Source organism: Pseudomonas sp. MHK4, assembly GCF_054600775.1.
The window spans coordinates 1-353,732 of record NZ_BAAIAK010000007.1 but is presented as its reverse complement, the minus strand read 5'-3'; the positions used below and the strand labels follow the sequence as shown (position 1 = coordinate 353,732).

The 353,732-nt window shown below is 59.7% G+C and carries 310 protein-coding genes, 3 tRNA genes, 1 other RNA gene and 6 pseudogenes; 181 read left to right on the top strand and 139 right to left on the bottom strand.

The features are described 5' to 3' along the window. Positions 1-109: transposase (locus ACYP2Q_RS19860; RefSeq protein WP_163003228.1), on the top strand; the 109-nt coding region annotated here is incomplete at its 5' end. Positions 110-168: 59 nt separating this feature from the next. Here the strand turns inward: ACYP2Q_RS19860 and ACYP2Q_RS19855 are convergent. From ACYP2Q_RS19855 to antA, 4 genes are read right to left on the bottom strand one after another with little or no spacing between them, the layout of a single operon-like run. Continuing rightward, on the bottom strand, positions 169-1,572 hold the full coding sequence (locus ACYP2Q_RS19855; RefSeq protein WP_459732092.1) for an amino acid permease: 1,404 nt from the start codon (positions 1,570-1,572) through the stop codon (positions 169-171). Between the two features lie 43 nt (positions 1,573-1,615). Beyond that, the gene (gene antC / locus ACYP2Q_RS19850) at positions 1,616-2,635 is read right to left on the bottom strand and encodes an anthranilate 1,2-dioxygenase electron transfer component AntC (protein WP_459732091.1); all 1,020 of its coding nucleotides are present in this window, start codon (positions 2,633-2,635) and stop codon (positions 1,616-1,618) included. Positions 2,636-2,653: 18 nt separating this feature from the next. Further along, positions 2,654-3,145 carry an anthranilate 1,2-dioxygenase small subunit gene (gene antB / locus ACYP2Q_RS19845; RefSeq protein ID WP_459732090.1) on the bottom strand — a complete coding sequence of 164 codons (492 nt, stop codon included), beginning with the start codon at positions 3,143-3,145 and terminating at the stop codon, positions 2,654-2,656. Then, positions 3,145-4,536, bottom strand: coding sequence for an anthranilate 1,2-dioxygenase large subunit (gene antA, locus ACYP2Q_RS19840; RefSeq protein WP_459732089.1), 1,392 nt, complete (start codon positions 4,534-4,536; stop codon positions 3,145-3,147). Before antA ends, antB begins: the two co-directional genes overlap by 1 nt. Positions 4,537-4,914: 378 nt before the next feature. Between antA and ACYP2Q_RS19835 the strand changes: the two genes are divergently transcribed. Further along, the gene (locus ACYP2Q_RS19835; protein ID WP_459732088.1) at positions 4,915-5,928 is read left to right on the top strand and encodes a cupin domain-containing protein; all 1,014 of its coding nucleotides are present in this window, start codon (positions 4,915-4,917) and stop codon (positions 5,926-5,928) included. A 118-nt stretch (positions 5,929-6,046) separates the two neighbouring features. On the opposite strand, the gene ACYP2Q_RS19830 is transcribed toward ACYP2Q_RS19835, so the two are convergent. Continuing rightward, complete coding sequence (locus ACYP2Q_RS19830) at positions 6,047-6,520, bottom strand: Lrp/AsnC family transcriptional regulator (RefSeq protein ID WP_459732087.1); 474 nt, start codon at positions 6,518-6,520, stop codon at positions 6,047-6,049. Positions 6,521-6,694: 174 nt separating this feature from the next. On the opposite strand from ACYP2Q_RS19830, the gene kynU reads away from it, so the two are divergent. The 3 genes from kynU to ACYP2Q_RS19815 all read left to right on the top strand — a co-directional run bounded on the left by kynU (position 6,695) and on the right by ACYP2Q_RS19815 (position 10,886). After that, positions 6,695-7,945 (top strand): kynureninase, encoded by a 1,251-nt coding sequence (gene kynU / locus ACYP2Q_RS19825; protein WP_459732086.1) that lies wholly within the window; start codon positions 6,695-6,697, stop codon positions 7,943-7,945. Between the two features lie 101 nt (positions 7,946-8,046). Beyond that, on the top strand, positions 8,047-9,360 hold the full coding sequence (locus ACYP2Q_RS19820; protein ID WP_459732085.1) for an OprD family porin: 1,314 nt from the start codon (positions 8,047-8,049) through the stop codon (positions 9,358-9,360). 86 nt (positions 9,361-9,446) lie between these two features. Next, on the top strand, positions 9,447-10,886 hold the full coding sequence (locus ACYP2Q_RS19815; protein WP_459732084.1) for an amino acid permease: 1,440 nt from the start codon (positions 9,447-9,449) through the stop codon (positions 10,884-10,886). Here ACYP2Q_RS19815 and ACYP2Q_RS19810 read toward each other — a convergent pair. After that, positions 10,827-11,711, bottom strand: coding sequence for a LysR family transcriptional regulator (locus tag ACYP2Q_RS19810; protein ID WP_459732083.1), 885 nt, complete (start codon positions 11,709-11,711; stop codon positions 10,827-10,829). The two genes, ACYP2Q_RS19815 and ACYP2Q_RS19810, sit on opposite strands and share 60 nt — an antisense overlap. Before the next feature lie 205 nt (positions 11,712-11,916). Between ACYP2Q_RS19810 and ACYP2Q_RS19805 the strand changes: the two genes are divergently transcribed. Beyond that, the gene (locus ACYP2Q_RS19805) at positions 11,917-12,681 is read left to right on the top strand and encodes a sulfite exporter TauE/SafE family protein (protein ID WP_459732082.1); all 765 of its coding nucleotides are present in this window, start codon (positions 11,917-11,919) and stop codon (positions 12,679-12,681) included. Here ACYP2Q_RS19805 and ACYP2Q_RS19800 read toward each other — a convergent pair. Then, positions 12,671-12,985 (bottom strand): putative quinol monooxygenase, encoded by a 315-nt coding sequence (locus ACYP2Q_RS19800; RefSeq protein WP_459732081.1) that lies wholly within the window; start codon positions 12,983-12,985, stop codon positions 12,671-12,673. The two genes, ACYP2Q_RS19805 and ACYP2Q_RS19800, sit on opposite strands and share 11 nt — an antisense overlap. A 164-nt stretch (positions 12,986-13,149) precedes the next feature. Between ACYP2Q_RS19800 and ACYP2Q_RS19795 the strand changes: the two genes are divergently transcribed. The 9 genes from ACYP2Q_RS19795 (at position 13,150) to ACYP2Q_RS19755 (ending at position 22,088) form a co-directional block, all read left to right on the top strand. Beyond that, positions 13,150-13,740 carry an NAD(P)H-dependent oxidoreductase gene (locus ACYP2Q_RS19795; protein ID WP_459732080.1) on the top strand — a complete coding sequence of 197 codons (591 nt, stop codon included), beginning with the start codon at positions 13,150-13,152 and terminating at the stop codon, positions 13,738-13,740. Positions 13,741-13,886: 146 nt separating this feature from the next. Then, positions 13,887-14,798, top strand: coding sequence for a LysR family transcriptional regulator (locus ACYP2Q_RS19790; RefSeq protein WP_459732079.1), 912 nt, complete (start codon positions 13,887-13,889; stop codon positions 14,796-14,798). Between the two features lie 103 nt (positions 14,799-14,901). Next, positions 14,902-15,795, top strand: a complete 894-nt coding sequence (locus ACYP2Q_RS19785) for an NAD-dependent epimerase/dehydratase family protein (protein WP_459732078.1) — start codon at positions 14,902-14,904, stop codon at positions 15,793-15,795. A gap of 198 nt (positions 15,796-15,993) precedes the next feature. Next, positions 15,994-17,439 (top strand): SulP family inorganic anion transporter, encoded by a 1,446-nt coding sequence (locus ACYP2Q_RS19780; protein ID WP_459732076.1) that lies wholly within the window; start codon positions 15,994-15,996, stop codon positions 17,437-17,439. A gap of 186 nt (positions 17,440-17,625) precedes the next feature. Beyond that, positions 17,626-18,975, top strand: a complete 1,350-nt coding sequence (locus ACYP2Q_RS19775) for a GntP family permease (RefSeq protein ID WP_459732075.1) — start codon at positions 17,626-17,628, stop codon at positions 18,973-18,975. A 15-nt stretch (positions 18,976-18,990) separates the two neighbouring features. Further along, a complete protein-coding gene (locus ACYP2Q_RS19770; protein ID WP_323628139.1) occupies positions 18,991-19,851 on the top strand; it encodes a MurR/RpiR family transcriptional regulator in 861 nt (286 codons plus the stop codon). Between the two features lies 1 nt (position 19,852). Then, complete coding sequence (locus ACYP2Q_RS19765) at positions 19,853-21,310, top strand: N-acyl-D-amino-acid deacylase family protein (RefSeq protein WP_459732073.1); 1,458 nt, start codon at positions 19,853-19,855, stop codon at positions 21,308-21,310. A 116-nt stretch (positions 21,311-21,426) separates the two neighbouring features. After that, positions 21,427-21,672, top strand: a complete 246-nt coding sequence (locus ACYP2Q_RS19760) for a FitA-like ribbon-helix-helix domain-containing protein (RefSeq protein WP_408601057.1) — start codon at positions 21,427-21,429, stop codon at positions 21,670-21,672. Continuing rightward, positions 21,669-22,088, top strand: a complete 420-nt coding sequence (locus tag ACYP2Q_RS19755; RefSeq protein WP_459732072.1) for a PIN domain-containing protein — start codon at positions 21,669-21,671, stop codon at positions 22,086-22,088. Before ACYP2Q_RS19760 ends, ACYP2Q_RS19755 begins: the two co-directional genes overlap by 4 nt. Positions 22,089-22,207: 119 nt before the next feature. Here ACYP2Q_RS19755 and ACYP2Q_RS19750 read toward each other — a convergent pair whose 3' ends face one another. After that, positions 22,208-22,912, bottom strand: coding sequence for a methyl-accepting chemotaxis protein (locus ACYP2Q_RS19750; RefSeq protein ID WP_459732098.1), 705 nt, complete (start codon positions 22,910-22,912; stop codon positions 22,208-22,210). Between the two features lie 201 nt (positions 22,913-23,113). Then, positions 23,114-23,992 (bottom strand): annotated as a pseudogene (locus ACYP2Q_RS19745) (methyl-accepting chemotaxis protein); the annotation flags it as partial. A 394-nt stretch (positions 23,993-24,386) separates the two neighbouring features. On the opposite strand from ACYP2Q_RS19745, the gene pmrG reads away from it, so the two are divergent. Together pmrG and ACYP2Q_RS19735 are read left to right on the top strand one after the other, a co-directional pair. Beyond that, complete coding sequence (gene pmrG, locus ACYP2Q_RS19740) at positions 24,387-25,058, top strand: lipopolysaccharide core heptose(II)-phosphate phosphatase PmrG (protein WP_459732071.1); 672 nt, start codon at positions 24,387-24,389, stop codon at positions 25,056-25,058. Positions 25,059-25,083: 25 nt separating this feature from the next. Continuing rightward, the gene (locus ACYP2Q_RS19735) at positions 25,084-25,917 is read left to right on the top strand and encodes a phosphatase PAP2 family protein (RefSeq protein WP_459732070.1); all 834 of its coding nucleotides are present in this window, start codon (positions 25,084-25,086) and stop codon (positions 25,915-25,917) included. Between the two features lie 187 nt (positions 25,918-26,104). Here the strand turns inward: ACYP2Q_RS19735 and ACYP2Q_RS19730 are convergent, their stop codons facing one another. The 9 genes and pseudogenes from ACYP2Q_RS19730 to ACYP2Q_RS19690 form a co-directional block, all read right to left on the bottom strand. Next, positions 26,105-26,371: a DUF6124 family protein gene (locus ACYP2Q_RS19730; protein WP_459732069.1), complete on the bottom strand. Its 267-nt coding sequence runs from the start codon at positions 26,369-26,371 to the stop codon at positions 26,105-26,107. A 315-nt stretch (positions 26,372-26,686) separates the two neighbouring features. Further along, positions 26,687-29,026: a TonB-dependent siderophore receptor gene (locus tag ACYP2Q_RS19725; RefSeq protein ID WP_459732097.1), complete on the bottom strand. Its 2,340-nt coding sequence runs from the start codon at positions 29,024-29,026 to the stop codon at positions 26,687-26,689. Positions 29,027-29,202: 176 nt separating this feature from the next. Then, entirely contained in the window at positions 29,203-30,177 is a 975-nt protein-coding gene (locus ACYP2Q_RS19720; RefSeq protein WP_459732068.1) for a FecR domain-containing protein, read from the bottom strand. Continuing rightward, positions 30,174-30,695, bottom strand: a complete 522-nt coding sequence (locus ACYP2Q_RS19715; protein WP_459732067.1) for a sigma-70 family RNA polymerase sigma factor — start codon at positions 30,693-30,695, stop codon at positions 30,174-30,176. Before ACYP2Q_RS19715 ends, ACYP2Q_RS19720 begins: the two co-directional genes overlap by 4 nt. 117 nt (positions 30,696-30,812) lie before the next feature. Next, positions 30,813-32,219 carry a DUF2252 domain-containing protein gene (locus ACYP2Q_RS19710; RefSeq protein WP_459732066.1) on the bottom strand — a complete coding sequence of 469 codons (1,407 nt, stop codon included), beginning with the start codon at positions 32,217-32,219 and terminating at the stop codon, positions 30,813-30,815. Between the two features lie 106 nt (positions 32,220-32,325). Further along, on the bottom strand, positions 32,326-33,246 hold the full coding sequence (locus tag ACYP2Q_RS19705; protein WP_459732065.1) for a hypothetical protein: 921 nt from the start codon (positions 33,244-33,246) through the stop codon (positions 32,326-32,328). 65 nt (positions 33,247-33,311) lie between these two features. After that, positions 33,312-33,551: pseudogene (locus ACYP2Q_RS19700) on the bottom strand (hydrolase); the annotation flags it as partial. Between the two features lie 587 nt (positions 33,552-34,138). Further along, a complete protein-coding gene (locus ACYP2Q_RS19695) occupies positions 34,139-34,537 on the bottom strand; it encodes a hypothetical protein (RefSeq protein WP_459732064.1) in 399 nt (132 codons plus the stop codon). Between the two features lie 158 nt (positions 34,538-34,695). Further along, on the bottom strand, positions 34,696-35,547 hold the full coding sequence (locus ACYP2Q_RS19690; RefSeq protein ID WP_459732063.1) for a hypothetical protein: 852 nt from the start codon (positions 35,545-35,547) through the stop codon (positions 34,696-34,698). Positions 35,548-35,869: 322 nt separating this feature from the next. On the opposite strand from ACYP2Q_RS19690, the gene ACYP2Q_RS19685 reads away from it, so the two are divergent. After that, positions 35,870-36,070, top strand: a complete 201-nt coding sequence (locus ACYP2Q_RS19685) for a helix-turn-helix transcriptional regulator (RefSeq protein ID WP_459732062.1) — start codon at positions 35,870-35,872, stop codon at positions 36,068-36,070. Between the two features lie 363 nt (positions 36,071-36,433). Beyond that, positions 36,434-37,090, top strand: coding sequence for an inovirus Gp2 family protein (locus ACYP2Q_RS19680; RefSeq protein ID WP_459732061.1), 657 nt, complete (start codon positions 36,434-36,436; stop codon positions 37,088-37,090). Positions 37,091-37,193: 103 nt separating this feature from the next. Here ACYP2Q_RS19680 and radC read toward each other — a convergent pair whose 3' ends face one another. The 6 genes from radC to ACYP2Q_RS19650 all read right to left on the bottom strand — a co-directional run bounded on the left by radC (position 37,194) and on the right by ACYP2Q_RS19650 (position 41,569). Beyond that, entirely contained in the window at positions 37,194-37,691 is a 498-nt protein-coding gene (gene radC / locus ACYP2Q_RS19675; protein ID WP_459732060.1) for a RadC family protein, read from the bottom strand. Between the two features lie 50 nt (positions 37,692-37,741). Further along, complete coding sequence (locus ACYP2Q_RS19670) at positions 37,742-38,662, bottom strand: recombination directionality factor (protein WP_459732059.1); 921 nt, start codon at positions 38,660-38,662, stop codon at positions 37,742-37,744. Positions 38,663-38,768: 106 nt separating this feature from the next. Then, entirely contained in the window at positions 38,769-39,773 is a 1,005-nt protein-coding gene (locus ACYP2Q_RS19665) for a YqaJ viral recombinase family nuclease (protein WP_459732058.1), read from the bottom strand. An 81-nt stretch (positions 39,774-39,854) separates the two neighbouring features. Beyond that, a complete protein-coding gene (locus ACYP2Q_RS19660) occupies positions 39,855-40,823 on the bottom strand; it encodes a DUF932 domain-containing protein (protein ID WP_459732057.1) in 969 nt (322 codons plus the stop codon). Positions 40,824-40,893: 70 nt separating this feature from the next. Continuing rightward, on the bottom strand, positions 40,894-41,223 hold the full coding sequence (locus ACYP2Q_RS19655; RefSeq protein WP_459732056.1) for a hypothetical protein: 330 nt from the start codon (positions 41,221-41,223) through the stop codon (positions 40,894-40,896). A 67-nt stretch (positions 41,224-41,290) separates the two neighbouring features. After that, a complete protein-coding gene (locus ACYP2Q_RS19650) occupies positions 41,291-41,569 on the bottom strand; it encodes a hypothetical protein (RefSeq protein ID WP_459732055.1) in 279 nt (92 codons plus the stop codon). A 632-nt stretch (positions 41,570-42,201) separates the two neighbouring features. Between ACYP2Q_RS19650 and ACYP2Q_RS19645 the strand changes: the two genes are divergently transcribed. The 11 genes from ACYP2Q_RS19645 (at position 42,202) to ACYP2Q_RS19595 (ending at position 64,757) form a co-directional block, all read left to right on the top strand. Further along, positions 42,202-47,451, top strand: coding sequence for a DEAD/DEAH box helicase (locus tag ACYP2Q_RS19645; protein ID WP_459732054.1), 5,250 nt, complete (start codon positions 42,202-42,204; stop codon positions 47,449-47,451). Next, positions 47,448-50,291, top strand: coding sequence for a helicase-related protein (locus ACYP2Q_RS19640; protein WP_459732053.1), 2,844 nt, complete (start codon positions 47,448-47,450; stop codon positions 50,289-50,291). The genes ACYP2Q_RS19645 and ACYP2Q_RS19640 overlap by 4 nt, the downstream gene beginning before the upstream one ends. A gap of 70 nt (positions 50,292-50,361) precedes the next feature. Continuing rightward, entirely contained in the window at positions 50,362-54,462 is a 4,101-nt protein-coding gene (locus ACYP2Q_RS19635; protein WP_459732052.1) for an Eco57I restriction-modification methylase domain-containing protein, read from the top strand. 9 nt (positions 54,463-54,471) lie between these two features. Beyond that, positions 54,472-55,800 carry an AAA family ATPase gene (locus tag ACYP2Q_RS19630; protein ID WP_459732051.1) on the top strand — a complete coding sequence of 443 codons (1,329 nt, stop codon included), beginning with the start codon at positions 54,472-54,474 and terminating at the stop codon, positions 55,798-55,800. Then, a complete protein-coding gene (locus tag ACYP2Q_RS19625) occupies positions 55,797-56,330 on the top strand; it encodes a hypothetical protein (protein ID WP_459732050.1) in 534 nt (177 codons plus the stop codon). The genes ACYP2Q_RS19630 and ACYP2Q_RS19625 overlap by 4 nt, the downstream gene beginning before the upstream one ends. Then, positions 56,327-57,016, top strand: a complete 690-nt coding sequence (locus tag ACYP2Q_RS19620) for an RNA ligase family protein (RefSeq protein ID WP_459732049.1) — start codon at positions 56,327-56,329, stop codon at positions 57,014-57,016. The genes ACYP2Q_RS19625 and ACYP2Q_RS19620 overlap by 4 nt, the downstream gene beginning before the upstream one ends. A gap of 58 nt (positions 57,017-57,074) precedes the next feature. Beyond that, positions 57,075-59,261 carry an McrB family protein gene (locus ACYP2Q_RS19615; protein WP_459732048.1) on the top strand — a complete coding sequence of 729 codons (2,187 nt, stop codon included), beginning with the start codon at positions 57,075-57,077 and terminating at the stop codon, positions 59,259-59,261. After that, a complete protein-coding gene (locus tag ACYP2Q_RS19610; RefSeq protein ID WP_459732047.1) occupies positions 59,258-60,508 on the top strand; it encodes an McrC family protein in 1,251 nt (416 codons plus the stop codon). The genes ACYP2Q_RS19615 and ACYP2Q_RS19610 overlap by 4 nt, the downstream gene beginning before the upstream one ends. A gap of 513 nt (positions 60,509-61,021) precedes the next feature. Then, entirely contained in the window at positions 61,022-62,239 is a 1,218-nt protein-coding gene (locus tag ACYP2Q_RS19605; protein WP_459732046.1) for an ABC-three component system protein, read from the top strand. After that, entirely contained in the window at positions 62,236-62,718 is a 483-nt protein-coding gene (locus ACYP2Q_RS19600) for a three component ABC system middle component (RefSeq protein WP_459732045.1), read from the top strand. Before ACYP2Q_RS19605 ends, ACYP2Q_RS19600 begins: the two co-directional genes overlap by 4 nt. Continuing rightward, positions 62,715-64,757, top strand: a complete 2,043-nt coding sequence (locus tag ACYP2Q_RS19595) for a DUF3732 domain-containing protein (RefSeq protein WP_459732044.1) — start codon at positions 62,715-62,717, stop codon at positions 64,755-64,757. The genes ACYP2Q_RS19600 and ACYP2Q_RS19595 overlap by 4 nt, the downstream gene beginning before the upstream one ends. A gap of 154 nt (positions 64,758-64,911) precedes the next feature. On the opposite strand, the gene ACYP2Q_RS19590 is transcribed toward ACYP2Q_RS19595, so the two are convergent. The 8 genes from ACYP2Q_RS19590 to ACYP2Q_RS19555 form a co-directional block, all read right to left on the bottom strand. After that, a complete protein-coding gene (locus ACYP2Q_RS19590; protein ID WP_459732043.1) occupies positions 64,912-66,168 on the bottom strand; it encodes an integrase domain-containing protein in 1,257 nt (418 codons plus the stop codon). 184 nt (positions 66,169-66,352) lie between these two features. Beyond that, positions 66,353-66,749, bottom strand: a transfer-messenger RNA (tmRNA) gene (gene ssrA, locus ACYP2Q_RS19585). Between the two features lie 95 nt (positions 66,750-66,844). Then, entirely contained in the window at positions 66,845-67,120 is a 276-nt protein-coding gene (locus ACYP2Q_RS19580; RefSeq protein WP_459732042.1) for a hypothetical protein, read from the bottom strand. 248 nt (positions 67,121-67,368) lie between these two features. Next, entirely contained in the window at positions 67,369-70,182 is a 2,814-nt protein-coding gene (locus ACYP2Q_RS19575; RefSeq protein WP_459732041.1) for an FAD-binding and (Fe-S)-binding domain-containing protein, read from the bottom strand. After that, the gene (locus tag ACYP2Q_RS19570; RefSeq protein ID WP_459732040.1) at positions 70,179-70,850 is read right to left on the bottom strand and encodes a LutC/YkgG family protein; all 672 of its coding nucleotides are present in this window, start codon (positions 70,848-70,850) and stop codon (positions 70,179-70,181) included. Before ACYP2Q_RS19570 ends, ACYP2Q_RS19575 begins: the two co-directional genes overlap by 4 nt. Then, a complete protein-coding gene (locus tag ACYP2Q_RS19565) occupies positions 70,850-72,304 on the bottom strand; it encodes a LutB/LldF family L-lactate oxidation iron-sulfur protein (RefSeq protein ID WP_459732039.1) in 1,455 nt (484 codons plus the stop codon). Before ACYP2Q_RS19565 ends, ACYP2Q_RS19570 begins: the two co-directional genes overlap by 1 nt. Then, the gene (locus ACYP2Q_RS19560) at positions 72,301-73,125 is read right to left on the bottom strand and encodes a (Fe-S)-binding protein (protein WP_459732038.1); all 825 of its coding nucleotides are present in this window, start codon (positions 73,123-73,125) and stop codon (positions 72,301-72,303) included. The genes ACYP2Q_RS19565 and ACYP2Q_RS19560 overlap by 4 nt, the downstream gene beginning before the upstream one ends. Before the next feature lie 151 nt (positions 73,126-73,276). Further along, on the bottom strand, positions 73,277-74,971 hold the full coding sequence (locus ACYP2Q_RS19555) for a lactate permease LctP family transporter (protein WP_459732037.1): 1,695 nt from the start codon (positions 74,969-74,971) through the stop codon (positions 73,277-73,279). Positions 74,972-75,234: 263 nt separating this feature from the next. Between ACYP2Q_RS19555 and ACYP2Q_RS19550 the strand changes: the two genes are divergently transcribed. Then, a complete protein-coding gene (locus ACYP2Q_RS19550; RefSeq protein WP_459732036.1) occupies positions 75,235-76,002 on the top strand; it encodes a GntR family transcriptional regulator in 768 nt (255 codons plus the stop codon). Positions 76,003-76,144: 142 nt separating this feature from the next. Here the strand turns inward: ACYP2Q_RS19550 and smpB are convergent, their stop codons facing one another. Beyond that, positions 76,145-76,627, bottom strand: coding sequence for an SsrA-binding protein SmpB (gene smpB / locus ACYP2Q_RS19545; protein ID WP_008057382.1), 483 nt, complete (start codon positions 76,625-76,627; stop codon positions 76,145-76,147). Between the two features lie 118 nt (positions 76,628-76,745). Here smpB and ACYP2Q_RS19540 point away from each other — a divergent pair, with 118 nt between their 5' ends. From ACYP2Q_RS19540 to ACYP2Q_RS19530, 3 genes are read left to right on the top strand one after another with little or no spacing between them, the layout of a single operon-like run. Beyond that, complete coding sequence (locus ACYP2Q_RS19540; protein WP_459732034.1) at positions 76,746-78,149, top strand: sodium-dependent transporter; 1,404 nt, start codon at positions 76,746-76,748, stop codon at positions 78,147-78,149. Positions 78,150-78,156: 7 nt separating this feature from the next. Further along, positions 78,157-78,591: a type II toxin-antitoxin system RatA family toxin gene (locus ACYP2Q_RS19535; protein ID WP_459732033.1), complete on the top strand. Its 435-nt coding sequence runs from the start codon at positions 78,157-78,159 to the stop codon at positions 78,589-78,591. Next, the gene (locus ACYP2Q_RS19530; protein WP_459732032.1) at positions 78,584-78,898 is read left to right on the top strand and encodes an RnfH family protein; all 315 of its coding nucleotides are present in this window, start codon (positions 78,584-78,586) and stop codon (positions 78,896-78,898) included. Before ACYP2Q_RS19535 ends, ACYP2Q_RS19530 begins: the two co-directional genes overlap by 8 nt. A 60-nt stretch (positions 78,899-78,958) precedes the next feature. Here ACYP2Q_RS19530 and ACYP2Q_RS19525 read toward each other — a convergent pair whose 3' ends face one another. Continuing rightward, positions 78,959-79,486: an outer membrane protein assembly factor BamE gene (locus tag ACYP2Q_RS19525; RefSeq protein ID WP_459732030.1), complete on the bottom strand. Its 528-nt coding sequence runs from the start codon at positions 79,484-79,486 to the stop codon at positions 78,959-78,961. A 97-nt stretch (positions 79,487-79,583) separates the two neighbouring features. Here ACYP2Q_RS19525 and fur point away from each other — a divergent pair, with 97 nt between their 5' ends. Next, a complete protein-coding gene (fur, locus tag ACYP2Q_RS19520; RefSeq protein ID WP_003197684.1) occupies positions 79,584-79,988 on the top strand; it encodes a ferric iron uptake transcriptional regulator in 405 nt (134 codons plus the stop codon). A gap of 97 nt (positions 79,989-80,085) precedes the next feature. Here fur and recN read toward each other — a convergent pair whose 3' ends face one another. Further along, positions 80,086-81,759 carry a DNA repair protein RecN gene (recN, locus tag ACYP2Q_RS19515; protein ID WP_459732029.1) on the bottom strand — a complete coding sequence of 558 codons (1,674 nt, stop codon included), beginning with the start codon at positions 81,757-81,759 and terminating at the stop codon, positions 80,086-80,088. Positions 81,760-81,999: 240 nt separating this feature from the next. Between recN and grpE the strand changes: the two genes are divergently transcribed. The 8 genes from grpE (at position 82,000) to ACYP2Q_RS19475 (ending at position 92,467) form a co-directional block, all read left to right on the top strand. Continuing rightward, positions 82,000-82,566 (top strand): nucleotide exchange factor GrpE, encoded by a 567-nt coding sequence (grpE, locus tag ACYP2Q_RS19510; protein WP_459732028.1) that lies wholly within the window; start codon positions 82,000-82,002, stop codon positions 82,564-82,566. Positions 82,567-82,668: 102 nt separating this feature from the next. Then, positions 82,669-84,585: a molecular chaperone DnaK gene (gene dnaK / locus ACYP2Q_RS19505; protein WP_274074076.1), complete on the top strand. Its 1,917-nt coding sequence runs from the start codon at positions 82,669-82,671 to the stop codon at positions 84,583-84,585. Between the two features lie 295 nt (positions 84,586-84,880). After that, on the top strand, positions 84,881-86,005 hold the full coding sequence (gene dnaJ, locus ACYP2Q_RS19500; protein ID WP_459732026.1) for a molecular chaperone DnaJ: 1,125 nt from the start codon (positions 84,881-84,883) through the stop codon (positions 86,003-86,005). Between the two features lie 10 nt (positions 86,006-86,015). Continuing rightward, positions 86,016-86,819: a 4-hydroxy-tetrahydrodipicolinate reductase gene (gene dapB / locus ACYP2Q_RS19495; RefSeq protein WP_459732025.1), complete on the top strand. Its 804-nt coding sequence runs from the start codon at positions 86,016-86,018 to the stop codon at positions 86,817-86,819. A gap of 259 nt (positions 86,820-87,078) precedes the next feature. Then, positions 87,079-88,215, top strand: a complete 1,137-nt coding sequence (gene carA / locus ACYP2Q_RS19490) for a glutamine-hydrolyzing carbamoyl-phosphate synthase small subunit (RefSeq protein ID WP_459732023.1) — start codon at positions 87,079-87,081, stop codon at positions 88,213-88,215. 118 nt (positions 88,216-88,333) lie between these two features. Continuing rightward, positions 88,334-91,555: a carbamoyl-phosphate synthase large subunit gene (carB, locus tag ACYP2Q_RS19485; RefSeq protein ID WP_459732022.1), complete on the top strand. Its 3,222-nt coding sequence runs from the start codon at positions 88,334-88,336 to the stop codon at positions 91,553-91,555. 2 nt (positions 91,556-91,557) lie between these two features. Continuing rightward, a complete protein-coding gene (greA, locus tag ACYP2Q_RS19480) occupies positions 91,558-92,034 on the top strand; it encodes a transcription elongation factor GreA (RefSeq protein WP_274074139.1) in 477 nt (158 codons plus the stop codon). Between the two features lie 28 nt (positions 92,035-92,062). After that, the gene (locus ACYP2Q_RS19475; RefSeq protein ID WP_459732021.1) at positions 92,063-92,467 is read left to right on the top strand and encodes an MFS transporter; all 405 of its coding nucleotides are present in this window, start codon (positions 92,063-92,065) and stop codon (positions 92,465-92,467) included. Positions 92,468-92,476: 9 nt separating this feature from the next. Here the strand turns inward: ACYP2Q_RS19475 and ACYP2Q_RS19470 are convergent, their stop codons facing one another. Further along, positions 92,477-92,785: a YhbY family RNA-binding protein gene (locus ACYP2Q_RS19470; protein WP_007942889.1), complete on the bottom strand. Its 309-nt coding sequence runs from the start codon at positions 92,783-92,785 to the stop codon at positions 92,477-92,479. Positions 92,786-92,886: 101 nt separating this feature from the next. On the opposite strand from ACYP2Q_RS19470, the gene rlmE reads away from it, so the two are divergent. From rlmE to ACYP2Q_RS19385, 17 genes are all read left to right on the top strand, one after another. Then, positions 92,887-93,516, top strand: coding sequence for a 23S rRNA (uridine(2552)-2'-O)-methyltransferase RlmE (rlmE, locus tag ACYP2Q_RS19465; RefSeq protein ID WP_110657828.1), 630 nt, complete (start codon positions 92,887-92,889; stop codon positions 93,514-93,516). A gap of 202 nt (positions 93,517-93,718) precedes the next feature. Next, complete coding sequence (ftsH, locus tag ACYP2Q_RS19460; RefSeq protein WP_046820620.1) at positions 93,719-95,629, top strand: ATP-dependent zinc metalloprotease FtsH; 1,911 nt, start codon at positions 93,719-93,721, stop codon at positions 95,627-95,629. A gap of 8 nt (positions 95,630-95,637) precedes the next feature. Continuing rightward, positions 95,638-96,489, top strand: coding sequence for a dihydropteroate synthase (gene folP, locus ACYP2Q_RS19455; RefSeq protein WP_459732020.1), 852 nt, complete (start codon positions 95,638-95,640; stop codon positions 96,487-96,489). A 16-nt stretch (positions 96,490-96,505) separates the two neighbouring features. Continuing rightward, the gene (glmM, locus tag ACYP2Q_RS19450) at positions 96,506-97,843 is read left to right on the top strand and encodes a phosphoglucosamine mutase (RefSeq protein ID WP_459732019.1); all 1,338 of its coding nucleotides are present in this window, start codon (positions 96,506-96,508) and stop codon (positions 97,841-97,843) included. 66 nt (positions 97,844-97,909) lie between these two features. Then, positions 97,910-98,665, top strand: a complete 756-nt coding sequence (tpiA, locus tag ACYP2Q_RS19445; RefSeq protein ID WP_459732018.1) for a triose-phosphate isomerase — start codon at positions 97,910-97,912, stop codon at positions 98,663-98,665. A gap of 4 nt (positions 98,666-98,669) precedes the next feature. Then, positions 98,670-99,053 (top strand): preprotein translocase subunit SecG, encoded by a 384-nt coding sequence (gene secG, locus ACYP2Q_RS19440; protein WP_017336473.1) that lies wholly within the window; start codon positions 98,670-98,672, stop codon positions 99,051-99,053. A gap of 22 nt (positions 99,054-99,075) precedes the next feature. Beyond that, positions 99,076-99,161: transfer RNA gene (locus tag ACYP2Q_RS19435), tRNA-Leu, on the top strand. Positions 99,162-99,258: 97 nt separating this feature from the next. Next, positions 99,259-99,335 (top strand) — tRNA-Met (locus ACYP2Q_RS19430). A 138-nt stretch (positions 99,336-99,473) separates the two neighbouring features. Next, positions 99,474-99,932 (top strand): ribosome maturation factor RimP, encoded by a 459-nt coding sequence (rimP, locus tag ACYP2Q_RS19425; RefSeq protein WP_007915250.1) that lies wholly within the window; start codon positions 99,474-99,476, stop codon positions 99,930-99,932. Positions 99,933-99,991: 59 nt separating this feature from the next. Then, positions 99,992-101,473, top strand: a complete 1,482-nt coding sequence (gene nusA / locus ACYP2Q_RS19420; protein ID WP_459732017.1) for a transcription termination factor NusA — start codon at positions 99,992-99,994, stop codon at positions 101,471-101,473. A 27-nt stretch (positions 101,474-101,500) separates the two neighbouring features. Further along, positions 101,501-104,026 (top strand): translation initiation factor IF-2, encoded by a 2,526-nt coding sequence (gene infB / locus ACYP2Q_RS19415; RefSeq protein WP_459732016.1) that lies wholly within the window; start codon positions 101,501-101,503, stop codon positions 104,024-104,026. 159 nt (positions 104,027-104,185) lie between these two features. Beyond that, entirely contained in the window at positions 104,186-104,587 is a 402-nt protein-coding gene (rbfA, locus tag ACYP2Q_RS19410; protein WP_008057429.1) for a 30S ribosome-binding factor RbfA, read from the top strand. Between the two features lie 3 nt (positions 104,588-104,590). Next, positions 104,591-105,508 carry a tRNA pseudouridine(55) synthase TruB gene (truB, locus tag ACYP2Q_RS19405; protein WP_459732015.1) on the top strand — a complete coding sequence of 306 codons (918 nt, stop codon included), beginning with the start codon at positions 104,591-104,593 and terminating at the stop codon, positions 105,506-105,508. 115 nt (positions 105,509-105,623) lie between these two features. Next, positions 105,624-105,893, top strand: a complete 270-nt coding sequence (rpsO, locus tag ACYP2Q_RS19400) for a 30S ribosomal protein S15 (protein ID WP_046820615.1) — start codon at positions 105,624-105,626, stop codon at positions 105,891-105,893. A gap of 209 nt (positions 105,894-106,102) precedes the next feature. Next, on the top strand, positions 106,103-108,208 hold the full coding sequence (gene pnp, locus ACYP2Q_RS19395; protein WP_007915263.1) for a polyribonucleotide nucleotidyltransferase: 2,106 nt from the start codon (positions 106,103-106,105) through the stop codon (positions 108,206-108,208). 153 nt (positions 108,209-108,361) lie between these two features. Beyond that, positions 108,362-108,437, top strand: a tRNA-Thr gene (locus tag ACYP2Q_RS19390). Between the two features lie 134 nt (positions 108,438-108,571). After that, the gene (locus tag ACYP2Q_RS19385) at positions 108,572-108,877 is read left to right on the top strand and encodes a DUF6388 family protein (protein ID WP_459732014.1); all 306 of its coding nucleotides are present in this window, start codon (positions 108,572-108,574) and stop codon (positions 108,875-108,877) included. A 51-nt stretch (positions 108,878-108,928) separates the two neighbouring features. Here ACYP2Q_RS19385 and nadC read toward each other — a convergent pair whose 3' ends face one another. Next, positions 108,929-109,777 (bottom strand): carboxylating nicotinate-nucleotide diphosphorylase, encoded by an 849-nt coding sequence (nadC, locus tag ACYP2Q_RS19380; RefSeq protein WP_459732013.1) that lies wholly within the window; start codon positions 109,775-109,777, stop codon positions 108,929-108,931. Positions 109,778-109,998: 221 nt separating this feature from the next. Here nadC and ACYP2Q_RS19375 point away from each other — a divergent pair, with 221 nt between their 5' ends. The 6 genes and pseudogenes from ACYP2Q_RS19375 to ACYP2Q_RS19350 all read left to right on the top strand — a co-directional run bounded on the left by ACYP2Q_RS19375 (position 109,999) and on the right by ACYP2Q_RS19350 (position 115,631). Continuing rightward, the gene (locus ACYP2Q_RS19375; RefSeq protein WP_459732012.1) at positions 109,999-111,270 is read left to right on the top strand and encodes a DUF1631 family protein; all 1,272 of its coding nucleotides are present in this window, start codon (positions 109,999-110,001) and stop codon (positions 111,268-111,270) included. 140 nt (positions 111,271-111,410) lie between these two features. Continuing rightward, a complete protein-coding gene (gene ampD / locus ACYP2Q_RS19370; RefSeq protein WP_459732096.1) occupies positions 111,411-111,968 on the top strand; it encodes a 1,6-anhydro-N-acetylmuramyl-L-alanine amidase AmpD in 558 nt (185 codons plus the stop codon). Then, on the top strand, positions 111,968-112,804 hold the full coding sequence (gene ampE, locus ACYP2Q_RS19365) for a regulatory signaling modulator protein AmpE (protein ID WP_459732011.1): 837 nt from the start codon (positions 111,968-111,970) through the stop codon (positions 112,802-112,804). Before ampD ends, ampE begins: the two co-directional genes overlap by 1 nt. Before the next feature lie 319 nt (positions 112,805-113,123). Beyond that, positions 113,124-114,215, top strand: a pseudogene (locus ACYP2Q_RS19360) (methyl-accepting chemotaxis protein); the annotation flags it as partial. Then, positions 114,192-115,121, top strand: a complete 930-nt coding sequence (locus tag ACYP2Q_RS19355; protein ID WP_459732095.1) for a methyl-accepting chemotaxis protein — start codon at positions 114,192-114,194, stop codon at positions 115,119-115,121. The pseudogene ACYP2Q_RS19360 and the gene ACYP2Q_RS19355, both read left to right, overlap by 24 nt. Before the next feature lie 120 nt (positions 115,122-115,241). Next, positions 115,242-115,631 (top strand): hypothetical protein, encoded by a 390-nt coding sequence (locus tag ACYP2Q_RS19350; RefSeq protein WP_459732010.1) that lies wholly within the window; start codon positions 115,242-115,244, stop codon positions 115,629-115,631. On the opposite strand, the gene ACYP2Q_RS19345 is transcribed toward ACYP2Q_RS19350, so the two are convergent. Next, on the bottom strand, positions 115,632-116,408 hold the full coding sequence (locus ACYP2Q_RS19345) for a TatD family hydrolase (RefSeq protein WP_459732009.1): 777 nt from the start codon (positions 116,406-116,408) through the stop codon (positions 115,632-115,634). 3 nt (positions 116,409-116,411) lie between these two features. Further along, complete coding sequence (gene cra / locus ACYP2Q_RS19340; protein WP_459732008.1) at positions 116,412-117,407, bottom strand: catabolite repressor/activator; 996 nt, start codon at positions 117,405-117,407, stop codon at positions 116,412-116,414. A 294-nt stretch (positions 117,408-117,701) separates the two neighbouring features. Between cra and ptsP the strand changes: the two genes are divergently transcribed. From ptsP to ACYP2Q_RS19320, 4 genes and pseudogenes are all read left to right on the top strand, one after another. Next, on the top strand, positions 117,702-120,563 hold the full coding sequence (gene ptsP / locus ACYP2Q_RS19335) for a phosphoenolpyruvate--protein phosphotransferase (protein ID WP_459732007.1): 2,862 nt from the start codon (positions 117,702-117,704) through the stop codon (positions 120,561-120,563). Further along, on the top strand, positions 120,563-121,504 hold the full coding sequence (gene pfkB, locus ACYP2Q_RS19330; RefSeq protein ID WP_459732006.1) for a 1-phosphofructokinase: 942 nt from the start codon (positions 120,563-120,565) through the stop codon (positions 121,502-121,504). Before ptsP ends, pfkB begins: the two co-directional genes overlap by 1 nt. Positions 121,505-121,515: 11 nt before the next feature. Then, on the top strand, positions 121,516-123,255 hold the full coding sequence (locus ACYP2Q_RS19325; RefSeq protein WP_459732005.1) for a PTS fructose-like transporter subunit IIB: 1,740 nt from the start codon (positions 121,516-121,518) through the stop codon (positions 123,253-123,255). Between the two features lie 60 nt (positions 123,256-123,315). After that, positions 123,316-124,859 (top strand): annotated as a pseudogene (locus ACYP2Q_RS19320) (alkaline phosphatase D family protein). A 97-nt stretch (positions 124,860-124,956) separates the two neighbouring features. On the opposite strand, the gene ACYP2Q_RS19315 reads toward ACYP2Q_RS19320, so the two are convergent. Both ACYP2Q_RS19315 and ACYP2Q_RS19310 read right to left on the bottom strand, forming a co-directional pair. Next, positions 124,957-127,485, bottom strand: coding sequence for a PepSY domain-containing protein (locus ACYP2Q_RS19315; RefSeq protein WP_459732004.1), 2,529 nt, complete (start codon positions 127,483-127,485; stop codon positions 124,957-124,959). Between the two features lie 242 nt (positions 127,486-127,727). Beyond that, positions 127,728-130,052 carry a TonB-dependent receptor gene (locus tag ACYP2Q_RS19310; RefSeq protein ID WP_459732003.1) on the bottom strand — a complete coding sequence of 775 codons (2,325 nt, stop codon included), beginning with the start codon at positions 130,050-130,052 and terminating at the stop codon, positions 127,728-127,730. 209 nt (positions 130,053-130,261) lie between these two features. Here ACYP2Q_RS19310 and ACYP2Q_RS19305 point away from each other — a divergent pair, with 209 nt between their 5' ends. The 4 genes from ACYP2Q_RS19305 to ACYP2Q_RS19290 are packed head-to-tail and all read left to right on the top strand — an operon-like array spanning position 130,262 to position 132,320. Beyond that, positions 130,262-130,942: a Fe2+-dependent dioxygenase gene (locus tag ACYP2Q_RS19305; RefSeq protein WP_459732002.1), complete on the top strand. Its 681-nt coding sequence runs from the start codon at positions 130,262-130,264 to the stop codon at positions 130,940-130,942. Then, the gene (locus tag ACYP2Q_RS19300; protein ID WP_459732001.1) at positions 130,939-131,724 is read left to right on the top strand and encodes a tetratricopeptide repeat protein; all 786 of its coding nucleotides are present in this window, start codon (positions 130,939-130,941) and stop codon (positions 131,722-131,724) included. The genes ACYP2Q_RS19305 and ACYP2Q_RS19300 overlap by 4 nt, the downstream gene beginning before the upstream one ends. 57 nt (positions 131,725-131,781) lie before the next feature. After that, positions 131,782-132,045 (top strand): CopG family ribbon-helix-helix protein, encoded by a 264-nt coding sequence (locus ACYP2Q_RS19295; RefSeq protein WP_459732000.1) that lies wholly within the window; start codon positions 131,782-131,784, stop codon positions 132,043-132,045. Then, positions 132,045-132,320 carry a type II toxin-antitoxin system RelE/ParE family toxin gene (locus tag ACYP2Q_RS19290; protein ID WP_459731999.1) on the top strand — a complete coding sequence of 92 codons (276 nt, stop codon included), beginning with the start codon at positions 132,045-132,047 and terminating at the stop codon, positions 132,318-132,320. Before ACYP2Q_RS19295 ends, ACYP2Q_RS19290 begins: the two co-directional genes overlap by 1 nt. An 82-nt stretch (positions 132,321-132,402) precedes the next feature. Here ACYP2Q_RS19290 and ACYP2Q_RS19285 read toward each other — a convergent pair whose 3' ends face one another. From ACYP2Q_RS19285 to ACYP2Q_RS19260, 6 genes are all read right to left on the bottom strand, one after another. Then, positions 132,403-133,566 (bottom strand): type III PLP-dependent enzyme, encoded by a 1,164-nt coding sequence (locus ACYP2Q_RS19285; RefSeq protein WP_046820597.1) that lies wholly within the window; start codon positions 133,564-133,566, stop codon positions 132,403-132,405. Positions 133,567-134,151: 585 nt separating this feature from the next. Beyond that, positions 134,152-134,505: a hypothetical protein gene (locus tag ACYP2Q_RS19280; protein WP_459731998.1), complete on the bottom strand. Its 354-nt coding sequence runs from the start codon at positions 134,503-134,505 to the stop codon at positions 134,152-134,154. A 203-nt stretch (positions 134,506-134,708) separates the two neighbouring features. After that, a complete protein-coding gene (locus ACYP2Q_RS19275) occupies positions 134,709-135,866 on the bottom strand; it encodes an osmoprotectant ABC transporter ATP-binding protein OsmV (protein WP_459731997.1) in 1,158 nt (385 codons plus the stop codon). Continuing rightward, positions 135,863-136,516, bottom strand: a complete 654-nt coding sequence (locus ACYP2Q_RS19270; RefSeq protein ID WP_046820595.1) for an ABC transporter permease — start codon at positions 136,514-136,516, stop codon at positions 135,863-135,865. Before ACYP2Q_RS19270 ends, ACYP2Q_RS19275 begins: the two co-directional genes overlap by 4 nt. Positions 136,517-136,528: 12 nt before the next feature. Further along, positions 136,529-137,422, bottom strand: a complete 894-nt coding sequence (locus ACYP2Q_RS19265) for a glycine betaine ABC transporter substrate-binding protein (RefSeq protein ID WP_459731996.1) — start codon at positions 137,420-137,422, stop codon at positions 136,529-136,531. Positions 137,423-137,442: 20 nt separating this feature from the next. Continuing rightward, positions 137,443-138,159, bottom strand: a complete 717-nt coding sequence (locus ACYP2Q_RS19260) for an ABC transporter permease (protein ID WP_459731995.1) — start codon at positions 138,157-138,159, stop codon at positions 137,443-137,445. Positions 138,160-138,600: 441 nt separating this feature from the next. Between ACYP2Q_RS19260 and ACYP2Q_RS19255 the strand changes: the two genes are divergently transcribed. Next, the gene (locus tag ACYP2Q_RS19255; protein WP_060541686.1) at positions 138,601-140,184 is read left to right on the top strand and encodes a peptide chain release factor 3; all 1,584 of its coding nucleotides are present in this window, start codon (positions 138,601-138,603) and stop codon (positions 140,182-140,184) included. A 204-nt stretch (positions 140,185-140,388) separates the two neighbouring features. Next, positions 140,389-140,646 carry a hypothetical protein gene (locus tag ACYP2Q_RS19250; RefSeq protein WP_459731994.1) on the top strand — a complete coding sequence of 86 codons (258 nt, stop codon included), beginning with the start codon at positions 140,389-140,391 and terminating at the stop codon, positions 140,644-140,646. Positions 140,647-140,772: 126 nt separating this feature from the next. Here the strand turns inward: ACYP2Q_RS19250 and ACYP2Q_RS19245 are convergent, their stop codons facing one another. The 11 genes from ACYP2Q_RS19245 to ACYP2Q_RS19195 form a co-directional block, all read right to left on the bottom strand. Beyond that, positions 140,773-145,719, bottom strand: coding sequence for a dermonecrotic toxin domain-containing protein (locus ACYP2Q_RS19245; RefSeq protein WP_459731993.1), 4,947 nt, complete (start codon positions 145,717-145,719; stop codon positions 140,773-140,775). 71 nt (positions 145,720-145,790) lie between these two features. Further along, positions 145,791-150,725 (bottom strand): dermonecrotic toxin domain-containing protein, encoded by a 4,935-nt coding sequence (locus tag ACYP2Q_RS19240; protein WP_459731992.1) that lies wholly within the window; start codon positions 150,723-150,725, stop codon positions 145,791-145,793. Positions 150,726-150,905: 180 nt separating this feature from the next. After that, entirely contained in the window at positions 150,906-151,886 is a 981-nt protein-coding gene (locus ACYP2Q_RS19235; protein WP_459731991.1) for a peptide ABC transporter ATP-binding protein, read from the bottom strand. Beyond that, positions 151,886-152,854 (bottom strand): ABC transporter ATP-binding protein, encoded by a 969-nt coding sequence (locus ACYP2Q_RS19230; RefSeq protein ID WP_459731990.1) that lies wholly within the window; start codon positions 152,852-152,854, stop codon positions 151,886-151,888. The genes ACYP2Q_RS19235 and ACYP2Q_RS19230 overlap by 1 nt, the downstream gene beginning before the upstream one ends. 10 nt (positions 152,855-152,864) lie before the next feature. Beyond that, positions 152,865-153,791, bottom strand: a complete 927-nt coding sequence (locus tag ACYP2Q_RS19225) for an ABC transporter permease subunit (RefSeq protein ID WP_150703598.1) — start codon at positions 153,789-153,791, stop codon at positions 152,865-152,867. 10 nt (positions 153,792-153,801) lie between these two features. Further along, positions 153,802-154,812, bottom strand: coding sequence for an ABC transporter permease subunit (locus tag ACYP2Q_RS19220; protein WP_459731989.1), 1,011 nt, complete (start codon positions 154,810-154,812; stop codon positions 153,802-153,804). 73 nt (positions 154,813-154,885) lie between these two features. Then, positions 154,886-156,481 (bottom strand): ABC transporter substrate-binding protein, encoded by a 1,596-nt coding sequence (locus ACYP2Q_RS19215; RefSeq protein ID WP_459731988.1) that lies wholly within the window; start codon positions 156,479-156,481, stop codon positions 154,886-154,888. 78 nt (positions 156,482-156,559) lie between these two features. After that, entirely contained in the window at positions 156,560-157,993 is a 1,434-nt protein-coding gene (locus ACYP2Q_RS19210; protein ID WP_459731987.1) for an OprD family porin, read from the bottom strand. Between the two features lie 173 nt (positions 157,994-158,166). Then, entirely contained in the window at positions 158,167-159,768 is a 1,602-nt protein-coding gene (locus ACYP2Q_RS19205) for an ABC transporter substrate-binding protein (RefSeq protein WP_459731986.1), read from the bottom strand. Positions 159,769-160,063: 295 nt separating this feature from the next. Next, on the bottom strand, positions 160,064-161,689 hold the full coding sequence (locus tag ACYP2Q_RS19200) for an ABC transporter substrate-binding protein (RefSeq protein WP_459731985.1): 1,626 nt from the start codon (positions 161,687-161,689) through the stop codon (positions 160,064-160,066). Between the two features lie 472 nt (positions 161,690-162,161). Beyond that, positions 162,162-162,878: an SIMPL domain-containing protein gene (locus ACYP2Q_RS19195; RefSeq protein ID WP_459731984.1), complete on the bottom strand. Its 717-nt coding sequence runs from the start codon at positions 162,876-162,878 to the stop codon at positions 162,162-162,164. A gap of 230 nt (positions 162,879-163,108) precedes the next feature. Between ACYP2Q_RS19195 and ACYP2Q_RS19190 the strand changes: the two genes are divergently transcribed. The 4 genes from ACYP2Q_RS19190 (at position 163,109) to ACYP2Q_RS19175 (ending at position 167,690) form a co-directional block, all read left to right on the top strand. Further along, positions 163,109-164,371 (top strand): ATP-binding protein, encoded by a 1,263-nt coding sequence (locus tag ACYP2Q_RS19190; protein WP_459731983.1) that lies wholly within the window; start codon positions 163,109-163,111, stop codon positions 164,369-164,371. After that, complete coding sequence (locus ACYP2Q_RS19185; protein WP_008057484.1) at positions 164,364-164,924, top strand: response regulator transcription factor; 561 nt, start codon at positions 164,364-164,366, stop codon at positions 164,922-164,924. Before ACYP2Q_RS19190 ends, ACYP2Q_RS19185 begins: the two co-directional genes overlap by 8 nt. A gap of 97 nt (positions 164,925-165,021) precedes the next feature. Beyond that, positions 165,022-166,749 carry an ABC transporter ATP-binding protein/permease gene (locus tag ACYP2Q_RS19180; RefSeq protein ID WP_459731981.1) on the top strand — a complete coding sequence of 576 codons (1,728 nt, stop codon included), beginning with the start codon at positions 165,022-165,024 and terminating at the stop codon, positions 166,747-166,749. A gap of 191 nt (positions 166,750-166,940) precedes the next feature. Beyond that, positions 166,941-167,690 carry a FadR/GntR family transcriptional regulator gene (locus ACYP2Q_RS19175; RefSeq protein ID WP_459731980.1) on the top strand — a complete coding sequence of 250 codons (750 nt, stop codon included), beginning with the start codon at positions 166,941-166,943 and terminating at the stop codon, positions 167,688-167,690. A 129-nt stretch (positions 167,691-167,819) separates the two neighbouring features. On the opposite strand, the gene ACYP2Q_RS19170 is transcribed toward ACYP2Q_RS19175, so the two are convergent. Next, the gene (locus ACYP2Q_RS19170) at positions 167,820-168,143 is read right to left on the bottom strand and encodes a hypothetical protein (RefSeq protein ID WP_459731979.1); all 324 of its coding nucleotides are present in this window, start codon (positions 168,141-168,143) and stop codon (positions 167,820-167,822) included. Between the two features lie 240 nt (positions 168,144-168,383). Continuing rightward, entirely contained in the window at positions 168,384-168,740 is a 357-nt protein-coding gene (locus ACYP2Q_RS19165; RefSeq protein ID WP_459731978.1) for a hypothetical protein, read from the bottom strand. 401 nt (positions 168,741-169,141) lie between these two features. On the opposite strand from ACYP2Q_RS19165, the gene kdgD reads away from it, so the two are divergent. The 5 genes from kdgD (at position 169,142) to ACYP2Q_RS19140 (ending at position 175,796) form a co-directional block, all read left to right on the top strand. Continuing rightward, positions 169,142-170,053 (top strand): 5-dehydro-4-deoxyglucarate dehydratase, encoded by a 912-nt coding sequence (gene kdgD / locus ACYP2Q_RS19160; protein WP_020796617.1) that lies wholly within the window; start codon positions 169,142-169,144, stop codon positions 170,051-170,053. A 61-nt stretch (positions 170,054-170,114) separates the two neighbouring features. After that, the gene (locus ACYP2Q_RS19155) at positions 170,115-171,560 is read left to right on the top strand and encodes an aldehyde dehydrogenase family protein (protein WP_459731977.1); all 1,446 of its coding nucleotides are present in this window, start codon (positions 170,115-170,117) and stop codon (positions 171,558-171,560) included. Positions 171,561-171,731: 171 nt separating this feature from the next. Then, complete coding sequence (locus tag ACYP2Q_RS19150; protein ID WP_459731975.1) at positions 171,732-173,102, top strand: MFS transporter; 1,371 nt, start codon at positions 171,732-171,734, stop codon at positions 173,100-173,102. 11 nt (positions 173,103-173,113) lie between these two features. Beyond that, entirely contained in the window at positions 173,114-174,667 is a 1,554-nt protein-coding gene (garD, locus tag ACYP2Q_RS19145) for a galactarate dehydratase (protein ID WP_459731974.1), read from the top strand. A 187-nt stretch (positions 174,668-174,854) separates the two neighbouring features. Then, complete coding sequence (locus tag ACYP2Q_RS19140) at positions 174,855-175,796, top strand: AEC family transporter (protein WP_459731973.1); 942 nt, start codon at positions 174,855-174,857, stop codon at positions 175,794-175,796. 22 nt (positions 175,797-175,818) lie between these two features. On the opposite strand, the gene ACYP2Q_RS19135 is transcribed toward ACYP2Q_RS19140, so the two are convergent. The 6 genes from ACYP2Q_RS19135 to gatC form a co-directional block, all read right to left on the bottom strand. Then, the gene (locus tag ACYP2Q_RS19135) at positions 175,819-176,199 is read right to left on the bottom strand and encodes a carboxymuconolactone decarboxylase family protein (RefSeq protein WP_459731972.1); all 381 of its coding nucleotides are present in this window, start codon (positions 176,197-176,199) and stop codon (positions 175,819-175,821) included. Further along, on the bottom strand, positions 176,196-177,257 hold the full coding sequence (locus tag ACYP2Q_RS19130; RefSeq protein ID WP_459731971.1) for a calcium/sodium antiporter: 1,062 nt from the start codon (positions 177,255-177,257) through the stop codon (positions 176,196-176,198). Before ACYP2Q_RS19130 ends, ACYP2Q_RS19135 begins: the two co-directional genes overlap by 4 nt. Before the next feature lie 50 nt (positions 177,258-177,307). Next, on the bottom strand, positions 177,308-177,679 hold the full coding sequence (locus tag ACYP2Q_RS19125; protein ID WP_459731970.1) for a septal ring lytic transglycosylase RlpA family protein: 372 nt from the start codon (positions 177,677-177,679) through the stop codon (positions 177,308-177,310). Positions 177,680-177,827: 148 nt separating this feature from the next. After that, a complete protein-coding gene (gene gatB / locus ACYP2Q_RS19120) occupies positions 177,828-179,273 on the bottom strand; it encodes an Asp-tRNA(Asn)/Glu-tRNA(Gln) amidotransferase subunit GatB (RefSeq protein WP_459731969.1) in 1,446 nt (481 codons plus the stop codon). A 149-nt stretch (positions 179,274-179,422) separates the two neighbouring features. Beyond that, positions 179,423-180,874, bottom strand: a complete 1,452-nt coding sequence (gene gatA, locus ACYP2Q_RS19115; protein ID WP_459731968.1) for an Asp-tRNA(Asn)/Glu-tRNA(Gln) amidotransferase subunit GatA — start codon at positions 180,872-180,874, stop codon at positions 179,423-179,425. A gap of 16 nt (positions 180,875-180,890) precedes the next feature. Beyond that, the gene (gatC, locus tag ACYP2Q_RS19110) at positions 180,891-181,178 is read right to left on the bottom strand and encodes an Asp-tRNA(Asn)/Glu-tRNA(Gln) amidotransferase subunit GatC (protein WP_459731967.1); all 288 of its coding nucleotides are present in this window, start codon (positions 181,176-181,178) and stop codon (positions 180,891-180,893) included. Positions 181,179-181,389: 211 nt separating this feature from the next. Between gatC and mreB the strand changes: the two genes are divergently transcribed. The 8 genes from mreB (at position 181,390) to tldD (ending at position 192,582) form a co-directional block, all read left to right on the top strand. Next, positions 181,390-182,427: a rod shape-determining protein MreB gene (mreB, locus tag ACYP2Q_RS19105; RefSeq protein ID WP_002555108.1), complete on the top strand. Its 1,038-nt coding sequence runs from the start codon at positions 181,390-181,392 to the stop codon at positions 182,425-182,427. Between the two features lie 142 nt (positions 182,428-182,569). Next, entirely contained in the window at positions 182,570-183,685 is a 1,116-nt protein-coding gene (mreC, locus tag ACYP2Q_RS19100; protein WP_459732093.1) for a rod shape-determining protein MreC, read from the top strand. After that, positions 183,685-184,176 carry a rod shape-determining protein MreD gene (gene mreD / locus ACYP2Q_RS19095; RefSeq protein ID WP_459731966.1) on the top strand — a complete coding sequence of 164 codons (492 nt, stop codon included), beginning with the start codon at positions 183,685-183,687 and terminating at the stop codon, positions 184,174-184,176. The genes mreC and mreD overlap by 1 nt, the downstream gene beginning before the upstream one ends. Positions 184,177-184,209: 33 nt before the next feature. Continuing rightward, the gene (locus ACYP2Q_RS19090; protein WP_459731965.1) at positions 184,210-184,806 is read left to right on the top strand and encodes a Maf family protein; all 597 of its coding nucleotides are present in this window, start codon (positions 184,210-184,212) and stop codon (positions 184,804-184,806) included. A gap of 48 nt (positions 184,807-184,854) precedes the next feature. Continuing rightward, the gene (gene rng / locus ACYP2Q_RS19085) at positions 184,855-186,312 is read left to right on the top strand and encodes a ribonuclease G (RefSeq protein ID WP_110746812.1); all 1,458 of its coding nucleotides are present in this window, start codon (positions 184,855-184,857) and stop codon (positions 186,310-186,312) included. Positions 186,313-186,387: 75 nt separating this feature from the next. After that, positions 186,388-190,191 (top strand): YhdP family protein, encoded by a 3,804-nt coding sequence (locus tag ACYP2Q_RS19080; RefSeq protein WP_459731964.1) that lies wholly within the window; start codon positions 186,388-186,390, stop codon positions 190,189-190,191. Positions 190,192-190,272: 81 nt separating this feature from the next. Further along, on the top strand, positions 190,273-191,121 hold the full coding sequence (locus tag ACYP2Q_RS19075; RefSeq protein WP_459731963.1) for a carbon-nitrogen hydrolase family protein: 849 nt from the start codon (positions 190,273-190,275) through the stop codon (positions 191,119-191,121). Positions 191,122-191,139: 18 nt separating this feature from the next. After that, positions 191,140-192,582 carry a metalloprotease TldD gene (tldD, locus tag ACYP2Q_RS19070; RefSeq protein ID WP_459731962.1) on the top strand — a complete coding sequence of 481 codons (1,443 nt, stop codon included), beginning with the start codon at positions 191,140-191,142 and terminating at the stop codon, positions 192,580-192,582. Positions 192,583-192,683: 101 nt separating this feature from the next. On the opposite strand, the gene yjgA is transcribed toward tldD, so the two are convergent. Then, positions 192,684-193,208, bottom strand: coding sequence for a ribosome biogenesis factor YjgA (gene yjgA / locus ACYP2Q_RS19065; protein ID WP_034148278.1), 525 nt, complete (start codon positions 193,206-193,208; stop codon positions 192,684-192,686). A gap of 108 nt (positions 193,209-193,316) precedes the next feature. Between yjgA and pmbA the strand changes: the two genes are divergently transcribed. The 6 genes from pmbA (at position 193,317) to ACYP2Q_RS19035 (ending at position 198,646) form a co-directional block, all read left to right on the top strand. Next, on the top strand, positions 193,317-194,663 hold the full coding sequence (gene pmbA / locus ACYP2Q_RS19060) for a metalloprotease PmbA (protein ID WP_459731961.1): 1,347 nt from the start codon (positions 193,317-193,319) through the stop codon (positions 194,661-194,663). Positions 194,664-194,875: 212 nt separating this feature from the next. Further along, complete coding sequence (locus ACYP2Q_RS19055) at positions 194,876-195,283, top strand: FagA protein (protein ID WP_459731960.1); 408 nt, start codon at positions 194,876-194,878, stop codon at positions 195,281-195,283. Then, positions 195,264-196,640: a class II fumarate hydratase gene (locus tag ACYP2Q_RS19050; protein ID WP_459731959.1), complete on the top strand. Its 1,377-nt coding sequence runs from the start codon at positions 195,264-195,266 to the stop codon at positions 196,638-196,640. Before ACYP2Q_RS19055 ends, ACYP2Q_RS19050 begins: the two co-directional genes overlap by 20 nt. 27 nt (positions 196,641-196,667) lie before the next feature. Beyond that, a complete protein-coding gene (locus ACYP2Q_RS19045) occupies positions 196,668-197,108 on the top strand; it encodes a hypothetical protein (protein ID WP_459731958.1) in 441 nt (146 codons plus the stop codon). A gap of 2 nt (positions 197,109-197,110) precedes the next feature. Then, complete coding sequence (locus ACYP2Q_RS19040; RefSeq protein ID WP_459731957.1) at positions 197,111-197,722, top strand: superoxide dismutase; 612 nt, start codon at positions 197,111-197,113, stop codon at positions 197,720-197,722. Between the two features lie 30 nt (positions 197,723-197,752). After that, positions 197,753-198,646 (top strand): ZIP family metal transporter, encoded by an 894-nt coding sequence (locus tag ACYP2Q_RS19035; protein ID WP_459731956.1) that lies wholly within the window; start codon positions 197,753-197,755, stop codon positions 198,644-198,646. Positions 198,647-198,735: 89 nt separating this feature from the next. Here the strand turns inward: ACYP2Q_RS19035 and ACYP2Q_RS19030 are convergent, their stop codons facing one another. The 10 genes from ACYP2Q_RS19030 to ACYP2Q_RS18985 form a co-directional block, all read right to left on the bottom strand. Beyond that, positions 198,736-199,011: an HPr family phosphocarrier protein gene (locus ACYP2Q_RS19030; protein ID WP_459731955.1), complete on the bottom strand. Its 276-nt coding sequence runs from the start codon at positions 199,009-199,011 to the stop codon at positions 198,736-198,738. 15 nt (positions 199,012-199,026) lie between these two features. Continuing rightward, positions 199,027-199,884 carry an RNase adapter RapZ gene (rapZ, locus tag ACYP2Q_RS19025; protein WP_459731953.1) on the bottom strand — a complete coding sequence of 286 codons (858 nt, stop codon included), beginning with the start codon at positions 199,882-199,884 and terminating at the stop codon, positions 199,027-199,029. A 2-nt stretch (positions 199,885-199,886) separates the two neighbouring features. After that, positions 199,887-200,351: a PTS IIA-like nitrogen regulatory protein PtsN gene (ptsN, locus tag ACYP2Q_RS19020; RefSeq protein WP_274074014.1), complete on the bottom strand. Its 465-nt coding sequence runs from the start codon at positions 200,349-200,351 to the stop codon at positions 199,887-199,889. 12 nt (positions 200,352-200,363) lie between these two features. Beyond that, on the bottom strand, positions 200,364-200,672 hold the full coding sequence (gene hpf / locus ACYP2Q_RS19015; RefSeq protein WP_008018717.1) for a ribosome hibernation-promoting factor, HPF/YfiA family: 309 nt from the start codon (positions 200,670-200,672) through the stop codon (positions 200,364-200,366). Between the two features lie 75 nt (positions 200,673-200,747). Then, positions 200,748-202,241, bottom strand: coding sequence for an RNA polymerase factor sigma-54 (locus ACYP2Q_RS19010; RefSeq protein ID WP_459731952.1), 1,494 nt, complete (start codon positions 202,239-202,241; stop codon positions 200,748-200,750). 184 nt (positions 202,242-202,425) lie between these two features. Then, positions 202,426-203,151: an LPS export ABC transporter ATP-binding protein gene (gene lptB, locus ACYP2Q_RS19005; RefSeq protein ID WP_459731951.1), complete on the bottom strand. Its 726-nt coding sequence runs from the start codon at positions 203,149-203,151 to the stop codon at positions 202,426-202,428. Beyond that, the gene (gene lptA / locus ACYP2Q_RS19000) at positions 203,151-203,699 is read right to left on the bottom strand and encodes a lipopolysaccharide transport periplasmic protein LptA (protein WP_459731950.1); all 549 of its coding nucleotides are present in this window, start codon (positions 203,697-203,699) and stop codon (positions 203,151-203,153) included. The genes lptB and lptA overlap by 1 nt, the downstream gene beginning before the upstream one ends. After that, complete coding sequence (gene lptC / locus ACYP2Q_RS18995; protein ID WP_459731949.1) at positions 203,686-204,258, bottom strand: LPS export ABC transporter periplasmic protein LptC; 573 nt, start codon at positions 204,256-204,258, stop codon at positions 203,686-203,688. The genes lptA and lptC overlap by 14 nt, the downstream gene beginning before the upstream one ends. 8 nt (positions 204,259-204,266) lie before the next feature. After that, a complete protein-coding gene (locus tag ACYP2Q_RS18990) occupies positions 204,267-204,791 on the bottom strand; it encodes a KdsC family phosphatase (RefSeq protein ID WP_459731948.1) in 525 nt (174 codons plus the stop codon). After that, on the bottom strand, positions 204,791-205,765 hold the full coding sequence (locus tag ACYP2Q_RS18985; RefSeq protein ID WP_459731947.1) for a KpsF/GutQ family sugar-phosphate isomerase: 975 nt from the start codon (positions 205,763-205,765) through the stop codon (positions 204,791-204,793). The genes ACYP2Q_RS18990 and ACYP2Q_RS18985 overlap by 1 nt, the downstream gene beginning before the upstream one ends. Before the next feature lie 276 nt (positions 205,766-206,041). Between ACYP2Q_RS18985 and ACYP2Q_RS18980 the strand changes: the two genes are divergently transcribed. The 10 genes from ACYP2Q_RS18980 to hisC all read left to right on the top strand — a co-directional run bounded on the left by ACYP2Q_RS18980 (position 206,042) and on the right by hisC (position 213,982). Continuing rightward, the gene (locus tag ACYP2Q_RS18980) at positions 206,042-206,851 is read left to right on the top strand and encodes an ATP-binding cassette domain-containing protein (protein WP_274074007.1); all 810 of its coding nucleotides are present in this window, start codon (positions 206,042-206,044) and stop codon (positions 206,849-206,851) included. After that, positions 206,851-207,648, top strand: a complete 798-nt coding sequence (mlaE, locus tag ACYP2Q_RS18975; RefSeq protein ID WP_459731946.1) for a lipid asymmetry maintenance ABC transporter permease subunit MlaE — start codon at positions 206,851-206,853, stop codon at positions 207,646-207,648. The genes ACYP2Q_RS18980 and mlaE overlap by 1 nt, the downstream gene beginning before the upstream one ends. Beyond that, positions 207,648-208,115, top strand: coding sequence for an outer membrane lipid asymmetry maintenance protein MlaD (mlaD, locus tag ACYP2Q_RS18970; protein WP_034147091.1), 468 nt, complete (start codon positions 207,648-207,650; stop codon positions 208,113-208,115). The genes mlaE and mlaD overlap by 1 nt, the downstream gene beginning before the upstream one ends. 11 nt (positions 208,116-208,126) lie before the next feature. Beyond that, entirely contained in the window at positions 208,127-208,768 is a 642-nt protein-coding gene (locus ACYP2Q_RS18965) for an MlaC/ttg2D family ABC transporter substrate-binding protein (RefSeq protein WP_459731945.1), read from the top strand. After that, the gene (locus tag ACYP2Q_RS18960; protein WP_459731944.1) at positions 208,765-209,070 is read left to right on the top strand and encodes an STAS domain-containing protein; all 306 of its coding nucleotides are present in this window, start codon (positions 208,765-208,767) and stop codon (positions 209,068-209,070) included. Before ACYP2Q_RS18965 ends, ACYP2Q_RS18960 begins: the two co-directional genes overlap by 4 nt. 114 nt (positions 209,071-209,184) lie before the next feature. Continuing rightward, on the top strand, positions 209,185-209,424 hold the full coding sequence (locus tag ACYP2Q_RS18955; protein ID WP_274074003.1) for a BolA family protein: 240 nt from the start codon (positions 209,185-209,187) through the stop codon (positions 209,422-209,424). Positions 209,425-209,446: 22 nt separating this feature from the next. Next, entirely contained in the window at positions 209,447-210,712 is a 1,266-nt protein-coding gene (gene murA / locus ACYP2Q_RS18950; protein ID WP_046820542.1) for a UDP-N-acetylglucosamine 1-carboxyvinyltransferase, read from the top strand. Positions 210,713-210,839: 127 nt separating this feature from the next. Next, entirely contained in the window at positions 210,840-211,475 is a 636-nt protein-coding gene (gene hisG, locus ACYP2Q_RS18945; RefSeq protein ID WP_008018703.1) for an ATP phosphoribosyltransferase, read from the top strand. A 127-nt stretch (positions 211,476-211,602) separates the two neighbouring features. Then, positions 211,603-212,928 (top strand): histidinol dehydrogenase, encoded by a 1,326-nt coding sequence (hisD, locus tag ACYP2Q_RS18940; RefSeq protein WP_459731943.1) that lies wholly within the window; start codon positions 211,603-211,605, stop codon positions 212,926-212,928. Position 212,929: 1 nt separating this feature from the next. Then, positions 212,930-213,982 (top strand): histidinol-phosphate transaminase, encoded by a 1,053-nt coding sequence (hisC, locus tag ACYP2Q_RS18935; protein ID WP_459731942.1) that lies wholly within the window; start codon positions 212,930-212,932, stop codon positions 213,980-213,982. A 102-nt stretch (positions 213,983-214,084) separates the two neighbouring features. Here hisC and algW read toward each other — a convergent pair whose 3' ends face one another. Next, a complete protein-coding gene (gene algW / locus ACYP2Q_RS18930; protein ID WP_459731941.1) occupies positions 214,085-215,245 on the bottom strand; it encodes a Do family serine endopeptidase AlgW in 1,161 nt (386 codons plus the stop codon). A 103-nt stretch (positions 215,246-215,348) separates the two neighbouring features. Between algW and ACYP2Q_RS18925 the strand changes: the two genes are divergently transcribed. The 3 genes from ACYP2Q_RS18925 (at position 215,349) to cysN (ending at position 219,176) form a co-directional block, all read left to right on the top strand. Continuing rightward, positions 215,349-216,107, top strand: a complete 759-nt coding sequence (locus ACYP2Q_RS18925) for a Nif3-like dinuclear metal center hexameric protein (RefSeq protein ID WP_274073998.1) — start codon at positions 215,349-215,351, stop codon at positions 216,105-216,107. Between the two features lie 243 nt (positions 216,108-216,350). Then, positions 216,351-217,268 (top strand): sulfate adenylyltransferase subunit CysD, encoded by a 918-nt coding sequence (gene cysD / locus ACYP2Q_RS18920; protein ID WP_007970286.1) that lies wholly within the window; start codon positions 216,351-216,353, stop codon positions 217,266-217,268. 9 nt (positions 217,269-217,277) lie between these two features. Further along, on the top strand, positions 217,278-219,176 hold the full coding sequence (gene cysN / locus ACYP2Q_RS18915; protein WP_459731940.1) for a sulfate adenylyltransferase subunit CysN: 1,899 nt from the start codon (positions 217,278-217,280) through the stop codon (positions 219,174-219,176). Between the two features lie 169 nt (positions 219,177-219,345). Here cysN and ACYP2Q_RS18910 read toward each other — a convergent pair whose 3' ends face one another. Genes ACYP2Q_RS18910 through ACYP2Q_RS18900 form a run of 3 tightly spaced genes read right to left on the bottom strand, consistent with a single transcriptional unit; the run spans position 219,346 to position 222,738 of the window. Further along, positions 219,346-220,251 (bottom strand): acyltransferase, encoded by a 906-nt coding sequence (locus tag ACYP2Q_RS18910; RefSeq protein WP_459731939.1) that lies wholly within the window; start codon positions 220,249-220,251, stop codon positions 219,346-219,348. Next, entirely contained in the window at positions 220,252-222,351 is a 2,100-nt protein-coding gene (pta, locus tag ACYP2Q_RS18905) for a phosphate acetyltransferase (RefSeq protein ID WP_459731938.1), read from the bottom strand. 60 nt (positions 222,352-222,411) lie between these two features. Further along, on the bottom strand, positions 222,412-222,738 hold the full coding sequence (locus tag ACYP2Q_RS18900) for a DUF3565 domain-containing protein (RefSeq protein WP_459731937.1): 327 nt from the start codon (positions 222,736-222,738) through the stop codon (positions 222,412-222,414). Here ACYP2Q_RS18900 and ACYP2Q_RS18895 point away from each other — a divergent pair. The 3 genes from ACYP2Q_RS18895 (at position 222,707) to ACYP2Q_RS18885 (ending at position 225,116) form a co-directional block, all read left to right on the top strand. Beyond that, entirely contained in the window at positions 222,707-223,192 is a 486-nt protein-coding gene (locus tag ACYP2Q_RS18895; protein ID WP_008054392.1) for an FKBP-type peptidyl-prolyl cis-trans isomerase, read from the top strand. The genes ACYP2Q_RS18900 and ACYP2Q_RS18895 overlap by 32 nt on opposite strands. Before the next feature lie 122 nt (positions 223,193-223,314). Continuing rightward, positions 223,315-223,797 (top strand): glutathione peroxidase, encoded by a 483-nt coding sequence (locus ACYP2Q_RS18890; protein WP_459731935.1) that lies wholly within the window; start codon positions 223,315-223,317, stop codon positions 223,795-223,797. Positions 223,798-224,012: 215 nt separating this feature from the next. Next, a complete protein-coding gene (locus ACYP2Q_RS18885) occupies positions 224,013-225,116 on the top strand; it encodes an NADH:flavin oxidoreductase (protein WP_459731934.1) in 1,104 nt (367 codons plus the stop codon). Positions 225,117-225,233: 117 nt separating this feature from the next. On the opposite strand, the gene ACYP2Q_RS18880 is transcribed toward ACYP2Q_RS18885, so the two are convergent. Together ACYP2Q_RS18880 and cysZ are read right to left on the bottom strand one after the other, a co-directional pair. After that, on the bottom strand, positions 225,234-226,433 hold the full coding sequence (locus ACYP2Q_RS18880; RefSeq protein ID WP_459731933.1) for a glycosyltransferase family 4 protein: 1,200 nt from the start codon (positions 226,431-226,433) through the stop codon (positions 225,234-225,236). A gap of 40 nt (positions 226,434-226,473) precedes the next feature. Further along, positions 226,474-227,229, bottom strand: coding sequence for a sulfate transporter CysZ (gene cysZ, locus ACYP2Q_RS18875; RefSeq protein ID WP_459731932.1), 756 nt, complete (start codon positions 227,227-227,229; stop codon positions 226,474-226,476). Between the two features lie 313 nt (positions 227,230-227,542). On the opposite strand from cysZ, the gene trxB reads away from it, so the two are divergent. Then, positions 227,543-228,499 carry a thioredoxin-disulfide reductase gene (gene trxB, locus ACYP2Q_RS18870; RefSeq protein ID WP_459731931.1) on the top strand — a complete coding sequence of 319 codons (957 nt, stop codon included), beginning with the start codon at positions 227,543-227,545 and terminating at the stop codon, positions 228,497-228,499. Positions 228,500-228,591: 92 nt separating this feature from the next. On the opposite strand, the gene ACYP2Q_RS18865 is transcribed toward trxB, so the two are convergent. The 7 genes from ACYP2Q_RS18865 to ACYP2Q_RS18835 form a co-directional block, all read right to left on the bottom strand. Then, positions 228,592-229,842, bottom strand: coding sequence for a 2-aminoadipate transaminase (locus tag ACYP2Q_RS18865; protein ID WP_459731930.1), 1,251 nt, complete (start codon positions 229,840-229,842; stop codon positions 228,592-228,594). A gap of 213 nt (positions 229,843-230,055) precedes the next feature. Then, complete coding sequence (locus ACYP2Q_RS18860; RefSeq protein WP_459731929.1) at positions 230,056-230,394, bottom strand: HopJ type III effector protein; 339 nt, start codon at positions 230,392-230,394, stop codon at positions 230,056-230,058. Next, positions 230,387-230,683 carry a DUF1244 domain-containing protein gene (locus ACYP2Q_RS18855; protein ID WP_459731928.1) on the bottom strand — a complete coding sequence of 99 codons (297 nt, stop codon included), beginning with the start codon at positions 230,681-230,683 and terminating at the stop codon, positions 230,387-230,389. Before ACYP2Q_RS18855 ends, ACYP2Q_RS18860 begins: the two co-directional genes overlap by 8 nt. Before the next feature lie 96 nt (positions 230,684-230,779). Then, complete coding sequence (gene folX, locus ACYP2Q_RS18850; protein ID WP_008054404.1) at positions 230,780-231,151, bottom strand: dihydroneopterin triphosphate 2'-epimerase; 372 nt, start codon at positions 231,149-231,151, stop codon at positions 230,780-230,782. Between the two features lie 2 nt (positions 231,152-231,153). Beyond that, positions 231,154-231,729: a GTP cyclohydrolase I FolE gene (gene folE, locus ACYP2Q_RS18845; protein ID WP_459731927.1), complete on the bottom strand. Its 576-nt coding sequence runs from the start codon at positions 231,727-231,729 to the stop codon at positions 231,154-231,156. A 19-nt stretch (positions 231,730-231,748) separates the two neighbouring features. Next, the gene (gene folM, locus ACYP2Q_RS18840) at positions 231,749-232,459 is read right to left on the bottom strand and encodes a dihydromonapterin reductase (protein ID WP_459731926.1); all 711 of its coding nucleotides are present in this window, start codon (positions 232,457-232,459) and stop codon (positions 231,749-231,751) included. A 60-nt stretch (positions 232,460-232,519) separates the two neighbouring features. Then, on the bottom strand, positions 232,520-233,089 hold the full coding sequence (locus ACYP2Q_RS18835; protein WP_459731925.1) for an antibiotic biosynthesis monooxygenase: 570 nt from the start codon (positions 233,087-233,089) through the stop codon (positions 232,520-232,522). Positions 233,090-233,297: 208 nt separating this feature from the next. On the opposite strand from ACYP2Q_RS18835, the gene ACYP2Q_RS18830 reads away from it, so the two are divergent. Then, positions 233,298-234,257 (top strand): MerR family transcriptional regulator, encoded by a 960-nt coding sequence (locus ACYP2Q_RS18830; protein ID WP_459731924.1) that lies wholly within the window; start codon positions 233,298-233,300, stop codon positions 234,255-234,257. 18 nt (positions 234,258-234,275) lie between these two features. Here ACYP2Q_RS18830 and ACYP2Q_RS18825 read toward each other — a convergent pair whose 3' ends face one another. After that, entirely contained in the window at positions 234,276-234,881 is a 606-nt protein-coding gene (locus tag ACYP2Q_RS18825) for a hypothetical protein (RefSeq protein ID WP_323626012.1), read from the bottom strand. Positions 234,882-234,935: 54 nt separating this feature from the next. Continuing rightward, a complete protein-coding gene (locus ACYP2Q_RS18820) occupies positions 234,936-235,412 on the bottom strand; it encodes a PAS domain-containing protein (protein WP_459731923.1) in 477 nt (158 codons plus the stop codon). Positions 235,413-235,514: 102 nt separating this feature from the next. On the opposite strand from ACYP2Q_RS18820, the gene ACYP2Q_RS18815 reads away from it, so the two are divergent. The 7 genes from ACYP2Q_RS18815 (at position 235,515) to ACYP2Q_RS18785 (ending at position 245,373) form a co-directional block, all read left to right on the top strand. After that, on the top strand, positions 235,515-235,970 hold the full coding sequence (locus ACYP2Q_RS18815; protein WP_459731922.1) for a flavodoxin: 456 nt from the start codon (positions 235,515-235,517) through the stop codon (positions 235,968-235,970). Positions 235,971-236,092: 122 nt separating this feature from the next. Beyond that, positions 236,093-236,875, top strand: coding sequence for a class II aldolase/adducin family protein (locus ACYP2Q_RS18810; RefSeq protein WP_274073980.1), 783 nt, complete (start codon positions 236,093-236,095; stop codon positions 236,873-236,875). After that, a complete protein-coding gene (locus ACYP2Q_RS18805; protein WP_459731921.1) occupies positions 236,875-237,777 on the top strand; it encodes an alpha/beta fold hydrolase in 903 nt (300 codons plus the stop codon). The genes ACYP2Q_RS18810 and ACYP2Q_RS18805 overlap by 1 nt, the downstream gene beginning before the upstream one ends. 270 nt (positions 237,778-238,047) lie before the next feature. Further along, on the top strand, positions 238,048-238,959 hold the full coding sequence (locus ACYP2Q_RS18800; protein ID WP_459731920.1) for an SDR family oxidoreductase: 912 nt from the start codon (positions 238,048-238,050) through the stop codon (positions 238,957-238,959). A gap of 530 nt (positions 238,960-239,489) precedes the next feature. Next, the gene (locus ACYP2Q_RS18795) at positions 239,490-241,283 is read left to right on the top strand and encodes a DUF1302 domain-containing protein (RefSeq protein WP_459731919.1); all 1,794 of its coding nucleotides are present in this window, start codon (positions 239,490-239,492) and stop codon (positions 241,281-241,283) included. Positions 241,284-241,307: 24 nt separating this feature from the next. After that, on the top strand, positions 241,308-242,678 hold the full coding sequence (locus ACYP2Q_RS18790) for a DUF1329 domain-containing protein (RefSeq protein WP_459731918.1): 1,371 nt from the start codon (positions 241,308-241,310) through the stop codon (positions 242,676-242,678). A gap of 139 nt (positions 242,679-242,817) precedes the next feature. Then, complete coding sequence (locus ACYP2Q_RS18785; RefSeq protein ID WP_459731917.1) at positions 242,818-245,373, top strand: LuxR C-terminal-related transcriptional regulator; 2,556 nt, start codon at positions 242,818-242,820, stop codon at positions 245,371-245,373. A 7-nt stretch (positions 245,374-245,380) separates the two neighbouring features. Here ACYP2Q_RS18785 and ACYP2Q_RS18780 read toward each other — a convergent pair whose 3' ends face one another. Beyond that, complete coding sequence (locus ACYP2Q_RS18780; RefSeq protein WP_459731916.1) at positions 245,381-246,175, bottom strand: IclR family transcriptional regulator; 795 nt, start codon at positions 246,173-246,175, stop codon at positions 245,381-245,383. A 160-nt stretch (positions 246,176-246,335) separates the two neighbouring features. Between ACYP2Q_RS18780 and hmgA the strand changes: the two genes are divergently transcribed. From hmgA to maiA, 3 genes are read left to right on the top strand one after another with little or no spacing between them, the layout of a single operon-like run. Further along, positions 246,336-247,640: a homogentisate 1,2-dioxygenase gene (gene hmgA, locus ACYP2Q_RS18775; protein ID WP_459731915.1), complete on the top strand. Its 1,305-nt coding sequence runs from the start codon at positions 246,336-246,338 to the stop codon at positions 247,638-247,640. 3 nt (positions 247,641-247,643) lie between these two features. Further along, positions 247,644-248,948: a fumarylacetoacetase gene (gene fahA, locus ACYP2Q_RS18770; RefSeq protein WP_459731914.1), complete on the top strand. Its 1,305-nt coding sequence runs from the start codon at positions 247,644-247,646 to the stop codon at positions 248,946-248,948. Positions 248,949-248,960: 12 nt separating this feature from the next. Further along, positions 248,961-249,596, top strand: coding sequence for a maleylacetoacetate isomerase (gene maiA / locus ACYP2Q_RS18765; protein WP_459731913.1), 636 nt, complete (start codon positions 248,961-248,963; stop codon positions 249,594-249,596). A gap of 64 nt (positions 249,597-249,660) precedes the next feature. Here the strand turns inward: maiA and ACYP2Q_RS18760 are convergent, their stop codons facing one another. Beyond that, positions 249,661-250,464 carry a SirB1 family protein gene (locus tag ACYP2Q_RS18760; protein WP_459731912.1) on the bottom strand — a complete coding sequence of 268 codons (804 nt, stop codon included), beginning with the start codon at positions 250,462-250,464 and terminating at the stop codon, positions 249,661-249,663. 182 nt (positions 250,465-250,646) lie between these two features. On the opposite strand from ACYP2Q_RS18760, the gene ACYP2Q_RS18755 reads away from it, so the two are divergent. Further along, positions 250,647-251,666, top strand: a complete 1,020-nt coding sequence (locus ACYP2Q_RS18755; protein WP_459731911.1) for a Glu/Leu/Phe/Val dehydrogenase family protein — start codon at positions 250,647-250,649, stop codon at positions 251,664-251,666. Between the two features lie 182 nt (positions 251,667-251,848). Here the strand turns inward: ACYP2Q_RS18755 and ACYP2Q_RS18750 are convergent. Continuing rightward, positions 251,849-252,088, bottom strand: a pseudogene (locus ACYP2Q_RS18750) (YebG family protein); the annotation flags it as partial. A 290-nt stretch (positions 252,089-252,378) separates the two neighbouring features. Here ACYP2Q_RS18750 and ACYP2Q_RS18745 point away from each other — a divergent pair. Then, complete coding sequence (locus ACYP2Q_RS18745; RefSeq protein ID WP_180205751.1) at positions 252,379-252,879, top strand: phosphate-starvation-inducible protein PsiE; 501 nt, start codon at positions 252,379-252,381, stop codon at positions 252,877-252,879. On the opposite strand, the gene ACYP2Q_RS18740 is transcribed toward ACYP2Q_RS18745, so the two are convergent. Next, on the bottom strand, positions 252,876-253,193 hold the full coding sequence (locus ACYP2Q_RS18740) for a DUF3509 domain-containing protein (protein ID WP_459731910.1): 318 nt from the start codon (positions 253,191-253,193) through the stop codon (positions 252,876-252,878). The two genes, ACYP2Q_RS18745 and ACYP2Q_RS18740, sit on opposite strands and share 4 nt — an antisense overlap. A 244-nt stretch (positions 253,194-253,437) precedes the next feature. Beyond that, positions 253,438-254,814, bottom strand: coding sequence for an L-serine ammonia-lyase (locus tag ACYP2Q_RS18735; protein WP_459731909.1), 1,377 nt, complete (start codon positions 254,812-254,814; stop codon positions 253,438-253,440). Positions 254,815-254,949: 135 nt separating this feature from the next. On the opposite strand from ACYP2Q_RS18735, the gene ACYP2Q_RS18730 reads away from it, so the two are divergent. The 8 genes from ACYP2Q_RS18730 (at position 254,950) to ACYP2Q_RS18695 (ending at position 263,109) form a co-directional block, all read left to right on the top strand. Next, the gene (locus ACYP2Q_RS18730; protein ID WP_459731908.1) at positions 254,950-255,897 is read left to right on the top strand and encodes a LysR substrate-binding domain-containing protein; all 948 of its coding nucleotides are present in this window, start codon (positions 254,950-254,952) and stop codon (positions 255,895-255,897) included. A 214-nt stretch (positions 255,898-256,111) separates the two neighbouring features. Further along, positions 256,112-256,522 (top strand): HPF/RaiA family ribosome-associated protein, encoded by a 411-nt coding sequence (locus ACYP2Q_RS18725; RefSeq protein WP_274073962.1) that lies wholly within the window; start codon positions 256,112-256,114, stop codon positions 256,520-256,522. A 184-nt stretch (positions 256,523-256,706) separates the two neighbouring features. After that, positions 256,707-257,006, top strand: coding sequence for a DUF3649 domain-containing protein (locus tag ACYP2Q_RS18720; protein ID WP_459731907.1), 300 nt, complete (start codon positions 256,707-256,709; stop codon positions 257,004-257,006). Beyond that, entirely contained in the window at positions 257,003-258,583 is a 1,581-nt protein-coding gene (locus tag ACYP2Q_RS18715) for a PepSY-associated TM helix domain-containing protein (protein ID WP_459731906.1), read from the top strand. Before ACYP2Q_RS18720 ends, ACYP2Q_RS18715 begins: the two co-directional genes overlap by 4 nt. Then, complete coding sequence (locus ACYP2Q_RS18710; RefSeq protein WP_459731905.1) at positions 258,584-258,910, top strand: DUF3325 domain-containing protein; 327 nt, start codon at positions 258,584-258,586, stop codon at positions 258,908-258,910. A 4-nt stretch (positions 258,911-258,914) separates the two neighbouring features. Then, entirely contained in the window at positions 258,915-259,481 is a 567-nt protein-coding gene (locus ACYP2Q_RS18705) for an RNA polymerase sigma factor (protein ID WP_459731904.1), read from the top strand. Beyond that, on the top strand, positions 259,478-260,467 hold the full coding sequence (locus ACYP2Q_RS18700) for a FecR family protein (RefSeq protein ID WP_459731903.1): 990 nt from the start codon (positions 259,478-259,480) through the stop codon (positions 260,465-260,467). The genes ACYP2Q_RS18705 and ACYP2Q_RS18700 overlap by 4 nt, the downstream gene beginning before the upstream one ends. A gap of 215 nt (positions 260,468-260,682) precedes the next feature. After that, positions 260,683-263,109, top strand: a complete 2,427-nt coding sequence (locus ACYP2Q_RS18695; RefSeq protein ID WP_459731902.1) for a TonB-dependent siderophore receptor — start codon at positions 260,683-260,685, stop codon at positions 263,107-263,109. A gap of 103 nt (positions 263,110-263,212) precedes the next feature. Here the strand turns inward: ACYP2Q_RS18695 and ACYP2Q_RS18690 are convergent, their stop codons facing one another. Next, positions 263,213-263,659 carry a CIA30 family protein gene (locus ACYP2Q_RS18690; protein WP_459731901.1) on the bottom strand — a complete coding sequence of 149 codons (447 nt, stop codon included), beginning with the start codon at positions 263,657-263,659 and terminating at the stop codon, positions 263,213-263,215. Positions 263,660-263,766: 107 nt separating this feature from the next. Beyond that, positions 263,767-264,642, bottom strand: a complete 876-nt coding sequence (locus ACYP2Q_RS18685) for a helix-turn-helix domain-containing protein (RefSeq protein ID WP_459731899.1) — start codon at positions 264,640-264,642, stop codon at positions 263,767-263,769. Between the two features lie 139 nt (positions 264,643-264,781). On the opposite strand from ACYP2Q_RS18685, the gene ACYP2Q_RS18680 reads away from it, so the two are divergent. Then, positions 264,782-265,684 carry a DMT family transporter gene (locus tag ACYP2Q_RS18680; RefSeq protein WP_459731898.1) on the top strand — a complete coding sequence of 301 codons (903 nt, stop codon included), beginning with the start codon at positions 264,782-264,784 and terminating at the stop codon, positions 265,682-265,684. A gap of 17 nt (positions 265,685-265,701) precedes the next feature. Here the strand turns inward: ACYP2Q_RS18680 and ACYP2Q_RS18675 are convergent, their stop codons facing one another. Beyond that, positions 265,702-266,211: a DUF2165 family protein gene (locus tag ACYP2Q_RS18675; protein WP_459731897.1), complete on the bottom strand. Its 510-nt coding sequence runs from the start codon at positions 266,209-266,211 to the stop codon at positions 265,702-265,704. A gap of 193 nt (positions 266,212-266,404) precedes the next feature. After that, a complete protein-coding gene (locus ACYP2Q_RS18670; protein WP_459731896.1) occupies positions 266,405-267,379 on the bottom strand; it encodes a 2-hydroxyacid dehydrogenase in 975 nt (324 codons plus the stop codon). 199 nt (positions 267,380-267,578) lie between these two features. On the opposite strand from ACYP2Q_RS18670, the gene ACYP2Q_RS18665 reads away from it, so the two are divergent. Further along, positions 267,579-267,836, top strand: a complete 258-nt coding sequence (locus tag ACYP2Q_RS18665; protein ID WP_459731895.1) for a hypothetical protein — start codon at positions 267,579-267,581, stop codon at positions 267,834-267,836. Between the two features lie 46 nt (positions 267,837-267,882). On the opposite strand, the gene norR is transcribed toward ACYP2Q_RS18665, so the two are convergent. After that, positions 267,883-269,445 carry a nitric oxide reductase transcriptional regulator NorR gene (norR, locus tag ACYP2Q_RS18660; protein ID WP_459731894.1) on the bottom strand — a complete coding sequence of 521 codons (1,563 nt, stop codon included), beginning with the start codon at positions 269,443-269,445 and terminating at the stop codon, positions 267,883-267,885. A 156-nt stretch (positions 269,446-269,601) separates the two neighbouring features. Here norR and hmpA point away from each other — a divergent pair, with 156 nt between their 5' ends. Continuing rightward, entirely contained in the window at positions 269,602-270,783 is a 1,182-nt protein-coding gene (gene hmpA, locus ACYP2Q_RS18655; protein ID WP_459731893.1) for an NO-inducible flavohemoprotein, read from the top strand. Between the two features lie 151 nt (positions 270,784-270,934). Here hmpA and ACYP2Q_RS18650 read toward each other — a convergent pair whose 3' ends face one another. From ACYP2Q_RS18650 to ACYP2Q_RS18630, 5 genes are all read right to left on the bottom strand, one after another. Further along, a complete protein-coding gene (locus ACYP2Q_RS18650) occupies positions 270,935-271,576 on the bottom strand; it encodes a helix-turn-helix transcriptional regulator (protein ID WP_459731892.1) in 642 nt (213 codons plus the stop codon). A 92-nt stretch (positions 271,577-271,668) separates the two neighbouring features. Then, complete coding sequence (locus ACYP2Q_RS18645) at positions 271,669-272,796, bottom strand: NAD(P)/FAD-dependent oxidoreductase (RefSeq protein WP_459731891.1); 1,128 nt, start codon at positions 272,794-272,796, stop codon at positions 271,669-271,671. A gap of 127 nt (positions 272,797-272,923) precedes the next feature. Then, the gene (locus ACYP2Q_RS18640; protein WP_459731890.1) at positions 272,924-273,868 is read right to left on the bottom strand and encodes an ornithine cyclodeaminase family protein; all 945 of its coding nucleotides are present in this window, start codon (positions 273,866-273,868) and stop codon (positions 272,924-272,926) included. Between the two features lie 138 nt (positions 273,869-274,006). Then, entirely contained in the window at positions 274,007-275,494 is a 1,488-nt protein-coding gene (gene rhlB, locus ACYP2Q_RS18635; protein WP_459731889.1) for an ATP-dependent RNA helicase RhlB, read from the bottom strand. A gap of 98 nt (positions 275,495-275,592) precedes the next feature. Beyond that, positions 275,593-276,249 carry an alpha/beta hydrolase gene (locus tag ACYP2Q_RS18630; RefSeq protein ID WP_459731888.1) on the bottom strand — a complete coding sequence of 219 codons (657 nt, stop codon included), beginning with the start codon at positions 276,247-276,249 and terminating at the stop codon, positions 275,593-275,595. A 470-nt stretch (positions 276,250-276,719) separates the two neighbouring features. On the opposite strand from ACYP2Q_RS18630, the gene ACYP2Q_RS18625 reads away from it, so the two are divergent. From ACYP2Q_RS18625 to ACYP2Q_RS18610, 4 genes are all read left to right on the top strand, one after another. Then, positions 276,720-277,751 carry an amino acid ABC transporter substrate-binding protein gene (locus ACYP2Q_RS18625; RefSeq protein WP_459731886.1) on the top strand — a complete coding sequence of 344 codons (1,032 nt, stop codon included), beginning with the start codon at positions 276,720-276,722 and terminating at the stop codon, positions 277,749-277,751. 65 nt (positions 277,752-277,816) lie between these two features. Beyond that, positions 277,817-278,998, top strand: coding sequence for an amino acid ABC transporter permease (locus tag ACYP2Q_RS18620; RefSeq protein ID WP_459731884.1), 1,182 nt, complete (start codon positions 277,817-277,819; stop codon positions 278,996-278,998). A gap of 10 nt (positions 278,999-279,008) precedes the next feature. Next, entirely contained in the window at positions 279,009-280,106 is a 1,098-nt protein-coding gene (locus ACYP2Q_RS18615) for an amino acid ABC transporter permease (protein ID WP_459731882.1), read from the top strand. Positions 280,107-280,119: 13 nt separating this feature from the next. Continuing rightward, entirely contained in the window at positions 280,120-280,884 is a 765-nt protein-coding gene (locus tag ACYP2Q_RS18610; RefSeq protein ID WP_003171943.1) for an amino acid ABC transporter ATP-binding protein, read from the top strand. 1,071 nt (positions 280,885-281,955) lie between these two features. On the opposite strand, the gene ACYP2Q_RS18605 is transcribed toward ACYP2Q_RS18610, so the two are convergent. From ACYP2Q_RS18605 to ACYP2Q_RS18590, 4 genes and pseudogenes are all read right to left on the bottom strand, one after another. Next, complete coding sequence (locus tag ACYP2Q_RS18605; RefSeq protein WP_459731881.1) at positions 281,956-282,627, bottom strand: DUF4225 domain-containing protein; 672 nt, start codon at positions 282,625-282,627, stop codon at positions 281,956-281,958. Further along, entirely contained in the window at positions 282,620-283,120 is a 501-nt protein-coding gene (locus ACYP2Q_RS18600) for an Hcp family type VI secretion system effector (protein ID WP_459731880.1), read from the bottom strand. Before ACYP2Q_RS18600 ends, ACYP2Q_RS18605 begins: the two co-directional genes overlap by 8 nt. A gap of 401 nt (positions 283,121-283,521) precedes the next feature. Further along, positions 283,522-283,727, bottom strand: a pseudogene (locus ACYP2Q_RS18595) (transposase domain-containing protein). A 264-nt stretch (positions 283,728-283,991) separates the two neighbouring features. Further along, complete coding sequence (locus ACYP2Q_RS18590) at positions 283,992-284,960, bottom strand: LysR family transcriptional regulator (protein WP_459731879.1); 969 nt, start codon at positions 284,958-284,960, stop codon at positions 283,992-283,994. Between the two features lie 194 nt (positions 284,961-285,154). Here ACYP2Q_RS18590 and ACYP2Q_RS18585 point away from each other — a divergent pair, with 194 nt between their 5' ends. From ACYP2Q_RS18585 to ACYP2Q_RS18570, 4 genes are all read left to right on the top strand, one after another. Then, positions 285,155-286,654, top strand: a complete 1,500-nt coding sequence (locus ACYP2Q_RS18585; RefSeq protein WP_459731878.1) for an efflux transporter outer membrane subunit — start codon at positions 285,155-285,157, stop codon at positions 286,652-286,654. A gap of 121 nt (positions 286,655-286,775) precedes the next feature. After that, positions 286,776-288,968, top strand: coding sequence for an FUSC family protein (locus ACYP2Q_RS18580; protein ID WP_459731877.1), 2,193 nt, complete (start codon positions 286,776-286,778; stop codon positions 288,966-288,968). Continuing rightward, positions 288,958-289,158, top strand: coding sequence for a DUF1656 domain-containing protein (locus ACYP2Q_RS18575; RefSeq protein ID WP_459731876.1), 201 nt, complete (start codon positions 288,958-288,960; stop codon positions 289,156-289,158). The genes ACYP2Q_RS18580 and ACYP2Q_RS18575 overlap by 11 nt, the downstream gene beginning before the upstream one ends. A 10-nt stretch (positions 289,159-289,168) precedes the next feature. Then, the gene (locus tag ACYP2Q_RS18570) at positions 289,169-290,023 is read left to right on the top strand and encodes an efflux RND transporter periplasmic adaptor subunit (protein ID WP_459731875.1); all 855 of its coding nucleotides are present in this window, start codon (positions 289,169-289,171) and stop codon (positions 290,021-290,023) included. Positions 290,024-290,120: 97 nt separating this feature from the next. Here ACYP2Q_RS18570 and ACYP2Q_RS18565 read toward each other — a convergent pair whose 3' ends face one another. The 16 genes from ACYP2Q_RS18565 to yaaA all read right to left on the bottom strand — a co-directional run bounded on the left by ACYP2Q_RS18565 (position 290,121) and on the right by yaaA (position 310,406). Then, entirely contained in the window at positions 290,121-290,510 is a 390-nt protein-coding gene (locus ACYP2Q_RS18565) for a DUF4440 domain-containing protein (RefSeq protein ID WP_459731874.1), read from the bottom strand. Positions 290,511-290,628: 118 nt separating this feature from the next. Beyond that, positions 290,629-291,453 carry an SDR family oxidoreductase gene (locus ACYP2Q_RS18560; RefSeq protein WP_459731873.1) on the bottom strand — a complete coding sequence of 275 codons (825 nt, stop codon included), beginning with the start codon at positions 291,451-291,453 and terminating at the stop codon, positions 290,629-290,631. A gap of 33 nt (positions 291,454-291,486) precedes the next feature. Further along, positions 291,487-291,951 (bottom strand): multidrug transporter, encoded by a 465-nt coding sequence (locus ACYP2Q_RS18555; RefSeq protein WP_459731872.1) that lies wholly within the window; start codon positions 291,949-291,951, stop codon positions 291,487-291,489. Between the two features lie 280 nt (positions 291,952-292,231). Then, on the bottom strand, positions 292,232-293,683 hold the full coding sequence (locus ACYP2Q_RS18550; protein WP_459731871.1) for a mannose-1-phosphate guanylyltransferase/mannose-6-phosphate isomerase: 1,452 nt from the start codon (positions 293,681-293,683) through the stop codon (positions 292,232-292,234). 149 nt (positions 293,684-293,832) lie between these two features. After that, positions 293,833-294,489 (bottom strand): alginate O-acetyltransferase AlgF, encoded by a 657-nt coding sequence (locus tag ACYP2Q_RS18545; protein WP_459731870.1) that lies wholly within the window; start codon positions 294,487-294,489, stop codon positions 293,833-293,835. Positions 294,490-294,506: 17 nt separating this feature from the next. Then, positions 294,507-295,682 carry an alginate O-acetyltransferase gene (locus ACYP2Q_RS18540; RefSeq protein WP_459731869.1) on the bottom strand — a complete coding sequence of 392 codons (1,176 nt, stop codon included), beginning with the start codon at positions 295,680-295,682 and terminating at the stop codon, positions 294,507-294,509. A gap of 11 nt (positions 295,683-295,693) precedes the next feature. Continuing rightward, positions 295,694-297,259 carry an MBOAT family O-acyltransferase gene (locus ACYP2Q_RS18535; RefSeq protein ID WP_459731868.1) on the bottom strand — a complete coding sequence of 522 codons (1,566 nt, stop codon included), beginning with the start codon at positions 297,257-297,259 and terminating at the stop codon, positions 295,694-295,696. A 209-nt stretch (positions 297,260-297,468) separates the two neighbouring features. Next, positions 297,469-298,581, bottom strand: a complete 1,113-nt coding sequence (locus tag ACYP2Q_RS18530; protein WP_459731867.1) for a mannuronate-specific alginate lyase — start codon at positions 298,579-298,581, stop codon at positions 297,469-297,471. Between the two features lie 8 nt (positions 298,582-298,589). After that, positions 298,590-300,041, bottom strand: a complete 1,452-nt coding sequence (locus tag ACYP2Q_RS18525; RefSeq protein WP_459731866.1) for an alginate O-acetyltransferase — start codon at positions 300,039-300,041, stop codon at positions 298,590-298,592. Positions 300,042-300,051: 10 nt separating this feature from the next. Beyond that, positions 300,052-301,629, bottom strand: coding sequence for a mannuronan 5-epimerase AlgG (gene algG, locus ACYP2Q_RS18520; protein ID WP_459731865.1), 1,578 nt, complete (start codon positions 301,627-301,629; stop codon positions 300,052-300,054). 26 nt (positions 301,630-301,655) lie between these two features. After that, the gene (locus tag ACYP2Q_RS18515) at positions 301,656-303,140 is read right to left on the bottom strand and encodes an alginate export family protein (protein WP_274073925.1); all 1,485 of its coding nucleotides are present in this window, start codon (positions 303,138-303,140) and stop codon (positions 301,656-301,658) included. Beyond that, positions 303,137-304,642: an alginate biosynthesis TPR repeat lipoprotein AlgK gene (algK, locus tag ACYP2Q_RS18510; protein ID WP_459731864.1), complete on the bottom strand. Its 1,506-nt coding sequence runs from the start codon at positions 304,640-304,642 to the stop codon at positions 303,137-303,139. Before algK ends, ACYP2Q_RS18515 begins: the two co-directional genes overlap by 4 nt. A 9-nt stretch (positions 304,643-304,651) precedes the next feature. Beyond that, positions 304,652-305,821: a PilZ domain-containing protein gene (locus tag ACYP2Q_RS18505; RefSeq protein WP_459731862.1), complete on the bottom strand. Its 1,170-nt coding sequence runs from the start codon at positions 305,819-305,821 to the stop codon at positions 304,652-304,654. A 36-nt stretch (positions 305,822-305,857) separates the two neighbouring features. After that, positions 305,858-307,339, bottom strand: coding sequence for a mannuronan synthase (gene alg8 / locus ACYP2Q_RS18500; RefSeq protein WP_459731860.1), 1,482 nt, complete (start codon positions 307,337-307,339; stop codon positions 305,858-305,860). 171 nt (positions 307,340-307,510) lie between these two features. After that, positions 307,511-308,827, bottom strand: coding sequence for a nucleotide sugar dehydrogenase (locus ACYP2Q_RS18495; RefSeq protein ID WP_459731858.1), 1,317 nt, complete (start codon positions 308,825-308,827; stop codon positions 307,511-307,513). Positions 308,828-309,626: 799 nt separating this feature from the next. Beyond that, positions 309,627-310,406, bottom strand: a complete 780-nt coding sequence (gene yaaA / locus ACYP2Q_RS18490; protein WP_459731857.1) for a peroxide stress protein YaaA — start codon at positions 310,404-310,406, stop codon at positions 309,627-309,629. A 180-nt stretch (positions 310,407-310,586) separates the two neighbouring features. On the opposite strand from yaaA, the gene ACYP2Q_RS18485 reads away from it, so the two are divergent. From ACYP2Q_RS18485 to ACYP2Q_RS18460, 6 genes are all read left to right on the top strand, one after another. Continuing rightward, positions 310,587-311,711, top strand: coding sequence for a polysaccharide deacetylase family protein (locus ACYP2Q_RS18485; protein ID WP_459731856.1), 1,125 nt, complete (start codon positions 310,587-310,589; stop codon positions 311,709-311,711). A gap of 335 nt (positions 311,712-312,046) precedes the next feature. Next, on the top strand, positions 312,047-313,441 hold the full coding sequence (locus tag ACYP2Q_RS18480) for a PhoH family protein (protein WP_459731855.1): 1,395 nt from the start codon (positions 312,047-312,049) through the stop codon (positions 313,439-313,441). A 229-nt stretch (positions 313,442-313,670) separates the two neighbouring features. After that, on the top strand, positions 313,671-314,144 hold the full coding sequence (gene moaC / locus ACYP2Q_RS18475; protein ID WP_459731854.1) for a cyclic pyranopterin monophosphate synthase MoaC: 474 nt from the start codon (positions 313,671-313,673) through the stop codon (positions 314,142-314,144). Then, positions 314,141-314,383 carry a molybdopterin converting factor subunit 1 gene (gene moaD, locus ACYP2Q_RS18470; protein ID WP_459731853.1) on the top strand — a complete coding sequence of 81 codons (243 nt, stop codon included), beginning with the start codon at positions 314,141-314,143 and terminating at the stop codon, positions 314,381-314,383. Before moaC ends, moaD begins: the two co-directional genes overlap by 4 nt. A 2-nt stretch (positions 314,384-314,385) precedes the next feature. Then, positions 314,386-314,838: a molybdopterin synthase catalytic subunit MoaE gene (moaE, locus tag ACYP2Q_RS18465; protein ID WP_459731852.1), complete on the top strand. Its 453-nt coding sequence runs from the start codon at positions 314,386-314,388 to the stop codon at positions 314,836-314,838. A 289-nt stretch (positions 314,839-315,127) separates the two neighbouring features. After that, positions 315,128-315,904 (top strand): ABC transporter substrate-binding protein, encoded by a 777-nt coding sequence (locus ACYP2Q_RS18460; RefSeq protein ID WP_459731851.1) that lies wholly within the window; start codon positions 315,128-315,130, stop codon positions 315,902-315,904. Here ACYP2Q_RS18460 and ACYP2Q_RS18455 read toward each other — a convergent pair whose 3' ends face one another. Next, complete coding sequence (locus ACYP2Q_RS18455; RefSeq protein WP_459731850.1) at positions 315,905-316,852, bottom strand: DMT family transporter; 948 nt, start codon at positions 316,850-316,852, stop codon at positions 315,905-315,907. A gap of 121 nt (positions 316,853-316,973) precedes the next feature. Here ACYP2Q_RS18455 and ACYP2Q_RS18450 point away from each other — a divergent pair, with 121 nt between their 5' ends. The 9 genes from ACYP2Q_RS18450 to ACYP2Q_RS18410 all read left to right on the top strand — a co-directional run bounded on the left by ACYP2Q_RS18450 (position 316,974) and on the right by ACYP2Q_RS18410 (position 324,948). Then, the gene (locus tag ACYP2Q_RS18450) at positions 316,974-317,867 is read left to right on the top strand and encodes a LysR family transcriptional regulator (protein WP_459731849.1); all 894 of its coding nucleotides are present in this window, start codon (positions 316,974-316,976) and stop codon (positions 317,865-317,867) included. A 108-nt stretch (positions 317,868-317,975) separates the two neighbouring features. Further along, positions 317,976-318,485, top strand: coding sequence for a disulfide bond formation protein B (locus tag ACYP2Q_RS18445; protein WP_459731848.1), 510 nt, complete (start codon positions 317,976-317,978; stop codon positions 318,483-318,485). An 828-nt stretch (positions 318,486-319,313) separates the two neighbouring features. Beyond that, positions 319,314-320,249: a ubiquinol oxidase subunit II gene (gene cyoA / locus ACYP2Q_RS18440; RefSeq protein ID WP_046820452.1), complete on the top strand. Its 936-nt coding sequence runs from the start codon at positions 319,314-319,316 to the stop codon at positions 320,247-320,249. A 3-nt stretch (positions 320,250-320,252) separates the two neighbouring features. Further along, positions 320,253-322,283: a cytochrome o ubiquinol oxidase subunit I gene (cyoB, locus tag ACYP2Q_RS18435; protein ID WP_459731847.1), complete on the top strand. Its 2,031-nt coding sequence runs from the start codon at positions 320,253-320,255 to the stop codon at positions 322,281-322,283. A gap of 3 nt (positions 322,284-322,286) precedes the next feature. After that, on the top strand, positions 322,287-322,910 hold the full coding sequence (locus tag ACYP2Q_RS18430; RefSeq protein ID WP_110746966.1) for a cytochrome o ubiquinol oxidase subunit III: 624 nt from the start codon (positions 322,287-322,289) through the stop codon (positions 322,908-322,910). Next, a complete protein-coding gene (gene cyoD / locus ACYP2Q_RS18425) occupies positions 322,911-323,246 on the top strand; it encodes a cytochrome o ubiquinol oxidase subunit IV (RefSeq protein ID WP_102669136.1) in 336 nt (111 codons plus the stop codon). An 11-nt stretch (positions 323,247-323,257) separates the two neighbouring features. Continuing rightward, complete coding sequence (cyoE, locus tag ACYP2Q_RS18420; RefSeq protein ID WP_459731846.1) at positions 323,258-324,145, top strand: heme o synthase; 888 nt, start codon at positions 323,258-323,260, stop codon at positions 324,143-324,145. Positions 324,146-324,292: 147 nt separating this feature from the next. Continuing rightward, the gene (locus ACYP2Q_RS18415) at positions 324,293-324,637 is read left to right on the top strand and encodes a toxin (protein ID WP_274073911.1); all 345 of its coding nucleotides are present in this window, start codon (positions 324,293-324,295) and stop codon (positions 324,635-324,637) included. Beyond that, positions 324,634-324,948 carry a helix-turn-helix domain-containing protein gene (locus tag ACYP2Q_RS18410; protein ID WP_459731845.1) on the top strand — a complete coding sequence of 105 codons (315 nt, stop codon included), beginning with the start codon at positions 324,634-324,636 and terminating at the stop codon, positions 324,946-324,948. Before ACYP2Q_RS18415 ends, ACYP2Q_RS18410 begins: the two co-directional genes overlap by 4 nt. A 60-nt stretch (positions 324,949-325,008) precedes the next feature. On the opposite strand, the gene ACYP2Q_RS18405 is transcribed toward ACYP2Q_RS18410, so the two are convergent. Continuing rightward, positions 325,009-325,287 carry a DUF3077 domain-containing protein gene (locus tag ACYP2Q_RS18405; RefSeq protein ID WP_459731844.1) on the bottom strand — a complete coding sequence of 93 codons (279 nt, stop codon included), beginning with the start codon at positions 325,285-325,287 and terminating at the stop codon, positions 325,009-325,011. Between the two features lie 331 nt (positions 325,288-325,618). Further along, positions 325,619-327,037 (bottom strand): aminotransferase-like domain-containing protein, encoded by a 1,419-nt coding sequence (locus ACYP2Q_RS18400; protein ID WP_459731843.1) that lies wholly within the window; start codon positions 327,035-327,037, stop codon positions 325,619-325,621. A 148-nt stretch (positions 327,038-327,185) separates the two neighbouring features. Between ACYP2Q_RS18400 and ACYP2Q_RS18395 the strand changes: the two genes are divergently transcribed. The 10 genes from ACYP2Q_RS18395 (at position 327,186) to ACYP2Q_RS18350 (ending at position 336,477) form a co-directional block, all read left to right on the top strand. After that, a complete protein-coding gene (locus ACYP2Q_RS18395) occupies positions 327,186-328,286 on the top strand; it encodes a hypothetical protein (protein ID WP_459731842.1) in 1,101 nt (366 codons plus the stop codon). Between the two features lie 42 nt (positions 328,287-328,328). Next, positions 328,329-329,609: an ATP-grasp domain-containing protein gene (locus ACYP2Q_RS18390; protein WP_459731841.1), complete on the top strand. Its 1,281-nt coding sequence runs from the start codon at positions 328,329-328,331 to the stop codon at positions 329,607-329,609. A 49-nt stretch (positions 329,610-329,658) separates the two neighbouring features. Beyond that, positions 329,659-330,153: a RidA family protein gene (locus ACYP2Q_RS18385; protein WP_274073907.1), complete on the top strand. Its 495-nt coding sequence runs from the start codon at positions 329,659-329,661 to the stop codon at positions 330,151-330,153. An 84-nt stretch (positions 330,154-330,237) separates the two neighbouring features. Then, entirely contained in the window at positions 330,238-330,723 is a 486-nt protein-coding gene (locus ACYP2Q_RS18380; RefSeq protein ID WP_459731840.1) for a cupin domain-containing protein, read from the top strand. Positions 330,724-330,923: 200 nt separating this feature from the next. Next, on the top strand, positions 330,924-331,568 hold the full coding sequence (yfcF, locus tag ACYP2Q_RS18375; protein WP_459731839.1) for a glutathione transferase: 645 nt from the start codon (positions 330,924-330,926) through the stop codon (positions 331,566-331,568). A 32-nt stretch (positions 331,569-331,600) separates the two neighbouring features. Beyond that, positions 331,601-332,953, top strand: a complete 1,353-nt coding sequence (locus tag ACYP2Q_RS18370) for a KamA family radical SAM protein (protein ID WP_459731838.1) — start codon at positions 331,601-331,603, stop codon at positions 332,951-332,953. Between the two features lie 31 nt (positions 332,954-332,984). Then, complete coding sequence (locus tag ACYP2Q_RS18365; protein WP_459731837.1) at positions 332,985-333,857, top strand: branched-chain amino acid aminotransferase; 873 nt, start codon at positions 332,985-332,987, stop codon at positions 333,855-333,857. 21 nt (positions 333,858-333,878) lie between these two features. Beyond that, entirely contained in the window at positions 333,879-334,637 is a 759-nt protein-coding gene (locus tag ACYP2Q_RS18360) for a TauD/TfdA family dioxygenase (protein ID WP_459731836.1), read from the top strand. 65 nt (positions 334,638-334,702) lie between these two features. Next, positions 334,703-335,662, top strand: a complete 960-nt coding sequence (locus ACYP2Q_RS18355; RefSeq protein WP_459731835.1) for a diiron oxygenase — start codon at positions 334,703-334,705, stop codon at positions 335,660-335,662. Between the two features lie 14 nt (positions 335,663-335,676). Further along, complete coding sequence (locus tag ACYP2Q_RS18350; protein WP_459731833.1) at positions 335,677-336,477, top strand: N-acyl homoserine lactonase family protein; 801 nt, start codon at positions 335,677-335,679, stop codon at positions 336,475-336,477. A gap of 110 nt (positions 336,478-336,587) precedes the next feature. On the opposite strand, the gene ACYP2Q_RS18345 is transcribed toward ACYP2Q_RS18350, so the two are convergent. From ACYP2Q_RS18345 to ACYP2Q_RS18330, 4 genes are all read right to left on the bottom strand, one after another. Next, entirely contained in the window at positions 336,588-338,018 is a 1,431-nt protein-coding gene (locus ACYP2Q_RS18345; RefSeq protein WP_459731832.1) for an aminotransferase-like domain-containing protein, read from the bottom strand. Between the two features lie 201 nt (positions 338,019-338,219). Then, positions 338,220-338,924, bottom strand: coding sequence for a hypothetical protein (locus tag ACYP2Q_RS18340; RefSeq protein WP_459731830.1), 705 nt, complete (start codon positions 338,922-338,924; stop codon positions 338,220-338,222). Between the two features lie 306 nt (positions 338,925-339,230). After that, complete coding sequence (locus tag ACYP2Q_RS18335) at positions 339,231-340,751, bottom strand: sensor histidine kinase (protein WP_459731828.1); 1,521 nt, start codon at positions 340,749-340,751, stop codon at positions 339,231-339,233. After that, positions 340,748-341,467, bottom strand: a complete 720-nt coding sequence (locus tag ACYP2Q_RS18330; protein WP_459731827.1) for a response regulator transcription factor — start codon at positions 341,465-341,467, stop codon at positions 340,748-340,750. Before ACYP2Q_RS18330 ends, ACYP2Q_RS18335 begins: the two co-directional genes overlap by 4 nt. Before the next feature lie 268 nt (positions 341,468-341,735). Here ACYP2Q_RS18330 and msrB point away from each other — a divergent pair, with 268 nt between their 5' ends. Next, on the top strand, positions 341,736-342,254 hold the full coding sequence (gene msrB / locus ACYP2Q_RS18325) for a peptide-methionine (R)-S-oxide reductase MsrB (protein WP_459731825.1): 519 nt from the start codon (positions 341,736-341,738) through the stop codon (positions 342,252-342,254). Between the two features lie 30 nt (positions 342,255-342,284). Continuing rightward, positions 342,285-342,992 (top strand): peptide-methionine (S)-S-oxide reductase MsrA, encoded by a 708-nt coding sequence (msrA, locus tag ACYP2Q_RS18320; RefSeq protein WP_459731823.1) that lies wholly within the window; start codon positions 342,285-342,287, stop codon positions 342,990-342,992. A 6-nt stretch (positions 342,993-342,998) separates the two neighbouring features. Here msrA and ACYP2Q_RS18315 read toward each other — a convergent pair whose 3' ends face one another. Both ACYP2Q_RS18315 and ACYP2Q_RS18310 read right to left on the bottom strand, forming a co-directional pair. Then, the gene (locus tag ACYP2Q_RS18315; protein WP_459731821.1) at positions 342,999-344,012 is read right to left on the bottom strand and encodes a sensor domain-containing diguanylate cyclase; all 1,014 of its coding nucleotides are present in this window, start codon (positions 344,010-344,012) and stop codon (positions 342,999-343,001) included. A 78-nt stretch (positions 344,013-344,090) separates the two neighbouring features. Beyond that, positions 344,091-344,996, bottom strand: coding sequence for a LysR family transcriptional regulator (locus ACYP2Q_RS18310; RefSeq protein ID WP_459731819.1), 906 nt, complete (start codon positions 344,994-344,996; stop codon positions 344,091-344,093). A 102-nt stretch (positions 344,997-345,098) separates the two neighbouring features. Here ACYP2Q_RS18310 and ACYP2Q_RS18305 point away from each other — a divergent pair, with 102 nt between their 5' ends. Then, the gene (locus tag ACYP2Q_RS18305) at positions 345,099-346,280 is read left to right on the top strand and encodes an acetylornithine/succinylornithine family transaminase (RefSeq protein ID WP_459731817.1); all 1,182 of its coding nucleotides are present in this window, start codon (positions 345,099-345,101) and stop codon (positions 346,278-346,280) included. Here the strand turns inward: ACYP2Q_RS18305 and ACYP2Q_RS18300 are convergent. The 3 genes from ACYP2Q_RS18300 to ACYP2Q_RS18290 all read right to left on the bottom strand — a co-directional run bounded on the left by ACYP2Q_RS18300 (position 346,240) and on the right by ACYP2Q_RS18290 (position 349,098). Further along, positions 346,240-346,497 (bottom strand): type II toxin-antitoxin system Phd/YefM family antitoxin, encoded by a 258-nt coding sequence (locus ACYP2Q_RS18300; protein WP_459731815.1) that lies wholly within the window; start codon positions 346,495-346,497, stop codon positions 346,240-346,242. The two genes, ACYP2Q_RS18305 and ACYP2Q_RS18300, sit on opposite strands and share 41 nt — an antisense overlap. A gap of 73 nt (positions 346,498-346,570) precedes the next feature. Further along, on the bottom strand, positions 346,571-347,053 hold the full coding sequence (locus ACYP2Q_RS18295; protein WP_459731813.1) for a P-loop NTPase family protein: 483 nt from the start codon (positions 347,051-347,053) through the stop codon (positions 346,571-346,573). Positions 347,054-347,178: 125 nt separating this feature from the next. Beyond that, positions 347,179-349,098 (bottom strand): alkaline phosphatase D family protein, encoded by a 1,920-nt coding sequence (locus ACYP2Q_RS18290; RefSeq protein ID WP_459731811.1) that lies wholly within the window; start codon positions 349,096-349,098, stop codon positions 347,179-347,181. A 159-nt stretch (positions 349,099-349,257) separates the two neighbouring features. On the opposite strand from ACYP2Q_RS18290, the gene ACYP2Q_RS18285 reads away from it, so the two are divergent. From ACYP2Q_RS18285 to ACYP2Q_RS18265, 5 genes are all read left to right on the top strand, one after another. After that, positions 349,258-349,710, top strand: a complete 453-nt coding sequence (locus tag ACYP2Q_RS18285; RefSeq protein ID WP_459731809.1) for a hypothetical protein — start codon at positions 349,258-349,260, stop codon at positions 349,708-349,710. 17 nt (positions 349,711-349,727) lie between these two features. Continuing rightward, positions 349,728-350,096, top strand: coding sequence for a PH domain-containing protein (locus tag ACYP2Q_RS18280; protein ID WP_459731807.1), 369 nt, complete (start codon positions 349,728-349,730; stop codon positions 350,094-350,096). 332 nt (positions 350,097-350,428) lie between these two features. Beyond that, the gene (locus ACYP2Q_RS18275) at positions 350,429-351,316 is read left to right on the top strand and encodes a nitrilase family protein (protein ID WP_459731805.1); all 888 of its coding nucleotides are present in this window, start codon (positions 350,429-350,431) and stop codon (positions 351,314-351,316) included. Between the two features lie 17 nt (positions 351,317-351,333). Continuing rightward, a complete protein-coding gene (locus ACYP2Q_RS18270; protein ID WP_459731804.1) occupies positions 351,334-352,533 on the top strand; it encodes a hypothetical protein in 1,200 nt (399 codons plus the stop codon). Positions 352,534-352,609: 76 nt separating this feature from the next. Next, entirely contained in the window at positions 352,610-353,599 is a 990-nt protein-coding gene (locus tag ACYP2Q_RS18265) for an asparaginase (protein WP_459731802.1), read from the top strand. The last annotated feature ends 133 nt before the right edge of the window (positions 353,600-353,732 follow it).

Genomic DNA, 353,732 nt, shown 5'->3' with positions numbered 1-353,732 from the left:
GGAAGGGATAAACAATCGAATAAAGGTCATCAAGCGGATGGCGTACGGTTACCGGGATAGCGAATTCTTTTTCATGAAGATCAAGAGCGTCTTTCCCGGTAATCCGTGAAGAACCATAAAAAAGCCCCGACATTCCAAGAATGCCGGGGCTTTTTGCTGCGCACTGGATTATTGCGCGACGGGCAAGCCGCGATCGCGCGCCACACGCATCCGGTAGAACAGGTAGATGATCGCCACCCACACCGGGATGGCGATGACCGAGGCGCGTATGCCCGGAATCATCCACATCACGCAGATGATCATGGCCATGAACGCCAGGCACAGGTAGTTGCTGTAGGGAAACCAGAACGACTTGAAGCCCGGCACGATGCCTTGCTGGCCCATGATCTTGCGAAACCTCAGGTGAGTCAGGCTGATCAGTGTCCAGTTGATCATCAACGAGGCGACCACCAGGGCAAACAGCAACTCCAGCGCCTCATGCGGCGCCAGGTAGTTGACCAGCACGGACAGCATGGTGATCAGCGCCGAGATGCCCAGCGCTCGCAGTGGCACGCCCTGTTTGTTCAGTTTCATCAACGACTTCGGTGCGTCGCCCTGTTCGGCCAGGCCGTAGAGCATGCGGCTGTTGCAGTAGACGCCGCTGTTGTAGACCGAGAGCGCCGCGGTGAGTACCACGAAGTTGAGGATGTGCGCGGCGGTGTCGCTGCCGATCAGCGAGAAGATCTGTACGAACGGGCTGCCGCTGTAGGCATCGCCGGACGCGCCGAGGGTCTGCAGCAGTTGATCCCAGGGGTACAGCGACAGCAGCACGGTGAGTGCGCCGACGTAGAAGATCAACACGCGATAAACCACCTGGTTGATCGCCTTGGGAATCACCTTCCTCGGTTCGCTGGCTTCAGCGGCAGTGATACCGACCAGTTCCAGGCCGCCGAAGGAGAACATGATGAACGCCATCGACATCAGCAAACCGGTGGTGCCGTTGGGGAAGAAACCGCCGTGGCTCCACAGGTTACTGACCGACGCCTGCGGGCCGCCGGATCCGCTGAACAGCATGTAGCAGCCCAGGACGATCATGCCGATGATCGCCACGACCTTGATGATCGCGAACCAGAACTCCATCTCGCCGAAGACTTTGACGTTCATCGTGTTGATCAGGTTGACCAGCACGAAGAACACCGCGGCACTGACCCAGGTCGGGATCTCCGGCCACCAGAACTGCACGTACTTGCCCACGGCCGTCAGCTCGGCCATGCCCACCAGCACGTACAGCACCCAGTAATTCCAACCGGAGAGGAAGCCGGCAAAACCGCTCCAGTACTTGTGGGCGAAATGACTGAAGGAACCTGCCACCGGCTCCTCGACGATCATCTCGCCCAACTGGCGCATGATCAGGAAGGCGATGAACCCGGCAATCGCATAACCGAGGATCATCGACGGACCGGCCGACTTGAGCACGCCAGCAGAGCCCAGGAACAGCCCGGTGCCAATCGCCCCGCCCAGGGCGATCAGTTGAATATGGCGATTTTTCAACCCCCGCTTGAGCGTTCCCTGTTGCAAGATTTCATCCGCCATCTCGTTCCCTTCTGGTTATTGTTGTCAGGCCTGATTTGAAAGATCAGATATTACTCTCGGTGAACTTTTCGTAATACAGGTGAACCCCGTCCAGTGCCTGGGTTTGCAACCAGTCCTTGATCGACTCGACCATCGGCGGTGGCCCGCAGACGTACATGTCGACCGGTGCGTCGCGCAGTTCACTGAGGTCGAAATGCTCGGCAATGTAGCCACGCTTGCCCGTCCATTGTGGCGAGGGATCGCTGACCACTTCGGTGTAGCGAAACCCTGCAAGGCGTTCGGCGTAGGCTTCGATCCGTGTGCGTTCGCACAGGTCGGCAGCGTCGCGCACGCCGTAGTACAGGTGCACCGGCTGCGCACAACCGCGTTCGGCGAGCTCGTCGAGCATGCCCAGCAGTGCCGACAGCCCGGTTCCGCCCGCCACCAGAATCAGCGGTTTGGCCACCTGCCGCAGATAGAAAGCCCCCAGCGGTGCTTCCAGAATGATTTCGTCGCCTACCTGGCAGCGTTCACGGATGTAGTTGCTCATCACGCCGTCGGGCAACAGTCGAATCAAAAATTGCAGTTGATTGTGCTCGCTCGGCCGATTGGCAAACGAGTAGGAACGCTTGCTGTCGGTGCCCGGAATCGACAAACGGGCGTATTGCCCCGGCAAAAAATCCAGCGGGGATTTCGCAGCGAGGTCCAGGTGCAGGATCGCGGTGCTGGCTGAAATCTGCCTGACGCCGATCACCGTTGCGCTCAGTTGTGCCGGACCCGAGGCGTTGCACAGGCTGGAGGCGAAGTCGAAATAGAACGCCGCGTCGGACTTCACCCGGGTCTGGCAGGTGAGCATCTTGCGCTGCTGCAGGTCCAGGCTCGAGAGCGCTTCCTCGTCCACGTAATCCTGGCTGTAATCGCCCGATTCACAGCGCCCCTGACAGGTGCCGCAGACGCCTTCACGGCAATCCAGGGGAATATTGATGCCGTTGCGCAGGGCGGCGTCGAGCAGGATTTCGTTGGGTTGTACGGGAAAGAACAGGGTTTTGCCGTCGGCAAAGCTGAACGCTACTTTGTGATTCATGCCTCGGTCTCCAGGGGTTCAGAGGTGGTAGAAGTCGAGTACCGAGTTGATGGTGTCGTTGAGCAGCAGCACATGCTTGCGGCTGATCAGCCAGCTGTCGGCGTAAGGCTTGAGCCGGTAGGTCGCACGGCCATAGAACTGCTCCGACGTGGCCAGTCGATAGAACAGCGTGTGCCAGTTCAGGCGTACCTCCAGCTCACCGCCCTCGAGTTCGCTGATGCGCACGTTGTTGATCAAATGCAGGGTGCGCGGCATCGGCGTCGAGGATGCGGATTTGCCGGTGCGCAGGCGGAACACGCGATCTTCCAGGCCAGAACGGTTGGGGTAGTAGATCAGCGACATTTCTCGTTTGGGGTCGCGGGTATAGACGTGTTCCGAGTCCCATTGCGGCAGGTGGAACTCACTCTGCTCGTCGAACAGCTGGACGTAGGCGTCCCAATCCTGGGCGTCGCACAGTTCGGATTTGCGGTAGAAGAACTGTTCGATCTGGTACTGCAATTGCGCACTCATCATTGCACCTCACGGAGTTTCAGGGATTTCGCGTCCAGGCCATCGAGCAGGAATTTCTGCCAGTTGCTGTGCTGGTTGACGTAGAGCCCTTCGTGGGTGAATTCGGTGCCGGTCATGGCCGGGGCGATGCCGATCGCCTCGCTGTTGGGCGTGGCGCCAGTGGCCCATCGGTGACTGCCACGGGAAATGTCGCTCCAGCGCTCCAGTCGCGCCTGGAAACCGCGCTGGGCTTCACGGAATTCCACCAGGTCGTCCGGTGTGCCCAGGCCCGACACGTTGAAGAAATCCTCGAACTGGCGAATGCGGTTTTCGCGGTCGGCGTCCGACTCGTTTTTCACCCCGATGCACTGGCTGATGATCTCGGTCTTGTTCCAGGCCACCGGGCGGATGATGCGCAGTTGCGAGCTGATCTGGTCGAGGAAAAACAGGCTCGGGTAGACATTCAGGTTACGCAGGCGATGCATCATCCATTCGGCCTTTTGCTGGCCGTGTTCTTCGACCAGGCGCGGCATGATGGTGGCGTAGCCCGAGCGTACCGTCGGGTTCGGCATGTCACTGAACAACACGCTGTGACCATTGTTGAAGGCGAACCAGCCGTCATCGGTATTGGCATCGCCGGCACCGAGCTTGCTGTAGTCCAGGGTGCTGCCGTTGCCGGTGCCGTTCTCGCTGTTGACCTGCTGGCGGTGCTGCACCGTGGCCACGTAGTTATAGTGCACGGTGCTCACGTGATAGCCATCGAGGCCGTTTTCGTTCTGCAGTTTCCAGTTGCCGTCATAGGTGTAGGCCGACTTGCCGGGCAGCACTTCCAGCTCACCGGTGGGCGACTGGGCGACCATCATGTCGAAGAACACCTTGGCGTCGCCGAGGAAGTCTTCCAGGCTGTTGTCGGCATGCACATCGAGGCTGATGAACACGAAACCCTTGTAGCTCTCGATGCGCGCTTTCTTCAGGCCACGGGTGGCCTTGTCGAAGCCTTCCGGATACTCGCCAGGCGCCTTGACCTTCACCAGGCGCCCGTCGCTCTTGTAGCACCAGGCATGGAACGGGCAGGTGAAGGTCGACTGGTTGCCCTTGCCGACGCGGGTCAGGGTCGTGCCGCGATGCTGGCAGGCGTTGATCAAGGCGTTGAGCTGACCGTCGCCGTCGCGGGTAATGATCATCGGCTGGCGGCCGGCGCGCATCGTGACGAAGTCGTGGTTATTGGCCAGCTCGCTTTCATGGCAGGCGTAGATCCAGTTCTTCTCGAAGATCAGTTCCATTTCCAGATCGAACAACTGCGGCTCGGTGAAAATGTCCCGGGCGATGCGGAACACGCCTTCTGCCGGACGGAAGTCCAGGCAGCCCTGGATGAACGCTTTCCACTGCTCGACGTTTTTTTCGCCACTCATGGGTATGCACCTGTTTTTTATTGGGGCTAATCGGTGTGCGCATTAGAGGGAGTGGGGCGGGTGGGGGTCTATCCGGTTTGTGGACGAAGGCAGTCCGTAAAATTTGTGGGGGTAACACCCACCGGGTATCAGGCTGGGCAGCGACTACCCAGGCAGAGCACCAAACGATGAACGGCTGCACCTGTTTGCAGCAATCAGGTACTGTTTTGCACAACCTCGAGTGCCTGTTGGGGAGCGTTCACCGGCTGCGTTATCCGCCTAGTCGAGGGATGCTATCCACTTAGTTGGCGCCGGGGTTTTGTGGCTTGGAACTTGCCTTCTCCACGCCTGAGACGCGCCGTCAGAGCGCGCTGAAAAATAGCCCGTGGGTGCACCGTGATGAACAGCAAAACCGATGCGCAGTGTCGCGACATTCGTGTCGACAGCGATGATCTTGAGGCCGCGAGAAACTGGATGTCCGGTATTTGCGGGCCGCATCGACTCGTGACCACGACGCCCGAGCGGATCCGCTTCCATCACAGCGCCAACATGTTCAAGTCGATGGCCACGACCCTGGGCACCATCGAGTACGGCACCGATGTCACCATCGATATCGAAGACGCCGAGCACTTCAGCAGCTACAGCCTGAGCCTGCCGCTGGTGGGCGAGCAGGAGTTGAGCAAGAACGGCAGCGTGGTGAAATCCGACCGCGACCAGGGGGTGATCATTTCGCCCAATGAAAACCAGCTGCTGGCGATTTCCGGCGATTGCCGCAAGGTCCAGGTGGTGATCACCCGCCTCGCCATGAGCGAATCCCTTGAAGGCTTGCTGCAGCGACCGCTGGATGCGCCGTTGCGCTTCGAACCGGTGATGGATGCGGTCGACGGCGCGTCGGCTTCGTGGTGGCGCATGGCGCGCTATTTCATTGCCGAACTGGAACGCAGCAGCGAACTCTACGAGCAGGTGGCCTTCACCCGGGACATCGAAAGTTCGCTGATCAAGGGTCTGATCCTCGCTCAGCCGAACAACTATTCGCAAGAGTTGCGCGAGGTGCTGGGCGTGAAGTTGCCGCACTACCTGATCCGGGCGCGGCAATACATTCACGACAATGCTCGCGAGACCCTGCACCTGGAGGACATCGAACTCGCCGCCGGGGTGTCGCGCTTCAAGCTGTTCGAGGCGTTCAAGAAGTACTTTGCGTTATCGCCCATGGTCTACCTGAAGAAATACCGCCTGAACGGCGTGCGCCAGGAGATTCTCGAGCACGGCTCGGCGCGCAATATTTCCGCGATCGCCATGGGCTGGGGGTTCACCCACCTGGGGCGTTTTTCCGCCGAGTACCGCAAGCTGTTCGACGAATCCCCGAGCATGACCTTGCAGCGCAATGAAGCCCGGCGCCTGCGCGGTTTCTGAGCGAACCCTGTGTGCGGGCTTGCTCGCGAAGGCGTTGTGTCAAACAACATTAGAGTTGACTGACACTCCTCTTTCGCGAGCAAGCCCGCTCCCACAGGTTTAGCAGTGCGTTGCTCCCTTACTTGCGCACCACCAGATCCAGCAACGCTTCGCGCTCCTTGATTTTCTGCAGGACGATTTCCGAGCGGATATCGGTGACCCCCGCCGTGCGATTCAAGTGGTTGACGATGAAATCGGAGAAGTGCTTGAGGTTGCGCGCCTGCACCCGCAGCACATAGTTGCTCGCTCCCGTAATCACGTACGCGGTGACCACTTCCGGCCACGACTGGACCTTCTTGATAAAGGTCTCGTGCCAGTCCTCGACGTCCTGTCGCAATGACACATGGACGATGGCTTCCAGTTCGATTCCCAGTCGCTCGGCATTCAGCACGGCGCGATAGCCGCAGATGATTCCCTCGCTTTCCAGCAGGCGCAATCGGCGTAGACAGGCCGACGGCGACAGGGCGACTTTCTCCGCCAGTTCCTGGTTGCTGATACGGCCATCCAGTTGCAATTGATGGAGGATTCGCAGGTCGGTCGAGTCGAGATTCATGGCTGGTGTAAATCCGCGTTTATAGGAGTTGTATTCGAATTTTATGCGAAATAACTACGCCATAGCCGCTTACTTTGCACGAAAATTCTGCAAAGCATCGTTCATTATCTCTCCACGGAAAAGGGCCGAAAACGCCCGGGAAAACGCGACAACCTTCAAAGAACAGGACACCCGATGACAACAAGAAACGATTGCCTGGCGCTTGATGCCCAGGACACTCTCGCGCCGCTACGCCAGCAGTTTGCGCTACCCGACGGTGTGATTTATCTCGATGGCAATTCCCTGGGCGCACGCCCGGTCGCGGCATTGGCACGTGCTCAGGAAGTGATTGCCCAGGAGTGGGGCAATGGCCTGATCCGCAGCTGGAACAGTGCCGGTTGGCGCGACCTGTCCGAGCATCTGGGCAATCGCCTGGCCGGGCTGATCGGCGCCGGTGACGGTGAAGTGGTGGTGACAGACACGACCTCGATCAACCTGTTCAAGGTGCTCAGCGCCGCGCTGCGCGTGCAGGCCACCAGGTCGCCGACGCGACGGGTGATCGTCACCGAAACCAGTAACTTTCCCACCGACCTGTACATCGCCGAAGGCCTGGCCGACATGCTGCAGCAGGGTTACAGCCTGCGCCTGGTCGACAGCCCTGAAGAGCTGCCGCAAGCGATCGACCAGGACACGGCAGTGGTGATGCTCACCCATGTCAACTACAAGACCGGCTACATGCACGACATGCCGGCCCTGACCACGCTGACCCACGAGTGTGGGGCGCTGGCCATCTGGGACCTGGCGCATTCCGCCGGCGCCGTACCGGTCGACCTGCATCAGGCGGGCGCCGACTACGCCATCGGCTGCACCTACAAGTACCTCAATGGCGGTCCGGGTTCGCAGGCGTTTGTCTGGGTCAATCCACAGTTGTGTGACCTGGTCCCGCAACCGCTGGCGGGTTGGTTCGGCCATTCGCGGCAGTTCGCCATGGAGTCGCGCTACGAACCGAGCAGCGGCATTGCCCGCTACCTGTGCGGCACCCAACCGATTACTTCGTTGGCGATGGTCGAGTGCGGCCTGGACGTGTTCGCCCAGACAGACATGGCCAGCCTGCGCCGCAAATCCCTGGCGCTGACGGACTTGTTCATCGAATTGGTCGAGCAGCGTTGCGCGGCCCACGAACTGAAGCTGATCACGCCGCGTGAGCACGCCAAGCGCGGCAGCCACGTCAGCTTCGAACACCCTGAAGGTTATGCGGTGATCCAGGCCCTGATCGAGCGGGGCGTCATTGGTGATTACCGCGAGCCGCGCATCATGCGCTTCGGCTTCACCCCGCTGTACACGACCTTCACCGAGGTCTGGGATGCGGTGCAGATCCTCGGCGAGATTCTCGACCAGAAGACCTGGGCGCAAGCGCAGTTCCAGGTTCGCCACAGCGTCACCTGATACCGCCGATATTCATCCCTGTTGCCGGTTTCCTGGCAACAGGGCTTCGGTCGTCCTCGATAAACAGTTCTGTGCAATCACAATAACAAGGAACACGCAGAATGAGACTCTCCCCCTGGCCCGCGTTGTCGCTCGCCCTCGGCAGTTGCCTCGGGCAAATGGCCTATGCCGCCGCCGACAATGGATTCGTCGAAGACAGCAGCCTGACCCTGACCAACCGTAACTTCTATTTCTATCGCAACAACCTCAACAACCCGGGCGGGCAGAATTACCGGGATGAATGGGCCCACGGGATCATGCTCGATTACCGCTCCGGCTACACCCAAGGCACGGTGGGGTTCGGGGTCGATGCCTACGCGCAACTGGGCATCAAGCTCGACAGTGGCAAGGGACGCACGGGCACGGGTTTGCTGCCGGTGGATGGAGATGGTCGTCCCGAGGATGAGTACTCCGAGGCGGGTGGCGCGGTAAAGGCGCGGATATCCCGGACCGAACTCAAGTACGGCAACCTGACACCGCTCAACCCGGTGTTCGGCACCGGCAATGCGCGACTGTTCACCAGTGTGGCCACCGGCTTCCAGCTGACCAGCAATGAGCTACAGGCCCTGCAACTGGACATCGGTCATTTCACCGCCGGCAACGACAGTAATTCGACCAATGCCGATGGCGCGCTGAAAGCGCTGTACGCTGGCGTGGAAACCCGCAGCGTCGATTATCTGGGCGGCAGCTACGCCCTGAACGATCAACTGAGCGTCAGCCTGTACGGTTCGCAGTTCACCGATATCTGGCGGCAGTACTACGCCAACGGCAACTACTCCTTTGCCCTGGGCGAAGGCCAGTCGCTGAACCTGGATTTCAATATTTATCGCACCAACGACGATGGCCAGAGCCTGGCCGGCAGGATCGACAACACCACCTGGTCGCTGGCCAGCGCGTACAAGTTCGGGGCCCATCGATTGACCCTGGCGTATCAACAGGTCGATGGCAATGAGCCGTTCGATTACCTGGGTTTCGACCAGCAGCCAGGCACTTCGATTTTCCTCGCCAACTCGGTCCAGGTGCTCGATTTCAACGCCCCCAACGAACGCTCATGGCAGCTGCGTTATGACCTGGACATGGCGGCCTTCGGCGTGCCGGGCCTGAGCTTCATGTCGCGTTACGTCAGCGGCGATCATATCGACGACAGCCATTACGACGGTGGTCCCAACGGCGCCTATGGACGTTATGGCGATGACGGCAAGCGCTGGGAGCGCGACATCGAAGCGCGCTACGTCGTGCAGTCAGGCAAGGCCAGGGATCTGTCCGTGCGGATACGCCAGGCCAGTGTGCGCTCGACCGCGCAAGTGGCGCGCGCCGATACCACGGACAACAACGAAGTGCGCGTCATCATCGAATATCCACTGAGTATTTTCTGATCCGTGTCCTGCTGTGCGTGGCTGATCCCCACCGGTAAAAACCAAGACGTGCTCTTCAAGAAAGACAATATTCAGAGGACATACAAATGACCGATAACACCGGTTTTGCAACGATATCCAACCGTGAACAGGGCTTGCGGCGTCAACTGACGTCCGGGCAGATGAGCATGATCGCCATTGGCGGCGCGATCGGCACCGGGCTGTTCATGGGCAGTGCCTACGCGATCGGGTATGCCGGGCCGAGCGTGCTGCTCAGCTACGCCATCGGCGCGATCATCACGCTATTGTTGATGGGCTGCCTGGCGGAAATGACCGTGGCCCATTCGACCTCCGGTTCGTTCGGTGCCTACGCCGAATTCTATGTCAGCCCGCTGGCCGGATTCCTGGTGCGCTACGCCTATTGGGCGGCGATCGTGCTGGCGGTCGGCACGGAAGTGACGGCGGTGGCGATGTACATGAAGTACTGGTTCGCCAACGTGCCGGAGTGGGTGTGGATCGTCTCGTTCTCCAGTGTGCTGATCGTGCTCAATGCGATCAGCGTGAAGACATTCGGTACCTTCGAGTACTGGTTCTCGACCATCAAGATCGGCGCGATTGTCGGCTTCATCATCCTCGCGGTGTATGTGGTGTTCGGTTCCGGCAACCCGGAATACGGCGTGCACAACTACACCGCCCACGGCGGCTTTTTCCCCAATGGCCTGCAAGGCATGTGGGTCGCGGTCATCGTGTCGATCTTCAGCTACCTGAGCGTGGAGATGATCGCGGTCGCCGCCGGTGAGGCGCAGGACCCCGAGCAAGCGGTGAAGAAAGCCTTTCGCGCGACCATCGTGCGCCTGGTGGTGTTCTACCTGCTGACCCTCGCCCTGATGCTGGCGATCGTGCCGTGGGTCCAGGCCGGGCATGCCCAGAGCCCGTTCGTCACGGTCATGCAGGCCATCGGCATTCCCGGCGCCACCGGGGTGATGAATTTCGTGATCCTGATCGCCGCGCTGTCGGCGATGAACAGCCAGTTGTACATCACCACGCGCATGATGTTCAGCCTGTCCCGAGGCGGTTATGCACCCAAGTCCATGGGCAAGCTGAGCAAGACCGGGATTCCGCTGAATGCCTTGTTGTTATCGAGTTCGGGCATTGCCCTGGCGACCTTGCTCAATATCCTCTACCCGGAAAGTTCGTTCACCCTGATGATGGCGATCTCCATGTTCGGCGCCATCTTCACCTGGTTCATGATCTTCCTGACCCACTACTGTTTCCGTCGTTATCACCAGCGCCACGGCGAGCGAAAGCTGTCGTTTCGCATGCGCCTGTTCCCCTACACCACCTTGTTGGGGTTGGTGCTGATGGGCGCGGTGATGATCACCACCTACTTCACCGAGGCCTTCAAGATGACCCTGGTGTTCGGCGTGCCGTTCCTGGTGCTGCTGACGGTGGTCTATGGCCTGTTTTTCAGGCAACCCAAACCCGCTTCACTCAGTGCGCAAGGCCTCGAACAACGCACTGGCATAACCGGGCAGGCCAGTGAATGAGCGCGTGCACAGCAGTAGTTTTCGCTGTGCCCAGTGCTCCTTCAACGCGATGCTTTTGAGCGGTTGATCCAGGCCCCGGCGCTGGATCGCCGCCAGCGGCACGATGGCCAGCCCGGCGCCGCGAGCCACCATGCGAATCACCCCGTCGAAGCCTTCCGCACGGATACGGATCTGCATGCGCATGCCCGCGTGCAACGCCTGTTCTTCGAGGTACACCGCGAGTGCGCTGTTGGCGGTCAGTCCCACGTAGTCGTGCAGCAACGTATCGCTGAAACTCGGCGGTTCGCCGTCGGCCAAGGGATGCCCGGGCGGCATGATCAGCACCAGCGGATCGTCGCGAAAGGGCAGGGTTTCGAGGGCCTGGGTGTCCACCGCGTCGGAGACGATGCCCAGGTCGGCCGCGCCCTGGCGCAAGGCGTGGGTGATGCGCGTGCTGGGCAATTCCTGCAGGTCGATGTCGAGGTTGGGGTGCTCGCGCAGGAAATCGGCGAGCAACTCCGGCAGGTATTCGGTGATCGCCGTGGTGTTGCACAACAACCGTACCTGGCCTTTGACGCCCTTGGCATAGTCGGCCAGGTCCTGCTGCATGCGTTCGGCCTGTTGCAGCATTACGCGAGCGTGGTGTGCGAGGGCTTTGCCGGCAGGCGTCGGTGTTACACCACGACGGCCGCGCTCAAGAAAATCCGTGCCGAGTGACGTTTCCATCGCGCGGATTCGTGCGCTCGCAGCTGCCAGGGACAGATGGCTGCGCGCGGCACCGGCGGTGATGTTGCCGCTGTCGAGGATGTTCAGGTAGAGGCGCAGGTCGGTCAGGTCGAAGTGCATCGTCAGCCTATTGATATGTGTCGTCTGAAAGGGCCCCTTCGCGGGCAAGCCCGCTCCCACAAGGGCATGCGTGAAACCTGTAGGGGCGGGCTTGCCCGCGAAGGCGTCAGTAGCCACAACGAAAATACCAGCCTCCGTCAAAGCAAGAGGCACACTCAGTATATGACAGATTTTCAACCCGCCAATCCCGGTTCACCATAGCCCCATGAATACGCTCGCCTCGTTCTACCAGAATCTCGGTCTCACCCTGTCATTGCTGGTCATCGCCACCTTCCTGCTGGCCGGCATGATCAAGGGTGTCATCGGCCTCGGCCTGCCAACCATCGCCATGGGCTTGCTCGGCCTGGCTATGGCGCCGTCACAGGCTGCCGCGCTGTTGATCATCCCCGCGACCCTGACCAACGTCTGGCAACTGGCCTTCGGCGGGCATTTGCAAGGCCTGATCAAGCGGCTGTGGCCGATGTTGCTGGCGATTTTTATCGGCACCGGCGCGGGGACGCTGTGGGTCGGCATGCTCGGTGGGCACTGGGTGGTGCGCGGACTGGGGGCAGCGTTGGTGCTTTATGCGCTGAGCGGCTTGTTCCTGCCGACCTTGCGGGTAGGCGCTCACAATGAGCGTTGGCTAGGTCCGCTGTGCGGCGTGCTGACGGGAGTCGTCACGTCGGCCACGGGCGTGTTCGTGATTCCTGCCGTGCCGTACATGCAAGCGCTGGGCTTGAGCAAGGATGAGCTGGTGCAGGCGTTGGGCCTGTCATTCACCGTCTCGACCCTGGCCCTGGCCGGCGGCCTGCTTTGGCGCGGCGCCCTTGGCGGTGGCGAGTTGAGTGCGTCGCTGTTGGCGCTGATCCCGGCGGTGCTCGGCATGTGGCTGGGGCAGTGGCTGCGCCTGCGGATCAGCGCCGTGTTGTTCAAGCGTGTGTTCTTCATTGGCCTGGGCTTGCTCGGCGGCCATTTGTTGATCAACGGCTAGCGGACGACGGACTGAGCATTTCAATGGCGCGGATCTCGAAATCCCGTTCCAGGTATTCGTCGCGCTGTGCGAGGAACTGCTTCATGTGCGGCAGGTTCGAGTGCACGTCGAGGTGTTCCTGGGATTGCCAGATCTCGTAGAAGATAAACAGGGTCGGGTCCTGCTTGTCGCGCAGCATGTGGTACTCGATGCAGCCGGGTTCGGCGCGACTCGCTTCCACAAAGCTGCTGAAAAACGCTTCGAAGGCATCGGATTTTTCGGGGCGGGTCTTGGCGTGCAGGATGAAGCCTTGCATTTCATTCATCAGAAAACACTCATCAGGTCAGAATCGGCGAGAGTTTAAGGCAACAATCTCTTGCTGATTCGTGCGTGTGGATCAAATTAATTTTGCAATATGGCCACTTACTCCGCGCGAGCCACGTCATTACTCTGCCGCCATCCCATTCCTGACCCTTCCCGAGACCTCCCATGAAAAAAGTCCTGTTGCTCGATGGCGGCAAAAAATTCGCCCACTCCGATGGCCGCTACAACACCACCTTGCATGAAGCCGCGCTGAGCGTGCTGGATCGCGGTGGAGTGGATGTCAAAGCCACGTTCATCGACGAGGGTTACGACGTCGCCGAAGAAGTGGCCAAATTCCTCTGGGCCGACGTGATCATTTACCAGATGCCCGGTTGGTGGATGGGTGCGCCATGGACCGTCAAGAAGTACATCGACGAAGTCTTCACCGAAGGTCATGGCAGCCTCTACGCCAGCGACGGCCGCACCCGCTCCGACGCCTCGCAGAAGTATGGCAGCGGCGGTCTGATTCACGGCAAGCAGTACATGCTGTCGCTGAGCTGGAACGCACCGCAGCAAGCCTTCGACGATCCAACCGACTTCTTCGAAGCCAAGGGCGTGGACGCGGTGTACTTCCCGTTCCACAAGGCCAACGAATTCCTCGGCATGACCGCTTTGCCGACCTTCCTCTGCGTGGACGTGATGAAACGCCCGAACATCGAAGCCGATGTGGCGCGTTATGAGCAGCATCTGAATGAGGTGTTTGGCCTGAAGGCTTGAGGCTCCGCTACTATCGATATCTGGAACCAGAACCTGGAGGAGCTGGCTTGCCGGCGATGGCGATCTTGAGGGCGCTATCGCCGGCAAGCCGGGCTCCTATGAAGAGCGGTTGATGCGCGCCGCTGAGCTATCGATAAGGAACACACGTGAAAGCCAGATCCGATGAATTGCAGATCTTCGTCTGCGTGATCGAGTGCGGGTCGATTTCCGCGGCGGCCGAGCAGGTCGGGCAAACGCCGTCGGCGGTCAGCCGCACGCTGTCGCGGCTCGAGGCCAAGCTCGATACCACGCTGATCAACCGCACCACGCGCCGCATGGACCTGACCGAGGAGGGCAAGTATTTCTTCGAGCACGCCAAGTTGATTCTCGATCAGATGGATGAACTCGAAGAGCGCCTGACCTCGCGCCAGCAAACTCCATCCGGGCGCCTGCGCATCAACGCCGCGTCGCCGTTCATGCTGCACGCCATCGTGCCCTACATCGATGAGTTCCGCAGGCTTTATCCCGATATCCAGCTCGAACTCAACAGCAACGACCTGATCATTGACCTGCTTGAGCAAAGCACCGACATCGCCATCCGCATCGGCACCCTGGCCGACTCGACCCTGCACGCCCGCTCCCTGGGATGCAGCCCGTTGCACATCGTCGCGAGCCCGGCATACCTGGAAAAACACGGCACCCCGACCGCTGTGGCTGAACTGGCCGAACACACCCTGCTGGGATTCACCCAGAACGAAGGCCTCAATCAGTGGCCGCTGCGCTATGTGCACGGCGATCGCTGGCCGATCCAGGCGTCGCTCAGCGCTTCCAGCGGCGAAACCATCCGCCACCTGGCGCTCGAAGGCCAGGGCATCGCCAGCCTGTCGCACTACATGACCATCGAGGACATTCGTGCCGGACGGTTGAAGGTGTTGCTGGCCGAGTTCAACAGCGGCTATCGCCAGCCGATCAACGCGGTGTACTACCGCAACTCGCAGCTGGCCTTGCGCATCCAGTGTTTCCTGGACTTCATCCAGAGCAAGCTGGCGGTGTACGCCTCCACGGATTTCAGCGGCTGATTCGTGATTCCTGCGCAAGAGTGAATTGGGCCGGCGGGGATTTTTCGCCAGGGATTGCTGCCGGATACTCGTTGCATCACTTATCCACGCAGGGAGTTTCTCCATGAACGTATTCGTTACCGGCGCTGCCGGTTTTATCGGCGGCTCCATCGCCACCGGCCTGATCAAGGCCGGTCACAATGTTACCGGCCTGGTGCGCAACGCCGAACAGGCGGATGAACTCAAAGCGCTGGGCATCACGCCGGTCATCGGCACGCTGGATAACAGCGCCCTGTTGGCCGAACAGGCCCGAGCTGCCGACGCCGTGATCAACGCCGCCAGCAGCGACCATCGCGGCGCTGTCGAAGCCTTGCTCGATGCCCTGCGCGGCTCCAACAAGGTGTTCCTGCACACCAGCGGTTCGAGCATCGTCGGCGATGCCTCGGGCGGCAAGTCCAGCGACGTCATCTACCATGAAGACAACTTGCCGGAACCCACCGTGGACAAGGCCGCACGCGTGGCCATCGACAACCTGATCCTCGCCGCGGCCAAGGATGGCGTGAATTCGGCGGTCATCTGCAACACGCTGATCTACGGCCACAGCCTGGGCGTCAATCGTGACAGCGTGCAGTTGCCGCGCTTGCTGAAACAGTCGCGCAGAAGCGGCGTGGTGCGCCATGTGGGGACTGGACAGAACATCTGGTCCAACGTGCACATTGAAGATGTGGTGGCCCTGTACCTGCTGGCGCTGACTAAAAACGTCCCAGGCACCTTCTACTTCGTCGAAAGCGGCGAAGCGTCGTTCATCGACATGACCACGGCGATCGCCGAGGCGCTGAACCTGGGCCAGCCGCAAGACTGGCCACTGAAGGATGCCGAAGCCGAGTGGGGTTATGAAATGGCCAACTATGGCCTGGGCTCCAACAGCCGGGTTCGCGGTGCGCGTGCGCGTGAGATATTGGGTTGGGTGCCGAAGCGTACGTCGGTGCTGGATTGGATTCGTAACGAGATGGTGTGAGTTCGCTTTAGACCGAGTTGCTGCTTTCGCGAGCAAGCCCGCTCCCACACTTGACCGCATTGTCCAGACGGATGCGGTCTAATGTGGGAGCGGGCTTGCTCGCGAAGGCGTTTCTGAAGTTGCTTAAACTGGCCGGACCGCCCTCGATTCCGTAACATCCGCACACTCCTTTTTGCTACTCCCTGCACGCGGTCCCCCATGAAACCAAAACATCTACGCGCCGATGCCCTGGCCGGGCTGACGACGTCTTTCGCCCTGTTGCCCGAATGCATTGCCTTCGCACTGGTGGCTCATCTCAATCCGCTGATGGGCTTGTACGGTGCGTTCATCATTTGCACCCTGACCACGCTGTTCGGTGGCCGGCCAGGCATGGTCTCCGGGGCTGCCGGGTCGATGGCGGTGGTGATCGTCGCGCTGGTGGTGCAGCAGGGTGTGCAGTACCTGCTGGCGACCGTGCTGCTGGGCGGGTTGATCATGGCGGCGTTCGGCCTGCTGCGCCTGGGCAAGCTGGTACGCATGGTGCCGCACCCGGTGATGCTCGGTTTCGTCAACGGCCTGGCGATCATCATTGCCCTGGCGCAACTGGAGCACTTCAAGAGTGGCGAGACCTGGCTGAGCGGTCCGTCGTTGTACCTCATGATCGGGTTGGTGGCGGTAACGATGGCGATCGTCTATGTGCTGCCGCGCCTGACTCGCGCGATACCGCCGGCATTGGTGGCGATTCTGGGTGTAGGGCTGGCTGTTTACTTCCTCGGCCTGCCAACCCGCACCCTGGGCGACATGGCGCACATCGCCGGCGGCTTGCCGACCTTGGCCTTGCCAGACATTCCCTGGAACCTGGAAACCCTGCACATCATTGCGCCCTACGCGATCCTGATGGCGATGGTCGGCCTGCTGGAGACGCTGCTGACCCTGAACCTCACCGACGAGATCACCGAGAGTCGCGGCTACCCTGATCGCGAATGTGTGGCGCTGGGCGCGGCCAACGTGGTGTCCGGTCTTTTCGGCGGCATGGGTGGTTGCGCCATGATCGGCCAGACCGTGATCAACCTGAGCTCCGGGGGCCGCGGTCGCCTCTCTGGCGTGGTTGCCGGGGTGTCGATCCTGCTGTTCATCCTGTTCCTGTCGCCGCTGATCGAACGTATTCCGTTAGCCGCGTTGGTGGGGGTGATGTTCGTGGTCTCGCAGCAGACCTTCGCCTGGGCTTCGCTGCGGGTGCTGAACAAGGTGCCGATGAACGATGTACTGGTGATCATCGCGGTGACGGTGATCACGGTGTTCACCGACCTGGCCACAGCGGTGTTGTGCGGCATCATCATCGCGGCGCTGAATTTCGCCTGGCAACAGGCCCGGCAGCTTTACGCCGACAGCCACCTGGAAAACGACGGCAGCAAACTCTACCGCGTACATGGCACGCTGTTCTTCGCCTCGACGACCCCTTTCCTCAATCAATTCGATCCGGCCAACGACCCTGCGCAAGTGACCCTCGATTGTCGCCACCTGAGCTTCGTCGATTACTCGGCCATTGCCGCGCTGGACACTTTGCGCGAGCGCTACAGCAAGGCTGGCAAGCACCTGCGGGTGCTGGGCCTGTCCGAGCGCTGCAAAAAACTGCTCAAGCGTGCCCGGGTGCAACACGACTGAGATCAAATAGCGCAGGCGCGATGAAAATCCGCCTGCCTGATTTTCATTATTTGCGACAAGCCATATCTCTGAGCGACATCCCTTGCCTCTGCACGAAAATTACTTTCACCTCGTTTGAAAGTTACTCCTCGAAATGTTTTAAGAGTTTCACAAAACTTTCGACGTGACCCTCTCGAGGAGTACCGCATGACCCCGTCCTTCGGCTATTGGCTGCTGGTGTATGCCGCTGTCGCCATCATCGCGCTGATCGTGCTGATCGCCCGTTACCGGCTCAATCCGTTCATTGTCATCACCCTGATTTCCATCGGCCTGGCGCTGGTGGCGGGCATGCCGCCGTCCGGCGTGGTCGGGGCCTATGAGGCGGGTGTCGGCAAGACCCTGGGGCATATCGCGCTGGTGGTGGCGCTGGGCACCATGCTCGGCAAGATGATGGCCGAGTCCGGTGGCGCCGAGCAGGTGGCGCGCACCTTGATCGACCGCTTCGGCGAGAAGAACGCGCATTGGGCGATGGTCTGCATCGCCTTCCTGGTGGGTTTGCCGTTGTTCTTCGAAGTCGGTTTCGTGTTGCTGGTGCCGATTGCGTTCACCGTGGCGCGGCGGGTTGGCGTGTCGATCCTGATGGTCGGCCTGCCGATGGTCGCCGGCCTTTCAGTGGTGCATGCGCTGGTGCCGCCGCACCCGGCGGCGATGCTGGCGGTGCAGGTGTACCAGGCGTCGGTGGGGCAGACGTTGCTGTATGCGATTGCGATCGGCATTCCCACGGCGATCATCGCCGGTCCCCTGTACGCCAAATTCATCGTGCCACGCATCCAGCTGCCGGCGGAAAATCCGCTGGAGCGGCAGTTCCTGGAGCGCGAACCGCGCGACAGCCTGCCGAGTTTCGGCCTGACCATGGCGACCATCCTGTTGCCGGTGGTGCTGATGCTGATCGGCGGCTGGGCCAACCTGATTTCCACCCCGGGCAGCGGCCTCAACCAGTTCCTGCTGTTCATCGGCAACTCGGTCATCGCGTTGCTGTTGGCGACCTTGTTGAGCTTCTGGACCCTCGGCCTGGCCCAGGGTTTCAATCGCGAGTCGATCCTCAAGTTCACCAACGAATGCCTGGCGCCGACCGCCAGCATCACCCTGCTGGTGGGCGCCGGCGGCGGCCTGAACCGGATTCTGGTGGACGCTGGCGTGACTGACCAGATCGTTGGCCTGGCCCACGAATTTCATTTGTCGCCCTTGCTGATGGGCTGGTTGTTCGCCGCGTTGATGCGCATCGCCACCGGTTCTGCCACCGTGGCCATGACCACCGCCTCGGGCGTGGTCGCGCCCGTAGCCGTCGCCATGGGGTATCCGCATCCGGAGTTGCTGGTGCTGGCGACGGGGGCGGGGTCGGTGATTTTTTCCCACGTCAACGACGGCGGCTTCTGGCTGATCAAGGAATACTTCAATATGACGGTCACCCAGACCTTCAAGACCTGGACGGTGCTGGAAACCCTGATCTCGCTCGTCGCCTTCGGCCTGACCGTGGGCCTTTCCTACCTGATTTAGCCGGAGCCGCCTGCCATGGACATCCTCTACCAGATCCGCGCCCGTCAGGACTCGTTCAGCGCAGGCGAGGGACGCATTGCGCGCCTGATGCTCGACGATGTGGGCTTTGCCGCCTCCGCCAGCCTCGATGAGCTGGCGCTGCGCGCTGAAGTCAGCACCGCCACGCTGTCGCGTTTCGCCCGTACGGTTGGCTGCAAGGATCTGCGCGACCTGCGTTTGCAACTGGCCCAGGCCAGCGGCGTCGGCAGCCGTTTTCTCGACCCGGCGGGCACGCCGGAGCAGTCGGCATTCTACGGGCAGATTGTCGGCGATATCGAATCCACCCTGCGCCAGCACCTGTCGGCCTTCGACGAATCGCGGTTCGCCGATGCGGTGAAACTGCTGGGCAAGGCGCGGATGATTCACGCTTTCGGCATGGGTGGCTGCTCGACCTTGTGCAGCGATGAGTTGCAGGTGCGCCTGGTGCGCCTTGGCTACCCGATCGCGGTCTGTCACGACGCGGTGATGATGCGCATCACGGCGGCCAGTCTCAGTCCCGATCAGGTGGTCATCGTCTGTTCACTGACGGGCATCACCCCCGAGCTGCTGGAAACCGTGGAACTGGCTCGCAACTACGGCGCGCGCATCCTGGCCATTACCCGAGGCGATTCGCCGCTGGCGCAACTGGCCGACATCGTGCTGCCGCTGCAAAGCGCCGAGACCTCGTTCATCTACAAGCCGACAGCGGCACGCTACGGCATGTTGCTCGCCATCGATGTGCTTGCCACCGAGCTGGCACTGGCCAATCCTCAAGACAATCAAGAGCGCCTGCGGCGGATCAAACTCGCCCTGGACGATTACCGCGGCGGCGACGATCACCTGCCGCTGGGAGACTGACATGATGTACGACACGCTGATTCGCAATGCCCTGGTCATCGACGGCAGCAACAGCCCTGGCTACCCGGCCGACGTGGCCATCCTCAATGGGCGCATCGAGCGCATCGGCGACTTGCAGCAGGCCCGTGCCACCGAAGAAATCGACGCCGCCGGGCGCGTGCTGGCGCCCGGCTTCATCGATGTGCACACCCACGACGACACGGTGGTGATCCGTCAGCCGCAAATGCTGCCCAAGCTCAGCCAGGGCGTGACCACGGTGATCGTCGGCAATTGCGGAATCAGCGCGTCGCCGGTGAGCCTGCGCGGCGATCCACCGGACCCGATGAACCTGCTTGGCAGCGCAGCGGCGTTTGTTTACCCCAGGTTCAGCGATTACCGTGCGGCGGTCGAGGCGGCGAACACCACGCTCAACGTCGCCGCGCTGGTGGGCCATACCGCGCTGCGCAGCAACCACCTCGACGACCTGTTCCGCACCGCCACGGCAGAAGAAATTGCCGCAATGCGCGAGCAACTGCGCGACAGTCTCGAGGCCGGCGCCCTGGGCTTGTCCACCGGTCTTGCCTACGCCAGTGCGTTCTCGGCCTCCACCGATGAGGTGATGCAACTGACCGAAGAGTTGACCGCGTTCGGCGCGGTCTACACCACCCATTTGCGCAGCGAATTCGAGCCGGTGCTGGAGGCCATGGACGAGGCGTTCCAGATAGGCCGTCACGCGAAATCCCCGGTGATCATTTCCCACCTCAAATGTGCCGGTGCCGGTAACTGGGGGCGCAGCCCGCAACTGCTGGCATCCCTGGAACAGGCCGCGAAGACCCACCCGGTGGGTTGCGATTGTTATCCGTATGCCGCCAGTTCCTCGACCCTGGACCTCAAGCAAGTCACCGATGCCCACCGCATTACTATCACCTGGTCCACGCCGCACCCGCAGATGGGCGGGCGTGACCTGATGGACATCGCCGCCGAGTGGAACCTGTCCTTGCTCGATGCCGCCCGCCAGCTGCAACCGGCCGGCGCGGTGTACTACGGAATGGACGAAAACGATGTGCGACGGATCCTCGCGCACCCGCTGTCGATGGTCGGCTCCGACGGCCTGCCGGAAGACCCGTTTCCCCATCCACGCCTGTGGGGCGCCTTCCCACGGGTGCTCGGCCATTTCAGTCGTGACGTAGGCCTGTTTCCACTGCACACCGCCGTGCACAAGATGACCGGCTTGTCGGCGGCGCGATTTGGTTTGAAGCAAAGGGGCGAGATCCGTGAAGGCCACTGGGCCGACCTGGTGCTGTTCGACCCGTCGACCATTCGCGACGTGGCCGACTTCAACGACCCGCAACGGGCGGCCGAAGGTATCGATGGCGTGTGGGTCAACGGGGTGTTGAGTTATCAGGACGGCCAGGCGAACGGGCGCAGGGAAGGGCGGTTTTTGGCGCGGGAAGGGGATTTGCGTGCGGGGTTCCTGTGACATTGGTGTTTACCAATGCGATGAGTGGGCCAGGCCATATGGCAAATTTTCGAGTCTTTATCGGGGCATGATGTGCTAGCCTGCAATCAATGATTTCATCGATTGCAGGAGTCGTTATGGCCAGTATCACAATTAGAAATTTGGACGATCAGATAAAGGAGCAGTTACGAATCGCGGCTGCTCATAACGGGCATTCGATGGAAGAGGAAGCCCGCCTTATCCTGGGTAGAGCTTTGGCTACAGTCGATCGTGCGGGAGGGCTCGGCAGCAGAATTCGTAGCAGGTTTGGTGCGTGCGGTGGCGTTGAGCTCGATTTGCCTGCACGGCAGGAGAAAGCAACTGCGGTAGATTTCTCCGAATGATAGTGCTCGATACCAATGTTCTGTCGGAGTTTATGCGGGTTGAACCTGATGCTCAGGTTCTGGCTTGGGTCGATGCGCAACCTGCCATGGAGCTGGCCATTGTTGCCATTACCGTAGCGGAAATTCTCCATGGTATCGCCCGCCTCCCGTCTGGCAAGCGCAAACAAAAGCTTGAAGCCCATGCGATGGCGATGTTTGAAGAAGACTTCGCTGGAAGGATATTGCCATTTGATGTGCATGCCGCAGCCGAGTACGCGACGCTGGTGGCGGGTTGTGAAACCAAGGGACGGGCTGTGTCGATGGCTGATGCGCAGATTGCCGCCGTCTGCCGAATCCACGGAGCACCGATTGCCACCCGCAATGTTCGTGATTTCGAGTTTTCCGGGCTGGAGGTGATCAATCCTTGGCAAGCCTGAGTGCCTTCATTGACCGTTAAATCGCCTTCGCGAGCAGGCTCGCTCCCACAGGATGCTCAAAGAATCTGTGGGAGCGAGCCTGCTCGCGAATGGATCTTTCATGCACCGCGCAGCGAACGTCAGACGCGGAAGTGACTCACCATCATCTGCAACTGATTCCCCAGCCGCGCCAGTTCGACACTGGACGCCGCCGTCTCGTCGCTGGCCGCAGCGGTCTGTTCCGACACGTCGCGCACGTTGACGATGCTGCGGCTGATCTCTTCGGCCACCGCGCTTTGCTGCTCGGCAGCGGCCGCGATCTGCTGGTTCATCGACTGGATGTTGGACACCGTGCGGGTGATGTTTTCCAGTGAGGCGCCGGCCTTGCGGGTCAGGGCTACGCTGCTGTCGGTCAGGGCGCGGCTGTTGTTCATCACGGTCGCCACTTGCTGGGTGCCGTTCTGCAGGGCGGCCACCAGGCCTTCGATTTCCTCGGTGGATTTCTGCGTGCGTTGGGCCAGGCCCCGCACTTCGTCGGCCACCACGGCAAAACCGCGTCCGGCTTCACCGGCGCGTGCCGCTTCGATGGCGGCGTTGAGCGCCAGCAGGTTGGTCTGTTCGGCCACGGCCTTGATCACGTCCATGACACTGCCGATCTTGTCGCTTTCCTGTTGCAGCAGGCCCATGGCTTCGGTGGAGCGCACCACCTCGCTGGCCAGGCGTTCGATCTGGGTGATGGCTTCAGCGACCACTTTGTCCCCTGCGCGTGCTTCGCCATCCGCCGCGGCGGCGGCCTGGGAGGCTTGCTCGGCATTGCGCGCGACTTCCTGCACGGTGGCGGTCATCTCGTGCATGGCGGTGGCGACCTGGTCGGTCTCGACTTTCTGGCTGTTGACCCCGGCGCTGGTCTGCTCGGTCACCGCCGACAGTTCTTCGGCCGCGCTGGCGATCTGGGTGACACCGTCGCGAATACCGCTGATCAGGTCGCGCAGGGTCACGCCCATGCGCGCAATGCCTTGTTGCAAGACACCCAGCTCGTCGCGGCGTGTGACCTTGACGTCCTGGGACAGGTCGCCGCTGGCGATGCGATCGACCACGGCCAGGGTCTCGCGCAAGGGACCAGTGATCTGCCGGGTAATGATGACGGCGGCAATAATGCCCACCAACAAGGCCAGCAGGGTGCTGATCAGTTGCAGGGTACGCGCCTGGGCGCTTTCAGCGTCACGACGGTCGAGCTGGATCTGATACAGCTGCTCGCTCAGGCTGACGATGGCCGCGCCCTGGTCGGTCATTTCCTTGCGCGCCTGCACGGCATTGCTGTTCGCCGCTTTGTAAGCCTGCAAGGCACTGCGGTAGTTGCCCAGCGCGGCCTCCAGTTGACGCAGGGCCTCGGGCTGAACGTCGCTGAGATGGACGTTTAGCTGTTTCAGGCTGGCAATGGCGGCGTCAAGTTGCGCCACGGCTTTTTGCTCGGTCTCGGCATTGGTGGTCGCGGTGTAGCCACGCACTTCGTAGCGGGCCAGCAAGAACGCTTGCTTGGCCGCGGTGATGGCCTGGAACTGTTCGAGACGCTGATCGCTCGGCGGCAGTTGTTGCACGCGGCTGTTCAGATCATCGATCAGCGTACTGGCCGTTTCGGCGTTGGCGCCCATGACGTCGCGCGCACTGTTGCCGGTGCGGTAGGCGTCGCGCATCTTGGCCAGGGACGTCTTGTAGGCGTCGATGACGGTGCCTTGCTCTTTGAGCAGCTTGAGATTTTCCGGGCTCTTGAACTTCGCCAGCAGCGCTTGCTGCTGATCGGAAAAAGCTTGCAGGGTGGTCTGCACGTTCTGCGCGGTGGCTTCGTCACCGTTGGTCAGCATGTATTGCAGGCGCACCACGCGCAGCTTGGTCAGGCCGGCGTTGAGCTGGGTGATGTCGCTCATCCAGTTGCTGCGGTCAATCAGGCTGCCCAGGCTGGTCCAGCCGGTCAGGGCGAGGATGCAGGTCAGGGCCAGGACCAGGCCGAAGCCCAAGCCCAGTTTCAGGTTCACGCTGATGTTGCCGAACCAGCTATTCATCAAAATTCCTCCAGGAACGTGGTGTTTCTTGATCGTCGGTTGGCTGGAAGATTGTTGTTTTTAGGCGCCAGCAAGGTGGGTAGCAGGTCTGTATCGGCAGCAATCACGAGAGCTGAAAGGATTTTGTCGGATGGATGCTGTCATTGGCTTTTGCCACAGGCTTAAGCTTTTTTTCACATTGGTTTCACCGGCTACCGACGCCCCCCTCATTACCCTCGCGCCATCAAACGAAGGCTGCATGCCGGCGAGGCGGCTTGATGTGGAACTGAGACTGAGGCTTTTGGGAATAAACCGGTCGATCGATCTGGGCCGTTTTACCCCTTATCGCAATGCGATCGTGGTGCTGGCCTCGGCATTGCTGGCGATCCCCTTGACGGTCCTGCTGTTACGGCCTGCCGCCGTGCCGGACCTGGCCCATGGCAACGTGGAAGGCGCGCGGGCGCTGTTGGCGGGTTGGGCCAGGGGCGACATGATCGTGCTGGTGCGCCATGTCGAGCGTTGCGATCACTCCAGTGCCCCCTGCCTGAGTGGCGACGATGGCATTACCGATCGCTCGCGCAGTGTTGCGGTGGCAGTCGGTGCGCAGTTCGAGCAGCTTGGGCTGGGGAAGGCCGACATCTACAACAGCCCGATGGTGCGTACGGCGCAGACCAGCGGGTACATGTTCAACAAGGTCGACCCCGGCGACGACTGGCTGGTCAACTGCAAGGGCACGATGTTGCGCGACGCCCTGGCGCACAAGGTCCCTGGGCGCAACCTGATCCTGGTGACCCACAGCGAATGCATGGCGCAACTGCAAAAGGATCTCAAGTTGCCCATCTCGACCCTTGGTTACGGCGCCTCGCTTTTCGTTACCACCCTAGCGCTGCAACCGCCGCACATACTCGGTTTCATCGAGGCCTCGGACTGGCACTCGGTGACCACCGAATGAATTCACTCTGTCACCAGGACACACCATGCTGACGGCTTCCCGCTCGCGTTTTTACTGGGTGAACTTCGGTATTCCACTGGCCTGCGCGGTCGTGGTGTTCCTGATGTTCGACCTGACCCGGATCGACATCGCCTTCAACGATCTGTTTTATGATCCGGTGACGAAGACGTTCCCGCTGGACCATGTGCACCTGTTCGAAAAGATCACCCATAAATGGGCGCGGATCATTCCGAACTGGACTGGCGAAATCGCCATTATCGGAGCCTTGCTGTCGTTTCTCTGGCCGCGTCTGAAAGCGGAAAAGCACGCGAAAATCATCGCCTTCCTGGAAAAGATCAAGGTCGCGCCGGTGCTGCGCTTTGCCAGCAAACATCGTCGGGATTTCCTCTACGTGGTGTTCGCGTTCTCCGTCAGTACCGGTGTCATCCACTACCTCAAGGGCCATACCAGTGTGTATTGCCCGATCGAGACGACCCAGTACGGCGGCAAGATCGAGCACAAGGAGTGGTACGAGAATTTCGATTTACTCAAAGTCGCCGGTGACGGTCGCTGCTGGCCGGGCGGGCATGCCTCCGGTGGATTCACCATGCTCGCGCTGTACTTCGTTGCCCGCCGTTACCGCTGGCGATATTCCAAGGCAATCATGTACGGCTCGCTGGCCCTGGGGTTTGTCTATGGCACGACGCGGGTGGTGCAGGGCTGGCACTACATGTCCCACACCTTCTGGGCCGGGATCTTCGTGTGGCTGGCGTGTTTACTGACGGCGCTGGCGTTTTACGGAAGAGCGCGGTTGGAGATGCCGGTGCTGCAAAAGGATGAAGCATCGGGATTTATTGCAGAGTCGCAAATTGCGGGTTGAGACAGGTTTTAAATGGCGTAGCCCGCAGTTCGAGTGAGGTGTTCGGTTTTTTTGTTGCCTGGCAAATTGCTTTCGCGAGCAAGCCCGCTCCCACAATAGTCTCTCGGTGGCCGCAGAGTTTGCATACGCCGCAGACTAAATGTGGGAGCGGGCTTGCTCGCGAAAAACGATAACGCGGTCTACTTTCTTAGCCCTGCGGATCGACATTATCCAGCGCCCTGTTCACAACCAGCTCCGCCAGCATGACGATCTGCGCAATCCCCAGCGCGGTGTTGCGCTGGGGGCCGTTAAGGTAGGTGGCGAAATCATTGAGCAGGACGCTGGCTGAAGCCAGTGACTCGCAGGCGTGGGCGAGGAGGCTTTCGGAGTTGATGTCGGGGAGGATCGTGAAGAAGGGGCTGGGGCGATAGGGTTTGGTGGTTTCGAAGGGGGGATCGGGGGTTAAGTTTTCCAAGATGATTGACCTCTGTTTGCCGGGATCTCGCACCCGATCACTGAGTCGTCAGTGACCATCAAAGGCTAAACAGCCCCCTTCCGACCGACAACCTGAAAGACCTGTGGGAGTTTTCCCCGGGATGTGTTCCGGAGTAGGACATTTCGCAAGACAAAAAAAAGCCCGCGGGAGGGCGGGCAAACCGTAGTTTCTTGAATGAGCGAGGGCAACTGTACAGGGAGTTGCCTGAACCCGTGGTGAAGAAAAGTTCATGTGTTGCCCGGTGTACGAGCGCACCCCTGAAGCCGTGCGCTCTGCTATCGACAACACCGTACGTCAGAAGCTGTACTTGAAGCTCGTCATCACGTTGCGCGGGGCGCCGTAGACGCCGTACAGGCCGGACTGACTGTAGTACTCACGATCAAATACGTTGTTCAGGTTCACCGACGCACTGAGGTTCTGGCTGATGTCGTAACGCGCCATCAGGTTGGTGACCGCGTAGCTGCCCTGGCTGAAGGTGTGCAGGTCGGCACCGACTTTGCTCTGCCAGTTGACACCGCCGCCCAGGGTCACTTTGTCCAGCGGCCCGTGCAGGCGGTAGCTGGTGAAGGTCTTCACGCTATTACGCGGCAGGTTGGTGTTGATGCGCTGGTCGTCGGCATCGGTAGTGACCGAATACGCATAACCGGCGGACGCCTGCCAGCCTTCGGCGAGTTCGCCGTTGAGCTCAAGCTCTATGCCCTTGGACGTGGTGTCCTGTTCGGCACTGTAGACGTTGTCGTGTTGCCAGATCGCCAAGTTATCCTGCTCGAGTTTGAACAGGGCCAGGCTGGAGTTCAGCTTGCCATCAAGGTGCGTGCCCTTGATGCCGATCTCGTAGCCTTTGCCTTCCATCGGGTCCAGCGGCTTGTTGTCTTCGTCCGTGACCCACGACGCCTGCGGGTTGAAGATCTTGGTATAGCTGGCGTACAGCGACCAGGTGTCATTGAGGTCATAGACCACGCCGGCATAGGGAATGAACACGCCGTTTTCTTTACGATTGACCTCGGTTTCCTCGCCTCCATAAGGGCGATCCGAGGTGTCGCGTTTCCAGTTGATGACCCGGCTGCCAAGGATCAGGCTCAGGTCGTCGGTCACGCTCAGGCGCGAGGTCAGGTAGGCGGCGTACTGATCTTCGTCTATCGATGATTTGCCGCTCTCGGTGAACGCAGGCTTCGCGGAGTTGCCGTCCCAGGTGAACAGGTTGTCGATGGCACCTGCCGGGGAGCCGGCATAGTCATAACGCCAGCCGCCCCAGCCCGGGACGTTCTCCTTGTACTTGGACAAGGTCATGCCTCCGATCAGCTCGTGCTCGCGACCGAACAGGCCGAAGGGACCGGTAACGTACAGGTCCAGGTTGTCCTGGCGCGGGGTGCCGGAGAATCGCACGGGCAGTTGCGACAGGCCGCTGCCATCCGGGTTGAGGTCGCCCATGGCGAAGTTGAACAACTCGTCGAATTTGTTTTCGGCGTGGGTGTATTCGATCTTGCCACTCCAGCCGTTGCCCAATTGCTGTTCGATGGAGGTGAAGTAGCTGGTCTGCTCGTGATCGTTATACGACCAATCCGGCGCTGCATTGAGTGAGCGTTTTAGGTTGCTGCGCTCACCGGTGCTGAAACGCGTGGGCAGGCCGGAGCGCAGCGGCGAGTCGACGTCGCTGCGCAGATAGCTGAAGCCCATGGTCAGCAGGGTGTCTTCGCTCAGGTCGAACTCGGTGATGCCGTAGATCAGCTGCGATTGCAGGTTGTAACGGTCGATCCAGGCTTTCTCGGTTTTGTAGTCGGCGACCAGTCGCCCGCGCACGTTTCCACTCTCGGTCAGCGGGCCGGACACATCGAAGCCGCTGCCGTAGCGGTCCCAGTTCCCGGCTTCGCCGGTGATGCTGGCCTGGGCTTCGGCGGTCGGGCGTTTACGGATCAGGTTGATGGTCGCCGACGGATTGCCCATGCCGCTGATCAGGCCGGTGGCGCCGCGCACGACTTCGATACGGTCGTACATCGCCATGCTCTGGGAGTAGTTGTCCAGGCGCGTGTTGGTGGGCACGCCGTCGACTTCGTAGTTCTGGATCGCAAAGCCGCGGGACCAGTAGGCATCCGTTTCCGAACCCAGGCCATCGCGTATCACCGTGATGCCGGGAGTGGCTTCCATGGCGTCGGTCAGGTTGGTCAGGCGCTGGTCGTCCAGGCGTTGGCGGGTCATGACCGTCAGCGATTGCGGGGTCTCCCGGGGCGTGAGGTTCAGGCGTGTCGAGCTACTGGACGAGTAGGTGGTGTAGAGCCCGGTGCCTTCGGTGGTCGAGCCCGGCGCCTTGCCGGAAATGGACACGGCACTCAGTTCCAGGGCGTCACTGGCACCGGCTTGCAGCGTGTAGTTGCCGTTGGCACCACGGCTGGCCTCAAGCCCTGTGCCTGCGAGCAAAATCGCCAGGCCCTGGTCCGCGTCATAACGCCCCTTGAGCCCCGGCGTCGTGCGCCCTTCGGTCAACGACGTGGGGTAGGACAGTAGAATGTGCGCGGTCTGGCCGAATCGACTCAGTGCCGGGGCCAGGGGGCCGGCGGGGATATCGAAATCCGCCTGCGTCTGCTCGGCGGCCGCGGCCCAGGTGGGCAGTATCAGCATGGGCACGGTCGCGGTCATGCAAGTGATGCCTTGAACCACTGCGCCAGCCAGGTTTTGTTTGAGTGATAGTTGCCAGCCCTGGCGTTTGCGTGCGGTGAAGTCCACGAGTTGTTTCCCCATTGAATTGAGTGTCTGGGGGTTTAAGTCTCGCGAGAATCGAAAACGGACCACCCAAGCGCAAAATAATTTGAGCGTCAGGCTATTCGGGGCTTCAACGTGACCCAGTAGCGGGTGAATTGCTGGACGTCGAGTTGCAGCGTATCGGCGACCGCGAAGAGGATGCGTTCGGTATTGGCCAGGGGGAACGTGCCTGACACACGCACATCCGCCAGCACCGGATCGCAGGCCAGATGCCCGCGGCGATAGCGGCTCAGTTCATCGAGGAAGTCTGCCAGGCGTTGGCCCTGGGCAACCAGCATGCCTTGGCTCCAGGCAGGCGGTGTCAGGGCCACGGCGTGTCGGGACAGCAGGCCTTCGCCGTTGAAACTGGCCTGCTCGCCAGCCTTCAGCGCAATGGGCGGATGGGGTTGTCGCGCGGGACTGATGACCAGCGTGCCTTGATAGACACTTACCTGAGTGAGCCCGGCGCGCTGCCTGATACTAAAGCGTGCAAGCGCTGCTTCTAGGCGACCGTCGGGGGTGTCGACCGACAACAGGCGGCCGTCGGGGATGCTGTCGCGAGTGACGAGTATCTCGCCGCGCAACAGATGGATACGCCGGGTTTCGCGCTCGAAAAGCACCTTGATGGCGCTGTCGGTATTGAGCTGTACCCGGGTGTTGTCGGCCAGGGCCACGCGCCGCTGCTCGCCGATGCGGCTGTGGTAATCGGCGCTGAAGTCTTGCAGGAGCGCGGAGTCTTTCATGCTCCAGGCAGCGGCACCCGCCGCCAGCAACACACTCAACTGCTTGATTGCCGTGCGCCGCGACAGGCCAGGTCGCAAGGTGGCGTGGGCCAGGGAGCGCTGGCCGGGGCTGCGCAGGTCACCCATGCGCAGGAAGAAGGCTTCGGCCCGTTGCCAGGCGCGCTCGTGTTGGGGATGCGCCTGGCGCCAGGTCATCCAGGCGGCCAAGGTGGCTTCGCTGACGTCGTGCTCCTGGAGTTCCAGGTGCCAATGCATGGCCTGTTCGGCCACTTCGCTTGAGATCGAGGACGTATCCTGGGGGTTCATAGTGGGTCCAGGCTCTCATCGAGCATGATGCACATCGCACCGGCCTTGATGATGTAGCGCTTGACCGTGGTAATGGAGACGTCGAGCCGCTCGGCGATTGCCCCGTGGCTCAGGCCGTCGACTTGCGACCAGAGAAACGCCTCGCGCACCGGCCGTTCCAGACCATCGAGGGCGGCGTCGAGGGCAATGAGGGTTTCCAACAGGATCGCCTGGGTCTCCAGGCTTGGCGCCACCTGTTCCGGCATCGCCGCCAGCGCCTCAAGATAGGCGCGCTCGAGTTTTTGTCGGCGGTAATGATTGGATAAAACGCTTTGCGCCACTTTCGCCAGGAAGGTGCGCGGGGCATGCAACGGCGGCACCTGCTCCTTGGCCAGCAGCCGCATGAACGTGTCCTGCGCCAGGTCCGCCGCGCTTTGCGAACAATTGAGCCGGCGCCGAAGCCAGTTCTGTAGCCAGCTGTGCTGCTGTCGGTAGAGCACGGCCACGTCGCAGAAGCTGGTTTGAGGAGATGGAAGCATGGAGTGAGAGCGCCGATGGGTCAGTATCACAAATGATAATACTTATCATATAGATCGGCGGGGCCTCACTGCAAGGAGCGCGCTTGGGGTTTTTAGTCGTGGAACATGCAATCGGGCTTAAGGCAAATGATCCGCCGCAAAATCCGCTTCCGAGCGCGCGCGCAATTTGCCCTTGCGACACGCTTGCTGGAAGCGTTCGAAGTCGCGCTCGTTCTGCTCGCCATAGCCCTTGGCATACTGATAGAGCGCATCGGCCAGGGCCTCGCTCTTGCCGATGTAGCCGCTGATGGACGCCGCGTGCCCTGAAGCCTTGGCGTGCGCTCGGGCCAGGGCGCGCCCGCACAGCTGTCCATAGGCCGCGAACGCTTCCCCGTCGAAAGTCTCCAGTTCGGCCGAGACCTTCATGTCGCGTAATTGCCGCACGTAGAAGTGCCGCCCACTGGGGCCGGTGGTCCAGCCGAGGAACAGGTCGCTGGCCGATTGCATCAGGCGTTGGCCGTCAACCACGCGCTGACCCTCATGCCGGGCCCGAGTCCTGGTCTTCACGTAACCTGCGAGCACCGAGCGTCGCGCTTCCTTGAATTGCAGGAACAACGGAAATTGCTGCTCGTCGGTCAGCAGCGCCACCAGGCAACGCGTACCGACACTGCCGACACCCACCACTTTGAACGCCATGTCCTGCGCCTCATAGCGCGACAGCAGCTCGCGGCGGTCGGTTTGCAGCGTGCTGCGGTAGTCGCGCAGGAAAGTCTCGTACAGCGGCCGCCAGTCCGAAAGCCGCAGCCAGTCATCGTCGGCATCCAGCAAGGTGGTGTGGTTGTGCAGGTGGAAAATTTCCGGCAGGTCGTCGCGAATGATCAGGCGACCTTGTTTGTCGCGCTCGCTGATTTTCGGCAGCAGTTGCGCATGGGTACGCCGTTCGGCTTTGTCTATCGCACGCTGCACATGCTCCACGGTGTTTTTGTTCGCCTGTTCGCGCAAGTCGTCATAGGTGATGGACTCGTACCAGGTGTCCAGCGCGCTTTGTTCGGCACACTCGAGCATCGTTTGCTGATAAGCGCCCACCAGTTGATGGCAGACGGTTTCTTCCACCGAACTGCCATGGCGCAAGTCGCGGGCGGCCACCAGGAAACTGGCCACCAGGCGCTTCAGGTCCCATTCCCAGGGGCCGGGATGGACCTCGTCGAAGTCGTTGACGCTGAACAGCAGGTTGCGCTCGGGGGTGGCAAAACCACCGAAATTCATCAGGTGACAATCGCCACAGATCGGCGAAACCAGCCCCATGTCCGGTGTCCCGGCCAAGTCGTGCGCCTGCAGCAACGCATTGCCGCGAAAGAAGGTGAAGGGCGATACCAGCATGCGCCCATATCGCAATTCGACCAGCGATCTGACGCGCCCCGCGCTCGACGCCTTGATCAGCGGAATCGGATCGAGACTGGTTTTACCCTGCGCTGCGTGCTGATTACGCGGACACTTCTTGCGAGCATCCTTGCCTTGCTTGAGGCGGTCTTTGAGTGCGGTCATTTGGGCTCTTTTGGCGGGGGAGTGAGAGGATGTGGTTGAGTGTAGAAGGGGGCGTGGTTTTTTCCGCGGATGCAGCCGCCATGCGTTTGGTCGCACCCCAAATGGCTCAATGCTCCGTCACCTTGTGCCTCTGCAAAATCCATCCCGCCTCCCCAGGCACCAACCGATACTGAATCTCGCGCATTTTCCCGGTCCGCCCCGCCGAAGCGTCGGCACTGTCATACAGCGCAAACCGCTGCACCAATGCATTTTCCACCACGGCAAACTCGTCCTCGCCCCGATACCCCTCGGCAATCTTCGGGTCTTCGCTGACCAGTGGCAGATAGATAGCACTGAGGGATTTTTTTCGGTTGGCGGCGTAGGCGACGAGCTCGCCGGGCAATCCGCGCCCGGGTGACCTGACGAAGACGTAAATTTCCGGTGAGCCATCCCGATCAAGGTCCCCGATTTCTGCCCGGGCGATGTCGCCGCTCAGGGGGTGAGGGATGGCTGAATTATCTATTTCCAGCCCTTGGGGGGAAATGCGCAGTTCCTGGCGGCCATCGACCGACGCCTGAGTCACGTGAAAAACAATGCCCTGCAGTTCCAGCGTCTGGTCGAAAGGCCTGCCTTTATCGGCCTCTGGGGCGCCGAGGTTTAACGAGAGGCTGTAATTCGCCACTTCGTTGCGCCTCGCGGCGTTGCGCATGAGGTACACCCGGACAACGTATTCGCCATCGGCAGGCAGCGGTCCGAGGAAGTGATTGCCCATGATCGAGCCGTTGAACAGCGCGTATTCCTCGCCTTTGGCGGTGATGTTGAAATAGGCTGAAGCATTGGAAGGCTTGAGGTCGACCGTCAGCATCTGGCCCGCTTTCGCGCGCAGGCGGTACTCGGCGGTCAGCCGGCCCTTGATCGAGTCGGAGATCCTGACGTTGTCCGCGCCGTTGTCGAAAGTGACATGCTCGACCCGAGGGACGACTTCGCTGGCGGACTGTGCTGGCAGGCAAACCACCGCCGCAAGGAGGGCGAGAATCCGGATGCTCATGTTCTGCTTCCTGAATGCTTCTGTGGCAAACGAGGTTGTTGAACAGCGGCTCCTGTGACAGTCGGGGTTTGCGGCGATTGCGCGTCGCCGTGCTTGATGAAGATTCGGTCGGCGTCGATCACGCTGTCGCCGTCCGGAGCGGGGTGCCAGCCCAGTTGTTTCTGGAAGGGGGTCCTGGATTCGTCATGGCGTTCAATGGTGGCGACGCTGGGCAGGGTGCCGATCAATGCGCGGATGCCTTCGATGAGCCATTGGGGTGGGGTGAGGCTGGGTTGCACGTCGATGATCAGGAGGGCTTGGCGCATGGGCTTCTCCGAAGGGCGTTGCGACGTTGGCTGATTTGGCTGCGGCCGTTTTGCGGTGGTCTGACTGGCGTCTTCGTCGGATCGCCGCCCGGAGCAAGCCCGCTCCTGCAGGGCGGGGAGCTCTGGATTACCGAACCCCAGATGCAACAAAACCCGCACTGGGCGGGTTTTGTCTTGCTTCGTATTTGGTGGGCCGGGGTAATCTGAACAGGATCTCTAAGATACTGATTTTAATCGATTATTTTCGGTTAAATTTTTTATTGGAATACCTTTTGGAATACCATCCGCGAATCTTCTTAGATTCAGAGCTCTCCGCGACGAATCTGATTCAGGGCACCGTTCAGTGCAAGAACGCGGATAGTCTCGCTGGCACGAAGACGATCGTCCGCATTCAGGCCCGCCCTTGGTTCCACGTACCTCCGGGGGCTGAACACCAGAAAGGAGTCGGGGTTTTTGATATCTGGCTTGATTAGCCTCCCTGGCGGGTTCACTCCGCATTGGTCCTTGGCCTTACCGCATGTTCCAGCGCGGTTGCAGTAGCCGAATAGGTTACTCCAGTCGAACGTACCCAGGGGATAACTCCGGCGCTAGCGGAAGTGTTCGATATGACGACTTCCCTCACCCATTGGCCCCTCACAGTATGCACATCGAGGCCCTTGCATTAAGCCAAGCGACAGCCAGATGCCCTGGCGCTCCTCTTGTGTCGGGCAAGTGGCATTGCAGGTGTCCTGGCCGTGCCGGTAACGCTTCGGGCCCGAGGGCAGTTCTCCCTGCCGATCCAGATGACGCACTTCAACGCTCCCCATTCCCAAGGTCACGCGGCAGACGGTGCTTAATGCCCTGCAAACGAACCAGGCGATCACACTCTCGAATGACTGGATGTTCAGCTCCGAAATGTGCCTCCAGTTCTCCCCTTCAAGCTTCTTGTCTAGAGAGAAAGGGGGGCGCATCGGGAATGACATAGCGGCCTTGAGTGCATTGTTCATGGAGCGGTCACTGTTGATTTGTTCTACCTGCACTCAATCAGATGCAGCCCTAGATTGTACTAAGTGATGAATCGAGCAGCTCCGTCAGAATTACAGCTTCTAAGGGGTAACCTCCCCAGTCGAGGGCGAGCTAAAGTAAGTTTGGTGCTATTTTTGATTTATGGGCTTTTTAGCAGTTGTAAGGTTCTGATTTTTTCGGGTATGTGGTCATTCTTTTCTGCTTCCATTTCTATCAGTATCTCTAAGAGCCTTGCTCGGCTAATTTCATAGCGACTTGCCAGCTCTTCGAGGCTTTCAATCGCCGAGTCTGAAAGAACGAAGTTGTACTGAGCCTTTCCTTTTAGATTTTCTCTGTATTTTTTCTGAGTCCATCCTTTTTTAATCTTTCCTATATAAAGTTCTTCTTGCTCTCGTGAGTAATTCGCGTTGTCAAAAAAAATCAAGACGTCTTCGAATGTTTCGAAGGGGGTTGATCCAAGTGTGGCGGCGAAGGAGTTCTTTGTTAGCCACTCCCAAGCGAATTGGCTTTTTTGGTCGTCACCTTTAAACCAGGCATACACCTTGTCGTTTGCTTTGTGGCTTTTCCATTTTTGTTCAAGATCTCTAAGTAGTTTTGTTTTTTGGGTTATGTCTCCTTGCCATACGTCGAGGATCGCTATAGGTAGATCTTTTCCTGTGAGGTCAAAGTAGTTGTTGAGTTGGCTGTGTCCGGTCGAATTTTGAATTTCTCTTGTCATCCACTCTGTTGTGCGACGGTCTTCTGCTATCCATTCAATATCTCTTTTGTGGACAAGTTGTTTGCGTCTTTCTTTCAGTAGTTCGTCGACTCTCCATGACCTGGTTTGTAGATATCTGGCCATTTTGTCTCTCATGCCAGTATCGAAATAGTCATTCGGGTTAAATGTAGTTTCGTAGAATCCAAGTGTGTACCACAGCCATATGTCGTGGCGGTTGTTGTATTCCGTTTCGCCGAGAACCTGGGACAGAGCGTCTTCAATGTGTAGTGCCACTTTAGGATCCTTCTAGCGTGATTGAAGTAGGAATGGAGGTGTAATCTACCATCATTCGCGTGTCAATCAAGGGTATCTCTAGTAGATTAAATATTGTCTTTTTCAGCCTTTACTGGGGGTGCCGACTGCCTGTAGCAGCTGCGTTCTCGCGAAATTGGGTCGCTCTGCTTCACAAGCAATTTTTGCGTCTGTTTACATTTGGTGCGCTGTACTGCCACGGTTGGCTCGCAAGGCTCCTCCTCCTGGATGTGGGGTAGGGTCGGTAGCACGTTAATTTTTACTGGGCTTGCCAATCCTCTGGACGAATACAGGAGCTGCGTTCATGAGGATAATTCGATTGAAAGAGGTCATGGATCTCACTGGCCTTGCTAGATCTACGATTTACAAGTTTATTTCGGGGGGCTTGTTTCCCAAACCTATTTCCTTGGGGGACCGTTGCGTAGGTTGGCTGGAAAGTGAAGTTCACGATTGGATACTGAGTAAAGTTAAAGAGCGGGATCAACTGGTGAGCAAGAGTACTTGACGTTCTACTGGGGTTGGCTTTGGAAGCTTAATTAGCTAGGTTCAGTTAACACCATGAAGGACAAGTTCCTTCATGGCATTTTTCCAGAGTGATTGTGGTTTCTATAATGTTGCGTTTTGACAGGGTTTGCGGGTGTTTCATTTGGTGTGGTGCCGTCAGAGTGTCTCGGTATTGGTACTATGCTTATACAGCATCTCTGTTATGAGCTTGGCTTGTCTTTACTTGTTGAGTGTAATGGAGGCATATTGAAGGGGTGGTAGTCTCACTAAGCGGAGCACAATATTGTGCTCCGCATTCTTAGATGTAAGGTAAAAATGTACTTGGAGTCCTGACTATATGAAACTAAATACTCGGAGCTCCATCATGGCTAGACATCCAGGCAACACAAACCTAACCCTTCATTGCGAAGCCTATTATCAAGGCTTGGTCGTGCAAGTGGATAAGGGGCCTTTCATTCAAGAGTACCTAAGCCGTCTTCATCAGACGCTATCTCGAGCGCTTAATCAGTACCCTCGTGTATTTGCACTCAGGTTTGACCTACGGCTACCAGCTAACATTCAATTGCCCAATTACGCTTTCACGAACGAGGTTGTTGACCGTTTCATCGAATCCTTTAAAGCCAAGATCAAGCACAATCGCCAAATGGCGAAACTTGTGAATAAGTATGCACACGACACCAAGGTTCGTTACGTCTGGGCCAGGGAGCAAGGGCAGCACGGGCGGCCACATCATCACTTTGCGATCTTGCTGAACTACGATGCCTTCAATGCACTGGGTAAGCTCGAATCAGGCAGAGACAACATGTTTAATCGCTTGGAAGGAGCGTGGGCAAGTGCTTTAGGGTTGTCAGTAGAGGCTGTCAGGGGGTTGGTCGAGATTCCACAAAATCCTTACTATCACATGCATCGCGACGAGATAGCCGGACAGGCCGCCTTCTTCCATCGTGCGAGCTACCTGTGTAAGTCGAGCACGAAGGTTTTTGGGGATGGTTCCCATGGTTTCGGATGCAGTAGAAGCTGAGCGCAACGCAGAATCACGACAAAAAAATGAATAGAAGGGCACCGTGCCGATGACCACCCTGGCAACGCCAAGGGCAGTCCATCGGACGGTGCGAACATAGGAATTAAAGGTAACCTCGTTCAGCCAGTGATACGCAGCCTTCATGACCTACAACAATGTGATCCAGCGTCTGGGTGCCAATCATGCTGAGGGCGTTCTTGAGCGCCAGGGTTAGCGTGCGATCGGCCTGGCTGGGTTCAGGATCGCCGGATGGATGGTTATGTACCAGAATCACCGCTGCCGCATTGTGCTCCAACGCAATCTTGACCACTTCTCGAGGGTACACGCTGGCACCATCCAGCGTGCCTCTGAATAGCTCCCTGAAGGCAATAACTCGGTGTTTGCTGTCGAGCAGTAGTAGCGCAAAGACTTCGTACTCGTGGTACTGCAGCAGTGTTTGCAGGTGGCTAAAAACCTGCTTTGGCTCAGTCAATGCCCGGCCTTTAGACAGACGACTCATTGCCAGTTGTTGCGCCATTTGCAGGATGTCAGCCTCGGTAACTGGGGATTCCATGACATAGGTGCCGGTTGTTTCACCGGCTATCAGCTTGTGATATTTCATGCGGGCATTCCTGAGCGAATAGGGAGAACGCAGAAGAGTTTGAGAAGGGGTTACTGAACCGACGGCCTGTTTTTGTATCGCAAGGCTTGCGACTCCAGCTTTTGGGCGAGTGAGGGTTTTTCAGGCGCTGCCAGTTGGGCTTGAAGTTCTATGTGGTTGTGCTGATCCTCAAGGGGGGGAAAGAACTCCTCTACGATGGCACTGGTATCTTCCTCGCTGTCTTCAAAGGCTCCATTGTCAAAGCCCTGCCGGGCCGCTTGATCCAAGGCGCTCTGGTCAAAGCCAGAGGCTTGTCGGGTCTCCTCCAATTGCATGGCTGCGAGTAAGGCATCCTCCATGCCAAGGCCACTGCGTACTGTGATGTCTACGTAGAAAATCGGTGTACCGTGGCTTTGGCGAGTGGACTTGCCCCGCAGACGCAACTCCAGCGGTAGGCAGGCCAGTCGATCGCCGGAGATTGCTTGCAGGTAATGGAGACGCGCTGCCAGGGTGCGGATGCTGTTGTAGCCTGTGGTGCGAAAGACAAAACTGCCCAGCGGATCTTCATCACCAATCACTACGTTGAGCCGGCCGTAAGGCTTGCAGGCATTGCCTTGAGCCAGTGAACAGCCATCCGGTGAAGGGCAGGGCAATGACTGAATGCCGTCCTTGGTCAAACGCTTGCAGGTTTCGCCATTGCCGACGCACAGCGGCCGGCCAGTGTTACGGTCGAACAGGCTGTAGTCAGCCCGAAAGTTTAGGTCTGGCTCGTTGAACAGCAGCCGGATCGGAATGCTGCGCAGTTTGCCGTCCTGGCCATTGCGCAGTTCTTCGTTAAGGGGATGCAGTAACCAGCCGTCACGGCTCTGTACTTGGGAGGTGAGGGTGAATTGATCGTCCTTTTCCGGCAGACGCTTGCCGTTCTTTTCGACGACCTTGCCGATAGATATTCGGCCCAAAATTGGCGGTGTGATGGCTAAACCTTTTAGCATGGGAGTTCTCCTGTGCCTGAAATAAAAACGCCACCGAGACTGCGTAAGCGGCCAGGGTGGCGTTGGAGAGAAAGGGCTTTGTAATAAGGGAAAAGCGAACGAGCGTTCAGGCCAGCAGAAAACGCCGACTGCCGGTTTTGGTGGTCGAGTAGCGCACTTGTAGATGGGGCTTTTCTTTTAGCAGACGGGGGATATCCAGGGTCACGCTGTCTTTGGCTTTCTTCCAAGTGATGCAGCCGGTTGAGAAGGTCGCCCGACTGGCATCGCCTATGGCCTGTTGCAACGTTTGCTTGAGTTGAGCTTCTTGCTTCTCCTGCAGAGCAATCGACTCGCGCACGCTCTGCAGTTCGGTAAAGGTCGTACAGAGCAGCGTGTCTTGGCTAAAGTCCAGGCTGTGCCCACTGTCCTGTGGGTACAGACAGCGCAGCGCCTGCTCCGCCGAGGCAGAGCCGTCTGCTGGCGGGGGGCTATCACTGACGACGTAGTCCCAGAACATCCGCTCCAGGTCGATCAGCCGAGCAATCAGTGACTCGTCACGTTCGATGCGATGGATTTCCAGGTGCTGGCCACCGAGCAGTACCGCCACATCCGCCGCCTGCTTGCCAGTCACTGCGAGCTGATGCATGACTTGTAACTGCACATACTCGGGCACGCCGTCTTTCCAGAGGTGTGCTCCGTTTATGCCGGCGGTTTTGCATTCGAGGATCTGCACCTCTGGCGCGCCGATAACCTCGCGGTCGATATTGGCCCGCATCCAGGGCAGTTTAGGATCAGGGTGCTGCAGCACCGCATTGATGCGTCGTACCCGATGGCCACTACGCTTGGTGTAATGGGTCGCAACAATTGGCTCGAGGATGTTTCCCCAGTAAGCCGGGCTTTCCTCATCCTGCGGATCAAGCTTGGGGAGTGAGGTGTCACGTCCGGTTTTCTCCAGCCACAACTCCAACTGGGATTTATACGGGTTAAGTCCGACGGCCGCGGCGGCATCCGAGCTGCCGATACCTTGTTTGCGCACGGCCAACCAGTCCTCGCGCGGCAGTTGTTTCGTGCCCACCAGGCGCAACGCCGGACGGGTTTTGCTGCTAGGTTGTTGTAGCGTTTGCATGCCCATGATGTTTTCCAGTATGGAATAAAAAGCGCCCAGCCAGCACAAGCTGTCCAGGCGCTTTAATAGTTGAGTAGGTGGGTGGAGCTAGGCGACGAGTTGCAGTGCTGCCTGCAGGGCGCGTTGTTTGATGACAGCACCTTGGCCAAACCAAGCAGAGTCCATGCGGTATTCAGTACTTCGGGCACGTCGCTCATGATCGACATACTCTGTCACGGCGTTGAGCAAGCCCCACGCAGTTCCTTGGGCTGATTCAAGCGTCGCTCCACGACCTTGGCCTTCATACAACCCTTGGACTTTGCGCAGCGCCCGCTCGTTTGGAAGTACTGCTGGTAGCGGACTGTTAGGACTGGCATCACACAGTACGTTCATGAAAAAGCCCATCGCTTCATGCCACTGCACCTTGCGCTCAGCCAGTGCGCGCATGCTGTGCATGAAGGAATCCCATTGAGAAACAGCAATACCCAACTGTTTTTTCACTGCCTGCGGATCGAAGCGCGTGTTGTGCGGTACCTTGATCGCGCGGGTAGTGCCATCCAGGGCGATGGTCAGAGTGTTATTGCAGACCACGCGCACGGTAGTGGGGGTTGCTGTGGTGGCCAAGGTGCCGTCACAGGAGGTGGCCAGCAGCAGGTAGCCATTCACCTGGTCGTTGCCCTTCAACGCTGTGCCTTGCCCAGTACGAGCCAGCGCCCAGAACTTGCGACCGCCTTTGAGCACTCCAGCAGTTTCCAGCTCGTAGCCCGAAACCTCAGTCAGATCCCGGTAGAACTCCAGTACTTCACGAGGCTGCACAACCTGGTAGCGGTGGGAGACCACTGACAACGGGGACTTAGTATCAGAGCGATACAGCACCTTCTGTTCAGGGAAAGAGTGAATTGATCCAAGAGCACCGATGCTCTCGGATTTGAAATGCACTGGGCTATCCTGGATCTTCCAGTCCATACCTGCTTCCCGCTGCCAGACTTCGAGGGGTTGTTTGGGGGAGAGGCGACTGCCCAGGCCATGCCAAGGCGTGGCTCCAACGAAAGCCATTTGTTCAACAAGATGAACCATGGGAACGATTCCTGACAAATAATCGATAAAAGGCAGCGTTTCTACGAAAACGCCGCCGGTTCACAACGACTTAACGCCTGACGCTAAAGCGATGACCGCACTCCACGCATTGGTAGTTGTCCAGAACCTTGTCATCAATCTGTTCTCCAATCGTCGCGCCGGCGAGACCACCGGCGACGCCGCCAAACAGCCCGCCGAGAAGGGCGCCGGCAATACCTCCCACCGCGATGCCGACGGGGCCGCCGATTGCTCCCAGCACCGCGCCGGCTTCCGCTCCCGATAGGGCGCCAGCAGTGCCACTGGCCGCCCCGCCAGCGGCGCCAATCAAACCACCTGTTTGCTTTCCGATGTTTTTCGTGATGACTCGTTCAGAGTTGCAGCGAGGGCAAGGGGTATACATACGTAAATCCTCTCAAGTGATAAGCGTGCTGAGCCAAAAAGCAGGCACGCCAAATGCCCTACCGCAGTCATACGGTGGGGCGTTCACAGAGGTGATATAGGTTTGAAATTTTTTTGATTGGGGTTTCCAGCAGCAATGAGTTGAAATCAGGCAGAAAGTCGAGATGTTCCAGTTGTTCCAGAGGTACCGGGAGCTGGAAATTGAGTGTGCGTTGCTGACGCGCTAGCTCAATGAGTTCACCAATATCCGCGTATCCGAGCTCAGTCACTCGATCAAGGAAATCGAGCACTTTTACATAGTCCGGCGAGACAGCGACGTTACCTACCCCGAGATATCGGTTTGACATAAATATTGTCGGGGCGAAACGACCGTTAGTCAGCGATCGACTCGAGGCAGCATCCGCTTCGAACTATCAGGCCAAGGTGAACAGCGCACACTCAGGGCCCGCATGCTGGTGCAGGGAATTCCGCTAGCAGAGGAGCGGGAAGGGGGGCTTGACGTCCTCGCCGCAGCTTCCGACGAGCTGTCTGGTTGTGAATCCGCACATGTTTGCGACTGGCTTTGCCCAAGCCCTTGCTGGCCGATGGGGCCGGCCTACTGCGGCAGGCTCACCTTCAAGAGGTGCTCGCTCAGTTGCTGGCTGTGCTTCAAGACATTCACGCTTCGCGACCGGAGGCTGACCTCGGCACCGTCGGGGCGACACGTAAAGCATTGGGCATTTATCAAAGGAGCGATAGTTAATGGGCTGGTTGTTGACTTGTTACGTCAATCAGGTTGCCTCTCAGAGGCTCTAGCTCATACCGACGTTCCCCTTGCCGGCTAGACGTTCGCTACTCACCACGATCCAATCAAGACCATCAGCCCACCTGAGATACGGCTACGAACATGTGACCTGAGACACTAATGACGTAAGATGCTGCTTTGATATGAAGCGGGGCCGTTGTCCCAGTAGTTTTCGAGCCCAAGGAGCGCATCAAGGTGGATGCATTTAGCTTTCGCAATCAGGTTATTCGAGATTACGAGCAGTTTGCTCGCAGCTTCACCAATCCGAGAGCTGAGGATATCCGTGCGTATTTGGAGGCTGAGTACAGCACTGGGCGTTACTGGCCATCGCCCTTAATTCAGGTAAATCCCTTTTTTGTCGCCGGGCAAAATGTAGAGCAACTGGTTGCCAACCGGACCCTACACCCGGAGTGCGCGCATATTTTCCGCTTCGGCAAAGAGGGTGGAAAACCAGGCGTGCCGGCGAGCTTGCATAAGCACCAGCAGGAGGCCATTTCTCGCTGCCAAGCAGGTGAGAGCTATGTTCTGACTACCGGCACGGGCTCCGGTAAGTCGCTCAGTTACTTCATCCCGATCTTCGATGCAATCCTCAAGGGCAAGGCGCAAGGAGCCAAAGCGGGAATCAAGGCGATCATCATTTATCCGATGAACGCATTGGCGAACAGCCAGTGTGAGGAGCTGGAAAAGTTTTTAGCTAGCTATGGCGCTGAGCCGCGCCCGGTTACCTACGGTCGCTACACCGGACAAGAAAAGGCCGATGAACGCGATCGAATGCGCATCAATCCGCCAGACATCATCCTCACAAACTTTATGATGCTCGAACTGCTGATGACCCGGCAGAGTGAGCAAGATCGTGCCTTTATACAGGCGGCAGAGGGACTGCAATTTTTGGTGTTGGACGAACTCCACACATATCGCGGCCGTCAGGGGGCGGACGTTGCTATGTTGGTGCGAAGGGTGCGCGAGCGTCTAAATAGTGGGCTCTTGTGCGTTGGCACTTCAGCCACCATGTCCACAAAAGGCACTCTCGCCGAACGCAATAAGGTTGTAGCTGAAGTTGCCGGAAAGATCTTTGGTGCGAAGGTCAAACCGGACAACATCATCACTGAAACTCTCCAGCGGGTGACGCCAGCACTGGAGATCCCCGTTGCGGATGTGCTGGCCAGCGCCATCAATGCCAGCGTGCCTCAGGCCCCCTCCTTCAAGAACTTGCGTGAGCACCCAATTTCCGCCTGGGTCGAGCTGACGCTCGGACTCTCTCATACCGAAGGTCGTTGGGTGCGAGCAAAACCGCTTAGCATCGAGGAGGCCGCCCGTCGGCTTGCCGACTCGAGCGGAGAGTCGGCCGAGCGTTGCGCAGTCTACCTATCTGAGTTCCTTCTGACGGCTTATCAGTGTAAGGACGTTAGTGGCAAACCTCTATTCGCCTTCCGCTTGCACCAGTTCGTCTCCGGTGCCGCTGACATGTACGCCACTTTGGAGGGGCCAGGCACACGCAAGCTGGATTTATCCGGGCAGCTTACTGTTGCCGGTGAGCGCGAACGGCGTTTTTACAGCGTGCATTTCTGCCGCAATTGTGGCCAGGAGTACTATCCGGTTTGGGATGAAGTCGAGAACGGCAATCGCTCATTTGCACCGCGCAGCATCAAGGAAACCAGTCACGACGATGAGGATGTGCACCACGGTTTTTTGATGATCGATCCTCAGCGCAGTTGGGATGGTGAAAACCTCGAGAGTTATCCAGAAAACTGGGTGGAACTGACTGGTAAGGAACCTCGCATCAAGTCCTCCTACCGCAAATACAAGCCGCAGGAAGTCTTTGCCGCTAGCAATGGCCAGACAACCTTGCAGGGCGTGCGCAGCTGGTTTATCCCCGGCAGCTTCCGCTTTTGTTTGTGCTGCGGGGCCAATCAGTCGCGTGGTCGGGACTGGACGCGGCTGTCCGGCCTATCTGGTGAAGGGCGCAGCTCGGCCACCACTATTTTGAGCATTTCCGCCTTGCGCTACATGCTGGGAGCGGACAGCGAACTGGCCGCTGATGCCCGCAAGCTGCTTGGCTTCACCGACAACCGCCAGGACGCTTCGTTGCAGGCCGGGCACTTCAACGACTTTATGCAGATACTGCTGATGCGCAGTGCCTTGTTCAGCTGCGTGCGTCAGCGTGGTGACGATCCGCTCAGCGACAGCCAAATCACGCAGCAGGTTTTCCAAGCCCTAGGTTTCGCGATCGATGATCCGTTGATTCGTAGCGAATATCTGCAGAATCCCGGCAACGTCGCGCCGCGACTGCGCCGCGATGCCGAGGAGACCATGCGCAACATCCTCGGTTACCGGCTGTATTTCGATCTGCGCCGCGGCTGGCGCTTCAACAATCCCAACCTCGAACAGCTTGACCTGTTGCGCATCGAGTACGAGGACTTGCCGACCCTTTGCGACAACGATGCCCGCTGGCAGAAAACCTCCAGGCCTGGAGCCGCAGGTGAGCGTCAGGTACACCCGATGCTGGCGCTCGCCAGCTCCACTGTCCGACAGAAGCTGGTGCAGATGCTGTTGGACGTGATGCGTCGCAACTTGTGCATCAAGACCCGTTACCTCGATCGCTACAATCTCGAAGAGTGGAAAAATAAGAGCCGCCAGCATCTCAAGGAACCATGGGCCTTTACCGAGGACGAGATCCTCACCGAAGCCGGTTACGCTACGCTCAGTAAACCTCGCAAAGACCTGAACACGGTGCCCCTGGGCCTGCGTACCCGCTTTGGCCAGGTGGTTAAGACCACTTCGTTCTGGGAGGGTGGACATTATGAGCCGCTTAAGGAAGCTAACTACGCACAGTTCATCCAGGATCTGCTGGATATCGTCGAAAGCTATGGGCTGATCGAGGGCGTCGAACTCGAGAAGGGCATTCGCGGTTATCAGGTGCTCGGCGAGGCTCTGCTTTGGCGCATGGGTAAGGGTGATCCACGGCCCGACGTGCTCAACCAGACGGTCAGCCGTAACCCCTATTTCCAGCGGCTCTACAACGGCGTGGCTGACATGCTAGAGAGTCAGCAGCGTGATTTGTTCACCCTAGAGGCTCGTGAGCACACGGCCCAGGTGCCAGCAGAGTTGCGTGAGGAGCGTGAAGAGCGCTTCCGTGCAGGCGACCTGCGCGCCATGTTCTGCTCACCGACCATGGAGCTTGGGGTGGACATCGCCTCGCTCAATACCGTCTACCTGCGTAACGTGCCGCCGACCCCGGCCAACTACGCCCAGCGCAGTGGCCGGGCAGGGCGTTCCGGGCAACCGGCGCTGATCATCACCTATTGCGCTGCACTCAGCCCGCACGACCAGTACTTCTTCCAGGAGCCGCGGCGCATGGTCTATGGCGAGGTCAGCCCGCCGACCTTAGACCTAGCTAATGAGGATCTGGTGGAAAGTCACCTGTTCGCCACTTGGCTGGCGGAAACTGGCTGCAAGCTGCCCTCGACCATCAACACCATGCTGGATATGGAAAGCCCCAGCGAGATGCCGCTGCTCGACGACTATGTGGTTGCCCTTGGCAACAAGGACGCGCTGGCGCGGGCAGGTCGGCGCGGCACTCGCTTGCTGGGCATGTTGCATGGCGAGCTAACGAGCGCGCAGGGTATTTGGCTAGACCGCGGCAAGCCTGTTGACGAGGCTGCTGCTCAATGGCTCGATGCCAAGCTTGGTTCTGCCTTCCTACGCTTCGACAAGGCTCTGCAACGCTGGCGTGACCTCTATGCCTCCACGCGCCGGCAGATCGACGAGGCGAGCGCGATCATGACCAACCCGGCTGCGCCCGAGAAGGAGCGCAAGATTGCCGAGCGTCGTCACCGCGAGGCGATGATTCAGCATAATCTGTTGCTGGAAACCAGCGGGGGCAGTCATTCGGATTTCGAGACCTACCGCTACCTGGCCAGCCAGGGCTTCCTGCCCGGTTACAACTTCCCGCGTCTTCCCCTCTCCGCGTTCATACCCGGCCGTATGGGTGGGGTCGGCCGTGACAGCGTGCTATCTCGTCCGCGCTTTTTGGCTATCTCCGAGTTTGGACCGCTGAGCCTGATCTACCACGAAGGCAGTCAGTACCGGGTCAAGCGAGTGATTCTAGGTGTGCGCAATCAGGGCGCCAATGAGGCTCGGATTGTTACCGAAGAGGCTCTGCTGTGTCCCGCCTGTGGCTACGGACATTTCCGCAATCAGCGGCACTACGAACAGTGCCTCTCGTGCCAGGCACCACTAGCAGGCGGCAAGGTCATCAACAACCTGTTCCGTATTGAGAACGTCAGCACCCAACGGGTTACGCGCATCACATGTGATGAAGAAGAGCGCATGCGACAGGGCTACGAGGTGCGTACCACCCTGCAGTATCAGGAAGAAAATGGCGTGCCCAAAGTAGTCCGCAGCCTGATGCTGGAGGGTGACGCTCCGTTGCTCGACCTGCAATATGCTCCGGCCGCTACGGTGTGGCGCATGAATCTTGGCTGGCGCCGCCGTAAGGATACGGAGATCTACGGTTTCAAGATTGACCCGGTTAGCGGCTACTGGAGCAACGACGAGCAGGCACCCAAGGAGGAAAACGAGAACGCCGAGATCGATAGAATCCAGGCTCAGCGTATCTCGCCCTTTGTCGAGGATCGTCGAAATGTCCTGGTGATCAAGCCTTCGATACCACTCGATGAAGGTGGCATGGCCACCCTGCAGTACGCCCTTAAACGCGGTATTGAGGCTGAGTTCCAGCTTGAAGAAAGCGAGTTGATGGTCGAGCCGTTGCCTGGTCGCGACGAGCGCAACAGCATGCTGTTCTACGAGTCGGCGGAAGGCGGTGCCGGGGTGCTCACTCGCTTGGCTACCGATCCGGCCGGACTACCGCGCGTCGCACGCCGGGCGCTGGAGATCATGCACTACCGGAGCCCGGACGACAGTTGGTCGGCCTCCAACCTGGAGAACCCAAGCGAGGAGTGCGACGCAGCCTGTTACCGCTGCCTACTCAGCTACTACAACCAGCCCGACCACAAACTGCTGGATCGCAAGCTCAATGAAGTCACTGACCTGCTCTGCGCCCTGGCTAGCGCCACCTTAGAAGTTGGTCACCTCGACGGCGAAGGGCAGGACCACATGGCCAACCTGCGTCAACAGTCCGCCAGCAGCCTGGAACAGGCATGGCTGGATTTCATCGAGCAACATCAGTTGCGCAAGCCAGATCTTGCCCAGCATTACCTGGAGTCCCAGCAGACCCGGCCCGACTTTGTTTATCGGGAAGCGCTGGCACTGGTCTATATCGATGGCCCACACCATGAGCAGCAGGGTCAACGCGCGTTCGACGAGCAGTTGACCCGCGAGCTGGTAGACCATGGTTTTACCGTCATCCGCTTCACCCGTGATACCCGTAGCTGGCCCGACGTCGTGCGCCGCTATCCGGACATTTTTGGAGATTTCCGCGCATGAGCGCTTTTCAGGAGTTTCAACCCGGCAGCATCGTTAGCGCCCGCGGGCGTGAATGGATTGTACTGCCTGAGTCCGACGGCCCTCGTTTGCATTTGCGCTCATTGGGTGGCTCGGACGACGATGTAATTGTCATTCACGCGCTACTTGAGCGAGAGGCACCGAAATCGGCTACCTTCCCGTTGCCCGATGCTACCCAGGCACAGCGCGGTACGCAGAATTCGGCGCTGCTTCTGCGTGATGCCTTGCTACTAAAACTGCGCGCTGGAGCTGGCCCGTTCCGCGCGCTAGGTCGCATCAACGTCGAGCCGCGCGCGTACCAACTGGTCCCGCTGCTAATGGCGCTCAAACACGAAGTGATTCGCCTGCTGATCGCCGACGATGTAGGTATCGGTAAGACCATTGAGGCCGGGCTAATTGCCCGGGAAATGTTCGACCGTGGCGAGATCCAGCGCTTCACTGTACTTTGCCCGCCGCACCTCTGCGAGCAGTGGCAGGAGGAGCTGCAGCGCAAGTTCAACATAAGCGCCGAGGTGGTCACCACGGGTACTGTCGAGCGTCTGGAACGAGGCCTGCAGACCCACACTTCAATCTTCACTGAATACCCCTTTACCGTAGTTAGTCTTGACTACATTAAGTCAGACCGACGCCGCGACGAGTTCCAGAACGCGTGTCCAGAGCTGGTGATCGTCGACGAAGCGCATACCTGTGCCGAAGGCGTTGGTCGCGGTAAACATCAACGCTATCGTCTGCTACGCGCCTTGGCCGACAACCCAGAGCGTCACCTGTTGCTGCTCACCGCCACCCCCCACAGTGGCAACGAGGATGCCTACTACAATCTGCTCGGCCTGCTGAACAAGGCTTTTATTGGTCTGAAAGATATCTCCCGCGTCGACCATCCGCTGTACAAACAGCTTGGCGATCATTTGGTTCAACGCCGTCGCATCGACATCAGTGAATGGCAGGACAGCACCAGCTTTCCTCAGCGCGAAACAGCAGAAAAGACGTACCAGCTCAGTGGTTCCTGGGGCGCACTATTCGGCGATGTGCTCGATTATGCTCGCGAGTTGGTTTGTGAGGCGGAAGGTCAGGGTACCCTGCATCAGCGCCTCAATTGGTGGGCTGCTCTGGCTTTGCTGAGGTGTATCTCGTCCTCACCTGCAGCCGCCGTGCGCGCACTGCAGACTCGACTAAAAGGAGCTGCTGGAGGTAGTGGAAGTAACGATGTTGCCCAACTGGCGGAAATTGAGGCTATTGGCATCAACACCGTGCTGGATGGCTCCAGCGATCGTGGGCTGTCTTCCGACGACATTGAACCGGGGGCCGCGTTGGAGCAGCATGCCGATCGCCTGCGCAGCTTGATCGAAAAGGCAGGTCGCCTTGTCGATGACAACGACCCAAAACTCCAGCAACTGATCGTCGAGGTCAGGGGACTGGTCAAGCAGGGCTTCAAACCGGTGGTCTTCTGCCGCTACATCGCTACCGCCCACTATGTGGCGAATGCCCTGCAGCCACTGTTCAAGGATCACGAAGTGGTAAGCATCACCGGCGAACTCAGCCCGGGCGAGCGCGAAGAAAAGATTCATGCTCTGCGCGACATCGATAAGCCAGCCATTCTCATTGCCACTGACTGCCTGTCCGAAGGTATCAACCTACAGGACCTATTTGATGCTGTGGTGCACTACGACCTGTCGTGGAACCCGACTCGGCATGAGCAGCGCGAGGGCCGCGTCGACCGCTTTGGCCAACGTTCTGGCAAGGTACGTGCGCTGATGCTCTACGGTGCCGATAACCCGGTAGATGGTGCAGTGTTGAAGGTGATCCTACGTAAGGCAGAAAGCATTCGTAAGGCGCTAGGTATCTCCGTACCTATGCCCGAGGACGAAACCCGCATCAGTCAGGCAATCATGCAGACCGTCCTGCTCACCCGTGAAGAGATGAAGTACAACCTCTCTTTTGATTTCGGTTTCGACAGCCAGCAGGCAATCGAGGATGACCTGGAGAGCAAATGGCAGAATGCTCTAGACAAGGCGCGCCGCAATCAGACCATTTTCGCCCAACGTGCTCTCAAGCCAGACGATGTCATTCCGGAATTCGCCCGCATGTCCGAAGTGTTGGGCACCGAGGCTGACGTGCGCCGCTTCGTTACTGCTGCCTGCCAGGCGCTCAATGCGCCGCTGGGTCAGTATAAGCAGATCATGCGTTTGCCCTATGTCGAATTGCCCGAGTCACTGCGAGACCGTTTGGCCCAGTCCGGTATCGATAGTCTGCGTAACATCGACTTCAGTTACCCACCGGCTGGGGTGGCCGAGCACATCCACCGTACCCACCCACTAGTGGCCGGATTGGCCGACCAGCTCGCCGAGGAGGCGCTTAAAGGCGACGGCGACGCTGCAGCTAGTCGTTCCGGGGCCTGGTTCACCCAGGCGGTGACACTGCGAACCACTTTGCTGCTGGTTCGTCTCCGTACCCAACTGACGATGACTCGAGCGAGCCAACGTCGTGAACTGCTCGCCGAAGAAGCTATCGCCGTCGTTGTTAGCGGTCAACACCCACCGCAAGTCATTACGCCAGCCCAGGTGCTGACGCTGATGCAGCGGCCGGTGAGCCGCAATATGGCCCCAGAGATGCGCCAGCGTCAGGTCGAACAAGCCTTGGAACAGGTGTCGGCCTGGCAGCCAGTGCTCGACGACATTGCCCGTCAGCGCGCCAATGAACTGCTCAAGGATCACCGTCGTGTGCGTGATGCTGCCAAGGCCAAAGGTACCTATGACGTGTATCCGCAACTGCCGGTCGATGTGGTCGGCCTTTACGTGCTGATGCCGGACGCGCAACTGGTCTGAAGCGTCAACCGACAGCAATGAATGATCGCTTGCCGGCCAATACCGGCAGACAAGAAACGGAAATCACCCCATGACCCGCACTATCCACCGCGAATTCGACAGCCTGCGTATCGAAGGCGGTATTTTCCCCGGCGAGTTCCTTAATGCTGTGCGCGACCTCAAGCTCAAGGGGCAGGGCAGCACTGACTATGGCCTGCACCGCACGCTTAAACTGCGTGAGGAAGTTAGTCGTTACTGGCGTATCGCCAAGGCTGAGTGGGAGGCCTTCAGCGAGGCGCGCCAGCGTCAGGACATTGATCGTACTGCGCTGTCCGTAGAGCGCTTCCTGGTGCCACTGCTGCAGCAGGCGTTTGCCTTTACAGATTTGCAGGTCTGCCGCCAGCCACGCTACCTGGGGGAGCGGCTTTTTCCGCTTAGCCATGAGGCCGGCTATGTCGAGCAGGATCCTGCCAGCTCAGGGTTTGCCCTAGGAAACGGTGCAAGCAGTCAATCCCGCCGCATCGCGCATATTCCGCTAGTGCTGACAGGACCGGACTTCGATCTGGACAAAAGCCACCTCGTCTTTGGTGACGAGGCGCGCCGACGCTCGCCGCAGGGGCTGATGCAGGAATACCTCAACGCCAGCGGTGAGGCGTTGTGGGGTATTGTTAGCAATGGGTTAGTGCTGCGAATTCTGCGCGACAACCCGTCGATGACCCGCCCGGCCTTTGTCGAGGTGGATCTTGCTCGTCTGTTCGAGGACGACCTCTATTCTGACTTCGTCGCCCTATGGATGATCCTGCACGCCAGCCGCTTTCTTGCCCAAAGTGGCAAGATCGCGCAGTGCTGGCTGGAACAGTGGCGCGAGCAGGCGGCGATTGAGGGAGAGCGGGCGCGTGACGACCTGCGCTCCGGCGTTGAACAGGCGCTGCGGGCGCTGGGCGACGGCTTCGTCGCCCACCCGGCCAACCATGCGCTGCGCGAGGCTCTGTCATGTGGCCGGCTCAGCCGTCATGCTTATTTTCACCAGCTATTGCGGTTGGTCTACCGCCTTCTGTTCCTGCTCACTGCCGAGGACCGCAAGATCCTCCATGACCCGAACACCGTCACGCCGGAGGCTCTCCGCCTTTTTGATCAGGGCTACAGCCTAAACCTGCTGCGTGAGCGTGCCCGCAAGCGACGCTTCTACGATGATTATGCCGACCTTTGGCAGGTGCTGACCACCACCTTTACCGCCCTGCGCGGCGGCCAGCCGCTGCTTGGCCTGCCGGCGCTCGGTGGGCTTTTTGCTGCAGTACAGTGCAAAGATCTGGACACTGCGCAGCTTGGCAACAAAGCGTTGCTTACCGCCATCCGCAACGTGACCTGGGTGCAACGTAAGAACGGCGCTACTCGCATCAACTACCGCGACATGGACACCGAGGAGCTGGGCTCGGTATATGAGTCTTTGTTGGAGCTTGAACCTCGTATCAACCCGGCTACATCGCCTTGGAGCTTTGGCTTTATCGGCGATGCTGAGGGCGAGAGTAATCAGGGTAACGCTCGCAAGACCAGTGGCTCCTACTACACCCCGGATAACTTGGTGCAGGAACTGATCCAGTCCGCGCTGCTGCCGGTGATCGAACAGCGACTCAAGGCCAACCCCGAGCAGCCGCGTGCTGCGCTGTTGTCGATCAAGGTATGCGACCCAGCCTGTGGCAGCGGCCACTTTCTGCTCGCCGCCGCCCGCCGTTTAGCCGCCAAGGTGGCCGAGCTGGATGCCCAAGGCGATCAGTACACTGAAGAGCAGTACCGCCACGCTCTGCGCGAGGTGGTACTGCACTGCATCTATGGGGTTGACCTCAACCCTCTGGCCATCGAGCTGTGCAAGACCGCGCTCTGGCTGGAAGCGCTGGAGCCGGGCAAGCCGCTGGGTTTTCTCGATTCGCACATTCAATGCGGTAACGCGTTGCTTGGCGTCATTGATCTCAAAGTGCTGGAAAAAGGCATTCCGAAAGATGCCTTCAAGGCGCTATCTGGCGATGACAAGGATGTCTGCAAGCAGTTGATCAAGGAAAACAAGGGCGGTCTTCAAGCGCTGGAAAAGGCTTTCGACCGCAAGCAGACCATCAGTCTGTCGCTGGAGTCAGCGGTCGGTTACAACGAGTTGCAGGCTCTTGATGCCTTACCTGACGATACCCTGGCCGATATCGCCGCCAAGGATCAAGTTTACCGCGCTTACCAGCAGCAAGTTCAGGGTAGCCGTTTGCTGCACGCAGCCAATCTGATGGTTGGTGCTTTCCTGCTCGAGAAGACGGAGGTATCGCAGGACATTACTCCCACCAGCAAGACGCTATATCTGGAGCTGTTCAGCGAGTCCCGAAGTGAGCAGCACGGGCAGCAGCTCAGTGCGGCTACCGCGGCCTGTGAGGAAGCGCGGGCATTGCATTGGCCGCTGGTGTTTCCGCAGGTGTTTAGGGCTGGCGGTTTTGACTGCGTGCTGGGCAATCCGCCGTGGGAGCGCATCAAGCTGCAGGAGGAGGAGTTCTTTGCTTCACGCAGTCAGATGGTCGCCAGCGCGGGGAATAAGGCTGAGCGTAGCCAGCGGATTGACTGGCTGTCGCAGGGGCTGCTGGGACAAAATCTATATCCGGGCCAAGTATCGAGCTTTGAGACTCGCGAGGCCGAGCAGCGTTTATATCGTGAGTTTATTGTTGCCCGCCGTACTGCTGAGGCTGCCAGTGTATTTGCCCATGTGAATGGCGAGGACGGTGGGCGCTTCTCGCTGACCGGTGTCGGCGATGTGAATACCTACGCGCTGTTCTCCGAGACGATCCGGCAGGTAATTGGCTCGATGGGACGTGCCGGGTTTATCGTTCCGTCCGGTCTGGCTACCGACAATACCACCAAGGCGTTTTTTGGCGATTTGATCGAGCAACGGTCACTGGAAAGCTTTTTCGAGTTCGAAAACGAAGGTTATTTCAAGGGAGCAGGCCAGGGGCATATGCTGCGCTTTGCACTGACCACGGTACTAGGCTCCCAAATGCAGGCCGGCGCGACTCGCTTCCTGTTCCAGGGCAAGCAGCTTGATGAGCTGCAGGATCCTGAGCGGGTATTCACGCTAACGGCTGAAGAAATCATCCAGGTGAACCCCAATACCCGTACCTGCCCGATCTTCCGTTCACGGATGGATGCAGACATTACTCGTCGTGTGTATGCCAGGGTACCGGTTCTGGTCAGGGAAAATTCTGCTGGAAAGGAGGAGCAGAATCCATGGGGTGTCAGGTTTCTTAGGATGTTTGATATGTCCAATGATAGTTACCTGTTTAAGACTTACCATGATTTGAAACAAGATGGCTTCGAAATTGTTGGAAATGTTTTTTCTCGTGGAGGTGAGCACTTTGTTCCTCTTTTCGAAGCTAAGATGATTAATCAATATAATTATAGGCATGGTGATTTCAGCAAGGTCGATGGCCAAAGAGTTCACGTACTTCCTAGACTTGATTTGGATGAGTTGAATGATTCGGGCTATGAACCTATTCCTTTCTATTGGGTTCCGAAAAAATTGCTTGATGAGTGCTTGAAGGATAAAGAGTGGTCCAAGGGTTGGATGTTGGGGTTTAGAGATGTTACTGATGCGAGAGCAAGCGTTCGCTCATTTGTCGGCGCTGTAATTCCAAAAGTTGCAGTTGGTAACAAGTTTCCATTGATTCTCACGGAGCAGTCAGCTCCATACGCTGCGTTGCTGCTGGCTAACTTGACTGCACTCTGCTTTGATTTCGCCGCGCGCCAAAAAATAGGCGGGCTGACTATGAACTTCTTTATAGTCAAGCAGCTTCCTGTGCTGCCTCCGGACAGCTATTCGGAAGGAGATATCGACTTCATTGTTTCAAGGGTTATTGCGCTGACATATAACTCGATTGGATTGGAACCATGGGCGAGAGATTTGGGGTACGAGGGGGAGCCTTTTGGGTTTGATCCAGACCATAGAATGCAATTGCGTGCGGAGTTGGATGCTTACTACGCGAGGCTTTACGGTCTGACTAGAAGGGATTTGCAATTCATCCTGGACCCACAATCTGTAAGCCAGGGCTACCCCTCAGAGACTTTTGCGGTGTTGCAGCGCAGCGAAGTCCGTGAATTCGGCGAGTATCGCACTCAGAGGCTTGTGCTCGAGGCCTGGGACAAGTTGGAACTGGACGAGCTGGTTTAAGGAGCGAACATGCTGACTCATCTGAAACTGGATAACTTTAAAATCTGGCGCTCCACCGGGGCCATGCGTCTGGCTCCGATCACACTGCTGTTGGGTACCAACTCATCGGGTAAGTCCAGTCTGATCCAAAGCCTGTTGCTGATCCGCCAGACGGTGAAAGGCGACGACCCCAACCTGGATCTTAATCTCGGCAATCCTGATGAAGGTGACTCCGTCACGCTAGGGCAATTCAAGGATCTGCTATCCCGTCATGGCGGTGATTCTGAAGCGATCAAGGCCAATCAGGTCGGGGTCGAGTTCAAGTGGAGCGAATCCGGCCAGCCAGAAGAGGCAACCATCTTTTCCGCACGCTACCGGCAGGGGCCGGGTGGCAGTGCCGAGCTGGATTATCTGCGCCTTGGCAAGGATGGTCAGGGCTTTTTCGTGGCGCGGCGCAGGCCGGGCATCTACCGCTTGCAGTTGGGAGCGGAGCATCGCCCTGTGGGGCAAAGCCCGCACTTTCGGCCTCAGCGCTCCTTCGCCTTTGCAGCCTCGGCGATTGCCTCACTGGGCACGCGAGGCGAAATGATCAGGGATATTGGCCCCGCATTGCTGGATGAGCTGGGCAAGATCATCTATCTGGGGCCGGTTCGCCGCCTTGCCCAGCGCGATTACATCTGGGCAGGCCGTATGCCAGCAAGTATCGGCGATGATGGAGCGAGGGCCGTGGATGCACTGATTGCCAGTGGGGTGGCGTTACAAGCTGCACACAGGGGCAGAAAGACCCCGCCAGCTGAGGCGCAACTCTTCCAGCAGACTATCCACTGGCTGAAAGAAATGGGGCTCGCCGATGGCCTTACCGTTCGTGCGCTGGGTGGCTCAGCGCGTTATGAGCTGCTAATCGAGAATCAGGGCAGCAAGTCGAACCTCAAGGATGTAGGCGTAGGCGTATCGCAGGTTCTCCCGGTCATCGTGTCGGCTCTGTTTGCCGAGCCCGGACATATTGTGATCATCGAGGAACCAGAAAGTCATCTGCACCCGTTGGCGCAGTCCCTTTTGGCCGAACTGTTTGCTCAGATCAGCCGTGAGCGCAAGGTGCAGTTCATCGTCGAGACACACTCCGAGCACTTGTTCCGGCGTATGCAGACACTTGTGGCAAAGCAGGAAATTAGTACGGTAGCCGAGGCAGCGATGTACTTCGTCGAGCGCGAACATAACTATGCAAGGTTACGTGAGTTGGAGCTTGATGCGTTTGGACGGGTAAGAAATTGGCCTGAAGGTTTCTTCGGTGATGCGTTGGGTGAGACACGCGAACAGGCACGACTGATGTTTGAGCGTCAGAAAGGTGCCAAATCATGAAAGATTTGAAAGCGCGCTATGTGGTCGATACCAATGTGCTGATAGCAGCGAGCGCTGCTGATCCGATACATCCCAGTGACATTGACGCAACTCCTCAAGATCCGGCGCTGCGCATGGTGGTCTGGACCTGGCTGGACGGCTTCCAGCAGAGCGAATCCCGGTTGGTCCTAGATGGGGAGGGCCAAATTTATGAGGAGTACAATCACAAGCTGGGTTTTAACGACTTCGGCATTCAGGTGGTGATGCACAAGTGGAGTACAGCCGCCGTGGACGATGTGATAGTGGAATACGATGAGAGCGGTGGAGTCTTACCGCAATCCTTACAGGCTGTGGTACATGATTTAGCAGACAGGAAGATGGTGGCTGCTGCTTTGGCTTCACATATAGCGTTCGGGGAGGGGTGTGTCGCTTTTGCTGGCGACACGGACTGGCATGACTGGGAAGGGGCACTCCAGACCCATCAGATACTGCTTGATCCCATCATTGAAGACTGGTCGCGGCAGAAATATGCAGAAAAGCAGTTGCGATGACTGGGTTCTTTCGTTTCCCCCACACACCACATCTTGTCTGGTTGGGTGCAGATAAACCCCGCGACGATAAGGTGCTCGACGCAGCCGAGGCCAAGGTCCTGCTGGCGGGTAGCGTGGTGGTGGAGGAAAAGCTCGACGGGGCAAATTTGGGTCTCTCATTGGCGGACGACGGCCAACTGCGTGCACAGAATCGTGGCCAGTACCTACAGGAGCCGCATGTCGGGCAGTTCTCACGCCTGCCTGCCTGGCTGGCCCAGCATGGCAAAGCGATCCGCGTGGTTTTACGCCCCGAACTGCTGCTTTTCGGCGAGTGGTGTGCTGCTCGGCATTCACTGGATTACGGCACCTTGCCGGACTGGTTCCTGTTGTTCGATGTATATGACCGCCACGCCGGTAAGTTCTGGAGCACCACGCGGCGTAATACGCTGGCCGCCCAGGCTGGTTTGAAGATCGTGCCGCAGGTGTGTTCTGGGCGAACCAGCGTGAAGTCGCTACTTGAGCAGGTACAGATTTCGTCTAGCCATTTTCGTAGCGGCCCTTTGGAGGGGCTGGTTATCCGCCGCGAGTCTGCCGACTGGTGCGAGGCTCGCGCCAAGATTGTCCGCGCCGACTTTACCCAGGCCATCGAACAGCATTGGCGTAAGCGTGCGATTGAGTGGAATCGGGTGGATTACAACGCGCAGTAGTACTTAACGTCAGGTGCGTCTGGTACCTGAGTTCGCAGTTGCTTTTACAGGGAACGTCATGTCGACTTTCAACCCTCATCACAATGCAGCACCCATCTTTGCCGCCTTCGAGCAGTGGAAGCAAAACTGCCTGCTCGACGGTCAGACGCTTTTTGCTGTTGGCCCGCGCTGGACCAGTGATCTGCTTGATGAGCTGCATTTGCGTTTCATCGACAGCCCAGATGAGACCTCGGCGGTCTTCTTGGAGAAGCTTAAAGGGCAGTTGGCTGACGCGTCGCCCGAGGCTATCCAACTGATGGCCGAGGTGCTCTGGGTGGTGATGTTGTTTCAAAGCAATGTAACGGCGACCAAGAAGCGCGAAAATATCAAGCAGGTATGGAGTTGGTCGGGGAGCGATTTTCCGCTCAGTAATACGCTGATGACAGACGAGACCCTTGAGGGGCTAGGCTCGGCAGGGCAGGGCTTTAATCGTTACCGGGCTGAAGAGCTGGCTTGGTTGATTCGAATGGTCAAGGCTTTTCATCAGTTACCGCGCGCTCAGCAAGAGGAGTATCTGAAGGAGCCTTGGCACTGTGCTGAATGGTTGGATGCTCAGCCATGGGGCGGCGGCCGGCAGATGCGGCATATTCTGCTTCATTTGTTGTTCCCGGGGACTTTCGAGCGGATTGCCAGCCCCAATGACAAAGCGACCATCATATCTGCCTTCAAGACTTTGGCACTTCCTGAGGTGAAGGCATGGCCAGCGATTAAGCTCGACAGGGAGTTGCTGGAAATTCGGCAGGCCGAGGAGACCGCAGCAGGTAGTGAAGTGGACTTTTATACAAGCCCTTGGGCAGATCGTTGGCGCCTGGCAAAGCCTGAAACTGAACAGCCGCCTTCGGGTAAGCCATTGCTGGTCGAGGAACCGCGAAATCTGATCTTTTATGGCCCTCCTGGTACCGGTAAGACTCATAGCCTGAAAGCGCGCCTATCCAAGTATGAAGACAGTTCGAGCACGCTGACGGAGACCGAGTGGCTCCTTTCTAACTTAGTGGATGTTGTCTGGTGGCAGGTAGTTTTCATGGCCCTTCACGCCCTGGGGGGCAAAGCGAAAGTTAGTCAGTTGATGGGCCATCGCTATTTTGTCGCTAAGGCGAAGTCTCGCAGTAGCAACAGCAACCTTCGCGCGACTTGCTGGGAGGCATTGCAGAGCCATACAGTTCTCGACTCAGCGACCGTTCAACGCGATACGGCAGCCCGGAGGGCTCCTTATGTGTTCGATAAGGACGAGGAAGGGAGATGGTTTCTTGCAGGGGACTGGAAGGAGAGTTGCGCTGAGTGGATCGAGCATGCGGAGCTGATCAAGAAAGGCCCGAAGTCGTCCAATCAGCATTTGGTTAAGCGCTACGAGTTCGTCACTTTCCATCAGTCCTATAGCTACGAAGATTTTATTGAGGGTATACGTCCTGAACCGTCCGCTGACGGTCAGGGTGTTATTTATGCAGTGAAGCCAGGCGTGTTCAAGCGGCTGTGTGAACGAGCCAGGCTGAATCCGCAGCATCGCTATGCCATCTTCATCGACGAGATCAACCGCGGCAATGTGGCGAAGATCCTGGGTGAGCTGATCACGCTAATTGAGGTGGACAAGCGCGCCCACTATGACATCGAAGGCCAACTGTTGGATGGCATGGAGCTGACCCTGCCTTACTCCGGGGAGCATTTCGGAGTACCACGCAACCTAGATATCTACGGCAGCATGAATACGGCGGACCGTTCGATTGCGCTGCTGGATGCGGCCTTGCGTCGACGCTTCCAATTCCGTGAGCTGATGCCTGATTCGCTGGTGATTTCAGGGGCACAGGGGGATGGGTATATCCCGGATGGCGAGGGTGGTGTGCTGAACCTGCGCGCGTTGTTGGATACGCTGAACCGTCGTATCGCTTATTTGCTGCACCGGGATCAAACAATCGGTCATGCCTTCCTTACTCGAGTGAGCGACATGGAAGGGTTGCGCAGTGTGCTGTGCCGCGAAGTCATTCCGCTATTGCAAGAAGTCTTCTACAACGACTGGCAGCGCATTCGGCTGATATTTGGGGATGTAAAGGCTCCGCTTGAAATGCAGATCGTCCGCGAATTCAGTGATTTGGCGAGCGATATCTTCGGCGAGCTGGAGGATGACCTTCCCGAGTCGCAGCGCTACGAGGTGTGTTCACCAGGTGAGATCAGTCCAGAGGCCATTCGAAAGATCTATGAGCTCCTGGCATGACGTTATTGCAGGTTCTCGAACACGAGTGGCTACCCATTCGAGCCGGAGGCGGTCAGTCTCTGAGCTTGCAGCAAGCGGTATTGCTCGAACAGCTTGCTGCTTCCTTGCCTGCCAAGGCGCTTGAGTGGCGGCGGACAGCGGTGAAGTTCACCCAGTTTTGCGGGGTGATCCAGCTCGGTGAGCTGATCATCGAGGTACTACCGAAGATCGCTCGCCACGAGCGTGACGCGCAGTTGTGCCGGCAGATTCTAGTACGCCTGCTGCAGCTAACCGGTTCGTTGTCGCCGCCCAGTATCGGAGAGGCTTCACTGGGCCAACAAAGACATGCTCTGTTGGATGTGTTCATTGAACACTTTCGCGGCATGATCGCTCAGCAGATGCAGCTCGGACTGATTCGTCGATATGTGCCGAGACAAGATGAACTCAGCACCGTACGCGGACGAATTGATTTGGTCAGGCAGGTGCGGCTAAATGCCTTCACACCGCAGCGAGTACATTGCCGTTTTGATGAGTTCGATATCGACACCCCATACAACCAGGTGCTACGCCATGTGCTAGGTCTGCTGTTGCGGCGCACCCAGCATCCCGGTATCAAGCGTGGCATCAATGAGCTGCTGATACATCTTGCGGCGGTTTCGGATCGCAATTTCACGTCTGAGGCAGTTGAGGGGCTAGCGTTCGATCGGCTCAATCAGCGTTGGCAGCCCGTATTCCAGCGCTGTGGGGACTTTCTACGTGCACTGCACCCTAATGTGACTGCCGGCGGTATGCCGGCGCTGGCCCTGCTGTTCGATATGAACCGTTTGTTTGAAGGCTATGTTACCTGGCGGATGCGCCGCACCTTCAAGGATCATCACATCCAGGCTCAGGGGCCACGTCGCTATCTTGCGGTCAATGAGGTAGGGCGTGAGGTGTTCCAATTGCGCCCAGATATCTCGGTGCTCCATGGAACGCAGGTGGTCGCTATTGCAGATGCCAAGTGGAAAATCCTTAATCTCAAAGAGCGCAAGCTGGGTATTTCATCAGCCGACCTGTATCAGCTGGTCAGCTACGCCCAGCACTATCAATGTCAGCGGCTCGCGCTGATCTATCCGGCGATGGAAGGCGTCAGTCCAGGGGTGCGTGACAAGCTATCAATCCAGGGCACTGATGTGCAACTGGTGATCTGCAGCGTTGATTTGGCTGGGGTACTTACTAGGCGCGATGCTGTTTTCGAGTGCTTGCATAAGTGGGTAGCAGAAGGCTGAAGTAGTGCGGCAGGTGCTGCTGTTCAATGAAGTTCTTTCATCGTGTTCACCTGTAGGCAAAAAAACGCTCGACCAGGTTAAGACTGACCGGGCGCAAGGGCTGAAGTGAGTAGGGTTTAAGCGGCAATGCACTGGAGGCATCCCAAGCAAGTTGCGTGATCTGAGCACCCTGGCCGGACCAAGCAGAGTCCGTGCGGTATTCGTTGCTAAGGCGATAGGGATTTGGTTTCTACGGTTGAAAACGATTCAATATGGGTAGTATGCCCCTGTAGGATTCTGCACCGGGTAACGGACGCTTTGTTTGGCGTGCGGACGAGACATAGCCGTATGGGTGTTCGCTGCTCGCTCAAAGATTTGTTGCTGTCGTGAGGCTACATGCGACAGAGTTTGTGGGGTCATGCAAAATTTGCGTACATTAGCGACCGGCCCGATCGGACCGTACCGGTAGCAAGTATGGACGAAACGAGGGCCACCCACGCATAGATAGTGCTGCTTAAACAGGGAATTGACCAGATGGCACATATCGATTCAGGAAGTCATTCCGCGGAAGGTGCGGCACTGGGCTTCTACTTCCAGTCACTGTACGCACTTCTAAGCGTCCTCCAAGAGTCACATGACGACGCGGCAGTCTGCTTGGAGCGGCTCGACGATGTTGAAGTGATCTCCAATGGTCAGCCGCTTCTCATCCAGCTTAAACACTCCATTGTCGAGAACCCGGCCGCTGTGAGCCTGGCGTCCAAAGAACTGTGGAAAACTCTCAAGGCCTGGATTGATGTACTGCCAAAACTTGCGATTGAGGACACGCGTTTCCAACTGGTAACGGTTGCTCCCTTGAGTAGTAAGGACTTTCTTAGCTCCCTGCTTGATGAGTCCGCTAGCCGCGAATCTTTGCGGTCCACGCTGCTAGATGAAGCTCAGCGGGTAGTGGACGCACACCAGGCTGCAAAGTTGGCGGGACTTCAGCCGTTGCCCCATACAGACCGGGTGAGCGGTTGCGCCGCTTTCCTAAAACTTGACGACTCAACGCGAAAGAAACTGCTATCCAGAATTACCGTGCGCCCAGGTGGGAGCAATATCGCCGGTATCTCCGACGACATTGCGGGATGCTTGGTGAATTTCCCGCCAGATAGCCGTAAGGCCATTTGCACCCGTCTGATCGAATGGTGGGATCTTCAAGTCATCTTCACGCTATGTGGAAAGCGTGAGCGGTTCATCACGAAGCTAGAGGTCCAGCTGAAAATTTCCGAGCTGGCTGGCGAGGTGGAACGTGATGAGCTCTTTCCTGACTTCGAGAATGCCCTAATACCTGAGTACCACGTCCCAGATTCGATGATTGCTCGCCAGATTCAACTTGTGGGCGGGACTAGGACCGAAGTGCGGTCCGCCGAACGCGAAGAGTGGCGTGCTCGTTCGCAGCGGCATAAATGGGCCACGGACCGTCTCGATATGGCTGTGCGTATCGATTTGTATGATGGGCTTCTTCAGGAAGCTTGGCAGGATAAGCATGGAATCATGTCCGAGGAGTGCGAGGAGGCGGCCGAAGTAGAGAAGCGTAGTGTGGGGCTTGAATTGCTGAGGTGGACTTTCAACTCCGCGCATACCGAGGTTCGGCCTTTCGCTCCCAACTGGAGCGGTAATTATTACGTTCGCGGCAGCTACCAAGTAATGGCCATCGATCTGATTGTTGGCTGGCATCCCGAGTTCAAGAATCTGTTGGAGCGGGATGCATGAGGGCAGCGCATGACATTCATGCAGAAACAAATCCCGCCTATTGCGCTACGGTACTCGCCCATTTCTGTGAGGCCTATCGGCAGCAACAGGTCCAAGGCCACGCTCCCGCGGCGGCCATCGTCTATCTGCTTCTACCGCTCGTACTTTCGGAAGACCTTGCGTCAACTTTCGACGGGTGCAACAAAAACACTGGCTTGCTTGTGTGGCTAGACCGCAGCCCTCGCGTGTTGACGAGTCTATCGCAGCGTGTGAACACTACTTTGACAGTGTCTACAGAGGCCATCAGGTTTGGCTGTATCGCAGGAATGCTGCGCTTAAATCGCGAAGGTGAGATCGAGTCGTCAGACCGGAAAGTGCCTGCGGTGGTGTCTGGCGGTGTCGCGGGGGCGGCGTTGAAGCGCGCAAGGTTGCTGGGTATTTGGTTCGCCGGCGCCGGATCAGCGAGAGCAGTCATTGAAGCATTGGGAGTGTCTGTATGACTCGGTGGAACATCGCAAGCATCTTTTTCCTTGGAGAAGAGGGGGCATTCCGGGAAGTCGAGTTGGACGTCGGCCGGGTCAACGTGATTACCGGCGCCTCTGGGACAGGTAAGTCCGCAGTGATCAAGGCCCTGGACTATTGTTTAGGTTCTTCAAAGTGCGGGCTTCCAGTGTACGTGCGACGGCGCTGTATCGCGGTGGGCGTCAAGTGGGTTAGAGGTGCCGACGAGCTGATCTCTTGTCGCCTCGTACCGCCGGTAGGTAAAGGCCCCAGCGACCACATGTTCGTGACCTCTGGGCGGGGCCTCTCGGTGCCGCGGGAGGTTGAGCAGTTCGAAGGTCGGACTACCGTCGAAGTAGCCAAGACCAAGCTGGGACAGGCTTTCGGTATCGGTGATGCCGGCCAACCGGAGCCGCTGGTACCAGGTCGTGAATCTCGCGATCGCCCTACGGTGCGTTATGTCACGCCATATGTATTTGTGACCAAAGAGGTTATTGATAGTGAGACGGTGTTACTTCACGGGCTGGATGACAATCGCAAGGCAGGCAGCATCATCTCGACGATGCCGTACTTCTTGGGTGTTGTGACCGAGTCGACAGCAGCTGCTGAGCGCCGCTTACGGCAAGCGCGCAAGGCCTTGGAGATTGACGTCGCTCGTGAGGAAACGCGGCGGTCCAAAGAAAGTTTGGTGAAGCAGCGTACGCGGGTGCTGCTCGGAGAGGCGAAGCAGATTGGCCTATTGGCCGGGGCTTTTGAAGCAGCGGACGAGATTGAGCTGTTGGAGATGCTGCGAATGGCAATGTCGGCGGATGCTGATTCATTGCAGTATCCGAGCGAGAGCGAATTGGGTTCTCTGCAGGAGCGTCGGCGCTCAGCGCTCGCTGAGCTTAATCAGACAAAGCGGAAATATCGAGCGATGACAGCGGCAGCTCAGGAGTCGCACGGCTATCAAAAAGCGGTGAGCGAGCAGCACGAGAAGCTGCACATAGCTGAACATCTAAATCTCTTGGACGTCCCTAAAACATGCCCAATCTGCCAGTCCAATACAGATGCTGGGGCGGCCGCAGCGCTCGCAATGAAGCGATCATTGGAGACGATTCGCGCTGAGGCAAGTACCGTCGGCCGCATTCGGCCCCAACTGGATGCGACGGTTGAAAAACTCGCGGAGCGCGTGCACGAACTGAGTTCGGCTCTGCGGGAGCTTGACGCCAGTGTTGCCTCTGCTTTGAGTCAGATCCAAGAAGGAAAGCGGCTCGCAGATCTGGCGCAGGTGCGAGCCTACTTTCGGGGCAAAGCAAGTTTCTTCCTTGAAACTCTGGACGATCAGTTGCTTCGCCCCGGGAAGGATCTGAGCGCGCAGCTTGCAGAGATCGCCGAACTGGAAGCACTGGTAGACACTGACAACCGAAGAGTACGTTTGCAGCGAGCGGAGAATGCTGTCTCGCAGTTCGCGTCCGAGTCTTTCGCTTTGCTACCGAAAGTAGAGCCCTGCGTGGACGCAGAGATCGTATTTTCATCTCGGGTACCGCAGGTGAATGTGGTGGAGCCTGGAGCAGGCGGCGCGATCCTGACCATGGCTGATCTGGGCTCGGACCAGAACTGGCTTGCTGTACATATCGCCTTGGCATTCGGAATGCAGCGCTACTTCGAGAAGGAGGAACGCCCTGTACCCGGCGTGCTCGTTCTTGATCAGCTTAGCCGTCCTTACTTCCCGAACAGTGGACACGAGGATGCTAATTCGAAGCCTGAAGTCGTGGATACCGGCAGCGATGACGATCCCGAAGCGGAGTCTGATAGTTCAGGGCGCGATGTGGTTTCGATTAATGCAGACGACGAAGATTATCAAGCCATGCGCCAGCACATTGATTTTCTATTCAATGAAGTCGAGGCTCGTGATGGCTTACAGGTCCTTCTGCTTGAACACGCGTATTTCCCGGATGACCCTCGCTATGTGAAAGCTACGAAGCAACGTTGGACGCGAGCGTCTGGGAAAGGATTGATTCCCAGGGACTGGAAACGTCGGTCGAATTCCAAGTAACGAGTACATATTTGGTGTCGCTAGGGCCCGATTTGCGCCTGAATTGTTTTAAGCTTTGTATTGCAGCGCCTCGGTCGGGCGTTTGTCGGTGTCGTGTGCGCAACCTGAGACGGCACCTACTTTTTAGTTAGAGTCGATCGATCGCTGCCCTCGGTCAGCGTATTGGCACGACTTTTCGGTCTCTATCTTCTTTGATAGCTGCCACCGACAGGCTGCCAGTTGCCGCCTCTTGGATGTGCTCACTCCACCAGGCCATCATCGGGCGTCTGCGCTCAATGTAGTCGGCTCGGTTGTAGGCGCTGCGTACCTCATCTTTATCGACGTGGGCTAGCGCAACTTCGATTAACTCAGGATCCCAGCCGTGTTCATTGAGGATGGTACTCGCCATTGATCGCATGCCGTGACTTACCAGGCGCCCCTCAAAACCCATACGCTTCAGTGCCATGTTGGCGGTCTGGCTGTTGCAGTGGGTGCGAGGGTCTCGGTCTGCAGGGAAAACGTACTCCCGATGTCCACTGTAGGGCTTGATCGCTTCCAAGAGCGCCAAAGCTTGTTCCGTGAGCGGAATGATGTGTATCCGACGTTTCTTCATGCGCTCCGCCGGTATAGTCCAGATCTTCTTTTCGAAGTCGATATCAGCCCAGCGGGAAGTGGCAGCCTCGGCTGGCCGAGTCATGGTGTGAAGTTGCCACTCAATTAGGCAGCGCGTAGTTCTTTTTATGCTGGCATTGGCAATTGCCACCATGAGCTCTTTCAGCTCATCGGGCGCAAGGGCCGCCATGTTTTTCTTTTTGGGCTTTTTGAAGACGGAGCGGATTCCACTGAGCGGATTCGCGTGAATCAATCCCGAATTGACACCATAGGTCATGATCTCATTGAGGCGTTGGGTTAGACGTTTAACGGTTTCGAGGCTGCCCTTCGTCTCGAGGGGGCGAAGCAAATTTATGACTTTAGGGGCAGTGATAGTAGAGATTGGGGTGGTGGCCAGATCAGGGAAGACATGCAGCGTGAGAGAGCGCCAAATATCCTCGGCGTACGCAGGGGTGACTGAATCCTTTTTGAGCTCGAACCACGCTGCCGAGATATTTTCGAAAGTGTGTTCCGTGGCTGCTTTTTTCGCGTGCCGCTCGGCGTCGCGTTTCTCTTTAGGGTCCAGCCCCTGGGCGACAAGCTCTCTCGCTTCAACGGTTCTCTTACGTGCTTGCGCCAGGCTCACCTCAGGAAAGGTGCCCAATCCCATGTTTATCCGCTTTTTCGTCACAGGTTGGATGTAGTTGAAATTCCATAGCTTAGAGCCATTGATTCTCACTCGCATCTGTAGGCCGTTGCCATCGGTGAGTATGTAGTCCTTTTCCTTTGGTTTCGCGGCTTTGACTTTTACGTCTGAAAGGCGCGTGGCTTGGGCCCCCATGGTGTATTCCGGTGCTGTTTATGTATTCCAAAAAATAGCAGGTGAGGGCTTGGAATACCACTTGGAATACACGAAATCGTAGATGGTCACGGATGCTGGTGGACGCTCGTGGACTCTAAACCCCTGTATTCACTGGATTTCAGGCACAAAAAAAGACGTCCGTGGACGTCTTTAGATGGTTATTTGGTGGAGCCGGGGGGATTTGAACCCCCGTCCGCCAGTACTCCGCTGTCGGTACTACATGCGTAGCCGTGTCTATTAAGTTAACCCTCAGCGACCCGACGGGCAGGGTGCTTTGGGCGAGTTGTGTAAGTTTTAGCCGCTTCGTCCACAACGTACTGCACGGCGATTCTGTTCTATATGACAATCACTTTGGGTTTACAGACATCCCCTGGTGATTGCTGGACCCGAAGGTACCAGAAGCTCAGGGCTAAGGCTGCTTACGCAGCGAGAGCGAATTCCTGGCCGTAGTTTTCGTCATTGGCAACTATAAGTAGTTGCAACAGTGGATTTACGAGTTCTGTTACCAACTCGGCATGCACCTAAAGTTTCGCAACCGGCGTCGAATCCTAAACGGCCCCGAACTCATTGCTCGTGAATCCGATGAGCAACAAGCCTGTGTAGTCTACGCCAATGTGCCGCGGAAGGCCAACCCGAAGGTTGGCCTTGCCTGTGATCACTTTTTGGTAGGGCTGCGCTGCTGAATTTTCTCAAGCATCTGGCCGGAGATCTCGATGCAGTCCTTGTCGTTACCGGATGCCTGGGCCTTCTTCGCATCTTCCAGCGCGGTTTTGGCGTTATCCATTGAGCTCTCGGACACGGCGGGTGCGGTGGTGATTGCGTCGTCCAGTTTTTGAACCTGCGCGTCACAAAGATCTTTGTCCGCCGCAAACACCGGCGAGGCCAACAGTGCAGCAGAAATGAACAATCCAGCCATTGCAGAGTGCTTCATGGGTATCTCCTTGCGCATGAGGGCTCGGTGCTGCCGGTAGATTGGGCTGCCAGCCGAGGTGGTTATAAGCCCGATTACAGGGCCTAGCTAAATGACTATAGCCGGGCGCAGGAATTCGGTTTTTTTTTGCGATTGCGGGGGGGAGATGAAATCTGTAGGAGCGAGCTTGCTCGCGATGGGCTTGAGGGCAACGCGTTTCTCCAGGAAGCACGCGTCATCGTTGTCGTCCATCGCGAGCAAGCTTGCTCCTACAAGGCTGGGCGCGCTTGAGTTACGCGGTCCACCAGATAAACCAGGCTGTGATAATCGATTCCGCCATGCTGGCTCAGGCCGATCTCACAGGTGCGGCTGGTGGAAATGCCTTCGCTGCAATACTGCACCGCATCCTTCAACGTGCGCAGCGAATGGGCGTTCAGCTCGGGGGTGGTGAAACCCTTGTCGCCGGCAAATCCGCAGCAGTGAATGCCTTCGGGGATGACCACGTTGTTACTGCATTTGCGCGCCAGATCGATCAGCGCCTGGCTTTCCCCAAGGTGCTGGGTGCTGCAGGTGACATGCACCGCAATGGGCGCTTCCTGCGGTGTGAACTGCAGGCGATCGATCAGGTGCGTGCGAATGAAACGCACCGGGTCGTACAGGTCCAGGCGCACATCGCCCAGGTCCTGCGTCAGGCGCAGCGTGCAGGGGCTGGTGTCGCAGTAGATCGGGTCGAGTCCGCCACGGCTGGCGTGGAGCAGGGCGCCGATCAGTTCCTGGCGTTTGTGTTCGGCCTGTTCGGCATAGCCCTTGGAGGCGAACGGCTGGCCGCAGCAGAGGTTGTCCAGATTGTCCGGGAAGACCACCTGGTAACCGGCTTTTTCCAGCAGGCCGCGAGTCTTGTCGTACAGCGACATTTGTTCCTTGTCGCCCGCCGCCGGCCCCATCGCTCGTGAGACGCACGCAGCCAGGTACACCACGCGCGGGCGTTCGTCGGTCACTGTCGGGCTGAAGCGAATGGCTTTTTCCGGCTGCGGCATGGCGTTGGTCCATTGCGGGACCTGACCCTTGGACAAGCGCGTCAAGGTCGCCGACAACTTGGCCAGGCGCGGCGCTCCCAGCAACATTCGTGCGCCATTGGCCACGTGCAGGGTGAAACGCGCACCTTGCAGCGCCGTAGCGAAATTTCCTTCCAGCCAGTTGGCGGTTTTCGTATGAGAAGCGTGTAGGCCGCGAAGCTTTTTCACCAGCTCGCCGGTGTTGATGCCTACAGGGCAACGCTGCGCACAAAGACCGGTGGCGGCACAGGTATCGATGCCCTGGTATTCATAGGCCGCTTCGAGTTCGCGGGTATCGACCCCGGCGCGTTTCTTCGCCTGGATGTCCCGCCAGATGACGATGCGCTGGCGCGGGCTCAAGGTCAGTCCCTTGGATGGGCAGACCGGTTCGCAGAAACCGCACTCGATGCACTTGTCGACGATCTCGTCGGCGGCCGGCAGCGGTTTCAGGTGCTTGAGGTGGATCTGCGGGTCTTGGCTGAGTACCACGTCCGGATTCAGTATGCCGTTGGGATCGAGCAGGCGTTTGAGCTGCCACATCAACTGGTAGGCGTCGCTGCCCCATTCCAGTTCGACGAACGGTGCCATGTTGCGCCCGGTACCGTGCTCGGCCTTGAGCGAACCGCCGAACTCGACCGCCACCAATTGCGCCACGTCGTCCATGAACGCTTGGTAGCGTGCGACTTCTTCCGCGCTGTTGAAGCCTTGGGTGAAGACGAAATGCAGATTGCCTTCCAGTGCGTGTCCGAAAAGGATCGCTTCGTCGTAGTGATGTTTGTCGAACAGCTCGATCAGCCGGTTCACGCCGATGGCCAGTTGTTCCACCGGGAAGGTCACGTCCTCGATGATCACCGTGGTCCCGGTTTTACGCACCGCGCCGACGGCGGGGAAGGTGTCCTTGCGGATCGCCCAGAGCCGAGCGTTTTCCAGTGGGTCTTCGGTGAAGTCGACTTGTTTCTCTACCGGGAACGAGGACAGTGACGCCATGATCTGCGCCAGCTGTTCCTGCAATAACGAGGAAGATGCCGCGCGGGATTCGATCAGCAGGGCGCAGGCATTGTTCGACAGCTGTTGTACGAAAGCGGGCATGCCGGGCTTGTTCTGCACCGAACGCAGGCTGCGCCGGTCCAGCAGTTCTACCGCTGACACCGGTTGGCTTTTGAGCACGGTGACGGCGTTGCAGCAGGTTTCCACGTCCGGGAATACGATCAGCGCCGAGGCCTTGTTCGGGTGATCGATCACCGTATCGTAGGTCACCGCACTGATGAAGCCGAGGGTGCCTTCGGAACCCACCAGCAAGTGGCTCAAGATATCCACAGGCTCGTCGTAATCCACCAGGGCGTTGAGTGACAGGCCGGTGGTATTTTTCAGACGGTATTTATGACGAATTTTCGCAGCCAGTTCGGCATTGGCGCGGGTCTCCCGGCCCAGCGTTGCGAGGCGCTCCAATAGCTCACCGTGGCTTTGCCGAAACGCCGCGACACTGGCGGCATCTTCGGTATCCAGACGGCTGCCATCAGCCAGCACCAGACGAATGCCGGCCAGGGTGTGGTAGGTGTTTTGTGCCGTGCCGCAGCACATGCCGCTGGCATTGTTGGCCACGATGCCGCCGATTTTGCAGGCGTTGATCGAGGCCGGGTCCGGGCCGATCTTGCGCCCGAACGGTGCCAGCCAGGCATTGGCCTGCGCGCCGATCACCCCCGGTTGCAGGCGGATTTGCGTGCCTTGGCCACGGATCTCGCGACCGTTCCAGTTATCCCCAAGCACGATCAACACCGAATCGCTGATGGCTTGCCCGGACAGGCTGGTGCCGGCGGCGCGGAAGGTCACCGCTACCCGGTCGCGTTGCGCAAGTTTGAGCAGCGCCACCACTTCATCTTCGGATTCGACGCGAATCACCAGTTGTGGGATCAGGCGATAGAAGCTGGCATCGGTGCCGAAGGCCAGCGTCGACAGCGGATCGTCGAAACGCCGTTCCTGGGGAATCAGTTGCTGCGCGTCGCGCAGGAAAGCGGCCGGTAGACTCATTGGTCCTCCAGGATCAACACCACCAGGTCTTTCGGACCGTGGGCGCCGTAGGCCAGGACTTGCTCGATGTCAGCGGTTTTCGACGGGCCGGACACCAGCAAGGCATTGGTCGGCATGCCCTGGGCCCATTCGAATTCCTGCTGTACCTGATAGAAGTTGTCGCGGATCTCACTGGCCTTGAGCAGGGCGAAATGCACCGGGGGCGCCAGGCTCATCAGGCGCGGTTCTTCCCGCGTCGGCCAGATAATCAGGCTGCCCGTGGCGGCGATTGCGCCAAGGGTAGTGGTCAGGCTTGCCGGGGTATCGTTGAACAGTTCGGCTTTCCATTCTTCAACCGGGCGGTTGTAGGCCTTGAGCGTCGGCAGCCCGGGATTTGTCGCCCAGTGCTGGGTGACGCGTTGTCCGTGCGCAGTGGTCGGCGCGATCAACAGGCTCGGCAGTTGGCGCTCCTGCAGCAGTTTGGCCAACAACGCCGGCCAGTCTTCGCCGGACGTCAGATGGATTTCCGTGTGCACCGCTTCCATCAGTTTGCGCAGCTGCGGGATGCGTTGTTCCGTTGTGTAGCTGTAAGGCTGTGTCACCAGATCGACATCGAAGTTGTCAGCCACTGGCGTAGTGCCTGTCAGACTCTTGCGCAGTTTGGCCATGATATTTTGCTTGGCGCTCATCAACGATCTCCCTGTTTGGCCAGATGCTCGCGGGCCAGGTCATGCAGTGAGCGGGCAGCGGGTTTGGGTGCGCTGTGGTTTTGCGTCCACGGGCCGACATTCTTTGGTGTCAGGGCGCGCAGGCGAGTTGCGGCCAGGCCGAACAGGCGATACAGCGTCGGCGAGCTGTTGAGTCTGGCCCAGGCGTTCCAGATGAACCGCTCTTTGCGCGAGTACTTGCTGCCCTGGCCGCGCATCACTTGATGAGGGCTGTCGGGCGCCTTGACGTTTTCTTCCCGCAGGCGACGCAGCAGTGAAGGAATCGGAATTTTAACCGGGCACACCTCGCCGCAGGCACCGCACAACGAAGAGGCGCTCGGGTGGTCCGGGACTTTCGCCAGGCCAACCATGTGCGGGGTGATGATTTTTCCGATAGGACCGGGGTAGACCTCGCCGTAGGCATGGCCGCCGATTCGAGTGTAGACCGGGCAATGATTCATGCAGGCGCCGCAGCGGATGCAGTTCAGGGTCTGGCGCAGTTCGCTGTCGGCAAAGGCCTGGCTGCGACCATTGTCGAGCAGCACCAGGTGCACTTCCCGGGGGCCGTCGAGCTCATGCACATTGCGCGGGCCGGAGATCATGTTGACGTAGGTGGTGATCGGGATGCCCAGGGCCGAGCGGGTCAGCAACGACAGCAACGGCACCACGTCGCGCAGGTTTTCCACGACTTTTTCGATGCCGGTGACGGCGATGTGCACCGGCGGCACCGTGGTGGTCATGCGGCCATTGCCTTCGTTTTCCACCAGCAGCAGGGTGCCGGTCTCGGCCACGGCGAAGTTGACGCCGGAGACGCCGATGTCCGCTTCGAAGAATTTCTGCCGCAGGACCCGGCGGCCGATCTGAATGAGTTGGTCAACGTCCTTGGTGTATTCCACGCCAAGTTTGTCGTGGAACAAGGACGCGACCTGACCGGCATTCTTGTGGATCGCCGGCATGATTATGTGTGAAGGCTTCTCGTGGTCGAGCTGGACGATGTACTCGCCCATGTCCGATTCCAGGCATTCAATGCCCTGTTCAGCGAGGACGTGGTTCATCTCCATTTCTTCGCTGACCATCGATTTGCCCTTGATCACTTGCCGCCCCTCGTGAGCGCGGATGATCGAGAGGACGATGCCATTGGCTTCGTCCACCGTTTCCGCCCAGTGCACTGTCACACCGTTGCGGGTCAGGTTTCGTTCAAGTTGCTCGAGCAGGTCGGGCAACTTCGATAAAGCTCGGGCGCGGACGGCATTGCCCAGCGCGCGCAGGTGTTCTCTTTCATGGGCATCGCTGAACGCCGCGGCCCGCTTGGTCATCAGTGAATCCATCGCCTTGCGGAAGTTGCCTCGCAATTGCGCATCACCCAAGGCCTCGTGAGCCCGGGTGCGGAAGTCTTCTTCTACGGCGACCGTAGGAATAATCTCGGCGGCACTCATTGGGCACCCCCGGTTCGCTGCCAGAGGAAACTGGCCAGGTGTTGGCCGCGCAACGCTTGCTTCTGTTTCTCCAGCGAGCCGTTGATGTTCATCAGGCAACCGCAATCGGCACTGAGTACCTGGTGCGCACCGGATTCCTTCAGCGAGCGGGTCTTGTCCGCCACCATCGCCCCGGAAATGTCTGGCATACGGACGCTGAAAGTCCCACCGAAGCCACAGCATTCGCTTTCGTGACTGTGCTCGACCCGCTCCACGTTGCCCAGTTGCGCCAACAGTTCGCGGCCGTGCAGGTGGGTGTTCATTTCCCGGCGCGCCGAGCACGACGTGTGCAGCGCTACTTTCACCGGCGTGCCACTGTCCTTGAACTGCACTTTGCAGACAAACAACAGGAACTCGGCCAGCTCATAGGTCCTGGCAGCCAGGGCCTGGACCTGCTTCAAGGTGTCCGGCTCATCCTTGAACAAGTCGGCATAGTGTTCGCGCAACATGCCCGCGCAGGAACCCGAAGGCACCACCACCGGATATTCCCCGGCGAACAGCGCCAGTTGCGAGCGCGCCACGGTACGGGCCTGCTCGGTGTAGCCCGAGGTGTAGGCCGGTTGGCCGCAGCAGCTTTGCCCTTGCGGGTACTCGACACGAATGCCTTCGCGTTCCAGCAAGTGGATCGCGTCCATTCCGGCTTGCGGGTAGAACAGATCCACTACGCAGGTCCCGAACAGGTACACCCGTTGCGGTTTCTCGCCGGGGTATTGCCGAGGCTCGGGCAGTGGCGGGGCGACGCGAGTCGCATTCGGCACAGCGTTGTAAAAAAGCTCGCTCATCAGGCGTGTCTCCGGGTGGGCCCGGTTATCCGTCCGCTGAGGCCGCTGAATATAGACAGAGATTCTTTCAGCAGCCTTGCAGACCGGGTGGTGAATAGCTGACGCCGGGGTCATGGCCCGGCGTCGGTTTTTTCCATGTCGCCTGTAGTACTTAGTGCACCAGCATGCCAGTGAACCAGTAGGCCTGGGCCAGGGTGATCAGGCCGACAATCGTTGCAAAGAACAGGCTGTGCTTGAGGGTGAAGCGGAACAGGTCCGATTCCTTGCCCACCAGCCCGGTCGCGGCGCAAGCCACGGCGATCGATTGTGGCGAGATCATCTTGCCGGTCACGCCGCCGCTGGTGTTCGCCGCCACCAGCAAGGTGTCGTTGACGCCGATCTGGTGGGCGGTGGTCGCCTGCAACGAACTGAACAGCGCGTTGGACGAGGTATCGGAGCCGGTCAGGAACACGCCCAGCCAGCCGAGGAACGGCGAGAAGAACGGGAAGGCTGCGCCCGTGCCGGCCAGGACCAACGCCATGGTCGACGACATGCCCGAGTAGTTGGTGACGAACGCGAAAGCCAGCACCATGCCGATGGACAGAATCGGCCAGCGCAGTTCGTAGAAGGTCTCTTTCAAAGTGGTCAGACCAGTTTTGAAGTTGATCTTCAAGACCAGCATCGAGATCAACGCCGAGAAGAAGATTGCGGTGCCGGTGGCGGAAATCGGGTCAAGCTTGAACACGGCGGGGAGGGCGGTCGGTGCTGCCACGATCGGTGCCACCTTGATCACCAACTGATCCAGGTGAGGGATGGCGAAGTTGAACACGAAGCTGAACATCGAGCCGCCGGCGGCAAACATCGCCTTGAACGGTTTGAGAGTCCAGATGGTCACCAGCACGGTCAGGATCAGGAACGGCGACCAGGCTTTGAAAATTTCCCCGAGGCTGTAAGGCGAAGCCACGGTGGTGCGCTTCTGGCCGAAACCGCCGACGCTGGCGCTGACCACGGAAGCCGACACGGCACCGGCGATGTGCTGGCCGGCGGCGCGTCTTGGCTGCCAGACCTTCAAGAACAGGGTCAGGGAAATCAGGCTGGCCAGGGCCGACGTGATGTCCGGCAGTTCCGGGCCGATGAAGTTGGAGGTGAAGTATTGGGTCACGGCGAAGCTCAAGCCGGCGACCAGCGCTGCCGGCCAGGTTTCGCGCACGCCGCGCAGGCCATCCATCATGAACACCAGCCAGAAGGGCACGAACAGCGACAGCAGCGGCAATTGGCGACCGGTCATGGCGCCGATCTTGAAAGCGTCGATGCCGGTCACTTGCCCGGCGACGATGATCGGGATGCCCAAGGCACCGAAGGCGACCGGAGCGGTGTTCGCGATCAGGCACAGGCCCGCGGCGTATAACGGGTTGAAGCCCAGCCCTACGAGCAGCGCGGCGGTGATCGCCACTGGTGCGCCAAAACCGGCCGCACCTTCGAGGAACGCACCGAAGCAGAAGCCGATCAGCAGCACCTGTAGGCGCTGGTCGTCGGTGATCGACAGCACCGAGCTGCGGATTACTTCGAACTGACCGCTCTTGACCGTCAGTTTGTAGAGGAATACCGCCGCCACGATGATCCAGGCGATCGGCCACAAGCCATAGGCAAAGCCATACCCGGCGGCGGCGAACGCCATGTCCACGGGCATCTTGAAGGCAAGGATTGCCACCAGGATCGACAAGGCCAGGGTGATGCTGCCGGCCACGTGTCCTTTGAGGCGGAACACGGCCAGGGCCAGGAAGAAAAACACGATGGGGATAACGGCTGCGAGTGCGGACAGGCCGAGGCTGCCGAGCGGGCTGTAGAGCTGTTGCCAGGTTTGCATATGGGGTGGCCCCTAATTGTTGTTGGTCAGGCACTGATCAGCGTTCTTGGATAATTGGTAATACCAATTTACAATCGCTGTTGGCTAGGGTAAAAGCCTTGTATGCGGTGTGTCAATTTGCCGCCCTAAAACTTTTGTCGTAGGCAGGGTTTTGCAGTGGATTTGGCCTGTTCGGGAAATGCTCGCTTTGCAGGTGCCTGTGCCGCATGGATAGGCCAGAATAGAGCCCCGGCGCACCGTCGGGATGGTGGAGAAATTGAGTTATGGCGTTTGATCAGATTCGGCAGCGCCGTCTGTCTGACGATATTGTCGAGCAGCTCGAGAGCATGATCCTCGAGGGCACGCTGAAGGCGGGTGAGCGCTTGCCGGCCGAACGCGCGTTGGCCGAGCAATTTGGCGTGTCTCGTCCTTCGCTGCGCGAAGCGATTCAGAAACTGACCGCCAAGGGCCTGCTGGTCAGTCGTCAGGGTGGCGGCAATTACGTGGTCGAGTCCCTGGGCACGACATTCAGTGACCCACTGTTGCATCTGCTGGAGAGCAACCCCGAAGCCCAGCGCGATCTTCTGGAGTTTCGCCACACGCTGGAAGCGTCGTGCGCTTATTATGCGGCGTTACGCGCCACCGACGTTGACCGCGAGCGGCTGACCGCAGCGTTTAATCAATTGCAGGACTGCTATTCGCGTCATGATGAAGTCAGTCGGGCGGAAGAGGGCGCGGCGGATGCCAGTTTTCATCTGGCGATTGCCGAAGCCAGTCATAACGCGGTGTTGCTGCACACCATTCGTGGCCTGTTCGACCTGCTCAAGCGCAACGTGGTCACCAACATCGGCGGCATGTACAAGCAGCGCACCGAAACCCGCGACATGCTGATTACGCAGCACCGGGAGTTGTATCAGGCGATTATCGAAGGCAGGGCGGAGCAGGCGCGGGAAGTCTCCAGTCGACACATCCTGTATGTGCAGGAGGTGCTGGAGGAGGTGCGCCAGGAAGTGCAGCGCGTGGCTCGGGCGGAGCGGCGCAAGGGGATGTAGTCAAGCGGTTTTGTATCGTTTGTGCGATTGCATTCGCGAGCAAGCCCGCTCCCACATTAGATCGGCGCAGGGCATGAATTTATGTCCATGCACGGTCGTGTGGGAGCGGGCTTGCTCGCGAAAGCGGTCTTAAGGCAAAAAATTAATCTTCCTTGCCCTTGTTGCGCACCGCACGCTGCAATTCACGCCCGGCGTCGCGTTCGCGCTCGGTATCGCGCTTGTCGTATTCCTTCTTGCCCTTGCCCAGAGCAATCTCGCACTTGACCATGTGCTTGCTCCAATACCAGGACAGGCACACGCAGGCGTAGCCTTTTTGCTGCACGGCAGCGGCGAGCTTTTCCAGCTCCCGCCGGTTGAGCAGCAACTTTCGCGTGCGCACCGGATCGGCGATGACGTGGGTGCTGGCGGTCGTCAGGGGCGTGATGTGACTGCCAAGCAGCCAGGCTTCGCCATCCTTGAGCAGTACGTAACTGTCAACCAGTTGCAACTTGCTTGCCCGCAGACTTTTTACTTCCCAGCCGGCCAGGACCAGACCAGCCTCGAACCGATGTTCGATGAAGTAATCGTGTCGCGCCTTTTTATTTTGCGCGATGGTCCCTGTTGGGTGTTTCTTCTGTTTAGCCATAGGGGCGGCATTATAGGGAGTTGCGCGCGAGTCGGCTACGGTGTTGCTGCGTGCTTGAGCAGGTTGATTGAATCCCGGACAATGCGGCCTCTTTTTTGAACGCTTGGTCGTAATAACGATGTCGACAGACAAGGTTTCTGTCCACGGCAGTTGGGCTAGCCGCTGGGTCTTCATACTCGCCGCGACCGGTTCGGCCGTGGGCCTGGGTAGTATCTGGAAATTCCCCTACATGGTCGGGGTGTATGGCGGCGGGGCCTTCGTGCTGATGTTCCTGGCCTGTATCGCGTTGATCGGTGTGCCGGTCATGCTCGCCGAAACCCTGATCGGCCGGCGCGCCCGGCAGAGTCCGGCCAATGCCTTGAAGGTGCTGGCGCTGGAAGCGGGGCATTCGAGCAAATGGTCTTGGGGTGCTTTTGCCGGGATGATCACGGCGTTGCTCATCCTGTCTTTTTATAGTGTGGTCGGCGGCTGGTCGCTGGATTACATCATCGACATGGGGCGTGGCGACTTCCAGGGGGCGACGTCCGACCAGGTGGGGGCGTACTTCGGCAATGTGATTGCCGATCCATGGCGCCTGACACTTTGGCACACGATTTTCATGCTGCTATCGGCGGTCGTCATCGCCAAGGGCGTGGTCGCAGGGCTTGAGCGCAGTCTGCGGATCATGATGCCGCTGCTGTTCGTGATGATCCTTGTGCTGTTGGGCTACAGCATGACCACCGGGCATTTCATGGAAGGCGTACATTTCATGTTCGACTTCCATCCGGAAAAAGTCCTCGACGGCTTGCTGCCGGCCATGGGGCATGCCTTCTTTTCCCTGAGCGTCGGGGTCGGTTCGATCATGATCTACGGCGCCTACATGCCCAAGCATTCGTCGATTTCCGGAACCGTCGTCGGTGTGGCGTTGCTGGATACGTTTGTGTCCCTGGTGGCCGGCCTGGCATTGTTTCCGATTGTGTTCGCCGGTGGCCTGAACCCGAGCGAAGGCCCTGGCCTGATGTTTGTCAGCCTGCCATTTGCCTTTGGCAACGTAGCGTTTGGCCAGTTGATGGGCGTAGTGTTCTTCGTGCTGGTCGCGATTGCAGCCTGGAGTTCGGCCATATCCTTGCTCGAGCCCATGGTGGCTTACCTGGTCGAGCGCTCGAAAATCAGTCGGGCCTGGGTCACCTTCTGGCTGGCGTTCACCTGCTGGTTTGTCGGTCTGGGCACCGTGTTTTCCTTCAATATCTGGAAGGAAGCCAAGTTTTTCGTGAACGAAGGCGGGCTGTTTCACCTCTATCAATGGGGGGCGGCGGGTGGCCTGGACTTCTTCGGCGTGATCGATTTCTTCACCTCGCGAATCATGCTGCCGCTGGGTGGATTGTGTTTCGTGGTTTTTGCAGGCTGGATAATGGGGCGTGACGCAGTGCGTGACGAGCTGTCGATGCGTAACCCCATGTTGTTTTCCCTGTCCTTGTTCTTGATGCGCTATGTGGCGCCCATCGGCATTCTCGTAGTGTTTGCCGCCCAGCTCTGGAAGTGACGCTGACATGACGACACACATTTCACGTTCGGCCTTGCTGCCGTACCCCGCGCAAGCGCTGTATGACCTGGTCAACGACGTGGCGCGTTACCCGGAATTCCTGCCCTGGTGCTCAACGGCCGAAGTCCTGGAAAGCTCTGCCGACCATATGCGCGCCAGCGTTGGCGTGGCCAAGGGCGGGCTCAGCCAGCATTTCGTGACGCGCAACATCCTGGTGCCTGGTCAGTCGATCGAGATGAATCTCGAAGAGGGGCCGTTCACTCAGTTGCATGGGGTGTGGGTGTTCAAGCCGTTGGGCGAGAAGGCCTGCAAGATCAGCCTGGACCTGTCGTTCGATTACGCAGGCCCGATCATTCGCGCGACCCTGGGGCCTTTGTTCAATCAGGCGGCCAATACGCTGGTGGACGCGTTCTGCCAACGCGCCAAGCAAATGCATGGTTGAGGCCATGATCGAGGTCGAGGTGGTCTATGCCGCCGTTGATCGTCAGGTGCTCCTGCTGGTGAAGGTGCCGGCAGGCACATCCGTTCGCGCAGCCTTGCTGATGTCCGGTGTGGGTCAACCTTTTCCGGAGCTGGACCTGGCGCAGTGTCCGGTAGGGATCTTTGGCAAGGTGGTTGTCGATGCCGAGAGTCGTCCGGTTCAACCAGGGGATCGCATCGAGGTTTACCGGCCCTTGCTGGCGGATCCGAAGGAGGTACGTCGACTGCGTGCGGCCAAGGCTGCCGAGGCCAAGGCGCGAAACCAGTGAGCCAGGTAAACGCCAGGCATTAAAAAAACCCGGGCATGCCGGGTTTTTTTACGTCGCAAATTATTGCGGCGAGGTGTCCAGGGGTTCTGGAGTTGGAACGGGTACGGTTTCGACACCGTCCACTTCCTTCTGGATCTGATCGAGCAACGAACCTGGCTTGACCGGTTTTTCCGGTTTCGGTTGTTCGACTTTCTCTGCCGGTGCAGTGACGGTAGGAGCACTGTCCTTGCCCAGAATGGCTTCGTCGCGGCTCATGCCAGGCATGAAATCGCCAGAGAGGCTGACAAGCTGGTCATTTGGGTTGAAGATAACGCTAATGCGTTCCTGTTGGCGTTCACCGCCACCCGGTTGCAGGCTATACAAGTAATCCCAGCGATCGGCATGGAACGTATCAGTCAGCAGGGGGTTACCCATGATAAACCGTACTTGCTTTCGGGTCATTCCCGGGCGTAACTGGTCTATCATGTCCTGCGTGACGACATTGCCCTGCTGGATGTCGATTTTGTAAACCCCGGGGAATGAACAACCGGCGAGTGCGAGCAGTCCCACAAAGGTGAAACTGGTTAGCAAGAGCTTGGTGTTTTGCATCGGTGGGCGACTTCCACTATCTTGGCTGGGACAACGTAAACGCCGATCATACCCGCATTAAGAGAAGCTGCGAAGCAGCATCGCGAGAAAGCTGACCATGGTTGAAAATAGCGAACTACGCAAAGCCGGCCTCAAAGTGACCCTGCCACGGGTCAAGATTCTGCAAATGCTCGACTCTGCCGAGCAGCGCCACATGAGTGCCGAGGATGTCTACAAGGCATTGATGGAGGCTGGCGAGGACGTCGGTCTGGCCACGGTTTACCGTGTACTGACCCAGTTCGAGGCAGCTGGACTTGTGGTGCGGCACAACTTCGACGGAGGCCACGCGGTCTTCGAACTGGACGACGGCAAGCATCACGACCACATGGTCAACGTCGAAACCAGCGAAGTGATCGAATTCTTCGACGAAGAAATCGAGCGCCTGCAGAAAGCCATCGTCGACAAGTACGGTTTCGAGATGGTTGATCACAATCTTGTGTTGTACGTGCGCAAGAAAAAGTAAGCCTGTCGCGCGAACCTCAGGTTCGCAAAACGAGCGAAGGCGACCCCAGGGTCGCCTTCGTGCTTTCTGCTGCTTGTGCAGGTTTGCATAGGGCGCTTTAGATTTTTGCGGTGACGACCATTTTCTTGGCGTGGGCCAGGGATTCCTTGGTCAGATCGATGCCACCCAGCATCCGTGCCACTTCTTCGACGCGATCGTTTTTGCTTAGTTTGGATACGGCCGTGCGGGTGGCATCCTCGCCACGCACCTTATGCACAAATAAATGCTGATGCCCCTGTGCCGCCACCTGCGGCAAGTGCGTGACTGTCAGCACTTGTCCACGCTCGCCGAGACGGCGCAGCAACTGGCCAACGATTTCGGCGGTAGGGCCGCCGATGCCCACGTCCACTTCGTCGAACACCAGGGTCGGTACGCGGGAGGTTTGTGCGGTAATGACCTGGATGGCCAGGCTGATTCGCGACAGTTCGCCACCCGATGCTACTTTCGCCAGCGCTTTCAACGGCTGCCCCGGGTTCGCGCTGACCAATAGTTCTACCTGTTCGAGTCCGTTCGGCAGCAATTCATTGCTGCTGTTGGGTCGCAGCTCGATGGCAAAGCGCCCCCCGGGCATGCCCAGGCGCTGGATCTCCTGTTCCACCGCGCTGGCCAGGCTGCTGGAGGCCTGGTGGCGCAGGTCGCTCAGCTCTCGAGCCTTCTCCTGGTAATGACGGGCATAAGATGCCAGCTCATCACTCAGTCGCTCTATGGATTCATCGTTGGCGTTCAGGGTTTCGATTTCATCCAGTAACCGCTGCTGCATCTCTGCGACCTCGGTCGGCTGGATGCGGTGCTTGCGCGCCATGGTGTAGATCGCGTCGAGGCGTTCTTCCAGGTATTGAAGGCGCGCCGGGTCTGCGTCGAAGTTATCTAGGAAGCGGTTCAGCTCTCCCACGGCTTCTTCAACCTGGATCTGCGCGCTGGTCAGCAGGCTGCTGGCTTCGCCCAGTGCGCCAATCGAGCTGTTCACGCTCGACAGGCGATTAAGGCTTGCCGTCAGGGCGTTCAGGACATTGCCGGAATCACTCTCGCTGCATTGTTCGACCACTTGCCGGCAGATGCCCAGCAAGGTTTCCGCGTTTGTCAGATTCTTGTGTTCCTGTTCCAGCTCTTCCAACTCGTTGTCGCCCAGGCCAAGGTTTTCCAGTTCTTCAAGCTGATAGCTGAGCAACTGATGGCGAGCGCGCTGCTCATCGCCGGAGTTGGACAGTCGCTCAAGCTCCTGGTGAGTCTGGCGCCAGCGCTGGGCGGCAAGCTGTACCTGGCGGGCAAGGTCCGTAGCGCCGGCGTATTCGTCGAGCAGACGCCGATGGGTATCGGTCTTGAGCAGGGACTGGTGTTCGTGCTGGCTGTGGATATCAATCAACAGCTCACCCAGGGCTTTGAGATCGCCCAGCGGGCACGGCGTGCCGTTGATGTAGCCGCGCGAGCGCCCTTCGGCGGTGATGACCCGGCGCAAGATGCACGGGCCATCGTTTTCGAGGTCGCGCTCGGTGAGCCAGGCGCTGGCTTCCGGGATGTCGGCCAGGTCAAAGGTGGCCAGGATGTCGGCCTTGTCTGCGCCGGGGCGGACCACGCCGCTGTCGGCTCGATCGCCGAGGGTCAGGCCCAGGGCGTCGAGCATGATTGACTTGCCGGCGCCGGTTTCCCCTGTGATCACGCTCATTCCTCGATCGAGTTCAAGATCGAGATGTTCAACGATGGCGTAGTTATGTACGGACAGGTGCACCAGCATGAAGGCCGCTCCCAGGCTTTAGGTCTGGTTATTTATACAGTGTTTTGTTTCTGGCTGACAATGCCCTCTGTTAGCTCGTTTCGCTTGAGCCGACGAAATCCTTAGTGCGCTTGGGAATGACAATGCAGAGCTTTTTGTAGGGTTAATCGCATCAGGCCCCTTGAAGCCGGATTTTGCGGCCCCATATAGCAGGGCAGAAGCGCGAGTAGAGCTCGCGGACGATATTGAAAGGAGAATTCTATGGCTGACGAACAGACAGTGGATACGCAAAATCTAGACGCCGACCAGGCTTCCCAGGCTTCGGGTGATGACCTGGCGGCTCGTGTACAAGTGCTCGAAGAGCAACTGGCAGGTGCGCAGGATCAGGCTTTGCGTGTAGCCGCCGATCTGCAGAACGTCCGCCGTCGCGCCGAGCAGGATGTAGAAAAGGCTCACAAGTTCGCGCTGGAAAAATTCGCTGGCGACCTGCTGCCGATCATCGACAGCCTGGAGCGCGGCCTGGAGTTGTCCAGCCCGGATGATGAAAGCATCCGTCCGATGCGCGAAGGGATCGAGCTGACCCTGAAAATGTTCCAGGACACCCTGAAGCGTTATCAGCTGGAAGCGATCGATCCGCAGGGCGAACCGTTCAACGCCGTTCTTCATCAGGCAATGGCCATGCAGGAAAGCGCCGACCTCGAGCCGAACAGCGTTCTGAAGGTGTTCCAGAAGGGCTATCAGCTCAATGGTCGCCTGCTGCGCCCGGCCATGGTCGTGGTCAGCAAGGCCCCTGCGCCAGTTTCGCCTTCGATTGACGAGCAGGCTTGAAATTAGCCGCAAGGCCCCCATTTAGAAGTCAAGCGTTTAAGTGCTACCGCAGTTAGCCACCACTGCTGCGGCAACCAAATCCAAAGTTTCGGGAGAGTGAACATGGGCAAAATTATCGGTATCGACCTGGGGACTACCAACTCCTGCGTCTCCGTGCTGGAAAACGGCAAGGCCAAAGTTATTGAAAACGCCGAAGGCGCGCGTACCACGCCGTCGATCATCGCGTACGCCAATGATGGCGAAATCCTGGTAGGCCAGTCCGCCAAGCGTCAGGCCGTGACCAACCCGCACAACACCCTGTATGCGGTGAAGCGTCTGATCGGTCGTCGTTTCGAAGAAGAAGTGGTACAGAAAGACATCCAGATGGTCCCTTACAAGATCGTCAAGGCTGACAACAACGACGCCTGGGTTGAAGTGAATGGCCAGAAAATGGCGCCGCCACAAATCTCGGCTGAAATTCTGAAAAAAATGAAGAAGACCGCCGAAGACTATCTCGGCGAGCCTGTGACCGAAGCGGTGATCACCGTTCCGGCCTACTTCAACGACAGCCAGCGTCAAGCGACCAAAGACGCCGGCCGCATCGCCGGTCTGGACGTAAAACGTATCATCAACGAACCAACCGCGGCTGCTCTGGCCTACGGTATGGACAAGGCCAAGGGCGATCACACCGTGATCGTTTATGACCTGGGTGGCGGTACCTTCGACGTTTCCGTGATCGAGATCGCTGAAGTCGATGGCGAGCACCAGTTCGAAGTGTTGGCCACCAACGGCGACACCTTCCTGGGTGGTGAAGACTTCGACATTCGTCTGATCGACTACCTCGTCGACGAATTCAAGAAAGAAAGCGGCATGAACCTCAAGGGTGACCCGCTGGCGATGCAGCGCCTGAAAGAAGCCGCTGAGAAAGCCAAGATCGAGCTGTCTTCCGCTCAGTCGACCGACGTCAACCTGCCGTACATCACTGCAGACGCGACCGGTCCCAAGCACCTGAACGTGAAGATCTCCCGCGCCAAGCTGGAATCGCTGGTGGAAGACCTGGTTCAACGCACCATCGAGCCTTGCCGCATTGCGCTGAAAGACTCCGGTATCGAGATCGGTGCGATCAACGACGTGATCCTGGTCGGCGGTCAGACCCGTATGCCACTGGTTCAGAAACTGGTGACCGAGTTCTTCGGTAAAGAAGCACGTAAAGACGTCAACCCGGACGAAGCTGTAGCCATGGGTGCTGCCATCCAGGGTGCGGTACTGGCCGGTGACGTGAAAGACGTTCTGCTGCTGGACGTCAGCCCGCTGACCCTGGGCATCGAAACCATGGGTGGCGTGATGACCGCGCTGATCGAGAAAAACACCACGATTCCGACCAAGAAATCGCAAGTGTTCTCGACTGCCGACGACAACCAGGGCGCCGTGACCATTCACGTGCTGCAAGGTGAGCGTAAGCAGGCTGCACAGAACAAGTCCCTGGGCAAGTTCGACCTGGCCGAGATTCCACCAGCACCACGTGGCGTGCCACAAATCGAAGTGACCTTCGACATCGACGCCAACGGCATCCTGCACGTAGGCGCCAAGGACAAGGCCACCGGCAAGACTCAGTCGATCGTGATCAAGGCCAACTCCGGCCTGTCCGACGAAGAGATCGAGCGCATGGTGCGTGATGCCGAGGCCAACGCCGAGGAAGACCGCAAGTTCGAAGAGCTGGCCGCTGCCCGTAACCAGGGCGATGCACTGGTTCACTCGACGCGCAAAATGGTTGCCGATGCTGGCGACAAGGTAAGCGCTGAAGAGAAGACTGCGATCGAAGCTGCCGTGGTTGCCCTGGAAGCCGCCGTGAAAGGCGACGACAAGGCCGCTATCGAAGCCAAGGTTGAAGAGCTGTCGAAAGTCTCCGCTCCAGTGGCGCAGAAGATGTACGCCGAACAGGCTCAGCCAGCTGAAGGCGCTGCACCGCAAGGTGAGTCGGCCGAGAAGGCTGACGACGTGGTCGACGCTGAGTTCGAAGAAGTCAAAGACCACAAGTAAGTTGTTGGTCGGCCGGTTGACTGCCTTGCGGCGGTGACTGGTAGGATGTCGCCGCGCGGGAGCTTGCTCCCGCGTTGGCGTATCTGGAATACGCGAATTTTTACAGCATGCGACAACGTTCGAATGTTGGTGGTATGGCCGGAAATGCTCCTGCTTTTCGCGCCGCAAGTACCGCAAGAATCAAAGACCAGGATCGTTGAATTGACGTGAGTTGGGTCCGGGCCTGTATTGGGGCTCAACGAGTTCGGCAGACTCAGGAGGGTTTTGTCGAACGTCCTCAAGAGTGCAGAGACTTATGGCAAAGCGTGACTATTACGAAGTATTGGGTGTTGAGCGAGGCTCAAGCGAGGCGGACCTGAAAAAGGCCTACCGTCGCCTGGCGATGAAGCACCACCCGGACCGTAATCCTGATGACAAGGCATCGGAAGAGATGTTCAAGGAGGCCAATGAGGCCTACGAAGTGCTGTCCGATTCCAGCAAGCGTGCGGCGTACGACCAGTACGGCCATGCTGGTGTCGACCCGAGCATGGGTGGCGGCGGTGCCGGTTTCGGCGGTCAGAACTTCTCCGACATCTTCGGCGATGTCTTCAGCGACTTTTTCGGTGGCGGTCGCGGGGGTTCCCGTGGCGGTGCCCAGCGCGGCAGTGACTTGCGCTACACCCTGGAGCTGAACCTGGAAGAAGCGGTGCGCGGCACGACCGTGAATATCCGCGTTCCGACGCTGGTTAACTGCAAGCCGTGCGACGGCTCGGGTGCCAAGAAAGGCTCTTCGCCGGTCACCTGCCCGACCTGTGGCGGTATTGGCCAGGTACGCATGCAGCAGGGCTTCTTCTCGGTGCAGCAAACCTGCCCGCGTTGCCATGGCCAGGGCAAGATCATTTCCGACCCGTGCGACTCCTGTCACGGCGAAGGTCGTGTCGAAGAGTACAAGACCCTGTCGGTGAAAGTGCCGGCCGGTGTCGATACCGGTGACCGCATTCGCTTGTCGGGCGAAGGCGAGGCGGGCGCCATGGGCGGGCCGACCGGCGATCTGTACGTGGTGATCAACGTGCGCGAGCACTCGATCTTCCAGCGTGACGGCAAGCACCTGTTCTGTGAAGTGCCGATCAGCTTCGTCGATGCGGCGCTGGGTGGCGAGCTGGAGATTCCGACCCTCGATGGTCGGGTGAAACTGAAAATCCCTGAAGGGACTCAGACCGGCAAGCAGTTCCGCGTGCGTGGCAAGGGCGTTGCGCCAGTGCGTGGTGGCGGCGCCGGTGACTTGATGTGCCGTGTGGCGGTCGAGACCCCGGTCAACCTGAGCCGTCGCCAGCGTGAAATGCTCGAAGAGTTCCGCAACTCCCTGGCGGACGACAACAGTCATTCACCGAAAACCACAGGCTGGTTCGAAGGCGTGAAGCGCTTCTTCGGCGATTTGTAAGGAGACAGGCATGCGACGTATAGCTGTGATGGGCGCCGCCGGGCGCATGGGCAAAACCCTGATCGAAGCCGTGCAACAAGCACCGGGTGCCGGCCTGACGGCGGCAGTGGATCGTCCTGACAGTACGCTGGTCGGCGCGGACGCTGGCGAGCTGGCTGCCATCGGTCGCATCGGCGTGCCGCTGTCGGGTGATCTGGATCGTGTGGTCGATGAGTTCGACGTGCTGATCGACTTCACCCACCCGACGGTGACCCTGAAGAACCTCGCCTTCTGCCGTAAGCACAACAAGGCGATGATCATCGGCACGACCGGCTTCAGCGTTGAAGAGAAGCAGTTGCTGGCGGAGGCGGGCAAGGACATACCGATCGTCTTCGCGGCCAACTTCAGCGTCGGCGTGAACCTGTGCCTGAAGCTGCTCGACACCGCTGCTCGGGTGCTGGGTGACGATGTCGATATCGAAATCACCGAAGCTCACCATCGGCATAAAGTCGATGCGCCGTCCGGTACCGCCGTGCGCATGGGCGAAGTGATTGCCGATGCCCTGGGTCGCGACCTGAAGAAAGTCGCGGTTTACGGTCGTGAGGGTCAGACCGGCGCTCGCGAGCGCGAGACGATCGGTTTTGCTACTGTTCGCGCTGGCGACATCGTCGGTGATCACACTGTGCTGTTCGCCGCTGACGGTGAGCGTGTCGAGATCACCCACAAGGCCTCCAGTCGCATGACCTTCGCCAAGGGCGCGGTCCGTGCCGCTTTGTGGCTGGATGGGCGCGAGCCTGGTCTTTATGACATGCAAGACGTGCTCGACCTGCGTTAAGATGCACCCGAAATCGGGCTCGCGCACAGCGTTTGAGCCCGGTTTTATCCCGCCAAGCGACGTCCTGTCGCATTCTCCAGCCTTTAAGGCTCATTGGCGGTAGACCAAAAATGCCTTTTTCTGTAAGCTACAGCTTTAGTGTGTCCACTAAAAGCGCGCAGAATAATTCAGTGAAGAAGCGGGGTGACGTGTCCATACGTCACTCCGCTTTTTTACAACCTGCGATCGCCCTTTCAGGCTTTATTTACGGGAGGTCTTCTTGACTAAGCCAGCCATACTCGCCCTTGCTGATGGCAGCATTTTTCGCGGCGAAGCCATTGGAGCCGACGGTCAAACCGTTGGTGAGGTGGTGTTCAACACCGCAATGACCGGCTATCAGGAAATCCTTACCGATCCTTCCTACGCCCAACAGATCGTTACCCTGACTTATCCGCACATCGGCAACACCGGCACCACGCCGCAAGACGCCGAGTCCAACCGCGTCTGGTCCGCTGGCCTGGTCATCCGTGACCTGCCTCTGGTTGCGAGCAACTGGCGTAACACGATGTCCCTGTCCGACTACCTGAAGGCCAACAACGTTGTGGCCATCGCCGGTATCGACACCCGCCGCCTGACGCGCATCCTGCGTGAAAAAGGTGCGCAGAACGGTTGCATCATGGCCGGTGACAACATTTCCGAAGAAGCCGCCATCGCCGCTGCCCAGGGCTTCCCTGGCCTCAAAGGCATGGACCTGGCAAAAGTCGTCAGCACCACCGAGAAGTACGAGTGGCGCTCGACGGTCTGGGATCTGAAAACCGACAGCCACGCGACCATCGAAGCTTCCGAGCTGCCGTACCACGTGGTCGCCTACGACTACGGCGTCAAGGTGAACATCCTGCGCATGCTGGTCGAGCGCGGTTGCCGCGTGACAGTAGTGCCTGCCCAGACGCCTGCCGCCGATGTGCTGGCCCTGAAGCCGGACGGCGTGTTCCTGTCCAACGGCCCTGGTGATCCGGAGCCTTGCGACTACGCGATCCAGGCGATCAAGGACGTGCTGGAAACCGAGATCCCGGTATTCGGTATCTGCCTCGGTCACCAGCTGCTGGCCCTGGCCTCCGGCGCCAAGACCCTGAAAATGGGTCACGGCCACCACGGTGCCAACCACCCGGTGCAGGACCTGGACACTGGCGTTGTGATGATCACCAGCCAGAACCACGGTTTCGCGGTAGACGAAGCGACCCTGCCGTCCAACGTTCGCGCGATCCACAAATCGCTGTTCGACGGCACCCTGCAAGGTATCGAGCGTACCGACAAGAGCGCCTTCAGCTTCCAGGGTCACCCGGAAGCCAGCCCTGGCCCGAACGACGTAGCACCCCTGTTCGATCGCTTCATCAACGAGATGGCCAAGCGACGCTGATCGCTCGCCCTGATGTTGCAAAGCCTGAGGGTGGCCCCGACACCGGTGGCCCCCTCGGGTCTTCACAGATTGAACAAGACGGCTTGCCGACTGACCTGCGGATTTGAGTGACAAACCCATGCCAAAACGTACAGACATTAAAAGCATCCTGATTCTCGGCGCTGGCCCGATCGTTATCGGCCAGGCCTGCGAATTCGACTACTCCGGCGCCCAGGCCTGCAAAGCCCTGCGCGAAGAGGGCTACCGCGTCATCCTGGTGAACTCCAACCCGGCCACCATCATGACCGACCCGGCCATGGCCGACGCCACCTACATCGAGCCGATCAAGTGGCAGACCGTTGCCAAGATCATCGAGAAAGAGCGTCCGGACGCGCTGCTGCCAACCATGGGCGGCCAGACTGCACTGAACTGCGCCCTGGACCTGGAGCGCGAAGGCGTTCTGGAGAAGTTCGGCGTAGAAATGATCGGCGCCAACGCCGACACCATCGACAAGGCTGAAGACCGTTCGCGTTTCGACAAGGCGATGAAGTCCATCGGCCTGGCGTGCCCGCGTTCCGGTATCGCCCACAGCATGGAAGAGGCCAACGCGGTCCTCGAGAAGCTGGGCTTCCCGTGCATCATCCGTCCGTCCTTCACCATGGGTGGCACCGGTGGCGGTATCGCTTACAACCGTGAAGAGTTCGAAGAAATCTGCGCCCGCGGTCTGGACCTGTCGCCGACCAAAGAGCTGCTGATCGACGAATCCCTGATCGGCTGGAAAGAATACGAGATGGAGGTTGTCCGTGATAAGAAGGACAACTGCATCATCGTCTGCTCCATCGAAAACTTCGACCCGATGGGCGTGCACACCGGTGACTCGATCACCGTGGCTCCAGCACAGACCCTGACCGACAAGGAATACCAGATCCTGCGTAACGCCTCCCTGGCGGTACTGCGCGAGATCGGCGTGGAAACCGGCGGTTCGAACGTTCAGTTCGGTATCTGCCCGAACACCGGCCGCATGGTCGTGATCGAAATGAACCCGCGCGTATCCCGTTCGTCGGCTCTGGCTTCGAAAGCCACCGGCTTCCCGATCGCCAAGGTCGCGGCCAAGCTGGCTGTGGGCTACACCCTGGACGAGCTGTCGAACGACATCACCGGCGGCAAGACCCCGGCGTCCTTCGAACCGTCCATCGACTACGTTGTGACCAAGCTGCCACGTTTCGCCTTCGAGAAGTTCTCCAAGGCTGACGCGCGCCTGACCACGCAAATGAAGTCGGTTGGTGAAGTCATGGCCATCGGCCGTACCTTCCAGGAATCCCTGCAGAAAGCCCTGCGTGGCCTGGAAGTGGGCGTTTGTGGCCTGGACGAGAAAGTCGACCTGCGCAACCCGGAAAGCATGAGTGTGCTCAAGCGCGAGCTGACTGTGCCGGGCGCCGAGCGTATCTGGTACGTGGCGGATGCCATGCGCGCCGGCATGAGCGTTGAAGACATCTTCGGCATGACCATGATCGATCCGTGGTTCCTGGTGCAGATGGAAGACCTGATCAAGGACGAAGAGAAGGTCAAGACCCTGGGTCTGACCAGCATCGATCGTGACCTGATGTTCCGCCTCAAGCGCAAAGGTTTCTCCGACATGCGCCTGGCCAAGCTGCTGGGAGTGACCGAGAAGGCCCTGCGCGCCCATCGCCACAAGCTGGACATCTTCCCGGTCTACAAGCGCGTCGACACCTGCGCCGCCGAGTTCGCCACCGACACCGCGTACCTCTACTCGACGTACGAAGAAGAGTGCGAAGCCGCGCCGTCAGGCCGCGACAAGATCATGATCCTGGGTGGCGGTCCTAACCGTATCGGCCAGGGCATCGAGTTCGACTACTGCTGCGTACACGCGGCACTGGCCCTGCGCGATGACGGTTATGAGACCATCATGGTCAACTGCAACCCGGAAACTGTTTCCACCGACTACGACACCTCTGATCGCCTGTACTTTGAACCAGTGACCCTGGAAGACGTGCTGGAAATCGTCCGCGTCGAGAAGCCAAAAGGTGTGATCGTCCAGTACGGCGGCCAGACCCCGCTGAAACTGGCGCGTGCCCTGGAAGCCGCTGGCGTGCCGATCATCGGCACCAGCCCTGACGCCATCGACCGTGCCGAAGACCGTGAGCGCTTCCAGCAGATGGTCCAGCGCCTGAACCTGCGTCAGCCGCCAAACGCCACCGTGCGCAGCGAAGACGAAGCGATTCGTGCCGCCGCCAAGATCGGTTACCCGCTGGTGGTGCGTCCGTCCTATGTACTGGGCGGTCGTGCGATGGAAATCGTCTACGAAGAAGAAGAACTCAAGCGCTACCTGCGTGAAGCGGTTCAAGTGTCCAACGACAGCCCGGTGCTGCTGGACCACTTCCTCAACTGCGCCATCGAAATGGACGTGGATGCGGTCTGCGACGGTAAAGACGTCGTCATCGGCGCGATCATGCAGCACATCGAGCAGGCCGGCGTTCACTCCGGTGACTCCGCGTGCTCGCTGCCGCCGTACTCGCTGCCGGCGCACATCCAGGACGAGATGCGCGAACAGGTCAAGAAAATGGCCCTGGAGCTGGGCGTGATCGGCCTTATGAACGTGCAGTTGGCGCTGCAAGGCGACGATATCTACGTCATCGAAGTCAACCCGCGTGCTTCGCGTACCGTGCCGTTCGTGTCCAAGTGCATCGGTGTTTCCCTGGCAATGATCGCGGCTCGCGTGATGGCCGGTAAAACCCTGAAGGAAATCGGCTTCACCAAGGAAATCATCCCGAACTTCTACAGCGTGAAAGAGGCGGTGTTCCCGTTCGCCAAGTTCCCTGGCGTTGACCCGATCCTCGGCCCAGAAATGAAGTCCACCGGTGAAGTGATGGGCGTGGGCGACACCTTCGGTGAAGCGTTCGCCAAGGCCCAGATGGGCGCCAGCGAAGTGCTGCCGACCGGCGGTACTGCGTTCATCAGCGTACGTGATGACGACAAGCCACTGGTTGCGGGCGTGGCCCGTGATCTGATCAACTTGGGTTTCGAAGTGGTCGCCACTGCCGGTACTGCCAAGCTGATCGAAGCTGCAGGCCTGAAAGTGCGTCGCGTGAACAAGGTGACCGAAGGGCGTCCTCACGTAGTCGACATGATCAAGAATGACGAAGTCACCCTGATCATCAACACCACTGAGGGCCGTCAGTCGATCGCTGACTCCTATTCCATTCGTCGCAATGCCCTGCAGCACAAGATTTACTGCACCACGACCATTGCTGCTGGCGAAGCGATCTGCGAAGCGCTGAAGTTCGGTCCCGAGAAGACCGTGCGCCGCTTGCAGGATCTACACGCAGGATTGAAGGCATGAGCATAACCAAGTACCCGATGACCGTTCAGGGCGCTCGCGCTCTGGAAGAAGAACACACTCACCTGACCAAGGTCGTTCGTCCGAAGCTCAGCCAGGACATCGGTACGGCCCGTGAGTTGGGTGACTTGAAGGAAAACGCCGAATACCACGCTGCTCGCGAGCAGCAGGGTATGGTCGAGGCGCGGATTCGTGACATCGAAGGCCGGATTCAGAATCAGGTCATCATCGATGTCACGACCATTCCTCATACCGGCAAAGTGATTTTCGGCACCACCGTTGAAATCGCCAACGTCGAGACGGATGAGCGCGTCACTTACCACATCGTGGGAGAGGACGAGGCAGACTTCAAACTCGGCAAGATTTCGGTGGGCGCACCCCTGGCCCGAGCCTTGATCGGCAAGGAAGAGGGTGATGTGGTTGCCGTGAAAACGCCTAGCGGCGTTATCGAGTACGAGATTGTTGAAGTCCGTCACATCTGAAGGCAGGCGCCCGCTGAATGCGGGCGCCATGCTCTGGCAGCTGGCCCAGATGTTGTGGGTCGGCGGTCTGTGGCTGGTGCATCTCGGTTTGCAGCCGGTGTTGGGCCGAATTGGGCTGGCACCGTTGCTGATCGATGAGATCGCCGGCTTGTTCGAGACCATGGTGGTGATGTTTGCCGCCGTGTGCGTGATCTTTCAGGCTTTGGTGCTGGTACAGGCCAATGGCCTTGCCAGTCTATGGCGGGATTTTCGTGGGCAGGTGTTGCTGATCGCGCTGTGCGCGTGTGCGATGTTTGTCGCCGTGCTTGTCGGCTTGCCTGGTGCGCAGCGCTGGCAGGTGTTCAGCTATATGGTTTTGGGGTTCTCGGGCTTGGTGCTGATCATGCAGCCGGTGCCTGGATGGAGTGGCAGGGTGCGCGAAGCACACCCTTGACCCTTGTCATCACTTGAAGCGATGAACGTTCGACAGCTGCTTGTTGACGCTGAAGTTCTTGCGGTAAATCAGTGCCATCTTGCCGATGACCTGTACCAGATCCGCTTTGCCAACCTTGCACAGCTCGGCAATGGATGCCAGGCGCGATTCGCGATCGAGGATGTTGAGCTTGATCTTGATCAGCTCGTGATCCGCCAATGCGCGTTCGAGTTCGGCTAACACACCTTCAGTCAAACCGTTGTCAGCCACAATCAAAACTGGTTTCAGATGGTGGCCAATGGATTTGTACTGTTTCTTCTGCTCTTGAGTGAGCGGCATAATCTGACCCTTTCGTCTGGATTCTGTAAAATGGCGGCCATTTTACCCGAGGGTTCGTGGATCCGCCCAACTAATCACGACCCTTATCATCGAGGTGCCCAATGGCGCGTTCCAAGACAAGCCTTGAGTGGCTGAAAAGACATGTCAATGATCCCTATGTGAAGCAGGCGCAGAAGGACGGGTACCGCTCGCGTGCGAGTTACAAGCTTCTGGAGATCCAGGAGAAATACAAGCTGATCCGTCCGGGCATGAGCGTTGTCGACCTGGGTGCGGCGCCCGGTGGCTGGTCGCAGGTTACCAGCCGGCTGATCGGTGGTCAGGGCCGCCTGATCGCGTCGGACATCCTGGAAATGGACAGTATTCCGGACGTGACTTTCATCCAGGGTGACTTCACCCAGGACGAAGTGCTCGCTCGGATCCTTGAAGCCGTGGGTAATTCGCAGGTGGACCTTGTGATTTCCGATATGGCCCCCAATATGAGTGGTACGCCTGAAGTGGACATGCCCAAAGCCATGTTCCTGTGCGAGTTGGCACTTGATTTGGCGGAGCGGATACTCAAGCCTGGTGGTAATTTCGTGATCAAGATTTTTCAGGGCGAAGGTTTCGATGTTTACCTGAAGGACGCTCGGAAGAAATTCGACAAGATCCAGATGATCAAGCCGGACTCTTCTCGTGGCAGCTCTCGCGAGCAATACATGCTGGCTTGGGGCTACCGCGGTCGCAGTGAATAAAACGAGGTTTTTTGGCGGGGTGATAGGTTTTTCGTATTTCGCCTCTCGTGCATAAGCGAATATTGTGTAGAAAGTGTTTCACAAAGGGTTACAGACGGCGCCTGCCAGAGTTGTAGGTAATGTAGTAAGTTAGGCCGGTGAATATCATGCGAAGCGCGCGCCAACAGCGGCGCTTGCTTCAGAGGGTAGTTAATTGAACGATATGGCAAAGAATCTGATCCTGTGGTTGATCATCGCGGCTGTCCTGGTGACGGTGATGAACAACTTCTCCAGCCCTAACGAGCCGCAGACCCTCAACTATTCCGACTTCATCCAGCAGGTCAAGGATGGCAAGGTCGAGCGCGTGGCAGTTGATGGCTACGTGATTACCGGCAAGCGCAACGATGGCGACAGCTTCAAGACCATTCGTCCGGCGATCCAGGACAACGGCCTGATCGGCGACCTGGTGGACAACCACGTCGTGGTCGAAGGCAAGCAGCCTGAGCAGCAAAGCATCTGGACCCAACTCCTGGTCGCGAGCTTCCCGATCCTGGTGATCATCGCCGTGTTCATGTTCTTCATGCGCCAGATGCAGGGCGGTGCCGGTGGCAAGGGCGGGCCGATGAGCTTCGGCAAGAGCAAGGCGCGCCTGCTCTCCGAAGACCAGGTCAAAACCACCCTGGCAGACGTTGCCGGTTGCGATGAAGCCAAGGAAGAAGTCGGCGAGCTCGTCGAGTTCCTGCGTGATCCAGGCAAGTTCCAGCGCCTGGGTGGCCGTATTCCCCGCGGTGTGCTGATGGTCGGTCCTCCGGGTACCGGTAAAACCTTGCTGGCCAAGGCGATTGCCGGCGAAGCCAAGGTGCCGTTTTTCACCATTTCCGGTTCCGATTTCGTCGAAATGTTCGTCGGTGTCGGTGCCAGCCGTGTTCGCGATATGTTCGAACAGGCGAAGAAACACGCGCCATGCATCATCTTCATCGATGAAATTGACGCCGTCGGTCGCCACCGTGGTGCCGGCATGGGCGGTGGTCACGATGAGCGCGAGCAGACTCTCAACCAGTTGCTGGTGGAGATGGACGGTTTCGAAATGAACGACGGCATCATCGTGATTGCCGCGACCAACCGTCCTGACGTACTGGACCCTGCGCTGCTGCGTCCGGGCCGTTTCGACCGTCAGGTCGTGGTTGGTCTGCCGGATATCCGTGGTCGCGAACAGATTCTCAAGGTCCACATGCGCAAAGTGCCAATGGGTGACGACGTCGCTCCGGCAGTGATCGCTCGTGGTACCCCTGGCTTCTCCGGTGCCGACCTGGCCAACCTGGTCAACGAGGCGTCGTTGTTCGCTGCCCGGGCCGGCAAGCGCATCGTCGAGATGAAAGAATTCGAACTGGCCAAAGACAAGATCATGATGGGTGCTGAGCGCAAATCCATGGTCATGTCCGAGAAAGAAAAGCAGAACACCGCTTACCACGAAGCTGGCCACGCCATTGTCGGTCGCGTCGTGCCTGAGCATGATCCGGTGTACAAGGTATCGATCATCCCGCGCGGTCGTGCGCTGGGTGTGACCATGTTCCTGCCGGAAGAGGATCGCTACAGCCTGTCCAAGCGCGCGTTGATCAGCCAGATCTGCTCGCTCTACGGTGGCCGTATCGCTGAGGAAATGACCCTGGGCTTCGATGGCGTGACCACCGGTGCATCCAACGACATCATGCGTGCCAGCCAGATTGCGCGGAACATGGTGACCAAGTGGGGCCTTTCCGAGAAGCTCGGTCCGCTGATGTACGCTGAAGAGGAAGGCGAAGTGTTCCTCGGTCGCGGCGGCGGTGGCCAGAATGCAAGTTTCTCCGGTGAGACAGCCAAGCTGATCGACTCCGAAGTGCGCAGCATCATCGACCAGTGCTACGGCACGGCCAAGCAGATTCTAACGGACAACCGTGACAAGCTCGACGCCATGGCCGATGCGCTGATGAAGTATGAAACCATCGATGCCGAGCAGATCGACGACATCATGGCTGGCCGCACCCCTCGCGAGCCTCGCGACTGGTCGGGCGGTACCGGTACATCCGGCACACCTCCGGCGGTGCAGGGCGAACGTCCGGAAACACCTATCGGCGGTCCCGCTGCTGACGTTTAAGGTTTGAAATGACTTCTGTTCAGTCCTCGACCCGGTTGCCTTGCGGCAACCGGGTTCTTGATTTGGCCCAGACGCATGTCATGGGCATTCTCAATGTAACCCCCGATTCTTTCTCCGATGGCGGCAAATTCAGCCAGCTCGATGCGGCGTTGCGCCATGCCGAAGCCATGGTCGCGGCTGGCGCCACATTGATCGATGTCGGCGGCGAGTCCACTCGTCCGGGCGCCAGGGCGGTTACTCCGCTTGAGGAGCTTGAGCGGGTAGCGCCGATCGTAGAGCGGATTAACCGTGAGCTGGATGTGATCATCTCGGTTGATACCTCCACGCCCGCGGTCATGCGCGAAACAGCGCGACTGGGTGCCGGCCTGATCAATGACGTGCGTTCGTTGCGCCGCGAGGGCGCGCTGGATGCAGCGGCGGCCACCGGCTTGCCCGTGTGCCTGATGCATATGCTCGGTGAGCCGGGTGACATGCAGGACAATCCGCACTACCAGGACGTCACCCAAGAGGTGGGCGAGTTTCTGGCCGACCGCATGGCTCAGTGCGCAGCGGTAGGCATTCCGGCTGAGCGGATCATCCTTGATCCGGGTTTTGGCTTCGCGAAAAACCTGCAGCACAATCTAAGCTTGTTCAAGCACATGGAAGCCTTGCATGCCTTGGGGCGCCCGCTGTTGGTTGGGGTGTCGCGCAAGAGCATGATCGGTCAAGCGTTGAATCGCCCCGTCGGGGAGCGCCTGTACGGCGGTCTTGCCCTCGCGGCGCTGGCATCGCACAAGGGTGCGCGTATATTGCGTGTCCATGACGTGGCTGAAACAGTTGATGTGGTGAAAATGATCGCCGCAGTGGACTCAGCCGAATAAGAAAGATGGAGTACTTATGACTAAGAAATATTTCGGCACCGACGGTATTCGTGGTCGGGTCGGCGTTTATCCGATCACTCCTGACTTCATGCTCAAGCTGGGCTGGGCTGCCGGCATGGCGTTCCGCAAGATGGGTGCGTGCAAGGTGTTGGTCGGCAAAGATACGCGGATTTCCGGGTACATGTTCGAATCGGCACTCGAGGCCGGGCTGACGTCGGCGGGTGCCGACGTAATGCTCTTGGGCCCGATGCCGACGCCGGCCATCGCATACCTGACGCGTACATTTCATGCTGAAGCCGGCATCGTGATCAGTGCTTCGCACAATCCCCATGACGACAATGGCATCAAGTTCTTCTCCGGGAAGGGCACAAAACTTCCCGATGAAATCGAGCACATGATCGAAGAGCTGCTCGATACCCCGATGACCGTGGTTGAGTCGAGCAAGATCGGCAAGGTCTCGCGAATCAACGACGCCTCTGGTCGTTACATCGAATTCTGCAAGAGCAGCGTGCCGACCGGCACCAGCTTCTCCGGCCTGAAAATCGTCATCGACTGCGCCCACGGTGCCACGTACAAGGTGGCGCCCAGCGTGTTCCGCGAACTGGGTGCCGAGGTCGTGGTCCTGTCCGCGCATCCCAATGGCCTGAATATCAACGACAACTGCGGTTCGACCCACATGGGCCAGCTGCAGGCGGCCGTGCTGGCCGAGCACGCCGACCTGGGTATCGCCTTCGACGGTGATGGCGATCGCGTGCTGATGGTCGACCACACCGGTGCCATCGTCGATGGCGACGAACTGCTGTACATCATTGCTCGCGATCTGCATGAGCAGAACAAGCTGCAAGGCGGTGTGGTCGGTACATTGATGAGTAACCTGGGGCTTGAGCTCGCCCTGGCGGACCTGGCGATACCCTTTGTGCGCGCCAACGTCGGTGACCGTTATGTGATCGCTGATCTGCTGGAGCGCAACTGGCTGGTGGGTGGCGAGAACTCGGGGCATATCGTTTGCTTCAATCACACCACCACCGGTGACGCGATCATCGCCGCGCTGCAAGTACTGATGGCGCTGAAGACTCGCTCCCAGAGCCTGGCAGAGGCTCGCCAGGCATTGCGCAAGTGCCCGCAAGTGTTGATCAACGTGCGTTTCGGTGGCGGTGCAAACCCGCTCGAGCATGCGTCGGTCAAGGAGGCCAGCGAGCGTGTCACCCAGGCCATGGCGGGTCGCGGGCGTGTGCTGTTGCGCAAGTCCGGTACCGAGCCGCTGGTGCGTGTCATGGTCGAAGGCGAAGACGAAACCCTGGTTCGCGGCTACGCCGAAGAGCTGGCAAAACTTGTTACTGAAGTTTCTGCCTGAATTCGGCTTGCCAGCCTCGATTGTGTTGGGTAACATCTGCGCCCACTTTGACCGACGAGGTACAGCATGCGTCGCCCTATGGTAGCTGGTAACTGGAAGATGCACGGTACCCGCGCCAGCGTCGCTGAGCTGATCAACGGCCTACGTGAGTTGGCCTTGCCGAGCGGTGTTGATGTTGCGGTATTCCCGCCTTTGTTGCATGTCAGCCAAGTGGTTGATGGTCTGAAAGGAAAGTCGATTTCGGTCGGCGCGCAGAACTCTGCGGTGGAATCCGGGCAAGGTGCACTGACCGGCGAGGTCTCGCCAAGTCAGTTGGTGGATGCAGGTTGTTCCCTGGTGCTTGTCGGGCACTCCGAACGCCGCCAGATAATGGGCGAGCAGGACGAAGTGCTGATTCGCAAGTTTGCAGCGGCACAGGCTAGCGGCCTGGTTCCAGTGTTGTGCATAGGGGAGACCCTGGAGCAGCGCGAGGCCGGGAAGACCCTTGAGGTTGTCTCGCAGCAGCTGGGCAGCATCATCGACGAGTTGGGTGTCGGTGTGTTTGCAAAGGCAGTAATTGCTTACGAGCCGGTCTGGGCCATTGGCACCGGGCTGACTGCTTCACCGCAACAGGCGCAGGATGTGCACGCAGCCATTCGCGCACAGTTGGCGGCAGAGAATTCTGAAGTCGCACAAGGTGTGCGACTTCTATACGGCGGCAGCGTGAAGGCGGCCAATGCGGTCGAACTGTTCGGCATGCCGGATATCGATGGGGGCCTCATTGGTGGGGCTTCCCTGAATGCAGATGAGTTCGGTGCGATTTGTCGCGCCGCGGGAAACTGAAAAAATGCTGGAAACAGTCGTAGTCGTTTTTCATCTGCTGGGTGCATTGGGCGTAGTAGCTCTGGTTTTGCTGCAGCAGGGTAAAGGTGCGGACGCTGGCGCGTCTTTCGGAGCAGGTGCTTCAAATACTGTGTTCGGAAGCCAAGGTTCCTCTACCTTTCTTAGTAAGTTTACTGCTATACTTGCCGCAGGTTTCTTCATAACCAGCTTAGGGTTAGGTTACTTTGCTAAAGAGAAAGCTCACCAGCTGACTCAAGTAGGTTTGCCAAACCCGGCAGTGTTGGAAGTTCCAAAGCAACAACCGGCTTCTGACGATGTCCCGGTGCTTCAAGAGCAAAAGTCGGCTACTCCAGCGACTGACGTGCCTCCAGCTCAAGAGCAGAAGTAAGAAGGGTTTCAAACGTAGTATTGCCGAGGTGGTGGAATTGGTAGACACGCAACCTTGAGGTGGTTGTGCCCATAGGGTGTAGGGGTTCGAGTCCCCTTCTCGGTACCAATTAGTCAGGAGAGCCCGCTGTTGCGGGCTTTCTTGCAGGTGGAAGGTTACATTGACCCTGTAGGGGATCGGTCGTATACTTCCGCCCCAGCTTTGTCGCGGGGTGGAGCAGTCTGGTAGCTCGTCGGGCTCATAACCCGAAGGTCGTCGGTTCAAATCCGGCCCCCGCAACCAGTTTAAGGAGCCCCTTTTAAGGGGCTTTTTGTTAGCTGGACACTTCCAGCGCCGCTGTTCGACGGCGTTTCAAGGATGGGCGTTTCGCCCATTTTTTTATTTTGCATAGCATGCACATACATGCACGAGGGGGTTCAGGTGTCGAGCAAGCTAGAAGAGTTGCAGGCCTTGCTGGCCCCGGTGGTCGTGGCCCTAGGCTATGAATGCTGGGGTATCGAGTTTTCGGCTCAGGGTCGTCACTCGATGTTGCGCGTTTATATTGATAAAGAGGGCGGTGTGCTGGTGGACGATTGTGCCATCGTCAGCCGTCAGATCAGCGGTGTGCTGGATGTTGAAGATCCAATCTCCGTTGAATACACCCTCGAAGTTTCCTCGCCAGGCATGGAACGCCCGCTGTTCACTCTTGAGCAGTTTGCAAAATTTGCCGGTGAACAAGTGAAGATCAAGCTGCGCTCGCCTTTTGAAGGACGACGCAACTTTCAGGGCCTTCTGCGCGGTGTAGAAGAGCAGGACGTCGTGGTGCAGGTAGATGACCATGAGTTCCTGTTGCCGATCGATATGATCGACAAGGCCAACATTATTCCCAGTTTTGACTGAGGCGTGCCAGATACTGCGGATCCCGCGGATCCAATGGCTTGCGAAAGGCGAGGCGTACGATGAGCAAAGAAGTACTGCTGGTTGTTGAGTCGGTATCCAATGAAAAGGGCGTACCGGCTAACGTAATTTTTGAAGCGCTGGAGCTCGCTCTGGCCACGGCTACCAAAAAGCGTTTCGAGGACGAAGTCGATCTGCGTGTGGAAATCAACCGCCACACCGGTGCTTACGAAACCTTCCGTCGCTGGACGGTCGTCGAAGAAGCAGACCTGGACGATCCGGCCATCGAAACCTGGCCGAGCAAGGTTGCTGAAACGCACCCTGGCGCCAAGGTCGGTGACGTTGTCGAAGAGAAGATCGAGTCCATCGAATTCGGCCGTATCGCTGCACAGACTGCCAAGCAAGTCATCGTGCAGAAGGTTCGCGAAGCCGAGCGCGCCCAGGTTGTTGACGCTTACCGCGAGCGCCTGGGTGAAATCATCTCCGGCACCGTGAAAAAAGTCACCCGCGACAACGTGATCGTCGACCTGGGTAACAACGCCGAGGCGTTGCTGGCCCGTGAAGACATCATTTCTCGCGAAACTTTCCGGGTTGGCGTGCGCTTGCGTGCGCTGCTCAAGGAAATCCGCACCGAGAACCGCGGCCCGCAGTTGATCCTGTCGCGTACCGCGCCGGAAATGCTGATCGAGTTGTTCCGCATCGAAGTGCCGGAAATTGCCGAAGGCCTGATCGAAGTAATGGCTGCGTCCCGTGATCCGGGTTCGCGCGCCAAGATCGCCGTGCGCTCCAAGGACAAACGCATCGACCCGCAGGGCGCTTGCATTGGTATGCGCGGTTCGCGCGTCCAGGCAGTGTCGGGCGAGTTGGGCGGTGAGCGTGTGGACATCGTCCTGTGGGACGATAACCCGGCTCAGTTCGTGATCAACGCCATGTCCCCGGCTGAGGTTGCGGCAATTATCGTTGACGAAGATGCCCATGCAATGGACATCGCCGTCGGCGCAGACAATTTGGCTCAGGCCATCGGTCGTGGTGGTCAGAACGTGCGTCTGGCCAGCCAGTTGACTGGCTGGACCCTGAACGTGATGACCGAATCGGACATCCAGGCTAAACAGCAAGCAGAAACCGGCGACATCCTGCGCAACTTCCTCGACGAGCTGGAAGTCGACGAAGAGCTGGCACAGGTGCTGGTCGATGAAGGCTTCACCAGCCTGGAAGAGATTGCCTACGTACCGTTGGAAGAAATGCTCAACATCGACGGCTTTGACGAAGAAATCGTCAACGAGCTTCGCGCTCGTGCCAAGGATCGTTTGTTGACCAAAGCCATCGCTACTGAGGAAAAGCTGGCAGACGCCCATCCGGCCGAAGACCTGCTCTCGCTTGAGGGTATGGACAAGGATTTGGCGATGGAACTGGCGGTGCGCGGCGTAATTACCCGCGAAGACCTGGCCGAGCAGTCTATTGACGACCTGCTCGACATCGACGGCATTGACGATGATCGTGCCGGCAAGTTGATCATGGCCGCCCGAGCCCACTGGTTCGAGTAATTAGGCGCGGCCTGAGGAGAGAAGTGCATGACGCAAGTCACGGTGAAACAACTGGCCGATGAGGTCAAAACACCGGTAGAGCGCCTGTTGCAGCAGATGCGTGAGGCAGGTCTGCCGCACACCGCCGCCGAAGAAAGTGTGACTGACAGTGAGAAGCAATCGTTGCTGACTCACTTGAAAAGCAGCCACAAGGCGAAAGTGGAAGAACCACGCAAGATTACGCTGCAGCGTAAAACCACCAGCACCCTGCGTGTTGCTGGCAGCAAAAGCATCAGCGTTGAAGTACGCAAGAAGAAAGTCTTCGTACAGCGCAGCCCGGAAGAAATCGAAGCCGAGCGCAAGCGTGAACTGGATGAACGTCGCGCAGTAGAAAATGCTGCACGTCAGAAGGCTGAAGAAGAAGCCAAGCGTCGCGCCGAAGAAGAAGCGCGTCGCCAGCCTGCAGCTGCGCCGACCGCTCCAGCCCAACCCGTTGCAGCGCCAGCTGCGGTGGCCGAGCCCGTGCGCGAAAGCGCACCGGTCGTGGCAGCCGCTCCGGCACCTGCGGCCGATACCCGCAAGCGCGACGAGCAGCGTCGTCCGGACAAACCACGTGCCGACGACAGCAACCGTCGCGGTAGTGGCGATGGCGAGCGCAAAAACGCTCCGCATCGTGCTTCGGTCAAGGAAAAGGCGCCGGCGCCACGTGTTGCCCCGCGTACTACCGACGAAGAAAGCGATGGCTTCCGTCGTGGTGGTCGCGGCAAGGCCAAGCTGAAGAAGCGCAACGCCCACGGTTTCCAGAGCCCAACCGGCCCTGTCGTGCGCGAAGTGAAGATCGGCGAAACCATCACTGTTGGCGATCTCGCCCAGCAGATGTCGGTGAAGGCTGCTGAAATCATCAAGTTCATGTTCAAACTGGGAACTCCAGCGACCATCAACCAGGTACTGGACCAGGAAACTGCCCAGCTGGTTGCCGAAGAGCTGGGCCACAAAGTGACCCTGGTCAGCGACACCGCCCTGGAAGATTCCCTGGCCGAGTCCCTGAAGTTTGAAGGTGAGGCCGTTTCCCGTGCACCAGTCGTGACTGTAATGGGCCACGTTGACCACGGTAAGACTTCCCTGCTCGACTACATCCGTCGTGCCAAGGTAGCTGCTGGCGAAGCCGGCGGTATCACCCAGCACATCGGTGCTTATCACGTTGAAACCGACCGTGGCATGGTGACGTTCCTCGACACCCCTGGTCACGCCGCGTTTACCGCAATGCGTGCCCGTGGTGCCAAGGCGACCGACATCGTGATCCTGGTGGTTGCAGCGGACGACGGCGTGATGCCGCAGACCATCGAAGCTGTTCAGCATGCCAAGGCTGCTGGCGTTCCGCTGGTTGTCGCTGTGAACAAGATCGACAAGCCAGGTGCTGACCTCGATCGCATCCGTAGCGAACTGTCGGTACACGGCGTGACCTCGGAAGAGTGGGGTGGTGACACTCCGTTCGTACCGGTTTCGGCGAAGATGGGTACTGGCGTCGACGAACTGCTCGAAGCCGTTCTGTTGCAAGCCGAAGTCCTGGAACTGACCGCTACCCCATCGGCTCCTGGCCGTGGTGTCGTGGTTGAGTCCCGCCTGGACAAGGGCCGTGGCCCGGTGGCTACCGTTCTGGTTCAAGACGGTACCCTGCGTCAAGGCGACATGGTCCTGGTCGGTTCGAACTACGGCCGTGTACGTGCCATGCTCGACGAGAACGGCAAGCCAATCAAGGAAGCCGGTCCGGCCATCCCTGTCGAGATCCTCGGCCTGGACGGTACCCCGGACGCTGGCGACGAGATGAGCGTGGTTGCCGACGAGAAGAAAGCCCGTGAAGTGGCTCTGTTCCGTCAAGGCAAGTTCCGCGAAGTCAAGCTGGCCCGTGCTCACGCCGGCAAGCTGGAAAACATCTTCGAAAACATGGGTCAGGAAGAGAAGAAGACGCTCAACATCGTCCTCAAATCCGACGTCCGTGGTTCGCTGGAAGCGTTGAACGGTGCCTTGAACGGCCTGGGTAACGACGAAGTGCAAGTGCGTGTGGTCGGTGGCGGTGTCGGTGGTATCACCGAATCCGACGCCAACCTGGCACTGGCCTCCAACGCTGTACTGTTTGGCTTCAACGTGCGTGCCGATGCTGGCGCGCGCAAGATCGTCGAGCAGGAAGGTCTGGATATGCGTTACTACAACGTGATCTACGACATCATCGAAGACGTCAAGAAAGCCCTGACCGGCATGCTCGGCAGCGACGTTCGCGAGAACATCCTGGGCATCGCCGAAGTGCGTGACGTGTTCCGTTCGCCGAAGTTTGGCGCGATCGCCGGTTGCATGGTGATCGAAGGTGTCGTTCACCGTAACCGTCCAATCCGTGTACTGCGTGAAGACATCGTTATCTTCGAAGGCGAGCTGGAATCCCTGCGCCGCTTCAAGGATGACGCTTCCGAAGTACGTGCCGGCATGGAATGCGGTATCGGCGTTAAGAGCTACAACGACGTCAAGGTCGGTGACAAGATCGAAGTCTTCGAGAAGGTTCAGGTTGCTCGCAGCCTCTAACTCGCGCACTTCAAGAGCCGTGATGGCCAGCCGCATGCAATTGCGCGGCGCATCGCCCGGACTCTAAACGCAACGCCCGGTCTGGCTTTTGTCAGGCCGGGCGTTTGCCGCTTTCAGACCACACGGGTTCCACCGTGGGGCAGTAACAGGTAACAAGACATGGCAAAAGAATACAGCCGTACCCAACGTATCGGCGATCAGATGCAGCGCGAGCTGGCACAACTGATCCGTCGTGAAGTCAAAGACCCGCGCGTCGGCCTGGTCACCATTACCGCTGTGGAAGTCAGCCGTGACGTCGGTCACGCGAAGATCTTCATCACCGTGATGGGCCAGGACAGCCACGAAGACATCGCGCAAAGCATCAAGGTGCTCAACTCCGCCGCCGGTTTCCTGCGCATGCAGCTGGCTCGCGAGATGAAGCTGCGCAGCGTTCCACAGTTGCACTTCCACTACGATGAAAGCGTCGTGCGCGGTGCGCATCTGTCGGCCTTGATCGAGCGCGCAGTGGCTGAAGACAACCAGCACTCGGTTGCGGCACAAGCCGAAGACACCAAGGAGTAATCGGTGGCTCAGGTCAAACGTATCCGTCGTAACGTCAGTGGCATCATCCTGCTCGACAAACCGCTGGGGTTCACCTCCAACGCCGCCTTGCAGAAGGTCCGCTGGTTGCTCAACGCCGAGAAGGCCGGGCACACCGGCAGTCTCGATCCGCTGGCCACTGGCGTGTTGCCGCTGTGCTTTGGTGAGGCCACCAAGTTCTCGCAGTACCTGCTCGATTCCGACAAGGGTTACGAAACCCTGGCGCAGCTGGGCAAGACCACCACCACGGCCGATGCCGAGGGTGAGGTTTTGCAGGAGCGCCCGGTAACCGTTGGTCAGGCCGATGTCGAAGCGGTATTGCCGCAATTTCGTGGGCAAATCAGTCAGATACCGCCGATGTACTCGGCCCTCAAGCGTGATGGGCAGCCCTTGTACAAGCTGGCCCGTGCAGGTGAAGTAGTGGAGCGCGAAGCGCGTTCTGTTACTATTACGCGCTTGGAATTGCTGGCCTTCGAAGGTGATACTGCGCGGCTTGCGGTGGATTGCACCAAAGGCACCTATATCCGCACCCTGGTGGAGGATATCGGTGAGCAACTCGGTTGTGGCGCTTACGTTGCAGAATTGCGACGTACCCAGGCCGGGCCTTTCACCCTGGCGCAGACCGTTACCCTCGAAGAGCTGGAAGCGGTACATGCCGAAGGCGGCAACGAGGCGGTCGACCGCTTCCTGATGCCATCGGACAGCGGCCTGCTGGATTGGCCACTGTTGCAGTTCTCGGAAGCGAGTGCGTTCTACTGGCTCAACGGCCAGCCGGTTCGCGCCCCGGATGCCCCGAAGTTCGGCATGGTACGGGTACAGGATCACAATGGTCGCTTCATCGGTATCGGTGAAGTGAGCGAAGACGGGCGCATCGCGCCGCGTCGACTGATTCGGTCAGAATGACCGAACGAGTGTGGCTGTTAGCAGGCACGGTCACTACTCATTTTTAGATACAGGGATTTGTCCCTGGCCTGTTGAAACTGTTTTTGAAACAGTTTCCTGATAAAAGGATTGCCACATGGCTCTCGACGTTCAAGAAAAAGCTCAAATCGTAGCTGACTACCAGCAAGCTGTTGGTGACACTGGTTCGCCAGAAGTGCAAGTTGCACTGCTGACCGCCAACATCAACAAACTGCAAGGTCACTTCAAGGCCAACGGTAAAGACCACCACTCCCGTCGTGGTCTGATCCGCATGGTTAACCAGCGTCGTAAGCTGCTGGACTACCTGAAAGGCAAAGACGTGAGCCGTTACAGCGCTCTGATCGGTCGCCTGGGTCTGCGTCGCTAATAAGCGATTGCGCTAGAGGTTGGTTGTTTGTCGTGCATCAGCGGATTTGCGCCGGTGCATGGCAGGCTCCCAGCCTCAAGTTTTATCTGGATATCCGTTTTGCCTGTGTGAGAACACCCAGGACAACCTTTCGGGCCGATTCCCGGCGTTGCCCAAGAATTTCGCAAGAACCCAGTTTCCCCAAGAGCCACAAAAGAAGGTAGGACACCGTGAACCCGGTAATCAAAAAGTTCCAGTTCGGTCAGTCGACCGTCACCCTCGAGACTGGCCGTATCGCCCGTCAGGCCTCCGGCGCAGTATTGGTCACCGTTGACGACGACGTCAGCGTATTGGTGACCGTCGTTGGTGCCAAGCAAGCCGATCCAGGCAAGGGTTTCTTCCCTCTGTCTGTTCACTACCAGGAAAAGACTTACGCTGCCGGTAAGATCCCTGGCGGTTTCTTCAAGCGCGAAGGCCGTCCTTCCGAGAAAGAAACCCTGACTTCCCGACTGATCGACCGTCCGATCCGTCCGCTGTTCCCTGAAGGCTTCATGAACGAAGTGCAGGTTGTCTGCACCGTCGTGTCCACCAGCAAGAAGACCGATCCGGACATCGCTGCGATGATCGGTACCTCGGCTGCCCTGGCGATCTCCGGCATTCCGTTCGATGGCCCGATCGGCGCAGCCCGCGTTGCTTTCCACGAAAGCACCGGCTACCTGCTGAACCCGACTTACGAGCAGCAAGCTGCTTCGAGCCTGGACATGGTCGTTGCCGGTACTTCGGACGCCGTGCTGATGGTTGAATCGGAAGCCAAAGAGCTGACCGAAGACCAGATGCTGGGTGCGGTACTGTTTGCTCACGACGAATTCCAGGTTGTGATCAACGCCGTTAAAGAACTGGCCGCTGAAGCTGCCAAGCCAACCTGGACCTGGGCTCCTGCGCCAGAAGCCACCGAGCTGCTGGGCGCTATCCGTGCCGAGTTCGGCGAAGCGATTTCCCAGGCCTACACCATCACCGTCAAGGCCGACCGTTACGCTCGCCTGGGCGAGTTGAAGGACCAGGTCGTTGCCAAGCTGTCCGGTGAAGAAGGCCAGCCTTCCTCCAGCGAAGTCAAAGCGGCTTTCGGCGAAATCGAATACCGCACCGTTCGCGAAAACATCGTAAACGGCAAGCCACGTATCGACGGTCGCGACACCAAGACTGTACGTCCGTTGAACATCGAAGTCGGTGTTCTGCCAAAGACCCACGGTTCGGCACTGTTCACCCGTGGCGAAACCCAGGCACTGGTAGTCGCGACCCTGGGCACCGCCCGTGACGCGCAACTGCTGGACACCCTGGAAGGCGAGAAAAAAGACCCGTTCATGCTGCACTACAACTTCCCTCCGTTCTCGGTGGGCGAGTGTGGTCGCATGGGTGGCGCTGGTCGTCGCGAAATCGGCCACGGCCGTCTGGCCCGTCGTTCGGTCTCGGCCATGCTGCCTGCCGCTGACGTGTTCCCGTACACTATCCGTGTTGTGTCGGAAATCACCGAATCCAACGGTTCGAGCTCGATGGCTTCCGTTTGCGGCGCTTCCCTGGCCCTGATGGACGCTGGTGTGCCGATGAAGGCGCCGGTTGCCGGTATCGCCATGGGTCTGGTTAAAGAAGGCGAGAAATTCGCCGTCCTGACCGACATCCTGGGTGACGAAGACCACCTGGGCGACATGGACTTCAAGGTAGCCGGTACCGCCAAAGGCGTCACCGCGCTGCAGATGGACATCAAGATCAAGGGCATCACCGAAGAGATCATGGAGATCGCTCTGGGCCAAGCCCTGGAAGCGCGCCTGAACATCCTCGGCCAGATGAACCAGATCATTGGCCAGTCGCGTACCGAACTGTCGGCCAACGCTCCGACCATGATCGCGATGAAAATCGACACCGACAAGATCCGTGACGTCATCGGTAAAGGCGGCGCGACCATTCGTGCGATCTGTGAAGAGACCAAGGCTTCGATCGACATCGAAGACGACGGCTCGATCAAGATCTTTGGCGAAACCAAGGAAGCTGCAGAGGCTGCACGTCAGCGCGTCCTGGGTATCACCGCTGAAGCCGAGATCGGCAAGATCTACGTTGGTAAGGTTGAGCGCATCGTCGACTTCGGCGCATTCGTCAACATCCTGCCTGGCAAGGACGGTCTGGTTCACATCTCCATGCTGAGCGATGCTCGCGTTGAGAAAGTGACCGACATCCTGAAAGAAGGTCAGGAAGTGGAAGTGCTGGTACTGGACGTGGACAACCGCGGCCGTATCAAGCTGTCCATCAAGGACGTAGCAGCAGCGAAGGCTTCGGGCGTTTAATCACTCCCCGAGTCTGATCAATGCCCCGCCGTGAAAACGGCGGGGCATTTTTTTTGCGCGCAGAAACATCAGCGGATCGCCGGCTGCAATCTTTTGATTTTAACGGTGTTCGAAGTTGCCTGACTCAATGGTCAGTGCTAGGTTTAGCCCACCGCCCGTGTAGCTCAGCCGGTAGAGCAGCGCACTCGTAACGCGAAGGTCGCAGGTTCGATTCCTGTCTCGGGCACCAGCGACACGTTGTTTTCAGATGATCCCGAATGGTTCTGAAGGCCAGAAAAGCCGGGCTTCAAGCGGTTTTTTTGCGTCAGAGAGATCCTTGATGATCCAGATCCATCTTCCATTCCCCCGATCAAAGAGAACGCCATGACCGTTAAAGAGATGTCCCAGGAAGCAAGGCACGAAGAAGCGCTCAAGAAATACGTGCTGGATGCGCCAGAATTGATGGAAGAGATCAAGGACTTGAGTCCGGATGATCAGAAAGACCAGATCCAGTGGGCATTCGAGGACGAGGCTGAGGCCCAGGGTTTGCAGCCGTGGGAGTTGAGCCTCAAGTACACCTCCACCCCGGAAGAGTTCGAAGCCGCCCGTTTGGTATTGCATAAAGAGGCTGCCGAGGTCTTGGGCGTCGAGTGGGAAGAGTACTGCGAGATGAACAATCTGGTGGTCTGACAAAAACGCCGGCCTTCATGAGGCCGGCGTTTTTCATTCAACGACGCGTGATCAGAGGCTCAGTCGCATCGACAAATCCACAGCCCTCACATCCTTGGTCATCGCCCCAATCGAAATGTAATCCACCCCGGTTTCGGCAATCGGCAGCAAGGTGCTTTCGTTGATCCCGCCGCTGGCCTCCAGCTTTGCCTTGCCGTCGTTCAGGCGCACGGCTTCGCGCATGTCATCCAGGCTCAGTTCGTCGAGCATGATGATGTCGGCCCCGGCCGCCAGGGCTTCCTTGAGTTCATCCAGGCTTTCCACTTCGACCTCTACCGGCTTGCCCGGTGCAATCTTGTGTGCGGCGGCTATGGCCTGGGGGATGCCTCCGCTGGCGGCGATGTGGTTTTCCTTGATCAGGAAGGCGTCATACAGGCCGATGCGGTGGTTGTGGCAACCGCCGCAGGTCACGGCGTATTTCTGCGCCAGGCGCAGCCCCGGCAGTGTCTTGCGGGTGTCGAGCAGTTTCACCTGGGTTTGGGCAACGAAGTCTGCCAACTGCTGCGCGCGAGTGGCGACGCCAGAGAGCATTTGCAGGAAGTTCAGCGCGCTACGTTCGCCCGTCAGCAGCGAGCGGGCTGGCCCTTCGAGGTGGAACAGCACCTGATTGGGTTTGACGCGTTCGCCATCGGCAACCTGCCAATGCACCGCAACCCGAGGGTCCAGCTGCCGAAACACGGTATCCACCCAGGCAGTGCCACAGATGACGGCAGCGTCGCGGGTAATGATGGTGGCTTTGGCCAGGCGTTCGGCCGGGATCAGCTGCGCGGTGATGTCGCCGCTGCCGATGTCTTCGAGCAACGCGCGGCGCACGTTGGCTTCGATTTCGGCGTTCAAATCGGCGAGACGTAGATTCGGCATAAGGCACTCCACAAACAAAGTGTTCCGATTATAGGGCTATGCTACTGGGCAACCCAAGGCATCCGCATTGTTCCCACCGATCTGAAGCCTGCATTTGGTCGATTCCGTGGGTGATCGACCTGCACAGTTCGCGCCGGGCTGGCGTTAGAGCTACCTTTACCCGATAATTTGCCTTGGATTTGACGTCATGACTTTGACGGTTGCGGATTTCAGGAGGCTGGATGCACAACGACGGGAATGTGGTGCCTTTGCGCAGGGTCGCTATCGACCAGGCGACGACCCCGCCACTCGCCCGCCTGCCTGTCATTGCGCTGCAGGTTCGCGACAAGGCGATTCAACAGCTCAGGCAGGGCTTGCAGGCGCTGTTCGATAATGCCGACGAAACCCTCTTCGAAATGGCCGACCGGGCACTCGATGACGTCGAGCAGAACCTGTTCTTTGAGGCGATGCGCGACCTGCGCTTGAAGCGCAAAAGCATCGAGCGGTTGTTTTTCGAGCAGCTCTTCGAAGCGTTCGTCAGTCTCGCCCAATACAAACTCACTGACACGGTCCCGACTGATGGCGGGTTGGCGCGTAACCTGGCTGTGGCAGCGATGGTCAACAAGGTGCTGAACCGCGACGGCTTTGCCCTTGACCAACTCACCGCCCGGTTTAGTACGTTGTTGGCCAGGACGCTGACCGAGCAGCGCAACCCTTTGGGGCCGACGATGCTCTGTGAGTTCTTCCTGGAGGCAGGGCGTAACCTGGGCGTCGACATCAAGGTCAAGCTGATCATCCTCCAGCTGTTTGATCGCTACGTGCTCAGTGGTGCCGGTCAGCTATACGCCCAGGCCAACCAACTCTTGATCGCCACCGGTGTGCTGCCTGGTCTCAATCCCGCCCCGACACACTACGTGACGGATAACACCACTGCCGGTGCGATCGCCAGGCCGGCAGTTGCGCAAGCTGACGACAATGAGCCTGCGATACTCGCGGTGAGGGCATCGGTGGGACAGCGTTTGTTGAATGAGTTTGTCGATGGCCCGGCGACATTTTCCGAGCAGCAGGCTGAGTCCCTTGAGTTCAACCGTGACGAACGCCGTCGCAGCGAAATGTTCGAGCAGCGGATTCGTGATGCCGAAGAAGGTCGCGTCAAGACCGCTTTGGCCCGCCAGCGCGTCGAGCAGGCATTGAATCAGGCGCTGCAGGGCAAAGTATTGCCGCAAGGTGTACTGACGTTCGTGCAAGACGCCTGGAGCAACGTGTTGTTAATGACCTGCCTCAAACACGGCCATCTGTCACTACAGTGGCGCGCTGACGTGCAGACGGTGACGCAATTGATCTGGAGTGTTCAGCGACATGACGATCCAGATGCACGTGCCCAATTGTTGACTCTGGTTCCGGGGTTGCTCAAATCATTGCGCGAGGGGCTGAGCAGTTCGGCGTTCGATCCGTTTTCCACCAGCGCGTTTTTCAGCGAGCTGGAGCGCCTACACATTCAATTGTTCGAGTAGACGGCGCAATCGCCCGCAGGTACTGCGCCCTAGTGGTAGTTAACAGCGACCTGCAGCGCCTCAATCGCGTCAAGTGATCGCTCCCGGTGGGCTATCGCGGCATACTGGGCGTCAACACAGTCGTCGTTGAAGGAATCTGTATGCAGCTGGACCCCGCGAGCGGTTGGTGCAAGGGCGTGCATGTATGCCCCTCGCCCAACTTCAATGCGCGCCCCGAAGGCGAAATTTCCCTGCTGGTGATTCACAACATCAGCCTGCCGCCAGCGCAGTTCCAGACTGGCAAGGTGCAGGAGTTTTTCCAGAACCGCCTGGATGTCACGGAGCATCCCTACTTTGAAGGGATTGCCGACCTGCGGGTGTCTGCGCATTTTCTGATCGAGCGTGACGGCACCGTCACTCAGTTTGTCTCTTGCCTTGATCGCGCCTGGCATGCGGGTGTTTCGAGTTTCGAGGGGCGGGAAACCTGTAACGATTTTTCCGTAGGCATCGAACTCGAAGGCACGGATGATCTGCCATTCGACGATCCGCAATATCGTTCGTTAACGAACCTGACCCGCCAGCTGCAGTCGGCGTTTCCGGCAATCACCACGCAACGCATCTGCGGGCACAGCGACATCGCCCCCGGGCGCAAGACCGATCCGGGGCCTGCGTTCGACTGGACACGCTATCGCGCAGCCCTGGCACAAGAGGAAGGATAATGAGTTTTCTGGTGTTGCTGTTGGCGGTGTGGATCGAGAAATTTTCGGCCCTGCGCCACCGGGTTCAACGCGACGCTGGCTGGATTCGCGAGCTGCACAAGCTTGAACTCAGCCCGCGCCTGGTGAACCATCCGTGGCTGGTCCTGGCCGTGCTGGTGTTGTTTCCGGTGGCGCTGCTGGGCTTGCTGCTGGTGGTGCTCGACCCTGTCGCCTACGGTCTATTGGCACTGCCGGTGCATTTGCTGGTGGTGATCTACAGCCTGGGTCGCGGTGACCTGCTGGGCGGTCTCGGACCTTTCCGCGATGCCTGGCGCCGCGAAGACCTGCAGGCGGCGGCCCATGTGGCCAAGCGTGACCTGGACATCTGCGCCGACAATGCCGAGCAATTGCTGGAGCGGGTCGAAGGACATCTTCTGTGGGAGGCCTACCAGAGCTTTTTCGCGATCATTTTCTGGTACTTCCTGCTGGGACCCGTCGCCGCGCTGAGCTATCGATTGCTGGCCCTGGCCGAAGAGCACGGGCAAAACCCGGCCGTGGTCGAGCGCGCCGCGCAACTACGCCATGCATTCGACTGGGTGCCGGTGCGTCTTTTGGCAGCCAGCCTTGCCCTGGTCGGCAACTTTGTCGCAGTCAGCCGGGTGATGTTGCACGAACTGTTGAACTGGAACATCAGTGCCGCCCAACTGATCGAACGGGTCGGACTGGTGGCCGGTGAAATTCCAGCGCCGGTGGTTGGGCCTGAGGGCATTCACAACCTCGACCGGATCTGGGAGTTGCTGCTGCGGGCGGCTGTACTCTGGTATGCGGGGTTTGCGTTGTGGACTGTGTTGCCGTAGGGGCCGGCTTGTCGGCACAACCGTCCTTGAGCGTTGGGTTGATCTTGCGGGCCTCATCGCTGGCAAGCCAGCTCCTACAGGGGTAATGCGTACGGCTCCCGATCAGGTCGGCTGTCAGGCCGCCATCGCCGGCAGGCCAGCTCCCACAAAGTTTTGTGCGCGCCGTTAACCTTAAGTTACAAAACAATCCCCTGATTTACGCTATACAGGGATAGCGCCGAATAGTGGCTATCTGCTGTCTCGCCGCGCTCACCCATAAAAATAAGAAATCCAAGGGAGACTTCCAGTGAAGAGCTTGCTCTATCCCGCCGTCGCGCTGATGAACCGCCTGAGTTTTGGCATGAAGTTCAGTCTGATCAGCGTACTGTTCCTGGTGCCGATGCTGGTAACCAACTTCTACCTGGTGCGTGATTCCTATCGCGAATTCCAGGGCACCCGGGTCGAGCTGCAGAGCCTGGATCTGTTGGGAAGCAGCCTCGCGTTACGGCGTGATCTGGAAACCCTGAACAATCTTGTGCAGATTAACGTCGCCCTTGGCCAGTCCGGCAAGGCAGGGAATGTCGAGACGCAGATCGGCACGCTGGAACAAGGCGTCCTGGCACGCTTGCAGGGGTTGACGGCGATGGCCACCGATCCGGAGCAGATCGCACTGTTCGATGGCAAGCGCGATGAAATGATCAGCGCGTTCAAGGCCCAGCAGACGGAAAAATCCCTGCAAAGCAAAAGTGCATTGATCGGCAAACTGCTCGGCAATGCGCAGGTCTTCGGCCAGGTCATCGCCAGTCAGGCTGGCCTGAGCCACGACAGTCAAAGTGACATGCGTCAACTGAGCGAACTCGTCACCAACATCACCCCGCGCATCACGCAGCTGCTTGGCGAAGGCCGTGCATTGGGCTCCGCTTCGCTGGGCCAGGGTTTTCTCAATTCGTCGTCGAGCACGCGTTTCGATGAATTGCTCGCGCAAATCGAAAAGCTCCATGCCGAGTATGGCTTGAAGCTGCAGGACGCCACGGGCTCCAGCAACGCCGCACGCGAAGCATTGGCGGGCCAGGCTGACAGCAGCAAGGCCTCATTGAAAAAGGCCAGTGAACTGTTCGAAGAGCAGGTGGTGATGGCCGACACGCTCGATGCACCGTGGCTGGCCTTTTACGATCAGGCTTCGGCGCTGATGGGCCAGACTTACCAGCTCAATGAAGCCACCTTGAAATTTCTCGGTAGCCAGTTGCAACAGCGCCTGGAACAGAATCGCACGCACATGATTCTGCAGGCAGTGGCGCTGTCGGTGGTGTTTGTGCTGATCTTTTATCTTTACGGCGCTTTCTACGCTTCGACCCGCACCACTCTCAAGCGTCTTGGCGCGGTCATGGATAAGGTGGCAGCCGGCGACATGACGGTCACCTTCAACGCCCACAGTCGTGATGAACTGGGCGAGTTAGGCGAGGTGTTCAACGGCACCGTGAAAAAAATCCATGACTTGATCGAACGTGTCGGACAGACCGTCGGCGAAGTCGAGCGCCAGGCCACGCAAGTCGAGAGTGTCTCGGCGCAAAGCAACCAGGCCGTGGCCGGGCAACGCTCGCAGATCGAGCAGGTCGCCACCGCGATGAACCAGATGTCGGCTACTTCCCTGGAGGTGGCGCGCAGCGCTGCCGCCGCCGTCAGCAGTGCCCACAGCGTCAACGACGAAACGGTGAACGGTCGCGGGCTGGTTCAGTCGCAACAGGGCAGCATCGCTGCACTGGCCAGCGAAATCGATCAATCAGTGCAGGTGATCAACCAGCTGGCCAGCGACAGCCAGTCCATCAGCCGTGTGCTGGAGGTCATCAAGAGCATCGCCGAACAGACCAACCTGCTGGCGCTCAATGCCGCCATCGAGGCCGCCAGGGCGGGTGAGCAGGGCCGCGGGTTTGCGGTGGTCGCGGATGAAGTCCGCACGCTGGCCAAGCGCACTCAGCAATCGACCGAAGAAATCGAACAGATGATCGCCAAGCTGCACGGCGGTGTCGGGGCCGCGGTCAAGGCGATGGGTGTCAGCCATGAGATGGCCAGCGGCACGGTGGGGCAGTCGGAGAAAGTCCAGCAGGCCCTGGAAAATATCCTTGGGGCTGTCGGCATGATCGTCGACCAGAACCAGCAGATCGCCGCGGCTGTGGAGCAGCAGACCGCCGTGGCCCACGACATTGACCAGAACATTGTCGAGATCAATCGTGCCGGAGAACGCACTGCCGAAGGTGCGCACCAGACTGAGGATGCCAGCCGCGCGCTGTCGGCGCAGGTAGTGGAGCTCAAACAGCTGATCAGCGCGTTCCGGGTCTGAAAGTTCTGTAGTACCTCTTCCGAGAGCCCGAAGGAAAACTCCTGTTTTCCTCCGGGCTCTGGTTTTTCGTCTTCAATGAAGGAGTATCCACTTCACTGACCGCTTGGAGGAGGCATGGTTATGGCTGTTGCAACATATGGAATCCAGGGTCGCTGTGCGCATTGCCAGCGCACGCTGTTACTCAAACCCTGGCAACTCAATGCCATCGCAATCAACGAAGCATTCACCTGTTCTCATTGTCAGAAACAACTGCAACTGTGCGACCCGAAACAAATCAAACGCTTCAGGTCCCTGGACTCGATAGCCATGTTGAAGGCAAGCCTGTTGGTCACGATTTGCACCGCGTTGCTGGTGGTGTTGGTATTGGAATGGGTCGGAATATTCAGCGTCGTGGAGCAGCTGAATTTTTCGCTGGGGGCGATTTTCGTCTACTTCGTTGCCCTGCGATTTGCCCGTCAGCGTCAGCACATGACACTGATTCTCGAGGCCGCCAAGGCCCACGTCGACTGATTACCAGTTGAACAATTCCCGGGCATTGGCAGTGCTGGCGGTCGCCAGTTGTTCGGGGGCGAGCGACATGATTGCCGCCAGTGCGGTGCAGATCGCCGGCAAGTGCGCCGGGCTGTTGCGCTGGCCGGGGAACATCGCGGGCGCCATGTCTGGCGAATCGGTTTCCAGCACCACCGAATCCAGTGGCAGCTGGGCGAGTACACGGTGCATGCGCAGTGCCTGGGGCCAGGTCGCCGCGCCACCGAGACCGAGCTTGAAACCGAGCTTGATGTATTCGCGAGCTTCTTCCTGGCTGCCGGCGAAGGCATGGATGATCCCGGCGCGTTTGAGCTTGAAGCGTTTAAGCGTGGCAATCACGGCTGCATGACTGCGGCGCACATGGATCAGCGCGGGCAGGTGAAAATCCACCGCCAGTTGCAGTTGCGCGTCGAACAACGCTTGCTGGCGTTCGCGATCCAGGGTTTCAATGAAGTAGTCCAGGCCGATCTCGCCCACCGCACACAGCTGGCGATGGCTGGCCAATCGCGTCAGCCAATCGCCCAGCTCGGTGAGATGCTCGGGACGATGATCGTCCAGATACACTGGGTGCAAACCGAACGCCGCATGCAGGTCGGGATCTTTTTGCACCAATTCCCAGACACGCTGCCAATTGTCCTGATAAACCCCCAGCACCACCATCTGCCGCACTCCGAGAGCACGGCTTTCGGTCATCAGCGCCTGGCGATCCGCATCGAAGTCGGGGAAGTCCAGGTGAGTGTGGGTGTCGATCAGGTCCATGGCTCAGTCCTGGCGAATACGTTGTTTGAACGTCCGCGCGATGGCCTGCACACCGGGTTGGTAATCGGATTGCTCGATGGCCGCCAGGGCGAGGGCGAGTGCCTTGTCGGCAATCAACTGGTGTTGCTGCGCCATGGCATTCACTGGCAGCGGCAGGAAATCCAGCAACTGGGTGTCACCAAAGGTGCCGAGGCGCAGCGGGCGGGTTTTCAGCGGGAAGTCGTGCAACGCATCGAACACACCCTGGAGCAGGACATAGGACGTCGTCACCAGGGCTTCGGGCAAATGTCCTACGCGCTGGAGCAATTCTTCCATCAACTGTTTGCCGCATTCACGGCTGAATGAATCACCGTGTTCGATCAGGACCTCGCCTTCGTACCCGATCAGGGCCTCCTTGAACCCGGCGGCCCGTTCCTGGCTGATGCTCAACTCGGGGCGGGCACCGATCAAGGCGATCTGTTTGGGCAGCGGATCAAGCAGGCTTTGGGTCAGGTGTAGGCTGGCCTCGCGATCGTCGCTGATCACCGAGCAGAAATACTCGGGCTCCATGACCCGGTCGATGGCGATGATCGGAATGCCTTTGGCTTGCAGCAGGCGATAGCTGTCGTCGCCCGGCGGCAGGCAACTGGCGACGATCAGGGCATCACAGCGACGGGCGCGGAACAGTTGCAGCAGTTGCCGTTCACTGTCGGGAGCATCGTCGGAACTGGCGATCAGCAGCTGGTAGCCACGCGCCCGGGCGCCTTGTTCCAGGAGCTTGGCGATCCGCGCGTAGCTGGGGTTTTCCAGGTCCGGCAGAATGAAGCCCAAGGTCCGGGTGTGGCGACTGCGCAGGCCGGCCGCCTGGGGATTAGGCGTGAAGCCATGTTCTTCGACGACCGCGCGCACGCGCTCGACAGTGGCGCTGCTGATGCGTTGCTGTTCGGCCTTGCCATTGATGACGTAGCTGGCGGTGGTGACGGACACACCGGCCAACTGGGCTATATCACTGAGTTTCAACCCGCTATTCCTTGTTTTCTCGAGCTTGCCTCGACATTTTTACCAATCCTACCCGATTCAGGCAGGCGACCTTGGTCACAACGCATCCGACAAGTTGGGCTTCAACGATGCAACATTATCGGTTAACGTGCCAATCACTCTAGATTAAACGTTTCAGCAGGCGTATTTTCTGCGTTATTGGCTGCTTTGGCCGGTTCTGCCGCGAAACCACCAAAGATTGTTTAAAGACAAAGGCCTAAGCTGAATCATTCAAAAACAATACCTGGCGTCCCAAGGATGCCAACAGGAGAAAGCATGCTCGAGCTCACCATAGAGCAGATATCCATGGGCCAGTCGGCTGTGGATAAGTCCGCCGCGCTGCAACTGCTGGCCCGGCACCTGGTTGCCGATGGCCTGGTCGACGAGGGCTACCTCGCCGGCTTGCAGGCGCGCGAAGCACAGGGCTCGACCTTTCTCGGTCAAGGTATTGCCATCCCCCACGGTACGCCTGAAACCCGCGACCAGGTGTTTTCCACAGGCGTGCGCCTGATGCAATTCCCCGAAGGCGTGGACTGGGGCGACGGGCAGATCGTCTACCTGGCGATCGGCATTGCCGCCAAGTCCGACGAACACCTGCGCCTGCTGCAACTGCTGACCCGCGCCCTTGGTGAAACCGATCTGGGCCAGGCCTTGCGCCGCGCCGGCTCCGCCGAGGCCTTGTTGAAACTGTTGCAAGGGGCGCCGCAGGAACTGGCGCTGGATGCGCAGATGATCGGCCTGGGTGTCGCCGCCGAGGATTTCGAAGAGCTGGTCTGGCGCGGTGCGCGTTTGCTGCGTCAGGCCGATTGCGTCAGCAACGGTTTCTCCGCCGTATTGCAGCAGGTCGAAGCGCTGCCGCTGGGCGATGGCTTGTGGTGGCTGCACAGTGAACAAACGGTAAAACGCCCGGGCCTGGCGTTCGTCACCCCGGACAGACCGCTGCGTTACCTCGGGCAGCCGCTGAACGGGCTGTTCTGTCTCGCCAGCCTCGGCGAGGCCCACCAAGCGTTGCTCGAACGCCTGTGTGCATTGCTGATTGAAGGTCGCGGCCATGAGTTGGGCCGCGCCACCAGTTGCCGCGCCGTGCTTGAAGTGTTGGGTGGTGAACTGCCCGCCGATTGGCCGAGCGCGCGCATAACGCTGGCCAATGCCCACGGCCTGCACGCCCGTCCGGCGAAAATCCTCGCGCAACTGGCGAAAAGTTTCGACGGCGAGATTCGTATCCGCATCGTCGATGGCCAGGACAGTGCGGTGTCGGTCAAGAGCTTGAGCAAACTGCTCAGCCTCGGCGCCCGTCGTGGCCAGGTGCTGGAAATCATTGCCGAGCCGAGCATCGCCAGCGACGCCTTGCCCGCCCTGCTGGCCGCCATCGAAGAAGGCCTGGGTGAAGAGGTCGAGCCGTTGCCAGCGGTCAGCCAGCCCCGTGAAGAAATGGTCGAGGTGGCCCAGGTGCTGCTCGCCCCGGTGTCCGGCAGTCTGGTGCAGGCCATTGCCGCCGCCCCGGGAATCGCCATCGGCCCGGCGCATATCCAGGTGCTGCAAACCATTGATTACCCGCTGCGCGGAGAGTCCGCCGCCATTGAGCGTGAGCGTCTCAAGCAAGCGTTGGCACACGTGCGCCAGGACATCGGCGGCTTGATCAATCGCAGCAAGGCCAAGGCCATCCGCGAGATTTTTATCACCCACCAGGAAATGCTCGACGACCCGGAATTGACCGATGAGGTCGACACCCGTCTCAAGCAGGGCGAAAGCGCGGAAGCGGCGTGGATGTCGGTGATCGAAGCCGCCGCTCGGCAACAGGAGTCCTTGCAGGATGCCTTGCTCGCCGAGCGTGCCGCCGATCTGCGCGACATCGGCCGTCGAGTGCTGGCACAACTCAGCGGTGTCGAAACCCTGAGTGAACCTGAGCAGCCGTACATTCTGGTGATGGACGAAGTCGGCCCGTCCGACGTGGCGCGGCTTGATCCGACCCGGGTCGCCGGCATTCTCACCGCCCGGGGTGGCGCCACCGCCCACAGTGCGATTGTGGCGCGGGCCCTGGGGATTCCAGCGCTGGTCGGCGCCGGCGCGGCGGTGTTGCTGCTGGCGCCGGGTACGCCATTGCTGATCGATGGCCAGCGCGGTCGCTTGCATGTCGACGCCGATGCAGCCACTTTGCAACGCGCCACCGTGGAACGCGACACCCGCGAACAACGCCTCAAGGCCGCCGCCGAACAACGCCATCAACCGGCGCTGACCACCGACGGTCACGCCGTCGAAGTGTTCGCCAACATCGGCGAAAGCGCCGGCGTCACCAGCGCGGTGGAGCAGGGCGCCGAAGGCATCGGTCTGCTGCGCACCGAGCTGATTTTCATGGCCCACCCGCAAGCGCCGGACGAGGCGACCCAGGAAGCCGAATACCGCCGTGTGCTCGATGGCCTCGCCGGTCGGCCGCTGGTGGTGCGCACCCTGGATGTGGGGGGCGATAAACCGCTGCCGTATTGGCCGATCGCCAAGGAAGAAAACCCGTTCCTCGGCGTGCGCGGCATTCGCTTGACCCTGCAACGGCCCCAGATCATGGAGGCACAGTTGCGCGCCTTGCTGCGGGCCGCCGACAACCGCCCGCTGCGGATCATGTTCCCGATGGTCGGCAGCGTCGACGAGTGGCGCCAGGCGCGGGACATGACCGAGCGCCTGCGCCTGGAAATCCCGGTCGCGGACCTGCAACTGGGGATCATGATCGAAGTGCCATCGGCGGCCCTGCTGGCGCCGGTGCTGGCCAGGGAAGTCGACTTTTTCAGCGTCGGCACCAATGACCTGACGCAATACACCCTGGCCATCGACCGTGGTCACCCAACCTTGTCGGCCCAGGCGGATGGCTTGCATCCGGCGGTGCTGCAACTGATCGACATCACCGTGCGCGCGGCCCATGCCCATGGCAAGTGGGTTGGCGTGTGCGGCGAGCTGGCGGCCGATCCGCTGGCGGTGCCGGTGCTGGTCGGCCTGGGTGTGGATGAGCTCAGTGTCGGCGGGCGCAGCATTGCCGAGGTCAAGGCGCGGATTCGCGAGCTCAGTCTCGCCCAGGCCCGGACGTTGGCCCAACAAGCCCTGATCGTGGGCAGCGCAAATGAAGTACGTGCATTAGTGGAGGCCCTGTAATGGCCAAGATTCTGACCCTGACCCTCAACCCCGCGCTGGACCTGACGGTCGAGTTGTCGCACCTGGAGCCCGGTCAGGTCAACCGCAGTGACGCCATGCACACCCACGCCGCCGGCAAAGGGGTGAACGTGGCGCAAGTGCTGGCAGACCTGGGGCATCAACTGACGGTCAGCGGGTTTCTCGGCGAAGACAATCTGCAATCGTTTGAAACCCTGTTCGCCAAACGCGGTTTTGTCGATGCCTTCATCCGTGTTCCCGGTGAGACACGCAGCAATATCAAACTGGCGGAAAGCGATGGGCGCATCACCGACCTCAATGGTCCGGGACCGCTGGTCAGCGCGACGGCGCAGCAGGCCTTGCTCGAGCGGCTCGAGCGGATTGCGCCGGGGCATGACGCGGTCGTGGTGGCCGGCAGCTTGCCCCAGGGCATCAGCCCGCAGTGGTTGCAGGCGTTGATCGTGCGCTTGAAGGGCCTGGGCCTGAAGGTGGCCCTCGACACCAGTGGGGAGGCCTTGCGTGCCGCGCTCAAGGCCGGCCCCTGGTTGATCAAGCCCAATGCCGAGGAGCTGGCGGAAGTGGTCGGGGGCGAGGTGGTGTCGGTCTTGGCCCAGGCGCAGGCCGCCAGCCGTCTGCACGCCCAGGGCATCGAACATGTGGTGATCTCCCACGGCGCCGAAGGCGTGAACTGGTTCAGTGTCGGTTCGGCGCTGCACGCCACGCCGCCCAGGGTCAGTGTCGCCAGCACGGTCGGGGCGGGGGATTCGCTGCTGGCCGGCATGCTGCATGGCCTGGTCAACGCCGACACGCCGGAGCAGACGTTGCGCACGGCCACGGCGATTGCCGCGATGGCGGTCACCCAGATCGGTTTCGGTATCAGCGATGCGGCGCAACTGGCGCAGCTCGAACAGGGTGTGCGCGTGCGCCCCCTGACAGAACAATAAGAGGGTTGGTCATGAAGTTAGCCATTGTTACTGCCTGCCCGAACGGCATGGTCACCAGTGTGCTGTGTGCCCGCTTGCTCGATGCAGCGGCCCAGCGCCAGGGCTGGAGCACCAGCGTCGAGATCAGCGATGCGGCGCATCCCGAACGGCAACTGTCGGCGGCCACGATCGAGGCGGCCGAGTGGGTGTTGCTGGTGACCAGCGCGCCTGTGGATATGTCGCGTTTCGTCGGTAAGCGTTTGTTCCAGAGCACTCCGGCCCAGGCGCTGCAGGATGTCGAAGCGGTGCTGCGCCGTGGTGCTGAAGAGGCTCAGGTGTATGTCGCCCCTCAAGCCGTGGTCGAGCCGATAGCTGTCGTCAAGAACGCGCCGCGACTGGTGGCCGTGACGGCCTGTCCGACCGGTGTCGCGCACACCTTCATGGCTGCCGAAGCCTTGCAGCAAGCGGCCAAACGCCTGGGCTATGACTTGCAGGTGGAAACCCAGGGCTCGGTCGGCGCACGCAACCCGCTGAGCAGCGACGCGATTGCCGAGGCCGATGTGGTGCTGCTGGCGGCGGACATCGAAGTCGCCACCGAGCGTTTTGCCGGCAAGAAGATTTACCGCTGCGGCACCGGCATTGCCCTCAAGCAGGCGGAAGCGACGCTGAATAAAGCGCTGGCCGAAGGCAAGCAGGAAACCGCCTCGACGGGTGCCAAGGGGCCAACCAAGCAAGAGAAGACCGGAGTCTACAAACACCTGTTGACCGGCGTGTCGTTCATGTTGCCGATGGTGGTGGCGGGCGGTCTGATGATTGCCTTGTCGTTCGTGTTCGGCATCACCGCATTCAAGGAGGAGGGGACGCTGGCGGCGGCGCTGATGCAGATCGGCGGCGAGACTGCGTTCAAGCTGATGGTGCCGTTGCTGGCAGGCTACATCGCCTATTCGATTGCCGACCGCCCGGGCCTGGCGCCGGGGATGATCGGCGGCCTGCTGGCGAGCACCCTGGGCGCCGGGTTCATCGGCGGGATCATTGCCGGGTTTATCGCCGGTTACGCGGCGCAGGCGATCAATCGTTATGCGCGGTTGCCACAAAGCCTGGAAGCGCTGAAACCGATCCTGATCATCCCGTTGCTGGCGAGCCTGTTCACCGGCCTGGTGATGATCTACGTGGTCGGCAAGCCGGTGGCGGGCATGCTCACCGGGCTTACGCACTTTCTCGACAGCATGGGCACCACCAACGCGATTCTGCTCGGGGTGCTACTGGGCGGCATGATGTGCGTCGACCTTGGCGGGCCGATCAACAAGGCTGCCTATGCGTTTTCGGTCGGGTTGCTGGCGTCCCAGAGTTATGCACCGATGGCGGCGACCATGGCCGCCGGCATGGTGCCGCCGATCGGTCTGGGCATCGCCACCTTCATCGCCCGGCGCAAGTTCGCCCAGACTGAACGCGAGGCGGGCAAGGCAGCGCTGGTGCTGGGGCTGTGCTTCATCTCCGAAGGCGCGATACCGTTTGCCGCGAAGGACCCGCTGCGGGTGATCCCGGCGAGCATTGCCGGGGGGGCGCTGACCGGTGCGTTGTCGATGTACTTTGGCTGCAAGTTGATGGCGCCCCACGGTGGCTTGTTCGTGTTGGCGATTCCGAATGCGATCAACCATGCGTTGCTGTATCTGCTGGCGATTGTTGCGGGGAGTTTGTTGACGGCGGTGGTGTATGCGCTGGTCAAGCGGCCGGAGGTGGTGGAGTTGGCGTTGGAGCCGGTGAAGGCGTAGATCAAAAGATCGCAGCCTGCGGCAGCTCCTACAGGGAATGCATTCCAGTGGGAGAACACCATGAGCGAATTCGATCTTGGGCGCCGGCGTGTCATTCAAGCCGTCGGCGCCGGGCTGCTGTTGCCGGGCCTGGCACCGGCGGTGATCGCTTCGGTCAAGGCTCGACCGCAACTCACCGATGGCGTGCAGTCCGGCGACTTGCTGGGCGATAAGGCGATCATCTGGAGCCGCTGCGACCGCCCTGCTCGCATGGTGGTGGAGTGGGACACCCGCAGCCTCTTCCCAACCCCCGGCGATTCGTCTCGGCGCTGACAGACGCCCGCAGCGACTTCACGGCGCGGGTCGAACTCAGTGGGTTGCCCGCCGACCAGGCGATTTTCTACCGTGTGCAATTCGAAGACGCCCAGAGCGGCGTCGCCAGCGAGCCGTGGTTTGGCCACCTGCGCAGTGTGCCCCAGTCTCGGCGCAATATTCGTTTCGTCTGGAGCGGCGACACCGCCGGCCAGGGCTTCGGCATCAACCCGGACATCGGCGGCATGCGCATCTACGAAGCCATGCGCCTGCGCCTGCCGGACTTCTTTATCCACAGCGGCGACACCATCTACGCCGATGGCCCCATACCGGCGCAACTCCTCATCGAGGGCGGTCGGATATGGCGCAACATCACCAGCGAGGCGAAGAGCAAGGTCGCCGAAAGCCTCGACGATTTCCGGGGCAATTATCGTTACAACCTGATGGACGAGAACGTCCGCCGCTTCAACGCCGAAGTGCCGCAGATCTGGCAATGGGATGACCACGAGGTGGTGAACAACTGGTCACCGGGCAAAGTGCCGGATGGGCGCTACACCGACAAAGATATCCACAGCCTGGTCAGTCGCGGGCGGCAGGCCTGGCTTGAATATGCGCCGATGCGCTGGCAGAGCGCCGAGGGCGGCAAACGGATTTATCGGCAACTCGATTACGGGCCGTTGCTCGATGTGTTCGTGATCGACATGCGCAGTTACCGCGGGGCCAATGACGCCAACCTGGGCGATGCCAAGCCGTTTCTTGGCCGCGAACAACTGGACTGGCTGAAGGCCTCGTTGAAAGCCTCCAAGGCCCAATGGAAAGTCATTGCCGCCGACATGTCGATAGGCCTTGGCGCACCGGATGGCCAGGTCAGCCCCGGCGTGACGCGCTGGGAAGCGGTGGCTAACGGCGACCCTGGACCCGCCCAGGGGCGGGAGCTGGAAATTGCCGAGCTGCTGGGTTTCCTGCGGGCGCAGCAGGTGCGCAATTTTGTCTGGCTGACGGCGGATGTGCACTATTGCGCGGCGCATCACTATCACCCGGACCGTGCCGCGTTCCAGGACTTCGAACCGTTCTGGGAGTTTGTCGCGGGGCCGCTGAATGCGGGGAGCTTCGGCCCGGATACGCTGGATAAAACCTTCGGTCCTGAAGTGGTGTTCGAGAAAGCGCCACCGGTGCACAACATGTCGCCGTTTGGCGGATTCCAGTTTTTTGGCGAGGTGAACATCGACGGGCAGAGCGGGGAGTTGAGTGTGGTGTTGCGGGATCTGGAGGGGGTGGCGGTGTTCGAGCAGAGGTTACAACCAACCCTGTAGGAGCGAGCTTGCTCGCGAAGACTGACTGACATTCAACATCTGTGTTGCCTGTCAGACCGCTTTCGCGAGCAAGCTCGCTCCTACAGGGCGGGTGGGGTCAGTAGACGTCGCGGCGGTAGCGGCCTTGTTCGATCAGGCGCTCGACCTCGGCAGCGCCGAGCACATCGTTGAGCACTTGGTCGACGCCTGAGGCCATGCCCTGCAGGCTGCCGCAAATGTAGATTACGGCACCGTCCGCCAGCCATTGCTTCAGCTCATTGGCCGATTCGCGCAAGCGATCCTGCACGTAGATCTTCTCGGCCTGGTCCCGGGAAAACGCCAGGTCCAGGCGTTCCAGATCGCCGGCAATCAACCACTCTTGCAGCTCATCGCGACACAGGTAGTCGTGCTCACGGTTGCGCTCGCCGAACAACAGCCAGTGACGTTGTTGCCCATCGGCAATTCGCGCCTTGAGCAGGCTGCGCAAGCCGGCGAGGCCGGTGCCGTTGCCCAGCAGGATCATCGGCACCGGTTCGTTGGGCAGATGGAAGCCGCTGTTGCGCCGCACCCGCAGGCTGATGCTGCCGCCCACGGGGGCGTGCTCGGTCAGCCAGCCGGAACCGACGCCAAGGCTGCCATCGGGATGCAGTTCCTGGCGCACGATCAATTCCAGGGCGCCGTCCGCGGCAATCGAGGCGATGGAGTACTCGCGCATCGCCAAGGGCACCAGTGCAGACACCAGCGCCTGGGCATGCAAGCCGACCAGATGCGTGCGGTTCTCGGGCAGCTGGCGACCGGCGAGGGCCTGCTCCAGGGTTTGCGACAAGCCATCGAGTTCAATCGTGGCGCGGCCGTCGATCCCCAGGCCGTCGAGGAAGTGCTCGATAGCCCAAGGGCAATTGCGTGGCAGCACTTCCACCAGGTCACCGGCCAGCCAACTGCTGGTGGTGGGGGCGGCCAGGCCAAGCAAGTACACCGGGGCACCGCTGCTGTCCGGGTTGAGCAGTTCGCGACGGGTCAGGGTCCAGTTGTCGTACCGCGGTGCCTGCCAGGTGTCGATCGGCGCCTGGCCGGTCAACTGGCCGAGTTGCTGCTGCCAGTGACGCAGGGCATAGGGGTCGCCGCTGTCGACTTCCACCGGCGCGAACAGGGTCTTGCCGCCATGTTCGCCCAGCCAGTTGTGCAGGCGGTGGGCGAACCCGCAGAAATGTTGATACTGCCGGTCGCCGAGCCCAAGCACGGCATAGTTCAGGCTGTCGAGGCTCAACGCCCGACCCAGCACCTTGCGTTCGAAACCGCGGGCGCTGTCCGGCGCTTCGCCGTCGCCGAAGGTGCTGACCACGAACAGCGCGTTGCTCGAACCCAGCAGTTGCTGCTCGCTGACATCCGCCAGCGGTTGCACCTTCACTGGCAGGCCGGCCGCCTGCAACTGGCCGGCGGTCTGCCAGGCCAGTTGTTCGGCAAAGCCACTCTGGCTGGCGAAACCGATGAGCCATGCCGGGGTGTCGCTGGCGGGCTGGGCCAGGCCTTTGCGGGATTCCCTGATCTGGCGTTTCTTGCGCCGGCGATCCAGGTACAGCAGCCAGCCGGTGATGAAGAACAGCGGCATGCTCAGGGCCGTGAGCGTCAGGATGATGCGTCCGACGATGCCGAAGTAGCTGCCCACGTGCAGCGCGTAGATGCTGGTGAGCAGCTGCGCCTTGAGGCTCTTGTCGCTGTAGCGGTCATGCCGCTTGATCGCGCCGGTAGCCGGGTCGAGGGTGATCTGGTTCAGCGCACGGTCGTGGGGCGAGTCTTTCAACAGGTAGAAAACGGTCGCCGGTTGCCCGGCCACAGGCGGCATGCGGGTGTTGTAGAAGCTCAGGTCGGGCCCGGCGGCGCTGTAGATGCTGCTCCACATCGCCGAGTAATCGGCCGTCGGCGCCGGACCGCTTGGCCCAGGGCCGCGTCCGCCGCGCACACGTTCGTTCTGCGGCGAATCGGAGAGCAATCGGGTCAGGCCCTTGTGGTACCACTCGTAGGACCAGGACAAGCCGGTCAGCGCGGCCAGGAGGTAAAACACCAGGCACCAGGTGCCGGCAACCGAGTGCAGGTCCCAGTTGAAGCTGCGGCCTTTTTTCTTCCAGTCGAGGGTCAACCAGGCGCGCCAGCTTTTCCACTGGCGAGGCCAGCGCAGGTACAGGCCAGACAGGCAGAAGAACACCAGGATCAGGGTACAGGCGCCGGTGATCTGCCGACCGGTATCGCCCATGGCGAGGAAGCGGTGCAGTTGCAGCATCAGGCCGAAGAAGCCCTGGCCGGTGGCATCGCCCAGCAGTTCACCGGTGTAGGGGTCGAAGTAACGCATGGGGCCGCGACGCTCGCCCGCTGGCGGGGTGAAGAACACTTTGGCGGCAGTGTCACTGTCGATGCCAACCGAGAGCATCGCGACTTTCATCTGTGTCGTCGCTTCGATCTTCTCCACCAGGTCGGCCGGTGGCAGCACGCCGGCGACCTGCTTCTGGACCTGCAACACGGAAGGGTTCAGCGCGTACAGGATCTCATCCTGAAACGAGACCGTCGCACCGGTGATGCCCATCAGGGCCAGGACCAGTCCGGCGCTGATGCCAAAAAACCAGTGCAGCTGGAACAGGGTTTTCTTCAACACGTCGCTCGCCTTGTTCGTTCAAAAATAATCATCACGGCGCGCATTATGCCGTGGGTTGTCGAGAAACATTCCCTTTACACACAAAAGCCCCGTTCACCTGGATGAACGGGGCCTGGCCACCGCCAATGTCTGTTTGTAGGAGCGAGCTTGCTCGCGAAAAACCCGAGGGCGACGCGGGGTGCCAGACAGGCCGCGTTTTCGTTGACGACCATCGCGAGCAAGCTCGCTCCTACAAGTTTCTATCAGAAGTGGAAGTTGGTGCTCAGCAGCGCAGTACGGCCCGCCGCCTGGTTGGCGAAGTGCGTGGAGAACGCCTTGTCGTAGTAGGTGACGTCGGTCAGGTTCTGCACGTTCAGTTGCAGGTCGATGTTCTTGGTCAGCTTGTAGGCGGCCATCGCGTCGTAACGCACATAGTCGTTGACCATGGTGGTGTTGGCCACGCTGCCGAACACGTCGTCGACATAGAACGCACCGCCACCGACGGTCAGCTTCGGCGTAACCTGGTAGGTCGTCCACAGGCTGGCGCTGTTTTTCGGCGTGTTAGGCAGTTCGTTGCCGTCGTTGGCCTTGTTTGCCGGCAGATCACCACCGTCAACCTGCTCGCTGTCCATGTAGGCGTAACCGGCGAAGACTTGCCATTTGTCGGTGAGCTTGCCGGTGGCCGACAACTCGAAACCTTGAACGCGGGTCTTGCCAGCGTTTTCGTACGTGGTGGTATCGACCTGGACGCGGGCGTTGTCTTTCTCGGTGCGGAAGATATCCGCGGTCAAGGACAGACGATCGTTCAGCAGATCCCACTTGGTACCGATTTCGTAGTTCTTGGTGGTTTCCGGCTCCATGTCGCTTTTGAGCAGGTTGCCGTTGCGATCCGGGGTGCCGCCCAGCGGGTTGCCGTCCTGACCCTCGCCAAGCGTGGAACCCGGAGGTGTCGCGGAGGTTGCGTAGGACGCATAGATGCTGCCGTTTTCCGCGGGTTTGTAGACCACGCCGAACTGACCGGTGACGAACTCGCTGACATCATCGCCCTTGGAGGTCGTGGTGCCGGCGGCGTTGTAGGTCTTGTAGTCGGTGTCGAAATGGTCGTAGCGCAGGCCCATGTTCACCAGCCACTGCTCGGACAACTCCAGGGTGTCGAACACGTAGAGCGCGTAGGTTTTACCCGTGGTATCGGTGCCGGCGTAGTTGCGGTTGATCGAACCGTTCCATGGATCGTTCGGGTTCGGGTTCGACAGCGAGGTGCAGTTGTAGCCGCTTGGCGCGCCGACGAGGGCCGGGTTGCAGTTGGTGGTGGCTGCGGCTGTCCCAGGCGTGGTATCGGTGTTGACGGTGTACGAGGACTTCTTGCTTTCCTCGCGGCTCAACTCGATACCGGTGTCGAAGCTGTTCTTGAAGCCCGCGATGTAGACATCACCAAACAGGTCGGTCTGGTTGGTGGTGGTATCGGTGTTGCTGACACGGGTGTTGGCCCGACGCCACACGGTGCCGTTGTTGACGTTGCCCTTGCTGTCGTCCGGCTGGGTCAGGATGTAGTCCTGCATGCTGCTGCCGTGGCGCAGGGTGTTCTTGACGGTCAGCGCGTCGTTCAGGTCGTGCTCGACGGCGATGGTCGCGGTGTCGGTACGGCCCTTGCGGAAGTCACGATCGGTCAGGCCGTAGAAGTTGCTGCTGTCGCCACCGGCGTAAGGCTTGTCCGGATTGGACTTGGTACGCGCAGCCGAGCCACCGGCCGGAATGGTGTAGGGAATACCCGAGTCCGGCGTGTCGTTGCTTTCCAGGTGGTAGTAGTCAAGGTTGACACGGGTGTCGGTGCCCAGGCCGAACGCCAGCGATGGCGCGACGCCCCAGCGATCGTAGTCGACGCTTTCGCGGCCGGCGACGTTGCTTTCGTGGCTCATCAGGTTCAGGCGACCGGCAGCGGTGTCGGAGAACTGGTAGTTGCCGTCCATGGTGTAGCGCTGGGTCTGGTCCGAACCCCAGGTGAAGCCACCGTCGAACGAGTCGCCCAGGTGCGCTTTCTTGCTCACCAGGTTGATGCTGCCGCCGGCAGCGCCGCGACCGCCAATGGCCGAGTTGGGGCCCTTGCTGACTTCGATCGATTCAACGGCGAAGATTTCGCGGCTCTGCGAACCGGTGTCGCGCACGCCATCCAGGTAGGTGTCGCCCTGGGCATCGAAGCCGCGGATGAACGGACGGTCGCCCTGGGGGTTGCCGCCTTCGCCGGCACCGAAGGTGATGCCCGGAACGGTACGCAGCGCGTCCTGCATGTTCAGGGCGCCGGTGTCCTTGAGGACCTGTTGCGGGATGACGGTGATCGAGCGCGGAGTGTCCACCAGCGGCGCGGTGTACTTGGGCGAGGAGGCTTTCTCGACGTTGTAGGAGGTCTCGTCCTGGGCTTCGCCGGTGATCGCGGTGGCGCCTAGCGAAATGGTGTTGCTCGGCGCTTTCTCGTCGGTTTTTTCAGCGGCGAAAACCATCTGGCCCGCAGAGCCGGCAGTGATCGCCACGCCAATTGCGGACGCGAGCAGACGCGGTGAACTGACCGGTAGTTGTGGGTGCTGACGTGACATTTTTTATTCCCCTCCCCAAGGATTTGAGGCCGCGGAATATAGGGTAAACACGTCTTCGTATCAATTGCGAAACATTACTATTTGCACTGAATTTACATTCTTTACAATTTAACCTTACGGTTTTCGCTGTTTCATTCGTCTGTCGGGTTTTACACAGGCAATAAGAATCAATACCATTGACACCCCTTTGCTTTCAGGTGCTTGCCCCCATGCTGCTGCACATTCCCGGCCTGTTCGAAAAAGAAGAAGTGCAGCGCATTCGCGAGGCTCTGCAACAGGCCGATTGGGCCGATGGCAAGATCACCGCCGGCTATCAATCGGCCAAGGCCAAGCACAACCTGCAGTTGCCGGAAGGTCACCCGCTGGCCAAGGAAATCGGCGCGGCCATGCTGGAACGGCTGTGGAAGAACCCGCAGTTCATGTCCGCAGCGTTACCGCACAAAGTGTTTCCGCCGTTGCTGAACTGTTACACGGCTGGCGGCAGTTTCGATTTCCACATCGACAACGCCGTGCGTCAGCCCAAGGGCAGTATCGAACGGGTGCGCACCGACCTCTCGGCCACGCTGTTCTTCAGCGAGCCCGAGGACTACGACGGCGGCGAACTGGAAATCCAGGACACCTTCGGCACCCAGCGCGTGAAGCTGCCGGCTGGCGACATGGTGTTGTACCCCGGCACCAGCCTGCACAAGGTCAACGCCGTCACCCGTGGTACACGCTACGCCTCGTTTTTCTGGACTCAGAGCCTGGTGCGAGAAGACAGCCAGCGTGCCCTGTTGTTCGAGATGGACGGGGCGATCCGGCAGTTGACCGAGGACGTGCCGGATCACCCTTCGCTGATTCGCCTGACCGGCACTTATCACAACCTGTTGCGTCGCTGGGTCGAGGTATGAGTTTTCAATTGCGTCGCGAGGAAGTCCTCGACGGCGATACGCTCAAGTCCATGCTCGAAGAAAGCCCGGCCCGTGCCGCCCAAGCCATTTTGCTGGCGGCGCGAGAAGATGTCCTCGATGCCCAAGCGTTGCTCGGGCAGATTCTGCTGGACGGGCAGGGGATCGCCCAGGATCAGCCGCTGGCCGTGCGCTGGTTCGACATCGCCGCCCGGCGCGGGCATTTGATGGCGCGTAACATGCTCGGGCGTTGTCATGAACATGGCTGGGGTTGCGAGGCCGATGCTTTCGTGGCTGCGCGGCATTATCAGATTGCAGCCAAGGCCGGACTGGATTGGGCGATGTACAACTACGCCAATCTGCTGGCGACCGGGCGTGGGGTGGTTGAGGATCAACTGCAGGCGCTCAATCTGTATCGCCGCGCGGCTGAACTGGGCCATGCGAAATCGATGAATCTGCTGGGGCGCTATCTGGAAGAAGGGCAGGTCTGCCCGGGGGATCCGGCAGAAGCCCGTGACTGGTATCGGCGTTCGGCCGAGGGCGGGGACTTTCGTGGGCAGTTCAGTTTTGCGGCGGTGTTGGCGGATGAAGGAAACATCGACGAGGCGCTGCAATGGCTGCGCCAGGCCCTGGCCGGGGGGAATCTGAATTTTTTGCGGGTGGCGAGCCAGACGTTGCTAGACGCGCAAAACCCGAGAATTCGCGAATTGGCCGCCCTCTATCATCAAAGGCTGATACAACTGAGCGATGAACGGAGCGTACCTGGGGTTGTTGAGTTGGTTTGAATCACTATGATTAGAAGTTAATCACTCTTCGTCAAACCACTTAATAGAGACGACATCATGGCTGCAACCAGAGTATTGACTGCGCATGTACCCATGGAACTCGCTGATAAAGTCGATCAGATGGCCGCCAAGATGGAGCGTTCACGGGGCTGGATCATGAAACAGGCGCTTGCCGACTGGATCGATCTGGAGGAAGAGAGAAGCCGACTGACTCGCGAGGCGATGGCAGACGTAGATGCCGGAAGGGTGATCGATCATCAATCTGTCCAGGCTTGGGCAGAAAGCTTGAGCACTGAAAACCCGTTGCCGGTACCGCGCTGATGGAGTTGAAGTGGACGAGCAAGGCTTTATCGGAACTTGCCCGGCTTTTTGAGTTTCTTGCAGTGGTCAATCGTCCAGCGGCGGCTCGAACTGTTCAATCCCTGACTCAGGCACCCACGGCCTTGCTGAGCAATCCACGAATTGGCGAGCGGATCGAAGAGTTCGAACCGCGAGACGTACGAAAGCTCTTAGTCGGCCATTACGAAATGCGATACGAAATTCAAGGCTCGTCGCTTTACATACTGCGTCTTTGGCATGTGCGGGAAGACCGGTAGAAAACGCCCTCTTAAGCACAAAATTTCAGGCGCAAAAAAGCCCATGACACGTCATGGGCTTTTTGATTTCTGCGTGCGGTACTTACACGTAGAACGACTTCAGCGGCGGGAAGCCATTGAACTCGACGGCGCTGTAGCTGGTGGTGTACGCACCGGTCGACAGCCAGTACAGGCGATCACCAATGGCCAGGTTCAGCGGCAGGCCGTACTTGTAGTTTTCGTACATGATGTCGGCGCTGTCGCAGGTTGGGCCGGCAATGACGACTTCTTCCATCTCGCCTTTCTTTTCGGTCCAGATCGGGAACTTGATGGCTTCGTCCATGGTTTCGATCAGGCCGGAGAACTTGCCCACGTCCGTGTACACCCAACGCTCGACCGCAGTACGCGACTTACGCGCAACCAGCACCACTTCGCTGACCAGGATGCCGGCGTTGGCGATCAGCGAACGGCCCGGCTCCAGGATGATTTCCGGCAGGTCGTCGCCGAAGTCTTCCTTGAGGAAGCGAATGATTTCTTCGGCGTAGGTTTCCAGGCTGTTGGTGCGGGTGATGTAGTTGGCCGGGAAGCCACCGCCCATGTTGATCAGCTTCAGGACGATGCCGTCTTCTTCCTTCAGGCGCTCGAAGATCACTTTGACCTTGGCGATCGCGGCGTCCCAGACGCTGATGTCGCGTTGTTGCGAGCCAACGTGGAAGGAGATGCCGTACGGCACGAGGCCCAGGTCACGGGCGAGGATCAGCAGGTCCATGGCCATGTCGGTCTGGCAGCCGAATTTGCGCGACAAAGGCCAGTCGGCGGTGGTCGAGCCTTCGGTCAGGATACGTACGTAGACTTTCGAACCCGGAGCGGCCTTGGCGATGTTGCGCAGGTCGGCTTCGGAGTCGGTGGCATACAGGCGCACGCCCTTCTCGTAGAAGTAGCGGATGTCCTTGGATTTCTTGATGGTGTTGCCGTAGCTGATCTGGTCGGCGCTGACGCCACGGCTCAGTACTTTGTCCAGCTCATAGATCGAGGCGATGTCGAAGCTCGAGCCTTTCTCCTTGAGCAGGTCGATGATTTCCACGGCCGGGTTGGCCTTGACCGCGTAGTAGACCTTGGCGAATTCGAAACCGGCGCGCAGGTCATCGTAGGCCTGGCTGATCATCGCGGTGTCGATCACCACGAACGGGGTTTCTTGCTTGTCGGCGAACGCCTTCATTTTCTGAAAGGTTTCGCGCGCGAAATAATCTTCGACCTGGATCGACATGCTGGGAACTCCTACTGGCAAACTGAAATTATCAATGGGTGCAAATGAACGTCCTCCGTATCCCCACTTTGGTTCGCCTACTTCCCAAGGCATGTCGCCGAAAGCAAAAAGGCCATGGGAAGCGCTGCTTTCCCTTGGCCTTGCTGTCTCGTCGTCAGTACTTGAGCCGGATGGATCGTTTCCAGCATGGACGTTCGGCGCGAACTTTAGGGCGTGAGGGGCTTGAGATCAACAAAAAATGTCGCGATTTTGCACGCTTCCGTCGTGCGGTCCCTGACAGCTACTGATGTAACCGACCTGCGTGACAGTGTGATGTTCCCGTTGGAAGGGTTTTAAGATGCCGGGATTGGGCAGGAGTCGCGGGCGCAGCGCTGAGTGGATGGCATGACGGGCGGTTGGCTCAGCCAACCGCCCGTCATGCGATTTTGGTGAATCAAACTGGGAAGCTGCATTTTCTCGCAGTTGTAAGGAAGATCGGAAAAAGTGGTTCTACAAAATTTGTACCGCCACATGAATTAATCTCAGAGCAGTCAGTCAGTAATTTTTTAGGTTCTGCGGGTTACAGTGTAGACAAGGACCTGCTACTTAGGTGGTAGGGTTTAAGGCGGTGACGGTGAATGTAACAGTTTTATTGATGTTGTGATTGCTGCGAAGTTTTGCAGTGACTGTTACGTTGAAATTCGATTGTACGTTAGTTGCTGTAATCGTAACATTCTGATTTCCTGTTATTGCGATTTGTCGGCTAGGGGCTGCGGTTACGGTCCAGTCGAGAGCGTCCGGAAGTCCAATGCCTGCTGCATTAAAGGCCTGGCCTGTTGTAGTGGCAGTCAGGTTATTTCCTTTTGTAACAAATTTGTTGCCGACACCGGCAACTCTGACTTCAACCGGTGTGGTTTTAGCGTTTTTTTGTTCAGCTGAACTGCTCGAATTATTTGTCATGATAATGCTCCTTGCTAGTTATGTTTTAGTTACTTAAAGGTATTTTTTAGTAACGGCAAATAAATACTACGGCAACTCAATAATTGTTTGTAACTGTTATAAGTGACAGTTGTAGAGATTGAAATGTAATAAGGGTTGTATTTTTTATGAGGCTGGACCGCGCATCCTGCCGGAGCGGATACGAGGTCCAGCGTCACCGTTGATCAGGCCAGCGCCGTCTCAGCCGGCGAAACGATGCAGGTCTTGCCACCACGAGACTTGCCGGAACTCAGGTACTCGGCAATCGACTCCTGCGTCACTTCCCCCAGAAATACCCGCTGCGCATCCATCACCGGCAGCCACGAACGATTGAATTCGTACATCCGCGACAGCAGGATGCGCAGGTGCTCGTCGTACGCGGCCGTGGCGTTGAACTCGCGCAGGTACTGCTCGCAGGTGCCGGCCTGACGGTGCAGGTCGCGACGTCTTACATAACCCAAGGCTTTATTCTCGGCACAGGTGACCACCACGTAACGACGGTCATGCTCGTCCATCAACTCCAGCGCTTCGGCCACCGGGGTTTGCGGGCTGACGGAGGGCGCGTTGTCCGCCGCGTCTTCGGCCTTGACCAGCAGCAGGCGCTTGAGGGTGCTGTCCTGGCCGACGAAGTTGCTGACGAAGTCGTCCGCCGGGTGGGCCAGCAGGGTGTCCGGGTGGTCGATCTGCAGCAGTTTGCCGGCGCGGAAAATCGCGATCTTGTCGCCCAGCTTGATAGCTTCGTCGATGTCGTGGCTGACCATGATCACGGTCTTGTTCAGCGCCCGCTGCATCTCGAAGAACTCGTTCTGGATCATCTCGCGGTTGATCGGGTCGACCGCGCCGAACGGCTCGTCCATCAGCAACAGCGGTGCATCGGCGGCCAGCGCGCGAATCACGCCGATCCGCTGTTGCTGGCCGCCGGACAGTTCCCGCGGGTAGCGATGCAGGTACTGCTTGGGTTCCAGCTTGATCATGCTCATCAACTCGCGGGCGCGGTCGTGGCATTTCTGTTTGTCCCAGCCGAGCAGCTTGGGCACCACCACGATGTTCTCTTCGATGGTCATGTTCGGGAACAGGCCGATCTGCTGGATCACGTAACCGATGTTGCGGCGCAGGGTCACTTCGTCGAGGCCGGTGGTGTCTTCGCCATTGATCAGGATCTTGCCCGAGGTCGGCTTGATCAGTCGGTTGATCATTTTCAGCGTGGTGCTTTTTCCGCAACCCGATGGCCCGAGGAACACGCAGATTTCGCCTTCATTGACGGTCAGGCTTACCGAGTCCACGGCTTTCACGTCTTTGCCGTTGCTTTGGAAGGTCTTGCTGAGGTTTTGAAGTTCGATCATTTGAGCAGTCCTTTTGGAGTCAGCGAGCGTTGCAGCCATTGCAGAAGCAGGTCGGCGAAGATGGCCAGGAGGCTGACCAGCACGGCGCCGACGATCAGCATCGACATGTCGCTGCGGCTGATGGAAGCGAGGATGAGTACGCCGAGGCCACCGGCGCCGATGGTGGCGGCGATGGTCATGACGCCGATGTTCATGACCACGGCGGTGCGCACACCGGCGAGGATCACCGGTACGGCAATCGGCAGTTCGACCATGCGCAGGCGCTGGCCGAAGGTCATGCCGATGCCGCGCGCGGCTTCGCGGATGCCCGGCTCGACGTTGGTCAGGGCCAGGTAGGTGTTACGCATGATCGGCAGCAGCGAATACAGGAACACCGCGGTGATGGCCGGCATCGGGCCCAGGCCCTGGCCGAACTTGGAGTAGAACGGCAGCAGCAGGCCGAACAGCGCGATCGACGGGACGGTCAGCAGCACCGTGGCGCTGGCCTGTAGCGGGCCGGCGAGCGTCGGGAAACGCGTCATCAGCACGCCCAGCGGCACGCCGACCACGATCGCCAGGGTTACGGCGATGCCGACCAGGGTGATGTGTTGTCCGGTCAGGTGCAGTACCTGTGCCCAGTCGAGGTGGGAAAAGGCGTTGAGAAATTCCATGGCTTTTCCTCCTTATTGGATTGGATGCTGGCGCAGGAAATCTGCGGCAACGGACGAAGGGCTTTGGTGATCGACATCGACCCGCGCATTGAGCTCGCGCATGGTGTTGTCGTCGAACAGTTCAGCCAGCGGCTTGAGTTGTTCGGCCAGTTGCGGATGCGCATCAAGGTAGGCCTGGCGCACCACGGGCGCGGCGGTGTAGTCGGGGAAGTAATGCTTGTCATCTTCCAGCAGCTTGAGCTTGAAAGCGTTCAGGCGACCGTCGGTGGTGTAGACCAGGCCGGCAAACACCTGGCCGTTGCGCAGGGCGGTGTAGACCAGGCCGGCGTCCATCTGGCGGATGTTCTTGCGGGTCAGGCTCATGTCGTACAGCTTGACCATACCGTCCAGACCGTCGGAACGGTTGGCGAACTCGGTGTCCAGCGCCACCAGATTGTTGGTCCTGGCTTCATCGCGCAGCACCTTGTTCAGGTCGCTGATGCTGTGGATCTGTGGGTATTTATCCGCGACGTTTTTCGGCAGGGCGAGGGCATAGGTGTTGCTGAATTTCGACGGGGTCAGCCAGACCAGGCCTTTTTTTCCGTCCAGTTCTTTCACCCGGGCGTAGGACTGTTCGCTGTCGAGTTTTTCAGTCACATGGTTGTAGGCCACCAGTGATACGCCGGTGTATTCCCAGAGCATGTCCAGTTGCCCGCTTTCGTGGGCGCTGCGGGCCAGATTGCTGCCCAGGCCGCCGGTCACTTGTACCTCATAACCCTTGGCGCGCAGGTACTGGGAGGTGATTTCCGCCAACAGCGTCTGTTCGGTGAACACCCGGGCGCCGATGCGGATCAGAGGTTTTTCCGCGGCTTGGGCAAATCCTGCGAACAGCAGGACGCAGCCTAGTAAAAAGCTTGATGTCTTCATGATGATTCCTTTGCCGAGGCTTAAGACGGGCGCAAACCGCGTTCGAGCCAGAGACGGCTGGCGAGTGTCACCAGGCCATCGAGCAGCAACGCCAGCAGGGCGGTGCAAGCCGCGCCCAGCAGCAGTTGCGGCTGGTTGTTCAGGGCGATGCCGGGGAAGATCAGGCTGCCCAGGCTGTTGGCGCCGATCAGGAACGCCAGTGGCGCGGTACCGACGTTGATCGCCAGGGCCACGCGCACGCCACCGATGATGATCGGCACGGCGTTCGGCAGTTCGACCCGCCACAGCACTTGGGACGGCGTCATGCCGATGCCAACAGCCGCTTCCTTGAGCGAACCCTGGACGTTTTTCAGGCCTTCGTAGGTGTTGCGCACAATCGGCAACAGTGAAGCGAGGAACAGGGCGAAGATCGCGGGGCCGCTGCCGATGCCGAGGATGCCCAGGGCGATGGCCAGTACGGCGAGAGGCGGCACGGTGTTGCCGATGTTGAAGAGCTGCATGAAGCGCTCAGCGCGGCCCACCATGCTCGGGCGGCTGAGGAAGATGCCGGCGGGTATCCCCACAACGAGGGCGGCCAGCATGGACGCGAGGACGAGAACCAGATGAGCTTGCAGGTAAAACAACAAATCGTCGCGGTAGTGTTCGATCGTGTTGATGCCGATCCAGTGGACCAGCAGGGCCAGAAGGGCGATTACCAGCGCGCCTCCTATCAGCCCTTTGCCATAGTGGATAGCCACAGGCGGACTCCTTTTTTTTCAGTCGGCGAACACTTTTTCGCGTGGCAACGCCATTCCTGGCTGTCGAAAAAATGATCGCGAGAAGCAGCTCCTGCCGAGCGCGTTCCCCTGTAGGAGCGAGCTTGCTCGCGAAAAAAGTCCAGACAACGCGTACATACAGGTACCCAGCGTTATCGTTGACGTCCATCGCGAGCAAGCTCGCTCCTACAGAGTGCTAGCGCACGGCAATCGAGCCATGAGCACAGCCTCGTCAGGCTGAAATGCGGGTGTTTCAGGCCCCCGACGAGTGGTCGTTACGGGGGAGTGGACGTCTCCGTGCTTTAAAAGGTTCCCATCTACGGCAGCATTTGGCCACCCCTGATGTGCTCAACGGTTCGGTTATTGACTCAACTTGGGCTATAATCTGCGCCCTTTTTTGAATCACCTGCCAGGCGATTTCCCATGACCAAACAGGCCGCCGAAGTCGCGAAACGCCGCACTTTCGCCATTATTTCCCACCCCGATGCCGGTAAGACCACCATCACCGAGAAGCTCTTGCTGATGGGCAAGGCGATTGCAGTAGCCGGTACGGTGAAATCTCGTAAATCCGACCGCCATGCCACCTCCGACTGGATGGAAATGGAAAAACAACGGGGTATTTCCATTACCACGTCGGTCATGCAGTTCCCGTATCGCGAGCACATGATCAACCTGCTCGACACCCCGGGGCACGAAGACTTCTCCGAAGATACCTACCGTACCCTGACGGCAGTGGACTCGGCCTTGATGGTGCTCGACGGCGGTAAGGGTGTAGAGCCACGGACCATCGCGCTGATGGACGTCTGCCGCCTGCGTGATACGCCGATCGTCAGCTTCATCAACAAACTCGACCGTGACATCCGCGACCCGATCGAACTGCTCGACGAAATCGAAGCGGTCCTCAAGATCAAGGCTGCGCCGATCACCTGGCCGATCGGCTGCTACCGCGACTTCAAAGGCGTTTACCACCTGGCCGACGACTACATCATCGTCTACACCGCCGGTCACGGCCACGAGCGCACCGAAACCAAGATCATCGAGAAGCTCGACTCCGATGAAGCCCGCGCCCACCTGGGTGACGAGTACGAGCGTTTCATCGAGCAGCTGGAACTGGTGCAGGGTGCCTGCCACGAGTTCAACCAGCAGGAATTCCTCGATGGTCAACTAACCCCGGTGTTCTTCGGTACCGCACTGGGCAACTTCGGTGTCGACCACGTGCTCGACGCCGTCGTTGACTGGGCGCCGCGCCCGCTGGCACGGGTGGCCAACGAGCGCACCGTGGAGCCGGTGGAAGAGAAGTTCTCGGGCTTCATCTTCAAGATCCAGGCAAACATGGACCCGAAACACCGCGACCGTATCGCCTTCATGCGCATCTGTTCCGGCAAGTACGAAAAAGGCATGAAGATGCGCCACGTGCGCACCGGCAAGGACGTGCGCATCGGCGATGCGCTGACTTTCTTCTCCTCCGAGCGAGAGCAGCTGGAAGAAGCGTTTGCCGGCGACATCATCGGCCTGCACAACCACGGCACCATCCAGATCGGCGACACCTTCAGCGAAGGCGAAGTCCTGGGTTTCACCGGCATCCCGCACTTCGCCCCGGAACTGTTCCGCCGCGTACGCCTGAAGGACCCGCTGAAATCCAAGCAACTGCGCCAGGGCCTGCAACAGCTCGCCGAAGAAGGCGCGACGCAGGTGTTCTTCCCCGAGCGCAGCAACGACATCATCCTCGGCGCCGTCGGCGTGCTGCAGTTCGACGTGGTCGCCAGTCGCTTGAAAGAGGAATACAAGGTCGAGTGCTCCTACGAGCCGATCACCGTTTATTCCGCGCGCTGGATCGAATGCAGCGACAAGAAAAAGCTCGAGGAATTCTCCAACAAGGCCGTGGAAAACCTGGCACTGGACGGCGGCGGCCACCTGACCTACCTGGCGCCTACGCGGGTCAACCTGGCGCTGATGGAAGAACGCTGGCCGGATGTGAAATTCCGTGCGACGCGCGAGCATCACTAAGCGCTAGAGCAAAGGCGAAGCTTCACGGCTTCGCCTTTTTTTTAAAATCTTTTGATCTTTTCGGCATAACATTTATTGCCAACCAGTCTCTACATTCAGGGCATTTCCGCCCAGTCGTTAGCGTCCTATCTGGAGAACCGGCCTGATCGCAACTAGATTTCAATCAGCGCCAGACAGGCACTCTACGAAAGGATGGATTCGGCTATGAACAGGTTGCTACGCATTGTGTTGCTGTTGAAGGTTTTGGTGATGCTGGCCCTCGGCAGTTCGGCGGTCCGGGCCGAGTGTGAGGATCACGAAACCCAGGCGTCGAGCGGGCAGGGGACCCATGGTGAGCTGATGATCGCCAAGTCCGAATCGGAGCCGGGCGACAAGGGGCAGGGTGGCGCCGACAACGATGACGACTCGACCACCGATGAGCCGGACTCTGATGACTCCGATGAAGGCGACAGCCAGACGTAAAGCTTTTGTGGGAGCGAGCAAGCTCGCTCCCACAGCGCCGTCGATCAATTGCGCTGCTTGTCTGAGCGTCCGGGCTCAGGCTTGGTACCCATGGACAATCCCCTGGATTGATCAGTGGTTCCACCGTTAATCGGCATTTTTGAAGAAGTACTGACCGGCAAACTTCTGGCTGATGTCCCCGGCCTTGATGGCCCGAACCTGCTCACCGTTGCGCGCCTCGTTCAACTGGTCCTGGTAGGTTTTATATCTCAATGCCTTGAGCTTCAAGTGCCCTTTATTGATGAACCGGGTACTTTTGGCCGGGCAATGAAAGTGTGCGTACCACAACACCTCGCTCTCCCCCGCCGCGTTGATTTGTTTCTGATCGAGTATCGCGTATTCCAGCAAAAAGTCCGTTTCTTTGGCCGTGCTTTTGTCAGTCCAGACCGGCTCTGCCAGACTGATTTCCTTCTGCTCCAGCAGAAACTGAAAGCGCCCGGGACTCGGAGGCAGCTCCCTGGACACTTTGATTCGCAGCAACCTGGCCTCCTTTGTCAACCTGGCGCTTTGCTGACCCAAGCGGGTCTGCAACTCGACGGTCGCCGGTTTTCGCTCCGGCTCGCTGAGTGCCGCCAGGCCTTGACTGATCTGACTGGCGGTTTTCTCCAACTCTTTGGCTCGGTTCTCCAGCATTTCTTGCAGACTGATCGGCTCTGGTGCGCTGTTCGTTGGTTTTTTCACCCAATCAATAAAGGCATCCACCTCGTCGAGCTGGCGCTTGCCCTTGGCCGTTAGACGGTTCAGTAATCCGGGGTTGGATTTCACGGGTGCGGCCGGCTCTTCGAGCAACACTTGCCAACCCTCTTGACCCTCAGGTTGGTAATAGTGAATCGGCTTGTCGTCCACTGGGTCGCTCATACTGATTTTCTGCGGTTCGCCTTTTTGCTGCAGAGAAAAATCGCCAACCAGCGTCTGTTGGTCACGGCTTTTGAACACCCTCTTGGTCGGTTTTCTAGCCGGCCTGACGACCGGTTTTTTACGCGGCGCTTCAGGCAATGCCTGGGCCTGAGGCAGGTCCTCGTCGAGGATCTGCGCGCTCAACGCCTCTTGGGCACTGGCCCTGAGTTCGCTCAGTCGGTTCAGGAAACGTTTAAGGAAATCTTGTGGAACAGGCGGACTTTCGGCACTTTCCAGTAGCCTGGCCATTGCTGCGGCGAGGTCATATTGCCTTAACGCACTGTCGAGTACTTCGACCCGCTCGAAAGCCGTATAGCCGTTATGTTGTAGCACTTCCCAGTGAGAATTTGCCGCTTCACTGACCCTTGTGGCCTCTAGCACTCGCTTGGCGGTACTTTGAAAGATCGTGTCGGTTACTGCCGCACGTGCACTGAGGGCGCGTTTCAGGCATTCCAACTCTTTGAGTCGCCAATCGTTTGAAGTGGGTAGATCAGCGGTCAGTTCACTACGTAGCGCTTTTCCTTCGGTGCGATTGAATTCTTGAAGCTCATCCAAAGTCGATTCCAGCGCGCTGGATGCCTCAATGAGACGCGCTTGCCCCTCCGAGAGTCGACGCTGTTCCTTGACAAAGGCTTCCAGGTGGAGCCACCCATTAGCCCCCTGTTCAAAATCAGCAGAAGGAAACAACTCCACTCCCGCAAGGCCCGATATGGAGTTGTCCACCAGCAGACCCTGGAATTTGTAGTAGATATCCGTCTGAGTAATTGCCCGTTCCTTCAGATTGACAAAGATGTCCTGTCTGTACATATCCAGGGCTTGTTTATTCAGATCGATGACTTCGCGCCCAACCGCCAGCCGTTCCTGCTGAAGTTGCACATAGTCCAATACCGCTTTCTCGACGGCCATGTCAGCTGCGTATTGCCGAGGTTGTTGCACCTTCTGCAAGAGGCTGACTAGCGTTGTACGCTGTGCATCCGTCGTGTTGTGAATTTTCTCCAGCAGCTCGCCGATTGCGTTGGTCACCGGTTTTCGGCTAACAAGGGCCGCATCAATGAGACTCTGGTAGGTCGATCTTTTTTGATCCAGTGCCTGCGACCTGGCTGACAACTCCATCATTCGATCATCCCTGGCCTTTGTGGCCGCTGCTTTGCTCGCCTCTTTTTCCTTCTGTATTTGCGCCAAAGTCTTTTTCGGCCCGCCACCACGCACCCGGAATTGCGGCGCAACTTCCCAGAGGCTGCCGCTGTTGTTTCTGAGTTGCAGCCAGGGAATCGGCTTGCCCTGGCTGTCCAGAATAAACACGTTTTCACCTGCGGCTGGAGCAACCTCAGCCCAGCCTAGCCCACGGATACGAGCAGGAACTCGGGCAAACCAACGACCTCCCACCACTCGGATGCCTTTCAACGGCGTGGCCTGCACAGGCCCCTGGTCATGCAGGGTGTTTTTGACCAAACGCTCCAGCAACGCCTGTGCATCACCGGACATCGAGGTGGAGAAGTCCACCACCGTTTCGGCTCTTTCCAGGAATCGAGCGCCATCCGCTGCACCCATTAGCCGAGCGCTCACCTCACCGGTTCCACGAGCTCCGGGGCGAGCCCTGGGAACGATCGCAGGGATCCCGGGCCAGTCATCGAGCCGACTGATCAGCCTCGAACTGAATGTGTTCAGCCCATGGGTCAGCAATACCGCCCCCAGGTTGATCAAGAGCGGAACCAACAGCGCCTGTGCCGGTGCGTGATCGCCGCGTTTTTCGGCTTCGAGGATGTCCTTCACACTTTGCGCCAGGATCATCAACCCACCGACCACTGCCCAGGGCCCCTCTACGAGCGGGAGAACGGCATTGGCGATCGCAAAGCGGGTCGCATTGAACCGCTCCCATCGGAATTCGTCCCCGGATACGGTTTTTTCCTCCGCTGTGCGCAGTACGATTTTGGCATCGTCTTCATATAAGCGAGTCAGAGGATCCCCTTCAAACTCAGTCTTCGAGAGTAGCGGATGACCCGTCTTGCGATGCCACAGACTCGTCCCTTTCAAAAAGAACAGGAAGTCGATCTCGTAGCGAGCGGCCAGATTATTGAAACCGTTGCTGATGTAGGTCATCCGCGCATCAGGTTCGAGCCAGTCCAGAACACTTTCACGCAAGGATGATTGTTTCTGGGTGCCGTCCGGCTGCGCGATCGATTGACCTCGCGGGGTGTTGCTGCGCAGTTCTTCCATAAAAGCTTCTCGAGAGGGGAACTCGATCAACGGCTCTTCATAGAAGGGACGGTACAGCACAATCGGTGCTTGCAGGACGCCGGGCATGGGGCCGATCAAGAACATATTGCGCACTTCACCCGATGGCTTCCAGAACGCGTGTTCCACCTCCGAATGGGCCTGCTCGAGATCAGGCTCGAACGACAGTGGGCCTAGCACGATTTCCTGCCCGTCGACATAGCGCCCAGCCTGCTCGGGATTCATGAGGGCCGCGACATAACGATAACCTTGCTGTGAAAATCCGGACTCGCCCTTGATCTTCAGCTTGAGCGCCTGCATCGGCAACTGGATTCGCAACAGCTGTGCGTAGCGTCTCTCGCGCACGGCGCGTTGCGACGGGTCATCGAGCAGATCGCGTTTTACCCGCTCGGGGTAGACCTTGCCAACATCCACCTCGCTGATCAGCCGCCCCAGATATTCGGGTGTCATCCAGGACGGTACCGCAGATTCGTCCTGGTACTTGATGGTGGTCAGAATGAAGGGTAACCCGAGGACATTCTTCAGTGCTCGCTGGGTCAGGCTCGAGGTTTCGCTCGAGTAGTCCTGGGTATGAATATCCCCCTCGATAACCTCAAAAGGCGTCCTGTTGCTTCGGTACTGCGAGACCATGATCCGGTCCGGGTCAAGGCTCCCGGCTTCATCCGCCTTCCCCTGCCTGGCAGCTTCTGCGATCAAGGCTTGATGCAGAACTTGGCGGGCAAAAGCTTGCACCGAGGGAATATCGTGGTTGTAGGCTTTGCCGTCGTTCTGCAACTGATACATCGCCAGGTCGAACACATAACGACTGTATTGCTGGGCATCTTCATCGCTCGCGCGTTTCAACCAATCCTCGAGTGTGTCCCGAACCTCGATGAATCGGGCTTGTTGATCCCCTCCGGGGCTTCGATCGATGATCAAGGGTGCCAGGTCAGTCAACTGTTCATAACGATTAACCAGGGCTGCCAGATCCCGTCCGGCCAAAGGCTCCAGGGATTCAAGGCCTGTCAGCTGGTTGTCGAGAATTGCCTGAGCCTGGGTAATGAAGACATTACCCATTGTTTCATAAGGCTGTACATCCGCTGCGTCGATCAGCAACCGGTTGCCCAGCCTGGAACCTTCCTGGTCGGCAAAATCCTTCAGTGAGGCAAACGCCTTGAAAGCCCCCGACGGGCCAAACAACAGGGCGATCTCACGGTCATTGACCCTGCGTGTCACCAGTATCTGCGCGGATAACGATACAACGCGGGTATCGGCGGTTTGCAGGTTGTAGCCCACGAGGTAGGCGCGCGCGCACTGCGGGCCATACATCATGCTGCGGTCATCCTTGACCGGGCAATTGATTACCTGCATCAGCGTATCGGTTTGATCGACGTCCAGGCGGACCGACGCCCCGTTCTCCGTTGCACGGGTCAACAAGGCGAGCTTGATCACATTGCCAAGCCAGCGCCCGCGAGTGTCGCTATGCAAGACCGCGTCACTCCAGTATTTCGCCAACGCCTGTTGCAGCGCAGGAATAATTGCTTCTGGCAAGACCTGCAAAAGCGCCTCGATCCGGTGCATATCGACAGATAACCGGTGATTGATGCGGATGCTCAGGTAATGCTTATCGGGCTCCTCCCAGCGTGGCATGCCGGTGATGCTTTGGGTCACGACCTCCAGCAGGGGTTTACGCTGATAACCATCGATACGCCGACCTTCGTGGTCGGTTATCCAGTTGGGAGTATTCAGGCTGACCTGGGAAGGGTCGATATCCAGCGCCGGGTACTCACTCTTCAGTGCCTCGCTGAACAGATCCCGGGCAACCGAGACTAATGTCGGTCGATTGTGGAACCTGACGAGCACCGCTTGCGCCAGCGCCTCGAAGGGCATCGTGTTATGGGGTAGTGCTTGATTACTGGGCATTTTCAACATCCTGTTGAATGAATCGTCCGTGGCAACCGAAGTTGCTCGTTGTTGAGGACCCGCCCGCCGGCTTATGGCTTGGGAGGGTGGGCATCGAAGAAATATCTCGTCGAAAAATCCGTTTTCATCGTGCCCGGATAAACAACTTTTCCCGGTCCGATCTCAGGATTTTTCAATTGATCCTTGACCGTCATGTACCTTAAGCGTTTCAGCTTCAAGTGTGCCTCCGACACGCGCAGCACCGATTTGGCCGAGCAGTGAAAGTGCGCATACCACAAAATCTTGTCTGCACCTCGCGCCGTGCTGTCGAGCACTTCGTACTCAAGCAGGAACTCGACCTGAGTCGGCGTGGATTTATCGGTCCAGGACGAGTTTCCGACATGTACCTCGTGCTCCCCTAGCAGATACTCGAAACTTCCAGCATTGGGCGGCAGTGCCTTGGTTAAATTGACGCGCAGCTGTTTTCCTACTTTGACCAGATTTGCGCTTGCAGTCCTCAGGCCCTGAAGCACTTTAACCGCCGCCCCCCAATCGGCACCTGTGACGCCTTGAATCTTTTGCTCGATATCCGCAGCCATTGCATCAAGTTTTCTTGCTTGAATCAGGAACCTGTTCTCAAGACTGGCTGGCTCACGGTACAAATAAGCGTCTTTTTTATAATTGCTGATCAGTTTAGTGACGCCATCGACCAGCTTCTCGCCTGTATTTATCAGCGTGCGCAGGCCGGCAATGGTCCTCGGTACTGGCGGTTTTTCTGGCTGCTCGACAACTCGCTGCTGGTAAAGGTCTTCATTCTCGTGCCTGTAGTAAATAATGTCCTCTCCGGTTTCGAGGTTCTTTACCACCACTGTTTCGTCCGGTTCATCCGCGGTTATCTCCTGAGCGTCGCCCATTCGGTAGCCTTGCGCTGTCTTGATCAGGCGCTCATTGGGGCGTTTTATCCTCTTTCTGGTTTTTTTCGGTGTCTCCCCTTCAGGTTGTTCGGTTTCTACCGGGGCAGATTCATCCTGCACGTCTTCACGGATAGACTCGGAGAGTTCTGTTTCAGCCATATCCCGTAGACGCTTCAAGGCATCTAGAAATTTTTGGAGAAACACTTGAGGTACATAACTTTGTCGATTGTCAGTTTTTCTAAGATAGCCAGCCATCACTTCAGAGTCATTGTAAACATCGATAGCCTCTTGAAGCAGGTCGATACGTTGTCTTGGTTCAAAGCCCTGGGTCGAGTCCAATTTCAATACGTTAGTTGTCACTTCTCCCAATTTCGCTTTACCCAGTCCTTCCAGGGCCGCCACCTCAACGAGGCTGGGTTCCAGCGCTGAATCCCCCGCCAGCACGCCTCGCAGGCTCAACAATTCAGTAGCAATCAACCACGCGGTCGTCTTCGTGCGTCTCTCAAAGTTGTTTTTTAGCAAAAGAGTGGTTTCGGACAAATAGCCAGCTCGTTGTAAAAGGCCCTTTTTCGTACTCTCATCCAGTGCTACCAGCTCTGCCATTGACTGCTCGTACCTGGCACTGACTTTGATCCGTTCGGAATATCCGCTGAGTATTCGCTTCCTGATATCCAGTAATGCGCTGTAAGGCACATCGGTGTTGACTGTTCTGAGCTCAAAATCCAGAGGAAATATCTCTTTCTGAGATGTCCCCAACTCTGACCATATCCCCGACAAGCCGAGCAACTCATCATCGATAACGGCGTAACCGCTAACGATTTTTTGCAGGTTTATAAGCATCTCATCACGATTGTAATGTTTATCTTTTTCAACAAGTGTTGCAATTTCCTCAAGTAGTTTGATCTGATTCAAATAACCATCGATGAATAGCCTGCCTTTCTTCTTGTACTCGATATCCGCTTTGCGCAGGTTCAGCTTGAGCGCCTCCAATTTCTTTTCGAGCCGACTACGCTCAGGGCCGACAGGCAACTCATGGGGTACAGCGTTGCGGGTGATATCCCCGGCTACAAGGCGCGCCTTTTCATAGGCCTCCCGCGCGTGTTCTCCTGCTTGCCTTCTGTCTGTACCCAACTCGGATATGCGATCTTTCAGCCTTCTGACTTTTATCGAACAATCCGCCCGTCGCGCTCGTAGTTCCGGATCTGCGAATACATCGGACAGATACCGGCTTGTTCCCGGCCCCCCGCCACGGACACGAAACTCCGGTGCGATATCCCAAAGACCCTGACCATTGTTTTTCAACTCCAGCCCATTGACCGACATTCCAAGGTCGAGCACCACGACGTTCTCGCCCTGAGCAGGAGACACACGTACCCAACCGTGACCACTGAGACGGCCTGGTACTTTTGCATACCAACGTCCATCGACAACCTCTATCCCTTTTGGCACCGGCGCGGTAATAACCGGCCCCACGCCCACCTGGCGGGTACTGATAAATCGCTCAAGCAGTAGCCGTGAGTTGCCGGAAATCGGCGTGGAAAAATCCAGGGCAGTGTCGGTAAGGGCGCTGGCCGCACCTGGCCCGATAGGCGGCTTCAGCTGCGCGGTGACCTCGACAGCACTCGGCTTGGACACGACAGCATGGGGCGCGAAGGGTTTGATCGGCGCGCCGAAACCGGGTGCAAGACGATGGACCAACAAGGCCATCGCCAGATTGATCAACACGTTGAACGACAAATCCTGCAGCGGTTCGCTGTCGCCATCAGCCAGTGACTGCAAGGCTTGTAAAACAGCAGTCTCCAGGACGAACAACCAGCCAACGGCTGCTGCGGGCCCGCTGACAAATGGCAATACCGCGTTAAGCACGCTATTGAAGATGATCAGTCCCATCTCTTTAAGCGTGTTCCACCGGTACTCGGCATTTGACAGCGTTTGCTCATCGGCCAGGTCTGCCAGGACCCTGGCGTTCGCTTCGTACAACTGAGTCAGCGGATCACCGCCCAGCACTTGTTTGTCCAGCTCGGCGGGTGTCGATGGGAGCAGGTCCTCATCGAGTATGACGCCCACCGGATGAGGCTCGAGAAATCCGCCATTGTCGTAGATTTTCCGGTCATCAGGCGCCAACCAGTCCAGGACGCTTTTTTGCAGCGACGGATCAGGCTGTCTACCCGGAGGAAGCTCAGACGTTGGCCGAGGGTTATCGCTCACGATCTCAGCCATCAAGGCACCGAGAGAAGCAAACTCAATCAGTTGTTCAAGGTAAAGAGGCCTGTACAGAATGTGCGGGCCGACCGTTACGTCTACCGGCCCGAACACAAACATATTGGAAACCACCTGTACCTGATTCGACACATTGGTTTTGAACGCCAAGTGCCTGATCACCATATCTTGCCCAGCGACGCGTCTGGCTTGGGGCTCGCGATCCATGATTGCCGCCACACAACGATAGCCGGCGTCTGTAAACCCCGAGCGTTCCCTGATCATGTTCTCGAGTGCCAGCATCGGCAGTTGAATGCGCAACTGATGGGTGAAGAGATTTTCGCGCTTGGCCCTCTGTACCGGATCGTCGAGCAGCAGTCTTTTGATGTGCGCCGGGTAGTTTTTACCGATGTCCGCGTTGCTGATCAGCTCCCGGAATGCATCGAGGGTCATCCAGGCTGGCACAGGCAAGCCGTTTTTATGCTTGAACTCAGAGGCCAGGAAGGGCAGTCCGGCGAGGTTACTCAATGCTCGATGAGTCAGGCTGTCGGCTTCAGCGGTCAGCCGTCCGAGCCCAGGTCCCAGGATCACCAGCAGGCCATCCTCATTACGGTATTGGGTGACCTCGATCAGGTCCGGATCGACCACCTCGCCATAGGCAAACATTCCCTCCTCCAGAGCTGTTCTGGCGAATTCTTTGGCTGTGCTCAACCCATCGTTATATGCCTGGCCTTTAGTCGCTTGCTGAAGAACCGCCAGCCGAAACATATAGCGGCTGTATTCCTGGGTTTGGGCTGCGTTCGCAAGCGTCGTCCATTCGGGCAGGTGAGTGCTGACTTCGCCATAAATCCTTTGTTCATAAGAACCGGGGTTGAGCTTTCGCAAATAGGGAGTCAGGTCCGTCAGGCGGGCGTAGCGGTCTTCCAGCGCCTTCAGATCCTGTCCTGCGAATGGTCCGATAGCACCTAGACTCTCAAGCTGATTATTAAGCAGAGCCTGGGCCTGAGTGACAAAGACATCACCGATCGATTCATAGGGCTGCAGCTCCAATGCAGTGAACTCCAGCGTGCGAGACGATTTGTCCGCTTTTGCGTCCGCGAAGGCTTGCATCGAGTCATAGGCCTCGATTGCTCCGTCAGGATGAAAGCTGACTACGAGGTCGCGACCGTTGATCTTGCGCGTTACCAATACCTCATAAGACAGAGTTGCGCGGGAGGTGCGTCCGCTTCGGGCGTGGTAATCAATGAGAAAGGCTTGGGCGCAGTCCTCTCCATATTGCGCAATTCGCTGCGATTTAGTGGCGCAATAGATGACTTGCAAGAGTGTGTCGCTCTGCTCTTGATCCAGAAAGGAGCCGCTGCCCGAGGGTGCCATGCTGACCAATAGCGCGGTTCTGAGTACATCGCTGAGCCATTGCCAGCGGCTGGTGCCCTCGACTGCCGGCTCATTCCAGTAGTCGGTCAAGGCTTGCTGCAGTGCCGCAACCATGACCTTGGGCAGTCGGCGCAGAAGGTCTTCGACTTCGCGCATCTCGACGGCCATGCGCTTGTTCTGTGCATCACTCAGGAAGTGCTCGCGGGTGTAATACAACTGTGCCTTGGCGGTAATGCTGTGGATCATCACCTCGAACAGCGGCGTTGTGGTATAGCCATCGACTCGAATGTCCTGGCGCTCGACAGGGCGAGTATTTTCGCCGTCCTCCTGGAGAACAATGACTTTTTCGCTGACCCAATTGGGCGTATTGAGAGTGGTCGTGAGCACGTCGATGTGCAGTTCGGGATATCTATTGTTCAGTGCCATGCTGAATTGTTTCAACACCGCCGCTATCACTATCGGACGATCCTTGAACTCCTGGTACACCGCCTGGGCCAATGTGTCGGAGGCTATTTTCGGTGTTGCTGGAGTGTCTGTCATATCAACATCCTGTTGTCATGCAGACCCCTCTGGCCTGCGTCAACGGGATGAAATGCGATTTCATGGGCCGATGTGCGGTAACTAAGTATTTTCGACAGACAAAAAAGCCCTCCTGCATCGATTGGTGGGCAATCGAAAGAGAAGGGCTTATTGAGTTGGAGCCAGCGTGCTCCTACAGTTTTACGCCGCGCCGTCGAGGAATTGCTCGGCATAGTGGCAAGCCACCTGGCGGCCGTCGAGCAGGCGCAGGGCCGGCTCTTCAGTGCTGCAGCGCTCGGTGGCGTACGGGCAGCGCTTGTGGAAGGCGCAGCCGGCTGGTGGGTTCAGCGGGTTGGGCAGCTCGCCGACGATCTTGATTTTCGGTTTGTCCGGATCCGGGTGGATGGTCGGAGTGGCCGACAACAGCGCCTGGGTGTACGGGTGCAGGGGACGGGTGTAGATGTCTTCCTTGGGCCCCATTTCCACCGGGCGACCGAGGTACATCACCATCACGTGGTCGGCGACGTGACGCACCACCGCCAGGTTGTGGGAGATGAACACGTAGGCGGTGTTGAACTCTTGCTGCAGGTCCATGAACAGGTTGAGCACCTGCGCCTGGATCGACACGTCCAGCGCCGAGGTCGGCTCGTCCGCCACCAGCACTTTCGGTTGCAGCATCATCGCCCGGGCCAGGGCGATCCGCTGGCGCTGCCCGCCGGAGAACATGTGTGGATAACGCTGGTAGTGCTCGGGACGCAAGCCCACCTGCTTCATCATCGCCTGGACTTTCTCGCGACGTTCGGTGGCCGACAGGTTGGTGTTGATCAGCAGGGGTTCTGCCAACTGGTCACCGATTTTCTGCCGAGGGTTCAACGAGGCGTACGGGCTCTGGAACACCATCTGCACGTCTTTACGCAGTTGCTTGCGCTGGGCCTTGTCGGCACCGGCGACTTCCTGGCCGGCGATTTTCAGCGAGCCCGAGGACGGTTCCTCGATCAGGGTCAGGGCACGGGCCAGGGTGGACTTGCCGCAGCCCGACTCACCCACCACGGCGAGGGTCTTGCCGGCTTCCAGTTCGAACGACACACCATTGAGGGCGCGTACGGTAGCGTGACCCTTGAACAGGCCACGGGACACTTCGTAGTGACGGGTCAGGTCGCGGGCGGTAAGTACGACGGCCATTACGCCACCTCCTGGTTCAACGGGTAGAAGCAGCGGGCGAGGCTGTTGCTTTTCGGGTCAAGATTTGGGCGCTGCACACGGCAGTTGTCCTGCACGTACGGGCAGCGCGGCGACAGCAGGCAACCCTGCGGGCGGTCGTAGCGACCGGGGACGATGCCCGGCAGGGTCGACAGGCGCGAGGCACCCAGGCTGTGCTCCGGAATCGCCTTGAGCAGTGCTTCGCTGTACGGGTGCGCCGGGATGTCGAACAGTTGCGGCACCTGGCCGACTTCGACGGCTTGGCCTGCGTACATCACGCACACGCGTTGGGCGGTTTCTGCCACGACCGCGAGGTCGTGGGTGATCAGCACCAGGCCCATGTTCTGCTCTTTCTGCAACGCCAGCAGCAGGTCCATGATCTGCGCCTGGATCGTTACGTCGAGGGCGGTGGTCGGTTCGTCGGCGATCAGTAGTTTCGGCTCGCCGGCAATCGCCATGGCGATCGCGACGCGCTGGCTCATGCCACCGGACAGTTGGTGCGGGTAGGCGTCCATGCGGCTGGCCGCGCCCGGGATTTCCACTTTTTCCAGCAACTCGATGGCGCGTTTGCGGGCGGCCTTGCCGGACATCTTCAGATGCAGGCGCAGCACTTCTTCGATCTGGAAACCGACGGTGTAGCTCGGGTTGAGCGCGGTCATCGGGTCCTGGAAGACCATCGACAGGTCTTTGCCGACGATCTGCCGACGCTGACGGTTGCTCAGCTTGAGCATGTCCTTGCCGTCGAAGCTGAGCGAGTCGGCAGTGACGATGCCGGGATGCTCGATCAGGCCCATCAGCGCCATCATGGTCACGGATTTGCCCGAGCCCGACTCGCCAACAATGGCCAGCACTTCGCCCTTGTCGACTTTCAGGTCGAGGCCATCGACCACGGGCGTGGCGTTCTTGTCGCCGAAGCGAACGTTGAGATTCTTGATTTCTAACAGTGACATTGGAATCTCCTCAGGCGGCGTTCTTGAGTTTCGGGTCCAGCGCATCGCGCAGGCCGTCACCCATCAAGTTGATTGCCAGCACGCTGAGCAAAATGGTCAAACCAGGCAGACTGACTACCCACCAGGCGCGTTCGATGTAGTCGCGGGCCGAGGCCAGCATGGTGCCCCACTCAGGGGTTGGCGGTTGTACGCCGAGGCCGAGGAAGCCCAGTGCGGCGGCATCGAGAATCGCAGACGAAAAACTCAAGGTCGCCTGAACGATCAGCGGCGCCATGCAGTTGGGCAGCACGGTCACGAACATCAGGCGTGGCAGGCCTGCACCGGCCAGGCGTGCGGCAGTCACGTAGTCGCGGTTCAGCTCACCCATGACCGCGGCACGGGTCAGGCGAACGTAGGACGGCAGGGACACCACGGCGATGGCGATCACGGTGTTGATCAGGCCAGGGCCGAGGATGGCGACGATCGCCACGGCCAGCAGCAGGGACGGCAGGGCCAGCATGATGTCCATCAGGCGCATGATGGTCGGGCCGACCGCTTTCGGGAAGAAACCGGCGAACAGGCCTAGCAGGATCCCCGGGATCAGCGACATCACCACCGACGACAAGCCGATCAGCAGCGACAGGCGCGAGCCCTGGATCAGGCGCGACAGCAGGTCGCGACCCAGTTCATCGGTACCCAGCAGGAACTGGATCTGCCCGCCTTCCAGCCAGGCTGGCGGGGTGAGCAGGAAGTCGCGGTACTGCTCGCTCGGATCATGGGGGGCAACCCACGGGGCGAAGATGGCGCAGAAAATCACCAGCAGCATGAACATCAGGCCGGCAACGGCACCTTTGTTCTTGGAAAACGCTTGCCAGAATTCCTTGTACGGCGATGGGTACAGCAGGCTTTGATCCACGGCGGAAGCGGCGGTGGCTACTGAGGATGTTGGAGTGCTCATGGTATTGACCTCAGCGCTGATGACGGATGCGTGGGTTGGCAAAGCCGTAGAGGATGTCCACTACGAAGTTGACCAGAATCACCAGGCAGGCGATTAACAGGATGCCGTTTTGTACGACGGGGTAGTCACGGGCGCCAATGGCTTCGATCAGCCATTTGCCGATGCCCGGCCAGGAGAAGATGGTCTCGGTCAGGACCGCACCGGCCAGCAGGGTGCCGACTTGCAGGCCAACCACGGTCAGCACCGGAATCAGCGCGTTACGCAGGCCGTGCACGAACACCACGCGCGATGGCGACAGGCCTTTGGCGCGGGCGGTACGGATGTAGTCTTCACGCAGCACTTCGAGCATCGAAGAGCGGGTCATCCGCGCGATCACCGCCAGCGGGATGGTGCCGAGCACGATGGCCGGCAGGATCAGGTGATGCAGGGCATCGAAGAACGCGCCGACGTCATCGGCCAGCAGCGTATCGATCAGCATGAAGCCGGTGCGTGGCTCGATGTCATAGAGCAGGTCGATCCGCCCGGATACCGGGGTCCAGCCCAGGCTCACCGAGAAGAACATGATCAGGATCAGGCCCCACCAGAAGATCGGCATCGAGTATCCCGCCAGGGAGATGCCCATCACCCCATGGTCGAACAGGGACCCTCGCTTGAGGGCCGCGATCACCCCGGCCAGCAGGCCCAGGATGCCGGCGAACAGCAGGGCGGCCATGGACAGTTCCAGGGTCGCGGGGAAAAGGGAGGTGAACTCGTGCCAGACGCTTTCACGGGTACGCAGGGATTCCCCGAGATCGCCGTGGGCCAGTTTGCCGATGTAATCCAGGTACTGGGCATACAGGGGTTTGTTCAGACCTAGGCGTTCCATTGCCTGAGCGTGCATTTCCGGGTCGACTCTGCGTTCGCCCATCATGACTTCCACGGGGTCGCCAGGGATCATGCGAATCAATGCGAAAGTCAGCAAGGTGATGCCGAAGAACGTGGGGATCAGTAACCCCAGTCGGCGGGCAATAAAACTAAACATCGTAAGGTGTACCTCATCAGCCGGTTAGGCGTGCCCGGCATGCCAGGGTTCAGCAATGCCGGGAGTTTCTTATCTACTTCACCTGGGTGGTGGCGAAGTTATTGGTGGTGAGCGGGCTAATCTGGTAGCCCTCTACGTTGTTGCGCGTTGCGGTAAACATTCTAGTGTGTGCGAGGCTGATCCATGGTTGGTCCTGGTTGAAAATCACCTGGGCCTGCTCGTACAACGCTGCGCGTTCGGCCGGGTCCACTGTTTCTCGAGCCTGGTCGATCAGTGCCTGGAACTTGTCATTGCACCAGCGTGCATAGTTTTCGCCGTTCTTGGCCGCTTCACAACTGAGCATAGGCGTCAGGAAGTTATCGGGGTCACCGTTATCGCCCGCCCATCCGGCGGAAACCATGTCGTGCTCGCCGTTTTTCGCGCGCTTGAGCATCTCGCCCCATTCCATCACGCGGATGTCGATCTTGATCCCGACCTTGGCCAGGTCGGCCTGCATCATCTGCGCGCCGAGCATCGGGTTCGGGTTGGTCGCGCCGCCGCCATTGCGGGTGAACAGGGTGAACGTGGTGCCTTCCGGTACGCCGGCTTCCTTGAGCAGGGCGCGGGCCTTGTCCAGGTCGCGGGTCGGGTTTTTCAGCGTGTGGTTGTAGCCCAGCAGGGTGTCCGGGTACGGGTTGACCGCCACGGTGGCATTGCCTTTGCCGAACAGCGCGTTGACCGCGGCTTCCTTGTCGAAGGCGATGTCGATGGCTTTGCGCACGCGCACATCGCTCAAGTACTTGTGCGTGGTGTTGATGGCGATGTAGGCGACGGTCATCGCGTTCAGTTCATCGACCTTCAGGTTCGAGTCTTTCTTGATGCTCGGGATGTCATCCGGTTTCGGATACAGCGCGACCTGGCATTCGTTGGCCTTGAGCTTCTGCAAGCGCACGTTGTTATCGGTGGCGATCGCCAGGATCAAGGCATCGGCCGGCGGCTTGCCACGGAAATAGTCCGGGTTGGCCTTGAAGCGAACCTGGGCATCCTTGTTGTAGCGCTGGAACACAAACGGCCCGGTGCCGACCGGCTTGCTATTGAGGTCTCCGGTCTTGTTGGCCTTGAGCAACTGGTCGGCGTACTCAGCCGGGTAGATCGAGGAGAACGCCATGGCGATGTCGGCCAGGAACGGCGCTTCGCGGCGGGTCAGGGTGAACTTGACCGTGTTGTCGTCGACCTTCTCGACGCTCTTGAGCAGCTCCTTGAAGCCCATGCTTTCAAAGTACGGGAAACCGACGCTCGATAGCTTGTGCCATGGATGGTTCGGGTCCAGCTGACGCTGGAAGCTCCAGACCACGTCGTCGGCATTCAGGTCGCGGGTCGGCTTGAAATATTCGGTGGTGTGAAACTTGACGCCTTTGCGCAGGTGGAAGGTGTAGGTCAGGCCGTCTTCACTGATGTCCCAGGATTCGGCCAGGGCCGGAATCACCTCAGTGGTCCCGGGCTTGAAGTCCGCCAGGCGATTGAAGATGGTTTCGGCCACCGCATCGGCCGTGACTGCAGTCGTGTACTGGACCATGTCGAAGCCTTCGGGGCTGTTTTCGGTACAGACCACCAGCGGCTTGGCCGATACACCCACCGCGACACTCAGCAAGGCGGCCGCGATGGCCGCGCGTAGGGGAAGCATTTTCATCAAGAACCCTCTGCAATCGGTTGAAGGACAAAAGTCGGACGGCTGGCGCATCGCTGAATCAGCCGTCCGGCGGGTGCATTACAGGATATTGAACGGAACCGTGGTCACCAGACGGAACTCGTTGATGCTGCCATCAGCCTGGTTTTCGCTGGCGCGGTGAGCAGTGTAGGTACCACGGATAGTGGTGGCCTTGAGTGGGCCGCTCTGTACCGCGTAGGTCGCGCCGATGCCGTATTCGTAGTGGTGCTCGCCGTCTTGCGACTGGATACCGTCGTAGCCTTTGTCCGCCACGCCCTTGTTGCCGGTGTAGTGGGTACCGTCGATGCCCCAGCCGCGAGCCTGGTAGATGTTGAACTTGAGGCCTGGCACGCCGTACTCGGCCATGTTCAGGCCGTAGGCGATCTGGAAGGACTTCTCGTTCGGACCGTTGAAGTCCGACAGCAGGGAGTTGGCCAGGTAGATGCCATTGGTTTCGTGCAGGTAGTCGAAGTACTCGTTACCGTTCACTTCCTGGTACGAGAAGGTCAGGGTGTGCGCCTGGTGGGTCAGGCCGAACGACAGGGAGTAGGTGTCGTTGTCGATGTCGCCGATCAGCGCTTTGCCTTCTTCCTGGGTCTTGTAGTAGTTCAGGCCCGTGGTCAGGCTCAGTACCTGGCTGTCGCCCAGTACGTGGGTGGCGCCGAAGTAGTACTGGTTCCAGATGTCTTCGGCCTGGGTGGCCCAGAGGCTGGTGGTCAGGCTGGCGAACGGGGTGTAGGTGATGCCGCCGGTGTAGACGTGATCGGTTTCAACGATGCCGTTGGCGTATTCGGTGCGGAATTTACGCTGGCTTTCTTCGGTACGCGGAGAGTTGCGATCGAAGGTGGCCAGGTCGAATTGCAGGTTGTTCAGCTCTTCGCTGTGAATCGCCACACCCTGGAAGCTCGAAGGCAGCGCACGGTTACCGATGACGTCGACCATCGGGCTGCTGAAGTTCTGGCGACCGGCGGTCAGGGTGGTGTTGGAAATACGCGCCTTGACGTTGGCCAGGCCCAGCTTGCTCCACTGGCCAACGGCGTCGCCGCCTTCTTCGGTCAGGGTACGGTTGTTGCCCGCGCCTGGGCGAGTGCCCGGTGCGCCGCCATTGTTGGACGCCAGGTCTTTGCGGTCCTGGTCCAGGGCGATGGCGTTGTAGGCCGCGACTTCAGTGCTGAAACCGAGAGCGCCTTCGGTGAAGCCCGAGTTGTACTTGACGATCGTGCCCTGGACCCAGTTGATACGGCGGTCAGTCGGGGTCGAAACGCCGTCTTTCTTGTAGGCGAACTTGGCGCCGCGCTTCAGTTGTTCGTTGGCGTACCAGTTACGGGTCGTGCCGCTGATCGACTGGCCTTCAAGGAAGCCGGTGGCTTCGCTCTGGGCGCTTTTTTCATTCAGGGTAACCGGGGTATATGCCTGGCTCTGGGTTTCAGCGTACGCCGTGGCGGTTACGCTGCTTATGGCCAAGGCCAGTATCGCGGTGCTGCTCAGTTTCATGGGTGAAGCTCCTTACTTTCTATTATTAATGCCGGTCTTTTTTGGTGATCCGGCTATTTGCTTTGGAACACTTGCACACATCGCAAACGTTTGCTGTGGACCAGAATGGCGAATTACGGCAATACGCTTGCGTGGAGGCGCAATGCGCCCCCAGCGTTTTCAGCTACACGGTTTTATTTTTCGATGCCGACACCCGAGAACACGTTGCGCCCGAAGGGGCTGACCTTGAACCCTTCGACTTTGGCGCTCAACGGCTGGTTGACCGTCGAGTGGGCGACTGGCGTGATCGGTACCTGCTGCTTGAGGTACTGCTGCGCCTGTTTGTAAAGCACGGTGCGCTGGTCGCGGTCGGTCACGACCTTGGCCTGCTTGATCAGCTTGTCGTAAGCCGGATCACACCACATGGAGTAGTTGTTGCCGCCAATGGCGTCGCAGCTGTACAGCGTGCCGAGCCAGTTGTCCGGGTCACCGTTGTCACCGGTCCAGCCAATCAGGCTGATGTCGTGCTCGCCATTCTTGGTGCGCTTGATGTACTCGCCCCATTCGTAGCTGACGATCTTGACCTTGAGGCCGATCTTCGCCCAGTCAGCCTGGAGCATTTCGGCCATCAACTTGGCGTTGGGGTTGTAGGGGCGCTGCACGGGCATGGCCCACAGGGTGATTTCGGTGCCTTCCTTGACGCCGGCAGCCTTGAGCAGTTCCTTGGCTTTTTCCGGGTTGTAGGCGGCGTCCTTGATGCTTTCATCGTAGGACCACTGGGTCGGCGGCATGGCGTTGACCGCCAGTTGCCCTGCGCCCTGGTAAACGGCGTTGAGAATGCTTTGCTTGTTCACCGCCATGTCCAACGCCTGGCGCACTTCGAGCTGGTCGAACGGCTTGTGCCGCACGTTGTAGGCAATGTAGCCCAGGTTGAAGCCGGGCTTCTCGATCAACTGCAGCTTTGGGTCATTCTTCAGTGCGGTCACGTCGGCGGGGCGCGGGTGCAAGGTGATCTGGCACTCGTTGGCCTTGAGCTTCTGCACGCGTACCGAGGCGTCGGTGTTGATGGCGAAAATCAGGTTGTCGAGCTTGACCCGGCTCGGGTCCCAGTAGTGCTGGTTGCCGGTGTAACGGATGTTCGAGTCTTTCTGGTAACTCTTGAACACGAACGGCCCGGTACCGATCGGTTTCTGGTTGATGTCGCTCGGCTTGCCTTCGGCCAGCAGCTTGTCGGCGTACTCGGCGGAGAGAATCGCGGCGAAGCTCATGGCGATGTTCTGGATGAACGCGGCGTCCACGCTGTTGAGCGTCATGACCACGGTCAGTGGCCCGGTCTTTTCGACCTTGGCGATATTCTTGTTCAGGCTCATCCCGTTGAAATAGGGGAATTCTGTCGGGTAGGCCTTACGGAACGGTTGCTGCGGATCGAGCATGCGATTGAAGGTGAACAGCACGTCGTCAGCATTGAGATCGCGGGTCGGCGTGAAGTACTTGGTCGTGTGGAATTTCACCCCTGGACGCAGGTGAAAGGTGTACTTGAGGCCGTCCTCGGAAATATCCCAACTGGTGGCCAGGCCCGGTACGACATTGGTCGAGCCTTTTTCGAACTCTGCCAGGCGGTTGTACAGCGGTTCGGCGGCGTCGTTATCGGTCGCGGTGGTGTATTGCGCGGTGTCGAAGCCGGCGGGGCTGCCTTCGGAACAGAACACCAGGCTATTGGAGGCAGCCTGGCTCGTGGACGTGGCGGCCAACAGGCCTGTGCCCAGCAAAGCGGATAAAACCAAGGTATGGCGCATGACGCTCTCTCTTGTTCAGTGTTTGACAATGAGAACTCCGGGTAAAGGGAGGTCCCACCGGTCTCAAGCCATGACGTGCAGCAAAACCGAAAACCCACGCATGAGCTGGTCGGAACCCGACGGTATGAATCGCGGGTCCGGCAGTAAATACGAAGAGTCCTAAAGACTCGTAGGAAAAGACGACGCGTCCTAATGCTCTGCTGTAGACAGCAGATGATTTGGAGGTAGGCGGATTCCTGCTTTATCGGTCGATACAGTTAACGGCGACGTCAAGAAACGTCGCCGTTACCGAACCTTATTTGCTGACGCTAACGCCGTAGAAGGAGTTCAAGCCAAACGGGCTGATCTTGAAGTCCTGCACATTGGCGCGCATGGGTTGGAACACCGTCGAGTGAGCGATAGGTGTCATTGGAGTCTGGTCTTTCAGGATGTGTTGCGCCTGTTTGTACAGTTCGGTGCGCTTGCCTTGGTCCGAGGTGCGCTTGGCTTGCTTGACGATGTCGTCAAACGGCTTATAGCACCACTTGGAGAAGTTGTTGCCTTCCAGCGAGTCGCAGCCGAACAGCACGTTCAGCCAGTTGTCGGGATCACCATTGTCACCGCTCCAGCCAATCAGCATCGCCTGGTTCTCGCCGCCCTTGGAGCGCTTGATGTACTCGCCCCACTCGTAGCTCTGGATCTTGACCTTGAGGCCGACCTTCGCCCAGTCGGACTGCAGCATTTCTGCCATCAGCTTGGCGTTCGGGTTGTACGGACGCTGGACCGGCATCGCCCACAGAACGATTTCGGTGCCTTCCTTCACGCCGGCTTCCTTGAGCAGCTCCTTGGCTTTCTCAGGGTTGTACGGCGCATCCTTGATGGTGGTGTCGTAGGACCACTGGGTCGGTGGCATGGCGTTGACGGCCAGTTGGCCGGCGCCCTGGTACACGGAGTCGATGATCTGTTGCTTGTTGACCGCCATGTCCAGTGCCTGGCGCACTTTCAGTTGGGCCAACGGGTTTGGCTCGTTGCTACCCTTGACCTTGTCCATCACGTTGTAGGCGATGTAGCCCAGGTTGAAACCAGCCTGGTCAGGCAGCTTCAAGGTCTTGTCTTCGCGCAGCGCCTTCAGGTCGGCCGGACGAGGGAACAGGGTGACCTGGCACTCGTTTTTCTTCAGCTTCTGGATGCGTACCGACGGGTCGGTGGTGATGGCGAAGATCAGGTTGTCGATCTTGACGTCTTCAGGTTTCCAGTAGTCCTTGTTCCCGGTGTAGCGGATGTTGGAGTCTTTCTGGTAGCTCTTGAACACGAACGGACCGGTGCCGACCGGCTTCTGGTTGATGTCGGCGGCCTTGCCTTCCTTCAGCAGCTGAGCTGCGTACTCGGCGGACTGGATCGAGGCAAAGCTCATGGCCATGTTCTGGATGAACGCGGCATCGACGTCTTTCAGGGTGAACTTGACGGTTTTGTCGTCGACTTTATCGATCTTGGTGATGTTGGTGTCCATCCCCATGTCGGTGAAGTATGGGAATTCAGTCGGGTACGCTTTGCGGAACGGGTCATCCTTGTTAATCATGCGATTGAAGGTGAACAGCACGTCGTCCGCATTGAACTCACGAGTCGGCTTGAAATACGGGGTGGTGTGGAACTTCACGCCTTCACGAAGGTGGAAGGTGTAGGTCAGGCCGTCATCGGAGACGTCCCAGCTGGTTGCCAGGCCAGGAATAACGGCGGTGCCGCCGCGCTCGAACTGGGTCAAGCGGTTGAACATGGTTTCGGCAGAGGCGTCGAAGTCGGTTCCGGTGGTGTATTGACCTGGATCGAATCCGGCCGGGCTCCCTTCGGAGCAGAACACCAGGTTAGTCGCAGCTTGGGCGAACGGTGCGCTAGCTAGCAAGCTGGCACCTAATAAAAACGGAATGACCGCTTGTTTAAGCATGGTGGCCTCATGATTTGTTGTCATTTTTTGATTTTGAGGACGACCTCGTGAGTCGTGCCTGCGGATACTTATGCAGGGGCCATACCCAATGCAAGATCCAGAGCGACTACAGGCGTTAAACAGTGGCACGAACGTACCTTAATGTCGCATTTGTATAAAACTTGACGCATTTGACCGTTTGCGCGGCGATTTTCAGGTGCAATCGACGCACTTAAACGGTGCGTCCTCGGTTCTGGATGCTCCCGGCAAGGGCGGGGTGTTACTTATATATACCCCTGATCGTGGGGTGGGTATGGCGTGAATAAGAGTGGTTATTGTTGCAACCCGACCAGCCAATACATCGGTTGCACCTGTTGAAGTCCTCGGCTTTTCGTCGGTATGCGTATTCATTTATAGCTCATGCTCGCAAACGGCCAGCAAAAAAAACGGCGATCGTTTCAATGATCGCCGTTTATTGTTTTCCGGTTACGAATCAGGGCATCAGCACTTCAATCGAGCCATCGGCCGTCATGCTGACCTGGCTGGTGCCGGCTTCCACTTCCGGGGTCACCGGAGCTGCGTCCATGCTGGCTGCTTTCATCATCATCGGGGCGCGCATGTATGGTTGCGGGTAGCCATTGCTGTTGAAGTTCAGATTGACGATTTTGTAACCCTTGCCCCCCAGGGCGTCAGTCGCCAGTTGGGCGCGGGCCTTGAAGGCTGTCACGGCCTCCTTCAGCAGGGCGTCTTCGCTGGCCTTGCGGGTGGGGGTGGCGATGGCGAAATCCATGCCGCCCATTTTCAGGTCGCCGAGCAGTTCGCCGGTCAGCTTCGACAGGGCCGCGAAGTCCGGGCTTTCCAGGCGCAGTTCGGCACGCTCACGCCAGCCGGTGATTTTCTGGCCCTTGGCGTCGTAGATCGGGTAGCTGTTGCGGCTGCCCTGGCGTAGGGTGATGTCCTTGACTTGCTTGGCCTGGGCCAGGGCCTTGTTCATGGTGGTGCTGACGTCGGCGGCGAGTTTGGCCGGGTCGGTGTTCTGGTCTTCGGTGTAGAGGGTCACGATCATCAGGTCGCGAGCCACTTCCTCGCTGACTTCGGCGCGCAGGGAAATCTGGTTGTAATGAAGCTCGTCGGCGGCCATGGCCGGGAGGGCGGCGAGGGTGCCAGCACTCAGGGCGAGGAGGGCGGCGCTGCGGCGGAATGTGTGCATGAAGGCTCCTGGGTGGGTGCGCAGGTTGATGGTGCGTACCTGCGTGAAACCATCAGACTCTATGGAGCAGCGGCAAGTTTCAAGCTGCAGGCTGCAAGCTTATTACCAGATGTTTGCAGCTTTAAACCTGTCGCTGTTTCACTGTGTCCTTTTGCCGCACTTTCGCCTGCCGGCCCCCGCGCTTGGTTATACTCCCGTCGATCCGCCTGGAGCGCTCATCAGGAGAGCTCATGCTCGCCCCCGTTCAAATCACTTCCGCCACGCGTCAGAACCTCTGGCGACTGACGTTCATCCGCACCCTGGTCTTGGCCGCTCAAGCCGGTTCCGTGGGTTTGGCTTACTGGCTCGAACTGCTGCCATTGCCCTGGTTCCAATTGGCCGCGACCCTCGGCTGCTCGATGCTGCTGTGTGCATTCACGGCCATCCGGCTGCGCACCACATGGCCGGTCACCGAGCTCGAATACGCGGTGCAACTGGCCTGCGACCTGTTTATCCACAGTGCGCTGCTGTATTTCTCGGGTGGCTCGACCAACCCGTTCGTTTCTTATTACCTGGTGCCGTTGACCATCGCGGCAGTGACCTTGCCATGGCGTTACTCGGTGATTCTGTCGGGCATCGCCCTGACCATGTACACCTTGCTGCTGGCGCGCTTCTACCCGCTGCAAACTTTCCCGATCGCCCGGGAAAACCTGCAGGTGTACGGGATGTGGCTGAGCTTCGCCCTGGCGGCGGCAGTGATCACGTTCTTCGCAGCGCGCATGGCCGAAGAGCTGCGTCGCCAGGAAGAGCTGCGGGCCATTCGCCGGGAAGAAGGCCTGCGCGACCAGCAACTGTTGGCCGTCGCCACCCAGGCGGCGGGCGCGGCCCATGAATTGGGCACGCCGCTGGCGACCATGAGCGTATTGCTCAAGGAGATGCAACAGGATCATCCTGACCCGATGCTGCAGGATGACCTCAAGGTCCTGCAGGATCAGGTCAAGTTGTGCAAAGAGACTTTGCAGCAGCTGGTTCGGGCGGCTGAGGCCAATCGCCGGCTGGCCGTGCAGATGCAGGACGTCACCGACTGGCTCGACGAAGCGCTCAATCGCTGGCACCTGATGCGTCCGGAAGCCAGTTATCGCTTCCAGCGCCTGGGCCAGGGTACGGTGCCGCGCATGGCGCCGCCGCCCGACCTGACCCAGGCGTTGCTGAATTTGCTCAACAACGCGGCGGACGCCTGTCCCGAAGGGCTGCAAGTGACCCTGGACTGGAATGCCGAGGACTTGACCATCAGCATTCGCGACCACGGTGCCGGTGTGCCGCTGGCCATTGCCGAGCAGATCGGCAAGCCATTTTTTACCACCAAGGGCAAAGGTTTCGGCCTGGGCCTGTTTTTGAGCAAGGCCAGCGTGACACGCGCCGGCGGCTCAGTGAAACTCTACAGTCATGAGGAAGGCGGCACGCTCACCGAGCTGCGCCTGCCCCATGGCGCTCGAGGAGACGAACATGAGTGACGAAATCCAAGTCGAAGGCGAAGAACTGCCGCATTTGCTGTTGGTCGATGACGACGCGACCTTTACCCGGGTGATGGCGCGCGCCATGGCGCGCCGTGGCTTTCGCGTCAGCACCGCAGGTTCCGCCGAAGAAGGGCTGACCATCGCCCAGGCGGATCTGCCGGACTATGCCGCGCTGGACCTGAAAATGGATGGCGATTCGGGCCTGGTGCTGCTGCCCAAGTTGCTGGAAATGGACCCGGAAATGCGCGTGGTGATCCTCACCGGCTATTCGAGCATCGCTACCGCCGTGGAGGCGATCAAGCGGGGCGCCTGCAACTACCTGTGCAAACCGGCCGACGCCGACGACGTGCTGGCCGCGCTGCTGTCCGAACACGCCGATCTGGACAGCCTGGTGCCGGAAAACCCGATGTCCGTGGATCGCCTGCAGTGGGAACATATCCAGCGCGTGTTGACCGAGCACGAAGGCAACATCTCTGCCACCGCCCGGGCCCTGGGCATGCACCGCCGCACGCTGCAGCGCAAACTGCAGAAGCGTCCCGTTCGTCGCTGAACCAGCGCTGAACGAATGCGGGCCGCTCCTCGCGACAAACCGAACCGATCATCTATGATCGGTTCGTGCATGTACTTTTCCTTATCGAGCCTTATCCATGAATCAGAACGCTGAATATTGCGCGGTCAATGATGCTGTGCGCGGGCATTTTTTCCGAAAAGTCTGGGCAATGATCACGCCTTATTGGCAGAGCGAAGAAAAGGCCAAGGCCTGGACCTTGCTGATCGCCGTGATCGCGCTGTCGCTGATGAGCGTGGGGATCTCGGTATGGTTCAACACCTGGTACAAGGATTTCTACAACGCCCTGCAACAAAAGGACGAGGAGGCTTTCTGGCGCCTGATCCTGTATTTCTGCGCGATTGCGGCGGTGGCGATTGTCGGTGCGGTGTACCGGCTCTACCTGACGCAGATGCTGACGATCCGCTGGCGGGCGTGGCTCACCGAAAAGCATTTCAACCGTTGGCTGGGCAACAAGAATTACTACCAGCTGGAGCAGGGCGGTTACACCGATAACCCGGACCAGCGGATTTCCGAAGACCTCAACAATTTCACCTCCGACACCTTGAGCCTGGGTATTGGCCTGCTGCGTAACATCGTCAGCCTGGTGTCGTTCTCGATCATCCTCTGGGGGGTGTCGGGCAGCATCGAAGTATTCGGTGTGACCATTCCCGGCTACATGTTCTGGTGTGTACTGGTCTACGCCGTCGTGGGCAGCTGGCTGACGCATATGATCGGTCGCCGCTTGATCGGCCTGAACAACCGGCAGCAACGCTTCGAAGCCGACCTGCGTTTTTCCATGGTACGGATTCGCGAAAATGCCGAAAGCATCGCGCTGTACAACGGCGAACCTAATGAGAACCGCCGCTTGACCCATCGTTTCTCGATGGTCTGGCACAACTTCTGGGACATCATGAAGGTGTCCAAGCGCCTGACCTTCTTCACTTCCGGTTACGAGCAGGCCGCCATCATCTTCCCCTTCATGGTGGCCGCGCCGCGTTACCTCGCCGGCAAGATCGAACTCGGTGAACTGATGCAGATCAGCTCGGCGTTCGGCAATGTCCAGGACAGCTTCAGCTGGTTTATCACCGCATACCAGAGCCTCGCCTCGTGGCGCGCTACCTGCGATCGTCTGCTCAGTTTCCGTCAGGCCATGACCGATAACGAGCAACGGGCGCCAGCCATTGACGTACAGAACTCAGGCTCAGCCTTGAAGGTGCACAACCTCGGCCTCGACCTGGCCGACGGTCGTCACCTGCTGACCAGTGGCGACATGACGGTGGAGGAGGGCGAGCGTGTCATGCTCAGCGGTCGTTCCGGCAGCGGCAAATCGACCTTGCTGCGGGCGATGGGGCACCTGTGGCCTGCTGGACACGGCAGTATTCGCCTGCCAGCGGCGCGATATCTGTTTTTGCCGCAAAAACCGTACTTGCCAATTGGCACGTTGCGTGAAGCGCTGAGTTATCCACAGGCCGGCGATACCTACCCGAACGAGCGCTACGTGCATGTTCTGGAAACCTGTCGTTTGCCGCATCTGGTGGCGCGCCTCGACGAAGCCAATCACTGGCAGCGCATGCTGTCGCCGGGCGAGCAGCAACGCCTGGCCTTTGCGCGGGCGCTGCTTTATGCGCCGCAATGGCTGTACATGGACGAAGCGACTTCGGCGATGGATGAAGAAGACGAGGCGTCGCTGTACCAGGCGTTGATCGATGAGTTGCCGGGCCTGAGTATCGTCAGCGTCGGTCATCGCAGCAGCCTCAAGCGTTTCCACCCGCGACACGTTCGTATCGAAAACGGCCATTTGGTAAACCAGGCCGTGACCGCCTGAACACCGCGCCCCCTGTAGGAGCGAGCTTGCTCGCGATGGACGTCAACGATAACGCACTGCATCAGACAGCACGCGTCGTCCATGCGTCCATCGCGAGCAAGCTCGCTCCTATGGGGGTGTAGGTGATCGTACAACCGCGTTGCGCTATGATGCGGTTTCAGCAGCCGAATTTTTCGAGACAGATGTTCACCATGGAAAACCCGAACGCCTCACCACGCCTCCCTCGCAAGCGCCGCAGCCTCGCTCAGGAACTGGTGACGGTGCTGTCCGAGCAGATCCGCGACGGTCACCTCAAGCGTGGCGACAAGTTGCCCACCGAGTCGGCGATCATGGATGCCCATGGCGTCAGCCGCACGGTGGTGCGTGAAGCGATTTCCCGTTTGCAGGCCGCGGGGCAGGTGGAAACCCGTCACGGCATCGGTACCTTCGTGCTCGATACCCCGAGCCCGAGCGGCTTTCGCATCGACCCGGCGACCGTGGTCACCCTGCGTGACGTGCTGGCGATTCTGGAACTGCGCATCAGCCTTGAAGTGGAATCCGCCGGCCTTGCCGCACAACGTCGCAGCCCCGAGCAGCTTGGTTTAATGAGGGCGGCGCTGGATGCACTGAATGAAAGCGTTTCCCACGCCAGCGATGCCGTGGCCTCGGACTTCCAGTTCCACCTGCAGATTGCCCTGGCGACCGGCAACCGCTATTTCACCGACATCATGACTCACCTGGGCACCAGCATCATTCCGCGCACCCGCCTGAATTCCGCGCGCCTGGCCCATGACGATCAGCAGCACTACATGAATCGCCTGAGCCGTGAGCACGAGGAGATCTACGACGCCATCGCCCGCCAGGACTCCGACGCGGCGCGTGCGGCCATGCGCTTGCACCTGACCAACAGCCGTGAGCGGTTGCGCCATGCCCATGAAGAGGCTGAGGCGCAGCGGGTTTAGGGCAATTCTGGATCCTCTACCCGTACCGTCAGGTAATCGACGCGTTCGACGTTGCCGTCACCCAATACGTTTTTTTCGGGTAACTTCCCGGTGGTTCCCACCATCCAGTCAAATTCAAAAGAGGATGAATCAGGCGACAATCGGTGCCTTTAGCTCAAGTGAGGGAACCTCGTTGTATTTGCATTTGATCGTAGCCTCTTTGCCTGCGTGGAGTTTATACGCTGCGTGTTCAACGGTGAAAATCAGGTCTTCTCCCTGTACTTCAACCGTTTTTGATTGAGTCCACGAAGCTACTAACGCGAAATATGCAATTACTATCGTGCCTTTTGCCAAGCTGGCTGTGGATACTCTGATATCCACCCCTGCACTTTCTTTTGCCACGGAAATCATGTTGCCAGGGAGAGGCTCACCTACACGATTGGTCAAGCGCGGAGTGGGAATATTTGCTGGCATGATCAATTTCCTTTTGTGTGGGAGGGCGATTTTGCCCCTGCCCACATTGCAACGCGCTCCACAATGGCGATACTGTCATAAATGACAGTATCGACAGGTGGCTCATGCGATATGAGCACCATCAATGCGAGAGCACTGACCGTCACAGCCAATAACCGAGAAAGGCCAGGCCGGGTTGCGCCATGCCCCTGAAGAGGCTGAGGCGCAGTGGGGTTGAAACCAAAAGGGTATGCCTGGGAGTCAGGGTTCAATACGCACGTCGAGTTGAACCGAGCTGGTCACCAAGCCCGACTCCCCACTGGTTTGATAGCGCAGGGTCACTGATTCGTTCAAGTGCTTCTCCAGTTCTTTCTTGGGGACAGTTACGCTCAGGTTCCGCACTCTTTCTATGTCTTCAATTTCGTCGTTCCATTGTCCCGCCTGAACCTTGGCGCCGCACCAATCCGGGGTTTCTGGATTTTTTCCCAGAATTGCATAGACATCATTCATCACTGGAATGTCAGCTTCATTCGGAATGCTGAGGTCCACCGGGTCCTTCAGCTTCGACAGCGATATGGCACTGGTAAATCCTTTGATACTGGGGGCTGGAAGCTCCATGTTGCATCTCCTTCAAGCGTCGATTTAGTCGTAGTGATTCCCGGGCGAAGCCCAAATTCACAAAAGCCTTATCGCGCCGCTTGAGGTCCGACGTAACTGTAAAAAATAACAGTTTCGACGAGTGGTCCTGGTGCCTGACTTCTCCGTGCCTGCCAGGTCGCTTTTTTCGAATTCCTAGGACAACGTATCTCCTGAAGACGCCTTGGTTGTAGCGCCATATCGTTCACTCTCGCAGCAGAAGCCTTAAAACAGGGCCTCACATCTCATCTATCGAACAAATTTAACCCGCGGCGATGAAATGCAGTTGACGGTTGTTTTTTTGGTTGTACGATGACTTACAACTTCGGCGAAGGCTGAACGGTTTTCTCACACACAACGTCGCTACCCAGGGTGTTCGAATAATGAATCCACAAGAACTGAAGTCCATCCTCTCTTCCGGTCTGCTGTCTTTCCCGGTTACCGATTTCAATGCCCAGGGCGACTTCAATCGCGCTGGCTACATCAAGCGTCTGGAATGGCTGGCCCCATACGGCGCCTCGGCTCTGTTCGCCGCAGGCGGCACCGGTGAGTTCTTCTCTCTGGCGGCCAGCGAATACTCGGAAATCATCAAGACTGCCGTCGACACCTGCGCCACCAGCGTGCCAATCCTGGCTGGCGTGGGCGGTTCGACCCGTCAAGCCATCGAATACGCCCAGGAAGCCGAGCGCCTGGGCGCCAAAGGCCTTTTGCTGCTGCCGCACTACCTGACCGAAGCCAGCCAGGACGGCGTTGCCGCCCACGTTGAAGCCGTGTGCAAATCCGTCAACATCGGCGTGGTGGTCTACAACCGTAACGTCTGCCGCCTGAATGCGCCGCTGCTGGAACGCCTGGCCGAGCGCTGCCCGAACCTGATCGGCTACAAGGATGGCCTGGGCGATATCGAGTTGATGGTGTCGATCCGTCGCCGTCTCGGTGATCGCTTCAGCTACCTGGGTGGGTTGCCGACCGCCGAAGTCTACGCCGCGGCCTACAAGGCCCTGGGCGTACCGGTTTACTCCTCGGCGGTGTTCAACTTCATCCCGAAAACAGCAATGGACTTCTACCACGCGATCGCTCGCGAAGATCACGCCACCGTTGGCAAGATCATCGATGACTTCTTCCTGCCATACCTCGACATTCGTAACCGCAAGGCCGGTTACGCCGTGAGCATCGTCAAGGCCGGGGCAAAGATTGCCGGCTATGACGCAGGTCCTGTGCGTGCACCGCTGACCGACCTGACCGGCGAAGAGTACGAAATGCTCGCCGCGCTGATCGACAAGCAGGGTGCGCAGTAACACATCCGATTTAGTAAGGCCGCTGAGCGATCAGCGGCCTTTTGCGTGAGGAGATCTTAAAGTGGCAGATGCAAAGCGTTTCGATAACTACATCAATGGCGAATGGGTTGCCGGTGGCGATTACTCGACCAACATCAACCCGTCCGAACTGACCGATGCCATCGGCGATTACGCCAAGGCTGACCTGGCCCAGGTCAACGCCGCCATCGACGCCGCCCGTGCCGCGTTCCCGGCGTGGTCCACGTCCGGTATCCAGGCGCGTCACGACTCCCTGGATAAAGTCGGCACTGAAATCCTCGCCCGTCGCGAAGAACTCGGCACCCTGCTGGCCCGGGAAGAGGGCAAGACCCTGCCCGAAGCCATCGGCGAAGTGACCCGCGCCGGTAACATCTTCAAGTTCTTCGCCGGTGAATGCCTGCGCCTGTCCGGCGACTATTTGCCGTCGGTGCGTCCGGGCGTCAACGTGGAAGTCACTCGCGAAGCCTTGGGCGTGGTCGGTCTGATCACCCCGTGGAACTTCCCGATTGCCATCCCGGCATGGAAAATCGCCCCGGCCCTGGCCTACGGCAACTGCGTGGTGCTCAAGCCTGCGGACCTGGTACCGGGTTGTGCCTGGGCCCTGGCGGAAATCATTTCCCGCGCCGGCTTCCCGGCCGGTGTGTTCAACCTGGTAATGGGCAGCGGTCGTGTGGTTGGCGATGCGCTGGTGCATAGCCCGAAAGTCGATGGCATCAGCTTCACAGGTTCCGTGGGCGTTGGTCGGCAGATCGCCGTCAGCTGTGTGTCGCGCCAGGCCAAGGTCCAATTGGAAATGGGTGGCAAGAACCCGCAGATCATTCTCGACGACGCCGACCTCAAGCAAGCGGTCGAGCTGTCGGTGCAGAGCGCGTTCTACTCCACCGGCCAGCGTTGCACGGCCTCGAGCCGCTTCATCGTCACCGCCGGGATTCACGACCAGTTCGTCGAAGCCATGGCCGAGCGCATGAAGTCGATCAAGGTCGGCCACGCGTTGAAAGCCGGCACCGACATCGGCCCAGTGGTCTCGCAAGCCCAGCTTGAACAGGACATGAAGTACATCGACATTGGCCAGTCCGAAGGTGCACGCCTGGTCAGCGGCGGCGGCCTGGTGACCTGCGACACCGAGGGTTACTTCCTCGCGCCAACCCTGTTTGCCGACAGCGAAGCGTCGATGCGCATCAGTCGCGAAGAAATCTTCGGCCCGGTGGCCAACATCGTTCGCGTGGCCGATTACGACGCCGCGCTGGCCATGGCCAACGACACCGAATTCGGTCTGTCGGCGGGCATCGCCACCACTTCGTTGAAGTACGCCAATCATTTCAAGCGTCACTCCCAGGCCGGGATGGTGATGGTCAACCTGCCGACCGCCGGCGTGGATTACCACGTTCCGTTCGGTGGGCGTAAAGGTTCATCCTATGGATCACGTGAGCAAGGTCGCTATGCGCAAGAGTTCTACACGGTCGTGAAGACTGCCTACATCGGCTCCTGATACACCGCAATACCCCCTGTAGGAGCGAGCTTGCTCGCGAAGGTCCAGAGGACGCGGCGGTAAACCTGATGCCCCGCGTCATCGTTGACCACCATCGCGAGCATGCTCGCTCCTACAGGGAGCAACCAAAGATTCACCCCGCATAAAAATAATCAGTGGGAGTACATCTACATGCAATCGACCAAGAAGCCGACTCACGTCCGCTATTTGATCCTGCTCATGCTGTTTCTGGTGACCACGATCAATTACGCCGACCGCGCCACCATCGCCATCGCCGGCTCCAGCCTGCAAAAAGACCTTGGCATTGACGCAGTCACCCTCGGCTATATCTTCTCCGCATTCGGTTGGGCCTACGTGGCCGGGCAAATTCCCGGCGGCTGGCTGCTGGACCGTTTCGGTTCGAAAAAAATCTATGCACTGAGCATCTTCACCTGGTCCCTGTTCACCGTGTTGCAGGGTTATGTCGGCGAGTTCGGCATGTCCACGGCGGTGGTTGCGCTGTTCATGCTGCGCTTCCTGGTGGGCCTGGCCGAGGCGCCTTCCTTCCCCGGTAACGCACGCATCGTCGCAGCCTGGTTCCCGACGGCTGAACGTGGCACCGCTTCGGCGATTTTCAACTCGGCGCAATACTTTGCCACTGTGTTGTTCGCACCGCTGATGGGCTGGATCGTCTACAGCTTCGGCTGGCAGCACGTGTTCATCGTCATGGGCGTGATCGGCATCATCTTCTCGGGCATCTGGCTCAAGGTTATCCACAGCCCGCGCCAACACCCGATGATCAACGACGCCGAGTTCAAGCACATTGCCGACAATGGTGGCATGGTCGACATGGACCAGGACAAGGGCAAAGGAAAGAAAGTCGACGGTCCGAAGTGGGACTACATCCGCCAACTGCTGACCAATCGCATGATGCTCGGCGTATACCTCGGTCAGTACTGCATCAACGGCATCACCTACTTCTTCCTGACCTGGTTCCCGGTGTACCTGGTGCAGGAGCGCGGCATGACCATCCTCAAGGCCGGTTTCATCGCCTCGTTGCCGGCGATCTGCGGCTTCATCGGCGGTGTACTGGGCGGGGTGATTTCCGACTACCTGCTGCGCAAGGGCCATTCCCTGACCTTTGCCCGCAAGGCGCCGATCATCGCCGGCCTGCTGGTTTCCAGCAGCATCGTGGCCTGCAACTACGTGGACGTCGAATGGATGGTCGTGGGCTTCATGGCCCTGGCGTTCTTCGGCAAAGGCGTGGGTGCATTGGGCTGGGCGGTAGTGTCCGATACTTCACCGAAGCAGATCGCCGGTTTGAGCGGTGGCCTGTTCAACACCTTCGGTAACCTGGCCTCGATCACCACGCCGATCGTCATCGGCTACATCATCAGCTCGACCGGTTCGTTCAAATGGGCGCTGGTGTTTGTCGGTTGCAACGCACTGGTCGCGGTGTTCAGCTATCTGGTCATCGTCGGTCCGATCAAACGAGTGGTGCTCAAGGAACCGCCGGTAAACGGTCCCCAAGCATCCGGTAAATTGTCTCAAGCGCATTCCTGAGGAGCGGCGTCATGCAGTTGATTGAACATTCCGACTCGCCGCGTTACATCCGCCTGCACGAGCGGGACAACGTGGTGATCGTGGTCAATGACCAGGGTGTACCGGCCGGTACCGAGTTTCCCGATGGCCTGGTCACCGTGGACTTCGTGCCACAGAGCCACAAGGTCACCCTGGAAGACATTCCCGAAGGTGGCCAGGTCATTCGTTACGGACAGGTCATCGGCTACGCCCTGCAGCCGATTCCCCGTGGCAGTTGGGTCAAGGAAGATCAACTGCGCATGCCGACCGCGCCGCCGCTGGACAGCCTGCCGCTGTCCACCGAAGTGCCGGCCGCGCAGGCACCGCTGGAAGGTTTTACGTTCGAGGGGTATCGCAACGCCGATGGTACCGTCGGCACGCGCAACATCCTGGGCATCACCACCACGGTGCAGTGCGTGACGGGTGTGCTGGATCATGCGGTCAAGCGCATCAAGGACGAGCTGCTGCCCAAGTACCCGCACGTCGATGACGTGGTGGCGCTGACCCACAGTTACGGCTGTGGAGTGGCAATCACCGCCACGGACGCGTACATCCCGATCCGCACCGTGCGTAACCTGGCGCGCAACCCGAACCTGGGCGGCGAAGCACTGGTGATCAGCCTGGGCTGCGAGAAACTGCAGGCCGGGCAGGTGATGCACGAGGACGATGCCTCTGTGGACTTGAGCGAGCCGTGGCTGTATCGCCTGCAGGATTCCAGCCACGGTTTTACCGAGATGATCGAGCAGATCATGGCATTGGCCGAAACCCGCCTGAAGAAACTCGACCAGCGCCGCCGGGAAACCGTACCGGCGTCGGAGCTGATCCTCGGCATGCAATGTGGTGGCAGTGATGCATTTTCCGGGATCACCGCCAACCCGGCCCTGGGCTATGCCTCGGACCTGTTGCTGCGTGCCGGGGCGACGGTGATGTTCTCCGAAGTGACCGAAGTGCGCGACGCGATCTACCTGCTGACTTCCCGCGCGAAAACCGAGGCAGTCGCGCAGGAACTGGTGCGGGAAATGGACTGGTACGACCGTTACCTGGCCAAGGGCGAAGCGGATCGCAGCGCCAACACCACACCGGGCAACAAGAAGGGTGGTTTGTCGAACATTGTCGAGAAGTCCCTGGGCTCGATCGTCAAGTCCGGCAGCAGTGCGATCACGGGCGTGCTCGGCCCAGGCGAGCGGGTCAAGGAAAAAGGCCTGATCTTTTGCGCGACGCCGGCCAGTGACTTTGTCTGCGGGACGTTGCAACTGGCGGCGGGGATGAACCTGCATGTGTTCACCACGGGGCGCGGCACGCCTTACGGGCTGGCCATGGCGCCGGTGGTGAAGGTCTCGACCCGGACCGAACTGGCGCAGCGCTGGCCGGACCTGATCGACATCGACGCCGGGCGAATCGCTACCGGACGCGCTTCCATCGAGGAGCTTGGCTGGGAGTTGTTCCACTACTACCTGGATGTGGCCAGCGGCAAGCAGCAGACGTGGGCTGAAAAGCACAAGCTGCATAACGACATCACCTTGTTCAACCCGGCGCCGATTACCTGATACCGCGTTATCGTTCATCGCCAGCAGGCTGGCTCCCACAATGATCTTCGGTGCTTGCACATTTTGTGCAACAAAGAAGATCCCCTGTGGGAGCCAGCCTGCTGGCGATAGCGGTCTACCAGACGCCAACGTCCCTGGTGGCTTATCATTAGCCACCTGACGACGCTCACCCAAGGTTCCCCCCGGCATGCTGGCAATTTTCCTCGAAACCCTGAACATCACCGCACCGGTGTTCGCCATGCTGTTTCTCGGGGTCTTGCTCAAGCGCATCGACTGGATCAACGACAACTTCATCCACACCGCCTCGTCCCTGGTATTCAACGTCACCATGCCGGCGCTGCTGTTCCTGGGCATCCTGCATGCCGACCTGCATGCCGCGTTGCAACCGGCACTGTTGATCTACTTCTCCCTCGCGACCCTGGTGTGCTTTGCGATCGCCTGGGGATGGGCGATCTTCAGGTGCCCGCGCGAAGACCGCGGTATTTACACCCAGGGTGCGTTTCGCGGTAACAACGGCGTGATTGGCCTGGCGCTGGCCGCGAGCATGTACGGCGACTACGGGATTTCCCTGGGGGCGATCCTGGCGGCGCTGGTGATCCTGTTCTACAACACGCTGTCGACCATCGTGCTGGCGGTCTACAGCCCGGTGATCAAGTCCGATCCCTGGAGCATCTGCAAAAGCGTAATGGTCAATCCGCTGATCATCAGCGTGATTGCGGCGGCGCCCTTTGCTTATTTCAAGATCAGCCTGCCGGGATGGCTGGAGACATCCGGCCAGTACCTGGCGCAAACCACCTTGCCCTTGGCGTTGATCTGCATTGGCGGCACGCTGTCGCTGGCGGCCATGCGCAAAAGTGGCTCGATGGCGCTCAGTTCAAGCCTGGTGAAAATGCTTGGCCTGCCAATCCTGGCGACGCTCGGCGCGTGGTTGTGGGGCTTTCGTGGTGCGGAACTGGGGATTCTGTTTTTGTACTTCGGCAGCCCGACCGCCGCCGCCAGTTTCGTCATGGCCCGGGCGGCGGAGGGCAATCATGAACTGGCGGCGGCGATCATTGTGATCACCACGTTGATGGCGGCGGTGACCACCAACATCGGGATCTTTTTGTTGCAGTGGGGTGGGTGGATCTAAGGTCTTTTCAAATGCGACGAAATTATTCCGGCTTCTGATAGCTATCAATCACTTCCTGCGCCGCCCGAAACGCATCGATCGCCGCCGGTACGCCGGCATACACCGCGCAATGCAGCAGTGCCTCGCGAATCTCTTCCACGGTGCAGCCGTTGTTCAACGCGCCGCGCACGTGACCTTTCAATTCCTGCGGGCACTTCAGTGCGGTCAACGCGGCCAGGGTGATCAGGCTGCGGGTTTTCAGCGGCAGGCCTTCGCGATTCCACACGCCGCCCCAGGCGTGTTCATTGACGAAATCCTGCAGCGGCTGGGTGAACTCGGTGGCGTTGCCCAGGGCGCGGTCGACGAAGGAGTCGCCCATTACTTGGCGACGTACTTCAACGCCGGGTTTTTTATTTTCGGTCATGGCAGTTCCCTCTTGTGGTGTTGGCGACGCCAAGCGCGCAATGACGTGAACAACAAGAACGCCAACAGCGCCGGCAGGACGAAAAACAGCATCAGGTGTTCAAGCTTGCCGGCCAGCGGCATGCCGGTGGTGAACGACACCACGTGCAGGCCGTAAGCCAGGTACAAACCGAGAAACAGCAGGCCTTCGGCGCGGGTCACCCGGTAACCGGAATAAAACACCGGCAGGCACAACGCCGCGACGCCCAGCATCACCGGCAGGTCGAAATCCAGTGCGTTAGGCGATACTGACAGGGGCGACGGCGCGATCAGCGCGGTCAAACCCAATACGCCCAGCAGGTTGAACAGATTGCTGCCGATCACGTTGCCCACGGCAATTTCCCGTTCGCCACGCAAAGCGGCGATCAGCGAAGTGGCCAGCTCCGGGAGGGAGGTGCCGGCCGCGACGATGGTCAGGCCGATGATCCGCTCCGACAGCCCCAGGTCGGTGGCGACCGCGACCGCCGCACCCAGCAACAGATGCCCGGCGTACACCAGCATCGCCAGACCGGTGAGAATCATCAGCAGACTGCGCAGCCATGGCGCTTCCCCGCTGTGGTCATGGCGGGATACCGGACGTGCCGAATGCCGTGACTGGCGCAGCAACAAGGCCAGGTAAAGCAGCAATGCCACCAGCAGCATGACGCCGTCGGCACGGGTCAGCTCTTCATTCCACGCCAGGAAGAACACCAGCAGGCTGGCGCCGATCATCAGCGGGATGTCCAGGCGCACCAGTTGTCGGGAAACCCGCAGCGGAATGATCAGGGCGGAGAGTCCGAGGGTCACGAGGATGTTGAAGATGCTGCTGCCGATCACGCTGCCGACGGCAATGTCGGCGTTGTGCGCCAGAGTGGCTTGCAGGCTGACCGCCATCTGCGGTGCGCTGCTGCCGAGGGCGACGATGGTCAGGCCGATGATCAGCGGGCGCACATGCAGGCGCGCCGCCAGGCGCACGGCCGCGCGCACCATCAGTTCGGCGCCGACGATCAGCAGCAGCAGCCCGCTGAGCAATTCGATCACGCTGATCAGGGGTAAATCGGCTAGTCCGAAAATGGTCGGGGCTCCGTCGGTCAGTCGAGGGCTTGCACGCGAACCCGCGCGGTGCCGCTCTTGAGCATGCCCAGGCGTTCGGCGGCTTCATGGGACAGGTCGATCAGGCGGCCACGGGTGTGCGGGCCACGGTCGTTGATGCGCACCACGCAGGATCGGTCGTTGTTCAGGTTGGTGACCTTCACCCGTGTACCGAAGGGTAGCTGGCGATGGGCGGCGGTCAGGGAATTCTTGTTGAAACGCTCGCCACTGGCGGTGCGTTTGCCTTGGTGTTTGGCGCCGTAGTAGGAGGCAACGCCGGTTTTGTCGTAGCCGTGGGGGTCGACAACATCGTTGCTGGCGCAACCGGCCAGTAAAGAGAGCAGGGCGTAAAGGCTGAGCAGACGCTTCATTGAAGGTTTCCCAAAAACAAATGTGGGAGCCAGCCTGCTGGCGATTGCGGAGTGTCAGACACGGATAAGTTGAATGTCAGACCGCTATCGCCAGCAGGCTGGCTCCCACAAGGAGTGGAGCCAGATTTGAAGGCTGGCTCCATTTGCATCAGCCTTCGAGTTTGCTTTTCAGCAATTCGTTCACCTGTTGCGGGTTAGCCTTGCCTTTGGAAGCTTTCATGGCCTGGCCGACGAAGAAGCCGAACATCTTGCCGCGCTTGGCTTCGTCTGCCGCGCGGTATTGCTCGACCTGCTCGGCGTTGGCCGCAAGCATTTCGTCCAGCACCGCCGAGATCGCGCCGGTGTCGGTCACTTGCTTCAAGCCGCGCTTGTCGATGATTTCGTCCGCGCTGCCTTCGCCGTTGGCCATCGCTTCGAACACCACCTTGGCGATCTTGCCGGAAATGGTGTTGTCCTTGATGCGCTGCAGCATGCCGCCCAGAAGCTCGGCGGAAACCGGCGACTGTTCTATGTCCAGGCCTTGCTTGTTGAGCAGGCTGCCCAACTCGACCATTACCCAGTTAGCCGCCAGCTTGGCGTCGCCGCCGATACTCGCGACTTTCTCGAAGTAGTCGGCTTGTTCGCGGCTGGTGGCCAGGACGCTGGCGTCGTAGACCGACAAACCGAACTGCTCCTGGAAGCGCTCGCGTTTCTGCGGCGGCAATTCCGGCAGGGTGGCGCGCACGTCATCGAGGAAGGTGTTTTCGATCACGACGGGCAGCAGGTCCGGATCGGGGAAGTAACGGTAGTCGTTGGCTTCCTCTTTGCTGCGCATCGGACGGGTTTCGTCCTTGTTCGGATCGTACAGGCGAGTCTGCTGGATCACCTTGCCGCCGTCTTCGATCAGCTCGATCTGGCGCTGGATTTCGCTGTTGATCGCCTTCTCGATGAAGCGGAACGAGTTGACGTTCTTGATCTCGCAGCGCGTACCGAACTCGACCTGGCCTTTTGGACGGATCGACACGTTGCAGTCGCAACGCAGCGAGCCTTCGGCCATGTTGCCGTCGCAGATGCCCAGGTAACGCACCAACGCGTGGATCGCCTTGACGTAAGCCACGGCTTCCTTGGCGCTGCGCATGTCCGGCTCGGAAACGATTTCCAGCAGCGGAGTGCCGGCACGGTTCAGGTCGATGCCGCTGGCGCCGCTGAATTCTTCGTGCAGGCTTTTGCCGGCGTCTTCTTCCAGGTGCGCGCGGGTGATGCCGACGCGTTTGACCGTGCCGTCTTCCAGGGCGATGTCCAGGTGGCCCTTGCCGACGATCGGCAGTTCCATCTGGCTGATCTGGTAGCCCTTGGGCAGGTCCGGGTAGAAATAGTTTTTACGGGCGAACACGTTGTGCTGGCCGATCTCGGCGTCAATCGCCAGACCGAACATCACCGCCATGCGCACCGCTTCCTGGTTCAGCACCGGCAGCACGCCGGGCATGCCCAGGTCGATCAGGCTGGCCTGGGTGTTCGGCTCGGAACCGAAGGTGGTGGAACTACCGGAAAAGATTTTCGACCGGGTGGTGAGCTGGGTATGAATCTCCAGCCCGATCACGACTTCCCATTGCATGTGTGTCTCCTCAGAAGCCTTTGCTGGGGATTTTAAAACGTCGCGAGCGAAGGTAAGGCAAGGCGAAAACTGGCGAGTAAGCGGAGTTGACTTTAGTCAATGAGCATTACGAGCCAGTTTTCAACGCAGCATTACCGAGCGCAGCAGTTTTAAAACCCCTGCGGGGTGCGGGTGTGCCAGTCAGTGTGTAACTGATACTGGTGGGCAACGTTCAACAGGCGACCTTCCTGGAAATACGGAGCGAGCAGTTGCACGCCAACCGGCAGGCCATCGACAAAACCGGCCGGCATCGACAGGCCTGGCAGGCCGGCGAGGTTGGCGGTGATGGTGTAGACGTCTTCCAGGTAGGCAGCGACCGGGTCACTGTTCTTGGCGCCGAGCTTCCAGGCCGGGTTCGGCGTGGTTGGGCCGAGGATGATGTCGACCTCGTTGAAGGCGGCCATGAAGTCGTTCTTGATCAGGCGGCGGATCTTCTGCGCCTTCAGGTAGTAGGCGTCGTAGTAACCGGCCGACAGCGCGTAGGCACCGACCATGATCCGGCGCTGCACTTCCGGGCCGAAACCTTCACCGCGGGAGCGCTTGTACAGGTCGATCAGGTTGACCGGGTTTTCGCAGCGGTAGCCGAAACGCACGCCGTCGAAACGCGACAGGTTGGACGAGGCTTCAGCCGGGGCGATCACGTAGTACGCAGGGATCGCGTGCTGCATGTTCGGCAGGCTGATTTCCTTGACCACGGCGCCGAGCTTTTCCAGCTCCTTGACGCTGTTGTGGATCAGCTCGGCGATACGCGGGTCGAGACCGGCGCTGAAATACTCTTTAGGCACGCCGATGCGCAGGCCCTGCAGCGAACCGTTGAGGCTGGCGCGGTAGTCCGGCACGGGCTCATCGATGCTGGTGGAGTCGTTCGGATCGAAGCCGGCCATACCTTGCAACAAAATTGCGCAGTCTTCGGCCGTGCGCGCCAACGGACCACCCTGATCGAGGCTGGAGGCGTAAGCGATCATGCCCCAGCGCGAAACACGACCGTACGTCGGTTTCAGGCCTGTCAGGTTGGTCAATGCAGCGGGCTGACGAATGGAGCCACCGGTGTCGGTACCGGTAGCGGCTGGCAACAGACGCGCGGCCACCGCCGCGGCCGAACCACCGGACGAACCGCCCGGCACGTGTTCCAGGTTCCACGGGTTTTTCACCGCGCCGTAGTAGCTCGACTCGTTGGCCGAACCCATGGCGAATTCGTCCATGTTGGTCTTGCCCAGGGTCACGGCCCCGGCAGCGGCCAGCTTGGCAACGACGGTGGCGTCATACGGCGCCTTGAAGTTGTCGAGCATCTTCGAGCCGCAGCTGGTGCGGATGCCCTGGGTGCAGAACAGGTCCTTGTGGGCGATCGGCGCGCCGAGCAGGACACCGCTCTCACCGTTGGCCCGGCGTGCGTCAGCGGCTTTCGCCTGCGTCAGCGCCAGGTCTTCGGTGAGGCTGATGAAGCTGTTGAGCTGCGGGTCGAGCTGGGCGATACGCGCCAGCAGGGCCTTGGTCAGCTCTTCGGAGGAAAACTTTTTATCGGCGAGTCCGCGGGCGATCTCGGCTAGAGTCAATTGATGCATTGCAGGCTCTTTCCCTTTAGTCGATGACTTTCGGAACCAGGTACAGGCCGTTTTCGACCGCTGGTGCGATGGACTGGTAGGCCTCGCGGTGATTGGTCTCGGTCACGACGTCCGCACGCAGGCGCTGGCTGGCTTCCAGTGGGTGGGCCAGCGGTTCGATACCGTCGGTATCGACCGCCTGCATTTCGTCGACCAGCCCGAGAATGCTGTTGAGGGCCGAAGTGATGTGTGGAAGATCGGCTTCATTGAGGCCCAGACAGGCCAGATGAGCGATTTTTTCCACGTCGGAGCGTTCAAGCGCCATTGGGATTCTCCAGTGGAAAACAAAACGGACGGCGTCCGTGTGTTAGATTGTCGGAACACTACCGCACTTCTACGGTCATATGGCCGCGATTGTGGGGTTTGGTGCACAGAAAAGCGGTCAATTTAACATATTGGCGCCTTGCCCAAAATCCCTGTCGTTGTTAGAGTTTGCCGCACTTTTTTACCCACGCGTTGCCTAGGGTCCCTTTCCCATGTTCAAGAAACTGCGTGGCATGTTTTCCAGCGATCTTTCCATTGACCTGGGCACTGCCAACACCCTTATTTACGTGCGCGAGCGCGGTATCGTCCTGAATGAGCCATCGGTTGTGGCCATTCGGACGCACGGTAACCAGAAAAGTGTCGTTGCTGTCGGCACCGAAGCGAAGCGCATGTTGGGCCGTACGCCGGGCAACATTGCTGCCATTCGTCCGATGAAAGACGGCGTGATCGCCGACTTCAGCGTCTGCGAAAAGATGCTGCAGTACTTTATCAACAAGGTTCATGAAAACAGCTTCCTGCAGCCCAGCCCTCGCGTGCTGATCTGCGTTCCGTGCAAGTCCACCCAGGTTGAGCGTCGCGCCATCCGTGAATCGGCGCTCGGTGCCGGTGCCCGTGAAGTATTCCTGATCGAAGAGCCGATGGCTGCCGCGATCGGTGCCGGCCTGCCGGTTGAAGAAGCCCGCGGTTCGATGGTCGTGGATATCGGTGGTGGTACCACCGAAATCGCGCTGATCTCCCTGAACGGTGTGGTTTATGCCGAATCCGTACGGGTTGGCGGCGACCGCTTTGACGAAGCGATCATCACTTACGTGCGCCGCAACTACGGCAGCCTGATCGGTGAATCGACTGCCGAGCGCATCAAGCAGGAAATCGGTACCGCTTACCCGGGCGGCGAAGTTCGCGAAGTTGACGTTCGTGGCCGCAACCTGGCCGAAGGCGTTCCTCGCGCATTCACCCTGAACTCCAACGAAGTGCTCGAAGCGCTGCAAGAGTCGCTGGCGACCATTGTCCAGGCCGTGAAAAGCGCCCTGGAGCAATCGCCGCCGGAACTGGCTTCCGACATCGCCGAGCGTGGCCTGGTGCTGACCGGTGGTGGCGCCTTGTTGCGTGACCTCGACAAGTTGCTGGCCCAGGAAACCGGCCTGCCGGTGATCGTCGCCGAAGACCCGTTGACCTGCGTTGCTCGCGGTGGTGGCCGTGCATTGGAAATGATGGATAAACACACCATGGACCTGCTCTCCAGCGAATAAATCGCCGGATCACCTCTATGCTGTTGAGCGCGCAGGCGGCACTTTGCAGTGCTGCCTGTTCGCGTTTATCTTCTGTCGTCTGCATCCAGGCCGGTTTGATGCCGTATGAATAAAGAGAACATTTGCCTGGGAGGAGCGGCTTATTAAACCGCTTTTCACCAAGGGTCCCTCACTGGGCGTGCGCTTGTTGGTGCTGGTCGTGCTGTCGGTCGCGCTGATGGTGGTCGATGCCCGCTTCACACTGCTCAAGCCAGTGCGTAGCCAGATGTCGCTGGTGCTGATGCAGTCTTACTGGATCACCGACCTGCCGCAGCGGTTATGGCAGGGTGTGGCCAGCCAGTTTGGCAGCCGTACCGAACTCGTCGCCGAAAACGAAAAACTCAAGAGCGAGAACCTGCTGTTGCAGGGGCGCATGCAAAAGCTTGCCTCCCTCACTGAGCAGAACGTTCGGCTGCGCGAGTTGCTCAATTCTTCGGCGCTGGTCAACGAAAAGGTCGAAGTGGCCGAGTTGATCGGGATGGACCCCAACCCGTTCACCCATCGCATCATCATCAACAAGGGTGAGCGCGACGGCGTGGTACTCGGTCAGCCGGTACTCGATGCCCGTGGCCTGATGGGCCAGGTGGTCGAGTTGATGCCCTACACCTCCAGGGTCCTGCTGTTGACCGATTCCACCCACAGCATTCCGGTGCAGGTCAACCGCAACGGCCTGCGCGCCATTGCCAGCGGCACCGGTAACCCGGAGCGCCTGGAACTGCGTCATGTGGCCGATACCGCCGATATCAAGGAAGGCGACCTGCTGGTCAGTTCCGGCCTCGGCCAGCGGTTCCCGGCTGGTTACCCGGTGGCGACGGTGAAGGAAGTGATTCACGATTCCGGCCAGCCGTTCGCCATCGTTCGCGCTGTCCCGACCGCCGCCTTGAACCGCAGCCGTTACCTGCTGCTGGTGTTCAGCGACACCCGCACCGCCGAAGAGCGCGCCAACGATGCTGCACAGGCCCAGGAAAGCCTGGATGCGCAGGGTGGTGGGCCGATCATTCCGGCGACCGTGCCGAGGCAGGCGGTTGTCCCGGCGGCGGTTGCCGCTCCCGTTGCTCCGGCTGCTCCAGCCACCCCGCCGGCGGCCACGACCCCGGCCAAGCCTGCCGCCAAGCCAACCGCGACTGCACCCGCCAAGCCACCGGCGACGCAACCCGCCGCCAAGCCCGCGGCCAAGCCGCCTGTCGCCGCGCCGGCTACCACCAGGGGAAGAGAATAATGGTCGGTGTTACCGCTTCTAGAAACGGCTGGATCGTCTGGCTGACATTCGCCATCGGCATGTTGCTCAGCGTATCGCCGCTGCCACAATTCATGGAAATCCTGCGTCCCCTGTGGCTGGCCCTGCTGCTCGCGTTCTGGGCGTTGACGCTGCCGCAGAAAGTCGGGATGGTCACCGCCTGGTGCCTGGGTCTGGCGGAGGACGTGCTGTACGGCACGCTGCTGGGCCAGAATGCGTTGATCCTGACGCTCATCACCTACCTGGTACTGGCGCTGCAACAACGCCTGCGAATGTTCCCGATGTGGCAACAGAGCCTGGTGATCCTGGTGATCTTCGGCCTTGCCCAGCTGGTACAGCTATGGCTCAGCGCCCTGACCGGCAACCGTCAACCGACCCTTGCGCTGGTATTGCCGGCCCTGGTCAGCGCGTTGCTCTGGCCCTGGATCAGCTTCGGTTTGCGCGGATTGCGTCGACGCTACAAAATCAATTAATTCGCTTCGGCATTCAGACAGGGAGAGGTCTTTATGAAACGGTTGTACCTCGCCTCTGGCTCGCCGCGTCGGCGTGAACTGCTCACGCAGATCGGCGTACCGTTTTCCGCCATCAGTGCGGATATCGATGAAACCCCTTTGACTCACGAAACCCCATCGGCCTATGTCGAGCGCCTGGCGCGCGGCAAGGCCGAGGCCGGACGCGGCGCGATCTCGTCCGAAGCATCGTGCTGCGTGCTGGGTGCTGATACCGCTGTGGTGCTCGACGGAAAAATTCTTGGAAAACCAGTTGATGAAGCCGACGCGTGCGCCATGCTGAAGATGTTGTCCGGGCGTGAGCATCAGGTCCTGACCGCGATTGCGCTGCTCGAAGGCGAGCGCTACGAGTCTTTGGTGGTCACCAGCCAGGTACGTTTTCGTGCAATCAGCCCTGATGAAGCGGCAGCCTACTGGGCCAGCGGCGAACCCCGGGACAAGGCCGGTGGATACGGAATTCAAGGACTGGGCGCGGTGTTTGTCGCCGGGCTCACTGGAAGTTACTCGGCGGTAGTTGGACTGCCGCTGTGCGAAACCGCGGAACTGCTCGGCCATTTCGGCATACCCTGTTGGCAACCCCATAACGCACGTTAAGCGTTGTATCCGGCCATTATCGTGAACATGCCTGAACGAGACCCTGCCATGAGTGAAGAGATCCTGATCAACATCACGCCGATGGAATCGCGCGTGGCGGTGGTCGAAAACGGTGTCCTGCAAGAAGTTCATGTCGAGCGCACGCAAAAGCGCGGGATCGTCGGCAACATCTACAAAGGCAAGGTGGTGCGGGTATTGCCGGGCATGCAGGCGGCGTTCGTCGATATTGGCCTGGACCGCGCCGCGTTCATTCATGCGTCGGAAATCTCCTTGCGTGAAGGTCCGGCGGTCGAGAGCATCAGTGCGCTGGTGCACGAAGGCCAGAGCCTGGTAGTGCAAGTCACCAAGGACCCGATCGGCTCCAAAGGCGCGCGCCTGACGACGCAGCTGTCTATCCCTTCGCGTTATCTGGTGTACATGCCGCGCACTGCGCACGTCGGTATTTCGCTGAAGATCGAAGACGAAGCCGAACGCGAACGCCTCAAGCAAGTGGTGACTGATTGCGTGGCCAAAGAGGGCATCAAGGAAGCGGGCGGGTTCATCCTGCGCACGGCGGCCGAGGGCGCGGGCGCCGATGAAATCCTCATGGACATCCGCTATCTGCGCAGGCTGTGGGACCAGATCAGCGAGCAGATCAAAACCATCAGCGCCCCCAGCGTAATTTATGAAGACCTTGGCCTGGCGCTGCGAACGTTGCGGGACCTGGTCAGCCCGAAGATCGAGAAAATTCGCATTGATTCCCGGGAAACCTTCCAGAAAACCACGCAGTTCGTCGCCGAACTGATGCCGGAGATCGCCGATCGTCTGGAACATTATCCCGGCGAGCGGCCGATTTTCGACCTGTACGGTGTCGAAGATGAAATCCAGAAAGCCCTTGAGCGCAAGGTCCCGTTGAAGTCCGGCGGTTACCTGGTGGTCGACCCGGCGGAAGCCATGAGCACCATCGACGTCAACACCGGGGCGTTCGTCGGGCATCGCAATCTCGAAGAAACCATCTTCAAGACCAACCTCGAAGCAGCGACCGCCATTGCCCGTCAGCTAAGGCTGCGCAATCTGGGCGGGATCATCATCATCGACTTCATCGACATGGAGGATGAGGAGCACCAGCGCCAGGTGCTGCGCACGCTGGAGAAGCAGCTGGAGCGCGACCACGCCAAGACCAACATCATCGGCATCACCGAGCTGGGCCTGGTCCAGATGACTCGCAAGCGCACCCGCGAAAGCCTCGAACAGGTCCTGTGCGAGCCATGCACCAGTTGCCAGGGGCGCGGCAAGCTGAAGACTCCGGAAACCATTTGCTATGAAATTTTCCGCGAAATCCTCCGTGAGGCTCGCGCCTATCAGGCGGAAGGCTATCGTGTATTGGCGAACCAGCGAGTCGTCGATCGCCTGCTTGATGAAGAGTCGGGTAACGTCGCCGAACTTGAAGTGTTCATCGGGCGCACCATCAGGTTCCAGGTCGAAACCATGTATTCCCAGGAACAATACGACGTCGTGCTGCTCTGAACTGCTACGTCTTGAATTGTCCTGAACGGCTGGCCTCAGCTTTCTGCATGAATTTTGCCATGGGAGCCAACTGACATGGAGCGTCTGACACGCATTTTGGCCGCATTGATCCGCTGGGGTCTAGGCCTGTGCGCGTTGGTTTTGGTGTTGATGGCGTTGTACGTCAGCCTTGGCAGGGAACTGGCTCCCCTGGTGGCCGAGTACCGTAGCGAGGTCGAAACCAAGGCCGGCACGGCCTTGGGCATGCCCCTGCAAATCGGTGAGTTGAAAGGCAGCTGGAGCGGTTTCGCGCCGATTCTGTCGGCTCACGATGTGACGGTGGGCGAAGGTGCCAACGCCCTGCACCTGGAGCAGGTGCGGGCTGTCCCGGACCTGTGGGCCAGTCTGCTGGCCCGCGACGTGCGCATCGCCAATCTGGAACTCAATGGCCTGAAGATCAGCGTCAAGCAAGGCGATGATGGCAATTGGGCGCTGGAAGGTTTGCCGGTAAAGGACGATCAGCCGCTGGACCCGGAGCAGTTGCTCAATCGCATGCAAATGATCCAGAAACTGTCGGTACTCGATAGCCAGGTCACGTTGCAGCCGTGGGGTGAATCGCCGCTGACCCTGACGTACGTCGGCCTGAGTCTGAAAACCGGCGCCTCCCGCCAGCGCCTTGATGCCCGTTTGACCTTGCCCGATGGCCAGCCGATGGCCATGAGTTTGCGCAGCCGTATTCGCGCCAGCGAGTGGAAGGACGGTGAGGTGGAGGTTTATGCGAGCCTGCCGCAAAGTGACTGGTCGAAGTGGTTGCCCGAAACCCTGACCCAGAATTGGAATTTCTCCGAAATCAAGGCCGGTGGCGAGCTTTGGGTGACCTGGGGCAAGGGCGTCTTGCAAAGCGCCGCCGTGCGTTTGAACGCGCCGCAACTCAAGGGTGCCTACGCCGAGCGCAAGCCGATCCAGATCAACAATCTGGCGCTTAACGGTTATTTCCAGCGCAGCGACGAGGGCATGCTGGTCACGGTAGATTCCCTGGCCATGAATCTTGGCGAGACCCGTTGGGAATCACGCCTGCAATTCAAGCAGACCACGGACGCGGACAGCACCCAGAATCTCTGGCACCTGCAAGCCGACCGTCTTGACCTGACGCCGCTCACACCACTGCTCAATGCCCTGGCGCCATTGCCGGAAGGCGTCGCCACGGTGGTCGAGCGGCTCAAAGTCACCGGGGGACTGCGCAACGTCCTGATCGACGTGAAGCCCAATGCCACCGACGACAGCAGGTTCAGTTTCGCGGCCAACCTTGATCGGGTCGGCTTTGACGCGTATCACGGCGCGCCGGCGGCGCGTAACGTGTCGGGCAGTATCAGCGGGGACCTTGGCCATGGCGAGTTGCGCATGGACAGCAAGGATTTCATGCTGCACCTGGACCCGATTTTCGCCAAGCCATGGCAATACATCCAGGCCAACGCGACCTTGACCTGGAAGCTCGATAAGGAAAGTTTCACCCTCATCGCGCCGTACCTGAAGGTGCTGGGCGAGGAGGGCAAGATTGCCGGTGACTTCCTGATCCGCCTGTTTTTCGATGACACGAAGGAAGACTACATGGACCTGCGGGTCGGCATGGTCGAGGGCGACGGTCGCTACACCGCCAAGTACCTGCCCACAGTGCTCAGTCCGGCGCTGGACGAGTGGCTGCGTACGGCGATTCTCAAAGGTGCGGTGGACCAGGGTTTTTTCCAGTACCAGGGCTCGTTGAACCATGGCGCGGCGGAAACGGCCCGCAGCATCAGCCTGTTTTTCAAGGTTCACGATGCCGAGCTGGCGTTTCAGCCTGGCTGGCCGCATGTCAGCAAGGTCACGGGTGATGTGTTCGTCGAAGACAGTGGCGTGCGGGTTCTGGCCAGTCAGGGGCAGTTGCTCGACACCCAGGTCCGCGACATCTACGTCAATATTCCCCACGCGCCCGCCGGGCAGAACAGTCATCTGTTTCTCGATGGCGCGTTCGCTGGCGGATTGGGCGATGGCCTGAAAATTCTCAAGGAAGCGCCGATAGGCACTGCCGAGACTTTCGCTGGCTGGGAAGGCGAGGGCGACCTGCAAGGCAAGCTGAAGCTGGATATTGCGCTGGCCAAAGACGAGCAGCCCAAGATCCTGGTCGATTTCAAAACGGCCAAGGCCCGCCTGAAACTGCCCGAGCCCCCCCTTGAGCTGACCCAGCTCAAGGGTGACTTCCGTTTCGACAGCAGCAAAGGCTTGAGTGGGCAGAATATCAGTGCGCGCGCCTTCGATAAGCCGGTGACTGCGCAAATTTTCGCCGAGGGTCGCGAGGGTAAGCTCAACACCCGGGTCACCGCTTCCGGGCAGGTGGAAGTCAAGAAGCTCACGGACTGGCTGAGTGTGACCCAGCCGTTGCCGGTGAGCGGCGTGATCCCGTATCAACTGCAATTGACGCTCAATGGCGCCGATAGCCAGTTATTGGTCAATTCCAGTCTCAAGGGTGTGGCCGTCGATCTGCCGGCGCCTTTTGGCCTGGCGGCCGATGCCGGACGTGAGACCTCGTTCCGCATGACCCTGCAAGGCGAGGAGCGACGCTACTGGGTGAACTACGGTGAGCTGGCGAACTTCACGTTTGCCGCACCGGCCAGTAATTTTGCCAACGGCCGCGGCGAGTTGTTCCTCGGCAATGGCAATGCCGTGCTGCCCGACGCCAAGGGCCTTCGGATTCGTGGCACGCTGTCGGAACTGGATGTCGGCCCGTGGCAGGACCTGGTGAGCAAGTATGCCGGGCAAGACCCCGGCGGCAATGCCAAGCAGTTGCTCAGTGGTGCGGACATCAAGGTCGGCAAGCTCCGCGCTTTCGGCACCACGCTGGATCAGGCCGCGGTACAGCTGACGCGCAAACCGTCCGCATGGGCCTTGCAACTCGATAGCCAACAGGTCAAGGGCAACGCCAGCTTCCCCGATGCCAAGGCCGCGCCAATGGTGATCAATCTGCAAACCGTGCGGTTGCCGGCCCCCGACCCGAAGGTGCTGGCCGATGAAAACTCGCCAGACCCCCTGGCCTCGGTGGACCCGAAAAAGATCCCGGCGCTGGATATCACCATCAACCAGTTGTACCAGGGCAACGATCTGGTCGGCGCCTGGTCGCTGAAGGTGCGTCCGACGGCCAAGGGTATTGCGCTCAACTCGCTCGATATGGGGCTCAAGGGCATCCTGTTGCAAGGCAGCGGCGGTTGGGAAGGCGCGCCCGGCGCCAGCTCCAGCTGGTACAAGGGGCGGATCAGCGGCAAGAACCTCGCGGATGTGCTCAAGGGCTGGGGCTTTGCACCGAGCGTCACCAGCCGGGAATTCCACATGGATGTCGACGGCCGCTGGCCCGGCTCGCCGGCTTGGCTGGCCACCAAGCGCTTTTCCGGCACCCTCGATGCATCGCTCAATGAAGGCCAGTTTGTCGAGGTTGAAGGCAGCGCCCAGGCGTTGCGGGTCTTTGGCCTGCTCAATTTCAATTCGATTGGCCGCCGCTTGCGCCTGGATTTCTCCGATCTGTTCGGCAAAGGCCTGAGCTATGACCGGGTCAAGGGACTGCTGGTGGCGACCAACGGCGTGTACGTGACACGCGAACCTATCCGCCTGACTGGCCCGTCGAGCACCATTGAACTCAACGGCACCCTGAACATGGTGGCCGATCAGATCGATGCGAAATTGATGGTGACTTTGCCGGTGACCAACAACTTGCCAATTGCCGCACTGATCGTCGGTGCACCGGCCATTGGTGGGGCGCTGTTCCTGATCGACAAGTTGATCGGTGACCGTGTCTCGCGTTTTGCCAGCGTGAAGTACACCGTCAAGGGGCCGTGGAAGGAGCCGAAAATTACCTTCGACAAGGCTTTTTGAGAAACCACTCCCCTGGCCTATGGAGTAGCATGGCCGTACCCCCACCCCTATATGTGTTGATTTCCGCACAAGGAAAAGGCCATGTCTGTAGCGGTAATTCAAATGGTCAGCCAGAGCGATGTGCCTGCCAATCTGGCCCGGGCGCGTCAGCTGCTGGAGCAAGCGGCCGCTGGTGGTGCGAAACTGGCCGTGCTGCCGGAAAACTTCGCCGCCATGGGCCGGCGCGACATCGCCGACATCGGTCGTGCCGAGGCGCTGGGTGAAGGCCCGATCCTGCCGTGGTTGAAACAGGCGGCCTGCGACCTCAAGTTATGGATAGTGGCCGGTACCTTGCCGTTGCCGCCGGTGGATCAACCGACGGCAAAGGTGCATGCCTGCTCGTTGCTGGTGGATGATCACGGCGAGACGGTGGCACGCTACGACAAGCTGCACCTGTTTGACGTGGACGTGGCGGACAATCGCGGCCGTTATCGCGAATCCGATGACTATGCTTATGGCAGTGGCGTGGTGGTTGCGGACACACCGGTCGGTCGAGTCGGCCTGACGGTCTGTTATGACCTGCGCTTCCCGGAACTGTACAGCGAGCTACGCGCTGCCGGGGCAGAGCTTATTACCGCGCCATCGGCGTTTACCGCGGTGACCGGCGCGGCGCATTGGGATGTGCTGGTTCGCGCGCGAGCCATCGAAACCCAGTGTTATATGCTCGCAGCCGCCCAGGGGGGAACCCATCCGGGGCCGAGGGAAACCTGGGGGCACGCGGCCATTGTCGACCCATGGGGACGGGTGCTGGCACAACAGGATCAAGGCGAGGCCGTGCTGCTGGCCGAAATCGATAGCAGCGAACAGGCGTCCATCCGGGCGCGGATGCCGGTGTCCACTCACCGGCGCTTTTTCTCGCAGGGCGCCCAGCGACCTGCCTCAGAACGATGAATTGAAGGCGTAAAGCATATGAGCGAGTTGTTGTCCTCAGTCAGTGAACACCTCCTGGCGCCGGGTGGCGTAACGATCGAAAGCCTGCAAGGTGTGCTTGGCGACCTGGCCGGCCCTGGCATCGATGCCGCCGACCTGTATTTTCAGGGGCAGATTTCCGAATCCTGGGCGCTGGAAGACGGCATCGTCAAGGAAGGCAGCTTCAACCTCGACCAAGGGGTTGGCGTGCGCGCGCAATCCGGTGAGAAGACCGGGTTTGCCTACAGCAACGCCATCACCCTGGAAGCCCTGGGCGCGGCGGCCCGTGCCGCCCGTTCGATCTCCCGGGCCGGGCAGAATGGCACCGTGCAAGCGTTCACCACTCAGGATGTGGCGCAGTTGTACGGGCCGGACAATCCTCTGGAAGTGCTGACCCGTGCCGAAAAAGTCGATCTGCTCAAGCGCATCGATGCCGCCACCCGCGCCCTCGATCCGCGCATCCAGCAGGTCACCGTGAGCATGGCCGGCGTCTGGGAGCGGATCCTGGTGGCGTCCACCGACGGCGGCCTGGCGGCAGATGTACGGCCGCTGGTGCGTTTCAACGTCAGCGTGATCGTCGAGCAGAACGGCCGTCGCGAGCGCGGTGGCCACGGCGGTGGCGGGCGTACCGATTACCGTTATTTCCTCGCCGAAGACCGGGCCATGAGCTATGCCCGTGAAGCGCTGCGCCAGGCCTTGGTCAATCTGGAAGCCATTCCGGCGCCGGCCGGTACCTTGCCGGTGGTGCTGGGTTCCGGCTGGTCGGGCGTATTGCTGCACGAAGCGGTCGGCCACGGCCTGGAAGGCGACTTCAACCGCAAAGGCAGTTCGGCCTACAGCGGGCGCATGGGCGAGATGGTTGCGTCCAAGCTGTGCACTATTGTCGATGATGGCACCCTGGCCGGTCGCCGTGGCTCCTTGAACGTCGACGACGAAGGTACGCCAACCGAGTGCACCACGCTGATCGAAAACGGCGTGCTCAAGGGCTACATGCAGGACAAGCTCAACGCCCGCCTGATGGGCGTGGCCCGCACCGGTAACGGTCGTCGCGAATCCTACGCGCACCTGCCGATGCCGCGCATGACCAACACCTACATGCTCGCCGGCGAAAGCGACCCGGCGGAAATCATCGCATCGGTGAAGAAGGGCATCTACTGCGCCAACCTCGGCGGCGGCCAGGTGGATATCACCAGCGGCAAGTTCGTGTTCTCCACCAGCGAGGCGTACCTGATCGAGGACGGCAAGATCACCGCGCCGGTCAAAGGCGCGACCTTGATCGGCAACGGCCCGGAGGCCATGAGCAAGGTGTCGATGGTCGGCAACGATCTGGCGCTGGACAGTGGTGTGGGGACGTGTGGCAAGGATGGGCAGTCGGTGCCGGTGGGTGTCGGCCAGCCAACGCTGAAGATTGATGCGATTACCGTGGGTGGCACGGGCGCATAGGGACATACATCCCTCTGTAGGAGCTGCCGAAGGCTGCGATCTTTTGATCTTTAAAAGCAAAGATCGCAGCCTTCGGCAGCTCCTACAGAGGCTGTGATGACTTAACGCAGACCGCGTTGAGTCTCGTCCAGCTCACGGATGTACTTGAAGATTTTACGGCTGGAAGCAGGAGGCTTGTTTTGCGCAACCTCGTGCTGGGCCTGACGGATCAGGGAACGCAATTGCTGGCGGTCCGCGTCCGGGTAGTCGACGACGAATTTTTCCAGTACGGCATCGTCGCCGGCGATCAGACGATCGCGCCAACGTTCCAGGTTATGGAAGCGTTCGTTGTATTGGCGAGTGGAGGCATCGAGTTGATCGAGCAAGACCAGAATCGCGTCAGTGTCCTGATCGCGCATCAGCTTGCCGATGAACTGAAGGTGCCGTTTACGCGCGATGTTCGCGGTGTGCTTGGGCGCATCGGCCAAAGCCCGGCGCATGGCGTCGGTCAAAGGCAGTTTTGCCAGCAAGTCAGGCTTGAGCGTTGTAAGGCGCTCGCCGAGGTCAACCAGAGCATGCAGCTCGCGTTTAACCTGGGATTTGCTTTTTTCTCCCGTATCGAGGGAGTCGTCGTAAGAATCAACCATGGTGGCCGTCCGCAAAGAAACGCCGCCATGATAACCAGTCGGGGGCCGCTTGTCCGGCCCGGTCGCTCGATGACCGTTACCGAAAGCAGAATTTGAGTGGAGAACAGCATGAGTGCAGTTGAAAGCGTCGGCCCACAAGCGTTGCCGGCACTGCAGGAACAAGTCGAGCAGATCATCGCTGAAGCCAAGCGTCAGGGGGCCAGTGCCTGCGAAGTGGCGGTATCCCTGGAGCAGGGCCTGTCGACCACAGTTCGGCAGCGTGAAGTCGAAACCGTCGAATTCAACCGCGACCAGGGTTTTGGCATCACCCTGTACGTCGGTCAGCGCAAGGGCTCGGCCAGCACTTCGGCCAGTGGCCCTGAGGCGATTCGCGAAACCGTAGCCGCTGCCCTGGCGATCGCCAAGCATACCTCGGAAGACGAAGCCTCGGGCCTGGCAGATGCCGCGCTGATGGCCAAGGACTTGCAGGACTTCGACCTGTTCCACCAATGGGATATCACCCCGGAACAGGCAATCGAGCTGGCGCTGAACTGTGAAGCGGCGGCGTTTGCCGCCGACAGCCGGATCAAGAATGCCGATGGCACCACCCTGAGCACCCACCAGGGCTGCCGTGTCTATGGCAACAGCCATGGGTTTGTTGGCGGTTACGCATCGACCCGGCACAGCTTGAGTTGCGTCATGATCGCCGAGGCTGATGGCCAGATGCAGCGCGATTACTGGTATGACGTGAACCGCCAGGGCAACCTGCTGGCCGACCCGGTGAGCATCGGCCAACGTGCGGCGCAGCGCGCGGCGAGCCGCCTGGGTGCACGTCCGGTGCCGACCTGCGAAGTGCCGGTGCTGTTTTCCGCGGAGCTGGCCGGCGGGTTGTTCGGCAGTTTTCTGTCGGCGATTTCCGGCGGCAGCCTGTATCGCAAATCCTCGTTCCTCGAAGGCACGCTGGGGCAGAAGCTGTTCCCGGAATGGCTGACCATCGACGAGCGTCCGCACCTGATGCGGGCCATGGGCAGTGCGGCGTTCGACGGTGACGGCCTGGCGACCTACGCCAAACCGTTCGTCGAAAAGGGCGAGCTGGTGTCCTACATCCTCGGCACCTACTCCGGCCGCAAACTTGGCATGCCGAGCACCGCCAACGCGGGTGGCGTGCACAACCTGTTCGTCACCCATGGCGACGAGGACCAGGCTGCCTTGCTGCGGCGCATGGGGCGCGGCCTGCTGGTGACCGAGCTGATGGGCCAGGGCCTGAACATGGTGACCGGCGATTACTCCCGTGGCGCGGCGGGTTACTGGGTTGAGAACGGCGAAATCCAGTTCGCGGTCCAGGAAGTGACCATCGCCGGCAACATGCGCGACATGTTCAAGCAGATCGTTGCCGTGGGTAATGACCTGGAACTGCGCAGCAACATTCGCACCGGTTCGGTGTTGATCGAGCGCATGACGGTGGCGGGCAGCTAAGCCTCGCCGCTACACAAAAAGGCGCGTCACCCATCAGGTGGCGCGCCTTTTTTGTCCTTGTAGGAGCGAGCTTGCTCGCGAAGCGGCCCTCACGGCCGCCAAGAGCTTCGCGGGCAAGCCCGCTCCTACAGGGTTCGTGGTGTGTCTTTGCTCTTGTGTTGGTTCTCATTATCATCTAATAATAAATCTCATTACCGAATGAGCCCCGGATCATGAGTTCTGCCTTGCACGAGCAGCCTTACCTCGAAAGCTGGCGCTGGATGAGTCGCCAGATCCGTTGTGCGATGGATCCCGACGAGCCGCGCCTGATCGATCATTACCTGGCCGAAGGCCGGTATCTGGCCTGTTGCACGTCTACCTCCGCCTGGACCATTGCCGAAACCTCCTTCCGTTTGCTGCTCGACACCGCCGCCGATGTCGCGCTGCCCTGGCACTGGCGCACCTACTGCCTCGACCAGGCCTGGCGCCCATTGCGCGAACTCGAACGCCTCGCTTTGTGCAAATGCCGCCTCAACCGCTGGCAGAGCTACACCTGGCAACTGGCGACCTGCGAGTTGCAACCCTCGATTCCCTTAAACGAACTGGTGCAAGGATTTTCAGATGACCAAGACACGTATTGAGCGCGACAGCATGGGCGAACTTCAGGTCCCGCAAGATGCTCTCTATGGCGCACAGACTCAGCGTGCAGTGGATAACTTCCCGATCAGCGGCAAGCCGATGCCGGAGCAGTTCATTCGTGCGTTGATCCTGGCCAAGGCGGCTGCTGCTCGCGCCAACATCGAGCTCAAGCAGATCAGCGAGTCCCAGGGCAACGCCATCGTCGAGGCGGCGCAAGGCCTGCTGGAAGGCGATTTCATGCAGCATTTCCCGGTGGATGTGTTCCAGACCGGTTCCGGCACCAGCTCCAACATGAATGCCAACGAAGTGATCGCCACACTGGCCAGCCGCCTGCTCGGCGAGCCGGTGAACGCCAACGATCATGTCAATTGCGGGCAGAGTAGCAACGACATCATCCCGACCACTATCCACGTCAGTGCCGCGCTGGCCTTGCACGAGCAGTTGCTGCCGGCCTTGAACGGGCTGGTGCAGGTGATCGAGCGCAAGGCACAAGAGGTGCATCGCCATGTCAAGACCGGTCGCACCCACCTCATGGATGCCATGCCGGTGCGCATGAGCCAGGTGCTCAAGGGTTGGGCGCAACAGCTCAGGGCCAACATCGGCCATTTGCAGGGCCTGCAGCCAAGCCTGCAATCCCTGGCCCAGGGCGGCACCGCAGTGGGGACGGGGGTCAATGCGCATCCCGAATTCGCTGCACGCTTCAGCCAACAGTTGAGCAAATTGACCCAGGTGCGGTTCACCCCGGGCGTTGATCTGTTTGCCCTGATCGGGTCCCAGGACACCGCCGTTGCCGTTTCCGGCCAGCTCAAGGCAACCGCGGTGTCGCTGATGAAAATCGCCAACGACCTGCGCTGGATGAACTCCGGTCCCTTGGCCGGACTGGGTGAGATAGAGCTCGAAGCCTTGCAGCCGGGGTCTTCGATCATGCCCGGTAAGGTCAACCCGGTGATCCCGGAAGCCACCGCCATGGTCGCCGCTCAGGTGATCGGTAACGACACGGTAATCACCATCGCCGGTCAGTCGGGCAATTTCGAGTTGAACGTGATGCTGCCCATCGTCGCCCAGAACCTGCTGAGCAGTATCGAATTGCTGGCCAACTCCAGCCGTCTGCTGGGCGAAAAGGCGATTGCCAGCTTCAAGGTCAACGAAGACCGGATCAAGGAGGCGCTATCACGCAACCCGATCCTGGTGACCGCACTCAATCCGATCATTGGCTACCAGAAAGCCGCTGAAATCGCCAAGAAGGCCTATCAGCAGGGGCGCCCGGTGATCGATGTCGCGCTGGAGCACACCGACTTGTCGCGTAGCCAGCTCGAAGAGTTGCTCAACCCGGAAAAACTCACTGCAGGCGGCGTGTAACTACCACCACCGCTTTGGAGGCTCACCATGGAACACTGGAAACGCACGATCGAAAGGGCTAATCGCTGTTTCATGTTGGGCGAGCTGGTCGATGCTCGCGAGGCTTACTTGCAGGCATTGGCACTGGCCCAGGTGCTGTTCGAGCGCTGGGCAAATGCCGATGAAGCGGTGGCGGCCTGTGTGATCTCCCACCACAACCTGGCGGACCTGCATTTGCGCCTGAATCAGCCAGAGGAGAGCGCCGAGTACCTGTGCGCCATTCACCAGCACCTGCTACAGGCCATGCAGGATCCGCGACTGACGCCGGCCCTGCGTGAAGCGGCGCTGCGCCAGAGCAACAAGACCTACGTCGAACTGCTGAATTTCATCAGCGAACACGGTGAATATCCACGCACCCATCGGTTACTGCACATCGAGGCTGCATCAAAGTCGCAACGTCTTGCGCCTCACCATCATGGAGTCCACTGAACATGGCTTTTACCCTGCCTGCCTTGCCGTATGCCTACGACGCCCTGGAACCGCACATTGATGCGCAGACCATGGAGATCCACTACACCAAGCACCACCAGACCTATATCAACAACCTGAACGCGGCGGTCGAGGGCACCGAGTTCGCCGAGTGGCCAGTCGAAAAACTGGTGGCCGCCGTGCAGCAACTGCCGGAGAAACTCCGGGCAGCGGTGATCAATCAGGGCGGCGGCCACGCCAACCATTCGCTGTTCTGGGAAGTCATGGCGCCTCATGGCGGCGGCAAGCCCGAAGGCACTCTGGCCCAGGCCATCGATGAGCAACTGGGTGGCCTCGACAATTTCAAGGACGCATTCACCAAGGCGGCGCTGACTCGTTTCGGCAGTGGTTGGGCCTGGCTGAGCGTAACCCCGCAAAAGACCCTGTTGGTGGAAAGCAGTGGCAATCAGGACAGCCCGTTGATGAACGGCAATACGCCGATCCTCGGCCTGGATGTGTGGGAGCACGCGTACTACCTGCAGTATCAGAACCGCCGTCCGGAATACATCAGCGCGTTCTACAACGTGATCAATTGGCCAGAAGTTGCGGCGCGCTATCAAGCTGCACTGGCCTGAGTCCTTTATAAAAACCACCCAAGGCTGATTATGGGCACTGAAACGCTGGCGATCGGAAGTGGACGAATGTTTCGTTACGCATTTGGATCGCTGTTACTGCTAGCGGGCCTGAGCTTGCTGGTTGCACACGGGCTGGCCTGGCTGGACCTCGAGCCCAGGCTGTCGCGGGCGTTGCAGGGCGGTGCGATCTGCGCCCTGGGCACGGCGCTCGGGGCCGTGCCGGTGCTGGTGATCCGGCGCATGCCCCAGGTTCTTAGCGATACGCTGCTGGGCTTTGGTGCTGGCGTAATGCTCGCGGCGACCGCGTTTTCGCTGATCGTGCCGGGCATCACCGCAGCAGAAAACCTGGGCATGACGCCGTGGGCAGCCGGCAGCCTGATGTGTCTTGGCATCATGCTCGGCGCCTTCGGTCTGTTCCTGGTGGATCGCAAGGTCTCGGATGCTTCACCGCAAATGCTCGTCGGCACCGCAGAGCATCCGGTCATTGCGCCACGGATCTGGCTGTTCGTGTTTGCCATCATTGCCCATAACATCCCTGAAGGCATGGCGGTCGGCGTGTCGGCCGGTGGCGGCATGCCTGACGCCGACAGCCTGGCAATGGGCATTGCCTTGCAGGATGTGCCAGAAGGCTTGGTGATTGCGTTGGTCCTGGCCGGGGCCGGGATGTCGCGTTTCAAGGCTTTCCTGATTGGTGCGGCGTCCGGGTTGGTAGAGCCGGTGTTCGCGCTGTTGTGCGCGTGGCTGGTGAGCCTGGCCGAATTGCTCTTGCCTTTGGGGTTGGCGCTGGCGGCGGGCGCGATGTTGTTGGTGGTCACCCACGAAGTCATTCCCGAGTCGCGCCGTAATGGTCATGACAAGCTGGCCAGCCTTGGGTTGCTGATCGGGTTTTGTTTGATGATGGTGATGGATACGGCGTTGGGTTAAGAAAAAGATCGCAGCCTGCGGCAGCTCCTACAGGTAAACACGATCCCATGTAGGAGCTGTCGCAGGCTGCGATCCTTTGATTTTGATCCTTACTCGCCTTCGTCGAAGTAGTTGTTGATCAACGCCACCAGCGCATCCAGCGCTTCCTGTTCCTGCTCGCCTTCCGTGCTCAAATGGATTTTGGTGCCCTTGCCGGCGGCCAGCATCATCATCGCCATGATGCTTTTACCATCGACGGTGGTCTCTGCCGTGCGTCCTACCCTGATCGTGCAATCCTTGAATTGACCGGCGATCCCAACGAATTTGGCCGAAGCGCGGGCATGCAGCCCCAGCTTGTTGATGATTTCGATTTCCAGAGCAGGCATCGCGGTGTGAATCCTTTAGCTGAGGTCGCGGTGGCGAACCTGGACGTTCTTCAGGGATTGCTGCAGGACCTGGCCGAGACGTTCAGTCAGGTAGACGGAGCGGTGATGGCCGCCAGTGCAGCCAATGGCAATAGTGACATAGGCGCGGTTGCTGGCGGCAAAGCGCGGCAGCCATTTGAGCAGGTATGTAGAAATGTCCTGGAACATTTCCTCGACATCGGGTTGCGCCGCCAGGTAATCGGCCACCGGTTGGTCGAGCCCGGACTGCTCGCGCAGTTCCGGCTTCCAGTAAGGATTGGGCAGGCAGCGCACATCGAATACCAGGTCGGCGTCGACGGGCATGCCACGCTTGAACCCGAACGACTCCACGAGGAATGCCGTGCCGGGTTCTGGCTGGTTCAGCAGGCGCAACTTGAGGGTATCGCGCAGCTGATACAAATTGAGACTGGTGGTGTTGAGCTTGAGATCGGCCAGGTCGGCAATCGGCCCGAGCAGGGTGGTCTCGTCGTTGATCGCCTCGGCCAGTGAGCGGTTGGCATTGCTCAGCGGGTGACGCCTGCGGGTTTCAGAGAAACGCTTGAGCAGGGTTTCCTCGTCGGCATCCAGGTACAGGACATCGCACTGGATGTGGCGGCTGCGCACTTCTGCCAGCAACTCGGGGAAACGCGACAGGTGACTTGGCAGGTTGCGCGCATCGATGGATACGGCTACCAGCGGTTGTGCCAGCTCGGTGTGGATCAGCGCGCGCTCGGCCAGTTCGGGCAGCAACCCGGCAGGCAGGTTGTCGATACAGTAGTAACCGTTGTCCTCGAGAACGTCGAGGGCGGTACTTTTACCCGAGCCGGAGCGACCGCTGACGATGATCAAGCGCATGATTAATGCCCGTTTTGCTCGTCCAGGACAACCTGATACAAGGCTTCATTGCTCGCGGCGCTGCGCAGTTTTTCGCGCACTTCCTTGCGGTCGAGCATGCTGGCGATCTGGCGTAACAGCTCCAGGTGCGCATCGGTAGCGGCTTCCGGGACCAGTAGCACGAACAAAAGGTCAACCGGGGCGCCGTCGATGGCGTCGAAATCTATGGGGGCGTCTAGATGCATCAAGGCACTGATGGGCGATGTGCAGCCCTTCAGGCGACAGTGGGGAATGGCGATGCCGTTGCCAAAACCGGTCGAGCCGAGTTTTTCACGGGCAATCAAAGCCTCGAAGACATCTTGCATCTCCAGATCCGGCACTTCCCGGGCGATCAGGTTGGCAATTTGCTCGAGGGCTTTCTTTTTACTGCCGCCCGGCACGTTCACCAGGGAACGGCCGGGGGTCAGGATGCTTTCAAGTCGGATCATGGGTTGGGAGTGTTAACGACCCGTAGCGCCTTGGAGGAGGCTCTGGGTCTTTTCCTTATGCTTTTTGAGTTGTTTATCCAGCTTGTCAGTCAGTGCGTCGATTGCCGCGTACATATCGGTATGTTCCGCGTTAGCGACCACTTCATTGCCGGGAATATGCAGCGTGGCTTCGATTTTCTGCTTCAGCTTTTCGACCGTCATCGTGACCTGCACGTTGGTGATCTTGTCGAAATGTCGCTCCAATCGTTCGAGTTTTTCGCCGATGTAGGAGCGAAGAGGTTCGGTCACTTCCAGTTGGTGTCCACTGATGTTGACTTGCATACAGCTTCTCCTTCGTTGCCAGTGCATAAAGCGGCAGATCCAGATGATCTGCCACTGGAACGCTGTGGCGTGGCCCTACATCAACCGCTTGCGTTCGCTCGAAGGCGCGATCCCCAGGGATTCGCGGTACTTGGCGACGGTGCGGCGAGCCACCTGAATGCCTTGTGCCTCCAGTAAACCAGCGATCTTGCTGTCACTCAACGGCTTTTTCTGATTTTCCGCCGCCACCAGTTTTTTGATGATCGCGCGAATCGCCGTGGACGAGCATTCTCCGCCCTCGGAGGTGCTGACGTGGCTGGAGAAAAAGTATTTCAGCTCATAAATGCCCCGAGGGGTATGCATGAATTTCTGCGTGGTCACCCGCGAAATCGTCGACTCGTGCATGCCGACCGCTTCGGCGATGTCATGCAGCACCAGCGGTTTCATGGCTTCGTCGCCGTATTCCAGGAAGCCGCGCTGGTGCTCGACGATCTGCGTGGCCACCTTCATCAGGGTTTCGTTGCGGCTTTGCAGGCTCTTGATGAACCAGCGGGCTTCCTGCAACTGATTACGCATGAAGGTGTTGTCGGCGCTGGTGTCGGCCCGGCGAACGAAGCCTGCATACTGGGCGTTGACCCGCAGGCGCGGCACCGATTCCTGGTTGAGTTCGACCAGCCAGCGCTCGTTGTCCTTGCGCACGATCACGTCGGGAACCACATATTCGGCTTCGGTCGACTCGATTTGCGAGCCTGGGCGCGGGTTGAGGCTCTGGACCAGTTCGATCACCTGGCGCAGTTCGTCTTCCTTGAGCTTCATGCGGCGCATCAGCTGGCTGTAGTCGCGGCTGCCGAGAAGGTCGATGTAGTCGGTGACCAGGCGCTTGGCTTCGGCCAGCCAAGGCGTCTTGGCGGGCAGCTGGCGCAATTGCAGCAGCAGGCATTCGCCCAGGTTGCGTGCTCCGATGCCGGCGGGTTCGAATTGCTGGATGCGGTGCAGGACGGCTTCGATCTCGTCCAGTTCGATGTCGAGTTCCGGATCGAAGGCTTCGAGGATTTCCTCCAGCGTCTCGTCCAGATAACCCTGGTTGTTGATGCAGTCGATGAGGGTCACGGCGATCAGGCGATCGGTGTCGGACATCGGTGCCAGGTTCAATTGCCACAGCAGGTGGCTTTGCAGGCTCTCGCCCGCCGATGTGCGGGTGGTGAAATCCCACTCGTCATCATCGTTGCTTGGCAGGCTGCTGGCGCTGGTCTGATAGACGTCTTCCCAAGCGGTGTCGACCGGCAGTTCGTTGGGGATGCGCTCGTTCCAGTCGCCTTCCTCGAGGTTATCGACGGTTGGGGCGGTTTCCTGGTAGGAGGGCTCCTGGATATCGGTACTGGGCTTGTGTTCGGCGTTGTCGGCCAGCGGGTCGGAATTGTCGAAGTCGTCGCCTTCTTCCTGGCGCTCGAGCATCGGATTGGACTCCAGGGCCTCCTGGATTTCCTGTTGCAGGTCCAGGGTCGACAATTGGAGCAGGCGGATGGCCTGTTGCAGCTGCGGTGTCATCGTCAGCTGCTGGCCCATTCTCAAGACTAGCGATGGTTTCATGGCAGGGGCTTAACACCTTATTCGCCGGCGCACATGCGCCATCCACTACAGGGCGCCGAAGCGCCAAACATAAGCAAATTATATGCCTGAAACTGCGGCGTTTGCCTAGAGCGCTGTAACAATAAAAAAAGGTTGATTTTTTATTGCGCCAGGCGCTCGGTCGACCCGCCGGACACCTCGACGCTTACAGACGGAATTCGTGCCCCAGGTACACTTCCTTGACCAGGTCATTGGCCAGGATGGTTTCAGCGTCGCCTTCGGCGATCAGTTGGCCATCGTTGACGATGTAGGCGGTTTCACAGATATCCAGGGTTTCACGGACGTTGTGGTCGGTGATCAGCACCCCGATGCCCTTGGCCTTGAGGTGATGGATGATCTGCTTGATGTCGCCCACCGAAATCGGGTCGACACCGGCGAACGGTTCGTCGAGCAGGATGAATTTCGGGTTGGTGGCCAGTGCCCGGGCGATTTCCACGCGGCGGCGTTCGCCGCCGGACAGGCTCATGCCGAGGTTGTCGCGGATGTGGCTGATGTGGAATTCCTGCAGCAGGCTCTCCAGTTCCTTGCGGCGACCGGCCTTGTCGAGCTCCTTGCGGGTCTCGAGGATGGCCATGATGTTGTCGGCCACCGACAGTTTGCGAAAGATCGACGCTTCCTGCGGCAGATAGCCAATACCCGCCTTGGCACGACCGTGCATCGGCTGGTGGCTGACGTCGAGGTCATCGATCAGCACACGACCCTGATCGGCCTGCACCAGGCCAACGATCATGTAGAAGCAGGTGGTCTTGCCGGCACCGTTGGGGCCGAGCAGGCCGACGATCTGGCCGCTGTCGATGGACAGGCTGACGTCACGCACAACCTGGCGGCTCTTGTAGGCCTTGGCCAGGTGCTGGGCTTTCAGAGTTGCCATTACGGGGCCTTTTGCTCGTCGGTTTTCTTTTTCGGCTGGATCACCATGTCGATGCGTGGACGCGACTCGGTCACCTTGCTGCCCGTGGCGCGACCGGCGCTGGCCAGTTTCTTCTCGGTGTCATAGACGATTTTCTCGCCCTGGGTGACGTTGTTGTCCTTGTCGATGACTTTGGCCTTGTCGATCAGTACCACGCGGTTTTGCGGGGCGAGGTACTGGATGGTCACGCCCCAGCCCTGCACCGGCTTGGTGTCGCCGGCCGTCTGCAGTTGCTCGAAGTAGGCCAGGTTGCCCACCGAGGTCACCACGTCGATGTCGCCGTTCGGGGCGCGGGTCATTGTCACCTTGTTGCCGGTGACCTTCATCGAACCCTGAGTGATGATGACGTCGCCGGTATACGTGGCGATGCCTTGCTTGTCGTCCAGCTGGGCATCGTCGGCCTGAATGCGAATAGGCTGCTGTTGATCGTCCGGCAGAGCCCAGGCGCTCACGCTTCCCAGTGCAGCGCCCAGACTGAGCAAAATAGGGAGGGTTTTAACGAGCCTCATACTGTCCTCTTACGTTCGATAGCAGGTGTATCCTGCTTTCTTTCAAATACGCCTTCATTCCCTTGCCAGTCGATACGCCACCAGCGCCGTCGATTCTAACGTCTCGCTCGGTCTGCGCATATTGCTGCTGCGGGAACACGGTCATGCGAGTGGTGGTGATCAGGGTCCTGCGGTTTTTCTCGTCAAAACGGGTAATGCGCACCGAATCGATCAGCTCGACCTCCGTGCCGTCAGGATTGACTTCGCCTTTTTCGCTCTGCACGTGCCACGGAAACTCGGTTCCGCGGAACATGTTCAGGTCGGGGTTGGTCAGCAGCGTCACTTCGGTGGCCTTCACGTGCTCGACCTTGTCCGACGTCATCTCGTATTGCAGCCTACCGTCCGGCAGGAACTGTACGCTGTGGGCGTTGGTGGCGTAATAGTCGATGGCGCTTTCATCGATCTGCACTACCGGCTTGTCGAGAAAGCGTTCCGGGCTGATGTTCCAGTAGCCGACAGCAGCGAAAATCGCCGTGATGCTACCGAACACCAGAATGTTGCGAATCTTTTTACTTAGCATGATCTGGCTCACAGGTACGCGACGTTGGCCTCATCGAGGCGGCCTTGGGCGCGCAGGATCAATTCGCAGAATTCACGGGCGGCGCCTTCGCCACCACGTGCCTGGGTGATGCCGTGAGCGTGCTCGCGCACGAAGCTGGCGGCATTGGCCACGGCCATGCCCAGGCCAACGCGGCGGATAACCGGCAAGTCCGGCAAGTCGTCACCGAGGTAAGCGACCTGCTCATAGCTTAGGCCGAGTTTGCCAAGAAGCTCGTCGAGCACCACCAGTTTGTCTTCGCGACCCTGATACAGGTGGGGAATGCCGAGGTTCTTCGCCCGTCGCTCGACCACCGGAGTCTTGCGGCCACTGATGATGGCGGTCTGCACGCCGGCCGCCATCAGCATCTTGATGCCCTGGCCGTCGAGCGTATTGAACGTCTTGAATTCGCTGCCGTCTTCGAGGAAGTACAGGCGCCCGTCGGTCAGGACGCCGTCGACATCGAACACCGCCAGTTTGATCTGTTGGCCGCGTTGCAGCAGGTCCGTGCTCATTACATTACTCCCGCACGCAGTAAGTCGTGCATGTTCAGGGCGCCGACCGGGCGGTCTTCGCTATCGACCACGACCAGTGCGTTGATTTTGTGATCTTCCATTATTTTCAGGGCTTCGGCAGCGAGCATTTCGGCACGGGCGGTCTTGCCGTGGGCCGTCATGACCTGATCGATAGTGGCGCTGTGGATGTCGATGCTACGGTCCAGCGTGCGCCGCAAATCACCGTCGGTGAAGATCCCGGCCAGCTTGCCATCGGCCTCGAGTACCACGGTCATGCCCAGGCCTTTGCGAGTCATTTCCATCAACGCATCCTTGAGCAAAGTGCCGCGTTGTACTTGCGGCAGCTCTTGCCCGGCGTGCATGACGTTTTCCACCTTCAGCAGCAGGCGTCGGCCCAGCGCACCGCCCGGGTGGGAAAAGGCGAAATCCTCGGCGGTAAAACCGCGGGCTTCCAACAATGCGACGGCCAGGGCATCGCCCATGACCAGTGCGGCGGTCGTCGACGAGGTGGGCGCCAGGTTCAACGGGCAGGCCTCGTGCTCGACATGTACATTCAAATTGACCTGCGCTGCCTTGGCCAGCGGTGAGTCGGGTTTGCCGGTCATGCTGATCAGCTGGATGCCCAGGCGCTTGATCAGCGGCAGCAGGGTGACGATTTCATTGGTCGAGCCGGAATTCGACAGCGCCAGGATGATGTCGTCGCGGGTGATCATGCCCATGTCGCCATGGCTGGCTTCGGCAGGATGCACGAAAAACGCCGTAGTGCCGGTACTGGCCAGGGTCGCGGCAATCTTGTTGCCGATGTGCCCGGATTTGCCCATGCCGACCACGACGACGCGCCCTTTGCTGGTCAGAATCATTTCGCAGGCGCGCACGAAGTCCGCGTCGATATGCGGCAGCAAGCCTTTTACGGCTTCCAGTTCGAGGCGGATGGTACGTTGTGCTGACTTGATCAGGTCGCTGGATTGGCTCATTTCGGAAATGCTTAGCCTGATGAAAAGGCGGCGATTATAGCCGTTATGGCTGAAACCCTCACGCAAGTTCGTTGCCCATTGTCATTCGTTGTTACCCAATACCCTCTAGATGGAGCTTCCTGGCTGTCATGTTGCTGAACTTGGTCCGGCATTGGCCTTGGGGGCGTGACGCTTGCAGTGATATAGTTCGCCGCCAGTTCGGCCCGCCCAGGAGGCAGTGTGCTTTTGTCAGAAAGCCAGGCGTCCGAGTGTGAGGCTGCATCGCAAGGAGTTTAGATGAGCGCCGATAACGCCTACGCGGTCGAGCTGAAGGGACTGACCTTCAAGCGCGGTACGCGCAGCATTTTCAACAACATTGATATCCGTATCCCTCGCGGCAAGGTCACCGGCATCATGGGGCCTTCCGGGTGTGGCAAGACCACGCTGTTGCGTTTGATGGGCGCGCAGTTGCGGCCTGCCAGTGGCGAAGTCTGGGTCAATGGTCAGAACCTGCCGGCGTTGTCGCGCAGTGATCTGTTCGATGCACGCAAACACATGGGTGTGCTGTTCCAGAGTGGCGCATTGTTTACCGACCTCGATGTCTTCGAGAACGTCGCCTTTCCGCTGCGCGTTCATACCGGGCTGCCCGAAGAAATGATCCGCGACATCGTCCTGCTCAAATTGCAGGCCGTGGGGTTACGGGGCGCCATCGACCTGATGCCCGACGAACTGTCCGGCGGCATGAAGCGTCGTGTCGCGCTGGCGCGGGCGATTGCCCTCGATCCGCAGATTCTCATGTATGACGAGCCCTTTGTCGGCCAGGACCCCATCGCCATGGGCGTGCTGGTACGCCTTATCCGTTTGCTCAACGATGCACTGGGCATTACCAGTATCGTGGTGTCCCATGACCTGGCCGAAACCGCCAGCATTGCCGACTACATCTATGTGGTGGGCGATGGGCAGGTGTTGGGGCAGGGCACGCCAGACGAGCTGATGAACTCGGACGAGCCGCGTATCCGTCAATTCATGACAGGCGAGCCCGACGGTCCGGTCGCCTATCACTTTCCAGCGACGGATTACCGCGCAGATCTTCTGGGGAAGCGTTGATGCGCAAGATTTCACTTTTGGAAAGGGTGCGCCGGTTTGGCCACGCAGGCATCGATGTGCTGGCGGTGTTCGGACGTTCATCGCTCTTTCTGTTTCACGCACTTCTGGGTCGTGGTGGCATCGGTGGCGGGTTTGGCCTGCTGATCAAGCAATTGCACTCGGTGGGGGTGATGTCCCTGGTGATCATCGTGGTCTCCGGGATATTCATCGGCATGGTGTTGGCGCTCCAGGGCTTCAACATTCTGTCCAGCTACGGTTCGGAGCAGGCGGTGGGGCAGATGGTTGCGCTGACGCTGCTGCGTGAGCTGGGGCCGGTGGTCACGGCGTTGCTGTTCGCCGGGCGTGCCGGTTCGGCGCTGACGGCGGAAATCGGCAACATGAAGTCCACCGAACAGCTCTCCAGCCTGGAAATGATCGGGGTGGACCCGCTCAAGTACATCATTGCCCCGCGCCTGTGGGCCGGCTTCATTTCCTTGCCGGTGCTGGCGATGATTTTCAGCGTGGTGGGTATCTGGGGTGGTTCCTGGGTGGCCGTCGACTGGCTGGGTGTCTATGACGGCTCCTACTGGTCGAACATGCAGAACAGCGTGACCTTCGCCGACGATGTGCTTAACGGCATCATCAAAAGCATGGTCTTTGCCTTCGTCGTCACCTGGATCGCCGTATTCCAAGGCTATGACTGTGAGCCCACTTCCGAGGGGATCAGTCGTGCCACTACCAAGACCGTGGTGTATGCCTCTTTGGCTGTGCTCGGCCTGGACTTTATTCTGACCGCCTTGATGTTTGGAGATTTCTGATGCAAAACCGCACCCTGGAAATCGGTGTCGGCCTTTTCTTGCTGGCTGGCATCCTGGCTTTGCTGTTGCTGGCGTTGCGGGTCAGTGGCCTGTCCCCGAGCCCGAACACCGAAACCTATAAACTTTACGCGTATTTCGACAATATCGCCGGTTTGACGGTCAGAGCCAAGGTGACCATGGCCGGTGTGACCATCGGCAAGGTCACGGCAATCGATCTGGACCGCGACAGTTTCACGGGTCGGGTGACCATGCAACTGGAGAAGCGCGTAGATAATCTACCGGCGGACTCCACTGCATCTATCCTGACCGCTGGCCTGTTGGGCGAGAAGTACATCGGTATCAGCGTGGGCGGGGAAGAAGCCCTGCTCAAGGATGGCGGGACCATCCACGACACCCAGTCGTCGCTGGTGCTCGAGGACCTGATCGGTAAATTCCTGCTCAATACCGTTAGCAAAGACGCCAAATGAGGAGCTTTTGAATGATCTCTACCTTACGACGTGGCCTGTTGGTTTTGCTCGCGGCCTTGCCGTTGGTGGCTAACGCCGTGGCGGCGCCTTCCGCCCACGAGCTGGTTCAGGACACCACCAACCGGTTGCTGGCCGACCTGGCCGCCAACAAAGAGAAGTACAAGCAGGATCCGCAGGATTTCTATGCGGCGCTCAACACCATTGTCGGCCCGGTGGTGGATGCCGAAGGCATTTCCAAGAGCATCATGACGGTCAAGTACTCGCGCAAGGCTACTCCTGCGCAAATGAAGACCTTTGAAGAAAACTTCAAGAAGGGCCTGTTCCAGTTCTATGGCAATGCCCTGCTGGAGTACAACAACCAAGGCATCACCGTTGATCCTGCCAAGGACGAGTCGGGCGACCGTACCAGCGTTGGCATGACGGTCAAGGGCAGCAACGGCGCGATCTATCCTGTGTCCTATACACTGGAAAAGGTTGGCGGCGAATGGAAGCTGCGCAACGTCATTATCAACGGCATCAACATTGGCAAGCTGTTCCGTGATCAGTTCGCTGATGCGATGCAGCGCAACGGCAACGACCTGGACAAGACCATCAATGGTTGGGCCGGGGAAGTCGCCAAGGCCAAGGAATCCACCGAGAAACAGACCCAATGAGTGAGTCGGCGGTCCGGATGGACGAAGCCGGCGAGCTGCGGCTCAGCGGTGTGCTGGATTATCGCACCGGTCCGGAACTGCGCCGGCAGGGGCAGGCATTGATCAACGCCAGCAAGGCCGCGGCCCTGGTGGTCGATTGTTCGGCGGTGGAGAAGTCCAGCAGCGTCGGTCTGTCGTTGCTGTTGTGTTTCATGCGTGATGCCCAGGCGGCCGGCAAGGCGCTGAGCATCCGCGGGATGCCAGAAGATATGCGCGAAATCGCCCAGGTCAGTGAGCTGACCGAGCTGTTGGCGCATCCCTAACCCGCATCTATAAGGAAGCCCCCCGTCAGAGTCCTGCTTCCCGGGGTTCGCAGGCGCGGGGCTTTTTTGTATGATGTCCGACCCGCGCGCACAGGGCGCCGATTGAGGTTGAGCATGCAGGCCAACGAAGTTAAGAGCTTTCTTGAAGGAAAGCTGCCCGGAACGAATGTAGAAGTCGAGGGCGAAGGCTGCAATTTCCAGCTGAACGTGATTAGCGATGAACTGGCGGCGTTGAGCCCGGTGAAGCGTCAGCAGCAGATCTATGCCCATTTGAACCCATGGATCACCGATGGCAGCATCCATGCGGTCACTATGAAATTTTTCAGCAGCGCGGCCTGGGCCGAGCGCACCTGAGCCCAAGGGCGTCGAGATTCTTATGGATAAATTGATTATTACTGGCGGTGCTCGTCTCGATGGCGAAATCCGTATCTCCGGGGCAAAGAACTCGGCGCTGCCGATTCTCGCTGCCACCCTGCTGTGCGACGGTCCCGTGACTGTGGCCAACCTGCCGCACCTGCACGACATCACCACCATGATCGAATTGTTCGGTCGCATGGGCATCGAGCCGGTGATCGACGAGAAGCTTGCCGTTGAAATCGACCCGCGTACCATCAAGACCCTGATCGCTCCGTACGAACTGGTTAAAACCATGCGTGCGTCGATCCTGGTGCTGGGCCCGATGGTTGCCCGCTTCGGTGAAGCCGAAGTCGCGCTGCCTGGCGGTTGCGCCATCGGCTCGCGTCCGGTTGACCTGCACATCCGTGGCCTGGAAGCCATGGGCGCGATCATCGATGTCGAAGGCGGCTACATCAAGGCCAAGGCCCCTGAAGGCGGTCTGCGTGGCGCACACTTCTTCTTCGACACCGTGAGCGTGACCGGCACCGAAAACATCATGATGGCGGCCGCTTTGGCCAAGGGTCGCAGCGTACTGGCTAACGCCGCGCGCGAGCCTGAAGTGGTCGACCTGGCGAACTTCCTGAACGCCATGGGTGCCAAGGTGTCCGGCGCTGGCACAGATACCATCACCATCGATGGCGTCGAGCGTCTGCACACCACCACCTACAAGGTGATGCCGGACCGTATCGAAACCGGCACCTACCTGGTGGCCGCGGCCGTGACCGGCGGGCGCGTGAAGGTCAAGGACACTGATCCGACCATCCTCGAAGCCGTGCTGGAAAAACTCCGTGAAGCCGGTGCCGAAATCACCTGCGGCGAAGACTGGATCGAGCTGAACATGCACGGCAAGCGGCCTAAAGCCGTCAACGTGCGAACCGCTCCGTACCCGGCGTTCCCGACCGACATGCAGGCGCAGTTCATCTCCCTCAACGCCATTGCCGAAGGCACGGGCGCCGTGATCGAGACGATCTTCGAAAACCGCTTCATGCACGTGTACGAACTGCACCGCATGGGCGCCAAGATCCAGGTCGAAGGCAATACCGCGATCGTCACCGGGACCGAGAAGCTCAAGGGCGCGCCAGTGATGGCCACCGACCTGCGTGCTTCGGCCAGCCTGGTGATCTCGGCGCTGATCGCCGACGGCGACACCCTGATCGACCGCATCTACCACATTGACCGTGGTTACGAGTGCATCGAAGAGAAACTGCAGATGCTGGGCGCCAAGATCCGCCGCGTTCCGGGCTAGTTTCTGCTGCATGGGCACAGGGACGTGCCCGTTGAATTGTGATAAGTCGAGCCGGTTTCCGGCTCGATGTGTGTCCGGCGCCATTTGCGACCGGGCATGAGTACCTTGATAAGGACTGACGTTTCCCATGTTGACCATCGCACTGTCCAAGGGCCGCATCCTTGACGACACCCTGCCGCTTCTGGCTGAAGCGGGCATCGTGCCGACCGAGAATCCGGACAAGAGCCGCAAGCTGATCATCCCCACGACCCAGGAAGATGTACGCCTGTTGATCGTGCGTGCCACCGACGTGCCGACTTATGTCGAACATGGCGCCGCCGACCTCGGTGTCGCCGGTAAAGACGTGCTGATGGAGTACGGCGGCCAGGGCTTGTACGAGCCGCTGGACCTGCAGATTGCCCAGTGCAAGTTGATGACTGCCGGCAAGGTCGGCGCAGTCGAGCCCAAGGGCCGCCTGCGCATCGCCACCAAGTTCGTCAACGTTGCCAAGCGTTACTACGCCGAACAAGGTCGTCAGGTCGACATCATCAAGCTCTACGGCTCGATGGAGCTGGCGCCGCTGATCGGCCTGGCCGACAAGATCATCGACGTGGTCGACACCGGTAACACGCTGCGGGCCAATGGCCTGGAGCCACAGGATTTCATCGCGGCCATCAGCTCCCGACTGATCGTCAACAAAGCTTCGATGAAAATGCAACACGCCCGTATCCAGGCGTTGATCGACACCCTGCGCAAGGCAGTGGAGTCTCGACACCGCGGCTGATTCACCTGCGCGGCCTTGAGTCGCGCCCGTCTATCCGCCTCATAGCCAGAATTCTCAGGTGCCCAAGCGGAAACGACTGCTAAGTTAGGGCGCCTGAGTTTTTTGCCAATCCTATGAGGCTCTCGCTATGACCGCACCGACTGCAATTCGCCGACTCAACGCTGCTGACCCGGATTTCGCGCATCATCTGGATCATCTGCTGAGCTGGGAAAGTGTGTCTGACGACTCGGTCAATCAGCGAGTGCTGGACATCATCAAGGCCGTGCGCGAGCGCGGTGACGCGGCGCTGGTGGACTTCACCCGTCAGTTCGACGGCCTGGACGTGAAGTCCATGGCCGACCTGATCCTGCCGCGCGAGCGTCTGGAGCTGGCACTGACCCGCATTACCGTGCCCCAGCGCGAAGCCCTGGAAAAAGCCGCCGCCCGGGTACGCAGCTACCACGAGAAGCAGAAGCAGGACTCCTGGAGCTACACCGAAGCCGATGGCACCGTGCTGGGCCAGAAGGTCACGCCGCTGGACCGCGCCGGCCTGTACGTGCCGGGGGGCAAGGCGTCCTACCCGTCTTCGGTGTTGATGAACGCGATTCCGGCCAAAGTTGCCGGGGTGACCGAAGTGGTCATGGTGGTACCGACTCCGCGCGGTGAAATCAACGAGCTTGTACTGGCAGCGGCCTGCATCGCCGGTGTTGACCGCGTATTCACCATCGGTGGTGCCCAAGCGGTGGCCGCGTTGGCCTACGGTACCGAAAGCGTGCCGATGGTCGATAAAGTAGTCGGCCCGGGCAACATCTACGTTGCCACTGCCAAGCGCCACGTATTCGGCCAGGTCGGTATCGACATGATCGCCGGTCCGTCGGAGATCCTCGTGGTGTGCGACGGTCAGACCGATCCGGACTGGATCGCCATGGACCTGTTCTCCCAGGCCGAGCACGACGAAGACGCCCAGGCCATTCTGGTCAGCCCGGATGCCGAGTTCCTCGACAAGGTTGCCGCCAGCATCGCCAAACTGATGCCGACCATGGAACGCGCCCAGATCATTGAAACCTCGATCAATGGCCGTGGTGCGCTGATCAAGGTCCGCGACATGCAACAAGCCATCGAAGTGGCCAACCGCATCGCGCCGGAGCACCTGGAATTGTCGGTTGCCGATCCACAGGCCTGGCTGCCGCAGATCCGCCATGCCGGCGCCATCTTCATGGGCCGTCACACCAGCGAAGCGCTGGGCGACTACTGTGCAGGCCCGAACCACGTGTTGCCGACTTCCGGTACGGCGCGGTTCTCGTCGCCGCTGGGCGTCTACGACTTCCAGAAACGCTCGTCGATCATTTTTTGCTCGGAGCAGGGCGCGTCCGACCTGGGCAAGACCGCTTCCGTGCTGGCCCGTGGCGAGTCGCTGACCGCCCACGCCCGCAGTGCCGAATACCGCATCATCGACGACAAGCAGGGGAACTGAGATGAGTAAATTCTGGAGCCCGTTCGTCAAGAACCTGGTGCCGTACGTACCGGGCGAGCAGCCGAAACTGGCCAAGCTGGTGAAGCTCAACACCAATGAAAACCCGTACGGTCCATCGCCCAAAGCCCTGGCTGCGATCCAGACCGAACTGAACGACAACCTGCGCCTGTACCCGGATCCGAACAGTGACCTGCTCAAGAACGCAGTCGCCAATTATTACGGCGTGCAGAGCAATCAGGTGTTCCTCGGCAACGGTTCCGACGAAGTCCTGGCGCACATCTTCCACGGCTTGCTGCAGCACGATCAGCCGCTGCTGTTCCCGGACATCAGCTACAGCTTCTACCCGGTCTACTGCGGGTTGTACGGCATCAAGTTCGATGCCGTGCCGCTGGACGAGCAGTTCCAGATCAACCCGGCGGACTACGCCAAACCGAACGGCGGGATCATTTTCCCCAACCCGAACGCACCGACCGGTTGCCTGTTGGCACTCGATGCCATCGAGCAAATCCTCAAGGCCAGCCCGGACTCGGTGGTCGTGGTTGATGAGGCTTACATCGACTTCGGTGGGGAAACGGCGATCAGCCTGGTGGACCGTTATTCGAACCTGCTGGTGACCCAGACCCTGTCCAAGTCGCGCTCGCTGGCCGGTCTGCGGGTCGGGTTGGCGGTGGGGCATCCGGACCTGATCGAAGCGCTGGAGCGAATCAAGAACAGCTTCAACTCCTATCCACTGGATCGGATGGCGAATGTCGGCGCCGCGGCAGCGTTCGAGGATCGCGAGTATTTCGACAAGACTTGCCGGCTGGTGATCGAGAACCGCGAGAAGGTCGTTGCCCAATTGCAAGCCAAGGGCTTTGAAGTGCTGCCGTCGGCGGCGAACTTCATTTTCGCCCGTCACCCCCAGCACGATGCCGCAGGCCTGGCGGCCAAACTGCGCGAGCAAGGCGTGATCGTCCGGCACTTCAAGCAGGAACGGATTGCCCAGTTCCTGCGGATCTCGATCGGTACACCTGAGCAGAATCAGGCATTGATCGACGGCCTCGGCGACCTCTAAACATACAAGCGGGCTTGCTCGCGAAGGTGTGTCAGTTACATTGATGTCGACTGACACACCTTCGCGAGCAAGCCCGCTCCCACTTTGGTTCTTGTATACGGCTCAGTTTTCTTCTTTGTCTTTGACCGGTGCAGGTGGCGGACGCAAGCCAATCTCAGCGGTGAGCTTGAGTTCCTTGCCATTGCGCATCACCTGGATCGCGACCTTGTCCGTCGGCTTGATCCGCGCAACCTGATTCATCGAGCGGCGCCCATCGCCAGCCGGCTCGCCGTCGATGCTGAGGATCACATCGCCCAATTGCAGGCCGGCCTTTTGCGCCGGACCGTCACGGAAAATCCCGGCGACCACGATGCCCGGGCGCCCCGACAGGCCAAACGACTCCGCCAGTTCCTGGGACAACGGCTGCACTTCGATGCCGAGCCAACCGCGAATCACCTGGCCGTGCTCGATGATCGACTTCATCACTTCCATGGCCAGCTTCACCGGAATCGCGAAACCGATGCCCTGGGAGCCGCCGGACTTGGAGAAAATCGCCGTGTTGATGCCGGTCAGGTTGCCGTTGGCGTCCACCAGTGCACCGCCGGAGTTGCCGGGGTTGATCGCGGCGTCGGTCTGGATGAAGTCTTCGTAGTTGTTCAGGCCCAGCTGATTGCGCCCGGTGGCGCTGATGATGCCCATGGTCACTGTCTGGCCGACGCCGAACGGGTTGCCGATGGCCAGGGCCACGTCGCCGATGCGGATGTTGTCGGAGCGGCCGACGGTGATCGACGGCAGGTTCTTCAGGTCGATCTTGAGGACCGCCAGGTCGGTTTCCGGATCGCTGCCGATCACCCGTGCCAGGGTTTCACGGCCGTCCTTGAGCGCCACCACGATCTGGTCGGCACCGCTGGTCACGTGGTTGTTGGTGAGGATGTAGCCTTGCGGGCTCATGATCACGCCGGAGCCAAGGCTCGACTCCATGCGTTTCTGCTTGGGCGAGTTATCGCCGAAGAAACGGCGAAACTGCGGGTCCTCGAACAGCGGGTGATTGGGCTTGTTGATGACTTTGGTGGTGTAGAGGTTCACCACCGACGGCGCGGCGGTAGTCACCGCGTCGGAATAGGACACCGGGCCTTGCTGCATACTGGTGGTTTGCGGGGCTTGTTGCAGATTGACGTCGAGGCTTGGAAGCCCGACCCACTGCGGGTAACGCTGGATGATTAACAGAGCGACAAGCACGCCGGCCAACAGCGGCCAGCCGGAAAAACGCAGCGCCTTGAGCATTAAGCACGTCCTGAGAGAGTTGCAGGCGGTATGAGACCGCTCATAATGACGCGCATTATACGAGGCCGCGCGTGCCTCTGAACGGGATATTTAGGAGTCTTTTATGGCCGTCGCCCTGAGCACCCTGGTCGAAGAAGCCGACCGTTACCTCGGCAGTTCGAAAATTGCCGATTATTGCCCCAACGGCCTGCAGGTCGAGGGCCGGCCGCAGGTGATGCGCATCGTCAGTGGCGTCACTGCCAGCCAGGCCTTGCTCGATGCCGCTGTGGAGGCCAACGCCGACCTGGTGCTGGTGCATCACGGCTACTTCTGGAAAGGCGAGAACCCGTGCATCACCGGCATGAAGCAGCGCCGCCTGAAGACGCTGCTCAAGCACGATATCAGCCTGCTGTCCTATCACCTGCCGCTGGACCTGCACCCTGACGTTGGCAACAACGTGCAGTTGGCGCGGCAGCTGGACATCACCGTCGAAGGTCCGCTGGACCCGGACAACCTGAAGATCGTCGGCCTGGTCGGTTCGTTGAACGAACCCGTGACGCCCCGGGACTTCGCCCGCCGCGTGCGGGAGGTGATGGGCCGCGAACCCTTGCTGATCGAAGGCGGCAACATGATACGCCGGGTTGGCTGGTGCACCGGTGGCGGTCAGGGTTACATCGATCAGGCGGTGCTGGCGGGTGTTGATCTGTACCTGAGCGGCGAAGCGTCCGAGCAAACCTTCCACAGCGCGCGGGAGAACGACATCAGCTTCATTGCTGCCGGCCACCATGCCACTGAACGTTATGGCGTGCAGGCGCTGGGTGACTACCTGGCCCGACGGTTCGCCCTCGAACACATCTTCATCGATTGCCCCAACCCCATCTGACAATACGCGCCCCCTGTAGGAGCTGGCTTGCCAGCGAAATCGGCCTTGAATTCTGCAGTGCTCTCAAGACTGCCATCGCTGGCAAGCCAGCGCCTACAAGTTCTGGTTGCGCCCAAACGGTCGGGCATATTCATATGCTCTTTCGATCTAGTTGGCGTCCTGATTAGAAGAGGTCGCTGTGCTAGGATTCCTCGCTCGAACACGGCCCGCTGGCCGTTCATAAGAAAGATTTCGTGAGTAGCCATGGTCGACAAACTGACGCATCTGAAACAGCTGGAGGCGGAAAGCATCCACATCATCCGCGAGGTGGCCGCCGAGTTCGACAACCCGGTGATGCTGTACTCCATCGGTAAAGACTCCGCCGTGATGCTGCACCTGGCACGCAAGGCATTCTTCCCTGGCAAGCTGCCGTTCCCGGTGATGCACGTCGACACTCGCTGGAAATTCCAGGAGATGTACGCCTTCCGCGACAAGATGGTTGCCGAGCTGGGCCTGGACCTGATCACCCACGTCAACCCGGATGGCGTGGCGCAGAACATCAACCCGTTCACCCACGGCAGCGCCAAGCACACCGACATCATGAAGACCGAGGGCCTGAAGCAGGCACTGGACAAGCATGGTTTCGACGCCGCCTTTGGTGGTGCCCGCCGCGACGAAGAGAAATCCCGCGCCAAGGAGCGTGTGTACTCGTTCCGCGACAGCAAGCACCGCTGGGATCCGAAAAACCAGCGTCCCGAGCTGTGGAACGTCTACAACGGCAAGGTCAACAAGGGCGAATCCATCCGCGTATTCCCATTGTCGAACTGGACCGAGCTGGACATCTGGCAGTACATCTACCTTGAAGGCATCCCGATCGTCCCGCTGTACTTCGCCGCCGAGCGTGAAGTCATCGAGAAGAACGGCACGCTGATCATGATCGACGACGAGCGCATCCTCGAGCACCTGAGCGATGAAGACAAAGCGCGCATCGTCAAAAAGAAAGTGCGTTTCCGTACCCTTGGTTGCTACCCGTTGACGGGCGCGGTGGAGTCCGAGGCCGAAAGCCTCACGGACATCATTCAGGAAATGCTCCTGACGCGAACTTCCGAGCGCCAGGGCCGTGTCATCGACCACGATGGCGCAGGCTCGATGGAAGACAAAAAACGTCAGGGTTATTTCTAAGGGGCTGTCATGTCGCATCAATCTGATTTGATCAGCGAGGACATCCTCGCCTACCTGGGCCAGCACGAACGTAAAGAGCTGCTGCGCTTTCTGACCTGCGGTAACGTCGACGACGGCAAGAGCACCTTGATCGGGCGCCTGCTGCACGACTCCAAGATGATCTACGAAGATCACCTGGAAGCGATTACCCGGGACTCGAAAAAAGTCGGCACTACCGGTGAAGACATCGACCTGGCGCTGCTGGTCGATGGCCTGCAGGCCGAGCGTGAGCAAGGCATCACCATCGATGTCGCGTACCGCTATTTCTCCACCGCCAAGCGCAAATTCATCATCGCCGACACCCCCGGCCATGAGCAGTACACCCGCAACATGGCCACCGGTGCATCCACCTGTGACCTGGCGATCATCCTGGTCGATGCCCGCTACGGCGTGCAGACCCAGACCCGACGCCACAGCTTCATCGCGTCCCTGCTGGGCATCAAGCACATCGTCGTTGCCATCAACAAGATGGACCTCAAGGACTTCGACCAAGGCGTGTTCGAGTCGATCAAGGCCGACTACCTGCAGTTCGCCGAAGGCCTGAAGCTCAAGCCGACCAGCATGCACTTCGTGCCGATGTCCGCCTTGAAGGGCGACAACGTGGTGAACAAGTCCGAGCGTTCGCCGTGGTACACCGGCCAGTCGCTGATGGAAATCCTCGAGACCGTGGAAGTGGCGGGCGACCGCAATTTCACCGACCTGCGTTTCCCGGTGCAGTACGTCAACCGTCCGAACCTGAACTTCCGTGGCTTCGCCGGTACGTTGGCCAGCGGCATCGTCAAGAAAGGCGACGAAGTCGTGGTGCTGCCGTCGGGCAAAAGCAGCCGCGTGAAGTCCATCGTCACCTTCGAAGGTGAATTGGAGCACGCAGGTCCTGGCCAGGCAGTCACGCTGACCATGGAAGACGAAATCGACATCTCCCGTGGCGACCTGTTGGTGCATGCCGACAACGTGCCGCCGGTGACCGACAGCTTCGAAGCCATGCTCGTATGGATGGCTGAAGAGCCGATGCTGCCGGGCAAGAAATACGACATCAAGCGCGCCACCAGTTACGTGCCGGGCTCCATCGCCAGCATCGTCAACAAGGTCGACGTGAACACCCTGGAAGAAGGCCCGGCCAGTGCGTTGCAGCTGAACGAAATCGGCAAGGTCAAAATCGCGCTCGACGCGCCGATTGCCCTCGACGGTTACGACAGCAACCGCACCACCGGCGCATTCATTGTCATCGACCGCCTGACCAACGGAACCGTCGGCGCCGGCATGATCGTCGCCCAGCCGTTGGCCCATGGCACCAGCACCCACCACGGCAAACTGGCCCACGTCGCCACCGAAGAACGCGCCCAGCGTTTCGGCCAGCAACCGGCCACCGTGTTGTTCAGCGGCTTGTCGGGCGCTGGCAAGAGCACCCTGGCCTATGCCGTCGAGCGCAAGCTGTTCGACCTGGGCCGTGCGGTGTTCGTACTCGATGGCCAGAACCTGCGTCACGACCTGAACAAAGGCCTGCCGCAGGATCGCGCCGGGCGTACCGAGAACTGGCGTCGTGCCGCGCACGTTGCCCGTCAGTTCAACGAAGCCGGTCTGCTGACCCTGGCGGCGTTCGTTGCACCGAGCTCCGAAGGTCGTGAACAGGCCAAGGAACTAATCGGCAAGGAGCGTCTGCTGACGGTCTACGTCCAGGCCTCGCCAACCGTCTGTGCCGAGCGTGACCCGCAAGGCCTCTACGCGGCGGCTGGGGATAACATCCCGGGCGAATCCTTCCCGTACGACGTGCCGCTGGATGCCGACCTGGTGATCGACACCCAGTCCGTGTCACTGGAAGAAGGCGTGAAGCAAGTGCTGGAACTGCTGCGTAAGCGTGGCGCGATCTAAGCATTAGCCAGCAATAAAAAACCCGCCGATGAGTGATCATCGGCGGGTTTTTTATTGAGATCTACTCGGTCAACTGTGGGAGCTAGCCTGCTGGCGATTACGGTTAATCAGTCAACAGATCTGCTGAATGTGAAACCGCTATCGCCAGCAGGCTAGCTCCCACAGGAGATCAGTGTCGGTTCGGATATTCGCGATGCATCTGCCCCAGCAACGCATCCTTGCCTTCCCACAACTGGTTGATCCAGCCCTGGAACTGCAAGCGATACTCACCATCCTGGTCGTAGTTCTTGCCAATGAACTGCGGCGGTATCTTCAGCTCTTCAAAGTGCACCACCACGTCCGCGACATTCCCGCACAGCAAATCCCAAAAACCGGGACGCCCGGCCGGGTAGTGGATGGTCACGTTGACGATCGACTCCAGCTGCTCGCCCATGGCGTCCAGCACAAAGGCAATGCCGCCGGCCTTGGGTTTGAGCAAATAACGGAACGGCGATTTCTGCTGGGCGTGCTTGCCTTCGGTGAAGCGCGTGCCCTCGACGAAGTTGAAGATACCCACCGGGTTGTCGCGAAACTTCGCGCAGGTCTTGCGGGTGGTTTCCAGGTCCTTGCCTTTCTTCTCCGGGTGCTTTTCCAGATAGGCCTTGGAGTAGCGCTTCATGAACGGAAAGCCCAGCGCCCACCACGCCAGTCCAATCACCGGCACCCAGATCAGCTCCTGCTTGAGAAAGAACTTCAGCGGCTGGATACGCCGATTGAGCACATATTGCAGCACCAGGATGTCGACCCAGCTCTGGTGGTTGCTGGTGACCAGGTACGAGTGCTGATAGTCCAGGCCTTGCAGGCCGCTGACGTGCCAGCGGGTGCGACGGACCAGGTTCATCCAGCCCTTGTTGAGGCTGATCCAGGCTTCATGGGTATGGCTCATCAGCCATTGGGCAATACGTTGTGTTAGCGCGAACGGCAACACCTTGAACAGCGCCACACAGAACAGGAACGAGCACAGCAGAATCGTGTTCAGCGCCAGCAGTAGGGCGGCGATCAGTCCGCGCACGGGCGCAGGTAGAGAAACCAGCATTTACACATCCATAGGTCGGTTGGCAGCTTGAATCGCCGTCAGGGCGATGGTGTAGACGATGTCATCGACCTGCGCACCGCGCGGCAAATCGTTCACCGGCTTGCGCAGGCCTTGCAGCATCGGCCCGAGGCTGACGCAGTCGGCGCTGCGCTGTACGGCTTTGTGCGTAGTGTTGCCGGTGTTCAGGTCGGGGAATACGAACACCGTGGCGCGACCGGCCACCTGGCTGTTCGGCGCCAGTTGCCGGGCCACGGTTTCGTTGGCGGCGGCGTCATACTGCAAGGGGCCGTCGATCAGCAGCGAGTGTTGCTGTTCATGGGCGAGCAATGTCGCTTCGCGCACCTTCTCGACTTCCTCGCCACTGGCCGACTCACCGCTGGAATAGCTGATCATCGCCACGCGCGGGGTGATGCCGAAGGCCGCCGCCGAGTCGGCGCTTTGCAGGGCGATCTCGGCCAGTTCGCTGGCGCTCGGGTGCGGATTCATCACGCAGTCGCCGTAGACCAGCACTTCTTCGGGAAACAGCATGAAGAATACCGACGACACCAGGGTGCAGCCCGGCGCGGTCTTGATCAGTTGCAGGGCCGGGCGAATGGTATTGGCGGTGGAGTGAATGACCCCCGACACCAGGCCGTCCACTTCATCCAGCGCCAGCATCATGGTGCCGATGACCACGGTGTCTTCCAGTTGCTGCTCGGCCATCGGTGCGTTGAGGCTTTTGCTTTTGCGCAGGGCCACCATCGGCTCGATGTAGCGCTCGCGGATCAGGTCCGGGTCGAGGATTTCCAGCCCCGGTGGCAGCTCGATGCCTTGGGCGCGGGCCACGGCTTCAACGTCTGCAGGTTTCGCCAGCAGCACGCAACGGGCAATGCCGCGGGCCTGGCAGATGGCGGCGGCCTGGACGGTCAGCGGTTCGCTGCCTTCCGGCAGGACGATGCGCTTGTTGACGGACTGGGCACGCTGGATTAATTGATAACGGAACACCGCCGGCGACAGGCGCATTTCCCGCGGGGTGCCACAGCGCTGGTGCAGCCAGTTGGCGTCCAGGTGGCTGGCGACGAAATCGGTGATGATTTCCGCGCGCTCGCGGTCGTCGATCGGGATTTCCTTGTTCAAGCCATTGAGCTGGTTGGCGGTGTCGTAGGACCCGGTGCTCACCGACAACACCGGCAAGCCCGCCTGCAGGGCGCCACGACACAAGTCCATGATGCGTGGGTCGGGCAGGGTGTCGCTGGTCAGCAACAGGCCGGCCAGGGGCACGCCATTCATGGCCGCGAGGCTCACGGCGAGGATGATGTCGTCACGATCGCCAGGGGTCACCACCAGTACGCCCGGCTTGAGCAGCTCCACGGTATTGCGCATGGTGCGCGCGCAAATGATGATCTTGGTCATGCGCCGGGTTTCGTAGTCGCCGGCATTGAGCACCTGTGCGCCCATCAGGTCCGCCACGTCTCGCGTGCGCGGTGCATTCAGCTCCGGCTGGTACGGGATACAACCGAGCAGGCGGAAGTCGCCGCTGCGCAACAGTGGCGAGTGTTCGTTCAGGCGGGCGGCGAAGGCCTCCATGCTTTCGTCAGTCTTGACCTTGTTGAGGATCACGCCAAGGACTTTCGGATCCTTGGGGCCGCCGAACAATTGCGCCTGCAGTTCGACGCGACCGGACAGTTCGGTCAGCACTTCGTTTTCCGGTGCCGAGACCAGGATCACCTCGGCATCGAGGCTCTTGGCCAGGTGCAGGTTGACCCGCGCGGCATAACTGGCGCTGCGGGTCGGGACCATGCCTTCGACGATCAACACATCCTTGCCGATCGCGGCCTGCTGATAAAGGGTGATGATTTCTTCGAGCAACTCATCGAGCTGGCCGTCGCCGAGCATGCGCTCGACATGGGCCAGGCCCAAGGGTTGAGGCGGCTTCAGGCCGTGGGTACGTGCCACCAGCTCGGTGGAGCGCTCAGGGCCGGTGTCACCCGGATGGGGCTGGGCTATCGGCTTGAAAAAGCCGACCTTGAGGCCGGCCCGCTCTAGGGTGCGCACCAGCCCGAGGCTGATGGAGGTCAGACCCACGCCAAAATCGGTGGGTGCGATAAAAAAAGTTTGCATGCGGATTCTCTAAAGGAGCATGGCAATGGCGATCATCTATGGCTGACGATCTACCGCAATTCAGTCGCCAAGGTTATCGCTAACCGGGCCTTGTGCGCACCAACCGCAATCAAAGGGCAGGCCTATTTTTTCAAGGCGTTGCGCAGGGTCCATGACCCAGGCCCGGGATTGCCAGGGCGGCTGGTGCCGCAGGTGCTGCGTGTGGCCGCAGGAAAGCTCGACCACCCAGTGGCCGTCTTCGTCCTGATGAAAGCCCGTGATCGTCGAATCCCGTCTGTCCGGGTTGTGTTCGCTTTCGGGCGATTGCTTCGCTAAACTGGGTCTTTCAATATTCTTATGCAAAAGGTCTCGCCCCATGCTGATCGCCGCCAATAAGGCTGTCTCCATCGACTATACCCTGACCAACGACGCTGGTGAGGTCATCGACAGCTCCGCCGGCGGCGCGCCGCTGGTCTACCTGCAAGGCGCAGGCAACATCATCCCGGGCCTGGAAAAGGCGCTGGAAGGCAAAGCAGTCGGCGACGAGCTGACCGTAGCCGTTGAACCGGAAGATGCCTACGGCGAGTACGCTGCCGAACTGGTCAGCACCCTGAGCCGCAGCATGTTCGAAGGCGTTGACGAGCTGGAAGTGGGCATGCAGTTCCACGCTTCCGCTCCGGACGGCCAGATGCAGATCGTGACCATCCGCGATCTGGACGGCGACGACGTCACCGTAGACGGCAACCACCCATTGGCTGGTCAGCGCCTGAACTTCCAGGTCAAGATCATCAACATCCGTGATGCCAGCCAGGAAGAAATCGCCCATGGTCACGTCCATGGCGAAGGTGGCCATCACCACTGATTTCTGCGCTAAGCTCAGATAGCTGGAGAGGCGCCCCGAGGGCGCCTTTTTAGTCTGCGGCTGTTCCAGGCGACACCACCAAGTGGCTGTTTCGAGAAGAACACGGGAATCTGGAGTACGTCATGAGTGCTTTTCACGAACTTAAATTGACAGCCCTGGATGGTCAGGCGCTCCCTCTGGCACCTTTCAAGGGACACGTCGTGCTGGTGGTCAACGTGGCCTCCAAATGTGGCTTGACCCCACAATACGCAGCGCTGGAAAACCTCTACCAGCAGTACAAAGGCAAGGGTTTCAGCGTGCTGGGCCTGCCGTGCAACCAGTTTGCCGGGCAGGAACCAGGTACCGAGCAGGAAATAAAGGACTTCTGCAGCCTCAACTATGGCGTGACCTTTCCATTGTCCAGCAAGCTGGAAGTCAACGGTCACGAGCGTCATCAGTTGTACAAGCTGCTGGCAGGCGAGGGCGCGGAGTTCCCCGGTGACATCACCTGGAACTTCGAAAAGTTCCTGTTGGGTAAAGACGGTCGTGTGCTGGCGCGGTTCTCGCCGCGTACGGCGCCGGATGATCCGGCCGTGGTTCAGGCGATCGAAAAGGCCCTGGCCTGATACCCCTCCTGTAGGAGCGAGCTTGCTCGCGATGGTCGTTAACGATAACGCTGCCAGCCTGACACCCCGCATCGTTCTCAGGTTCATCGCGAGCAAGCTCGCTCCTACAGTGTTCCCTCCTTCTGACCCTTAATCACGCTGATCAATAATGCTGTTCAAGGCGCTTCGGTCTCCATATTATAGTCGTCATAAAGTCATCCTTCGTGGAGCGTCCCATGCCTGTAAAAGCCCTGTTCAAACCGTTCCACCTCGGCACCCTCGAATTGCCCACCCGCGTGGTCATGGCACCGATGACCCGCTCGTTTTCGCCCGGCGGCGTACCCAATTCCAAAGTGATCGAGTACTACCGTCGTCGCGCTGCCGCTGGCGTGGGCTTGATCATCACCGAAGGCACCACGGTTGGGCACAAGGCTTCCAACGGCTACCCGAACGTTCCGCATTTCTACGGTGAGGCGGCCTTGGCCGGCTGGAAGAAAGTCGTCGATGCGGTTCACGCCGAGGGCGGCAAGATCGTTCCGCAACTGTGGCATGTCGGCAGCGTGCGTCGCATCGGCACCGAGCCGGACGCCAGCGTGCCGGGTTACGGCCCGTCGGAAAAAGTGAAGGACGGACAGGTCGTGGTTCACGGCATGACCCAACAGGACATTCAGGATGTGATTGCCGCGTTCGCCCAGGCGGCGAAGGATGCCCAGAGCATTGGCATGGACGGCGTGGAAATCCACGGTGCCCACGGCTACCTGATCGACCAGTTCTTCTGGGAAGGCAGCAACCAGCGCACTGACGAATACGGTGGCAGCCTGGCCAACCGTTCGCGTTTCGCCATCGAATTGATCCAGGCGGTACGTGCCGCGGTCGGTGAGGGCTTTCCGATCATCTTCCGCTTCTCGCAGTGGAAGCAGCAGGACTACACCGCGCGCCTGGTGCAGACGCCAGAGGCCTTGGGCGATTTCCTCAAGCCGCTGTCCGACGCTGGAGTGGATATTTTCCACTGCTCGACGCGCCGCTTCTGGGAACCAGAGTTCGACGGCTCCGAACTGAACCTGGCAGGCTGGACGCGCAAACTCACCGGCAAGCCGACCATCACCGTGGGCAGTGTTGGCCTGGATGGCGAGTTCCTGCAGTTCATGGTCAACACCGACAAGGTGGCACAGCCGGCCAGCCTGGAAAAACTGCTGGAGCGTCTGAACAACGACGAGTTCGACCTGGTGGCGGTTGGTCGTGCGCTGTTGGTGGACCCGGATTGGGCGCAGAAGGTGCGTGACGGTCGCGAGCAAGACATCTTGCCGTTCAGCCGTGAGGCGTTGATGACGCTGGTTTAAGCAGCGACTGGCAAGACCCCATCGCCAGCAGGCTGGCTCCCACAGGGTCTGTGTACACCGCAGAACCGATGTGGGAGCCAGCCTGCTGGCGATGACTGAGCCAATGTCACCATAGGTTCAGGGCAAGGTCGGTGCATTTGGCACCACCACCTCCCCAACACAAGCCCCTCGCAACTGCCCCTCGAACTGTTCAATGATCGCCGCCCACCCCTGGCGACTTGCATGCTGGCGCGCATTGAGCCGCAGACAACGCAAGTTTTCGCGCTTCTCCAGCAACCACACCGCACCATCGCAGAACGCGTCTTCGTCCCCCGGCATCGCCAGTACGCCGTTGTAGCCATGGCGAATATGCTGCGCCGCTGCCGCCTGGTCGTAAGCCACCACCCCCAGTCCCGATGCCAACGCCTCAAGCACGACATTGCCGAAGGTCTCGGTCAGGCTTGGAAACAGGAATACATCCCCCGACGCATAATGGCTGGCCAGGGCTTCGCCTCGTTGTGCCCCACAGAAAATCGCTTCCGGCAACTCGTTTTCCATCAGCAGGCGTTGCGGGCCATCCCCCACCACGATCAGCTTCAAGGTGCGCTGTGGATAAGTCGCCTTGAGCCTGTCGAAACAGCGTTTGAGCAACCCGAGGTTTTTCTCCGCTGCCAACCGTCCTACATGGATAACGGCGATGTCTTTCTCGCCCAGTCCCCATTGCTCGCGCAGCGCATTCAAGCGTTTGGCCGGGTGAAACAACTGACTGTCAACGCCGCGGGACAGCAAAGCCAGGCGCTCGAAATGCCGGCGTTCCAGCTCCATGCGCTGGCTGACACTCGGCACCAGCGTCAGGTTCGAGCGATTGTGGAACCAGCGCAAATAGTGGGTCAGCAGTCGAGACAGCAAGCTGAAGCCGTACTGGCTGGAATACTGCTGGAAGTTGGTGTGAAAGCCGCTGACCACCGAGATGCCCAGGCGGCGTGCTGCGCGCAATGCCGACAAGCCGAGCGGTCCTTCGGTGGCGATATACAGCACATCGGGGCGATGGCGTTTCCAGCGCCGGAGCAGCTTGTGCATCGACGACTGCCCCCATTGCAACCCGGGATAGCCCGGCAGCGGCCAGCCTCGGCACAGCAATAACTCATCGTCGCTGCTCGTCGATTGATCGCAGCCCTGGCGAGGTCGCACCAATTCCACCTGATGCCCGCGCGCGCGCAAGCCGTCGCACAGGCGCCCAAGGGTGTTGGCCACGCCATTGATTTCCGGGGGGAAGGTTTCGGTGATCAGGGTGATATGCAGAGCTGTCGTCATGACCTCAGTGTGGCCTGAGGCCATGTCGGCGTCGTGACGACAAGATGATGGATTTGTGACCGACTCAGCGCTGGGTCACCAGATTCTCCGCCCCACGCTCACGCACCCAGAACAAGGTCGCCCCGGCCACGGCCGCCGGCATCATCAGGATGTTCACCACCGGAATCAGCAGCACCAGGTAAACGATGCCGCCGAAACTCATGCTCTGCCAGCGCTTCTGCCGCAGCCAGGCGAGCATCTCGTTCCAGCCCAGCTTGTGGTTGTCCGCCGGGTAGTCGATGTACTGGATCGCCATCATCCACACCCCGAACAGCAGCCACAGCGGCGCCGCGACGATGTTCACCACCGGGATGAACGAAAGGATGAACAGCCCGAGCGCCCGGGGCAGGAAGTAACCGAGCTTGCGCATTTCCCGGGCCAGGGTCCGCGGGATCATGGCGACCAGCTCGCCCCAGCTGAAGGCCGGGAAGTCGTCGGTGCCGCGCACCACCACTTCGACCTTTTCCGCCAGGAAGCCGTTGAAAGGCGCGGCGATGACGTTGGCGAGCATGGTGAAGGTGAAGAACACCATCAACAACACCAGCACCACGAACAGCGGCCACAGCACATAGTTGAGAAAACCCAGCCAGTCGGGCAGGGATGGCATCAGCGTATCGACCCACACGCTGAACTGATGGCCGGCCAGATAGATCAATCCGACGAACAGCACCAGGTTGATCGCCAGTGGAAGTAATACAAAAAGGCGCAGGCTGGGGCTGAGCACCAGTTTCAGGCCTTCACGCAGATATTGCGGGCCGGACAGTACAGGGGCGGCGGGCATAGGGTGCTCCGAACAAAGGAAAACGCGCCGACCTTACCGGCTTTGCCTGACCGGCGAAAGCGCGACAGCGACATCGACATTAACTGTAACAAAGGCGTCCCGATCATCACCCCGTGTGGATAGAGACCACCTATGAGCTGGATTGTTAAACGGTATTTCCTTAATCTTCGCCCCCTCGATACGCTGCACCCAACTTTTTACAGGACTGTCGAGTTCAAGCCTTCCCCAAGTGCTTTCAATGGTCCTTTTTTATTCCCGCCGGTCATCCGGCGTTCCGCGCCAGGTTTTCCGGGCCGGTCAACAGGAGCAGGTCATGTCTGAAGTCCGTCATTCGCGAGTGATTATTCTCGGTTCCGGCCCTGCCGGTTACAGCGCCGCCGTCTATGCCGCCCGTGCCAACCTCAAGCCACTCTTGATCACCGGCATGCAGGCCGGCGGTCAATTGACCACCACCACTGAAGTCGACAACTGGCCGGGCGACGTTCATGGCCTGACTGGCCCGGCGCTGATGGAGCGGATGCGCGAGCACGCCGAGCGTTTTGAAACCGAGATCGTGTTCGATCACATCAATGCCGTGGACTTCGCTGCCAAGCCGTACACCCTGACCGGCGACAGCGCAACCTATACCTGCGACGCCCTGATTATCGCCACCGGCGCCAGCGCCCGTTACCTGGGCCTGCCTTCGGAAGAAGCGTTCATGGGCAAAGGCGTTTCGGCCTGCGCGACCTGCGACGGTTTCTTCTACCGCAACAAGCCAGTGGCTGTGGTCGGTGGCGGCAACACCGCTGTCGAAGAGGCCCTGTACCTGGCCAACATCGCCAGCACCGTGACCCTCATTCACCGTCGCGAAACCTTCCGTGCCGAAAAGATCCTGATCGACAAGCTCAATGCCCGCGTGGCTGAAGGCAAGATCATCCTGAAGCTGAACGCGACCCTGGACGAAGTCCTGGGCAACAACATGGGCGTGACCGGTGCCCGCCTGAAAAACAACGACGGCAGCTTCGACGAAGTAACCGTCGACGGCGTGTTCATCGCCATCGGCCACACCCCGAACACCTCGTTGTTCGAAGGCCAGCTGACCCTGAAAGACGGCTACCTGGTGGTGCACGGCGGCCGTGACGGCAACGCTACTGCGACCAACCTGGAAGGCATCTTCGCCGCCGGCGACGTGGCGGACCACGTCTACCGTCAGGCCATCACCTCCGCTGGCGCCGGTTGCATGGCGGCACTGGATGCCGAGCGTTACCTGGACAATCTGCAGAACGCTTGATTCTGCAGTCGTAAAAAAACCGGCTTCGGCCGGTTTTTTTGTACCCACGATTCGATGCCTGAAGACTATCCCCGCTCCCACAGGGATAGTGTTCAAGTCAGTTTGGCCAGACACGCCTCAAGAATGTCCAGGCCTTCCTCCAGTACCGCAGATTCGGTGGTCAACGGTGCCAGCAAGCGAATGATGTGGCGCGATTTGCCGCTGGGCATCAGCAGCAGGCCCGCATCCCGCGCCAGAGCCAGCAGTTGAGTCAACTGCGCCGAGGCAGGTGTGCCGTCAGCGTTGGCCAGTTCGATGCCGCGCATCGCGCCCACGCCGGTCAGACGGCCAAGGTACGGTGACAGATTACGATCGCGCCAGGATTGGTAGCGACTGACGACCGCTTCTTCCTGTTGAGAACCCCAGGCCTGCAGATTGGCGTCAGTCATTTCGTCCAGGGTAGCCAGCGCAGCAGCACAGGCAATCGGGTTGCCGGAATAAGTGCCGCCGAGTCCGCCCTTGGGCAAGTTGTCCAGCAGCGCCTTGCGCCCGACCACCGCTCCCAGCGGCACGCCACCGGCGATGCTCTTGCCCAGCAGGATCAGGTCCGGTTCGATGCCCAGGCGCGAGAAGGCAAAGCGCTGGCCGGTACGGCCGAAACCGGACTGGATTTCATCGGCAATCAGCACAATGCCTTTTTCGTCGCAAAACGTGCGCAGTGCCTGGGCGAACTCGACATCCATCGCCAGGAAGCCCGCTTCGCCCTGCACCGGTTCGACGATAAAGCAGGCCACGTCCGCGACATCGATTTCGACGCTGAACAGGCGCTCCATGGCTTTCAGGGCCTCTACACAGGTCACGCCGTTGTCCCGGCTGGGGAACGGCAGGTGATACACCGGCCCGGGCAGCACCCCGACTTTCTGTTTATAGGGCGCGACCTTGCCGTTGAGATTCAGGGTGGCCAGCGTTCTGCCGTGGAAAGCGCCATCAAAGGCAACCACGGCCGTACGCCCGGTCGCGCCACGGACGATTTTCAGCGCATTTTCCGCCGCTTCAGCGCCGCTGTTGGTGAGCATGCCGCTGACCGGGTAATTGACCGGGATAAAGGCGCTGAGGCGGTCCATCAGGTCGATATAGGGTGTATGGGGCGCGGCGTTGAAGGCGTAATGGGTCAGCCGGGTGGCTTGTTCGCGGATGGCCTCGACGATGCGCGGATGGCAATGGCCTAGGTTCAGCACGCCAATGCCGCCGACAAAGTCGATGTAGCGCTTGCCATTGGTGTCCCAGACCTCGGCGTTTTTGCCGTGGCTGAGCGTGACAGGGTGAACGATGTTGATCGACTGGCTGATGGTTTCGCTGCGCATGGGAGGCCGGCTCGGAAGAAGGAGGACTTCTTTTTATCTAAGCCGTGAGCAGCGGTGGCGGGCAAACGAAATAAAGTGGGCGGGTCAATCTTAAAAGTCGGGACGTGTTTTCAACGCCCTTGTAGGAGCTGGCTTGCCAGCGAAGGGGCCCTTGAATTTTGCATCACCCTTCCGGACGCCTTCGCCGGCAAGCCGGCTCCCACAGTGCAGCGTTTACCGGCGAGTCAGCGGTTGCCGAGTGAATATGACGCCGGCCAGACCATGGGCCATCAACGCACGGATGTTACCGTGATCGCTGCCTTCAGGCGTCGCCAGCACCGAACGGTAATGCTCACCGAACGCCAGCAGCGCTTCGTCATCGCTCAGGCCTTCCAGCAATGCCAGGCCCAGGGTCTTGCACGAACCTTCGTTCTGCCCGGCGGCGTTTTCCACGCCGCCATTGTTGAAGGCCTGGGGCTGGTAGTCGTAACCGGCGGCAATGAATGCCAATGTATCGGCGAAGACATGTTCGCCGCTATCGAGGCTGACGCGCAGGGTGTTCAAATCACTCATTGGGTTTTCCTTTGGCGAACGCCGCTTGTTGTTCGGCGCTGGCTTCTTGCTGGAATTGGGCTTTCCACTCGGCGTACGGCATGCCGTAGACCACTTCGCGGGCTTCATCGAGGCTAACCTCGATCTGGCGCTCTTCGGCCGCGGCCTTGTACCACTTCGACAGGCAGTTGCGGCAGAAGCCCGAAAGGTTCATCAGGTCGATGTTCTGCACATCCTTGCGGCTGTCCAGGTGGGCCACCAGCCGGCGGAAGGCGGCGGCTTCGAGCTCAAGGCGTTCTTGATCGGTCATGGGAGTCTCTGCGAGGCAGCTTCAAGCGGCAAGCTTCAAGCTGCAAGATGGATGGCGGTGTGGTGAAGTTTACAGCTTGCCGCTTCAAGCTTGAAGCTAGCGGCTCGCTGCAAGCGTAATCGACACCGACTCGGCGAATCGCAGGGCGTGAGGCTTGTCGACTTCGACTTCGGCGTACAACACCGACTCATTGGCCATGACCAGGTCCAGCAGTTCCTGGGTCAGGCGTTCGAGCAGGGCGAAGCGATTGCCTTCCACGTGGGCGATGATCGCCTTGGTGATGGTGCGGTAGTTCAGCGCATGATCGATATCGTTGTCGCGCACCGCTTCCTGGGCTGCGTACAGGATGGTGAGGTTGATCAACACATCCTGCTTGTTGAGGATTTCATCCTCGTTGATGCCGATGTAGGTGCGCAGGCACAGGTCCTTGACCCGGATGCGCGCCATGCCTGGTTGAAGTTGTGGCATTGCTACTTGCTCCGTCCAATCAATTGCAGGAACTCCTGGCGGGTGTTGCTCGATTCGCGGAAGGCGCCGAGCATCACCGAGGTGTTCATGGTCGAATTCTGTTTCTCGACGCCGCGCATCATCATGCACATGTGCTGCGCTTCGATGACCACGGCGACGCCGGCCGCGCCGGTCACCTGTTGCACAGCGTCGGCGATTTGCCGGGTGAGGTTTTCCTGGATCTGCAGGCGGCGGGCGAACATGTCCACCAGCCGCGCGATCTTCGACAGCCCCAGCACCTTGCCCGTTGGAATATAAGCCACATGGGCCTTGCCGATGAAGGGCAGCATGTGATGTTCGCACAGGGAGTAGAGCTCTATGTTGTCGACGATCACCATTTCATCGTTGTCGGATGCGAACAAGGCACCGTTGATGATTTCCTCGACACTTTGCTCGTAACCATGACACAGGTACTGCATGGCCTTGGCCGCGCGCAGCGGCGTGTCACGCAGGCCTTCGCGCTCGGGGTTTTCACCGAGACCGATGAGGATCTCGCGATAACTCTGTGACAGGCGATTCTGGGGTAGCGAAAGCGTCATGGAAGTTCCTCAGGGACACTTATTTGATGTGCCTTCCGCCGTTGACGGTCAGGGTCGTGCCGGTGACATAAGGGTTGTCGAGCAAGTAACGCAGACTCTGGTAAATCACTTCGCTGCCAGGTTCGATGCCCAGCGCGGATTTGGCCAGTGCCTTGGCGCGATAGGCCGCATCGTCGTCGGCATTGAACAGTAGCAGGGCGGGGGATATCCCGTTGACCTTGATGCCGGGCGCGTATTTGGCGGCGAAGGACAGGGTCAGGCTGTCGAGCCCGGCTTTGCTGGCGCAGTAGCCGATGTGCTTGCTGCTGCCCTTGCGGGTCACGTCATCGCTGATGTGCACGATGTCGGCGGGGCTCGAACGTTCGAGCAGGTCGGCGCAGTGCAGGTTGATCAGGTAAGGCGCCAGCATGTGCACGCTGAACATGCGGGTGAATGCCGTGGCATCGGTGTCCGGGGTTTCGGCCAGCCATTCGGAGGCGTTATGGACAATCGCCCGCAGGCTGTCGGTATGGGTTTTCAGCTCACTGATGAAAGTGACGATCCCGGCTTCGCTGGAGAAGTCCGCGAACAGTGCAATCGCCCCCAGGTCACGCAGGGTTTGCACGCCGGGACGTTCGCTGCGGTAACTGAAAATTACCCGATGGCCGTCTTCGAGCAAGCGCTGCGCGCAGTGCAGGCCGACACGCTGGCCGGCACCGGTGATCAGAATGGGGGCTGCGGAAGAGGTCATGAACGGCTCGCATCGCGGTAAGAGCAAAACTATACCAGCGACCGGGGCGGTCTACCTATTTCAGCGGTTTTGGGTGGACGGTGCGGCGGGCAATGGTCGAGCAGATGTGCTGTTCAACCAATTGGCCAACAGCCGGGTCGACAACGGTATGAAGAAATAGACCATCAACGGGGTCAGGCACAGGGTGCTGATCAGCACGCGAAGCAATAGCGTCATTTCCCCCAGCAACGGCCCAAGCACAAGATTGAACAATAGGGACACCGGAAAAAACGCCAACCAGATCGCAACAGCCTGTTTCCAGCGTGGCGGCCGTTGTCCCGCCGCGCCGAACCAGCCTTCGATGCCACTGACCCGATGTTCCTTCGGGTGAGCGAACAAGTCGCTGCCACGGGCCAGCCAGGTGGTACGCGAAGCCGAGTGTTCCCAGGCGTGCAGCGTCGGTTCGTCGGCGAAGCGGAAAATGATCTGGAATTCGTTATCGTCAGGCGGTGGAGCGAGCACGCCGGAGCCCAGGTAACCGGGGAAGTCGGTGGCCAGTTGTTCGCCTTCGCGCAACCAGGCCATCAGGTCCTGATAACGCCCATCGGCGACGCGACGCGCCACCATCAGCGTGACGGGGGAGGTAGACATCATGTATCTCCGTAAACAAATGCGTCGCTCCGGGTAGGAGTTTCGCCAGGCGCAGCACCGGGGTGGTGGGCTGCATCTCGGGACAAGCAAGTATTATTCCAGATTCTACCTGCGACGTCGGTCGACTTCGTAACAATCAATTCCTTGAATCATGGAGGTGCAGCGGAGGAGAATGCGACATGCACAATACACGGACGTAGGCTTATAAATGCCTGTCATCACCGACGTTGGCCCAAGTGTGTCACCGGCACTCTCCCTTGAACGGGAAGAGCTTTTTCCGATTCGCGAGGTGGCGCGCCTGACCGGGGTGAACCCGGTCACGCTTCGCGCATGGGAGCGACGTCATGGCCTGATCGTGCCCACGCGCACCGAAAGCGGGCATCGCCTGTATTCGATGACTGATATCGAGCGGGTCCGCAGCATCCTCAACTGGATCGAGCGCGGCGTGGCGGTCAGCAAGATTGCCAAGATCCTGGCCAAGGCGGCGCCGTTACAGGCACTGGCCCACATCATCCCCAGTGATCTGGTGCAGGCCGATTACGCACAATGGCAGCAACAGCTTGCAGCTGCGGTCAGTGCTTTTGACGACATCCGGCTGGAACAGGTCTACGGGCAGATTTTTTCCAGCTACTCCCAGGCGGTTGTTTTCCAGGACATTCTTCTTCCGCTGTGGAGGCAATTGCTGCAGCGCCAGGACACCTTTGGCCGGGCCAGCGAGTGGCTGTTCCTTGATGGTTTCCTGCGTTCGCGGGTGGTCCAGCGGTTGCTTCTGATCCGTGACAGGCATCCCAGGCGAGTCATCCTCAGCGCCTTGGCAGGCCAGTGTCGCGAGCTTGAATTGCTGATCGCAGCCTTGTTCCTCGCAAACGATCAAATGGGGGTGCGGGTGCTGACCACCGGGCAACCGTTTGATGAACTGACCCTGGTCTGCGAGAGGATCAAGCCCCGGGCACTGGTGCTGTTTTCCAATCACGTCCCCAGCCCCGACTTGCCCCGGCGCCTGAATCGGCTGGCGATGAGCCTGGAGTGTCCGTTGTTGCTGGCCGGTGACGCTTGTGACCTGGCACAGGATAGCCTGGCCGGGTCGTCGATCGGTTGCCTGGGAAACGAGGGCTCGGTGATGCGCCAGCGCTTGAACCAGTTTCTGGCAGGCAGCCTGGATACCTGAGATTCAGAGGGGCAGGGGTCAGAGGTGCAGGGTCGGATGGGTCAAACGATGCTGTTGCAGAATGAACTGGCGCAGGCGCTCGGTTTCATCCAGGTCGTTCTGGCTCAACTGGTAAGCAAAGAAACCCTGCTCGGTTTCTTTTTCCAGCGTGCCACGCAAGGCGATTCGCTCATAGCCTGAGGGGCTGAACCACAAGGCAAAATGCTTGGGTGCTTTGGTCTTGTTGCGAATCTCCAGCAAAACCCCTTTGAACGATACTTCGTGCACCCACAGGGTGCCGGGTTGACCCTTGGCATTTTCCAACGCCACCGGTTCGTCGAGCACCAGCCGCCATGGCCGGACCGATGGCCCGCCTTCATAAATGCTGGGCACGCCCAGGCGCAGATGCATGGCATGAAACTCGTCTTCCACCAGGTGCAGGGGGAAGGTCATTTGCTGGTTTTCGAAGTTGGCTTGCAGGGTGACCTGCTCATGCGCAGCCAGGCGCGTGAGCAGGTCACGGATCTGCGACCCACCGTTGACGAGCAGGCTCGACGTCGCATCCCGCACATTCAGCTGCGGGTTGTGTTGCATGGTCTGGATAAAATCCAGCTCATCCTGGGTCAGGAGCGCGTCGCGTTGCATGGTGGGCTCGAAAGATTTAGTTACAGAGACACTGGTGATTGTAGTTAATGACAATTAATTCGCGGTTTTGTTTTTGCCGTTCGTCGCTTTGAGCGCATCAAGCTCGGCCTGGACTTCGGCCAGTTGCGCTTCAAGTTGCGCCACGCGCTGCTGCGCCTTGACCTGAATGGTCACGTCTTTCTGTACGCCGATAAAATAAACCTGCCCGTCATTCGGATTTTTCACCGTCGAAAGCGACAGTTCGTTCCAGAACGGGGTGCCATCCTTGCGATAGTTGCGCAGGATTTCCCGGCAGGAGCCTTCACTGTCCAACGCGTCACGAATCTTCGGCAGGGCATCCTGGTCGCGGTCGCCTGACTGCAGGAAGCGGCAATCCTGGTAGAGGATTTCTTCGCTGGTGTAGCCGGTGAGGCGTTCGAAAGCCGGGTTGACGTAGATCAGGATCTTGTCTTGATCGCCTTCCTTTTCGGCAATCACGATACCGTCGTTGGAGGCATTGATCGCCAGCTGCAGCAGTTTCGCGTTGATCATCGGTGAAACCCTTCCTTGTTGGTTGTCTGTGGGATTCTAAAAGAACAATCCAGACCGTGCTGTTAATATCCCGGTCTTTTATTCAGCTTCAGGATCAGATTGATGAAAGTCGCCATCATTTCCGGCTCGGTGTACGGTACGGCTGAAGAAGTTGCCCGCCATGCCGCCAATATTTTGAAAGACGCCGGTTTCGAAACCTTCCACAACCCCCGTGCAAGCCTCGCCGATCTTCAGGCCTTCGCGCCCGAAGCCTTGCTGGCCGTGACGTCGACCACCGGCATGGGCGAGCTGCCCGACAACCTGCAATCCCTGTACTCGATGATTCGCGACCTGCTGCCCAGTGCCTGGCGAGGCTTGCCGGGGGCGGTGATCGGCCTGGGCGATGCGAGCTATGGCGATACCTTTTGCGGCGGTGGCGAGCTGATGCGTGAGCTGTTCGGTGAGTTGGGCATTGTCGAAGTCCTGCCGATGCTGCGCCTGGACGCCAGTGAAAGCGTGACCCCGGAAACGGACGCCGAGCCCTGGCTGGCGGAACTGGTCGACGCCCTGCGGGGTTGATCGACACCGCTGACTCGCTCGGCCATCAAGCTGGCTGCCAATGCAACTACGCGAACCTCGGAGGGTGACTAGACTCGTTAGTCATTGGAAACACTCCATAATAAAAACCGAGGTTCCTTGCCGTGAGCGTAGCCCCCGTCCAATCCGCTTCCAGCGTCAAAGACCAGGTCAGCGCTGCCGAGTGGCAAGCCCGCGTCGACCTCGCTGCCTGCTACCGCCTGGTCGCCCAGCATGGCTGGGATGACCTGATTTTCACCCACATCTCCGCCAAGGTGCCGGGCACCGAAGACTTCCTGATCAACCCCTATGGGCTGATGTTTCACGAAATCACCGCGTCGAGCCTGGTCAAGGTCGACCAGGCCGGCAACAAGTTGATGGACAGCCCCTACGAGATCAACCCGGCGGGGTACACCATCCATAGCGCGGTGCATGAAGTTCGCCACGATGTCGTGTGCGTGCTGCACACCCATACGGCCTCGGGTGTGGCGGTGTCGGCGCAGCGACAAGGCATTTTGCCGATCAGCCAGCAGTCGCTGTTTGTCCTGTCCAGCCTGGCTTATCACGCCTACGAAGGGGTTGCCCTCAACCACGAGGAAAAGGCGCGACTGCAAGCCGACCTCGGAGAAAACAATTTCCTGATGCTGCACAACCACGGTCTGCTGACCTGCGGCAGCACCATCGCCGACACTTTCCTGGCGATGTTCATCTTTCAGCGCGCCTGCGACATCCAGGTCATGGCGCAGAACGGCGGGGCAGAACTGATTGCCATCGAACCGCAGATTCTCGCGGGGGCCAAGGCGATGATCGCCGGTGTCACCAAAAGTGCTCAAGGAATGGGCGGAGCGCTGGCCTGGCCGGCGCTGCTGCGCAAGCTCGATAAACTCGACCCGGGATATAAACTCTAATGCAACTTGCCGAGATTCCCCTGAGTGTCTGGCGCAAGCGCGGCCAGACTTTCATATTCCGCGGTCAGGCCATCCGTTACTGGACGGCGGGGCAGGGTGAGCCGTTGCTGCTCATCCATGGCTTCCCGAGCGCCAGTTGGGACTGGCATTACCTCTGGCAGCCATTGGCCCAGCGCTATCGGGTGATTGCCTGCGACATGCTCGGTTTCGGCGATTCGGCCAAACCGCTGAATCACGAGTACAGCCTGTTGGAGCAGGCCGATCTGCAACAGGCGCTGCTGGCTCATCTGAACGTCGAGCAACCGTTGCACCTGCTGGCCCATGACTACGGCGACAGCGTGGCTCAGGAACTGCTGGCCCGGCACTACGAAGCGAGCATCAACCTCGCCAGTTGCGTGTTCCTCAATGGCGGGCTGTTCCCCGAAACCCATCGCCCGGTACTGATGCAAAAACTCCTGCTCAGCCCGTTGGGGTGGATGATCGGCCGTGCGTTCAGTCGCGATGGCCTGGTGAAGAGTTTCCGCCAGATCTTCGGCCCGCAGACCCGCCCCAGCGAGAGCCAGATGGATGATTTCTGGAGCCTGGTTGAAAGCAATCACGGGCCACGGGTCATGCACAAATTGATTGCCTACATCCCCGAGCGTCGCACCCAGCGCGAGCGTTGGGTCGGCGCGATGCAGCGCGGCGACGTGCCGCTGCGGGTGATAGATGGTGAGGTCGATCCGATTTCCGGTGCGCACATGGTGGCGCGCTACCGTGAACTGATACCCAACCCGGACGCGGTCCTGCTCAGCGACATTGGCCATTACCCACAGATCGAAGCGCCGTGCCTGGTGCTCAAGCACTACCTGGCGTTTCGCGACCGGTTGATCTCAACGCCGCTCAAGGTGGCTTGCTCCTAGGAGCCCTTTAGAAACCGGCCCTCGCGACCACACCAGATCCCCTGTAGGAGCTGGCTTGCCAGCGATGGAGGTCAACGATGACGCGGGGAGCCTGACACCCCGCGGTGCTCTCAGGTTTTTCGCGAGCAAGCTCGCTCCTACAGGGTTAGGGTTCATGCTCATCATCCCCTTACCTTATCGCACACCATTCAGCTTTCCCCGTGTTCATTGTGACCCGCAACGCCGTGCCTGACACTCCAATCCAATGTCCCTGGCCTGCTGGAGTTCCCCATGAATGAGTCTGTGCGTTTCGAAGATAAAGTCGTGATCATCACCGGTGCGGGTGGCGGCCTGGGACGGGCGCACGCACTGCTGTTCGCCAAACAGGGGGCCAAGGTGCTGGTCAATGACCTCGGCGGCTCGACCCAGGGCGAAGGTGCCAACGCCTCGGCGGCAGACCGCGTGGTCAACGAAATTCGCGAAGCGGGCGGCACTGCCGTGGCCAACCACGACTCGGTCACCGACGGCGACAAAATTGTCCAGCACGCCCTCGACGCCTTCGGCCGCGTCGACGTGGTGGTCAACAACGCCGGCATCCTGCGCGACAAGACCTTTCACAAAATGGAAGATGGCGACTGGGACCTGGTCTACCGCGTCCACGTCGAAGGTGCCTACAAGGTCACCCGCGCCGCATGGCCGCACCTGCGTGAGCAAAACTACGGCCGGGTCATCTTCACCGCGTCCACCTCGGGCATCTACGGCAACTTCGGCCAGTCCAACTACGGCATGGCCAAGCTCGGCCTCTACGGCCTGACCCGCACCCTGGCCATCGAAGGCCGCAAGAACAACATCCTGGTCAACGCCATCGCCCCCACCGGCGGTACCCGCATGACCGAAGGCCTGATCCCGCCGCAAGTGTTCGAACAACTCAAACCGGAACTGGTCAGCCCGCTGGTGGTGTACCTGGCCAGCGAAAACTGCCAGGAAACCTCCGGGCTGTTCGAAGTCGGCGGCGGCTGGATGGGCAAGGTGCGCTGGGAACGCAGCCTCGGCGCCGGGTTCGATCCGCGAGTGGGTTTCTCCCCGGAAGACGTCGCCGCGCACTGGCAGCAGATTTGTGATTTTGAGGGTGCGGCGCATCCGAAGGACAACATTGAGGCGCTGAAGGAGATGATGGGGAATTTGCAGAAGTATTCGATCTGATCAGGCTTCATCGGGCAGGGTCCACACGGGCTCTGCCTTTCTTCGATTTGCCCTCTTCCCTTGAAAACGTTGCCCCATAAAAAAAGGCCGCTGCAAACGCAGCGGCCGAAGAAGACGTTGGATCCAGGAGCTACAAATCAACGTCGATGTACACGGGGTGATGACTCGATACGTTCAAATCATCTGAAATCTGTCGCGAACCGCGAGGGCAGGGCACCTTGGGTTGCTTCGCGCTTTGCGACTGTTTTCCCGAAAGCGCAGGGCAAGAATAAGTCTTTGCCGGCAAAGGAAAAATAGCGATCGCGAAGATGCACCGTTACGGTTAGCGCAACAGTCCTGCCTGCCAGCAGCGTAGACCATGTTTATGATTGATGCCGCCACATCCAGTGTGTCTATGCCCCCGCGTTATCCCCCGTGCCACGCAGCCCGTCATCCTTTCGAGCGACATCACGAATACCTCCTTGGTGCGCTTATCGACCCCGGCGCTCGGCAGTAGGGTGAGGCCTTCTGTCACTCACCGGGGAAGACGCATGACAAAAACAACAATGCGCGCCATCTTCACACCGCAGGCGCTGGCCGTTGCGGTGGCCTTGGGGTGCTGTGCCCAGGCGCAGGCGCTTTCATTCAACATTGGGGAAATCGAGGGCACGTTCGACTCTTCGCTGTCGGTCGGTGCGAGCTGGGGCATGCGAGATGCCGATGATGCCCTGGTCGGCACCGTCAACGGCGGCAGCGGGCAGGCGTCGACCGGTGACGACGGGCGGCAGAATTTCAAGAAGGGTGAAACCTTCTCGAAGATCTTCAAGGGCATTCACGACCTGGAGCTCAAGTACGGCGATACGGGCGTGTTCGTCCGTGGCAAGTACTGGTACGACTTCGAGTTGAAGGACGAAGACCGACCGTTCAAGCCGATCAGCGATCACAATCGCAAGGAGGGTGCCAAGTCGTCCGGTGGGCAGATCCTCGATGCCTTCGTCTATCACAACTATTCCATCGCCGATCTGCCGGGCACGGTGCGCGCTGGCAAGCAGGTGGTCAGTTGGGGCGAAAGTACCTTCATCGGCAACTCGATCAACAGCATCAACCCGGTGGACGTGTCCGCCTTCCGCCGTCCTGGTGCGGAGATCAAGGAGGGCCTGATTCCGGTCAACATGCTGTTCGCCTCCCAGGGCCTGACGGACAAGTTGACCGTGGAAGGCTTCTATCAACTGGAGTGGGACCAGACCGTCGTCGATAACTGCGGCACCTTCTTCGGCGTCGACGTGGTGGCCGATGGGTGTGACAAGGGCTACACCGTGGCCAGCCCGGCCATTGCGCCCTTGCAGCCGATTGCCGCTGCGTTTGGCCAGGGCTTCGAGGTCACCCGCGAAGGCGTGGTCGTGCCCCGTGGCGGCGACCGTGACGCCCGCGATTCCGGGCAGTGGGGCACGGCGTTGCGCTGGTTGGGGGACGACACCGAGTACGGCTTGTACTTCATGAACTATCACAGTCGCACGCCGAATGTCGGTACCACTACAGCCGGTCTCGCCACGCTGGCGAGTATTCCGCGCATCGTCGCCGCGGCCAATGCCATCGCACCCGGCAGTGGTTCGGGGCTGGCGCAAAGCGTGATGCTCGGTCGCGGACAGTATTACCTTGAATACCCGGAAGACATTCGCCTGTATGGCGCGAGTTTCTCCACCACCTTGTCCACCGGTACGGCATGGACCGGCGAGATCAGCTATCGCCCCAACCTGCCGGTGCAGATCAACAGCACCGACCTGACCCTGGCGATGCTCAACCCGATCGCTGGTGGCGCCGCCTCGCCGATCCAAACCTCACCGGGCGCCGACAACAAAGGCTATCGGCGCAAGGAAGTGACCCAGGTCCAGAGCACCCTGACGCACTTCGTCGATCAGGTCGCGGGCGCGGATCGCCTGACCTTGGTGGGTGAAGCGGCGGTGGTCCGGGTCGGTGGCCTGGAGTCGCGCAGCAAGTTGCGCTACGGCCGCGACTCGGTGTACGGCCAATACGGATTCGGCGGCGATACCGATGGTTTCGTCACGTCGACCTCCTGGGGTTATCGCGCCCGCGCCATCCTCGATTACAACAACGTCATCGCCGGGATCAATTTCCGTCCCAACCTGTCGTGGTCCCACGACGTCGCCGGCTACGGCCCCAACGGGCTGTTCAATGAAGGGGCCAAGGCCGTCAGCCTCGGCGTCGATGCGGACTACCGCAACACCTACACCGCAAGCCTCAGTTACACCGACTTCTTCGGCGGTGACTACAACGTGCTCGAAGACCGCGATTTCGTCGCGTTGAGCTTTGGCGTGAACTTCTGACCTGGCTGAAAAAGGATGAATTCAATGCGCAAGATGATTCTGCAATTGGGCACCGCCCTGGCCCTGAGTCTGCTGGCCGTCAACGTGATGGCGGCGGTATCGGCCGAGGAAGCCAACAAGCTCGGTACCAGCCTTACGCCGCTGGGCGCCGAGAAGGCCGGCAATGCCGCCGGAACGATTCCAGCGTGGACCGGCGGCATTCCCAAGAATGCAGGGGCGGTGGACAGCAAGGGTTTTTTGGCCGATCCGTTCGCCAATGAAAAACCCTTGTTCATCATCACCGCCGCAACGGTCGACCAGTACAAGGACAAGCTGTCCGATGGCCAGGTCGCGATGTTCAAACGCTACCCCGAGACCTACAAAATACCGGTCTATCCGAGCCATCGCACAGCGGCGCTGCCGCCCGAGGTTTACGAGGCGGCCAAGCGCAGCGCACTGAATGTTACACCGACCAACGACGGCAACGGCCTGGCCAATTTCACCGGCAATCGCTACTACGCCTTTCCGATTCCGAAGAACGGGGTCGAGGTGATCTGGAACCACATCACCCGTTATCACGGCGGTAACCTGCGTCGCACCATCACCCAGGCAACACCCCAGTCCAATGGCGATTTCACGGTCATCCGCTTCAAGGACGAAGTGGCGGTGCCATCGCTGCTGGGTGACTTGAAGCCAGGCAGCGATGAAAACGTCCTCAACTATTTCAAGCAGGAAGTCACCGCGCCGGCTCGCCTGGCGGGCAACGTGCTGCTGGTTCACGAAACCCTCGACCAGGTCCAGGAACCTCGCAAGGCCTGGATCTACAACGCCGGTCAGCGCCGCGTGCGCCGGGCACCGCAAGTGGCCTATGACGGCGTGGGCACTTCGTCCGACGGGTTGCGTACCACCGACAACTTCGACATGTTTTCCGGAGCGCCGGATCGCTATGACTGGAAGCTGATCGGCAAGAAGGAAATGTACATCCCCTACAACAGCTACAAGCTGGACTCGCCCGACCTCAAGTACACGGATGTGATCAAGGCCGGGCACATCAATCAGGACCTGACCCGCTATGAGCTGCATCGGGTCTGGGAGGTCGTCGCCACGGTCAAGCCCAACGAGCGGCATGTGTATGCCAAGCGCCACATGTACATCGACGAAGACACCTGGCAGGTGGCCCTGGCCGATCATTACGACGGTCGTGGCCAGCTCTGGCGAGTAGCCGAAGGGCACGCGCAGTTCTACTACGATCATCAAGTCCCGGCCTACACGGTCGAAGCGCTGTACGACCTGATTGCCGGGCGTTACATCGCCCTGGGAATGAAGAACGAGGAGAAACGCAGCTTCGAATTCAACATCGCTGCCAAAGCGGGGGACTACACGCCTGCAGCGCTGCGGAGTACAGGCGTGAGGTAAATTTCCTACAGGGTTTACACAAAAAGGTGACTTTGCGGTCACCTTTTTTATAGGGCTCGATAAGTGTGTTGAATACTTCTTCAACAAGCGCTCAACAGAGGGCTAGGGTGGCGCCACAAAAATAAAAAGGCGCACCACTATGACTGCCATGACGACGAGTCTGGACCGTCCTGGACACCTGCCCCGATTGTCTCCCCATCACCTGTATCGCGCGCGTCTGGTCGAGCCGTTGCTGGCCTCGACGGCACGGGTGAAATTGCTCTGTGCGCCGGCCGGCAGTGGCAAGAGTGCGCTGCTCGTCGAGTGCATGCTCAATGCACCTGCAACCTGCCAGGTCCGCTGGCTGCCAATGGCCGGTGAGGCGCTCAGCGTGGATGGCTTTTGCCAGCGCCTGGCGCAAACGCTGGGACTGGCAACGTCGGACGAGTCGCAATTGTTGGAGTACCTGGCGCGATTGCCGACAGCGACCTGGCTGTTTATCGATGACTACTGCCGTGTTCCTCACCCCGAGCTGGACCTGTTGCTCGACCGGTTGCTGGCCGGCAGCAGCCCGATGCTCACCTGGTGGCTTAACGGGCGGCGACGTCCGCAATGCAATTGGCCACGACTACTGCTGGGTGATGAACTGTACGATGGCGAACGCGCTGCCCTGGCGTTCAATCAGGATGAAATCGAGAAACTGTTGCATCACCTGGAACCGGCCCTGGCAGCGAAAGCTGCCGAGAGAATTTTCCGCGACAGTGGTGGCTGGTGCGCCGGGGTTCGGATAGCGTTGCTGCAAAAATGCGACTGGACCGGCCACGACACGCCCAACGGTCGACCGGATACCCTGCACGACTATCTGGAGCATGAGCTCTTCGCCCATCTGGCGCCGGAACTTGCCGAGGCCTGGCGGGTGCTGGCGCAGTTGCCACGCTTCAACGCCCGGCTCAGCGATCACCTGTTCGGCGCCGGCGAGGGCGCGCAATACTTGAGTGCGTTGCAGGCGCTGGGTTGTTTCATCGAACCCTGGCGGGACTCGACAGACTGGTGGCAGGTTTTCGCGCCCCTGAGCCGGTTGATGCGTGATGAGCAATGGCCGGCCGGCCGCTTCTGGCATCGTCGTGCCTGTCAGTGGTTCGTTGCCGAGCAGGACTGGAAGGCCGCGTTCGAACAGGCCTTGCTGGCACAGGAGTTCGAGGTCGCCGTCAGCCTGTTGCAGCATTTCGGTTTCGAGCAGTTGTTTGAAGAGCAGACCGTGGTACTGCTGCTGCGCTTGCACGAGCAACGAGGCGAGGAACTGATGTTCGGTTCGCCGCAACTGGTCGGGTTGATCACTGCGGCCTTGTTGTTCGCCGGGCGCTTTGAGGAGGCGGCCGAGTGTATCGAGCAATTGTCCCGATTCACGCCCCAGCCGTCGGCGTTCCTCGAACGGCAATTGATCGCACGCTGGCAGGCTCAACAAGGTTGGCTGCTGCATTTGCAGGGGCGCATGGACGCTTCAAGGGTGCACTTTCTCGAGGCGCTCGACGAGCTCGCCGCGCAGTGTTGGCCTGCACGGCTGATGTGCCTGTCCGGTTTGACCCAACAGGCCTTGCTGCGGGGCGAACTTGACGTCGCACAGGCGCTCAATCGCGAAGCGTTGTGCCTCGCCCGGGCACAAGGATCACTGGTATTGGAAGGGTTGCTGGAACTCGATCACGCGCAATTGCTCGAGCAGCGGGGAGCGTCCGGCAGGGCCGATGAGTTGCTCGGCCACATGCACAGTCTGCTCTGCCGGCAGCATGCGAATGCCGAGCCCTTGCTGGGACGGATCGCCCTGCGTCGTGGCCGCTTGAACTTGAGCCTGGGCCGGGAGCAGCAGGCGGCCACGTACTTCGAGAGCGGCCTGCAGCTCTGCTTGCGCAGCCAGGACAAACGTGCGCTGTATGGTTTTCTGGGGCTGGCCCAGCTGGCGGCCAATCGGCTGGATTACGCCCAGGCTTTCGACCTGCTGCGCGACGCCGAACGGTTGATGCAGCAACGGCGGATTCCCGAGACGGTGTATCGCGGAGTCTTGCTGCACACCAGCATCCATTTCTGGCTGCAACAAGGCCGACCGCAACTGGCGCACCAGGCCCTGACCCGGGTGCTGCGTCACTATCACGGCCCCTGTGCACGCCAGGCCCCGCCGGCCACGCTGGAGCTGATCGAGGGTCTGGAATTTCTGCTGGTCCTGACCGAGGTTTACCTGGGGCAGGCACAAACGCCTCTGGAGCGACTTGAAGCCCAACTGCAACGGGCCAGGCAGCGGGGGATGACGGCCCTGCAAGGGCAATTGCATCTGGCGCTGGCGGAAGTCGCCTGGCTTGAAGGCGATCCTGATGGTGCCCGGCAAGCACTGGCGCAAGGACTGGCACTGGTCGAGCGGTGCAACCTGCAACAGGCTTTGCGCGATTTGCAGTTGCGCCAGGCGCAGCTACCGCAAGCCATTGGGCTGACCGGGTCGCGCGATGATCCCCAGGCACCGAGTGCAGCCCAAAACCAGTTGAGCCAGCGTGAAATACAGGTGCTGAGGTTAGTGGCGCAGGGCAACTCCAATCAACAGATTGCCGATCTGTTGTTCATTTCCTTGCATACGGTCAAGACCCACGCGCGACGCATCAACGGCAAGTTGGGTGTGGAGCGCAGGACGCAAGCCGTGGCCAAGGCGAAAGAATTGGGCATTATCATTTGAAGTCCGTCTAGCCGATGACAGTCGACGGTTCATAGCCCATCCGCCAGCTCACGGCCCGGGTTGCCGCCAGCAAACGCTGGGCTGCCGGGCCGTTTTCGTCGGCATGAAACAACGAGGTCGGGCCGACGATGGTAATCACGGCCGCCACCTGCCCGACTGCGTTGAACACCGGTGCCGACAGTGCATCGACGCCGGGCATCAGCAAACCATGCACATGGTGCAAGCCGCGGTCGCGGATCTGCCCGCAGAGCGATTCGTAGGCCTGATCATCGCCGAGGGAATGAGCGTTGGCGGATTGCAGTTCCTGCTCGCGCAACTCGACGGTTTCGCGCTTGGGCAGGTAGGCGCCGAAGACCAGGCCGGTCGATGAACTGAGCAGCGGCAATACCGAGCCCAGTTGGGTCACCACCGTCACCGCGCGCACCGCCGGCTCGATATGCACCACGGTCGCGCCCTGATTGCCCCACACCGCGACAAAGCAGGTTTCGTTCAAGTCGTCGCGCAACTCGGCCAACGGCAGGGCGGCGACTTTCAGCACGTCCATACTGTTGAGTGCCGCCAACCCGACTCGCAAGGCTTCGCGGCCCAGCCCGTAATGGTTGGTCGCGGCATTCTGTTCGGCGAAACCACTGGCGATCAGCGCCTGCAAATAGCGGTGGACCTTGCTCGCCGGCATTTGCACGTGCTCGGCCAGGCGCGACAACGAGGTCGAGGGCGACAGCTCGGCCAATGCCTTGAGGATGTCGGTACCCACCTCGGCGGAGCGGACTTTCTGTTTACCGTTGCTTTCAGGCTTTTCCATGGAGGGGATCCCGGGACGAATGGGCGTCTTTATAGCTTGACGGTCAATACCAATCAAATTACGTTATGCGTAATCAGATTACGATAAAAATAACCCAGGCGTGCCATGATCGCTGTCATAGCGTGAAGGGCCATTGCCGACTCCCTGTTCAGGAGGCTCCATGAACTCCGATTCAACGACGCCAGCACTGGCCTATCAGTCAGGCTTCGGCAACGAATTCAGCAGTGAGGCGTTGCCCGGTGCACTGCCCATCGGCCAGAACTCCCCGCAAAAAGCGCCGTACGGTCTCTACACCGAACTGTTCTCCGGCACTGCCTTCACCATGGCCCGCAGCGAAGCGCGGCGGACCTGGATGTATCGCATTCAGCCTTCGGCCAATCACCCGGCATTCGTCAAGCTCGATCGGCAACTGGCCGGCGGCCCGTTGGGTGACGTGACGCCCAATCGCCTGCGCTGGAACGCGCTGGATATGCCCGCCGAGCCGACCGATTTCATTGACGGCCTGGTGAGCATGGCAGCCAACGCCGGCGCGGATAAACCGGCGGGGATCAGCATCTACCAGTACCGCGCCAACCGTTCCATGGAGCGCGTGTTCTTCAACGCCGACGGTGAACTGCTGCTGGTGCCGCAACAGGGCCGTCTGCGCATCGCCACCGAACTGGGCGTGTTGGAAGTGCAGCCCCTGGAAATTGCCGTATTGCCTCGCGGGCTGAAATTTCGTGTCGAACTGCTCGACCCGCAAGCGCGCGGCTACATCGCCGAGAACCACGCTGCACCATTGCGCCTGCCGGACCTGGGGCCGATCGGCAGCAACGGCCTGGCTAATCCGCGGGACTTCCTGACCCCGGTGGCGGCCTACGAAAATCTGCAACAACCCACGACCCTGGTGCAGAAGTTCCTCGGCCAGTTGTGGGGCTGCGAGCTCAATCACTCTCCGTTGAACGTGGTCGCCTGGCACGGCAACAACGTGCCGTACAAATATGACCTGCGCCGTTTCAACACCATCGGCACGGTCAGCTTCGATCACCCGGACCCGTCGATCTTCACGGTTCTGACCTCGCCGACCAGCGTCCACGGCTTGGCCAACCTCGACTTCGTGATCTTTCCGCCACGCTGGATGGTGGCCGAGAACACCTTCCGTCCACCGTGGTTCCACCGCAACCTGATGAACGAATTCATGGGCCTGATCCAGGGCGAGTACGATGCCAAGGCCGAAGGTTTCGTGCCCGGCGGCGCGTCGCTGCACAGCTGCATGAGCGCTCACGGGCCTGACGGCGAAACTTGTACCAAAGCGGTCAACGCTGAGCTTACGCCTGCGAAAATCGACAACACCATGGCCTTCATGTTCGAGACCAGCCAGGTGTTGCGTCCGAGCCGCTATGCCCTCGATTGCCCGGAACTGCAAACCAACTACGATGCTTGCTGGGCCACGCTGCCCGCCACTTTCGACCCGACCCGGAGATAACCCATGACGCAAACTTCCAATACTCGCAGCTGGGTTGCTTCGGCCAACGATCATGCGGATTTCCCGCTGCAGAACCTGCCGCTGGGCGTGTTCAGCGTGAAGGGTTCGGCGCCGCGCAGTGGCGTGGCCATCGGCGACCATATCTTCGATCTGCAGGCGGCACTCGAGGCCGGCCTGTTCGAGGGCGCTGCAAAAGCCGCCGTCGAAGCCACCCGTGGCGGCCAGCTGAATGCGTTCTTCGAACTGGGCCGCGAGGCTCGCGTGGCCTTGCGTGAACGCTTGGTCGAACTGCTCAAGGACGGCAGCACCCTGCACGGCAAGATCGAAGCCCAGGGCGCAAAACTGCTGCCACTGGCCGCGGATTGCGAAATGCACCTGCCGGCGAAAATCAACGACTACACCGACTTCTACGTCGGCATCGAGCACGCCCAGAACGTCGGCAAGCTGTTCCGTCCGGACAATCCGTTGCTGCCGAACTACAAGTACGTGCCCATCGGCTACCACGGTCGCGCCTCGACCATTCGCCCGTCGGGCACCGACGTTCGCCGTCCGAAAGGCCAGACGCTGCCCGCTGGCCAGATCGAGCCGACCTTTGGCCCGTGCGCACGCCTGGACTATGAACTGGAGCTGGGCATCTGGATCGGCCAGGGCAACGACATGGGCGACTCCATCGCCATTGGTGACGCCGCCGATCACATCGCCGGATTCTGCCTGCTCAACGACTGGTCGGCGCGCGACATCCAGGCCTGGGAATACCAGCCGCTGGGGCCGTTCCTGTCGAAGAGCTTCATCACCAGCATTTCGCCGTGGGTCGTGACCGCCGAAGCGCTGGAGCCGTTCCGCCGCGCCCAACCAACACGCCCGGAAGGCGATCCGCAGCCGCTGCCGTACTTGTTCGACAAGCGCGATCAAGCCGCCGGCGCGTTTGACATCGAGCTGGAAGTGCTCCTGCTGACCGAAACCATGCGCGAACAGAACCTGCCTGCCCATCGCCTGACCCTGAGCAACTCGAAACACATGTACTGGACCGTGGCGCAAATGGTCGCGCACCACAGCGTCAACGGCTGCCAGTTGCAGGCCGGCGACCTGTTCGGTTCGGGCACCTTGTCCGGGCCGGAAAATGGTCAGTTCGGCAGTTTGCTGGAGATCACCGAGGGCGGTAAGAAGCCCATCGAGCTGGCCTCGGGCGAGGTGCGCAAGTTCCTTGAAGACGGCGACGAAATCATCTTGCGCGGCCGTTGCAGTCGCGAAGGTTTTGCCTCCATCGGCTTCGGTGAATGCCGCGGCACAGTCGTGTCGGCGCGTTAAGAGGATCGGGTCATGCAGCTCTATACCTACTACCGCTCGACCTCGTCCTATCGGGTGCGGATTGCGTTGGCGTTGAAGGGCCTGGATTACCAGGCGCTGCCGGTCAACCTGATCGCGCCGCCAGGTGGCGAGCATCGGCAGCCGCCGTATCTGGCCGTCAACCCGCAAGGTCGAGTGCCGGCCTTGCGCACCGATGAGGGCGACCTGCTGATCCAGTCACCAGCGATCATCGAATACCTGGAGGAGCGTTATCCACAGGTGCCGCTGCTGTCCAAAAACCTTGCTTGCCGCGCCCATGAGCGTGGGGTGGCGGCGGTGATCGGCTGCGATGTGCATCCGCTGCACAACGTCAGCGTGCTCAACCGTCTGCGCCAGTTGGGTCACGATGAACCGCAGGTGGTGGAGTGGATCGGGCACTGGATCAGCCAAGGCCTGGCGTCTGTGGAACGGTTGCTGGGTGATGAGGGTTATTGCTTCGGCCCTGAGCCAGGTCTGGCCGATGTCTACCTCATCCCGCAGCTGTACGCGGCTGAGCGGTTCAACATTTCCCTTGACGCGTATCCTCGGATTCGTCGAGTGGCGGCGTTGGCGGCGGCACATCCGGCGTTCATCAAGGCGCATCCGGCGAACCAGCCTGATACGCCTTGATAAAAAACAGGATCAAAAGATCGCAGCCTGCGGCAGCTCCTACAAAGGCTGCGATCTTTTGCTTTTAATGAACAATGGAATTGGGCGGTAGATGCCCGAGCCGCTCAGTCAGGCGAATCCTCTGGATCGGATCGTCGCTGAGCAGCAGGGCATGTTCCAGGTCAAAACGCTCGGCATTCGGGCAATCCAGGCGTTGGTAGAGGCTGGCGCGGGCCAGGTAGTCGGAGGCGCTGGCGTTGCCCAGTTCCAGCACGCGTTCGGCGTCGATCAGCGCGCCAATGAAATCGTCGTGGGAAAGATGCAGCTGGCGCAAATTGCGTGACAGGCGCTGGAGCATTTGCGTGGGGTCGGCGGTGACCAGGTGCTCAGCGTTGAGTTTCATGTTCGGGCCGTACTGGCGGTGCAGCAGTTCCCGGCAATCGTTGGGGTAGAGGCGCCGCCCGCCGCAGGGGTCGAGCAGATGGTCGGCGCCCGGCACCCGCAGCAGGAAATGCCCCGGGAAGTTGACACCAACCAGAGGAATCTCCAGGCCTCGGGCCAGTTCCAAAGCAATCAGCCCTAGGGCCAGTGGTTGCCCGCGGCGACGTTCCAGGACTTTATCGAGCAATGCCACTTGCGGTCGCAAGGGGGCGAAGTCGTCCTGGGCGAACCCCAACTCGACCATGCGCCTGAGCAAGGGTTGCGCCAACTCGCTCACCGGCAGCATCGGCAAGCCGCCACTGATTCGCTGTTGCAGCTCCTTGAACTGCGCCAGCACCGACTCGGGGTTCACCTGGTCGTCATGTTCGACGGCAATCCACAGCGCCGCCTCGAACAGCGCAGGCGGTGATCGTTGCAGGCAGGCGAAAAACGATTGGCGCGGCGTCATCACAATCTCCGGGCTATGCCTCGTTTTAGACCGGTCTTTGCCATCCGTCCAGTACCGCACAGGCGCAATCGCGGTTATTACCTAAAGCTTTCACGGCGCCTTCGCTTATTCCGGTGCGCTTCTGCAATTTTTGGGCGCAAGCCTATACTGGCGACTACAAGAAGTGATTCGGGAGCCTTACGATGTTCGCTCTCATGCAAAGCACTCGCCTTGAATCGCTGCATCTGAGCGTCGACCCGGCCACCGGGTTGAAGGCGGTGATTGCCATTCATAACAGCCGTCTGGGGCCTGCCCTGGGTGGTTGTCGTTACCTTGCCTATCCCAGCGACGAGTCGGCGGTCGAGGATGCGGTGCGCCTTGCCCAAGGCATGAGCTACAAGGCGGCCTTGGCCGGACTGGCCCAGGGCGGCGGCGTGGCGGTGATTATTCGCCCCGTCCACGTGGCCAATCGCGGTGCACTGTTCGAAGCCTTCGGGCGTTGTATCAATCAACTCGACGGGCGCTACATCACCGCCATCGACAGCGGCACCTCAGTGGCGGACATGGATTGCATCGCCCAACAGACCCAGCACGTCACCAGCACCACGTCGGCGGGCGACCCCGCTCCTCACGCGGCGATGGGCGTGTTTACCGGTATTCGCGCCACCGCGATGGCCCGCTTGGGCAGCGACAACCTCGAAGGCTTGCGAGTCGCTATTCAAGGCCTGGGCAACGTCGGCTTTGCCCTGGCCGAACAGTTGCACGCCGCCGGGGCCGAACTGTTGGTCAGCGACATCGACCACGGCAAGGTCCAACTGGCGATGGAGCAGCTCGGCGCGCACCCGATTGCCAACGATGCATTGCTCAGCACGCCTTGCGACATTCTCGCACCCTGTGGTCTGGGTGGGGTGCTGAACAGCCATAGCGTGACGCAACTGCGCTGCTCGGCAGTGGCCGGTTCGGCGAACAACCAGCTGACCCATCTGGACGTTGCCGATCAGTTGGAACGACGGGGCATCCTGTATGCGCCGGATTATGTGATCAATGCCGGCGGGTTGATCTATGTTTCGCTCAAGCATCGTGGCGAAGAGTTGGGGACCATCACCGCGCATTTGTCGAAAATAAGCTCGAGACTCACGGAAGTCTTCGCCCATGCCCAGGCGGAAAAACGCTCACCTGCCCGAGTGGCGGATGAGCTGGCGGAGAAAGTGTTGTATCGATAATGAAGATCAAAAGATCGCAGCCTGCGGCAGCTCCAACAAAGGCTGCGATCTTTTGATTTTTACGACGTTGACTTCGCTGCTTTTGCAGCCTTGGCGGGCTTGGCCGGGGCAACCGGTTCAGCGCTTGTCTCTTCAGCGGCAGGCGGTTCAACCGGCTGCGCTACTTCTGCCGGCGCAGTGAGCAGCTCGGACAATGCGTCCGGCTGGCTCTTGAACGCCTTGGCGAATACATCGCGGTTCTTCGCCATGTAGATCCCTGCTTCTTCCACTTGCTGTTCGGTCAGGGACGGAACGGCTTTTTGCAACACTTCAGCCAGCAACTCGGCCAGCTCGAGCATTTTGTCATGACGATCAGCTTCGGCTTTATCCATGAACAAGCGCTCCAGATCTCGGCTGCTGCGGTATACCACTTCGACGGCCATTCACCACCTCACATGCCTTCACATTTGTCAGTCTGATTCGACTACTGTATCTATATACAGCAAAGGATAAGCGAATCCCTGGAGTTTGGGTAGTGGCTTTTTAATGTAGGCCGGTTTCCGGATTTGTCAGGCTTCTGGCCGCTGGTAAAAGAAAGGTAGCTGCGACCAAACGTCACGGAGCGTAGTTAACAGCGACTCGCCATCATGGTCGTGGCCTTGTTTCTGCATGCAGAACAACCGTCACGTCCAACCTGCATTATCCGGTCGAGCCGACCTAAGGAAGCATCATCGTGAAAATCAACTGGGCCGAAAAGCTGCGGCAGAACGTGCATGAACTGGCCGAGTCGCTGGGCAACCTGTTCGTCGAGACCTTCCACTACCTGGCGCTGTTTGCCATTGGTGCAGTGACCGCGTGGGCCGCGGTGATGGAGTTTCTCGGCATGCTCGAGCAGGGGCATATCAAGATCGATGACATCCTGCTGCTGTTCATCTACCTGGAACTGGGTGCGATGGTCGGGATTTACTTCAAGACCAACCACATGCCGGTGCGTTTCCTGATCTACGTGGCGATCACCGCGCTCACCCGTCTGCTGATTTCCAACGTGTCCCATCACAATCCACCCGACCTGGGGATCATTTACCTGTGCGGCGGGATCCTGCTGCTGGCGTTTGCGATCCTCGTGGTGCGATACGCCTCCTCGCAATTTCCGTCGGTGAAGATCGAGCACCCGCACCGTAAGATCGGTGCGGGGTCGGGTGAGCATCCGGAAGTGGAGAAGGGTGAGCTTTAAAGCCTGATGGCCGGGCGCGGCCGGTTTTTCGCAGGGGGTGGCGGCAGGCTGCGCGCGCTGCCATCGGTCATGGCTTCGAGAATGGCCACCGCGCTGTGGCCCTGTTCGATGGCGATGCCGAACTGAATGCTCTGCACCAGGCGTTTGAGGCGTTGGGGATCGTTGCGTTGCTCGGCACTGATCATGCGTTTTGCTACTACGCGGCCACTGTTGGAGAGGGTCAGCATGATGCTGCCGTCCAGACCCTGAATGCTCAGGTTGATCTGATAATCCGCTGCAAAGGCATCGGTAATGAGCTGAAAAGGGTTGTCCATGATGCGTCACCGCTTGATTGAACGTGCAGTTGTTGACCGGCCGTGATCGGGTTGGTTCGCAACGCCGGACCATCGGCCATTTCTCGTCAAATCGCCATCATTGTTCCAAGCGGGATGTAGCAAGGGCCATGCCGGAAGGATTGTCAGACAGGAAACGCGGGTATAAACAAGGCGGGCACCGTGGCCCGCCGTGTTTTTGCCTGCCCGTTTCAGGGCATTGATCGCCTGCGTGCCACCAAACCGGTCAGCATTCCACCCAGTTCACCGCCAGGCCGCCACGGGATGTCTCTTTGTACTTGTCGTGCATGTCGGCGCCGGTGTCGCGCATGGTGCGGATTACCCGATCCAGGGAAATGAAGTGTTTGCCATCGCCGCGCAGGGCCATCTGCGTGGCGTTGATGGCCTTGACCGCAGCAATCGCGTTGCGCTCGATGCATGGCACTTGCACCAGCCCGCCGACCGGGTCGCAGGTCAGCCCGAGGTTGTGTTCCAGGCCGATCTCGGCGGCGTTTTCCAATTGCTCCGGCGTGGCGCCGAGTACTTCTGCCAGGCCAGCGGCAGCCATGGCGCAGGCTGAGCCGACCTCGCCCTGGCAGCCGACTTCGGCGCCGGAGATCGAAGCGTTTTTCTTGCAAAGAATGCCGACGGCGGCAGCGCCCAAAAAGAACGCCACGACGTCATCGTCCGACGCATCAGGGTTGAACTTCATGTAGTAGTGCAGGACTGCCGGAATGATCCCCGCTGCGCCGTTGGTCGGGGCCGTGACCATGCGCCCGCCGGCCGCGTTTTCTTCGTTCACGGCAAGGGCGAACAGGTTCACCCATTCCATGGCCGACAGGGTCGAAGTGATGACGTTCGGCTTGCCGATTTCCAACAGGCTACGATGCAGTTTCGCCGCGCGTCGGGGCACATTCAGCCCTCCAGGGAGGATGCCTTCGTGCTCCAGCCCTTGCTCGACGCACTCGCGCATCACCGACCAGATATGCAGCAAGCCTTGGCGTATTTCTTCGTCGCTGCGCCAGGCCCGTTCGTTGGCCATCATCAATTCGCCAACCCGCAGACCGTGCTGGTTGCAGAGCTTGAGCAATTCGGCGGCACTGGAAAAATCGTATGGCAGCACCACATCACTGGTCGGTGCCACACCGGATTCGGCTTCTGCCGCCTCGATGATGAAACCGCCGCCGATCGAGTAGTACGTTTGCTCGAACAGTTCGCCCGTCTCGCCGAACGCGGTCAGGGACATGGCATTGGGATGGTAGGGCAGGCTCTCGTCGAGCAGCAGCAGATCGCGGGACCAGTTGAACGCAATAGTCGCCCGACCCGCCAGGGACAGCGCGCCGGTTTCCCGCAGGGTGTGGATGCGGCTGTCGATGGTGGTGGGATCGATACGGTCCGGCCATTCGCCCATCAGGCCCATCACGCAGGCGCGGTCGGTGGCGTGACCGACGCCTGTCGCCGACAAGGAGCCGAAGAGGCGAATCTCCACTCGCCGTACATCGCTCAGAAGAGCCTGGTCGACCAGCGCCTGGGCGAAGGTCGCCGCGGCGCGCATCGGACCGACGGTGTGGGAACTGGACGGGCCGATGCCGACTTTGAAGAGATCGAAAACACTGATAGCCATGCTAAAGCCTATTCCTGTAATGGAGGATGAATCGCTGCCATTTCTGTAGGACAAGCGCAATTTAGGCGATACTGCCTGCCTCGGTACTACGTGACCAACGAAACTTCCTAAGAGAGCCTTTAGCAGGACTAAACGATGAGCCGTCAATTACACGCCCAGACTTATGTCTGGCTGCAGGTGTTTTCCTGTGCCGCGCGGCACCTGTCATTCACCCGTTGCGCCGAAGAACTGCACATCACGCCGGGGGCGGTCAGCCAGCAGATTCGGCAGCTGGAGGAGCGCCTGGGCTTTCGCCTGTTTCACCGACGAGCCCGGGGCGTGGAGCTGAGCGCCGAAGGTCAACGATTGGCCATTACCGTCAACGAGGCCTACGGCAGCATCGATGCGGAATTGCGCCGGCTCGACGCCGGCATGATCAGCGGCACGCTGCGGGTGCGTTCGATTCCTTCCTTCCTGAGCAAATGGCTGACGCCGCGCCTGCCGCGCTTGCAGCAGCGGTTTCCGGACATACAGTTGCGTCTGGTGGCCGAAGACAGCAGCGTGCCGTTGCACGAAGGCGATTTTGACCTGGCCATCGACCTCAACGACGGCAGCTATCCGGGCCTGTTATCCACAGCCTTGCTCGACGAGCAGATTTTCCCGGTCTGTGCCCCTGGCCTGTTGCGCGGTCGTCCGCCGCTGCACGGTCCGGCGGACCTGATGCATTTTCCGTTGCTGCACGACATCACTGCCTGGCGCGGCAGCTACGAATACGCGGAATGGGAGTTTTATCTGGATGCCATCGGCTTCGAAGGCGCGGATGTGCGGCGCGGGCATACCTTCAATCGCAATCACCTGACCATTGAAGCGGCCATTGCCGGGATGGGCGTGGCGATCGCCCGGCGTACGCTGCTCAATGATGAGTTGGAGCGGGGCGCATTGATCGTGCCGTTCGGCCTGGCGGTGCCCAATCACAAGCGTTACATGGTGCTCTACGCACCGGGGGCGCTGAGCCATCCGGGGGTACGTGCGGTGCATGACTGGCTGGTGGAGGAAGCGGGGATTTTTCGCACCCTGCACCCGCTGACGGAGCAGCAGATGTGAGAATTTGTGACGAAGGAGCGGGGCGACCCAACTCCCGACCTTAACAGCGCTTTTACCGGTTGTCCGGCTTTTTTTGCGAATAGATATTTATCTTTTTTTAGGGGTTGAATTGTTCATCGTACAGACCGATTGTGTAACCAAGAGGTCACGGTGATGACGCCCAAGGGCTTAGCTGACCGGCCTCTCGCGAGCTAGCTGAAATAAGGGATGAACTATGCAAATCCAAGTCAATAGCGATAACCATATTCAAGGCAGTAAACGACTGGAGGAGTGGGTACGTACTACCATTGAGAGCACGCTCGAACGCTACGAAGAGGACCTGACACGCGTCGAGGTTCACCTGCGGGACGAGAACGGCGACAAGCCCGGTCCCCACGATATGCGCTGCCAACTGGAAGCGCGGCCAAAAGGCCACCAACCGATTTCTGTCACCCATAAAGCCGCCAGCCTGGAACTGGCGATCGACGGAGCCGCCGAGAAACTCGAGCATGCGCTGGAACACCTGTTCGGCAAACTGCGAGGCAAACCACGCGCCGCTGTGGTGCCGTTCGAGCCCAGGGCTCGCGCTGATGTGCTCCTGGAAGAAGAGTTTCTTGAAAACGAACAGGCTGCGCAAAACGCCTGACGCCTGATTCACTTTTTACCTTCCCACAGAAAACGGGCCTGCATTGCAGGCCCGTTTTGCTTTTTGTGCTTGCTTGAACCTGATCTCATCCAACAGCTTTGCGTATGAGAATATTTATCATTAATATTGCGCCTTGCTGGCCCCATGACGATCATGGGGCCTCACCCGGTTTCAAGGTCGCGACATGAAAGCCAAAATTCACCCCGTTTCCTATCGACTGGCGGTCGCTTCGCGGGTGCTGGCGGCCGTGTTTGGCGGCTATCTGGTGACAACGTTGGCCGGTGTGTGCCTGACGTTATGGGCGCCCATGGCCCGCACCGAAGCGGTAGTGACCGGGATGATGAGCTCGTTCGTGGTCTATCTGCTGGCAGTGATCTGGTGTTTTGCCTGTCGCACAGCATGGCGCGCCTGGTTCGGGTTGAGCGTGACTGGCCTGGTATTAGCGGCGGCAGCGGGGCTGGCGTACTGGATGGAGCGGTCATGAAAGAGGGCTTTCGCCAGGCCATGGCCTGGCTGCACACCTGGGCCGGTCTGACCTTTGGCTGGTTGCTGTTTGCGATTTTCCTGACCGGCACGCTTGCCTATTTCAAGGACGAGACCAATCACTGGATGCAGCCGGAAATCCCTGCCCGGACAGTGTCCACCGAAGCCAGTCTGGCCACGGCCCAGGCCTGGCTTCAACAGCACGCCCCGGGCGCCGCGCGCTGGATCATCGATTTGCCGGGTGCCCGTGATCCGCGCCTGTCGGTGCGCTGGCAGCAGACGCCGGCCAAGCCTGGTGAACGCGGGCAACTCACGGAAAAACTCCTCGATCCGCAAACCGGCAACGAAGTGCAGGGCCGAGACACCCGGGGCGGCGAGTTCTTCTACCGCTTCCATTTTCAACTGCAAATGCCTTATCCGTGGGGTCGCTGGTTGTCGACCCTCGCGGCCATGGTGATGTTCGTCGCGCTGATCAGCGGCATCATCACCCACAAGAAAATCTTCAAGGACTTCTTCACCTTCCGTCCGCGCAAGGGCCAGCGTTCCTGGCTCGACGGGCATAACGCGGTGGGCGTGCTGGTGTTGCCGTTCCACCTGATGATCACCTACAGCAGCCTGGTGATTTTCATGGCGATGGTGATGCCGGCGAGCATCTTCGCCGCGTACAAGGGCGATGCCCAGGCGTTTTACAGCGAACTGTTTCCGGCTGCCAATACGCCACCAACCGCCGGCAAACCTGCGCCACTGGTGGCGTTGGCACCCTTGCTGGACCAGGCTCGCGAGCAGTGGGCGGGCGGTCGGGCCGCGCGCGTGACGGTGAGCAATCCTGGCGATGCGAATGCTTCGGTGATCCTGGCCCGGGAAAGTGCGGACCGGGTGATCTATGACTATGGCAGCGCCATGACCTTCAATGGCGTGACCGGTCAACTGCTCGACTCGACACCGCCACGCACGCTGCCCATGGCGATTGCCGGCAGTTTCTATGGTTTGCACATGGGGCATTTCGCGGGCCCACTGTTGCGCTGGTTGTATTTCATCTGCGCACTGGCGGGCACGGCGATGATCGGCACCGGGCTGGTGATCTGGCTCGGCAAGCGCCAGCTCAAGCATGCCAGGAACGGTGTGATGCCATTCGAATTGCGCCTGGTAGAGGTCCTTAACATAACCAGCATGTCGGGGTTGCTGGTGGCTGTTGCAGTGTTCTTCTGGGCCAACCGATTGCTGCCGGTCGGCATGGCCGGGCGTGCGGATTGGGAGGTCAACAGCTTCTTTATCGTGTGGGGCTTGAGCCTGCTGCATGCCCTGGTTCGCCGAGGTCGCGCCGCCTGGGTTGAGCAATTGACGCTGGCAGCATCGCTGTTTGCCGCGGTGCCGTTGCTCAACGCCTTGACCACGCCTTATCACCTGGGCGTCACGCTCGCAGCGGGCGATTGGGCCATGGCCGGTTTCGATCTGGCGTGCCTGGCCAGCGGCCTGCTCCTCGGTTGGGCCGCCTGGAAAATGCAGCGCGCAGGGCGGGCACAAGTCCGTGGGCAGCAACGCACTCGATCGACCCATCTTGAGCAAGAGGCGAATTGAATGTTGCTGGTCTCGTTGCTCTGTTATGCCGGGTTCACGGCACTGTGTCTGTCCATGGATCGGCACCATGCCGACGTGCTGGGGCGCAAACCGTCGCACCGCTTACGCCTGGGATTGAAGCTGGCTGGCGGGTTGTTGCTGACGTTGTCGCTCTGGACCACGGTGTCGGGCACAGGCGGGGCGTTGGGGCTGGTGGAGTGGTTTGCAGTGCTGATGCTCAGTGCCTTGCTCCTGGTGTTGTTGCTGCCGTATCGTCCGCGCCTGGCGTTGGCGCTGGCCGGACTGAGCCTGTTGGTTAGCCCGATTGCCGCCTTGGCGCAGTACTGAATCGATGACTGCCCCCGAATCTCGCGAGATCGAGCACGCCGAACCACGCGGCGACCGTGCGTATTTTCTCCAGGTGTTTCTCTCCCAGCGTTCGCAAATGGAAGCGCTGGTGAGCCGTCGCGTCGGTTGTCGGGCGACAGCGGCGGACCTGGTGCAAGACTTGTTCGTACGTTTCTGGCGCCGGCCCCTGGTGCAGGTTGAAGAACTCAGTACTTACCTGTTGCGCTGCGCCGGCAACATAGCCATCGACCATTTGCGCAGTGAAGGCACGCGGGTGCGGGCCAACGAAGGCTTGATGGCGGAACTGGCGGACAGCGTGGGCGGCGAGCCGCAAGCGGCGCTGGAGGCGGGTAACGATCTGCGCCACGTCGAAGCGGCATTGCGCGCGTTACCCGAGCGCACGCGGCAGATCTTCCTGCTCAACCGCATCCATGGCCGCAAGTATGCCGAGATCGCCAGGGCCATGGGCCTGTCCCAAAGTGCCGTGGAAAAACATATGATGCGCGCGCTCGAGGCCTGCAAGGCCAGCCTGCGGGAGCCCGACCCGTGCACGCCAGGGAAAGCACAGTGAATAGCATCGAACGCGTCATGCCGACGCCCGCTCAGGAACAGCAAGCGCTGGCCTGGCTGAGTCTGTTGCACGATCAGCCCAGCAGCGGTGACCAGGCCACGTTCAGCCAGTGGTTGCAGGCCGACCCGGCCCATGCCGAGGCGTATGCCCGTGCGCAAGTACTGTGGGAGTTGAGCGAAGTGCCGGCGCGCACGCTTGCCGATGAGGACGCGCTGGCCTTGCAGGGCTACCTCAACGCCATGCATCGCTCACGCCGCAGCAACGTTCGGCGTTGGTCGGGTGCGCTGGCCATGGCGGCTTGCCTGCTGCTGATGATCAGCCTCGGCACTGGTTGGCAGCCCGCGCGCTGGATCGACGACCTGGGCGCCGATTATGTCTCGGCACCGGGGCAAATCCGCACCGTGACCCTGGCCGACCAATCGCAAGTTACGCTCGATGCCGACAGTGCGATTGCGGTGGATTTCAGCCGTGGCGAGCGGCATGTGCAGGTGCGTCGCGGCGCCGGATTTTTCAGCGTGACCCATACCGGCGAGCCCTTTGTGGTCGACGCCGAGAAGGGCCAGGCGCGGGTGCTTGGCACCCAGTTCGAGGTGCGCCTGTTACCCCATGGGGCGCAGGTGACGGTGTTGTCGGGTCGGGTTGGCGTGACGGCGGGCAGGAACGCGGATCAGCAGATCCTGACGGCCGGCCAGCAAGTAGCCTATGGCGAAGGTTCGGCGCAAAAGCTCCATGCGGTGGACAGTGAAGCTCAGTTGGCGTGGCGCCAGGGGTGGCTCAATTACTACAAGGCGACGCTGGCCGATGTGGTTGAGGATCTGCAGCGGTATTACCCCGGGCGGATCGTGTTGCTCAATGATGAGTTGGCCAAACGCAGGGTCAGTGGCAGCTTTGCGAGCAAAAATCCGCAGGCAGTGCTGAGTTCGTTGCAGGGAGTATTGGGGTTTGAGCAGCATCAGGTTCTGGATCATCTGATTATTTTGCGTTGAGGCAACCGGCGCCTTCGCTGGCAAGCCAGCTCCTACAGGTTGAACGCGATCCCCTGTAGGAGCTGGCTTGCCAGCGAAGGTGTCGGATCAAACACCGCGTCTCCCAGGAAAAAATATTTTCAACTTTCTGCTGAGGTAAAACCGAATGCCATCCGTGTAGTGACTGAAACTGCGAGTCATTCGCATCCGTTGCGGTTCTACACAGGTCATGAGTCATGAAGTCCAGGGCAATATCGGGTTCGGTCAAACAATGGTTGGGTGCATCTGCGTTTAGCTTCGCGGCCTTGGCGCTGCTGCCGCTGAACGGGTCGATGGCCGCGCAGGCGAGCCCCCGGCAGAGTTCGCTGTTCAGCTTTTCGATGGTCGCCAAACCGCTGCCCCAGGCCTTGAGCGACTTCAGTCAGGTCACCGGCATCAGCGTGGTCTACACCGATGAAGCGCCCTACGCCCTCAATGCCCCGGCGGTCGACGGCCAGTTGAGTGCCGAACAGGCCCTGCAGCGATTGCTCAGCGGTTCTGGCTTGACCTTTCGCCGCATCGATGGCCACACCATGGCCCTGGAACCGCTACCGACCGAGGGCGCGTTGAATCTGGGCGCGACTACCATCACTTCGGTGATGGAGCAGTCCACCAGCTACCAACCGCCGCCCATCAGCTCGGTGATGCGCTCCTCGACGCCACTCCAGGAAATTCCCCAGACGGTCAACGTCGTCCCGGCCCAGGTCATTCGCGACCAGGCGCCGCGCAATCTCGATGACGCGCTGGCGAACGTCAGCGGCATCACGCAGGGCAACACGCTGGGCAGCACCCAGGATTCGGTGATGACCCGCGGTTTCGGCGATAATCGCAACGGCTCGATCATGCGCGACGGCATGCCGGTGGTGCAGGGGCGTGGTATGAACGCTACGGTAGACCGGGTCGAAGTACTCAAGGGCCCGGCCTCGTTGCTCTATGGCATTCAGGATCCCGGCGGTGTGGTCAACATGGTCAGCAAGCAGCCGGAGCTTGATCAGTACAACGCCCTGACCTTGCGTGGCTCGACCTATGGCGAAGGCAAGAACGGCAGCGGCGGCACCTTTGACAGCACTGGCGCCCTGGGCGATTCCGGGTTGGCCTACCGCATGGTGCTGGACCACGAAGACGAAGATTACTGGCGCAACTACGGTGTGCACCGCGAGACCCTGGTGGCGCCGTCGCTGGCCTGGTTTGGTGAACACACCAAGCTGCTGTTCGCTTATGAACACCGGGAGTTCCTGACCCCGTTCGACCGTGGCACGGTGATCGATCCGCGGGACAATCATCCGCTGGACATCTCCCGCGATCGCCGGCTCGACGAACCCTTCAACAACATGGAAGGGCGCTCTGATCTGTATCACTTCGAGGCCGATCACGAACTCAATGACAACTGGAAAGCCCATTTCGGCTACAGCTGGAATCGCGAAACCTATGACGCCAGCCAAGTGCGCGTGACCGCCATCGACACCAGCAAAGGCAAGCTGACGCGCAGCATGGACGGCACGCAGAATGCAATCAGCACCGACCGTTTCACCACCGCCAGCCTCGAAGGCAAGGTCGATGTCGCTGGCATGCAACATGACCTGGTGTTCGGGATCGATGACGAATACCGCAAGATCTACCGCGCCGACCTGATCCGGCAGAAAAGCCTGACCACCTTCAGCTACCTCGACCCGGTGTACGGCCGCGAAGTGCCAGGCACCATGGTCAGCCCGGCTGACAGTGCCCAGACCGACAAGCTGCGCAGCGATTCGGTGTTCATGCAGGACTCGATTCACCTCACCGACCAATGGATCCTCGTGGCTGGCGCGCGTTTTCAGGAATACGACCAGTACGCCGGCAAAGGCGTGCCATTCAAGGCCAACACCGACAGCAACGGGCAGAAATGGGTGCCGCGCGCCGGTCTGGTCTACCGCTACACCGATGAGCTGTCGTTCTATGGCAGTTATACCGAATCGTTCAAGCCCAACTCGACCATCGCGCCATTAAGCGGCACCAGCACGGTGCTCGATGGCAGCATGGCGCCGGAAGAGGCCAAATCGTGGGAAGTCGGGGCCAGGCTGGAGATGCCGGGCCGCGTAACCGGCAATATTGCGCTGTTCGACATCAACAAACGCAATGTCCTGGTGGCCAATTCCGAAGGCCCGGTGACTCTCTACAGCGCGGCGGGTGAAGTACGTTCCCGTGGCCTGGAAGTGGATTTGAGCGGCCAGCTCAGCGACCGCTGGAGCATGATCGGCAGCTACGCCTACACCGATGCCGAAGTGACCGAAGACCCGGTCTACAAAGGCAAGCATCTGCAGAACGTGGCCAAGAACAGTGGCTCGCTTTCGGCGGTGTACGACTTCGGCGGCATCATCGGTGGCGATCAGCTGCGGGTTGGCGCAGGCGCGCGTTATGTCGGGGAGCGAGCGGGCAATGCCGTGAACGATTTCGACCTGCCGAGCTATACCGTCGCCGATGCGTTCGCCACCTACGACACCCAACTGGACGGGCAGCGGGTCAAGTTTCAGCTCAACGTGAAGAACCTGTTTGACCGCACCTACTACACCTCGGCGGCGAGCCGGTTCTTTGTCTCGATGGGGGATTCGCGGCAGGTGACGTTGTCGAGTACGTTGGAGTTTTGACGAGGTTGTGCGCAGGGGATGCGTAAGCGTAAGGGATTAGTGGTGGCCGAGTCTCACCGTCTTTGCCGTGTTACTGACAAGGACGGTGAATTGGGCGAGGTTGTTATTTGCTGCTAAGGTTGATTTGCCCCGTTGTCAAGTCAAGATTTCCATAAACACCGAGTTTCAGGTAAAGTTGAAAATCAATTTGTCGAATACTCCCGTCAGCATTCAACATGAAAGAGATCCCACCTTCTGCGTCGCGGGCGAGAGAATAAACATCGAACCAGCCATTCCATTGTCTGGCCCAAAATTGCATGTCATAAATGATGTTGAGAGGGTTTTCGCCTTCTTTGAAATCATTGTGGACTTTGAGTGTAAGACCGTAGCTACTGTCTTCATTGGTGGCGAAAACTTCAAAATGTGATGAGCCTTCCTTTGTAGAGACATTCGCAAGGGTAAAGATTTTATTGTAACTTTTAAGTGAGATTGATACAGAGCCATCGATTTTAGTGGTGTCTGATTGACTGTTTAAGGTCGCGGCTTGATTGTTACTGGTTGTCTCGGACATAGTATAAAACTCCTTGGGTGAAGGGGGAGTTTTACTTTGTTTGATGTCGATCGCTACTCTCAGAAGTGTCAGGGCTTGAACTATTGAAGATGATGGGAAGGGTGTTTTTATCGTAAAAACGCCTGCCGATATTCTCCCGGCGTACTCCCAATCGCCTGCCTGAGGCGATTGGTAAAATGACTTGCACTGGCAAACCCGCACGCCAATGCAATCTCCCCCAATGGCTGCGAGGTGGTGCGCAACAGATACCGCGCCCGACTCAAGCGCCGCGCCAGCACATATTGATGCGGCGGCAACCCGAAGCTCTCACGAAACATCCGTGCAAAGTGATATTCAGACAGCGCGCACAAACCCGCCAACTGCCCCAGGCTGATGGCCTCGGCCAACTGACTGTCAATGAACTCCACCAACTGCCGCCGCTGATGCGCGGCCAGGCCACCCTTGAGGCGCAAATCCTGACGGGCACCGACCTGGCTGAGCAGCGCATGGGCGAGCATCTCGTGAGCCAGGCTGCTGGTGAGCAAGCGCTCACCCGGTTCGTCCCAGTTGAGGCTGATCAACCGCCGAAAGCGCGCCGCCTGTTGCGGGTCATCAAGGAAAGTTTGCTCGCGTAACTGCATTTGCCGAGGCTCGCGATCGAGCAGGGTGACGCAGCCAAGGGCAAATTGTTCGGGGCTGAAATACAGGTGCGCCAGGCGAATGTCGCCATTGATCACCCAGCCTGACTGATGCTCGGCGGGCAGTATGCACAGCTTGTCCGGACCGCCCTTGGTGCCGGGCTGGTCACGCCGGAAGGTACCGGTGCCGCCGGCGATGTAGCAGGACAAGGTATGGTGACTCGGCGCCTGGTAGTCCTGGGCGTCGTGATGGTTGCTCCACAGGGCTGCAGCCATGCCGTCACCGAGCTCGGCGCTGTGCTCCAGGCGAGCATTGGGCGAGCGGTTGAGGGCTTGAAAGACTTGCAGGGTTTCCAGTGCGGGCATGATCGTTTCTCTCCAACGACTTGCATCCTACTCCGTAGGCGTTCGCCTGCCAGCCTGTCGCCTGACAAAAGCGCAAGATTATGCAAGTGCCGCGCAACGCGGGGCAGGACACTGGGTACCTAGCCGAGGAGCCTTTGCCATGAATCTTTCGTTGTACCTGCTGACTGTGTTGATCTGGGGCACCACCTGGATTGCCCTGAAATGGCAACTGGGCGTGGTGGCGATTCCCGTGTCCATTGTCTATCGCTTTGGTTTGGCGGCGCTGGTGCTGTTCGTGATCTTGCTGCTCAGCCGACGCCTGCAAGTGATGAACCGCCGCGGGCACCTGATTTGCCTGGCGCAGGGACTGTGCCTGTTCTGCGTCAACTTCATGTGTTTCCTGACCGCCAGTCAGTGGATCCCCAGCGGCCTGGTCGCCGTGGTGTTTTCCACGGCCACGCTGTGGAATGCGCTGAATGCGCGGGTGTTCTTCGGTCAGAAAATCGCCCGCAACGTGTTGATGGGCGGCGCCCTGGGTTTGCTCGGCCTGGGCCTGTTGTTCTGGCCCGAACTGGTGGGGCACACCGCCAGCCCGCAAACCTTGCTCGGCCTGGGTCTGGCCCTGTGCGGCACCTTGTGTTTCTCGGCGGGGAACATGCTGTCGAGCCTGCAGCAAAAAGCCGGGCTCAAGCCGTTGACGACCAATGCCTGGGGCATGGCCTACGGCGCGGCAATGTTGTTTGTGTGGTGCCTGGCCAAGGGCATTGAGTTCGACATGGAATGGAACGCACGCTACATCGGCTCGCTGTTGTACCTGGTGATCCCTGGTTCGGTCATCGGGTTCACCGCCTACCTGACCCTGGTCGGGCGCATGGGCCCTGAGCGCGCAGCCTATTGCACCGTACTGTTTCCGGTGGTGGCGCTGAATGTCTCGGCCTTTGCCGAAGGTTACCAATGGACCGCCCCGGCACTCGTTGGCCTGGTGATGGTCATGCTGGGTAACGTGTTGGTGTTTCGCAAGCCCAGGGCGAGCACCAACCCCGTGGCGGGCAAGCTGGCTTGAGCAGCCAGGCTGGCTGTTCAGCTGTCTTTTACTGCGATGAGATAGATCAGGCCGAGAAACATGTATTCAATATTGTTTCGTGCCCAGTCAAAGGTGTTGCGTTGAGCAGAGTATTCCAGGTCAAACCATTCGTTGAGCAGGATGACGTAAAACGTCTGATAAACAAAAATGGCTGTCACGAAGCCCACTATCGCGAATTTTTTTGCTTCGTGAAAATCATCGCGTGGTGCATCGATTTTTCGCAAGAGCTGATGAATTCCCACCAGAAAGCTCAGCGTGTAAATAGTCTCGAATGTAATGATTGCCCAGTAAAAGCGATGATGAAACAAGGGTGAAGTGATTGCCCTGTAGCGCCGGGAGTCGTTGCCCTCTGTATTGCTCATGCTAATGATGCGTCCGATGTAGTCGGCATAGGCGGTATAGTCGGTAAAGTTGTTGATGTGGGTCATTAGTCCGAATAATGCCGCCATCAAGACAATAAGTATTTTGCTCCGCCTTATCACGCAGGCGGTGGTGATCCTATTCATGCGGGGTACTCTCCGAGTGCATTTATGGTGCATGTATGGTGCTTTTTTCAGTTGCTCGGAGTTTATAGTCGTTTAGAAAAGTCTGGCGGCAGACTGCTTTGCAAGTTATGTCGCTTGTTTTATCTGGATACCAATAGTTGGCTCGATTGATTTCATGAAAGTGGCACGTCCAGCCAGACGTGCCATCGCTGCTTCAGCCTTTCCATACCTGCGGGTTAACCAGATCCTGTGGGCGTTCACCCAATAAGGCACTGCGCAGGTTCGCAAGGGCACGGTTGGCCATGGCGTCGCGGGTTTCATGGGTGGCCGAACCGATATGCGGCAAGGTTACGGCGTTTTTCAATTGAAACAGTGGCGACTCGGCCAGCGGTTCTTTTTCATACACATCCAGCCCTGCACCGCGGATGCGATTGTTTTGCAGCGCATCGATCAGTGCTGGCTCGTCGACCACCGGACCGCGGGAAATGTTCACCAGGATGGCACTCGGCTTCATCAGGGCCAGTTCGCGATGGCTGATAAGGTGCCGGGTTTTTTCGCTGAGCGGGACCACCAGGCAGACGAAGTCGGCTTCGGCCAGCAGCTCGTCCAGGCTGCGCATCTGCGCGCCGAGTTCTTGCTCCAGTGCGGTCTTGCGGCTGTTGCCGCTGTAGATGATCGGCATGTTGAATCCCAGGCGACCCCGACGCGCGATGGCCGCGCCGATGTTGCCCATGCCGACGATGCCCAGGGTCTTGCCGTGGACATCGCAGCCGAACAGCGGGGTGCCGACGCTGGCTTGCCATTGACCCGCCTTGGTCCAGGCGTCGAGTTCGGCGACGCGGCGTGCACTGCTCATCAACAGCGCGAAGGCCAGGTCGGCGGTGCTTTCGGTGAGCACGTCCGGCGTGTTGGTGAGCATGATCCCGCGCTCGTTGAAGTAGGCCACGTCATAGTTGTCATAGCCCACCGAGATGCTGGACACGACTTCCAGCCGGGCGGCGTTTTCCAGCTGTGCGCGACCGAGCTTGCGGCCGACTCCGATCAAGCCGTGGGCATTGGGCAGGGCTTCGTTGAATTGGGCGCTGATGTCACCCTTTTTCGGGTTCGGCACAATGACGTCGAAGTCTTGTTGCAGGCGTTCAACCATTTCTGGCGTAACGCGGCTGAAGGCGAGGACAGTTTTTTTCATGGGTGCAGGGCTCGTCGGGCGCAGGAGAATGAGTGGAAAGCTACAAGCTTCCAGCGCCAAGCCGCAAGTTAAAAGCTCCCCGCAGCGCTTTTAACTGCAAGCCTGCAGCTTGAAGCTTATCGCTGCCATTCCGTTATACTGGCGTCTTTCGCGGCTCGCTGACCGGGCCCGACACAGTGTGCATCACCCGGAGCTTTTCATGACTTCCCCGAAACAACCGCCGGTAGTCGACGCCTTGAGCGACGAACAGGCAGAGCTGCCAGACACCGTCGACTCCAGCGCTGACAGCGAGACCAAAATCGCAATCCCGGCGTTCAAGTTCCCGTTCAAGCCGGGTGAGCTGCAGGCCACCAAGGACGCCAGCCAGCCGTGGTACAAGAATGGCGCCAAAAATGGCCACACCAAGACGCCGGGGATGGCGCCTCCGGGGACACGCCGTTCGATGGGCAAGCGTTAGGTTCCAGGTTTATCCAGCGGGCCTTCGCGACTTCACCACCCGGTGCTTATTTCATCCCCAGTCGCTTGGCCATCCGTCCGAGATTGGCCCGGTCCAGGCCCAACTCCCGGGCCGCGCTCGCCCAGTTGTGGTGGTGGCGTTCCAGGCAGGCACCGATCAATTGGCGCTGGTAACGCTCGGTGGCTTCGCGCAAATCGCCGGTCACCGATTCCACAGCCGCGACGGCGGGTTGCTCGGCGCTGACTTCGACGCTGATTTCGGCACTGGCATGGGGCAGATCGAGGTCGGCGGCACTCAAACTCAGGATCTTCGGCCGTTCCTTGCAGCTACCCAACGCCTTCAACGCACTGCGGCCGATCAGGTGTTCCAGCTCTCGCACATTGCCGGGCCAGCCGTAGGCCAGCAACGCAGCCTGGGCGTCGCTACTCAGGCGCAGGCTGTTGAGGCCCATCCGCGAGCGGTTCTGCTCGAGGAAGTAACCGCTGAGCAGCAACACATCGCGCCCGCGATCACGCAGGGCCGGGACCAGCAACGGGTAAACGCTGAGACGGTGATAGAAGTCGGCGCGGTAACGGCCACTGCGCACTTCCTCGGCCAGGTCGCGGTTGGTCGCCGCGATCAGTCGCACGTCGACCTGATGCTCCTTGTCCGAACCCAGTCGCTGCAGTTGGCCGCTTTGCAGCACGCGCAGCAATTTGGCCTGCACCGTCAGCGACAGCTCGCCCACTTCATCGAGAAACAGCGTGCCGCCATTGGCCAGCTCGAACTTGCCGCGGCGGTCATTCAGCGCCCCGGTGAAGGCGCCGCGGACATGCCCGAACAGCTCGCTCTCCACCAGCGTGTCCGGCAACGCCGCGCAGTTGAGGCTGATTATCGGCTTGTCGGCGCGAGGTGAGGCAGCATGGATGGCCTGGGCCACCAGCTCCTTGCCGACCCCGGTCTCCCCGGTGATCAACACCGTCAGGTCGCTGCCGCCCACCAGGTTGATTTCTTCCACCAGGCGCTTGTGTGTCTTGCTCTGGCCGATCATTTCGCGGTTTTGCTGGCCGCTGGCCTGGCGGTACACCTCGGCGCGCTGGTGTTCATCTTCGACCCTGTTGTTCAGCCGCTCGATGCGTTCGGCGGCGTTGACCGTGGCCGCTGCGAGGCTGGCGAAGGCTTCCAGGGCATCCAGCTCGACCGGTTCGAACTGCTCCGGATTCAGCGCGTCGAGGGTCAGCAGGCCCCACGGCCGCTCGTCGATGAACAGCGGGCAACCCATGCAATCGTGGACTTCCAGATGGTCATCCAGACCCTCGACCAGGCCGTCATAGGGGTCGGGCATCTCGCTGTCAGCGGCGAACCGGGTGGGGCCGGTGCTGCTGAGCAGTGCCTGGAAGCGCGGGTGCTCGCTGACCTTGAAACGCCGACCGAGGGTGTCGGTGCTCAACCCGTCGACAGCCAGCGGCACCAACCACTCGCCATCGAGACGCAGCAGGGCGGCTGCGTCGCAAGGGAGCAGGGCACGCATGGCTTCGAGCAGGCGCCGATAGCGTTCGCCTTCGGGCAGTTCGCGAGACAGGTCGGAGACCAGGGGTAGCAGGGCGGTTAACAGGGATTTTGCAGTCATAGTGACTCCATGTAGTCGATGTGACTATAAATCAGCCTGTGTCGATATGACTACTTAGTTAATAAGCTATTGATTTATATTGGTTAATTACTTGGCACGAAAGCTGATAACCATAGGGCAACTGTTAAGTAACCATCGTTGCCCAGGAGTCACTCTATGCTCAGCGTTCAAGACCGTGCCATCGTCAAATCTACTGTGCCACTGCTGGAAAGCGGTGGCGAAACGTTGATTACTCACTTCTATCGCATGATGCTGTCCGAGTATCCAGAAGTGCGTCCACTGTTCAACCAGGCCCACCAGGCCTCGGGCGACCAGCCGCGTGCCCTGGCCAATGGTGTGTTGATGTACGCTCGCCACATCGATCAGCTCGACCAACTGGGCGACCTGGTGGCCAAGATCATCAACAAGCACGTGGCCCTGCAGATTCTGCCGGAACACTACCCGATTGTCGGCAAGTGCCTGTTGCGTGCCATTGCCGAAGTACTGGGCGAAGAAATCGCCACTCCGGAGGTGATTGCGGCCTGGGCGGCGGCTTACGGGCAACTGGCGGACATTTTGATCGGGGCCGAAACCAGCATCTACGACCAGAAAGAGCAGGCGCCAGGCGGTTGGCGCGGGGCGCGTGAATTCATCGTGGTGGCCAAGGTGGAGGAAAGCGCGGAAATCACCTCGTTCTATTTCGAGCCGGCTGACAAGGGGCCGATTCTGGCCGCCGAGCCGGGCCAGTACATTGGCATGAAACTGATCCTCGATGGCGAAGAGATCCGTCGCAACTATTCGCTGTCGGCCTTGGCGAACAAGGGCCAGTACCGCATCAGCGTCAAGCGTGAAAATGGTGGTCGCGCTTCCAATCACTTGCACGATCAACTGCATGTAGGGGCGAGCATCCAGCTGTTCCCGCCATCGGGCGAGTTCACCCTGGCTGCCGGCGACAAACCGCTGGTGCTGATCAGCGGCGGCGTCGGCATTACCCCGACCCTGGCGATGCTGGAGGCGGCGCTGCAAACCGAGCGGCCGGTGCACTTTATCCACTGCGCGCGCAATGGCAGCGTCCACGCCTTCCGCGACTGGATCGACGGGCTGGCCGAGCGTCATCCGCAACTCAAGCGTTTCTACTGCTACGCCGAAGATGACGGCGTCAGCCCGGCGGCCCACAAGGTCGGGATGTTGAGCCAGGAACAACTGGCCGCCTGGTTGCCCGAAGAGCGCGACCTGGACGCGTACTTCCTCGGGCCCAAGGGCTTCATGGCGGCGGTCAAGCGCCACCTCAAGGCGTTGGGTGTGCCTGAAAAACAGAGCCGTTACGAGTTCTTCGGCCCGGCTTCTGCCCTGGAATAACCGCTTTTGTAGGAGCCGGCTTGCCAGCGAAGGCGATCTTGAGGACGCCTTCGCCTGTAGGAGCCGGCTTGCTGGCGATGCAGGCGCCGCGGTCTTTCAGTTAAACCGTGGTGATTCGATCGCCAGCAAGCCGGATCCTACAGGGCAGGTTTCAGCTTTTGAGTTCCTTCAAATGCTTGTACACCGTCGCCCGCCCCATGTTCAGCACATTGGCCACATAGTTGGAGGCGCTTTTGCCTTTGAAGGCGCCTTCGGCGTGCAGGGCCAGTACCAGTTCGCGTTTGTGATCGCGAGTCAGCAGGTTCAGGCTCAGCTGGCGTTCGCGCAGCCAGGCGTGGAGGAAGGTGTTGATCCGTTCCTGCCAGTCATCGCGAAACAGTGAATCGGGCTGCGGAATCAGCTTGGTCGGCGACAGGAACAGGTCCAGCGCGGCCTTGGCGTTCTCGAACAGCGAGATATTCAGGTTGATGCACAGCACCGCCAGCGGATGCCCCTCGCGATCGCGCAGCACGGTGCTGAGGCTGCGAATTTTCTGACCGTCCCAATTGAGCTTTTCGTACGGCCCGATGTTACGTTCGCTCACTTCGTCGCTGAGCATGTCTTCCAGCGCCGAATCGTCACCGATTTCCCGTTTCGACAGGTTGTTGGCGATGTAGTCGACCTTTTGCGTGCGCAGGTCGTGCAGCACCACTTCGGCGTGGGGAAAGAACAACGTGGCGATGGCGTCGGCAATCGCCCGGAAGTTATCCAGGGACGTGTCGTTCAGGGCAGGATCTTGTTCAGGTGCGTTCATACAGTGGGGCTCCGGGGCAGCTTCAGCGCCCCGTTAAACAGGACGCTGAAAGTGTGCCGCAATCGAGTCGGCGCGTCACCTGAGGACAGCCGTCAACCCAGGCGGGCAGGGGACAGCATGCCGGCGTCCAGGCCGAAACGGCTGAGGGTTTCGGGCAGGGCTTCACCGCGCACGAGCGCGGCACTGGCCTGGCCCATGGCCGGCGAGGTCTGGATGCCGTAGCCGCCTTGTGCCGCGACCCAGAACAACCCCGGCACCTGTGGATCGAAACCGGACAGCAAGTCGCCATCGCTGACGAAGCTGCGCAGGCCGGCCCAGGTTCGGGTCGGGCGGCGGATGGTCAGGGTGGTGGCTTCCTCGATCTGGTAGATGCCCATGGCGATGTCCAGTTCTTCAGGCTGCACGTCGTGAGGTTCCACCGGGTCGGCGTTGGCCGGCGAGCCGAGGAACATCCCGGCGTCGGGTTTCATGTAGAACGATTCATCGAGGCTGACCAGCATCGGCCAATGGTGGCTGTCCACGCCCTCGGGGCCGGCGAAGATGAAGGCCGCGCGGCGCTTGGGTTGCAGGCCCAGCGGGCGGGCGCCGGCCATTTCGCCGATCTTGTCGGCCCAGGCGCCGGCGGCATTGATGATCACCGGTGCGCTGAAGGTCTGGCCCCTGGTTTGCACCTGCCACAGGCCTGCGGCGTCACGGGTCAGGCTCAGGACTTCGCTGTCGGTATGAACTTCACCTTGATTGCGGCGGATTCCTCGCAGGTAACCTTGATGCAGGGCATCGGTGTCGATGTCAGTGGCGGTCGGATCGTAGATCGCGCCATGGACTTTTTCCCGACGCAGGATCGGCACGAGCGCGCAGGCTTCTTCGGCGCTGAGTAACTGCATCTCCGGCACTGTGGCTTTGGCGCTCAGGTACTGGTTGTTCAGTTCGTCCGGGTCGCCTGTCAGGTCCACGGTCATTTCTCCGCGCGGGGTCAGCAGCGGGTGTTCGCAGAAACCGTTGGGCGGGCTGTCGAAAAAGTCGCGGCTGGCCAGGGTCAGCGCCCGCACTTGCGGCGTGCCATAGGCGGCGGTGTACAGCGCCGCCGACCGGCCGGTGGAGTGATAGGCCGGATGGGATTCGCGCTCGAGCACGACCACGCGTGCGTGCTGCGACAGCCAGAACCCAGTGGAAGCGCCGGCAATACCGCCGCCGATGATGATGAAGTCTGCCTGGCTCATGAACGTCTCCAATGGTATCGGTTATCCCTGTAGGCGCCGGCTTGCTGGCGATAGCGTCGCCGCGGTGTACCTGACGGACCGCGGCGTTTGCATCGCTGGCAAGCCAGCTCCTACAGGATTTGTGGTGTCAGGGATGCAGGCGGTAGATGGCATTGGCCAGTGCGATGTCTTCCAGGCCCAGGCCGATCGAGCGGAAAAACACATGGCGGTCGTACTCGGGGCGCTGCACCTTCTCGCTGAGCAGGCCAGGCAGGTCGCCGACAATCCCATTGTTATCCCAGCCATGCTGTTCGGCGGCGATCAGCATTTCACCCGCCGAGTTCGGGGTGGTCAAACGGTAGTCGCAGAATACCTGCATGTCGTTCAGGCTCTGCGGCGGTACTTCGTGAGCACGCGGGGCGTTCGTACTGATGGAGGTGATCAGCGCCGGTTTGGTCAGGGTCGACGGATCGATCACTGGCCCTGCGGACGAGGTGCAGAGCATGATCACGTCAGCGTCCTGCACGGCCGCTTCGCGACTGTCGACGATGTTCAGGCGCGGCTCGATACCTTTGAGCAAACTCACCGTCTCAGGGTTTTCACTCAGGCTCGGCGAGTACAGGCTGATGCTCTGCCAGTCGCGCAGCCCTTTCACGTAGTGCAGGTGCGCCTGGGCCACTTTGCCGCTGCCGATGATTGCCAGGCGACTCGCGTCAAGCGGCGCGAGGGCGTCGACCGCCACCGCGGTGGTCGCGGCAGTACGGGCGGTGGTCAGTTCACCGGCATCACACAACAGCAGCGGTTGGCCGGACTGCATCGACATCAGCAAGGTCCACGCGGTCACCAGCGGTCCTTGTTCGCCGACGATGTAGGGCGAGGTCTTGACCCCGTACACACCCTCTTCGGCCAGCACGCCCAGGTAGTTGATGAAGTCGCCGGCACCCTGGGGAAATTCCACCAGTTGCTGCGCCGGTTGCACGGCTTGCCCGGCGGCCAGGTCGCGGAACAGTTTGCGCAGGATCTGCGGCACGTCGACCTGCGCCAGCAATTCGCGGGCCTGGGATTGATTGATCACGTAGGGGGTGCTGGCCATGGTGGCTCCGGAAGTGACGAGTAAACTAATTTGTCCATTATGGACTTTTAGTTATCGCGAGCAAGCGCCTGTTGAAAAAACCAGACGAAAAAAAAGCGCAGACCGTTTCCGGCTGCGCCTTTTCGTGCAAGTCGCCGGTTAGGGCCGCTTGCGCTCAACCGCCCGCAACAGATGCGTCGGTGGTGTTTCGCAGCTGATCTTGCGACCCAGTTTTTCTTCGATGGCCGGCAGTTGGTACGAGTCGTCCTCGCCGGCAAAACTGATGGACACACCGTCAGCACCGGCGCGACCGGTACGGCCGATGCGGTGCACGTAGTCGTCCGGGACTTCCGGCAGGGTGAAGTTGATCACGTGGCTGATGCCGTCGATGTGGATGCCGCGACCGGCCACGTCGGTGGCGACCAGCACGCGGATCTTGCCTTCGCGGAAACCTTCCAGGGTCTTGATGCGCTTGTGCTGCGGCACGTCGCCGGACAGCTGCGCGGCGTTGACCCCATCACGCACCAGGCGTTCTTCGATGCGCCGCACTTCATCCTTGCGGTTGGCGAAGACGATGACCCGCTCCCAACCGTTGTCGTTGACCAGGTTGAAGAGCAGCTTGTATTTGTCGGCACCGGCTACGGCGTAGATGTGCTGTTCGACGTTTTCGCTGGCCACGTTCTGCGACTCGATCTCGACGATGGCCGGGTCGGTGGTCCACTGCTTGGCCAGGTTCATCACGTCTTCGGTGAAGGTCGCCGAGAACAGCAGGGTTTGACGCTCGTTCTTCGGTGGCGTCTGGCGAATGATCTGGCGTACCTGCGGGATGAAGCCCATGTCGAGCATGCGGTCGGCTTCGTCCAGCACCATGACTTCGACCATGTCCAGGTGCACGTCGCCGCGCTGGTTGAAGTCCAGCAGGCGGCCCGGCGTGGCCACGAGGATGTCGCAGTGACGAGCTTCGAGGTGCTTGAGCTGCTTGTCGAAGTCCATGCCGCCGACGAACGTCATGACGTTGAGGCCGGTGTACTTGGTCAGGTCGGCCGCGTCCTTGGCGATCTGCACCACCAGTTCGCGAGTCGGGGCGATGATCAGTGCGCGCGGCTCGCCCATGTAGCGCTCTTTCGGCGGCGGGGTCTGCAGCAGCTGGGTGATGATCGAGATCAGGAACGCCGCGGTCTTGCCGGTACCGGTCTGCGCCCGGCCGATGGCGTCTTTGCCGGCGAGGGTGAAGCCCAGCACCTGGGCCTGGATCGGCGTGCAATACGGGAAGCCCAGGTCCTGGATGGCGTGCATCAATTCGGGGGCGAGTTTGAAATCGTGGAAGCGGGTCTTGCCTTCCTGGGGTTCGACGACGAAGTCTTCGAGTTTCCAGGCAATCACCGGCGCCTTGGGCTTGGGTTCGCGGCGCGGTTTGGCGGGTTTTGGCGTTTCGCTGCGCGGCTGTTCGGCGGCGGTTTGCACAACGGGCTCGGCGACCGCTGCGCTCTTTGGCTCGTGTTTCGGTGCCGCTACGGGGGCGGTCCGGCCAGGCTGATTACCGTCGGGGCGGTGGCTGGCAGTGTGAGACGGAGCGCTGGGGACTGGCGCGAGTTGCTCAGTCTCGCTTTTACCGAACATTTTCTTGAGTGCTTTGAGCACGGTCATCTCATCAATTGGTTAAGGAATGTACGCCGGCCAGTGTAATGCAAGAATCGGGCGCGGCGTAGTGGGATGGATCAAAGGGCGTTATTAAACACCGACGGTTAGCGCAAACGCTCGCTCAGCCACGCGCCGATGTCGCGAATCTCTTCGGGTAACACTTCATGACCCATTGGGTATTCCTGCCATGTCACGGTGACACCACGCTGCTTCAAATGCTCGTAGGCGCTGCGTCCCATCGAGTTTTGCACCACGTCGTCGTACTGGCCATGCAACGACAGCACCGGAATGCGCTGCTGGCTGGCGGACAGCTCGAGGTCATCACTGAAGGTCGGTGCATAAGTGGAGAGGGCAAGTACGCCACCCAGGGGGCCCTGCCAATTCAGGAACGCGGTGTGTAGAACCACGGCGCCGCCCTGGGAAAAGCCGGCCAGGAAAATCCGCGAGGCGTCTATTCCGAAGGCTCGCTGCACGTCGATCAATTTAATGATGCGCTGTGAGGACTCTTCCAGCTGCTCGCGATTGATCGCGCGCGCCGGGCTCATGGCCAATATGTCGTACCAGCTCGGCATCTCGTAGCCGCCATTGATGGTGACAGCGCAGGTCGGCGCCTGAGGGAAAACGAAGCGCGTGGTCAGCAAGGTTTCCTGCAACGCTTCGGCCACCGGCAGGAAGTCGTAGCGGTCGGCGCCAAGGCCGTGGAGCCAGATGACGCAGGCATCTGCGGGCTTGATGGGTTCAAGAATCAAGGGCTCGGTCATGGTTGCTCCAATTTTGTGCGGGCGCTCTCATTGGGTGCGAGGTCTGAGGGCGCCTCTGGTTGATCAGTTACGAAGATGTCGCAAGGCTACAAGTTTTGCTATTGACCTGTCGCTTAACCGCTTTAGCAGCCGGGGTGGTACGGGCTTTGCTATGGGGAAGCGGTGCAACGCATCTCGCGCCTGGCGGTAACACTATCAGTGTACGACTGGCCGCGGGATAGCAAAAAAGAATCCGGTAATGGATGTTCGCCAGTGGCCGCTACGGGCTTCGCGAACGTGAAAGGGCTACAGCCCGTTCGGCCGATTGGTGAGAAGTGAGTTGTCCTTTATGTGGATTTTCTCCTACTAGACTCATGGCTACGGTCCTACGTCGGTTGACCCTAAAAAAAGCCAACACGGGTCACCACCGCCTCAAAAGGGTGCGACTGGACTCACGCTCCGACACAACAAGAGCAAAACTGGAGGTTTGAATGAAGATGTTGAAATCCACCCTGGCAGTCGTTACTGCAGCCGCGGTACTCGGCGTCAGTGGGTTCGCTCAGGCGGGCGCAACCCTGGATGCAGTGCAGAAGAAAGGTTTCGTACAGTGCGGCGTCAGCGATGGCCTGCCTGGCTTCTCGGTTCCGGATTCCACCGGCAAGATCGTCGGCATCGACGCTGACTACTGCCGTGCCGTGGCCGCTGCCGTATTCGGCGACGCGACCAAGGTCAAGTTCAGTCAATTGAACGCCAAGGAGCGCTTCACCGCGCTGCAGTCCGGCGAAATCGACATCCTGTCGCGCAACACCACCATGACCAGCTCCCGTGACGCCGGCATGGGTCTGAAATTCCCGGGCTTCATCACTTATTACGACGGCATCGGCTTTTTGGTCAACAACAAGCTGGGCGTCAAGAGCGCCAAGGAACTGGACGGTGCAACCATCTGCATCCAGGCCGGTACCACCACCGAGCTGAACGTTTCCGACTACTTCCGTGGCAACGGCCTGAAATACACCCCGATCACTTTCGACACCTCCGACGAGAGCGCCAAGTCGCTGGAATCCGGTCGTTGCGACGTACTGACCTCCGACAAATCCCAACTGTTCGCCCAGCGCAGCAAGCTGGCTGCGCCTACGGACTACGTGGTGCTGCCGGAAACCATTTCCAAGGAGCCACTGGGCCCGGTCGTACGTAATGGCGACGACGAGTGGCTGGCCATCGTGCGCTGGGTTGGCTACGCCATGCTCAACGCCGAAGAAGCCGGCATCACTTCGAAGAACGTCGAAGCCGAAGCCAAGGGCACCAAGAACCCTGACGTTGCCCGCCTGCTGGGTACCGATGGCGAATACGGCAAAGACCTGAAAGTGAAGAAAGACTGGGTCGTTCAGGTCGTCAAGCAAGTGGGCAACTACGGTGAAGTGTTCGAGAAAAACCTCGGCAAGAGCACTCCACTGGAAATCGACCGCGGGTTGAACGCCCTGTGGAACGCTGGCGGCATTCAATACGCACCACCAGTGCGCTGATGGTTCTATCACCCGGCGGGCCAACCGCCGGGTGATGTTCTGTTCCATTATTTGCGGGGCACTTCATGCAAAATTCAATCGGCGCACCAAAGCAGAGGCTCAGCCTCAGCGATCCACGAGTGCGTGCGTGGGTATTCCAGATCATCACCATCATCGGGGTGGTCTCGCTAGGCTGGTTTCTGTTCGACAACACGCAAACCAACCTGCAACACCGGGGCATCACCTCCGGTTTCGACTTCCTGGAGCGCAGTGCCGGCTTCGGCATCGCCCAACACCTGATCGACTACACCGAAGCGGACAGCTATGCCCGGGTGTTTGTCATCGGCCTGCTCAACACCTTGCTGGTGACCTTCATCGGCGTGATCCTGGCGACGATCCTCGGCTTCATCGTCGGTGTGGCACGGCTGTCGAAGAACTGGATCATCGCCAAACTGGCGACGGTGTACGTGGAAGTCTTCCGTAACATTCCGCCGCTGCTGCAGATCCTGTTCTGGTACTTCGCGGTATTCCTGACCATGCCGGGGCCGCGCAACAGCCACAACTTCGGCGACACCTTCTTCGTCAGCAGCCGCGGCCTGAACATGCCGGCGGCGCTGATGGCCGATGGGTTCTGGGCGTTCGTGATCAGCGTCGTGGTGGCCATTGTCGCCATCGTGCTGATGTGCCGCTGGGCCAACAAGCGCTTCGAAGCCACCGGCGTGCCGTTCCACAAGTTCTGGACCGGCCTGGCCTTGTTCCTGGTGATCCCGGCGCTGTGCGCGCTGGTCTTCGGCGCGCCGCTGCACTGGGAACTGCCCAAGCTGCAAGGCTTCAACTTCGTCGGCGGGTGGGTGTTGATACCCGAACTGCTGGCCTTGACCCTGGCGCTGACGGTGTACACCGCGGCGTTCATCGCCGAGATCGTGCGTTCGGGCATCAAGTCGGTCAGCCATGGCCAGACCGAAGCGGCGCACTCGTTGGGCCTGCGCAATGGTCCGACCCTGCGCAAGGTGATCATCCCGCAAGCCTTGCGCGTGATCATTCCACCGCTGACCAGCCAATACCTGAACCTGGCGAAGAACTCCTCGCTGGCGGCCGGTATCGGTTATCCGGAGATGGTCTCGCTGTTCGCAGGCACCGTGCTGAACCAGACCGGCCAGGCGATCGAGGTGATTGCCATCACCATGAGCGTGTACCTGGCGATCAGTATCAGCATTTCCCTGTTGATGAACTGGTACAACAAGCGCATTGCGCTGATCGAGCGGTAAGGAAAAGCGCATGAGCACTCATACTTTCAAACCTGACATGCCGCCACCAAGCCGCAGCATTGGCATGGTGGCGTGGATGCGCGCGAACATGTTCTCCAGCTGGCTCAATACCCTGCTGACCCTGTTCGCGTTCTACCTGATCTACCTGGTGGTACCGCCGATCCTGAGCTGGGCGATCGTCGATGCCAACTGGGTGGGCACCACCCGTGCCGACTGCACCAAGGAGGGCGCCTGCTGGGTGTTCATCCAGCAGCGCTTCGGCCAGTTCATGTACGGCTACTACCCGCCGGAACTGCGCTGGCGCGTCGACCTGACCGTGTGGCTGGCGGTCATCGGCGTGGCACCGCTGTTCATCTCGCGCTTCCCTCGCAAGGCGGTGTATGGCCTGAGCTTCCTGGTGCTGTACCCGATCATTGCCTGGTGCCTGCTGCACGGCGGCGTCTTCGGCCTGACCCAGGTGGCGACCAGCCAATGGGGCGGCCTGATGCTGACCCTGGTGATCGCCACCGTCGGCATTGCCGGTGCATTGCCGCTGGGGATTGTCCTGGCCTTGGGGCGTCGTTCAAACATGCCGGCGATTCGTGTGGTCTGTGTGACCTTCATCGAATTCTGGCGCGGCGTGCCGTTGATCACGGTGCTGTTCATGTCCTCGGTGATGCTGCCGTTGTTCCTGCCCGAAGGCATGAACTTCGACAAGCTGCTGCGGGCGCTGATCGGCGTGATCCTGTTCCAGTCGGCCTACGTGGCCGAGGTGGTGCGTGGCGGTCTGCAGGCGATTCCGAAGGGGCAGTACGAAGCTGCCGCAGCCATGGGCCTCGGCTACTGGCGCAGCATGGGCCTGGTGATTTTGCCGCAAGCCCTGAAGCTGGTGATCCCCGGCATCGTCAACACCTTCATCGCGCTGTTCAAGGACACTAGCCTGGTGATCATCATCGGCCTGTTCGACCTGCTCAACAGCGTCAAGCAAGCCGCCGCCGATCCGAAATGGCTGGGCATGGCCACTGAAGGCTATGTATTCGCCGCCCTGGTGTTCTGGATTTTCTGTTTTGGTATGTCGCGCTATTCCATGCATCTGGAACGCAAGCTCGACACTGGCCACAAGCGTTAGGAGTTCTCTGTAAATGAGCGAAGCAATCAAGCAGCCTGTGAGCCCTGAAGGCATTATTCAGATGCAGGGCGTGAACAAGTGGTACGGCCAGTTCCACGTACTGAAAGACATCAACCTCAACGTCAAGCAGGGCGAGCGTATCGTCCTGTGCGGCCCGTCGGGTTCCGGCAAATCCACCACCATCCGCTGCCTCAACCGCCTGGAAGAACACCAGCAGGGCCGCATCGTGGTCGATGGCGTGGAGCTGACCAACGACCTCAAGCAGATCGAAGCGATCCGCCGTGAAGTCGGCATGGTGTTCCAGCACTTCAACCTGTTCCCGCACCTGACCATCCTGCAGAACTGCACCCTTGCGCCGATGTGGGTACGCAAGATGCCCAAGCGCAAGGCCGAGGAAATCGCCATGCACTACCTGGAACGCGTACGCATTCCGGAGCAGGCGCATAAATTCCCGGGCCAACTGTCCGGTGGCCAGCAACAGCGTGTGGCGATTGCCCGCGCGCTGTGCATGAAGCCGAAAATCATGTTGTTCGACGAACCGACTTCGGCACTCGACCCGGAGATGGTGAAAGAAGTACTGGACACCATGATCGGCCTGGCCGAAGACGGCATGACCATGCTCTGCGTGACCCACGAAATGGGCTTTGCGCGCACCGTGGCCAACCGCGTGATCTTCATGGACAAGGGCGAAATCGTCGAACAGGCCGCGCCGAACGACTTCTTCGACAACCCGCAGAACGACCGCACCAAGCTATTCCTGAGCCAGATCCTGCATTGATCGACACCAGGCCATAAAAAAACCCGGACACTGTTCCCTAATGCTGTTCATTTAATCGAAAGTGATCTTTTGTAGGAGCGAGCTTGCTCGCGATAGTCGTCAACGATAACGTGTGTTTACAGGCTAAACGCAGCGCTCTTGAGTCCATCGCGAGCAAGCTCGCTCCTACAGAATCCTTTCTGAACAGCATCATGGCACATAGCCGGGTTTGTTGTTTCTGCGCGGAGCTACTTCATTACCGCATGCAATTCATGCTGGTCACGACGCTTGTTCCTGATGCTGTAGCAGACCCGCATGAACACGGCTCACACCGGAATCGCGCTCTGTGCGCGAGCGGCAGTCATTTCAATCTCGGCACCGATATGTGTACATTGTAAATCACCTGCAGTGAAAACAATCCGCAGTCAGGGCGCTTAGAAAATCGTGAATGCCATTCACGATAGCGTTCCTCATGACGAATCGGTAAAGTTGGGTATCGCTGCCAGTCAAACTTATTTACAAATACTTTTATTGCGTTCGCTGAAGAAAAGTTGATTTGTTTTGAATTGTTGTACTAATCTCGTGGCTCACATCAGCGGTATTACGGCTAATGAGCCTTGAAAATATCCGATCTCATATCGCAGTCAGCCTCTTGGTTTAGGGTGTTCAATTCCGATCATGGGAATAGTTATCTGTGAAATAGCCGAAATGATTCCACTTGAAGGTGCCTTAAAAGTAACCAACCTAGCAAAGCGCTACGCAACACAAGTCACGCGAATCAAAAAATTTAGTTTATCTCCACTCTACGTCCCAATAAGATCGAAAGGTCAAACAATGATACTTGAAAATATTCGATATTATGTTGTAGTCACCCTCATGGTCTTGGGTTGCTCCGGGCTTCCCACCGGAATTATTGTGTTTGGAATACGAAAAATTATCGAAATAGATGAAAATAATCTAGATATAGCCTATTTGATAACCTATATAATTCTTGTGGTTTGCGGCTTGAGGATTTACCTCCCAAGAATGCGGGGCGTAATATGAGTTGGTTTGCTCCGTAAACATATCCACAGACTTTAGAGTGAAAAAAACTTACTCTGAGAACATCGATTTTATCGTAAAAAAATCAACTATGACTTCAAATGACAGTGCCAATTTACCCATCTGATGATAAGCCTTTTCATAATTGAGTGGGTCGTGCCTGAAAAGCTCAACTGAACCAGGTTTTGGTACTTGTCTAAATACCCCGATTGCAGAAAGAAGCAAGTCCATTGAGTAGTAAAGCGTGTCACCCTTGCCATCATCGAACATATCTCTATAGAAATACCTGACTGGTCCAACCGTACCTGGAGCCCCCGGTCCCAAATAAATATTCCCAACACCTTCATATATATTATTAACACCGTGCCCAGCCATGACTGCGCCCGGAATCACACCGAGCCCTCCCGAAGCGCCGGCAATCGTAGCCCCCGTCCTAACCTGCATTACCCCCGCCGCAACTCCCATACCATTCTGCAAATAGAAACGCGCCTTTGACGATAAATCCTCATATTCGGCTGTTATCTCCTGTACCGCTTGCCACGCACTAATAACCCCCTCGTCGACTGCCTGAATAATTTCATTGGCAAAGGCAGAGACAATTGAGCCAAATCGAAGCCGCGCAAAACCATCAGGAATATGCGCCATGCCTATGCGGCATCCAACGGCAACCAGATCAGAGGCCGACCTGGTCACATCATGAATATCACAGGACTCTTCATTCATCATCATTCATCCAAGTGCTATAAGCAGTCGTCGCTCCCGGAACGTGCGCCCAAGCAATATCTCGATACCGAATAGATATTAACTCTTGCGGCTCCGCATCGTTCATGAGAATGGCATGGGGAACCTGTTGGCTGATATGCGCAATGCACGCACCGGTGAGGTGGATCGAATAATATCGCTCTTGCCCTCCGGTTGGGGCGGTTCGGTACAAATTGATAACACAGTCCAATACTTCACTATTATGCAGCGCACTCGCCAGTAGAGGTGATGACTTATCTATGGTTTTTGTGATCATGATCGGCATGTGTTTGCCGCGACCACTTGCAACGCGGCCATCATTGCCTGTCAGCATATCGTGCGAGTAAGCCAGCACCATGATTTCGTCCTGATGGCCGGATTGACACTTGTTACCGATAGAGCTTTGGCCTGAACAGCCAGCGGAAATCAACCCTTGACGCTTATCGGTAATACTCATGTAACTGTGACTCGCCATGAGCATCGCTCCTTAATATATTCGGAGGGTCAGACTATCGAAAAAATCGCGAGCAGGGGTGTAGGTCGTTTCTGAATTTGCAGTTTTCCTTCCGCTTTTTTGAAGATTCCGAAATTACTGTAGGGAAGTACGACATGATTTGTAGGAGTGCGGCGTCAGCGCGATGTGAAAGTTAGTATGCGAAGTATAAAAAACCAGCACATGGCCGTAATGCTGTTCACTTAAGCGGAGCAGCCTTACGATTCAATGAAAACCGGGTTTTTTAAATATTCACCGTCCTTGGCCTAGAGGGCCTAGGGCGGTGTTCCAACAATGACCCTCTGGCACCCGCCCTTAACTCTGCCAATCGTCTTCCCGTCACTGAAACCGGATTTGCCGACATCGAGACAGCGCTCCGCGCCTCAGTGAGTGGCGGTTTTGCGGAACAACCATTCAACCGCATTAGCGCCCAGCCGCTTGCGGGCTTCGGTTATACCGCTAGGAGCCAACAGGTGATCAGAGGCCAAGCCTTGGGCGAAAATGTTTAAACGTCTAGTAACTCGTGAGCAGGCTCGTCCTGAAACAGCGCCATGCCGAGCACCAGCCAAAGCACTTGGTCAGCAGGCAGGCGACATCGGCGGATGATGGCCTGGCTGGACAGAACCAGCGCGGAGACGACCCATCAATGGGAATATTGTGGGTGAAAGTGCTCAAGTCGCAGAAGCTGAAAAGGTCGCCGAGGTCGAGCAGGTCCTGTTGAACAGACATTAAAAATCCGATGCCAGAGGTCTGGCATCGGATTTTCGGAGACGCCAGGCGCGGATTCAAATGCTTAAGTGAACAGCAATACGGACACTGTCCGGTTTTTTTGCTCTACCACCCAGGAATCGTCTCAGTTCGCCATCCGCGCCCCGGCGAGGCTGCCGCTCAACTCATACGCGGCCAGTTCCGCCTGATGCGCCGCCAGCAACTCCGGCAATGACCCGCGCAGGTACTCCACCCAGGTCTTGATCTTCGCATCCAGGTACTGCCGCGAGGGATAGATCGCGTACAGGTTCAGCTCCTGGGAGCGGTACTTGGGCATCACCCGCACCAGCGTGCCGTTGCGCAGGCCGTCGATCGCGGCGTACAGCGGCAGGACGCCGACGCCCATGCCGCTGGTAATCGCGGATTTCATCGCATCGGCGGAGTTCACCAGGAATGGCGAGCTGTTGATGGTGACCATTTCCTGGCCGTCGGGACCGTCGAAGGCCCACTTTTCCAGAGGGATGACCGGGCTCACCAGGCGCAGGCAGGCGTGGTTGAGCAGGTCGCTGGGTTTCTGCGCGCAGCCGTTGGCTTTGACGTAGGCCGGCGATGCGCAAACGATGCTGTAGGTAATGCCCAGGCGCTGGGAGACGAAGCCGGAGTCCGGCAGTTCGCTGGCGAGCACGATGGACACGTCATAGCCCTCGTCGAGCAGGTCCGGCACGCGGTTGGCCATGGTCAGGTCGAAGGTTACGTCCGGGTGCGTCTTGCGATAGCGGGCGATGGCGTCGATCACGAAGTGCTGGCCGATGCCGGTCATGGTGTGCACCTTGAGCTGCCCGGCCGGGCGCGCGTGGGCGTCGCTGGCCTCGGCTTCAGCCTCTTCGACGTAGGCCAGGATTTGCTCGCAGCGCAGCAGGTAGCGCTTGCCGGCTTCGGTCAGGGCGATGCGCCGTGTCGTTCGGTTGAGCAGACGGGTTTGCAGGTGGGCTTCCAGGTTGGAGACCGCGCGCGAGACGTTGGCCGTGGTGGTGTCCAGTTGCACGGCGGCGGCGGTGAAGCTGCCGGCCTCGGCCACGTAGCTGAAGGCGCGCATGTTTTGCAATGTGTCCATGGGGTGCTCTCGGGTTCGATGGCAAATTGTGACACGAAGTTTCAGAGTCTGAGACCCCGACCAAGGGATTATCGCGCTAACGGTAACAAAGATTCACAAGAATCCCAGCTTATCGCCATCCAGACCGCCCCATAGAATTGTCCCGGTCCCACGGGACCCGTATTGCCTCCTCCCAAATTCAGGAAATCGCAGCAGTGCCGCGTCGCATCAGCAGAGCGCTTCAGCCGCTCAGTGTTTTGGCTTTAACCCTGGCAATCAGCGGCTGCATCGGAACCGGAGGTATTGCCCCACAGGGCAAGGCGCTGGAGGCCAATTCACTGGCCACCGACGAAGCGATCCAGAGCGCCGCCCAGGATGCGCACTGGCCCATCGCGCAATGGTGGCAGGCCTATGGCGATCCGCAACTGAACCACTGGGTCGACCTCGCCGTGCAAGGCAGCCCGACCATGGCCATGGCGGCGGCGCGGGTGCGCCAGGCCAGGTCCATGGCCGGTGTTGCCGAAGCGGCGCAGGCGTTGCAGATCAACGGCGAGTCCACCCTCAAGCGCCACAACTGGCCCACCGATCAATTCTATGGTCCCGGTGAGCTGGCCAACTCGACCACCTGGGACAACAACGCCGCACTGGGCTTCAGTTATGCCCTCGACCTGTGGGGCCGCGAAAGCAATGCCACCGAGCGCGCCGTGGACATGGCCCACATGACGGTCGCCGAAGCACGCCAGGCCCAGCTCGAGTTGCAGAACAATATCGTGCGCGTCTACATCGAACTCTCGTTGCACTATGCGCAACGGGACATCGTCGAAGCGACATTGCAGCAGCAAGAGCAAATCCTCGAGCTGGCGCAGAAGCGCTTGAGCGGTGGCATCGGCACCCATTTCGAAGTCAGCCAGGCCCAGACGCCACTGCCGGAAACCCACCGTCAGATCGACGCCCTGGATGAAGAAATCGCCCTCAGTCGCAATCAGCTGGCTGCGCTGGCAGGCAAGGGGCCGGGGGAGGGTGCGCAGTTGCAGCGGCCGACACTGGCGCTGGGCGCAGCACTGAAACTGCCGTCGGCGCTGCCGGCGCAATTGCTCGGTCAACGCCCGGACGTGGTTGCCAGTCGCTGGCAAGTGGCGGCGCAGGCGCGGGGCATCGACGTGGCGCATGCCGGTTTCTACCCCAACGTCGACCTGGTCGGCAGCCTGGGCTACATGGCCACCGGCGGCGGGGCGCTTGAATTCCTGACCGGCAAGAAACTCAACTACAGCGTCGGCCCGGCCATTTCGCTGCCGATCTTCGATGGCGGGCGCTTGCGCTCGGAGCTGGGTGAAGCCTCGGCCGGTTATGACATCGCCGTGGCCAGGTACAACCAGACACTGGTCAATGCGCTGAAAAACATCTCCGATCAATTGATCCGCCGCGAGTCCATGGACAAGCAGCAGGCCTTCGCCGCCGAGTCGGTGGCCACCGCGCAGAAGACCTACGACATCGCGATGATCGCCTACCAGCGCGGGCTTACCGATTACCTCAACGTGCTCAACGCCCAGACCTTGTTGTTCAAGCAGCAGCAGGTACAGCAGCAGGTGCAGGCGGCGCGATTGAGTGCGCATGCCGAACTGGTAACGGCGTTGGGTGGTGGGTTGGGCGCGGGTAACGATGTGCCCAAAGACAGCCAGACCGCTGCACCGAAAACCCCGAGCCTTTTGCGTTGAACACAACACCTGTGGGAGCCAGCCTGCTGGCGATGAGGGCAGCACATTCAACATTGATGTCGACTGATACTCCGCTATCGCCAGCAGGCTGGCTCCCACAGGTTTCACAGAGCAGCAATCCATGACTCCTTTGCCCGCACCCTTGCGCTGGCTGTACTCCCTTGAATGGCGCCGGGGTTTCTTCGACTGGGCACGCAGCGACGGCGTGACCTGGGTCTACATTTTCAAGGTGCTGTTCGCCGCGTTCCTGACCCTGTGGCTGGCCATGCGTCTGGAATTGCCGCAGCCGCGCACGGCGATGATCACCGTGTTCATCGTCATGCAGCCGCAAAGCGGCCAGGTGTTCGCCAAGAGTTTCTATCGCTTTCTTGGCACCTTGACCGGCTCGGCGGTGATGGTGGCGTTGATCGCCCTGTTTGCGCAGAACACCGAACTGTTCCTCGGCTCGCTGGCGATCTGGGTCGGCATCTGCTCGGCCGGCGCGGCACGTTGCCGTAACTTCCGCGCCTACGGTTTCGTGCTCGCCGGGTACACCGCCGCGATGGTCGGTTTGCCCGCGCTGGCCCATCCGGACGGCGCGTTCATGGCGGCGGTCTGGCGCGTGCTGGAAATCTCCCTGGGGATTCTTTGTTCGACCCTGGTCAGCGCCGCGATCCTGCCGCAAACCGCCAGCGCCGCGATGCGCAATGCCCTGTATCAGCGCTTCGGTGTGTTCGCCTTGTTCGTCACCGACGGCTTGCGCGGGCGCAGCCAGCGTGAAGCCTTCGAGGCCGGTAACGTGCGCTTCATTGCCGAAGCGGTCGGGCTGGAAGGGCTGCGCAGCGTCACGGTGTTTGAAGACCCGCACATGCGTCGGCGCAACGGTCGGCTCAGTCGCTTGAACAGCGAGTTCATGGGCATCACCACGCGCTTCAACGCCTTGCACCAGTTGCTCGAACGCCTACGCAACAGTGACACCGATCACGCCGTAGCGGCGATCAAACCCGGTTTGCAGGACCTCGCCGAATTGCTCGACGGTTTCAGCGGCCGCGCGCTGACCAGTGCCGATGCGGCGCGCCTGGTCACGGCGCTGACGGTTTACAAGGCTGGTTTGCCGGCGCGGGTGCGCAGCCTGCGGGCGGTCTTCCAGGAGAGCGGGCCGAGCGATGCCGAACTGCTGGATTTCCACACCGCCTACGAATTGCTCTATCGCTTCGTCGACGACCTGCACAGTTATGCACAGACCCACGCCTCGCTGGCCGATCACAGTCACGAGCGCGAACGCTGGGATGAACCCTTCACCCCGCAAACCAACTGGCTGGTGTCGGCGGCCTCGGGGATTCGGGCCACGTTCATTCTGGTGGTGCTGGGCAGCTATTGGGTGGCGACGGCGTGGCCGAGCGGGGCGACCATGACGTTGATTGCCGCCGCCACAGTGGGCCTGTCCGCCGCCACGCCGAACCCCAAACGCATGGCGTTCCAGATGGCTTGCGGCACTTTCCTTGGCGCGCTGATCGGCTTCGTCGAGATGTTTTTCATCTTTCCCTGGATCGACGGTTTCCCGTTGCTGTGCGTGATGCTCGCGCCGGTGATCGTGCTCGGTTCATTCCTGGCCTCGCGCCCGCAATACGCCGGCGTCGGCCTCGGCTTGCTGATCTTCTTCAGCACCGGGTCGGTGCCGGACAACCTCACCGTCTACAACCCCTACACGTTCATCAACGACTACATCGCCATGGTGCTCGGCATGCTGGTGTGCGCGGCGGCCGGGGCGATCATTCTGCCGCCCAACAGTCGCTGGTTGTGGCAGCGGCTCGAGCAGGACCTGCGTGGCCAGGTGGTCTACGCCATCAGCGGCAAGCTCAAGGGCCTGGCGTCGAGTTTCGAAAGCCGCACCCGCGACCTGGTGCATCAGGCCTACGGTTTCGCGACGGGGCAGCCGCAGGTCCAGCGGCAGCTGTTGCGCTGGATGTTCGTGGTGCTGGAAGTCGGGCACGCGATCATCGAGTTGCGCAAGGAGCAGGCGATCCTGCCGGTGCATCCGGCCTATGCCGAGTCCCAGCCGTGGCGCCAGTCCATCCGCGTGATGGGCCGTTCGCTGGTGCGGCTGTTCCTGCAACCGGGGCAGAGCAATCTGCAGCGCGCGTTGATTGCCGTCGACCATGCGATCAGCCGCGTGCAAGCCACCGACGAACCCTTTGCCCCGCACTTCGACACCTCGGCATTGCGCCGGGTGAAGAGCTACCTGCACTTTATCCGCACCTCTTTACTGGACCCGCAATCGCCGCTCGCCACCTACGCAAGCACCAAGCCCCAAGGACTTGACCATGCCTCGTGAAATCGCCTTCCACGGCGTTTACATGCCGACCATGACCCTGATGTTTTTCATTGCAGCGGCACTGGCCTGGGCACTGGATGGCTTGCTGTCCGGCTTCGACCTGTACCGCTTCTTCTGGCACCCGGCGCTGCTGCGCCTGAGCCTGTTTACCTGTCTGTTCGGCGCCATGGCGCTGACTGTCTACCGTTGAGAACGTCCCGATGAAAAAGCTTTTCAGCCTGCTCGCGACCCTGCTGGTGCTGGCCCTGGCGATATGGATCGGCCGCTCCCTGTGGGAGCACTACATGAACACGCCTTGGACCCGCGACGGCCGGGTGCGCGCCGACATCATCAACGTCGCCGCCGACGTCACCGGCGAAGTGGTGGACGTTCCGGTGCGCGACAACCAACTGGTGAAAAAGGGCGACCTGCTGATGCGCATCGACCCCGAACACTACCGCCTCGCGGTCAAGCAGGCGCAGTCGCTGGTGGCATCACGCAAGGCGACGTGGGAGATGCGCAAGGTCAACGCCCATCGCCGTGCCGACATGGACAACCTGGTGATCTCCCGGGAAAACCGCGACGACGCCAGCAACCTCGCCGACTCGGCCCTGGCCGATTACCAACACGCCCAGGCACAACTCGAAGCGGCGCAGCTGAACCTCAAACGCACCGAAGTGCGTGCGGCGGTGGACGGTTACGTGACCAACCTGAATGTCCATCGCGGCGACTACGCGCGCATCGGCGAAGCGAAGATGGCCGTGGTCGACATGAACTCGTTCTGGGTCTACGGCTTCTTCGAGGAAACCAAGTTGCCCCACGTGCGAGTGGGCGATAAGGCCGACATGCAGTTGATGAGCGGGGAAGTGCTCAAGGGCCATGTGGAAAGCATCTCGCGCGGCATCTACGACCGCGACAACCCTGAGAGTCGCGAGCTGATTGCCGATGTGAACCCGACCTTCAACTGGGTGCGTTTGGCGCAACGGGTGCCGGTGCGGATTCACATCGATGAAGTGCCGGAAGGGGTGCTGTTGGCGGCGGGGATTACGTGTACGGTGGTGGTCAACGCACTGTAGGAGCGAACTTGCTCGCGATGAACGAGAGGACACCGCGTGTATTCAGAATGTACGCATCATCGTTGACGTCCATCGCGAGCAAGCTCGCTCCTACAGGTCAGCAAAACGTCTCATGCAGATGCCGCCAAAGAATCCTGCCTTCCACCTTCTCGAACACCACGGTCGAGCGGCGATCGGAATGCTGGCCGGTGGCATCGGTCTGTTGTTCGCGGTAACTCACGGTGGCGCCGCCATCGTGCAAGGCGATGCCGCGCAACTCGCCTAGCTCGATGCGAAACCCGAGCTTCTTGCCGCCCGCCATCAGGAACAGCTCGTTCAGCGCCGCAAAGTCCAGCACCCGGCCCAATGGCGAGACCATGGAAAACTGCGGCGAAAAGCGCGTCAGCAGGTGTTCGAGTTCTGAGGTGTCGCGTTCTTCGGCCAGCCATTGTTCGATGGCGACATGGGCCTGGATCACTTCGTCGAAGTATTCGGTGTAGTCGGTCATGTTTGATTCCTGAAATTCTGTGGAGTCTGTTCTGACGCCATCGCCAGCCTGCTGGCTCTCACAGGGGAATGCGGTCCCCTGTGGGAGCCAGCCTGCTGGCGATGGCATCAACTCGGTCTCAGAGCTGCCCACGCAACCCGAACCGCTTCATCAACGCCGACTCCAGCAAACCCTTGGGCAACAACCCCGCCATCAACGGCAACGCCCGGCTGCCATTGCCAAGACGAATCAGGCGCGGCGGTTTGTTCTGCTGCACGGCCTTGAGCAATCCGGCGGCAAATTCACTGGCCGGCGTCGGATTGTCCTGGGATGCCTTGGCCCGCGCGCGGATTCCCTCGCGCAGTGGAAACCACGGCGATTGCTCGGTGATCAATTGCTCCGCCTCATGCCCGGCATTCCTGGCGAAACTGGAAGCGATGGCCCCCGGCTGCACCTCCATCACCCGCACACCAAACGGCGCCAGTTCCATGCGCAAGGCATCGCTCAGGGCATGCACGGCGGCTTTCGAAGCGCAGTAAGCCCCAGCGAACGGCGTGACCAGAACCCCGGAAACGCTACCGATATTGACGACGATGCCTTTGGCCCGACGCAACACACCAAACATCGCCCGGGTCACGCCGACGATGGCGAACACGTTGGTTTCAAACTGACGTTGCATCGCCTGTACGCCACCATCGAGCAAAGGCCCCATGGCACCGTAGCCGGCATTGTTGACCAGCACATCGAGGCCGCCGTGTTGCTGGTTGATCCGTTCGCTCAATTGTTCGAGTGCCTGGCCGTCGTTGACGTCCAGTTGCACCGCAATAAAACCGGCGGTGCTCAGCGCTGCGACATCTTCAGCCTTGCGCGCACTGGCCCAGACTTCATAGCCGGCACCCTTGAAGGCATCGGCCAGGGCGCGGCCAATGCCACTCGAACAACCGGTAATCAACGCAACGGGCATGGCGCGGTCCTTGTGCAGAAGTGAGAAAAGGGATCAGTCGGAGAAACTACCCTGTAATCGCTCGGCGCGAAACTCCAGGGTTTCCGGGCGATAGCCGGGACGCAATGGCGGCATGGGCAGGCAATCTTCCCAGCTACCACCAGCCTGCAGTTCGCCAGGGCCGCGATAGCGTGGGGCGGTGTATTGATTGTCGGCCAGGTTGACCGTGTCGCCCGGCGCATAAGCCGCGACACGCCAACGCAACTCGGTCAGCGGCACGTCGTTGCCGTTGTTCATGGTCAGTTGCAGCGGCCGGTCGGCAGGGCAATGTTGCGGTGAATAGATGATGCGCAATTCCAGGCGTTGCAGTTGCTTGAGTTCGCGGTGGTCCATCCAGATGACCCAGGTGGCGACGATGCCCAGTCCTACGGCGGCAGCCATGGACACGGGCAAGGCTTTGGCCGGATAGCGCAGGAGCAGGATCAGCCAGGTGATGACCAGCAGGACACCGATGAACATGACGTGAAAACCTTGGGGATGGAGACCACCATCCTACCTAAGCGTGGGGGAGGTTGGCGATGGGCGAGATTTAGCAGTGAATGTACCGGCCCCATCGCGAGCAGGCTCGCTCCCACATTCGATCGCATTTCTTCAGGAGGAACCCGGTCAACTGTGGGAGCCAGCCTGCTGGCGATGAGGCCAGCCTGGGCCACACAAAAAACGCAAAAAAAAGCCCCCGGTCAACCCACTGCGGATAGGGAACGCAGCGAGCTGGTCGGGGGCTTAACGTAACTAATGCTTACTGCGCGATGGTCCTCACCGACACGCCGCGCTCAATCGGGGTCGAGCGCCCGTAGATATCTTCAAACCGCTCGATATCGTCCTCGCCCAGATAGCTGCCCGATTGCACTTCGATGATTTCGAGTGGAATCTTGCCCGGGTTGCGCAGGCGGTGAACCGAAGCAATCGGAATGTAGGTCGATTGGTTTTCGGTGAGCAGGAACACATTCTCATCGCAGGTCACTTCGGCGGTGCCGCTGACCACGATCCAGTGTTCGGCGCGGTGATGGTGCATCTGCAGCGACAGGCACGCGCCCGGCTTGACCGAGATGCGCTTGACCTGGAAACGCCCGCCCATGTCCACCGAGTCGTAGGACCCCCACGGACGATAGACTTCGCAGTGGTTCTGGGTTTCGCTGCGGCCCTGTTCGTTGAGGGTGTTGACCATCTGCTTCACGCCCTGGACCTTGTCCTTGTGCGCAATCATCATGGCGTCCTTGGTTTCGACCACCACAATGTTTTCCAGACCGATCACCGACACCAGTTTGCCGTTGCCGTGGATCATGCAGTTTTTGCTGTCCTGGATCACCACGTCGCCTTTGGTGACGTTGCCATTGGCATCTTTTGCATTCACTTCCCACAACGACGACCAGCAGCCGACATCGCTCCAACCCGCGGTCAGCGGCACCACGCAGGCACGCTGGGTTTTTTCCATGACCGAGTAATCGATGGAATTGTCCGGGCAGCAAGCGAAAGTGGCTTCGTCAATGCTGACGGAGTCGGCATCCTGGGCGCTGCGTTCCAGGGTCAACAGGCAGGTGTCGTAGATGTCCGAGTCGTGCTTTTTCAGCTCTTCAAGGAAGCGACTGGCGCGGAACAGGAACATGCCGCTGTTCCAGAAGTAGCCGCCGGACTGGACATACTCGGTGGCGCGTTTGACGTCGGGTTTCTCGACGAAGTGCGAAACGCGGCTGACGCCTTCCGGCAGCAGCGAGTCATTGGTGGACTTGATGTAGCCGTAACCGGTTTCCGGTTTGGTGGCGGGTACGCCGAACAGCACCATTTCGCCGTTTTCCGCGGCGACGGTGGCCAAAGCCAGGGCGCGTTGCAGGGCTTTCTGGTCTTCCAGCACGTGGTCGGCCGGCAATACCAGCATCAGTTCGTCACGGCCTTCGTTGACCAGCATCATTGCGGTGAGGGCCACGGCCGGCGCGGTGTTGCGGCCGAACGGTTCCATCAGGATACGTTGGGTTTCCAGTTGGCGCGCGGCCAGTTGCTCATTGACGATGAAGCGATGTTCCTTGTTGCAGACCACGATCGGCGTGTCCATGCCTTCGAACACCAGGCGCTCCAGGGTTTGCTGGAACAGGGTGTGCTCGCCGGTCAGGGCCAGGAACTGTTTAGGGAACTGCTTACGGGAAAGCGGCCAAAGACGTGAGCCACTACCACCTGACAAGATCACCGGAATCATATTGTTTCTCCTTGAAAATCGTTTGGTTAGGCTTTTGTGGGAGCCAGCCTGCTGGCGATGGCATCACCTCGGTACATCGACAAAACCGAGTGGCCTGCATCGCCGGCAGGCCGGCTTCCACAGAGAACCGGGTCAATTCGGGAAATTTATTAGCGCGTCGATACCGGGCGTTTTACCCAGACCGGCGACAGGCTGCTGCCGCTGCCGGTGACGTACAGCACCGCGGCTTCACCGCGTTCCAGGGCGACCGGTTTCACGTCGCCGACTTTCGTTGCGCCGTCGTACAGCGCCAGGCTGACTTTCACCGGGTTGATTTCACGCTCGCCACGGCCCTTGGCGGCCACGTTCGGGACCACGTCGGTCTTGCCGTCGGCGGTTTTCAGGGTCAGCGCCTTGTCGCTGAGGTTCTGCACGCGTACCAGGGATTTCTGCTTGTTCTTGAACGGTGGCTCTTCGATCAGTTGCGGCGCGCCGCTGGCGTTGTTGACCAGGGTGTAATAGTGGTCACCGGCCAGTTTCACCGGCAGGGTCTGGCTGCCGACCTTGGCGCTGTAGTCGCCGCCGGGCATGAAGCTGAAGTCACTGCTGGACAGCGGCGCGACTTCGCTCAGGTTGGTGCTGCCGACGGTGGCGCTGACTTCAGCGTTGCTGGCGTTGTAGATGCGCACGAAGGACGAGCCTTTCGGTGCGGTCGGGCCGTACAGCGCGGCATCGCCACCGGCGAAGGCCTGCATCGAGAGCACGCTCATGCCGGCAACCAGTGCAAAGGTCTTGGCGAGACGACGAGGAGTTGTCTTGAAAGTCATGGTAGTACCTCTCTCTTTCAGTTTTGCGCCCGGTCGGGCGTCTCGGATTTGGTGTTGATGGCTACGTTTTGTTGGCGGGCGCCGGCTTGTTTAAGCTCTGCGACCCACTGTGGGTCGGCGTCGCCGATTTCGTTGTTCACAGGCAGATAGCGTTCAGGAAACTCCCAGATCAGCACTTGTGGCGGGCTGTTTTTGAAAGCGTCGCTTTTCAGGTAGCTGAGCATCGGCAGGATCGGGCCGTGGCCGTCTTCGGCGTAATTGACCACGTCGCTGCGCAGCGCTTGTTTCAGGGCGCCAACGAAGTTCCAGTTCGGGTTGGCGCTGTAGCTGGTACCGATCAGCGCGACGGGTACTTCGGTGTTGGCGAACAGTGCATCGTCACCGGCTGGCTGGTCGGAAGCGGCAACGGTGTTGCGCTTCTGCAAAGGTTCTTGCGCCGGCATCAGGTTTTCAAACAGCGGGTCCAGCGGCAGGAACAGACGCAGGTCGCCTTTGTGTGTGACTTTCTGCGCAGGTTCGGTGACGAAGTTTTGCGGTTCGCCGCTCAGTGGGTACTTGTCGGCAATGGTCCTGGCCAGGCGGTTGGCAGCGATCTCGGCGCCTTCCGGAGTCCAGTGGGTGTCGGTGCGCAGGAACACTTGCTTGCCGTCGTGCTTGGCCGCTTGCAACGGGCCCAGCAAATCAGGGGCAAGGATGTGGTCGGCCGCCAGGCGCTTGTGGAAGTCCTGGTAGAGGTTGGCGTGGATGCTGGCCGGTTTCACCTCACCGAGGTGTTCCGGGTACAGGCGCACCTTGGCCGGTACCACTGCCATCACCAGTTTCACGCCTTTGTCTTTCAGGGTCTGGCGCACGCCTTCGACCAGCGCGTAGTTGCCTTGCAGGTTCAGCTCTTCGTTGACCGTTGGATGGAATTCTTCATCGCTGTACAGCCACTGGTCGCGACCGAGCACGACGCCCGGACGACCTTCGTTGAACAGCTTGAAGTCCAGCGCGGCCCAAAGGTTGGTACCCAGGCGCTTGATCGGGAACTCGTCGTCGTAGTGCGTCTCCACGGCCTTGGTCCAGCGGCCGTTGAGCACCGTCGCATCGGCGTTGGTGCTGAAGCCCAGGAAGCTGCGGACCGACCACAGGCCCAGGGCCAGCAGCGTCACCAGGAACAGGGCGATGTAGAAGATGCGTAATGAGCGGGTCATGGTCAGATCCCTCAGAACTGGAAGTAAAGGAACGGCGAGAAGCTTTGCGCCGAGAGTTTTAGAATCGAGGCGATGAACAGCAGCAGCACCAGCGCGCGCATCGCATATCGCGACCAGTCAGCCGTCCAGTAGGCCGGTTGCACCTGGGCGTCGACGCCGACGGTGTAGCCAGGCTGGTGGATGCTCGCCGGGTTATCCCCAGGTGCTGCCTTGATCAGGCCGGGTTCGGTGGCGGCAGGGCCATCGGCATCGACATTCACTTCAGGCTTGGTCTTGACCGGCGGCTGGTTGGTGTAGAAATCGCGCAGGCCGAAGAACGCCAGGGTCACGTAGGCCACCACCAATGTTGCGATCTGCAGGCCGGTGAGGCTGGCCTGGTTGAGTTCCGACAGCGACCAGTCGCCGAAGCTGAACATTGCGCCGTACATGCGACCGGCAACGTGCAGGTTTTCCGCGCGGAAGATCACCCAGCCCATCACCACCAGCAGGAAGGTCAGTGCCCAGCGGATCGGGTTGATGCTGCGCGGCGAAGTGTTCAGGCCCAGGGCTTTTTCAATGGCCAGCCACATGCCGTGCCACGCACCCCAGACGATGTAGGTGATGTTCGCACCGTGCCACAGACCACCGAGCAACATGGTCAGGAACAGGTTGCGATAGGTCATCAGCGTGCCTTTGCGGTTACCGCCCAGGGTGATGTACAGGTAGTCACGCAGCCAGGTCGACAGGCTGATGTGCCAGCGGCGCCAGAACTCGGTGATCGACTGGCTGATGTACGGCTGCTTGAAGTTTTCCATGAAGCGGAAACCCATCATCAAGCCCAGGCCGATGGCCATGTCGCTGTAGCCGGAGAAGTCGAAGTACAGCTGCGCGGTGTAGGCCAGGGCGCCGAGCCAGGCATCGCCTGTGGTCGGGTTTTGCAGGGCGAAGCAATGGTCGGCTACCACCGCGAGGGTATCGGCGATGAAGACCTTCTTGATGAAACCCTGCATGAACCGCGTGCAGCCCTCGGAGAACTTGTCGAGGGTGTGGGTGCGGTTGTTGAACTGGTCGGCGAGGTCGCGAAAGCGCAACACGGGACCTGCGATCAGGTGCGGGAAGATCGCCACGAACGCCGCGAAGTCGATCAGGTTGCGGGTCGCCGGGGTATCGCCGCGGTAGACGTCGATGATGTAGCTGATGGACTCGAAGATGTAGAACGAGATACCGATCGGCAGCAGCACGTGGGTCAGGATGAACGGCTCAAGGCCCACCGAGGTCATCATGGCGTTGATGCTGTCGACGCCGAAGTTGGCGTACTTGAAGTAACCGAGGATGCACAGGTCGACGGCCACGCCGAGCAGCAGCCAGCGCTGCGCCGGTTTGGTCCGCACGCCCGCGGCGCCGACTTTCAGGCCGATCCAGTAGTTCCACAGCGTGACCGCCGCGAACAGGGCGAGGAAGTCCACACGCCACCAGGCGTAGAACACGTAGCTGGCGATCAGCAGCAGCAGATTGCGATAGCGTTGCCCGCTCAAGTAGTACAAGCCGAGAAAGATCGGCAAGAACAAAAACAGGAACACGTTGGACGAAAAAACCATCCCGATCTCTCCTTGTTTGAACCTACATTCAAGGGCCAACGGCCCCCCCAAACCCCCCACGAAAAACCGGGGGGTACATTGCATTCAAAAACCACCGCGATCCCTGTGTAGGAGCTGGCTTGCCAGCGATTCGGTCTGACATCCAACATTGATGTCGACTGACACACCGCTTCGCTGGCAAGCCAGCTCCTACAAGGGAATGCGTTGTTCTAGGAACCTTTGCCTTTTTCGTTGGCCGGGTCGTAGACACGGGTCAAATCCCCGCCAAGGCGGAAGGTCTTGAACGGTTGCATCTCGTGCTTCTTCTCCAGCACATCCGGCGTGCAGGTGTAGAGCGTGCAGAACGGTTCGAGCCAGGCGAATTTCGAGTCGACCTTGAGGTCGGTCATGTCCTGTTTCTTGCCGTTCTTTTCCTCGAACTCATCCGGGTCTTTCACCCCGGCGAGCACGCGATCACCCAGGCGCTTCAGTGCGCCGTTGTTTTCCTGACGCAGATCCACACCGTTGACCTGGGCGAAACTGGCGATCATGGCCAGCGGCGGCAGGGCGTAGTTGTGATAGGCGAGGGCGCGTTGCTGGCGCTTGAGTTCGTTCGGCAGATAGCCGTCCGCGTCGACCTGATTGGCGCCGACCTTGTATTCCTTCACGGCCCAGTCGAACAGGTCGCGGCGGTTGGTGGCGACGGAGGTCGCCATCACCGACCAGGCGGCCCAGTACGAGTGGTTGTTGGTTTTTTCCAGCGGCAGGTTGTCCCAGTCGCTGACCACCTGATCGGCCATGCGGTTGAACCAGGCCTCGATCAGCTGCGACTCCTGCTGATGGTTGGCCAGCGGGTGGGAGTCGGAAAACTTCAGGCGAATGTAGGAGGACGCCATGCTGCCCAATGCCCATTTGCGCATCGACTTGCCGGTGTGGTTGAAGTCCTTGGACATCAATGCATCGGCCTTGGCCCAAGCCGTCAGCCAATTGAGCGTGCACTCCAGTTGTTCCGGACGACCGTCACGCATGAACTGCATGACGCGTTTGCTGGTACCGCGTTCGATCTTGGTGATGTCGGCGGTGCTGTCGCGGAAAGCTTTTTCCGACTGCACGTTCAGGGTCGAGCGCGCCTTGTCCGAACCTTCGTACTTGCTGCGAAATTGCAGCGAGCCGGTGTAAGGCGTCGGCATGGCATCGCAGCCCTCGCTCTTGTCGCCGGTTTTGACTTTCTCGATCGGCGCAAAGTAACCCTGTGGCGGGCGCAGTGGCGCCGCGGCCTGGGTCGCACCGGCGAACATCGCCAGGCTCAACAGCGTCAGTGTTGCAAGTTTCGGATTTCGCATAGCAGACCTCATTGCCCGGCCGAAGCGGTACGTTGCTCCGCGCTCGGGAATACGTTGCGTTTGCAGATTTTCGCTTCGACTTTCTGAGGCGCGGTACCCGCTTTTTCAGGGCCCTGGATTTCCACGGCCAGCAGGTTCTGCGAGGCCCAGTCTTCGTCCGTGCGCAACTCGAAGGCGAAACGTCCGTCAGTGTCGGAGGTTTCCGGTTTGTCGATCTTGATGTCCTCGTGGCGCCCGTTCATGTACCAGAGGGTGGCTTGCAAGGTTTTCACCGAGGTGTCGGCGAAGCGGATGTCGACCTGGTGACTGCTGTTTTGCAGGTTCAGGTTTTTGCTGTTGACCATAAGCTCGTTCTTGCCCGGCTTCAGCGTGGTGCTGGCGGACATCTGTGCATCCTTGCCTTCGCAACCGTTGTCCAACAGCGCCATCATCTGGCGGTAGATGGTTTCCTGGTCGAGGCGATAGAGCGGCGAGAATTCCCAGATGAGAATCTTCGGCGGGTTCTTCTGGAACTCTTCGCTGCCCAGGTACTGCAGCATCGAACCTTCCAGGCCGCCGCCGGGGAACGCCACGTTGAGAATATCGGCGCCGATGGCCTCTTCGAGGAAACCGGCGAAGTTGTAGTTCTTGCCACTGTGGCTGGTGCCGACCAGGGTGATTTGCGGATTGCCGGAATCGCCGAACAGATCGCCATCGCCTGCTTCGCCTTTCGGCTCGGTGGTGAATTGATCCATGTACTGGATCGCGTAGCTGGTGCCACAGAGTTGACCAGCCATGTTGTGCAATGTTCCGGTCTTGCCCATGCGACCCGACTTATGGGTCTCGAATTCACGCTTGGGAATGTCGGCGAAGGCCGGGATCTGCTTGACCTTCTCGGCCACGATTTTCGCCGTGCGCTGGGCACCGTAAGGCGTCCAGTGCTGGTCGCCGCGGAAGTAGAAATCGTGGGCGGGCAGGGTGTCGGGCAGCGACTCGTTGGTCAGCGGCGACAGGTCCGGCACCACGTAACCCATCTGCGCGAAACGGCCGAGCATGGTCTTGTAGTTCTTCAGCGCCTTGTCGAAATCGAAGCTGGCTTTCTCCGCCGGGTTCAACTTGTTGCGGTTCACCAGGCCACGGGTCGGCTGGTAAACGACCACCAGTTCCACGCCTTTGCTCTTGAACGCATCGTGCAATTGCTTCATGCGCTTGTAGCCGGCAGGGGTGGTGTCGAACTCGGTGCGCAAGTCTTCTTGCGTACGGAACAACCAGTCGCCCTGAGCCTGCACCAGGGTGGTGAAGTTCTGCTGGTAACGCGTGGTGTAATTCTTCGCGTCGTGGGCGGCGGGGCACAGGTTGCAGCACGGCTCGGCGCTGAATTTGGGCGCTTGCACTTCATCGGCGCGAACACCGCTGCTGGCGGCGAGAATGCCGGCGGTCAGGGCCGACAGGCTGAGTAATTTGATCAAGTGTGGGTGCATAAAATTATCCTCAGTCCCGCATTTCGGTCTGGCGTTCGACAGGGTCGATCAGCACGGCTTTCTGCTGGCGCACCAGCAGGTCGAGAATTTCATCCTGGCGCTCGCCGAGAATCCCCGAGAAGCTGATGCCGCTGGATTTGGTCGGTGCGAGCATGGACACGCGATACAACTCGACGCTCAGGGGCGAGTCGATGGACAGCGGGCCGCTGCCATTGGCCGCCAGCTCACCGCCGACCACGATCAGCGACACCTGGGCGTCGAACGGGTCGAGCTTGATGTCGCGGTCCGTGTTGGTCAGGTCCTTGATGTGGCCGTAGACGCCGGTCAGGCCGTTGGCCATGGCGACGTTTTCGTAGAGGCGAATGTTCACGCTGTTACGAATGCGGATGCCGTGTCGACGGTTGCTGAACACCTTGTTGCCCCACAGCAGGTTGTCGGCACTCTCGTAGAGGGTGATGCCGTCCGTGTGGTTCTGGTAGATCTCGTTGTGGGCGATCAGGTTGTTGACGCTGTTACGGTCGATCACCAGGCCCGACAAGTTGTTGTCGTAGCTGCGGTTGTTGAAGATGAAACTGTCGTTGACCTCACGGGAAATGATGATCCCGTGCTTCTTCCTGGTCCCGAACACCGTGTTGTCGGCAATGATCAGGCCGTGGGAACGGTCGTGGGGGTCGATGCCGTACACGATGTTGTCTTTGTAGGTGTTGCCCTTGACCACGAAGTCGCGGGTTTCGTAGCAGTAGAAGCCGTACCACATGTCCGAGAACTCGGAGCCGACGATCCAGCCGGTCGGCTCGGGACGCTTGAGCACCTTGGCCATGTTCGGCGTGTACTGGGAAATACTCACGCCGTAGGACTTACTGTTGGCGTAGCCGAAACTGGCGATCTTGCTGTTGGCGATGTAGGTCTCGGTGCCGCCCCAGGACAGCAGGAACGGACGGAATTCCTTGGGCGACTTGAAGGCCGCCGGGCCGTTGGCCTTCTCGCTCCAGCCAGTGATCCTGGTATCACGCACGAACAAATGGCCGTCGTTGACCAGGAACGAACCGGCCTCCTGGGACAGGCGCAGCTCCTGGGTCTGCTTGTCGATTTCGAGGATGCCGTGTTTGCCCACCACAATTGGCAACTTGGCCAGGAACACGCCCGGCGAGGTTTCGCTGAAGTACTGCTTGGGCAGCTTCTGCGCCAGGTCCTTGAGGTTCATGTAGCCGTCGTCGACGAAGATCGCCTGCGGGATGCCGTGCTGGCGCACGACCCACTCGGCCATCTTGTTGTCGCCGCCGATGAAGTCCTTCAGGGCGTCTTCCTGCATCATCCGGCGCACGCTGATCTTGCCGGCCTTGCTGCGCACGATTTTCTTGGCGATGGCTTCGGCGGTGTAGCCCGAGGTGTCCGGCAGCTTCGGCGTGGCCAGTTCCAGTGGCGCGGTCGGTGCGCTGCTGACGGTGTAGGTCTTGGCCTGTTGCAGTTCCTTGGCCATGGTGGCCGGCTTGGCGGCCGGCTCCACATTGGCGAAGGCAGTCGCGCTGGCCAGCAGCATTGCACCGGCCAACAGGCTGATCGAGCCTTTTCTGGCTTGATGGTTCATCTGGGAGACTCCCTTCGCAATGTGCATCAGAAGCGCCAGATCACGTCGACGAACGCGCGGTGCATGTACGAATCGACTTCCTTGCCGTAGGCGTCGCCCGGCTTGAACACACCGCCACGGAAACGCACCAGGGCCGAAGGCTCATCGATTTTCTGGCTCAAGGCCGCCGGCAGCAGGCCTTGCTTGAAGTACTTGGTGACCACCAGATCCATTTCCTGGCCGAGATCCTTGTCACCATCGTTCAGTGGCAGGGAGGTGCTGGACAGCACCGCGCCGGTGACGTCGTCGGTGTTGTTCTGCACGGCGTCGATGCCGTTGCTGGTGATCGGCTTGTTGCCGTCGACGCGCCAGAACTTGTGGTAGATCAGGCTGGCGTCGTACTCGTCGTTGAGCATCCACGAACCGAACAAGGTGGCCGATTGCATGTTGTTCATTTCGCCACGGAAGGCTTCGCCGAAACGGTGCACCCGCGAGCGAGTACCGGTGTAGCTCGAGCGGTTGCTTTCCAGGCCGTTCTGTTCGTAATCGGCGCTGGCACGGGCGTAGGCCGCACCGACTTGCCATTGCGGATCGAGGCGCAGGCGCACGCCCAGGTCCGTGGCCCAGCCATCGACATCGCCGCTGTGCTTGGCTTGTGCGGGAGCGGTGCCATCGGCGTTCAGCGGGTTGACCGTGTCGCGGTCGCCGCTCATGCCGGTGATGCTGCCCCAGTAGTTGACCGTATTGGTGTTGCGCCAGTTGTAGGCGTCGCTGTTGGCCTGCAGGCCCAGCCAGCTGATGTCACCGTTCTGTTTCTTGTCCAGCGAATCGCCGGCCACACCCGGCTCCGGGTAGTCGAGCTTGCCGTCATCGTGGGTGTGATGACCGCGAATGCCGGCCCAGTGACCCGGTGTCCATTGGTATTCGGCATCGGCGTAGGCGTGCAGGCGATCCTTGTCCTTGGGTGCCAGTTCCTTCAGGTCGGTGCGGTACTCGCTGAAGCGTTCGGCGATACCGGCGTTGGCGCGCAACAGGGTGGTGTCGAAGGTCCAGTTCAGGGCTTCGATGTTGGTGTCGCGCCATTGGCCGTCATCGTTGTGCAGGCGCTGGCGACCGAACTTGAGAATTTCGCCAGGGTAGGGCGTGAAGCCGCTGTAGCCGACCCAGAACTCGCGCATCGCCAGGTAGTTCTTCTTGGTCTTGCGGTCATTGTTGACGGTATTTTCGGTGCCTTCGGATTGCTGCAGGGTGTCGGTCTCGATGATGTCGGTGGACGTCACCGCCTGACCCATGGCGTAGGCGCTCCAGGCGCCGCTCTCGCCGTACACCCAAGGGCGCAGGTCGAGGCCCAGGCCGTTGACGTCGCCGCCGCTCTGGGTACCGAGGTCACGGTCGTCTTCGGACTGGCCGGTGATTTTCACGTCCAGGCCGTAGTTCTTGGTTTCTTCAGTCATCGCTGCCAGCGTCGGGCAGGACCAGATCAGCGCGAACGTCAGGCCGATACCGGCCTTCATGAATGGATTCAACTTCATAGGGATTCCTCGCCGTCTTCTTCTTGCAGGGCGTGCAATTGCAGCGTGTTCTGGCTCAGGTTGCCGCGAACCGCCTGTTCCTGTTTCAACAGGCGCTGGGCCTCGGCCAGCTGCGCAGGCGGCAGTTGGGCTTCGAGGGTTTGCGCAAGCTCGGTGGCTTGCGGGGTGTTCTGGGTCTTGGCCAACTGGCTGAAGACGTAGGCATTGAGCGGGTCAGGCTTGGTGCCTTTGCCTTGGGAAAACAGTTGGGCGATGGCGAAGTCGGCGCTGTTCTGGCCGTTGCGCGCAGCGGTCAACAGGTGGTCCAGGGCCTTCTGCGGATAGACCTTGCCCAGGTAGCCACGGCGGTAGATCTGGCCGAGGTAGTAATCGGCGGCGACTTCACGGCCGACGGCTTTCTGGAAGTGTTCCTCGGCGACCTTGGCGTCAGCCGGGACCATCTTGCCTTCGTAGTAGAGCTTGCCCAGCAACAGCTCGGCGCGCGGTTGGTCGGCGGCGCGGCCGTTGTCCAGGTACTTCATCATCTGGTCGACATCGCCCAGTTCCGGGAAGTCGTAGATCAGCTGCGCGAGGGTGACCCACGAGGCCGGGTAGCCCGGGGCGATGGGTTCGAGCAGCGACTGCGCGGTTTTTTCGTCGGGCGTGCCCAGGGTCGGATCGGCGAGCACGCGGGCGACGCTGTCCACACGCTGGGCAGAAACTGTGCCGCGACTGTGAGCTGCCTGCATCTGCTTGATCAGCTCGGCCTGTTGCTCAGGCTTGGCCTGTTTCTGATAGACCGTGGCCAGTTCGACGTAGCAGATGTCGGTGGTGTTGAGTGCGGCCTTGCAGACCTTTTCCACTTCGTCGAGGTGCTGGTCGTAGGTGCCCTGGGTGCGATACAGCAGCACTTGTGCCAGGCCGGCTTCCGGTTTGCCTTCGGCGCGCCATTGGCTGATCTGCTGCTGCGCATTGACGTTGGGGAAGCTGTGCGGGTATTGCAGGTACAGCATCGCCAACGGAATCAGGGTGTTGCCTTCACCGGCGGCCGAGGCCTTTTTCAACAGGCCTTCAGCTTCGTGCTGCTCGGCCTCGGTGGAGCCCGGCTTGGCCACCAGCAGGCGACCGAGGCGCGCTTGCGCACGAGGCGAAACACTGGCGGCAGCGCGGTAAGTCGCTTCGGCCTGTTTCATCTGCGCCGGGTCGCGGCTGTCGACCTGGAGGTCGGCCAGGCCAACCTGGGCTTCGCTGTAGCCCAGGTCTGCCAGTTGCTGATAGTTCGCCGCGGCGGTGGCGGTATCGCCACGCTTGAGCGCTTCGTTGGCCAGGCGCTGGTCGGGCAGGCCGGCGCAACCGGCGAGGCTCACCGCCAATGCCAGCGAGCACACCATATGACCCCTGTAGGAGCTGGCTTGCCAGCGATTCAGGCGACTCGGTGTATCAGACAAACCGCGTTGATCCCATCGCGAGCAAGCTCGCTCCCACAGGGATGTTGGTGTTTTCAGGATAAGGCTCACAGGCATGTCCTCCGGTTACAGACCAGCAGCCATGGCTTTGTCGATCAGCCAGCTCAGGTTCGGGCCACGGTCACTGTTCACTTCCACCGGTCGGCCGGCGAGGCTGCTGTCCAGGGCTTCGTCAGGCTGGATCAGGACGCGGATGTCGGAGGACAGGTCGGCACTTTTCAGGCTGGTGCTGCTGACGATCTTGCCCGTGCGGGTCTTGTCTTCGCCGGCGATCTGGAAGCGCACCGGGGTGCCTGGCAGAACGTCGCTGAACTGGCGATAGGAGAAGCGCGCCTCAACGTTGGCTTCGGTGTTGCGTGGCACCAGTTGGAAGATCACGTCGCCCTTGCTGGCGTACTGACCGTCGGCGACCATCTGCTGGGCCACGGTGCAATCGCAAGGCGAGGTCAGGGTGCCGGTCATCTGCTTGCCGAACAGCTCTTCAACCTTGGCCGGGGCCAGTTGATCGTCTTCCAGGTGACCCTTGAGCACGTCGAGCATGCTGGTGCTGAAGGTCGCCAGCGGTGCGCCTTTGGCGGCGACGCCATCGCCTTTCACCAGGCTCTGCACGGTGCCGTCGCGGGGCATGGTGATGTTCACGCCCGGCACGCTGACCAGGCCCGCCTGGGCGTGGCTGACGAAGTACATGCCGTATACCGACTTGAAGACGAAGCCGAACGCCGCCAGGCCGACAACGAAAATCCCCAGGCTGAAGGTCACCGCTTTCATGCGCCCGAATGCGCTCATACCGTGGCCGCCGTCCTTGACCTTGCGCGCCTTGGTGAAGTTGTCGCGCTGCAGGGTCGCCAGCACTTCGCCGATGGTGACGATGTCGCCGGCCAGGTGCGAAGTGATCAGGTGGCGCAAGGTCGAGATGTCTTGCGGTTCCAGGTTCTGGAACTGGCAACCGGTACGACCGGTCTCGCGGTCAAAGGAGCGAACCTGCAATTCCACGTCCATGGCCAGGCCGAGGTTGTCGATGACGAATTGCAGGCGGGCCTTGTACTTGTCGCCGATCTTCAGTGGCAGTTGCCCGGCATTGAAGGCCAGGCCACCGGCGGAGAGGTCGATGACCCGGGCTTCGACTGGCGTGCGGTCAGGGCCGAAGAAACGCAGCTTGGCCGGGATTTTCACTCGGGCGTGTTGGCGCTGGGCTTCGGATTCATGCACTACGTTGGCGTTGACGGCGGTATTCATAAGGGCGATTTCCTGGTTAATTCAAAAAGGGGGCGGTCAGACCATCATCAGCAGCACGGCGACAAAGATGCTGCCGGCGGAGAAGGTCATGGTCCGAGACGACCAGGTGTTGAACCAACGTTGAAAGCTGGCGAGATCACGGGTCAGGGCAGTGGGCTGGCGAGTCCAGGACTGTTGGTCGAGGCGGAAGAACACGTAGATCTTCACCAGCGCGCCGACGATCTGGTTGTAATAGAGAATCGCCGGGTAGGCCGGGCCGATCCGGTGGCCGGAGCAGGACAGCAACAGGGTCAGGATCAGGCGGGTGATGCCGATCCACAGCAGGTACACCAGGATGAACGCGGTGCCGTACTTGAAGCTCGCGATCAGCGCCACGGTCAGGCCCAACAGGGAGGTCCACATCGACACGCGCTGATCGAACAGCACCACCGACGTGAACGCACCGAGGCGTTTCACCCCAAGGCCGAGGGCCCGGGAGTTCTGGCGCAGGTTGTTGCCGTACCAGCGGAACATCAGCTTGCGGCTGGCCTTGATGAAGCTCTTTTCCGGTGGATGCTCGACGGTGTTGATCGCGGCGTCAGGCACGTAGAAGGTGTCGTACCCCAGGCGCATCAGGCTGAACCAGCTCGACTTGTCGTCGCCGGTCAGGAACTTGAAACGACCCAGGCGCCAGTGTTGCAGCGAGTCGCTTTCCACGTCGGCAATGAATTCCGGGTTGGTGACCACGGTGGCACGGAACACCGACATCCGCCCGGTCATGGTCAGCACGCGCTTGGACAGGGCCATGGAGCACATGTTGATGTGACGCTGGGCGAAACGCAGCTTGTGCCATTCGCTCATGATGTAGCCGCCGCGCACTTCGCAGAACTCGTTGGTGGTCAGGCCGCCGACGTTGCCGAACAGTTGGAACCACGGCACGGTCTTGCGCACCACGCCTTCGCCGAGCACGGTGTCGCCATCGATCACGGCCACTACTGCGCGGTCATCCGGCAGGTGACGGGAGATGGCGCGGAAACCGAAGGCCAGGCCGTCGCGCTTGCCGGTGCCGGGAATGCGCACGAAGTCGAGCTTGACCCGGGCAGGCGGATTCATCCGGTTCCACAGGCTCTTGACCAGCAGTTCATCGGACATTTCGACAATGGAGCAGACCACTGTGGTCGGCAGCTCGCAGTCGATCGCTTCGCGGATCACCGAGCTGTAGACCTGCGCGGTGGTCAGCGCATCGATACGGAAACTGGTGACCATCAAAAATACATGGGACGGGTCCGCCGCCTTGCCCAGCTTGCGCACTTTGCGCCGCAGGTGCGGATAGACCACGTACAGGAACAGCATGCCGCGCAGAAAGTGCGTGGCACCCATCGAGTAGCGCCAGATTCCGACGATACCGATCAGGAAAATGAAGTCCTTCGACTCGGAGTCGAACGTGGACACAGGCAGCGCCATGGCGATGCCCATCAATAAACTCAGGTAGAACAGCCAACCGGCGGCCTGGAGTAGGCCGTGCTTTAGCCTGTGCATAATCGGAATCCTAAAGTCAGTTGCAAGTCTCGCGCCCCCTGTAGGAGCCGGCTTGCCGGCGATGGCGATCTCAGGTACGCCATCGCTGGCAAGCCAGCTCCTACAGGTTTGGGGTGAACCTTTAGAAGCTGGCTTGCCGGCAATCAGCGCGAAGCGCTTACAACCCGCCGGTTACCAGCAGATGCCTTCGGTCCGGCCAGTCACGCTGGTGGCCTTGGACATGAAGCCGACCAGGTCGATCACCTGCTTGCCGTGTGGAACGTTCTGCACCAGGGCGCGGAATTTCTCGTCACGGTTGCCGAGGATGATCACGTCGGAGTTGTTGATCACGTCGTCGAAGTCGGCGTTGAGCAGGGACGAGACGTGGGGGATCTTCGACTCGATGTAGTCCTTGTTCGCGCCATGAACGCGGGCGTACTCGACGTTGCTGTCGTAGATGCTCAGGTCGTAGCCCTTGCCGATCAGCATTTCCGCCAGGTCCACCAGCGGGCTTTCGCGCAGGTCGTCGGTGCCGGCCTTGAAGCTCAGGCCCAGCAGGGCGACTTTGCGTTTGTCGTGGCTGGAAACGATGTCGAACGCGTTCTGCACCTGGGACTCGTTACTGCGCATCAGCGAGTTGAGCAGCGGTGCTTCCACGTCCAGGGAACCGGCGCGGTAGGTCAGGGCACGCACGTCTTTCGGCAGGCAGGAACCGCCGAAGGCGAAGCCCGGGCGCATGTAGTACTGGGACAGGTTAAGAGTCTTGTCCTGGCAGACCACGTCCATCACTTCGCGTCCGTCGACGCCGACCGCCTTGGCGATGTTGCCGATCTCGTTGGCGAAGGTCACCTTGGTGGCGTGCCAGACGTTGCAGGTGTACTTGATCATCTCGGCAACGGCGATGTCCTTGCGGATGATCGGCGCGTCGAGTTCTTCGTACAGCGATTGCAGAACGTCGCCCGAGGCCTTGTCGAACTCGCCGATGACGGTCATTGGCGGCTGGTCGTAGTCAGCGATGGCGGTGCTTTCGCGCAGGAATTCAGGGTTCACGGCAACACCGAAATCGACACCGGCTTTCTTGCCGGAGCAGTCTTCGAGAATCGGGATCACCACGTTGGCCACGGTACCCGGCAGCACGGTGCTGCGAACCACGATGGTGTGACGGGTAGTCTTGTCACGCAGGACAAAACCGATCTCGCGGCATACGGCCTCGATGTAGTTGAGTTCCAGGTCGCCGTTCTTCTTGCTTGGCGTACCGACACAGATCATCGACAGGTCGGTGTCGCGAATCGCCTCGGCGAAGTTGGTGGTGCCACGCAGGCGACCGGTCTGGATACCCTGGGCCAGAAGTTCGCCCAGGCCTGGTTCAACAATCGGCGATTTGCCGGCATTGATCATATCGATCTTGTCTTTGGCAACATCGACGCCAACGACGTCATGGCCCCGTGCAGACAGGCAACCGGCACAGACTGCGCCAACGTAACCCAAACCAAATATGCTGATGCGCATCGCATTTACCTCAGTGTTGATCAAGCCATTAGATGGCCGGAGTTAATGGTGTTCAGCGGTTATAGTGCATACGGAAGTTACGCCTGGCAGGCGCGACAATACCGCGTGCTGGCATAAAAGTTCCGAGTGTCTAAATAAGTGCACTCAAGGTGTGCGTAACTAGGCCTTGTTGTTATGACTTGCCCTGTTATGCAGCCAGTCCTCTATTCAGAAGATGTTCGTGCACGCTCGATGTCAGGCTGGAAGCCCGTGGATCAAGCGTTTTGGTGCCCAGGTGAGCACGTTTATAGGGGCGCGGCCTTGGCCTTGCAGGGGATATTAATGTTGCGTATCTCCTGTGCATTCTGGTGTTGCCCAAATCAGGGATTAGTCAGTGCAAGTTGCTCTTACAACTTCACTACATGGATCACTGCTCTGCGTAAGTTATCTCGTACATCCTCGGCGAGAATCGTTACCGGTGGTATGAGCGGTGCATCCGGACATAGTTCCGGCTCGCCCGTCACGAAATCTGAAATTTCTTGAAATATTGACAAAGATGGCACTGCTCTCAAATTGATAGCACTTGCCGTTTCGCCCTTTATATATAGGCGGATTATTGGAGGGGATAGTTTTTTGCCACTACCGATATTTTTTTTCGGTGCCACTACTGAAAAAAATGATCGAAGTCGAGTGAAACTAAAGTTAGAAAATTGACAGGTGGTTTATTGGCGTCATAAAAATGACGAAAAAGGCAGGGTATTTCGAGGGTTTCAATGGTGGCGCACGAGGGGGGTGGAAGGTCGTGCGCCGACCCGTTGCTTTACTCTGGTGCGTGGTCGCGCAGGAACACCAGGTTGTCCGGTTTAGACTGCTCGGCGCTGTAGCGATAGCCCTGTACATCGAACTGCTTGAGGGCTTGCGGATCGTTGATGCGTTCTTCGATGACGAAGCGGCTCATCATGCCCCGGGCCTTTTTCGCGTAGAAGCTGATGATCTTGTACTGACCGTTCTTCAGGTCCTTGAACTCGGTGTTGATGATGCGTGCATTCAAGGCGCTGCGCTTGACCGCGGAGAAATACTCGTTGGACGCCAGGTTGAGCAGCACGTCATCGCCCTGGTCGGCCAGGGCTTCGTTCAGCCATTCGCTGATACGCGTACCCCAGAAGGCATACAGGTCCTTGCCCCGGGCATTGGCCAGTTTGGTGCCCATTTCCAGTCGGTACGGCTGCATCAGGTCCAGGGGGCGCAGCAGGCCATACAGGCCGGAGAGCATGCGTAGATGCTGCTGGGCGTAGTCGAAATCGGCTTCGCTGAAGGTCTGTGCATTCAATCCGGTGTAGACGTCGCCCTTGAACGCCAGCAAGGCTTGCTTGGCGTTGTCCGGGGTGAAGGCGGGTGTCCAGCTGCCGAAGCGGGCGGCGTTGAGCCCGCCGATCTTGTCGGAAACGTGCATCAATTCGCTGATCTGCGCCGGAGTCAGTTCGCGCAATTGCAGGATCAGCTCCTGGGAGTGGTCGAGGTACTGCGGCTGGGTAAAGCGCTGGATCGCCGGCGGCGTTTCGTAATCGAGGGTCTTGGCGGGGGAAATCACCGTCAGCATGAAGTCGTCTCCTTTAATCGTGGCGGCGATTCTAGGGGGTTGTCGCGGTGGACTCCAGCTATCGAGGCCATAGGTGATGACCGGTGGCTATCCACAAACCCTTGTGGGAGCGGTGCTGCTGCAGGAATGCGGGGCGGATCAGCTATAGTGCCGCCCGGGTTCGGTTATGGAGACATCCCATTGCGTATCGTTTTTCTGCTCACCGCCTGGCTGCTGTGCTTCGGCGTCATGGCGGCGCCGGGTGAGGTGGCCACGCTGGATCGCAGCACCTGGCCGGAAAAACTCGACAACCCGACCCTGTTCGATGTCGCCTCGCGGGCCGAAATCCTCATGTTCGCCCGGGTGCTGCTGGCCAGTGAATCCCTGGACGAAGCGGCACTGGCACAACGCCTGGGCCTGCGCACCATCAACCAGGAGTCGGTCAATCGGGTTCGCCAGCGCCTGTGGCAACGCCTGCTGGCCAACTACAACTTCGCCCAGCAGAGTTGCGACCAGGACGCCTCCTTCTGTTTCCTGGTCGAGGACATGGCCACCTTGCGCGAGCAGGCCGGCAAGTTTCAGCTCAGCGAGGACAGCTACTACACCCGCTGGTCCGAGCCGAGTCGCCTGTTCCACAGCCAGTACCTGGATGAGCAACTGCGCAAGGCGGCGCTGTTCCCGCAAACCAGTAGCGAAGTCGATCGTTTTGGCGACTATGAGCGCAATGGCGACGGTATGCATGACCGGCTATTTCTATTGACCTTCGACAGCGCCGCCAATGCCGTCCCGGACAATACCGACTGGATTGCCGAGTACCTGCGCAAGGCCAATCTCAGTGGCACCTTCTTCGTGCTCGGCAAGGACCTCCAGGCCCGTTTAAACGAGCGCTCGGTGGCCAGCCTGCAGTCAACCTGGTCAACCCAGTGCATCGGCGTGCAAGGCTGGGAGTTTCGCTCCCACAGCCACTGGCAGGACTGGCAGGACTCGGTACGCCGCAGCGTCGAGCTGGCCAAGAACAAACTGCCGGAGAACTTCGTACCACTGTTTCGCCCGCCCGATGGCCAGCGTCGCGCCGATGCCGCCGCTTTCTTCAAGGCCCAGGGCTTGCAGGTCGCCCTGTGGGACATCGATGCCCAGGACGGTCCGGGCAAGCTCAAGGGCAGCCAGAGTGCGCAACGGGTGCTGACCCTGATGCTGCTGTGGCGCCATGGCGTGATCAATTTCAATGTGAAGCAGGATGGGGTGAAAACGGCGCTGCCCTGGTTGATCACGCAAACGGCGCAAAGCGGGATCGGTTGGGAAGACTGCCAGGAGGGGTTTCGCTGAAAACCGCCAAAGCCCGGAAACATTGGATAAAAGGCGATTTTGGAAGGGATTTTGCTGCAGGTTGACTTCTGACTGTAAACGGGTGATGGCAGTCCGCCAAGTGTTATTGGTCACTCTGAAAAATAAACTTCAAAAAAACGTCAAAGTACTTTTTTCTGTCATGGGTTTTGGAGTATTACGAAGACAGACCGCCGAAACCTGCAACACAGGTGGCGTCTCCCAAGACCCGCATGTATGCAGAACACTTGAGTCCCCGCAGGTGTATTCGGTAGTCACTTCGAGGCGCAGCACCGCCAAGGTATTGCGTCGACTGGCTCCCACAAAGGTGACCGAGTATGGATGATCACGGACGTAGCTCTTCTTCCAACCAGCCAATCCTTTATGTACTCGATACCAACGTATTGATTCACGATCCAAACGCGCTGCTTAACTTCGAAGAACACCACGTCGCGATCCCGATGACCGTGCTTGAGGAGCTCGACAAGCTCAAGAGCGGGCATCACAGCGTTGCCGCCGAATGCCGCCAGGCCATCCGGCTGATCGACAAGACCCTGGGCGATGCCTCACCCGAGGATGTAGAGCAGGGCGTGCCGATCCAGCGGGGCAAGAGCGGGCCCAAGGGCTTGCTGTCAATTCTGATGAGCAAGCATGCCGAGCCGAACCTGATTCTGCCCGAGCACCTGAATGACAACAAAATCATCAACCAGTTGATCGACCTGCACGCGCGCGACCCGAAGAAGCCCGTGGTGCTGGTCACCAAAGACATCAACATGCGCCTCAAGGCCCGTGCCTGCGGGATCGCGGCCGAGGACTACAGCACCGACCAGCTGGTCGACGACGTATCGCTGTTGCCTAATGGCTACCACAACATGACCGGCTCCTTCTGGGACCGTGTGAGCAAGGTCGAAACCCGCCAGGACCACGGTCGCACCTGGCACCAGGTACAGCTGATCGACAACCTGCCGGCGGTGCACATCAACGAGTTCATCATCGATGAGCAAGGGTTCGTCGGCTGGATCAAGGAGATCGAGGAAGACAAGCTGCTGATCCTGGACCTGCACCAGGAGCCGCTGTTGCACCAGGAAGCCTGGGGCCTCAAGCCGCGCGACATCTATCAGAGCCTGGCGCTGTATGCCTTGCTCGATCCGGACATCCACCTGGTCAACCTGTCCGGTGCCGCAGGCTCGGGTAAAACCATCCTCGCGCTGGCCGCGGCCATCGAACAGACCATGGTCAGCAAGCGCTACCGCCGCATCATCGCCACCCGTAGCGTGCAGGGCCTGGACCAGGAGATCGGCTTCCTGCCCGGCACCGAAGCGGAAAAAATGGAGCCTTGGCTGGGCGCCATCACCGACAACCTCGAAGCCTTGCACATGGATGACGAAAGCACCCATGGCAGCGTCGACTACATCCTCAGCAAAGTGCCGTTGCAGTTCAAATCCCTCAACTACATCCGGGGCCGCAGCTTCCAGCAGAGCCTGATCCTGATCGATGAATGCCAGAACCTGACCCCGCACCAGATGAAAACCATCATCACCCGTGCCGGCGCCGGTTCCAAAGTGGTGTGCCTGGGCAACCTGGCACAGATCGACACCCCTTACCTGTCCGCGACCAGCTCCGGGCTGACCTACCTGACTGAACGCTTCAAGGACTTCCCCAACGGAGTGCACATCACCTTGCAAGGGGTGCCACGTTCGATCCTGGCCGAATACGCCGAATCGCATCTGTAACCTTCACCCAAAACCGGGCGGCCTTCTCAGGTCTCCCGGTTTTTTGTGCCCGCCGCAAAACTTTGTAGGAGCTGGCTTGCCAGCGAGGGGGACCTTGAAGCTTGCATTGAATTCAAGGCCCTCATCGCTGGCAAGCCAGCTCCTACAGGAATGCTTCCATCGGATAATCATGCGTGCGGAAATCTGACCCACAGGTTTACAATCGAGACTCCTGATCAGGAGTAACCCCGTGCTGACTCATCTCGATTCCCAAGGCCGTGCCAACATGGTCGACGTCACCGAAAAATCCGTGACGTTCCGCGAAGCGACGGCCCAGGCGCTGGTGCGCATGCTGCCCGAAACCTTGCAAATGATCGTCAGTGGCGGTCACCCCAAGGGCGATGTGTTCGCCGTGGCACGCATTGCCGGCATCCAGGCGGCGAAAAAGACCAGCGACCTGATTCCCCTGTGCCATCCGCTGATGCTGACCGGGGTCAAGGTCGAACTCAGTGCCGAAGGCGAAGACAGCGTGCGCATTGTGGCGTGCTGCAAGTTGTCCGGGCAGACCGGCGTCGAGATGGAAGCCCTGACCGCTGCCAGTGTCGCCGCCCTGACCATCTATGACATGTGCAAGGCCGTGGATCGCGGCATGACCATCGAAAGCGTGCGCCTGCTGGAGAAGGTCGGCGGCAAGAGCGGGCATTTCCAGGCGGATCAACCATGAACATTACCGTGAAATTTTTTGCCCGCTACCGCGAAGCGCTGGGCGTTGACGCGGTGAAGGTCGAGGGCGACTTCGCCACCGTCGACGACGTGCGAGCACTGCTGGCCCGGCGCGATGGCGCCGAGGTGTTGAGCGAGCAGAACCTGATGTGCGCGCGCAACGAAGACCTGTGCCAGCTCGATGAGGCCGTCAGCGATGGCGATGAAGTTGCGTTTTTTCCGACTGTGACCGGAGGCTGAGCATGGCCATTCGCGTGCAATCGGCCGCATTCGACCCTGGTGCCGAAGTCAACGCCATGCACGATGCCAATGTTGGCGTCGGCGCGGTGGTGAGTTTTGTCGGCTATGTGCGCGACTTCAATGACGGCCTGGATGTCGCCGGGATGTTCCTCGAACACTATCCGGGCATGACCGAAAAGGCCCTCGGCAAGATCGCCACCGAGGCCGGGCAGCGCTGGCCCTTGCTCAAGCTGCAAGTGCTGCATCGCATCGGCGCCCTGGAGCCCGGCGAGCCCATCGTCTTCGTCGGCGCCGCCAGCGCCCACCGCCAGGCGGCCTTCGACGCCTGCGCCTTTGTCATGGACTACCTGAAAACCCGTGCCCCGTTCTGGAAGAAGGAAAACACCAGCGACGGCCCGCGTTGGGTCGAGGGGCGTGACAGCGATCATGCGGCGGCTGATCGCTGGAAAAAGTAATTCCTCAAGGTGCCGCACTGTAGGAGCTGGCTTGCCAGCGAAGGCGTCCAAAAGACCTGCGCTGTATTCAAAGACGCCTTCGCCGGCAAGCCGGCTCCTACAGGGACTGTATCGCTCAAGCAAAAACTTCCTGTCACGCCACCCGACCATCGGCCGGCACGCCCCCCATTTGCCCAATTGACGCCAAATACATAAAAGTCCAGTATGGAATTCCAAGTACAAAACTTCCCCCCGATTCCGCTCTTTCTTCTGTCTTGCCAAACCAACAACAACCCGCGAGAGAACGAACATGAAGAAACTCCCCCTCATCACCGCTCTGGCCCTGAGCCTGTTGGCGTGCAGCACCCTGTTTGCCGCCGAAAAAACCCTGCGCATCGGTATCGAAGCGGCCTACCCGCCGTTCGCCTCCAAGACCGACAAAGGCGAGATCGCGGGCTTCGACTACGACATCGGCAACGCCCTGTGCGCACAGATGAAGGTCAAGTGCGTGTGGGTCGAGGGCGAGTTCGACGGCCTGATTCCTTCCCTTAAAGTGAAGAAGATCGACATGGCCCTGTCGTCCATGACCATCAACGAAGATCGCAAGAAGTCGGTGGATTTCACCCACAAGTATTATTTCACCTCGTCGCGCCTGGTCATGAAGGAAGGCGCGGTCGTCGATGACCAATACGCCAGCCTCAAGGGCAAGACAGTGGGCGTGCAACGGGCGACCACCACCGACCGCTACGCGACCGAAGTCTTCGAACCCATGGGCGTGAACGTCAAGCGCTACAGCAACAACGAAGAGATCTACATGGACCTGGCGGCCGGCCGCCTCGATGCCATCTTCGCCGACACCATTCCCCTCAACGACTTCCTTTCGATGCCCCGTGGCAAGGGCTACGCCTTTGTCGGACCAGAGCTCAAGGACCCGAAATACGTGGGCGAGGGCGCCGGGATCGCGGTACGCAAGGGCAACACCGAGCTGGTCTCGGAGCTGAACACCGCGATCGATGGCATCCGCGCCAGTGGCGAATACCAGAAGATTTCGCAGCAGTACTTCAAGTCTGATATCTACGGCGAGTGATCAATCGCTGCCGGGGCTTTCTCGCGAAAGCCCCACTGGGCTGCAGATTCCAGAGATTTTCGAGGGTTGCAGATTGAGCGCCAGTACGCTCGCCAGCACGATGAGCATCCCGGTGACGACCATGATCGAAGGGCGCTCAGCCAGTACCACCGAGGCCATCAACATGGCCGTGGGCGGTATCAGGTAAAGCGAAATGGAGGCGCGGCTCACGTTGCTGTGAGTCAGCACGTATGCCCAGGCGAGGTACGCGAGGGCACTGGGGAAAATGCCCAGGATGAGCACCGCCAGATTGGCCGAAGCCGAGGCATTCTGTACTTCGCTCCACAAGCCCGGTGCATATACAAGTAAAAGTGCTGTGCCTGACCAGATGGTGTAACACACCATCGTCAGCCCGTCGTAGCGATGGGAATGGCGTTTTTGCAGGGCGAAATAGAGACTCCAGGATAAGGCCGCCAGCAGGATCAGCAAGCCGTGCGCATCCAGTTTTCCAAAGCCACGATCACCCGTCACCACGACCCCCGCACCGAGCAGGCCGCACAGCACACAAATCCACTGCCAACCGTTGACCCGGTCCTTGAACACGAAATGCGCCAGTAACGTGCTGAACAGCGGCGTGGATTGCGCCAGCACACTGGCCGCGCCGGCGGTGACGCCTCGTTGGCCGAAATTGATGGCTATGTGATGCAGGCTGACAGCAAAGAATCCCAGTACGACCAACAGTGGCAGATCCTTCAGCCGAGGCAGGGAAACCGGGGTCACGAGGGCGACCCCGGCCATGAACGTCGAGGCGATGAGAAAGCGCATCAGCGCCAGATGACCCGGCTCGTAAGCCCTTAACCCGATGCGGATGCCAATGGGGGAATAGGCCCAGCAGAGGATCACGAAAAACGTCGCCAAGGCGATTTTTACGCCTGGCCTTTCGGCGAGGTGGCGTTGAATAAAATCCATAAGGCTTCCTCTGTGTCCGGCGAAAAAAGGCGTAATGCCGTGCCGACACTCGAATTATCAAAACCCTATGAATTCACTACAAGTGACTTAAACTGAGTTACGTATTCACTTTGGGTGAGCTATGGAACTGTCTCAGCTGCGCATGTTCAACACGGTTCACCACCTGGGCAGCATCGCGCGTGCGGCCGAAGTGCTGCACTGCGTGCCGTCCAATATCACCGCACGCCTCAAGTCCCTGGAGCGTGAACTCGGTACGCCGCTGTTTTCCCGCGACGGCCGAGGATTGCGGATCACCCCCGCCGGGGAGGTGTTTCTTGATTACACGACGAAAATCCTCGACCTGGCCGAGGAAGCGCGCAGGGCGTTGGCACCCGGCTCTGCGCCGAGCGGTCCTCTGCGAATTGGGGCCATCGAGTCCAGCGCCACGGGGCGATTGCCCAGGTTACTGGCCAAGTACCATGCGCTTTATCCACAGGTGATGCTGGAGTTGAGCACCGGCACCTGGGCTCAATTACTCGACGACACCCAGCATCGGCGGCTGGATGGGGCGTTCGTGGCGGTCAACGTTGATCGTCCGGGACTGCAGCGGGAAGTGATGTACCGCGAAGATCTGATTCTCATCGCATCCGCCTCCCACGGACCTTTGCGCAAGGCGGCGGATTTACAGGGCAAGGCGATTTTCATGTGGCCCCCGGGCTGCCCGTACCGCTTTGCGTTGGAGCAGTGGCTGTTGCGCCATGACCAGGTGCAGCCGATTGTCAGCATCGCCAGCTATGGCACCATCGTTGGCTGTGTCAGCGCCGGTGCCGGTGTCGCGCTGGTGCCCCGGGGCATCTATGAGCAGTATGGTCCCAGCGCAGGTTGCCAGGGCTATGAGTTCCCGGAACTGACGAGCATCGACAACCTCTTTTACTGGCATGAAAACGCAGGCCGGCACCCGGCTCGCGAGGCGTTTTTGAAGTTGTTGCAGGCCGAGTTCGAGGGGCCAGGGTCGCTACGGTTAATCCCGACTTAACCGGCCTGTCGTCTATTTCCCCACAATCCGCCCAGTGCGCGTCAGACTCTCAAAGGTCTATGCCTGCGTGTAAACTGGCGGGCAATCGATAGTCAAAAGGGAAACACGATGAGCGAGGAAACGATGCGTCTGGGCCGGGAACGGCGCTACCTGGTGCTGTTGGGCATCATTTGCCTGGCGCTGATCGGCGGTGCGCTGTACATGCAGGTGGTGTTGGGCGAGGCGCCGTGCCCGTTGTGCATCCTGCAGCGTTATGCGCTGCTGTTGATCGCGCTCTTCGCTTTCATCGGTGCGGCCATGCACACGCGACGCAGCATCACAGTGCTGGAAACCCTGGTGGTCATTTGTGCCCTGGCAGGCGTCGGGGTGGCGGGGCATCACGTCTACACGCAGTTCTACCCGGCGGTCAGTTGTGGCATCGATGTGCTGCAGCCGATAGTCGATGGCTTGCCCCTGGCGAAGATCTTCCCGCTGGGCTTCCAGGTCGACGGTTTCTGCTCCACGCCGTACCCGCCGATCCTGGGGTTGTCCCTGGCGCAGTGGGCGCTGGTCGCCTTCGTGCTGGTGGTGGTGCTGGTGCCGCTGTTGACGCTGCGCAATCGCAAGGCGCTGCGCTGAAGTCAGGCGCGGCATTACAGCAATAGACCCGAAACGCCCCGGTCCTCGATGAGAGGGCCGGGGCGTTTTTGCATTTCAGGGGCCAGGTGAAAAGACCGTGATGAGTGGTAATGAAGGGTGCGACAAGTGTGCGACATGTTGTCACATCGCGAGTGTCGCAGCGGGCTTTGGTGTGTCGGATTGGTACCGCGTCTTGCAAAGGAATTGGCGTGTTTGAGCGTCGCCAGGTTTTAGCCTGGTCAAAACGGAGCAGACAGTTTTAACAGGTCGTGGCGATTTGCCAGAGCCCTTGTCATACCGGGGCTAGGGCTGGGTTGAGGGCCATGTTCGAGCCTCTAAAGCTGTCTGAACTGCGGGTGGTAGCCCTACTATTTTTGGTGTTTTTGTTGAGAATCAATTTCGATAAGATGCGCCACTTTTACACAATTGGGTCAGGATTGTTGCGGTCAGGGATAAAAATTATTTCGGGATAAGACATGGTTTATAAAACGCTACATATCTACAATCGCCCGCACTGAATTCCCGGCACTGCTCACCCAGGCTCTGGTGCATGAGTGGCACGAGGGTGTCGTGAGGCCTTCTGGTCTGATGCGATGCCCAGGTGTCGGTGCCTCCAACTATCCGCACCAAATGGAATTGGGCTGTAACAAGGCCTTTGACCACGAATTCGAATAAGAACTCACCGCTGGCCCAGGATTTGTCGAAACGCCTCTGACGCTAGACGGGCAAGCCCTTATTCAATCCAAGAAAAATGCCAACCCTTGGCAGGGTGAAGTGTTGGCGATCAAAACCCAACTGCATTGCGCAAGCTGCTTTAGAGGTCGTGAGATGAGTAAAAACAGGTACCCCAGACTACTAGGCTTATTGCCGCTGCTCGGCACGTTGTTGCTGGGAGGCTGCAACATGACCTTGCTCAATCCCACGGGCCAGGTTGGCCTGGAACAGCGAAACCTGATCATCACCGCCACGCTGCTGATGCTGTTGGTCGTGGTGCCGGTCATCGTGATGACCTTCCTGTTCGCCTGGAAATACCGCGCCTCCAACACCAAGGCGACCTACACGCCTAAATGGAACCACTCCACCAAGATCGAGATCGCGGTGTGGACTGTTCCGGTGTTGATCATCATCGCCCTGGGTTACATCACCTACAAGTCGACCCACGAGCTGGACCCGTACCGTCCGATCGAGTCCGACGTGAAGCCGGTGACCATCGAAGTGGTCGCGCTGGACTGGAAGTGGCTGTTCATCTACCCGGAACAAGGCATTGCCACGGTCAACAAGATCGTGTTCCCGGCGCACACGCCAATCAACTTCAAGATCACCTCCGACGCCGTGATGAACTCGTTCTTCATCCCGGGCCTGGGTGGCCAGATCTACGCGATGGCGGGCATGCAGACCAGAATGCACCTGATCGCCGACCGCAACGCTGAAATGGACGGCATCTCCGCCAACTACAGCGGTGCCGGTTTCACCGGTATGAAATTCAAAGCGATCGCAACTTCCCAGGAAGATTTCGACGCCTGGGTAAGTGAAGTCAAAAAGGCACCTAAACAGCTTGAACAAGCTGAATACGCAGCCCTTTCCAAGCAGAGCCAGAACAACCCAGTCGAGCTCTACTCCTCGGTGACGCCGAACCTGTTCCAGATCATCGTCGACAAGTACGAAGGCATGAAACCTGGTCCTAAGGTCAAGCACGAGAAGAAAGAGAAAGAAGTGGCCGCTACGGACATGAACTCGCATTCAGCTGCCGGGGCAGAGGAGTAAACGATGTTTGGTAAATTAAGTTGGGAAGCGGTGCCGTTCCACGAACCGATCGTGATGATAACCATCGCCATGATCGCGCTCGGTGGTGTGGCGCTGTTCGCTGCAATCACCTATTTCAAGAAGTGGACCTATCTGTGGACCGAGTGGCTGACTTCGGTCGACCACAAGAAAATCGGCGTGATGTACATCATCGTCGCCATGGTCATGCTGCTGCGCGGCTTTGCCGACGCCATCATGATGCGTACCCAGCTGGCCATGGCCACCGAGGGTTCGCCTGGCTACCTGCCACCTGAACACTATGACCAGATCTTCACCGCCCACGGTGTGATCATGATCATCTTCATGGCGATGCCATTCTTCACCGGCCTGATGAACCTTGCAGTGCCGCTGCAGATCGGCGCGCGTGACGTTGCCTTCCCGTTCCTGAACTCCCTGAGCTTCTGGCTGCTGGTTTCCGGCGTGGTGCTGATCAACCTGTCCCTGGGCGTCGGCGAATTCGCCAAGACCGGTTGGGTTGCCTATCCGCCGTTGTCGGGCCTGCAATACAGTCCTGGCGTGGGGATGGACTACTACATCTGGGCGCTACAGCTATCGGGTCTAGGGACAACGCTGACGGGGGTCAACTTCCTGGCCACCGTGCTGAAAATGCGTACCCCTGGCATGAAGCTGATGGACATGCCGATCTTCACCTGGACCTGCACCTGGGCAAACGTGCTGATCGTGGCTTCGTTCCCGATCCTGACCGCTACCCTGGCACTGCTGACCCTCGACCGCTACATGGATTTCCACATTTTCACCAATGAACTTGGTGGCAATCCAATGATGTACGTCAACCTGTTCTGGGCCTGGGGCCACCCTGAGGTTTACATCCTGATCCTGCCGGCATTCGGCATCTTCTCGGAAGTGATCTCGGCGTTCACCGGCAAGAAACTGTTCGGCCACCACTCGATGATCTACGCTTCGGGCGCGATCTCGGTACTGGGCTTCATGGTTTGGCTGCACCACTTCTTCACCATGGGTTCGGGTGCCAGCGTCAACGCCTTCTTCGGTCTGGCGACGATGCTGATTTCCATCCCGACGGGTGTGAAGCTATTTAACTGGCTGTTCACCATCTACCAGGGCCGTCTGCGTTTCACCAGCCAAGTGCTGTGGACCCTGGGCTTCATGGTGACCTTCGCCATCGGCGGCATGACCGGCGTACTGCTGGCCATCCCGGGTGCTGACTTCGTTCTGCACAACAGCCTGTTCGTGATCGCGCACTTCCATAACGTGATCATCGGCGGCGCGGTATTCGGCTACATCGCAGGTTTCGCGTTCTACTTCCCGAAAGCGTTCGGCTTCAAGCTGCACGAAGGCTGGGGTAAAGCAGCGTTCTGGTTCTGGATCTCGGGCTTCTTCGTCGCGTTCATGCCGCTCTATGCACTGGGCTTCATGGGCATGACCCGTCGTCTGAACGCCACCACCAACCCTGAGTGGGTGCCGTACCTGTACGTCGCCATGTTCGGTGCGGTGATGATCGCCTTCGGTATCGCCTGCCAACTGATCCAGCTGTACGTCAGTGTGCGTGACCGCAACAAGCCAGAGAACATGTGCGAACACGGTGACCCGTGGAATGCCCACACTCTGGAATGGTCGACCTCGTCGCCACCTCCGTTCTACAACTTCGCTGTGCTGCCTAAGGCTGACTGCATCGACCCGTTCACCGAAGCCAAGGAAAACGGCACTGCGTACAAGGCTCCGGCCAGGTACGAGCCGATCCACATGCCAAACAACACCGCGACCGGTGTGGTCATGGGTGCTCTGTTGACCGTGTTCGGTTTCGCGATGATCTGGCACATCTGGTGGCTGGCAATCGCGAGCCTGGTAGGCACTGTCGTCTACTTCGCGATCCACGCTGCACGTGACGACCAGGGCTATATGGTCCCGGTTGAAACGATCGAGCGCATCGAAGCCGAGCAGCACAAGCGTCTGGTAGCGGCAGGGAAAATCCCGGCCACCGCCACCCGTGTTGAAACCTCGTTGGAACAGGCTTAAACCATGTCGAACTTAGTGACCAATGTTGGACACGCCCATGGTGACCATGGGCACGATGACCACCACCACGACTCGGGCGAGATGACCGTATACGGTTTCTGGCTCTACCTGATGACCGACTGCATTCTGTTTGCGTCGATCTTCGCGGTATACGCGGTACTGGTTAACAACGTAGCGGGTGGCCCTTCGGGCCACGACATCTTCGAACTGCCATACGTACTGGGCGAAACCGCTCTGCTGCTGTTCAGTTCGATCACCTACGGCTTCGCCATGCTGGCGTTCTACCGTGGCAACAAGAAGCAGGTCCTGGGCTGGTTGGCCATGACCTTCCTGTTCGGCGCCGGCTTCATCGGCATGGAGATCAACGAGTTCCACGTCCTGATCTCCGAAGGCTTCGGCCCTAGCCGTTCCGGCTTCCTGTCCGGGTTCTTCACCCTGGTCGGCACCCACGGTCTGCACGTGACCAGCGGTCTGATCTGGATGGCGATCATGATGTATCAGGTCAACAAGCACGGCCTGACGTCGACCAACAAGACCCGCCTGAGCTGCCTGAGCCTGTTCTGGCACTTCCTGGACGTCGTGTGGATCTGCGTATTCACCGTTGTTTACCTGATGGGGACTATGTAAATGGCTAATGCACATTCCCATGGCCACGACGACGCCGGTCACGGCAGCTACAAGTCGTACGCCATCGGCTTCATCCTGTCGGTGATCCTGACCGTCATTCCATTCGGTCTGGTGATGTACCCGACGCTGCCGAAGTCGATCACCCTGTTGATCGTCCTCGCGTTCGCGATCGTCCAGGTGCTGGTGCACCTGGTGTACTTCCTGCACCTGGACCGTTCGGCCGCGCAGCGTAACAACGTGATTGCGTTTGTGTTCGCCGCGATCGTAATCGTCCTGCTGGTTGGCCTGTCGCTGTGGATCATGTTCAGCATCCACACGTTCATGATGGCGAAGTGAGGTAAGTCCGCATGTCCCTCAAGCACTTTATCCAAATCACCAAACCGGGGATCATTTTCGGTAACGTGCTTTCTGTGGCAGGCGGATTTTTCCTGGCCTCCAAAGGGCATGTCGATCTGGCCATCTTCCTGGCCGCCATGATCGGCACGTCCCTGGTGGTTGCCTCCGGTTGCGTGTTCAACAACTGCATCGACCGCGACATCGACCTGAAGATGGAACGCACCAAGAACCGCGTGCTGGTCCAGGGCCTCATCTCCCTGAAACTGGCCCTGGTCTACGCGACCGTCCTGGGTGTCGCCGGCGTTGCCCTGTTGTATAAGGTGGCCAACCCGTTGGCCGCACTGTTCGCGGTGATCGGCTTCGTGATCTACGTCGGTTTCTACAGCCTGTACCTCAAGCGCAAGTCGGTTCACGGCACGCTGGTGGGCAGTCTGTCGGGCGCCATGCCGCCGGTGATCGGTTATGTCGCAGTCAGCAACACCTTCGACATGGCCGCACTGACCCTGCTGGTGATGTTCAGCCTGTGGCAGATGCCGCATTCCTACGCCATCGCGATCTTCCGCTTCAACGATTACCTGGCCGCATCGATTCCGGTGCTGCCAGTGAAGCGCGGAATCAAGGTGGCCAAGAAGCACATCCTGATCTACATCCTGGCCTTCCTCGTGGCGACCTTGATGCTGACCTTCAGCGGCTACGCCGGCATGAGCTACCTCGCTGTCGCCGCGGCCATGGGCATGTACTGGTTGTACATGGCCTGGACCGGCTACAAGGCAGTGGATGACACGGTCTGGGCACGCAAGCTGTTCGTGTTCTCGATCTTCACCATTACCGCGTTGAGCGTGATGATGTCCCTGGACTTCAAAGTGCCGGCAGAGTTGTTGCTGACGTACGCGCCTTAAGCGTCCGATGCTGTAAAGAAAAGCCCCGCCTTCGAGAGAAGAGCGGGGTTTTTTGTTGGATTTGGGAATAGGGATTCGAAAAGACGGTTCGTCAGGAAGATGATTCGCCGGTTGCATGACTATAGGCAACTTGCCTATAGTTTGCGCATACGAACCGTATTCTTCGAAACCACGTCCTTCACTGCTACCGTTGGAAATTATCTGACGGACGATGAGTATCGAGCGCTGCAAACCCATATGCAGCTCGATCCGCAAGCTGGGGATGTGATGCCTCGAACAGGCGGTTTCCGGAAACTACGTTGGGCGGATGGGCGTCGAGGTAAAGGCAAGCGAGGTGGCTTGCGGGTTATCTATTATTGGCTTATGAATGATGGTCAGTTCTGGATGTTTGCAATTTATGACAAAGATGAGCTTGAGAATTTGACTGCCGAGCAAGAGAAGGCGCTCAAGAAAGCCATAGAAGCAGAGTTGAAAAAACGAGGTACCCCATGAAAAAACGCGACCTGTTTGCAGAGTTGATGCAGGGCGTTGATGAGATGGCGGCTCAACGCGAAGGCAAGATTACGTTGCGCAACACGACGGTGGGGGACATTCCGGCCCCCGAGGTAGGGGCGCGAGAAATCGTCGCGTTACGGGAAAAGTTACACATGTCCCAGGCCGTTTTTGCCAAGCGGATTCGAACCAGCCCCAGTACTTTGAGAAACTGGGAACAGGAAAAGTCGAAGCCTAATGCACAGGCAGCCTTGTTGATCAGATTGGTGGAGAAATTCCCGGATATGGTTGATCGACTGGCAGTGGTTTGATCGAGCTTAGCGAACACTTGAAAAGCCCCGAGTTTCGAAAGAAACCCGGGGCTTTTTCATTTATGCGCGGTTGTTGCACGGTGCATCGAGCACTTTCACCACGTCATCGATGATTGCCTTGCTCATGTCCTGCAGAAAGTGCGAGGCCCAGTCATGTCGGTCGGAGTCGCGGACCGTGGCGGCGTCTGAGGCGAGTAGTTTGGCGAGGTGGAGCAGATCGGAGGCGTGGGAGAGGGCAGAGATGAACGGGACACCGGCGTTGATGCGAAACAGCGGTTCGTTGGCGTGATAGGAGAAGGGGGTGAGGCCGATGGTTTTCAGATCTTGGGGAATGGTCATTGGGCTTCACCTCCTGCTGGTTGGTAGGTGGTGAATGACGTTTGAAGCGGACAGACCAATAGCATTCATGAGTAAAGCTCCCATATCGAGTTGAGAGCTACCACGTTCGTTATCAGGCCCGGTCGCTGAATTGGCAGCGACGGGTCGAAGTTAGCGTGTGGATATCGGAATGCACAATCGTGGCCTTGTGTTGGCCGGGATGGGATTGAGCGCCGCAGGATCCTTGTGGGAGCGGGCTTGCTCGCGAAAGCGGTGTTTCAGGCGACATTGATGCTGGATATAACGCCCTCTTCGCGAGCAAGCCCGCTCCCACAGGATCGAAGACAGTCAGTTATTTGTGTGGTTTATCCAGCAAGCGGAAAAACCGCTCCCGCACCTGCACGTGATCACTGTGCGCCACGTTAAATCGCAGAAACTGATTGCCATCCGCCGCCTTGCTGAGCATGGTCCCCGGCGCCAGCACCAGGTCGATTTCCAATCCCTTGCGGGCCAGGGTTTCGGCATCGTATCCATCCGGCAATCGCGTCCAGATGTATAACCCTTCGCCGGGTAGCGAAGACACCGAACACCCGGCTTCACCGAGCCACGCCGCCACCCGGCTGTTCGACTCATAAAGCCGGTCCACGGTGCGACGCATGTGCTTGGCATAGCTGCCGTCGCTGAGCATGGTGCAGATGATCTGCTCGGCCATTTCCGAGGTCATGCCGCCGCAGGCCATTTTCAGGGTGATCATCCGCGCGGCCAGTTGCGGTGAGAGCACCGCGAAGCTGACGCGGCTGTTGGCGGTCAGGGTCTTGGAGAAGCCCGAGACGTAGGACACGTTGTCCAGGCCGCTCGCGGCCAGGCGCGGCGTTCGGCGTTGCTGCATGTCGCAATACAGGTCGTCTTCGAGGATGTGGAAATTGTAGCGATGGCTCAGTTCCACCAGGCGGTAGACCTGCGCCGAGGTGAACGAGTGCCCGGTCGGGTTGTGCAGGGCATTGTTGGTCATGTACAGCACGGGGCGATGGGCGATCAGCAGTTGCTCGAATGCGTCCAGGTCCATGCCGTCGCAATCGCGGCGGATGGTGATGACCTTGGCGCCGTGCCAGGCCAGGTTGGTGTGCATCGTGAAATAACACGGGTCGTCGAGCAGCACCGTGTCGCCGGGTTTGACCAGCAGGCGCATCAGCATGTCGATGGCTTGTACGGTGTTGGCGGTGGTGATGATCTGCTCCACCGGCGCTTCGATGCCCAGGGTCGCCATCTTCACCCGCAAGGCCTGGCGCAGTGGCAGGTAACCACTGGCGTTACCGTATTCGCCCATGCGCAGGGTAGTGGCGCGAAGGGTGCCGCGCACGGCTTTGAGCAATTCTTCGGCAGGCAACCACGAGGACGGCAGGAAACCGGCCCCCGGGCGCAGCGCGCCATTGTCCAGCAGCACCGCGCGGCGTACCACGCTGAGGGTGTCCTGGGGCAGCAGGTCGGGGCCGGCACTGGTCTGCAGGGTGGTGCTGGAACGGTGTACGTAATGCCCCGAGCCCTGGCGTGATACCACCAGGCCCTTGGCGCGCAAGCGGTCGAGGGCGTCGACCACCGTGGACTTGCCCACGTGCATCAGGTCCGAGAGTTCGCGAATCGGTGGCAGCCTTGAGCCGTGGGGCAGGCCGCCCTTGGTGATTGCCACCGACAACTGATCGACGATCTGCTGCACCAGCGGCACACCCGGCTGGAACTCGATAGCGGCGATCACTGCTCGCTGAGCCTGCATTTTACTGGTCTCTCTGGCAGTAAAGTTCGTTTGATTCTATACGAACTTGCTCTGACCAAGACAAGCATCTCTTTCTACCATCGCCTTACAGAGTTTCTGGAGGGTCGACCTATGGCGGTCGATCGATACCAGGTTCGTGAGGTGTTGCATGAGTGTCGAAACAACGGTCGTCGCGGCCAAGCCGGTCATCAACCTGCGCTTGTTCACCATCCGCATCATCACCGCCGTGTCGCTGTTTGCGGTGCTGGGCAAGGCCAACGTCTGGCTCGATACCGCCACCAACAGCATCCTGGCCCTGGGATATCGGGCCTTGTTGCTGCTGTTGCCGTTGACCCTGCTGGTACTCGGTCGCCGCTCCCTGAGCGTCACCCTGCTGTGCGCCGCCGGCGGGCTGGTGTTGCTGGCAGTCACCCGCAACCAGGGCGTGGTCATGTTTGCCGCGGCGTTGTTTGCCTATGGCATTGCGATTGCCGGCTACCTGATCAAGAGCGAAGCGGCCCAGACCAAGGAGGGCGCCGCCTACAACCGTGTCGCCATGAACATGGGCAGCCTGCTGGCAGGGCTGATCCTGCTGTCGCCGCTGTTGACCCCGACCCTGTTTTTCCTCGGCGCCGCCGGTTTCGTCCTGCTGTGCCTGCCGATCGCCATGGGCGCGACCTTCACCTGCGAGCCCGTGGTTGCCCGGCCCGCCAGCCAGGAAGGCAGCGGCTGGCGCAACAAACTGCCGTGGGTCATCGCCGGCGTGATCATGGGCATCAAGCTGTTCGGCGTGTTCTCGATCCTGCCGCAGGCGATCCTGCTCAAGACCGGCGAGCTGCCGGCCTGGTATGGCCTGATGCTGATCCTCAACAGCGCCGTGGTGGTCTTCGCGCAAGTGCCGGTCATGAGGCTGATCGAGAGCACCGGGCGCTTCAAGGTGCTGACGGTGATCGGCATCATCGTCGGCGGCTTTGCCGTGCTGTCTTCGCCTGCCGCGTTCCACGTCGATACCCTGGTCGGCGCGCTGGTCTGGGTGGCGCTGCTGTCCATCGCCGAATGCGCCTTCAGTCACCTCGATTATTTCTCGGTCAAGCAGAACAACATGTTCGTCAAGGAAGTGTCCCTGGGTGTCGGCGCAGGGTTGACCGTGTTGATCATGCGGGTCGCGCCACCGCCCTACAACGCGTTGGTGCTGGCTGCCATCGGCGCCGGCGGGATCCTGGTCTGGTACTGGCTCAACCGGCAATCCATTGCGTCGTTGCACGACTGAGTCATCGCTGTTTCGGTTTTCACTTTGCAAGTCGGGGGCTTTATGAATACGACTTCATGCGTAGTAGTGGTGGGGTACAACGGCAGTCGGGTTCACGATATCCAGAAGCTGCGCGATCTGTGCAAGTCGCTATACAACGCCAGGCTGATCCTGCTGGTCGAGCAGATCCAGCCCTATGACGATCAGGTGGCGGATCACGTCTGCAGCACTTCGCTGGCCGAGCAGGATGTAGCGGCCTCCCTCGAGCTGGTGGTGGGGTGCCTGAACGCCGATCGCTGGAAGCTGATTGGCGTGCTGCCGTTTTCTGACCGTGGCGTGCTGCTCGGCGCGGCGCTGGCCAGTCATTTCGGCTTGCCCGGTATAACGATTGCCGAGGCGCGGGCGGGGTTGGACAAACAGATTTTCCGCCAGCTCGAAGCGACGGCCAGCACGGCGCCCGAAGACTACCGGCCAGTGCTTTCCACTCGTATCGAGAGCCTGCCGGAACTGCGCCAGCGCGTGATCGAACTGGGCGGCAAGGCGTTCATCAAGCCCGCCTGCGAAGGTGCCAGTCGAGGCTGCCGGGTCATCCGTCACCCGTCCGAATGCGACGATGCGTGGCAGGCACTCAAGCCTTATCGCGAGGGCGGCATCGTGCTGGAAGAGCTGATCCAGAACGCCCGTGAATACAGCTGGGACTATGTCGCTGGAAGTACCTGGATCACCGAAAAAACCACCACCGAAGGAGCCTACCGCGCCGAGATCCAGCAAGTGGTGCCCGCCCCGTTGGCGCCTGAAGTACAGGCTCGACTGAAGGCTGCCGGCCAGCACATGGCAGGGTTGGTTTCCCAGGACAACGGTGCCTGGCACAACGAAGTGTTCTACCGGGCCAACCATCGCACCTCGGCCGTTGAAACCAACATGCGCCCCGGTGGCATGCACATCTGGGACCTGGCGCGCCAGGCATTCGTCGATTTCGACCCGTGGGAGCGCTGGGTGCGCTGGGCCGTGGAAGGCCAGGTCGATAGCCGCGAGCCGGTGCCACGCGGCTATTGCGGCATACGCCTGCTGCGGGCGAGCACTGGCGGCATCCTGCGCGATGTGCCGGACATCCAGGCCCTGGCCCGCTCTCTGGACATCGATCTGGTGGAGGCGGTGGTGACCAAGCGCATCGGCGATGCGGTCAGCGCGCTGGTGAAAGACAACTTCTCGTTCATCGGTCACATCGTGTTGTTCAACGAAGACTACGCACAGCTCAGCAATGACCTGTTGCGCCTGGCCGAGGCCGTGGAGTCGAGCATCGGGATCACTAGCCTGGCGCCACCTGCACGGATGCTGTGTTGAGTATCAGGGATCGAAGTTTTTTTGCAGTATTGATCAAGAGGTTGGGTAAATGATTGAGCACATGACTTGTGATGAGCGCTTCATCGCGCTGGCGAAGGAATTCGACTACGACATCTACGGCGAAAACAGCGTGGGCGGGCATTACGCACCGCTGATTCGTCACCACGATGAGCTGCATATCAGCGGGATGGTGCCGCGTGTGAACGGCAAGATCCAATACCCCGGGCGGGTCGGCCTGGACCTCGACATGGCGGATGCGCAAGCGGCCGCCAGTCTCTGCGCGATGCGCGGCTTGGCATTGATCGTCGACGCCATCGGTTCGCTGGACAAGATCAAGTCGCTGATCAGGGTCTCGGTGTATGTGAAATCCACTGCGGACTTTGTCGACCTCAGCGAAGTGGCCAACGGTGCCTCGGATGTTTTCAGTCATGTACTGGGCGATGCCGGCAAACATACTCGCACGACCGTCGGCGTTTATCAGTTGCCAAAAAACGCGGCAGTGGAAGTGGACATGATCGTGGCGTTGCGACCTTCTGCGTTATAAGTCTGAGTTGTTCGGCTTTACAGCGATTAAATGTTCGCCTAAGGTCGGATGACTCAACTCGGCAGAATAAGTTGGAACCCGAACATGAATAACGTTCAAGGTGCGTTTTTTTCATATAAGGACTTTCGCCAAAGTCTGGTTCAACAACCCATCAAGCCACGGGTGTGGAAGGATGTTGAACTAACGGGTATGCGCAAGCGCCTTGAGGCCAGCGATGTCGATATTGTCGCGCTGGCCCACGACAGCAGCCTCCAGGGTTGCTCGTTGACCCCCGGAATGGCCGTGTCCATGCAATGGTTGATACCGGGCGCGGCGCTCAGCGGCCATGACCATGCGTGGTGGCACCTGTTCATCATCCAGAGCGGCAACGGCACCTTGACCCTGGGTGATGCCGAGGCAGTAGGCGTCGGCAGCGGTGACGTGCTGCTGGTGCCGGCCTGGACCCGCCACGGCTTCGTCAACACCAGCGCCACCGAGCCTCTGGCCATGCTCAACATCAGCAACATGCCCCAGGCGCTGCTGTTGGCCAACTTCAACGACAACGTTGGCCTGATCCCCCGCCCGCTGTAATTTTCCCCTCCGTTACCCACCAGGGAGTCCGCGTTCGCGGACTCCCTTTTTCATTTCTGCTGTACCCGCGATGCCCTCTGGCAATTTGCCATCTGTATCGATGCAAACGGACACTTTCTGTATCTATTCAGCGCCTGATCAACTTACTACGATCGCCTCGAATGCAACGGATTTATGTGTTTAGTTCAAGGGAGCGTTCTATGGAAAGCAACAAGCTTAAACTCTATGTTGGCGCGGATTTTGTCAGCGCATTTGCGATGTCGGCATTTGTGGCACTCAAGGAGAAGCAACTTTCATTTGAACTTATTACGCTGGATTTAAAGGTCCGTGAGAACTATCAAGATAAATATCGTGATAGTTCCCTGACCTGCAAAATTCCCACCTTAGTTCACGCAGATTTTGCGCTGTCGGAGTCTTCGGCCATCGCCGAGTACCTGGAGGAGCTCGCTCCAGGGCATACCAGACTCTTCCCTCAGGACCTCCAGCAGCGCGCCCGGGCCCGTCAACTTCAGGCCTGGCTGCGCAGCGATTTGCTGGTGGTGCGCAAGGAGCGCCCGTTCGACCTGGTGTACTTCGGCAAGCAACTCGCGCCGCTCTCCGACGATGCCAAGGCCGCCGTTGAACGCCTGTTCTTCGTCGCCGAGCGTTTGCTGGAGGAGGGCGCCGAGCACCTCTTCGGCGACTGGAGCATTGCCGACACCGATCTGGCGATCATGCTCAACCGACTGGTCGCCCATGGCGATCAAGTCCCGGCGCGGCTCGTGGCGTATGTCCGCCGCCAGTGGGATCGCGACAGCGTTCGGGCCTGGATGGACATAGAGCGCAAAGCGCCGGCCATCGTGTAGCAATTGTCAGGGTAATCATCAGGAGCGCTGCCATGCAAGGACTGTCGGAGCACGAACGCTACAAACCCTATAACGCTCGCACCATTCGCGACACGCCGTATTGGCACAAGCTGACGCCTGCCTTGCAGGAAGCCATGACAGTCGTGGCGCGGGTCATGCCGTTTCGTACCAACGAATACGTGCTGGGAACGCTGATCGACTGGAACAACATCCCGGACGATCCGATTTTCCGCATGACCTTTCCCCATAAGGACATGTTGCTGGCGGAGGAATACGCCTCGCTCAAGCAACTGATCGAAGAGGATGACGCCGCCGCGATCAAGCGGCGGATCGAGGCGATCTGGCTGCGCATGAACCCCCATCCGGCCGGGCAACTGACGCACAACGGCGTGACGCTCGACGCAAAGGTCCTGCCGGGCATCCAGCACAAGTACCGCGAGACCGTGCTGTTTTTCCCCGGTGCCGGCCAGACCTGCCACGCCTACTGCACCTTCTGTTTCCGCTGGGCGCAGTTCATCGGCGAGGAAGAGCTCAAGTTCAACGCCCGGGAATCCCAGGAGTTGGTCAGCTACCTGAAGGTCCACACCGACGTCACTGACGTGCTGATTACCGGGGGCGACCCGATGATCATGAACACCCGCTCACTGGCGGGATACATCGAACCGCTCCTGGATCTGCCGCATATCCAGAACATCCGCATCGGCACCAAATCGGTGGCGTACTGGCCGCAGCGGTTTGTCAGCGACAAGGATGCGCCCGAGCTGCTGGCGCTGTTCCGGCGGATCGTCGCGACGGGCAAGAACCTCTCGCTCATGGGTCACTACAACCACCCGGTGGAGATCCGTCCGGCCATCGCCCGGCAGGCCATCGCGTGCATTCGCGCCACGGGTGCGACCCTGCGCATGCAGGCACCGGTGATCCGCCATATCAACGAAAACCCCGCCGATTGGGCGGAACTCTGGACCGAAGGCGTACGGCTCGGTGCGGTGCCCTATTACATGTTCGTCGAGCGCGACACCGGCCCCAGCCACTATTTCGCGATGCCGTTGGCCAGGGCATTCGAGATTTTCCAGGCGGCGTACCGCACGGTGTCGGGGCTGGCGCGCACGGTGCGCGGGCCGTCGATGAGCACCTTCTACGGCAAGGTATTGATCAACGGCATCGAGACCGTCGCCGGGGAAAAAGTCTTCGTGTTGCAGTTCCTCCAGGCCCGTGACCCGTCGTGGGTATTGCGCACCTTCTATGCGCGCTTCGATCCGCAGGCGACCTGGTTCGACGAGCTGCGCCCGGCCTTCGGCGAACGCGCTTTTTTCTTTCAGGCAGAGGCAGAGCTGTTGCTGGCGCCTGCGCCGCAGCTGATACCGGTCCTGCTGCAAACGGCGTAGGACGACACTTAATCATTGGGGAGACAAGGACATGAGCGGTATCCCGTTTGATCAGCGCGAAGGATGGATCTGGCTCGATGGCGAGTTCGTCGAGTGGTCCCAGGCGCGCCTGCATGTGCTGAGCCACGGCCTGCATTACGCAAGCACGGTGTATGAGGGCGAGCGCGTGTACAACGGCAAGGTCTTCAAGTTGCGCGAGCACACTGAGCGGCTGTATCGCTCGGCGCAGCTGATGGATTTTGCCATTCCCTTCGAACCCGCCGAGCTGGAAGCGGCCAGCCATCAATTGCTGCAACGCAACCAGGTGGGCGACGGCTATCTGCGCCCGGTGGCCTGGCGCGGCAGCGAGATGATTTCCACGTCGGCGCGTTTCAATCGTGTGCATGTGGCGATCGCCTGCTGGTTATGGCCGAGCTATTTCGACCCGGCGGCGCGCATGGCCGGCATCCGCTTGAAGACCGCCGCGTGGCGCCGTCCGCCACCCAGCAGCAGCCCCTTCGAAGCCAAGGCGTCGGGGCATTACCAGATCGCCACCTTGAGCAAGCACGACGCGGAAAAAAACGGCTACCACGACGCCTTGATGCTCGACTGGCGCGGCCACGTCGCCGAGGCCACCAGTGCCAATGTGTTCTTCGCCAAGGGCAGGACATTGCACACCCCGACCGCGGACTGTTTTCTCAATGGCATTACCCGCCAGACCGTCATCGAGCTGGCCCGGGCGCTGGACTACCAGGTCATCGAACGCACGATCCTGCCCACGGAACTGGGCGACTTCGACGAGTGTTTTCTCACCGGCACCGCCGCAGAAATCACCCCGGTACAGAGCATCGATGAACAGCGCTACCGACCGGGCAGCGCCTGCAGTGAACTGATTGCCGCTTACACCTCAACCGTCAACGCCTGATAAACCGCCAGGAAACTCACCATGTCAAATCAAGGGATTGTTGCGTCCACACCTTATGTTTCGCTGGGCCATCGCCATGAAGAGTTGTCGAGTCGTGGCTGGACTGTGCTGACCCCGGGGGAATTTGCCCACGATGTAACAGGAACACTGCATGAGTTCGGCCCGATCATTCCGCAGTTCAATGGCCAGGTGGCGTTCGCCATCACCCGCAAGCCGGGCTACGAGGACTTGCCATATTCCCAGAGCATGAACGGCATCGGCCCGCACACCGAGGCGCCCGTGTATGGCCCGCCGCCGCGTTACCTGGCGCTGCATTGCCATACACAGGCGACGTGCGGTGGCGGGCATACGGGGCTGGTGGACGGCTATGAGTTCTTGAAGTCGCTTGAGCGAACCGAGCCGCAACTGCGCGAGTGGCTCGATGACACGCCGGTGGAATTCGTCGCCACCGCCAAGCCCGGGGAGCCTTCGCAAACCCGCGTCAGGGAATACATCCTGACCCCCACCGAGGACGGCGACATATTCCGCTTCAGCTACAACCAGTTTCACTACGGCGATGTGAATCCATCGAAGGAGGCGTTGCTGCAATCGCAAGTGGCCAACAGCACGACGCCGCTGGCAAGGTTTGCCGCGCTGGGTGAAGCGTACTTCCTCGAACACAACATCCCGGTTCTGATTCCCGACGGGTGCCTGCTGATTTGGGACAACTGGCGGATGATTCATGCCCGCAGCCGATACACTGACCCGGCGCGCAACCTGACCCGCTATTGGCTGGCCTGATTTTTCCGTCGCCCTTCTTTTTTCCGCGTACCCCTGGCGGGTACGCGTTCTACAGGTATTGCGTCATGCAAACAGCAATCGAGATTGCCCAGGTCGATCACCAACTGATCGTGCGGCTCAATCAGGCCTGGACCAAACGCGCCGGGGTGTGTGCGCCGGACAGGGGCCAGGTCAATGAAGTGTTCGACCCGGCGCGCCCGGATTACCCGGAGTGCATGGTGCCGTTTTTCCATCACCCGACATTCCAGGCCTTGAGCGAAGAGCTCAAGAGCAAGGTGGTGACCTGGGGCTGGATCGGCTACAACCTGCGCACCGTCACCGCCGAGGAGCACGTGGTGAACCCGGCGCTGAGCGTCATCGCCCATCAGTACCTGGGCAAGGACGACTGGCATTTTCGCGAGGCGATGCAGCAGACCCTGATCGATGAGCACTACCACACGCTCATGCACCTGCGTGCCATCGAGCGGACCAAGGTCGATCGCGCCCTCGACCAGGACCTGGATTTGCCGCCCTCGGTGACTTACCTGCGCCTCAAGGCCCTGCGTGAGCAACTGCCCGAGCAATGGCAGCGCGACCTGGCGGCGATCACCTTCGCGGTGGTGGCCGAGATCAGCGTCAATGCCTACCTCGACCTGCTGGCGGATGACCAGACCATCCAGCCGCAAAACCGCCGCGTGGCCGAACTGCACAACCGCGACGAATACGCCCACAGCAAGGTGCTGGCCGAAGTGGCCAAGGTGATGTACGCCAACATGCAGCCCGAACAGCGGGGGTTTTTTGCCCGTCACCTGTCGGTGGCATTGAGTGCTTTTATCGCCCAGGACTATTCGATGTGGGAGGCGATCCTCACGCAGCTCGGTGTAAAGGAAGCCGAGTCGATCATCGCCGACACCCGCGAGAGCAACAAGAACGCGACGATCATGCGTGACTACAGTGGCCTGCTTAAGCTGGCGCAGGACCTGGGCATCAGCGAGCAGATCGACTTCGATTTCCGTCCGACCCTCAAAGCCACCGCAGCTGCCTGAACCCGGAGGTGATCATGTCCGTTCCCCTGTACGAAGTGTTCGCCATCCGGGTCGGCGCCAACGCGCAGCGAACCGCTCGGGAGAACTTTCTCTACGACGCCTGCTGCGGCGATCCGAATGCGCCGATGCCCCTGGACTACTACTTCTGGGTGATTCGCAACGAGCACCAGGTGATCGTGGTCGACACCTGTTTTCAACCGGCCACGGCGGACCGGCGCAACCGTCAGATGTATCGCCTGCCGGAGGATTCCCTGCGGCAACTGGACATCGATCCGGCGCAGGTCGAGCACCTGATCCTCACGCACCTGCACTGGGATCATGCCGGCAACCTGGGGCTGTTTCCCGGGGCCACGGTGCATTTGCAGGAAGCGGAACTGCGCTTCTGCACCGGGCCGAAGATGGCCCATCACACGGTGAACAAAACCTATGAGGTCGAGGACGTGATGTCGGCGCTGCCGCCGCTGTTCGAGGGGCGGATGCGGTTGCACAACGGTACGGTCGAGGTACTGCCGGGCGTGACACTGCACGCGGTGGGCGGGCACACACCGGGCAGTCAGGTGGTGCGGGTGCACACCGAACGCGGCTGGATCGTCCTGGCTTCGGACGCGGCGCACCTGTGGATAAATATTCGCCAGCGCAGCCCGTTTCCGATCATCGATGACCTGGCGCAAAGCCTTGAAGCTTTCAGCGAGATCGATCGCCTGGCCGACAGCGAAGACCACGTCATCCCCGGCCACGATCCGCTGATTGCCGAGCGTTTCCCGCATTGGAATGACGACCCGCATATCATCTGCCTGCACCAACCCCCCCTGTAACACGCAACCCCTGTAGGAGCTGGCTTGCCAGCGAAGGCGGTGTGTCAGGCACATCAATGCTGGATGTGCTGACGCTATCGCTGGCAAGCCAGCTCCTACAGGGGGTGTGTTTAGCCCTGGTTTTTGAGGAGGCGGGCCAGGGTTTGCAGCGCCTCGTCGATCCTCGGTGAATACGGCGCTCCGCAACCTATGCGCATAAAGTGATGGAAACGTCGGGTATTGGAAAAGATATCCCCAGGTGAAATCTGGATACCGACATTCAACGCGTCATGAAACAGTGCCATGGACGAATACTGCGCAGGCAATTCCACCCATAGCAACGTGCCGCCCCGGGGGCTGGTCACCCGGGTGCCCTCGGGAAAGTAGCGCAGGATCGCCGCACTCATTTGGCGGCGCTGCTGGGTCAGGGTTTTTCTCAGGCGCCGCAGGTAGCGTTCATAGGAAGGCGTGGCCATGAACGCACTGACCGCCAGTTGCGACAGCTTCTCGCAGCCACGGGTCTGGGTGTGCTTGAGCATTTCCACGCGGTCGTGCCATTTCCCGGCGCTGATCCAGCCCAGGCGCAGGCCCGGGGCCAGGGTTTTGTTCAGCGAAGCGCAATAGATCACGCTGTCGGTGCGGTCCCAGTGTTTGAGGGTGGACAGCGGTTGCTCGGTGTCCACCAGGTCGCCGTAGGTGTCGTCCTCGATCAGTACCGTTTCGTGCTCGGCACAGAGTTTCACCAGTCGCGCCTTGTGGGCGTCGGGCATGATACTGCCCAGCGGATTGTGCAGGTTGGGCATGACGATCAGCGCCTTGATCGGTTGTGGCCCTTGCAGCAGCTGTTCCAAGGCCGGCAGGTCAATCCCCGCATGGGTCGAGGCCGGGACTTCCAGCACCCGCAGGTTGAGGCTTTCGAGAATTTGCAGCAGGCCGTAGAAGGTCGGCGACTCCACGGCCACGGTATCGCCGGGGCGGGTCACGGCGCGCAAGGCCAGGTTGATCGCTTCGGTCGCGCCGTGGGTGATCACGATGCGCTCGGCCGTCAGATTAGTCTTGGCGGTCAGCATCCGACGGGCCAATACATTGCGCAGGGCACTGTGGCCGCTGGTCGCACTGCTGGTGTCGAACAGATGCGGGTCCTGGCGCAAGGCCTTGATCATGTTGTCCTGCAAGACCTTCAGCGGGTAGAGCGGCGGGGCGCAGTAGGGACTGGCGAGGTTGACCTTGACCGTCGCGCGCTGACTGGCCTTGAGCACCGCTGACACTTGCTCATGGATGCCGACATAGACGCCGGTATCCAACGGCGGCGGCAGGCTGATCGCAACGGCTTTGGTCGGCGTGTCGGGCTGGCGGATGTAATTGCCCGAGCGCGGTCGGGCTTCCAGTACCCCGTAGTCCTCGAGCTCGCGGCAGACCTGCACGGCGGTGGACAGGCTGACGGCGTGTTTTTCCATCATCAGGCGGATGGAGGGCAGGCGCTCGCCGGTTTTCAGGGTGCCGCTGCGGATCGCGTCCAGGTAGTGGTTGGCCAACTGACGGTACAAGGGAAGCGTGTTCATGATGACCTCAGCAGTCGCACCACTGAGGTCTTGGGCTGGAAAGTGAGTTGACGCTCCCCGCAGGCGGACCCGTGGTGCAGATGGGTGAAGGGAAGTGTTTTTCTGGCCTTGATACTGGAACACTAAACGCGGTTTCGCTGGAATCGCGGGCAATAAAAAGCCCCGCACGGTGGCGGGGCTCCGGTGAAGCGCTGGCGGGTATTACTGGGCGGCGATGCTGTAGCCGTCGAAGGCGGTCTGCTGTTGCAGGGCGGTGATGATGTTCTTGCGGTTGACCGCTTGTTCGGCGCCCTGGTTGTCCAGGAACGTCTCGCTTTGCAGTTCGGCCTCGTCGCCTTCGCCGATGAAGGTGAAACCGAGGAATTCCAGGGCTTCACGGTCGACGCTCAGGCGCGAGCGCGGGGTGCGCAGCGGCAAGGTGACGCTGATGCCGTCCTTGCTGATGGTGAACACTTCGACTTCTTTTTTCGCCTTGGTGGCCTTGCCTTTGCCGCCGCTCGGGTTGCTGATGGCCTGGTGGGTCTGGTTCAGCACCTTGAGGGCCAGGCCGTAGACGATTTCCTGGAAAGCCGGATCGTCCTTGAAGCTGGACAGGATGCGGCTGATCGGGAACTTGCTGCTCAGGTCTTCCAGGGCGGCGATGTCGGCGGCCTCGGCGTCCTTGAGCTGCTTGAGCTGACCCATCAGTTCGTAGGCCTTGTCATCGTCGAAGCTGTCGTGGGCCTGGCGGATCGCGGCGCGCAGCTCGCGGATCTGCTCGCTTTCGCGGGTGGACTGAAACGCGTCCAGGACCATCTCGCTGATGGTCTTGGCCTGGGACACGTGCTGTGAAAGATTGATGGAGTTTTCGTATTCCGCTTTGGACGACAGGGTGACTACGGATTCAGCGGTGTTGGAATCTGACATTGAAATTTCACTACTTCTTTGAACTTGAATAGGGGCGAAAAAGCCCGGGGGCTTTTTCAGGCCGACTAATCTATTGGACCGGGGCGGCCTTGTCACGGCCCAACAGGCCAACGGACAAAATCACAACCCGCATCCCCTTGTAGGAGCTGGCTTGCCAGCGGAGGCGTCCTTGAACATTGCGCCTGTCTTTCGGCCGCCTTCGCCGGCAAGCCGGCTCCTACAGGGCAATTGGGTGTACGCTAAATCTGTGGTCGACACAAAACACTGTGGGAGCCAGCCTGCTGGCGAAGCAGGCGCCTCGGTGTGTCAGGCCTGCCCCGGCGTATTCAGGTTCATCGATCGCACAGCCAGTGCTGATGCGGTCTGTTCATCCACCGGCAAAGAAAACCGAAACGTCGCCCCACGCCCCGGCCTGTCGATCAACAGAATCTCAAGCCCATGCAATTGCAGGATGCGATGCACAATCCGCAACCCCAACCCACCATCACGCCGCGCACCCCCGATATTGAACGGCCGCAGAAACAATCCTTCGCGCAGTTCTGGAGCAATCCCCGGCCCGGTGTCGCTGACCGTCACTTCAATGAACGACCCTTGCGGACGCAACCCCAGTTCGATCTCGCCCCCTGGAGGCGTATGGCGCAGCGCGTTGTCGAACAGGTTGGTCAGCACCCGTTCGATCAATCCCAGATCAGCGCAGGCCGCAGACACATTGGGGGCAAACGTGGCCTTCAATTCGACCTGCCGCGCCTCCGCCGTCAGTTCGAATTTCTGGAAAATGTCCTGGGCCAGGTCGGTCAGGGAAAACCGCTCCAGCACCGGCTGCACGAAGCCATGCTCCAGCCGCACCAGCTCCAGCAACGACTGCGCCAGGCCGCCGACCTTGCGGCTTTGATCCAGGGCGATGCCCAGGTAGCGACGACGGTCTTCAGGTGACAGCGTGGCGTCCTTGAGCGACAGGGTTTCCAGGTAGCCGTGCAGCGATGCCAGCGGCGTGCGCAGGTCGTGGGAGATGTTCGCCACCAGTTCGCGGCGCTCCTGGTCCTGACGGGTCAGGGAGCGCCATTGCTCGCCCAGGCGCGCCTGCATCTGACGGAACGTGGCGTCGAGTATGGCGATCTCGTCATGGCTGGCGGTTTTGTCCACAGTGACGGGCAGGGCCGGCGAGACCGGGACGCCGTCGATGTCGAACTGGCTGACGGTGTCGGTGAGGCGGCGCAATGGCCGGGTGATCAGCGCAAACGCGGTGAGACCGGCAATCAGGCACAGCAGTGCGACCAGGCCAATGGACAGCAGGGCAGTATTGAGCGCCGCGCTGGTGGCGCCGCGCTCGGCCAGGCGATCGTGGTCTTCACCCAGCAGCACCACGTAGAGATAACCGACCGCCTTGCCATCGACCTTCAACGGTGCGGCGCTGAACACCTTGCGCCCATCGACACTGCGTGGATCATCCCCGTCAATCGGCAAGGCATCACCCCGCAGCAGGCGCTGGACCGGCGCCAGGTCGACGCGCTCGCGGCGAATCCGGCCTTCGGGCGCGGCACTGCCGACAATCTTGCCCTCGGTGTCGAGCAGGTACACCTCGACACTGGGGTTGACCTGCATCAGCTTGCTGAACAGATCACGCACGGCATTGGGCATCAGGCCCTGGGTGTCCATCAGCACGGTGTCACTGGCGATGTGCTGCGCCAGGTCCCGGGACAGCCCTTGCACCACTTCCTGTTCATGCATCTGGTTGGAGCGCACCTGCAGCCACGCCGAAGTGCCGCAGCACACCAGCAGCAACACGGCAAACACCAGGGACAGGCGCTGCGTCAGGGTCAGCCTCATGGCTGCGGTTCCTCCCCGGTGGCGAATTTGTAGCCGCGGCCCCACACCGTGAGGATGCGCACCGGTTGCGCCGGGTCGGCCTCGATCTTGGCGCGCAAGCGATTGATGTGGGTGTTGACGGTGTGCTCGTAGCCTTCGTGGCTGTAGCCCCACACGGCGTTGAGCAGGTCCATGCGCGAAAACACCTTGCCCGGTTGGCGGGCGAAAAAGTACAGCAGGTCGAACTCCCGGGGCGTGAGGTCCAGGCGCCGGCCATCGAGGGACACTTCTCGGGTGATCGGATCGATGGCCAGGCCGTCGACGAGCAGGCTGCCGGCGTCCATCTTCAGGTTGCGCGCCATGGCCTCCACCCGGCGCAGCAACGCCTTGACCCGCGCTACCAGTTCGAGCATGGAAAACGGCTTGGCCAGGTAGTCGTCGGCACCCAGTTCCAGGCCGAGAATGCGGTGCACTTCACTGGAGCGCGCACTGGTGATGATGATCGGCGTATAGCGCGCCATGGCGCGGGCACGGCGGCAGATTTCCAGGCCGTCGACACCGGGCAGCATCAGGTCGAGGATCAGCGCATCCCAGTTGCCCTGTTGCAGCAGGCGCATGCCTTCAGTGCCATCGGCGCTGTGCACCACCTCGAACTGCTCGTCACGCAGGTGCAGGCAGATAAGGTCGGCGATATGCAGGTCATCCTCGACCACGAGGATGCGTTTGGTCTGTTCCATCCACTTCCATCCTTCTATTGCAACCCTAACCACTGTAGGAGCGAGCTTGCTCGCGAAAAACCTGAGGACGCCGCGTGGCATCAGGCACCCCGCGTCATCGTTGACCACCATCGCGAGCAAGCTCGCCCCTACAGTGTTTGTGTTGGCATTGTGCGGGTTTTTCGCGGCCCGAGTTATCACGAATTGTTTAACTTCCCGTGAGGATTTGGCGATCACCCAAAGCCTAGGCTGTGTTCCATGAAACACCCCTGGATTTTTGGAGACGAGCATGTTTTCACGACGGCAATTTCTTCTGGCCAGCGGCGGACTGGGCGTTGCAGCCCTGGCGATCGGCCTGTTGCCGAAGTTTTCCACAGGCACGGCATTGATCAGTGACGCCAACGCCGCCGAGGCTTTCGAAGTGACCCACAGCGACAGCGAATGGCACGCCATCCTGAGCGACGAACAGTATGAAATCCTCCGCGAAGAAGGCACTGAGCGCGCCTACAGCAGCCTGCTGAACAACGAGCACCGCGACGGTACGTTCGCCTGTGCCGGTTGCCAATTGCCGCTGTTCTCATCGGCAACCAAGTTCGACAGTCGCACCGGCTGGCCGAGTTTCTGGGCGCCACTGGACAAGGCCGTGGCCACCCGCCAGGACCGTTCCTACGGGGTGTTGCGTGAAGAGGTGCACTGCCGGCGTTGCGGCGGGCATCTGGGCCATGTCTTCGACGACGGGCCGAAACCGACCGGCCTGCGCTACTGCATGAACGGTCTGGCGTTGACGTTCGAGCCCAGGACCGTCTGAATTTTTCTGCATCCTTCTGGAGTCTGCGACATGAAGAGCTTGTTCACCTGGCGCCGTACGTTGTTGGGGCTGGCCGCCGCCGGCATCATCGGCCAATGCTCGGCGTTTTCCATAGGCGCAGCTGATGAAGGGGTGCTGCTACCGCCACCGACCCTCGACGAAACCACCCAGGCCCGCAGCGAAACCGCGGTGTTCGCCGGGGGCTGCTTCTGGGGTGTCCAAGGGGTGTTCCAGCATGTCAAAGGGGTGAAAAATGCCGTGTCCGGTTACGCCGGTGGTGCAGCAAACACCGCGCAGTACGAACGCGTCAGCGATGGCAATACCGGGCATGCGGAATCGGTGGAAGTGACCTTCGACCCGAGCCAGGTCAGCTACGGCACCTTGCTGCAGATCTACTTTTCCGTGGCGCACAACCCCACCGAACTCAACCGCCAGGGCCCGGACACCGGCACCCAGTATCGCTCGGACGTGTTCATCAAGAGCAGCGAGCAGCAACGGGTCGCCCAGGCCTACATTGCCCAGCTCGACGCCGCCCATGCGTTCGACAAGCCGATCGTGACCAAACTGGAAAGCTTCAACGGTTTTTACCCGGCGGAGGAGGAACACCAGGACTTCCTGACCGAGCACCCGACCTATCCCTACATCGTGATCAACGACTTGCCGAAGGTCGCGCAGCTCAAGCAGCTGTACCCGGATCGTTATCAGGACAAGCCGGTGCTGGTGAAGGCGGGGATGTGACAGCGGTTATTCGCTGATCACATTCTTGCCGGCGATTTTTGATCGATACAGTGCCTGATCGGCCCTGGCCATCAGGCCGGTCTGTTGCTCTTCGTCGAAGCGCTGGACCACGCCGAAACTCATGGTCACCCGAAAGTCGCCCACGGCGGGCAAGTCCGCCAGGCCCTCGCGGATTTTTTCGGCCAGGGTTATGGCCTCGGCCAGCGGGGTGTCGGGCAGGACCGCGATGAATTCGTCGCCGCCCCAACGGGCCAGCAGGTCACCGTCACGCACAAAGCGTTGCACACGTTCGACCACCTGCACCAGGGCGGCGTCGCCCAGGGCATGGCCATAGTGATCGTTGATGGTCTTGAAGTCGTCGATGTCCATGGCGATCAGTGACAGCGGCTGTCGAAAGCGCTGGGCCCGCTCGCATTCCTGGGGCAGGGTCTGTTCCAGGCGGTAGCGATTGGCGATCGACGTCAGGGCATCGGTTTGCGCCAGCTTGCGGTTTTCTTCGAGTTGTACCTGCAGTTGCTGGTTGACCCTGGACAGCTCACGGGTGCGTTCTTCGACGATGGCTTCGAGGGATTGATTGCGCCGCTCCAGCGCTTCGAGCAGGCGTTTCTTGTCCTGGATGCTGCGGTGGGCGCCCACCATCCGCGCCACCGAGCCGTCGGCATTGCGGGCCAGGACGTGGCCGCGGTCTTCGATCCAGATGTAACTGCCGTCGTGGGCGCGGCAGCGGTACTCGGCCTGGTACAAGGGCGAGCGCTGGCTCAGGTAGTCATCGAACAGGGCCATGACCCGGGGGAAATCTTCGGGGTGGATGATGGTTTCCCAGGTCAACACGCTGTTGTCCAGGGAGTGCGGCGTGTAGCCGAGCATTTCGTACCAGCGGGCGTTGCGGTAGACGAAGCCGGTGTTGGCGTTCCAGTCCCAAATGCCGTCGCTGACCAGTTCCATGATGGTGTGCAGCATGCCTGCGTTCATGTCCGAGACATTGAACTGCAAGGGTTCGATACTCGATGCCTCTGCCATTGCTGCTCTCCCTGGCGCGTGCCTGATAGCAAATGATCCTGTGCGTCAGGGAGATTAGTCCAAGGCCCGGTGGACCTGTTAGTGCTTGCCCCACATCTGCACGGCAAAGTCGACGAAACGTCGCAATTTCGGCAGGCGATAGCGGTCCTGGGCATACATCAGGTTCATCGGCCGGCTCGGCGGGGTGAACCCGGGCATCAGGCCCAGCAGCTTGCCGTCCTGGATGTCCTGCTCGACCAGGACATCGGGCAACATCACGATGCCCATGCCGGTGCGCGCCGCCTGGTGCAGCCCGGCCGAGCTGTTGATCAGCATCGGCCCGCTGACCGCCACCGAGACTTCGCCTTCGGGGCCGGCCAGGCGCCATTCCTTTTCCACCGAGTGCCAGTCGTCCCCGGCCGGATAGGCGAAGGACAGGCAGTCGTGGTGGCGCAGGTCTTCCGGTTTCTGCGGCGCGCCGCGCCGGGCCACGTACGCCGGGGAGGCGCACATGGTCAGGGTGTAGTTGATGAGCGGGCGGGCAATCAGGGTGGTCGACTCAAGCGCTCCCAGGCGAAAAGCCACGTCCAGACCGTGTTCGAGCATGTCCGGACGACGGTTGGTGAGCATCACGTCGAGTTTTACCCGCGGGTAGAGCAGGGCAAATTCGCTCAGGGCCGGCGCCAGTTTTTCCGTGCCGAAGGTCAGGGGCGCCGAGATGCGCAGGGTGCCACTGGGCTCATCGACCGCTTGCTCGGCCAGGCGTTCGGAATCTGCCACCAGCCCCAACACTTCGAGGCAGCGCTGGTAATACGCAGTGCCAAATTCGGTCAGCCGCTGGCGCCGGGTGGTGCGGTTGAGCAGGCGCACGCCGAGGCGCTGCTCCAGGGCCTTGAGGTGATTGCCGACCATGGTCGTGGACATTTTGCACTGCGCAGCGGCGCCGGTCATGCTGCCGGTTTCCACCACCTTTACGTACACGGTCATTGCCTGGAACAAGTCCATTATCAAGCTCGACTTTAAAATGATTGAAGTATTGCAGTATTTATCCAGCTCAGGTGGCTAACCATACTGCAAAAACAACGACCCTTGATGGAGCCTGATGCCATGACCGCCGCCTGCCTGATGAGCACTTACCAACCTCTGGCCTTGAGTTTTCACAAGGGCTTGGGCACGCGCCTCTGGGACCAGGCCGGTCGTGAGTACCTGGACGCGGTGGCCGGGGTGGCGGTGACCAACGTCGGCCACTCGCACCCGAAAATCGTCGCGGCCATCCGCGAGCAGGCCGGCCTGTTGCTGCACACCTCCAACCTCTACAGCATCGACTGGCAACAACAGCTGGCGCGCAAACTGACCGGGCTGGCCGGCATGGACCGGGCGTTCTTCAACAACTCCGGCGCCGAGGCCAACGAAACGGCACTGAAAATCGCCCGGCTGCATGGCTGGAGCAAAGGCATCGAGCAACCCTTGGTGGTGGTCATGCACAACGCTTTCCATGGCCGCACCCTCGGCACCCTGTCCGCCAGCGACGGCCCGGCAGTGCGCCTGGGCTTCAACAAGTTGCCGGGGGATTTCGTCAAGGTGCCGTTCGGCGACCTCAAGGCGCTGGACAAGGTGCAGCAGGAACATGGCTCGCGCATCGTGGCGATCCTGATGGAGCCGATCCAGGGCGAAAGCGGCGTGCAACTGGCGCCACCGGGTTACCTGAAAGCCGTGCGCGAACGCTGCAACCAGCGTTCCTGGTTGCTGATGCTCGATGAAATCCAGACCGGCATCGGCCGTACCGGGCAGTGGTTTGCGTTCCAGCACGAAGGTATCGTCCCGGACGTGATGACCCTGGCCAAAGGCCTGGGCAACGGCGTGCCGATCGGCGCCTGCCTGGCCCGTGGCAAAGCCGCCGAACTCTTCACCCCCGGCAGTCACGGCAGCACGTTCGGCGGCAACCCGCTGGCCTGTCGGGTCGGTTGCACGGTGCTGGACATCATCGAGGAACAAGGCTTGCTGGAAAACGCCCGGCTCCAGGGTGAACGCCTGTTGGCCAGGTTGCGCATGGAGTTGGCAGACAATCCAAATGTCCTGGCGATCCGCGGCCAGGGCCTGATGATCGGCATCGAACTCAAGCAACCGATCCGCGACCTGAGCCTGATCGCCGCCCGGGATCATGCGTTGCTGATCAACGTGACGAGGGGGCAAACCATTCGCTTGTTACCGCCACTGACGATTGATGAGCGGGAGGTGGAGATGATTGTCAGGGGGGTGAGTTCAGTAGTGGTATCTGCACTTTCCTAGCACGCAGGTTGCCAATCGATTTGATCAGGCGTGCGGCATTGGCGGGGGAGAGAAGCAGGTAGGCGGTTTCTTCGAGGGCGTTGTAGTGCGCCAGCGACATCATCACCACCGGCTCGCCTTTCTGGCGGGTGACCAGCAGAGGGATGCAGTCTTCATTGACGCGATCCATGGTCTCAGCCAATTGCGCGCGTGCGGTGGTGTAATTGATGGTGTACATGGTGAAATCCTCGTTCGAAGCGAATGAGTATCGTGGAAAGCTCCTCGGGCCGTTTCCGAGAACGTTGTAGTCCTTATCTGATAAAGGCGAAATCTGCGATTTCAGCCCGATCCATCAATTGAATTCTGCAACCGGGAAACCCTTCGAACAGCTGCTGATGGGCCGCATAGCCGCAGGACCCGTCACGCTGACGATAGCTGCCCGCCCACTCCATCAGGGCAATCAGGCGTTCATCGTCGTTGACTTCACGCTGGCGGATATTGGCGACGCACACCTGGTCGGCAACGCTCAACCAGATCAGCGCAGTCGTGCGCGGCAGGAGTTCGCTGGCGATCCAGCCATACACGCCTTCGATCACCCAGCGCTCTTGCTCGGCCGCGATTCGTGCCATGGCCAGGGCTTCGGCGCGGGGGCGGGGGATGCTGTGTTCGTCGGACAGCCAGTGAAGGCGGTCGAGATCGGTCCATGGCACCTGCAATCGCTCGGCCAGCCGTTGCGCCAGCCAGCTCTTGCCGGAGCCGGAGTTGCCGATGATCAGGGTTCGGGTTAAATCCATGAGCGACACCGATCAACTGTAGGAGCAAGCCTGCTCGCGATGGCTGCTTAACATTCAGCATATTGGCTGGCTGATACACCGCTATCGCGAGCAAGCTTGCTCCTACAGGTTCTCAGTCCAGCCCCTCAGGCATCATCCTCGGGCGCCACCATCCGCGTCTTCGGCGAGCCATTGGCGTTGTGCTGGAAAATATCCCGGGGCTGCCCCTGTTCATTGAAGTACACCTGGCCGATCCCCGCCGAATTCCACAGACGTTCACCCGCTTCAGCATGCTCCGGGACATGCGGCACGATGCGCATGCGCCGACGCTTGGTCAGCCAGTTCAGCGGCGAACGCGGGGAATATAGCCAGCGATTGAGGCGGTCGAACCATTCCAGCAGGGTCGGCGGGAACTCGTTCTTGATGCCGCTGCTGGTGATCTGCCAGATGCGCGGGCCGGCCTTGCGGTGGCGGATCAGCACTTCGTAGACGAAGGAATAATGCACATCGCCGGACAGCACCACGTAGTTACCCGGGGTGCGCGAGTGGCGGAAAATGTTCAGGATCACCTGGGCCGCGCCGCGATGGGCCATCCAGTTCTCGGCGTCCACCAGCAGGGGATAACCCAGCCAGCTGAACACCCGTTGTACGGTTTCGATCAGCTTGACGCCGAAGATCGGCGTCGGCGAAACGATGATCGCCGAGGGGTGATCGAGCAGTTCCTGCTGCAGTTCGCTGAGGGCCTCCCAGTCCAGCAGGCCCGATGGTTGCTTGAGGTGCATCTCGCTGCGCCAGCGCCGCGTACGGGTATCGAGCACCACCATGGCCGGCGTGGTGGGCAGCACGTAGTGCCAGTTTTGGAAGCGCAGCAGCTCATCGATCAGTGCGTCCTGGACATCGCTGTCCAGGTAACGATCATCGCCGGTGGCGCTCAGCGAACGGGTTTTTTCCAGCACCGCGGTGAAGGCATCCGGATTGTTGCCCCAGCCCTGGCACAGCATGTAGGCCAGCAGTGCATTGCCGATGATGCGCCGGGAAAACGGATGGCCGTAGGCGGTTTCTTCCCATTGCGCCGAAAGATTCCAGTCGTCGGTGATGTCGTGGTCATCGAAGATCATCAGCGTCGGCACGTGCGCCAGCGCTCGGGCGACCTTGTCCAGGCCGGCCTTGAACGCGTCTATGCGCGTCTGTTCCAGGGCATAACGCTCGCGCCGTTCCTTGATCAGCTTCGGCGGTTTTGGCGCGATCAGGGTCCAGGGCGTCGGCGACCAGACCAGCAGGTACATGGCCATGACTTCGGCGAAGGTTACCAGGTGATTGTCGGCACTGCTGCTGGTGAAAATCGGCTTGCGCGCGCCCCCGAAAAAACGCTCGCGCAGGGTTTCGTTGCTTTGCAGCGCCGGCAGCAGATCCGCGCGGTGGTAATAACAGGCGGCGTGCCCGTACAGCTCGGCGCTGTCGCTGACGATGGCGCCAGCCAGGTGCTCACCGAACAACCCAAGCCGCTCGATCAAGGCATGGATCGCCCGCAGGGTCGGCCCGGCGACATCGTCGGCATAGACCTGATCGCCGCTCATCATCAGCAGCGCCGGGCGCTCGCTGGCCGGGAGGTCTTGCGCCAAGAGTTCATCGACGCACAGCAGTCCATCGGTCGCCGGGTGATGGGGTTTGCGGCAGGAACCGTGCAGCAACTGCTCGATGCGCGCGCGCAGGACAAAATTCGGCGCAGCCGCATCGCCGTACAACAGATGCGGCGCCCAGGTGGCGATGCCCGTCCCGTCATCGATCAGCAGGTCGTATTCGATCAACTCGTCGCAGGGCAGGGCGGCGTCCAGCGCCACATCGATCAGGTGCACAAACGCGTGGATACCCACCGCAACGACCGTGCATTGCCCGGCATCGAGGCTAATATCGCCCACGCCCTGCAAACGCAGCGTCAGCTCCAGCGCCCGTGAGCCTACCAGCCACATCACCAGCCGCGTCGGTTCCAGGCGCCGCAACAGCGGCCCCGCCAGCACCGGTGGCAGCGTTTGAGGATCTTCAGGCAATGGCAGAGTATCGGACATCCGGGGGCAGGGCTCTTGGGGGCACAGGGCAACGATGATAACGCAGGTGGGCGCTGCTGCCCTTGTGTACTGAAAGACTCAAATGCGTGCGCAGGCTACAGTGAGTCATTCAAGCCATGTGCAGGCATTCGCGAAGTGTTGATCGATAGGAGGGCAAACATGAACAGAATCATCCTGCCAGCGCTGGTTATCCTGCTGACCGCGCAAGCTCCGGCGTACGCCATCAACGACAAGTACCGCAAGCAGCTCGAGCAATCGGGCTGCACCCAGGTCAGCGAGACCCAGGGCTGTGATATCCACAAGAGCAAGGCGGAAAATGCCAACGCCGGGTTCACCAACCCGGCCACGGACAGCACGACGACCCAGACGCCCTATGCCGGGCAGTGGGTGGCCAAAAGCGATGCAGGCGCGACAGTCGCCACCATCCGCATCGATGCCAAGGAGCAGGTCTGGGTCAACGGCAAAAAGGTGGACGCCAAGCGCACCGATGGCACCCTGCAATTTCACCAGGGCAAGCTTGCCTTCACGATTCAAGGTGATCGGCGGCTGACGGGAGAGGATTACTGGACAGACAGTGATGCCGGGACCAAGGGGCCGATCGAGATCGAGTAACCAGACAGGAGCGGTAAATGATTGACTTCAACAACAAGGGATTCTTCAAGCTCAAGCAGAACGACGAATACGCCGAACGGGTATCCGACCTTTTGCTCGACGGGGAACAGGTCATCGATTCTTACAAATCCATGCGCGATGGCGTGGTCTTCACCAACAAACGCATCATCGCGGTGAACGTACAGGGCATCACCGGCAGCAAAAAAGACTTCACCTCGTTACCGTATAAAAACATCGTGGCGTATTCGGTGGAAACGTCGGGGACGTTTGATCTGGATTCGGAGCTGGAGATCTATTTTTCGTCGCTGGGAAGGGTGAAATTCGAATTCACCGGCAGGACGTCGATGGTGGCAATTTCCAAACTGATTTCTCAGCATCTGCTTTGAGCTGAACAGGGCACACACCCAAAATAACGAGGTGCGCACCCTGTAGGAGCCGGCTTGCTGGCGATGGCGGACGTACAGTCGACACAGATGTCGCCTGATGAAACGAATCGCCAGCAAGCCGGCTCCTACAGGAATTGCGTTTTTTTAAGTCGCTACCATTCCGTCCCACAAAAAGGGTCTGCAAATGCAGGCCCTTTTTACTTTTTCGAACATACATCTTCGGACGAAGACTACAGCACTCAAGGAAGCATCTGACTTACACCCGCTGGCATTTCGACTCTCATAAACACGCACTGAAACAGCGTGAAAAACAATAAAAAGAGGTCACCCGAATGAGCGAGCCAACAAGCCCTGTGCGTGTAGCAGTCGTGCAATTCGATCCACAAGTCGGCATCGAGAATTGCGATGCAAATCTGTGTCGTAGCCTGGAATTGGCGCTGGAGGCGGTCACCGGAGGTGCGAACCTCATCGTGCTACCTGAGCTATCCAGCACCGGTTATTTCTTCAGCAATCGGCAGGATGCTTTTGAACATGCGCAGTTGATACCCGGCGGGCCAAGCGCGCAACTCTGGATCGACTTTGCCTCCAAACACAATGTCTACATCGTGGCCGGCCTGGCAGAGCGCGACGGCATGCGGCTCTTCAACACCTCAATACTCGTCGGCCCTGACGGTTTTATCGGCAAGTATCGAAAAGCCCATTTATGGAATCTGGAGAAACTCTGGTTCACACCGGGCGATCTCGGTTTTCCGGTCTTTGATACACCCATTGGCCGAATCGGAATGTTGATTTGCTGGGATATCTGGTTCCCGGAGGTGCCGCGTATCCTGAGTCAACAAGGCGCCGACATCATATGCAGTGTCAACAACTGGGTCTGGACACCTGCGCCGCTGTTCGATGATGCCGGCAAGTGCATGGCGTCGTACCTGACGATGACGGCGGCACACGTAAACAATGTGTTTATCGCCGCGGCCAGCCGGATTGGTGAGGAGCGAGGTGCCCGGTACCTGGGCTGCTCGTTGATTGCGGGGACCAATGGCTGGCCAATTGGAGCAGTGGCTTCGGCAGACCAGCAGGAAATCCTGTTTGCCGATATCGACCTGACCAGCTCCCGAAGCGCCCTCATCTGGAACAACCTGAACGATCTGCATCGTGATCGTCGAGCCGATCTCTACGATCAAATGCTCGGCTACACCCAGCACCCATGTCTCCCACGTTGATAAGGGGGACCTGACCCATGGAAACCACAACCGATAAAAACCGGCTTGCCCCCAGATCGTCTTTTGATGTGGCGGTCATCGTGCTGATGATCGGCGCGACACTGCTGATTGTCTGGCTTTCATTCACCAATCGTTCGTTCTGGTCCGCCCATTGGCCGAGTTACAGCGACATGGTGTCAAGCCTTCCCCGGCCGAGTGCCTGGTTACGTTGGCTGCTCGGCGACATCAGCGAGGTGGCATTCTACAAACACGAGTTCGCATCGATCGGACTGTTGGCGGGCGCCTATCTGGCCTACTGGGCGAATCGAACGGGGAGAACCTGGCAAGGCTTCAGCATTTCCTATGGCACGGGGCTTTGGCCATGGCTGATCACCAGTTCTTTGCTCGGGCTGCTGCTGAGTAACGTGCTGTGGGGTTGGACGGTGACCGCCACCAGCTGGCAACCGACATTTGCCGCGTTCGTTTCTCTCCCCGCGGCGATGGTGCTGATGTTTGGCGGTGGCTGGAAGGTCACGATCAACGGCGCAATCATGGGCGCCGTACTCGTCACGCCCATGTGCCTGCTGATCGTGAATTACCTGTGTAACCCGTTGGGGTTGCCGTCGGTGATCGGCAATGTCCTGGGCATGGCGGTCGCCAGCGTCGTGGCCTTTCTGCTGTGCCGCTATCGGCCCGGTCTGATGAAGTCCGAACAATCCACAACACCATCCTCCAAGCCTCCCGCGCCCGTCACCAAGGCGCCCGACTACGGGGTTATCTGGAGCATGCGCCGGGTCTTGGCAGACTTTTCCGAAGCGCCTTTCTTCGGCAATGAACTGGCCAGCCTCGGCTTGTTACTGGGGGTGTTGCTGGCCTACACCATGAACCCGATGAGCCCGGCATACGGTTCGGGTCTGCTGCTACACATCATCGCTGCACAAGCGCTGACCTCGGCCATCGGGGTGGTGATCTGGCGTCGACAATGGATGTTGCGCGGCTGGTACCCCACTTACGTTCCTCTGGTGTCAGTGGTGCCCGCTGCGATTCTGACCCATGGCGGCAGTTGGCTGGTGATCGGCTCGAGTGCATTGCTGGGGGCATTGATCGCACCGCCTCTGGCCTGCGCGATTGCCAAGCGTTTGCCGGCCGACATGCATGCCTACATCGGCAATGTCCTGTCGATGGCCATCAGCACGTTGCTTATCGTGCCGCTGATTGGCGTTCTTATTGCGGGGTAAATGCCACCGGTCTTTAGGCTGTACTCGTCCTGAACCGGGTACAGCCACCTCTCTTCCCGAACACGTGAGGTATCACATGGAACTGCCCAAACTAGCCATCGCGGCGCTCGGCGGCACGGTGAGCATGCAAGCCGGGAGTATCGGCGAAGGCGTTATCCCGACCGTCAGCGGCGAGACTCAACTGGCGTCCGTACCGCATTTGGCGACGTTTGCCCGGGTGACCGTTGAAACCCTTGGACTGCTACCCAGCGCTTCACTGGATTTCGAATTTTTACTGAGCGTATTGTCTTGGGCGACACTTCAAATCAAGCAAGGCGCCGTGGGGGTCGTGTTGACCCAAGGCACCGACACACTCGAAGAAACGGCAGCGTTTTTCGATTACCTTTGGCCCCACGACGCACCACTGGTGCTGACCGGTGCGATGCGCTCGGCAGCACAACCAGGGGCCGAGGGACCGGCGAATCTGCTGGATGCATGCCACGTCGCCCTTGCCAGCAACAGCCGAAAGCGTGGTGTTCAGGTCGTAATGAACGGGGAGATTCATCAAGCGAGCAGCGTGCGAAAAACTGATTCGCTGGCGTTGCAGGCGTTTACCTCTCCGGTCGTGGGGCCAGCAGGCGTGATAATGGAAGACCGCGTTCACTACCTGCGCGCGCCGTTTCAGCGTAGGGTTTTACCCCATCCGCAACAGACGACACAGAAGGTTGCGATGTTCGAGGCATCCCTTTCGGCTGACACGCTGCTGCTGGAAAACATCCTTGCGCTTGGTTATGACGGGCTGGTGATAGCCGGTTTCGGCGCCGGACATGTCTCGCAGAGTTGGGCGACGGTGATTGAGCACATTGCCGAAAGCATCCCGGTCATCATCGCGACCCGCACCGGTTCCGGCTCTACCGCGCAAGCCAGCTATGGTTTTAACGGCGGTGAGATGGATCTGATTCGCAAGGGTGCATCGATGGCGGGATTTCTATGTCCGCGTAAAGCCAGGGTTCTGCTTTGGCTGTTGCTTGGCTGTCAGCGGCAGCATGAGTTGTCGCGCTACCTGAAAGATGAAAGCTGCATTTAGGGCACTCCGCAAAAACAATGCGTTGCGCACCCTGTAGGAGCCGGCTTGCTGGCGATCGCGGACGTACAGTCGACAAGTCGGAGGCCAAGCGGTCTTAGGAAGACAATCGGAAGGCACAACTCCTTGGCTCACA

Coding starts and splice junctions, on each gene's coding strand:
- gatC (WP_459731967.1), bottom strand. CDS start 181,178: ATGGCGCTTGAACGCTCCGACGTGGAAAAAATCGCTCATCTGGCCTGT.
- ACYP2Q_RS19235 (WP_459731991.1), bottom strand. CDS start 151,886: ATGGCCGTCGTACTTACCGCCCGCGACCTGACCCGTCACTACGAAGTG.
- secG (WP_017336473.1), top strand. CDS start 98,670: ATGCTGGAAACAGTCGTAGTCGTTTTTCATCTGCTGGGTGCATTGGGC.
- ACYP2Q_RS18395 (WP_459731842.1), top strand. CDS start 327,186: ATGAGTGTCGAAACAACGGTCGTCGCGGCCAAGCCGGTCATCAACCTG.
- ptsN (WP_274074014.1), bottom strand. CDS start 200,351: ATGATCCGACTTGAAAGCATCCTGACCCCCGGCCGTTCCCTGGTGAAC.
- ACYP2Q_RS19765 (WP_459732073.1), top strand. CDS start 19,853: ATGATGTACGACACGCTGATTCGCAATGCCCTGGTCATCGACGGCAGC.
- tpiA (WP_459732018.1), top strand. CDS start 97,910: ATGCGTCGCCCTATGGTAGCTGGTAACTGGAAGATGCACGGTACCCGC.
- ampD (WP_459732096.1), top strand. CDS start 111,411: ATGCAGCTGGACCCCGCGAGCGGTTGGTGCAAGGGCGTGCATGTATGC.
- ACYP2Q_RS19800 (WP_459732081.1), bottom strand. CDS start 12,985: ATGAATGAAATGCAAGGCTTCATCCTGCACGCCAAGACCCGCCCCGAA.
- ACYP2Q_RS18460 (WP_459731851.1), top strand. CDS start 315,128: ATGAAGAAACTCCCCCTCATCACCGCTCTGGCCCTGAGCCTGTTGGCG.
- ACYP2Q_RS18565 (WP_459731874.1), bottom strand. CDS start 290,510: ATGACCGACTACACCGAATACTTCGACGAAGTGATCCAGGCCCATGTC.
- ACYP2Q_RS19285 (WP_046820597.1), bottom strand. CDS start 133,566: ATGTCGATCCAGGTCGAAGATTATTTCGCGCGCGAAACCTTTCAGAAA.
- algW (WP_459731941.1), bottom strand. CDS start 215,245: ATGCTCAAGGCGCTGCGTTTTTCCGGCTGGCCGCTGTTGGCCGGCGTG.
- lptB (WP_459731951.1), bottom strand. CDS start 203,151: ATGGCAACTCTGAAAGCCCAGCACCTGGCCAAGGCCTACAAGAGCCGC.
- ACYP2Q_RS18805 (WP_459731921.1), top strand. CDS start 236,875: ATGCAACTTGCCGAGATTCCCCTGAGTGTCTGGCGCAAGCGCGGCCAG.
- ACYP2Q_RS19805 (WP_459732082.1), top strand. CDS start 11,917: ATGAATACGCTCGCCTCGTTCTACCAGAATCTCGGTCTCACCCTGTCA.
- ACYP2Q_RS18690 (WP_459731901.1), bottom strand. CDS start 263,659: ATGTCCGAGACAACCAGTAACAATCAAGCCGCGACCTTAAACAGTCAA.
- ACYP2Q_RS19300 (WP_459732001.1), top strand. CDS start 130,939: ATGAGTTTTCAATTGCGTCGCGAGGAAGTCCTCGACGGCGATACGCTC.
- ACYP2Q_RS19310 (WP_459732003.1), bottom strand. CDS start 130,052: ATGTCACGTCAGCACCCACAACTACCGGTCAGTTCACCGCGTCTGCTC.
- ACYP2Q_RS19815 (WP_459732084.1), top strand. CDS start 9,447: ATGACCGATAACACCGGTTTTGCAACGATATCCAACCGTGAACAGGGC.
- ACYP2Q_RS19205 (WP_459731986.1), bottom strand. CDS start 159,768: ATGCGCCATACCTTGGTTTTATCCGCTTTGCTGGGCACAGGCCTGTTG.
- ACYP2Q_RS19305 (WP_459732002.1), top strand. CDS start 130,262: ATGCTGCTGCACATTCCCGGCCTGTTCGAAAAAGAAGAAGTGCAGCGC.
- ACYP2Q_RS19350 (WP_459732010.1), top strand. CDS start 115,242: ATGGCTGTTGCAACATATGGAATCCAGGGTCGCTGTGCGCATTGCCAG.
- ACYP2Q_RS18720 (WP_459731907.1), top strand. CDS start 256,707: ATGAAAGCCAAAATTCACCCCGTTTCCTATCGACTGGCGGTCGCTTCG.
- folM (WP_459731926.1), bottom strand. CDS start 232,459: ATGACCTCTTCCGCAGCCCCCATTCTGATCACCGGTGCCGGCCAGCGT.
- garD (WP_459731974.1), top strand. CDS start 173,114: ATGCAGTTGATTGAACATTCCGACTCGCCGCGTTACATCCGCCTGCAC.
- ACYP2Q_RS18605 (WP_459731881.1), bottom strand. CDS start 282,627: ATGAATGAAGAGTCCTGTGATATTCATGATGTGACCAGGTCGGCCTCT.
- ACYP2Q_RS18355 (WP_459731835.1), top strand. CDS start 334,703: ATGCAAACAGCAATCGAGATTGCCCAGGTCGATCACCAACTGATCGTG.
- algG (WP_459731865.1), bottom strand. CDS start 301,629: ATGAACCATCAAGCCAGAAAAGGCTCGATCAGCCTGTTGGCCGGTGCA.
- pfkB (WP_459732006.1), top strand. CDS start 120,563: ATGGCCAAGATTCTGACCCTGACCCTCAACCCCGCGCTGGACCTGACG.
- ACYP2Q_RS18560 (WP_459731873.1), bottom strand. CDS start 291,453: ATGCCCGTTGCGTTGATTACCGGTTGTTCGAGTGGCATTGGCCGCGCC.
- recN (WP_459732029.1), bottom strand. CDS start 81,759: ATGCTGGTGCACCTGTCCGTACATAACTACGCCATCGTTGAACATCTC.
- ACYP2Q_RS18555 (WP_459731872.1), bottom strand. CDS start 291,951: ATGTTCATCGGTGTCCTGCTGGTCATCACCTGGCTGATCCTGCTCCTG.
- ACYP2Q_RS18990 (WP_459731948.1), bottom strand. CDS start 204,791: ATGAGCACGGACCTGCTGCAACGCGGCCAACAGATCAAACTGGCGGTG.
- ftsH (WP_046820620.1), top strand. CDS start 93,719: ATGGCAAAGAATCTGATCCTGTGGTTGATCATCGCGGCTGTCCTGGTG.
- ACYP2Q_RS18305 (WP_459731817.1), top strand. CDS start 345,099: ATGACCGCCGCCTGCCTGATGAGCACTTACCAACCTCTGGCCTTGAGT.
- cysN (WP_459731940.1), top strand. CDS start 217,278: ATGTCGCATCAATCTGATTTGATCAGCGAGGACATCCTCGCCTACCTG.
- ACYP2Q_RS19590 (WP_459732043.1), bottom strand. CDS start 66,168: ATGGGGGCCCAAGCCACGCGCCTTTCAGACGTAAAAGTCAAAGCCGCG.
- ACYP2Q_RS18615 (WP_459731882.1), top strand. CDS start 279,009: ATGAGCACTCATACTTTCAAACCTGACATGCCGCCACCAAGCCGCAGC.
- ACYP2Q_RS19595 (WP_459732044.1), top strand. CDS start 62,715: ATGACTCGGTGGAACATCGCAAGCATCTTTTTCCTTGGAGAAGAGGGG.
- kynU (WP_459732086.1), top strand. CDS start 6,695: ATGACAACAAGAAACGATTGCCTGGCGCTTGATGCCCAGGACACTCTC.
- yfcF (WP_459731839.1), top strand. CDS start 330,924: ATGGAAAGCAACAAGCTTAAACTCTATGTTGGCGCGGATTTTGTCAGC.
- ACYP2Q_RS18675 (WP_459731897.1), bottom strand. CDS start 266,211: ATGAATAGGATCACCACCGCCTGCGTGATAAGGCGGAGCAAAATACTT.
- ACYP2Q_RS18830 (WP_459731924.1), top strand. CDS start 233,298: ATGCCTGTCATCACCGACGTTGGCCCAAGTGTGTCACCGGCACTCTCC.
- ACYP2Q_RS19290 (WP_459731999.1), top strand. CDS start 132,045: ATGGAGTTGAAGTGGACGAGCAAGGCTTTATCGGAACTTGCCCGGCTT.
- ACYP2Q_RS18625 (WP_459731886.1), top strand. CDS start 276,720: ATGAAGATGTTGAAATCCACCCTGGCAGTCGTTACTGCAGCCGCGGTA.
- ACYP2Q_RS18340 (WP_459731830.1), bottom strand. CDS start 338,924: ATGTCAGATTCCAACACCGCTGAATCCGTAGTCACCCTGTCGTCCAAA.
- hmpA (WP_459731893.1), top strand. CDS start 269,602: ATGCTCAGCGTTCAAGACCGTGCCATCGTCAAATCTACTGTGCCACTG.
- hpf (WP_008018717.1), bottom strand. CDS start 200,672: ATGCAAGTCAACATCAGTGGACACCAACTGGAAGTGACCGAACCTCTT.
- ACYP2Q_RS19325 (WP_459732005.1), top strand. CDS start 121,516: ATGAAGTTAGCCATTGTTACTGCCTGCCCGAACGGCATGGTCACCAGT.
- ACYP2Q_RS19255 (WP_060541686.1), top strand. CDS start 138,601: ATGACCAAACAGGCCGCCGAAGTCGCGAAACGCCGCACTTTCGCCATT.
- moaD (WP_459731853.1), top strand. CDS start 314,141: ATGAACATTACCGTGAAATTTTTTGCCCGCTACCGCGAAGCGCTGGGC.
- lptA (WP_459731950.1), bottom strand. CDS start 203,699: ATGAGGCTCGTTAAAACCCTCCCTATTTTGCTCAGTCTGGGCGCTGCA.
- ACYP2Q_RS18300 (WP_459731815.1), bottom strand. CDS start 346,497: ATGTACACCATCAATTACACCACCGCACGCGCGCAATTGGCTGAGACC.
- kdgD (WP_020796617.1), top strand. CDS start 169,142: ATGAATCCACAAGAACTGAAGTCCATCCTCTCTTCCGGTCTGCTGTCT.
- ACYP2Q_RS18365 (WP_459731837.1), top strand. CDS start 332,985: ATGAGCGGTATCCCGTTTGATCAGCGCGAAGGATGGATCTGGCTCGAT.
- ACYP2Q_RS18800 (WP_459731920.1), top strand. CDS start 238,048: ATGAATGAGTCTGTGCGTTTCGAAGATAAAGTCGTGATCATCACCGGT.
- ACYP2Q_RS19240 (WP_459731992.1), bottom strand. CDS start 150,725: ATGACAGACACTCCAGCAACACCGAAAATAGCCTCCGACACATTGGCC.
- ACYP2Q_RS18695 (WP_459731902.1), top strand. CDS start 260,683: ATGAAGTCCAGGGCAATATCGGGTTCGGTCAAACAATGGTTGGGTGCA.
- folP (WP_459732020.1), top strand. CDS start 95,638: ATGACTTCTGTTCAGTCCTCGACCCGGTTGCCTTGCGGCAACCGGGTT.
- msrA (WP_459731823.1), top strand. CDS start 342,285: ATGAAGAGCTTGTTCACCTGGCGCCGTACGTTGTTGGGGCTGGCCGCC.
- ACYP2Q_RS19610 (WP_459732047.1), top strand. CDS start 59,258: ATGACGTTATTGCAGGTTCTCGAACACGAGTGGCTACCCATTCGAGCC.
- ACYP2Q_RS18755 (WP_459731911.1), top strand. CDS start 250,647: ATGTTCGCTCTCATGCAAAGCACTCGCCTTGAATCGCTGCATCTGAGC.
- ACYP2Q_RS18430 (WP_110746966.1), top strand. CDS start 322,287: ATGTCGAACTTAGTGACCAATGTTGGACACGCCCATGGTGACCATGGG.
- ACYP2Q_RS18620 (WP_459731884.1), top strand. CDS start 277,817: ATGCAAAATTCAATCGGCGCACCAAAGCAGAGGCTCAGCCTCAGCGAT.
- ACYP2Q_RS18360 (WP_459731836.1), top strand. CDS start 333,879: ATGTCAAATCAAGGGATTGTTGCGTCCACACCTTATGTTTCGCTGGGC.
- ACYP2Q_RS19215 (WP_459731988.1), bottom strand. CDS start 156,481: ATGAAAATGCTTCCCCTACGCGCGGCCATCGCGGCCGCCTTGCTGAGT.
- ACYP2Q_RS18380 (WP_459731840.1), top strand. CDS start 330,238: ATGAATAACGTTCAAGGTGCGTTTTTTTCATATAAGGACTTTCGCCAA.
- ACYP2Q_RS19030 (WP_459731955.1), bottom strand. CDS start 199,011: ATGCCTGCTCTGGAAATCGAAATCATCAACAAGCTGGGGCTGCATGCC.
- ACYP2Q_RS19170 (WP_459731979.1), bottom strand. CDS start 168,143: ATGCCAGCAAATATTCCCACTCCGCGCTTGACCAATCGTGTAGGTGAG.
- moaE (WP_459731852.1), top strand. CDS start 314,386: ATGGCCATTCGCGTGCAATCGGCCGCATTCGACCCTGGTGCCGAAGTC.
- ACYP2Q_RS18670 (WP_459731896.1), bottom strand. CDS start 267,379: ATGAAAAAAACTGTCCTCGCCTTCAGCCGCGTTACGCCAGAAATGGTT.
- norR (WP_459731894.1), bottom strand. CDS start 269,445: ATGACTGCAAAATCCCTGTTAACCGCCCTGCTACCCCTGGTCTCCGAC.
- rbfA (WP_008057429.1), top strand. CDS start 104,186: ATGGCAAAAGAATACAGCCGTACCCAACGTATCGGCGATCAGATGCAG.
- cyoE (WP_459731846.1), top strand. CDS start 323,258: ATGTCCCTCAAGCACTTTATCCAAATCACCAAACCGGGGATCATTTTC.
- ACYP2Q_RS19035 (WP_459731956.1), top strand. CDS start 197,753: ATGGGCACTGAAACGCTGGCGATCGGAAGTGGACGAATGTTTCGTTAC.
- ACYP2Q_RS19710 (WP_459732066.1), bottom strand. CDS start 32,219: ATGACCGCACTCAAAGACCGCCTCAAGCAAGGCAAGGATGCTCGCAAG.
- ACYP2Q_RS18740 (WP_459731910.1), bottom strand. CDS start 253,193: ATGGACAACCCTTTTCAGCTCATTACCGATGCCTTTGCAGCGGATTAT.
- ACYP2Q_RS19655 (WP_459732056.1), bottom strand. CDS start 41,223: ATGTATACCCCTTGCCCTCGCTGCAACTCTGAACGAGTCATCACGAAA.
- ACYP2Q_RS18925 (WP_274073998.1), top strand. CDS start 215,349: ATGGCCGTCGCCCTGAGCACCCTGGTCGAAGAAGCCGACCGTTACCTC.
- ACYP2Q_RS18480 (WP_459731855.1), top strand. CDS start 312,047: ATGGATGATCACGGACGTAGCTCTTCTTCCAACCAGCCAATCCTTTAT.
- ACYP2Q_RS18550 (WP_459731871.1), bottom strand. CDS start 293,683: ATGATTCCGGTGATCTTGTCAGGTGGTAGTGGCTCACGTCTTTGGCCG.
- ACYP2Q_RS19345 (WP_459732009.1), bottom strand. CDS start 116,408: ATGGACCTGATCGACACCCACACTCACCTGGACTTCCCCGACTTCGAT.
- ACYP2Q_RS18385 (WP_274073907.1), top strand. CDS start 329,659: ATGATTGAGCACATGACTTGTGATGAGCGCTTCATCGCGCTGGCGAAG.
- ACYP2Q_RS19550 (WP_459732036.1), top strand. CDS start 75,235: ATGGCGTTTGATCAGATTCGGCAGCGCCGTCTGTCTGACGATATTGTC.
- ACYP2Q_RS19580 (WP_459732042.1), bottom strand. CDS start 67,120: ATGAAGCACTCTGCAATGGCTGGATTGTTCATTTCTGCTGCACTGTTG.
- ACYP2Q_RS18590 (WP_459731879.1), bottom strand. CDS start 284,960: ATGGACACATTGCAAAACATGCGCGCCTTCAGCTACGTGGCCGAGGCC.
- carB (WP_459732022.1), top strand. CDS start 88,334: ATGCCAAAACGTACAGACATTAAAAGCATCCTGATTCTCGGCGCTGGC.
- ACYP2Q_RS19275 (WP_459731997.1), bottom strand. CDS start 135,866: ATGATCGAACTTCAAAACCTCAGCAAGACCTTCCAAAGCAACGGCAAA.
- ACYP2Q_RS18820 (WP_459731923.1), bottom strand. CDS start 235,412: ATGATCAACGCGAAACTGCTGCAGCTGGCGATCAATGCCTCCAACGAC.
- ACYP2Q_RS18400 (WP_459731843.1), bottom strand. CDS start 327,037: ATGCAGGCTCAGCGAGCAGTGATCGCCGCTATCGAGTTCCAGCCGGGT.
- ACYP2Q_RS19660 (WP_459732057.1), bottom strand. CDS start 40,823: ATGGTTCATCTTGTTGAACAAATGGCTTTCGTTGGAGCCACGCCTTGG.
- mlaD (WP_034147091.1), top strand. CDS start 207,648: ATGCAAAACCGCACCCTGGAAATCGGTGTCGGCCTTTTCTTGCTGGCT.
- dnaK (WP_274074076.1), top strand. CDS start 82,669: ATGGGCAAAATTATCGGTATCGACCTGGGGACTACCAACTCCTGCGTC.
- ACYP2Q_RS18980 (WP_274074007.1), top strand. CDS start 206,042: ATGAGCGCCGATAACGCCTACGCGGTCGAGCTGAAGGGACTGACCTTC.
- ACYP2Q_RS19785 (WP_459732078.1), top strand. CDS start 14,902: ATGAACGTATTCGTTACCGGCGCTGCCGGTTTTATCGGCGGCTCCATC.
- ACYP2Q_RS19685 (WP_459732062.1), top strand. CDS start 35,870: ATGAGGATAATTCGATTGAAAGAGGTCATGGATCTCACTGGCCTTGCT.
- ACYP2Q_RS19200 (WP_459731985.1), bottom strand. CDS start 161,689: ATGCTTAAACAAGCGGTCATTCCGTTTTTATTAGGTGCCAGCTTGCTA.
- ACYP2Q_RS18710 (WP_459731905.1), top strand. CDS start 258,584: ATGTTGCTGGTCTCGTTGCTCTGTTATGCCGGGTTCACGGCACTGTGT.
- ACYP2Q_RS19185 (WP_008057484.1), top strand. CDS start 164,364: ATGAGTGACGAAATCCAAGTCGAAGGCGAAGAACTGCCGCATTTGCTG.
- ACYP2Q_RS19575 (WP_459732041.1), bottom strand. CDS start 70,182: ATGAGTCTACCGGCCGCTTTCCTGCGCGACGCGCAGCAACTGATTCCC.
- ACYP2Q_RS18350 (WP_459731833.1), top strand. CDS start 335,677: ATGTCCGTTCCCCTGTACGAAGTGTTCGCCATCCGGGTCGGCGCCAAC.
- ACYP2Q_RS18725 (WP_274073962.1), top strand. CDS start 256,112: ATGCAAATCCAAGTCAATAGCGATAACCATATTCAAGGCAGTAAACGA.
- ACYP2Q_RS18525 (WP_459731866.1), bottom strand. CDS start 300,041: ATGCACCCACACTTGATCAAATTACTCAGCCTGTCGGCCCTGACCGCC.
- ACYP2Q_RS18900 (WP_459731937.1), bottom strand. CDS start 222,738: ATGGAGACAGCCTTATTGGCGGCGATCAGCATGGGGCGAGACCTTTTG.
- ACYP2Q_RS18310 (WP_459731819.1), bottom strand. CDS start 344,996: ATGGACTTGTTCCAGGCAATGACCGTGTACGTAAAGGTGGTGGAAACC.
- ampE (WP_459732011.1), top strand. CDS start 111,968: ATGAGTTTTCTGGTGTTGCTGTTGGCGGTGTGGATCGAGAAATTTTCG.
- ACYP2Q_RS19855 (WP_459732092.1), bottom strand. CDS start 1,572: ATGGCGGATGAAATCTTGCAACAGGGAACGCTCAAGCGGGGGTTGAAA.
- ACYP2Q_RS18795 (WP_459731919.1), top strand. CDS start 239,490: ATGACAAAAACAACAATGCGCGCCATCTTCACACCGCAGGCGCTGGCC.
- tldD (WP_459731962.1), top strand. CDS start 191,140: ATGAGCGAGTTGTTGTCCTCAGTCAGTGAACACCTCCTGGCGCCGGGT.
- ACYP2Q_RS19560 (WP_459732038.1), bottom strand. CDS start 73,125: ATGAGCGAGCTTTTTTACAACGCTGTGCCGAATGCGACTCGCGTCGCC.
- ACYP2Q_RS19640 (WP_459732053.1), top strand. CDS start 47,448: ATGAGCGCTTTTCAGGAGTTTCAACCCGGCAGCATCGTTAGCGCCCGC.
- ACYP2Q_RS19270 (WP_046820595.1), bottom strand. CDS start 136,516: ATGGAATTTCTCAACGCCTTTTCCCACCTCGACTGGGCACAGGTACTG.
- ACYP2Q_RS19555 (WP_459732037.1), bottom strand. CDS start 74,971: ATGCAAACCTGGCAACAGCTCTACAGCCCGCTCGGCAGCCTCGGCCTG.
- rhlB (WP_459731889.1), bottom strand. CDS start 275,494: ATGACCGTGCTCAAAGCACTCAAGAAAATGTTCGGTAAAAGCGAGACT.
- ACYP2Q_RS19475 (WP_459732021.1), top strand. CDS start 92,063: ATGCTCTGGCAGCTGGCCCAGATGTTGTGGGTCGGCGGTCTGTGGCTG.
- ACYP2Q_RS18680 (WP_459731898.1), top strand. CDS start 264,782: ATGAATCTTTCGTTGTACCTGCTGACTGTGTTGATCTGGGGCACCACC.
- radC (WP_459732060.1), bottom strand. CDS start 37,691: ATGAAATATCACAAGCTGATAGCCGGTGAAACAACCGGCACCTATGTC.
- ACYP2Q_RS19635 (WP_459732052.1), top strand. CDS start 50,362: ATGACCCGCACTATCCACCGCGAATTCGACAGCCTGCGTATCGAAGGC.
- ACYP2Q_RS18760 (WP_459731912.1), bottom strand. CDS start 250,464: ATGACGCCGCGCCAATCGTTTTTCGCCTGCCTGCAACGATCACCGCCT.
- ACYP2Q_RS18895 (WP_008054392.1), top strand. CDS start 222,707: ATGCTGATCGCCGCCAATAAGGCTGTCTCCATCGACTATACCCTGACC.
- cyoB (WP_459731847.1), top strand. CDS start 320,253: ATGTTTGGTAAATTAAGTTGGGAAGCGGTGCCGTTCCACGAACCGATC.
- ACYP2Q_RS18335 (WP_459731828.1), bottom strand. CDS start 340,751: ATGAGGCTGACCCTGACGCAGCGCCTGTCCCTGGTGTTTGCCGTGTTG.
- ACYP2Q_RS19195 (WP_459731984.1), bottom strand. CDS start 162,878: ATGCACACATTCCGCCGCAGCGCCGCCCTCCTCGCCCTGAGTGCTGGC.
- maiA (WP_459731913.1), top strand. CDS start 248,961: ATGCAGCTCTATACCTACTACCGCTCGACCTCGTCCTATCGGGTGCGG.
- fahA (WP_459731914.1), top strand. CDS start 247,644: ATGACGCAAACTTCCAATACTCGCAGCTGGGTTGCTTCGGCCAACGAT.
- ACYP2Q_RS18730 (WP_459731908.1), top strand. CDS start 254,950: ATGAGCCGTCAATTACACGCCCAGACTTATGTCTGGCTGCAGGTGTTT.
- ACYP2Q_RS19680 (WP_459732061.1), top strand. CDS start 36,434: ATGGCTAGACATCCAGGCAACACAAACCTAACCCTTCATTGCGAAGCC.
- ACYP2Q_RS18370 (WP_459731838.1), top strand. CDS start 331,601: ATGCAAGGACTGTCGGAGCACGAACGCTACAAACCCTATAACGCTCGC.
- ACYP2Q_RS19615 (WP_459732048.1), top strand. CDS start 57,075: ATGTCGACTTTCAACCCTCATCACAATGCAGCACCCATCTTTGCCGCC.
- trxB (WP_459731931.1), top strand. CDS start 227,543: ATGTCTGAAGTCCGTCATTCGCGAGTGATTATTCTCGGTTCCGGCCCT.
- mreD (WP_459731966.1), top strand. CDS start 183,685: ATGGTCGGTGTTACCGCTTCTAGAAACGGCTGGATCGTCTGGCTGACA.
- ACYP2Q_RS18455 (WP_459731850.1), bottom strand. CDS start 316,852: ATGGATTTTATTCAACGCCACCTCGCCGAAAGGCCAGGCGTAAAAATC.
- ACYP2Q_RS19605 (WP_459732046.1), top strand. CDS start 61,022: ATGGCACATATCGATTCAGGAAGTCATTCCGCGGAAGGTGCGGCACTG.
- ACYP2Q_RS19470 (WP_007942889.1), bottom strand. CDS start 92,785: ATGCCGCTCACTCAAGAGCAGAAGAAACAGTACAAATCCATTGGCCAC.
- ACYP2Q_RS18735 (WP_459731909.1), bottom strand. CDS start 254,814: ATGGCTATCAGTGTTTTCGATCTCTTCAAAGTCGGCATCGGCCCGTCC.
- ACYP2Q_RS19565 (WP_459732039.1), bottom strand. CDS start 72,304: ATGAGTGCCGCCGAGATTATTCCTACGGTCGCCGTAGAAGAAGACTTC.
- pmbA (WP_459731961.1), top strand. CDS start 193,317: ATGAGTGCAGTTGAAAGCGTCGGCCCACAAGCGTTGCCGGCACTGCAG.
- ACYP2Q_RS19075 (WP_459731963.1), top strand. CDS start 190,273: ATGTCTGTAGCGGTAATTCAAATGGTCAGCCAGAGCGATGTGCCTGCC.
- ACYP2Q_RS18785 (WP_459731917.1), top strand. CDS start 242,818: ATGACTGCCATGACGACGAGTCTGGACCGTCCTGGACACCTGCCCCGA.
- ACYP2Q_RS19040 (WP_459731957.1), top strand. CDS start 197,111: ATGGCTTTTACCCTGCCTGCCTTGCCGTATGCCTACGACGCCCTGGAA.
- ACYP2Q_RS19165 (WP_459731978.1), bottom strand. CDS start 168,740: ATGGAGCTTCCAGCCCCCAGTATCAAAGGATTTACCAGTGCCATATCG.
- ACYP2Q_RS18855 (WP_459731928.1), bottom strand. CDS start 230,683: ATGACCGATCAAGAACGCCTTGAGCTCGAAGCCGCCGCCTTCCGCCGG.
- rpsO (WP_046820615.1), top strand. CDS start 105,624: ATGGCTCTCGACGTTCAAGAAAAAGCTCAAATCGTAGCTGACTACCAG.
- ACYP2Q_RS18885 (WP_459731934.1), top strand. CDS start 224,013: ATGCCTGTAAAAGCCCTGTTCAAACCGTTCCACCTCGGCACCCTCGAA.
- ACYP2Q_RS18965 (WP_459731945.1), top strand. CDS start 208,127: ATGATCTCTACCTTACGACGTGGCCTGTTGGTTTTGCTCGCGGCCTTG.
- ACYP2Q_RS18545 (WP_459731870.1), bottom strand. CDS start 294,489: ATGACTTTCAAGACAACTCCTCGTCGTCTCGCCAAGACCTTTGCACTG.
- ACYP2Q_RS19055 (WP_459731960.1), top strand. CDS start 194,876: ATGAGTTCTGCCTTGCACGAGCAGCCTTACCTCGAAAGCTGGCGCTGG.
- grpE (WP_459732028.1), top strand. CDS start 82,000: ATGGCTGACGAACAGACAGTGGATACGCAAAATCTAGACGCCGACCAG.
- gatB (WP_459731969.1), bottom strand. CDS start 179,273: ATGCAATGGGAAGTCGTGATCGGGCTGGAGATTCATACCCAGCTCACC.
- ACYP2Q_RS19080 (WP_459731964.1), top strand. CDS start 186,388: ATGGAGCGTCTGACACGCATTTTGGCCGCATTGATCCGCTGGGGTCTA.
- ACYP2Q_RS19535 (WP_459732033.1), top strand. CDS start 78,157: ATGACGACACACATTTCACGTTCGGCCTTGCTGCCGTACCCCGCGCAA.
- ACYP2Q_RS18575 (WP_459731876.1), top strand. CDS start 288,958: ATGCCTCGTGAAATCGCCTTCCACGGCGTTTACATGCCGACCATGACC.
- pta (WP_459731938.1), bottom strand. CDS start 222,351: ATGCAAACTTTTTTTATCGCACCCACCGATTTTGGCGTGGGTCTGACC.
- ACYP2Q_RS19295 (WP_459732000.1), top strand. CDS start 131,782: ATGGCTGCAACCAGAGTATTGACTGCGCATGTACCCATGGAACTCGCT.
- ACYP2Q_RS19705 (WP_459732065.1), bottom strand. CDS start 33,246: ATGAGCATCCGGATTCTCGCCCTCCTTGCGGCGGTGGTTTGCCTGCCA.
- ACYP2Q_RS18630 (WP_459731888.1), bottom strand. CDS start 276,249: ATGACCGAGCCCTTGATTCTTGAACCCATCAAGCCCGCAGATGCCTGC.
- cyoA (WP_046820452.1), top strand. CDS start 319,314: ATGAGTAAAAACAGGTACCCCAGACTACTAGGCTTATTGCCGCTGCTC.
- ACYP2Q_RS18345 (WP_459731832.1), bottom strand. CDS start 338,018: ATGAACACGCTTCCCTTGTACCGTCAGTTGGCCAACCACTACCTGGAC.
- dnaJ (WP_459732026.1), top strand. CDS start 84,881: ATGGCAAAGCGTGACTATTACGAAGTATTGGGTGTTGAGCGAGGCTCA.
- ACYP2Q_RS18580 (WP_459731877.1), top strand. CDS start 286,776: ATGACTCCTTTGCCCGCACCCTTGCGCTGGCTGTACTCCCTTGAATGG.
- ACYP2Q_RS19125 (WP_459731970.1), bottom strand. CDS start 177,679: ATGAAGCGTCTGCTCAGCCTTTACGCCCTGCTCTCTTTACTGGCCGGT.
- ACYP2Q_RS19820 (WP_459732085.1), top strand. CDS start 8,047: ATGAGACTCTCCCCCTGGCCCGCGTTGTCGCTCGCCCTCGGCAGTTGC.
- ACYP2Q_RS19720 (WP_459732068.1), bottom strand. CDS start 30,177: ATGAACCCCCAGGATACGTCCTCGATCTCAAGCGAAGTGGCCGAACAG.
- ACYP2Q_RS18390 (WP_459731841.1), top strand. CDS start 328,329: ATGAATACGACTTCATGCGTAGTAGTGGTGGGGTACAACGGCAGTCGG.
- ACYP2Q_RS19835 (WP_459732088.1), top strand. CDS start 4,915: ATGAACAGCAAAACCGATGCGCAGTGTCGCGACATTCGTGTCGACAGC.
- ACYP2Q_RS19650 (WP_459732055.1), bottom strand. CDS start 41,569: ATGTCAAACCGATATCTCGGGGTAGGTAACGTCGCTGTCTCGCCGGAC.
- ACYP2Q_RS19230 (WP_459731990.1), bottom strand. CDS start 152,854: ATGTCACTGTTAGAAATCAAGAATCTCAACGTTCGCTTCGGCGACAAG.
- antC (WP_459732091.1), bottom strand. CDS start 2,635: ATGAATCACAAAGTAGCGTTCAGCTTTGCCGACGGCAAAACCCTGTTC.
- msrB (WP_459731825.1), top strand. CDS start 341,736: ATGTTTTCACGACGGCAATTTCTTCTGGCCAGCGGCGGACTGGGCGTT.
- ACYP2Q_RS18815 (WP_459731922.1), top strand. CDS start 235,515: ATGAAAGTCGCCATCATTTCCGGCTCGGTGTACGGTACGGCTGAAGAA.
- ACYP2Q_RS19695 (WP_459732064.1), bottom strand. CDS start 34,537: ATGAACAATGCACTCAAGGCCGCTATGTCATTCCCGATGCGCCCCCCT.
- hisG (WP_008018703.1), top strand. CDS start 210,840: ATGTTGACCATCGCACTGTCCAAGGGCCGCATCCTTGACGACACCCTG.
- rng (WP_110746812.1), top strand. CDS start 184,855: ATGAGTGAAGAGATCCTGATCAACATCACGCCGATGGAATCGCGCGTG.
- ACYP2Q_RS18570 (WP_459731875.1), top strand. CDS start 289,169: ATGAAAAAGCTTTTCAGCCTGCTCGCGACCCTGCTGGTGCTGGCCCTG.
- ACYP2Q_RS18290 (WP_459731811.1), bottom strand. CDS start 349,098: ATGTCCGATACTCTGCCATTGCCTGAAGATCCTCAAACGCTGCCACCG.
- rapZ (WP_459731953.1), bottom strand. CDS start 199,884: ATGCGCTTGATCATCGTCAGCGGTCGCTCCGGCTCGGGTAAAAGTACC.
- ACYP2Q_RS19265 (WP_459731996.1), bottom strand. CDS start 137,422: ATGAAGACATCAAGCTTTTTACTAGGCTGCGTCCTGCTGTTCGCAGGA.
- ACYP2Q_RS19175 (WP_459731980.1), top strand. CDS start 166,941: ATGGAAAACCCGAACGCCTCACCACGCCTCCCTCGCAAGCGCCGCAGC.
- ACYP2Q_RS18835 (WP_459731925.1), bottom strand. CDS start 233,089: ATGTCTACCTCCCCCGTCACGCTGATGGTGGCGCGTCGCGTCGCCGAT.
- ACYP2Q_RS18275 (WP_459731805.1), top strand. CDS start 350,429: ATGAGCGAGCCAACAAGCCCTGTGCGTGTAGCAGTCGTGCAATTCGAT.
- ACYP2Q_RS19750 (WP_459732098.1), bottom strand. CDS start 22,912: ATGACCGCCACCGTGCAGGAAGTCGCGCGCAATGCCGAGCAAGCCTCC.
- ACYP2Q_RS19810 (WP_459732083.1), bottom strand. CDS start 11,711: ATGCACTTCGACCTGACCGACCTGCGCCTCTACCTGAACATCCTCGAC.
- ACYP2Q_RS19725 (WP_459732097.1), bottom strand. CDS start 29,026: ATGACCGCGACCGTGCCCATGCTGATACTGCCCACCTGGGCCGCGGCC.
- ACYP2Q_RS19620 (WP_459732049.1), top strand. CDS start 56,327: ATGACTGGGTTCTTTCGTTTCCCCCACACACCACATCTTGTCTGGTTG.
- ACYP2Q_RS18530 (WP_459731867.1), bottom strand. CDS start 298,581: ATGCGAAATCCGAAACTTGCAACACTGACGCTGTTGAGCCTGGCGATG.
- ACYP2Q_RS18610 (WP_003171943.1), top strand. CDS start 280,120: ATGAGCGAAGCAATCAAGCAGCCTGTGAGCCCTGAAGGCATTATTCAG.
- ACYP2Q_RS18640 (WP_459731890.1), bottom strand. CDS start 273,868: ATGGCCAGCACCCCCTACGTGATCAATCAATCCCAGGCCCGCGAATTG.
- ACYP2Q_RS19045 (WP_459731958.1), top strand. CDS start 196,668: ATGGAACACTGGAAACGCACGATCGAAAGGGCTAATCGCTGTTTCATG.
- ACYP2Q_RS18410 (WP_459731845.1), top strand. CDS start 324,634: ATGAAAAAACGCGACCTGTTTGCAGAGTTGATGCAGGGCGTTGATGAG.
- ACYP2Q_RS18295 (WP_459731813.1), bottom strand. CDS start 347,053: ATGGATTTAACCCGAACCCTGATCATCGGCAACTCCGGCTCCGGCAAG.
- ACYP2Q_RS18650 (WP_459731892.1), bottom strand. CDS start 271,576: ATGAACGCACCTGAACAAGATCCTGCCCTGAACGACACGTCCCTGGAT.
- ACYP2Q_RS18790 (WP_459731918.1), top strand. CDS start 241,308: ATGCGCAAGATGATTCTGCAATTGGGCACCGCCCTGGCCCTGAGTCTG.
- yaaA (WP_459731857.1), bottom strand. CDS start 310,406: ATGCTGACGGTGATTTCCCCCGCCAAGACCCTCGATTACGAAACGCCG.
- cysZ (WP_459731932.1), bottom strand. CDS start 227,229: ATGCCCGCCGCCCCTGTACTGTCCGGCCCGCAATATCTGCGTGAAGGC.
- folX (WP_008054404.1), bottom strand. CDS start 231,151: ATGCCACAACTTCAACCAGGCATGGCGCGCATCCGGGTCAAGGACCTG.
- ACYP2Q_RS18330 (WP_459731827.1), bottom strand. CDS start 341,467: ATGGAACAGACCAAACGCATCCTCGTGGTCGAGGATGACCTGCATATC.
- ACYP2Q_RS19210 (WP_459731987.1), bottom strand. CDS start 157,993: ATGAAACTGAGCAGCACCGCGATACTGGCCTTGGCCATAAGCAGCGTA.
- dapB (WP_459732025.1), top strand. CDS start 86,016: ATGCGACGTATAGCTGTGATGGGCGCCGCCGGGCGCATGGGCAAAACC.
- ACYP2Q_RS18985 (WP_459731947.1), bottom strand. CDS start 205,765: ATGAGCCAATCCAGCGACCTGATCAAGTCAGCACAACGTACCATCCGC.
- ACYP2Q_RS19050 (WP_459731959.1), top strand. CDS start 195,264: ATGACCAAGACACGTATTGAGCGCGACAGCATGGGCGAACTTCAGGTC.
- ACYP2Q_RS19755 (WP_459732072.1), top strand. CDS start 21,669: ATGATAGTGCTCGATACCAATGTTCTGTCGGAGTTTATGCGGGTTGAA.
- ACYP2Q_RS19600 (WP_459732045.1), top strand. CDS start 62,236: ATGAGGGCAGCGCATGACATTCATGCAGAAACAAATCCCGCCTATTGC.
- ACYP2Q_RS18705 (WP_459731904.1), top strand. CDS start 258,915: ATGACTGCCCCCGAATCTCGCGAGATCGAGCACGCCGAACCACGCGGC.
- ACYP2Q_RS19715 (WP_459732067.1), bottom strand. CDS start 30,695: ATGCTTCCATCTCCTCAAACCAGCTTCTGCGACGTGGCCGTGCTCTAC.
- ACYP2Q_RS18955 (WP_274074003.1), top strand. CDS start 209,185: ATGCAGGCCAACGAAGTTAAGAGCTTTCTTGAAGGAAAGCTGCCCGGA.
- ptsP (WP_459732007.1), top strand. CDS start 117,702: ATGCTCGAGCTCACCATAGAGCAGATATCCATGGGCCAGTCGGCTGTG.
- ACYP2Q_RS18450 (WP_459731849.1), top strand. CDS start 316,974: ATGGAACTGTCTCAGCTGCGCATGTTCAACACGGTTCACCACCTGGGC.
- ACYP2Q_RS19625 (WP_459732050.1), top strand. CDS start 55,797: ATGAAAGATTTGAAAGCGCGCTATGTGGTCGATACCAATGTGCTGATA.
- ACYP2Q_RS19250 (WP_459731994.1), top strand. CDS start 140,389: ATGAACAGGTTGCTACGCATTGTGTTGCTGTTGAAGGTTTTGGTGATG.
- folE (WP_459731927.1), bottom strand. CDS start 231,729: ATGACGCTTTCGCTACCCCAGAATCGCCTGTCACAGAGTTATCGCGAG.
- mlaE (WP_459731946.1), top strand. CDS start 206,851: ATGCGCAAGATTTCACTTTTGGAAAGGGTGCGCCGGTTTGGCCACGCA.
- infB (WP_459732016.1), top strand. CDS start 101,501: ATGACGCAAGTCACGGTGAAACAACTGGCCGATGAGGTCAAAACACCG.
- mreB (WP_002555108.1), top strand. CDS start 181,390: ATGTTCAAGAAACTGCGTGGCATGTTTTCCAGCGATCTTTCCATTGAC.
- ACYP2Q_RS18600 (WP_459731880.1), bottom strand. CDS start 283,120: ATGGCGAGTCACAGTTACATGAGTATTACCGATAAGCGTCAAGGGTTG.
- hisD (WP_459731943.1), top strand. CDS start 211,603: ATGACCGCACCGACTGCAATTCGCCGACTCAACGCTGCTGACCCGGAT.
- ACYP2Q_RS19385 (WP_459732014.1), top strand. CDS start 108,572: ATGACCGTTAAAGAGATGTCCCAGGAAGCAAGGCACGAAGAAGCGCTC.
- algK (WP_459731864.1), bottom strand. CDS start 304,642: ATGCCTGTGAGCCTTATCCTGAAAACACCAACATCCCTGTGGGAGCGA.
- hmgA (WP_459731915.1), top strand. CDS start 246,336: ATGAACTCCGATTCAACGACGCCAGCACTGGCCTATCAGTCAGGCTTC.
- ACYP2Q_RS18285 (WP_459731809.1), top strand. CDS start 349,258: ATGAACAGAATCATCCTGCCAGCGCTGGTTATCCTGCTGACCGCGCAA.
- ACYP2Q_RS19630 (WP_459732051.1), top strand. CDS start 54,472: ATGCTGACTCATCTGAAACTGGATAACTTTAAAATCTGGCGCTCCACC.
- ACYP2Q_RS18535 (WP_459731868.1), bottom strand. CDS start 297,259: ATGGTTTTTTCGTCCAACGTGTTCCTGTTTTTGTTCTTGCCGATCTTT.
- ACYP2Q_RS18890 (WP_459731935.1), top strand. CDS start 223,315: ATGAGTGCTTTTCACGAACTTAAATTGACAGCCCTGGATGGTCAGGCG.
- alg8 (WP_459731860.1), bottom strand. CDS start 307,339: ATGCACAGGCTAAAGCACGGCCTACTCCAGGCCGCCGGTTGGCTGTTC.
- ACYP2Q_RS19760 (WP_408601057.1), top strand. CDS start 21,427: ATGGCCAGTATCACAATTAGAAATTTGGACGATCAGATAAAGGAGCAG.
- ACYP2Q_RS19375 (WP_459732012.1), top strand. CDS start 109,999: ATGCACAACGACGGGAATGTGGTGCCTTTGCGCAGGGTCGCTATCGAC.
- ACYP2Q_RS19135 (WP_459731972.1), bottom strand. CDS start 176,199: ATGACCGAAAATAAAAAACCCGGCGTTGAAGTACGTCGCCAAGTAATG.
- ACYP2Q_RS18315 (WP_459731821.1), bottom strand. CDS start 344,012: ATGGCAGAGGCATCGAGTATCGAACCCTTGCAGTTCAATGTCTCGGAC.
- ACYP2Q_RS19245 (WP_459731993.1), bottom strand. CDS start 145,719: ATGCCCAGTAATCAAGCACTACCCCATAACACGATGCCCTTCGAGGCG.
- ACYP2Q_RS19140 (WP_459731973.1), top strand. CDS start 174,855: ATGCTGGCAATTTTCCTCGAAACCCTGAACATCACCGCACCGGTGTTC.
- ACYP2Q_RS18515 (WP_274073925.1), bottom strand. CDS start 303,140: ATGAAGTTGAATCCATTCATGAAGGCCGGTATCGGCCTGACGTTCGCG.
- nusA (WP_459732017.1), top strand. CDS start 99,992: ATGAGCAAAGAAGTACTGCTGGTTGTTGAGTCGGTATCCAATGAAAAG.
- glmM (WP_459732019.1), top strand. CDS start 96,506: ATGACTAAGAAATATTTCGGCACCGACGGTATTCGTGGTCGGGTCGGC.
- ACYP2Q_RS18685 (WP_459731899.1), bottom strand. CDS start 264,642: ATGCCCGCACTGGAAACCCTGCAAGTCTTTCAAGCCCTCAACCGCTCG.
- ACYP2Q_RS18865 (WP_459731930.1), bottom strand. CDS start 229,842: ATGCGCAGCGAAACCATCAGCCAGTCGATCAACATCGTTCACCCTGTC.
- ACYP2Q_RS18445 (WP_459731848.1), top strand. CDS start 317,976: ATGAGCGAGGAAACGATGCGTCTGGGCCGGGAACGGCGCTACCTGGTG.
- ACYP2Q_RS19150 (WP_459731975.1), top strand. CDS start 171,732: ATGCAATCGACCAAGAAGCCGACTCACGTCCGCTATTTGATCCTGCTC.
- ACYP2Q_RS18880 (WP_459731933.1), bottom strand. CDS start 226,433: ATGGCCTCAGGCCACACTGAGGTCATGACGACAGCTCTGCATATCACC.
- ACYP2Q_RS18270 (WP_459731804.1), top strand. CDS start 351,334: ATGGAAACCACAACCGATAAAAACCGGCTTGCCCCCAGATCGTCTTTT.
- rlmE (WP_110657828.1), top strand. CDS start 92,887: ATGGCGCGTTCCAAGACAAGCCTTGAGTGGCTGAAAAGACATGTCAAT.
- ACYP2Q_RS19280 (WP_459731998.1), bottom strand. CDS start 134,505: ATGACAAATAATTCGAGCAGTTCAGCTGAACAAAAAAACGCTAAAACC.
- ACYP2Q_RS18495 (WP_459731858.1), bottom strand. CDS start 308,827: ATGCGCATCAGCATATTTGGTTTGGGTTACGTTGGCGCAGTCTGTGCC.
- ACYP2Q_RS19225 (WP_150703598.1), bottom strand. CDS start 153,791: ATGAGCACTCCAACATCCTCAGTAGCCACCGCCGCTTCCGCCGTGGAT.
- nadC (WP_459732013.1), bottom strand. CDS start 109,777: ATGCCGAATCTACGTCTCGCCGATTTGAACGCCGAAATCGAAGCCAAC.
- ACYP2Q_RS19530 (WP_459732032.1), top strand. CDS start 78,584: ATGGTTGAGGCCATGATCGAGGTCGAGGTGGTCTATGCCGCCGTTGAT.
- ACYP2Q_RS18280 (WP_459731807.1), top strand. CDS start 349,728: ATGATTGACTTCAACAACAAGGGATTCTTCAAGCTCAAGCAGAACGAC.
- ACYP2Q_RS18540 (WP_459731869.1), bottom strand. CDS start 295,682: ATGACCCGCTCATTACGCATCTTCTACATCGCCCTGTTCCTGGTGACG.
- ACYP2Q_RS19540 (WP_459732034.1), top strand. CDS start 76,746: ATGTCGACAGACAAGGTTTCTGTCCACGGCAGTTGGGCTAGCCGCTGG.
- ACYP2Q_RS19355 (WP_459732095.1), top strand. CDS start 114,192: ATGACGGTCACCTTCAACGCCCACAGTCGTGATGAACTGGGCGAGTTA.
- ACYP2Q_RS19830 (WP_459732087.1), bottom strand. CDS start 6,520: ATGAATCTCGACTCGACCGACCTGCGAATCCTCCATCAATTGCAACTG.
- ACYP2Q_RS18910 (WP_459731939.1), bottom strand. CDS start 220,251: ATGCTGGTTTCTCTACCTGCGCCCGTGCGCGGACTGATCGCCGCCCTA.
- ACYP2Q_RS19795 (WP_459732080.1), top strand. CDS start 13,150: ATGAAAAAAGTCCTGTTGCTCGATGGCGGCAAAAAATTCGCCCACTCC.
- ACYP2Q_RS18645 (WP_459731891.1), bottom strand. CDS start 272,796: ATGAGCCAGGCAGACTTCATCATCATCGGCGGCGGTATTGCCGGCGCT.
- ACYP2Q_RS19735 (WP_459732070.1), top strand. CDS start 25,084: ATGCTGACGGCTTCCCGCTCGCGTTTTTACTGGGTGAACTTCGGTATT.
- ACYP2Q_RS19770 (WP_323628139.1), top strand. CDS start 18,991: ATGGACATCCTCTACCAGATCCGCGCCCGTCAGGACTCGTTCAGCGCA.
- ACYP2Q_RS19570 (WP_459732040.1), bottom strand. CDS start 70,850: ATGAGCGCCAAGCAAAATATCATGGCCAAACTGCGCAAGAGTCTGACA.
- cysD (WP_007970286.1), top strand. CDS start 216,351: ATGGTCGACAAACTGACGCATCTGAAACAGCTGGAGGCGGAAAGCATC.
- ACYP2Q_RS19780 (WP_459732076.1), top strand. CDS start 15,994: ATGAAACCAAAACATCTACGCGCCGATGCCCTGGCCGGGCTGACGACG.
- lptC (WP_459731949.1), bottom strand. CDS start 204,258: ATGCTAAGTAAAAAGATTCGCAACATTCTGGTGTTCGGTAGCATCACG.
- ACYP2Q_RS19775 (WP_459732075.1), top strand. CDS start 17,626: ATGACCCCGTCCTTCGGCTATTGGCTGCTGGTGTATGCCGCTGTCGCC.
- ACYP2Q_RS18665 (WP_459731895.1), top strand. CDS start 267,579: ATGACTTCCCCGAAACAACCGCCGGTAGTCGACGCCTTGAGCGACGAA.
- antB (WP_459732090.1), bottom strand. CDS start 3,145: ATGAGTGCGCAATTGCAGTACCAGATCGAACAGTTCTTCTACCGCAAA.
- fur (WP_003197684.1), top strand. CDS start 79,584: ATGGTTGAAAATAGCGAACTACGCAAAGCCGGCCTCAAAGTGACCCTG.
- smpB (WP_008057382.1), bottom strand. CDS start 76,627: ATGGCTAAACAGAAGAAACACCCAACAGGGACCATCGCGCAAAATAAA.
- ACYP2Q_RS19670 (WP_459732059.1), bottom strand. CDS start 38,662: ATGCTAAAAGGTTTAGCCATCACACCGCCAATTTTGGGCCGAATATCT.
- ACYP2Q_RS19180 (WP_459731981.1), top strand. CDS start 165,022: ATGAATCAGAACGCTGAATATTGCGCGGTCAATGATGCTGTGCGCGGG.
- ACYP2Q_RS18780 (WP_459731916.1), bottom strand. CDS start 246,175: ATGGAAAAGCCTGAAAGCAACGGTAAACAGAAAGTCCGCTCCGCCGAG.
- ACYP2Q_RS18405 (WP_459731844.1), bottom strand. CDS start 325,287: ATGACCATTCCCCAAGATCTGAAAACCATCGGCCTCACCCCCTTCTCC.
- ACYP2Q_RS18265 (WP_459731802.1), top strand. CDS start 352,610: ATGGAACTGCCCAAACTAGCCATCGCGGCGCTCGGCGGCACGGTGAGC.
- ACYP2Q_RS18825 (WP_323626012.1), bottom strand. CDS start 234,881: ATGCAACGCGACGCGCTCCTGACCCAGGATGAGCTGGATTTTATCCAG.
- gatA (WP_459731968.1), bottom strand. CDS start 180,874: ATGCATCAATTGACTCTAGCCGAGATCGCCCGCGGACTCGCCGATAAA.
- antA (WP_459732089.1), bottom strand. CDS start 4,536: ATGAGTGGCGAAAAAAACGTCGAGCAGTGGAAAGCGTTCATCCAGGGC.
- yjgA (WP_034148278.1), bottom strand. CDS start 193,208: ATGGTTGATTCTTACGACGACTCCCTCGATACGGGAGAAAAAAGCAAA.
- ACYP2Q_RS19190 (WP_459731983.1), top strand. CDS start 163,109: ATGCTCGCCCCCGTTCAAATCACTTCCGCCACGCGTCAGAACCTCTGG.
- ACYP2Q_RS19010 (WP_459731952.1), bottom strand. CDS start 202,241: ATGAAACCATCGCTAGTCTTGAGAATGGGCCAGCAGCTGACGATGACA.
- hisC (WP_459731942.1), top strand. CDS start 212,930: ATGAGTAAATTCTGGAGCCCGTTCGTCAAGAACCTGGTGCCGTACGTA.
- ACYP2Q_RS19090 (WP_459731965.1), top strand. CDS start 184,210: ATGAAACGGTTGTACCTCGCCTCTGGCTCGCCGCGTCGGCGTGAACTG.
- ACYP2Q_RS19525 (WP_459732030.1), bottom strand. CDS start 79,486: ATGCAAAACACCAAGCTCTTGCTAACCAGTTTCACCTTTGTGGGACTG.
- murA (WP_046820542.1), top strand. CDS start 209,447: ATGGATAAATTGATTATTACTGGCGGTGCTCGTCTCGATGGCGAAATC.
- ACYP2Q_RS19665 (WP_459732058.1), bottom strand. CDS start 39,773: ATGGGCATGCAAACGCTACAACAACCTAGCAGCAAAACCCGTCCGGCG.
- ACYP2Q_RS18715 (WP_459731906.1), top strand. CDS start 257,003: ATGAAAGAGGGCTTTCGCCAGGCCATGGCCTGGCTGCACACCTGGGCC.
- ACYP2Q_RS18860 (WP_459731929.1), bottom strand. CDS start 230,394: ATGAGTGATTTGAACACCCTGCGCGTCAGCCTCGATAGCGGCGAACAT.
- cyoD (WP_102669136.1), top strand. CDS start 322,911: ATGGCTAATGCACATTCCCATGGCCACGACGACGCCGGTCACGGCAGC.
- ACYP2Q_RS18505 (WP_459731862.1), bottom strand. CDS start 305,821: ATGAATACCGCCGTCAACGCCAACGTAGTGCATGAATCCGAAGCCCAG.
- ACYP2Q_RS18960 (WP_459731944.1), top strand. CDS start 208,765: ATGAGTGAGTCGGCGGTCCGGATGGACGAAGCCGGCGAGCTGCGGCTC.
- ACYP2Q_RS19220 (WP_459731989.1), bottom strand. CDS start 154,812: ATGTTTAGTTTTATTGCCCGCCGACTGGGGTTACTGATCCCCACGTTC.